Below are 453,170 nucleotides of genomic sequence, written 5' to 3' on the forward strand. Positions count from 1 at the left end.
GAAAACCGATTTCGCGCCCAGGTACGCGGGCTGGATCGACGCGCTCGACACCCTGGCCAATGCCGAGCAGGACGCCATGGCGCGCACCCGCGACCACTCGCGCACGCGCTACCGCACGGCGCAAGTCCACATGCTCGGCGCCGGCCTCGCGATGCTGCTCCTCGGCGCCCTGTGCGCGGTGTACATCACGCGGTCGATCACCACGCCGCTGCGGCGCGCGGCGCGCATCGCCGACACCATCGCCGGCGGCGATCTCCACGTGGCGATCGACACCGGCGGCAAGGACGAGGCGGGCCAGCTGATGCGCGCCCTGAAGCTCATGCAGCAGAACCTGTTCGCGGCGATCGCGCAGATCACCGCCGGCAGCGAGCACGTGCTCGTGGCGTCGCGCCAGATCGCCGAGGGCAACCTGGATTTGTCGACGCGCACCGAACAGCAGGCGGGCACGCTGCGCCAGACCACCGCCGCTATGGCGCGCCTGGAGGACACGGTCGGCGGCAACGCCGAGAACGCGCGGCAGGCGCAGGAACTGAGCACGGCCGCGTACGCCTGCGCGCAGCGCGGCAGCGAGGTCGCCGCGCGCGTGTCGGACACGATGGGGTCGATCAAGGCAAGTTCGGACAGGATCGTCGACATCACCACGGTCATCAATTCGATCGCGTTCCAGACCAATATCCTCGCCCTCAACGCGGCCGTCGAGGCGGCCCGCGCCGGCGAGGCCGGCCGCGGTTTCGCCGTGGTGGCGGCGGAGATCCGGGAACTGGCGCAGCGTTCGGCCGGGGCGGCGCGGCAGATCGATACGCTGATTCGCGACTCGGTGACCCAGGTCGACGCCGGTCATGCGCTGGTCGGCGAGTCCGCCGCGACCATGGACCAGATCGTCAAGGCCGTGCGCCGCGTTGCCGAGCTGGTCAGGCAGATTTCCGCGGCCAGCGCCGAGCAGGGTGCGAGCATCGGCGGGATCAGCGTCGCGATCGGCCAGATGAACGGGATGACGGAGCAGAATGCCGCGCTCGTCGGCGAAGCCGCCGCGGCCGCGGAAAGCCTGCGTGAACAATCGGCCCGGCTGGCCGAGGCGGTGGCCCGCTTCCATATTGCCGGAACAAGCGCGACGCAGGCGGCACCGCAGCGCCAGATTACGTCGCGGCGATTGAATCTCAATACAGCCGATTGCCCTGTCGCGGAATAAAAATCCGTATTCGGCGACTGACATGCATATTTGCCAGTCGACAAAAAAAGATATCAACATTATCTCGCGAACGATGCCGGATTTATATCCCCTGATATTCAAAAGTATATACAAGGATAAAATATGGGGCGGGCGAAAGTTATTCAGCCATCTCGCCAGGGACTGCCCGCCGGGGTCGCGTTGCGGCGAGTCGTGGGAAGTGTGCGGACTGCCGTCGGACGATTCGCTGGTGAAAAATGGCGCGCTGGCCGGTACTTCGCTTTCGGCTTTGCTGAGGCATTATCGGGAATGCCTTGTCGGGAAATCCCCGTATGCGCGCTTTGGTAATCGTTTTCCCTTGCTCGTCAAATTCATCGACGCCGCCGACGATTTATCGATCCAGGTGCATCCCGGCGATGTGCTGGCCGGTATGAAACACGATTCGCCGGGGAAAACGGAAATGTGGTACGTGATCCAGGCCGATCCCGGCGCGACGCTGATTGCCGGGTTCAATCGGCCAGTCAGCGCCGCCCTGTGCCGCGAAAGATTCGAATGCGGCCGGGTCGACGACATCCTGAACCGTCACGCCGTCGCCGCGGGCGACGTGTTTTTCCTGCCCGCCGGCAGGGTCCACGCCATAGGGAAGGGCGTCCTGATCGCCGAGATCCAGCAGGCGTCCGACGTGACCTACCGGATCCATGACTACGACCGCGTCGATGCGAACGGACGCCGGCGCGCGCTGGACACGGACAACGCCATCGCCGCACTGGATGTCGGTGCCGACCAGGATTGCAGGCTCGCGTATCAGGAAATCCTGAATGCGCCTGCCCGCCTCGTGCACTGCGAGCATTTCACGGCCGATATATTGGCGTGTTCCGAAACGGTCGTGCGGAATTACGCGTTCGACTCGTTCGTTATCCATGTCTGCGTACATGGAGCCTATACGATCGATTACGGCCGGGGGCGGCTGGACGTGCGTATCGGCGATTGCGTCCTGATTCCCGCGGCAATTGAATCCGTCAATCTGGAAACAGAATCGGGATTCAAGTTACTGGAGTGTTTTATCGTTTAAGTTTTTTTCGCGGTTTCCCTCTTTTTGGGTCGTACTTGACCCTGTCTGTCCTTATCGCTTTTACCGGCGAGGCACATTTATTTACTAAACAAAGTTCATGCTGTGGCGATAATGCGTCATTCCTTAAAAAGCTTTGAGCTTTATCAAAAACCCTTGAGTTTCTTTTTGTGCCCGAGGTAGACTACGCAACGAATTAATTGTTTCCTTGCCGAAATTTTTTCGCTTCCAGCATGACTGAATCCGGTTCGTGTTGGAGCGGGGTTCGGCGAATTGCCGCGCCGATGTCGAGCGAGCGAAAAACGCATCGAATACCGTGAGAAACCATAGCCGGATGCATTTTGAGCCGGCATTGGGCGGCTAAAAAAGTGGTAGGAGTTACAATGATGTTGTGCGCTAACATTTGCTGTCCCGGCTTTGGGACGAGCTCGAGATTCTGGCGGCGCGCGACGCTGGCGCTGATGACGGCGACCACGGTGGCGACGTCGCTCTGGGCACCGGCCGCGCACGCCGCAGTCCCGGCGGGCTGGAAGGACCACGGCTTCGCACTCGATACCGCCGGCATGCCGCTGCACCAGGTGCTGGAGCGGTTCGCCACCGAATACGGCGTGGAGGTCGTGTTCGACGTGCCGGATCGGGCCGTGAAAAAAGAAACCCTGCGCGCGAGTGGCGGCGCCGACTTGCTGGACCGGTTGGCGCAGGCCTGCCGCTTCCGCTGGTTCGTCTACGGCGACACGCTGCATATCGTTCCCCGCGAAGACAATGTGTCGATGCGCCTCGAGCTTGGCGCGAACGCCGTGCGGGATGCCAGGGGCGTGCTGGCCGGCGTGGGTTTGTACGAGAGCCGCTTCGGCTGGGTGGAGCTGCCGAAGGAAGGCGCCGTCGTCATCAGCGGGCCGCGCGAGTACGTCCGCCTGGCGCGCGAGGTCCTGGTGCCCGCCCGGCCAGGCGACGCCATGAACGACATGCAGCCGATGGTGTTCCGCCTGAAGTACGCCGGCGCGACCGACCGCGTGATCACCGCCCGCGGCAGGACGGAAACCATCCCCGGCATGAAGACGATCCTGTCGAACCTGCTGGTCGGGCAGCCGGCCGCCGCCTCCGTGCAGGCCGCCGACGCCGGCCATCCGCGCATCGACGCCGACCCCTCGCTGAACGCCGTCATCATCCACGACGCGGCCGGCAAGCGCGCCATGTACCAGGCACTCATCGAGCAGCTCGACGTGTTGCCGCGCCAGGTCGAAATCGACGCGCTGATCGTCGACGTCGACCGGGACAAGCTGCCCGGGCTGGTCGCCGGCGCGGCGCCCGCGGCGCCCGGGGCGACGTTGCTGGTCAACGATGCCGCCGGCCTGGTCGCCAGGCTGAAAGCGCTGGAAGCCAGCGGCGATGCGCGCATCGTGGCCACGCCAGGCGCGCTGACGCTGAACAACGTGGCCGCCGTGCTGGACCTGCGCCAGTCGCGCTACATCCCGCTGGTCGGCGAGCGCGTCGCCGACGTGGCCGAGGTGAGCGCCGGGACGCTGCTGCGGGTGGTGCCGCGCCTCGTCGACGATGGCGGCACCCGCGTGCGGCTGGACGTCGACATCGAGGACGGCAACCTGGGCAGCGGCACCGACGCGCAAGTCACCCGTTCGACCCTCAGTGCGCTGGCCATCGTCGACGTGCGGCAGATGCTGATGATCGGCGGTTACGGGACGGAGGCGATGTCCGGCGACCGGGCGTCCCCGTCATTGCTGGGCAACCTGTTCGGCCACAAGGACACGCCGGGAACCCGGCGCGAGCGCCTGTACCTGATCACGCCGCGCCTGGCCGGCGGCACGCCGGCGCAGGCCGCAGCCGAACCGGCCGCGGCGCCGCAGCCGCAGCCGCTTGCTTCCGCGCCCGTGCCCGCACCTGTGCCGCCCGCCCCGGCGGCGGTGCCGGCGCCCGCGCCGGCCGCGGCCGCAGTCGCGCCGGTCGCCGCCGCGGTCGTGCCGGTGCGCGCGGCGCCCGTCGCGCCCCCGCCGCCGCCCGAGCCGACCTGGGCCGTGTTGCAAAGCGATAAAACCCTGAACGGGACACTGCAACGGTGGGCCGCCGGCGCCGGCTGGCAACTGATGTGGGAACTGCCCGTCGATTACGCCGTCGCGGTGCGCACCGAACTGCACGGTTCCTTTGCCGACGCCGTCGGCATGGTGGTGAAGAGCATGGAGGGAGCGGACGTACCGATGAAGGCGATTTTCTACGACGGCAACAAGGTGCTGCGGATCGTTGCGAAAGGAACCGAACCATGATGACCAGGCGCTTGCACGCGGTGTTGCCCCTGCTGCTGCTGTCGGCGTGCGGCGGCATGTCGGCCCGGCTGGACAAGACCATCGACGACACCGGCGGCCAGGTGTCCACCCTCGTCCGGGACACCGGCCATACCGCGAACGGTGTCGTGGCCAGGGCGCCGTCGTCGGTCAGCCACGAATCCGGCATCTGGCTCGGCAAGGACGTCGTCAAGCTGGGGCAGCCCGCGTTGCCGAAGATCTTTTTCGAGAACGCCGTGTTCGACAAGACGGTCGCGTCGCTGGCCGAGCTGGCGGAACGGATCAGCGTGCGCACCGGCCTGCCGGTGAAGGTGACGCCCGACGCGCTGGACGTCGCCGCGGGCATGCGTAGTACGCCAGCCGGCGCCGCCGTGCCGCTGCCGCCGGGCGGGGTGGGCGATGCCCGTGCCTATGCCGGCCCGCCGTCCGCGCGCGGTGGCGGGGTCCGCATCTACTACACGAACGGCAACCTGCGCGGCCTGCTCGACACGGCGGCGGCGCGCTTCGGCGTGTCGTGGAAATATGTTGACGGCACGATCCAGTTCTTCCATACGGAGTCGCGCACCTTCCAGATCAACACGCTGCCCGGCGATTCGACGTTCAACGCCAGCGTCACCAGCGGCGCCACGTCGAGCCCGGGCACCGGCGCCGGCACCGGCGGCGCTGCGGGGGCGGGCGGCGGTGCGGGCACGACGAATGGCGTGACCGCCAACAACAGCCAGAACACGGCGGTGGCGTCCAAGCTGTCGGTCTATGGCAGCATCGAAAGCGTGATCAAGGCCATGTTGTCGAGCTACGGCAAGGTGGTCATCTCGCCGGCGACCGGGTCGATCACGGTGGTCGACACGCCCGACACGCTCGACCGGGTGGCCGCATACATCGAGAACGAGAACCGGACGCTCGAGCGCCAGGTGGTCATCAACGTCACCGTCCTGTCGGTGAGCCTGAACGACAGCGAAGACTACGGCATCAACTGGAACCTGGTGTACACGACCCTGCGCCAGAAGTACGGACTGACCAGCGCGCCATTCGCGCTGGACGGGACCCGGTTCTCCGCCGGTGTGCTGGGCGATTCGCGCTTCGCGGGCAGCACCGCGATCATCGACGCCCTGTCGAAGCAGGGCAAGGTGCGGCGCCAGACCACCGCGTCGGTGATCACGCTGAACAACCAGGTGGTGCCGCTGCAGGTGGCCAAGCAGACGTCCTACCTGCAGCAGTCGCAGACGACGGTGGTGCCCCAGGTCGGCACCACCACGACGCTGATTCCGGGCACCGTCACGTCGGGTTTCAACATGAGCATCCTGCCGCACGTGCTGGCCAACGGCACGGTGCTGCTGCAGTTCTCGACCGACATCTCCGCGCTGAACACGATCCGCGAAGTGCAGAGCGGCGGCAGCAAGATCGAGACGCCGGAAATCGATACCCGCAATTTCCTCCAGCGCGTGGCGATGAAATCGAACGAGACGCTGATCATCAGCGGGTTCGAGCAGACCGACGACAACCTCGACCGCCAGGGCGTGGGCAGCGCACGCAACGTCGCGCTCGGCGGCGGCATCAAGGCGGCCAGCGCCAAGGAATCCATCGTGATCCTGATCACCCCCACGACGGTCGGCCCCTAACGCGAAGCGATCCGGCATCATGGCCATCCATATCATCCAGATCGAAAAGCACCGGTTCGTGTGCGGCCTGTTCTGGCAGTCGCTGTCGCGGCCGCGCGAACTGGCCAGGGAGGCGCGCGAACTGGGCGCGAAGATCGACTCCGACCTGTACGTGCTGCGCACCGACCAGTCGACCGCGCAGGCGGGCTTCGGCCAGAGCGCGGACGGCGCGCGCCGCGGCATGTTCTCGCTGGGCGCGATCATCTCGAAGACGCTGGCGCTCGAAGGCGCCTACTTCGACGGCGAGAAGCAGCGGGTCCACAACTGGCTCGCCGCGCTCAGGCTGCCGGACGGCATGTGGGCCTATTTCGCGGCGCGCGACGCGAACTTCCTGCCGAACGGCGATTTCGCCGGCACCCGCGAGGAAGTCATGGAGCGCCTGCACAGCGACTATGGCCTGGGCGGCTGGAGCGTCGTCCTCGGCGATGCCGAGCTGTCCGACTACGGCTTCCACAACTTCGAGGCGCGCACCGTCGAGAGCTTCATCCCGCACCGCAAGGACGGGCGCATCCGCGCGCACCGCTGGTGGGGCCTGCAGCCCGTGCACACCCGGGGCAATCGCTGGCCGGCGCTGGCGGCGGCCGTCCTCGCCCTGGCGCTCGCCGGGGGCTGGGTCCATGTCCAGCGACTGCGGGCCGAGCAGCGGGCCGCGCAGGCGGCCGAAGAAGCGCGCATCGCCGAGCGCCAGGCCGTGCTGCGGCGGGCGGCGCCGTCCGTGCAGCCGCCGCCGTGGGGCGGCAAGCCGACGCCGACGAGCCTGGCCAGGGCCTGCGTCGACGGACTGGGCCATCTTGCCGCCGGCGGCTGGCTGCTCGACGAGTACGTCTGCACCGCCGACACGGCCAGCTACGCATGGTCGCGCCACGGTTCCACGCTGGACCTGCTGCGTGCCGAGGTGCCGGATGCCGTGTTCGACCTGGGCGGCGAGAAGGCCACCCTGGCCGTGCCGCTCCGGCTCGAACGGCGCCCGCCCGAGGCGCTGCTCGAACGCCGCGCATTGATGGAACCGATCATCTCCGGTCTGCAACACATGGGCATCGCATTCAGGATCGCCAGCGTGCCTCCGGCCGCGGCGACGCAGCAGGCGCAGACGCAGACCCGGGCGCCCGCGCCGCAGTGGCAGGCGTATTCGTTCAGCTGCGACAGCCAGGGGCTGTTGCCCACGGCCCTGGCCGAACTGCTGGACCGGCCCGGCGTGCGTATCGACCGGATCGTCAACCGGGCCGGTCACTGGTCAATCGAAGGAGTCATGTATGTCAAATAAATCCCTCTGGTGCGCGCTGCTCGTGTCAATGTTCGGCTGCGCCCACGCGTACGCCGATCCGACCGCCGAAAAGCTGAGCCGGATCGAAGGCGAGACGCTGCTGCTGAAGGCGCGCGAACGCCAGCTCGACGTGCAGGGCAGCATCCTCATGAAGCAGAACCAGATCGCCACGATCCAGGCGGCCACCACCGCGCTCACGCATGCGCCCGGCGCCGGCGATCCGCAGGTACGCGGCGTCGAGGGCGTGGGGCGCGCGGTGTTCGCGACCCTGCAACTGGGCGACGGCACCGTCATCGAGGTGCAGCCCGGCGACATGCTGCCGAAAGGGATGCGGGTGGTGTCGATCGCGCCGGGCAACGTCATCGTCAGCAAGGGCAAACAGCGGGTCCGCCTGGCGCAGGCGGCGCCGCCCCAGCCGCAATTCGGATCCGCCTTGCCGCTGCCGCCCGCGGTCCCGGGCCCGCCGCCGGGCCTGCCCGCAGGGAGCGCGCGATGAACCTGCTCGCGTTGGACCGGGCGGAACCGCGCGCCACCGGACGGAGCGAACAGCAGGGCGGCGTCGGCGACATCGGCACGGCCGCCGTGCTGAGCGGCGCGGGCACGTTCGAGGCCAGCGCCGAGGAGCGCAAGCTGCTGTGCCTGCTGAGCGACGGCCGCCTGCTCGTCGCCGAGGGACAGAGCCTGAACCGCCACGTGCTGTCGTACATCGCGCGGCTGGAAAAGATGCGCCGGCCGTTCCAGGTGACGTTCTCGCGGATCGAGGTCATCGCCCGCGCCTACCAGGGCGGCGGGAGTGCGCAGCCGCAGCACGAACACTCGCTCATGCAGGTGACGGCCAAGGACCTGCTCAACCGGGCCTGCCAGGCGCGCGCGTCCGACATCCATATCCGCGTCCGCAAGGATTGCACGGAGACGTGGTTCCGCATCCACAACGACCTGGTGCCGAAGGGCGTGCAGACGCGCGAATACGGCGAGCGCCTGCTGGCGACGCTGTACGGGGCGATGACGTCGGTGTCCGACAATTCGTACAAGCCGATGGAGCGCCAGGACGCCGCGATTTCCGACCGCGACAAGCTGCCGCCCGGGCTGTACGGCGTGCGTATCGCCACCGCGCCCACCAGCGAAGGCGCCGTCATGGTGCTGCGCCTGCTGTACAACGACGCCGGCGACAACGTCGACCTGCGCCCGCTCGGCTTCAGCGAGACGCACGCCGGCATGCTCCAGCAGATCAAGGAGCAGCCGATCGGGATGAACATCATCAGCGGTCCCACCGGATCGGGGAAATCGACCACGCTGCAGCGCATCCTGTCCGGCGAAATCATCGAGGCGGGCGGCAAACTGCACGTGCTGACCGTCGAAGACCCCGTGGAATACCCGATCGAAGGCGCGGTGCAGACGGCCGTGACCAATGCCAGCACGGAAGCGGACCGCGCGCGCCAGTTCTCGGCCGCGATCTCGAACGCGATGCGGCTCGATCCCGACGTCATCATGATCGGCGAGATCCGCGATGCGGCGTCGGCGCAGAACGCCCTGCGCGCGGCGATGACGGGCCACCAGGTGTGGACGACGGTGCATGCCAACAGCGCGCTGGCGATCGTCGACCGGCTGCTCGATCTCGGCCTGCCGATGAGCCTGGTGGCGGACCACACGATCATCACGAGCCTGATCAGCCAGCGCCTCGTCAAGGTGCTGTGCCCGCATTGCAGCCGGCCGCTGGTGGACGCGCCGGAGGCGCTGCCGCCGGCGCTGTACGCCCGCGTCCGGCAAGCGGTGGGCGGCGCGCTGCCGCGCGTGCGCGTGACCGGCGACGGCTGCGAGCATTGCGCCATGCAGGGCACGGTGGGGCGGTCGGTGCTGGCGGAAGTCATCGTGCCGGACGCCCAGTTCTTCAAACTCATCCGGGCCGGCGACAAATGCGCGGCGGTCGCGTACTGGATCGAGCACCTGGACGGCCGCACGATGCTGGGCCACGCGATCGACAAGGTCGCGGCCGGCCAGATCGATCCGCGCATGGCGGAAAAGGTGGTCGGCCACCTCGCGGCGCCGGGATCCCGGCTGGAGGTGGTCCATGCGGTTTGACGTCACGCGCGCCTGGGCGAAGACCCAGTTCTCGGCGGCGGCGCGCGTGCGCCTGTACCGCAAGATCGCCAAGATGCTCACCAACGGCCTGCCTTTGCTGCGGATCCTGGAAGTCCTGCGCGAACGGGCGTCGGACAATGGCCGCAAGCCGCAGGAGCCGCTGGCGATCGTGCTCGACGATTGCCGCCGGCAGGTGCAGAACGGCCGGATGCTGTCGGAAAGCCTGGAAGGCTGGGCGCCGCGGCCGGAACGCATGATCCTGCTGGCCGGCGAACAGTCCGGCAACGTGGAGGCCGCGCTGCTGGCCGTCGTCGACGTCGTGCAGGCGCAGCAGCGCATCAAGGCGGTCATCGTCGGCGGGCTCGTTTACCCATGCGCGATCCTGGCGCTGATCCTCGTCTACGTCTACCTGTTCGGCACGAAGGTCATTCCCGAGTTCACCCGCATCACCGACCCGACGAACTGGCATGGCGCCGCCAGGTCGCTGTACGTCATGTCCGAGGTGGTCCAGCACTGGATGCTCGCCATCGTCGGCGCGCTGGCGCTCGTCGCGGGCGGCGTCGCCGCGGCGCTGCCGCGCTGGCGCGGCAACCTGCGCGTGTTCGCCGACCGCTTCGCGCCGTTCTCGATCTACCGGCTGGTCGTGGGCAGCGGTTTCCTGCTGGCGTTCTCGGCCTTGCAGACGGCCGGCGTCACGGTCGAGAAGTCGCTCAGCCGCCTGTCCGACATGGCCGATCCGTGGCTGCGCGAACGCCTCGACGGCGCGCTGCTGGGAGTGCGTTCCGGCCTCAACTGCGGTGAAGCCATGCGCAACGCCGGTTACGGTTTCCCGTCGGCCGAAGTGATCGACGACCTGTGCGTGTACGCCGAGTTCCGCGGATTCGGCGAGGCGCTCAAGGTGATGGCCGACGAATGGCGGGAAGAGGGGATCGAGCAGATTTCCAATCAGATGAAGATCCTGAACGGCGTCGCCATCCTCGTGATGGCCGCCGTGATCGGCTGGCTGGTGACGGGTTTCTTCGGCATCCAGCACGAGATCGCAACGATGACACGCGCAGTACATTGATTCCAACAAAAAGGAGATACAACATGTTTGCCACCATGCCCCAACGCCGCGCCCGCCTCGCCCGCCTGCACCGCCAGCGCGGCGCCTCGCTGCTGGAAGCCATCGCCTACCTGGGCGTCGCCGCCATCGTGGTGCTCGCCGCGGTATCGCTGCTGCAGAATGCCTTCGGCAGCGCGCGCTCGAACCAGACCATGGAAGAGATCACGGGACTGCGCACCGCCGTGCACAAGATGTATGCGGGCCAGTCCTACAACGATGCCACCATGGTGGCCAACCTGGTCGCGGCGAAAGCCATTCCCGGCACGCTGACGCTCGGCGCCAATAATGCCATTACCAATGCGTGGGGCGGAACGGTGACTGTTGCGAAAGTGGACGCGGCAAATTTCAGAATCACCTATGAAAACGTGCCGCAGGAGGTGTGCATGAACGTCGTCAGCGGCGCGTCGGGCTGGACCAGGATTGCCGACGGGGACGACGGCAACGCGATTACCGTTTTCCCCGTCACTGCGGCCAGCGCCGCGGCGCTGTGCAAAGCGTCGACCACGATCGCGTTCACGTCAAACTGAGCTTGAGTCAATGTGGGCCGTCCTGATCATGGCCGTCGTGGTCGCGCTCGGTGGCTGGTACGGATGGCCGGCCGAACACGGGCGCGAGGCCGTGGTCGAGCAGCAGGCGCGCGACGATGCCGGGACCATGGCGGTCTACCGGGACGCGGTGATGGCGTACTTCAAGGCGAACAACGTCACCGACACCAGCGTGAGCCTGGCCGGCCTGAAGGGGGCCGGCGTGCTGCCGGCGTGGTCGAAACTGGCGACCAGCCCGACGGTGGCGTGGACGAATTACCGCGACGGCGCGGGGCAGATCTACATTTTCCCCGCCGCGGCGGGCGCGCGGCCGATCGTCGCGGAACTGTTGGCGCTGTCGCGCAACTCACTCAACGTCGGCGTCTACCGGGCGGCGGACCATACGCTGTTTTCGCCCGTGGACGGGACGCGCATCGCGCTGCCGACGCTGGGCGACGCCGTCATCCCGGACGGCGCGCCGGTGTGGCTGGCGCAGGCACCCTGCGATTGAGGAAACAACGATGAACACGATGCGGCGGCAGCGCGGCATGACCCTGATCGAAGTGTTGGCGGCGCTCGCCATCGCGTCGGCGCTGCTGGTCGGCCTGGCCAGCATGATCGGCGATTCGATCGAAGAAGTGAAGGAACAGCAGGCCGCCCTGCAGCAGGCGCAGGTCGTGGCGGCCGCGTCCAGGTATGTCGCGGCGAATTACAGCGACCTCGTCGCCAGCACGGGCGGGGGCGCCGTGACGGCCGTCACCGTGGCGCAGCTGACTGCGGCCGGCTTCCTGCCTGCCGGCTTTGCCGCGACCAACCCTTACCAGCAAGCGGCATGCGTGCTCGTGCGCCAGGGCACGCCGGGCCGGCTCGACGCGCTGGTGGCCGGCTACGGCGGCACCGCGATACCGGACCGCGCCATCGCGGCGGTGGCCATGATGGCGGGGCAGGGCGGCGGCTACATCAGCGCCGCGCAGCCCGCCACGGCGCGCGGATCGTCCTGGGCACTCGCCACCGCCGCCTACCAGGGTGTGGCCTGCGGCGGCGCGACGGTCCTGAACGGCACCGCCGGCCACGATGGCGGCCACCTCGTGTCGGGCCTGTTCTACGACGGACCGGGCCAGTTGTCGACCGATTTCCTCTACCGCGACGTGGTGCCCGGACGTCCGCAGCTGAACCGGATGAACACGCCGCTGGGATTCGCCGGGACCGCCCTGGTGACGCTGGGCACGGCATGCGGCGGCGCGGCGGCCATTGGGATCGACAGCGCGAGCCGGACGGTGGCGACGTGCGGGGCCGACGGCCTGTGGCAGGCGGTGTCGACGTGGAAGGCGCCGGTGGCCAATTTCGCCGACCTGCCCGCCACGGGCAACACGACCGGCGACGTGCGGATGGTCACCGCATTGAACCGCGGCTTCACCTATTCCGGCAGCGCATGGGTGGCGCTGGCCGTCGACGAGAAGGACGATCTGCACGTGCCCGGCACGGTCTACGGGGACACGGCCGTCGTCAGCGGCGGCCCCGTGACGGCGGAAAAGACGGTGACGTCGAACCACGGCGGGATCAAGGGCGACTGGGTGGTCGGCAGGAACTGGGTGGAGGGCCCCACGGTGTATCTCAATCAAGCCATCGTGGCGGGCACGCCCTGCAATATCCCGAATCCGGACGGCAGCATCACGTACAACATCGGCTCGGTCAAGAAAGATGCGAACGGCGTCCTGCTCTCGTGCCAGCCGCCGGATAACGTCTTCAAATACCTGAATGGAACGCTGACCCCATGAGCGGCACATCCACACCGCGCCGCGCGGCGGCAACCCTCGCGTGCGTGCTCGCGTGCGGCCACGCACAGGCATGCTGGGAGGACGCCGGCGCGCGCTACGGCGTGAACCCCTACCTGCTGTATGCCATCGCCAAGACGGAATCGGGCTTGAATCCCACTGCGATCGGCCCGAAGAACAAGAACGGTTCCTACGATATCGGGCTCATGCAAATCAACAGCAGCTGGTTGCCGACCCTGCGCCGGTACGGCATCGGCGAGGCCGAGTTGATGGATGCCTGCACGAACATCGAGGTCGGGGCGTGGATCCTGTCGGGGAAGATGCAGAAGCTGGGCAATTCATGGACCGCCGTCGGGGCCTACAACGCCGGCAAGCCCGAGCTGCGCATCGCTTACGCGAAAAAAGTCTATCGCAACCTGCCGCGCGCGGCCCTCGAGGCCCAGCGCTGACCGGTTTGCGCCGCATACATCATTGTTGAGACGTTCGCGCGGCCGCGCGCATGACCTTGGAAGTTGATATGAAAACGATTTCGTCGACGATAACACCGATCAGCGACCGCCCGGCAGCCGGGACCGCGTCCACCGCCAAGCCCGAGACCAGCCGCGCGCCGAAGCGCACGTTCGGGTTTTCCTTGCCGGTGCTGGGCCGGCGCCCGAAGACGCAGCCGTCCGCGGCGAACGTACAGGCGCCGCTGCAGCGGCTGGAACAGTTCAGCGCCCGGCACGCGCAGACGCAGGCGCCCGCGCCGGAGCGGGTCACGCTGGCGGACATGCTGCATGCGGACAAGTCGCCGACGCTGGCGGAACTGATGCGGGCGGATGACGACGCCGCGTCCACGCCCGCGGCGCCGGCCGCGCGCCCGAAGACGTTCGGCAAGCTGGCGTCGGGGCCGAAGATCGACTGCATGGCGGACACGCTGACGTCGATCGATCGCCTGGACGAGCAGCAAGTGTCGCAGATCACGGAAGCGCTCGGCATGGGCCCCGCGGCCGCGCCCGGCCGCGAGCGGGACGCCCAGCTGAAAGCCGCGGGCCGCCTGCTGCGCGCGCCGCTGGATCTCCATCCGCCCGCGCCGGACAGCGCGACGATCGGGCGGACGCAATTCGGCCGGGGCATGCCGCCCGACGTGCTCGCCTCGCTGTCCCGGGCGGCCAGGGCGGCCAATTGCTTCGTCACCGAGCGCCAGGCTCCGGTCCCGACGGGAAGACGGTGAACATGCTGCAGGTGCATTTCGCAAACCGGGGCGACCAGGAAGGCGAGCCGCTCGCGTCCCAGCCGGACTCGGTCAACTACCATGCCGTGCAACGGCTGGCGGCGCGCTTTGCCGAAGCGCTGTCCCCGATCGTCCGGACCGACGACAGGGAATACCGGATCGAGTACGTGGCGTGCCCGCGCGGGCAGGGCGGCAGCGCCGACGTGTTCGCGGACCAACTCGCCCGGCAGATGCCGATGAGCTACCAGCCCGCACGTACGGAGCTGACTTCCGATCACTACATGGACGCTTCGATACGCACGTCGCGCCTGTTCAGCCTGCTGCCTGCGGGCGAGCGGGAACAGCTGGTGCGTGCGGCCCACGTCGCGCACATGGTGTGGGACGAGCAGGTCGGCATGGACGAGCACGGCAACCAGCGGCTCGAGGTGCGCGTGATGTTCGGCGGCACACAGAACATGCGCGACGTCAAGCAGGCCTTCAGCAGCATCGGCCAGTCGGTGGGCAAGGTGTTCAAGGCGAACCACGAGGCGGCCGTGCTGGTGGCGAAGGCCATCGAGACCGCCCAGGCCAAGACGCGCAACGTGAAATTCGAGTACATCGCGGGCGGATCGATGGGCGGCGCGAGCGCGCAGCTGTTCGCCGCCGCGGTCGAGAGCCGCGTGAAACTGTACGACCCGGCGCCGCTGATCCTGTTCGATCCGCAACTGCCGAACGAGGCCCAGGCCAGGCATGCCATCAAGGACGGCAAGCTGGGCTACGACTATGCCAAACCGCGCGGCATCGCCATCACGCTCGACTATGCGGAGCGTTCGCGCAAGAGCCTGATGGGACGCATGAAAGGGCTGGGCTTCAAGTCGCCCGGCCTGGTGCGCCTGAAGCTGGGCCTGAGCGCGTACGACCGCACCAAGCACCTGCCCGACGGCGGGACGGAACTGCGCCCGCCGCGCACGTCCGGGCCGCCGGGCATGGGCTACCATGCGGATCCGGGCCTGTACAAGAGGGCGCTCAACCGGTTCACCGGGATGGTGGGGTTGCGGCGCTGAACCTGCGCTCAGCCGACGTCGGCCTGCTTGCCCAGCACGAGGAGCAGCAGCGCCATCCGGATCAGGATACTGTTCGCCGCCTGGCGGAAATAAGCGGCGTTCGGCAGGCTGTCGACGTCCGTGTGCAGTTCGTCGATCCGGGGCAGGGGATGCAGGATCACCGCGTCCTTGCGGCAGCGCGATTCCACTTTGGCGCGGGTCAGGACATAGCTGCCGCGCACGGTCGCCCTCACTTTCGCGTCGGCGATCCGTTCGTCCTGGATGCGCGTCAGGTAGACCACGTCGGCCTCCTCCAGCGCGGCGTCCAGGTTGCTCGTCCGGATCGCCTGGCATCCCATGTCGCGCACGCCGCGGAGGATCGCGTCGGGAATCTGGAGTTCGGGCGGCGCGACGAACAGGAAACGCACGCCCGCATGGAGACACAGCAGGTTGACGAGGGAAGGCACGCAGCGCCCGAACTTCAGGTCGCCCACCACGGCGATCGTCATGCCGTCGACGCCGCGCCCGGGCCGTTCCTCGAGGATCGTGAACAAATCCTGCAGCGCCTGCGTGGGATGCTCGCCATTGCCGTCGCCGGCATTGATGACCGGCACGCTCGACACGGCGGCCGCTTCGGCGGCGGCGCCGCGCTGGTGATGCCGCATCACGATCACGTCGCAATAGGATTGGATCATGGTGATCGTGTCGGCCAGCGACTCGCCCTTGGCCAGCGACGAGTTGACGGTCCCGGTCGTGCTGTTGACCTGGCCGCCGAGGCGCATGAACGCGCTGGCGAAACTCATCCGCGTGCGCGTGCTGGGCTCGAAGAACAGGTTGCCGAGGATGTAGCCGTCGAGGACGTTGCTCGTGGCCTGGCGCGCGGCGATGGGCTTCATCCGGCGCGCCAGGTCGAACAGGGTGTCCAGCCCCGCAAGGTCGAACTGGTTCACTGAAACGATACTGCGGTTCTCGAATTCCAAAGCATACTCCGTTGTCCGCCGGGCCGGTCAACCGCGCATTCTGGAGGAAAACATCGGCGGCATGTGCGGACCGACAGCGGATTGACGGCCAAGTGACAGGAAAATGCAAGACTTCCCGTCCGCCGGACGACTGGTCAGCCAAAGACAGCCGCGCTATACTCAAGCAAGTCCTACATTACCCAGGTGCATCATGTCCGACGATTTTTCGATATCCCGTGAATTACTGGAGGAGCTGATCTCCCTCGTCAATTCCGGCCAGAGCTTCTCGGATATTCATATCGAGCAGGACATGCCCGTCATGATCAAGTCGCCGCGCGGGTGGCGCCAGGTCGGCACGGAACCGGTCACGCTCGAGGACATGCTGCCCGTGCTGAACGCCATCGACGAGGACTGGGAAGACAAGATCGTCGAAAGCGCGATCGACCGGCCGTTCATCCTCACCGACTACCGGCTGCGCTGCAACGTGTTCCGCTCGTCGTCCGGCTCGAAGACGACCATTTCGATCCGCCGCCTGCCGCTGCGCCCCATCGCGCTGGATCAGACCGGCCTGCCGCACTACGTCAAGACCGTGCTCGAGGCGACCCGCGGGATCATCCTGATCACGGGGCCGACCGGCTCGGGCAAGACGACGACGATCGCCTCGATGCTCGACCAGATCAACGCCACGCGCAGCGCCCACATCATCACGATCGAGGAGCCGATCGAATACCAGCTGCGGCGCAAGCAGTCGATCATCTCGCAAAAGGAAGTCCCGACCGACACGGCCACGTTCTCGTCCGGCCTGCGCGAAGCGCTGCGCCAGAAGCCGGACGTGCTGATGGTGGGCGAGATCCGCGATTTCGACACGGCGGACACCGTCCTGCACGCCGGCGAATCGGGCCACCTCGTGCTCGCGACGATGCACACCAACAGCGCGGTCAGCGCGATCTCCAAGCTGCTGGGTTTCTTCCCCGCCGAACAGCGCGAGCAGCGCGCGGCCGGGCTGTCGAATTCCTTGGTCGCGGTGATTTTCCAGACCCTGCTGCCGAACGAGCAGGGCGACGACGTCGTGCTCGCCTACGAAATGGTGTTCAACAATAACCAGCAGGTGGCGCAGTATATCGCCGACCCCGGCAAGCTGCACCTGATCGCCGACTTCATGCGCCGCAAGGAGGACAGCATGTCGCGCAGCCTGAACGACGTCCTGGTCCAGCTGATCGCGAAAAAGGCGATCAACGTGAAGGATGCCATGCGCGCCACCTACAACCGCCTCGAGCTGCACGAGATGGCCAACGCCAAGCGCTGACGCGCCCGGCTTCGCACCCGGCGGCGCGGCTTCGCCCGCCCCGCCCGCCGGCCGCTCGTGTGCCGTCATCCTGTCGAGGGGCACTCCCTCAACCAACCGTACAGGTACCGACATGAGCACATGCGTGCATTCCCAATATTCTCCACAGAATTTTCCCGATTTCCCCAAGGCCCCGGCGGGGCCGTCTCCGCAGCAGCAGACGGACGAGTGGATCAAGCGGCTCGAACACTTGTCCGTCAAGCTGAAGCAGCAGGTCAGGGACGACGACCACGAGCACGGGCACAAGCGCAAGGCCAGTCTGCCGGCCGCGCCCTATCATGATGCCGACGGCGAACCGGAAACCAGGCGCAAGAAGTCATCCAAATCGGCGTCCAAATCGGCGTCCAAACCAACATCCAAACCGCCGGCGGACACCAGCGTGCCTGCCGGCGCCAGACCGGAACGCGGCCAGCCGATGCCGAAGCCGACCGGCATCGTCGACGTCGACAAGCCGATCATCGTGAAGGCCGGCGAGACCTTCGACGGCGGCGGCAAGTACTACCGGCCGACGAAGGCGATCGGCGACGGTTCCCAGAGCGAGCACCAGCAGCCGGTGTTCATCCTCGAACCGGGGGCGACGCTGAAGAACGTCCAGTACTCGGGCGGCGACGGCATCCACCTGATCGGCGACGCCCACCTCGACCACGTCGTCAACCGCGACATCGGCGAGGATGCCATCACGATCGACGGCGAGAAGAACCGCATCCATGACGCGAAGCTGTCCGGCATGTCGGTCGACGACATCCCGAAAGGGCCGGCGAAAGTCGTCATCACGAACAGCTCGTTCTACAACGGTTCCGACAAGGTGGTGCAGGACAATGGCGACGCCGAGGTGCTGATGAAGAACGTCTACGTGAACGGCGCCGGCAAGCTGTTCCGCACGAACGGCGGCCAGCCGATCACGAGCAGGTTGACGGTGCAGGATTCGACGTTCGAGAACGTCAAGGAATCGCTGTTCCGCACCGATTCGAAGACGTCGAGCGCCAGTTTCTCGAATGTCGACGATGGGGGGATGAAGGTGGTGGCATTGACGCCGGATGCCGCGCAGATCAGCGGGACCCGCAAGGTGTCGTACAAGCCGTATTCGGGATGAGGCGGAAGCGGGCGGCGCGCAAGCGTCGCCCGCGCGGGGCGGGACTAGAACTTGTCGGGATCGTCTTCGTTCATTTCGGCGCGGCGCCGCTTGGCGCCTTGCAGGATCTTCTGCAGCATCATGATGCCGAGCGTGCCGATGGCCTGGTCCAGCGCGTCCTGGTCGGCCTGATCCTTGTCTTTGTCCTTGCTCTTGTCCTTCGTCTTGTCGGTCTTCTCCGGCTTCTCTGGCGGCGAAGGCGGTTTGCTGCCGGTCCTGCTCGTGGATGTCATGTCGTCCTCCTGAGATTGTTGGTGGTGAGTGATGGGGAAAGGTCCTGGCTCAGGCGCGCAGCCAGACATAATCGCCGCGTGCGAGGTTCTCGAACATGTCGTCGCGCGCCTTGAAGATGTTGTCGCGCCAGTAGCGCCCGTGTTCGACGTAGTGGTCGATCAAGCCGAGTAGCCACTTGCCGTCGACCTCGTCGTTGAGTGCCACGCGGGCAATCAGGACGATGGCGCCGGTCTCGACTTCCAGGCCGAGCTGCGCCTGGTCCTGCGCGTAGACGGCGAGGTTCGCTTCGAGAAGCAGGCGGAACACCCGCAGCGTCCGGCCCGCGGTGACGACGCCGTACTGGAACGTCACGTACACCGCATCGCCGTCTTCCTCGAAGTGGTCGATCGCCACGTCGAAGCTGTCGATGTCGAGCACGCCGCGCGCGAGCACCTCGTCGGCGCCGGGCACGTCGCGCAGTGCGCAGATTTCGCGGATCAGTTCATCGCGTCGTTCGAGGCTCATCGTTCGTTTTCCGTCGCACAGGTGAAAAAAAAGCCGGCCGGGAGCGGGTTGCGGCTCCCGGCCGGCGCGCCATGCGCGGCCCGATGGCGCGCCGTGGACGTTACTGGACGATGTCCTTCGCCGCCTTCAGGCCCATCGTGCTGATTTTGGCGTGCAGGGTGGCCAGGTTGATCGCGTTTTCGGCTGCTGCGGCGGCTTCGATCGCTGCGATTTGGGCGCCGGTGTTCAGAACTACGGGTGCGTCTGCCATGATGTTTCTCCTGAAAGTAAGTGGATCACTGCTGGATATGCGTGCGGCAGTACCGCACACACTGGTTTGCCGGCTGTGCGCTTGGCACATGGCTGGCGGAACTACTGGATCGCCAGGCGGCACAACTGTGCCGCGGCGCGGAATCCATCGGCCACCGCGCGCCCGGCCTGGGCCTCGGTGCTTGCCGTGTCGGTCGAGCGCGCGGCGCACGCATCGGCCAGGTCGTCGAGGGCCTGCGCCGCGGCGCGGACCTCGTGGTGGCGGCGGGCCTGGCTGCCCGCCTGGGGCAGGTCGTCGAGCACGTCGATCAATGCTTCGGTCATGACTTCGTACATTGCGGTCTCCTTATTGCAAGGTGGTGTTGCCGGAAGCGTCGGCCAGGAAATTCTTGGTGCCGTCGCTCGATTCGATGTAGCGCACGCTGTCGGCATTCAGGGCCGAATCGACCTTGCCCGCGACCGCCAGTTCGTCGATGCGCTCGACCTTGACCCCGACCGTGAGCGGCAGCGGCGCCATGTCGTTGCGGAAGCGCTCGACCACGTCGCGCACCGCGCCGGGCTGGCGCGCCGTGCCGGTGACCTCGAAGCGCCCGGCACCGGCGTAGCGCACCTTGACGTTCGGCTCGTGCAGCGATTCGGCCAGTTCGCGGGCGATGTCGTCGGCCGGCTTGACCTGCCAGCGCAGGCGGCTGCCGGCGACGCCGCGCAGGCTGGCGTGCGCCCTGCGGGCCGCCGCGCCGTTCGCCACGATGCCGCTGACGACGAAGCCGTTCGCCTGCTCGCGCAGCTCGATGCCGGGTTCCTGCAGGCGGTCGAGCGCGCCGCGCACGTCGCGCAGGCTGGCCTGCGCGAGCGGATGAGTGGCTGCCTGCGACGCGGTGCCCACGGTCAGCGCCAGGGCGCCCGCGCCGAGGGACCCGACCAGCATCGCCACCAGTCCGGTGCGCATCCACGAGGCGCGCGGGGCCGGCGGAACGGTCACCGGTTCGTCCGCGGCGGCATCGGCGGCGGCCGGCGCGGCGAGCATCGTCTCGAGCAGCTGAACGTCCGACGGCCACAGTGCATCGTCCGGGCCGGCGCACAGCACCACGTCGCCGAAGCGGCGCGGGGTGAAATCGTCGAGCGTGGACGGGACATCGGCCGCGCCAGCGGCGGCGATCGTGACCCTGTCTTGTGCGTCGGTTGCCAGTTGCATGGTGCCCTCGTTCCAGTCTTGAATCAGGATGTCGGCCGTTGCTTCCGCGCCGATCGACATCGTCGTTGGATTCAACTTTATCCGGGCGCCGGCGTGGAAGCCGGTCAGGATGCGAAGTTCTTTGGTCATGAGCGAATCTCCTTGTTCAATGTGATGCGGTTGCGGCGGCGCTTACCAGCCGCGGCCGCGGCGGATCAGGGCGGCGAGCGCGGATACGCCGAGTGCGCGGCCTTCGCTCGTCCGGCGGCGGCCCAGGTTCAGCAGGACGATCGGCAGCAGCAGGTTGACCGACTCCTCGGCGTCCGTCAGCGGGCGTTTCGGGCCGGCCGGCCTGGCCGCGACCACCAGGCGGTCACGCACGTCGGCCAGCGTGGTGGGACGCGCGCGCTCGGCCTCCGGGAGCGCGAGGAATTCGCGCACGATGGCCAGGATCGGGTACGTGGGGCTGGCGGCCGGGGCCGCGCCCGGCGCGGCGGTGCGCTGGGCCGCGGCGGACAGTGCCAGCAGCGCGCGTTCGGCGCGGGCCTGCGCATCCTTGCTCGCCGCCGCGGCGCGCCATTGCATGAGCAGGCGCGTGGCGTCGCGCGCCGGGCGCGCCCCCGCGCGCATCGTCCAGCGGGGAGCGCTGTGCGCCGCGTCGTCGGCGGCGGCCTGCTGCCGTGCGAAGCCGCCGGCGCCGCCGGGGTCGCGCCCCTGCGACGACGACTGCTGGTCGCGCGCGCCGCGTTCGCCGGCCTTCGCCACCTGCTGGTCGTCGCGCACCAGGTGCTGCTCGAGCATCATCAGCAGGTCTTCGCTTTCGGCGCTCAGGTCGGTGCCGTGCGGATTGTCGGCGTCGCGCTTCTTGCGTCCGGCGGCGCGACGGGCGACCGTCTGGCCGAGCCGGGGGCGGCGCGGTTGCGGCAACAGCGGCTGCAGTCCCTGCGGCGCGGGCTGGTCGGTCTGGGTGGCCGGCCGGGGCGTGTCCGGCGCGGCGGTGGGGAGGGGCGGCAGCCAGCCGCCGCCGATGCGCTGGATGCTCATACGAACATGACCTCCCACAGGCTGCGCGCGAAGCTCAGCACCGCCATGCCGCCCCATGGCGCGCTGACCATGATGGCGACGGTGACGATCACCAGTTTCACGCTTTGCGAAATGCTGGAATCCTGCAGCGACGTGATCGCCTGCAGGAAGGCGACGACGAGGCCCGTGAGCGCCGCCACGGCGACGGCCGGCAGGGACACCATCAGGCACAGCTTCAGCGCCTGGGCGGTCAGGTGGGTGAGGTTATCGTATTCCATGACGTCACTTGTAGGTGGAGATCAGGCCGTGGACCAGCATCGACCAGCCGTCGAGCGAGACGAACAGCAGCAGCTTGAACGGAATCGCCACGTTCGTCGGACTGACCTGCGACAGGCCGAGCGCCATCAGCACGTTCGCGACGACGAGGTCGATCACGATGAACGACAGGTACAGCAGGAAACCGATCTTGAAGGCGGCCGTGAGTTCGCTCAGGATGAACGCCGGCGCCAGCACGATCAGGTCGTCTTCCTTGAGTTCGGCCGCGCGCCCGGGCGGCCAGATCTGGCGCGCCGAGCGCAGGAAGAAGGCCTTCTCGCGCTCCGTCGCATGGGCCTTCAGGAAGGCCCGGAAGGGCTCGCGCCCGGCGTCGAGCAGCGGCATGACCTGGGCACCGGCCGCCGTTTCGCCCGGCAGGTGCGCGCGGTGCATGGCGTCCATGCCGACCGGCGCCATCACGAAGCACGTCACGATCAGGGCGACGCCGTTCAGGACCGAGTTGGGCGGGACGCCCTGCAGCCCGAGCGCGTTGCGCAGGAGGCCCAGCACCACCACGATCTTGGTGTAGGACGTGACCACCATCGCCACGAACGGCAGGACCGCCAGCGCGAGCGCGGCGACCAGCAGCGAACCGACGTCAGGCGCGGCGTTCATCGGCGTTCGCGATACGGCGGATGTGCAGGCCGAGCTGGTCGCCGATGGCGACGAGCTCCCCGAAGGCCAGGGTCTGGCCGTGCGCCACGAGCCGGATGTCGGCGTCGGCCAGCGCGACCGGCAACGCGAGGATATAGCCCGGCTGCAGGGCGGCGATCTGCCCGATCGGCAGGTTCACCGTCACCACTTCGATGTGGACCGGCAGTTCGACGTCGCTGACGTCGAGCGGGGAGGAGGCGGCATCCGGCGCGGCGCGCAGGGACAGGTCGGGATCGTGGTTCATGGCGTAGGGACTGCTCTCCAGGATGACGTTGCGGGAATCGATGCGCGCGTGCGCATGGACGGCGTGACCGTTGGCGGCGCCCCACAGCAGGGTCGCCTGGCCGAGCGTCGCGTGCGGCGCGAAGCCCGGGGCCGCTGGCCACCCGAGCAGCACGTCGCCCGGACGCAGCGTGCGCAGCAGCGCGGGCGTGGCGTGGCGGGTGCGCAGGCGCAGGCGGGTCGGCAGGGCCAGCGCCGCCAGCGCCGGGGTCAGGACGCTGCGGCCGCGCGGGCCGATGCGCTCCGCCAGCGCGGCGGCCAGCGCGGCGGACACGCCGGCCACGGTGGCGCCCGTCGTGGCCCCGGTGGCGGCCCCGGTGGGGGCGCCGTCGTGGTCGTATTCGAGGTGCAGCACGCCGGCGCGCGAGGCGGACGGCGCGGCGAGGCGCACGTCCCGTACCGCCGGCCGCGTGGCGCCATGGCGCGCCAGCGCCGCCAGCGGGCCGGCCAGGTACAGGCTGGCCACGGCGGCGCGGCACGCTGCCTCCGGTTCGAGGGCGATCGCCTCGAAGGCGGCGTCGGCGTCGACGTGGACGTGCAGCTCGCCCTGGTCGCAAGCGACGGTCAACTGCGCGGTCTTGCCGGTGCGCGGCGGTCCCTCGGGCACGGCCCGCACGGTGCCATGCAGCGCGCCGCGGGCGTCGTACAGGGCGCGTGCCAGGTTGGCCAGCGCCGGCGTGTAGCGGCGCAGCCTGTCTGCCAGCGGGGTCGTTGCCGTTGTGGTTTGCATGGGCTTCCTCAGCTCACTTCCAGGTGGACGGTGACATGGACCGCGATATGCGCGCCGAGGCGCGCTTCCAGACGGCTGCGCAATGCGGCGCCGTTGTCACAGATTAGCTGGCGGGCCCCGGTGTCGCGGGTGTCGAAGCGAAGCGATAGCGTGCCGTCCGAAAGCACCAGGTGCAGGCGGGTGCCAGGCAGGATGGCCGGATCGAGTTCGACCACGACCTCCCAGCGCCCGCCGGCGTGCTCGAGCGCGGGGCCGGTGCAAAAACGGGCGATGCGTTCGGCCAGCCGATCGGCCACCAGGTCGGCCTGCGCGGCGCGGGCGCAGTGGGCGACGAGCCGGGCGCCGAGCGCCCGGCTCGAGTCGTCCGGGCCGGCGCCGGGCAGCCGCGGCGCGGCGGCGGGGGCAGGGCGCCGCCATGGTTCGGCGCATTGCCGTCGCCGCCGTCCCGTTCCTGGCCGGCCTCGCCGTCGTCGTCGTGCGCGCCGCCGTCGTCGGCCGGCCGGTCACGCTCCAGCGCCTGGCGCGCCTGGTCGAGCAGCTGGCCGAAGCGCGCTTCGGCCGCCGGTGGTTGCGCCACCACGATGCGCAGTTCGCGCGGCGAGCGGATGCGGGTCATCTGGGCCTCCCGTTACAGGCCGAGCTGGCCGACCGGGCGCAGGTCGATGTCGCCCAGTTCCTGGAACGAATACACCTGCAGCCACGCCAGTCGCTGCGCGATCATGCGCCGGAAATAGCGCCGGATGTCCATCGACGTGACGACCGCGAGATTCGGCGGCGGATTGGCGCCGACCAGGCGTTCCAGGGAAGCCAGCAACTGGTCGATCTGCTGCGGTTCCAGGGTCAGGTAATTGCCCGCCGGGGTCTGCTTGATCGCCTGGCGAATGGTCTGTTCGACTTCGACGTCGAGCACGATGGCCGGCAGCTGGCCGCCGCCGGCGGCGCGGTGGGCGATGAAGCGGCCCAGGTCGCCGCGCACGTATTCGGTGAGCAGCAACAGGTCTTTTTCCTTGGCGCCCCAATTCACGAGGCTCTCGAGGATGGCGCGCTGGTTGCGGATCGGCACGTGTTCCTCGAGCAGGCGCTTGAGGACCTCGGCGATGCGCAGCACCGGCATGACTTTCTGCACTTCGGCCACGAGGCCCGGATACTCGGTGCCGACCCGGTCGAGGATCCACTGGGTTTCCTGGACGCCGATGAACAGGTGCGCATGCTCCCGCACCGCCACGCCCACGGCGTCGGCCAGCGCGCGCTCGGCGCGCTCCGGCCTGGCCGGCAACTCGAGCGCGGGCTGCGGTACGTCGTGCAGCATGATCTCGACCGCCATGCCGGCGAGGGAATCGGTCGTCCACACGGCGGCGCGCGGGAACGGCAGCCCCAGCTCGTCGACGAGGACGCCGCGGACGGCCGCGAATGCACGGTTCAGCTCGGCCGCATCGAGGCGGTCGGCGAGCGCGGGCGACAGGCGCACGGACAGCGGCGCGGAAAACGCCGGCGCCTGCGCGGCGATAGTCGGGGCCTGGCCCTTGGCGCCGTCGGCGCGCAGCGCGCTCAGTTCCGGGCCGGCGGCCGGCTGTTGGTCGAGCACCTGCTTGCCCATGATGCGCGCGCCGGCGAACAGCGCGGCCGCGAGCAGCAGGAACATCGGCCACGGAAAGCCCGGCACCAGCGCGAAGCCGACCAGCATGGCCGCCGCGCTGTAGAGCGCACGGGAATTCGTGCTCAGCTGCTTGACGATCTCGGTGCCGAGCGAGCGCGGCTTGCTGTGCTCGTCGGACACCCGGGTGATGAGCACGCCGGCCGCGACGGAAATCAAGAGCGAAGGAATCTGCGAGACCATCGCGTCGCCCACCGACAGCACGGCGAAGCGGTCGGCCGCGTCCGCCGCCGACATGCTGTGGTAGGTCACGCCGATGACGATGCCGGCCAGGATGTTGACCATGGTGATCACCAGCCCGGCGATGGCGTCGCCCTTGACGAACTTCATGGCGCCGTCCATGCCGCCGTGCAGCTGGCTCTCGATCGACAGCATGGTGCGGCGGCGCTGCGCCTCCTCGGCGGTCAGGTTGCCGGCGCGCACGTCGGCGTCGATACTCATCTGCTTGCCGGGCATCGCGTCCAGCGTGAAGCGGGCGCCGACCTCGGCCACGCGCTCCGACCCCTTGGCGATGACGATGAACTGGACGATGGCGATGATCAGGAACACCACCAGGCCGACGACCAGGTTGCCGCCGACGACCAGCTCGCCGAAGCTTTCGATGATGTGGCCGGCCTCGGCATGCAGCAGGATCGACTTGGTCGAGGCGATGTTCAGCGACAGCCGGAACAGCGTGGTGAACAGCAGCAGCGACGGGAACGAGTACAGCGAGGTCGCGTTGGGGATGTACAGCGTGACCATCAGCAGCAGCACGCTGATCGTGATATTGAGCGCCAGCAGGCCGTCGATCACGACGGTCGGCAGCGGCAGGATCATCAGGGCGATCACCGCGACGATGAGTACGGCGATCGAGACTTCCCCTCCCAGGTCGTTCAGGCGGAATGATTTCATGGGCTACCTCTCTGTCACGGGGTTGGGACTCGGGGCCCGCATGTCCTCGACCCACGCCAGCACGGCGGCGACCGAATCGAACAGCGGTTCCGGTATGGCGTCGTTGACGGCCACGAGGAACAGCGCGCGCGCCAACGGCGGGTTGCCGACGATCGGCACGCCGAAGCGCATGGCCTGTTCGCGGATCACCCTGGCGTCGCCATCGACGCCCTTGGCGATCACGCGCGGCAGGCCCGTCTCGCCGGGGTCGTAGCGCAGCGCCACCGCGTAATGGGTCGGGTTGACCACCACCACGTTGGCGTTGGCCACCGACTCGTTCGGCGGGGCGGAGGCGTTTTCACGCCCGATCTTGCGGCGCTCGTTCTTGATGTGCGGGTCGCCTTCGGAATCCTTGTTCTCGCGCTTGACCTCGTCCTTGCTCATCTTGTGGTCGCGGATGAACAGCCAGTGCTGGATGCCGTAGTCGGCCACGCCGATGATCGCGTACAGCACGCCGGCCACGCCGAACACCTTGCACAGCACGCCCCAGGCGACGTCGGCCAGGCCGCCGACCGGCTGGTAGACCACCCCGAGCACCAGCGGCACCAGCAGCATGCCGGTGCGGACCAGCACGGCGCCGATCAGCAGGGCCTTGAGCACCGCCTTGAGCAGGTCGATCAGCGAGCGCACCGAAAAGATGCGCTTCAGGCCCGAGGCCGGGTTGATTGCGTCGAACTTGAGTTCCAGCGGCTTGAACGAGGTCTGCAGGCCGACCTGCGCCACCAGCGCGCCGACCGCGGCGAGCGCCGCGACGGCCACGACCGGCAGCACGAGGGCCAGGCCGTGGGTGGCCGCGGCGACGAGCGCGTCGGCCACCCGCAGATCGTTTTGCGCGCGCTTGACGTCGAGTCCGTCGAGCAGCAGCAGGCGCAATTGCTCGGCCATGCGTCCGCCCGCGAGCGAGAAGCCCAGCCAGGCGCACAGCAGGATCGCGGCGAACGGCAGGTCGGTACTCTTGCTCGTCTCGCCGTCGCGGCGCGCGTCGCGCAGCTTCTTGTCGCTGGGTTGTTCGGTTTTTTCGTCGGACATGCGCATCCCCCTTCCGATCGGCATTGTCGGCGCTGCGGCGCGGCCGGCCGGCGGCCCGCGCGAAGCGGCGGCCCCGAACGCGAAGTCCGGGGTGGGCGAACGGGGCCCTTCGTTTGGCGCGCGGGGATTTCGGCTCCGGGCCGCGGGAAGGGACGGGCGGCCGGTAAGGTGTGCGTCATGCCGCCTGGTCCAGCGCGGCCCACCCAACAGGAGCGAACCATGTCCGTATCCCAATGCAGTAACCGCCTGATTGCGGCGTTGATCGAAGTCTTGATGTTCGGCGCCAAGCATGGCCATCTCGAGCAATCCGAACGGGTTCTCACCGCCTTGCACGTCCTGCGCCCGAATTTCGTCGAGCTGCACGCCTATGACGCCTGGATGCTGATCCGCCGCCACGACTTCGCCGGCGCGCTGCGCTACCTGCGCGACCTCGAACAGCGCCCTCTGCGCGGCGCGTTCGGCCCCTACGTCAACGCGCTGCTGGCCGTGGCGCTGTACGGGCTGCAGGATCCGTCGTGGCGCTCGTACGCCAACGACGTCATCAACCGCAACGAAGACCAGGACTCCGTCGACATCGTGAATGCGCTGCTGGGCAAGGCCAGCACGCGCCGCGCCGCCGCCGGCCCGGAGGCGCAGGTCGACCTGGCCGAATTGCAGAAAATGATGCAGCAGCGCCACCTGCGCGCCTGAGGAGCCCGTCATGACGATCCCCATCCAGCCCCTGCCGCCGATCTCCACCCTGGCGCCGCCGTCCGCGCCGCAGGCGCTTGCCCCGGCCGGCCCGCGCGCGCAGCCCGCCAGCGAGCTGGTCGACCTGTTCCGCAGCAAGCTGGACGCCGCGCGCCTGGCGCCGCCGGAGGCGTCGCGCGCGCCCGGGCCGTCGGCGATGACCGAGGCCGTCACGCGCGAGGACCATGCCTTCGCCCAATTCGGCGGGCGGATCGACCGGTTTGCCGCCGAGGCGCCCTACATGTCGCAGCAGGAACTCGTTGGCGCCACCACGAAGATCCAGTTCGAGGCGGCGCAGATGGCGTGCAAGATGTACGGCGGCCAGATGGTGGCCCAGGGCGTCAAGACGTCGGTGCAGACTTTGATGAAGAACCAGTGATATGGCCAACCATGTGAACCTGCTGAAGGCGTGCGCGCTGGCCTCCGTGGCGGCCCTGCTGCTGAGCGGTTGCAGCAAGCAGCTGTTCGCGCACCTGCCCGAGCGCGACGCCAACGAGATGCTGGCGGTGCTGCTCGAGGCCCAGGTCGATGCCTCGAAGCAGTCCGACGACGGCGGCAAGACCTGGAACGTCGACATCGACGGCGACCAGTTCGCCCGCGCGATGGACGTGCTGCGCGCGCACGGGCTGCCGCACCAGCGCTTCCAGAACCTGGGCGACATGTTCAAGAAGGACGGCCTGATCTCCACGCCCACCGAGGAGCGCGTGCGCTTCATTTACGGTGTCTCGCAACAGCTGTCGGAGGTCCTGTCGCGCATCGACGGCGTGGCCTACGCGAACGTGCAGATCGTCTTGCCGAACAACGATCCGCTGGCCGCCACGGTCAAGCCGTCGTCGGCGGCGGTCTTCATCCAGTATTTGCCCGGCACGGACGTGGCCACGCTCACGCCCAACCTGAAGAACCTGGTGGTGCACGCGGTCGAGGGGCTCACCTACGACAACGTCAGCGTCACGATGGTGCAGGGCGTGGCGGCGCCGGAAGCCTTGCGCGAGTCGAACAAGGGTTCGGCCGCCTGGCGCTGGGGCGGCGCCGCGCTCGGCGTGCTCGCGCTGGCCGCCGCGCTGGCATTGCTGGCGCGCCGCTTCGGCATCTCGCTGAAGGGGGCGGTCCAGCGCGTGCTGCGGCGTTCCGGGGCCCGCGCCGCATGAACGCCGCGCCGCCGCCGGAACGCCTGGCCGACTGGCTGGCCGCCTACGAGCGGCGGGTGGCGGCGTTGGCCGCCGCGCTGGGCGAACGCGCCTGCCGCCGCCCGGGCGTGCCCGTACCGCCCGGGGCGGGGCGCACCTGGTATGGCATACGCGCCACCTGGCTCGGCACCCCCGCGCCCATGAGCAGTTTCGTTTCGCACGCGAATCGTCTGGCACTGCTCGACGAGGAGGCGTTGCGGCGCGTGCTGGGCGCCCTGCGGCTGTATCCCGCGCGCGGCGCGCTGCGGCGGATCGTCTCCGGCACGCAGCGGCGCGCGCTGGCGGGCGCGGTCGGGGAACAGGCTTTCGACGTGCTGGTGCGGCTCGGCCTGCAGGCGCCCGGTGCCGACGCGGCGCCGCCCGACGGCGACGATGCGCTGGTCGACGGCGGCCACGCGATGCTCGTGGCCGACGGGGCGTTGACGCTGGACGTGGCGGCGCGCCTGGTCTCGTTGACGCTGCAGAGTGAAGTGGACGGCCGCCCGGCCGAAGCCGCCCGAACCGGCGCGAGCACGCCTTTCCTGGCGGACGCCGCGCAGATTTTTCCGGAGTTCACATGGTTATTTGGTTGAGATCGCCGCGTGGCGGCATCGGCGTCGGGCAGGATGTCCTGCGGGCCGGCGACGTGGCCGGCCTGATCGCCCTCGACGGTACCGCCGAGCAGTGCCGCGCGCAGGCGGAAAGCCTGATCGCCGCCGCCGAGGAGGAAGCCGAGGCGCTGCGGCAGGCCGCGCGCGACGAGGCGGCGCGGATGATCGAGGCGGCGCGCGCCGAGTACGACACGGCGGAGCAGCGCGGTTACGAGGCCGGCGCGGCGCGCGCGCTGGAAGACGCGCAGGAGACGATGCTGCGCGGCGCCGAGGAAGGGCATGACGCGCTGCTGGCGCTGCGCGAGCGCATCGCCGACGTCGTACTGCGCACGGTTGCGCGCACCTTGGGCGACGCCGACCGCGACGCGCTGTTCGCCCGCATCGGCGCCGACCTGTCGCGCCATCTCGACGACGCCTCGTACCTCGCGGTGCGCGTGGCGCCGGAGGACGTCGACGCCGCGACCCGGGCATTCCGCGCCGTGTGCGAGGAACACCGCTGGCAGCTCAATCCCATGGTGACCGCCGATCCCGACGCGGAAGCGGGCAGCTGCGTGTGCGAGTGGGACCACGGGATCGTGGCCGGCGGCCTGCCGCTGCTGCTGGACGCGCTCGAACGCGCCATCGGTGCGCTCAAGGGCGGCGCCGGGGAGAGCGGGGAAGACGGCGCCGCGGAAGAGGACGAGGAAGAGTACGCGGAAGAGGAAGAGTACGAGGACGAGGACGAGGAAGAGGACGAGGAAGAGGGCGAGGGCGAGGGCGAGGAAGACGCGGCGCACGCGGCGTACGACGACGGCGCCGACTGGGGCGCGCCATGAACGACGCCATCGCCTTCCTCGATGCGCTGGGCGGGGCGCTCGACGCCGCCGAAACGGTGGTCCGGCACGGCAAGGTGGTCGAAGCCGTCGGGACGCTGCTGAAGGTCGGCGGCATCGACGTCATGCTGGGCGAACTGTGCGAGCTGCGCGACGCGCGCGGCACGCTGCTGCAGCGCGCCGAGGTGGTCGGTTTCACCCGCCAGTTCGCGCTGCTCGCGCCGTTCGGCGACGTGACCGGCCTGTCGCGCTCGACCCGCGTGGTCGGCCTCGGCCGCCCGCTCTCGGTGCCGGTCGGCGAAGCGCTGCTGGGGCGCGTGCTCGACGGGCTCGGTCAGCCGATCGACGGCACACCGCTGCCGCCGGACGCGATTCTGCGCCCTGTGATGGCCGCCGCCCCGGATCCGCTGACCCGGCGCATGGTCGACACGCCGCTGGACACGGGCGTGCGTGTCATCGACGGCCTGCTGACGGTCGGCGAAGGCCAGCGCTTCGGCATCTTCGCGCCGGCCGGCGTCGGCAAGAGCACCTTGCTCGGCATGCTGGCGCGCGGCGCCGCCTGCGACGTCAACGTGATCGTCCTGATCGGCGAACGCGGCCGCGAGGTGCGCGAGTTCATCGAACTGATCCTCGGCGAGGACGGCATGGCCCGCAGCGTCGTCGTGTGCGCCACGTCCGACCGCTCCGCCATCGAGCGGGCCAAGGCGGCCCACGTCGGCACGGCCATCGCCGAGTACTTCCGCGACTGCGGCCTGCGCGTGCTGCTGATGATGGATTCGCTGACCCGCTTCGCCCGCGCGCAACGCGAAATCGGCCTGGCGGCCGGCGAGCCGCCCACGCGGCGCGGCTTTCCGCCGTCGGTCTTCGCCGAGCTGCCGCGCCTGCTCGAGCGGGCCGGCATGGGGCCGGAGGGATCGATCACCGCCTTTTATACGGTGCTGGCCGAGGACGAGGAGGGCAACGACCCCGTCAGCGAGGAAGTGCGCGGTATCCTGGACGGGCACATGGTGTTGTCGCGCAAGGTCGCGGCGCGCAACCGCTACCCGGCCATCGACGTGCTGCACAGCCTGAGCCGCGTGATGACCCTCGTCGCCACGCCGGAGCACTGCGCCGGCGCCGGGCACGTGCGCAAGCTGCTGGCGAAGTACGACGACGTCGAGCTGCTGCTGCAAATGGGGGAATACCAGCAGGGCACGGACCCGCTGACCGACGAGGCGATCGCGCAGCACGACCCGCTCGACGAGTTCCTCAACCAGCGCACCGACGACTTCGCGGACGGCGCGGACACGCATGACTACATCGCCGGGTTCGCACCGCAATGAGCACGGCGGCCATCGGCAAGTGGCGTGCGATCGTCGCCGCCAAGACGCGGCGCCGCGAGCGCATCGAGGAAGAGTTGACGCGCGACCGGCGTGCGCTGGCCGAGCGCGAAGCCGCCTGCGCAGCGGCTAGGCGCGAGGTGGACGAGGCCAAGGGGCGCTGCGGCGCCCACGCCGACGGCATGGCCGCGCGCTTTCGCGGCGCCGCCGCGGTGGCGGTGGCCGACTACGTGCGCCACGAAAACTGGCGCGTGGCGCTCAAGGACGCGCTCGACGCGGCCCGCAAGGAGGAGCAGAAGGCGGCCGGCGCCGTGGAACGCCACCAGGAGCGGGTGCGCGCGGCCGAAGCCCGGCTGGCACGCGCCGACGCGGCGCTCGACCGGTGCCGTGCCCGCCTGGACGAAGTACGCCGCGCCGCGGCCCATGCCGCCGAACTGGCCGCCGACGAGGAAGCGGTGGACAACCTGCTGGCCCGACGTTTTGCGAGGGAACGATGACCTACGATACCCATGCCTGGATCCGGGCCCTGATGGACTGGTACGACGCCTACCACGCGCTGATCGTGCTGGTGCTGCTCACGGGCATCCGCATCATGGTGGCCTTCGTCGTGCTGCCGGCCACCGGCGACACCGCGCTGCCGGGCACCGTGCGCAACGGCGTCGTCTACGTGCTCACGTTCTTCGTCGCCGCCGGACAGTCGCCGCAGGCGTTCGAGACGGCCGGCAGCGCGCAGCTCGTCGTCCTCGCCTGCAAGGAAGCCTTCCTCGGCCTCGCGTTCGGCTTCGCGGCCGCGCCGGTGTTCTGGATCGCGCAGAGCGTGGGCACCCTGATCGACGACCTGGCCGGCTTCAACAACATCCAGATGACCGATCCGCTGCGCGGCGACCAGAGCACGCCCGTGTCGAACCTGCTGCTGCAGCTGGTGACGACGCTGTTCTACGTCGGCGGCGGCATGAGCTTCCTGCTGGGCGCGCTGTTCCAGTCCTATAAATGGTGGCCGCCGCAGGTGATGTTGCCCACGCTGGCCGGCACGGCGGAAGCGTTCCTGATCGGCCGCACCGACACCGTGTGGACCGCACTGGCCAAGCTCGGCACGCCGGTGATGCTGGTGCTGGTGCTGGTCGATGTCGGCCTCGGCATCATGGCCCGTTCGGCCGACAAGCTCGAGCCGAACGCGCTCAGCCAGCCGCTGCGCGGCATGATCGGCATGATCATGCTGATCGCGCTGGTGGCGGTGTTCGCGTCGCAGGTGGTGGGCGACGTGCTGCTGGGCGACCTCGGCAGCCAGCTGGCGAAGGGCATGCTCGGCGGACCGGCGCAGTAGGGTGTGCACCCTGTGCCCACGCGTGACGTATGCGCCGCGTTGGCGTTCGCGTGGGCTCGGGGAGGGAGCCCGCCCAACCGAGATTTGAGGTTTGTTGATATTTGCGCTGCGGTTTGTTGAGATTTGTCGAGGTGGATCGCGCTTACCATGATCTTGTCGCCGGGATAACCCGGCAGCAAACAGATCAATCGGGAGGTGCACCATGTTTTCGACCATCTATTTCGCCCTGTGTTCCGGACTCGCACACCGCGCCGCCTTGCCCGGCTATGCCGGCGCCATGCTCGACGGTGCGGCCGAGCGCGCGTACTGCACCGTTGACGAGGTGCTCGACAGCACGGCGCGCAAGCTGGGCGAAACGGACGTCGCGCGCCTGGTGGCCGCCGGCGACGCGTCGCTGCTGCTCGGTTACGACGAAGACGCCGAGGACCTGTACCGGCGCGCGCAGAAATTCACCGTCAACGACAACGACCGCCTGCGCATCATGTCGTGCCGGAACACCGGCTGGCAGCTGATGATGCGCGACCGCTACGCCACGACGGCGAAATGCTTCGCCCGCATCGTGCAGGACGGCGCCGCCACGGCGGGCGAGCGGATCGAGGCCCTGATTGGCGTCGCGCTCGTGCAGCACCAGCTGGGCCTGCAGCGCGACGCCGACAACGCCCTGTTGCAGGCGGCCACGCTGGCCGACGGCCACGCCGAGCCGGGCTGGCGCATCGTGATCGGTCTGCTGGCGCGCGAGTTCGACGTCCAGCTGGGCATCCGCACCTCCACCACCTTGAACGATCACGCATTCTGGAGCTCGGCGCAGCTGGTCCAGACCCTCGCCGGCAACGGGCGCGCCGACGTCACACGCAAGCTCACGGCCACCACGGCCATCCTGGCGCCGCTGCCGGCCCTGATCACGCAGCGCAACGACTACCTCGAGCGCCTGGCCGCGCTGGCCGGCGGCGACCGCCTCGCGTCCGCGCCGCTGATCGCCCTCGCGCACCAGGGGCACAATTTCCGTAGCGGCATGCAGGGCCTGCTGACCAAGATCGACATCGCGCTGGCGGCGTTCGCCGGCGGCCTCGACGACGTGGCCGACGCCGTGATGGGTAAGCTCAACCGCACCGAAACCGAGCTGGGCACGCGCCGCTGCAATTTCGACTATCTGTACTGCATGGCCCGGATCGCCGCGCGCCAGGGCAACCCGGTCCAGGCGCTCAAGCTCTACGCCAATTACACGGCCGAAGCGCTGCGCTGCCTGCGCAGCGAGGCGCCCGAGTCCGGCACGGTCCATCCGCAGGCGGGCCGCGCGCTGGCGGTCGACGACCTGTCGGCGCGCCTGCCGGCGAAATACCGGCGCGCCTACCGCCACATCGTCGAAAACCTCGAGCGCGCCGACCTGAGCACGCGCGAAGTCGCAGCCCAGATCGGCGTGACGGAACGGGCCCTGCAGATGACCTTCAAGAGCTCGATCGGCATGACGCCAGGCGGCCTGATCCGCAAGCTGCGCCTGGAGGGCATCCGCGAGGAATTGCTCAGCGACGCACGGGTCAACGCCTCGATCGTCGACACCGCCAGCCGCTGGGGCGTGAAGAGCCGTTCCGTGCTGGCCAAGGGATACCGGCGCCAGTTCCACGAGTCGCCGTCCGAGACCATCTACGGTTGAGGGGCGCCGTGATGAGCCCATCGACTCTCGCACGCCGGCGCCGGCCCTCGCGGCTCGCCACGTTCCTGGCGGCCGCGGCCGCCGTCGCGGCCATGACCGCGTCCGCGCCCGCCCACGCCGAGCGGATCCCCTGGCAGAGCAACCGTTTCGAATACGTCGCCGACCGCAAGGACCTCAAGGACGTGCTGCGCGACTTCGGCGCCAGCCAGCACGTGATGACCTGGATCTCGCCGCAGGTCGAGGGAAACGTCACCGGCCGATTCAACAGCTCACCGCAGCAATTCCTCGACAAGATGGTCGCCTCGTTCGGCGTGCTCTGGTACTACAACGGGGCCGTGCTGCGCATCTACGGCGCCAACGAGGCGCGCACCGCCACGCTGGGCCTGCAGCATGCGGGCACGGGCGACTTGCGCCAGGCGCTGGCCCGGCTGCAGATCGAGGATCCGCGCTTCCCGGTGCGCTACGACGACGTATCGCGCACGGCCGTCGTATCGGGGCCGCCGCAGCTGGTCGACCTGGTCAGCGACGTCGCGCGCCTGATCGACCGTGTCCAGGTCAAGGGCGATACCGTCGTCGTGCGGCGGTTCCCGCTGCGCTACGCATCGGCCACCGACAAGACCATCACGATCAACGGGCGCAGCGTCGGCGTGCGCGGGGTCGCGGGCCTGCTGCGCGGACTGTACGGGCAGCAGGCCGCGGGCACCGGCGCCGAACCGGCACCGGTGCGGCGCGACACCTACCGGATACCGAGCCTGCGCGAAGCCCAGGACGACGGGGTGGGGCGCGTGCCGAACAACCGGGTGCCGCCGCTGCCCGCGCTGTCCGGGCTCGGCGCCATGACGCCGCCCGCGCCGCCCGCCGCGCCGGCCGGCGCACCTTCCGGCATGTCTGCCGGCCTGCCTCCCGGACTGCCGGCGCCGGCGCGCGCGCAGGACGAGGAGCGCGCGCCGGCGCAGGCGGCCGGACCGTCGATCGAAGCGGACCCGCGCGGCAACGCCATCCTCGTGCGCGACCGTGCCGAGAACATGCCGGCCTATGCCAGCCTGATCGAGTCGCTCGACATGCGCCCCGGCGTGCTCGAGATCGACGCGACCATCATCGAAGTCACCGACAACGCGCTGAACGAACTGGGCATCGACTGGCGCCTGCACACGGGCCACCTCGACCTCCAGACCGGCAACGGCCAGGCGCAGCAGGCTGGCAATCCCGACTCGCTCAATCCGGGCGGCTTCGGCGTCTTTCCGGTATCCGGCGCCTCGCCCGCCACGCCCCAGGGCGCCGTGCTGACGACGGTGATCGGCAACGCCGGCAAGTACCTGCTCAACCGCATCAGCGCACTGCAGCAGAAGGACCAGGCGCGCGTGACCGCCAGCCCACGGGTCGAGACGCTCGACAACGTGGAAGCGCTGATGGACAGCAAGAAGACGTTCTACGTGCAGGTGGCCGGCTACCAGTCCGCCGACCTGTACAGCGTGTCCGCCGGCGTGTCGCTGCGCGTGCTGCCGTCGATCATCACGTCGCCCGGCGGCGCGCAGCAGATCCGCATGGACGTGCACATCGAAGACGGCAAGCTCACGACCCAGCAGGTGGGACAGTTGCCGGTGGTGAGCAACAGCACCATCGATACGCAGGCCCTGATCAACGAAGGCGAGAGCCTGCTGATCGCGGGCTACTCCGTCACGCAGGACGACAACACCGAAACGGCGGTGCCGGGCCTCTCGAAGCTGCCCGTGATCGGCGACCTGTTCCGCTATCGCAAGCACGAAGGGCAGCACTACCAGCGCATGTTCCTGCTGACCCCGCGGGTGCTGTCGCCGGCCGTCGGCGGGATCGGCGCGACGGAAAGCGCGCGCCAGGCCGCCGTGCCCGCCCCCGCCAGGAAGCCGCGCCTGGCTTGCCGCATGAAGCACGCGGCCGCGCCCGTGGCCGTTCCCTGAGACGCGCCGCAAGCGGCCGGGCCGTTCAGTCCCGACTGAACGGCATGACTCCCGAATCGCAATTCTCCGTGTACCTGGCTGCATGAGTGCAGCGGCAGCGTGCTGCCGTTTCACGCGTCCATTGCCGGGCTTACGTGTTCCGGCACGATACTGTTGCATCCTCCACCTGCCCGTAACGCCGTTTTTAAAGGCTGTGTTCGCGCGAGTCATGTGAACGTCAAATCGTCGCCGTGGTCATGCGAATCGTCGAGATAACTCATCGGGAGCGGCGATGCGCAGCCTGTCGGTCGACGAATTGTTTGCCTCGCTGTCCGCGGTGGAATTGTCGGCCAGCGCGCTTGCCCGTCTGAGGGAATGGAGCGCCAGCATTGCGCATCCGGCCGCGTGCATCGCCCCGATCGGGCAGGCTGCGCGTGACCGGCAGCGCCCTCGCTGCGTCGCTTGCGGACGCAGCCATAACGCCCCGACAGGGACACCGCTCGCCATGAGTGAGGCCGCCGCAACGCGCTGTCACGCTCCTGGCGACAACGCTCATCAAAGAAAAAGCGGGTAACGACGCATGGTCGTTACCCGCTTCGCCGTGACGCCGCTTGCGCACGGATCGCAGGCTTCTACACCCGCTTGACGTTGCGCGTAAACGCATCGTTCTTCGTCGGCGGGATGAAGATTTTAGGCGACTTGTCGCTGCCCTTGTCGTCGTCCTTCCCGTCCTTTTCTTCTTTCTTGTCTTTCTTGTCCTTCTTGTCCGCTTTCTTGTCGTCTTTCTGCCCGGTCTTCCCGGTCTTGTGCTCGCCCTTCGACGGCTTGGACGGTTCCGACACGTGACTGGTCGTGGACGTGTGGCCGCCTTTCTTGCCGCGTCCGCCCGGGACGAGCGACGCCGCCGTCAGCACTGCGGCGCTGCCGAAGACCGCGTCGCTGACGGTGCCGTTCGCCAGCGCGGTCGCGCCCGCGTTCGTGCCGGTCTCCACCGCCGATTTGACCACCTTGCCGACATTGCCATGCATCAGGCCGGCAATCGCGCCGTTGATCTGGTCGTTGCCGATGTGCAGGGCCGACAGGGCCGAGGCCGCGATCGTGGTGCCCATGCCTTCCGGGGTCAGGTCGGCCGCCAGGTTGAGCGCATCCTCGCCGACGTGGCCGAGTTCGCCCATCATCCCCTTCAGGTCGCCATGGGCCAGGTCCTTGACGGCGCTGAGCGAATGTTCGACGATGCCCTCGGCCGAATTGACCAGGTCCTTCAGGCCCGCGTCGGTGCCCTTGTTGACCGCATCCTTGACGGTTTCCAATCCTTTTTCGACATCCGCGACGAGGTGGTCGAAGCCCTTGCCGAGGTGGAGGTCGCCGAGCGTCTTGAGGGCCATGTCGGCGGTGCCGGTGGCCGCGTCCGCCGCCGTCTTTTCCAGGTCCGAGCCGAGCTTGGCGAGGTCCTGCAGCGCCAGCTTCATGTTGCCCTGCATGAGCGCTTCGGTCAGGTCGAGCGCATCCTTCAACACGTTGAGGACGTCGTGCGCCAGTTTCTTCGCGAGGTGCTCGACGCCGTGGGCGACCGCGCCGGCGGCCTTCTCGATATCGTGGCCGAGATGTTGAAACGCGTGTTTCATTTTTGTAAATATACTGCTCATGCTGTGCTCCTCGATGCGCCGGTGCGCGTTGGGTTGCGGGAGAGTGAAAAGGTTTGGCCGCGCAGAATCGCAAACGCGATCCTCCTGGTACGTAGCGTAAGAGAATGGCGGTCCCCGGCCGGGGCGGGATGCGAAGAGGTGCGGTTGGCGCCGAAGTCAGGCCGGCGCTTCGCCGGGACGGGCCGCGCTTCGCTGGCGGTCGCGCGGGCGCGCCGGCGGATCCCTAAGATGGCGGCCATTCGCATTCAAGGAATCCGCATGACACGCATACACGGCGCCGCCGCGTATCCCACGCCACCGGCACTCGACTCGACGGCCGATGTGGCCGCTACCTCCCGCGCGGCCGGCGTTTCTCGCAGCAGGGGGAACACGACGCTGTTGACACCGGGTGCGCCCGACGTCCTCGCGGCCAAGTCCTCTGGCGGCGCCGGCAGCCGGGCCAGGGTCGCGTCGGCCCGCCTGTTCGCCGGACCCGCCGCGCCGGACGAGGTGCCGGACGACGTGGCGGACGTGGAGCCTGACCCGGGCGTCGCACTGTTCGTCGCCATTTCCCGGCTGTGCCGCCCCGGCGACGACCGGCTCGATCCGATGTTCACGTACCGGTTGCGCGGCGAGCCGGCGAGCGTGCAGGCGCGGTTGTTCAAGCTCGCCGCGTACCCGCGCATGGCCGCCGGCACCGGCGACGCCGGGTTGACCTGGAGGGCGCAGGCGCTGCGCGACGTGATCGCCACCGCCGGCGTCATGTACATGCCGGTAGTGCTGTACTGCGACGTCGACGCGGCCGCCGGCGCGGGTCCGATCGAGGCGCTGTTCGCCATGCCCTCGGCGCGCGCCACGACCATCCTGTGGGCGCATTGCGGCGGCGTCGGGCGCTTCGTCGAGCAGCCCGTCGACCACGCCGCCTGTCTGCGTTCGATCCTGGCCGATCCGTGCATGGGGCACGTCCACGTCGACCTGGCGTGGTCGCGCATCGCGCGCCAGATCATGCTGCGCACCGGTGCGGACGGCCGGGAGATGCCGGACCACGCGTCGGTGCGGGCATGGGCGCGGCTGATCGACGATCACCCGGACCGCTTCCTGTTCGGCTCCGAGGCGCTCGACGCGCGCGAACGGGCGGCGCTGTGGCATGCGATCGATGCGCTGTACCAGCCATTGCTGGATACGTTGACGCCCGCCGCGCGCCGCGCCATCACGACCGGCAACTACGAGCGCCTGGTGCTGGATGCGCGGCCGCGCATGCGGGCGTTCGCGCGGCACGTGCTCACGCCGGCGTTCGTCGGGCAGGACCTGCGCGCCTGGGAGCACGCCCGCGGCGGCGACGGCAGGCGCTTCGATCCCGACGCCTTGCGCGCCGTGCGCGATGCGGCGTTTGCCGGCGCTGCCGTGGATGCGGACGGCACGCCCCCGGCCTGACCGCCGGCTCAGACGTCGCCGTTGCGGCGGCGGCGCGGCAGAAACCGGTTGGGCAGCCCGGTCAGCAGGTTGGTCATCCGGCCCGCAAAGTACGAATGACGGTTCTCGCGCGCGAACGGGTCGGCGTAGACCGGATTCGGATTGTGGTTGAGGTAGTAGAGCGGCGGCTGGGGCGCATGCGCCTGCAACGTGTGGCTGAGGACGAACTGCGGCGCCGGCGGCGTCGCCGCCGCAGGTCCGGCCGCCGGTGCGGGCTGCGCCGTGTGCCTGGCGCTGTTCGACGGCTCCGCCGGTGTGTTCGGCGCAGGCTCGGCGCGGGCGCGGGCGCAGACTGCGTCATGTGACTGAGGACGTACAGTGGTTGCGGCGGCGCGGCCGGCGCAGGTTCGGCCGCCGGCGCCGGCGGCGGCGCGGGCGCCGTCATGTGACTGAGGACGTACAGTGGTTGCGGCGGCGCGGCCGGCGCAGGTTCGGCCGCCGGCGCCGGCGGCGGCGCGGGCGCCGTCATGTGACTGAGGACGTACAGTGGCTGCGGCGGCGTGGCCGGCGCAGGTTCGGCCGCCGGCGCGGGCGGCGCCTGTTCGCGCCGCATGCGTTCCGAGAACGCCGCGAATTTCGTGCCCAGGTCGACGCGCGCGTGGTCGCGGTTCAGCGTCTCCGTCGCATAAGGGCGCGGCGCGCGCGCCTGCAGTTCCGGCGCCACGGGTCCGCCGCGTGCGGGACGCGGGGCGGGGGCGGGCCTGGGGGCCGGTGCCGGTGCCGGGGACGACGGGCCCGGGTCGTTCACCGGTCGGAAATAATTTGTGATGCGAGCTTGTGGCATGGGGACCTCGGTCGGTTGGTCGGCACGTCCAGCATAGGACGCCGTGCGTGCCGGGCGCGGCGCGGATGCGATCCGGTCGCCCCGCCAGCGAAGTTTCGCATTCCCGGCGCCGCGCTTCGCATCGGCGCCGCGGTCCGCCGGCCGCCGGGATTATCGTTGCGCCACCGCCGACACCGCTCGGCCCACCCGAGAAAGCGAGAGACCTCATGACCGCATCGACCGACCCCCGCGTGCAATCCATCATCGAGACTATCGACACCTGCCTGGCGCAGGCCGAACGCCTGCCCGGCACGGCCGCGCACGATGCGATCTTCGATACCGTGCCGGCGCTCAAGGCGCGCATCAATGCCACGCTGGCCGGCGACGCGCAGGCCGAGGCGCAGGCGCTGGGCCACCTGGCCGCCATGTTCGAGCGCTTCAAGCAGCGCCGCCCGGTCGCGCGCCTGCCGTATTCCCCGCTGCTCGACGGGCGCTACCCGTTCCGCGACGCGGCACACCGACCGCTCCACATCGTCGCCGTGTCGGACGGGCCGGACCGGTTCGGCGCGTGCGAGGATCCGCGCCGCGAGGCGGTGCTGCCGTTCGTCGATCCCGATGCCGGCGAGGCGGCGCTGGCCGCCGCCTACCGCGACCGGCTGGTCTGCCGCGCGATCACCGCCGCCGACCTCGTCGATCCGCGCGAGCGCGTGCTGGTCGGGCAGCTCGGGGTATTCGCCGCGCGCGACCTGCGCAGCGGCGAATGCCTGGGGGTGTATGGCGGCCAGTTGCTGACGCCGGCCATGTACTTCGCCTGCGCGGACGATGCGTTCATCCTGTCCGCCGTGTCGGGCGAACACTTCGCCTTCATCGACGGCGAGAACATCCTGGCGATGGCCAATACCCGGCTCGCCTACGACGCCGCCGGCCTGCCGGTGGCCCAGGCCGGAGACGGGTACAACGTGACGGTGGCGCGCTTCCACGTCATCGCCGAGGGCGGCCGGCGCTTTTCGATCGGCGCGTTCTTCGCCGCCGGCGACGTCGCGGCGGGCACCGAACTGCGCTGGAACTACGGCCACTCGGCCGAGGTCATCGCCGCCGTGTATCGCCCCATGTACGTCGCCGGCTAGCGATGCCCCACGAGTTCAGTCTTGTCCGCGACCTGCTGGACGAATTGGTGACCCTGGTGAATTCCGACCAGACGTTTTCGGATATTCACCTGGAACAGGACATGCCCGTGATGATCAAGACGCCGCGCGGCTGGCGCCAGGCCGGCGCCGAACCGGTCACGCTGGAGGACATGGCGCCCGTGCTCAGCGCGATCGACGAGGCGTGGCGGGACAGGATCGCCGACGGCGCCGTCGACCGGCCGTTCGCGCTGACCGATTACCGGCTGCGCTGCAACGTCTACCGGTCCGCGGGCGGCGCCAGGGTCACGGTGTCGATCCGGCGCCTGCCGTTGCACCCCATCCCGCTGGCGCAGACCGGATTGCCGCCCCACACCCGGTTGATGGTCGAGGCGACCCGCGGCGTCATCATGATCACCGGTCCCACCGGTTCGGGCAAGTCGACGACGGTGGCCTCGATGCTCGACCATATCAATGCCACGCGCAGCGCCCACATCGTCACCATCGAGGAACCGATCGAGTACCGGCTGCAGCGCAAGCAGTCGATCATCTCGCAAAAGGAAGTGCCGACCGACACCGCGACCTTTTCCTCCGGCCTGCGCGAAGCGTTGCGCCAGAAGCCGGACGTGCTCATGGTCGGGGAAATCCGCGATGCCGACACCGCCGAGACGGTCCTGCATGCGGGCGAATCGGGGCACCTCGTGCTGGCGACGATGCACACCAACAGCGCGGTCGGCGCGCTTTCCCGGCTGCTGGCGTTTTTCCCGGCCGAGCAGCGCGACCAGCGCGCGGCCGCGCTGGCGCGCTCGCTCGTCGGCGTGATCTTCCAGAGCCTGGTGCCGAGCGAGCAGGGCGACGCCGTGGTGCTGGCCCACGAAATCCTCTTCAATCACAACCAGCAGCTGGCGCGCTTCATCGCCGACCCGGGCAAGGTGCACCAGCTCGAGGATGTCCTGCGGCGCAGGGAAGACAGCATGTCGCGCAGCCTGAACGACGTTCTGGTCCAGCTGGTGGCGCAAAAGGCCGTCGCGGCGCGCGATGCCATGCGCGCCGCGTACAACCGGCTCGAACTGCACGACATGCTGGGCAGCGTGCGTTAGCCTTGTGCGCGTCCGGCCCCCGCGCGCGCCAGCGCGACGCGGTTGCGGCCCGCGTGCTTGGCCTCGTACAGGGCCTCGTCGGCCAGGCGGAACAGGTCGGCGGGATCGGCGCCGCCGCCGGCGACGTCCAGGTCGGCCACGCCGGCGGAAAAGGTGGCGTGGAACACCGTCTCGTCGGCCTTGAGGCGTACGGTGGCGAACAGTGCGCGGATGTCGTCGAGCACGTGGGCCGCCGCCGCCGCGCTCGTCCCCGGCATGATCACGGCGAATTCCTCGCCGCCGTAACGGCCGATCAGGTCGCCGTGGCGCAGGCGCTGCTGCAGGATGTGGGCGATGGCGCGGATGACCTGGTCGCCGACCTGGTGGCCGTAGGTGTCGTTGATTTTCTTGAAGAAATCCAGGTCGACCATCGCGAGCGCCAGCGGGCTGCCGTCGCGCCTGCTGCGCGCCATTTCGCGCAGCAGTTGTTCCTTGATCGAGACGTGGTTGTACAGCCCGGTCATGCCGTCGCGCATGATCAGGCTGCGCAGCGCGCGTGAGCGCTCGACGCGCATCATGACCGCGAGCGCGAGGTCCGCGCGCGTGTCCGGCGGCGCCAGCAAGTCGTCCACGCCGGCCGCCACGGCTCGCCGGCGCGCCGCGGGATCGCGGTCGTCCGACAGCACGAGTACGGGCAGGTCGAGGAAGGCCGGGTCCTGGCGGATCAGCATGGCCAGGTCGACCCCGTTGCAGGCTGGCGTGTCGACGTCGATCACGATGGCGTCCGGGTGGTGCCGGCTGAGGGTGGCGATCAGCTCGAGCGGCTTGTGCAGCCGCAGGGCTTCCATCCCGGCCTGCGCCAGGGCCCCTTCGATCCCGTCGAGACGGGCGGCATCGCTGGCGACCACCAGCACCCGGCAGGGCGGCTGCTCCAGGCGCTGGGCCAGCGTCTCGATGCGCGCCTTGAGATCGTCGACGTCGAACGGCCTGGCCAGGAATCCGTCGACGCCGGCGCGGGCGGCCGCGAGGCGCGCGTCGAACTTGTCCAGGGGGGCCAGCCACAGGATCGGCACCGGCGCCGCGCACTGCGCGCGGATGGCCCCGGCGCGGGCCGGGTCGCCGAAGCGGCTGCCGCGGCTGGCCGGATCCACGACGATGCAGCACAAGCCTCCCAGCGTGGCGAGCTGTTCGAGCTGTGTCGCGACCGTCACGTCGTAGCCCGACGCGCGCAGTTGCAGCGCGGTGTCGCGGGCGAGGAGGGCGTTGTCGCCGAGCAGGCAGATGCGCCTGGCCGGCTTCGGTGCTTCCAAAAACTGCATCGTGTCGATCCTCATGTCGATGGCGTTCTTACCTGGCGCCGAACATCCGGCGCAGACGGCCCGGGCCCGACTTCTTCGCGGGAGCCGTCAGCGCCGCCACCCGCGCATCCTGCTGGGCCTTGATCTTTTCCAGATGCGCCTTGACCTGGGCCGGCGTCTCCTTCGCGCGCGGCTCGGGGGCAAGCCGTTTCCCGTGCACGTCCACGCCCGCGCCGGCGTAGGCGGCATCGCGTGCGGCGCGCAGGGCATTCGGATCGATATGGGGCCCGGCATTGACGCGGGTGTCGCCCGACGCGCGCAGGCGCTGCTCGACGAATTCCGGCGTGAGCACGTGCTGCTCGAACGCGCGCACCTTCGGGCGCGCATCGACCAGCAGGCGCTCGTAGTTGCCGGTCTTGACGGCGATCCGCGCTTCCGGCGTCAGCTTGTCCAGCAGGGGCTTGTACAACACCCCGGTCTCTTCCCAGGTTCCCTTTTCCTGCGGATTGAGCGCGTCCGAGCCGAACAGGAAGCGGTCGGGATGATCGTTGATCAGCTGCGCCCAGGCGTCGATCGATTCGTGATCCGGCACTTCCTTGCCCTCGGCGTCGGTCTTCAGCACGATCTGGCGCGCCACGCGCGACCACGAAATATCGATGTTGATGTGCTTCATTTCCGGATTCGACAGGATCGAGCGCAGGTTGTTGGCGTGGTCGACCGGCTTCTGGACGAAGCGTCCGACGCCGCCGCAGTGCGCCCAGATAATGGTCGTGTCACGCGTTTCGGGCGAGGCGAACAGCTGTTTCAGATTGTCCAGGTGCTCGGGCTGGCCAAAGCCGTTGGCGCGCTGGTTGGCGGTCGAGTCGACGTCACAGTGTAGCACTACCGGCATGCCGACCACGCCGGCCGTGGCCACCAGATTCTTGAACGATTGCACGTTGTCGGTCAGGTTGGCCTGGCGCGCGCCTTCGTACTGGCTCTGCACCAGTTCCTTGTGAATCGTCACCTCGCCCACGCCGGTGAACATGCCCGGGTGCGTGGCCAGCTTGAACAGCAGCGCCTGGGGGCTCAACGGCGAACCCAGGTGCAGGCCGGTGACCATCGGATCGAGGCGGTCGCGCTCGGCCTGGCTCAGTTTGGAAATATTCATGAACAGCGCGGTGTCCGCATCGACCTGCTGGTTCAGCATCAGGTGCGCGCTGCCCTTGATGGTCTGCTCGACCTCGGCCGTCAATTCATGCGGCTTGATGTTGGCAAACTGCGCCGGCACGTAGTACGACTCGGCCGGGATGTGGTTGTGATCGCCGTGATCGCCGCACGGCATGACGTCGGTCGGAATCGGCGACATCACCGAGCGGTGGATACCGACCTGGTCCATCATCTTGAGCATCTCGCGCGGCGTCATGCCCTGCTGGGTGTAGTTGGTGGGGTGGAAGTGCGAGTCCGACATCCAGTGGCCGGTCGTCAGCTTGCCGGCCAGCGCGGCGGGCAGGCGGGTCGGCACGTCGCCCTGCTTCATCTTCTCGAGCGTGGTGGTCATGGCGCCGACCAGTTCGCCGGTCTTGCGCGGCGAGCCGGCGTGCGCGCCTTCGGCCTGCTTCGGCAGGTCGGCCACCGTCACCGATGCGCTCAGGTCGTCGAAAATGCGGGTCGTCGCGACCCTGATCCGGTTGCCCGCACTGGCGGAGGATTTCGGCGCCGACGTGGCCGGGCCGCCCAGCGAACCCAGCGGCGAGCCGCTCTTGCTGCGCGACGTGCGCGGCGTTTGCGAGGTGGACGCGTGGCTCCCTGCCGGGTCCGATGTCGGTAGCGTCGAATGCGAGTGTGCTTCGTTAATGCGTGTCATATGGGTTCCTTGAATAAATGCCGCACAACGGCTGTGAGGCGCGGGGACAGCTTAATAAGGCGCTATCGCGCGCACGGCGCCGCCAGCGAAGCGGAGCCCCCCGCAGCGAAGCGCCGGCTGGGTTCGGGTGGCGCTTCGCTGGCGGACACGGCAGTTCGCCGCGAGCCTGCCGCCGGTGCGCGGCGCCAACCCATACTTGGCCAACCTCGGCAAGCCTGTCCGGGGCACGCGCTACCCACTTTCGTAGAGACGCTTATGCCATCCCCGACCCGACTTTCCGGCGCCAGCTCATCCGACATCCATGAGATCGCCGACCCGAACGCAACGCCGGCGCAGCCCGCGCGGCAGGAGCCGGCCCGGCCCTCGCGCACCCGCCAGAACGACGGCTGGATCGCGGCTATCAAGCGCACGCTTGCCCCGCGCCCGATGACTACGTCGAGCTCGGTGCTCGGCAGTGTCACCAAGGCGCGCCCCATGACCGCGCGCGCCAAGCTCGGCCTCGCACCCGAGGAGGCGCACAAGCCGGACCCGCGGGCCACCACCCAGGCGGCCGCCCTGCGGCACGGGCGCAACGTCGCCCGGACCGTCGGCGGCGCGTCCCTGACCGGCCCGGCCCGGGTCGCGCCGGACGCGCCCATCGTCGAACCGGGCGGCACCGAGGCGCTGGCCGCGCGCCTGTTCAATCGCGCCGGCCTGGGCGACAGCCATGTGCTGCCGGCCCAGATCGCGGCCGACCTGCGCCTCTACCTGGCCGCGCCGGCGGATGCCGGTGCCGACGTGGCGGCCGAAGCGGTCGGGCGCCAGGAACTGGTGCTGCGGCGCTTGTCCCAGGCCTTCGGCAACGACGCGGCCGCCGCGCGCGGCGCGCTGGACGGCCTGGTCGCCGCCGCCAACCCGCTGGCCGTCGAGCATGGCGCGTTCGAGCTGGCGCGCCGGCTGTCCGCCACGGCGCTCGGCCATTCGACGCTGAACGCCCTGTGTTCGCTGGACCGCCCGCGCCCCGACGACGGTGCGCTCAACACGGCCATGCGCAACGACGCCCAGCGCCTGGCCTTCACGGCCGCCAACGCCCTGATCGATGCCTTGCCCGAGGGCGCGCCGCGTCCGGCCAGCCTGGCCGAGGTCCGCGAGCTCGCCGTCGCGGCGCTGGCACCGCACGACCGGCCGCACGGCACGCCGTCGCAGGCGCCGCCGGCGCCGATGAAGGGCAACGTCAGCCTGGCGGCCAAGGCCTTCCTGGCCGCGCAGCAGCTGGCGGCGAGCCCGCAAGCCGAGCCCGAACGCCATCTCAAGAACGCCTATTTCTCGTGGCGCTGCGGCTTCACCGAAGAGGGCCCGGGCACCCCGCTGGCGCGGGCCCAGGCGCGCATGTTCAAGCTGTCGCGCTATGCCCGGCGCGCCAGCAATCCCGGCATGCTGGCGGCCCTGCGGCGCACGTTCGGCTTCAACAAGTCGCCCATGTCGGCACTCTCGATGGGCACCGGCGGGGCCAGCCTGCGCCAGCCGGACGAGGACTTCCTCAAGGCCGACGTCATCCAGGACCTGGGCGAGGTGCTGAGGGAACGGGCGCAGGCGCACGGCACGGCCCCGCTGGACGGACGCATCAGCGCTGCGCTCAAGGGCGCCGCGCTCGAGCAGTGGCACACGCGCATCGCGCAGAAGGGCTGGCGCGACAAGACCACCGTCACGCCCGCCATGCGCAAGCGCATCGCCGCGCGCGCCGCCGAGCTGGCCGGCGTCAGCGTGAGCGAGGTCAAATTGAGTCCCACCTATCGGGAGCTCAAGGGCACCCGTTCCGTGCTGCGTCCGCGCGGCGGCGCGCAGCTCGACGTGGCCACCCTGCGCCAGTGGATCGGGCAGTGCGAGCCGGGCGACACGGAAGAGGCCGCCTTGCGCGCCGGTGCCGATCGACTCGCCACGCTGGAACACGATGGGGAAGTGCCGCTCGACACCTCCACCCCGCAAACCGTGCTCCAGAACTTCAGGCGTGTGATCACCGAGCCGCGCATGACGTACGACGTGCGGCTGACCAACGGCGGCCAGTACGGCATCAACTTCAATGTGCAGGAAGTGCTGAACCTCCCGGGGATCAGGCACCTCCCGGTCCTTCCCTTCGTGCTGGCCGGTCCGGACGCCAGGCTGATGCGCGGCCGCATGGCGATGATCAACGGCGGCTCGTCGGCCAACCACGGGCAGCTGTTCATCGGCAGCGACCGGCGGCTCTCCGGCCACCTGGGCGCTTCCGCCACCGCCGGCGTCAACCTGCTGGGCAAGCGCCTGAGCGTCAGCGGCACGCTGCAGGCGCTGCCGTTCATGGTCGACACGTCCAGCCCGAAAGGGGTGATGGTGCGCTGCCGCTTCCAGCCGATCGGCCCGGCGCCGGCCGGCCATCCCGATCCGTGGCGCGCCAAGCTGCTGTCCGTGGTCGATGCCGCCACCGCGAGCGGCCCGAGCGGTGGCTTGCCGACCGACGTCAACGCCATGTGGGACGCGCTGTCGCATACCTTCTACAAGGACCCCGACGTGTCGCTCAACTGGCTCGACTCGAGCGGCACCTCGGTATCGAGTTCGGTCGGCGCGTCGGCGGGCGCGCGCTACCAGCACAACGACTACAAGGTGGGGCCGAATGCCCAGGTCAGCGCCAGCAAGACGTGGTCGACCCGCCTGCGCAGACAGGAAACACCGGGACCGTTGCGCGCCGAATATGCCGCCAGCTCGAGCTCGCGCCAGGTCGGCGTCGGTGCCACCCTGGTCGCCGGCGCCCCGCCGCTGGGCGATTTTTCCGGGGAGACCGGGCACGTCAAGTCGGTTGTGCTGCCGAGCGCGTCGATCATCGGCTTCAGCACCACCATCCTGCATTCGGAAATCGGCTCGGTATGGCGCATCGCCGAGGAGGACGGGCACATCGACCCGGCGCTGAGCTACCGCGACACGACCTTCACCAGCATGAAGGAGATGAAGCGCTACGTCGACAGCCGCCGGGCCGCCTGGGACCAGGTCTATCCCAACCAGCCGCCCGATGCGCCCGATCCGGCCGAGCCGATCGACAATTACCTGGCCCGCGTGGAGCACGACGCGACGGCGGGCAACCAGCTGTTTGCCGAGCGGGTGTGGCTGCGTCCGGATGCGGCGCGCCAGATCAACGTGCTGCGCGAACTGCGCGACGCGGTCGTGGCGCCGCACGCGCGGCCGGACCCGGACCAGGCGGCGCAGATCGCCGCGCGCAACGCGCAGATCAGCGCCCTGCTCGAATCGGACCAGAGCTGGGACAAACGCTTCTTCTATTCGCTGGAAATCACCGGCCAGTCGCGCGCCGTCGGACCGAACTTCATGGTCGCCGGCCAGCAAGTGTCGGAGGTCTCGCATCCGCACCAGTTGAGCGTGCTGCGTGCCGAACGTCCGGTGCCGCCGGCCGGACAGTAAGAACCGATCGCAAGAATATCAGGAGACCAGGATGACCAGGATTAAGTCACCAACCACGGCGAGCCTTGCCGCCCAGCCGGGCGGCTTCCCGTCGAAACAGACGATCAAGCCCAGCAACAAAATGACGATCAGCAAGCTGGGCGGCACCATCGGCCTGAACGTCTTCGGCACGAAAGGCAAGGAGAATACGTGGAAGTTCAACGGCGACAAGAAAAAGATCGCCTCGAAGTGGCGCACGTACGACCTGCCGCCGGACAAGACCGGCAAGTCCGGCACGAAGAGCCTGGACACGATGCTGGCGCGCGCCGAGCAGCGCAACCAGACGCGCGTGCCGGACCGGGCGCGCGAGATCGTGGCGCAGACGGACCACGTGGTCGAACGCCTGGCCGCGCTGGAAGGGCGCCTGAAAACGGCCAGCGACATCGCCGATACGGCCCCATCCGATTCGCCGATCCATGCCACCGTCGCCAGCCTGAAGGAGAAGGTGGCCGAGCTGCGCCAGCAGTCGAAAACGCCGCTGGCCCAGCGCGCCGTCGCGCAGCGCGACGTCGCCGCCGACTCCATCGACGACGTGCGCGCGGCGGCCGACCATGCGCTGGCGGCGTTCGCGCACGAGCCGTCCGAGACGACGAAGGCGGCCTACGAGAGCGCGCGCCTGGACCTGCTGGGCGCGTCCGTGCAAAAGTTTTTCCACGGCTACCGCACCCTCAACGACCACGTGAGCGACCAGGGACGCGCCAAGGGCATGGCGTTGATGATGCCGGCGCTGGCCCGCCAGCTGGAGCTGCCCGCCAAGTACCTGGAGGGCGTGGCCGCGATGGCGGTCGCCGAGCCGAAGCTGGAGAGCCGCTCCGCGCCGGGCGAGCTGCACGAGAATCGTGCGGCGGTGCGCGACGCCCTGGTGGGCCGCCGCGTGCGCGACCTGACGGCGGGGCGCGCGTACGAGCTCCCCGGCAAGCCGCCGCTGGCGTCGGAAGCGAAGCACTGGCAGGGCGAAGCCGCCAGGCTGCGCGACCTCGGCGACAAGTTCTCGGTGGCCGACAAGCTGCTCGGCGACACCGTCGCCCCGCTGAAGGAGCGCGTCGCGACCATGCAGCAATCGTGCATGGACGACCTGGTCGCGCACCTGCCCTCGCTGACGGCGATGAATCCGGAGCAGCGCGCGGCAACCCGCGCGGCGCTCTCCACGCTCGCCGGACACCTGCGCCAGACGGCGGGCGACACGCTGCACAAGGACGCGGAACTGGCGCCGGCGCAGCTGATGCACATCGTCGACATGGCGGAGAAGGTGACGGGCGGCGATCCGGACCGCTGCATCGACGTCTACAAGTCGCTGGCCCAGGACAGCGTGCACCAGATCATCGACGCCACCGTCGCGAGCCGGACCGAGGGCACGGCGCCCACGCAGGCGCAGCAGGATCTCGTGGCGGTCTGGGAGATGGGCGCGCACCAGCTGCCCGATGCCGTCAACTCGCTGCTGGCCGCGAACCCGGAGCACCGCGCCGCCAAGGTCGACTGGCGCGACGTGCAGACGTTCTTCCGCTGCACGCAGGAGCACCAGCGCCTGTCGGCCCTGCCCAACGGCGACGCGGGGCACAAGGCGCGCATGCTGTCGGCGATGACGAGCATGCGCACCGAGCTGGCCACGGGCGAAAAGCCGGCCGTCGGCACGCCCGAACGGAGCGCCTGGGCCATGGTCAAGAGCGCGGTGTGGCATCAGGACAACCTGCAGAACGTCGTGCACGCGTTCGACGCGTTCAAGACCACCATGGCGTTGCCGAGTACCATGGTCAACCAGATCTACCAGCACTTCGACGCCAAGGGGCGCGGCGCGGTGGCCGAGGAAGCCAGGGCGCAGTTCAAGCAGGTGCTGCAGGACTTCCACGGGATCGCCAAGGCCACGAAGGACAACCCCGACGCGAGCCCCGCCCAGAAGGGCCATGCGAAGCTGCTGGAGGCGCTGTGCGACTACATGGACAAGCACCGCGGTTCGGAAAAGGTCGTGACCAAGGCCAGGCGCAAGCTGACGGGCAAGGAAGGCACGTTCAATGCCGGCAGCCAGCTCTGGTCCAATGCCCTGAAGGCCAAGGACAAGGCCGCCATCTTGAACATGGCCGGCGCGGAACTCTCGGTGTCGCGCGCCGCCGCGCCGCTGCTGCGCAACCTGGAGCAGGGGCACGGCGCGCTGGACCTGCTGCAGGAGCTCGTCAAGGGCACCCTGCCCGAGGCGGCGCACGGCGAACCGCTGCAGCGGCTCGCGTCGCTGGGCGGACTGGTGCGCCTGGCGAAGGGGGCGCCGCTGGAGGGACCGGAGCAGATCCGCACGTTCCTGCACGACGCCATCGACCGCACGGCGCTGGGCGACCGCACCGATACCATCAACGCCAAGCAGTTCAAGATGGCCATTCCGCTCGTCCTGCCGATCCCGTTCGCCAGCCTGAGCGCGACCTTCGGCAGTTCGAAGAGCCAGGGCACCATCGTCAACGTGCAGGCGAATAACGACTGCGTGCAGCTGACCCTGGGCCAGATGTCGGAAAAATCGATCAGCACCAGCCTGGGCGCCTCGATGGCGCCGGAGATCCTCAGCGCACACGCGGAGAAGGCGCTCAAGAAAACCTGCCTCGACGTGCGCTTCCCGGGCTTGAGCTGGAAGAAGGAGGAGAAGCAGCGCACCGACCCCGCGGTCGTGCTGAAATTCTCGATCGAACCGGTCAAGGGCTTGCGCGACCTCGACGAAGCGCGTACGCAGCTCAAGAAGGCCGTCGACATCCTCGTCGACTTCGACCCGCAAAAGCCGGAATACCAGCAATACGGCTCGGCCTATGAAGCCTTGTGCGACAAGCTCGATTCCCCGTTCACGATCGACGACGAGGTGCGCGAATACTCGACCGTCAGCAACGAGACCGCGCTCACGCCCGGCCGCGTGGCGCTCAAGTACAACAAGGAGAAGTTCGGCGCCTCGCCCAAGGGGAAGAACGACCCGGTACGGACGGGGGCCGGCATCACCACGAAGTTCACGGTGAACGAAGACAAGATGACGTCGAGGAACCAGCAGAAGGCGTACGAATTCTACGACACCGTCAAGAAGCTGGTGACGACCGACGCCTTCTTCGGCATCAACACCCGCCATACCACCGCCGAGGCGAAGAAGAACACCGGGATCACCGACGGCAAGAAGCTGCTCAGCGTGCCGGTGCAGGCGGGGGCGACGGGCTCGCTCACCGCGAACGTCGGCGGCAGCGAATACAAGGACAAGAAGCCGGTCGGCACCGACAAGCTGAAGGCCTACAAGTCGGAATACGGCGATTACAGCCGCGACATGAACAAGGCGATGGACGTGCTGCTCGAAGCGATGCCGTCGGTCAGCAACCGCGTCCAGGAAGTCGTGGACAAGGGTTTCCGCGACCAGCTGATGACGCGCCTGGCCGAGCCCGCGGCGGCGAAGCTGGCGGAACGTCATCAGGACATTGCCCAGTTGCAGGGCGAGATCGCGATCCTGCAAAGCCGCCTCGCCGCCGGCGACCCGAACGCCGACATCCAGGAGGAACCGTTGACGGAAAGCGCGGCGGCGGCCCTGGCCACCGAGCTGTCGGTCAAGCAGGAGCTGCACGCGGCCCTGGTGGAAAAGTACGCCAACGTGACGGTCGACCAGGTGAAGAAACAGATGGTCGACAAGGAAATCGGCAAGATGTGCGGCGAAGTGCTGATGAACTTCGTCCGGGCGCTCATGGAAAACAAGACCGACCGCTTCTCGGTGAAGCTGGAATCGAAGCAGCAGTGGGCCCACCGCGGCATCGACGCGGCCATCGCCAACGCGGAGGCGGCGGGGCACCACGGGATGGCGGCCGTGATGCGCGCGGTCAACGCCGACATGTTCGAAGGGGAGCGCGACCAGGCGGTCAAGTACCTCGTCGCGGCCGGCGACATGAACAACAAGTCCAGCCAGTTCGACTGGAAAAACCCGCTCGTCTTCAAGCGCCGCGAAACCAAGGGCATGACCGAGGATCCGATCCCCGACACCCGCACCGCGACCCTGCAGCCGACCGCCGACCGCCTCGTCGACGTGCGCCAGACCGGGACCCCGCTGACGGACCTGCAGGCGGAGATCGTCAAGGAAAGCCTGGCGGAGGTGCGCGCGCAGGCCAGGGCGCAAGAGCACGCCGGCGGCGCGTGAAATAATCGGCCGGCGGGCGAACCGGATGCGGCGGCGCGCAACTCATCATGAGTTCCGTCACCATCGAAAGGAGTCCATCATGCATCCGGTTGCCCATCCATCCCGCGCCCGCGGCGCGCTGGCCGCTCTCGTCATCGGCGCCGTGCTGTGCCTGGCCGCCGGCGGAGCCCGCGCCGCGGGTCCCGCGCCGGCCGCCGGCGCGTTCTTTTCGACCACCCCGATCAGGCCGCAGACGTTGGACGACGACGACTGCGACGACACCGACGCCGACGCCGTGCCCGCGCGTCCCGCGGCCGAGCCCGTCTGGGACGTCACGCCGGCCGACAAGACGCTGAAGACCGCGCTGACGCGCTGGGCCGAGGCGGCGGGCTGGCAGCTCGTGTGGGAGCTGCCGATCGATTACGCGGTGTCGGCGCGCACCGGGATCAAGGGCAGGTTCACCGACGCGGTGGAGGCGGTCGCCAGGAGCATGGCGACCGCCGACACGCCCATGAAGGCGATTTTCTACGACGGCAACCGCGTGCTGCGCATCGTCGCCAGGTAACGCGAAAGCTCAACAATTCTCAATGTCTCAGCAATGCTCAAGGATTGGCTTTTTGCGCGAATTCCACTGATATGTTTGATCCATCGCAACGTTACTGGAGATTAAACATGACGATGGAGTCGAATGGCGCCGCCGGCGTACCGCAGGCACTGGACATGGACCAACTGTTCCGCACGCATCACCGTCATCTGCTGCGCTTCGTCCAGCGCTACATGCGCAATCCCGAGGACGCGGAAGATGTCGTCCAGCAGACCTTCATCGAGGCGCTGCGCTGTGCGGACCGTTTTGCCGGGCTCTCCAAGCCGTCGACCTGGCTGTTTGGCATCGCCCTGAACCTGGCGCGGCACCAGGTGCGCCGCAACTGCGCCCAGGCCCACGACACGCTCGACGAAGCTGCGCTGGAACAGGTGGCCGATGCCCATGGCGACCCGGCCGTGCTGCTGGAATGGCGCCAGACGGCGGCGATGGTCGACGCAATGCTGAATGCGCTGCCCGCCCGGATCCGCACGACGTTCGAAGCGGTGCTCGACGGGGGCTCGACGTACGAAGAGGCGGCCAGTGAAATGGACATCCCGGTGGGCACCGTCCGCTCGCGCGTGTCGCGCGTCCGGGCCGCCGTGCGCGCCGGATGCGGCCGCTGATCATTCCGGCAGGTCGGGGGCGGAATCGTCCGGGACGGCGGCGGCGTGTTGCCCCGACAGTTCCAGCCGATACCCCTGGCCGTACGCGGTGCGGATGCTGACGCCGCGTTCGGCACCCAGCTGCAGCTTCTTGCGCAATTTGTACACGTGCTGCTCGATCGTGCGGCCGGCGACCTCGCTGTCGGAACTCCAGATCGACGTGCCGATGGTCTCGCGCGAGATGTACACGCCGGGCGACGAAAAAAACATCCACGCCAGGCCGAACTCGCGCGACGTCAACATGATCGGCGTGCCGAGGTAGGCGAATTTGCTGCTCTCGCGGTCGAGCGAAAAACCGGCCAGTTCGATGCGGCGGCGCGCGCCGCGCGGATTACTGCGGCGCACCAGCGCATGGGCCCGCGCCAGCAATTCGACCGGTTCGAACGGCCTGACCAGCAGGTCGTCGGCACCCGCGTTGAGCACCAGTGCGGTCATGTGGGCGTCGCGTACGGGCGACATGGCGAGAACCGGCGTATCGTTGCCGGAACGGCAGTTAAGCCAGGACACGATGGCGTCGTCCGGCGTGGGCGCGGCGTCCAGGTCGATGAAGATCAGGTCGAATTTTTGCCGCAGCAGGGCACGAAACAGGACGACTTCGGACGTGAAGTGCGTGCATTCGGCACCGGCTTGCATGAATGCGGCACGGACGACTTTCAGGACGGATGTGTTAGTTACCAAACATGCAATATTCATTCGCATCTTTAACTGAGCCCGATTGTTCGGTAGGGGCGACGCCGCTTGATGCGTGCCGGATGGCGAGGTCGACGTGAATGATGGGTATCATAATTGCAAACGGTTATTTTGTCCTGTTGAATAATCTCCGCCGGAGCCGGGCGATAGGGGAAATCCACGTTGTCAATCGTACCGTGTCATCCTGGAAATGGATGGTATAGTCGGTCATTTGACAGAATTGCCGGGGCCGCAAACTGGTCCAAACGGCACAACCTTTCACTCCAAAAAAGGAATACAGATGACGACCCAGGACTACGCGAACCGCATCAGCCAGCTCATCCAGGATCATCAGGCCGACATCGGCTCGGAGTGGATCGAGCAGCTGGAAGCGCTGACGGTGCGGTCGAGCGTCGTCTCGAAAGACCAGCTGCGCAAGCATTGCCAGCAATTCCTGGCCGCGTTCGCCCAGGCCACGCGCGGCGGCGAACTGCAGAACATGGACCACCGTTCGTGGGACGACGTGCGCGACATCCTGAGCGAGATCTCGTCGATCCGCGCCAGGAACGGCTCGACCCCGAGCGAGACGGCGACCTTCGTGTTCTCGCTGAAGCAGCCGCTGTTCACGCGCCTGAACCAGGGCTTCGCGGGCGACCCGGCCGCGCTCGCATCGGCCTCGTGGACCATCAGCTCGCTGCTCGACAAGATGGGCCTGTACACCATCGAAGTGTTCCAGCGCGCGCGCGACCAGATCATCGTGCGCCAGCAGCAGGAATTGCTGGAATTGTCGACGCCGGTCGTCAAACTGTGGGAAGGCATCCTCGCGCTGCCGCTGATCGGCACGCTCGATTCGGCGCGCACCCAGGTGGTGATGGAGAACATCCTGCAGAAGATCGTCGATACGGGCGCCTCGATCGCCATCATCGACATCACCGGCGTGCCGACCGTCGACACGCTCGTCGCGCAGCACCTCATGAAAACGATCGCTGCCGCGCGCCTGATGGGCGCCGACTGCATCATCAGCGGCATCCGTCCGCAGATCGCGCAGACCATCGTGCACCTGGGCGTGAATCTGGAAGACGTCGTGACCAAGGCCACGCTGGCGGACGCGTTCCTCGTCGCGCTCGAGCGCACCGGCACGTCCGTCATCAAGCGTACCGCCCACGCCTGAGGACCGCGCATGGAACGCATCCCGATTCTCCGCATGGGCGACCTGTTGCTGGTGACGATCCAGGTCGACATGCACGACCGCCTGGCGATGACCCTGCAGGACGACCTCACCGAACGCATCGTGCGCGACCGCGCCAAGGGCGTCCTGATCGACATCTCCGCGCTCGACCTGGTGGACTCGTTCATCGGCCGCATGATCAGCAACACGGCCGCGATGGCGCGCGTGCTCGATGCGCAGACCGTGGTCGTCGGCATGCAGCCGGCCGTCGCGATCACGCTGGTCGAACTGGGTCTCACGCTGCATGGCGTGAAGACGGCACTCAACGTCGAAAAGGGCATGGCCCTGTTGGGAAAGACTAATTTTTGATGAGCGCAGCTCTCAATAACGCGGTGGTGTTCGAGTCCGAACTGCTCGAGCGGCACCGTCAGGACCGCACCGAACGCACCGCGTTGCCGCTGCGGTCGGACGAGGACGTCGTCGCGCTGCGCAAGCACGTGCGCGAGCGGGCCGTCGCGATCGGGCTGTCGCTCGTCGACCAGACCAAGCTCGTGACGGCGGCCAGCGAGCTGGCGCGCAACACGATCAAGTATGGCGGCGGCGGCATGGTCTACCTCGATGCGCTGACGGACGGTTTCCGCAAGGGCGTCGGCCTGATCTTCATCGATAACGGACCGGGCATCCCCGACCTCGAGATGGCGCTGCGCGACGGCTACACGACGGGCGGCGGCCTGGGGCTCGGCCTCGGCGGTTCGAAACGCCTCGTCGACGAATTCGGCATCGATTCCCGCGCGGGAGAGGGCACTGCGGTGTCGGTCGTCAAATGGAAACGCTGATCAGTTCGCTGTCGCCGCAGCTCAACTTCGCCATCACCCACGCCAGCGACGTCTCGGCCGCGCGCCGCGCCGGGCAGAAGCTGGCGGATACGCTCGGCTTCGACGACGTCAAGGCCGGCCGCCTCGCGATCATCATCACGGAAGCGGCCACCAACATCCTCAAGCACGCGGGCGAAGGGACGATCAGCATCATGCGCACGCAGTCCGGCGCCGCGATGCCGGGCGTGGACGTCGTCGCCGTCGACAACGGGCCAGGCATCGCCGACATCGACTTCGCGCTGCGCGACGGCGTCTCGACGGCCGGCACGGCGGGCACGGGCCTCGGTGCGCTGCGCCGCCAGGCCGACGAATTCGACGCGTGGACCCAGCTTGGCCGCGGCAGCGCCTTCTTCATGCGCATCTGGCAGGGCGCCGCGCCACCCGAACCATGCGGCATCGAAGTGGGCGCGCTGTGCATGCCGCTCGCCGGGGAGGACGAGAGCGGCGACGGCTGGGGCGTCACCTGCGATCTCGAAGGCGCGACCCTGGTCGGCGTGGACGGACTCGGTCACGGGCCGGAAGCGGCAAAGGCCGCCGCCGGCGCCATCCAGGCGCTGCAAAAGCGTCCGGCCGCTCTGCCTTCCGAAGTGCTGCACACGGCGCACGAACTGCTGCGCATCACGCGCGGTGCCGCGATGTCCGTGGCAAGGATCGACTACAGCGGCGGCGACATCCGTTGCGCCGGCATCGGCAACGTGGCCGCCGTCGTGTTCGACGGCGCGGCGCGCCGCGCGCTCGTCTCGCACAACGGCATCGTGGGGCACAACATGCGCAAGGTGCAGGAATTCACCGCGCCGTTCCCGCCCGGCGCGCTGTGCGTGCTGGCCTCGGACGGCATCCAGACCCAGTGGGACCTCGGCGCCTATCCGGGCCTCCACATGCACGCACCCGCGCTCGTGGCGGCCGTGCTGATGCGCGACTTCATCCGCCGCCGCGACGACGCGATGGTGCTGGTCGCGCGCCGGAGAACGTCGTGAACGTGCAGCGCATCCTGGCCGTGGGCCTCGACGCCGAGCAGGACGTCGTGCTCGTGCGCCAGCGCGCGCGCCAGGTCTCGCACCTGCTCGGGTTTTCGCAGCAGGACCAGGTACGCATCGCCACCGCCGTCTCGGAAGTGGCGCGCGGCGCCTGCCAGGCCGGATTTGGCGGCCGCGCCGCGTTCCTGATCCGCGAGGCGGGCCGGCGCCAGTCGCTCGAGGTGACGATCAGCGGCGGCAAGGGCGCGCAAGGCAGCTTGCCGGACGATGCCGTCGTCACCGCGCACCGCCTGATGGACGAGTGCCACGTCGCGCAGGACGAGCAGGGCGCCGGCGTGATCACGATGCGCAAGGCGCTGCCGCCGCAGCTGTGGATCGACAATGCGCGCCTGGCCGAGGTCGCGGCGCAGCTGGCCAAGGACAGCCCCGTCGCGAACACGTACAACGAACTGGAGCTGCAGAACCGCGAACTGGTCGCCACGCTGGCGGAACTGCGCGAGCGCCAGGAAGACCTGCTGTCGCTGACGCGCGAACTGGAAGACACGAACCGCGGCATCGTCGCGCTGTACGCCGAGATCGAGGACAAGGCCGAGCGTTTGCGTCGCGCCGACGAGATGAAGTCGCGCTTCCTGTCGAACACGAGCCACGAACTGCGTACGCCGCTGTCGTCGATCCGCGCGCTGGCCAAGCTGCTGCTGGACCGCATGGACGGCGACCTGACGCCGGAACAGGAGCGCCAGGTGCGCTTCATCGAGGCCGCCGCGGCCGACCTGTCGGAACTCGTCAACGACCTGCTCGACCTGGCCAAGATCGAGGCGGGCCGCGTCGAGGTGGCGGTGGCGCCCATCGTCGTGGACAACCTGTTCCGCGCGCTCAAGGGCATGCTCCGTCCGCTCGTCGACGAGGCGCGGGTCGACCTGATCTTCGAACCGTGCGACTATGTCGAGGCATTCGATTCGGACGAGGGCAAGATCTCGCAGGTCCTGCGCAACTTCATTTCGAACGCCCTGAAATTCACCGAGCAGGGCGCGGTGCGCGTGTCGGCCTTCCATGACCCCGGGGCCGACACGATCACGTTCGCGGTAGCCGATACCGGGATCGGCATCAGCCCGGACAACCTGCAGCTGATCTTCGAAGAGTTCAGCCAGATCGAACACCCGCTGCAGCGGCGCAGCAAGGGCACGGGGCTCGGCCTGCCCCTGTGCCGCAAGCTGGCGGACCTACTCGGCGGCCGCGTGGACGTGGTCAGCCAGCCCGGCGTCGGCTCCACCTTCAGCCTCGTGCTGCCGCGCTTCTTCCCGGCCCAAACTGTGCAGCGCAACGCTGGAACCTGAGGAACGCAACATGACTACCCCGACCTTGATCCTCAACGTCGACGACAACGACGGCGCCCGCTACGCCAAGACGCGCATCCTGCAGAGTGCCGGCTTCGACGTCGTCGAGGCGAGCAACGGCACCGATGCGCTCAATGTCGTAAAGCGCGGCGGCGTCGCGCTCGTGCTGCTCGACGTGAAGCTCCCGGACATCAACGGCATCGAGGTGTGCCGCCGCATCAAGGCCGACCCGGACAGCGCGATGGTCCTCGTGCTGCAGACGTCGGCCGCGCTGACGGGCCGCGCCGACAAGATCCGCGGCCTGGAGGGTGGCGCCGACAACTATCTCGCCGCGCCGATCGAGGCCGACGAACTGGTCGCCAACGTCAACGCGCTGCTGCGCATGCGCCAGACCCAGAGCGCGTTGCGCGACAGCGAGGAACGCTTCCGCCAGCTCACCGACAACATCGAGGACGTGTTCTGGATGTTCTCCGTGCCGGCGCGCGCGCTCGAATACGTGAGCCCCGCGTACGCGACGATCTGGGGCCGCCCCGTCGACACGCTGGAGCGCGAGCCGGACAGCTGGCTCGCGGCCGTGCATCCGGACGACCGCGCCTACGTCATGTCGCTGTGGGATGCGCTGCAGACCGCGCCGCACTACGAAGCCGAATTTCGCGTGATGATGCCGGACGGCTCGCCGCGTTGGGTGCGCGACCGCCTGTTCCCCGTGCGCGACCGGCGCGACGAGGTGTACCGCGTGGCGCGCGTGACGAGCGACATCACGCGCCGCAAGGAGATGGAAGCGCTGCTGCGCGCGGCCGACGCCAACAAGAACGAATTCCTCGCGACGCTCGCGCACGAGCTGCGCAATCCGCTGTCGCCGATCCGCAATGCGGCGGCGCTGCTGGGCGCGTCCGGCAACGGCGCCAACGAGCACCATGCGCGCGCGCGCGACGTCATCACGCGCCAGGTCGACCATCTCGCCCACCTCGTCGACGACCTGCTCGACGTGGCGCGCATCTCGGAGGGCAAGATCGTCCTGCGCCAGGAAGAGGTCGAGCTGAAAGGCGTGATCGCCCAGGCGGTCGAAACGGCCGGTCCCCTGATCGCGGCGCGCGAGCACAAGCTGGACGTCGTCCAGCCGGACCGCCAGATCTGGCTGCGGGGCGACCCGGTGCGCCTCGCGCAATCGATGGGCAACCTGCTGCATAATGCGGCCAAGTTCACGCCCAAGGGCGGCAGGATCAGGGTCGAGGTGACGCTCGCGGGCGACGTCGTGCGCATCGCCGTGCGGGACAACGGCATCGGCATCGCCGAGGACAACCTGTCGCGCATCTTCGGCATGTTCGCGCAGGCGGCCGTCCCGCCGGACCGCGCACCGGAAGGCCTCGGCATCGGCCTGTCGCTCGTCTCGCGCCTGCTCGAGATGCACGGCGGCCGGCTGTCCGCCACGAGCCCCGGCATCGGCCTCGGCTCCACGTTCACCGTCGAGCTGCCGGTGCTGCGCACGGCGGAGCAGGGCGCGCAGGCAGCCGAGGCGCCGTCCAGCGCACCGGCGCCGGCGTCGGGCGGCCGCAAGATCCTGCTCGTCGACGACAACGTCGACGCGATGGAGATGATGGCCTTCCTGCTGGCCGAGATGGGCTACGAGGCGCACACGACGGCGGATGCCGGCAACCTCGTGCAGATGGCGCTGGAGTTGCGGCCGGACGTGATCGTGCTCGACATCGGCCTGCCGGGCGTGGACGGCTATGAACTGGCGCGCATGCTCAAGCGGCATCCGCAGCTGGCCTCGACCCGCCTCGTCGCGCATACCGGCTACGGTTCGCCGGAAGACCGGCGCAAGGCGCAGGAGGCGGGCTTCGATGCGCACCTCGTCAAGCCTGCCGAGCTGGAAGACCTCGAAAAAGCGTTGCAAGGCTGATTTGCGTTCCGCGTGGGCACAGGGTGCCCACCCTACGGATGCGCGGTCGTTCAACGTGCGTCAGCGGTAGGGTGGGCTCCCCGAGCCCACGCGTTCAACGTGCGTCAGCGCACGTACATCCGCACGTCATCGGCCTAATCTGGCGCCATCCACTTACCGATGGAGGCCATCATGCCCAAGGGAGCCAGCCCGAAACGCGAGCGCGAATACAAGAAGCTCGAGACGGAATTCAAGAAGGAACACCGCTATCCCGGCCGCGAGGAAGAGGTCGCGTCGCGCATCGTGAACAAGCAGCGCGCGGAGCACGGCGAAACGAAGCAGTCGTCGAGCGGCGGGTCGAAGCAGTCCGCCAGGAAGTAACGAATACGGTTTCACCGTGACAAGCAAAGCCTCCCGGGCCGCGCCCGGGAGGCATGCGGTTACTTGTCGGTGACCGTAAAGTCCCCGAACGCCTTCAGCTGCTCGCCGACGGCCTTCGAATCGCCCACCACGACGATGGACTGGTTCTCCGGCGCGAAGTACTTCTTCGCCACGTCGCGCACCTGTTCCGGCGTGACCTTTTCGATCAGCGGCACGTACTGGCCCAGGAACTCGGCCGGCAGGCCCACGAGCCAGTTGCTGGACAGCGTGTTCGCGACGGCGCGCTGCATCTGGTTGCTCAGCAGGTAGCCGCCCGCCACGTAGCGCTTGTGCATCTTCATCTCGTCCGCCGGGACGAGGTCGGCGCCGATGCGCTTGTACTCGTTGAAGTACTCGGTCAGCGCGGCGCCCGTGACTTCGTTGCGCACGTCCGCGCCGCCGACGATGCCGCCGCCTTCGCGCAGCAGGCGCGCGCCGGCCGAGGCGCCGTAGGTGTAACCCTTCTCCTCGCGCAGCTTGATGTTCACGCGGCTCGAAAAGCCGCCGCCCAGGATCGTGCTGGCCAGGCGCAGCGGAATCTGGTCGGAAGCCGTCGCGGCGATGCCGGGGCTACCGAGGCGCAGCGTCGACTGCACGCTGCCGCCCCGTTCCAGCAGCAGGCGTACGGGTTTTGCCGTGGCCGGAGCCTTCGGCACCTCCGCTGCCGCCGGGCCGCTTGCCTTCCAGTCGCCGAACGCCTTCTGCGCGAGTTTCAAGGCATCCGCTTCCTTGATGCGGCCCGTGATCACGAGCAGCGCGCGCTCCGGACGGAAGCGTTTCGCGTGCTCGGCGCGCAGCAGGTTCTGCGTGGTCGATTCGATCGCTTCCGCCGTCGGCGTCATGTGGCCGTACGGGTGGTCGCCGTAGATCGCGCGGCTGATCGCGCGTTCGGCGCGGAAGCGCGGCTGCGTCTCCGAGACGCGCAGGCTTTGCAGCGCGTTGGCCTTGGCCAGCGCCACTTCATTCTCGGGGAACGATGGCGTGCGCGCGACTTCGGCCAGCAGCTGCATCATCGGTCCGGCCTGCGACGCGAGCGCGCTGGCCTGGACCGCGATGCCGTCCGCGCCGGCGCCGGCGGCCACGGAGCCGCCCATGCCCTGGGCCGCTTCCGCGATCGCGCGCGAGTCGCGTTTCGCCGTGCCTTCGTTCAGCAGGCCGGCCAGCAGTTCGGCGAAGCCCGGGTGTTTCGCATCGTCGGCGGCGAAGCCCGCGTCGCGCACGGCCAGCACCATGTCCACGCGCGGGATGCCGGTGCGCGGCACGATCCACACCTGCAGGCCATTCGACAAGGTCTTCTTGCCGATGTGCGGCACGGGCAGCGGTTTGTCTTTTGCGTAGGCCGGCATCGCGGCCGGCATCGTTTCTTTCGGCACGTCCGCGGCCTGGGCCGAGTGGGCGAACAAGGCACCCACGATCATCGTCAGCATCAGTTGTTTCATCGGGGCGCTCCTCATTTCTTGACTGCCGGCTTGCGGTCGATGACGGTGCGGTTCGCCTTCGTCAGGTACGTGGCGGCCACGCGCTGCAGGTCGGCGGACGTCACGCCCTCGATCCAGCCGGGCACCTTGTTGACGACGTTGGCGTCGCCCCACAGCGTCTGCAGCTTGGCGAGCGTGTCGGCGCGCGACAGGATGTTTTCCAGGTCGTTGTTCCAGTCCGCGAGCATGCGGGTCTTCACGCGCTTTAGCGTGGCGGCGTCGACGCCGTCCTTGACCACTTTCGCGATCTGCGCGTCCATCGCGGCCAGCATCGCGTCGGCGCTGCTGTTCGGCTTGTACAGGCCGAACACGGTGAACAGGGTGGGGCCGCCGTATTCGAACGGACCGGTGAGGCCGAAGCCGCCCTGGACGTTCAGCGCGATCTCGCGGCCCTTGACGAGATTCAGGTAGAACAGCGACGCGTCGCCGCCCGCCAGCAGTTCGGACAGCACGGCCATCGGCGCCTGGTCCGCGCTGCCCTGCGGCGGCACTTTCCAGCCGACGGCGACGGCCGGCACCTGCGCCAGCGCGTCGCTTTGCTCGATGCGTTTTTCCTGTGTGTTCAGGCCTTCGGTGAAGTCGGAGCCTTTCGGCACGGGGCGGGCCGCGATGCCGCCGAAGTACTTCTGCGCGAGCGCGAAGGCCTGCGCGGGCGTGACGTCGCCGGCGATCGCCAGCACGGCGTTGTTCGGGCCGTAGTAGTCGCGGTGGAAGGCGCGCACGTCGTCGAGGCTCGCGCCTTCGAGGTCTTCGAAGCTGCCGTAGCCGTCGTGGTTGTTCTCCCATTTCTGGAACGCGAGCTGGCTGATGTCGAGCCAGAAGAAGCCGCCGTACGGCTTGTTCTTGACGTTCACGCGGATCTCTTCCTTGACCACGTCCTGCTGGTTCTTCAGGGTGGCCGGGTTGAAGTCGAGGGTCTTCATGCGGTCCGCCTCGAGCCACAGGATCGGCTCGAGCGACGACACGGGCGCCGTCTCGATGTAGTTCGTGAAGTCGGGACGCGTGGAGCCGTTGTTGTTGCCGCCGCCGCCCGTGATGGCGCGGTCGAACACGCCCTTCGGCGCATTCGGCGTGCCTTGGAACATCAGGTGCTCGAACAGGTGGGCGAAGCCCGTGCGGTTGCGCGGCTCCAGGCGCATGCCGACGTGGTACACGACGGACACGCCGACGGTCGGCGAACTATGGTCTTCGGAGACGACGACCGTCAGGCCGTTGTCGAGCTTCTTGACGTTGACCGGCAGGGTCCACTGGTCGCTGGTCGCAGCAAGCGAGGTCAGCGAGAGTGACAACCCGGCCAGCAGGGCGGGCAGGTAGCGCAGGCGCATTGATCACCTTTTATGAAGTTATGGGGCAGGGCATCGAATTTATCTTAACGCAACAAATGCGGGGCCGGGATGAAATGTTGATACATACATCGATGACAAACGGTGACAAACGGTGACATTTGAAGGCGGCCCGGCGCGCGATAATGACCGGCTCGCCCATGCATGCCAGCCCGCCTCCGGTGTCGCTCAGGTGGTCATTTTTGCAGTTCGTCGCAATTCGCTGGGCCGGGCGGGGCCGTCCGTTTATCCTGTTTTCCATAAACACCAACCCTTACAAAACAAAAACAGGAATTCGGAGAATCGGATGAACAGGATTTTCTCGCTCGCCCCCGTCGGTGCCGCCCTGTGTGTCGCGCAGTTGTTCGTCCTTGGGCTCGCGCATGCCGCCCCGGACCTCGCGACCGAAACGCGGCCCGTCGATGCCCGCGTCGTGCGGGTCAAGGTCGACGGCGCCGTCGACCTGAAGATCCGCCAGGGTGCCACGCCGGCCCTGACGCTCAAGGGCGAATCGCGCTACCTGGAGCGCACGATGACGTCGCAGAACGGCGATACGCTGAACATCGATACGGACATCCGCGGCCACGTACGCACCGGCTCGCTCCATGCGGAACTGGTGCTGCCGGCCCTACGGTCGGTGACGTCCGAAAGCCTCGGGACGACGGACATTTCCGGCTTTTCCGGCGACGAGCTGGAACTGACCCTGGACGGCGCCGGCTCGATGAAGATCGCGGGCAGCTACCGCCTCGTGCGGGCCAGCCTGGGCGGCATCGGCAGCATGGAGATGCAGGGCCTGAACGGGGAGGGCGTCGAACTGAACCTGCAGGGTGCGGGCTACATCTCGCTGGCAGGACGCGCGAAATGGCTGAAGGCCGACCTGGGCGGCCTGGGCAACCTCGACGCGCAGCAGTGTAACGCGGACTCCGTCGACATCGACCTGTCCGGCCTCGGCAACGCGCGCGTGACGGCGCGCCAGAACGCGAACCTGAATTTGTCCGGCATGGGTTCCGTCACGGTGTACGGCAAGCCCCAGAACCGCAAGGTCGCGGTCGACGGGCTGGGGAAAGTGAGCTGGAAGTAAAAGAAGATTTATCTCGAAACAAAAGAACAAAGAGGCGAGGCCTCACGAATCCGAACGAGACGATGAGAAAACTGACCGTTGCGATCCTGTTTGCGCTGGGCCTGCACGGTAGTGCGATGGCGGGCCTCGCGGAGGGCGCCAATGCCTACAATGCCCGCAACTATGCGCTGGCCCTGAAGGAAATCACGCCGCTTGCCAAGGCTGGCAACGCGGACGCGGAGCATTTGCTGGGCCTGATGTACTACATGGGCCGCGGCGTGCCGCGCGACTACAAGCAGGCGTTCGCCTGGCACTACAAGGCGGCCGTGCAGGGCAAGGCCGACGCGCAATACGTGATCGGCGCCATGTACTACACGGGCAATGCCGTGCCCCAGGACCAGAAACTGGCCGTGCAGTGGTTCCGCAAGGCCGCCGAGCAGGGCCATCCGGATGCCCAGCACGCGCTCGCCCTGATGTACCGCTACCACGTGGCGGGCATGCCGCAGGACCTCGTCATCGCCTACATGCTGTGCAACCTGGCGGCCGCCAACGGCCACCGCAATGCCATCGAGCAGCGCGCTTCGCTCGTCAAGCAAATGAGCCAGGAACAGATCGACGAAGCGCAATCGATGTCGCGCAACTGGAAACCGGGTACGCCGCTGCCGACGCAATCGCACACGGGCAACGGCGGTTCCTGAACTTTCTGTTGCCTTCAAATGTAAGGACGATGCCGACCCGGGTATGAGGCATCGTCCTACGCGCGCATGGCCAAACCTTGGTGTTCCGCTCGCCTTCTCGGGGCTACGATGAGGACCTCTGAAGCAGTTTTCATGAGCTTTACGACAACTCAACCATTGGAGGCAATCATGGCAAACCAAGGCAACAATCAAGGCGGCAACAAGGGCAACAACCAGAGCGGCGACACCAGCAACCGCGGTTTCGCATCGATGGACCCGCAGAAGCAGCGTGAAATCGCCTCGGAAGGCGGCAAGGCTGCGCACGCCTCGGGCAACGCCCACGAGTTCACGTCGGAAGAGGCACGCCGTGCCGGCTCGATGAGCCACAAGAACGACGGCGGCAGCCAGCAGAGCCAGGGCGGTGGCGGCAGCCAGCAAAGCGGCAACAGCACCCGCGGCGGCACGCCGGAGCAGCACGCCAAAGCCGGCTCGCAGAGCCACAAGAACGACAAGAAGTGATGTGACCCGGCCGCGGCGGGCAGGCCGCGTGCACTGGCGTCGCCGGTGAGTTCGCATGCTGCCCGGCCGTTCTGTATCGCACCCACGACGTTCCCGACACCGCCAGCCTTTCGAGGCTGGCGGTGTCGTTTCGTGCGTCCGGCCGGCTACTACACGATCTGTGAGCTATGCAGTAAATTTACTACATTTTCTCATTAAATGAGCATTTTCTTGCTCATTGTTAGCGATAGCAGCCATTTTCTGGCGCGGCATGCTTGGGTGATCAGGGCCAATGGGGTACCATTGCTCATCATTTAACTAGGGTATGCCATGCGTGCTATAGAAATTGTCCAACCAGGCGGACCGGAGGTGCTCAAGCTGTGCGAGCGCCCGGTGCCGCAATTGAAACCGGGCGAAATCCTCATCCGCGTCCACGCGGCCGGCGTCAACCGGCCCGACGTGTTCCAGCGGCTGGGCCAGTATCCCGTCCCGCCCGGCGCCTCCGACCTGCCGGGCCTCGAAGTGGCCGGCGAGATCGTCGACGGCGACCTCGGCGACAGCGGATTCAGGAAAGGCGACCTCGTTTGCGCCCTCGTGCAGGGCGGCGGCTATGCCGAGTACTGCGCGGCGCCGCTCGCGCAATGCCTGCCGGTGCCGCAAGGCTTGACGGCGCTCGAGGCGGCCGCGCTGCCGGAGACGTTCTTCACCGTGTGGAGCAACGTGTTCCAGCGCGCCGCGCTGGGCGAAGGCGAGACGCTGCTCGTCCAGGGCGGCAGCTCCGGTATCGGTACCACGGCGATCCAGCTGGCGAAGGCGCTGGGCCACCGCGTGTTCGCGACGGCCGGCAGCGCCGACAAATGCCGCGCGTGCGAGGACCTGGGCGCCGAGCGCGCGATCAACTACAAGACCGAGGACTTCGCGCCCATCGTCAAGGAACTGACGGGCGGGAAGGGTGTCGACGTCGTGCTCGACATGGTTGGCGGCGACTACGTGGCGCGCGAGGTGTCATGCCTCGCGGACGACGGCCGCATCGTCATCATCGCCCTGCTGGGCGGGGCGAAGGCGAACGTCGACCTGGGCCAGGTGCTGCGCCGCCGCCTGACGATCACGGGTTCCACCTTGCGTCCGCGCCCGGTGGCGTTCAAGGCGCAGATCGCGCGCGAGTTGCGCGAGCGCGTGTGGCCGCTGCTGGCGGCTGGTCAAATAAAACCCGTCATCTACAAGACGTTCCCGCTCGAAGAAGCCGCCGCCGCGCACACGCTGATGGAAAGCAGTGCGCACGTGGGCAAGATCATGCTGCGTGTCGCCGGGCACTGAACAAGACAATGAAAAATACAATGAATAAGCGACTGAACAACCGTGCCAGGCCCGGTTTGACCGGTTTTTCAACGCCCGTTACAATAACGGGTTATTTGACCGTGAGGTTGTAATGCGTGCCAAGCTCATCGTAGGCAACTGGAAGATGAATGGCAGCCGCGCGGCCAATGAAGCTTTGCTGAAGGGGATCGTCGCCGGCCTCGACAATGCGCGCCGCGGTTCGTCCGCCCTGTGCGCGGTTTGCGTGCCCACGCCGTTCCTGCAGCAGTGCGAAGACGTGCTGACCGGTACGCCGCTCGCCTGGGGTGCGCAGGACGTGTCGATGCACGCGTCCGGCGCGTACACTGGCGAAGTGTGCGCAAAGATGCTGACCGAGTTCGGTTGCCGCTACGTGATCGTCGGCCATTCCGAGCGCCGCGCCTACCACCGCGAAGACAGCGCGCTGGTGGCAAAAAAGGCGCAGGCGGTACTGGCCGAAGGGATGACCCCGATCGTGTGCGTCGGCGAAACGCTGGAGCAGCGCGAGGCGGGCGAGACGGCGCAGGTAGTCGCCGCCCAGCTCGACGCGGTGCTGGAAGCGCTCGACGCGGCATCGGTGGCGAAGATCGTCGTGGCCTATGAGCCCGTGTGGGCCATCGGCACCGGCAGGAACGCGACGCCGGCGATGGCGCAGGAAGTGCATGCGCAATTGCGCGCGCAACTGAAGGCGCGCAACGCGGAAGCGGCGGAAGTCGTACCGATTCTGTATGGCGGCAGCATGAAGCCGGAGAATGCGAAGGAACTGCTGGCCCAGCCGGATATCGATGGCGGGCTGATCGGAGGCGCGGCCTTGAGGGCGGAAGATTTTCTTGCCATCATACACGCCGCCTGAATAGTGCCGGGTTGGAAATTCCATCCGGGCGATGAAGCAAAAGCGTCGTTCCCGCGCAGGCGGGAACCCAAGTTTCGGGCGCTGCCACGATGCTTGGAAAATTGGGTCCCTGCCTTCGCAGGGACGACGTGGTGCAAAGTTTTTGCAAACGTAGTCAACCTTGGAATGGAATAAACAATGAACGTGTTGTTCAATCTGATCGTCGTCGTACAGGTCATCTCCGCGCTGGCCATCATCGGTCTCGTGCTCGTCCAGCACGGCAAGGGTGCGGACATGGGTGCCGCCTTCGGTTCCGGTGCGTCCGGCAGCCTGTTCGGCGCCAGCGGTTCGTCGAACTTCCTGTCGAAATCGACGGCCGTCGCCGCCGCGATCTTCTTCGCGTCGACACTGGGTCTCGCGTACTTCGGCACCAATCGTCCGCACGCGAGTGTCGGCGGCGGCGTGATGGAACGCGTGACGGTCCCGGCCGCCAAGGTTCCCGCCGGCGCAGGCGATGCCGTCCCGACGACCGCACCGACTCCGGCACCCGCTGCACCTGCACCGTCGGCCACGCAGGACGTGCCGGCGCCTGCGCCGGCAGCCGCACCGGCTGCTCCGGCACCCGCGCCTGCCAAGTAATTTTGCGGCGCGGCCACTTCCTGCAAGCGCGAGCAGGGTGGTGTAACATTCTGCGGGCTTCGGTCCGCCAGCGCCGGCGACCGGACTCTCGACGCGGCCCGCCGTAAACACAAGTTTTATAAAGTTGAGAAAAAGAGTATTTTTTCTTGGTTTAGCGCAATTTGAGCATTGAAAAATGCTGCTAAGTCAGAGTAGAATACTGGTCTCCAGCCGACGTGGTGAAATTGGTAGACACGCTATCTTGAGGGGGTAGTGGCGCAAGCTGTGCGAGTTCGAGTCTCGCCGTCGGCACCAAGATACAAGAAGCCAGCTAGGGCGCATGAGCTTCCGCTCGTTAGCACTAGCTGGCTTTTTTACGAGGATCTGTCGGAGGCTTTGAAGAACCGTCCCCTGCGGCGGCGCTTCTGGCCCGAGAAGCCCGGTCGTACGAACGTGCGGCGAGCCTCGAAGGTCGGGATCGGCAACGCGGAACAGGTGATTGAGAGTCTCCAGTCGTACGATCCTGGTGTAGGCCAATAGCCAGGATTGCGCGATGCGGTACTGCAGCCCCTGCAGTGTTTTTTCAACCGATCGTTCAACTAAGGCTTCATCGTGAACCTCGAGAACTACTTCCCCGTCTTACTCTTCATCGTGATCGGCACCGTCGTCGGCGTCGCATCGCAGGTGCTGGGCCGTGTCGTCGGTCCGCACCGCCCCGACCCCGCCAAGCTCTCTCCGTATGAATGCGGCTTCGAAGCCTTCGAAGACGCGCGCATGAAGTTCGACGTCCGGTACTACCTGGTCGCGATCCTGTTTATTTTGTTTGATCTGGAAACGGCATTCTTCTTCCCTTGGGGCGTTTCGATGCGCGACCTGGGCCTGCCTGGATTCCTGACGATGATGGTGTTCATCGTCGAATTCATCGTCGGCTTCTGGTACATCTGGAAGAAAGGTGCCCTTGATTGGGAATAAGCCATGGCTATTGAAGGCGTTTTAAACGAAGGTTTTGTCACTACCACAGCCGACAAACTGATCAACTGGGCGCGTACCGGGTCGATGTGGCCCATGACGTTCGGCCTGGCATGCTGTGCGGTCGAGATGATGCACGCGGGTGCCGCGCGCTATGACCTCGACCGTTTCGGCGTTGTGTTCCGCCCGTCGCCGCGCCAGTCCGACGTGATGATCGTGGCCGGTACCCTGTGCAACAAGATGGCACCTGCGCTGCGCAAGGTGTACGACCAGATGGCCGAGCCGCGCTGGGTCATCTCGATGGGTTCGTGCGCCAACGGCGGCGGCTACTACCACTACTCGTACTCCGTCGTGCGCGGCTGCGACCGCATCGTGCCGGTCGACGTCTACGTCCCGGGCTGCCCGCCGACCGCCGAGGCCCTGTTGTACGGCATCATCCAGCTCCAGAATAAGATCCAGCGCACCAATACCATCGCGCGATAATCCAAGCCGGTTTCAACCATGACGACAAAAATCGAAGCCCTCGAACTCGCCCTGAAGAATGCTCTGGGCGAGGGCGCTGCCATTACCGTGGCGCTGGGCGAAGTAACGGTAGTAGTGAAGGCCTCCGAGTATCTGGCCTCCATGCGAAAGCTGCGCGACGATCCCGCGCTGCGTTTCCAGGAACTCGTCGACCTGTGCGGCGTCGACTACTCGTCCTACGGCGAAGGCACGTGGGACGGTTTGCGTTTCGCCGTCGTGTCGCACCTGCTGTCGATCGAGCACAACTGGCGTGTGCGCGTCCGCGTGTTCTGCCCGGACGACGACATGCCGCTGGTCGACTCCGTCACGAGCGTCTGGCGCAACGCCAACTGGTTCGAGCGTGAAGCGTTCGACCTGTTCGGCATCCTGTTCGAGGGCCACGGCGACCTGCGCCGCATCCTCACCGACTACGGCTTCATCGGCCACCCGTTCCGCAAGGACTTCCCGATCTCGGGCTATGTCGAGATGCGCTACGACCCCGAGCAGAAACGCGTGATCTACCAACCCGTGACGATCGAGCCGCGCGAAAACATTCCGCGCGTGATCCGCGAAGAAACCTACGGGATGAAATAATGGCTGAGCTTAAGAATTACACCCTGAACTTTGGTCCGCAGCACCCGGCAGCGCACGGCGTGCTGCGTCTCGTGCTGGAACTGGACGGCGAGGTCATCCAGCGTGCCGACCCCCACATCGGCCTGCTGCACCGCGGCACCGAGAAGCTGGCCGAGACCCGCACCTACCTGCAGTCGGTGCCGTACATGGACCGCCTCGACTACGTCTCGATGATGTGCAACGAGCACGGCTACGTGCTGGCCATCGAGAAGCTGCTGGGCATCGAAGTGCCGATCCGTGCGCAATACATCCGCACGATGTTCGACGAGATCACCCGCATCCTGAACCACCTGATGTGGCTGGGCGCGCACGCGCTGGACATCGGTGCGATGGGCCCGTTCCTGTACGCGTTCCGCGACCGCGAAGACCTGTTCGACGTGTACGAAGCCGTGTCGGGCGCGCGCATGCACGCGGCCTACTACCGCCCGGGCGGCGTGTACCGCGACCTGCCGGACGTGATGCCGCGCCACCGCGAATCGCCGCTGCGCAGCAAGAAGGCCATCGACGAACTGAATGAGACCCGCCAGGGCTCCGTACTGGACTTCATCGACTCGTTCACGAAGCGCTTCGACGGCTATGTCGACGAATACGAGACCCTGCTGACCGACAACCGTATCTGGAAACAGCGTACCGTCGGCATCGGCGTCGTGACGCCGGAAGACGCGATGGGCATGGGCTTCTCGGGCCCGATGCTGCGCGGCTCGGGCATCGCCTGGGACCTGCGCAAGGTGCAGCCGTACGCCGCGTACGACAAGGTCGAATTCGACGTCCCGGTCGGCACCAACGGCGACTCGTACGACCGTTACCTCGTGCGCATCGAGGAACTGCGCCAGTCGAACCGCATCATCAAGCAATGCATCGCCTGGCTGCGCGCCAATCCGGGCCCGGTCATGACGAACAACCACAAGGTCGCCCCGCCGTCGCGCGTGGACATGAAGACCAACATGGAATCGCTGATCCACCACTTCAAGCTGTTCACCGAAGGCTTCCACGTCCCGCCGGGCGAGGCCTACGCAGCGGTCGAACATCCGAAGGGCGAGTTCGGCATTTATATCGTCTCGGACGGCGCCAACAAGCCGTACCGCCTGAAGATCCGCACCCCGGACTATGTCCACCTGCAATCGCTGGATGAAATGGCGCGCGGTCACATGATCGCCGACGCCGTCACCATCATCGGTACGCAGGACATCGTGTTCGGCTCGATCGACCGATAAGAAGGGTAGAAAAGATTATGTTATCTGAGCAGTGCTTGAAAAAAATCGACCGCGAGTTGGCCAAGTATCCGGCCGACCAGCGCCAGTCGGCCGTGATGGCCGCGCTGGCCCACGCGCAGGTCGAAAAGGGCTGGCTGTCGCCGGAAACGATGCAGGAAGTGGCCGACTACATCGGCATGCCCGCCATCGCCGTCCAGGAAGTGGCCACCTTCTACAACATGTACAACATCAAGCCGGTCGGCAAGCACAAGATCACCGTGTGCACCAACCTGCCGTGCGCGTTGTCGGGCGGCGAGCGTGCCGCCCAGCGTATCAAGGATGCCCTCGGCATCAATTTCCGCGACACGACCGAAGACGGCCAGTTCACCCTGCTGGAAGGCGAGTGCATGGGCGCCTGCGGCGACGCGCCGGTCATGCTGGTGAATAACCACCGCATGTGCTCGTTCATGTCGGACGAGAAGATCGACGCCCTGCTGGAGGAACTGAACAAATGACCAGCCTGCACGACCGCCACATCAATCCGCTGATCCTGAAGGATCTGAACGGCGACAACTGGCACCTGGAAGACTACGTCAAGCGCGGTGGCTATTCCGCGCTGCGCCGCATCCTGGAAGAGAAGATCACGCCCGAGCAGATCATCGCCGACCTGAAGGCGTCCGGCCTGCGCGGCCGCGGCGGCGCGGGTTTCCCGACCGGCCTGAAGTGGAGCTTCATGCCGCGCCAGTTCCCGGGCCAGAAATACCTCGTCTGCAACACCGACGAAGGCGAACCGGGCACGTTCAAGGACCGCGACATTATCCGCTACAACCCGCACGCGCTGATCGAAGGCATGGCCATCGGCGCGTACGCGATGGGCATCACCGTGGGCTACAACTACATCCACGGCGAGATCTTCCAGGAATACCTGCGCTTCGAAGAGGCGCTGGAAGAGGCGCGCGCCGCCGGCTTCCTGGGCGACAGGATCATGGGTTCGGAGTTCTCGTTCCAGCTGCACGCCCACCACGGCTACGGCGCCTACATCTGCGGCGAAGAAACCGCGCTGCTGGAATCGCTGGAAGGCAAGAAGGGCCAGCCGCGCTTCAAGCCGCCGTTCCCGGCCTCGTTCGGCCTGTACGGCAAGCCGACCACGATCAACAACACGGAAACGTTCGCAGCCGTCCCGTTCATCCTGAACATGGGCGCCGCCGAGTACATGGGGCTGGGCAAGCCGAACAACGGCGGCACGAAGATCTTCTCGATCTCCGGTGACGTCGAGCGTCCGGGCAACTACGAAGTCCCGCTGGGCACGCCGTTCGCCAAGCTGATGGAGCTGGCCGGCGGCATGCGTGGTGGCAAGAAGATCAAGGCCGTCATCCCGGGCGGTTCGTCGGCACCGGTCGTGCGCGGCGACGTCATGATGCAGACCGACCTGGACTACGACTCGATCGCCAAGGCCGGTTCGATGCTGGGTTCGGGCGCCGTGATCGTCATGGACGAGACCCGCTGCATGGTCAAGTCGCTGCTGCGCCTGTCCTACTTCTACTACGAGGAATCGTGCGGCCAGTGCACGCCGTGCCGTGAAGGTACGGGCTGGATGTACCGCATGGTCCACCGCATCGAACATGGCCAGGGTCGTCCGGAAGACATGGACATGCTGAACTCGATCGCCGACAACATCCAGGGCCGCACCATTTGCGCACTAGGCGATGCCGCCGCGATGCCGGTTCGCGCCATGATCAAGAACTTCCGCGAAGAATTTGAATATCACGTCGAGCACAAGCACTGCCTGGTGCCGACTTACCTCTAAACCAGGTCAGGTAACGATCAAATGGTTGAAATCGAATTAGACGGCAAGAAAGTCGAAGTCCCACCGGGTTCGATGGTGATGGACGCCGCAAACAAACTGGGAAGCTACATCCCGCACTTCTGCTACCACAAGAAGCTGTCCATCGCGGCGAACTGCCGCATGTGCCTCGTGGAAGTGGAAAAAGCGCCGAAGCCGCTGCCTGCCTGCGCCACCCCGGTGTCCCCGGGCATGATCGTGCGCACGCACAGCGACAAGGCCGTGCAGGCGCAGAAATCCGTCATGGAATTCCTGCTGATTAACCACCCGCTGGATTGCCCGATCTGCGACCAGGGCGGCGAATGCCAGCTGCAGGATCTCGCGGTCGGCTACGGCAAGGGCGAATCGCGCTACCAGGAAGAAAAACGCGTCGTGGCGCCGAAGGAAGCCGGCCCGCTGATCTCGATGGAAGAGATGAGCCGCTGCATCCAGTGCACCCGCTGCGTGCGCTTCGGCCAGGAAGTGGCCGGCGTGATGGAATTCGGCATGCTGGGCCGCGGCGAGCACTCGGAAATCACGACGTTCGTCGGCAAGTCGGTCGACTCGGAAGTGTCGGGCAACATGATCGACCTGTGCCCGGTCGGCGCACTCACGTCGAAGCCGTTCCGCTACTCCGCACGTCCGTGGGAACTGCAGCGCCGCCGTTCGGTGTCGCCGCACGATTCGCTCGGTTCGAACCTGATCGTCCAGGTCAAGGGCGGCAAGGTCATGCGCGTGCTGCCGCTGGAAAACGAGAACATCAACGAGTGCTGGCTGTCGGATAAAGACCGCTTCTCGTACGAAGCCCTCGACAACGCGTCGCGCCTCACGCAGCCGATGATCAAGCAGGACGGCAAGTGGATCGAGACCGACTGGCAGACGGCGCTGGAATACGTCGCCCACGGCCTGCGCAACATCCGCCACGAGCACGGCGCCGATTCCATCGCTGCCATCGGCACCGCGCACTCGACGGTCGAAGAGCTGTTCCTGCTGCAGAAAGCCATGCGTGGCTTCGGCATCGAGAACGTCGACTTCCGCCTGCGCCAGACCGACTTCGCGCTGGACGGCAAGGTCGTCCCGCACCTGGGCATGCCGATCGCCGAACTGTCGACGCTGTCGCGCGTGCTGGTCGTCGGCTCGTTCCTGCGCAAGGACCACCCGCTGGCCGCGACGCGCCTACGCGCCGCCGTCAAGTCGGGCGCTAAACTGTCGATCGTCCACGGCTCGGCCGACGACAACCTGATCCCGACCGCGAACCGCATCATCGCCGCACCGAGTGACTGGCTCGCCGCGCTGACGGAAATCGCCGTCGCCGTCGCCGCCGCGAAGGGTGTCCAGGCACCGGCCGGCTTCGAGGGCGTCACCGCCGGCGACGCTGCGAAAGCCGTTGCCGCGACGCTGGTCGTCGAGAATGCCGCCGACCTGCCGGGCGCCGTCCTGCTGGGCAATGCCGCGATGTACCACCCGCAGGCATCGAAGCTGCACGCCGTCGCGGAATGGATCGCCGCCGAGACGGGCGCGAAATTCGGTTACTTCGTCGACGCTGCCAATACCGTTGGCGGCTACCTGGTCAACGCCACGTCGAAGAACGCCCGGGTTTCTGGTGGCCTGTTCGCACAGCCGAAGAAAGCGTACGTGCTGCTGAACGCGGAACCGGAACTGGATGCCGCCAATCCGGCGCAAGCCCTCAAGGCACTGAAGGGCGCCGAGATGGTCGTCGCGATGTCCGCGTTCAAGCACGGCACCGAGTACGCCGACGTGCTGCTGCCGATCTCGCCGTTCAGCGAGACCGCCGGTACGTTCGTCAACTGCGAAGGCCGCGCACAGAGCTTCAACGGCACCGTCAAGCCGCTGGGCGAAACCCGTCCGGCCTGGAAAGTGCTGCGCGTGCTGGGCAACCTGCTGGGCCTGCAAGGCTTCGATTACGAGAACTCGGAATCGATCCGCGACGAAGCGCTCGGTAAGGGCAACACGGACCTGTCCGCGAAGCTGAACAACGTGACGAAGATCGCCCCGACCGGCGCCTTCTTCGGCAACGGTGAGCAACTGGAACGCCTGGCCGACGTGCCGATCCACTTCGCCGACGCCGTCGCGCGCCGTTCCGAACCGCTGCTGCGCACGGCCGACGGCCAGGCGCCGCTGGCCACCATCTCGGCGGCACTGGCTGAAAAGCTGGGCGTGAACGCCGGCGACCAGGTCACGGTATCGCAAGGGCAGGGCAGTGTCGTGCTGACGGCCAATATCGACGCGCGCCTGCCGGCGAACGTCGTGCGTGTCGCGGCCGCCCACGAATCGACTTCGGTACTGGGCGACATGTTCGGTCCGATCAACGTAGCTAAAGCATAAAAGCAGGGGAGCCCAAGCAAAATGTCGGTACCTGACATGATCAACAACCTGAACAGCAGCGGCGCGAGCCTGCTCGGCACGACGGCATGGCCGCTCGTGTGGACGCTGCTGAAAATCGTCGTCGTCCTGCTGCCGCTGATGGGCCTCGTGGCCTATCTCGTGCTGTGGGAGCGCAAGCTGATCGGCTGGATCCACATCCGTATCGGCCCGAACCGCGTCGGCCCCGCCGGCCTGCTGCAGCCGATCTCGGACGCCCTGAAGCTGCTGCTGAAGGAAATCGTGATCCCGGCGAAAGCCACGACGAGCCTGTTCGTCATCGGCCCGCTGATGACCATCATGCCGGCGCTGGCCGCATGGTCGGTCATTCCGTTCGGCCCGCAAGCGGCCCTCGCCAACGTGAACGCCGGCCTGCTGCTGCTGCTGGCGATCACGTCGATGGAGGTGTACGGCATCATCATCGCCGGCTGGTCCGCCAACTCGAAGTACTCGTTCATGGGCGCGATGCGCGCATCGGCGCAGATGATCTCGTACGAAATCCCGATGGGCTTCGTGATGGTCGTCGTGCTGATGGTGTCGGGTTCGCTGAACTTCTCGGACATCGTCGCCAGCCAGGAGCGCGGCATGTTCGCCGCCCACGGCGCGAACTTCCTGTCGTGGAACTGGCTGCCGCTGCTGCCGCTGTTCATCATCTACATCACGTCCGGCCTGGCCGAGTGCAACCGCCACCCGTTCGACGTGGTGGAAGGCGAATCGGAAATCGTGGCCGGCCACATGGTCGAATACTCGGGCATGTCGTACGCGATGTTCATGCTGGCCGAATACGCCAACATGATCCTCGTCGGCACGCTGGCATCGATCATGTTCCTGGGCGGCTGGTCCGCACCGTTCTCGTTCCTGGAATTCGGCGCCATCGGCGGTTTCTTCTGGCTGTTCGCGAAGATGTTCCTGATCGTCTCGCTGTTCATCTGGGTCCGCGGCACGTTCCCGCGCTACCGCTATGACCAGATCATGCGTCTCGGCTGGAAAGTGTTCATTCCGCTGACCCTGATCTGGCTGGTGCTGGTGGCTGGCTGGATGCAGACGCCGTGGAACATCTGGAAGTAAGGAAGCACACAAAATGACACGAGTTAAAGAGATCCTCGGCAGCCTGATGCTGTCCGAGCTGATTAAAGGTCTGGCCCTGACCGGCAAGTACGCGTTCTCGCGCAAGATCACGGTTCAGTACCCGGAAGAAAAGACCCCCATCTCGCCGCGGTTCCGCGGCCTGCATGCGCTGCGCCGCTACCCGAACGGGGAAGAGCGCTGCATCGCGTGCAAGCTGTGCGAAGCCGTGTGCCCGGCGATGGCCATCACGATCGAATCGGCGCAGCGCGAAGACGGCACCCGCCGCACGACGCGCTACGACATCGACCTGACCAAGTGCATCTTCTGCGGTTTCTGCGAAGAATCGTGCCCGGTCGATTCGATCGTCGAGACGCAAGTGCTGGAATACCACGGCGAAAAACGCGGCGACCTGTACTACACCAAGGAAATGCTGCTGGCCGTGGGCGATCGCTACGAGAACGACATCGCCGCCGCACGCGAAGCCGATGCCAAGTATCGATAAATAACAAGAGGGCTCCTGCGTAAGTCATGGATTTCACAACTGTTCTGTTCTACGTGTTCTCGGCCGTGATGGTGCTGGCCGGGTTGCGCGTCATTACCGCCAAGAACCCGGTCCACGCCGCGCTGTTCCTGGTGCTCGCGTTCTTCAACGCTGCCGGTATCTGGATGCTGCTCAAGGCCGAGTTCCTGGCCATCGTGCTGGTACTGGTCTACGTCGGCGCCGTCATGGTGCTGTTCCTGTTCGTCGTGATGATGCTCGACATCAACATCGACCGCATGCGCGAAGGCTTCTGGGGCTACCTCCCGGTGGCGTCGGGCGTCGGCGCGCTGATCGTGCTGGAAATGGCCGCCGTGCTGTGGCGCGGCTTCCTGGGCCAAGGCGATGCGCCGGCCGAGTCGGCCGTGGGCCACATCGGCGGCACGCATGAACTGGGCCGCCTGATCTACACCCAGTACATCTACGGTTTCGAGATCGCCGGCCTGATCCTGCTGGTCGCCATCATCGCCGCCGTGGCGCTGACCCTGCGCAAGCGCAAGGACACCAAAGCCATCGACCCGGGCCTCGCCGTCCGCGTCAAGCGTAATGACCGTCTGAAGATCGTCAAGATGCAGACGGTCGACCAGAAGGCGATCGACGCCGCGGCCAAGGCTGCAGCAGATGCGGCCGCCGCCACCGCCACTGTCAACAAGGAGGCGCAATGACGTTGTCGCTCGCTCACTACCTGATCCTGGGCGCGATCCTGTTCGCGATCTCCGTGATCGGCATTTTCCTGAACCGGAAGAACATCATCATCCTGCTGATGGCCATCGAACTGATGCTGCTGGCGGTGAACCTGAACTTTGTGGCGTTCTCGCATTATCTGGGCGACGCGGCAGGGCAGATCTTCGTGTTCTTCATCCTGACTGTCGCGGCCGCCGAATCGGCGATCGGCCTGGCGATCCTGGTGGTCCTGTTCCGTAACCTGGACACGATCAACGTGGAAGACCTCGACAGCCTGAAGGGCTAAGCGGTTTGTCTGTCAACCTCCTGATAAATACACAAAAGGTTCAACATGGCGGGGCAAATTATTAACCCTAATCTCTTGCTGGCGGTGCCACTGGCGCCGCTCGCGGGCTCGGCGATCGCCGGCCTGCTCGGCACCAAGTTCTTCGGCAACGTGGTCGGCCGCGTGGTGTCGCACTCCGCGACCATCCTGGGCGTGTTCATCGCCATGGTCATCTCGATCATGACGCTGAACCAGGTCATCGACGGCGCCACGTTCAACGGCGACCTCTACACCTGGATGACGATCGGCACCATGAAGATGTCGGTCGGCTTCAAGATCGACGCGCTGTCCGCGATGATGATGTGCGTCGTCACGTCCGTGTCGCTGATGGTCCACATCTACACGATCGGCTACATGGCGGAAGACGACGGCTACAACCGCTTCTTCTCGTACATCTCGCTGTTCACGTTCTCGATGCTGATGCTGGTCATGTCCAACAACTTCCTGCAGCTGTTCTTCGGCTGGGAAGCGGTGGGCCTGGTCTCGTACCTGCTGATCGGCTTCTGGTACACGCGTCCGACCGCGATCTTCGCGAACATGAAGGCGTTCCTCGTGAACCGCGTCGGCGACTTCGGCTTCATCCTCGGCATCGGCCTGCTGCTGGCCGCGACCGGCACGATGAACTACGACGAGACGTTCGCCAAGGCGGGCGCGCTGTCGGCCATGTTCGTGCCGGGCACGACCTGGCCGCTGCTGACGGCATCGTGCATCTGCCTGTTCATCGGCGCGATGGGTAAATCGGCGCAGTTCCCGCTGCACGTCTGGCTGCCGGACTCGATGGAAGGCCCGACCCCGATCTCGGCACTGATCCACGCCGCGACGATGGTTACCGCCGGCATCTTCATGGTGACCCGCATGTCGCCGCTGTTCGAGCTGTCGGATACGGCACTGTCGTTCATCGTGATCATCGGCTCGATCACCGCGCTGTTCATGGGCTTCCTGGGCATCATCCAGAACGACATCAAGCGCGTCGTCGCGTACTCCACGCTGTCGCAGCTGGGCTACATGACCGTCGCACTGGGCGTGTCGGCCTATAACGTCGCCGTGTTCCACCTGATGACCCACGCGTTCTTCAAGGCGCTGCTGTTCCTCGGTGCCGGTTCCGTCATCATCGGCATGCACCACGACCAGGACATGCGCAACATGGGCGGCCTGCGCAAGTACATGCCGATCACGTGGATCACGTCGTTGCTGGGTTCGCTGGCACTGATCGGTACGCCGTTCTTCGCCGGTTTCTATTCAAAGGATTCGATCATCGAAGCGGTGCACGCGTCGCACCTGTGGGGCTCGGGCTTCGCCTACTTCGCCGTCATCGCCGGCGTGTTCGTGACCGCGTTCTACTCGTTCCGCATGTATTTCCTGGTCTTCCACGGCGAGGAGCGTTTCGGCAAGGCCCATGCGCATGACGACCACCACGCGCACCACGACGACCACGCTCACAATGGCGAAGGCAAGGACCCGACCGCGCTGCACGAGGCCACTGCCCACCACGAAGAGGACGAGGACGACCACGGCCACCACGGCCTGGCCCCGGGCCAGAAGCCGCACGAGTCGCCGCTGGTCGTGACGCTGCCGCTGATCCTGCTGGCGATCCCGTCCGTCATCATCGGCTTCTTCGCGATCGGCCCGATGCTGTTCGGCGACTTCTTCAAGAACGTCATCTATATCAACGCCGAGCGTCACCCGGCGATGGAAGAACTGGCGCACGAGTTCCACGGCGCCGCCGCGATGGGCGTGCATGCGTTCACGTCGCTGCCGTTCATGCTGGCCCTGGCCGGCGTCGTCGCCGCTTACTACTGCTACATGATCAATCCGCGCGTGCCGGCGGCCTTCTACAAGGCGCTGCGTCCGATCCACACGCTGCTGGACAACAAGTACTACATGGACAAGTTCAACGAAGTCGTGTTCGCCGGCGGCGCACGCCTGCTGGGCAAGGGCCTGTGGCAGGTGGGCGACCGCGCGCTGATCGACGGCCTCGTCGTCAACGGTTCCGCGAAGGTCGTGGGCTGGTTCTCGACCATCGTCCGTACGTTCCAGACTGGTTACATCTACCACTATGCGTTCGTGATGATCCTGGGCGTGCTGGGTACGCTGCTGTACTTCTTCCCGTTCTGGCACGCTTAAAAGAGAGAAAAACAAGATGCAGTCTATTTCGACCTTTCCTCCTTACCTGAGCCTGTCCGTCTGGCTGCCGATCCTGTGCGGCGTCATCGTGCTGGCCGTCGGTCGCGACAGCCGCGCGGGCTTTACCCGCCTGCTGGCGCTGGCCGGTTCGATCATCAGCTTTTTGCCGACGATCCCGCTGATAACGAGCTTTAGCAATAGCGCCCACGGCCCGCAGTTCGTGGAAAAAGCCGCCTGGATCGAGCGTTTCAATATCCAGTACTACCTCGGCATCGACGGCCTGAGCCTCTGGTTCGTGCCGCTGACCGCCTTCATCACCATCATCGTGGTGATCTCGGCCTGGGAAGTGATCCAGGAACGCGTGGCCCAGTACATGGGTTCGTTCCTGCTGCTGTCGGGCCTGATGATCGGCGTGTTCGTCGCGCTGGACGGCCTGCTGTTCTACTTCTTCTTCGAAGCCACGCTGATCCCGATGTTCATCATCATCGGCGTGTTCGGCGGGCCGAACCGCGTGTATGCGTCGTTTAAGTTCTTCCTGTACACGTTCATGGGCTCGCTGCTGACGCTGATCGCGATCATCTACCTGTACAACAAGTCGAACGGCAGCTTCGACATCCTGGCATGGCACAACCTGCAGCTGACGATGAAGGAACAGGTCCTGATCTTCGTGGCGTTCCTGATGGCGTTCGCCGTCAAGGTGCCGATGTGGCCGGTGCACACCTGGCTGCCGGACGCCCACGTGGAAGCGCCGACCGGCGGTTCCGTCGTGCTGGCCGCGATCATGCTGAAGCTCGGCGGCTACGGTTTCCTCCGATTCTCGCTGCCGATCGCGCCTGACGCATCGCACTACCTGGCCCCGCTGATCATCGTGCTGTCCCTGATCGCCGTGATCTACATCGGCCTGGTCGCGATGGTGCAGGTCGACATGAAGAAACTGGTCGCGTACTCGTCGATCGCCCACATGGGCTTCGTCACGCTCGGCTTCTTCATCTTCAACGAGATCGGCGTGCAGGGCGGTATCGTGCAGATGATCTCGCACGGCTTCGTGTCGGGCGCCATGTTCCTGTGCATCGGCGTGCTGTACGACCGCCTGCACTCGCGCCAGATCGCCGACTACGGCGGCGTCGTCAACGTGATGCCGAAGTTCGCCGCGTTCTCCGTGCTGTTCGCGATGGCCAACTGCGGCCTGCCGGCGACGTCGGGCTTCGTGGGCGAGTTCATGGTCATCCTGGGCGCCGTCAAGTTCAACTTCTGGACCGGCCTGCTGGCCGCCACCGCCCTGATCCTGGGCGCGGCGTACTCGCTGTGGATGGTCAAGCGCGTCGTGTTCGGCAAGATCGGCAACAAGCACGTGGCCGAACTGACCGACCTGAACGGCCGCGAGTTCTTCATGCTGGGCGTGCTCGCGATCCTGACCATCTACATGGGCCTGTATCCGGCGCCGTTCACCGACGCGATGCAGGTGTCGGTCGCGGACCTGCTGCAGCACGTGTCGGTCAGCAAGCTGCCGACGGCAGTCGCTGCCGTCGCCGCGCACTGAATTGAGGCACAAACAACGATATGAATCCGATGATTAACACCCAAGCCGTGCTGGCCGCCAACAACCTGGGGCCGGTCTCTGCAGAAATCTTCCTGGTCATCGCGTCCTGCGCCATCCTTCTGATCGACATGTTTCAGAAGGAAGGCAAGCGCACGCTGACCTACGCACTGTCGCTGCTCACGCTGGTGGGCTGCGCGGTGATCACCTACGCCGACTTCAAGGCCGGCACGACGACCTACACGTTCTACAACATGTTCGTGTCGGACCCGATGGCGAACCTGCTCAAGCTGTTCACCTACCTGGCCGTGGGCGTGACCCTCGTCTACTCGCGCCAGTACACCGCCGACCGCGGCATGATGTCGGGCAACATGGGCGGCGAGTTCTACGTGCTCGCGCTGTTTACGCTGCTGGGCCAGATGATCATGATCTCTGGTAACAACATGCTGCCGATCTACCTGGGCCTGGAACTGATGTCGCTGTCGCTGTACGCGCTGGTGGCGATGCGCCGCGACCACGCGATCTCGACCGAAGCCTCGATGAAGTACTTCATCCTGGGTTCGCTGGCGTCGGGCTTCATGCTCTACGGTATCTCGATGATCTACGGCGCCACCGGTTCGCTGGACATCACGACGATCGCCAAGCTGGTGTCGAGCAACGCCGCCAACCACACGATCCTCGTGTTCGGCCTCGTGTTCGTCGTGGCCGGCATGGCCTTCAAGCTGGGCGCCGTGCCGTTCCACATGTGGGTCCCGGACGTCTACCAGGGCTCGCCGACGGCCGTCACGCTGCTGCTGGGCGCCGCGCCGAAGCTGGCATCGTTCGCGATGATGATCCGCATCCTGGTCGAAGGCCTGCTGCCGCTGGCGATCGACTGGCAGCAGATGCTGCTGGCGCTGGCCGTGCTGTCGCTGCTGGTCGGTAACCTGACCGCGATCGCGCAGACCAACCTGAAGCGCATGCTGGCCTACTCGACCATCGCGCAGCTGGGCTTCGTCCTGCTGGGCATGATGGCCGGCGTCGTCGGCACCCGCGATGCCACGAACGCCGCGAACATCGCCAACGCCTACAGCGCCTCGATGTACTACACGATCACCTACGTGCTGACCACGCTGGGCACCTTCGGCATCATCATGATGCTGGCGCGCTCGGGCCACGAAGCGGAAGAACTGGCCGACTTCAAGGGCCTGGCCAAGCGCAGCCCGTGGTACGCGCTCGTCATGACCGCCCTGATGTTCTCGCTGGCCGGCGTGCCGCCGATGATGGGCTTCATGGCCAAGTGGGCCGTGCTGGACGTCGTCGTCGGTTCGGGCCAGCTGTGGCTCGCGATCATCGCCGTGGCCGCGTCGCTGGTGGGTGCGTTCTACTACCTGCGCGTCGTGAAAGTCATGTGGTTCGACGAGGTGGCCGATGCGTCGCCGATCTCGACCCCGCTGGACATGCGCGTCGTGCTGTCGCTGAACGGCATCCTCGTCGTGATCCTGGGCATCCTGCCGGGCCCGCTGCTGGCGGCCTGCCTGTCGGCGATGTCCCTCACGCTGAAGTCGTAAGGCCACGGTGGACGCCTCCCTGGCCAGCTGGTTGGTGATCGCGGTCGCACTCGCGTTCGCCAACCTGCCGTTCCTCAACGAGAGCGTGCTCGGCTTCATTCCCGTGAAGCCGGCACTCAACAAGGCGCACGCGAAATACTTCGTCGTGCGCCTGCTCGAGCTGGTTGTTCTATACTTCGTCGTCGGCGCGCTGGCCCACGCCCTCGAATCCCGCATCGGTACCGCGTTCCCCCAGACCTGGGAGTTCTATGCGATCACCGCCTGCCTGTTCGTCGTGCTGGCCTTCCCAGGTTTCGTTTTAAGATATCTGCGCAAGCGCCGCGGCTGAGCACCAGCGTCCATGGCGCCGGTGCAAGAGTAACGATGTACCGGAGCCTTCCATGGACGACCACCTCAAAGAAATCAAAGTCGATGGCGCGATCGCCTACGACGGCAACTTCCTCAAAGTCTCGCGCGACCGCGTGAAACTCCCCGACGGCAAGATCACGCAACGCGAATACATCCGCCATCCCGGCGCCGTCGTGATCCTCGCGCTGTTCGACGACGGCCGCGTGCTGCTCGAACGCCAGTTCCGCTATCCGAACGACCAGGTCTTCATCGAATTCCCGGCCGGGAAGATCGACCCGGGCGAAGCGTCGCTCGCGTGCGCCAAGCGCGAGCTGGAAGAAGAGACGGGCTACACGGCCACCGACTGGCATTTCGTCTGCACGATCCACAACGCGATCGCGTATTCGGACGAGCACCTCGACCTGTTCCTCGCGCGCGGCCTGACGGCGGGCGACGCGAAGCTGGACGACGGCGAATTCCTCGAAACCTTCACGGCGACCATTCCCGAGATGCTGGAGATGGTGCAACGGGGCGACATCACGGATGTGAAAACCGTGATCGGCACGTTCTGGCTGGAGAAGATCGCCGCCGGCACCTGGAAGCCGGCTTAGTTTGAAGCCTGTGCGCCCGGCCGCGCTCGGCTTGATGCTGCTCGCCTGGAGCGGCTTCGCCTCCGCGCGCACGCCGTTCGAGGCGAGCTGCGAAGCCGCGGCCCGGGATGCCGGTGCGACGTTCGCCACGCGCGAGAGCGGCTGGCGCGTCGACAACACGGTGTCCTACCGCGACCTGACGCGCATGAAACGGCCCGGCGTACGCAACGGCTACGTGCTGGGCCTCACGCGCACGGAGTCGCGCGTGGCGATCCAGGTCGACGGCACCCTGCTCACGGCGCCGGACGGCGCGGCCGAATGCGTGATGCCGCGCGTCGCGGTGACCTTGTACTACCAGCCCATCGTCGTATACGTCAGCCGTGAATTCGAACCGGACTCGTGTACGTATGACGAGATACTTGCGCACGAAATGCGCCATCTCAAGTCTTACCTGGACTATCTGCCGAAAGTGGAAGAGCGGGTACGCGCACGCCTCGGCGGGCGTTTTGCCGGCAAACCGTTGTATGCGCGGGCCGGCGAGTCGCGGACGCTGCTCCAGCGCGAAATCGACCGCAACTGGATGCCGTACATTAAGGCCGAGATGGGACGTGTCGAACGATTGCAGGCCGCGATCGACAGTCCCGCGGAGTACGCGCGTCTGAGCAAAGTTTGCCAAGGTGAGGTACAGTCTCTTATTGGATCGACAAGACGTTCCCGATCGTAGATTGAACAACATGACTCAAGCACCACGTTACTTCGCCCTGATTCCCGCCGCCGGTGTCGGCGCCCGGATGGGGGCCACGAGCCCCAAGCAGTACCTGAAAATCGGCGGCAAGCCCATGCTCAGGCACACGCTCGACGCATTCCTGTCCAGCGAGCTCATCGCACACACGTTCGTCGTCGTGAGCCCGGACGACCCCTGTATCGACGCCGTCGCGCCCAACCACGGCGTGACGGTCCTGCGCTGCGGCGGCGCCAGCCGCATGGAATCCGTGCGCAACGGCCTGGCCGTGCTCGCCAACACCCTGTCGCCCGCCGACTGGGTGCTCGTGCACGACGCCGCGCGTCCCGGCCTGACTGCCGAACTGATCGAAAAACTGATCACGGGCACGGGCGACCACCCGGCCGGCGGCCTGCTGGCGCTGCCGGTCGTCGACACGGTCAAGCGCTGCATCGACGGCGAAGCGGCCGGCACCGTGCCCCGCAACGGCTTGTGGCTCGCGCAGACCCCGCAGATGTTTCGCTACGAATTGCTGCGCGACGCGCTGGCGGCGGCTAAAGATCCGGATTCGATTACCGATGATGCTAGTGCGGTTGAAGCCCTCGGTTTGAGCCCCAAGTTGGTGGAAGGGCATCCCCGCAATCTCAAAGTGACATTGCCGGACGATATCCGGATCGCCGAGATGTACCTGGCAGTGTCCCAACCTGAATTCGTATAGCGTGTAAAGAACATCATGGCTCTCGCATCGTACAACCCGACCCCGCCGTTCCGCATCGGTACCGGCTATGACTGCCACGCCCTCGTCGAAGGGCGCAAACTGATCGTCGGCGGCGTCACCATCCCGCACCGGCTGGGCCTGCTCGGCCACTCGGACGCCGACGTGCTGCTGCATGCCATCATCGACGCCATGCTGGGCGCCGCCGGCCTCGGCGACATCGGCAAGCATTTCCCGGACACCGACCCGATGTTCGCCGGCGCCGACTCGCGCGTGCTGCTGCGCGAAGCGGCCAACCGCGTGCTGGGCACCGGCTACACCATCGGCAACGTGGACGCGACCATCATCGCGCAGCAGCCGAAGATGGCGCCGCACATCCCGCAGATGGTGTCGCGCATCGCCGAGGACATCGGCGCGTCGCCGCAGCAGGTGAACATCAAGGCCAAGACCAATGAAAAACTCGGTTTCCTCGGCCGCGAAGAAGGCATGGCGGCGCAGGCGACCGTGCTCCTGTTGAAGGCCGCTACCTGACGTTGGGCACGTGATCGATGCCGGGGGCATCGATCACGTGGCCACGCGCGGGGACGCGGTCCGCATGCCTTCGCGTGGGCACGTTCGTATGTGAGGCCCCCGGCCTCACATACCCCACCCTACGCAATTGGCGTTTCCGTTGTAACATCGTTGGTCTGACGATAACAACGGGGACGACATGACCACCACCACGCCACGTGCGGCCTGGACGCTGATCCTGGCGGCCAGCGCCATCCTGATGATCACGATGGCCGCGCGTCTCACGACGGGCCTGTTCCTGTCGCCGCTGAACACGGCGACCGGACTCGGCATCGCGTCGATCAGCTTTGCCATGGCCGTCGGCCAGTTCATGTGGGGCGCGTCGCAACCCGTCTTCGGCGCCGTCGCCGACAAATACGGCGCCATGCCCGTCATCGTGCTGGGCGCCGTGCTGCTGGCCGGCGGCCTTGCCGCCACGCCGTTCGTGTCCACGCAATGGGGCCTGCTCGTCACCCTCGGCATCCTGTCCGCGAGCGGGGCGGGCGCGGGCAGCTTCTCGATCCTCATCGGCGCCACCGCGCAGCGCCTGCCGGCCGAGCGGCGCGCGTTCGCGTCCGGTTTCATCAACGCGGGCGGCTCGTTCGGCCAGTTCGTGTTCGCGCCGCTCGTCCAGTTCCTCATCGCGACCACCGGGTGGATCACGGCGATGCTGGCGCTGGCCGCGACGAGCCTCCTCACCATCCCGCTCGCGTGGCCGCTGCGCGGCAAGCCGCCGGCGCAATCCGTCGTCGGCCATGGCGATCTCACTCTCGGCCGGCAGGTGCGCGATGCCATGCGCGACCGCAGTTATCTCTGCCTGCACGCCGGCTTTTTCACGTGCGGCTTCCACATCGCCTTCCTCGTCACCCATCTGCCGGGCGAGGTCGCGCTGTGCGGCCTGCCGGCGGGCGTCTCGGCGACGGCGCTGGGCCTCATCGGCCTCTTCAACATCGCGGGCTCGCTCGCGGCCGGCGCGCTGGCCCAGCGCTACCGCATGAAATGGCTGCTCGCGTTCACGTACGGCAGCCGCGCCGTCATCATCGCGGCTTACCTGCTGGCGCCGAAATCCGCGTGGACGTTCTACGTGTTCGCCGCCGCCCTCGGCTTCACATGGCTCGCGACGGTGCCGCCCACGGCGGGCCTCGTCGGCAAGCTGTTCGGCATGCGCTATCTCGCCACCCTGTTCGGCCTGACGCTGCTGTCGCACCAGATCGGCGGCTTCTTCGGCGCCTGGCTGGGCGGCCTCGCATTCGTGCACTTCGGCGACTACTCGTGGATGTGGTACGCGGACATCGCGCTGGCGCTGGCCGCCGCCCTCGTCAACCTGCCGATCCGCGAGGCGAAGCCGGCCCCCGCGGCCGTGGCGGCATAACGCATGGCACGCGATCCCTGGGCCTACCGCGACGTGGCGGTCGAATCCGTGCCGGACCCGCGCACTGGCCGGCTGCGCATCAAGCCGATGGCGGGGCAGGCGTACGCGACGTCGATGCGCGTGCAGTGCGCAAGGACGCTGTCGGACCCCGGGCGCTATCCGGCCGGCACCCGGTTCCTCATCCGTGCCAAGCTGACCGACCGCGCGGGCGGGCCGCCGTTCCTGTACGCGTGGCATGGCGATCCGGTGCGCGTGCTGACGGCGCGCGAGGTGCGCTCGTTCCTGGACGAATACCGGCGCCGGCGTATCTGATCCGCACGGTCCGCCGAAAGTCGTTACACTCTGGGCATCATCCGACCCATCAAGACCGAAAGGACCGTCATGGCAACAAGGAAGATTGCAGTGCTCGTCGGCAGCCTGCGCCAGGAATCGTTTACGCGCAAGCTGGCCAAGAGCCTGATGCTGGCCGCACCGCCCACGCTCGAACTGGAGATCGTCGAGATCGGCGACATGCCGCTGTACAACCAGGATGACGAGACCGACACGCCGCCCGCCACCTGGACCGAGTTCCGCGGCCGCATCCGCGACGCCGACGGCGTCCTGTTCTGCACGCCGGAATACAACCGGTCGCTGCCCGCCGTCCTGAAGAATGCCATCGACGTCGGCTCGCGCCCGTACGGCCAGGCCGCGTGGACGGGCAAGCCGTGCGCGGTCGTGTCCAACTCGCCGGGCGCGCTGGGCGGCTTCGGCGCCAACCACGCCTTGCGCCAGTGCCTCGTCTTCCTCAACATGCCGTGCATGCAGTCGCCGGAAGCGTACCTCGGCGGCGTCGGGAGCAAGTTCGACGGCGACACGCTGACGGACGAGGGCCTGAAAACCTTCCTGCAGCAGTTCATGGAGTGTTTTGCGACGTGGGTGGAGCGCCATGCCGACTGATGCCGTAAAAAGTCCGATCGCGATCCGCGAAATCGATCACATCGTGCTGCGCGTGGTGGATCTCGCGCGCATGCTGGCCTTCTACGGCGACGTGCTGGGCTGCCGCGAAGTGCGGCGCCAGGACGAGATCGGCCTCGTGCAGCTGCGCGCCGGCAGTTCGATGGTCGACCTGATCCCGATCTCCGGCAAGCTGGGCGCGGCGGGCGGCGCGGCGCCCGGCAGGGAGGGGCGCAACGTCGATCACTTCTGCTTCCGCGTCGAGCCGTTCGACGAAGACGCGATCCGCGCCCACCTGGCCGCGCACGGCATCGAGGCGGGGCCGGCCGCGGCGCGCTTCGGCGCCGAGGGAGAAGGCCCGTCCATCTACCTGTCGGACCCTGAGGGCAACATGATCGAGCTGAAGGGGCCGCCCACCGCGCCATGAGGCAGGAAGACGATAGCGCGCCACCGTATGTGTCGCAGGCGCCCGTCGCCTACGGCAAGCCGCCGCCCGGGTGGCGGCGGCACATGTACGACGTCATCTTCGAGGCCGACACCCCGGCCGGGCGGCGCTTCGACATCGCCCTCGTGTGCGCCATCCTCCTCAGCATCCTCGTCGTCGTGCTGGACAGCGTGCCGCGGCTGCACCGCGATCACGCCGACCTGCTGAACGCGTTCGAATGGGGCTTCACCGCGCTGTTCACGGTGGAATACGTGGCGCGCCTCGTGTGCGTGCAGCGGCCGTGGCGCTATGCCGGCGGCTTCTACGGCGTGATCGACCTGCTGGCCGTGCTGCCGTCGTATTTCTCGTTGCTGATGCCGGGCACGGAGCTGCTCCTCGACATCCGCATCCTGCGCCTGCTGCGCGTGTTCCGCATCTTCAAGCTGACCCTGTACATCGAGGAATACACGCGCCTGGGCGAAGCGCTCGCCGCCAGCCGGCGCAAGATCCTCGTGTTCCTGTCCGTCGTGCTGATGGCGATCCTGATCCTCGGCACCGTCATGTACGTCGTCGAGGGACCGAAGAACGGCTACACGAGCATCCCCGTCGCGATGTACTGGGCGACCGTCACCATGACGACCGTCGGGTATGGCGACATCACGCCGCACACCAACCTGGGCAAGGCGATCGCCTCGTTCATGATGCTGATGGGGTGGGGCATCCTCGCCGTGCCGACCGGGATCGTGACGGCCGAGATGACGCTGCGCCGCGGCGACCGGCGGACCGGGCCGTTGCGCGCGGCCCTGCATTGTCCAGCGTGCGGCAGCGGCGGCCACGACGCCACCGCCCGGTTCTGCAAGGATTGCGGGACGGCGCTGCCGGCGCACCACGCTGGCGCAAAATGAGGGTTGCTCTAATGTTAGAATCAGATAGAATCGTCATTACAGTGCAAGCCCCCGCGAATCGATGGACCAGTGGACGGAACCGATATGACGACTTCTGTCGCGCCCCAGGACGTGGGCACCCCGACCGTCCTGATTGTCGACGATACGCCGGCCAACGTGGGCATCCTCGTCGAGTATCTCGAGGGGCGCCAGGTTCGGGTGGCGGTCGCGCAGGAAGGCGAGGAGGGCCTGGCCCGCGCGGAATTCGTTCAGCCGGACCTGATCCTGCTCGACGTGATGATGCCCGGCATGGACGGTTTCGAGACGTGCCGGCGCCTCAAGGCGTCCCCGCGTACGCGCGACATCCCCGTGATCTTCATGACGGCGCTGTCCGAGACCCACGACAAGGTCGCCGGCTTCGCGGCGGGCGGCGTCGACTACGTCACCAAACCATTCCAGATCGATGAAGTGTGGGCGCGCGTCACGACCCACCTGGCACTGCGCAGCGCGCAGAAGCGCCTGGCCGAACAGAACGCGCAGCTGCGGCGCGCCGAAGCCGAGCTGCTGGCCGCCAATGATCTCCTCGAACAGCGCGTGGCCGAGCGCACCGCGGAGCTGGTCCGGACCAACGCCCGGCTGGAACAGAAGATCGCCGACTACAACCAGGCGGAGCGGCGCATCGACTACATGGCGCACCACGATGCCCTGACGGGACTGCCCAACCGCCTGCTGCTGGAAGACCGGGTCAACCAGGCGATCGCCCAGGCGCGGCGCCACCAGGACGAGATGGTCGCGCAGCTGCACATCGACCTGGACCACTTCAAGACCATCAACGATTCCCTCGGCGAGCGGATCGGCGACCGCCTGCTGCAGGCCGTCGCCTCGCGCCTGCAGCAATGCACGCGCGAGGGCGACAGCCTCGGCTGCCTGGGCGGGAACGCGTTCGGCATCTGCCTCGCGGCCCTGCGGTGCAGCAACGATGCCGCGCTCGTGGCGGGCAAGATCCTCGAGACCCTGAGCCGCCCATTCCACGTCGAAGACCACGAACTGCACGTCAGCGCCAGCATCGGGCTGGGCCTGTATCCGTCCGACGGCAGCGACGCGTCCGCGCTGCTGCGCGCGGCCAATGCCGCCATGTACCAGGCCAAGCAGAAGGGCCGCAACACGTACCAGTTCTTCACGCCGGCCCTGCACGAAGCGGCGAAGCGGCGCATGGCGGCGACCAGCCAGCTGCGCCAGGCGCTCGCCCACGACGAGTTTTCCGTGTACTACCAGCCGCAGGTCGACATGGAGAGCGGCCGGATCTTCTCGGCCGAAGCGCTGCTGCGCTGGACGCCGCCCGGCAAGGCGGCCCGCTCCTGCGCGGAATTCATCGCCATCGCCGAAGAAACCGGCATCATCGTGCCGATCGGCGAATGGGTGCTGCGCCAGGCCTGCGCGCAACTGAGGCGCTGGCGCGACGGCGGCCATCCGGACATGCGGATCGCCGTCAACCTCTCGGCGCGCCAGTTCACCCAGGCCAACCTGACGGAGTTCGTGGCCCAGGTGCTGCGCGACACGGGCGTCCCCGCCGACGCGCTCGAGCTCGAGCTGACGGAAAGCCTGACGATGCAGCCCAGCGACGACAACCTCGACGTGATGCGCCGCCTGAGCGCCATGGGCGTGCAACTGTCCATCGACGACTTCGGCACCGGCTATTCCAGCCTCGCCTACCTGCAGAACTTCCCCATCCACGCGCTCAAGATCGACCGCTCGTTCGTCATCGGGATCAACGAGCAGGCGCACGACGCCGCGATCGTCACGGCGATCATCGCAATGGCGCACAGCCTGCACCTGAACCTGATCGCCGAAGGCGTCGACAGCCCCGAGCACGTCTCCTTCCTGACGGCGCACGGCTGCCTGGCCGCGCAGGGCTATTACTACAGCCAGGCGGTGCCGGCGGACGCGATGACGCGGTTGCTCGACCAGAGAAACCTGACGCCGAACGGGGGCGCCAGGATGGGTGCGATTGCGCGCTAGTCTGTCTCATGAGTACAGGAACTTGGACCGATGCAAAGATCGGACCGATATTCGCTACTTCAGGCCGACAAGCCCGGCACGATTAGCCCAGATCAAAGGTAATCAGCCTCGCGCCCTTAGTCTGTGAGCTTCGCGCCGCGGCGCCTGCTGCGGCTCGTTCAACCCAAAACTTTGCGAGGCAAAACCATGTATCCATTTCCACAAACGATCGCCCCGGCGGTGCGCACCCACATCGACGCCCAGACCGCGTTCCTGAATGACATGTCGAAGTCGTTGTTCAGCTCATTCCAGCAAATGTGCGACCTGAACATCCAGCTCATGCAGACGATGCTGGAAGAAACGACCCTGGCCAGCAAGCACGTGTTGAGCGCCGACCGTCAGTCCGAGCTGCTGAGCGCCGCCACGGCGCGCACGCAGCCCACGACGGAAAAGCTGCGCGCCTACCAGCAGCACATCGCGCGCCTGGCGGCCGACTCCCAGGTCGAGCTGGCCCGCGTGACGGAGCAGCACGTGCAGAACACCACCCGCACCGCGCGCGCCCTGGCGGACGAGGTGGCGCGCGACGCCACCGAGCAGACGGAACGTGGCCTGCGCGCCCAGCAGGAAACCGTGCGCCAGTTCAGCGATCCATTCATCCGGCCGGGCAACGGTGCCGCCCAGCCGCACGCATCGGGCAGCGCGGGCCAGACGCAGCAAATGCCGCCGAGCCAGCAGCAGGGCAGCAAGGACCAGCGGGCCGCCGCGCACTGACCCGGCGCAGTTCCCGGACCTTACACGCTGCGCCCGGCCACCGGGTGCGGCGCGGCGATGTCGTGTGCAGCCTGGGCCGCGGTCCGGATGCGCGGCCCGAGCCCGAACAGCGGACGGAGCAACGGCACCCGGCGCACGATCTCGAAGCCGGCGAAGCTGAGCACCGTCACGAGCACGACGAGCAGCACGGCTTCCAGGCCCGGCGCAAGGTGCAGCGGTTTCGACGCATGGGCCAGGACGACGATCAGCGTCTGGTGCAGGATGTAGACGGGGAACACGGCCTCGGTCAGGTAACGCCGGGCGGGGCCGTCGCGGTCCAGGTGGCGCCGGGCAAAGCCGCAGGCCGCCAGGATCGCGCTCCACGCCAGCAGCGCGTAATTGGCGCGCATCGGCTTCGCGAGCAGTTCCCAGCGCGTGCCGTCGATGCCGCCGGCGTTGTCCAGCGCGATCCACAGCATCAGGAGGGCCCAGCCGGCGAGGGCCAGCGCGAGACACGTCCAGCGCAGCGCCGCGACACGGGACCAGAAGTCGGGAACGCGCGCCATCAGGGCGCCAAGCAGGAAGACCGGCAGATACGTCGCATGGTTGGTCCAGTCGTCCACGAGCGCGTGGGTGACGGGAAAACGGTTCAGCATCAGGATGCGCACCAGCGCCAGCACGGCCGCCGGCAGCACGATGATCTTCCAGCCCTCGAGCACGCGGCCGAGCAGGGCGGCGAGACGGTCGAAGCGCGGACCCAGGGCCAGCACGACGAGCGCGAGGACGGCCGTATAGGCCCACAGGTAGGCGACGAACCACAGGTGGTTCCAGGTCGGCAGGATCAGGCAGCCGTCCTGGCAGAAACCGTGATAGCCGCGCACGTACAGCCGCATGAAGTCGGCGTAGCCGCCCGCATAGCCGAGCTTCTCGACGACTTCGAGATACGACTGCGGCGGCACGATGACGAGCATGCCGAACACCAGGGGGATCAACAGGCGCCAGCTGCGCTTGCGCAGGAAGGCGAGGGGCCGCAGCTTCGCCAGCATGACGCTGGACGCGACGCCGGACACGAGGAACAGCAGCGCCAGCCGCCACGGCGACGACAGCATCATGAAAGGCTCGAGCGTGGTGCCGGCGTGCGGGCTCTTCACGTGCCAGCCCCACGTCACGTAATACATGCCCACGTGATACAGGATCAGCAGGAAGAAGGCGATGATGCGTACCCAGTCGAGGAAATGATGGCGCGGTAGATGGCGAGTGTTCATGGCGGATCGTCGTCGGTTGGTCGATGAAATTAACGACGTCAGACTAGATCGGCGCAGGTCGCGATGCGAGCGGATTGTGGCGAGGCGGGAGCCGGGTGGGGCGGGCCGGGCGGATGAAAAAAAAAAAGCCCGCTTGCGGCGGGCTTGAATCTATTTTCTTGGAGGAAGATAGAGGAGACGGTTCGGAGTATGCGGGGACACAAAAAATAAATCCAATTTGATTTTCAGATATCGATCATACAAATTTGGAATAATATGGCCGAGATAATTGGTGATGTTTGAGCGCATACGTACGTTCTAGAATGGAATGCTGTATTGCAAGCATTTAATTCCTGTTCCCGCTCATGACAACCACTCTCCTTGGCCGCGCCCTGTCCATCCTGTTCCTGGCGATGCCGCTGGCGCAAGCCGGCAACATCAACGATCTCGTCGACCAGAACTGGATCGAAATCGACAGCCCGAATTTCCGGGTCGTCACCGACCAGCCGGAAGACGTTGCGCGCCACATGATCGTCGACCTGGAAAACTTGCGGTACATCTCGAACCGCGTGCGCGGTGCGCAATCGCTGGACGGGCCGCCGCTGACGATCGTCGCGATGGGCCGGCGCAGCTTCGCGACGCTGGGGCTGCCCCGGAACATGGCCGGGGTGTTCCAGTTGTCGCGCCTTGGTTACGCGGCCATCGCAAGGATCGAGGATTACGTCACGTCGGCGGCGGCAAGCGACGTGTCGCGCGCGATCATCCTGCATGAATACCACCATTTCCTCCTGCACTATTCGCCCGAAACGACGGCGTATCCGCGCTGGTACGACGAAGGGATGTCGGAGTACTGGTCGTCGCTGGTCATCCAGGACGGCATGGCATGGTTCGGCCATCCGGTGGAAGGCAGCCATCGCGAGGACTGGCTGGCCGACCGGACGGGCCGGATCAATCTCGATACCAAATGGCTGTTCAACACGAACAAACTTTCCTACGACAACAGCACGCGGGCCGGCAAGATCGACATGGCCCGCTTTTATGCCTGCGCGAAGTACGCGATCCACTACTTCAATTCGAGCCCCGAATTGCGCAGGCAACTCGCGCACTACCTGCGCCTGCATAACATGGGGCTGTCCGAAGACCAGGCCGTGCGCATCGCTTTCAAGAAGTCGTACGAGGAACTCGATGTCGACATGCGGCGCTACGTGGAGCGCCGCATGATGGCCCGCGGGTTCTCGACCGGAAAGGATGGGCTCGACCTGCCGCAAGTCCAGGTGAAGGTCACGAAGCTCGACCGTCCCGCGACCTACGCCGTCCTGGCCGACGTGGTGCCCCGCTTCGCGAAGCGCGACGCCGACATGGTGCGGGAACTGGTCGAGACGAATCTCAAGCTCCATCCGGACGATCCGAAGGCGACCATCCTTGCCGTCAATCGCCGCGTCGTCGACGACGGCATGGCGCGTCTGGATGCGTTGCTGAAACGCTACCCGAACGATGCAAGCCTGCTCGCCACGCGCGCCGAAGGCCTGGACATGGCGGCGGCCGCGATGCACGACACCGGCGTGCCCGGCTGGGAAGCGCCGCTGAAAGAGGCGCGCGACCTGGCCCGGCGCGCGATCACGGCGGACCCGTCCAATCCGCTGGCCTACTTTACCCTGGGCCATGTGTACAAGCTTGCACCCGACATCGGACCGGTTCAGGAAGGTATCGCCGGCCTGGACACCCTCGTCATCTACGAGCCGACGCCCGGCAGTCTGCGCGCGCTGGCGCACCTCTACCTGCGCAACAAGCAGTTGCCGGAAGCGGTCAAGAGCATCCGCAGCGCCGTCGCGTTCGATGCGGCGGGCAAGAACCCGCTCGACGCGTTGTTGATGGAAAACCTGGAACTCGTCGCCGACATGGCCTCCAGTGCGACGCCGGACGGCAAGGGATTGCGCTACCCCAGTGGCGCCGTCTACGAAGGCCCGGTCGCCGGCGGCAAACCGGACGGGAAGGGCAAGTGGCTGCGTCCGGATGGCAGTTATTACGAAGGCGACTTCGTGCAGGGCCAGCCGTCGGGACACGGCAAGCTGGCGAGCGAGCGGGGCGTCGCGTACGAGGGAGCGTTTGCGGCGGGCATGGCCCATGGCACCGGGCGCATCAGTTTCCCGGCCGGCGGCAAGATGGTCTCGTACGAAGGCGGCGTCGAGGATGCCATACCATCCGGCCCCGGGGTCCTCGTGACGAAGGAAGGTCGGCTGGAAGCCACGTTCGTGAAGGGCGAGGCGCACGGCGACGGCGTGTTCGTGCCTGCCCACGCCGCGCCCATGCGCGGCACATGGCACTACGGCGCGTACCAGTGGCCGGTGGCCGACAAGCTCGTGTTCGTCGGCGGCATCGATGGCGAAGGGCGGCGCCACGGCCTGGGCTGGTGCCGGGCGGATGCCTCGCCGCAGATCGACCTGTGCCGCTACAAGGAGGATCGCAAGATTGCGTTGGACACGGAAGACGATTGAAGCGCTACAATCAATTTCTCCGACCATCGAACGAAAGGCTTTCCATGCAAGCGCGCACCGTCCTCGCCCTCCCTGGCCTCCTGCTGGCCCTGTCGTATGCGGCAAGTAGCCACGCCGCGTCCGCCTGCGGCACGGCACCGACCGGCGAACTGCGCGCGGAGCGCGTCGCGAGCGTCAAGCCGTCGCGCGCCGGGGCCGGCCTGTACGAAGGCCCCGTGTGGATCAAGGACGCGCTGTATTTTTCCGATTTCGGCCTCGGACCCGGCTTCCCGTCGCGCATCCGCAAGCTGGCGGCGGACGGCACGGTGACGACGGTGGTGGAGGACAGCGGCAGCAACGGCCTCGCCGTCGATGCCCACGGCGACCTCGTCGCGGCCACGCACAAGTACAAGGCGCTGTCCCGCTATGCCATCGCGGACGGCAAGCGCACGACACTGGCCGCGGAATATAACGGCCAGGTGTTCGACTCGCCGAACGACATCGCCATCGCGAAAGATGGCACGATCTATTTCACGGACCCGGATTACCAGAAGGCGGCGGCGCCTGGCGGGCAGCCCGTCACGGGCGTCTATCGCGTGGGCACGGACGGCAGGATCACGCTCGTGGACGGCAGCCGGCCGAATCCGAACGGCGTCTCGCTGTCGCCCGCCGGCGACGTGCTGTACGTGAACGCGGGCGACGGCTTCCTGCGCGCCTACCCGATCGTGAACGGCGTGCCGGGACAGGGGAAAGACATCGTCAATGGGCTCGACACCCCGGACGGCATGGCCGTCGATTGCCACGGCAATATCTACGTGACCGAGCACCCGGCCAGGCGGGTGCGCGTGTTCTCGCCGCAGGGGAAACAGCTGGCGACGATCCGCACGGATGCCAACGTGACGAATGCCGCGTTCGGCGGCGCCGACGGCAAGACCCTGTTCCTGACGGGCGCCGGCGCCGTGTGGCAGATCCGGTTGGACGTCACCGGATCGCCGTACTGACAGACGCGGTGCGCGTGCAGTCGCACGCGCACGTGATGGCGTCAGGCCTTCAGCACGATGCGCTTCTGCTCGCGCGCCGACTGGTAGATCGCCTCGATGATGCGCAGGTCGCGCAGGCCTTCCTCGCCGCCGACGATCGGCTCGCGGTTCTGCAGCACGCATTGCGCCATGTGGTCCAGCTGGCCGGCCCATTGGGTGGCGCCGGGACCCGGCGGCGGCGTGACTTCCTTGTCGCGGCCATTGCCGCCGACCCACATCCGGTTGCCCTGGTAGCCGGTCGCCGGTTCCATCTCGATGCGGCCTTTATCTCCCACCAGCAGGATGTGGTTCTGGTTGGCGCTGTACATCGACTGGCATGAGCCGATCACGCCGGACGGGAATTCCAGTTGGAAGCCGATCATGTCTTCGACCTCGCGGAAGCGCGGGTCCTTGCGGTCCGTCGTTTCCTGGGCATAGACGGCGGTCGGTTCCTCGCCCGTCATGTAGCGCGCCGCGTTGAGGGCGTAGATGCCGATGTCCATCATCGAGCCGCCGCCCGCCAGCGCCTTTTTCAGGCGCCATGCATTCGGATCGCGGAAGTTGAAGCCGTGTTCCGAGCGGAAATAGCGCAGCTTTCCGATCTCGCCGGCGCGCGCGATGCGGCGCGCTTCCAGGTTGTACGGTTCGAAGTGGCAGCGGTAGCCGATCATCAGCTTCTTGCCCGCCTGGCGGCACGCCGCGATCATCGCTTCGCATTCGGCCGACGACACGGCCATCGGCTTTTCGCACAGCACGTGCTTGCCGGCCTTGGCCGCGCGGATCGTGTACTCGGCATGCATCGAGACGGGCAGGCAGACGTAGACGATGTCGATGTCCGGGTTGTTGCGGATCTCGTCGTAGTTCTGGTAGTTGTAGAGGTTCTTTTCCGGAACGCCGTATTCCTGCGCCACGCGCTTCGCCTTGGCGGCATCGCCGCTGACCAGCGCGACGAGCTTGCTGTTCTTGCAGTTCTTGAATTGCGGGATGATGATGCCCAGGCCATAGGAGCCCAGCCCGACGATCGCATAGCCGAGCTTGCGATCGGGCGGGGCCGCCCATGCCATGTCACCCACCGCGCCCGCCGCCAGCGCGCCGCCGGCGGCAAGGACCAGACCTCGCCGATTCCTGTCGATCATCACGTCTCCTTTGTTATCGATGTTAGCGCTCACAGTCGCGTTCTTATTTTAATACGAATGCACGGGCTCGCCCACAATTGGCGTTCATCAATAATCAACTCGCCCCGACGCGCACACTGGCAGATGGTGCCCGGACCGGCCGGGCCATCTTCCAGCGAGGTGAATCATGGTCAAACTCCAGGGCAGCGTGCCCGCAACCAGTGCCGACATGCGGTCCCTCGGGCCGGCGCCGGACGACGAACGCATCGACGTCACCGTCTTCGTGCGCCGCCGCGCGCCGCTCGCACCCCATTCGCTCGACGCGAAACCGGGGCAGCGGCGCTATCTCACGCGCGCCGAATTCGCCGCGCAGCACGGCGCCAGCGATGCCGATCTCGACGCCGTCGCCGCGTTCGCGCAGCGCGCCGGGCTCGTCGTCGTCGAACGCCGGCCGGCCGCGCGCAGCATCGTCCTGTCCGGCACGGCGGGCCAGGTGACCGCCGCGTTCGGCACGGCAATCGAGCGGGTCGAGCACGCGGCCGGGATCTCGCGCCGCCGCACCGCGCCCGTGCACGTGCCGCCCGAGCTGGACGGCATCGTCGAAGGCGTGTTCGGCATCGACGACGTCCCCATCGCACGGCCCCATTTCAAGTTCTCCAAAGAATCCGAGCAAGCCGCGATGCTGGCCTCGATATCGCCGGGCGCCGCGCCGTCCGACGCGCAGGCTGCATCCGGCTTCACGGGCATCGACATGGCGAAGCTGTACGACTTTCCGACCGGTCTGGACGGCAGCGGCCAGTGCATCGCCATCATCGAACTGGGCGGCGGCTACCGCAGCGCCGACCTGAAAGCCTATTTCAAGAGCCTCGGCCTGGCGGCGCCGCATGTGACGGCCGTGTCCGTCGACGGCGGCAAGAACAGCCCGTCGCTACCGTGGAGCGCCGATGCCGAGGTCATGCTGGACATCGAGGTCGCGGGCGCCGTCGCGCCGAAGGCCAACATCGCCGTGTATTTCGCGCCGAACAGCGAGCAGGGCTTCGTCGATGCGATCGCGGCCGCCGTCCACGACGACGTGCGCAAACCGTCCGTGATCTCGATCAGCTGGGGCGCGCCGGAATCGGAGTGGACGGACCAGGGCCTGGCCGCGATGGACCAGGCGTTCGAGGCCGCGGCCGCGCTGGGCGTGACGGTGTGCTGCGCGGCGGGCGACGCCGGCGCGCACGACCAGAACCCGCAGAACGGCACGCCGGACGGCCTTGCGCATGCGGACTTCCCCGCGTCGAGCCCGTACGTGCTGGGCTGCGGCGGCACGCGCCTGACGGTCAGCGGCCACACCATCACCAGCGAGACCGTGTGGAATGACGACCCTTCCACCAGCGCGACGGGCGGCGGCGTCAGCGACAAGTTCGCGCTGCCGTCCTGGCAGGCGGATGCGCGCGTGCCGGCGTCGATCAACCCGGGCGGACGCGTCGGGCGCGGCGTGCCGGACGTGGCCGGCAATGCGTCCCCGGCGACGGGCTACCGGGTGCGGGTCGACTTCCTGACGACCACGATCGGGGGCACGAGCGCCGTGTCGCCGCTGTATGCGGGGCTTGTCGCGCTGCTGAACCAGAAGCTGCCGCAGCACGTGGGATGGCTCAATCCGCTGCTGTACGGCCCGCTGGCGGGCAGCGGCGCGCTGCGCGACATCACGAGCGGCGACAACGGCGGTTATGCGGCCGGGGCGGGCTGGGATGCGTGCACGGGCTGGGGCGTGCCCGTCGGCTCGACACTGCTGGCCGCGCTGGAGGCCTGATTCAAGCCGGATTCAACCGCGCCAGCACCTCGGCGCGGTACTGGCGGCTGCACGGCACCCGTGCTCCGCCGCGCAGCAGCAATTCGCCGTCGCCCTTGTCCAGGGCGACCACCTGTTCGATCCAGCCCACTTGCACGGCGGCGCGCCGGTGACAGCGAATAAAGCCGGCACCGAGCCGGTCGACGAGGCCGGCCAGCGTCTGGCGCAACAGCGGGCTGCCCGCGGCCGTGTGCAGCACGACGTAGTTGTCGGCCGTCTCGATCCACTGGATGTCCGCGACGCGCACGACACGCGTGACGCCGCGTTCACTCACAAGCAATTGCTCGAGCGGCGCGGGCGGTAGGGCGGCCGGCTGGCCGTCGACGCCGGCCGCCAGCTTCCGGCGCAGGCGCGCCAGCGCGCGTGCGAGGCGGTCGCCGTCGTAGGGCTTCAGCAGGTAATCGATGGCGTCGCAGTCGAACGCCTGGCACGCGTAGCGTTCGTACGCCGTCACGAACACGACGAGCGGCGCCGGTTCCGGCAGGGATGCCGCCAGTTCGATGCCGGACAGCTCGGGCATTTCGATGTCGAGCAGCAGCGCGTCCGGGCGAAAACTTGCAATCCGCTCCAGCGCATCGATGCCGTCGGCCGCTTCCTCGACGGCCGTGATGCCGTCCTGCTGCGCGAGCAGGTGGCGCAGTTTTAGGCGCGCGGGGCGCTCGTCGTCGACGATCAGCAGACGCATACGAACCTCAGCAAGGCAACCTCATCTCGGCACGCACGCCCCCCTGCGGCCGCGCCGTGATGTCGAGCCGGCCCGCATCGCCATATAAAGCCTGGATGCGCGCGCGCAGGTTGGACAGGCCGATGCCGCCGGGGCGTTCCGTCGCGGCCAGCTTGCCGGCATCGTCCTCGACGCCCAGCACGAGCTCGTCGCCCTCGCGGCAGACGGAGACGGCGATGTGCGTCTGCCCGCGGCGCCGCTCGACCGTGTGCTTGAACACGTTTTCCAGCAGCGGCTGCAGGCTCATCACGGGCACTTCGCGGTCGAGCAGCGCGTCGTCGACCTGCCACGCGATGGCGACGCGGTCGGCGAAGCGCTCGGCCATCACGTCCGCGTACCCGCGCGCGAGGCGCAGCTCGGTCGCGAGCGGCGCCGCGTGGCGGTCGCCCAGGGCCAGCGTTTCGCGCAGCACGTCGGCCAGTTGGGTGAGCGTCGCGTCGGCGCGGGCCGGGTCCGTCCAGATCAGTGCGGACACGGTGTTCAATGCGTTGAACAGGAAATGCGGCTGCATCTGCTGGCCCAGCCGCTGCAATTGCGCCTGGCGCAGCAGGGTGTTCGAGCGTTCCGCGCGCAGCCGCGCGTCGAGCAGCGCGCGGTAGGATTGCACGCCGAAGCGGATCGCCATGAACAGGCCGAAGAAGATCGTGATCTTCATCGATTCGTACAGGAACAGCTGCGGCACCGGATCGTGCCGGTAGGTTTCGCCGACGAGCGCATACACGCCATGGCGCAGGCCGAAGGCGAGGGGGACGAAGGCGATCCAGTACATCGACAGCCAGCGCGCCTGCCGCGCGAACCAGCGCCAGGGCGTGCCGAGCAGGTGATCGTCCGCGTGCGACCAGCGCAGCTGCACGAGGGCGAGCAGGGTCACGACGAGCGCGGACGACCCTTCCCACAGCAACGGTTTCCAGATCGCGTGGCTGTGTTCGTTGCGCATGAAGTCCTGCACGGCGACGAGCATCATCAGGATCCAGAACAGGATCCACGCGGATACGAAGACGGCGTTGCGGCGCAGGAAGGTCATGCGGGGATGATCGGCCATCCTCGGGTGATTGTCAAAAGGCACGGCGGTAGGCACGGCGGTAGGCACGGCGGTAGGCACGGCGGTAGGCACGGCGGTAGGCACGGGTGCGTCGCGGCCGCCGCGCTTCTGCTAACGTCGAGCCGATCAAACCAACTCCAGGAGAAGGCCATGGAACGTTTCCTGTTCGTGTACCACGGCAAACCGGGCGCCGATGCGGATACGCGCCACGATTTGTCGCGCTGGGCCGCGTGGTTCGACGGCATGGGCTCGCGCGTCCTCGACCGCGGCAGCCTCACGCACAGCGCCGTCGACGTGCCGCGCCGCCTGCTCGGGCCGAAGGAATCCGCCAGTTCGCTATGCGGCTATTCGGTCGTCGAGGCGGCGGATTTCAACGACGCCGTCGAGATCGGCGAGCGCTGTCCGATCTTCGACGAGGGCGGCTCGGTCGAGATCGCGCGGCTGACGATCCCGTTGACGTAGGAACCACCGTCGTTCCCGCGGAGGCGGGAACCCAAGGTTGCACGCATCGCGATTGCGCTTGCAAAATTGAGCCCCGCCTGCGCGGGGGCGACGTGCTGGCGTCGCAGGATCTTAGTCCTTGCTCAACACCACATGCGTAGCCGCCTCCGTCGCCACGTGCCCGGTGACCTTGAACCCGAGCGCGGGCAGGTCGATGCCGGCCAGCAGCGCCTCGCCGGCCCCCAGCAGCACGGGCGAGATGGCCAGGTGCATCTCGTCCACGAGACCCGCCTGCAGGTATTGCCGGATGGTCGATACGCCGCCGCCCAGGCGCACGTCCTTGCCGCCCGCGGCCTCCTTGGCGCGGGCAAGGGCGGCCTCGATGCCGTCCGTGACGAAGTAAAAGGTCGTGCCGCCCTTCATCTCGAGCGGGGGCCGGGCGTGGTGCGTGAGCACGAACACGGGCACATGGTAGGGCGGCTCGTCGCCCCACCAGCCCTTCCACTCGTCGTCCGGCCACGGACCGCGCACGGGGCCGAACATGTTGCGGCCCAGGATCCACGCGCCGACATTCTCGAAGCCGCGCGCCGCGAACGTCTCGTCCGGACCATCGGTTCCCTTCGATTCATCGCCCAGCATGCGCTGGAACGTGCGGGTGACGCGGAACCATTGGTGCAGCGTCTCGCCGCGTTCGCCCAGCGGATTCTGCAGGCTCTGGTTCGGGCCGGCCCCGTAGCCGTCGAGGGATATGGCAAAGCATCGGACAGTCAGTCTGGACATCGTCGTTCTCCTGTTGGACGGGACGCGGGCTGCGTCCCTCGTTCATACGACGAACGGGGCCGCCCAATTTCGACAACGCGGCGCCGTCAATCGTTGATCTCGTCATCGCCCGGCTTGCGCCCGCGGCTGCGGTCGAGCGGGGCCTTCATCGCTTCCACGTCGCGCATGAACTCGTCCACGCCATGGTCGGGGCTCACGCGGATGGCCGGCGGCATCAGCACGGACATGTACAACTCGTCCGATACGCGGCCCGTGCGCTGCACATTGCCAGCCAGAATCAGCCCGGAGCATAGCACGGCCAAGCCGGCGCAGACCCAGCGGTAACGGGTGCGATTGCGGGGACGGATCGTGCACAAGTGAAAATAAATCATCCCGGCCAACAGCACCGTCGCGACGTGCGAGGCGTAATGCGTGAACCCTTCGGCGGAAAAGGCGTAGCCGAGCGTGCTGCCCAGCAGCGCATAGCCGGCGAGGGCCGCGGCGCCGCAGCCGAACACGAACACGTGCCGGCCCAAGCGCGCGTGGCGCGCGAACAGCCGGTTGGCGCACGCCCAGATGCCGCCCCACAGCAGCGCGGCCGCGAGCCCGCCCGCGAGCGCCTCCGCGTAGCGCGCCAGCTGGAAATATTCCGTGTCGCTGAGCCAGCGCGCCAGCAGGGCCACGCCGCCCGCGAGCGCCAGGCCCGCGGCGGCGGGCAGTACGCCTTCCCAGCCGTGGAACGTGCGGTCGAGGCGTTCCGGCACGACGGGGAAGTCGGCCGCGCGCACGCGCAGCGCCGTGTGGCCGATGCGGACGACCGTGTCGCCCGTCAGCTCGGCGTCCTGCCGGCGCTTGCCCTGGATGACGATGCCGTTGCGGGTACCCCGGTCGTGCAGCAGCAGCCGGCCGGATGCATCCTGCTCGACGATGGCGTGCGCGGCGGCCGCGTAGTCGTCGTCGAGGATCACGTCGTTGTCGTAGCCGCGCCCGATGCGGATCGGCAGGCCGTCGACGCGCTGGCGGTGCAGCACGTCGCCGTTCCTGGCCAGCAGCTCGACGAACCACGGGCCAGTCATCTGCGGCTCCGTCCAAGGGCCGACAGGAAGGCGCGGGTCGCGCGCATGCCGTTCTCGTACGAGACGCCCGCCAGGTCGAGCCGGCTCTGCAGGTTGGCGTGCGGATCGTCCGTGCTGGCGGCCAGCAACGTGAAGTTGTACAGCCCGGCGAACTTGCGGTAGGCGCGCACGCACGTCACCGCGCGCACGGGCAGGGTCGCCGTGTGCACGAACATCTCGGCGCAGGCGGGCCGCGTGAGGCGCGTGTCGCGGCCGGTGCCGATGCTGTCGACGCGAAAGCGGCTGCTTGCCAGCACGGCGAACTGCAGCGGGTGCAGGGAACTCGAACGGAGCACCTGGTGCGTCATCGACACGTGGCCCGTCTGCTGCGTGTCCGACACGTAGATCGCCGCTTCCATCGCGCAGCTGACGGAGTCGGCCGTGTACTCGGCTTCGGCGCGGAAGTTCGAGCGGCCCCAGCAGCGCAACTGCTGCGATTCGCGCACGGGCACCTGGTAGGGCCCCATCGTGCGCATCGACAGCGGCTCGGCCAGCAGGCGGTCGATCAGCGCGCGCTGGTGCGCCAGCAGCTGCTGCCCGATCAGCGGATTGAAATTCTTCGGAGGGTGGGATTGCGTGGCGGCCTGCCGCAGCAGCGCCTGCGCGTATTTGATGGGCACGAGGAAGCTGACCAGTTCGCCGTCGAGCCGCTTCGAGACGTTGACGCCCGCCACGACGCCGGCCGCCGTCACGCTGGGCCCGCCGCTCATCCCGGAGTTGATGGGCCCCGTGAAAATCAGCTGCTCGTAGAAGCTGCGTGTGACGATGCCGTTGTACGAGCCTTCCGAGATGGCGAAGCCGAGGTCGAGCGGATTGCCGAGCGAGTACAGGTACTGGCCCTGCACGAGTTTCACGGGTTTTTCTCCGACCTGGAAAAAGCCCGTGCCATTGCGGTTCACGCGCACGACGGCCAGGTCGTGCAGCACGTCCACCGCGAGCAGTTCGATGGGACCGCTCTTGCCGTCCGTGTCGACGTATTCGCCGACGTAGACGTCCGGGTCGAGCGCCATCTGCGACACGACGTGGTAATTGGTCAGTACGAGGTTGCCCGTGCCGACGAGGAAGCCGGAGCCGACGCTGGACTGGCTGCGGCCGTTCCTGAGCAGCATGCGGATCTGCAGCAGGTCGGCGCTGGCGGCGGAATAGAGGGTTTGCGCGGCGCTGGAGGGCGTGGGCAGCGCGGCCGTTTCGTCGGTCTCGCCGGGGCCGGGCGCGGGCGGCGTCGTCGCGGGCGGCGTCGCGGGCGGGATCACGAGCGGCGGCTGGGGCGCCGGTTTCACGCGCTGGCCGGCCTTGCCCGCGGCGCCGGCAAGCGAAGCGGCGGCGCCGAAGACGAGGACGGCAAGGGCGGCGGAAGGGAGGCGCATGCCTCCATCTTGCCAGAACCGCCCGCGGCGGGGGTTACGACTCGCTGTCGAGCACCGCTTCGGAGACCGAGGTCATCATGTGCCCAAGCTTGGCCTGCTTGGTGTTCAGGTAATTCTCGTTGTAGACGTTGCGGTTGACGAGCAGCGGCACGCGCTCGGCGACCTTGATGCCCAGCTTGCCGAGGGCGTCGATCTTGCGCGGGTTGTTCGTCATCAGGCGCACGGCCTCGATGCCGAACTGCTCCAGCATCGGCAGCACGAGTTCATAGTTGCGCGCGTCGGCGTGGAAGCCCAGCTGCAGGTTCGCCTCGACCGTGTCGGCCCCCGCTTCCTGCAGGCGGTAGGCGCGGATCTTGTTCACGAGGCCGATGCCGCGGCCTTCCTGGCGCAGGTACAGCAAAATGCCGCGGCCTTCGTCGGCGATGCGGCGCAGCGCGGACTCCAGCTGGGCGCCGCAGTCGCAGCGCTGCGAGAACATCACGTCGCCCGTCAGGCATTCGGAGTGGATGCGCGCCAGCGGGGCGTCGCCCGTGGACAGGTCGCCCAGCGTCATCGCCAGATGCTCCTTGCCCGTCGAATGCTCGACGAACGCATGCAGGGTGAACTGCGCCCACGGCGTCGGCAGGGAGCACGACGTGACGTAGTCGACGAGGTTGGACGGCGCGGTGGCATTGTCTTGCATGGCTTTTCCTGGGCGATGGCGTAAATAATGGTTACGTAACAGGCGAGTTTACCGGAAATCGGACATGGCCGTGTAGTTCAACCCTTCGCGGCCCCACCGCCTCTCCATCCGATATGGGTGCTGCTGGTCGGAAATACAACAATGCATCGCGGGTGTTCACGTGGTGCAACACAATTCCCGCACGGAATCTTGGCTGTGCTAGGCTCCAGTTCGCCATGCCGAATCCCCTGAAATCCGTCCGCCGCCTGCTCCCGCGCGCCCTCGGCGCCTGGCTCGCCCTCGCTTTCGTGCTGCTGTCCGTCGTCCTCACGCTGGTCCTGACGTCCGTCATCGAACGCAAGTCGGCGGAACAGGTGCAATCGAGCATCGGCCACGGGCTGGCCGAGCTGGCGCTGCAGACGTCCGACAAGCTGGAACGCGGCATGTTCGAACGCTACCGCGAGGTGGGCCTGCTGGCCCGGCGCCGCGTGCTGGCCGAAGGGCAGCCGCAGGAGCGCCGCCGCGCCACGCTGGATGGCATCCGGCACAGCCTCGGTTACTACAGCTGGATCGGCCTGGCCGGCCTGGATGGCAAGGTGCAGGTGTCGGCCCAAGGCCTGCTGGAAGGCGCGGACGTGTCCAAGCGCCCGTGGTTCCGCAATGCCCTGCGCGGCATCCACGCGGGCGACGTGCACGAGGCGGTACTCCTGGCGCGCTACCTGCCCAGGCAGGACGAGCCCTGGCGCTTCGTTGACGTCGCCTTTCCCTACGTCGACGACGAGGGCGTGACGCGCGGCGTGCTGGGCGCGCACCTGTCGTGGCAATGGGCGCGCGACGTCGAGCGTTCCGTGATGGCCGGGATCGCGGCGCGGCGCCAGGTCGAAGCCCTGATCGTGGATGCCGATGGCAACGTGTTGCTCGGTCCCGCCGGCGTGACGGGCCGGCGCCTGACCCTGCCGAGCCTGAAGGCGGCCCGTGCGCAGCGGCGCGGCGGCTACGGCGTCGAGACGTGGCCGGACGGCCGCTCGTACCTCGTCGGCTACCAGCTGGGGCACGGCTACGGCGAGTATCCCGGCCTGGGGTGGACCGTGCTCGTGCGCCAGAACGTCGACGACGCGTTCGCCCCCGTGCGCCGCCTGCGCGAATACGGCCTGGCCGCCGGCGTGGTGCTGGCCGGCGCGTTTTCGCTGGCCGGCATGTGGCTGGCGCGCCGCATCACGCGGCCGCTGGGCGACCTGGCCGATGCCGCGCAGCGCATCCGCGCGGGCGAGACGACCCCCATCGACATCCAGCGGGGCGGCTATGCGGAGGTGCGCGCGCTGGCCACCACGCTGAACGCCCTGGTGGCGAACCTCGTGCGGCGCCGGCGCGCGCTGGAAGACTTGAACGCGACGCTGGAAGCGCGCGTCGACGAGCGCACGCGCGAGCTGGAACAGGCGCTGGCCAGCGTGCGCGCCAACGAGCAGCGCATCGCCACCATCATCGAGACGGCGCAGGATGCCTTCGTCGGCATCGACATGCGCGGCCGCATCTGCGACTGGAATTCGGCGTCCGAGAAGATGCTCGGCTGGTCGCGCGACGAGGCGCTGGGCCGCGTCGTCACGGAACTCGTGATGCCGGAACGGTTCCGCGCCCATTCGCGCGAGCTGCTGCGCCACTTCCTCGAGACGGGCCGGCTGGATACGCTGGGCCAGCGCGTCGAACGCATCCTGCTGGCGCGCGATGGCCGCGAGATCCCGGTCGAGATGACCGTCGGCCTGGCCGGCACGGGCGACGGCATCTTCTTTTCCGCGTTCATGCACGACATCTCGGCGCGCAAGGAAGTCGAACGGATGAAGGACGAATTCGTGTCGACCGTGTCGCACGAACTGCGCACGCCGCTGACGGCGATGTCGGCGTCGCTGGCGCTGCTGGCCGACGGCATGGCGGGCGAGCTCCCGCCCGATGCGAAAGGCCTCGTCGACGTCGCCAACGCGAGCTCGGGACGCCTCGTGCGCCTGGTCGGCGACGTGCTGGACATCCAGAAGATGGACGCCGGCAGCATGGCGTTCGAGAAGGAAGTGCAGCCGGTGCTGCCGCTGGCGGAGCATGCCGTTGCCGCGATGCAGAGCTTCGCCACGCAGTCCGGCATCGAGCTCTCGTGCGTGGCGGCGCCCGGCGCGGAAAGCGCGCGCGTGGACGTCGACCGCGACCGCCTGGCCCAGGTGCTCACGAACCTCCTGTCGAACGCGATCAAGTTTTCCGAGCCCGGATCGACCGTGCGCACGCAGGTCGAAGCGGGCGCGGAGCACGTGCGCCTCGCCGTGGCCGACGAAGGCGCCGGCATTCCGGAAGCGTTCCGCGAGCGCGTGTTCCAGCGCTTCGCCCAGGCCGACGGCGCCGATTCGCGCCGCCAGGGCGGCACGGGCCTCGGCCTGTCGATCTGCAAGACGATCGTCGAAGCAATGGGCGGGACCATCCGGTTCGACAGCGTGGAAGGTATCGGCACCACGTTCTACGTCGAGCTGCCGCTCGCGGCCTGAGCCTGCGCGCGGCCGTAGCGCCGCTCGAATTCGTCCATGGCCACGGGGCGGCCCAGCAGGTAGCCCTGCATCACGTCGCAGCCGTGCGCGGCCAGGAACGCGTGCTGCGCATCCAGTTCGACGCCTTCGGCGATCGTCGCCAGGTGCAGTTTTCTCGCCAGCGCGATGATCGCTTCGACGATCGACGACGCGTTCGGGTCGTGGTCGACGTCCTGCACGAACGAGCGGTCGATCTTCAGCGCCGCCAGCGGAAAGCGGGCCAGGTAGGCCAGCGACGAATAGCCGGTGCCGAAATCGTCCAGGGCGAAGTGCACGCCGAGCCCGCGCAGCTGCTGCATGCGATCGACCAGGTCGTCCGGGTTGCGCGCGAAGACGCTCTCCGTCAGTTCCAGCGTGAGGCGGTCGGCCCGCGCGCCCGTCGCGGCCAGCAGCGTGGCGACGGCGTGCGGGAAATCCGGGTCGCGCAACTGGTGCACGCTGACGTTCACCGCGAGCTTCAACGTGGCGAGATGCGGCGCCCGGGCCCAGCGCGCGAGCGCGTGGCAGCCCTGTTCCAGCACGTCCATCCCGAGCGCGGAGATCAGGCCGCCCGATTCGGCCGCGCCGATGAATTCGCCGGGGCCCACTAGTTCATCCGTGCCCCGTTTCCAGCGCACGAGCGCCTCCGCGCCGACGAGGCTGCCGTCGTGCCCGAACTGCGGCTGGAAGTACAGCACGAACTGGCGCCGCGCGAGGCCCGTGCGCAGCGCGGCCGACAGCGCGGCCTGGCGGTCGACGGCCGCCTGCATGCCGGGGTCGAAGAAACGCAGCGTGTTGCGGCCTTCGTCCTTGGCGCGGTACATCGCGAGGTCGGCCTGGCGCAGCAGCGCGTCGATGTCGGTGGGGTGGCCGTCGAACAGGGTGGCGCCGATGCTCGGGCTGCTGGCGCACAGGCGCCCGTCCAGCTCGAACGGCTCGCCCAGCACCTCCAGCAACTTGCGGCCCACGGCCTGGACTTCCGCCGTCGCCTCGGCCGGCGTGGCGCCCAGGTTTTCCAGCACGATCACGAATTCGTCCCCGCCCAGGCGTGCCAGGTGGTCGCCTTCGCGCAGCGCGCGGCGCAGGCGGCGCGCCACTTCGCGCAGCAGCAGGTCGCCCACGTCGTGGCCCATCGTGTCGTTCAGGAGCTTGAAGTTGTCGAGGTCGAGGAACAGCAGGGCGCCGTGGCGGCCCGCGCGGCTGTTGCGCGCGAGGATCTGGCTCAGTTCCTCGAGCAGGAAGCGCCGGTTCGGCAGGCCCGTCAACTGGTCGAAATACGCCAGTTCATGAATGCGGCGCTCGGCCTGCTTGCGCTCCGTGAGGTCCGTGTTGGTGCCGGACAGCCGCAGCGCCTTGCCGGCGCCGTCGCGCAGGATGTAGCCGCGGCTCAGCACGGGGACGTAGTGGCCGTCGCGGTGGCGCAGGCGGAATTCCATGCTGTAGGCCTGGCGCGGGCCGGGCAGCAGTTCGTCGAGGAAGGCGACCACGCGGATGCGGTCCTCGGGATGCGTGAGGCGCACCCACGCCTCCGGATCGGCCGCCTGCTCGCCGGGCACGTAGCCGAGCATCTCCCACCAGCGCGGCGAGTAATACAGTTCGCCGCTGACGAGGTCCCAGTCCCACGGCGCATCGGTCGACCCTTGCAGCGCGAGGCGCATGCGCTCCTCGGACTTGTGCAGCGATTGTTCCGCGTCCTTGAGGGCCGTGCAGTCCGTGAAGCAGACGACGACGCGGTGGATGGCGCCATGCGCGTCGCGCTCCGGATACGCGTTGCAGATCGCCCAGCGCACGTCGCCGTGGTCTGGCCGGGACACGCCGACGACGAGGTCCGACACCTTGGCGCCCGTGCGCAGCACCATGTTTACGGGATATTCGGAGGGCGGCATCTGCGAGCCGTCCGCGCGCACGAAATGCCAGGCGTCGCCGCCTGGCGCTTCCCGCGCTTCGTACTCGGTGCGCCCGAGCAGCGCCAGCGCCTGGCGGTTGGCCGCCACCACGCGGCCCGCGCCATCGTGCATCACGACGCCGGCCGGCAGGTGGGCGAGCAGGTCGTCGAAGCGGCGCTGGGCGTCGTCCGGGACGCCGTCGGCGCGACGGGTGCTAAACGGGTTCGCTGGCATGTGGACTTTTGGTTACGATTTCCGCGCATGCTAGCAGTTCCGGAACACCCGTGGCGCGCGCCCGGGCCGTTTTGTCGCGTCAACCCGACGGCAGCGCGTGGTAGCGGAAATCACGCAGACGAACGGTCCCTTTGCCCGCCGCGTACACACCCACTTTCAGGCTCAGGAAGCCGCCGAACACGTTGTGGTGGATGCCCGACACCTCCATGCGCGTGCCGTGCAGGATCCACGTCCCGCCGCCGTCGAACGAGTAACGGAAGGTCACCACGTTCGCATCGTTCGTCAGGCGCACGCGCACGCTGGACACGGCTTGCGGCCGCCGCGCCCACGGCTGCTCCTCGGCGTACTGGTACGTCTTGATGGTGTCAGGGGTGAAGCCGATGCCGACGAACGCCTTCGGGTTGTAGTACAGGAGCAGGCCGCCTTCGGCCGGGCCGACCAGGTCGAGCGTGATCTCGGCCTCGTACGACCGGTCGCCGACGCCGCACGTGAGCGGGGTGCTGTCGGCCGGCATCGACCCCTTGCCCCGGATTTCCAGGCCGCCGTTCGCGAAGCGCACGCGCGTCATCTCGTCCGGCGCCGGGTCGTGGAACGACCACTGGACGCCGAAGCGGTCCTTCGAAAAATCGTCGGACAGCGCGAAGCCGTTCGGCCCCGCCTTGCCGCCGCGCGGCTTGTTGATCGGCTTCGAGAGGTCGCCGCCTTTCGCGCGGAACCAGCCGTCGGCCGTCCATTCCATCGGTTCGAGCAGCGTCTGGCGGCCCAGGGTGCGGTAGCCGTTCTCGTAGCCGTGGTAGACCATCCACCAGTCGCCGCCCGGTCCCTCGACGAGCGACGCGTGCCCGCGCGACCACCACGGTTCATTGGTGCCGGTCGTGCGCACGAGCGGATTGTGCGGGCAGTGCTCCCACGGCCCGTCGATCGACTTCGAACGGGCCGCGATCACCATGTGGCCCGTCACCGGACCGGCCGTGCCGCCCACCGCCGTGATCAGGTAGAAGTAGTCGCCATGGCGCAGCAGCTTCGGGCCTTCCGGCGCGAAGTTCTCGGTGACCCAGTCCTCCGGATAGTGCCACGGTTGATATGCCGGTTCGACGGCGCCGTCGGTCGCGAGGCCGTCGTCCGTGAGGCGGACGCGGCGGATGCCGTTGACGAACAGGTAGCGCTTGCCGTCCTCGCCCACGACGTGGCCTGGGTCGATGCAGCCCGAGATTTTCAGGTCGACCGGGTCGCTCCACGGCCCCTCGATGCGGTCGGCCCAGATGGCGTAGATCGACCACGCATTGCCGTCCGGCGCGGCCGGGATGTAGATGAAGTAGCGGCCGTCGTGCTTGCACAGGTCGAGCGCCCAGATCGTGCCCAGCGGCTTTTTCAGAGCCGGGCCGACGGGCGCCCAGTTCACGAGATCCGTCGAATGCCAGATCACGATGCCCGGGTACGAGAAGAAGGACGAGAAGGTCATGTAATAGTCCTTGCCGTCCTTGAGGATCGTCGGGTCCGGGTGGTCGCCCGCGATGATCGGGTTGACGTAGGTGCCGTCGCCGCGGTCGGCCTTGCGCTGGCCTTCGATGCCGCGGCCCCAGCCGGGGAAGGGCGACGCGCAGGCGGTTTTCGAAGCCGCCTGGGCAGGCAGGGCGATGGGGAGCGATGCGGCGCCGGCCAGCAGGGTCTTGAAGGCGTTGCGGCGGGATGGGTTGGTCAACTTTATCTCCGTTGAATGTTTATGTTGATTGTCATCAAGATTATATGAAAACGATTTCATAAACAAGCAACGGCGGTGTCTGGGAAGGGGCGGCCGCGGCCGCCCCTGCGGAGCGTCAGGTCTTAGTTGGCGTACTGGATACCGCGGGCACCGCCGGCGATATACAGCCTGCCGTAGGTGTTCCAGTCGCCCGCGATCGCGCCGATGCCGCCGAACTGGTGGTTATCGTCGTTAAAGCGGGTCCAGGTGCTGCCGGCATTGTCGGACTGCCACACCCCCCACTGGCCATTGATCACACCGACCACGTACACCGCCGCCGAGTACGGCGCGCCGGCGGCGGCCTTGCCGAGCGTTACAAAGCTGGCGCCCTGCACATCCGGGTACGACCAGGTATCGTGGGTGCCCCAGATCGATGCGAAGTTGTTGATCTTGGTCCAGGTAGCGCCGGAATCGGTCGAGTGGTACACGGTATTGCCGTCCGCCAGCCAGATGTCGCCCTCGGCGTTCGGGTTCACCGTCATCGTGGTCACGCCGAAGGGATTGGCGCGCAGGTTCGCGCTCACCGAGCCCTGGCTCAGCGTGAAGGTGTGGCCGCCATCGGTCGAGACGTAGACCTTGCCTGGCGTTCCCCACCATGCGCCGCCCGAATCGTAGGCGTAGACCTTGTTCGGGTTCTTGCGGTCCGCCGCCAGCTTGTAGCTGCGCGGGAAACCGCTGACCGGCGCCAGTGCGGGCAGGTTGGTCGCGGTCCAGTGCGCGCCGTTATCGGTGGTGTAGGAAGGCACCGAATCGGCCGGCGCGAAGACGGCCTTGTTGCGTGCGGTGACGACGATGTTCGACGCATTGGACGTATTCGTTGCCGCGCCGGCCGGCAAGCTGGCGAACTTTGTCCACGTGCTGCCGCCGTCACCGGACGAGAAGCCGAAGCCGCCGCTGTGGTCGGCGCCGGCGACGGCAATGTACTGGGAATCGGACCAGGCCATGTCAGCCGAGTTGCCGTTGCTCCAACCCGTCGCCGGGCCCCTGGTCGCCTTCGTCGCGAGGTCGGTCTGGACCCAGGTGCCGACGTCGCCCGCGCTGTTGATCAGCTGGTACGACGCGCCGGCCGGCGGCGTGACGATCGCCATGGTGACGGTTTCCTCGAGGTTGTTCACCTTCATGGTCCAGGATGGCGTCGCCGCGGAGGCGTTGGTGGTTTCCCAGATGCCGCCGCCGAACACGTACATGATGTGGTCGCGGTTGTTCGGATCGATCTCGACGTCGTCGAGCCAGCCCCAGTACTCGTTGCCCGCTGGCGTATGCGGCTTCTGCGACACGATTTCGCGCCAGGTGGCGCCATTGTCGTCGGACAGCTTCATCATGTGCTGGCCGGCCCAATCGCCCCAGGTGCCGCTCACGCTCAGCGCGATGCGGGTGGTCGCGCCGGTGCCGTGGACCGAGACGCCGCCGTAACCGCCCCAGGTGTTGGCGGTGGTGTTGAGCAGGGTCCAGGTGCCGCCATGACTGTTGCCGCCGAACTTGTACAGGTAGCTCGTACCGCCGGCACCCGGGCCGGCGTCCTTGTTGAACACGACGTAGTAATAGCCGTCGGCGGAGCGCACCATGTGCGGGATGTGGTACCCGGCCACGGCAGACGGCACCGCGACCGGCGTCCAGCTACCGCCGCCGTCGCCGGTGACGTACAAGGTCGACGTCAGGCCCGCCGCGTTGGCGTAGTCCGGTGCGACCGCGGCGTACGCGATCCAGGTCCCCGTGGTGCCGCCCGTCGTCGGCGCTTCGAACACGAGATGCTCGACGCCGATCGCGCTGGAGGTCAAATGGGTGCTCGACAGCCCCGTCCTCTGGGTCCAGTTCTGCCCGCCGTCCCAGCTTTCGTACAGGCCGTCCTGGCGCGAGGCGTAGAACATCCACTGCGAATTGTTCGGGTCGACCTTCAGGCGCTCGCCGATGGCGCGGCCGGCATCGTTCCCTTTCACCACGAAAGGCACGGGGACCGAGGTCCAGTTGGTGCCGCGGTCGTTCGAGATGTACAGGCGGCCTTTGCCGCTGCAGCCAGCCACCATGTAGAGCTTCTGGTCATTGTTGGTGTCGACGGCCATGCTTTCGATACAGTGGTCGCCCTGGCCGGCGCCGAAGCCCACGCCGTCGGTGATCGGCGTCCACGACGACGCGGCCTGGTTCCAGCGATAGGCGCCGCCGACGTCGGTGCGGGCGTACAGCACGTTCGGGGAAGTCGGATGATAGATCAGGCCGGTGACATAGCCGCCGCCGCCGAACTTCACGCTGTTCCAGGTGGATGCCTGGGCCGCCCGGACGTTGCTGTCCTGGCGCGCGGCCGTTAGTGTAGCCGTGCCCGGTTCGCTGCCCGATCCGCCGCAGGCCGCGACGAGCGCCGCGATGGCGATCGGCAGGATGGCGCTTCTGGTGCTGAATGCTTGCATACGTGTTCCTCCAGAAATAGATGTGTTTGATATGTAATCTCCATCATCTGCCTGGCGGGTGTCGTCGGCCGTATCGCACCGATCCGCCGCGTCGCCTTCTTCGTGCGTCCGGCCATTCTGCGAGCGGCATCCGGTGTCGTTCAATTGCGAAGATCGTCAACGCGGCGAGGAAATCGCGGAGTATCGGCGGCGAAGCGGTCGGTGAGCGATGCCAGCAGGGAGTCGGGGCGGCAAACGCTCCGGCGGCAGGTCCGCCGGCACGCGCGCGGGATCATGCGGGGGTCTTCAGGAAGCGGCGCAGGCGTGCCAGCAATTCCTGCGGCTGGAACGGCTTGATGATGAAGTCGTTGGCGCCGGCGTCGAGGGCGCGCACGGTGTCGCGCTCCGTGTTCTTGGCGGTCAGCATGAGGACAGGGACGGCTTCCCAGCCGGCCTGCGCGCGGATCACGCCCACGATCTCGAATCCGTCCACGTACGGCAACATCACGTCCAGCAGCACGAGGTCGGGCGCGCGCTGCGACACGACGTGCCGGACGGCGGCGCGGCCGTCGGCCACGTGGATGACGCGATAACCCTGGCGCTCGAGCATGAAGCCGAGGACGTGGGCGATGTGGACATCATCCTCGACGACGAGGACGCTGGGTTGTGCGCTCATGTTGTTGGCGTCGAAAGTTGCCGTAGGGCTTCAGTATACCGGGGGCATTTCACATTCGAAGCGCGATTGTGGCATGCAGGCGATCTATTCGCACATCGCTGTCGCTGTCCTTTTTTTCCTGAAAAATTGTTTCCTTGCTCGGACAGTAGACGGGGCATTTGATTTCATTCGCATGCGTGGCCGAGAACAGCAAACAGGATGAAAGCACGAGCAATGTTCTCATGGCACAAGCACCACATCGGAAGTATAGCCATCCCTCGCTCGCCCGGACGCTTACCGATCCATTGATCGAACATCGTGGCTTGTCATCGATGGACTCGCCCTTGATCCCGTCGATTTGCGCATACACGTCGTTCGCCATTTCTTGCTCCCTGATGGTTACAGGAGCAGCAATTGTCGAGCTTACGCGCACCGCAAATGTTATCGACGGTCAAAACCGGCAAGATCCACCGCCAGTACCCGAGGAGATCCCGCCATCGTATCAAGCCGGCAGGTCGAACAGCAGGAGTTCCGCCGCCTCGGCCTTGTCGAACACGACCCGTTCCTCGCCACCGATCTTGAGCGCATCGCCATCCTTCAGCGGCACGCCGTTGACGCTGACATCGCCGCGGATCACGTGGACGTAGGCCAGGCGCTCGCTGTCGAGCGCATGTTCGACCCTGTCGCCTTCGTCCAGGATCGCGGCATAGATCGACGCGTCCTGGTGGATCAGCACGGTGTCCTGGCGGCCGTCGCGCGAGGCGACCAGGCGCAGCTTGCCCTTCTTGCTGTCGGTCGAAAAATGCTTTTCCTCGTAGCTGGGCGGGATGCCTTTCGTGTCCGGCTCGATCCAGATCTGCAGGAAGTGCACGGGATCCGTCTTCGATCCGTTGAACTCGCTGTGACGCACGCCGCTGCCCGCGCTCATGCGCTGCACGTCGCCGTAGTGCAGCACGGAGCCGGTGCCCATGCTGTCCTTGTGTTCCAGCGCGCCGTCCAGCACGTACGAGATGATCTCCATGTCGCGGTGGCCGTGCGTGCCGAAGCCGGCGCCGGGGGCGACGCGGTCTTCGTTGATCACCAGCAGCGGGCCGAAGCCGCTGTGGCGCGGGTCGTAATAATCGGCGAACGAAAAGCTGTGTTTGGACATCAGCCAGCCGTGGTGGGCGGCGCCCCGTTCTTCGCTCCTGCGGACTTCCATCATGATCTGCTCCTTGTGTGTTCGTGTGTCGATGGAAGCCAGTATAGGGACAGCCTGCGCCGTTGAAAAACGAGTTATTTTCCGTTCTTGCATCGAAAAATTCGATGATGGTGCCGGCCGATGCGGTACACTCCGGCCGCCCCGTGTAAAGGAATGCCATGACCTGCCCGAGCCCCGACGTCGCCGACCTTGCCGAAGACCTGCGCAGCGCCGTGAGCGCGTTCGTGCGGTCCGTCCGCTACGACACGGACACGCCCCGTTCGGCCGGTTCGGACACGCTGGAACTGCTCGACCGTGGCGGCCCGGCGAACATCGCCGCGCTGGCCCAGGTGCGCAACGTCAAGCACCAGAGCATGCGCCTCGTGACGGCGCAGCTGGAAGAAGACGGTCTCATCGAGCGCATGCCGGACCCGCACGACGGCCGCAGCGTGCTGTTCGCCGTCACGGCGCAGGGACGCGAGCGGCTGCGCGCCCTGCGCGCCGCGCGTGCCGCCCACATCGCGGACATCATCGCAGAGCGGCTGACACCCGGCGAATGCGCCGAGCTGCGCGCGGCCGTCCGCCTGATCGGACGCCTGGCCGATCCGGCACGCTGAGCTTTTCCTCGATCAGCCCTGGCGCAGGCCGGCCAGCACGGCCGCCAGCGTGTTCACGCCCCAGTGCTCGGCATAGCGGCCGTCCTCGACCCGGACGATGTCGATGACGTCGATCGCCACGTCGCGGCCCGTCGCGGCGACGCCCAGCAGCGTGCCCGTGTGGCGGCCGCGGATGGTCTTGCGCGACGTGACTTTCGCGCCTTCCGCGACCTGGTCGTGGATCTCGACCCGCAGGTCCGACAGCGCCGGGCGCAGCACGCGGTCGAACGTTTGCCACATGCTCTCCGGCCCATCCGCCGCGCCGGGCGGCGCCGTGCGGTTGACGAACGACGGGAGCATCAACGCCTCGAAGGCCGCGCGGTCGCCGCGCTCGATAACATCCAGGTTGAAACGGCGTACGACATCCTTCGGGTCTGCATGCGGCATGGGGATTCCTCGGTCACTGTCCGGCGGTGGACGCGCCCGATAATATACAGGCTAGACTGTATAGTCAACGCTTCAACGGATCGAGCAGGCTGCGCAGGTTGTTATGGTCGATTTCGTACATGAGGGCGAGCAGCTCGCCCAGCTCGCCCTTGGGAAAGCCTTCGCGGGCGAACCAGCCCAGGTAGTGGCCGGGCAGGTCGGCGATCCTGCGGCCCTTGTACTTGCCGTAGGGCATTTCGCGGGTGAGGAGGAGAGTGAGGTGTTCGGGCTTCATGGTGGCGCCACTTTAACAAACATGGCGTAGCATGCGGTCAGGAGGACTAGCGATGGCAACCGACTTCAACCTCGAACGCTTCGTGGATGCCCAGAACGGCGTCTACGACGCGGCGCTGGCCGAGCTGCGCGCCGGCCACAAGCGCACTCACTGGATGTGGTTCATCTTTCCGCAAATCGCGGGGCTGGGCCACAGCGCGATGGCGCAGCGCTATGCGCTCCGTTCCGCCGACGAAGCCGCGGCCTACCTCGCGCATCCCGTGCTGGGCCCGCGCCTGCGCGCCTGCGCGACGGCCGTCGCCGGCCACGACGACCGCGGCGTCGACGAGATCTTCGGCCACCCGGACAACCTGAAATTCCATTCCTCGATGACCCTGTTTGCCGACGTCGCGCCCCACGAAGCGATCTTCCAGACCTGCCTGGACCAGTTCTTCGACGGCCGTCCCGACCCGGCCACGCTGGAGCGGCTGGGCTGACCGCGCGGACACCGGACACGTCCGCGACGGCGCCGTCGGCGTTGTTGCGTATAATCCGTGGTCAGCTTGTCTACCAACCACACAACAACACACATGGCTTCATCTCCAGACAATATCAGCATGGCGGTGTTCTGCGACTTCGAAAACGTCGCACTCGGCGTGCGCGATGCGAATTACGAGAAGTTCGACATCAAGCCCGTCCTCGAACGCCTGCTGCTCAAGGGCAGCATCGTGGTCAAGAAATCCTATTGCGACTGGGATCGCTACAAGGGCTTCAAGGCGACGATGCATGAAGCGAACTTCGAACTGATCGAAATCCCCCACGTGCGCCAGTCGGGCAAGAATTCCGCCGACATCCGCATGGTCGTGGACGCGCTCGACCTGTGCTACACGAAATCGCACGTGAACACGTTCGTGATCGTGTCGGGCGACTCGGACTTCTCGCCGCTCGTCTCCAAGCTGCGCGAAAACGCGAAACGGGTGATCGGCGTCGGCGTCAAGCAGTCGACGTCGGACCTGCTGGTCGCCAACTGCGACGAATTCATCTTCTACGACGACCTCGTGCGCGAACAGCGCCGCGCCGCCGCCAAGCGCGACGAGCGCAAGGCCCAGCCGCAGCAGGGCCGCCGTCCGTCGGACGAGAACAACCGCAAGCGCGAAGACATGGAAGCGCGCAAGCTGCAGGCGCTCGAGATGGTCGTCGAGACCTTCGACGCGCTCGTCTCCGAACGCGGCGACACCGGCAAGATCTGGGCCTCGCTGCTGAAGGACACGCTGAAGCGCCGCCGTCCGGACTTCTCCGAGACCTATTACGGCTTCCGCACGTTCGGCAACCTGCTGGAAGAGGCGCAGACGCGCGGCCTGTTCGAATTCGGCCGCGACGAAAAATCCGGCACCTATGTCTTCCGCGGCGCCAACGCCCAGGTCGACCTGCAGCCGGTCGACGCCGCGCCGGCGGAGCCGGCCGTCGAGCAGCCGCAGGTGATGGCCGAGCCGGCGGTCCAGGAAACCGGCGACGAACTGGCCGCCGAAACCCAGGGCGAGCAGCCGACGGAAATCCCGGCCGCCGCCCGCGAACCGCGCCGCCGCGGCGGCCGCGGACGCAAGGGCCGCGAAGGGCAGGCCCCCGCGCCCGCGCTCGAAGCGGCGCAGGACGCCGTGCCGGTGTCCGAGGAAGCCGCGATCGCCACCTGGCCCGCGCCGACGCCGGACCTGGCCGAGGCGCCGGAGCCTGTCGTTGCGGCCGAGGAGCCCGTCGCGGTCGCCGAAGAAGCGCCCGCGCCGGTGAAGGAACGCCGCCGCACGACGCGCACGCCGCGCAAGCGCAAGGAAGAGGCCGCCGGCACGGCCGTGACCGCGGCGGCGGTGGCTCGGGAAGACAGCGTCGCGGCGCCGGATGCGCAGGCTGCGGACGTCCAAGCCGCGCCCGCCGAGCCGGTTGCGGCGGAAGGCGAGGACGACGATGCGGCGGCGAAACAGGCCCGCAAGAAGTCGACCCGCCCGGCGCACAAGGCACCGTCGCGCAAGCCGGCGACACGTGCGCCGCGCCGGCCGGCCAAGCCGAAGACGCCGCCCGAGAACAGCTGACACCTCGTCGTTCCCGCGCAGGCGGGGACGACGGTGCTTTATGCGCGCGCGTCCCATCCGGGCCTGTGCAATAATGACAATAACGCCCCCGCGTCCACTGTCATGCAAAGGCCCACCATGCGCACGCTCACCGGTCTCTTCGCCTGCCTCCTCGCCACCGCCGCGCTGCCGTCCCAGGCAGCCGCACCCTCCGCGGCGCATCCCTTGCTGGGCATCTGGATCCTCGCGATCCCGCAGCTCGGCTGTTCCGAGACGTACCACTTCCGCGGCGACGGCACCACGCTCGTGAAAAGCGCGGACGAAGTGTCGGAAAGCGAGTTCACGGTCGCCGAAAAACCCAGCGCCAAGGGGTTTTATAAACTCGACGACAAGATCGTGAAGGACAATGGCAAGCAGGACTGCTCCGGCGAGATCATGAAGCCGGGCACGCGCGCCACCAACTACATCCGCTTCCACCCATCCGGCGCGCGCTTCGTGATGTGCCGCGACGAGACGATGGAGGCATGCATCGGGCCGTTCGAGCGGATGCCGGGGCAGGGGATCTGACCAATAATTCCGGTGTTCGATTCAGTAGGTGAGTGTCACCAGCGACACCGCCTGCCGCGGCAACTGCATCCTGACCGTAGCGGCGCCATCCTGCGTCGCCACCGTCGCCGCCTCCATTTGCGCCAGTTCGCTCGCCTTCCGCAGCTCGGCCACCTGCGCCGCCGTCGGATGCGCGGGCGACCCCATGCGCTTCCACGCGGCGTACGAATTGCTGTGCTCCTGGTCGATGCGGTAGTGGCGCATCTGCACCTGTCTGGCGGGAATGCCGGCGATGTGAAGCTCGACCGGTGAGCCGGCGTCGATGATGTCGTCGTCGTGGTAGTTCCAGACCAGGACGGACACGCTGTGCGCATCCTTCGCCGCCAGCGCATCGATGTCGGTGCGCGCGCCGCGCACGCCGGCGGCCTGGATGCGGGCCGCGTCGTAGGCGCGGTCGCCCGTCACCGCCACGCGCTCGCCGCGCATCTTGCCGAGCATGCGGAACACGTTCAGCACCGGCTTGTTGACGCCATTGGTCGCCAGGTCGCGGAAGCCCGCGAACCACGGCTGGTCTTCGAACTCGAACGACCAGTTCACCGCGCCGATCAGGTTCACGCCGCGCCGCGCGGCCAGGTCGTACTCGCGCGCGATCGACGCGGCCGTGTAGCTGGCGTACAGCGTGCCGTTGCGGTAGGCGTTTTCCGGATTGGTCTGCATGCCGCAGGCGGCGCAGCCTTCCGGATCGGATTCGCCGACGATGACGGGGATGTTTTTCAGTTCCGGGTATTTTGCGACGAGCGCGAAGCCTTCGTCGAGGTGACGGAAATGCGTGCCCATGCCCATGCGGACGATGCCGTCGACGACCTTCGGCGCGCCCTTGGCGTGGAACGCGACGAAGTCCAGCGGCGTGCCGGTCTTGCCGGTCGCGTAGTTGGTCTCGTGCAGGCAGTGCTGCAGGAAGTCGTCCATGAAGCGGCCCGCGCCGGCCGTGTGCGGGCCGCCGATGCGCGCCGTCGGCAGCGCGCGCTTCACCGCGTCGGCCGCGTAGTCGTACATCTTGAAGTACTCGCGCTTCGAGTCCGCCGCGACCAGGTAGAGAGATCCGGCTCGTTCCACACTTCCCAGTACCAGCTCTCGACTTCCTTCTGCCCGTAGCGCGCCACGCTGTGCTTGACCCATTGGTAGACCAGCTCGGACCACTTGGCGTAGTCATTCGGCGGCGTGGCCCAGCCGGTGAAGAGCGCCGGGTAGGGCGGGCCCGGCTTCCAGTGGTGGCGGTACGGTTGCGGGCGCTGCGACAGCGCTTCCGGCATGAAGCCGATCTGCGCCAGCGGCTTCATGCCGCGTTCGATGTACGTGTCGAAGATGCCGTCGATGATGGTCCAGTCGTAGACCGGCTTGCCGTCCTTGTCTTCGCTGTACATGTTCGTCGAGCCCCACTTGAGCGCATAGCTGCCGTCGCCCGACGTCATGAGGTTGTGCGTGCGGACGTGGACCGGGACCGGGCTCAGGGCGGCGATGTCGCTCAGCAGTTTTTTGCCGTTGGGCGCCGTCGTGTAGTTCGGTTCGTCGTAGCCGAACCAGGCCCAGATGGGCGTCAAGGGGCCCTTGGCCTGCGTGGCGTCGATGGCCAGCCTGACCGGCTGTGGCGTGGAGGGTTCGGCGGCGTGCAGCGGCGCGCAGGCCGCGAGGAGGAGGGCAACGAGATGTCTCTTCATGCCGACGATCACCAGAGATGGTGCACGTGAGGTGCGATCCGCTCGCGGTACAGCGCGCGCAGCTGTTCCATCGCTTCCGGCGCAATGGCGTCCAGCGCGCTGGCCTGGCTGTTCGCGATGGCCTGCGCGGCATTCCTGGCGCCCGGGATCACCGTGCTGACGCTTTGCTCCATCAGGATCCAGCGCAGCGCGAATTGCGCCATCGTCGCGCCGCCCGGCACCAGTCCGCGGATCCGTTCGACGGCCTCGAGCGCGAGGTCGTACGGGACGCCGGCAAACGTCTCGCCCTTGTCGAACGATTCCCCCTCGCGGTTGAACGCGCGGTGATCGTCCGCGGCGAACGTCGTGCTGGCGCTCATCTTCCCGGTCAGCAGGCCCGACGCGAGCGGGACGCGCACGATCACGCCGACGCCGCGCCGCGCCGCTTCCGCGAAGAACAGCGTGGCCGGACGCTGGCGGAAGATGTTGTAGATGATCTGCACGGTGGCGACATTCGGGTAGTCGATGGCCTTCAGGCCCTCTTCGACCTTCTCGACGGAGACGCCGTAGTGCCGGATCTTGCCGGCCGCGGCCAGGTCGTCCATGGCGCCGAAGACGTCCGGCCGATAAAAGACCGGCGTCGGCGGGCAATGCAGCTGCACGAGGTCCAGGCAGTCGACGCGCAGGTTGCGCAGCGACCGCTCGACGAACGCCGTCAGGTTGGCCTTCGTATAGCCTTCCGCCACGTGGGGCGACAGGCGGCGCCCGGCCTTGGTGGCCACGAACGGCCGCTCGCCGCCGCGTTCCGCGAGCACGTCCGCGATGAGCCGTTCGGAACGGCCGTCGCCATACACGTCGGCGGTATCGATGAACGTGACGCCATTGTCGAGGGCCGCATGCAGCGCGCCCTTGGCGTCCTCCACGCTGACATCGCCCCAGGAGCCGCCGATCGCCCAGGCGCCGAAGCCGATTTCCGAGACTGCCGCACCGGTGCGGCCCAGTTTTCTTTGTTGCATCTTCTTCCCTTCTTAAACCATCAGTTGTCCACCATTGACTTCGATGACCTGGCCAGTGAGATAGCCGGACAGTTCTTTCGAAGCGAGAAACAGGTATGCGCCCACGCACTCTTCCGGGGTGCCGGCGCGCCCCATCGGGATCGTGCCGACCTGGGCCGACAGCAGGTCGGCGGGCGTGTAGCGGTCATGGAAGGCCGTCTGGATCACCCCGGGCGCGACGGCGTTGACGCGGATACCGTCGGCCACGAACTCCTTCGCATGCCCGCGCGTGAGATTGCTGACAAAACTCTTCGCTGCGGCATACAGGACCGCCCCCTGGCCGCCGCCGTTGCGCGCGGCAATCGACGTCGTGTTGATGATGAAGCCGCCGCCGGCCTGGCGCAGGTAGGGCACTGCCGTGATGCTGGCCTGCCACACCGAACGGGCGTTGAGATCGACGACCTGGTCGAAATGATCGGCCGTCGCCGCTTCCGTCGGGATGCGGCCGAGCATGTTGCCGGCATTGTTCACGATGCCGTCGAGGCCGCCGAGCAGGCGGGCGGCCTCGTGCACGACGCGCCCGGTGTCGGCCAGGTCGGCCAGGTCGCCGTGGACGACCACGGCACGGTCCGGTGCGCCGGCGGCGACGCGCTCGGCGCCGGCGCGGTTGGCGCCGTAGTGGATCGCCACACGGGCGCCTTGCCCGAGGAACCCGAGCGCAACCGCTGCGCCGATGCCGGCCGAGGCCCCCGTGACGAGGATGCGCTTGCCGGCAAGGTCCGGGATGTTGAGTTCGCTGCGAGATGACATGGGCATGGGGATGGTCGCGAGTTGTCGAGCCATCTTTATACCGCTCAGCCTTGCCGCAGTGCTATTATTCAAAGATGAGCCGCATTCATCGCGGCGATGATTCTCTCTCAACCATGTCCCTGATCGATCGCGTCGATTTCGCCGACCTGCGCCTGTTCCTCGCCATCGTGCGCACGCGCAGCTTCAAGGCGGCCGCGATCCAGCTGGGCCTGTCGCCCTCGGCGGCCAGCCACGCCATGCGCCGGCTGGAAGCGCGCCTCGCCGTGAAGCTGCTGAACCGTTCCGCGCGTTCCGTCACCCCGACCGACATCGGCCTCGAACTTGCAAAACGCCTGGAGGACGGCTTCGACGCGATCGGTGCGGCGCTCGGGCTCATCGACTCGGCCACGCCCGCGCATGGCGAACTGCGCATCAACGTGTTCGCGGACGCGGCCCATCTGCTGATCGAGCCGGCGATCGTGGCGTTCGCCCGTGTCTATCCCGACGTACGGCTGACCGTCGTCGTGGAAGACCGGCCCATCGATATCGTCGAGGAAGGCTACGATGCCGGCGTCCGGTATGGGGATTACGTTCCGGAAGACATGGTCGCCGTGCCCCTGAGCGGCCCCCAGCGCTGGGTCGTGGCGGCGGCCCCGGCGTATCTGGCCAACTACGGCGAGCCGGCGCATCCCGACGACCTGGCGCGGCACCGGTGCCTGCAACTGCTGCTCGGTGATAACTCGGCCTACAAGTGGGAATTCGACGTCGACGGCGAACGGCGCCGGATCCGTGTGCCGGGACCGGTCACGATCAACGATACGGCCACGACGATCGCCGTGGCGAAATCCGGCGCGGGCCTGGCCTATCTTCTCGAATCCAGGATCGCGGGCGAACTGGCCGAGGGCAGCCTGCGCATCGTGCTGGATGCGTTCGCCGCGCGCGGCGAGCCTTTCCACATGTACTACAGCAGCCGGCGCCACAGCCATCCGGCGCTGCGCGCCCTGATCAACATCATCCGTGCCCGGCAATCCCTGCCGCCCGTCGGCTGAAAGCCCGCTGCCGCGCCTTGGGTGTATATTGCCGGGCGATCAGACAACTTTTTGGATCCCCGATGTCCCCGGCTTTACTTTTCTGCATCCTCATCGCGTATTTCGCCCTGCTGCTCGGCGTCGCCTGGGCCACGGGGCGGGGTGCCAACAACGACAGTTTTTTCATCGGTAACAAGAGCAGCAACTGGATGCTCGTCGCGTTCGGCATGGTCGGCACCACGCTGTCCGGCGCCACCTTCATCAGCGTGCCGGGCGCCGTCGGGGCCGACGGCTTCGGCTATGCGCAAATCCTCATCGGCTACGTGGTCGGCTACATCGCCGTCGTTGTCCTGCTGCTGCCGCTGTACTACCGCCTCCGCTTGACCTCGATCTACCACTACCTCGACGTGCGCCTCGGCCGGCGCGCCTACCAGAGCGGCGCCGGGTTCTTCATCCTGTCGCGCCTGTTCGGCGCCACGGCACGGCTGTACCTCGTCGTCGCCGTCCTGCAGACGATCATCCTCGACAGCCTCGGCATCCCGTTCTGGCTGACGACCTTCGTCATCCTCGGCATGATCCTGCTGTACACCTATCAGGGCGGCGTGAAGACCATCGTCTGGACCGATACGCTGCAGACCACGTGCATGCTGGCCGGCCTGTTCGCCTGCGTCGCGTTCATGCTGGGCCAGCTCGACCTGACGATCCCCGAGGCGCTGCGGCAGATGCAGGACAGGGGCCTCGCGCGCGTGTTCACGCACGACCCGGACAGCCCCGGCTACTGGCTCAAGCAGATCGTGGCCGGCGTCTTCATCGTGTTGACGATGACGGGCATGGACCAGGAAATGATGCAGAAGACGATCTCCGTGAAGACCTTGCGGGATTCGCAGAAGAACCTCTTGAGCCTGACCGCCGTGCTGGTCGTCGTGCTGTGCGCCTTCCTGTTCCTCGGCGGGCTGCTGTACCTGTACGCGCCCATCGCCGGCGTCACCGCGACGGGCGACAGGATCTTCCCGGCCGTCGTCATGGGCCACCTGCCCGCCGCGGTGCAGATCATCTTCCTGATCGCGCTGATCTCGGCGCTGTTCCCCAGCGCCGACGGCGCCATCACGGCGCTGACGTCCACGTTCTGCATCGACATCCTCGGTATCAAGCGCCGCGCCGGCCTGACGGAACACCAGCGCATGCGCCTGCGCCGCCACGTGCACCTCGCGTTCGCCGCGCTGTTCCTGGCCATGGTGCTCGTGTTCAAATGGGTGGACAATCCCAGCATGATCGTCGTCATCCTGAAACTGGCCAGCTATACATACGGACCCTTGCTCGGTCTGTTCGCCTTCGGCATGATGACGACGCGGACGCTGCACGACCGCCTCGTGCCCGTGGTGACCATCGGCGCGCCGATCGTGTGCGCGCTGCTGGAGTATTACCAGCATGCGCTGCTGGGCAGTTACCGCCTCGGCCTCGAACTGCTGATCGTGAACGGCGCCCTCGTATTCGCCGGCCTGTTCGCGATCTCGCGCCGCGCCGAGCCGTCCGCACTGACCGAACCGAATCTCAACTAGCCGGAGCACTAATGTCATTCAAGCCTTTCTCCTCCCTGGGTCGCGGCGTCAAGGCGCTGTGGCGCGGCCTCGACGCCACCCGCCGCTTCGTGCTGAACCTCATCTTCCTGGTCATCCTGATCGCCTTCGTCTGGGCCCTGTTCGGCGGCGGCCTCAAGCCACTGGCGCCCAAGACGGCGCTCGTGCTCGACCTGAAGGGCGAACTGGTCGAGGCGCGCGCCGGCAGCGTGCGCGATTCCGTCGTCGCCGGCCTGTCGGGCAACGGCCGCCGCCTCGTGCGCCTGCCGGACGTGCTGAAGGCGCTGGACGGCGCCGCGAAGGACAGCAACGTGAGCGAAGTCCTCGTGCTGCTGGACGAGCTGGATGGCGGCGGCCTCGCGTCCGTGCGCGAGATCGGCGCCGGCATCGAGCGCGTGAAGGCGGCCGGCAAGCGCGTGGTCGTCTGGGGCGGCAACTTCGACCAGAAGCGCTACCTGATCGCCGCGCATGCCAGCGAGATCTACCTGCATCCGATGGGCATGGTGCTGATCGAAGGTTTCGGCCGCCACCGCAATTACTACCGCGACGCGCTGGACAAGGTCGGCGTCACCGTCAACCTGATGAAGGTCGGTACGTATAAAAGCTTCGCGGAGCCGTTCATCGGCAACGGCCCGTCGCCGGCCGCGCAGGAGGCGGACGCGTTCCTGTACAACGGCCTGTGGACCGCGTACACGGACGAAGTCGAGAAGGCGCGCAAGCTGCCGGCGGGGTCGATCGCGAAAGGCATCGACGAGCTGCCGCAGCGCCTGCAGGCGGCCAACGGCAACGCGGCCAGGGTGGCGCTGGACTGGAAGCTGATCGACGGCGTCAAGACCCGCGACGAAGTGCGCGACATGTTCATCAAGCGCGGTGCGTACGACGACCGCATCAAGAGCTTCCGCCAGGTGAGCTTCGGCGACTACGTGGCGCGCCATCCGGAGAAGCCGTTCGGCGACGCGGTCGCCGTCGTCGTCGCGGCCGGCGACATCACGGAAGGCACGGGCGGTCCCGGCATGGTCGGCGGCATCTCCACGGCGAACCTGATCCGCAGCGTGCGCGACGATTCGTCGGTGAAGGCCGTCGTCCTGCGCGTCAATTCGCCGGGCGGCAGCGCCTACGGTTCGGAACTGATCCGGCGCGAGCTGGAACTGACGCGCGCGGCCGGCAAGCCGGTCGTCGTGTCGATGGGCGACGTGGCCGCGTCGGGCGGCTACTGGATCTCGATGGCGGCCGACGAAGTCATCGCCGACCCGTCCACCGTCACCGGCTCGATCGGCGTGTTCGCCATCCTGCCGACCGCGGACAAGGTCGTCGACAAACTGGGCATCCACACGGCCGGCGTGACGACCACGTGGCTCGCGGACGCCTACAACCCGCTGCGCCCCCTCGATCCGCGCTTCGGCCAGCTGATCCAGTCCGCCATCAACCACGTGTACGACGAGTTCACGACCAAGGCCGCCCTTGCGCGCAAGACGACGCCGGCCAAGATCGACGAAGTGGGCCAGGGCCGCGTGTGGACGGGCACGCAGGCCAAGGAACGCGGCCTCGTCGACCGCCTGGGCAGCTACGGCGACGCGCTGCGCTCGGCCGCCAAGCGCGCGAAGCTGGGCGACGATTTCCGCGTCACCTATGCCGAGCAGCCGACCACGCTGGCCGAGCGCGTGCTGGAACGCATGGGCCTGTCGGACGCGCAGATCCTGAACGTGCAAGTGAAGCTGGGCCTGCTGCCGGTCGACCTCGGCGCGGCCGCGCTGAGCGGCAACGCGACGGCGGGCATCGCCAGGGACCTCGGCTGGCTGTCGGCCGTCGCCGACCGCAAACTGCCGTTCGCGGCCGTCACGCACTGCCTGTGCGGGGTGCCCTGAACCTTTCCGGAGCGTTAATCTTTGTAACAGCGTGTAGTCAAGCAACCATACGTTGCAACACGGGCGCGGGAATCTTCCCGCGCCCGTTTTGTTTGGATCTCCCCGCATGTAGGCGGCTTCTGTGTAAAGCCGTGTAAAGATGCAACTTCCTGTGCCTGGAGAGAGGATACGCTCACCGTACGTTACGAAACATAAGGCAATGCCAGGCCGTGCTACATTTCAAAGGAACATTTATTGTGCTTTTGAACACTCGGCCACCAGGGATCAGAATGGATTCGACCGTCACACCCGACAAGAATAAAACCCCGACCCAACCCAAGCGCTCGCGCCGCACCCGCATCATCGGGACCCTCATCGCCATCGTCGCGATGGGCGGCCTGGGCTGGCTGGCCTGGCACCTCGTGCACCAGCAGCCGCAGGGCGCGCCCGGCGGCGCCGGCAGGCAGGGCGCGGGCGGACCCGGAGCGGGCCGCGGTGGTCCGGGCGGCGGGCGCGGCATGCCGGCCACGACGGTCGGTGTCGGCAAGGCCGAGCGCGCCGACATCCCGATCGTGCTGGACGCCCTCGGCACCGTGACCCCGGCCGCCGTCGCGACCGTGCGGCCCCAGGTCGGCGGCGTGCTGCAGAAGATCCTGTTCACGGAAGGCCAGCTCGTCAAGCAGGGCCAGGTGCTGGCGACCATCGACCCGCGCCCGTCCCAGATGGCGCTGCTGCAGGCGACGGGCCAGCGCCAGCGCGACGAGGCCCAGCTCGAATCGGCCAAGGTTCTGCTGTCCCGCTACCAGACCCTGCTCCAGCAGGACTCGATCGCGCGCCAGGACGTCGACACGCAGGCGGCCCTCGTGAAACAGCTGCAGGGCGCCGTGACGACCGACAAGGCGGCCGAAGGCATCGCCCGGATCAACCTCGGCTACACGCAGGTGCGCGCGCCGATCGCCGGCCGCGTGGGCCTGCGCACGGTGGACATCGGCAACCTGGTGGCCAGCAGCGACGCGAACGGCATCGCCGTCATCACCCAGCAATCGCCGATCGACGTCGAATTCGCCGTGCCGCAGGACCACCTGCCCGCGATCCAGGAGCGCATCAACGCGAACGCCACGCTGCCCGCGACGGCGCTGGACCGCACCCGCACGCGCGAGCTGGCGCAGGGCCGCTTCATGGCGCTGGACAACCAGGTCGACACCGCGACCGGCACGGTCAAGGCCAAGGCCCGCTTCGGCAACGAAGCGTCGAAACTGTTCCCCAACCAGTTCGTGAACGTGCGCCTGCAGGTGAACGTCATCAAGAACGCGATCACGGTGCCGGTGACGGCATTGCGCCACGGCGCCAACGGCGACTACGTCTACGTGCTGGATCCGCAGACCCGCACCGTCGCGCTGACGAACGTGAAGCGGGGCGAGGAAGACGCCGAGCGCGTTGAGATCACGAGCGGCTTGAAAGGCGGCGAGACCGTCATCACGGAAGGCGCCGACCGCCTGAAGGATGGCGCGAAGGTGACGCTGCCGGGCGAGCATCCGGCGCGCGGTGCCGGTGCCGGTGCCGGTGCCGGTGCCGCCGGCGCGAAGCAGGGCCAGGGCGGCCAGCACCGCCGCCGCCAACAGGAAGGGGCGGCGCAATGATGGCGTTTGCCAGGGCCCGTACCAATAGCACGTCGTTCCCGCGCAGGCGGGAACCCAAGTTCTGCTCGCGCCGCGTCGGCTCGACGAAATTGGGCCCCGGCCTTCGCCGGGGCGACGGTCTCGCGTGCGACGGTCTCGCGTGCAACGGAGATGTTCGATGAGTCCCTCCGCCCCCTTCATCCGCCGCCCCGTCGCGACGTCGCTGCTGATGCTGGCGATCGTGCTGGCGGGCCTCGTCGGCTATAAATTCCTGCCGCTGTCGGCGCTGCCGCAGGTCGACTTCCCGACCATCCAGGTGCAGACGCTGTACCCGGGCGCGAGTCCGGAAGTGATGGCGCGCACCGTGACGGCGCCGCTGGAACGCCAGTTCGGCCAGATGTCGGGCCTGGCGCGCATGAGTTCCAACAGCGCGGCCGGCGTCTCCGTGATCACCTTGCAGTTCACCCTGGGCCAGACGCTCGACGTGGCCGAGCAGGAAGTCCAGGCCGCGATCAATGCCGGCGGCTCGCTGCTGCCGACCGACCTGCCGGCGCCGCCGGTCTACGCCAAGGTCAACCCGGCCGACGCGCCCGTGCTGACGCTCGCCATCACGTCCGATTCGATGCCGCTGACGGAGGTGCAGAACCTCGTCAACACGCGCCTCGCGCTGAAGATCAGCCAGGTGACGGGCGTGGGCCTCGTCACCCTGCAGGGCGGCCAGCGTCCGGCCGTGCGTATCCAGGCCAACACCGAGGCGCTCGCCGCCAACGGCCTCGGCCTCGACACGCTGCGCACCGCGATCACGAACGCGAACGCCAACAGCGCCAAGGGCAGCTTCGACGGCCCGCTGCGCGCCTACACCATCAACGCCAACGACCAGCTGGTGACGGTGCCCGACTACACGAACCTGATCGTCGCGTACAAGAACGGCGCGCCGGTGCGCCTGGGCGACGTGGCGAAGGTCGTCGACAGCGCGGAAAACGTCAAGCTCGGCGCATGGGCGAACATGAAGCCCGCGATCATCCTGAACGTGCAGCGCCAGCCGGGCGCCAACGTGATCGCCACCGTGGACGCCATCAAGCAGCGCCTGCCCGAGCTGCAGGCCAGCCTGCCGCAGAGCATCCACATGGACGTGCTGTCGGACCGCACGAACGGCATCCGCGCCTCCGTCGAACACGTGCAGATCGAGCTCGTGCTGGCCGTCGTCCTCGTCGTGCTCGTGATCTTCGCCTTCCTGCACAGCATCCGCGCCACCGTGATCGCCAGCCTCGCCGTGCCCATCTCGCTGGTCGGCACGTTCGGCATCATGTACCTGCTCGGGTACAGCCTGAACAACCTGTCATTGATGGCGCTGACGATCGCAACGGGCTTCGTCGTCGACGACGCCATCGTCATGATCGAGAACATCTCGCGCTACATCGAGGAAGGCGAGAGGCCGATGGACGCCGCGCTGAAGGGCGCCACGCAGATCGGCTTCACCATCATCTCGCTGACCGTGTCGCTGATCGCCGTGCTGATCCCGCTGCTGTTCATGGGCGACGTCGTGGGCCGGCTGTTCCGCGAATTCGCCGTGTCGCTGGCGATCACGATCCTGATCTCGGCCGTCGTATCGCTGACGCTCGTGCCGATGATGTCGGCCCGCTGGCTCAAGCAGCACGACAAGTCGCACGAAACCCCATTCGCCCGCAAGTTCCAGTCGTTCTTCGACTGGACCGTCGGCCACTACAACCACGGCCTGAACTGGGTCCTCGCACGCCAGGGCCTGACCCTGCTCGTCGCGCTGGGCACGCTCGTGCTGACGGCGATCCTGTGGACGTTCATCCCGAAAAGCCTGTTCCCCACGCAGGACACGGGCCAGCTGCAGGCGCGCGTGGAAGCGCGCCAGGCGATCTCGTACAGTTCGATGGCCGGGATGCAGCAGGCCGCCGCGCGCGAGATCCTGGCCGACCCGGACGTCGAATCGCTCGCGTCGACCGTGGGCGTGGATGCCGCCAACAACACGATGCTCCACACGGGCACGATGCTGATCAACCTGAAGGCGAAGCACGGCGACCAGCAGGACATCATGGAGCGCCTGCGCCGCCGCGTGGCGCAGAACGTCGCCGGCGTCACGCTGTACCTGCAGCCGACCCAGGATCTCACCATCGACGCCGAGACGGGCCCGACCCAGTACCGCCTGTCGATCGAAGGCGCGGACACGAAGACGGTGACGGAGTGGGCGCACAGGATGGTGGCGGCGATGGCGCGCCGCAAGGAGCTGGCGAACGTCGTCACGGACGCCGGTGCCCTGGGTGCGGCCGCCTACGTCAACATCGATCGCGACAGCGCGTCGCGCCTGTCCGTGACGGCATCGAACGTCGACGACGCGTTGTACAGCGCGTTCGGCCAGCGCATCGTGTCGACTATCTTCACGGAGACGAACCAGTACCGCGTGATCCTGGAAGCGCAGCAGGACGACAAGATGTCGCTCGACGCGCTGTCGGACCTGCAGCTGCGCACGGGCTCCGGCGCGCCGACGCCGCTGTCCGCGATCGCCTCCATCACGGAGCAGGCCGCGCCGCTGCAGATCACGCACGTGGCGCAGTACCCGGCGACGACCATCGGCTTCGACACCGCGTCCGGCATCAAGCTGGGCACCGCCGTCGCCGCGATCAAGGAAGTCGCGCAGGAGATCGGCCTGCCGGGCTCCGTGACCATGACGTTCCTCGGCGCGTCCGGCGCGTACCAGGCGTCGCTGTCGAACCAGCTGTGGCTGATCCTCGCGGCCGTCGTCTGCGTGTACATCGTGCTTGGCGTGCTGTACGAGAGCTACATCCACCCGCTGACGATCCTCTCCACCTTGCCGTCGGCCGGCGTCGGCGCGCTGCTGGCGCTGGGGATCACCGGGCAGGGTCTCGGCGTCATCGGCATCATCGGCATCATCCTGCTCATCGGCATCGTGAAGAAGAACGCGATCATGATGATCGACTTCGCCATCGAGGCCGAGCGCGACGAGGGCAAGGACCCGCGGACGGCGATCCACCAGGCCGCGATGCTGCGCTTCCGTCCGATCATCATGACGACGCTGGCCGCGCTGTTCGCCGCCATCCCGCTGATGTTCGGCTGGGGCGAGGGCGCCGAGCTGCGCCGGCCGCTGGGCCTCGCGATCTTCGGCGGCCTGATCGTCAGCCAGCTGCTCACGCTGTTCACGACGCCCGTCATCTATCTCGCGTTCGACCGCCTCGCGCGGCGCTGGAGCGGCGCGGAACCCGCTAAACCAGGCGGCGCGGCGAAACCCGGCGGAGCGGGCGCATGAGTCTCTCGCAGCCGTTCATCAAGCGGCCCATCGCGACGGTACTGCTGACCATCGGCATCGCGCTGGCGGGCATCGGCGCGTTCTTCGTGCTGCCCGTGTCGCCGCTGCCGCAGGTCGACTTCCCGGCGATCTCCGTGTCGGCCAACCTGCCGGGCGGCAGTCCGGACACGATGGCGACGTCGGTCGCCACGCCGCTGGAACGGCGGCTGGGCGTGATCGCGGGCGTCAACGAGATGACGTCCAGCAGCGGCAACGGCTCCACCCGCATCAACCTGCAGTTCGACCTCACGCGCCAGATCGACTCCGCCGCGCGCGAAGTGCAGGCCGCGATCAATGCGGCGCGCGCCGACCTGCCGGCCACCCTGCGCAGCAATCCGACGTACCGCAAGGCCAACCCGTCCGACGCGCCCGTGATCATCCTGGCGCTGACGTCGAAGACGCGTTCGCCCGGCCAGATCTACGACGACGTGTCGAACGTCGTGCAGCAAAAGCTCGCGCAGGTGAAGGGCGTGGGCGACGTGGAGATCGGCGGCGGCTCGCTGCCGGCCGTGCGCGTCGACCTGAACCCGTACCAGCTGAACCAGTACGGCCTGTCGACCGAGGACGTGCGCGCGGCCATCCAGGCGACGAACGCCAACCGGCCGAAGGGCGCGCTGGAAGGGCAGGGCATGCGCCTGCAGATCTATTCGCAGGCGAACACGCCGACCAATGGCCGCACGGCGGCCGACTACAAGGGCCTCGTCGTCGCATGGCGCAACGGTTCCGCCATCCGGCTGCAGGACGTCGCCACCGTGTGGGACGGCGTCGAGAACATCAACACGCTGGGCCTGTTCAACGGCGAACCCGCCGTGATCGTGCTGGTGACGAGCCAGCCGGGCGCCAACGTCATCGAGACCGTGGACGGCGTGCGCGCGCTGCTGCCGCAGCTGCAGGCCCAGTTGCCGCAGGACGTGCGCATGCAGGTCGCGTCGGACCGCACCCATTCCATCCGCGCGTCGCTGCACGAGATCGAGATGACCCTCATGATCTCGATCCTGCTCGTCGTGCTCGTGGTCTCCGTGTTCCTGCGCAGCGTCCGCGCGACCGTCGTGCCGGCCGTGGCGACCGTCGTCTCGCTGCTGGGCACCTTCGGCGTGATGTACCTGCTGGGCTTCTCCCTGAACAACCTATCGCTGATGGCGCTCACGGTGGCGACGGGATTCGTCGTCGACGACGCCATCGTCGTGCTGGAAAACACGAGCCGCCACGTGGAGCAGGGCATGGACCGCATGAAGGCGGCGCTGCTGGGCGCGCAGGAAGTGGGTTTTACCGTGCTGTCCATCAGCCTGTCGCTCGTGGCCGTGTTCATCCCGCTGCTGTTCATGGGCGGCCAGGTGGGCCGGCTGTTCCGCGAATTCGCCGTCACGCTGTCGGCCGCCGTGATGATCTCGCTCGTCATCTCGCTGACGACGACGCCGATGCTGTGCGCGATGCTGCTGAAACCGGGCCAGAAGCTGCACGACCACGCGGGCCGCAAGCAGGGCCGCCTCGCGCGCTGGGCCGAGCGGGCCTTCGACGGCGTGCTGAAGTCGTACGAGCACGCGCTCGACTGGGCGCTCGACATGAAGGCGCTCGTGATGCTGATCCTCGTGTTCGTCGTCGGCCTGAACGTGTACCTGTTCTCGGCCGCACCGAAAGGCTTCTTCCCGCAGCAGGACACGGGCCAGGTCAACGGCGGCCTGCGCGCGGACCAGAGCATCTCGTTCCAGGCCATGCAGGGCAAGCTGCGCCAGCTCGTGAACATCATCAAGAGCGATCCCGCGGTGGACACCGTCGTCGGCTTCACGGGCGGCTCGCGCGCGGGCGGCGGCTTCATGTTCCTGAACCTGAAACCGGCCGACGAGCGCGCCAAGGGCGAGAGCGGCCAGGCGGTGATCGCGCGCCTGCGTCCGAAGCTCGCGCAGGTGACGGGCGTACAGCTGTTCCTGAACCCCGTGCAGGACCTGCGCATGGGCGGGCGCCAGTCCAACTCCACGTACCAGTACACCCTGAAGAGCGACAACCGCGCCGACCTGAAAACGTGGGCGACGAAGCTGGCGGACGCGATGAAGGGGCAGAAGGCGCTGACCGACGTCGACACCGACCAGGCGGACAACGGCGTCGAGACCTATGTCGACATCGACAAGCAGACGGCCGCGCGCCTCGGCATCAGCGCGAAGGACATCGACAACGCGCTGTACGACGCGTTCGGCCAGCGCCAGGTCGCCAACATCTACGACGAGTTGAACCAGTACCACGTGATCATGGGCGTTGCGCAGCAGTACGCGCGCTCGCCGGCCGCGCTGGACGACGTGTACGTGCCGGCCAAGAACGCGCCCACGACCGCCGCCGGCACGCCCGCCGCGCCCGCGAACCTGACGGCCGCGCGCGATCCGTCCGGCGGCTCGGCCCTGTCGTCGAGTGCCACGACGATGGTGCCGCTGTCCGCCATCGCGCATTTTGCCGAGCGCTCGACGCCGAGCTCCGTCAACCACCAGGACGGCGAGCTGGCGACGACGATCTCGTTCAACCTCGCGGAGGGCTTCTCGCTGTCGGAAGCGCAGCAGGCGGTGAAGCAGGCGGAGGCCGACATCGGCATGCCGACCAACGTGCGCGGCAGCTTCCAGGGCCAGGCCAAGCAGGCGCAGGAATCGAACCAGCAGCAGCCGCTGCTGATCCTCGCCGCCATCGTCGTCATCTACATCGTCCTCGGCATCCTGTACGAAAGCCTCGTGCATCCGGTCACGGTGCTGTCGACGTTGCCGTCGGCCGGCGTGGGCGCCGTGCTGGCGCTGCTGCTGTTCCACATGGAGTTTTCCATCATCGCGCTGATCGGCGTGTTCCTCCTGATCGGCATCGTGAAGAAGAACGCGATTTTGATCATCGACTTCGCGCTGGAAGCGGAGCGCGCGCGCGGCCTGTCGGCCACTGACGCCGTGCGCGAGGCGTGCCTGCTGCGCTTCCGTCCGATCCTGATGACGACCCTGGCCGCGGCGCTGGGCGCGCTGCCGCTGGCGATCGGCTTCGGCGAAGGCTCCGAGCTGCGCCAGCCGCTGGGTATCGCCATCATCGGCGGCCTGGTCGCGAGCCAGCTCCTGACGCTGCTGACCACGCCCGTCGTCTACGTCTACCTCGACAAGCTCCGCCGCCGCAACGCGGACGAGCACCATCTGGTCCGCCATCCGCTGGAGGACCAGCCCACGATTTCCCAGCCATGAACCGAACCATGCGATTTACCACGACCATTCGTCCGCTGATCTCCGCCTTGCTCGCCGCCGCCGTGCTGTCCGGCTGCGCGCTCGCGCCCACGTACGAGCGCCCGGCGACGCCGCAGCCGGCAGCGTTCAAGGAGCTGCAAGGTTGGGCGCCCGCCGCACCGGCAGATGCGCTCGACCGCGGTCCATGGTGGACCCTGTTCAACGACCCCGTGCTCGATGGCCTCGTGCGCCAGGTCGAGGTCAGCAACCAGAACGTGGCGGCGGCCGTCGCCGCGTACAGCCAGGCGCGCGCGCTCGTCGCGCAGCAGCGCGCGTCGCTGTTCCCGACCGTGACCTTGACCGGCGGCGCGAACCGCAACGGCAGCGGCGGGGGCAGCGGGTCGAACGACAACAACAGCAACGGCCGCACCTCGAACAGCTTCCGCCTGAACATCGGCTCGAGCTGGGAGCCGGACGTGTGGGGGCGCCTGCGCGCGGGCGTCTCGGCGGCGCAGGCCAATGCCCAGGCCAGCGCGGCCGACCTGGCGTCGGCACGCCTGTCCGCGCAGGGCGAACTGGCGGCCGACTATTTTTCGCTGCGCTCCGTCGACGCCCAGCGCGCGCTGCTGGCCACCACCATCGAAGGCTACCAGCGCGTGCTGAAGATCACGCAGAACCGCTTCGACGTGGGCATCGTGCCGCACTCGGACGTCTACCAGGCCCAGACCCAGCTCGCCAGCGCGCAGAGCGACGACCTGACGCTGGCCCGCCAGCGCGCGCAGCTGGAGCACGCGATCGCGGTCCTCGTCGGCAAGGCGCCGGCCGACTTCGCGCTGGCGCCGGCGCCGTGGAGCGTAACCGTGCCGGACGTGCCGGTCGGCGTGCCGTCCACCTTGCTGGAGCGCCGCCCCGACATCGCCGCGTCCGAACGCGCCGTGGCCGCGGCCAACGCGCAGATCGGCATCGTGCGCGCCGCCTACTTCCCGCAGATCGGCCTGACGGCATCGTACGGCCCGTCCGCCAGCGCCATCGGCGACCTGTTCAAGGCATCGAGCATGGCGTGGGCACTGGGCCTGTCGGCCACCGAGACGATCTTCAACGGCGGCGCCAACCGCGCGGCGGTGCAGGGCGCCGACGCGGCGCGCGAGCAGGCCGTCGCGCGCTACCGCCAGACGGTGCTGGACGCCTTCGCCGACGTCGAGGACCAGTTGAACGCCACGCGCGTGCTGGCGCAGCAGCAGGAGCTGCAGCGCCAGGCATCGGAAGCGGCGGACAAGGTCGAGGAGCAGGTGCTGAACCGCTACAAGGCCGGCCAGGTGAGTTATTCGGAAGTGGTGCAGGCCCAGGTGACGGCGCTGAACGCGCGCCGCGCGCTCGTGCAGACGCAGGGCAACCGGCAGACGACGGCCGTGGCGCTGATCCAGTCGCTGGGCGGCGGCTGGCACGCGGACCAGCTCACCGCGCAGGAGTAACCATGCCTGCATGGAGCGCGCTGTATCTGGCGGGCGACGTGGCGCTGTCGGCCTGGATGCTGCGCCACGACTTCCGCCGCCGCGGCCGCGCGGCCGTCGTCGCGACGGCCGAACTGCTGGGCAGCGTGAGCCTCGCGCTGCCGGCGCTCGCTTATCTGGATGAGGACTTCGCCGCACTGTTGAACGAGTCGGCGCTGTGGACGCTGTTCGCGCTCGGGATGGTGGCGCTGGCAAGCTTCAGCTGGCGCGATATCCGCGCGAGCCTGCACGATCCGCGCACGGCCTGGCTGCCGCCGCGCCGGCGCTGGCTCATCACGGCGCTGGGCCCCGGCATGATGCTCGCCGCCGCGCTCCCCGAAGTGTGGTGGGGCGGCCTGGCGCTGGCCAAATAAAACCGGGGTCAGAGCCCGGATTTTGGCAACAACCTAAAAGACATTTCCAATAATCGGGCTCTGACCCTGGTGTTAACGTTGTTCGCGGCCCCACTTCTGGGCGAGGACCGCGCAGACCATCAGCTGGATCTGGTGGAACAGCATCACGGGCAGGATGACCATGCCCAGCGCGCTCGGCGCGAACAGCACCTTGGCCATCGGCACGCCGCTGGCGAGACTTTTTTTCGAGCCGCAGAACACGATGGTGATCTCGTCCTCGCGGCTGAAGCCCAGGCGCCGGCTCGTCCACGTGGCCAAGCCCAGCGCGATCGCCAGCATCACGCAGCTGATGACGACGAGCGCAACGAGCGATTCCCCCGACAGCTTGTGCCACAGGCCTTCGTTGACGGATTCGGAAAACGCCGTGTAGACCACCAGCAGGATCGAGCCCTGGTCGACGATCTTCAGCATCGGCTTGTGGCTGTCCACCCATTTGCCGATCCACGGACGCAGGAATTGCCCGGCCAGGAAAGGCAGCAGCAGCTGTTCGACGATGGTGATCACCGCGTCCAGCGACGAGCCGCCGGCCGCGCCCTGCACGATCAGCGTCGACACGAGCAGCGGCGTGACGAAGATGCCGACGAAGTTCGACGCCGACGCGCTGCACACGGCCGCCGCCACGTTCCCGCGCGCCATCGACGTGAACGCGATCGACGACTGCACGGTGGAGGGCAGGGTGCACAGGAACAGGATGCCCACGTACAGCTCGGGCGTGACGACGCTGCCCGCCAGCGGCTTCATGGCGAGACCCAGCAGCGGGAACATGACGAAGGTCGACGCAAGCACCAGCAGGTGTAGGCGCCAGTGCGTCATGCCGGCGACGATCGCTTCGCGCGACAGCTTTGCGCCGTGCAGGAAGAACAACAAGCCGATGGCGACGGTGGTGACCTTGCCGAGGACGACGGCGGTCTCGCCCGCGCACGGCAGCACGCTCGCGAGCGCGACGGTGCACAGCAGCAGGATGGTGAAGGTGTCGATCGACAGGCGGCGGAGGAGGGCGGAAACGGGGGCGAGAAGGCTGGACATGATGATGGTCGGCGAGTAGCTCCGGACAGCGCCGGACCCGCCATTCTATCTGCATCTGCTGGCCTCCGCTCAAGCGCGTGATTCTTTGCGTGGCAAGCATTCCACCCCGTTGACCCGCCGCGCGCAGCCCGTCAATACTGATGTGCAAACCCGGGTGCGTACATATTTGACAATCGAGACTGACGTCCCGACAAACCGACAAACAGGAGACAGACGATGCACATGTTCATGCGCAGGACCGCCTTCGCCTCAACGTTATGCCTGCTGGCCGCAGGCTGCAGCGACAACAACACGGCAAGCGCCGGCGCCACCAGGACGCTGGCGACCGTCGCCACGGCATCCGCGTTCGGCCTCACGCAGGATGCCAATTTCTACACGATCGACACGGGCGCGGGCCTCGTCTTCAAGGTGCGGCGCCTGGACAACGGCGTCAGCACGCAGTCGGCCGGCGACATCGCCTCGCTGGTCTACAACGGCGTCGAGTACCAGGACCAGGGCCGCGGCACGCAGGTCAATTCTGGCTTCGACTACCTGTACAAGGGCATCTCCGCGGTGGACGTGAACGCGCAGACGATCGGCAGCGACGTCGTCAAGGTGACCGTGCAGGCTGGCGGCCTCACGCACTACTACATCGCGCGCCGCGGCGAGGCGAAGATCTACATGGGGACGTACTTCACGAGCGAGCCCGATACGCTGAACCTCGCGCGCTTCATCGTGCGCGTGCCGATCGCGCGGCTGCCCAACGGCCCGGCGCCGTCCGACCTGCGCGGCACCAGCGGGGCGATCGAAGCGAGCGACGTCTTCGGCATGCCGAACGGCGAGACGCGCTCCAAGCACTACTCGAACATGCGCCTGAAGGACTGGCAATTCATCGGCGCGACGGGGACCAACGTCGGCCTGTGGATCGTCCGCGACAACAACGAGGGCAATTCGGGCGGCCCGTTCTACCGCAGCCTGCTGAACCAGGCCACGGCCACGAACCAGGAGATCACCTACATCATCAACTACGGCGAGGGCCAGACGGAGCCGCTGCGCACGAAAGTCCTCAACACGTACACGATGGTGTTCAACGACGGCGCCGCGCCGGCACCGGTGGACACGTCCTGGCTCGGCACCCTCGGCCTCACGGGCTGGGTGGGGCCGGAAGCACGCGGTGCCGTGAGCGGGGCGGCCATCACGGGCCGCGATCCGCGCTTCGCCTACACGGTCGGCTTCGCGAATGCGACGGCCCAGTACTGGACGGCGGCCGATGCCACGGACGGCCATTTCGCCAGCACCGGCATGATCCCCGGGACCTATACGATGAAGGTCTACAAGAACGAGCTGGCGGTCGAGACGCGCACGGTGACGGTCGGCGCGGGCGCCACGACGGACGCGGGCACCGTCGCCGTGACGGGCGATCCGGGCAGCGCGGCCGCGCTCTGGCGCATCGGCGAGTGGGACGGCACGCCGGCGGAATTCATCAACGGCGGCAAGGTCACGACCATGCACCCGTCCGACGTGCGCATGGCGCCGTGGACGCCGGGCGATTACGTGGTCGGCACGTCGACACCGGCCACGGGCTTCCCCGCGTACCAGTGGAAGGACGTGAACGGCACGCTGACCGTGCGCTTCAACCTGCGCGCGAGCCAGATCGTGCCGCTGCGCCTGCGCGTCGGCATCACGGACGCCTTCGCGGGCGGACGGCCCAAGGCACAGGTCAACGGCTGGGTCTCGGCGAATCCGCCGGCGTCCACGCAGCCGTCGTCGCGCACGCTGACGGTCGGCACCTACCGCGGCAACAACACGATGTATACGTTCGACATCCCGGCCACCGAACTGGTCGTGGGCCAGAACGTGCTGACGCTGACGGCGATCAGCGGCTCCAGCGGCATCCGCTTCCTGAGCCCCGGCTACAGCTACGACGCGCTCGACCTGATTCCCACGCCATGATGGAGACGACCATGCATGTCAAGAACCGCCTGCTGTGTGCAGCCGCTCTAACCCTGGTCGCGCAATGCGCCGGCGCCGCCGTGCTGCAGACCCTCGGTGCCGGCACGGCCGTCGGCTCCGTCACCAACGCGGCGCACTTCGACCTGAACACGGCGCTCGCCAACGATTGGGTCGAGGACGGCCTGCTGTTCCACGCAAGCGGCTACGGCGCCAACAACGGCTGCGGCTATGCCGGTGTGGACTGTTATGACGCCGTCTCGGAACTGAGCCCCGCGTTCTCCGGCAACTACTTCGCCACGTCCGGCACGAACGCGTACATCAGCGTGCGCCGCGCGGACGGCGCGGATTTCTACCGGATCGAGTTCGCGGCCGGCAGCGGCTACCAGTCCCTGAACGGCTACTGGGCCACGTATGCGGATGGCCAGCGCACCGGCAGCGGCAACTTCAGTTCTCCGCGCGGCGCGGTCCTGGGACTCGTCGACGGGAACGGCTTCGACGAGGTGCGCTACTTCGCCTTCTCGACCGCGAACCGGCAGGCGGGCTACAGCGCGCCCGCGCTGGACGAGGTGCGCGTCGGCCTGCCGGAACCCGCGTCGCCGGCGTTGTGCGCGGCCGCGCTGGCGGGGATGGCGGCGGTGCGGCGACGCCGCAAACGTAAATACGCCTGATAGACGAAATTGCGGGATGTGGCGTCCGCACGACGCCGTTATGGGGTCTGTACATACTCTTCCTGGACGAATCCTGACAATTTTGTTTCCGAAACAAGACGGCCTGGCGATATACTCGTGGTTGCTTTTTTTCGCGAGGTTTGTCTTGTTCAAATCCGTCGTCCTTCCCGTCGCCCTGCTGGGGGCGAGCGCCGGTGCGCTCGCCGACGAGGGCCAGTGGCAGCCGCACCAGCTGCCGCAGCTGAAATCCGAGCTGAAACGCATCGGCATCACGATCCCGGCCGAGCGTCTCGCCGACCTGTCGAAACACCCGATGAGCGCCATCGTGGCGACGCCGGGCTGTTCGGCGTCGTTCGTGTCGCCGGACGGTCTCGTCGTCACGAACCACCACTGCGGCTACGGCGCGATCCAGCGCAATTCGACCCCGGAACACAATTACATCGCCAACGGCTTCCTCGCGAAGACGCGCGCGGAGGAACTGCCGGGCGGGCCGAACACGGTCGTCTACGTGACGGAGAAGGTCGAGAACGTGACGGACCGCGTCCTGAAGGGCCTCGGTGCCGGCGTGTCGGGCAAGGAGCGCCACGAGCAGGTCGCGGCGCGCATCAAGGCGCTGATCGCGGAGTGCGAGAGCGACAAGGCCTACCGCTGCGCGGTCCCCGCGTTCAACCGCGGCGGCGAGTACTACCGCATCAAGCAGCTGCTGATCCGCGACGTGCGCCTCGTCTACGCGCCCGCGAACAGCGTGGGCGACTTCGGCGGCGACATCGACAACTACGAATTCCCGCGCCACGTCGGCGACTTTTCCTTCCTGCGCGCGTACGTCGGCAAGGATGGCCGCCCGGCCGATCCGTCGCCGGACAACGTGCCCTATAAATCGAAGAGCTTCCTCGTCGTCTCGGCCGAAGGGCTGAAGGCGGGCGACCCGATCCTGCTGGCCGGCTACCCGGGCCGCACGAGCCGCTACAAGCTGCCGGCCGAGATCCGTTTCGCGCGCAACGTCGACTATCCGGCCAAGGTGGCATCGATCACGGCCGACCTGTCCGTGATCGCGGCCGCCACGATGGGCAACCCGGACTACACGGTGCGCTACGCAAGCGTGGCGAAGAGCCTGAACAACGTGCTGAAAAAGACGCGCGGCCTGCTGGACGGCTTCGCGCGCAAGGACATCGCTGCCATCAAGGATGCGCAGGACGCTCAATTCCGCACGTGGTACAAGCAGCACGGCACTGGACCGAAGAACCTGCTGGCCGAGCTCGACGCCGCCATCGCCGCCGACATGGCGACGACGCAGCAGGAGACCGCATGGGCGGAAGGCACGCACAGCGACCTGCTGAAGAGCGCGCGCACCTTGTACCGCCTGGCGCTGGAACACCAGAGGCCGGACGCGCAGCGCGAAGCGGGCTTCCAGGACCGCGACGTCTCGTTCATCAAGGCGCGCCTGGCCCGCCTCGAGCAATCGTTCGTGCCCAGCGTCGACCAGGCCCGCTGGCAGGCCGCGCTGGTCCGCTACGGCAAGATCGACACGAAGGTGCGGCCGCACGGGCTGGACGGGCTGCTGCCCGCGCAGAACGCGCTGGCGCCGCTGTACAAGGGCACGGAGCTGGGCGACACGGCAAAGCGCCTCGCGTGGATCGGCAAGGACGCGGACGCGTTCCGCAAATCGAGCGACCCGTTCATCCAGCTGGCCGTGCACCTGCACGACGCCGGCCTCGCGCTGGAAGAGCGCCGCAAGGAAGTCGACGGCAACCTGGAACGCGTCGTCCCGCTGTACATGGACGCCGTCGTGGCCTGGAAGAAGTCGCAGGGCAAGCCGGTCTACCCGGACGCGAACGGCACCTTGCGCGTGACCTACGGCACCGTGGCGCCGTACAGCCCGCGCGACGGCATCGTCAAGGGTCCGTTCACCACCGTCGAAGGCATCCTCGAGAAGCAGACGGGCAAGGCGCCGTTCGACGCGCCGAATTCGCTGCTGCAGGCAATCCGCGACAAGCGCTACGGCCAGTTCCGGGATCCGGCGCTGGGCACGGTGCCGGTGAACTTCCTGTCGAGCGCCGACACGACGGGCGGCAATTCCGGTTCCGCCGTGATGAACAAGCGCGGGGAACTGGTCGGCCTGAACTTCGATTCGACCTACGAGTCGATCACGAAGGACTGGTACTTCGATCCGGTGATCACGCGTGCGATCCACGTCGACATCCGCTACATGCTGTGGGTGATGAAGGAGGTCGACCATGCGGACAACCTGCTGAAGGAAATGACGATCAAGTATCCCAAGAGCTAACGGCGTGCATGGTGGGCACGGGGTGCCCACCCTACGATATCGATACGTTCGTAGGGCGGGCTCCCCCAGCCCACGCGAACGCGACGATATCGATATGTTCGTAGGGTGGGCTCCCCGAGCCCACGCGAACGCGACGATATCGATATGTTCGCAGGGTGGGCTCCCCGAGCCCACGCGAACGCATGCGTCAAGCGACCGGGAACCAGATGTCGAAGCGCGTCTCTCCCGGCGCCCCCGGCGCCAGCGAATACGTGCACCCGTGCCGCTGCAGCACCTCGCGCACGAACATCAACCCGATCCCCTGGCCGCCCTTTCTCGTCGTGAAGAACGGCGTGAACAGCGGCCGCGCCGGTCCGCTGGCCAGCAGGTCGCCGGAATCGACGACCGACAGCCGTACGCGCCGGCCTTCGTCCGCCATCTCCAGCCTGATCGCGCCGCTCGATTGACCGGCGGCCTCGATCGCTTCCATCGCATTCTTGACGATGTTCATGAGGGCCTGCTCGATCAGCTGCGCATCCAGCGCGAGCGGCGCGACGGCATCGCAGCGGTGCCAGCCCAGCGCGATGCCGCGGGTGCTGCATTGTTCGCGGTTCAGCCACAGGATGTCGTCGACGACGACTTTCAGATCCGTCGGGCGCGGTTCCGGCGGCGGCATCTTGACGACCTTCGTGAAGCGGTCGATGAATTCGCCGAGGCTCGCGTTGCGCCGCTTGACGGCGACGATGGCCGTCGCGAAGTCGCCCGCGTCCCGTTCGTGCAGCTGGCCGCGGTAGTACAGCAGCGAGTCGAGCACGGAGCCAGTGGCGGCCACCGTGTTGTTGACTTCATGCGCCAGCACGCGGATCAGGCGTGCGTAGGTCGCGCGCTCCGAGTCTTCCAGCTCCGCCGTCAGTTCCTCGACCATGATGAAGTGGCGCGCGAAGCCGCGGTCGTAGAACTGGCCGCGTTGCGCGCGGTAGCGGCGGCCGTCCGGGTCCGTCAGCAGGCGCGATTCGCCCAACGGCAGGGCATCCAGCTGCGCGGCGAGCTGGCGGCTCCGCGCCCGTCCGCGCGCGTCGAGGCGTTGCGCGAATCCGGCGGCGCCGTCGGCCCAGGCGGACAAGCGCTTGCCCTCGGGCCGGTCCAGGCCGAGCAGTTCGCCCGCGCTCGCGTTCACGAGGCTGATCGCGCCGTCGAAGTCGAACACGAGGACCGCGACCGGCGTCGCTTCCAGCAGGCGGTCGAGGAAGCCCCGCTGCTCGCCGATCGCAAGCCGTTCGCGGTGCAGCGCGGCGAGCATCGTGTTGAACGTGTCCACGAGGTCGTCCAGCTCGCGCGACACGGGGGCGGCCAGGCGGTTGGCGTAGTGCTGGTCCTGCAGCAGCTCATGGAAGCGGCGCGTGTAGCCGAGCGGTTCCAGTGCCTGGCGCACGAGCCGCCAGCCCAGTCCCAGGCTCGCGAGCAGCAGGCCTTCCGCGCCGACGAACAGCAACGGCCGCGCCGGCAGCAGCAGGGTGGCGCAGCCGAACAGCGGCACGTGCAGCGCCACGATGTAGACGCCGAGACGGGGCCGCAGCCGCATCATGCGGCGCCGTCCGCGCCGGCGAGGCCGTGGCGTTCCAGCCTGCGGTACAGCGCCGTGCGCGACAGGCCCAGGGCCTTCGCCACGCGCGAGATGTTGCCCGCGTGCTGGCGCAGCGCCTGTTCGATCATCAGGCGTTCGACCTGGTCCAGCGTCATGCCGTCGACGCCGAGCCGGCCGCCGGACACGCCTTCGTCGACGGCGCTCGTCGCCAGGAAGTCCGCCTGCGTGAGCACGTCCTTGGCGGCCAGGAGGAGGGTGCGTTCCAGCGTCTGCTTCAGCTGGCGGATGTTGCCGGGCCACGGCTGCGCCGCGAGCCAGTCCAGCGCCTGCGGGGCGAGGGCGACGGCTTGCAGGCCGTAGCTGTCGGCGACATGCTCCACGATATGGCGCGCCAGCAGCGGGATGTCGCCGCGCCGTTCGCGCAGCGGCGGCAGGCGGATCGTGATCAGGTTCAGGCGATAGAACAAATCTTCGCGGAAGTCTCCGGCGGCGACGAGCTCCGCCAGTTCGCGGTTGGTGGCCGAGATCACGCGCACGTCGGCCTGCTCCGCGCGGCTCGCGCCGACGGGCTGGTAGCGCTGGTCCTGCAGCACGCGCAGCAGCTTGACCTGGTCGCCGCGGTTCAGTTCTCCGATCTCGTCGAGGAACAGCGTGCCGCCGTCCGCGCTGGCGATATGGCCCTTGCGGTTGTCGCGCGCATCCGTGAACGCGCCGCGCACGTGGCCGAACATCTCGCTTTCGAACAGCGACGTCGTGATCGCGCCCATGTTGATCTTGACGATGGGCGCATCCCGGCGCGGGCTGTTGCGGTGGATGGCGTCGGCGATCAATTCCTTGCCGGTGCCGCTCTCGCCGAGGATCAGCACCGGCGCGCGCGTGGCCGCGACCTGCGCGATCGTCTCCAGCACTTTCAGCAGCTTCGGGTGCGCGCCGACGATGCCCGTGAAATCGTACCTCGCATCGAGCGCGGCGCGCGTGCGGCTGCTTGCTGCCGGCGGCGCGCCGAGATCCAGCGTCGCTTCGATCAGGTCGACCAGTTGCGCGTTGTCCCAGGGCTTGGTGAAAAAGTTCGCGGCGCCCGCCTTCACGCCGCGCACGGCCAGCGCGATCGAGCCCCACGCCGTCATCAGGAGCACGGGCAGGGACGGATGCGCGGCCTTGATGCGCGCGAGCAGGTCGAGACCTTCCTCGCCGCTCGTCTGCAGCGAGAAATTCATGTCCTGTAAAACGAGGTCGAATGGCGTTGCGTCGAGTTGGGCCAGCGCCTCGCGCGGCCCGTCCGCGCATGCCGCGTCGAAGCCGGCCTGCTTGAGGAGCAGGGCCAGCGAGACCTGGACGGCGTGGTCGTCGTCGACGACCAGTACGCGCCGCCTGCGTTGTGGTTCCATGGGTGTGATGGTCCTTCTTATTCGTAGTGCAGTGCCGCGGCCGGATCGAGGCGGCTCGCGCGCCAGCCGGGGTAGAGCGAGCACGCCAAGGATAGCAGATAGATAACGGCCATCGACAGCCCCACGGCGCCGGCGAACACGGGCCAGTTCAAGGTGTCGCCCAGCGCGCCCGTGAGCGGCAGCTGCACGAGCAGCACGAGGCCCACGCCCATCGCCAGGGACCCGAGCAGCAGCTGTTCGAGGACGATCTGGCGGTAGATGTCGGCGGCGCGCGCGCCGATCGCGCGGCGCAGGCCGATCTCGGGGATCCGGCGCGTCGTGTTCTGCCACAGCACGCCGAACAGGCCGAAGGCGACCATGACGAGCATGAACGACGCGATCACGCCCGCCACGGCCAGCGGAATGAGCTGCTCCTTCAGCAGCGAGGCGCGCAGCGATTGCAGCGGCGCGATCTGGTAGCCCCAGTCGTTGCGGACCGCCTTGAGCCGCTGGTTCAGCTTCGCCTCGAAGCCGCGTGGCGTGCCGGGTGCGACGCGCAGCAGGATCGTGCGCACGCGCGATTCCGTCGTGTGCGGCGTGAACCGCATCAGGACGAAGTTCGTCGGCACCATCAGCGGGCCCTGGTTGCGGAACGTGTCCACGATGCCGATGATGCGGAAGGTGCGCGTGACGCCGTAGTCGGTGCTCGTGTAGCGCTGGCCCAGCGCCGGCCGGCCCGGGAACATCTCGGCCGCCACGCGCCGGTTCACGACCGCGGGCCGCGCGTCCTGGCCGTCGTCGGCGGCGCTGAACCAGCGGCCGGCCACGAGCCGCATGCCGAGCACCTCCGGCAGGTCGTCGCCCGCTTCGATGGTATTGGTCTGCACGGCGGCACCGGTCTGCGGCGACGCGAACGTCGTGGTCCACGTCGAGCGGGTGTACGGCGCATAGCTGGCAAAGCTCACGGCGCGCACTTCCGGCAGTTCGAGCAGGCTGCGGCGCAGCGTGTCGTACACGTCCGGCGCGATGGACTTGGGCGGCGCTTCGCCCATTTGCATCTGCACGGACCACGTATCGGTGCCGTCGAAACCGACCGGCTGGCGGTACAGCTGCCAGTAGCGCAGCCCGAACGCGGCGATGCCGAACACGATGACGAAGGCGAGCAGGATCTCGAGGCTCAGCATGAGGTTCCTGGATTTGCGCTTCCAGGTCAGTCGCAATAAATGGCGCAGCATCACGCGGCTCCTTTCAGGGCATGGACGGGATCGAGGCGCGACATCTTCCACGCGGGGATCGCGCCGGACAGCAGGCCGAACACGAACGCGAGCAGCATGCCGCAGCCGAACACGGTCGGGTTGATGTGGACTTCCAGGTACGGGATCAGCTGCGACGCTTCGAGCCACCACAGCACGCCCTGGGCGCAGGCCAGGCCGAGCAGGCCGCCGGCGAGGCACAGCAGCACGTTCTCGACGACGAGCTGGCCGGCGAGCTGCAGGCTGGTGGCGCCGAACGCCTTGCGCACGCCGATCTCCGCGCTGCGCTCCATGATGCGGCCCATGTTCAGGTTGACGAGGTTCAGCGCGGGCAGCAGCATGAACACGAGCATGCCGCCCGCGATCATCGCCAGGAGCCGGCTGCCGCCGGAATCGACATGGCTCTCCCGGCCCTGCAATGCGCGGGCGACGACGTCGAGCTTCGTATCGGCCCAGAACGTCGTCTTGCCGAAGATCTGGTCGCCCACGGGCTGGATCGTCTTCGCGACGCGTTCGACGTCGGCGCGGATGCGCGGGAGGTCGGCGGGCGAGCGCGCCAGCAGCAGCGCGGCGAACATGCCCGTGTATTCGTCGCGGTAGTTCGACGACGGGAATGTCGCGAGGGGCGCCCAGATGTCGGCGTACGCGTTGATGTGGATGACGTCCGCGACGACACCGATGATCTCGAACGCCTGGCCGTTCGCGCTGATCCGTTGGCCGACCGCGGCGGCCCCGGGGAACAGCTGGCGCGCCGTCGTCGCGTTGACGACGGCCACCATGCGGCCCAGGCGGTCGTCGTCCTCGTCCGGCAGGCGGCCGGCCAGCAGCTTGAATTGCATGATCTTCCAGTAGTTCGCGTCGACACGGCGCATGTCGAGCCGGCTCACGCGGTCGCCCTGGTAGACCGAGACCTCGCTCGTCGTCGTGATGGCGGAAACGCGTTCCACGCTCTGCAACGGCATGAGGTAGCGCGAGATGGTCTTGTAGCCCAGCAGGCCGGTGCGCAGGCCGGTGGGCAGGCCCTTGTCGTTGACGCTCTCGCTGCGCATGCCGTACACCTGCAGCAGGCGGTCGCTCCGGCCTTCCACACCGGTCGGCCAGAACGCCGTGTCGAGCAGGGCGCTGATCACCACCAGCACGACGAGCGTGAGCACGATGCACGCGAGGTTGATGGCCGTGAACAGCTTGCGGCGCATGAAGACCTTGTAGGCGGTCAGCAGGTAGTTACGCAGCATGGAGATGCTCCGGCTGGACGAGCTGGCCGTCGAACACGCGCACGATGCGGCCGACCTGCGACGCCTCGCGCTCGTCGTGCGTGACCATCACGATGGTCGTGCCTTCCGCGTTCAGTTTCAGCAGGATGTCCATGATCTCGGCGCCCATCCGGCTGTCCAGGTTCCCCGTCGGCTCGTCCGCCAGCAGCACGTGCGGCTGGCCGACGATGGCGCGCGCGATCGCCACGCGCTGCTGCTGGCCGCCGGACAGCTGGTTCGGGTAGTGGTCCATGCGCGCGGACAGGCCCACGCGGGCCAGCGCCTCGCGCGCGAGCCGGCGCCGCTCACCGCCGGACACGCTGCGGTAGAGCAGGGGCAGCTCGACGTTGTCGATCACGCGCAGGTCCTGGATCAGGTGGAAGCTTTGAAAAATGAAGCCGAACGTCTGGTTGCGCAGCTTCGCGAGCTGGCGGTCGGCGTAGCGCTTGATCGGGATGCCGTCCACGTCGATCGCGCCCTGGCTGGGCCGGTCGAGCAGGCCGATGAGGTTCAGCAGGGTGCTCTTGCCGCAGCCGCTGGGGCCCATCAGCGCGACGAATTCGCCCCGCTCGACGACGAGGTCGATGTCTTTCAGGGCCAGCGTTTCCACCTTGTCGGTGCGGTAGGTCTTGCTGACCTGGTTCAGTCTGATCATGGTGTCCTCTCGTTTGGATTCAGTTCGTGATGCGGATGCTGTCGCGGTGCTTGAAGTCGGCCGTGTCGGAGACGACGACGCGGTCGCCCGCGTGCGCGCCGCCCACGACCTCGACGACCTTGCCGTCGCCGGCGCCCAGGTCGAGGGTCGTCCTGCGCGCCACGCCGTCGCGCACGACGAATGCCGGCTGCGGGCCGCGGCCGTTGAAGGCGGGGCCGCTGTCGACCACGAGCACGTTCGCGCGGCGTTCCGTGACGACCGCGACGTCCACGCGCATCTTGTTGCGCAGATGCGGATTACGGGGCTGGGCCAGGTCGACCAGCAGCTTGATGGTGCCGTTCTGGATTTCGGGCAGGATCGTGTGGACGGTGCCGGCCATGATCTCGCCGTTCTGCTCCACGCGCACGGCCTGTCCCGGCGCGAGCTGGCGCGCGTGGAAGTCGGACAGCGTGGCTTCGACGCGGTAGTTGTTCAATTCGGAGACGCGCGCGACGAGCTGGCCCGCCGCCACGCTCGCGCCTTCTTCTTCCAGCAGCCAGGTGAGCATGCCGCCGAACGGGGCGCGCACGCGGGTGCGGTCCAATAACTGTTCCTGTTGCGCGATCTGTTTTTGCAGGATCGCCTTCTGCAGGTCGGCCGCCGCGATATTGGTGGCCGTCGTGCGGTGCGTCGCGTCGAGCAGCGCGCGCTGCTGGCGCAACTGGATCTCCGTGCGCTTCACGTTCAGCTGCGCCGTCAGCAGGTTTTCGCCGGATACGAGGCCGCTCGAGCGCAGCTTCTCGTTGCGTTCCAGCGTGGCGCGCGCGGCCTGCAGGTCGATCTCCAGCAGCTCGAGGCTGCTCACGATCTGCGTGCGCTTCTGTTCCAGTTCCTGCTTGAGTGTCGCGATGCGGTTGTCCTGCTGCGCCAGCTGTTCCTTCAGCGCTTCCAGCGCGAGGCGGATATCGCGGTCGTCCAGTTCCAGCAGCAGGTCGCCCGCGCGGACCTGCTGCCCGGGCTTGGCGAGGACCTTCGCGACGCGGCTCGCGCCCGGACTCGCCACCACTTCCTCGTGCACGGGAATGACGACGCCGGCCGCGCCGACCGTGTTGTCCACGTTCCCGCGCCGCACCTCCGCGACGACGACGTCGGCCGCGGACACGCTCGGACGCAGCGCGCGGTTCAGGCCCCACGCGGCGGCGCACAGGGCCCCGAGCACGAGGAGCGTGGAGGCGAGCCGCATGCGGGTGCGGCGGCGGAGGATGTCGAGCGGGATGGCCTGGTCCATGATCAAAGCGGGCATTGTGATGCTGCCTGTATTGCAAGCCCCGTGCCAGCCGGGTTTCGCTCTGGGGGGCGGACTGCCGCATTGCCCGCTGGCGGGCAGCGGTGTCCGGAAACGGACACTCGCCGTCGGGTTGCATAAACCCGCGCCACCTTCCATAATCGCCGACTCTCCTGTCATTGTCCGCCCATGAACGATACCCTGGTCCTGCTGGGCTTTTCCACCACGCCGCTCGAACTGCTCGGCTTCGTGCTGTCCGTCGCGACGGTCGTCCTGACCATCCTGCGCAATCACTGGGGCTGGTTGTTCGCCATCGTGTCGTCCGCCACGTACGGCGTTGTATTCTTCGACGCCCGCCTGTACGGCGACGCCGGCCTGCAGGGCGTGTTCATCGCGGCTTCGATCTGGGGCTGGTGGCAGTGGCTGCGCGGCGCCGAGGGCAAGCCGCTGCCCGTGACGCGCCTGTCGCACACGGGCCGGCTCGCGTCGCTGCTCGGCTGGGCCGTCGGCTTCTTCGCGCTGTCGGCGTTCCTGAAGGCGTGCACGGACACGGACGTGCCCCACATGGACGGCTTCCTCACCGCGGGCAGCCTGCTGGGCCAACTGCTCACGGCGAAGAAGAAGATCGAGAACTGGCACACGTGGATCGTCGTCGACATCCTGTACGTGGGCCTGTACATCTACAAGGGCCTGCACCTGACGGCGATCCTGTACGCCGTGTTCGTCGTGCTGGCCGCGCTGGGCCTGCGCGCGTGGACCCATGCCGCGCAGGACGCGGACATGCCGGTGGCCGAGGGCGCGCGATGACCGTGGCGTCGGTGGCACGTGTGGCGCTGCTGGGCGCGGAATCGACGGGCAAGTCGACGCTGGCGCAGGCGCTGGCGGCGCGCTACGGCACGTTGTGGGTGCCGGAATACCTGCGCGAATTCGTCGAGGTGAACGCGCGCGTGCCACGCGAGGACGACCAGCCCGGCATCGCGCGCACGCAGCGCGCCCGTGAGGAGCTGCTCGCGCGCGACCCGCGCGTGCGCGACTTCCTGTTCGTCGACACGACGCCGCTGATGACGGCCGTGTACAGCCGCATCTACTGGGGCCGCGTGCCGCCGGACCTGCTTGCCTGGGAAGCGGAACACGACTACGCGTTCACGCTCGTCGCGGCGCCCGATCTGCCGTGGGTGCCGGACGGGTTGCAGCGCGAGTCGGAGGAGGTGAGGCGGCGCGTGCATGCGCAGCTCGTGGACGTGCTGGATGCGCGGGGGATTCCGTTTGCGCTGCTGACGGGGGAACTGGAAGCGCGGGTGCGGCAGGTGGAAGCATTGATAGGACCACCCGACGCCCGTCGTTCCCGCGACAGCGGCAACCCATGCCGAGCTACGGAATCCGGTCCGTCGGATACAACGCGATCTGTTTAACGGGCAGACTCCGGAGATTCAGCATGGGCCCCCGCGTTCGCGGGGGCGACGAGGTCAGAAGTCGAACTGCGCCGACGCCCGGAACGTCCTTGGCGCGCCCGCCAGCAGATAGCCGCCCAGCGCCGGCGTCACGTCACGCCAGTAGAACTTGTCGAACAGGTTCTCCGCGCGGGCACGCAAGGTGACGTTCGTCGTGCCCCATTTCAGGCCGTACGACGCGCCCACGCCGAACACGTGGTAGTCCGGCACGAACACGGTGTTCTCGACGTCGAACGCCTTCTTGCCCGAGTATTGCCACGTGCCGTCCAGCTTCAGGCCCGGGATCGCCGAAACGGCGTACTGCACCCATGCCGTCGACTTGAACGCGGGGACGTCGGTCACGCGCTTGCCGTCGATGCCCGCCTGGCCCGTGCCTTCCTGGCGCGTGTTCAGCGCCATCAGCGACACGCTCCAGTCCAGCGCCGGCGTCGCTTGGCCCTGCGCGGTCAGCTCGATGCCGCGGTGCGTTTCGCGGCCGTTGCGGACGAACGTGTTGTTCGCGTTCGTGTATTCCAGGCCCTGGCGGATCTGGAACAGCGCGGCCGACAGGTTCAGGCCATTGTCCAGCGCGGCCTTGGCGCCGATCTCGACCTGGTGCGAACGCTGCGGCGCCAGCACCGAATTCTCGTTCGTCGTCTGCATCGGCGCGATGCCGCCGTGCTGCAGCCCGTGGCTGACCGCGGCGTACACGTTCCAGTCGCGCGCGGGGCTGAAGACGAGGCCCACGTTCGGCAGCAGGAACGCGTCGTCGGCGTGCACGTAGCCGGTGGCGTCGTCGACGAATTCGCTGCGCTTGATCTGGACGTGGCGCAGGCCCGCGTGCAGGGTCAGCCGGTTCGTCAGGCTCACGATGTCCTGCGCGAACACGGCGCGTTCCTCGTCGCTGCGGCGCTCGAACACGGGGCCCGTCACGCGGTCGGCGGCGACGTGCGGCGTCACGAGCGGGTTCCAGATATTGCTGTACCCGACGTAGTCGTAGACGTAGTCGCCGAAGCTGTCGTGGCGCTCCGAATACGACGCGCCCAGGGTGAGCGCGTGGCGCAGCGCGCCGGTCGCGAACTTGCCCTGCACCTGCGCCTGCACGCCCCACGGCGACTTGCGCTCGCCCGTGCTCTGGTAATCGTAGACGTCGTAGTCGCCGTTGCCGCAGTAGCCCGGATAATAGCCCGCGCCCTCGTTGCTGCAGCCGTAGGGGAACGCGGTGAAGTCGTCGCGCTTGAACCAGTGCTTGTTGCCGGACACGGTGGCGGTCCAGTCCTGCGCCAGCTTGTATTCGAAGCGCAGGCCCACGTTGCTGTCCTTCGTCGTGACGGGGCGCGTCCACGGCTGGTCGTTCAGGAGCATCCTGGCCGACACGCCGGTCGGCAGCGTCGTGCCCTGGATCAGCTGGAAGCCGGGCGCCGTGATCTGGGCCTTGCGCTGGTAATCCATGTCCAGCTGCAGCAGCGCATCCGGCGTGATCTGCCAGTCGAAGGCGGCCGACACGAACTGGCGGTCGCCGTTCGCGCCGCGCACGTACGGGTGCAGGTCGGCGGCGGCCGCGTTGATGCGGTAGCCGAAACGGCGGTCCTCGAAGCGGCCGCCGAGATCGACGGTGCCGTACAGGGTGCCGCGCTCGGACACTTCCACGGTCGCGGAGCGCAGCGGCGCATTCGTCGGGCGCTTGGTCACGTAGTTGACGATGCCGCCCGGCGTGGCGATGCCGGCCGTGAGGCCCGCGAGGCCTTTCAGGATTTCGAAGCGTTCCTTGTTCTCCAGCGGGATCTGCGTATCGCCCGGGATCGCGAAGCCGTCCTTGCGATAGCTGTAGTTGTTGTCGAGGGCGAAGCCGCGGATGGAGAACTGCTCGGCATAGCCGACGGCGTTGTAGGCGTCGGCGACGGATGCGTCGAAGCGCACCGCCTCGGTCGTCGAGCGGATCGACAGGTCCTGCATCTGCGTGCGGCCCATGGAGATGATGGAGGCCGGGGTGTCGAACAGCGACGCTTCGCCGAAGCCGCCGACGCTGGCGCGGTCGACGGCGATGAAGCGGTTGCCCGTCACGACGACTTCGGCGACGGGGTGGGTGTCTTGTACCTGCGCGTAGGCGACGTGCGCGTACGCTTGCATCAGCGCGCAGGCCAGGATGGAGTACTTCAGTTGACGGTTCATGGTTTGCTCGTGTTCGCGCGCCGGCGATGGGCGCGCTGCTTTTTCTTAAAAGCCGGAGCCAACGGGGGAAGGGCAAACAAGGATGGGAACTGCGTTGCGCTTTCCTTCGCTGGCATTATCCAGATCAGGTACGAAGGGTATCTCTCACCCGGGAAGCGAACTCCCAGGACCCCTAGCGAAGGCGCGAGTGTAGCACAACGCGCCCTGTCGTGATGGTTCAGACAATAGACATGTTGTAAAGCGGATGGTTCCGCGATCAGGCGGCGCCGTCCAGCACCTCGCGCGCCACGTCCAGCGTGACCTCGCCGGTCTCGCCCATGCGCGTCATGCCGTGCGCTTCCAGTGCGGCGATCACGGCCGGGATCGCGTCGCGGCCCAGGCCATAGTCGGACAGCTTTGTCCCCACGCCCATGGCACGGAAGAAGTCTTCCGTGCGGGCGATGGCTGCCTCGATGCGCGCGTCCTCGTCGCCGCTGTGGAGGTCCCACACGCGGGCCGCATATTGCAGCAGTTTCGCCCGCTTGGCCGCGCGGCGCACGCGCAGCATCGACGGCAGTACGATCGCCAGCGTCTGCGCGTGGTCGAGGCCGTACAGCGCGGTCAGCTCGTGGCCGATCGTGTGCGTGGACCAGTCCTGCGGCACGCCGGTGCCGATCAGGCCGTTCAAGGCCAGCGTGGCCGTCCACATCAGGTTGGCGCGCACGTCGTAGTCGGCAGGCAGCGCCAGTGCTTGCGGACCGTCTTCGACGAGCGTCAGCAGCAAGCCTTCCGCAAAGCGGTCCTGCACCTTGGCCTGGGCCGGGACCGTCATGTATTGCTCCATCACGTGCACGAACGCGTCGACGACGCCGTTGCCCACATGGCGCGCGGGCAGCGTGTAGGTACGGGTCGGGTCGAGGACGGCAAACCGCGGGTACACGGAGCGCGCGACGAACGCGAATTTTTCCTGCGTGCGCTTGCGCGTGATGACGGCGGCCGCGTTCATCTCGGACCCCGTCGCCGGCAGGGTCAGCACGACGCCGATGGGCAGCGCCGCGTGCACGTTCTTCGCGTGCTGTTCGAGGATGGTCCACGGGTCGGCGTCGAGCATGGCGCCCGCTGCGACGAACTTGGTGCCGTCGATGACGGAGCCGCCGCCCACGGCCAGCAGGAAGTCCACGCGTTCGCGGCGGACGAGCGCGATCGCTTCGGATAACGTTTCGACCGTGGGATTCGGCTCGATGCCGCCGAACTCGAACACGGTGCGGCCGCCCAGTGCGGCCATCACGGCGTCGAACGTGCCGTTGGCGCGGATGCTGCCGCCGCCGTACAGCACGAGGACGCGCGCCTCGGACGGGACCAGTTTGCCGATGCGCTCGATCTGGCCGTCGCCGAACAGGATGCGGGTGGGATTATGAAAGTCGAAGTTGTGCAAGGTGATCCTCTGGTTTTGCTCAGAGGATCATTATCGCGCAGCTGTCCTGCCGGCGTGGGCCACGCCGGCAGGCTTTCAGGCCGGTTCGGGCACCGCGGCCGGATGCGCCACGTGCGCGCGCGCATGCAGCAGATGGCGCTGGATGACGGCGCGCGACGCGTCGCCGATCAGCCGCCAGTGCTCGCGCCGCAGCGCCGCGCGCTTGCGGTGCTTGGACGGCATCTCGGACAACGGCTTCACGTAGAACGGCAGCGGGATCAGATAGCCGTCGCGGCCCGGAATTTCCTCGCCGCCGAGGATCTTCCAGAAGCCGTCATACGCGTTGGCGAAATGTTTTTCCGGATCGGGATCGTAGGCGATGTGCGCTTCGCTGCGGATCGCGACGACCTTGTCCATGCCGAGCGCCAGCGCGATGCCCTGCATGGCCGCGAAGCAGAAGAAGCTGGGCGAGTTGTTCGGGAAGACGCGTTCGAACGCTTCGAACGCGGCGCCGGAATCGATCCAGCGGCCCTGGTTGCGCGCGATGAATGGGACGACGGGCATGTCGACGCCCACCATGTCGCCTTCGAGCCAGCTGAAGGACAGGCGGTGCAGGCATTTGCCGTCCGCGATGAGGGCGAGGGTGAGGTCCCCTTCGGCATTGCTGCGCGAGGCCATCTCGAGCTGGATCATGAACGTGCTGCCCTCGGCCTCCTGCTGCCACAGGGGCAGGCAGCGCTGGCCGTAGACGGCGTCCAGGTAGCCGTCGTTGAACGTCGTTTCCTCGAAGCGGTAATGGCTCAGCACGGCCTGCACGCGCTGGCGCGGGCTCAGGCCCTTGATGAGGTAGTCGCGGTGGCTGAGGTGATGGAACAGGTCGTCGCCGGCGTCTTGCGCGACGTGGTTGCGGTAGACGCCGAGCTGGCACAGCGCGCGGTGGTCGCGGTAATAGGCCAGCACGCGCAGGCTGCGCGCGATGCACAGCACCCACGACGACAGGCTGTACTGGCGGCGCCGGGCCATCCAGTGTTTGGTCAGGTGAGCGAAAATCATGATGCGCTCCGGGCAATCGTTATCGGTGGATTCGTCTTCGTACTTTGCTGAACGGCAGTGAATCGTTCAGCAGATCAAGATCGTAACCACCAACACCCCATCCCTCTATTATGATTTTCCGTTTTCATGTCTCTCATTTTTGTTGATTTTTTGTCAGGCAAGCGCCAGACGCAAGACTAGCACGATTGCCGCGCCGAACATCAAAATCCTGCTCGATAATTGAGTCAGACCGAACAAGTTGAGGAGGATGGCATGGCGTATGAACTTTTTTATTGGCCGAGCATCCAGGGCCGCGGCGAATTCGTGCGCCTGGCGCTGGAAGAGGCGGGGGTGCAATACGTGGACGTGGCGCGCGAGCCGGGCGGCATGGCGCGCATGATCGCGGCGATGGACGGCGCCGACCACCCGTCGTTCGCGCCGCCGTTCCTCAAGGCGGGCGACGTGACGGTGGGCCAGACCGCCAACATCCTGATGTTCCTGGGCGAGCACCATGGGCTGGCGCCACGGGATGTGCAAGGTAAATATTGGGTGAACCAGATCCAGCTGACCATTGCCGACCTGGTCGCCGAGACGCACGACACGCACCACCCGATCGCGACGTCGCTGTATTTCGAGGACCAGCGCCCGGAAGCCAAGCGCCGGTCGGCCGATTTCATCGACACGCGCATCCCGAAGTTCTTCGACTGGTTCGAGAACATCCTGGCCCGGCCCGAACCGAAGGACTACCTGCTGGGCGACACGGTCACGTACGCGGACCTGTCGCTGTTCCAGCTCGTCGCGGGCCTGCGCTACGCCTTCCCGAAGGCGCTGGGCCGCATCGACGCGGGCTATCCGCTGCTGGCGGCGCTGCACGACCGGGTGGCCGCGCGGCCGCGCATCGCGGCCTACCTGAAGTCCGGGCGGCGGATTCCCTTCAACGAGGAAGGGATCTTCCGCCACTACAAGGAGCTGGACAAGTAGGGCGGGCACACCGTGCCCGCGCGTGACGCATGCGGTGTGTTGGCGTTACGAGTCCCACTGCGGCGCGAAGTCCGGGCTGACGAGCCGTTCGCCCCGGTCCAGCGCGTCGATGTCGGCGATGTCCTCCCGCGACAGGATCAGGTCGCGCGCCCGCAGGTTGCTCTCCAGGTTCGCGCGCCGCGTCGACGACGGGATCACGGCATATCCTTTCGCCATCGCCCACGCCAGCGCCACCTGGGCCGGCGTCGCGCCGTGCACCTGCGCGATGCGGGCGATGGTGGCATTGTCCATCACCTTGCCGTAGGCGAGCGGCATGTAGGCGGTGAGGTGGATGCCGGCATCGACCATGAACGCGTCCACTGCGCGGTTCTGCAGGAACGGGTGCAGCTCGACCTGGTTCGTCGCGATGTTGTCCGCACCGACGGCCGCAATGGCTTCGCGCAGCAGAGGAATCGGGAAGTTCGATACGCCGATGGCACGCGTCAGGCCGGACTCGCGCGCGGCCAGCAGCGCTTCCATGGATTCCGCGACGGACACCGCGGCGCCCGGCGACGGCCAGTGGACCAGGGTGAGGTCGACGTACTCCGTGCGCAGTTTCACGAGGCTTTCTTCGAGGCTGGCGCGCAGGCGGTTCGCGGCCAGGTTCTCCGTCCAGATCTTGGTGGTGACGAAGACGCCGCCGCGCGCCACGCCGGATTCTGCCAGCGCCTGGCCGACTTCGGCCTCGTTGCCGTAGATCTGCGCCGTGTCGATGTGGCGGTAGCCCAGTGCCAGGCCGGTGGCGACCGAATCGATGGCTTGCCGCTCCTTCAGGCGGAACGTGCCGAGGCCCAGTTGCGGGATATTGGTATGCATGGTTTCTCCTTTCGATTCAATGCGTGGCGACGGCGCGTTCGCCGCGGACGGCGTGCCGCGGCGCCGGATCGCGCCGGTCCAGCCAGCCGGCCAGCGTGGTGAGGGCGAGCGCGCCGCTGACGATCAGGGCGCCGATCCAGGGCGTGTGCATCAGGCCGAGGTGTTCGACGATCAGGCCGCCGCCCCAGGCGCCGATGGCGATGCCGACGTTGAACGCGGCGATGTTCAGGCCCGATGCGACGTCGACGGCACCCGGCGCATCGCGTTCGGCGCGCCGCACGACATAGACCTGCAGGCCCGGCACGTTGCCGAAGGCGACGGCGCCCCAGGCCAGCACGGTGACGAGGACGGCGATCTTGTTGGCGGCCGTGAAGTCGAGCACGAACAGCACGGCGGCCAGCAGCGCGAACACGATCTGCAGGGCGCGCACGGGGCCCTTGCGGTCCGCCAGCTTGCCGCCCCAGATGTTGCCGAAGGCGACCGACACGCCGTACACGAGCATCACGAGGCCGACGCTGTTCGACGAAAAGCCGGCGACCTGTTCGAGGATCGGCGCGAGGTACGTGAACGCGATGAACGAGCCGCCATAGCCCAGCGTGGTCATCGCGTAGACGAGCAGCAGGCGCGGTTTCTTCAGCACGGACAGTTGCGTCACAAGGCTAGCCGGCTTGCTGCCGGCGATGCCGCGCGGGACGAGCAGGGCGATGCCGGCGAACGCGATCACGCCCAGCAGCGCGACGGCCAGGAAGGTCATCTGCCAGCCGAAGTGCTGGCCGATGAACGTCCCGAGCGGGACCCCGGTCACGAGGGCCACGGTCAGGCCGCTGAACATCAGCGCGATGGCGCTGGCCGCTTTTTCTTTCGGCACGAGGCTCGTGGCGATCGTCGAACCGATCGAGAAGAAGACGCCGTGCGCGAGGCCCGTCAGTACGCGGGCGGCCATTAGCGCGGCATAACCTGGGGCCATCCACGCGGTCAGGTTACCGGCCGTGAACAGCAGCATGAGGCCGAGCAGCAGCGTCTTGCGCGGCACCTTGCCGGTGAGGGCGGTCAGCACCGGCGCGCCGATGGCGACGCCCAGCGCGTACAGGCTCACGAGCAGGCCGGCGGACGGCACGGACACGTTCAGGCTGGTTGCGATGGTGGGGATCAGGCCGACGATCACGAATTCCGTCGTGCCGATGGCGAAGGCGCTCAGTGTGAGGGCCCATAAAGCGAGTGGCATATTGTTCTCCTGTGAACCGTCGCCCCCGCGCAGGCGGGGGCCCAATGTTGCAAGCGTCGCGACGACGCATGCAGAACTTGGGTTCCCGTCAAGGCGGACGGCCAGTCCGGGAACGACGATGGTTGCGGGGGCGCCGCTGGTTGCGTCGAGGAGGCATTCTCTCCGGCTGGTCTACAAAGAAAAACCCGCCGCCGTACAATAGACTTTTGACCTGGGAGCAAAAATGCTGGACGTGGGCGCGTTGATCGCATTCGCCGCCGTGATCGACACGGGTTCGTTTTCCAATGCCGCCGAGCGGCTCGGGCAGACGCCGTCCGGCGTGTCGCGCACCATCTCGCGCCTGGAGCAGCAGCTCGGCATGACCCTCATCCACCGCACGACGCGCCGTCTCGACCTCACCGAGGAAGGCAGCTGGCTGCTGGCCCGCGCGCGCCGCATCCTCGCCGACCTGGAAGAGACGGAGTCGCAGGCCGCCCTCGCGCGCGCGCAGCCCGCGGGCCTCGTGCGCGTGAATGCCGCCACGCCGACCCTGGATCACCTGATCGCCCCGCAGCTGGCGGACTTCCTCGATGCGTACCCGCAGGTGCAGGTGGAACTCACGAGCGGCGAGACCGTCGTCGACCTGATCGAAGAGAAGGCCGACGTCGCGATCCGCATCGGCCAGTTGACCGACTCGACGCTCAATGCCCGCCGCCTGGGCCGCAGCCGCATCCGCGTGCTCGCCGCCCCCGGCTATCTCGAACGCCACGGCACGCCGCGGCAGGTGGAAGACCTGCTGAAGCACCGCCTCGTCGGCTTCGTCGCGCCCGCGTCCCTGAACACGTGGCCGCTGCGGGCCGGCAAGGAAGAGGGCTGGCGCATCGTACCGCACGTGACGGCCACCAGCGGCGAGACGGTCCGCCACCTCGCGCTGCAGGGTGCGGGCATCGTCAGCCTGTCCGACTTCCTCACGCGCGCCGACGTCGCCGCGGGCCGCCTCGTGCCGGTGCTGGAAGAGGCGGCGCTGCCGTGGACCCAGCCCGTGTGGGCCGTGTTCTACAAGCAGGGCGCGCTGGCGCCGCGCGTAAAGGCGCTCGTCGACTTCCTCGCCGACCGGCTGGCCGGCGTGCTCGAACCCTGACCATCCATCCCCACAAGGAGACCGCATGACCATCACGACTTCGCACATCCTTCGCATCGCCGCATTCTCGGACGGCGACGCCGGCGGCAATCCGGCCGGCGTCTGGATCGGAGAGTCGATGCCGCCGGCCGACGAGATGCAGCGCCTGGCGCACGCCGTCGGCTATTCGGAGACGGCATTCGCTGCGCCGCAAGGAAAGGGCTGGCGCGTGCGTTACTTCTCGCCGGCGTCCGAAGTGCCGTTCTGCGGCCACGCGACGATCGCGCTCGGCGCCGCGCTGGCCCGGCGCGACGGCGACGGCGTGTACGCGCTCGCGCTGAACGATGCCGACATCACGGTCGAAGGGCGGCGCGAAGGTGAGCGCGTGGCCGCCGCGCTGCAATCGCCGCCGACGTGGAGCCGCCCGGCCGCGCCGGAACTCGTCGCGGACGCATTGATGTTGTTCGGTTACCACGACGCAGACCTCGACCCACGCATTCCGCCCGGCCTCGCGCACGCGGGCGCGAACCACCTCGTGCTGGCGCTGGCCAGCCGCGACCTGCTGGCCGCCATGCGCTACGACCTGGCGACGGGCCGCGCGCTGATGGAGAAGCACGGCCTGACGACGATCGTGCTGGCCCGGATGGAATCCCCGCGGCGTTTTCATACCCGCAATCCGTTCGCGATCGGCGGCGTTTACGAGGACCCGGCCACGGGCGCCGGCACGGCCGCGCTGGCCGGCTACCTGCGCGACCTCGGCTGGCCGCACGGCGGTGCCATCGACGTCGTGCAGGGCGAAGACATGGGGATGCGGTCGTTATTGCATGCCGAAATCGGTCCGGAACCGGGTGGTTCGATCCGCGTTAGCGGGACGGCAAGAATGTTGGTGAAAGACCAATGAAATTGATCATGATTTATTGAAAATTGAAATAGGGGCAAAAGACACGCTTTTTCGACAATTTGTTAACCCCTGCAACGTTGATAAAGTTCAAAACATCCGTTTCTGAACATCAACACAGGAGTCAACATGGAAATGCGCCACCCTGGCGTTCTTCGCCCCGTCGTTACAGGCCCCGCCGCCGGCGTGGGCAAGCCGACCGAACGCCTGCCCTTCACCATCCGCCGCGTGGACAACGAGGCCGACTTGTGGAAAGCCGTCCGCGTGCGTCACGCGGCGTATGCACGCCACGTCCCGGACTTCGCGCGGCAGCTCGTCAAGCCCGAGTCTTCCGACTACGGCGACGACGCAATCGTTTTCCTCGCCGAATCCAAGCTGGACGGCGCCCCTCTGGGCACGGCCCGCATGCAGACGAACCTGCACGAGCCGCTGCATGTCGAAGAGTCCGTCGCGCTGCCCGACTGGCTGCGCGGCCAGCCGCTGGCCGAGATGAGCCGCCTGGGCGTGGACAACGGCCGCATCGGCCGCATGGTCAAGACCGCGCTGCTGAAGGCCGGCGTCATGTATTGCCAGCAGAATGGCATCCACTGGGCCCTGGCGACGGGCCGCGCGCCGATCGACCGCCAGTACGAACAGCTGACCTTCGTCGACGTGTTCCCGGAACTGGGCTTCGTCCCGCTGCGCCACGTCGGCAATATTCCGCACCGGATCATGGCGTTCGACATCACGACGATCGAGGAGCGCTGGGCGGCCGCGCAGCACCCGCTGCTGAACTTCTTCTGCCACACGCACCACCCGGACATCGATGTCCGGGGCCATGCCGGTGTGCGGCCGCCGTTACCCAACGCGGGCAGGATGGGTGTTGTAATGCAGGCATCGGAATGGCATGAACTTGTTGCCTGATCCATTAATTGCATGACGGCACTACTGTAAAGCTGTATCCTTGCGAAACGATAACGGCCGCCCGCGCCCACGGGCCGCGATACGAGCTTCGCAGATACTCATGCAATTCACATCATCCGGTCGCTGGAAACTGCCGGGCATGGCGCAGTCCGCGCTGGACCTGACGTTCAAGGCGTTCGCCTATTATCTGATTCCGATCGTGATCGGTGTCGTTTCCATCGTCGCCCTCGTGTGCTGGGACAGCCAGTACGTGGCGGGCAGCAGCGATGCGCGCGACATCCGCGTCCTGAAGGAAACGGCTCCGCTGAGCCCGCCCGCGGCCAACGCCCGCCTGCATGCCGCCGTTCCGGTGTCGTACTTCGACACCCACCTGTCCGAAGCGCCCGTGTGGTTCCGCTTCAGCACGCGTCCGCGCGCGCCCGGCAGCATCGTCGGCGACGTCATCGAATTCCCGTCGCGCCACGCGGTCGATATTTCCTGCTGGGACGCCGCCACCCTGCAACTGCTCGGCATGGCCACGCGCGAGCAGGGCACGCCCTATCTGCATTCCTCCAAGGCCGGCTTCGCCCTGCAACTCACCGATCTGCCGCGCGAGATCCTGTGCCGCGGCACCTTCGCCGGCCCCGCGCGCGTGAACGTCGTGCAATGGCCGGAGACCCAGTTCGACCTGTCCGTCGAGGGGTTCCACCGCAAGTCGGGCCTGCTCGACGGCGGCATGATCGTGCTGTCGCTGTTCGTCCTGATCACCGCGCTCATCAACCGCCAGCCGCTGTACGTGCTGTTTTCCGGCTGGCTGCTGCTGAACCTGCGCATCGCCGGACTGTCGGCCGGCTGGGACATCCAGTGGCTGGGCATGACCGTGCCGCCGCAATGGATGCTGCTGGGCCGCTCGCTGACGATCGCGTTGTATGGCGTGTCCACGCTCACGCTGTACCAGGCCCTGTTCCGCGAAGAGCTCGTCAAGACGCGCTGGGCGATCCCGCTGCGCATCACGCAATGGGCGTGCATCCCGCTGCTCATCGGTGCCGTCACCATGCCGTACGGGACGTTCCTGCCGATGCTGTGGGTCATCATGGCCTTCGGCTTCACGCTGATGACGCTGGGCCTCATCACGATCATCATCCGTTCGCGCAACCGCGTGGCGGGCTGGTTCGCGGCCTCGTTCGCGCTGACCTATGTCGCCTCGCTGGCCGAGGTCGTGTCGGCGGCGCTCGGCATGCACCAGGTGCTGAACGTGATCAACAGCGTGACGGCGGCGCTCGCGTCGAGCCTGCTGGCCGCGCTGGCCGTCGCCGAGCAGATGCGCATGGAAACGCAGAAGCGCCGCGAAGCGCAGGAAAAGCTGGAACATGCCTACGAGGCGATGCCCGTCGGCCTGTTCACGCTGGACATGTACGGCAATATCGTGAGCGCCAACCCGGCCATGCGCAAGATGCTGGGCATCACCGAGATCGTCCCCGGCCGCACGTCGTGGAAGCAATTCTTCGCCGACAGCCTGTGGTCGGAATTGCTGGAGCAGGTGCACTTGCGCAGCGACGCCGAGATGCAGATCGCCAGCCGCGACGGCGCCCAGCGCTTCATGGTCAGCGCCACGCTCGCGCGCGGCCGCGTGGAGGCGGTGCTGCAGGACGTCACCGAGCAATACCAGGCCACCGAGCAACTGCGCTTCATGGCCAACAACGACCCGCTGACGAAAGTCTTCAACCGGCGCGGCATCGAAAAGATGTTCGAGGGCGCGGCCCAGCTGCTCAACGCGGGCAAGCCGCTGGCGCTGGCCTACATCGATCTCGACCGTTTTAAACTGATCAACGACCTGTTCGGCCACGCGGCCGGCGACGAAGTCCTGAAGCAGGTGTGCGAACGCATGGAACTGACCCTGGCGGGCGGCCAGAAGATCGGCCGCGTGGGCGGTGACGAATTCGTCATCGTCATGCCGGACACCGCGATCCCGCTGGCGTCGCTGATCTGCCGCGGCATCGTCGACCGCATCGGCGGCACGCCGTACCGCGTGGGCGACAAGGCGTTCCACGTGCGCGGCTCCGTCGGCCTGATCGAAGTCTCGCCGGGCATGCCGATGAAGGATGCCGTCTCCACCGCGGACCGCGCCTGCCGCGAGGCGAAGGGCGGACACCACGAAGGCCTCGTCGTGTACGAACGCGGTTCGAACGCGTTCCAGGAGCGCACCAACGAATTGAACCTCGTCGCGCGCCTGTCCGGTCCGGACGCCACCGAGGGCATGTTCCTCGAGATGCAGCCGATCATGTCGCTCTCCGCGCCGTACGAATCGCTGAACTTCGAGGTGCTGCTGCGCATGCGCGAGGCGGATGGCCGCGTGGCCCCGGCCGGCCCGCTGATCGCCGCCGCCGAGAAGAGCGGGCGTGCGGGCGTGATCGACCGCTGGGTGCTGTCGACGACGCTGTCGTGGATCGAGGACAACCTGGAATCGCTGACCAATACGCGCTTCGTGTGCATGAACCTGTCCGGCGCGTCGCTCAACGACGAGCGCTTCGTGCAGGACACGCTGGAAGTCCTGGCCCGCTACACGCACGTGGCGAGCCGCCTGTGCATGGAGATCACGGAAAGCGTGGCGCTGCACGACCTGGACAACACGCGCCGCTTCATCGACCAGGTGCGCAACTTCGGCGTGAAGGTGGCGCTCGACGATTTCGGCGCGGGCTACACGTCGTTCTCGTACCTGAAGGAGCTGCCGGCGGACGTGCTCAAGATCGACGGCAACTTCATCGTCAACATCAACGCGCACCCGGCCAACGTGGCCATCGTGGAAGCGATCGTCAGCCTGGCCGGCAACCTGGGCATGCGCACGATCGCGGAGTGGGCCGAGGACGCGGCCACGATCCGCACGCTGGCGGAAATCGGCGTCGACTACGTGCAGGGCTATGCGGTGGCGCGTTCGCAGCTGCCGGAAAAGCTGCTCGCGGCAAGTTCATCGGCGAGCTTCATCCAGGGCGAGGACGTGCTGCAGCTCGTGCGCACGCTGGGCAGCTCGGCCAACGAGGCGGACCTGCGCGGGTTTGCCCCTTACGACGAACATTTGCTGTAGGGTGGCCGGCCTCCGCCCGCGCTCGACGTCAACCGACCGCACAAGTCACGCGTGGGCTCGGGGAGCCCACGCTACTGGAGCCCCGCCAGGCGCGGGCGCGCATCCTGCAGCATCAGCATGCGCCGCGCTTCCTTCAGCGTGGCGATGTCGCGCGCCAGCTTCACGGGCGCCGCGAGATTCGGCCGTTTCCACGTCACGCGCGGCAGCTCGGCCGCGGGCAGCACGTGGCGCTGCGGCGGCAGAGGGCCGGTGTCGCGCGACACGGGCGTCGAGACGGAACCGGACGCGCAGGGCTGGTCGGTCAGCGTGACGTGACCATTGCTGTCCACACATTTGACGATCTCGCCGGCCCATGCCGGCGCCGCCAGTACCGCGGCGGCGATCATGCTCAGCAGTCTAACTGGGCGTTTCATGGTGTTCTCCTGTGCTAGGTTCCCATCGTGCCCGGCGCGGCCGCCTGCCTCTGTTCGGTGCTTCACCCAGTGCGCATGTCGGCCTCCAGCGCCGTCGTGACGCGCGTTTCTTCGCGATGGGCCCGCGTGCACAGGACAACTCCCGCGACCAGCAGCACCAGTGCGACCGCTTCGAGCGGCGTCGGCCAGCGGCCTTCCCACAGGTAGCCGTACAGCGACGCGAAGATGGTCTCGAACACGATCATCTGCCCCGTGAGCGTGAGCGGCAGCGCGCGGCTGGCCACGTTCCACAGTCCATTGCCGAGCACGGAACAGAACAGCGCCATCGCGCCGATGAGACCGGCGAAGCGCAGCCAGTCCGCGTTCGTGTGGACGAGCGTGTCGCCATACAACGCGGGCACCGCCAGCACGATCGCCTCGAGGCCCGTGACGACGCCCGTCAACAGGCTCCAGTCCTGCGCCGACACGTGGGCCAGCCGCGCGAGCCAGCGGCTGTTGCTGACGGCATACGTCGTCCACGACACGAGCGCGCCACCGGCGCACAGCAAGCCCGTCAGGGAGCCCCAGCCGGAGGTGGCAAGCGATTGCGAGCCGATGCAGACGAGCCCCGCCGTGCTGCAGGCCAGCGAGGGCAGCAGTTCGCGCAGTGTCGGAGAATGGCGCTCGCGGCTGCCGACGAGCGTGACGGCGAGCGGCAGCAGGCCGATCACGAAGGCCGTCATCGCGACGCCGCCCGTCTGCACGGCCTTGGCCAGCAACACGTAGTACAGGATATTGCCGATGAAACTGAGCCACGCGAGCGCCCGCCACTCGCGCCACCCGAGCGCGCCCTTCAGCCGGCGCCACGACGGCGCGACGAGCACGGCGGCGACGAGCCCGTAGGCGAGATAGCGCCCGGCGGACAGCTGCAGCGGCGGAAAATCGGCGGCCAGCCTGGGGGCCAGGAAGACGAGTCCCCAGAACGCGCCGGCGACGATGCCGGCCGCGATGCCGAGGAGGGTTTTGTGCGTGCTCACGGGATGCTCCAGATGCGGAAAGCATCCATTGTCGGGGGAGGGCGGCAGGGTGTCTTGGCTGGAACTACTGGCGAATTGACCGCGTCTCTCGATGCCTGTTTTGCGCGCTAGAGCACTGCCCGATTCTGCGAAATCGACCGGTTGAATTCGAGCCAGCTATTGCCGAGCTCCGTGATCTGGTAGTCGTTGCCGATACGCTGCAAAAACAGATTCGATTCCAGCCAGATCCGGATTTCCTCGCTCATCATGGGCGCTTCGAGGCCGCATTGAATGCTGTTGAGCGCACGCACGCAGGCATAATGCTTCAGCGCCTGCCGCCCTTTCACGGTGATCACGGGCTTGCCGTCGTCATCCAGGTGAATCAGGCCAAACCGTCGCAATTCAACGGGACACTCGGCAATCGTCATCCGGTGCATGCCGGTGTCCGCTTCAAAGCGAAGACGGTGCAGGATCGCCATCGCTGCCGCGTCGAGCGTGACCGGTTCGTCGTCGTCGGTCGACGCTGGCTGCGGCGCCGCGGACGCAGACGGCGCTTCATCGGTACGACGTCGCTGCGCGCGGCGTTCCTCGGGAATGGCCAGCACGCGCTCGACCAGCGCCTCGTCGAGGCCATTGCGCAAGAGTAGATTTTTCGCGGCGGCGTTGCCGAAACTGCGCCGCATGGCGAACATGGTACGCAGGATTTTTGCGGTGACGCCATCGGTACGTCGATCTCCCGAGCGTCGATCAGGGTGAATCACGAGAGCCATGGCCGCCAAAAGATGTGTCGATGATTAATAATAACAAAAAATCATCGAAATTGGAGGCTCAGGCTGTCATGTCTTACAGCGCGCGATTTTTCGAGCTTCCCCGGGAGAGCTTCCATTTGGCAGCGTCCGCTTCGGGCGAAAGGTCAGTCTTCGGCCAGCAGCTTTCATTTCTTGCGATGAAACCGCTGTGCCCCGATGGGCTTGCCGGCGGCATACTCGATCAATTCGATATGCCGGGTATCGTAGATCAACGGATAATTGATCCGCACCGCCGAGCCACCGCTGCCGCACGTACCGCCATCCAGCTGGAGCAGATAGGTCGGTATGCTGCCCTTGGCCCCCGCGATGAACTTCGTGCCGCGCGCGTTCACGTACACCGTTCCCGGCTTTTCCTGTTGTACCGCGAATCGGCGCATGCACTTGGGCACCGACTTGTCCCGCCCATGCCAGGCGATGGTGTCGCCCTTCACGGTAAGCGTCGTGTAGGGCGATCCCGCCTGCTCGTCCGCGAGCCAGCGTCCGGCAAACGGCACGGGTTCCGCCAGCACGGACGAACTGCAGCCAAGGCCGGCCACGACCGCAACGAGCCGTGCGCAAGACATTACACGCTCAGCCATGCCGATTCGCCCGCCGATACGCTCCAGGCGTCATCCCCGTCACGTCCCTGAGCGCCCGCGTCAGCGCGCTCTGGTCCGAAAAGCCTGCCGCCAGCGCGATGTCGGCGATGGAGCGCGACGTGTCCCCCAGCCACGCCTGTGCGCGTGCCAGGCGGACGTCGCGCAGCCACGCGTGCGGGCTCGTATCCAGTTCCGTGCGGAACAGGGCGTGCAGGCGGCTGACGGACAGGCCCGCGCGGCGCGCCATCGAATCCGTCGTCCAGGCGAGGCCGGGCTCCGCTTCGACGCTGGCCATGAGCGCGGCGAGGCGCGAGGTGGGGCGGGGCGCGTCCAGCGCGATGGTGTCGAGCAGCAGCGGGACCCAGCCGCGCAGCAGTCCGCGATCGAAGGCCTGCGTACGCATCACGCCCATGAATTCGACCAGCTTGCGCGCGCCCGGGCCGAGGCTCATGAACGGGCGGTCGAGCATGCGGTCCCAGGCCGGGTGCGACATGGCGGCCGGTTCGACGTCGAGGATCAGCGACTGGTTGGTCCCGATGCCGCACTGGGCGTGCCAGGCGTTCGGCGCGACGCAGGCGGCGCGCAGCGGGTCGAGCCGTCCCCGGCGGCCTTCGATGTCGAGCAGCACGGCGCCGCTCACGGGCAGCACCAGCTGGGCGAACACGTGGCGGTCGGTGACGATGTCGGCGCCGTAGGTGCGCAGGTGGAGGTCGGTATCCATGGCCGGCAGTCTAGCAGTGATTGTGCGACAAGGCCTACAAGTCGACGGGAAAAAATTTATGCGCCTGCCCTCTTGCAGGCGCGGTCGCCGGCCCAATTTGCCATCCTGATTCAGCGCCTTCGGGCGCGTGTCTCCTCTGTCTCCTCCAAGTGCAAACTTGGATTTACCGCCTGGCGCAGCAATGCGCGGGCGGTTTCTTTTTTGTGGTGCGCCCGGCCAGCCTGTCCGGGCGCGGTGCTGCGGCTGCGTCAGTCCCGGCGCGGATTGTTGGGATGGTCGTCGAACCGGTTCGGCACGCCGTCGCCGTCACGGTCGCCGCGGCGCCAGCCGCCGCGTTCCATCACCCAGCGGCCGTTGCGCTCGACCCAGGTCGGGGCGCGGTAGGCGTAGCCATGGCGCTCGCGCAGCCATTTGCCGTTCGTCCAGACGTAGCGGCCGTGACGCCATTCCCAATGGCCCGGCGCCCACACGTAGCCGTGGCGCGCGGCCGGGATGCGTTCGTCGCGCGGTGGGGGCGGGGCAGTGCGGATGACGACATCGGCGGCGGCCGGCAGCGCGACGCTGCCGAAGGAACCTGCAACCAAAGCGGCAATGAGCAGTTTTTTCATCTTGGCCTCCTCATAAGTAGGTGTAGGCCGACTGTACTGCCGCGTTGCGGGCGCGACCGTGCGGCGTTTCGCTTAACGCCGCAACTGATGATGCTGGAAGGGAATGCTCAGGTGGCCAGCGGCAACGCGAACTGCAGCACAAGGCCGCCGCCGTCGCGGTTGCGCACGGTGAGCTCGGCGTTGTGGCGGGTGATCACGCGTTCGACGATGGCGAGGCCCAGGCCCGCGCCGTTGGCCTGGCCGCGGGCGCTGTCCAGGCGGGTGAACGGCCGCAGCAGCTGCTCGATCTGGTCGTCCGGGACGCCGGTGCCGTGGTCGTTGATCTCGACGACCGCGCGGCGGCCGTGGCCCGTCATCCTGACGTGCAGGGCCATGTCGATCTCGGTGACGTCCGTGCCCGGCGTCTTGCCGTAGCGGCGCGCGTTCTCGATCACGTTGTTGATCACGCGGCGCAGGTCGGTCGAGTTGCCCATCACGTGGATGTCCGCGTCGATGTCGGTCGTCGTGCGCACGTCCGGCAGGCGGGCGGCCGCGTGCGCGCAATCTTCCAGCAGTTCCGAGAGGTTCACCGGCACGAACGTCGCGCTTTCCGTGGGGCGCGCGAAGTCGAGGAACTGGCCGATGATGGCGTCCATCTGGGCGATGTCCGACTGCATGCCGGTGCGGGCTTCGTCCGACAGCGGCGCCATCTCCACTTCCAGCTGCATGCGCGCAAGCGGCGTGCGCAGGTCGTGCGAGATGCCGGCCAGGATCACGGCGCGGTCCTTCTCGAGCTGCTGCAGGTCGTCGACCATCTGGTTGAAGCTGCGGTTCGCCTCGATGATCTCGCGCGATCCTTTTTCCGGCAGCGGGGTGGGGCGCTTGCCCTGGGCGATCGAGCGCGCGGCCGCCGTCAGGCGCGCGAGCGGCAGGTTGACGAGGCTCGAGATCAGTGCCGCGCCCAGCAGCGACAGCACGCCGACCACCGTGGCCCAGCCGAGCCACTGCACGCGCGTGAGGCCGGGCAGCTTGTCGCGCTCGAGCATGAGCCAGTACTTGTCGCCGTCGATGTCGAAGCTGACCCAGAAGCCGGGGATCTCGTTGACCATGCGCGAGAAGCGCGTGTCCGGCCCCAGCTTGTCGCGCACGAGGGCGGCCACTTCCGGCATCAGCGAATTGGGCGGCGGCGGTTCGACCGTGTCCGTCGGCTTCACGTCGTAGATGCGGATGCCCTCGTTCGACACCAGCTCGAACAGCAGCTCGCGCCGCAGGTCGGGCGCGGAGTGCGTCAGCGCGGCCTTCGTGATGGTGACGACGGAAACGAGCAGCTCGGCCGTCTGCTCGACCTGCGGGCCGCGCTGGAAGACATTGAGCATGCCGATCCACGAGGCCATCGACAGGCCCGTCAGCATGGACAGCAGGAGGAAGGTGCGCCAGAACAGGCCACTCTTCATCCTGCCGAAAATCCGCGGCATGGCCTGTTCCTTCGACGTTGATGCGAACACTAGCGCGGCTGGCCTTCAGGAATGAATACGTAGCCCAGGCCCCATACGGTCTGGATGTACAGCGGGCTCGACGGGTCCGGCTCGATCAGCTTGCGCAGGCGCGAGATCTGCACGTCGAGCGAGCGGTCGAACACTTCGTACTCGCGGCCGCGCGCCAGTTCCATCAGCTTCTCGCGCGACAGCGGCTGGCGCGCATGGCGCGCGAACACTTTCAGCACCGAGAACTCGCCCGTGGTCAGCGGCACGGTCTCGCCGTTTTTCTTGAGCGTGCGCGTGCCGAGGTCCAGCACGAAGTCGCCGAATTCGAAGGTCTGCGGCGTCTCGCTCGGCGCGCCGGGGATCTCGTCCGGGCCCTTGCGGCGCAGGACCGCGTTGATGCGCGCCACCAGCTCGCGCGGGTTGAAGGGCTTCGGCAGGTAGTCGTCGGCGCCCATCTCGAGGCCGACGATGCGGTCGACGTCCTCGCCTTTCGCGGTCAGCATGATGATCGGGGTCTGGTCGCCGGCACCGCGCAGGCGGCGGCAGATCGACAGGCCGTCTTCGCCGGGCAGCATCAGGTCCAGCACGAGCAGGTCGTAGCGCTCGCGCAGCCACAGCTTGTTCATCGCGGGCGCGCTTTCGGCCGTCACGACCTGGAAGCCCTGTTCGGTCAGGTAGCGGCGCAGCAGGTCGCGCAGGCGCACGTCGTCGTCGACGACCATGATCCGGGCGGAGTGGCCGCCATTCGCGCCGGCCGTGCCGGCATTCGAGCTCGTTGCATTCATCGTTCTGTCGGATTTGTCAGATTAATGTCGCTATGGTAACGTCTTATGGCTCGACGCCAAGGGGGTATCGTTGAGCCATTACATTGTGTTACAAACTTTACCCAATTCGCCTTATGCCCGAAGACGATTCCTCATACACTGGCCTCATCGAATCGCAGCTTACACCACAGCTCAAAACCACAGCTTACTCCTGACACGGCAACGCGAATGAGGAACACCATGAACAGTGCGTTCACACATCACCACGCAGCGAAAAAGGCCGGCCGCCTGGCCCGCCGCGCTGTGTTGGCGTGCGCCCTGGTGCTGGGAGCCGGCGGCGCGTTTGCCCAGCAACACGGCGACCGGCGGGACGACCGCGGCGACCGGGGTGACTTGCAATCGCAATCGCAGCCGCAGTTCTCGCGTTTCCGCCTGCCCCCGCAGGACCGCGACCAGCGCGACGACATGCGCGCCTACGAGGAACAGCGCCGCGCCCAGCAGCAGGAGCAGCGCGAGCAGCAGCACGAGCGCCGCGGCAGCCGCATGACGCCGGACGAACGGCGCGACCTGCGCCGCCAGATCAATGAAGCGGGCATGGACCTGTACCCGCAGCGTCGCTGAAATTTCTTTGCATCAACTTAGTTGCTTGATGTTTATTTTCAGGTGACAACATGATACGCTAGCCGGATTCTGCCGCGGCCCAGTCCATGCCGCGGCATCAACCGCACGGAGCGTATCGTGACCACAGACCTTTCCGTAACGGCGACCCGCTTCGCCGCGACCGGTCCCGAGCATTGCATCGCCAAACGCGACGACGGCGTGTATGCCGATCCCTCCGTGCTCGGCACCACGCTGGTGGCGGCCATCGACAACGTCTACCGCGCGGGGAACTACTTCACCGGGATCGATTATCCCGTGCTGATGAAGGCGCTCTTCGGCCACGGTCCCGAGCTGCCGCAAGGGCCGGACGGCACGACGCTCGTGCGCTTCGCGGCCGACATCCAGACCTTCGATCCGGCGCGCCGTGCGCTGTACCGCGCCGTCAAGATCGGACGCGGCTACGCGGAATATTACTTCGAACCCGTCTGGCTGCCCGACCCGGCCGACCCCGACGCCGCCGGCTTCCAGACCCGCCTCGATCTCGACGAATTCATCGCCGACGTGTGGATCAAGGGCATCCGCTTCGGCCTCGACCTGCCGGCCATCCGCGCGGCGCTGGAATCCACCAGGGCCGACCGCGTCACGGTCGCGCGCCAGCTTGATCCGGTGCCGGGCGAGGATGCGCACATCGTCGAAGTGTCGGATGACCTCCACCGCAGCGACGCCCCGCTCGAACTGGGCAACGGCCGCCTCGACCTGAACAGCTTCCAGAACCGCTTCCCGCAGATCCAGGCCGGCGTACGCCTCTTGAAGAAAGTCCCGGCGACGGCGGGCGCGATGGGCTTCGAGATGTCCGGCACACCGCTGCCGCCCGAGCCGGGGCGCGACGTCGACCTGCCGGCATATGCGGGCACCGGCACGAAGGTGGAGCGCACGCCGGAAGGCGAGTTCCTCGTGTCCAGCGCGGCCGGGTTCCTGATGGTCGATGCGAAGACGAGTCGCATCTCGGTCGAGGACAAGGTCGTCAGCCGCGACGGCGTCAGCGCCAAGACGACGGGTAACCTGAGCCTGACCGGCGACTACGAGGAGTTCGGCGAAGTCCAGGAAAAGCGCATGATCGAGGCCGACAGCATCACCGTGCACGGCGACGTGTTCGGCAGCCTCGTGTCGCGCGGCGGCACGGTCGATGTGCGCGCGAACCTCGTGGGCGGCAGCGCCCGCAATACGCGCGGCGACATCCACGTGCGCGGCGTCGCGTCGGCTTCGGTGCTGTGTGCGGAAGACGGCCGGATCGTCGTCGAGCGCGCGGAAAACTGCGTCATCGCGGGCACGCGCGTCGAGGTGAAGCACGCCGTCAACTGCGAGATCGTCGGCGACGAAGTCGTCGTGAACATGGCCGAGGGCTGCGCGCTCGCGGGCCGGCGCGTGACGGTGGAATGCACGGTGCCGCGCAAGCAGAGCGAGATGCTCGTGGCCGTGCTGCGCGAGGAAGGCCAGCAGATCGGCGAGGTGATCGCGGCGGTGACGCAGCGCGTCGCGCAGTTCGCCACCCTGGCCGCGCAACTGAAGGCCGCGCAGGATGCGATGACGGGCAAGCCGGACGTGCGCCGCTACCTGATGCTGGCCACGCGCGTGCGCAAGGGCGAGATCAGCCTGACGCCCGAGCAGGCGCGCCAGTTCCAGAAGATGGCGCAGGACGTGGGCCCGGCGCTGAAGGCGCTCGGCGACGTCTCCGCGAAGATCAAGGCCGCGGAAGCGGAGCAGCAGGCGGGCACGCAGATGCTCGCGAACCTCGAGGCGCAGCGCGGCGACGCGGCCAGCATTTCCAGCGTGGCGATCGCCTCGGTGCAGGGCGAGACGCAGGTGCGCATCCTCGCCTACAGCCCCGCGGACGGCCAGCCCTGGCGGTGGTCGCCGCGCGAGATCCGCACCCGGCTGCGCGGGCCGCAGGCGGGAGAACTCCTGTTCATCGGCGGCGCGGGCAGCGTCGCGTGGTCCAGCGATACCGTCGCCGCGTCGTAAAGTTTATACTTGGGGGTGGCCACCAGGCCATACCCATAACGACTCCAATCCGACAGAGGGGAAACCTTGAACACCATGCGTCCCATCCTCCAGCGCCGCCCGATCGGCGCGCTGGTCGCCGCCATGTGCGCCGGCGCGCTATTCGCAGCGCCGGTCCATGCCGCAACGAAGGCAGCCAGCAGCAAGGGCAAGCCGACCGTGGCCGAAGCAGAGCGCTTCGTCGCCGAATCCGAAAAGAAGCTCGACCAGCTGGGCCTCGACGCCGGCCGCGCCGAGTGGGTGGCCGAGAACTTCATCACGCTCGACACCGAGACGCTGACCGCGCAGGCCAACGAACAATACTTGACCGTGAGCGGCGACATCGCCCTCAAGGCGCGCCGCTACAACGGCCTGAAGGTCTCGGAAGCGAGCGCCCGCAAGCTGATGCTGATGCAGCAGTCGCTGATGCTGGAGAACGCCGACGACCGCGGCGCGTACGCGCGCCTGGCCGCCAGCATGACGGGCGCGTACGGCAAGGCGAAATACTGTCCGGAGGCCGCTGCTGGCGCGGCAAAGCCGGACTGCATGCCGCTGGGCGAACTGGAAAAAGTGCTGGCCACGAGCCACGACCCCGCGCGCCTGAAGGAAGTCTGGCTCGGCTGGCACGCCCAGTCGCCCGCGTACAAGCAGGATTATGCGAAGTACGTCGAGCTGTCGAACAAGGGCGCCCGCGCGATGGGTTATGCCGACACGGGCGCGCTGTGGCGCTCGCGTTACGACATGGCGCCGGATGCCTTCTCGGCCGAGATGGAGCGCTTGTGGCAGCAGGTGAAACCCCTGTACGACTCGCTGCACACGTACACGCGCTACAAGCTGCGCCAGGCCTACGGTCCGGACGTCGTGCCGGCCGACGGCCCGATCCCGGCCCACCTGCTGGGCAATATGTGGGCGCAGAGCTGGGACAACCTGTACCCGATCCTGAAGCCGGCCGGCCTCGAAAAGGGGGAAGACCTGACGGCGCTGCTGGAAGAGCGCAAGACGAGCGCCGTCGAGATGACGCGCTATGCCGAAGGCTTCTACACGTCGCTGGGCATGCGCAAGCTGCCGGCCACGTTCTGGGAACGTTCGCTGCTGACGAAGCCGCGCGACCGCGACGTCGTGTGCCACGCATCCGCCTGGGACCTGGACGGCAAGGACGACGTGCGCGTCAAGATGTGCATCACGCCGACGGCCGAGGACTTCCGCGTCATCCACCACGAGCTGGGCCACCTGTACTACGACCTCGCGTACAGCAACCAGTCGCCCATGTTCAAGAACGGCGCCAACGACGGCTTCCACGAAGCCATCGGCGACACCGTCGCGCTGTCGATCACGCCGGCCTACCTGAAGAAGGTCGGCCTGATGAAGACGGACCCGGATCCGAAGCAGGAGATCGGTCCGCTGCTGTACACCGCGCTGCAGAAGATCGCGTTCATGCCGTTCGCGTACAAGGTCGACAAGTGGCGCTGGCAGGTCTACGGCGGGCAGGTCAAGCCGGCCGACTACGACAAGGCCTGGTGGGCGCTGACGCAGCAGTACCAGGGCGTATCTCGTCCGGCACCGATCGCGGACGGCGGCTTCGACGCCGGCGCGAAGTTCCACGTCGCGAGCGACACGCCGTATGCCCGCTACTTCCTCGCCCATGTGCTGCAGTTCCAGTTCCACCGCGCGCTGTGCAAGGAAGCGGGCGACACGGGACCACTGTACCGCTGCTCGATCTACGGCAACCAGAAGGCCGGCGCCAGGTTCCAGCAGATGCTGGAGATGGGTACGAGCAAGCCGTGGCCGGAAGCGCTGAAGGCCGTGACGGGGTCGGACAAGATGGATGCGACCGCGATGCTGGAATACTTCGCGCCGCTCAAGACCTGGCTGGATGAGCAGAACAAGCAGCTGGCCGTCGAAGACGCGAAGTTGAAACGCTTATATTCGTTTCGCGTGGGCTCGGGGAGCCCACCCTACAGCTGACATTCGTTTCGCGTGGGCTCGGGGAGCCCACCCTACAGCGTCGTAGGGTGGGCACCCCGTGCCCACGCGGCCGTCAAGCGACCGTGGTTGCTTTCAGCACCCCGTGCCCACGCGGACGTCAAGCGACCGTGGTTGCTTTCAGCCCCCCGTGCCCACGCGGAGGTCAATCGACCGCGGTTGCTTTCAGCACCGCATGGCACTCCGCCGCTTCGGGGGGGAGCCCCGCAAACAGGGCTTCATCCGCCTCGTCGACAAGTCCCTGCTCGACGAGCATCCGCACCTTCCCGAGATAATCCGCCAGCTTGAGCAAACGCCCCAGCGGCGACATGATCACGCCGCGCCGCAAATCGCCCTGTTCCAGCAGCGCGGTACTGACCGTCTCCGGAAAATTCCACTCGCGCGCGATGCTTGCGCACAGGCGGCGCGTGGCGCGGGCCAGCTGGGCGAGAAACACGTCGGAGCCGAGGCGCTCGCCGTCCTTCGCCTCCTGGTCCATGATGCGCAGGCTGACGATCAGCCCCACGTTCTGCAGCAGCCCGGCGAGGAAGGCGTCGAACGGTTCGACGCCGGCGCCGGCCATCTGGCGCGCGGCGATCGCGCAGCGCTCCGAATGCGCCCACAGGTGCGGCGCCAGGCGGCGTGTATAGAATCCCGAACGCACGTCGATGATGGGCCGGAACGCGACCGTCGTGATCAGCTGGCGCAAGCCCTCCTGGCCGATCAGGATCACTGCCTGTTCGACGCTCGTGATCGACTGGCCCGTTCCCCGGTAGCAGCTGTTGGCGAGACGGACGACGGCCGCCACCAGCACGGGATCGGTTGCGATCGTGCGCGACAGCGCGCTGCCGGAAAACGTCTCGCTGCGCAGGCTTTGCAGCAGTTGCGGGACCAGCCCCGGCATGCGCCGGACGAGCGCGGCGCCGGACTGCTGCGACGCGACGATCGTCGCCAGCGCCTCCAGCACGCGCGTCTCGGCGTCGGAGAGCTCCAGTCCACCGTCCGCGCGGTCGAACAGCCAGGCGTGCCAGGCGCCGTTGATCCGTTCCAGCTGCTCGAAGGAGACGGGTGCCGTGCCCGGTTGCGGCGCGGGTGACGCGGGCGCGGGAGCAGGGGCGGGAACAGGCTCGACGGCCGGCTGCGGCTGCGGTTGCGCCACGGACGGGCTGGAAAACAGGCTTTGCAGCCACCGGAACATCGTCATCCCCTTTAGGTCAATTCCGAACATTGTACGGACGTAAGCGCCGAGCGCAAGGTAGGAAATGTCTCATTGATTGTTGACTGCACTCAACAATTTCCAATCGTCATCGCTTTAGCATGGCGATCTTGAGGAAAGGATCCGCCATGCACATGACTACGACGACCACCACCCAATTCCTGAGTTTTACCCTCGGCGGCCTCGAGTACGGGCTCGACGTCGCCAAGGTGCAGGAACTCCGGGTACTCAAGGCACTCGAGCGCTTTACATCGGACGGCGAGATCGTCGGCGGCGTGGCCGTCTCGCGCGGCGTGATCATGCCGCTCGTCGACATGCGCGCCGCCTGCGGCACGTCGCCGGACGCGCCCGATCCGATGACGGACGTGATCATCCTCAGGCTGTCGACCTGCACGATGGGGATGGTGGTGGATGGCGTGACGGGCGTCGTCTCGCTGGCGCCCGAGCAGGTGTCGCCGGTGCCCGGTGCGGACCAGGCGCAGGTCGACTACCTGATCGGGCTGGGGCAGATGGGGGCGCGGCGGTTGATTCTGGTCGATATCGACCGGCTGATGTCGGTGCGCCGTCCGCAGAAGGACGGCGCGCGCCAGGTTGCCTAGGCTACCAAGCTTTCCAGCTGCTCCTGCAACTCCAGCCACTCGTTCTCGAGATTGCCCAGGTCGCGCGTCAGGAACGCCTGGTCGGCCACGAGATTCTTCAGCTCTTCCTTCTTGTCCGCCTCGTAGATGCCCGGCTCCAGCAGCCGGGCGTCGACCTCGGCCTTTTTCGCGTTCAGCTTGGCCATCTGCTCTTCCAGCCGCTTGATGCGGTTTTCGATGGGCTTCTTCAGCGCGGCCAGGCGCTGGCGTTCTTCCGCTTCCAGGCGCTTCTGTTCCTTGCGGTCGACGGCGGGCGCGGGTGCGGCCGGCGTCGATGACGGCAGCGGCGCGCCCGTGCCGGCATCGCCCTTCAACTTGGTCTGGAACAGCCAGTCCTTGTAGTCGTCCAGGTCGCCGTCGAACGGTTGCAGGCGGCCGTCGGCCACGATGATGAACTGGTCGGTCGTCGCGCGCAGCAGGTGGCGGTCGTGCGAGACGACGACCAGGGTGCCTTCGAACTGCGCCAGCGCGAGGGTGAGCGCCTCGCGCGTTTCCAGGTCCAGGTGGTTGGTCGGCTCGTCCAGCAGCAGCAGGTTCGGGCGCTGCCACACGATCAGCGCCAGCGCCAGGCGCGCCTTCTCGCCGCCGGAGAACGGCTTGATGGAACTCGTCACCATATCGCCCGGGAAGTTGAAGCCGCCGAGGAAGTTGCGCAGCTCCTGCTCGCGCGTGGTCGGCGCGATCTTTTGCAGGTGCCACAGCGGCGATTCGTCGTGGCGCAGCATCTCGACCTGGTGCTGGGCGAAGTAGCCGATCACGAGGCCCTTGCCGAGGGTCGCCTTGCCCGCGAGCGGCGCGAGGTCGTTCGCGATCGTCTTGATCAGGGTGGATTTGCCGGCGCCGTTCACGCCGAGGAGGCCGATGCGCTGGCCCGTCTGCAGCGAGAAGTTCACCTTGTGGACGATGGTCTTGCCGCCGACCTTGTCGCCATGCGCGTCGAGCAACGGGTAGCCGGCGTCGACGTCTTCCATCACGAGCAGCGGATTCGGCGCCGAGACCGGGTCGCGGAATTCGAACGAGAACTCGGCCGCCGCGCGCAGCGGCGCCAGCTCTTCCATCTTCGCCAGCGCCTTCATGCGGCTCTGCGCCTGGCGGGCCTTGGTGGCCTTGGCCTTGAAGCGGTCGACGAACGATTGCAGGTGGGCGCGCGTGCGCTGCTGCTTTTCGTACGCGGCGGCCGCCAGCACGAGGTGCGCGGCGCGCTGGCGCTCGAACGCCGAGTAGTTGCCCGAGTAGCGCTTCAGCTTGCGCTCGTCGATGTGTACGACCACGTTCACGATCTCGTCGAGGAAGTCGCGGTCGTGCGAGATGATGATCAGGGTGCCGGGATAGCGCTTGAGCCAGTCCTCGAGCCAGATGATGGCGTCCAGGTCCAGGTGGTTGGTCGGCTCGTCCAGCAGCAGCAGATCCGATTGGCACATCAGCGCCTGCGCCAGGTTCAGGCGCATGCGCCAGCCACCGGAGAAGCTGGCGACCGGTTGGCGCATCTGGTCCAGCGAGAAGCCCAGGCCCAGCAGCAGCTGCTCGGCACGGGACTGCACCGTGTACGCGTCGGCGTCGGCCAGCCCCGAGTGGACGTGGCCGATGGCGATGCCGTTCTCCGTCGTGTGGGGCAGGGCTTCCAGGCGGTCCAGCTCGGCCTGCAGGGTGCGCAGGTGGGCGTCGCCGTCGATGGCGTACTCGATGGCGGGACGGTCCAGCGCCGGGGTCTCCTGCGCGACATAGGCCATGCGCCAGCGCGCGGGGAAGTCGATCGCGCCCTGGTCCGGGTGCAGCTCGTTGCGCAGCATCGCGAACAGGCTGGATTTGCCGGCGCCGTTCGCGCCGATCAGGCCGATCTTGTCGCCGGGATTGAGGGTGAGGTCGGCGTCTTCCAGCAGCGGTTTCGTGCCGCGCATCAGGCTGACGTTGGAGAATCGGATCATGGGGGGGAACTGAGTTATCTTGACCAACGTCGCCCCTGCGAAGGCAGGGGCCCAAGTTCGTGGCAGATCACGCAAGCTTGGGTTCCCGCCTGCGCGGGAACGACGGTTTTAGGGCTGTCTTGGGAATTACTTCGCCAGCTGCTCCGCCGTCAGCAGAAAGACGGCATCATCGCCCTGGCTCGTGGTCAGCCACGTGAGGCCCAGGTGCCCGAACGCCGCTTCCGCATACTCGCGCTCGTTGCCGATCTCGACGATCAGCACACCCTCGGGCGTCAGGCGCTCGGCCGCGCCGTCGACGATCTTGCGCACGAGGTCCATGCCGTCTTCGCCGCCGGCCAATGCGATCTGCGGCTCGCGCAGGTATTCCGGCGGCAGCTTGCCCATCGAATCGCTGTTCACGTATGGCGGGTTCGTCACGATCAGGTCGTATTTCTTGAACGGCACGTGCTGGTACAGGTCGGACTCGATCGGGTTCACGCGGCCTTCCAGCTTGTAGTCGCGGATGTTGCGCTCGGCCACGGCCAGCGCGTCCTTCGAGATGTCGACGGCATCGACGACGGCGTTCTGGAACGCGTCCGCCAGCATGATCGCCAGGCAGCCGGAGCCGGTGCACAGTTCGAGCACGTTTTCGACGCCGTCCGGATCCGCCACCCACGGGCTGAAGAAATTCGGGATCAGCTCGGCGATGAACGAACGCGGCACGAGCACGCGTTCGTCGACGTAGAAGTTGTAGCTGCCCAGCCACGCCTCATTCGTGATGTAGGCGGCCGGCACGCGCTCGTTGACGCGGCGCTCGATGACGGCCATCACCTGCAGGATTTCTTCCGGCAGCAGGCGGGCGTCGAGGAAGGGCTCGAGCTTGTCCAGCGGCAGTTTCAGGGTGTGCAGGATCAGGTAGGCGGCCTCGTCGAACGCTTCGGCGCTGCCGTGGCCGAAGAACAGCTTGGCGCCGTTGAAACGGGTCACGGCGTAGCGCAGCAGGTCGCGGGGCGTGCAGAAATGGGTCGTGGTCATGGCGAGGTCTCGTCGTTATGCCGCGGACGGCGGGATGGTGAGCAATCGCTCCAGCGTGCGCCGGTAGATGTTCTTGAGCGGATCGATGTAACGCACTTCGATGTGCTCGTCGATCTTGTGGATGCTGTCGTTGGGTGGCCCGAATTCTATCACCTGGGGGCAGATGCGGGCGATGAAGCGGCCGTCCGACGTCCCGCCCGTGGTCGAGAGTTCCGTCGTCACGCCCAGTTCCTGCTTGATCGAGCCGCAGATTGCGTCCGACAAGGTGCCCTTCGGCGTGAGGAACGGCTGGCCGGACAGCGTCCATTTCAGGTCGTAGTCGAGGCCGTGGCGGTCGAGGATCGCGTGCACGCGCGCCTGCAGGCTCTCGGCCGTGCTGGCCGTGGAAAAGCGGAAATTGAAGTCGACCTTCAGCTCGCCCGGGATCACGTTCGTGGCGCCGGTGCCGGCCGCGATATTGGACACCTGCCAGCTCGTCGGCGGGAAGTATTCGTTGCCCTCATCCCATTTCTCGGCAGCGAGCTCGGCCAGTGCCGGCGCCGCCTGGTGGATCGGGTTGCGCGCCAGGTGCGGGTAGGCGATGTGGCCCTGCACGCCCTTGACGACGAGGCAGCCGGAGAGCGAGCCGCGGCGGCCGTTCTTGATCATGTCGCCCAGCACGTGGCTGGACGTGGGCTCGCCCACGAGGCAGTAGTCGATCGTCTCGCCCCGTTCTTCCAGCAGGTCGCAGACGATGACGGTGCCATCAAGGGCCGGGCCTTCCTCGTCGGACGTGAGCAGGAACGCGATCGAGCCGATATGGTCCGGGTGCGCGGCCACGAATTCCTCGACGGCGACGACCATGGCGGCGATCGACGTCTTCATGTCCGACGCGCCGCGGCCGTACAGCTTGCCGTCGCGCCGCGTCGGCACGAACGGCTGCGACGCCCACTGGCTGGCGGGACCGGTCGGCACGACGTCCGTGTGGCCGGCGAACACGAACACGGGCGCCGCGTCGCCGCGTCGCGCCCACAGGTTCGTCACGCCGTTCGACTCGATCGTCTCGCAGCGGAAGCCGAGCGGCGCGAGCAGCGCTTGAAGCTTCTGCTGGCAGCCCTTGTCCTGCGGCGTGACGGAATCGAGCGCGATCAGCTCCTCCGTCAGGAGTTGGGTGCGCGACGGCTTCATGCCGGCCAGTCCCCGAACAGGTCTTCGTACTGGGCGGCCGAAAAGCCGACGGACACGCGGCCGCCGCCTTCGAGAACCGGACGCTTGATGACGGACGGATTTTCCAGCATCAGGTCGAGGGCGCTGGCCTTGTCGACGACCTGCGCGCGGCGCTCGTCGGTCAGCTTGCGCCACGTGGTGCCCTTGCGGTTGACGAGCGTTTCCCAATCGATCTGCTCGAGCCAGCGCGCAACGGTGGCGCGGTCCAGGCCTTGCTTCTTGAAGTCGTGGAACTCGAATTCCTGGCCGTTGTCGGCGAGCCAGGTGCGGGCTTTCTTGACGGTGTCGCAGTTGGGAATACCGTAGAGGGTCTTCTTCATGGCGGGTGGGTATTGCTGTTCGGGAAGGCGCGAAGGATAGCACAGGCCGGCTATCCCACCGATAGTTTACCAATGGCGAAGGGAGGGCGGCGTTATGTACGTCGATTCGACAAGGATTTAACATTTCCGTTAATCAACAACGTGAGTACATACCGGGAGATCCCATGCGTATCCTGGTCGCTTCGGCCTGTTTCCTTACGTTGCTGGCCGGCAGCGGAGGCCGTCGTGCGGAACGGGACCATGGCCTGCGGCGCCCGCAACGACAGCGGCCCGAACGCCGGCGTGAGCGGAATGACGGTAATGTCGAGGCCGGCTTACTTCTGCGGCTTGAAGGCGTGGCTGTTGTCGAATCCAAACTGCTGTTCGTCATACATCCGCTTCATCTTGCGCACCAGATGCGTTTGCAGGACGGGCGGCAGCTTGAAGTAGGACGCGCTGGCGGTGGTCGACCGTTGCAGGTCGAGGTTGCCCGTGATGGCCCGGATGGCGACTTTGGCGCCACGGTGAAAAGCGATCATCTTCAGCCGGCCTTCATAGGGGTCGCTCAGCATCTTGCCGTTGTCGCTGGCGTAGAAGCGGTAGACCAGGATCGGATCGACCAGGCCATCGCCGTCGATGTCGTCCAACTCGGTCAGCCTGGTCCACCATTGCACACCGGCCGTCCCCGCCAGTGCGCTATCGCTGACCGTGCCCATGGCCGCCAGGGTCGGCCCAGCGTTTATCTTGAACAAATACGCGCCGATTTTGCTCGACAAGGTGTCGTCACCGTAGCGACGGTCGCCGCTTTCGGTCAGGTACACCACGTAGTCGCCGCTCTTGTCGCGATAGCAGAAGTGGGCGAACACCGGCAAGGCCACCCTGGCGGCCTCGAGGGTATCGCGCTGCAGCAGGACGTCATCGCCGACGCAGCGCGAACCGGGCGCGGCAAGCGCATTCGAGGACGACAATACGAGAAGGCCGCACAGGAGTGCGGTCGACAGGGGACGGTCGGTCAAGTCAGCGATCCAGCGTGAATTCCGTGAACGACGGCCCATCCGGCTCGGCCGGCTTGGGCGCTTCCTCTTCCTTCGGCTTGCTGTCCGGCCCGTTATTGATCAGCCAGAGCAGATTGGTGGCCGAGTCGGCGTTGGCCAGCGCCTCCTCTTGCGTGATCAAATCGGCCTGCACGAGTTCCAGCAGCGCCTTTTCGAACGATTGCGACCCCGGCGACAGGCTCTTGTCCATCGCTTCCTTGATCTGGCCGATCTCGCCTTTTTCGATCAGGTCCGCGACGTAGCGCGTGTTGACCATGATCTCCACGGCCGCCGCCCGCCGCCCGCCGGCTTTCGCGCGCACGAGGCGCTGCGACACGATCGCCTTCACGGCGGACGACAGGTCCTGCAATAGCGCGGGGCGGTTCTCGATCGGGTAGAAACTGATGATGCGGTTCAGCGCGTTGTAGCTGTTGTTCGCGTGCAGCGTGGCCAGCACGAGGTGGCCGGACTGGGCGTAGGCGAGGGCGGCGGCCATCGTGTCCTTGTCGCGGATCTCGCCGATCAGGATGCAGTCCGGCGCCTGGCGCATCGAATTGCGCAGGGCGACGTCGAAGCTCTTCGCGTCGCTGCCGATCTCGCGCTGGTTGACGATCGCTTTCTTGTTCTTGAACAGGTATTCGATCGGGTCTTCCAGCGTGAGGATGTGGCCGTGGCGCTGCTCGTTGCGGTGGTCGAGCATGGAGGCGATCGTCGTCGACTTGCCGGAGCCCGTGGCGCCGACGATCAGCAGCAGGCCGCGCTTTTCCATGATCAGTTCCGACAGCACGGACGGCAGGCCCAGCTCGGCGAGCGGCGGGATCGTGGCGGGAACGAAACGGAACACGGCGGAGATGCTGCCGCGCTGGCGGAACGCGGAGAGGCGGAAGCGGCCCAGGTTCGCGACCGAGATCCCCATGTTGAGCTCGTTGTCGCGGTCCAGCTCGTCCATTTGCTCGGGGCTGGCGATCTCCGACAGCAGCACGCGGATATTGTCCGGCTCGAGCTTGTTCTGGTTGATCGGGATGAGGTTCCCGTTGATCTTGATGTGGACTGGGGAATTGACCGCGAAGAACATGTCGGACGCGTTCTTTTCCTTCATCAACTGGAACAGGCGTTCCATCATCATGGTGGTCTCTCCCTTGCTTCGCGGTAATTTTTCGCAGTTAAGGGATTCTAACCTGATGGCGCGGTGGCGCAAATGCAATGGTGGGCTCGGGGAGCCCACCCTACAACAGCCCGGCGTAGGGTGGGCACCCGTGCCCACCAACTACGATTCGACGCTGCCGTAGGGTGGGCACCCCGTGCCCACGCGAGCGCGCCGGGCTTACACGCCGCGCAGCAGCTCGTTGATACCCGTCTTCGCACGGGTCTTCGCATCCACCTGCTTGACGATCACCGCGCAGTACAGGCTGTACTTGCCGTCGCTAGAGGGCAGGCTGCCCGACACGACGACCGAACCGGCCGGGATGCGGCCGTACGACACTTCACCGGTCTCGCGGTTGTAGATCTTGGTCGACTGGCCGATGTACACACCCATCGAGATCACCGAGTTCTCTTCGACGATCACGCCTTCCACGATTTCCGAACGGGCGCCGATGAAGCAGTTGTCTTCGATGATGGTCGGGTTGGCCTGCATCGGTTCCAGCACGCCGCCGATGCCCACGCCGCCCGACAGGTGGACGTTCTTGCCGATCTGGGCGCAGGAGCCGACGGTGGCCCACGTGTCGACCATCGCGCCTTCGTCGACGTAGGCGCCGATGTTCACGTACGACGGCATCAGCACGACGTTCTTGCCGATGAACGCGCCGCGGCGCGCGACGGCCGGCGGGACGACGCGGAAGCCGCCCTTGGCGAAGTCGTCGGCCGAGTAGTTCGCGAACTTGGTCGGGACTTTATCGTAGAACTGCATGCCGCCGCCTTCGACAGGCACGTTGTTCTCGAGGCGGAACGACAGCAGGACGGCTTTCTTGATCCACTGGTTCACGACCCAGCTGCCGGTGTCCTTCTGGGCGACGCGCAGGCTGCCGTCGTCAAGGCCGGCCAGCACGTGGGCGACGGCGTCGCGCACTTCGGCGCTCGCACTCGTCGGGCTGATGTCTGCGCGCTGTTCCCACGCGGTGTCGATGATGGTCTGGAGTTGTTGGGTCATGATAATGGTCTATACAGGTGGTGTTTCAGGAAGCCTTGAGATCGTTGCAGAACTGGACGATGCGGTTCGCCGCTTCCAGTCCTTCGTCCACTTCGGCGACGAGCGCCATGCGGATGCGGTTGCGGCCCGGATTGCTGCCGTGCGCGTCGCGCGCCAGGTAACTGCCGGGCAAAACCGTCACATTATATTCGGCGTACAGGCCGCGTGCGAACTCCGTGTCCGACAGGCCCGTACGGCGCACGTCGGCCCACAGGTAGAAGCCCGCGTCCGGCAGCTCCACGTCCATCACCTGCTTCAGGAGCGGGGTGATGAGGTTGAACTTTTCCTTGTACAGCGTGCGGTTTTCCTGCACGTGGGCCTCGTCGTTCCACGCGGCGATCGACGCGGCCTGCACCGGCGGCGACATCGCGCCGCCGCAGTAGGTACGGTACAGCAGGAATTTCTTCATCAGTTCCGGATCGCCGGCAACGAAGCCCGAGCGCATGCCCGGCACGTTCGAGCGCTTCGAGAGGCTCGAGAACACGATCAGGTTCGCGTACGGACGCGCGCCGCCGCTGCGGCCCAGCTGGTGCGCCGCTTCCAGCGCGCCCAGCGGCGGCGTGGAACCGAAATAGATCTCGGAATAGCACTCGTCGGCCGCGATCACGAAGCCATGGCGGTCGGCCAGCGCGAACAGCTCGCGCCAGTCGTCCAGCGACAGCACGGCGCCCGTCGGATTGCCCGGGGAGCACAGGTACAGCAGCTGCACACGGGACCATACCTCGTCCGGCACGCTGGAGTAATCGCAGGCGAAGTTGCGGGCCGGCTGGGAATTCACGAAATACGGCTCGGCGCCCGCCAGGTAGGCCGCGCCTTCGTAGATCTGGTAGAACGGATTCGGGCTGACGACGAGCGCGCCCGGCTTGCGCGGATCGATCACGGTCTGCGCGATCGCGAACAGCGCCTCGCGCGAGCCGTTCACCGGCAGCACCATCGTGGCCGCATCCAGCGCCGGAATCCCGTAGCGGCGCTCCAGCCATGCGGCGATCGCGGCGCGCAGCGGCTCGTTGCCGTGCGTCGTCGGATACGTGGCGAGGCCGGCCATCGCATGCGTCAGCGCTTTCTGGATGAACGCGGGCGTCGGATGCTTGGGCTCGCCGATGCCGAGGCTGATGGCGTTGTAGTCGGGATTCGGCGTGACGCCGGCGAACAGCTGGCGCAGCTTTTCGAACGGGTACGGGTGCAGGCGGTCGAGATGTGGATTCACGGCGATGTGTTTTCCTGGCGATATTCGAGGTGAGAAGGGCAATTATAGCCACGTGAACCCGGGTGCGTTAGTATTGACGTAAGGAATCCCAATCGGACCCATTCAATCATGCAGCGCTCCGTCGACTATGTCCGCACCCTGACCGCCCAGGCGCGCAGCGCCCGGGCCAACCGCCACCTCGGCTATGCACTGGCCGGCGTGGCCGGGGCCGTGAACGCCGGCGGCTTCCTCGCCGTGCAACAGTACACGTCGCACATGACGGGCATCGTGTCGTCGGCCGCCGACAATCTCGCGCTGGGCGCCTTCGACCTCGTGCTCGACGCGCTCGGCGCCATCGTCTCGTTCCTGCTGGGCGCGGCCACCACGGCGATCCTCGTCAACTACGGCCGGCGCCGTGCGCTGGCCAGCGAATACGCGTTGCCGCTGCTGTGCGAAGCCATGCTGCTGCTCGCCTTCGGCGTGCTGGGCGCCCAGTTGTCCAGCGTGCGGGGCCTGTTCGTGCCGGCCACGGTGATGCTGCTGTGCTTTACGATGGGCCTGCAGAACGCGCTCGTGACGAAAATTTCGCATGCGGAGATCCGCACGACGCACATGACGGGCATCGTCACCGACATCGGCATCGAACTCGGCAAGATGATGTACTGGAACGTGGACGATGGCCTGACCAGCCCTCCGCACCCGCGCGTGGCCGCGAACCGCGGGCGCCTCGTCCTGCTGTGCGGCCTGCTGGGGGCCTTCTTCGGCGGCGGCGTCGCGGGCGCGCTCGGCTTCAAGATCTTCGGCTACGTGGTGACGGTGCCGCTGGCGCTGCTGCTGTGCGGCCTCGCCATCGTGCCGGCGCTGGACGACCTGCGCGCCCGGGCGCGCAGGTTCAAGTGACGCCGACGGACCGCATACGTTCGCGTGGGCACAGGGTGCCCACCCTACCGTACGCTCAGCGAGTAGGGTGGGCTCCCCGAGCCCACGCGTTACACTGTACGCTCAGTTGCCGCAGTGCGGCAGCGGCACCGACGCCGCCTTGCCGTCATACACGACCTTGACGATCTCACCGGCCTTGGGACCGCAACGCACCGCGAACGCCTGGCGGGCCGGCATGCCGTCGTAGCGGCCCTGGCGCGGCGCGATGTCGAGGCGTCTGGCTCCGTCGTTCCACGTCATCCGCACGACCGCATACGCGCCTTTCTCGTAGGCGTAACCGTCGCCGCCGTCGTCGTACAGCTCATAGGCGCCATCCTTGCCCGGATAGACGACGAGGTCCACCGGCGCATCCGACTTCTCGTCCGCGAACTGCTTCACGGGGCCCAGCGGCAGGATGCTGCCGGCGCGGACGTAGAGGGGAATGGTCGCGATGTCGGCCTTCGCCGTCACGACCTGGCCGCCGGCCAGCCGCGCGCCGCTCCAGAAGTCGTACCACGCGTCCTTGCCGGGCAGGTAGACGTCGCGCGCCTGTGCCTTCGCCTGCACGACGGGCGCCACGAGCAGGGCCTTGCCGAACATGTACTGGTCCGGGATGTGCAGCGCGTGCTCGTCCTCGCGGAAGTCGAAGGCGAGGGCGCGCATCATCGTGCCGTCGTTGTGCGTGACGTCCCACGACGCCGAATAGATGTACGGGAGCAGGCGGTAGCGCAGGTCGATGTAGTCGCGCATGATCTTCTGCGTGGCGTCGTCGAACTGCCAGATCTCCTTGCCGTCGCCGGTGCCGTGCACGCGGAACATCGGGTTGAACACGCCGAACTGGAACCAGCGCGTGAACAGTTCCGCGTACGCCGGATCTTTCGGCGAACCGCCGAAGAAGCCGCCGATGTCGGCCGACCAGTACGGGATACCGCTCAGCATGAAATTCAAGCCGGCCGGGATCTGGCGGCGGAACACGTCCCAGTTGCCCATCGTGTCGCCCGACCACGTGATGGCCGCGTTGCGCTGCTGGCCCGCGTAGGCGGAGCGGGTCAGGATGAACGCGCGCTTGCCGGGCTGGTCGCGCTTCATCCCGTCATGCACGGCGGTCGTGTGCAGCAGAGGATAGGCGTTGTAGACGACGCTGCCCGGACCGGCGCCGGTCTGCAGTTCGCGCATCTGCCCCCACCAGCCGCCCAGTTCCGCTTCCGACGCGTCCAGCCACCAGCCGTCGAAGCCGAGCGTGCCGAGGCCGCGCATGACCTGGCGCCAGTACAGGTCGCGGGCGCGCGGGTTGTACGCGTCGTACCAGCGGCCCTTGCCGGCCGGGTAGACGTTCGGATAGGTGGGCGGGTACAGGCCGCCCATCGCGTCCAGCGCCTTCGTGTTGGCGGTATCCGGGTCGAGGCGGGCCCACACGGAGATGATCGTGTGGACGTTCTGGTCATGCAGTTTTTTCACCATCGCGGCCGGAGCGGGGAAGCGCGCCTTGTCGAATTCGTGGCTGCCCCACTGGCCCGGCAGCCAGTACTGCCAGTCCTGGATGACCGCGTCGAGCGGCACCTTCATCTCACGGTATTTCGCCGCGACCGACAGCAGCTCGTCCTGCGTCTTGTAGTGTTCCTTCGACTGCCACAGGCCCCACGTCCAGCGCGGCATCATGGGCGCCGTGCCCGTCAGGCGGCGGTAGCCCTTGATCACGTCGTCCAGTTCCGGGCCGTACATGAAGTGATAATCGACGCCGCCGCCCGCTTCCGAACGGATCAGGATCGGCGGTCCGGACGGGATGTCGACCTCGACGTCCGTGACGGCCGCGTTGTTCCACAGGATGCCGTAGCCCTTGGGCGAGACCAGCATCGGCACGGCGACGTCGCGGTTCGCCTGCTGCAGGCGCACGATGTTGCCGCCGTAGTCGAGCAGGCCGTTCTGGTGCTGGCCGAGGCCGTACAGGACCGTGCCATGGTCGTCGTTATAAAAGCGCTGCACGACGCCGCGCGACAGGTCGCGGCCGCCTTCCTTGACGATCTCCTTGCCGTCCGGCGTCTGGAACGAGACGTTGCCGTCCTGGCGTCCCACGCGCACCTTCAGGCCGGCCGTGGACAGCGTCCACGCGTCGGCGGATTCACCGATGTCGAACGCGATCTTCTGCGGCTGCGCGATGACGGCCGGGTTGTAATTGCCCGTGTAGCCCGCGGGGCCGAAGCGGACGTGGACGACGCGCGGCGCCACCGGCTCGATCGTCAGCACGCCCTGGTCCGTGCGCACCTCCATGCCCGTGCCCACGCGCTGCATGGCCGGCGGCGCGGCATGTGCCGCCAGTGCGCACGCGGACAGGCCTCCAATGAATAATGATTTCCACATTTGTATTGACTCTCTGTGTGTAGTCCAGCCCAGCGGCCGGGTCAACCTGCCGTTATAGCAAAACCGCAGCGGGCATCCGTTATGAAAACGCCCACGTTGACATCTATTTTTTACCGGCCGTCCGTTCCCGCCACGCGCCGGGATTCATGCCCGACCATTCGCGGAACGCATGCGTGAACGCGCTCTGTTCCTGGAAGCCGAGCAGGAAGGCGATGTCGACGAGCGACAGCCCGCCCTCGCGCAAATACGCCATCGCGAGCGCGTAACGGGCAGCATCGAGCACCTGCTGGAACGTCGCGCCGGCGTCGGCGAGCTTGCGCTGCAAGGTGCGCGGGGACAGGTCCAGCGCCGCGGCGATGCCGGCCAGCCGCACGGGTTCGCGGGCGAGCGCGTCGACGATGGCCGCATGGACCTGCGCGACGATCCCGCTGGCCGTTCGTTCCCGTTCGCGCAGCAGGCGTTCGGCGTGCTGCTGCAGCAGCGGGTACATGGTGATGTCCGCGGCGGGCAGCGGCAGCGCGAGGAGGGAGGCGTCGAAGTCGGCGGTGTGCGCGGACGCGCCGAAGTCCGGCATCGTGCCGAGCACGCGCGCGTACTCGGCCGGGTCGGCATCGGGCGGGCGCGCATGCGCGAACGCGAGGGCGCGCGGCGCGAGCGGCCGGCCCGCGAGCCACGACCCGAATGTGCGGATGCCCGCGAACACGCTTTCCGCCAGGTGCCGGCTCGCATGCGGATAGCGGCTCGTCCACGTGTAGCGGGCGAGCGCGCCGCGCGGCTCCAGGCGCGAGCGTCCGAGGTCGTGTGCCAGCTGTTCGTAGCGTTGCGTCTGATCCAGCGCCTGGCCGATGTCGCGGCAGGCCAGCAGCACGAGGCCGTACACGCTGTACGTGCCGGGCCGCACGCGCTCGCCCACGTGCAGGCCGAAATGCGGATCGCGCGCGAGGCGGCTGCCCGCGTCCAGCAGGGCGATGTAGTCGGCGGCCGGCAGCGGGTCCGATGCGATGGCGGCGAGACCGGCGCTCGATGCCAGCGCGGCCGCGTCGATACCGCGCGCGGCGGCCGTCTCCAGCAGCGGCTGCAGATAGGCCGCGGTGACCCGGGGCGGCGTGGCTGGCATGTTCGAACAAGCGCTTGGCATGAATCCGCAATACGGTCGTGATGACGCAAGTCAGTATAGCCGCAGGATGAACACCGTGTACGGAGAAAAGAACCAATGCGACGCTGGAACGGCTGGGGAGACGATACGATCGAGGTGGCGCTGGGCGAGTCCGCGCTGGATTTCCTGCGCGGGCAGGTCGGCGCCAGCGCGGCCCCGCGCGACGCCGGGTTCGACGCGCTGTGCGCTGCCCTGCCGCCGGGCCGGCTGCCGGCGCATCCTTTGGTCGATGCGGCGCCGCAGACCCGCCTGACGCATGCGGCGGGCCAGAGCCTGCGGGACTGGCTGCGCCTGCGCTACGGCCGCATCGGCACCGTGCCGGATGGCGTCGCGTTCCCGGAAAGCGGCACCGACGTGCGCACCCTGCTGCGCTGGGCCGCGGACCACGACGCGGCCGTCGTCCCGTACGGCGGCGGCACGAGCGTCGCCGGACACCTGGATGCGGTCGGCGCGCGGCCGACCTTGTGCGTCGACATGGCGCGCATGCGGGCTCTCGTGTCCATCGACGCGGAGGCGCAGCTGGCCGTGTTCGAAGCCGGCGTGGCCGGCCCGGACCTGGAAGCGCAGCTGCGCGCGCACGGCTACACGCTCGGCCACTTCCCGCAATCGTTCGATTATTCGACGCTGGGCGGCTGGGTCGTGACGCGTTCGTCCGGCCAGCAATCGCTGCGCTACGGCCGCATCGAGCAGCTGTTCGCCGGCGGCCGCGTGGAGACGCCCGCCGGCCCGCTCGCCATCCCCACCTTTCCCGCGTCCGCCGCGGGCCCCGACCTGCGCGAACTGGTGCTGGGGTCGGAAGGACGGCTCGGCATCCTGACGGAAGCGGCGGTGCGCATCAGCCGCCTGCCCGAATACGAAGCGTTCCACGCCGTGTTCTTCCCCGACTGGGCGGCGGCCGAGCGGGCCGTGCGCGCCATCGTGCAGGCGCGACTGGGCCTGTCGATGCTGCGCCTGTCGAACGCGGTGGAGACGGCGACGATGCTCACCCTGGCCGGCCACGGCCGCCAGGTGGCGCTGCTGGAGACGTGGCTGAAGCTGCGCGGCGCGGGCCCGGATAAATGCATGCTGCTCGTGGGCGCGAGCGGAGAGAAGGCGCAGGCACGTGCCGCGCTGAAGGCGGCGCTGGCGCTCGCGCGGCGCGATGGCGGCGTGCACGTCGGCCGGGGACTCGGCGAGCGGTGGAAGCGCAACCGCTTCCGCAACGTCTACCTGCGCAACAGCGCGTGGACGCACGGCTATGCGATCGACACGGTGGAGACGGCGCTCGACTGGCCGCGCGTCACGCCCGGCATGCGCGCCATCGAACGGGCCGCGCACGACGCCCTCGCGCGCGACGGCGAGCGGGTGCACGCGTACACGCACCTGTCGCACCTGTATCCGCAGGGCGCGAGCGTCTACTCGACGTTCATCTGGCGCCTGGCGGGCGACTACGACGCGGACCTCGCGCGCTGGCGCCTGCTGAAGACGGCGGTGTCCGAAGCGATCGTCGCGAGCGGCGGCACGATCAGCCACCAGCACGGCGTGGGCCGCGACCACGCGCCGTGGCTCGCGCACGAAAAGGGAGAACTGGGCATGGCCGCGCTGCGCACCCTGTTCCGCGCATTCGATCCGGACGGCCGCATGAACCCGGGCAAGCTGGTGACGCCATGAGCGGCGCCTTCGCCGCACTGTGGCAGCGGGGCGGCCGCGCGGGCCTGGCGGACGTGCTGGCGCGCGACTGGGACGTGCTGGTGATCGGCGGCGGCATCAGCGGCGCCGGCGTGCTGCTGGAGGCCGCACGGCGGGGGCTGAAGGCGCTGCTGGTCGAGCGCCACGATTTCGCGTGGGGCACGTCGAGCCGCTCGTCGAAGCTCGTGCACGGCGGCCTGCGCTACCTGAAGGGCGGCCACGTGCGGCTGACGGCGGAATCCGTGCGCGAGCGCGAGATGCTGCTCGCCTGCGCGCCCGGCCTCGTCGAACCGCAGGGCTTCGCGTTCGCGCAGTACGAGGGCGCGCGCGGCCGGCGCAGCTTCCTGGCCGGCCTCGCGGTCTACGACATGATGGCGGGCCGGCGCGAGCGGCACTGGCTCGATGCCGACGATTTTTTGATGGCGGCGCCGAATGTAAAGCGGGACGGTCTTGCGGGCGGCATCGTCTACACGGATGCGCGCACGGACGATGCCCGCCTCGTGCTGCGGGTCTTGCGCGAGGCGCTCGATCATGGCGCGGCGGCCGTCAATTATCTCGGTGCGAGCGAGTTGCTGCGCTCCCCGAATGGCCGCGTGTGCGGGGCGCTGCTCGCCGGCGACGGTACTGACTACGCGGTGCGTGCCCGGGTCGTCGTCGATGCGACGGGCGCGTGGTCCGGCCCTCTGCACGGCGCCGGCCCGCGCCTGCGTCCGCTGCGCGGCAGCCATCTCGTGCTGCCCGCGTGGCGGCTGCCGCTGGCGCGCGCGGTGAGCCTGATGCATCCACACGACGGCCGGCCCGTGTTCGCGTTTCCGTGGGAAGGCGCGACGCTGGTCGGCACGACGGACCTGGACCACACGGACGGCATGGATCGCGCGGCCCGCATCACGCGGGCGGAAGTGGCTTACCTGATGGCGGCGCTGCAGGCGCAGTTCCCGCATCTGCAACTAACCGACCAGGACGTCGTGGCCACTTACGCGGGCGTGCGCCCCGTCGTCGCGGGCAAGGAGGGCGGGGCGCCGTCGCGGGAAGGGCGTGAACATGTCGCGTGGAGTTCGGCCGGCCTCGTGGCGACTGCCGGCGGCAAGCTCACGACGTTCCGCGCCATTGCGCTCGATGCGCTGCGGCTGGTAAAACAGCAGCTGCCCGGCTGGAACGATCCGCTCGATGCCCGCGCCGTGTTCGCGCCCGTGTCCCAGGTCGGCGCCGGTGTGCCGCGGCGCCTCCTCGGCCGTCATGGCGCTTGCGCGGCGGCGTTGCTGGACGCCGCGCGGCCCGGCGAACTGGAACGGATCCCCGGGACGGAGACCGCGTGGGCCGAACTGCGCTGGGCCGCACGCGCCGAAGCCGTCCGCCGGCTGGAGGACCTGCTGCTGCGCCGCACGCGCCTCGGCCTGCTGCTGCGCGACGGCGGCACGGCGCACATGGACCGCATCCGCGCCATCTGCCAGCCGGAGCTCGGCTGGGACGATGCCCGCTGGGCGCAGGAAGACGCCGCGTACCGCGCGCACTGGACCTTTCACCACGGTTTGCCACATGAAGACTAGAAAGCACTGTGATGCGACGACGATCCTCGCCATCGACAACGGCACCCAGAGCGTGCGCGCGCTGCTGTTCGACCTCGCCGGGAACATCGTCGCGAAATCGCAGGTGATGCTGGACCCGTATTTCTCCACGCAGCCCGGCTGGGCCGAGCACGACCCCGAGGATTACTGGCAGGCGTTGTGCCGCGCATGCCAGGGCCTGTGGACGCAGCCCGGCGTCCGGCGCGACGCCATTGCCGGCGTGGCCGTGACGACGCAGCGCGGCACGGTGGTGAATCTCGACCGCAACGGCCGGCCGCTGCGGCCCGCGATCACATGGCTCGACCAGCGCCACACCGACACCGTTCCGCCGCTCTCGTGGTGGTGGCGCACGGCGTTCAAGGTCGCGCGCGTGGACGGCACCATCGATTATTTTCGAGGCGAGGCGGAGATCAACTGGATCCGCGCGCACGAGCCCGACGTATGGGCCGCGACGGACAAATTCCTGCTGCTGTCCGGCTACCTGAACTGGCGGCTGTGCGGGCGCTTCGCGGATTCGTCCGGCTCGCAGGTCGCGTACGTTCCGTTCGATTACAAGCGCCGCCGCTGGGCCGGTCCGCGCGACTGGAAGTGGCAGGCGCTGGCCGTCGAGCCGCGCATGCTGCCGGAACTCGTCGAGCCGGGCGACCGCCTGGGCGAGATCGGCCGGGATGCGTCCGACGCGACCGGCATCCCGGCCGGCACGCCGCTGCTGGCCGCGGCGGCCGATAAAGCCTGCGAAGTGATCGGTGCCGGCTGCCGCGAACCGCACGTCGGATGCCTCAGCTATGGCACGACGGCGACCATCAACACGACGGGCCCGCGCTACGTCGAGGTGACGCCCTTCTTGCCGCCGTATCCGGCCGCGATCCCGGGCGCGTACAGCAGCGAGGTGCAGGTGTTCCGCGGGTACTGGATGGTCAACTGGTTCAAGGAGCAGTTCGGCCACCGCGAACAGCAGCGCGCGCTGGCGGAAGACGTGGCGCCGGAACAGCTGTTCGACCAGCTGGCGCGCTCCGTCCCGCCCGGATCGATGGGGCTGATGCTGCAGCCGTACTGGACGCCCGGCATCCGCGTGCCGGGCCGCGAAGCGAAGGGCGCGATCGTCGGCTTCGGCGACGTGCACACGCGGGCGCACGTGTACCGCGCGATCCTGGAAGGCCTCGCGTACGCGCTGCGCGAGGGGAAGGAACGCATCGAAAAGCGCAGCGGCGTGGCGATCACGGAACTGCGCGTGTCCGGCGGCGGATCGCAGAGCGATTGCGCGATGCAGCTGACGGCCGACATCTTCGGCCTGCCGACGTCGCGCCCGCACGTGTACGAGACGTCCGGGCTGGGCGCCGCCATCGACGCGGCCGTGGGGCTGGGGCTGCACCGCGATTTCGCCACGGCGATCGGCGCGATGACGCGCGTGGGGCGGGTGTTCGAGCCGGTGCCGGCGCATCGCGACGTGTACGAGCGGCTGTACCGGCAGGTCTATGTGAAGATGTATCGGCAGTTGCAGCCGTTGTATCGGGAGATCGCGGAGATTACCGGGTATCCGAAGCGCTGACGGGCGTCGGTCCTTCTGCTTGCAGTAAAAGCAACAAGCTCATGCGCTCGAGGTCCGGCGCGAACCGAAAGTCCGCGCCGTCATCGCCGCAGCCAATGCATCGTCGCTGCGCGTCGCCCATCGCCTTGGCCTGACTTACGAAGCGTACACCGAGATATACGGCAAAGCGGTCGGCATTTATGCTCGGGCGCGGGGAAGCCCGGTCGTTTAGGCCAGCAGGACTGCATGGGACTGGCCACGGGCGTTCAGGGCGCGTTCAGAACACCGCCGCGTCGTGCACCACATCCCACGCCGCCCCGACAATGGTCGATTCCACCCGGTTGCGCCCCCCGGCCTTGGCCGCATACATCGCGCGGTCCGCGCACACGAACAGGTTGTCGACCGCATCGAGCTGCGTCGGCACGATCGTCGCCACGCCCACGGACACCGTGAGCCAGGTTGACGTCGTCGAACCCGGATTCGGGATTTCCAGCGCCGCTACGGCCGCGCGGATCATCTCCGCCAGGAGCGCCGCGTTTTCCGCGGGCGTCTCGGCGAACAGCAGCACGAATTCCTCGCCGCCGTAGCGGGCCGCCAGGTCGGTCGGGCGCGCGGCGTGGTCCTGCAGCGTCTGCGCGACCTTCTGCAGGCAGACGTCGCCTGCCGCGTGGCCCAGCGTGTCGTTGTACAGCTTGAAGTGGTCGACGTCCAGCACGACCAGCGACAGCGGCTGGGCGTTGCGGATGGCGCGGTGCCATTCCTTGTCCAGGAAGGCGTCGAAGTGGCGGCGGTTGGCGATCTTGGTCAGCGGGTCCAGCATCGCGGCGCGCTGCAGCGCGTCCTCGGATTGCTTGTGGTGCGTGATGTCGTGCAGCAGGACGACGAACAGGCCGTCCGCCGCGTGCATCGGCGTCATCGTCAGGTCCATCGCGCGCAGGTTGCCGTCGCGGTGGCGGATCTTCACTTCGCGCGTGCCGTAGACCATCGCATCGAGGCCTTCGCAGCAGCCGGGTTCCTGGCAGTCCAGCAGCTCCTTCAGCGACTGGCCGACCAGCTCCTCGGGCGCATAGCCCAGGTAGCGGTCGCACGCCGGGTTCGCGTACTGCACGCGGCCGCAGCCCTCGACGATCAGCAGGCCCTGGTCCATGCTGTTGACGATCATGCGCAGGCGGTCGGTCTGTTCCGACTGGGCGTCGCCGCTGCGCAGGCGCAGCTGGGCGCGCACGCGGGCGCACACTTCTTCCAGGCGCAGGGGCTTCGGGATGTAGTCGGCGGCGCCCGTGTCGAAACCGGCGACGATGTCTTCCGTCTCGCCGCGCGCGCTCATGAAGATCACGGGGATGCGCGTCGTGGCCGGATGCGCCTTCAGGCGGCGGCACGTCTCCAGGCCGTCGATGCCGGGCATGACGACGTCCAGCAGGATCAGGTCCGGCTTGACGCGTTGGGCGATGTCCAGCGCGCGGTCGCCGGAAGTGGCGACGAACGTCTGGTACCCTTGACGCAGCATCATCGAACGCAGCGTGCCGAGGTTGTCGGGCGCGTCGTCGACGATGAGGATGGCGGGCTTGCGCGGGTCGGCAAGCGGCACGGGCACTGGGTTGGTCATACGGTGCTTTGCGAGGACTGCACGTTTATATTGCGTCCAAAATCATACACCTCGCAGCACTGACGTGGGGCAACAACTTCTTTTACAGGTGGAAAAATCTGTAACTTTTTCGCAACTTACAATTGTCTGGCGTGTTCAACAATTGTTGATGCCCGGCGGTATCGCTACCGCCGGGCTGGAACAAGGGCTTACATCTGGTCCTTGATCAGCTTGCCGAGGGTCGCGATGCCTTCGCGGATGCGCTCCGGCGGCACCGTCACGAACGACAGGCGCAGCGTGTTCGTTTCCGGCTTGTTGGCGTAGAACGGGGCGCCCGGGACGAACGCGACGCGCGCGGCGATCGCCTGGTCCAGCAGTTTCATCGCGTCGATGTGCTTCGGCAGCGTGACCCAGATGAACATGCCGCCTTCCGGACGGGTCCACGTCACGCCTTCCGGGAACTGCTCGGCCATCGCGTCCAGCATGACCTGGCACTGGTTGGCGTACAGGTTGCGGATGGTCGGGATGTGTTCGTCCAGGAAGCCGTCCTTGACGACTTCGTGCACGACCATCTGCGTCAGCGTGGCGGTGTGCAGGTCGGCGGCCTGCTTGGCCAGCTCGAGGCGGCGCACGAGCGGCAGCGGGGCGACGACGTAGCCCAGGCGGATACCCGGCGTCAGCACTTTCGAGAACGAGCCCATGTAGATGACGCCGTCCGGGTTCATCGACAGCATGCGCGGCATCGGCTCGCCCTTGTACGACAGCGCGCCGTACGGATCGTCCTCGATCAGCGGCAGGCCGAGGCGGGCGCAGGTTTCCACCAGTTCGCGGCGGCGCTCGATCGACAGCGAGCGGCCGGTCGGGTTCTGGAAGTTCGGCAGCGAGTACAGCAGGCGTGCACCCTTGGCCAGCGGCTCGATCGACGACGGCACCAGGCCGTGGTCGTCCGTGTCGACCGACTGGAATTCCGGACGGTAGACCGAGAACGCTTGCAGCGCGCCGAGGTAGCTGGGGGTTTCCACCAGCACGCGCGAGCCTTCGTCGATCAGGACCTTGCCGAGCAGGTCGAGGGCCTGCTGCGAGCCGGACACCATCAGGATCTGTTCCGGCACGATTCTTGAGCCTTCCGTGGACAGGTAGTCAGCCACCCATTCGCGCAGCGGCGCGTAGCCGTCCGTCGGGCCGTACTGCAGCGCTTGCTTGCCGTTTTCGCTGAGCACCTTGTCGTAGGCTGCCTTCATGCGTTCGACGGGGAAGGTGGCGGGCGAGGGCAGGCCGCCGGCGAAGGAGATGATCTCCGGACGCTGGGTGATCTTCAGGATCTCGCGGATCGCCGAGCTTTGCAGCTGCTGGGCGCGCTCCGAGAACTGCCACTGGATGGGATTGGGGTTTTCGATTTTCATACTGGTCTCACAGGAAGGGCCACGATGGTGCGTCGGCCATTATAAAGCACGCCGGGTAGGCTGCTCTCTCAATAGAGGAGCACGCCTGATAAGCATGCTCCGGTTAAATTTCTGTAGCAGGCCGATAGTTTATTCCACTTCGGCGATCAGTTCGATCTCGACCGAGGCACCGAGGGGCAGCGACGCCACGCCGAAGGCCGAGCGCGCGTGCTTGCCCGCGTCGCCGAACACTTCGCCCAGCAGTTCCGAGCAGCCGTTCGTGACGAGGTGCTGTTCCGTGTAGTCCGGCGTCGACGCGACCAGGCTCATCACCTTGACGATGCGCTTGACGCGGTTCAGGTCGCCGCCGACGGCCGCCTGCAGCGTGCCGATCAGGTCGACCGCCACGGCGCGCGCCGCCGCCTTGCCCTGTTCCGTCGTCTTGTCCTTGCCCAGCAGGCCGGTGTGCACCGTGCCGTCCGCATTCTTGGAAATGTGGCCGGACAGGAAGACCAGGTTGCCGGTCTGTGCATACATGACATAGGCGGCCGCCGGCGTCGCCGGCGCCGAGAGGGTGATGTTCAGTGCGTTGAGTTTGTCGTAGACGGACATGGATTCCCCAGGGTTGTTTGAAAAGAAAGCCGATATTGTACGTCGTGCCGGACGGCGTGGGCGTGCCTGGATGCATAGTCATTATCGCCTCACCTGCATGCGCCGGCCCAGTGCCACGGTCGCGATCACGGCCAGCGCGAAGCCGACGTTGGCCAGTGTGAGCGTTTCGCCGAGCAGGACGGCGGCCCCGGCCAGCGACAGGAACGGCTGCAGCAGCTGCACCTGTCCGACGCGGGCCACGCCGCCCAGCGCCAGGCCGCGGTACCAGAAAAAGAAGCCGATGAACATCGAGAAGACGGTGACGTAGCCGAACGCGAGCCAGCTGGCCGGGCCGACGTCGCCCAGGCGGCCGATTTGCTCGCCCTCCAATACCAGTAGCAGGACGGCAGCGGGGACGGCGGCCAGCACGAGCGCCCAGCAGATCGTTTCCTGCCCGCCCAGCGTGCGCGCCAGGCGGCCGCCTTCCGCATACCCGGCCGCGGCGGAGACGATGGCGCCGAACATCAGTACATCGGCCGCCTGCAGCGCGCCGCCGCCCTGGCTCAGCGCGAACGCGACGACCAGCCCGGAACCCAGGAGCGCGACGAGCCAGAACCGGTTCGATGGGCGCTCGTAGCCCCGAACGGCCGCGTACAGCGCGGTCGCCAGCGGCAGCATCCCCGCCAGCACGGCACCGTGCGACGCCGGCACGCTGCGCATCGCGATCGAGCTGAGCAACGGAAACCCGAGCACGCAGCCGAGCCCCACGATGACCAGGGGCCGCAGCGCCGCGCGTCCCGGCCACGCCACGCGGCGCATGCGCAGCCAGCCGGCCGCCAGCACGGCGGCGCCCAGCGCGCGCGCCAGCGTGAGGAACAGCGGGTCGAGCTCGCGCACCGCGAGCCGCGTGAACGGCAGGGTGAGGCTGAAGATGGCGACGCCGATCAGGCCGAGCAGCATGCCCCGCGCTTCGTCGGACGTCGTGCCGACGGTCGGCGCCGGCGTAAGGGTGGTGGGACGCATCAGTTCTCCGGTTGTCGTTGCAGCAAACTTTGGTCAGGGTTATGCTAGTCCGGACGAGCAGTACAGTCCCTATACACTTACCGATATCCTTTTCGCACTGTAATGGTGAAATGACCGATACAACGATCCCGACATTGCTGTCACGCGATTCCGGCGAACCGCTGGCCGACCAGATCGTCCGGATGATCAGCGCGCGGATCGACGACAAGCAGTTGCGCGTCGGTAGCCGCATGCCCTCGATCCGCCGCTTCGCCGCGGCGCACGGCGTCTCGCCGTTCACGGTCGTGGCCAGCTACGACCGCCTCGTCGCGCAGGGCTACCTGGAATCGCGCCGCGGCGCCGGCTTCTTCGTGCGTGAGCGGGCGCCGCTGAATACGGCGCTGCGCCGCGACGACCCGGACATTGCGGGCGCGCTGGAAAAGCGCGCGCTGGACGTCGTCTGGCTGGTCCGCCACATGTTCCGCCAGATGCCGGGCCAGCCGACGAGCGCGGCGGGCGTGCTGCCGACCGCGTGGCTGGACGGGCAGGGCGTCGCCAACGCGCTGCGCGCCGTCAGCCGCCAGAACAGCAGCGCGCTGCTGAACTACGCCAGCCCGCAGGGGTACGCGCCGCTGCGCGAACAGCTGCAGCGCAAGCTGGCGGAACTGGAAATCGCGGCCGCGCCCGAACAGTTCGTGACGACGCTGGGCGTGACGCAAGGCCTGGACCTCGTCGCGCGCGAGTTCTGCCGCCCCGGCGACACCGTGTTCGTCGACGACCCGGCCTGGTTCCTGATGTTCGGCTCGTTCGCCGCGATGGGACTGAAAGTGGTCGGCATCCGGCGCCAGGCGGACGGCCCGGACCTGGCCGAGTTCGAGGCGCTGGCGGCGCTGCACAAGCCGCGCCTGTACATCATCAACTCGGTGCTGCACAACCCGAGCTCCACGTCGCTGTCGGCCGCGAAGGCCTTCCAGATCCTGCGCATCGCCGAGCGCCACGACATCACGATGGTGGAAGACGACATCTATTGCGACCTGCACCCGGGCGGTTCGCAGCCCGCCACGCGGCTGGCGGCGCTGGACCAGCTGCAGCGCGTGATCTACCTGGGCGGCTTTTCGAAATCGCTGGCGCCGAACCTGCGCGTGGGCTTCATCGCGGCCTCGAGCGACATCGCGCAGCGCCTGGCCGACCGCAAGATGCTGGCGACGCTCTCCACGAGCGACCTGGGCGAGCGGGTCGTTTATAAAATCCTGTCCGAGGGCGTGTACCGCAAGCACCTGGACCGCATCCGTACCCGCCTGGACGCCATCCGCCCGCCGGTGCTGCGCCGCATCGAGTCGCTCGGCATGACCCTGGAGCCGGCGCCGACGGCCGGCATGTTCGCGTGGGCGGACTGCGGCCGCGACACGAACGTGCTGGCCGCCCGCGCGATGGACGAGGGCTTGCTGCTGGCGCCCGGCAGCCTGTTCTCGCCGACCCAGCTGCCGTCCACGAAGCTGCGCCTGAACGTGGCGGCCATGGAGGACGACACCGCGTGGCGCTTCCTCGAGCGCTCATTGGCCTGACGGTCAGGGGAGCTTGATCGACACGACGCCGGCCAGCAGCACCAGCGCGCCGGCGAACCGGACGCCGGAGACGGCGCTCTTCGGCAGCCCGAACAGGCCGAACCGGTCGGTCAGGATCGCCACGACCTGTTGCCCGGCGATCGTGAATCCGACCGTCGCGGCCGCGCCGATCACCGGCAGCGCGAGGAAGACGGTCGTGACGTAGCACACGCCCACCGGTCCGCCCAGCCACGCCCACCACGGTACGACGCACAGCCCGCCGAGCTGCGGACGTTCGTTGCGATTCAAGGCCATCGCGAGGGCGAGCACGATCGCCATGCCCGCCGTCGCGACGGCGAAACTCGCGAGCGACACGACCAGCGGCGCACCGACGGTCCGCGCGACGGCCGCGTTGAGCGCACCCTGCACGGGCAGCACGCCGCCGCACAGCGCGGCCGCCGCGACCCACGCCGGCTTGATCCGGCGGGGCGGGGCACCTGCCGCGGGACGCTGGCCACGCACGATCAACAGGATGCCGGCGGCGACGCAAGCGGCGCCCAGCCACGTGAACGGTCCGGGCGTCCGTTGCGCGACGCCCAGCAGCCCGGCACCGTCCAGCAGCAGCGAGGTGAACGCCTGCCCCGCGATGAACAGCCCGATCGTGGTGACGGCGCCGATGCGCGGGATGAACACGATCCCCGCGACGACAAACAGGGCGCTGGCGAGGCCGCCCAGCAGCTGCCACCAGTGGGCTTGCCCCAGCCGGCCCAGCGCGGGCAGGGCGCCGCCGGCGGTGACGGCCAGGAACAGCAAGACGGTGGCGACGAACAGTTGCACGGTCGCGGCGGCGAACGGACTCGCGACGGCCTTGCCCAGGCGCGCATTGGCGGCCGCCTGCAACGGCAGGCCGCAGCCTGCCAGGAAGGCGATAACGATATAAATCGTATTCATGTCAGGCTTTCCGCATCTTGCTCGCGGCCCGCGCGACCCGGATAGTCGCGCGGGGCGATGCCCGGCTCGTCGCAGGTGACGTGGTGGCCCCGGTAATCGAGGCCGGGTTCTTCCAGCGCGATGATGAGTTTCCTGCCGTTCGGGGTAGCGGCGACATACGCGGTATTCATGCTTCTCTCCTGTGATTGACAGAGAGAGCGTAGCTTGTGCAAAAATGGATGAACATTCTATTTGTTCAGACATTGCTTGTCTGTTTTTGCACATCCATGGACTGGGACGACTGTCAATACTTTCTGGCGGTGGCGGGCAGCGGGTCCGTCTCGGCCGCCGCGCGCCGGCTCGGCCAGAGCCACTCGACGGTGCTGCGCCGGCTGGACAAGCTGGAGACGGCGCTCGACGTCCGCCTGTTCGAGCGCTTCCAGACCGGCTACGTGCTGACGGCGAGCGGCGAGGAGTTACAGGCCATGCTGGCGCCAATCGGCGAGGGCATGCAGGACATCGAGCGGAAGCTGGCCGGCCAGGATGCGGCACTGCAGGGCACGATCCGCGTCACGACGACCGATACCCTGATGGCCGTGCTGCTGCCGGTGCTGGCGGATTTTCGCGCGCGCTACCCCGGCATCCAGTTGCAGATCACGGTCAACAACAGCTTCCTGAATTTGTCGAAGCGCGATGCGGACGTCGCCATCCGGCCGTCGAACACGCCGCCGGACAACCTCGTCGGCCGCAAGGCCGGCACCCTGCGCACGGCGCCGTACGCGTCGGCGGCCTATCTGGCGCAGCGGCCGCGGGGAGACCACGAGTGGATCGCGCCCGACGACAGCCTCGCGCACCTGCGCCAGGCCCGCTGGCTGCGCGAGCACGTGCCGGCGGAGAAAATCGCCGCCAGCGTGGATTCGCTGCTGGGCATGGCGGCTGCCGTCGAGGCCGGCCTCGGCGCCGGCATGCTGCTGTGCCTGCTTGCGGACGCGCGGCCGGGGCTCGTCCGGCTGGCCGATCCCGATCCGGCGCTGGACACGGACGTGTGGATCCTCACGCATCCCGACCTGAGGCGCGTGCAGCGGATCCGGATGTTCACGGCGTTCGTCTGCGACGGGCTCGCGGCGGCGCTCGGCCCGGCTTGACAGGCATATTCTCTTGTCCTACGCTGCGCGGTCCGCGACGGACAGACAAAGGAACAGCATGCACGCAGCAACGATTTTTAGAGCCGGGATGGCCGTCCTGCTGACAGCTGCACTGACGCCGGTGCAGGCCGGCCGGCTGGACGACATCGCCGCGCGCGGCGTGCTGCGCGTGGGCAGTACGGGCGACTACAAGCCTTTCAGCTACCGGCAGGCCGGCGGCGGCTTCATCGGCATGGACGTGGAGCTGGCAGGCGAACTGGCGCGCTCGCTCGGCGTGCGGCTGGAACTGGTGCCGACCACCTGGCCGACGCTGATGGCCGACCTGGGGGCGGACAAGTTCGATCTCGCGCTGAGCGGCGTCTCGGTGACGGCCGAGCGCCAACGGCAGGCGCTGTTTTCGGTGCCGTATCTGCACGACGGCAAGACGCCGATCACGCGCTGCGAGAACGTCGCCCGGTACCAGGCGCTGGCGCAGATCGACCGGCCGGAGGTGCGGCTGATCGTCAATCCGGGCGGCACCAACGAGCGCTTCGCGCGCGCCCGCGCGCCGCACGCCCGGCTGATCGTGTACCCGGACAATGTGACCATCTTCGGCCAGATCGTCAGCGGTGCGGCCGACCTGATGATGACCGACGCCATCGAAACCCGTTTGCAGCAGCGCCTGCATCCGCAGCTGTGCGCGGTGCATCCAGAGGCGCCGTTCGACATGGCGGAGAAGGCCATCCTGCTGCCGCGCGATGCGGCGCTGAAGACGTACGTCGACCGCTGGCTGCAGCAGCGCCTCGACGCCGGCGACGTGCCGCGGCGCCTGGACCGCTGGCTGGCGTTCCCCTGGGGGCTGGAGCCGCTGCGCCAGGCCATCGACCAGCGCCTGCTGCTGGCGCAGGATGTGGCGCGGGCCAAGTGGAATGCGAAGGCCGCCATCGAAGACCTGCCGCGCGAGGAACAAGTCATCGCCGCGGCCGTGCGCCAGGGCGGCGTGCTGGGCCTGCCGGAGGCGTGGATCCGCACCGTGTTCCGGGCGCAGATCGAAGCCTCCAAGACGGTGCAGCGCGCGCTGTACGAGCGCTGGCAAGCGGAGGGCGCCGGCCGCTTCGACGACGCGCCCGACCTCGGCAAGGCCATCCGTCCCGAGCTGGACCGCCTCACGACCCAGCTGCTGCGCGCCATGGCCGACAACCAGGCCCTGTTGCATGACAGCGGCCGCAAGGCCGACGTCGCCGTCGCCATGCATGCGCTGCAGGCAGGCGCCGTCAATCCGGCTGCGGCCGGGCAGGCACTGGCGCCGTTCCTGTCCGCTACGCCATCGGCTGGCGAATGACCGTCTTCCACCGGGCCGGATCGGCACGGCGGATGTCGCTCAGGTAGATTTCGTGGTGCTTGCCGGCGAGGCGGCCGCGCGCCTCGATGAAATCGTGCACCCGCTGGATCGTCGGCCCTTCTTCGGTGAACGGGCCGACATGCAGGATCTGGGCGCACGGGCCTTCCGTGAAACGTTCGATCCGCAGCGCGTCGACGGTGTGCAGGCCCTTCTTGCGCTTCACTTCCGCCATCGCGTCGCGCAACAGCGACTCGTCGACGAAGGCCGGCTGGTGGATCATCATCGTCCACTGCCACTTCGTCCGGTCGTTGGCGACGAACGACGCCATGTCGTCCGACCACCACAGGCCTTCCAGCGGCATCACCGCGTAGTCGACGCCCGCCGGTCCCTTCTTGACCATGAACTTGGCCGTATAGGACACGGAGAACAGCGCTTCCACGGCCCGCGCATAGTGCGGCGACGTGTTCGGATCGCCGGCGCCGTCGATCATCAGGTAGCGGATTGCGGGGACGTCCACGTGCACGACGTCGCGCGCGGACGGCTGGTACAAATGCTTGAGGTCTTTCTTGAGGTCGATTTTGTTCACGGGTCTAGCTCTCCAGTAGCGCACTCGACCGTGCACGCTCCAGCAGCAGCGCCTGCTCGCGCTCGTTCTGCGTGAGGCCGGCGGCCCGTTCGAACTCCGCCTTCGCTTCCGCATGCCGGCCCAGTTTCGCCAGCAGGTCGCCGCGCACGCTCGGCAGCAGGTGGTAGTTGCGCAGCGCCGGCACGTCCAGCAGCGCGTCGGCGAGGGCCAGGCCCGCGTCGGGACCATAGGCCATGCCCAGTGCCACGGCGCGGTTCAGTTCCACGACGGGCGACGGCGTCAGTTGCGAAAGCGCATCGTACAGCGCGGCGATGCGGGCCCAGTCGGTCGCGTCGGGCGTGAGCGCGCGCGCGTGGCAGGCGGCGATGGCAGCCTGCAGCGCGTACGGGCCGAGGGCGCCGAGGCGGCCCGCGCGGTCGAGCGCGGCCAGGCCGCGGCCGATCAGCAGGCGGTCCCAGCGCGAGCGGTCCTGGTCCATCAGCAGGATCGGCGCGCCGTCCGGGCCCGTGCGTGCGCGCTCGCGCGAGGACTGGATTTCCATCAGCGCGACGAGGCCGTGGACTTCGCCCTCGTCGGGCATCAGTTCCGCCAGCACGCGGCCGAGGCGCAGCGCTTCGCGGCACAGTGTCGGCCGCAGCCATTCGTTGCCCGCGCTCGCGGAATAGCCTTCGTTATAAATCAGATAGATCACCTGCAGCACGGACGCGAGGCGCGGCTTGAGTTCGTCGCCGCGCGGCACCTCGAACGGCACACGCGCTTCCGCCAGCGTGCGCTTGGCGCGCACGATGCGCTGGGCGACCGTCGCTTCCGGCACGAGGAAGGCGCGGGCGATCTCTCCGGTGGCGAGGCCGCCCAGCAGTTTCAATGCCAGCGCCGCGCGCGCCTCGGCCGACAGCACGGGGTGGCAGCAGACAAAGATCAGGCGCAGCACGTCGTCGTCGATCTCGCCGGCCGTCTCCTGTGTCAGCTCGGCCAGCTCGGCCGGGTCGCGGAAACTGCCGCCGTCCGCGAGCAGGTTGTCCATCTCCCAGCTCAGCTCGCCTTCCTTGCTGGCGTGCATGGCGTGGTGGCGCAGGTGGTCGAGGGCGCGCCGCTTGGCCACCTGCATCAGCCACGCGCCGGGACGGTCCGGCACGCCGTCCGCCGGCCAGCGCTCCAGCGCTTCCAGCAGCGCATCCTGGGCGAGTTCCTCGGCCCGGCCGAGGTCGCGCAGCATGCGGGTCAGCGCGCCGACGATGCGCGCCGACTCCATGCGCCAGACGGCCTCGACGATCTTGCCCGTGTCGGCACCGCGCGTCATGTCACGGACGGTTCCAGGCCGGTTGCGGGGCCAGCTCGGCGCGCAGGGCGGCGTCGAGCTGTTCGGCGCGCACGCTGGCATCCTCGCGCAGCCGCGCCGTGGCCGCATCGACCGGCGCGTGCTTGCCCAGCGGCGCGATCAGTGCCACCGGCCGGACCTCGACCTCGACTTCCGGCCCGGTCGGATAGGGCAGGGTGCGCGCCCAGTCCAGCGCGGCATCGATGGAGGACGCGCGGATCATCCAGAAGCCGGCGATCAATTCCTTGGCTTCCGCGAACGGGCCGTCGATGATGCTGGTGCCGCCGTTCGCCACGCGCACGCGCGCGCCGCGCGCGGTGGACTTCAGGCCGTCGCCGGCCAGCAGCGTGCCGGCCGCCGCGTGGATGGCGTTGAAGGCGTTCAGCCGGTCCAGCTTTTCCTGCAGCGGGATGGCGTCGCGCTCGGTGCCGGCGTCGGACCGCAGCAGGATCGCGTAGCATGTGTCGTCGCCGGCGGCGCCGGGCGGGATGCCCGCGCAGCCGCCGGGGCAGCCCGTCTCGCGCAATTCCACCGTGACGTCGTCCTTGGCGGAGACCACGCCATTGGCCTGCAGCCATGCCAGCGCCGCGGCGCGCGACGGCGCCTCGAACACGGCAAAACCGGCCGGCAGGCGCTCGCCGGGCGGGAAGGGACCGGACGTCACGGCTTCGCCGCCGGGCCACAGTTTCAGGCGCCGCGCGTCGGCGTCCGGCGCGAAGGCCAGCGCGAGCGCTGGGGCGCGCGGACCGTCGGCGGTCGCCGTCTGGCCGCCCGGCAGGCGGCGCAGCAGGTCGTCCAGCACGGCCTGCGGGTCGGCGGCCGCGGCGCGCGTGCCGTTGTCGGTACGGATGAGCATGAACTGCATGGTGGTCTCCTTAGCGCGCCGCCATTTGTTCGCGCAGGCGGTCTTCCTGTGCGCGGACGTCGGCCGGGAGGTCCGTGCCGAAGTCGTCGGGGCCGAAGATCTGGCGGATTTCGATCTCGCTCTCGACACCTTCGTGCGGATTCGGGCAGCGCTTGAACCACTCGATGGCTTCTTCCTTCGACCCCACCTCGATCAGCCAGAAGCCGGCCACGAGTTCCTTCGTTTCCGTGAACGGGCCGTCGATCACGGTGCGCTGGTCGCCATTGAAGCGAATACGGGCGCCCTTGGAACTGGGGTGGAGGCCTTCGCCGGCCAGCATGACGCCGGCCTTGACGAGTTCCTCGTTGAAGTTGCCCATGTCCGTGAACAGTTTTTCGCTCGGCATGATGCCGGCTTCCGAGGCCGCGCTGGCCTTCACGATCACCATGAATTTCATTGCTGTGCTCCTGCGCAGCCCTGGCCCATCGATTGCAGCATTTCTTCGCGGATCTGCTCGGGCGTCATGTCGCGCTTGTGGGTGGCGATCGACCAGCGGTGGCCGAACGGGTCCTCGAGCTGGCCGTAGCGGTCGCCCCAGAACATGTCGGCGACCTGCATGATCGGCTTGCCGCCCGCTTCGATGGCGCGGGCGTAGGCGGCGTCGACGTCTTCCACGTACAGGTGGATGTAGACGGGTGTGTTCTTCAGGGCCAGCGGGCCCACGCAGCCGTAGTCGGGGAAGTCGTCGGCCAGCATGAAGATCGAGTCGCCGATGCGCATCTGGGCGTGCATGATCTTGCCGTCCGGGCCGGACATGCGGCTCATTTCGACGGCGCCGAAGGCCTGCGCGTAGAACGTCAGCGCCTCGGTCGCGCCGCTGCAGACGAGGTGCGGGGTAATCGTGTGGAAACCTTCGGGGATGGGACGCACTTGCTGGGTCATGATGTATCTCCTTCGTGATTGGTTGTGGGTGCTGCCATCCGTACGACGATCGGGATTCCACGGTTTCGACATGCCCGCACAAAAAAATTTCGGCCGACCGCAACGTTATGCCGACTCGGTCAAAAAGTCGAGAATCTTAGTGTATGTATAAGAAATGCGATTCGGAAAAAATAGCTCTTGAAATCCCTGTTGGTATCCCAATATCGGACCGGTCTGTCCAACCCTGTTAGCAACGAGGATATAAAAGATGGCTGTCGCCGAAAAAGAAACCCTTGGGTTCCAAGCAGAAGTCAAACAGCTGCTGCAACTGATGATCCACTCCTTGTACTCGAACAAGGAAATTTTCCTCCGAGAACTGATTTCCAATGCGTCCGACGCGGCCGACAAGCTGCGCTTCGAGGCCATCAACAACGACAGCCTGTACGGCAACGACCATGAACTGAAGATCAAGGTCCTGTTCGACAAGGATGCGAAGACCGTCACCATTTCCGACAACGGCATCGGCATGAGCCGCGACGAGGTGATTTCGCACCTGGGCACGATCGCCAAGTCGGGCACCAAGGAATTCTTCAGCAAGCTGTCGGGCGACCAGCAGGCCGACGCCGCGCTGATCGGCCAGTTCGGCGTGGGGTTCTACTCGGCCTTCATCGTGGCCGACCGCGTCACCGTCGAGACCCGCCGCGCGGGCGCCGACGCGGCGGACGGCGTCCGTTGGGAATCGACGGGCGAGGGCGACTACACCGTCGAGCAGGTCGAGAAGACCGGCCGCGGTACCGACATCATCCTGCACCTGCGCGACGGCGAGGAGGAGCTGCTGTCGTCGTGGAAGCTGAAGTCCATCATCCGCAAGTACTCCGATCACATCTCGCTCCCGATCGTGATGCCGAAGGAAGAGTGGGACGAGGAGAAGAAGGAAACCGTCGTCAAGGACGAATTCGAGACCGTCAACCAGGCGTCCGCGCTGTGGGCCCGCTCGAAGTCGGACATCACCAAAGAGCAGTACGAAGAGTTTTATAAACACGTCTCGCACGACTTCCAGCCGCCGCTCGCGTACACGCACAACCGCGTCGAAGGCCGCAGCGAATACACGCAGCTGCTGTACGTGCCGGGCCACGCCCCGTTCGACCTGTGGGACCGCAACAAGCGCGGCGGCATCAAGTTGTACGTGAAGCGCGTCTTCATCATGGACGACGCCGAGCAGCTGATGCCGGTCTACCTGCGCTTCGTGAAGGGCGTGATCGATTCGAACGACCTGCCGCTGAACGTCTCGCGCGAGATCCTGCAGGAATCGCGCGACGTGCGCGTGATCCGCGAAGGCTCGACCAAGCGCGTGCTGGGCATGCTGGAAGAGATGGCCAACAGCGACGAGCAGGAAGGCAAGGACAAGTACGCGACGTTCTGGAAGGAATTCGGCCAGGTGCTGAAGGAAGGCATCGGCGAGGATGCCACCAACAAGGACCGTATCGCCAAGCTGCTGCGCTTCGCGTCCACGCACACGGATTCCGCGGACCAGACCGTGTCGTTCGCCGACTACATCGGCCGCATGAAGGAAGGCCAGGACAAGATCTATTACGTCACGGCTGACAATTACAACGCCGCGAAGAACAGCCCGCACCTGGAGATCTTCCGCAAGAAGGGCGTCGAGGTGCTGCTGCTGACCGACCGCGTGGACGAGTGGATGCTGTCGTTCCTGAACGACTTCGACGGCAAGGAACTGGTGTCCGTCGCGAAGGGCGGCCTGGACCTGGGCAAGCTCGAGGACGAGGCCGAGAAGAAGGAGCACGAAGAGACCGAGACGCAGTACAAGGATCTCGTCGAGAAGATGAAGAGTGCGCTGGCCGACAAGGCCAAGGACGTGCGCGTCACGTTCCGCCTGACGGATTCGCCGGCCTGCCTCGTGGCGGACGAACACGAACTGTCCGCGAACCTCGTGCGCATGCTGAAGGCGGCCGGCCAGAATGCGCCGGAGAGCAAGCCGATCCTCGAGATCAACCCGAACCACCCGCTCGTCACGCGCCTGAAGTACGAGGACGCCGCGAGCCCGCGTTTCGGCGACTGGGCGCACATCCTGTTCGACCAGGCGATGCTGGCCGAAGGCGGCAGCCTGACGGATCCGGCGGCGTTCGTGAAGCGGTTGAACGAGATGCTGCTGGCGACTGCGGCGAAATAAGCAACGCAATCATGGAAGCCGGGCACTGCCCGGCTTTTTTTTCGACCTGGATTCAGGTCCGCAGGCCCATTCCGCGCGCACCCAGCGCGAGTGCGGCGTCGAACACGCGCCGCAGCCCCCGCTGCAGCGCTTCCGTGAGCGGATTCAGCGCCAGCGCCACGACGGCGATCGCGGTGCCGATCGCGAGCATCTCGTGCGCCGCCCCGCGCTCGATCGGCAGCAGCGACTGCCACAGCCCGATCACGATCCCGTGCGACAGGTACAGCGTGAACGTATGCCCGGCCACGAAGCGGATCGGGCGCGCCAGCCGCAGCAGGGCGTCGAACCGCGCCTGGCGCGCGCAGGCGAAATTCAGCAGCACGAGCAGCATGACGGCGTAGTCGGCCAGCACGCGGTCGGCGCTGCCCATGCGGATGCCGGCGAAGGGCCACAGGCCGTTGGCGACGTCGCGCAGGTACGGCTCCGGATCGAACCGGCCCCACAGGCCGACCAGGACGACGGAGAGCACCCAGCCGGCGCGGGCGAGGGTGGCACCGAACGCGAGGCGGCCCTGCAGGCGGTACAGCGCGACGCCGGACAGCCACACGGGCAGCAACAGCCACAGGCGCGGGCCGACGACGGCCAGCACGGCACCGGCGGCGAGCCAGCGGCGCCGCCCCTGCGTGAAATGGAAGACGCCGAACAGCACGTAATACCAGGCTTCGTAATCGAGCGACCAGTACGGGATCAGCCACGGCGGCCGCTCGACGAGGCTCCATACGTCGCCCAGGAAGGCGAGATGGAACGGCACGTACAGCCAGGGGCGGCGCAGTTCGTACGAGTCCCCGATGGGCACGTGCAGCACGTCCTGCGCGACCGTCGCCAGGATGAAGGCCAGGGCCAGCACGGGCAGCACGACGGAATACAGGCGCGCGGCCCGGGCCACGACGTAGCTGTGCGCCGTCAGGTTCTTGTGTTCGGCGCTGTACGCGATCACGAAGCCGGACAGCACGAAGAACGCGATGACCGCCTCGCGCCCGAAGTCGGGAATGCGGGCGATCTGGGCGTCGTCGAAGATGCGGAAATAGCCGAAGTGCGCCACCACGACGGCCAGCGCGGCGCAGGCGCGCGCGAGGTCGAGGTAGAGGGAGAAGCGCGCGTCGAGCGCGCCGGCCCGCGCCGGGGTCATCGTGCCGTCCGGCGTTACGGGTTCAGGTCGCGGCAGAATTCGTCGAGCATCGCTTCGCCCTCCGGCCATGGACCGTAGCCGCTGCCGCCGTTGATGTGGCCCGCCGGCCCGATCTCGACCAGCTTGCTGCCCCACGCGCTGGCGAACCTGCGCGCGCGGTCCGGGGCCACGTATTCGTCGTTGCTGCTGGCGACGACGATCGACGGGAACGGCAGCTTCGCCAGCGGGATCGGCTTGAACCCGTTGGCATCGATCGGGTAGGACGCCGCTTCGACGTCGCTCGGCGCGACGAGGAAGGCGCCGGCGATCTTGAGCTTCGATCCGGACTGCGCCCACTGCGCCACCAGCATGCACGCGAGGCTGTGCGCGACGAGGATCGGCCGGCCCTCGCACTCGGCGATGGCGGCATCCAGTTCGGCCACCCATTCGTCCCGGTCCGGGTTGTTCCAGTCGCGATGCGGCACCCGTGTCCAGGCGGGATATTTACGTTCCCAATGGGTCTGCCAGTGTTGCGGGCCCGAGTTCCACAGGCCGGCCAGGGTCAGGATGTCGCACTTCATGTTCGCTCCAGTGTGGTCTTGCCGGCCATTGTACGATGGCGCGCCGCTACAGCGCCGTGCGCAGCGCGAACAGCTCGGGGAACAGCACGACGTCCAGCATCTTGCGCAGATAGCTCACGCCCGCCGTGCCGCCCGTGCCCGTCTTGAAGCCGATGATGCGTTCCACCGTCGACACGTGGCGGAAGCGCCAGAAGCGGAAGGCCGTCTCCAGGTCGACCAGCTTCTCTGCCAGTTCGTACAGGGCCCAGTGGTGCTCCGGGTCGCGGTAGACCTCGAGCCACGCGGCCATCACGCTGTCGTCGTGGACGGTCGGCTGCGTCGGATCGGCGTCCAGCCGGCTTGGTGCGACTGCGAGGCCGGTGCGGGCCAGCAGGCGCACGGCTTCGTCGTAGATCGACGGCGCGTGCAGTTCGCGTTCGAGCAGCGCGTGGTGCTCGGGCGACGTCTTGTGCACGGCCAGCATGGCGGCGTTCTTGTTCCCGAGGATGAATTCCAGCTCGCGGTACTGGAACGACTGGAAGCCCGACGACGACGCCAGGTAGGGGCGGATCGCGCTGTACTCCGGCGGCGTCATCGTGGCCAGCACGTCCCACGCGTGCACCAGCTGGTCCATGATGCGCGCCACCCGCGCCAGCATTTTAAAGGCGGGCGGCAGGTCGTCGGCGCGGATGTGGGCGCGCACGGCCTGCAGCTCGTGCAGCATCAGCTTGATCCACAGCTCGCTCGTCTGGTGCTGGACGATGAACAGCATCTCGTTGTGGTTCGGCGACAGCGGGTGCTGGGCCGACAGGATCTGGTCGAGGCCCAGGTAGTCGCCGTAGCTCATGCTGCGGCTGAAATCCATCTGCGCGCCGTGCCACTGCGCGTCTTTCTTGTCCTTGTCCACGATCGCTCCTCAGGTCACGACGCTGCGTTCGGCGCGGGTGTCGTAGTCCTCGCGGTCGAGGATGTCGCGCAGGGTCTCGACGGCATCCCAGACGTCCGCGAAGCTGGTGTACAGCGGCGTGAAGCCGAAGCGCATGATTTCCGGCTCGCGGTAGTCGCCGATGACGCCGCGTGCGATCAGCGCCCGCATCACCGCGTAGCCGTGCGGATGCGTGAAGCTCACCTGGCTCCCGCGCGCGGCGTGCTCGCGCGGCGTCACGAGGCCCAGCGGGTGCGCGGCGCAGCGGCTTTCCACCAGCGCGATGAACAGGTCGGTCAGCGCCAGCGATTTCGCGCGCAGCGCGGCCATGTCGGTCGCCTCGAAGATCTCGAGGCCGCATTCGACGAGCGCCAGCGACACGACCGGCTGCGTGCCGCACAGCGCGCGCCCAATGCCCTCGGCGGCCTCGAACCCGTGCGACATCGCGAACGGCGCCGCATGGCTCCACCAGCCCGTGAGCGGATGGCGGAACGCGGCCTGGTGGCGCCTCGGTACCCAGATGAAGGCCGGGGCGCCCGGACCGCCGTTCAGGTATTTATAAGTGCAGCCCACCGCGAAGTCGGCATCGGCCCCGTTCAGGTCCACCGGCACGGCGCCGGCCGAATGGGCGAGGTCCCACAGCACGAGGGCGCCGCGGGCGTGCGCGTGATGGGTCAGCGCGGCCATGTCGTGCATGCGCCCCGTGCGGTAGTTCACGTGCGTGAGCATCAACACGGCGCAATCGGCGTCGACGGCCGCTTCCAGTTCTTCGGGTGAATCGACGAGGTGGATGCGGTAGCCGCGGTCGAGCCACCGCGCGAGACCGTCCGCCATATAGATATCGGTGGGAAAGTTGCTGCGTTCCGTGACGAGAACCTTGCGGGAAGGATGACGGTCGGCCTGGATCGCCAGCGCGGCGGCCAGCGCCTTGAACAGGTTCAGCGACGTCGTGTCGGTGACGACCACTTCGCCGGTGTCGGCGCCGATCAGCGGGGCGAGGCGGTCGCCCAGCCGGCCGGGCAGGGCGAACCAGCCGGCCGTGTTCCAGCTGCGGATCAGTCCCTGGCCCCATTCCTGGCCGACGACGTCGCGCGCGCGGTTGAGCGCGGCGCGCGGGCGGGCGCCCAGCGAATTGCCGTCCAGGTAGATGACGCCCTCAGGCAGCTCGAAACGGTCGCGCAGCGGTGCCACCGGGTCGGCGGCGTCGAGCGCGAGGCAGGCCGCGCGCGTGGTGACGGCGGCGATGTCATGGAGAGGTGGGTTCATGCGGGAAGTGTAGCCACTTTTGCATCAATCGGGCGCAGGAAAAAATTTTCAGGATTTTTTGGACCGGACCCTAAAGTTCTCCGGAACCCGTCCGATAACCCATCCAGATACCCGGGAAAGGGTCTCGAAAAAATTTTGGCGAAAACCCTAAAGTTTCTCTAAAGGCTGCCGATAACCCTCTCAGATGACGAGGATTGGATCAAAAAAAAGTTTGTCGAAACCCTAAAGTTCGGCAAAAACGGTCCGATAACGAGTCAGTAGGGTTGCTCAAGGGACAAAAATTTTTTTTTGAGGAACCCTAAAGTTCCCGAATCCGTTGACGTAAACCAACACAGCAATACGTTGTTGGCGACGTCGCAGGGCAGGAAATGGCCCCGGTTGCACATCATTCTTCCGGCCCCTTTTCATAGGGGAGCCACCGCGATTCGGCAGGGTTTGTCAGACAAACTCCTACGGATCGATCTCGTCTTTGTCGGACGAAAAATACAGACAGTCTCCTATTCTCCAAAAGTTTCCTCACAGTCAGAATCTATCTCACCGGCAACACACAACGCCTCACAGATAGATCAAACGGAGAGATGGAAATGACTGCGAACGACATGATGGCTGAAATTCGTGATGCGAACCTGAGCTACCTGATGCTGGCACAGCAGATGATCCGCGCAGACAAGGTCACCGCAATCTTCCGTCTCGGCATCTCGGCCGACATCGCCGACCTGATCGAAGGCATGAGCAACGCGCAGATCCTGAAACTCGCCGGCGGCAACATGATGCTGGCCCGCTTCCGCTTCGACGACGCCGCGATCCTCGGCATGCTGACGAGCCACAGCAAGGACCGCGCCCTGGCCCAGTCGCACGCCGCCATCCTGATGGCCGGCCAGCCCGCTGAAGAAATCGCATAGGGTCAGAGCCCGGTTTTTCTTTTGGGGCTCTGACCCGGGTTCAATTGCCCATTTCAGGGCTCTGACCCCGGTTTTCAGCCAGCAGCACTACATCAGAAGCGAAGTCACGGAGAACAGCATGACCAAGAAAAGCGTCGTCTCGGAAGCCCAGGAAATCCAGCTGGCCATCGAACTGATCCAGCTCGGTGCACGCCTCCAACTGCTGGAAAGCGAAGTCTCCCTGTCGCGCGAGCGCTTGATCAAGCTGTACAAGGAACTGAAGGGCGTGTCGCCGCCGAAGGGCATGCTGCCGTTCTCGACCGACTGGTTCCTGACGTGGCAACCGAACATCCACGCTTCGCTGTACATCAACATCTATAAATTCCTGGTCGAGTACGCCGGTGCAACGGGTATCGAGGCCGTGATGAAAGCCTACAAGCTGTACCTGGAACAAATGCCGCCGGCCGCGGGCGAAGAGCCGCTGCTGTCGCTGACCCGCGCCTGGACCCTCGTGCGCTTCTTCCAGGGCAATATGCTCCAGCTGGCACCGTGCTCCAAATGCCAGGGCAAGTACGTCGTCAACGCCCTCGACCTGAACAACGATTACCAGTGCGGCCTGTGCCACATGCCTTCGCGCGCCGGCAAGACCCGCAAGGCCAAGGACGCCGCCGCACTCGCCGCCGCCTGAGCGGTTTTCCCTCCAGGTCGATGACCCCGCCTGCCTCGCGCCGCGCGTTCGCGGCGCCGTCCGTCCGCGCACTGCTGGCCCAGGCCGGCGCTTTCCCTCTCACCCTGATCGCCGTCTGGCTGCTCGCCCGTGCGGGCGTCCACATGTCGTGGGAGGGCGTCGCCCTCGTCCAGGGCGCCCTGGCCGCATTGCTGGCCTGGGGCCTGCGGCTCGCCATCTGGTGGCGGGCCATCGAACTCGTGTTCCCGACCGGCGTGCTGCTGGCGCGCGGCTTCGAGCTGCCGCCGGGCGTGTTCCTCGTATTGTTCGTGCTGTTCCTTCTAATATATTGGTCGACGTTCCGGACGCAGGTGCCGTACTACCCGTCCGGGCGTGCCGCCCGGGATGCCGTCGCCGGTGTGTTGCCCGCGGACCGTCCGCTCGCGATCGCGGACGTGGGCAGCGGCCTCGGTGGTCTCGTGCTCGACCTGGCGCGGCGCCGGCCGGATTCGCAGGTGGACGGTATCGAACTGGCGCCGCTGCCGTGGTTCGTCAGCCGCCTGCGCGGCAAACTGTCGGGCAGCCGCGCGCGCTTCCTGCGCGCCGACTACGAAACGGTGAATTTCGGTCACTACGACGTCGTGTTCGCCTATCTGTCGCCGGCCGCGATGGCCGGGCTGTGGCGCAAGGCGGAGAGCGAAATGCGGCCCGGTAGCATCCTGTTAAGTTACGAATTCGATATTCCCGGAAGAATGCCCGACCGTCGCATTGTGACGACTAACAGTAAGAAAATTCTCTTTCTTTGGCAATTTTGACGGTGGTCCGGGCACTTTTACTTGCCCGTGGGCCATTCTCAAGCTAATCTAGTTCCCTACGTAAATATTTCTCTTTGGATTCGTCAACTTGGATCCAATCCGGGCGACCCCCGGAATCACGCATCGGGAGTCCCGTGTTTGTCATTGTTGGTTACGTAATCGTCTGCGCATGCGTCTTCGGCGGCTTTGCCATGGCCGGCGGTCACCTGGCAGCTTTGTTCCAGCCGCTCGAACTGCTGATGATCGGCGGCGCGGCTACCGGTGCGTTCTTCGTCGGTAACACGCCCAAGGCCGTGAAGGCGACGCTGGGCGCGCTGCCCACGCTGTTCAAGGGCTCGAAGTACACGCGCGAGATGTACATGGAGCTGATGTCCCTGCTGTTCGACGTGCTGTCGAAGGTACGCAAGGAAGGCCTGATGTCGATCGAAGGCGACATCGAGAGCCCCGAGCAGAGCCCCGTGTTCTCGAAGTACCCGCTGGTGCTGGCGGACCACCACATTATCGAATTCATCACCGATTACCTGCGACTGATGGTTTCGGGCAACATGGACGCGTTCCAGATCGAGAACCTGATGGACAACGAGATCGAGACCCACCATCATGAAGGTGCGGTCCCGGCGCAATGTATCGCGAAGCTGGGCGACGGCCTGCCGGCGTTCGGTATCGTGGCGGCCGTGATGGGCGTGGTGCACACGATGGAATCCGTGGGCCTGCCGCCGGCCGAGCTGGGCATGCTGATCGCGCACGCGCTGGTCGGTACGTTCCTCGGCATCCTGCTGGCCTATGGCTTCGTGGGACCGCTGTCCGGCCTGCTCGAGCAGAAGCTGGAAGAATCGAGCAAGATGTTCCAGACCGTGAAGGTGACGCTGCTGGCGAGCCTGAACGGTTACGCGCCAGCACTGGCCGTCGAATTCGGCCGCAAGGTGCTGTACTCGACCGAGCGCCCGACGTTCGCGGAACTCGAGGACCACATCAAGAAGGCCAAGGGCAAGTAATGGTGCGAGCTGACCACATCGGCGCGGGAGTGCTGCATGGCTGACGAAGGCCAGAAGCCGATCATCGTCAAGCGCGTCAAGAAGGGCGGCCATGGTCACCATGGCGGCGCCTGGAAGATCGCGTACGCCGACTTCGTGACGGCGATGATGGCGTTCTTCCTGCTCATGTGGCTGCTCGGCTCGACGACCAAGGGCGACATGGAAGGCATCGCCAATTACTTCAAGACGCCGTTGAAGGTCGCCATGCAGGGCGGCTCCGGCTCCGGTAACAGCAATTCGATCCTGCAGGGCGGCGGCAAGGACTTGACGCGCCGCAACGGCCAGGTCAAGAACGGCGACATCGAGCCCAACAAGAAATCGATGGACCTGAAGTCCGCGCGCGAAGCCCTCGAGAAGCAGGAGGCGGCGCGCCTGGAAGAGCTCAAGCAACGCATCCAGCAGACGATCGACGCCAATCCGCTGCTGCGCAAGTACAAGAACCAGCTGCTGCTCGACGTGACGAGCGAAGGCCTGCGCATCCAGATCGTCGACGAAAAGAACCGCCCCATGTTCGCGTCGGCGAGTGCGCAGTTGCAACCGTACACCCGCGACATCCTGGATGTGCTGGGCCTCGTGCTGAACGACGTGCCGAATCGCATCGGCCTGTCCGGGCACACGGATTCCACGCCGTATTCGACGGCCGAAGGGTATACGAACTGGGAATTGTCGGCCGACCGCGCCAACGCTTCGCGACGCGAACTGGTGCATGGCGGCCTGTCCGACGCCAAGATCCTGCGCGTGGTGGGTCTCGGCTCGGCCGTCCACCTCGACCGCGCGGATCCGTTCAACCCGATCAACCGCCGCATCAGCATTCTCGTGATGAACAAGCGTACCGAGAACGCCGTGCTGCACGACGGTACGCCGCTGGACGTGCCGGGCGAGAGCGCCGACGCGGCGGTCAAGGCTGTTGCAGAAGCGACGGGTGCCGGGGTGGCGGCACCCGTCGAAAAGGGTGGCGGTCTGGCACAGCCGGCGCAAGCGCCGGCCGGAAAGAAATAACGGGCGGGAGTTCTGGAGGATTTTATGACGACAAGAAAAAAGATTCTCGGGTCACACGTCAAGCGCCTCCTGTCGGGCGTGTCCGACCATGGCCGGCGCCACCTGTCCGAAGTCGAGACCGACCTCGTGCAGACGACGCTGTTGCTGGAGGAAGCCGTCGAGAAGCTGACGAGCAGTTTCATGGCGATCCACCACGTGGTCGACTCGCGCCAGGAGGCGATCAACCGCCTGCTGGCGGGCCAGGCGCCGACGGCCGAGGACAGTGCGTGCCTGACGGGCATGTCGGGCGAGATCGCCGGGCACGTGAACGCGGCCGTGACGAGCATGCAGTTCCAGGACATGACGAGCCAGCTGCTGGACCGCACGCTGCGTCGCGTGACCGGCCTGCGCGAGTTCCTGACGACGCTGTCCGAGCATGGCGACGAGATCCTGCCGGAGAGCGACGGCGACGAGATCGTCGAGCGCCTGGGCAAGGTCAGCATGGCGCTGGCGATCCAGTCGCTGGAGCTGCGGAGTATGCTGCGCAAGTCGGTGGAGCAGCGGCATCTCGAAAGCGGCGACGTGGAATTGTTTTAACCATGGGGTCAGAGCCCGGTGTTCGGGTTGGGCTCTGACCTCATCTGACTATAAAAAAAGCGGCCGGGCGACTGGCGCGGATTGAAACCGGGGTCAGAGCCCCAAAAGAAAAACCGGGCTCTGACCCCAACAGCAGGAGCATAAAGATGGCAAAAACTATTCTCGCAGTCGACGATTCCAGTTCCCTGCGCCAGATGGTGGCTTTCAGCCTGAAGGCCGCGGGCTACCAGGTGGTGGAAGCCGTCGACGGACAGGATGGCCTGGAAAAGGCGAAGCTTCAGACCGTCGACCTGGTCCTGACCGACCAGAACATGCCGAAGATGGACGGGCTCACCCTCATCAAGTCGCTGCGCGGCCTGCCGGGCTACCAGAAGACGCCGATCCTCATGCTCACGACCGAGTCGTCCGAAGACATGAAGACGAAAGGCCGCGCGGCCGGCGCCAACGGCTGGCTGGTCAAGCCGTTCGACCCGCAGCGCCTGATCGAGGTGGTCAAGAAAGTCATCGGCTGATCGTTTCACGCCGATCGCACCAGACGGATAATGACATGACCATCGACATCAGCCAGTTTTACAAGGTCTTTTTCGACGAGGCGGAAGAGCTGCTCGCCGAAAAGGAGCGTCTGCTGCTGGCCGTCGATATCGATTCGCCGGACCCGGAAGACCTGAACGCGATCTTCCGCACCGCCCATTCGATCAAGGGCGGGGCATCGACCTTCGGCCTGACCGACATGAGCGAAGTGACGCACGTGCTCGAGTCCCTGCTGGACCGCATCCGCAAGGGCGAGATGGCGCTCACCGGCCAGCACGTGGACGCCTTCCTGGCCGCCAAGGACATCCTCAAGATGCAGCTCGACGGCCACCGCAATGGCGCGGACGTCGACCAGGAAGCGGTCGCCAACGTGCGCATGATGCTGCACGACCTGTCCGAAGGCGTGATCGTGCCGACGCACCAGCCGACCGTGCCGTCGTTCCTGCACGCGGAACAGAAGCAGCAGGTCGCCGAGGGCGCCCACCGCTACAAGATCGAGCTGCCCGACCTCGCCAAGCGCGACGTCGACGCGCTCGTGGACGAACTCGGCCTGCTGGGCCGCGTGTCCGTCGTGCCGCTCGCGGCGGGACGCACGGCGCTGATCATCATGACGCACGAGAGCCTGGACGACATCATCGCCATCTGCTCCTTCGTGCTCGACCCGAACGACCTCAGGATCTTCGAAGCGCCGGCGCTCACCCCCGAGCAGCGCGCCAGCGAAGCGGCGGAACGCGCCCGCATCGAGGACGAGCAGGGCTACGGTTTCTTCGACCCGGCCGATCCGGTGGACGCCACCGCGAACGAGCGTTCCGAGGACGAACTCGGCTATGGTTTCTTCCAGCCGATCGAGCAGATCCGCCGCGAAGCGGGCATCGTGACCGAGGCGCCGCCGCCCGCGCCGGTGCGCCCTGAGCCGGTACGCCCGGAACCGCTCGAAGTGACGGAGGCGGCGGCCGAAAAGAAAACCGCCAGGAAGACCGCCGAGGGCAGCCACGCACAGGGCTCCGAATCGTCGTCGATCCGCGTGTCGATCGAAAAGGTCGACCAGCTGATCAACCTCGTCGGCGAACTGGTGATCACGCAGGCGATGATCGAGCAGCGCAGCGACGGCCTCGACCCGATGGTGCACCAGCGCCTGCTGGCGTCCGTGTCGCAGCTGACGCGCAATACGCGCGACCTGCAGGAAGCCGTCATGTCGATCCGCATGATGCCGATGGACTTCGTGTTCTCGCGCTTCCCGCGCATGGTGCGCGACCTCGCCGGCAAGCTGGGCAAGAAAGTCGATTTCATCACCAACGGCGCCGCGACGGAACTGGACAAGGGACTGATCGAACGCATCGTGGACCCGCTCACGCACCTGGTGCGCAACTCGATCGACCACGGCATCGAGCTGCCCGCCGCGCGCGTGGCCGCCGGCAAGTCGGAGTCGGGACGCCTGTTCCTGTCCGCGGCTCACCAGGGCGGCAACATCGTGATCGAAGTCGCGGACGACGGCGGCGGCCTGAATCGCGAACGCATCCTGGCCAAGGCCAGGCAGAACGGCCTGCCGGTGTCGGACAACATGAGCGACGCCGACGTCTGGCAACTGATCTTCGCGCCGGGCTTCTCGACGGCGGAAATCGTCACCGACGTGTCGGGCCGCGGCGTCGGCATGGACGTCGTCAAGCGCAACATCCAGGCGCTGGGCGGCACCATCGACATCCGCTCGGCGCGCGGCTTCGGCACGACGATCCTGATCTCGCTGCCGCTGACGCTCGCGATCCTGGACGGCATGTCGATCCGCAGCGGCGACGAAATCTACATCCTGCCGCTGGGCTTCGTCGTGGAGTCCCTGCAGCCGGCGCGCGCCGACGTCAAGGAGATCCACGGCCAGGGCCGCGTGGTGAAGGTGCGCGGCGAATACCTGCCGCTGATCCCGCTGTACCAGATGTTCAACATCGAGCCGCGCATCACCGATCCGTGCGAAGGCATCCTCGTGATCCTCGAGGCGGAAGGGCGCAAGGCCGCGCTGTTCGTCGACGAACTGGTCGGCCAGCAGCAGGTCGTCGTGAAGAACCTGGAAGCGAATTACCGCAAGGTGGCCGGGATCTCCGGCGCCACCATCCTCGGCGATGGCGGCGTGGCGCTGATCCTGGACGTGGGCGCGCTGCTGCGCTCGTCGCGCCAGTTGTCCGACGAATCCGTCATCTCCTGATTTAACCCTTACTTTTGCTCCGATAAGGAACCGACATGTCCACTCAACCGACGAACAAGCCGAACGATGCCCACGACGGCAACGGCAGCGAATACCTGGCCTTCACCCTCGGCTCCGAGGAATACGGCATCGATATCCTGAAGGTGCAGGAGATCCGCGGCTACGAAGCCGTGACCCGCATCGCCAACGCACCCGAATTCATCAAGGGCGTGATCAACCTGCGCGGCATCATCATCCCGGTGGTCGACATGCGCATCAAGTTCAACCTGGGCACGCCGACCTACGACCAGTTCACGGTCGTGATCATCCTGAACATCGGCGGCCGCATCATGGGCATGGTCGTGGACAGCGTGTCGGACGTGACCACGCTCACGCCGGACCAGATCAAGCCGGCGCCGGAGATGGGCTCCGCCTTCAATTCCGACTACCTGACCGGCCTCGGTACCGTCGACGAGCGCATGCTCATCCTGATCGACATCGACAAGCTGATGTCGTCCAGCGAGATGGGCCTGATGGACCGGTTGGCGGCATAAGACACACAGCGCGGCGCAAGGGACACACCCGGACCGCACGCGGTCCGCAGAACGACAGCAATCCATAGGTTATAACGTGCCGCCCACCAATACGAACAAACAGGAGACGGGCAAGGAATTCAACTTCACGCGCGCCGATTTCGAGCGCGTGCGGGGCCTGATCTACCAGCGTGCCGGCATCTCCCTGGCCGACAGCAAGCAGGAAATGGTCTACAGCCGTCTCGCGCGCCGCCTGCGCGCGAACGGCATCGCCTCGTTCGCGTCCTACCTCGACGCGCTGGAAGCGGGCCGCATGCCGGCCGAGTGGGAATCGTTCACGAACGCGCTGACGACGAACCTGACGTCGTTCTTCCGCGAGGCGCATCACTTCCCGCTGCTGGCCGAACACGCGCTCAAGGCGCGCGCGAAACACGGCGCGCCGCTCACGATCTGGTGCTCGGCCAGTTCCACGGGCGAGGAGCCGTATTCGATCGCGATGACCGTGTGCGAGGCGTTCGATACCTTGAGTCCGCCCGTCCAGATCATCGCCACCGACATCGACACGAACGTTCTGGCCACGGCCAGCGCCGGCGTGTATCCGTCCGAGCGCGTCGACAAGATGGAACAGGCGCGCCTGCGCCGCTTTTTCCTGAAAGGCAAGGGCGCCCAGGAAGGCCTCGTGCGCGTGCGCCCGGAACTGCGCCAGCTGATCACGTTCCGGCAATTGAACCTGCTGGCCGACGGCTGGGACGTCAAGGGCCCGTTCGACGCGATCTTCTGCCGCAACGTGATGATCTACTTCGACAAGGCCACGCAGCGCAGGATCCTGTCGCGCTTCGTGCCCCTGATGAAGCCGGACGCGCTGCTGTTCGCCGGGCACTCCGAGAACTTCCTGTACGTGTCCGACTCGCTGCGCCTGCGCGGCAAGACGGTCTACGAATTGAACCAAGGCTGACGCCCACGACACCGCCCATGGAAACGAACAGCCATTTCGCCACCAACGTCTATTACGACCGGACCTTCGACTGCGACGCAGCCAAGATCCTGCCCGGCGAGTACTACTACACGGGCAAGGACATGCTGATCGTGACGGTGCTCGGCTCGTGCGTGTCGGCGTGCATCCGCGACCGCGTCAAGGGCCTGGGCGGCATGAACCACTTCATGCTGCCGGACGGCGGCGACCCGGGCAACCCCGTCTCGGCCTCGATGCGCTACGGCACGTATGCGATGGAAGTGCTGATCAACGACCTGCTCAAGGCCGGCGCCCGGCGCGAGCACCTGGAAGCGAAGGTGTTCGGCGGCGGCGCCGTGCTGCGCGGCTTTTCCGCGATGAACGTGGGCGAGCGCAATGCCGCATTCGTCATCCAGTTTCTCAAGACGGAACGGATTCCCGTGCTGGCCGAGGACCTGAACGATATCTACCCGCGCAAGGTGTATTTCTTCCCGCGCACGGGCAAGGTGCTCGTCAAGAAACTGATGCAGACCCATAACGACACGCTGGCGAAGCGCGAGCTCGATTACGCCAGCCGCCTCAAGGTCACGCCCGTCTCCGGCGCCGTCGACCTGTTCTGAAGAGAAAGGCAAAACCAATGACAAAGATCAAAGTGGTGATCGTGGACGATTCCGCGCTGATCCGCAGCGTGATGACCGAGATCGTCAATTCGCAGCCCGACATGGAAGTGGTCGGCGTCGCGCCCGATCCGCTCGTCGCCCGCGACCTGATCAAGCGCACGAACCCGGACGTGCTCACCCTGGACGTCGAGATGCCGAAGATGGACGGCCTCGACTTCCTCGAAAAGCTCATGCGCCTGCGCCCGATGCCCGTGCTGATGGTGTCGTCGCTGACGGAGCGCGGCTCCGAGATCACGATGCGCGCGCTGGAACTGGGCGCCGTCGATTTCGTGACGAAACCCAAGATCTCGATCCAGAGCGGCATGCGCGAATACACCGAACTGATCGCGGACAAGATCCGCGGCGCGTCGCGCGCCCGCATCAAGCCGCGCACCCTGCATGCGGCCACGGCCGGCGCCACGACCCCGCTGCCGCAACTGCGCAGCCCGCTGACGTCGTCGGAAAAGCTGATCATCATCGGCGCCTCGACGGGCGGCACGGAGGCGATCCGCGAATTCCTCATGCAGATGCCGTCGGACTGCCCCGGCATCCTCATCGCCCAGCACATGCCGGAAGGCTTTACCACGTCGTTCGCGCGCCGCCTCGATTCGCTGTGCAAGATCAGCGTCGTCGAGTCCGCCGGCAACGAGCGTGTACTGCCGGGCCACGCCTACATCGCGCCGGGCCACTCCCACTTGCTGTTGACTCGATCTGGCGCCAACTACATGACGAAGATCGAGCAGTCCGAGCCCGTGAACCGTCACCGTCCGTCCGTGGACGTCCTGTTCCGCTCGGCGGCGCAGGCGGCCGGCAAGAATGCCGTCGGTGTGATCCTGACGGGCATGGGAAAAGACGGCGCACAGGGTATGCTGGAGATGAAGAACGCGGGCGCCTACAATTTCGCCCAGGATGAAGCGTCGTGCGTCGTGTTCGGCATGCCGCGCGAAGCGATCGCCATCGGCGCCGCCCACGAGGTGGCCGCCCTGAGCGCATTGCCGGGCCTCGTGCTTGGCCATCTGGCAACGCATGGGGGCCGGGCGTTGCGCGTTTGATCCGCATACGGTGCATTCACTGCGGTTTTATCGCCGTAGAGCAACAAAACTGCTATGCTTTAGCCTGTATTCGCAGTGCCGAACCTACCAACCTATACTAGGGGCTTCGTAGTCCTCGAAGCCCATCATCAGAGTTAAGAAACAACGGAGTATTTCATGGCTGATCCTAAGATGCGTTTCCTGGTTGTTGACGATTTTTCGACGATGCGACGCATCGTCAAAAATCTGCTGAAAGAACTGGGTTACGGCAATGTCGACGAGGCGGAAGACGGTGTCCAGGCACTGGCCAAGCTGCGCAGCGAACAGTTCGATTTCGTCGTGTCCGACTGGAACATGCCGAACATGGACGGCCTGACGATGCTGCAGAACATTCGTGCCGATCCCGCGCTGGCCAAGCTGCCGGTGCTGATGGTGACCGCCGAAGCCAAGAAGGAAAACATCATCGCGGCGGCGCAAGCCGGCGCCAACGGCTACGTCGTGAAGCCGTTCACCGCGGCCACGCTGGACGAAAAGCTGAACAAGATTTTCGAAAAGATGGAAAAGGCCGCGTAAATGAGCGAGCACATCGCCGACTCGACTTCGCCCGACGAGGTTCTGAGCCGGATCGGGCACATGACCCGCGCATTGCACGAAAGCCTGCGCGGGCTGGGCCTGGACAAGCTGATCGAAAAGGCGGCCAGCGACATCCCCGATGCGCGCGACCGCCTCGATTACGTCGTCCGGCTGTCCGAGCAATCGGCCAAGCGCGTGCTCGACGCGACCGATGCCGCCAATCCGCTGCAGGACGGCATCGACGACCGTGCCGCCGAACTCGGCCGTTCGTGGCAGGCGCTGCTGGCTGCCCCGGGCGCCGACGGCGACTGGCGTGCGCTGGCCGAGCGCACCGTCGCCAGCCTGGCCGAATCGCGCGAAGCGGCCAGCGCCACGAAGGCGCATTTGATGGACATCATGATGGCCCAGGACTTCCAGGACCTGACCGGCCAGGTGATCTCGCGTATCACGGGCATCGCCCAGAACCTGGAAAAGCAGCTGGTGCAGGTGCTCGTCGATTTCGCCCCGAGCGAGATCAAGCGCGAGCTCGACAATGGCTTGCTGAACGGTCCGCAGATCAACCCGGAAGGCAATAGCGACGTCGTGGCCGACCAGGGCCAGGTCGACGACTTGCTGGACAGCCTGGGCTTCTGATCCCGACGCGGCGGCATCAAGCCGCCGTTTTTCGTTCCACCCGGCGATCGTTACAAGACATGCACCAGACTCACTTCATCGTCCGTGAACCCCTGCTCGACCCGAAGCAACGCGTGATCGGGTACGAGCTCTGCTGGCAACAGCGCGCTGGCCAGCCACTCGGCGACGCCGACCTCGAACGCCTCGTCGCCTTCGTCGCCGACCACGTGGTCGACGAGGAGCAGGGCTGGCTCCTGCGCGACAAGATCCTGTTCCTCGACGCCGTGCCCGCGATGCTGTCGCTGGATGCGCTGCACGCGCTGCCTCCGGAACGCACCGTGCTCTCGCTGCCTGTACGCGATCTCGCGAACCCCGATACCCGTGCGGCCGTGCAGGCGTTGCGCGCGGGCGGCGTCGGCATCTCGATCCGCGGCGCCGACCCGGCCCTGCTGGGCAAGAACCTGTCTCCCTTCGCGTCCTATGCCGAAGTGCGCTTCGCCGGCGCCGACGTGGCCGCCCAGGCGCGCGCGTACGCCGCCGCGAAGCAGTCGGCGCTGCGCCTCGTCGGCCGGCCCGTGTCGACGTGGCAGGATTTCGACGCCTGCGCCGCGCTGGGCCTGGATGCCTTCGTCGGCAAGCTGCACCTGACGCCGCGCCCGGGCAACCCCGTCAAGGGCATGAACCCGGCCCAGACCATCATCCTGCAGCTGATGCAGATGGTGCAGAACAACGAGGACGTGCCCAAGATCGAGGCCGTGCTCAAGCGCGATCCGGCACTGATCTATAAACTCCTGCGCTTCATCAATTCGGCCGGTTTCGGCTCGGGCCGCGACATCCAGTCGCTGCGCCAGGCGATCGCGATGCTGGGCTACGCGCCGCTGTACCGCTGGCTCGTCCTGCTGCTGGCGACAGCCAGCACGAGCGGCTATTCGCCCGTGCTGATGGAAACGGCGGTCGTGCGCGCGCGCCTGTGCGAACTGCTGGGCCAGACGTATCTGCCGCGCGGCGAGGGCGAGCACCTGTTCGTGGCGGGCATGTTCTCGCTGCTGGACCGCCTGCTGGGGCTGCCGATGAAGGAGGTGCTGGACACGATCCAGCTGCCGGAGCAGGTCGTGCAGGCGTTGCTGGGGCGCGATGGCGTCTACGGACCCTATCTCGCGCTGGCGGAGGCGTGCGAGCTGAATTCGGATCTCGTGGCGTCGCTGGCGGCGTCGCTGGAGATCGGCCCGGTCGACGTCAACAAGGCGCATCTCTCTGCGCTGGCTTGGGCGCAGAACGTCGCCGCATGAAAAACGGCCCATCACGGGCCGTTTTGCTTATCTGCGCTTCTGGATCTTGACGACAGCCCGTTCGAGCGTCTGCCGCATCTGCATCGTGATATTCGAAATGCGGCAACCCACCTGTACCTGCTGACCCAGCAGGAAGGTGCGGAACGGCCGCAGCAGGCGGATTTCGAGGTCGGCCGAGACCGCCAGCGACGTGCCCAGTTCCAGCTGCACGCCTTCCAGCTTCTTGCCGACGTACAGTTCGAGCGCCTGTTCCGGCGTCGCGCGCAGCCCGACGCCCCCGCGTGAGAAATCGTACAGCGGCATCTCGAACACCTTGCCCAGCAGCGTGAAGCGGGCGCCGTAATTCATGCCTAGCGGCGATTCCAGGCGGGGCTCCGCGCGCCGGTTCAGCACAAGACAGACCTCCGGCAGCGGCAGTTGCACGAGGTCCGGGCGTCCCTCCACGATGGCCCAGCCGGCGTCGAGCTCGAACTGGATCTTCGCATTGCTCCCGAGCGCCGCGACGAACATGGCCTCGCCTTCCGCCAGGACGTCGTTGCCGGCGAGCTCGAGGGTGAACACCTTGTGCTCGGGATCGACGCTGTCGATGCGCGCCATGACGAAGTCCCTGCCGCGTGGATACACAGTCACGGGTTCGCCGGTCAGGGCGAGCGTGGTCAACGCGTCGCCGATGTCGAACGGGTCGCGCATGTCATGGGCGCCGGAATCCGGGCGGATCCGGTCCACGGCGTCCGCCGGTTTGGGCGGGCCCTTGCGCATTTGAAGCATCGAGAGGTCGGTCAAGACGCTACTCCTTCTTTTTACGTGGATTGGGTAAAAAGCCAAGCCACGAGTCTAACAAGAAGAGTTGCCAATTCCTACAACATATTTGCAACAAAGGAATATTTAGAGTCAGATCTCGAGATTATCGATCAGACGCGTCGCACCAAGTTTGGCGGCCGTCAGGACGACGAGCGGTGCGCCCGCTTCATATTCCTCGCGGCCTGGCGCCTGCAGGTTCATGCGCTTGCGGATCGACACGTAGTCGGGCTGCCAGCCGCGCGCGGCCAGGCGCTCCATCGCGTCGCGCTCCAGCGCGGCCAGGTCGGCGTGGCCGGCGCGGGTCTGTTCCGCCACGTACTGCAGCGTCTGGTACAGGAACGGCGCTTCCGCGCGTTCCGCCGTGCTCAGGTAGCCGTTGCGCGACGACAGCGCCAGGCCATCTTCCGCGCGGAACGTCTCGGCGCCGATGATTTCCGTCGGCAGCGCGAACTGGCGCGCCATGTTACGGACGATCATCAACTGCTGGTAATCCTTCTTGCCGAACACGGCCACGCGCGGCTGCACGCAGGAGAACAGCTTCGTCACGACCGTGCACACCCCGTTGAAGAAGCCGGGACGGAACTCGCCTTCCAGGATATTACCAAGGTCGTCGGGCGGCTGCACGCGGTATTCCTGCGGCTCCGGATACAGGTCCTTTTCGGTCGGCGCGAACAGCACGTACACGCCTTCCTTCTCCAGCTTGGCGACGTCCGCTTCGAACGTGCGCGGGTATTTGTCGAAGTCCTCGTTCGGGCCGAACTGCAGGCGGTTGACGAAGATCGAGGCGACGACCGGGTCGCCGTGGCGGCGCGCCAGTCGCATCAACGACAGATGGCCTTCGTGCAGGTTGCCCATCGTCGGCACGAAGGCGGTGCGCAGTTGTCCGCGCAGCTGGTCGCGCAGTTCGTCAATGGTGGAGATGATTTTCATGGTATCGGATTCGTAATGGCGTCACGCGGGAGAATAGGCGAGCCGCACATAGATGGGGGCGAAAGGTTCGGCCTGGGTTATTTCGATTAAGGTTTCTTTCGCCAGTTCGAGCATGGCGACGAAATGCACGACGACGACGGGCACGCTGGCCTGGCCGCCGAACAGTTCCGAGAACTCGACGAAGCGGGCCGACTGCAAGGTGCGCAGGATGGCCGACATGTGCTCGCGCACGGACAATTCCTCGCGGCCGATGCGGTGGTGCTGGGTCAGTTTGGCGCGGCGCAGCACGTCCATCCAGGCGCGCTGCAGATCGTGCGGGTCGACCTGCGGCCAGACCGGCCCCAGCGCCTGCTCGATGTGCAGCTGCGGGCGCACGAAGTCGCGGCCTTCCTGGGGCAGGGCGCCCAGCTGCTGGGCCGCGACCTTGATCTGCTCGTAATCCAGCAGGCGCCGCACCAGCTCCGCGCGCGGGTCTTCCGCTTCCTCGACGAGCGTGTCGACGCGCTTGGGCAGCAGCATGCGCGACTTGATCTCGATGAGCATCGCGGCCATCAGGAGATATTCCGCCGCCAGCTCCAGGTTGCTCTTGCGGATCTGCTCGACGTATTCCAGGTACTGCAACGTGACCTGGGCCATCGGGATGTCGAGGATATTGAAATTCTGCTTGCGGATCAGGTACAGCAGCAGGTCGAGCGGACCTTCGAAGGCATCAAGAAAGATCTCGAGCGCATCGGGCGGGATGTACAGGTCGGTGGGCAGGTGCAGCAGCGGCTCGCCGTACAGGCGTGCGATGGCGCTGTCGACGTGGGCGTCGACACTCGCGGTATCGGCAGGGGAGGACGTGGTGCCGTCGCCCGTGTCGGGATCGGCGCGCCCCCCGGGCGTCGCCTGCTCGGGCACCATCGTCGTCGGCCTGGGAATGATCGGGAAGCGTCAGACTTTCGTCTGGTACGGATACGCCTGCTGGCGGAGACGCGACTCGGCGATGCGGCGCTGCTCGTCCAGCGACAGCGGGGCTTTGTCCCACAGCAGCGAGCGGCCGGCCTGCTGGCGCTCTTCCATGCCCGGGGTCTTTTCCTTCAGTTCCTTGATGAACTTCGTGTGCTCGGATTCGTACTGGATGTGTTTCATGGCTTTTCTAGGCAGGTCGTACAAACGGCGGCCTCGCTTATCGAGAGCCGCCGCATCATAAAAACAAGGAATGATACTGCGAGTCAGCGCTTATTGGTGCAGCGCATTCAGTTGACGGGCAATGATGTCGTGGTTGAGCCACAGCACCGGTGCGATCTTCTCGGCCGCGCCGTGGAACATCAGCGGGCCGGTGCCTTCCAGCACCAGGGCCGACAGATGGTCCGTGATCAGCGCCTTCTTGTCCGTGTGCAGCGACGTGATTTCGTCGGACGTGCCGATCATCAGGTCGGCCAGTTCCGGCGTGTTGTCCATCGGCCAGGCCTCGAAGTTGCGGAAGGAGGTGCTGGTGGCGGTCTGCAGATACGCTTCCAGCTTGTCGAGGATCGATTGCAGCGAGACGCCTTCGCCCAGCAGTTTCTGGCAGATGTCCCATTGCTCCTGTGCCCATGCAGCGCCGCCTTCTTTTTTCAGGGCCAGCAAGAGCGGGAAGAGCGACAGTTCCACGCCGACGAAGATGTCGGACGAGTTCGTGCGGATTTCCGGGCAGTTGAACACGGTGGCGGTGACGCCCTGGGCCCAGGCGGCCTCGGCGATCGACTCCAGGCGCATCTTGGCATAGCCCTGCGTGTAGTTCGTGTAGGTCTGCCACACGTACTCGTCGCCGATCAGGATCTCGGTGCCGTGGTAGCCGTACGCCGTGTAGCGCACCTGGCCGCCCTTGGCTTCCACGCGCGCGCGGATCGGGGCGGATGCGTCGATCAGGTACTTCAGCGTGTTCGCCGACACTTCGTCGAAGTTCATCAGGATCAGCTTGCCGAGGTCGCTGTCCAGCAGGGCGCGCGACGACATGAAGCGGTCGCCGCGGCCTTTATAAATGCGGTTGGCGATGGCGAGGAAGGCCTTGATCTTCGGGATGCCGCCGGCCATCGTGTGCGCGAAGAACACGTTGGCGCCGTCCGGGATCAGCTTGTCGATCTCGGCCATGACGTCCTGGGCGGACTGGGTGAAGCGCTGCACGCCGGCGGTGCGGCAGGCTTCGATCTTGGTCCAGTCCAGCTTGTCTTCTTGCCAGCTTTTGAGGGTAATACCGGACAGCATCTCGGTCGGATTCTGCTCGCCCGGGGGCGCGTCCATGTCGAAACCGGCCATCAGGGGCACATTGACGATGCGGCCGCCGAGCTTGGCTTCCGCTTCCGCGTGTTCTTCCGGCGTCAGCGCGCGCAGGGTGCCATCGTCGTTGCGGCGGCCGACGGTGATGCCGAGGATCGTCATGCCGGCGGCGCGCGCCTCGTCGATCAGGCCGTTCACATAGCCGCGGCCGAACAGTTCGCCGAACAGGACGAAGACGTCACCTTGGCGGAACAGATTCGCTTGCGGGATGTGCCTCAGGGCTTTGTATTCGGTCATATTAGTCGCTACTACTCTAAAGTAAGTTTATTTTATGGGGTCAGAGCACGGTTCTTCTGTTAGGGCTCTGACCTCATCTAATTTTTATGGGGTCAGAGCAAGGTTCTTCCGTTGGGCCTCTGACCTCATCTAATTTTTATGGGGTCAGAGCACGGTTCTTCCGTTAGGGCTCTGACCTCATCTAATTAAACAGCGCATTATACTGCTACCCGCGTACGGAAATTAATAGTATTCTGGCAAGGTATTTATCTTTCCCTCAACCTATTCCCGTACAGGTGATCCATGAAAGCCGTCCTGCCTTGCGCTGCCTTGTCATTTGTCCTGGCCGGGTGCGCCAGCACGAATGAACCTGCCGCCGCAGACATGCTCGCGCTCGGCGCCGCATCCACCTCGACGACGGACGCGACGGCCCCGATCACCGGCAGCCGCATCCCGGCCAAGCGCACCGAAAAAATGGTCAGCCAGATCGGCGGCAAAGACTATAAAGACAACAAGAGCTCGCTGATGGCGCCGTTGCAGAGCAACTGACGCCACCAGGCCGGGCTCAGCGAATGCGCATGCCCGGCTGCGCGCCGCTCACCGGCTCCAGCAGGTACAGGCCCGGATTCGCTTTTTCATCTTTCGCGGACGCGCACAGCACCATGCCTTCCGACACGCCGAATTTCATCTTGCGCGGCGCCAGGTTGGCCACGAGCACCGTCAGTTTGCCGATCAATTGCTCCGGCTGGTAGGCCGACTTGATACCCGAGAACACATTACGATAGCGGCCTTCGCCCACGTCCAGCGTGAGGCGGAGCAGCTTGCCAGCACCTTCGACGTGCTCACAATTGACGATCTTCGCCACGCGCAGGTCGATTTTCGTGAAGTCGTCGATCGAGATTTCCGGTGCCAGTTCTTCGATGTCGGAGGCTTCCGGGGCCGGAGCTTCTGCCGCGGCCTCGGCGGGAGCGGGCGCAGCAGCCGGCGCCGGCTTGTCGAACAGGTCCTCGACCATCTTGGCATCCACGCGCTGCATCAGGTGGCTGTAGGCGCCGATGGTGCGGCCCAGCAGCGGGGCGTAGACGCGCTCGCCCTGGGTGTCGTCCCACGAGTACGCGTCCTCGCCGAGGAATTCGCGCACGCGCGCGGCCACGTGCGGCAGCACCGGCGACAGCATGATCGTCAGCTGGCGGAACAGGATCAGCGCGGTCGTGCAGACGTCGTGCAGTTCGGCGGTCCTGGTCTCGTCCTTGGCCAGGATCCACGGCTTGTTCTCGTCGACGTAGCGGTTGGCGACGTCGGCCACTTCCATGATTTCGCGCAGCGCCTTGCCGAACTCGCGCGCTTCGAAGTTTGCCGCGATGGCGGCCTGGCGCTCGCCGTTGTCGCCGTTCAGGGCGCGAGCGATCCATTGTTTCGCGTCATCCGACAGCGCCGATGCCAGCTTGCCGTCGAAACGCTTGGCGATGAAGCCGGCGCAGCGGCTGGCGATGTTCACGTACTTGCCGATCAGGTCGCTGTTCACGCGCGCGACGAAGTCCTCGCCCGTGAAGTCCAGGTCTTCGACCCGGGCGTTCAGCTTGAACGCGAGGTAGTAGCGCAGCCATTCCGGATTCATGCCCAACTGCAGGTAGCGCAGCGGCGAAATGCCCGTGCCGCGCGACTTCGACATCTTTTCGTTGTTCACGGTCAGGTGGCCGTGGACATTGACCTTCAGCTTGTCGATGATCGGGTGGCCCGAGAAATTCAGCATCGCCGGCCAGAACAGCAGGTGGAACGACACGATGTCCTTGCCGATGAAGTGCACTTGCTCGGCGGACGGATCGTTCAGGAACGCTTCGTAATCGATGCCCTGTTTTTCGAAATAATTCTTCAGGCTGGCCAGATAGCCGACCGGCGCGTCCAGCCACACGTAGAAGAATTTACCCGGCGCGTCCGGGATCGGGATGCCGAAGTAGGGCGCGTCGCGCGAGATGTCCCAGTCGGCCAGCTTTTCGCCGTTCTCGCCCAGCCATTCGGAGACCTTGTTGACCATTTCCGGCTGCAGGCGGCCCGGCGTGTTCAGCCACTCCTTCAGGAATTGGAAGCAGCGCGGGTCGGACAGCTTGAAGAAGTACTGTTCGGACGGCTTCAGGATCGGCGTCGAACCCGTGAACACGGAGTACGGGTTGATCAGCTCGGTCGGCTGGTAGGCGGCGCCGCACACTTCGCAGTTGTCGCCGTACTGGTCCTTCGCGTGGCAGACCGGGCACTCGCCCTTGATGTTGCGGTCGGCCAGGAACATGCCCTTGGCCGTATCGTAGAAGCGGTCGACGGTCTTCGTGTAGATGAGGCCGTTATCGCGCAGGCGGCGGTAGATGCCCTGCGACAGGTCGACGTTTTCCGGCGAGTCCGTGGAGTACCAGTTGTCGAACGCGATGTGGAAGCCGTCCAGGTATTGCGCGCGGCCGGCCGCGATCTTCGCGACGAATTCCTGCGGCGTGACGCCTTCCTTTTCGGCGGCGATCATGATCGGCGTGCCGTGCGTGTCGTCGGCGCCGACGAAGTGCACGACGCGCTGCGCACCGGCGTCGCGCTGCATTCGCTGGAAGCGGACCCAGATGTCGGCCTGGATGTATTCCATCATGTGGCCGATGTGAAAGGCAGCGTTGGCGTAGGGCAGGGCGGTGGTGACGAACAGCTTGCGTGTCATGGTCGAAGGTCGAGGTTGTCGAGGAAAACAGGCATTTTACCAGCGGATGACCCCAAGCGCGCAGGGGGTACTTCGTGCATTTGCCGGCCTGACAACAGGGGACGCCGCGTTTTGCGCTAAACTTGCGCATCACATCCGGAGAACCCAATGAGCATCACTGTAGATGACGTCAAGGCCGCCCTGGCCGCTGTCGTCGATCCCAACACCCATAAAGATTTCGTCACCTCCAAGGCAGTCAAGAACATCCAGGTCGACGGCGGCAACGTCGCCCTCGACATCGAGCTCGGCTATCCGGCGAAGAGCCAGGTCGCGGGCATCCGCGCGGCCGTCGTCGACGCGCTGCGCAAGCTTCCGGGCGTTGACAACGCCAGCGTCAACGTCACGAGCAAGATCCTGTCGCACGCCGTGCAGCGCGGCCTGAAGGTGATGCCGAACGTGAAGAACATCATCGCCGTCGCGTCCGGCAAGGGCGGCGTCGGCAAGTCGACGACGGCCGTCAACCTCGCGCTGGCGCTGGCCGCCGAGGGGGCGACGGTAGGCCTGCTGGATGCCGACATCTACGGCCCGTCGCAGCCGATGATGCTGGGCGTGAACGGTCGCCCGCAGAGCCTGGACGGCAAGACGATGGAGCCGCTGGAAAACCACGGCGTGCAGGTGTCGTCGATCGGCTTCATGATCGATCCGGACGAGCCGATGGTGTGGCGCGGCCCGATGGTCACGCAAGCCCTGCAGCAGCTGCTGGAACAGACCAACTGGAAGAACCTCGACTACCTCGTCGTCGACATGCCGCCGGGTACGGGCGACATCCAGCTCACGCTGTCGCAGAAGGTCCCCGTGACGGGCGCCGTGATCGTCACGACGCCGCAGGACATCGCCCTGCTGGACGCGCGCAAGGGCCTCAAGATGTTCGAGAAGGTCGGCATCCCGATCGTCGGCGTGGTGGAAAACATGAGCACCCACATCTGCTCGAACTGCGGCCACATCGAGGCGATCTTCGGCGAAGGCGGCGGCCAGAAGATGTGCGAAGACTTCCACGTGGACTTCCTCGGCAAGCTGCCGCTGCAGTTGTCGATCCGCGAGCAGACGGATTCGGGTACGCCGACCGTCGTGGCGGAGCCGGATGGTGCCGTCGCCGCGATCTATAAAGAGATTGCGCGCAAGGTCGCGGTGAAGGTGGCGGAGCAGTCGAAGGATATGTCGGCGAAGTTTCCGACGATCGTCGTCAAGAACGACTAGAGGGGTCAGAGCCCGGTGTTTCTTTCGGGGCTCTGACCCCGGTGCTCAGCCACGATATGAATTTGAAAACCGATTTTCGTGGCTCTGACCCCGGTGCTCAGCCACGATATGAATTTGAAGACCGATTTCTGGGACGCGGCCACAGGTCCACCGTTTTGCCTGATCAGATGGGGTCAGAGCCCTAACGGAAAAACCGGGCTCTGACCCCATGAAGATTGACACTATCCGCACCCGCCTCCGTGCTTTGGGCGCCCGACCCCTGCACGAAGACCGCGTGCTGCGCGACTGGGTCCGCGTGATGGCCCACGACCGCGGCCGCCGCCGTCCCGACGACTTCCTGCCGAAGCCCGTCCGTGCAGCGCTGCCGCAGCTGGATGCCGAGCTGGACGCGCTCGCCCGCGTCCTCAGTACCCATCCCGCCGACGACGGCTCGGCGCGCCTGCTGGTCGGCCTCGCCGATGGCCAGACGGTGGAGTCCGTGCTGCTGCCGCGCGACGGCGTGTGCGTGTCGAGCCAGGTCGGGTGCGCGGTCGGCTGCCAGTTCTGCATGACGGGTCAAAGTGGCCTGATCCGGCAGGTGACGAGCGGCGAGATCGTCGCCCAGGTCGTGCTGGCGCGCCGGATGCGGCCCGTCAAGAAAGTCGTGTTCATGGGCATGGGCGAGCCCGCGCACAACCTCGACAACGTGGCGGAAGCCATCGAGCTGCTCGGCATCGAAGGCAATATCGCGCACAAGAACCTCGTGTTCTCGACGGTGGGCGATCCGCGCGTGTTCGAGCGCCTGCCGCAGGGCCGCGTGAAACCGGCGCTGGCGCTGTCGCTGCACACGACGAAGACGGACCTGCGCGCACGCCTGCTGCCGCGCGCGCCGCGCTTCACGGCGCGCGAGCTGGTCGAAGAGGGCGAGCGCTACGCGCGCCTGACCGGCTACCCGATCCAGTACCAGTGGACCTTGCTGGACGGCGTCAACGACGGGCCGGACGAACTCGAGGCGCTGGTCGACCTCTTGCGCGGCAAGTATGCCGTGCTGAACATGATCCCCTACAACACGAATCCGGGTTTGCCGTTCCGCCGGCCCGACTGGGACAAGGCGCGGACGATCGCCGCCTGGCTGTTCGAGCGGGGCATCCTGACCAAGCTGCGCGATTCGGCGGGGCAGGACGTCGATGGCGGCTGCGGGCAGTTGCGGGCGCGCGCCGCCGGCGAGCAGGCCGTCACGTTGCGTCGGACGGCGGCCGCAGCGTAAATGTCGCGACCGGTTCGACCGCCGCGCTCGACATATACCAGTCGTTGATCACGAGCTCGAGTCTGCTTACCCGCATGGTCCCGAGCGGCACGTCGCGCAGCGCCGCCAGCACTGCGGCCAGCCGCGCCGGATCGGCGGGCGGGGCGATGAAGCGCAGCGCCGTCGAATGCGCGGTGACGAGCCGGTAGCGCTGGTCCAGTGTCCCGTCGAGCCCGCGTGCGCGCAGCGCGTCGCGCAGGCGCGCACGCAGCCGTTCCAGTGTGCCGTCGCGCGGGAATCCCTTGAACAGCACGGCACCGCGCGAGATCGTGATGCCTTCGAAGCCGATGTCGAACGCGCGCAGATCATTCGTTGCCGCGCGTGCGGCCGCGGCGTAATCCGCACGCCGGGCCAGGTGCGGTGCGTAATCTTCCGTGACCGTGAACAGCGACAGCACCGTCATGTGCAGGTCGGAAAGGGGTTGCCGGTACTGGCGCGGGTCGGCGGCGAGCAAGGCGTCCTGCACGGCTTCGAAGCGGGTCGCCAGCGCTGCGTCGGGACGCGCGATCAGCGTGAGGCCGCGGCGCGGATCGAGGCCGCCGGCCAGGTGCGGGTCGCACTCGACCTCGCCGCGGGAGATGTCCGGCCAGGCGCGGTCCCACATGGCGTCGTAGTGGGCGCGCAGATCGGGTAAGGAAGAATCGCTCATCCGGGCGATTCTATGCCACGCGTGCCATACCCGTCTCGACCTGGCGTGCGCGCACCTGGTTGCGGCCGCCCCGCTTGGCGACGTACATCAGGTCGTCCGCGACGGCGATCAGCGATTGCGGCGTGATGGCCTGGTTCGCCGCGAAGTCGGCGCCGACGACGCCGAAGCTGGCGGTCGTGGCCAGCGCGGTGTCGCCGTACGGAATGCGTTCGGCGGCGAACGCGGCGCGGACACGTTCGGCCAGTTCGACGGCGCCGTCCAGCCGGGTCTCCGGCAGGATGATCAGGAATTCCTCGCCGCCGTAGCGCACGACCGTGTCGATGGATTCGCGCGTCATCGCCTGCAACAGGTTCGCGAAGCACCGCAGCAGTTCGTCGCCCGCGTGGTGGCCGTATGTGTCGTTGATGGCCTTGAAGCCGTCCAGGTCGCACATGATCAGCGACAGGCTCAAGCGGTAGCGCCGCGCGCGCGCGATCTCGCCGTCGAGCAGGGCCGCGTTCAGGTGGCGCCGGTTGTAGCAGCCGGTCAGCGGGTCGCGCACGGACAAATTCGTCAGCACCTGGCGCGTGCGATATTGCTCGCGCCACAGGCGGGCGTGGCGGTTCGCGGCGACGGCGCCGAAGGCGTTGGCGAACAGGACCAGCATCGTCATCGACACGAGGTGGCGCGTCGTTTCGAGGTGCTGGATCCACGCCAGCGCGGCGAACACGAGGCTGGAACCCAGCGCGATGGCGACGGACGTGCGCAGGCGGTTCGGGATGAAGATCAGGATCACGACGGCCATGAGGCCGACCGACGTGCCGTGCAGCAGCGTGTCGGCCGGGCGGCGCCACGCGACGAACATATACGTGAACATCCCCAGCAATGTGAACACGCTCGCCACCCGGTACGCGGCCTTGACGGGCGCGGCGGCGCGGCGCGCATGGCGCAGGCCGGCCCAGGCGAGGACCGGCACGAGCGCGCGGGCGAGCAGGGACGGGGTGGCGCCCGGCAGGCCCAGCGCCAATACGTCGGCCACGCTGAACAGCAGGTAGAACAGCGAGCACACGATCAGCGCGCGGCGCAGGTCGCGCAGGATCGTCGGCGCCTGCTCGTGCAGGAAGCCGAGCTCCGTCGTCGCGCAGACGAATTCGCCGCGCAGGCGCGCAATGGCAGCGGTGCTCGGGTCGCTCGTCATGGGTAAAGTGATATATGCATGAGGTGGGAAAGCCGGACGAGACTGTAGCCAAAACTTTAATTTCTGTAAAGTAATTTTCGGTCATCGTGAGTAACCATGTTGCAGGATCGCTCGCTTCGCCATTGCCGGGCCTCGCGGTAAAATAGCCGCTTCACTAATATTCATGCGTTCCCTTCGCATCCGACCATGACCGTCCGTACCCGTTTCGCTCCCAGCCCGACCGGCTATCTCCACCTCGGCGGCGCGCGCACCGCGCTGTATTCGTGGGCTTTTGCCCGCCATTTCGGCGGTACCTTCGTCCTGCGCATCGAAGACACCGACCTGGAGCGTTCGACGCCGGAAGCCGTGCAGGCCATCCTGCAGGGGATGGAATGGCTGGGCCTCGCGCACGACGAGGGTCCGTTCTACCAGATGCAGCGCATGGACCGTTACCGTGAAGTGGTGAAGGGCATGCTGGAAGCCGGCACGGCCTACCTGTGCTACTGCTCGCCGGAAGAAGTGGAAGCGATGCGCGAGCGCATGCGCGCCGCCGGCGACAAGCCGCGCTACGACGGTACGTGGCGCCCGGAACCGGGCAAGTTGCTGCCGCCGGTACCGGAAGGCGTCAAGCCCGTGGTGCGCTTCAAGAATCCGCTGGACGGCGAAGTCACGTGGCACGACGTCGTCAAGGGCCCGATCACCATCGCCAACAAGGAACTGGACGACCTCGTGATCGCCCGTCCGGACGGCACGCCCACCTATAACTTCTGCGTCGCCGTCGACGACTGGGACATGAAGATCACGCACGTGCTGCGCGGAGACGACCACGTCAACAACACGCCCCGCCAGATCAATATCCTGCGCGCGCTGGGCGCCGAGCTGCCGCAGTACGGCCACCTGCCGATGATCCTCGGCCCGGACGGCCAGAAGCTGTCGAAGCGCCACGGCGCCGTCAGCGTGATGGAATACCCGGAGCAGGGCTATCTGCCGGAAGCGATGCTGAACTACCTGGCACGCCTGGGCTGGAGCCACGGCGACGACGAGATCTTCTCGATGCAGCAGTTCACCGAGTGGTTCAACCTCGACCACCTGACGGCGTCGGCCGCGCAGTTCAATCCGGAAAAGCTGGGCTGGCTGAACAACCACTATATCAAGCAGGCCGACAACGAGCGCCTGGCCGGCCTCGCGCGTCCGAAGATGGAACGCGAAGGCGCCCAGTTCGACGGCGCGCCGCCGCTGGCCGCCGTGCTGGGCCTGATGAAGGAGCGCACCAACACGATCAACGAGCTGGCCGATGCCGCGATGCTGTTCTACCGCGAGCCGAAGCCGGACGCGGCGCTGCTGACCCAGCACCTGACGGACGCCGTGCGCCCCGCGCTGGCCCAGTTCGCCGAGCGCCTGCGCGACGTGGAATGGACCAAGCCGGCATTGTCCGCGATGATGAAGGAAGTGCTGGCCGCGCACGGCCTCAAGATGCCGCAACTCGCCATGCCGCTGCGCCTGCTCGTCACCGGCCAGCTGCAGACGCCGGCCATCGACGCGGTGCTGGAATTGTTCGGCCGCGACACCGTGCTCAAGCGAGTTGGCAAGGGGCTGTGACTATTTGCGTAATGCAAGTGCGTCCGCTATAATGCTCGCACTTCAGCGCTGCGGGGGTATAGCTCAGCTGGGAGAGCGCTTGCATGGCATGCAAGAGGTCAGCGGTTCGATCCCGCTTACCTCCACCAACTCTGAAGTGCAGTAGTCGTAGTCCAGGTCCCCATCGTCTAGAGGCCTAGGACATCACCCTTTCACGGTGAGTACCGGGGTTCGAATCCCCGTGGGGACGCCAGATTCGGCAGCGACGTTGAAAAACGACGTAAGCAGTAAATGTAGTGTGTTATAGTGCTGTTTTCCCGTAGGGGGTATAGCTCAGCTGGGAGAGCGCTTGCATGGCATGCAAGAGGTCAGCGGTTCGATCCCGCTTACCTCCACCAAGCAGGGAAAAACAGGGTAACACAGTGCAGTCCAGGGTCCCCATCGTCTAGAGGCCTAGGACATCACCCTTTCACGGTGAGTACCGGGGTTCGAATCCCCGTGGGGACGCCAAGATTTTTATCTACTGGGGTCAGAGCCCGAATTTCTCGGGTGGGCTCTGACCCCGGCAGAACAGAAGGTTGTGCAAGGAAGCCGCCTTGAGCGGCTTTTGTTTTGGGGGTATAGCTCAGCTGGGAGAGCGCTTGCATGGCATGCAAGAGGTCAGCGGTTCGATCCCGCTTACCTCCACCAAGAATACGTAGTAGCGAAGTTCAGGTCCCCATCGTCTAGAGGCCTAGGACATCACCCTTTCACGGTGAGTACCGGGGTTCGAATCCCCGTGGGGACGCCAGTTTTGATGTAAGATGCCTGCGATCAGGCATAGCGGTAAAAGTTCCAGGGTCCCCATCGTCTAGAGGCCTAGGACATCACCCTTTCACGGTGAGTACCGGGGTTCGAATCCCCGTGGGGACGCCAAGAATACGGCAAGCAGTAGTAAAAACAGTTTTAGGTCCCCATCGTCTAGAGGCCTAGGACATCACCCTTTCACGGTGAGTACCGGGGTTCGAATCCCCGTGGGGACGCCAGTCAAAGACCGGAGCAGACCACCCGCACATGCGGAAAGGTGCTCCGGTTTTTCTTTGGGTCCGCGACCATGCACAACGATCAACGCTCCACGACTCTCGCCATCTTCTGCAAGGTGGTCGACAACTTCGGCGACATCGGCATCTGCTGGCGCCTCGCGCGGCAGTTCCACCGCGAGCATGGCATCGCGGTGACCCTGTGGGTCGACGACCTCGCCAGTTTCCGCCGCATCTGGCCGGGCGTGTCCGTCGCTGCCGACGAGCAGGTGGTCGACGGCGTGCGGGTCCTGCACTGGCGCGACCAGGACGGCGCCTGGGCGCCGGCCGACGTGGCCGACATCGTCATCGAATTCTTCGGCGTCGACATCCCGCCGGGCTATATCGCCGCGATGGCGCAGTGCGAGCCGCGGCCGGTGTGGATCAATTACGAAGGCCTCAGCGCGGAGGAGTGGGTCGAGGGTTGCCACGCGCTGCCGTCGATGCATCCGCGCCTGAAGCTGACGAAGCATTTCTTCTTCCCGGGTTTCACGGACAAGACGGGCGGGCTGCTGCGCGAACGCGATCTGCTCGAGGCGCGCGACCGCTTCCAGGCCGACGCGGCGGCGCGGGCCGGTTTCCTCGCGCGGCTGGGCGTGACGACGGACGAGGCAAGCGCGCTGACAGTCAGCCTGTTCTGCTATCCGCACGCGCCGGTCGCGGAGATGTTCGCCGCATGGCGCGATGGCGACCGGCCCGTGACCTGCCTCGTGCCGCAAGGCGTCGCGCGCGAGCAGGTGGCGGCGTTCGCCGGCGCCGGCGCCGTGGCGACGCACGGCAATCTCACGGTCCGCACGGTCCCGTTCCTGGCGCAGGACGATTACGACCGCCTGCTGTGGTCGTGCGACGTGAACTTCGTGCGCGGCGAGGATTCCTGGGTGCGCGCGCAATGGGCGGGTCGACCATTCATCTGGCACATCTATCCGCAAGATGAAAACTTGCATCATGTTAAACTCCGCGCGTTCCTGCAACAGTACGCGGCGAACCTGGGCAGCCTGATCGATTTTTCCCTGCGCTGGAATGGCGTGGAAGGTAATGCTCCGGCGGATTGGCGCGCGCTGTGGACATCGCTGCAAGCCAGTTTGCCGACGATTCGTGAACGCAATGCCGAATGGCAGGCGCAGATGTTGGCGCATGGCGACCTGGTGAGCAATCTGCTGGATTTCGCCCGGTCGCTGCGGTAGGCGGCGGACGAGGAACATGGTATCATGCTTGATTACTGCAACTCATTTTTAGGTTAAAACCCTCCTATGAAACCCGCAAAAGAAATCCGTGTCGGCAACATCATCATGGTTGATGCCAAGCCTTTCATCGTGCTGCGCTCCGACGTCAATGGCTCGAGCCGCACGGGCTTCACGTACAAGTGGAAGATGAAGAATCTTCTCACCAACGCACCGCTGGAAAACGTGTTCCGCGGCGACGACAAGTTCGACGTCGTCGTCCTGGACAAGAAGCCGGTGACCTACTCGTACTTCGCCGACCCGCTGTACGTCTTCATGGATGAAGAGTACAACCAGTACGAAATCGAAGAAGAAAACCTGGGCGACGCCATCAACTACCTGAAAGACGGTATGGAATGCGAAGCCGTGTTCTATGACGGCAAGGCCATCTCGGTCGAACTGCCGATCACCATCGCGCGCCAGATCATCTACACGGAACCGGCCGTCAAGGGCAATACCTCGGGCAACGTCCTGAAGGAAGCCAAGATCGAGAACGCCATCGAGTCGAAGCAGTTCACCATCCAGGTGCCGCTGTTCGTCAACCAGGACGACGTCATCGAGATCGACACCCGTACCGCCGAGTACAAGAAAGTCGTCCGCAACTAAGCCGACGCGCTCTTACGAAAAACGCTGTCCATCGGGCAGCGTTTTTTTTGGGCGGTACCTCCGACACGCGCTCATGTCAAATAAGCAAGATCCTGTTATGCTGGAGCATTCACGAGGAGAATGCATGGACCGCAGGGATTTCGTTCGACTGGGCCTGGCGGCGAGCGCCGCTGCCGGCGTGACTGCGCCGGCAGCGGGCAAGGAGCTCGATGCCGTGCTGGACGCCGGCGTACGCGAGCAGCAGGCGCTCATGGAAACGGGCAGGCTGACGTCGAAGACGCTCGTGCAGCGCTACCTCGCGCGCATCGCCGCCATCGACAAGGCCGGGCCGCGCCTGAACGCCGTCATCGAACTGAATCCCGACGCCGCCAGGATCGCCGCTGACCTCGACCGCGAGCGCAAGGCTGGCAAGGTGCGTGGGCCGTTGCACGGCATCCCCGTCCTGTTGAAGGACAATATCGCGACGGGCGACAGGATGAGCACGAGCGCCGGCTCGCTCGCGCTGGACGGCGTGCGCGCCACGCGCGATGCGTTCGTCGCGGCGCGCCTGCGCGCGGCCGGCGCCGTCATCCTCGGCAAGACGAACCTGTCCGAGTGGGCGAACATGCGCTCGACGCATTCCGTCAGCGGCTGGAGCGGACGCGGCGGCCAGACGCGCAACCCGTACGCGCTCGACCGCAACACGAGCGGTTCCAGTTCCGGCTCGGGCGCCGCGATGGCGGCCGCGCTCGCCACGCTCGCCATCGGCACGGAGACGGACGGGTCGATCGTGTCGCCGGCGTCGATTTGCGGCATCGTCGGCATCAAGCCCACATTGGGCCTGGTCAGCCGCAGCGGCATCATCCCGATCGCGCATTCACAGGACACGGCCGGCCCCATGACACGCACCGTGGCCGACGCCGCGCTGCTGCTCGCGGCCATCGCCGGCGCCGATCCGGACGATGCCGCGACGGGCGCCATGCCGGGTAAGCCGGCCGATTACGCGGCGGCCCTGCGGACCGACGGCCTGCGTGGCCGCCGCGTCGGCGTCGCGCGCAATTTTTTCAATAACCCGGCCGTGAACGCCGTGATCGAAGCCGAGCTGGCCGTCCTGGGCGCGCAGGGCGCGACGCTCGTCGACGTGCAGGTGCCCAACGTCGACAAGTACGGCGACACGGAACTGGAAGTGCTGCTGTCCGAATTCCGTCCCGACCTGGAGGCGTACCTGGCCGGCTACGCACCGCACGCGTCCGTGAAAACGATGGCCGACGTGATCGCGTTCAACGACAGGCACGCCGCGCAGGAACTCCGCCACTTCGGCCAGGAACACCTGATCGCGGCGGCGGCCCGGCCGGGCCTCGACGCCAGGGCTTACCGCGACGCGCTCGCCAACAGCCAGCGCTACAGCCGCGAAGAGGGCATCGACCGGATCCTGCGCGAGGAAAATCTGGATGCGCTGGTCGCGCCGACGGGCGGCACGGGCTGGCTGACCGACTACATCAACGGCGACCATGATGGCCCCGGCTTTTCGTCGCCCGCGGCCGTGGCCGGTTACCCGCACGTGACGGTCCCGGCCGGCTTCGTGCACGGGCTGCCCGTCGGGCTGTCGTTCGTCGGCGGCGCGTGGAGCGAAGCGGCGTTGATCGCGATGGCTTATGCGTACGAGCAGGCGAGCCAGCGGCGCCGCGCGCCGACGTATCCGGCGTCCGTCAACCCGCGCGCCTGACCCAGGCGAACGCGCAGATCGACGCCGCCAGCGCGCAGGCGGCGCACACGACCATCGCCACGTGGAACGTCGCCAGCAGTGCGCGGCCTTGCGCCGTCAGGACGACGCCCAGCAGCGCCGTCGCGATGAGCCCGCCGCCGCGCGCGACGGCGCTGTTGAAGCCGGACGCGACACCCGTGTGATGGGCGTCCACGGACGACAGCACGGCCGTCGTCAGCGGCGCCGCCACGCACGCCATGCCGACGGCGATGACGAGGATGGCGGGCAGCACGGTCGTGGCATAGCCGCCGTCGCCGATGCGCGCGCCCAGCAGGAATCCACCCGCGACGATGAGCGCGCCGATCGATAACGGTAGCCGCGCCCCGTGGCTGCCGGCGACCTTGCCCATCAATGGAGAGCCGATCGCGAGGACGATGGGAAACGGCAGCAGCGCCGCGCCGGCCTGCTTCGCCGAATACTGCAGCGCCTGGATCAGCACGAACGGCACGAGCAGCATCAGCGCGCCGAGGGCGCCGTAGAGCAGGAACGTCATCAGGTTCAGGCCGGAAAAGGTGCTCGATCCGAACAGTGTCAATGGCAGCATCGCCTTGTCGCCCGCCCGCCGCTCCGCCCACAGGAACCCCAGCAGCACGAGCACGCCGGCCGTCATCGCGCCGCCGGATGCGGCCGTCACGCCCTTGTCGGCCGATGCCGCCGCCAGGCCCCACGTCAAGCAGCCCAGGCCCACGCTGGCCAGCAGCGCGCCGGCCGGATCGAGCGCAACGGGCTTCTCGCCGCGCGGCACGCGCACGTAGCGCCAGCCGAGGAACATGGCCACGGCCGCGATCGGCAGGTTAATGTAAAACGCCGCGCGCCAGCCGACCGTATCGATGAGCCAGCCACCGAGCAGCGGTCCGATCGCACCGGCCGCCGCGCCGGCCGCGGCCCAGATCCCGATGGCCTTGCCGCGCGCCTTGCCGTCGAACGTGGCGCCGAGGATCGCCAGGCTGTTGGGCAGAAGGAAGGCTGCGCCCATGCCTTGCAGCACGCGCCCGCCGACGAGCAGCCACAGCCGTGGCGCCCACGCGCACAGCAGCGAGGCCAGCGCGAACGTCGCGATGCCGGCGAGCAGGATGCGGCGCCGGCCGTAGCGGTCGCCGGCCGCGCCGCCCAGCAACAGTAACGAGCTCAAGGGGAGGAGATAGCCGCTCACGACCCACGACAGGTCCGCGCCCGCGCCGCCCAGGTCGCGGCCGATGGCGGACAGGCCCACGTTGACGACGGAGCCGTCGATGAAGGCGAGGCTGCTGGCCAGGATCGACGTGGCCAGCACCAGGTGCGGGTGGTCGGTGTGGCCGCTCGTCGGCGTACTGTCGGCCAGCGGGCGATCGCAATGGGCCGGCAGCGCGCTCACGTTCTAGCGCGGCGTCGCGGCCTGCTTGGCCTTCGTGAAGACGGGCCCCCACAGCGGATGGCCGTGCTCGCCGGGTGCCAGGTCGAACGACGGGTCGAGGCGCAGCGCGCGGTCGAACGCCTGGCGGCACGGGCCGGGACGCGACGTCACGCAATAGCTGAACGCCATGTATTTCAAGGCCGTGAGGCGCGTGGCGAGCGGGCCGTTGTTCACGTCGCGCGCGGACAGGCGCCGGATCGCGCCGTTGTAGTCGCCGTCGTTGTACAGCCGGATGCCTTCCTGCAGGCCTGCGCTGGGCGTGGACACGTCGTCGCGGTCGCGCGGTTTTTCCTTCGGCCGCGCCGGGGCTTCGCGCACCGCCGGGGTGTCCCGGTCCACGGTCGATGTCGCCTTTGGATGGCTGGGACTGCGTGCCGGTTTCTTGTCGAAGCCGGGCAGGTCGGCGCAGCCGCCGAGCAGGGCGGCTGTCGCGGCCAGCAGGATGGCGTGGGCGAAGCGGTGGGTCTTCATCGGTCTCCGGTCGTGGGTCATCAGGGTTCCGCCGTGAAGTCGACGGTGATCTGGCCGTCGCTGCTCGCCGTGTCGACCTCGAGCACGCGGTCGTGGAAGTTCGGGTTCGTCACGCGGATCGTGTGGCGGCCGGGCGCCAGCACGAGGCGCTTGACGGGCGGACTCACGCCGCGGTCGACGTCGTCGACGTAGACGACGCCCCACGGCTGGATCTGCAGCTTGTAGACGTTGCCGTTCGGTGTGACGACGACACCGGGCAGCCGGGTGTCCGGCGCGGACTGGGCCTGGCCGGCGGCGATGGGCGCGGCCGGGTTGGCGGGCGTTTGCGGTACGGCCGCCGGGCTCGCTGCCGGCGAATCCGGTGCGACATAGCCCTCGCCGCTGTCCAGTGCGCCCGCAGCCGCGGCGCCGGTCGCGACGGACGGTTTATCGGCCTGCTGGGGCAACGTGAGCACGACGTGGTCGAACGAGCCCGAATCGCGCATTTCCGCGAACATGGCGAGTGCCAGCGCGATGAGGACGGCGCCGCCGCCGGCCGCGACGGCCCAGCGTTGCCAGCGGTTCAGGTTCAGGGTTCGGCGGGGGCGCTCGGCGGCCTGCATGAACGCGGGCGGCACGGCTGCGGGACCGAGGTCGGGCGCGGGCACCGGCGCGGGCGCGGGCGTGGGCGCAGGCGCGGGCGCGGGCGCGGGCGCAGGCGTGGGCACAGGCGCGTCGGGCGGCATCGGTGGCGTCATGTGCGACGCCACCGCGGCCCCGACGGGCGGACCGAGCGGGACGATGCCGAGCAGGTCGCGTAGCTGTTCGATGCTCTGGGGACGGCGCGCCCGGTCGGGATCCATGCAGCAGTCGATGGCATTCACGAGCGAATCGCTGTAGCCCTCGGCCCGACCGGCCAGCGGGCCCGTGGGGGCGAGCTCGCGCGTGATGGCGTAATGGATGATGCGTGCCAGGGCGTTCAGGTCATCGGCCTCCTGCGCTTCCGGCGGGCCGAAGTCGGTGGGAATCAGCAGCGGCTCGCCATTCTCGTGGAACACGATCGTGTCGGGCGTGATGGCGCGATGCGGCATGTGCATCGCGTACTGCAGTTCGAGCGACTGCAGGATCTGGCGTAGGATCTTGCGGCACCAGACTTCGTTGACCTGTTCGGGACTGTACTCGACGATGTCCCTGACGGTGCGGCCTTCGAGGTGCTGCTGCTCCGGTCCGATGGTAGTTAGGCTGGTCATTTTGCTAAGGCATGGGCTTGGCAAAATCATGCCAGATTTGTAGCACCGGTGCCCGAGTACAACTCAACCGTGCGCGCCTGTTACAACTGTTACAAGCGCGGCCTGTCGACTATCAGTCGTCGATGAAACGCATCTTGAAGTTACGGCCCTTGATGGTGCCGAATTCCGGTCCCAGCGGATTGTCGCTGTTCAGCCGGTCGAACGCCTGCTGTGCGACCCGGCGGTCGAGCGCGACGTAGCTGACGAATTCGAAGATGGCGATCTTGCCGACCTGTTCCTTCGTGAGGCCCGCGTCGCCGGTGAGGGCGCCCAGCAGGTCGCCCGGACGCAGCTTCTCTTTCTTGCCCCCGGATACGCACAGCGTGATCATCGGTGCCGGATCCACCGCGCCGTCGTCGTCGGCCAGTTCGTCGAGCGCATGCCACTCGGCCGTGAAGCCCTGCGCGTCCTCGATCAGCTTGACCCAGCGCTTTTCGTTCGGCGCGCACAGCGACAGCGCGACGCCGTTCGCACCCGCGCGCCCCGTGCGGCCGACGCGGTGCACGTGCACTTCCGGATCCTTGGACACGTCGACGTTGATGACGGCTTCCAGCCCCGCGATGTCGATGCCGCGCGCGGCCACGTCGGTGGCGACGAGCACCGCGCAGCTGCGGTTGGCGAAGCGCACGAGCGTCTCGTCGCGCTCGCGCTGTTCCAGCTCGCCGTACAGCGCGAGCGCGGAAAAGCCTTGTTCGCGCAGGGCATCCGCGACTTCGCGGCAGCGCGCCTTCGTGTTGCAGAATGCGATCGCGGACGCGGGGCGGTAATGGCGCAGCAGCCGCGCGACGGCATCCACGCGGCCGTCGAAGCCGATCTCGTAGAAACGCTGCTCGATGCGGGCCGGCGCGTGCGCCGTGTCGACGGCGACCTCGAGCGGATCGCGCAGGAAGCGCGCGGTGGCGGCGCGGATGTCGTCAGGATACGTCGCGGAGAACAGCAGGGTCTGGCGATGCGCGGGGCATTCGCGCACGATGGCCGCGATCTCGTCGTAGAACCCCATGTCCGTCATGCGGTCGGCCTCGTCCAGCACGAGGGTGCGCAGGCGCGCGAGGTCGAGCGTGCGGCGCTGCAGGTGGTCGCGGATGCGCCCCGGCGTACCGACGACGATGTGCGCGCCGAACTGGAGTGACGCGATCTGCGGACGCATCGAGATGCCGCCGGTCAGCACGACGACCTTGACGTTGCCGATGCCCCGCGCCAGGCGGCGGAGCTCGTTCGCCACCTGGTCGGCCAGCTCGCGCGTGGGGCACATGACGAGGCCTTGCACGGCGAACAGGGTCGGGTTCAGCTTCAGCAGCATGCCAATGCCGAACGCGGCCGTCTTGCCGCTGCCCGTCTTGGCCTGCGCGATGAGGTCGCGGCCTGCGAGTGCGAGCGGCAAGGTGGCCGCCTGCACGGGCGTCATGTCCTTGTAGCCGAGCTGGTCGAGATTGGCGAGGAAGGGGGCTGCGAGCTGCAGGGAAGAAAAGGCGGTGTCGGACATGGTGGCGGCGTTTCGTTGGCGCGACGAACCGGCGTTCATGTCGCGTGCTTCAGGGTGCCGGCTTCCAGACAGGCAAGCCGGTAAGGTCCAGATCGGGATCGTGTTTCCAGACCGGCAGGCCGGTCGCATCCGTTTCTGCCAGGTTCATCAGCATCAGCTGTTCCTGTTTCTGTGCCGTGCGGCGCGCCCGGGGACGCTTGGCGGGCGCCGGAACTGCGGACGGAGACGAAGAAAGAGCCGCGGCGTCATCGTCATGTGGCGCCGGCTCGAAGCCGGGCAGGTCGAAGGTCGCGTTGTCTTTCTTGTCTCTCATGCGCTGCGCTGGCCCAGAAAACAAAAGCCCGGCTACGAGAGTCGGGCTTGTTGTTACGGAATTTGGTTGCGGGGACAGGATTTGAACCTGTGACCTTCGGGTTATGAGCCCGACGAGCTGCCAGACTGCTCCACCCCGCGTCTGAGAACGCTATTTTAACCCGATCGGCGCCGGAGCGCAAATCGGGTTGTCGATTCATGAGCTGGCCACCCGCAGGCGCCACAGCGACGTCACCTCGGCCATGCGTGCCGCGGCCAGCGGATCGTCGGGATCGCTGGCCTTCGGGTGCGTGGGACGGATGTCGTGGCGGCCGGCGACGTCCAGCCCCGCCTCGGCGATCCAGCCGAGCAATTGATCGCGCGACCGCAGGCCCAGGTGCTCGGCCAGGTCGGACAGGATGAGCCAGCCTTCGCCGCCATGGCGCAGGTGCTCTTTCAATCCCGCGAGGAAACCTTTCAGCATGCGGCTGTCGGGATCGTAGACGGCGTATTCGATGGCGGAGCTCGGCTTGCCGGGCAGCCAGGGCGGGTTGCAGACGACGAGGTCGGCGCGGCCCTCGGGATACAGGTCGGCGCGCACGATCTCGACCTGGCCGGCGAGACCCAGGCGTTCGACGTTGGCACGGGCACAGCCGAGCGCGCGCTCGTCCACGTCGGTGGCGAGCACGCCCTGCATGCCGCGATGCGCGAGCACGGCCGACAGCACGCCCGTACCGGCACCGATGTCGAACGCGAGGTTCGCGCCGGCAGGCAACGGTGCCTGCGCGACGAGCTCGACATATTCGCCCCGCACGGGCGAGAACACGCCGTACCACGGGTGGATGCGCTCGTCGAGGGCGGGAATGAACACGCCCTTGCGGCGCCACTCGTGCGCGCCGATCACGCCCAGCAGTTCGCGCAGCGAAGCAACGTACGGTTCCGTCGCCCCACCGTAGGCTTCCGTGCATGCTTCGCGGACGTCGGGCGCGCGGCGCAGCGGGATGCCGTGGTCCGCGTCGAACGGCATCAGCAGCATGGCCAGCGTGCGTGCGCGCTGCAGTTGCGCGAGGCGGTGGCGGTGGAATTGTTCGGTGAGCGTCGCCGGTGCCTTGCCGGCCTTCGCGCGTTTGGCGCGCGAACCTTTATGGTCGACGCGGCGCACGAGTGCCTGCAGCAGCTGGCGTGCGTTCTGGAAGTCGCCGCGCCACAGCAGCGCCGTGCCGTCCAGCGCATGGCGCCAGGCTGCATCGGCGCTCATCGTGTCGTCCGCGAGCACGACCTTCCGCGGCGCCGGCCACCCGCTTTCCGAGCGCCAGCGCGCCGAGCGTTCCTCGCCGTGTTCGATCCAGTGGATGCGCGCCGCGCCGTCGGGAGTCGTCATCGCCGCGTCCGATCAGTGGTGGTGGTGCCAGTGGAGTTCGTTCGACTCGACGAAGGATTTCACGGCGTCCGGATTGCCGGTCGCGTGGCGCTTGATTTCGCCGCATTCGCAAATGCCCTGGTAGGGCTGGATGTGCGAGCAGGCAGATACTTTCTGCAGGGTGACCTTGACCGGCTTGGCGCATTTGGCGCACTTGAAGGTCAGGAAACGGGCGGGTTTGGTCATGATGAAAGTGAGCGATGAATCAATGGAAGGGGCGCATTTTAGCACTGCACGGTCACGGCACTGCTGCCCCCGCCGGCCGGCCGGACGAGCACCTTGGTGGCGATGCGTTCCGTCATTTCCTGCACGTGCGAGATGACGCCGACCTTGCGGCCCAGCGACTGCAGCGCGTCCAGCGCATCCATCGCGACGCCCAGCGTATCGCTGTCCAGGCTGCCGAATCCTTCGTCGATGAACAGCGATTCCACCTTGACGCGGTTCGACGACAGCGAGGCGAGGCCCAGCGCGAGCGCCAGCGACACGAGGAACGATTCGCCGCCGGACAGGGAGTTTACGGAGCGCACTTCGCCGCCCATGTCCTGGTCGCGCACCATCAGCGCCAGCGACGGACCGGCCGTGCTGACGACGCGCTCCAGGCGGTAGCGCCGCGCCAGCTGGGCCAGGTGCGTGTTGGCATAGCCGAGCAGCACGTCGAGCGTGAATTGCTGGGCGTAGTTGCGGAATTTCTTGCCGTCCGCGGAGCCGATCAGGTCCGCCAGCTTGGCCCACCGGTCCTCGATGGCGCGCTGGCGCTCGATCTCGGCCATCATCGAGCGCGCACGCTCGCGCCGCTGCTCGTCCTCGCGGATGCGCATGGCGAGGCTGGCCGCCGCTTCGTGTGCGGCGTCCCGTTCGGTTTCGGCGCGGCGCAGGGCGGCGGCGACCGCGTCGGCGTCCTGGGCCTGCGCGGTTGCCTGCGCGGTTGCCGGCGCCATCGCTTGTTCCATTGCGAGCGCGCCGTCCCCGGCCCGCGCGTCCGGCCGTTCGACGTTTGCCGGCGCCGGCGCCACGTCTTCGCGCAACCGCTCGTGCTGTTCGCGCTGCGCACGGCGTTCGGCCAGCACGGCCGTCGCCTGGCGCAGGGCCGCGTCCAGTTCCTGCAGGGCCGCGCGTTCCTGGGCGATCCAGCCCGCGCCGACCTGGAGCAGGGCAGCGAGCTGCTGTTCGTTGGCCACGCTTTCCAGCGCCGGGTCGCTGCCGTCGAATTCCTGGATCCAGTGTGCGAGCCGCTCGCCCGCATCGGCCAGCTCGCCCTGCAGGTCGGTGATGCGGCGCGCGGCCAGCGACTGCGCTTCGCGCACCCGTGCTTCCGCCTGCGCAGCCTGCAGGCTCGCGGCCTGGCAGGTATTCACGGCTTCGCGTGCCGCGTTCACGGCACCCGCGAGCTGTTGCTCGACATCGCGCGCGGCGCGGCCGTCGAACAGTTCCGCACGTTCGACGCGGCGCGCGGCCAGGTCCGCATCCAGGCGGGCAAATTCGGCCTCCGCCTCGACGAGGCGCCGGCCGGCATGTTCCACACGCGTGGCCAGCGCGGCGTGCTCGGCGTCGAGGGCCCCGATGGCACCCTGCAGCCGCGCAAGGCGTGCCGCCTGGTCATTCCATTCGCGCGCCTCGTGGGCACGGGCCTGGCGCCAGCCGGCTGGGTCGCGCTGCCATTGACCCTGCCAGCCGTCGCCGCACGCTTCCGCCAGCACGGGGTCCAGTTCGGCGAGCAATTCGCCCAGCGTGGCCGCGGCTGCTTCGCGCCGCGCGGCCAGCGCGGCAATGTCGGCATCCAGGCGCGCCAGCGTGCCTTGCGCCGTCTGCGCCGCGTCGAGCAGGCGCGCGTGTTCGCGGTTGGCCTGGTCCCAGGCCTGCTGGGCGGCATCGCGCGCGAGTTCGGCGCGGCGCAGGTCGCCGTCGCGCGTCTCGAGTTCCGCGTACGCCTTGCGCAGCGCGGCCTGTTCGGCGGCCAGCCAGCGGCCGCGCGCGTCGGTGCCAGCGTCGCTGTCCGGTGCGTCCGCCGCGAGCGGATTGTCGGCCCATTCCGCATCCAGCTGGGCGAGCGCGGCGGCGAGGTTGTCGCGTTCACGCGCCAGCGCCGCCAGCCGTTCGCCGGCAGCATCGTACGCGGCGCGCTGGCCAGCCTGCAGGTCGACGTTGGCGCGCTGTTCGGCGCGCCGCGCGGCCAATTCGGCGGACAGCTCTTCCAGCACGGCATGCAGCCGGTCGTCCTGGTGCCGGTAGGGGTGTTCCGTGCCGCCGCACACGGGGCAGGCGTCGCCGTCCACGAGCGTGGCGCGCAGCTTCTCGACGCCGTCGGCGCACGCCAGCTGGGCCGTCTTCAGCATGCGCTCGGCCTGGGTGACGGCCGCGTCCAGCGCGCTACCCGCGGCGCGTGCGGCGTCGAGTCCTTCCTGGGCTTTCGCCTGCGCCTGGGTGGCCTGGGTGGCCTGCGCATCGAGGTCGGCCAGGCGGCCGCGCTGCGTGCGCAGGGCCTGCCACGTGTGGTCGAGCGAGGCCAGGTGTTCGCGCCGCTTGTCGAGCGTGCGGCGTTCCGCGCGCAGGGCGTCGGCGTCGATGCCGTCCAGCGCCTCGGCCGCCTGCCGGCGCGCCGCCTCGCGCACGTCCAGCAGTTCGATGGACGCCGACAGCGCGTGCGCCGTGCGCTGCGCCATCGCGGCGGCCTGTTCGGCACCGGCGCGGGCGGCGTTCAAGGCTTGCGCGCTGGTGGCATCCTGGCGCGCGGCCTGCTCGGCCTGGGCCAGGCGCTGGTCCCAGCGCGTCCATTGCGTGCCGAGCAGTTCGCGGGTGCCGTGCGCGGCGAGCCAGACCGTCGTGTCGTGCAGCGCGCGCCGGCTCGCTTCCAGTTCCTCCGTCTTGGTCCGCAGGGCGGCCTGGGCCTGCGTCGACTCCGTGCGCACGCCGTCCTGCGCCGCGCGCGCCTTCGCATGGGCGGGCGCGAACGTGTCCAGCGTGGCGTCGAGCGCTTTCGCGCGGTCCAGCTGCGGCGCGGCCGCGCGCTGCGCGTCCTCGGCCGCTTCCAGCTTGCGTTCGGCCTCCATCAGGCCGCGCGCCGCCTGTTGCTGGGCATCGAGGGCACGTGCCAGTTCGTGTTCGCTGCCGGCCAGTCGGGCCTGCACCTGGCGCTGTTCGCCGGCCAGGCGGTTCAGGTCGGCGACGAGGGCGCGTGCCGGTTGCACGGCGTCCAGCGTGGCCAGCCGGCGCCGGCGGTCGGCAGCGGCGTCGGTCTCGGCCCGGGCCCGGGCCAGCGCGCCGTCCGCCTGGGTTTCGGCCGCACGCAGCCGGTCCAGTTCCTGGTACCAGCGCAGGTGACGTTCCAGCGCGGCGCGGCGTGTCTCGGCCGCCGTCAGCGCGGCCTGGGCGGCGGCATGGTCGGCGTCGAGCCCGGCGCGTGCGTCCGGGCCGAGCGGCGCCTGATCCTGCAGGCGCGCCGTCAGGCGGCGCATGGCTTCCTGCTCCACGCGCCAGCGCTCGAAGGCGCGGCGCGAGATGTCGCTGTAGACGGCGCTGCCCGTCAGCGTTTCCAGCAGTTCGCCGCGCTCGTTCTCGTCGGTACGAAGGAAGGCGGAAAACTCGTTCTGCGCCAGCAGCACGGAGCGCGTGAACTGTTCGAACGAGAGGCCGATGCGGCGCTCGATCTCGGCCAGCACCTCCGTCTTCGTGCCGCCCAGAGGTTGCAGGCCGGGCAGTTGTTGCAGGCTCATCGTGGACGGCTGCAGGGCGCCGGCCGCGCGGTTGCGCGAGCGCCGCACGCTCCAGCGCGCCCGGTAGCGCTGCTCGTCGTTGCCGACGAAATCCACTTCGGCGAACGCGTCCGCGGTCCCGCGCCGCATCAGCGTGCGGCGGTCGGCGACGGACAGCGTTTCGTCGCCCACGTCGGGCAGGTAGTTGCCCACGCGCGGTCCCTTGATGAGGCGCGGCGTGGCGTCGTACAGCGCGAGGCACAAGGCGTCCAGCAGGGTGCTCTTGCCGGCGCCGGTGGGGCCGCTGATCGCGAACAGGCCGGACGAGACCAGCGGCTCGCTCTCGAAATCGACTTCGAATTCGCCGGCCAGCGAGGCCAGGTTCTTGCCGCCGATGCGCAGGATCTTCATGCGGCCTCCCGGTTCCTGGCGGTGCCATCCGTCGGCAGCAGCAGTTCCGTGAACGCGGCCAGCTGGTCGTCCGGCGCGTCCTCGCCGAAGCGCTGCTGCCACAGGCGGCGGAAGATGTCGTCCGGCTGCAGCTGGGCGAGCTGGTCGAGGCTCAGCGCGGGTTCCACGCCGGCCGTCGTGACCACCCGGCGCGTCGGTTCGATCTTCGCCAGGCGCACGGGCTTGCCTTCCAGTGCCGCCTCGACCTGTGCGCGCAGGCCCGGCTCGGGCGCGTCGAGCAGCACGCGCACTTCCACGTAGGGCCACACGTCGCGCGGCAGATCCGGCAGGTCGAGGGCGACCAGTTCCGCGATCGCCTGCTTGACGGGCGCCGGGCTCGCCGGCACGCGCAGCAGTTCGACCGCGCGCGGCACGTGCAGAGGTTCGATGGCGGCGGCGCGCGGGCCGTCCAGGTCGATGCGCAGCACCTGGTGCCTGTAGCCGACCTCGGCAAACGACAGGGGGAGGGGACTGCCGGAATAGCGCAGGTGCTCCTGCTGGCCGACCCGCTGGGCCAGGTGCAGGTGGCCCAGCGCGGCGTAGGCGACGTCCGGGCCGAACATCGACGCGGGCAGGGCCTCGGTGCCGCCGATGACGATGCGCCGTTCGGAATCGGGTGACGCATCCCCGCCGACCATGTGGCAGTGGCCCATCGCGAGGATCGCCTGGCCCCCGGTGGCCCGGGCGCGGGCCAGGTCGTACGCCTGCTGGTAGAGCAGGCGGATGCCGGCCAGGTAGGCGTCGAACGCGTCGTCGCCCGGCGCCGCGCCGGCCACTGCGGCCACGCGCGGCACGTCGCCCGGCCGCAGGAACGGGATCGCGACGCACCAGGCTTTTACCGCACCGTCCTTGCCGGTCAGCGGCACGATGCAACGCTCCAGGTCGATGCTGCCTGCGGCGTCGCGCACGACGTGGCCCACGACGCGCGTGCCATGCGCTTCCAGCAGCGGCCCCGGCGCCTCCAGCCGGCCCGGCGAATCGTGGTTGCCGGCGATGATGACGATGTCCAGTTGCGGCGCCCGTGCCCGCGCCTGCTGCAGGAAGCGGTACAGCTGGCGCTGCGCTACGGCGGACGGGTTCGAGTTGTCGAACACGTCGCCCGCGATCAAGAGGGCGTCCGCTTCCTCGGCGACGATCGTGTCGAGCAGCCAGTCGAGGAAGCACTGGTGTTCGTAGGTCCGGTCGAAATTGTGCAGGGTCTGGCCGAGGTGCCAGTCCGATGTGTGCAGCAGCCGCATGGTCGTTAAGAAATCCGCAACAGGGGTTGAGCCAGGGCGCCAACTATATCGCATGCGACGAGATACTGTAAAAAAAACCAGTACTTTTTCGCGGCGACCTGTATAAATGTTGATGAGATGTCATTAGAATGCCGGGATGAATGAACCAATTTTGACTCCTGCTGTCGCTCGAAACCTGCACCTTGCGGCCCAGGGCATGCTGCAGGCGAGACGCGCCCGTGCCACCCAAGCCGATGTCCTGGCCGCGATTCGTCGCATGGGCGTGTTGCAGATCGACACCATCAGCGTCGTCGCGCGCAGCCCGTATCTCGTGTTGTGGAGTCGCGTGGGCGACTACGACCCGGACTGGCTCGACCAGTTGCTGGCCGAGGGCCGGCTGTTCGAGTACTGGGCCCACGAGGCGTGCTTCATTCCGATCGAGGATTATGGCCTGTACCGGCACCGGATGGTCGATCCGGGCTCGCTCGGCTGGAAATACGCGGGGACGTGGCTGGCGTCGCACCGGGACGAGGTCGAGCGCGTGCTGGCGCATATCCGCGCCAACGGGCCGGCCCGCTCGGCCGACTTCGAGCGCACGGACGGCAAGGCCGGCGGCTGGTGGGCATGGAAGCCGGAAAAGCGCGCGCTGGAAGTCCTGTTCACGACGGGTCGGCTGATGATTGCGCGCCGCCAGCAATTCCACCGCGTGTACGACCTGGCCGAGCGCGTGCTGCCCGGCTGGGACGATGCGCGCATGCCGTCGATCGACGCGACGCGGCGGCGGTTCGTGCTGGACGCCGTGCGTGCGCTGGGCGTGGCGAAGGCGGCCTGGATTCCGGACTATCACCGCACGAAGCCGCCGCACCTCGATCCGGCGCGGCTGGCCGACGAGGGTCTGCTGCTGCGCGCCCGCGTCGAGGGCTGGAAGGAGCCCGCGTACGTCCACCCCGACCATGCGGCGCTGCTCGGGCAGGCCGTCGATGGCGGGCTGCAGGCGACGCTCACCAGCGTGCTGTCGCCGTTCGATCCCATCGTCTGGGACCGCCGGCGCGCCCTCGACCTGTTCGGTTTCGACTACCGGCTGGAGTGCTACACGCCCGCCGAGAAACGGCGCTACGGCTATTTCACGCTCCCCTTGCTGCGGCGCGGGGCGCTCGTCGGCCGGGTGGATGCCAAGGCGCACCGCAAGAGCGGCGTGTTCGAGCTGAAATCCCTCGTGCTGGAGCCCGGGGTACGTAGCAGCGACCGGTTCGTGCGCGACCTGGCCGCGGCGTTCGCCCGCTGCGCGCGCTGGCACGGCTGTCCGCGGGTCGTGCTGGCGCACGCCGAGCCGGCCGCGCTCGCCGCGCCGCTGGCCGCCGCGCTGGGCCAGACGCTGGCGGCCGCGGCCTGATGCCGGGTGGCCGTTTGTGATAGATCAAACGGGTGCCAGCCCCGCCTCCTTACACTAGACCTTCCTTCAGGCCAAAACCAACCAGAGGACGCCTCGCAATCCGAGACTCGCAATCCGAGACTCGCGATTCGAGAGTGCCCCGGGCCTGTCAACAACGCTCCCACGGACCTTGCATAGCGCCGCGCATGCCATGCGGCCGGGGAGCGGATTTGTCGAACTCACTTGTGAGAAAAAGGTGGAGACCGAATGCTGACATCGACTTATACCCTCGTCGCCCTGTCCGTCGAACAGACGACGGTGCGCGCGGCCCTGCAGTCGCTGCTCGACGAGCTGCGCGCGCTGCCGGGCGACTTCAGTACCCTGGCCGCCGGCCGGGCCGCACAATTGTGTACTGCACTGCGCCAGGTGTACGACAACTGTCATTGGCGCAAGCTCGACAAGTTCCTCGTGCCGGCCCTGCGTCGCAGCACCGCGGCGGCCGACAGGTTGCTGGAGGAGCTCGAACGGCTCAGTGGCCACGCGGCCAGCGCGATGGCCACGGCCGAGGCCAGCGTCGGCGCGGCGGACCGTCCGGTGCCGCGCGACGTGTTCTGCGGCGCCGTCGAGGGCTGCGTCGCGGCCTTGCGCTGCCGGCTGGAGCGCGAGGAACACGAGTTGTTCCCGCTGGCGCGCGCGGCGGTCGGCGGCGATGCGTGGTTCGCGATCGCGAACCAGATGCTCGCGCACGATGCGTACGCACAGGAGCACCGCGCCGATCCGCGCCGCCTGCGTCATGAACTGGTCGGGCATGCCGGCCACGATGTGCATGGGCGACGGCATGCGACGTTGACCGCGGCCCACTGACAGTATCGATATTGTCAGTGGGAAATGATGAACGATAGCTCGCACGCGCCAGGCTGGTGTCACGAGGCCATCAGGGTTCTTTGCTATGATGGCGATTTTGGAAGTGCGATTTCATCATGTTCGAGTTCCTATTCAAGCGGCCGGGCGACAAGCCCGGCGACAAGCCGGCCGGGCAGGGAGGACAGGCGGGGGCGCAAGCGGAACCGTCCGCGTCCGCCGCCACGCATTCGTCCAACCATCAACGCGTGGCCCAGGCTGAAAAGCTGGGCCGCATCGGGGATGATGAAGCCGCCGCGGTGGAATTCATCCTCCAGTGCGAATTTTCCGAACTGCGGCTTGCCGCCGCCGAGTTCGTTCACAGCCCGGCGCTGATCGAGCGTGTGCACACCGCGATGCGCAATACCGATCGCCGCGTCGCCAAACTGATGCAGTCGCGCCTCGACGCGCACCGTCACCGCGAAGCCGAGCACCGGCGCGCACAGGCCGCCGTCGAGCAGGCCGAATCCCTCCTCAAGGATGCGTTGCTGACCCCGAACCACGTGGCCGAGCTGGACCGCAGATGGTCCGTGATCTCCGCGCCCGAACTCGATGCCACATTCCAGACCGCGCGCGCCGCGCTGGCCCAGCGCCTCGAAGCGCAGGTGGCCCTGCAGCGCGCCATGATCGACCGCGTGGCTGCCTTGCGCCAGTTGGGCGGCGCCGGCCTGTCGGCAGCGGAACTGGGGCAGCGTCTGGATGTGCTGGCGCAGGAACAGGACGAGGCCCTGCGTTCGCCCGAACACCCGTCGCTGCCGCGTGCCCTCGTCGCCGAATTCGCGGCCGGGATGGAGAAGCTGCGCGCCGGCTTGCAGGTGCAGGAAGCCGGCCAGGCCGCGCTCGCCGCGCGCGCCGCATTCATCGACGCCCAGCAGGCGAAGCCGGTTGCCGAGCTGAATGCGGAGACGCTGCGACGTGAATGGAAAGCGCTGCCGCATCTGCCCCAGGACGAGCAGGCCGCCGAACTGCAGCGCCGCTTCGACGCCCTGCTGGCCACGGTGCCGCAGCCCGAGCCACGCAAGCCGAAGGAGCCGCGCGAGCCCAGGCCGGCGCAGGAAGGCGTTGTAAAAGCGCACGTGAAAGAGGGCACCAAGGAGGGCACGAAGGACAACAGGCCGCGCGGTGCGGACCAGCATTTCATCGATACGATGGATGCGATGGAAGCCGCCCTGCAACAGGGCTCGCTGGGCGCCGCCGCCGACCACGACAAGACGCTGAAGGACGCGCGCGAAAAGGGCATGCGCCTGACGCCCGCGCAATCCGACCGCCTGGCCCACCTGCGGGCCGAGCTCAAGCGCCTGTCCGACTGGGCGCGCTGGGGCGGCAACGTGTCGCGCGAGGAACTCATCAAGACAGTCGAGGCCTTGCCCACGCAAAACCTGGCGATGAGCGAGCTGGCCAAGAAGGTCGGCAGCATGCGCGACCGCTGGAAGGCGCTCGACAGCCTGTCCGGCGCCGCGCCGAAGAGCCTGTGGGAGCGGTTCGACGCCGCCTGCACGACCGCCTACGCGCCGGCCGCTGCTCACTTCCGCCACCTGGCCGACGAGCGCCATGCGAACGCGGCACGCGGCCAGGCGCTCGTCGAGGAAGCGCAAGCCGAGATCGCGCGCCTGCGCGAGGGCAGCGTCGAGTGGAAGCACGTGGCGGGCACGGTGCAGCGGCTGCGTCTCGCGTGGAGCCACCTGGGCGCCATCGACCGCAAGGAAAAGAAGCGCCTGGACGCCTTGTTTGCCGATGCGCTGAACGTGCTGCAGGGGCCGCTCGAAGAGCAGCGCAAGGCCGAGATGGCCGAGCGCGAAGCCATCATCGAGGAAGCCGCCGCCATCGACCCGCACGACCGCCACGCGATCGACACGATGCGCGCCCTGCAGCAGCGCTGGCAGGACCATGCACGCTCGCTGCCGCTCGAACGCAAGAGCGAGCAGGCGCTGTGGCAGCGCTTCCGCGCCGTGTGCGACGACGTGTTCCAGCGCCGCAAGGAAACGATGCACGAGGCCGACATCGAGCGCCGCGCCCACGAGGCCGCCAAGGAAGCCATCAGCGCGCGCCTGGAAGCGGCGGCGGACAGCGTTACGCCGGTCACGGTCGGCAAGCTGCTGCGCGAGGCGCAGGCGGAATGGCAGGCGATCGGCCCCGTGCCGCGCGCGCATGAAGCCCGCGTGGAAAAACGTTATCACGCGGCCGTGGCGCTCGTGCAGCAGCATGCGGACCAGGCTCGCCGCGCCGCCGGCGTCGCCCAGGCGGGCATGCTGCGCGACAAGCTGAGGCTCGTGCAGGAACTGGAGCAGGCCGTCGCGGCGGACAACGCCGGCGACACCGATTGGGAGGCACGCTGGTCCGGCTTGCCGCCCCTGGACGCCGACATGGAACGCACGTTGCGCACCCGTTTCGACGCCGCGCTGGCCGCGCTGCGCGGGAACGCGGAACAGCGGGCCGCGTATGGCCACAAGCTGGAAGACAATCGCGGCAAGCTCCTGCACGAACTGCTGCGCCAGGAAATCGGTGCCGGCATCGACAGCGGCCCGGAGTTCGCGCGCGAGCGGTTGAAGCTCCAGGTCGAGGTGTTGCAGTCGTCGTTGAAATCAGGACAAAGCGCAGGACAGGGCAGCGGCCGCGGCGCCCAGGGCGGCGCGACGGCGCAGCTGCGCGACCTGTGCGCGCTGGCGGCGCTCGTCGATGCGCGTACGGCGTCCCGGCTCGAGCAGCTCGCGCTGCGTGTGGCCAAGGAGGGCAAGTGAAGAAGGATGTGACGGAAGTCCGCGTCGAGGCCGCGGATTTCGACGTGAGCGCGGAAATCGCGCGCCTGCGCGCGGGCGATGCGCGCGTGGGGGCCGTCGTCAGTTTCGTCGGCACGGTGCGCGACATGAACGACGGCGACAATGTGGCCGAACTCGAGCTGGAACATTATCCGGGCATGACGGAGCGTGCGCTGCACGACATCGTGGAGCAGGCGCGGGCGCGCTGGCCGCTGTATGGCGTCCTCGTGATCCATCGCATCGGGCCGATGCGGCCGCTGGACCAGATCGTCCTCGTCGCCTGCACGTCCGCGCACCGCGGCGAAGCGTTCGCCGCGTGCGAATTCATCATGGACTACCTCAAGACCGACGCCCCGTTCTGGAAGAAGGAGCAGACGCCGACCGGTGCGCGCTGGGTCGATGCGCGCGTGACGGACGACACGGCCCGGGCCAAGTGGGCCAGCCGCTGAGCTGGATCGCGGTCGCCGTGGGCGCGGCCCTCGGGGCCTGGCTGCGCTGGGGCCTGACCATCTTCCTCGGCCAGCTGCATGCCCACATCCAGCTGGGGACGCTCGTCGCCAACCTCGTCGGCGGCTACCTGATCGGGCTGGCGCTGGGCTTCTTCGACGCCATGCCGGCCCTGTCCCCGGCCTGGCGTTTGTTCGTCATCACGGGCTTCCTCGGGGGGCTGACCACGTTTTCCAGCTTTTCCGGCGAAGCCATGGTGCTGCTGCAGCGGGGCCATTACGCCTGGGCGCTGGCCCATTCGGCGGTGCACCTGCTGGGGTCGATCGGCTGCTGCGTCGCAGGATATGCGACCTGGCGTGCCATCGCATGATACCGGCGCGTCATTCGCTTGCGCGCAATGCGTGAGAACTGCAATCTGGCAATGTCTTAATTTTCACTGACCGGAGAACAGCATGACCAAGCAATCATTTGCACGCCCGAGCCCCGCCTTCGTCGGCGCATCCTGGGGCGCGATGATCGTCGGCATCCTTGCCTACCTCATCGGTTTATGGAATGCGCAGATGCAGCTCAATGAAAAGGGCTATTACCTGACGATCCTGCTGTACGGCTGCTTTGCCGCCGTGTCGCTGCAAAAGACGGTGCGCGACCGCGCCGAGGGCCTGCCGGTGACAGGGATGTACGTCGGCTTGTGCTGGACCTCGCTGATGGCCGCCGTCGTGCTGCTGACGGTCGGCCTCTGGAATGCGACGCTGATGCTCAGCGAAAAGGGTTTTTATGCCATGTCGTTCGTGCTGACCCTGTTCGCCATCATCGCCGTGCAAAAGAACGTGCGCGACCTGGCCGCAGCGGGCGACGTGCCCGAAGCGCAGCAGGCTTGATTCATCACGACTTGCCGGGCTTGGCGTGGCCGATGCGCTGGGCCCGGTAAATCCCCGTGTGGCCGGAAAACAGATAGGCCAGCACGCACCCGACGGCCGCATACACCCCCACCTCCGCGCCGAACAATTCGATGGCCATCAGGGTCGACGCGATCGGCGTGTTGGCAGCGCCGGCGAACACGGCCACGAAGCCGACGCCCGCCAGCAGCGAGAAGGGCAGGTGCAGCAGCGGCGCCAGCGCATTGCCGAGCGTGGCGCCGATGTAGAACAGCGGCGTCACTTCGCCGCCCTTGAAGCCGCTGCCCAGCGACGCGACCGTGAACACCAGCTTGCCGGCGAAGTCCCACGGCGCCAGCGGCTCGGTGAATGCGGCCTGGATGGTCGGTATGCCGAGGCCGATGTAGCGGTCCGCGCCGAACGCCAGCACGGCGGCCGCGACGACGCTGCCGCCCAGCAGCGGCCGCAACGGGCCGTAAGTCACGCGCCGCTTCATCCAGCCCGACAGCGCGTGCGTGCAATCCGCGAACAGTTTTCCAGCAAGACCGAACAGCGCCCCGGCGATCGCGACGGCCGCCAGCGGCCACAGGCCCAGTGCCGGTACGGACGCGATGGCGTAATGCGTGTGGTGGATGCCCAGCGCATGGCCCCACAGCAGGCAGACCTGGTCGCCGGCGATGGCGGCCGCCAGGCAGGCGAGCAGGGCGTCGTAGCGCAGGCGGCCGATCGCGAGCACTTCCAGGCCGAAGATCGCGCCCGCCAGCGGCGTGCCGAACACGGAGGCGAAGCCCGCGCTGATGCCGGCCATCAGCACGATCCTCCGGTCTTCCACCTGTAGCTTGAATGCATGGGTGAGCTGGTCGGCGAGCGCACCGCCCATCTGCACGGCCGTGCCCTCGCGCCCGACCGAGGCGCCGAACAGGTGCGAGATGACGGTGCCGCCCAGCACGAGCGGCGCCATGCGCAGCGGAATCACTTTCTTCGGGTCGTGGATCTCGTCGATGAGCAGGTTATTGCCGGCCTCGACCGAGCTGCCGAAACGCAGGTACAGCCAGCCGACGGCGAACCCGGCCAGCGGCAGCAGCGCGATCAGCCAGCGGTGGGCGTTGCGCGTCCCGGTCGCCAGTTCGAGTGCGAACAGGAAGAAGGCGGAGGCAGACCCGGACAGCAGCCCGACGGCGAGGGCGAGCAGCAGCCATTTCCCCATGTAGGGCAGCAGGCGGCGTTGCTCCGTCAAGAATGAATGTTCCATGCCGGACATTTTATCTCAGCACGATTTGCCGGCCCCAGCCGCGTGTTCGCATCTTGAAAAGTCGCTACGGCATCCCTAACTAGATGTCAATCCAAAATCCAACCCACGGGGATCAAAACATGCGACAAGACAAATTGACGACCAAGCTCCAGGAAGCGCTCGCCGACGCGCAGAGCCTGGCGGTCGGCAACGACAACCAGTACATCGAACCCGTCCACCTGCTCGCCGCGCTGCTGGGCCAGAGCGACGGCGGCGCGCGCTCGCTGCTGCAGCGGGCCGGCGTCAACGTCGGCAGCCTGCAGACGGCGCTGCGCTCCGCGTTCGACCGCCTGCCGAAAGTGCACGGCACGGGCGGCGACGTGCAGGTCGGCCGCGAGCTCGTCTCGCTGCTGAACCTGGCCGACCGCGAATCGCAGAAACGCGGCGACCAGTTCCTGTCGAGCGAGATGGTGCTGCTCGCCTTTACGGACGACAAGTCCGAAGCCGGCCGCCTCGCCCGCGAAAACGGCCTTGCCCGCAAGGCGCTCGAATCCGCGATCCAGGCCGTGCGCGGCGGCGAATCCGTCAATTCCCAGGACGCGGAAGGCCAGCGCGAAGCGCTCAAGAAATACACGCTCGACCTGACGGAGCGGGCCCGCAACGGCAAGCTCGACCCGGTGATTGGCCGCGACGACGAGATCCGCCGTGCCATCCAGGTGCTGCAGCGCCGTACCAAGAACAACCCGGTGCTGATCGGCGAACCCGGCGTCGGCAAGACCGCGATCGTGGAAGGTCTGGCGCAGCGCATCGTCAACGGCGAAGTGCCCGATTCGCTGAAGGGCAAGCGCGTGCTGTCGCTCGACATGGCCGCGCTGCTCGCGGGCGCCAAGTTCCGCGGCGAATTCGAGGAACGCCTGAAAGCCGTGCTGAAGGAACTCGCGCAGGACGAGGGCATGACGATCGTCTTCATCGACGAGATCCACACGATGGTCGGCGCCGGCAAGGCCGAAGGCGCGATGGACGCGGGCAATATGCTGAAGCCGGCGCTGGCGCGCGGCGAGCTGCACTGCATCGGCGCGACCACGCTGGACGAGTACCGCAAGTACGTCGAGAAGGATGCCGCGCTGGAGCGCCGCTTCCAGAAGATCATCGTCGACGAGCCAAGCGTGGAAGCGACCATCGCCATCCTGCGCGGCCTGCAGGAAAAGTACGAACTGCACCACAAGGTGGAGATCACGGACCCGGCGATCATCGCCGCTGCCGAGCTGTCGCACCGCTACATCACCGACCGCTTCCTGCCGGACAAGGCCATCGACTTGATCGACGAGGCCGCCTCGAAGATCAAGATCGAGATCGACTCGAAGCCGGAAGTGATGGACAAGCTCGACCGTCGCCTGATCCAGCTGAAGATCGAGCGCGAAGCCGTCAAGAAGGAAACGGACGAGGCCTCGCAGCGCCGCCTGGAATTGATCAACGAAGAGATCGTCCGGCTGGAGCGCGAGTACGCCGACTACGAGGAAATCCTCACGTCCGAGAAGGCTGCCGTGCAGGGTACGACGCACATCAAGGAAGAGATCGAGCGCATCCGACTGCAGATGGATGAAGCGAAGCGCCAGAGCAATTGGCAGAAGGTGTCGGAGCTGCAGTACGGCCGCCTGCCGGAGCTCGAGAAACAGTTGAAGGATGCGGAAGCCGCCAGCCATCAACCGGACGGCGCCGACAAGGAAGCGAACACGCGGCCGCGCCTGCTGCGCACGCAGGTCGGTGCCGAGGAAATCGCGGAAGTCGTGTCGCGCGCGACCGGCATCCCCGTCGCCCGCATGATGCAGGGCGAGCGCGACAAGCTGTTGCACATCGAAGAGAAGCTGCATGAGCGCGTCGTGGGCCAGGACGAGGCGATCGAGGCCGTGTCCGATGCGATCCGCCGCTCCCGTGCGGGTCTCGCGGATCCGAACCGGCCGTACGGCTCGTTCATGTTCCTCGGTCCGACGGGCGTCGGCAAAACGGAATTGTGCAAGGCGCTGGCGAACTTCCTGTTCGATACGGAAGACGCCTTGATCCGTATCGACATGAGCGAGTTCATGGAGAAGCATTCCGTGGCCCGCCTGATCGGCGCGCCGCCGGGCTATGTCGGCTACGAGGAGGGCGGCTACCTGACGGAAGCCGTGCGCCGCAAGCCGTACAGCGTGATCCTGCTGGACGAGATCGAGAAGGCGCATCCGGACGTGTTCAACGTCCTGCTGCAGGTGCTCGACGACGGCCGCATGACGGACGGCCAGGGCCGCACGGTGGACTTCAAGAACACCGTGATCGTGATGACGTCGAACCTGGGTTCGCACAAGATCCAGTCGATGGATTCCGACGATCCGGCCGTCGTGAAGCTGGCGGTGATGGCCGAGGTGCGCGGCCACTTCCGCCCCGAGTTCATCAACCGGATCGACGAGATCGTCGTGTTCCATGCGCTCGACGAGAAGAACATCGGCGCGATCGCGAAGATCCAGTTGAAGAACCTGGAACAGCGCCTCGAGAAGATGGAAATGGCGCTCGACATCAGCGAGGAGGCTTTGCAGAAGATCGCGGAAGCGGGCTTCGATCCGGTGTATGGCGCGCGTCCGCTCAAGCGCGCGATCCAGCAGCAGATCGAGAATCCGCTGTCGAAGGAAATCCTGGCGGGCCGCTTCGGACCGAAGGATACGATCCGCGTCGGCGTGCGCGGCGGCCAGCTGGTGTTCGGCGAGGAACCGGCCGTCGAGCTGGCGAAGTAATCTGTTCGTGGCTATGGAAACGCCCTGCCGGCCAGCGCCGGCAGGGCGTTTTTTACGCGCGCTTGCGGCGCGCCATGAATCCGAGCAGGCCCAGGCCGCCGAGCATCAGCGCGTACGTCTGCGGTTCCGGCACGGCGGAGACCACGAGATGTTCGCCCATCAGGCTGCCGACCTTTTTATCGCCGTCCGCGCCGAACATGGTCACCTTGAGCTGGGGCGACGCCGCGTCGACATTGCCGCCAGAGAAGGTGAACTGGAACACCATGTCGTCCGTCAGGGCGACATGCGCGCCGGTATAGCACAGCGACGTGCCGGCATGGCCGCCGCCCGTGCAGCCGTTCGCGTTCAGCTCGTTGCTGGACAGGGTCCAGTTCGACACGCCGCCCGGCGCGGCTGTGAGCGCCACGCTGTCGAAGCTGCCGAGGTCCTTCAGCTGCAGGGCGCCGAGCGACGAGGCACCGGCCCAGCTGCCGGTCGGGTTGGCGGCGTCGACCTCGAGGGTCAGCACGTTGCCGGACCAGGACGACGTAAAGTCGACGCCTTGGAATTCGATCGTGCCGGCCTGCGCCGACGCGAGCGTGCCCGCGCCCAGCAGCGCCGCCAGCAGGATAGTGCGGATGCGTGATGTCATGTTCTCTCTTTCTCCACAAAATGCAAGGACCCGGCGGCTCGCGTCCTGCGAGACCGACGGGCACATACGGATCAGATCCGTGCCGCAAGGGTAGAAGGGGGACCGATATGGCTCTGTTAGCCGACTAACTCATCGTTTGTAACAACAACGCCCCGCCGGGCGCTGGACCGGGCGGGGCGTTCGGGAGGAAGGACTACGTTCAGCGCGGGCGGCGGCGCAGCACGAGACCCATCAGGCCCAGGCCGCCCAGCAGCAGGGCGATGCTCTCCGGCTCCGGGACGTTCGCCGTGGCGGCGGGGTTGCCGGCCTGCGTTTGCACGACCTCGGGGCCTTCGATGGGCAGCGTCGACGGCAGGTCTTCCTGCGGCGGCAAGTCGGCCGGCGTGCCGGATGGGAAGGCGATGTCGGACGTGCCGGTCGGCGTTGTCGTGTCGGCCGTCGTGTTGGTCTGCGTGCCTGCGGACGTTCGGAAATTATTCTCCCCCGATTTGATGCAAATCGTCAATTTGTGAGCATTTCTGATGAGGGTTGTGGTGTTTAATCAGGAAAATTGTCAGATTTGCGGCAGTATTTACGGAATACTTTGTGGAAACAATTTACTGTATTTCACATTATGAAAACTTGTTCGTACATGTGAAAAGCGCACAAGAAGCGCCTGCCCGGCAGTTTCCATTGTGAGAAATTTGTTCTCGTATCATGAAATAATAAATGTAAGCATATGATTTTCAAGGAAATAAAAATCGTCATATGTCTTATATAAGAGTATTGGTGCTGCGCACAATCGGCGCTATCATGTTTCTAACGGAATCACTGTCCAACACCGTCTTTTCAATCAGGAGAACGCCATGGCAACTCGTGAACAGCAAATCGCCGCCCTGCAACAGGATTGGGAGTCCAACCCGCGCTGGAAAGGTATCGTCCGCAATTACACGGCGGAAGATGTCGTACGGCTGCGAGGCTCCGTGCAGATCGAACATACGTTGGCGCGGCGCGGCGCCGAGAAGCTGTGGAACCTGATCAACAACGAGCCGTACGTGAACGCCCTGGGCGCGCTGACGGGCAACCAGGCCATGCAACAGGTCAAGGCCGGGCTGAAAGCCATCTACCTGTCGGGCTGGCAGGTCGCGGGCGACGCCAACCTCGCCGGCGAGATGTATCCGGACCAGTCGTTGTACCCGGCCAATTCGGTGCCGATGGTCGTCAAGCGCATCAACAACACGTTCCAGCGCGCGGACCAGATCCAGTGGTCGGAAGGCAAGGACGACGTCGATTACTTCGCCCCGATCGTGGCCGATGCGGAAGCGGGCTTCGGCGGCGTGCTGAATGCTTTCGAGCTGATGAAATCCATGATCGAAGCGGGCGCGGCCGGCGTGCACTTCGAAGACCAGCTGGCCTCCGTCAAGAAATGCGGCCACATGGGCGGCAAGGTGCTCGTGCCGACGCGCGAAGCCGTGGAAAAGCTGACGGCGGCCCGCCTGGCGGCCGACGTGATGGGCACGCCGACGATCCTCGTCGCCCGCACGGACGCCGAAGCGGCCGACCTGCTGACGGCCGACGTCGACGCGAACGACAAGCCGTTCTGCACGGGCGAGCGCACGGTGGAGGGCTTCTTCCGCGTGAAGCCGGGCGTCGACCAGGCGATCGCGCGCGGCCTCGCGTATGCGCCGTACGCCGACCTCGTGTGGTGCGAGACCGGGAAGCCGGACCTGGAATTCGCCAAACGCTTCGCCGACGCCATCCATGCGAAATTCCCGGGCAAGATGCTCGCGTATAACTGCTCGCCGTCGTTCAACTGGAAGAAGAACCTGGACGACGCGACGATCGCCAAGTTCCAGAAAGAGCTGGGCGCGATGGGCTACAAATTCCAGTTCATCACGCTGGCCGGCTTCCATGCGCTGAACTACAGCATGTTCAACCTGGCGCACGGCTATGCGCGCCGCGGCATGTCCGCCTTCGTCGAGTTGCAGGAAGCGGAATTCTCCGCCGCCGACAAGGGCTTCACGGCCGTCAAGCACCAGCGCGAAGTGGGCACTGGCTACTTCGACGCGGTGACCCAGACCATCCAGCAGCACCAGAGCTCGACGACGGCGCTGCACGGCTCGACCGAGGACGAACAATTCTTCGACGAGAAGAAAGTCGCCTGAGCTGAAACGATCCTCCACCCATCCTCGCGATGGTCTGCCGCAGTGGCCACAAGCCGCTGCGGCATTTTTATTTCCCAGAACCGGGGTCAGAGCCCGGTTTTGGGCAATTTCCTAAAAAAGGGATCTGACCCCGGTGTTTGTTGGGCCGAAAGCGTATCTGAGGGATAATGGCGGTCGGCCCGCGCGCGATCGCATGGCGGGCGCCGCATCAACCAGATTGGAATCTCTATGTTCAGCTACCGCCACGCCTTCCACGCGGGTAACCACGCCGATGTCCTGAAGCACTTTATTCAGGTTCAGTTGCACAAATACATGAACCAGAAAGACACGGCCTACACCTATATCGACACCCATGCCGGTGCCGGCGTGTACGCGCTCGACAGTGCGCAGGCGGTCAGGAGCGGCGAATACATCGACGGCATCGGGCGCCTGTGGGGGCGCGACGACCTGCCGCCGGCGCTGGCCGAGTACGTGGACCTCGTAGGCAAGTTGAACCCGAGCGGCAAGCTGCGCTGGTATCCCGGTTCGCCGTGGGTCGCGGATGCCGAGGCGCGCCTGGAGGATCGCCTCCGTCTGTTCGAACTGCATCCGGCCGACATCAGGGTGCTGGCGGAGAACGTCCGGAAGCTGGAGGCGCATCACGCGGAGCAGGGCGAACGTGCGCGCGGCCGCCGCATCCTCGTCGAGCACGCGGACGGTTTCCATGGCCTGAAAGCGCTGCTGCCGCCGCCGTCGCGGCGGGCGCTGGTGCTCATCGATCCGCCGTACGAAGTCAAGCTCGACTACAAGCACGTGCGCGACGCGCTGGACGAAGCGCTCAAGCGCTTCCCGGCGGGCATGTATGCGGTCTGGTATCCGGTGTTGCAGCGCATGGAATCGCGCCAGTTCGCCGATCGCCTGAAGCGCCTGCCGGCCAAGGAATGGCTGCACGTGACGTTGAGCGTCGCGGGTCCGCGCGCGGACGGCAACGGCCTGCACAGCAGCGGCATGTTCATCCTGAATCCGCCGTACACGCTGGAGGCGACGTTGCGCGAGACGATGCCGTATCTCGTGCAGGTGCTGGGCCAGGATGCCGGTGCAACGTTCCGTATCGAAAAAGGGACGCAGGTCACCGGCACGGTGCCGGCCCTGGGCGGTCCCCGCAAGCCGGTGGGCAATGCGCGCCGCGCGAGCCCGCTGTCCGGCGGCGGCAGCCTGCGCCTGCCGGGCCAGCCGTTCGGCGACGATCCACGTGCGCGCAAGGAAGGCGAGGGCACCGAAGGACGTGCGCGCACCCCGCGCACGGAAGCCAAACCGGCTCCGCGCACCCCGCGCACGGAAGCCAAACCGGCTCCGCGCGGCCCCGCCAAGCGTAACGGCTCGGGCCGTTCCTGATCCTTTTCGCATCGATCGTTTCTGGCAGGCACATCTATGTCTGAAACGTTTTGATACGATGTCGAAATGTAAAGACTTCCCGTCTGTAGTATAGTCGGACCGGTGTTCCGGCCAGACCGGGTCCGGCACGCATGGTGCGTGCCGTCGTTTCAGGAGTTTTTACATGCAAGCGGTAGCAACGGCAGCCACGTCCACGCCGTCCGACGAATTCTTTTTGGCGCGCCAGCCCATCCTCGGGCGCGACCAGAAACTGGTTGCGTTCGAGTTGCTGTTTCGCGCCGCGCCGGAGCATGAGGACGCGCAGCTGACCGATTATGCCGCCGCCACCGCCGCCGTGATCTCCCATGCGTCGCAGCTGGGGATGAAGCAGGTGGTGGGCGAGCAGGTTGCCTTCGTCAATGTCGACGAGGTGGTGCTGATGAGCGATTTCGTCCGATTCCTGCCTCCCGATAAGGTCATTCTGGAAATTCTGGAAACCGTCCGCCCCACCACGGCCTTGCTGGCCCGTGTGCGGGAGTTGAAAGAGCTCGGCTTCAAGTTCGCACTCGACGATGTTATAGGCCATTCTGAGCAGGTAAGCAAGCTGATGAGCCTCGTGGACATCATCAAGATCGACTTGCAGGGCGTCGGGCGCGGCGAGCTCGCCGAACTCGTCCGCACCCTGCGCGGACCGCATCAGAAGCTGCTGGCGGAAAAGGTCGAGACGATCGAGGAATTCGAGTTATGCCTGGAACTCGGCTTCGAATACTTCCAGGGCTATTATTTTGCGCGTCCTGCGATCCTGTCCGGCAAGAAGATCACGCCGTCCGAGCTGGGGCTGCTGCGCCTGTTCGACCTCATTCATTCGCAAGCCGACAACGACGCGATCGAGGCGGCCGTCAAGCGCGACCCGTTGCTGAGCCTAAACCTGCTGCGCCTCGTGAACGGCCACCTGGCCGGCACCGGCGCGCCGCACGTCGAGTCGATTTCGCAGGCGCTCGTCCAGCTCGGCCGCAGCCAGTTGCAGCGCTGGGTGCAGATCCTGTTGTACAGCGGTCCGGAGGGGCACGTCGAACTGAATTCGCCGTTGCTGCAGATGGCGACGACGCGCGGCCGCCTGCTCGAGCTGATGACGCTGACCCTGCGTCCGGGCGACGTGGCCGGCGCGAATACTGCCTTTACGGTCGGCATCATGTCGTTGATGGATGCGCTGTTCGAAGTGCCGATGCGCGAGATCCTCGACAAGGTCGACCTGTCGCGCGAGGTCCGCGCCGCACTGATGGAGCGCGACGGCGACTACGGTACCATGCTGAGCGTGGCGGAAGCGCTGGAGCATGCGGATCCGGGCCTCAACCTGGCGGCCGCGCTGGACCGGCTCGGGCTGTCGGTGAAACAGGTGCGCGACATCGAACTGGCCGCGTTCGGCTGGGTGCGCGAACTCGGCGTCGAAGTGCACTGACCTCTACGAATGCACGAGGAACAGGAAGACGGTCGGCTTCTTGTGGAAATCCGGCGCCTTGCCGGCAGCCAATTGCGCCTTCCATTTCGCGGCCGTCTGCGTCCGCACGGTTTCCGTCGCCAGCGACAGATCGGTCGCCACGCACACCAGCGTGCCCGGCTGGCAGCTGGCGACGAGGGCTTCCAGCATCGCGCCGTTGCGATATGGCGTCTCGATCAGCAGCTGCGTCTGTTTTTCGCTGCGCGAGCGCTGCTCCAGTTGCTGGATGCGCTTGGTGCGCTGGCCGGCGTCCGTCGGCAGATAGCCGTTGAATGCGAAGCTCTGGCCGTTCAGGCCGCTCGCCATCACGGCCAGCAGCAGCGACGACGGCCCCACGAGCGGACGCACGGGCACGCCGTGCTGGTGCGCCAGCCGGACGAGGTCGGCACCCGGGTCCGCGACGGCCGGCACGCCCGCTTCCGACACGAGCCCCGCATCGCGTCCCTCCAGCAGGGGCGCGAGCAGCGCGGCCAGCGCCTGCTGCGGCGTGTTCACATTGAGTTCCGCGATCTGGATCTCTTGCAGCGGGCGTGCGAGGGGGTGGTCGATGCCGACCAGTTTCAGGAAGGCGCGCGCCGTCTTGGCGTTCTCGGCGACAAAGTACTCGAGCTTGCTGGCGATGTCCTGCACCTGCTCGGGCAGGATGTGGGACAGCGCGTGCGGTGCGGCCTCGGTGGGGCCGAGGGTGTTCGGGATCAGGTAGAGCGTACCGGGCATGGTTGTTATTGTTGGCGATTAAAAAATGGCATGCCGGCGCGGCGCAGCATGCCGGTCAGGGCGATCAGGGGCAGGCCGGTGAGGGCGGTCGGGTCGCTGCTGTCGATGCGTTCGAGCAGGGCGATGCCGAGTCCTTCGTTCTTGGCGCTGCCGGCGCAGTCGTAAGGCTGCTCGATGTGCAGGTAGGCGTCCAGCTCGGCATCGGGGAGGTCGCGGAACGTCACGAACACCTGGACATTCTCGACCTGCGCCGTCCCGGTTCTCCCGTCCCACAGGCACAGGGCCGTATGGAATATGACGCGGCGGCCGCGCATCATCTGCAATTGGGCGAGGGCGCGCGCGTGGTCGCCCGGCTTGCCGATCTGGATGCCGTCCAGCGTGGCCACCTGGTCCGAGCCGATCACCAGGGCACCGGGGTGCCTAAGGGCGACGGCGGCGGCTTTCTCGCGCGCCAGCCGCAGCGCCGTCGCTTCCGGCGTTTCATTCGGATGCGGGGTCTCGTCGATGTCGGGCGAGATCGTTTCGAACGGCAGGTGCAGGCGACCCAGCAGCTCGCGCCGGTAGGCGGAGCCGGAGGCCAGGATGAGGCGCGGAAGGGTGGAGCTTGGCATCGATTTTCGTAAATAAAACAGGAAGATAGTGCTTTGTGAGGAAGTCTTTGACTGCGCGGGCAGAAGCCTGCTATTATCGCAGGTTTTCCGGGGATGTTTTTCCAAATGAGCGCTTTTGTCATCGACGCCTTTGAATTTTGTCGGAACAACGGCCATCGTGAAGGCGTCACGCCGGTGGCGGAAATGAACCGCCTGGCGGCCGATTGCGCCGACAAGTCCGGCGAGATCGCATGGTCCATCGACGGCGGCCAGACCCGGCAAGGGTATCCGATGCTGACGTTGTCCGTCTCCGGTACCGTGCAACTGGTCTGCCAGCGCTGCCTGACCCCGTTCGGCTACGAGCTCGATTCGTCGACCGTGCTGGTGCTGGGCAAGGACGACCAGGAAGCGGACGAGATCGAGGAAATCCTCGACGATGAAAGTATCGACGTGATCGTCGGCAGCCATACCTGCGACATCCGCGATCTGCTGGAAGATGAAGCCCTGCTGGCCCTGCCGCAGGCACCGAAACACGAGGTGTGCCCCGATACCAGGCTGCTGGACGCGATCAAGTCCGAGAAGGTATCGCCGTTCGCGGCACTTAAAGGCCTCAAATCTGAATAAAAGAATTGCCGTGGGTGTTACGTACAGGTAGCATTCGCAGCGTCAAAACGTGTCAAACGCGTGCAGCTCGAGTATTGAGTCATCGTTGTAAGGCAGCGTTAAACATGTCGGCAATGGCAGCCCCAACGTTATTGCTGCTGGGATACTCGATGCGCATGTACTTGCAAGTCGAATGTGTTAGAATTTTAGAACTTAAGTTTAGGAGTCATCATGGCAGTTCAACAGAATAAGAAGTCCCCGTCGAAGCGCGGCATGCACCGTTCGCACGATTTCCTGACCGCCCCGAACCTGGCAGTCGAGCCGACCACCGGCGAAACGCACCTGCGTCACCACATCAGCCCGAACGGTTTCTACCGTGGCCGTAAAGTGCTCAAGACCAAGAACGACGAGTAATCGACGTCTTGCTGTTTTGTTCCATGAAAGCGGTGCAACGTATGTCGAATGCGTGGCGCCGCTTTTTCTTTTGCGGTAACTCCGTCATTTACCATCCCGCTGACTCGGCTCGCAGTGTACCCCGCCGAGACCACGCCGCCGCCGGCCGACCTTGAGCCCGCGGTTCATTCCGACAAATGACAATCAAAATTTCCATCGACTGCATGGGCGGCGACCACGGCCCCGCCGTGACCATCCCGGCAGCCCTCGCATTCCTCAAGCGCGAACCCGACGCCGAGCTGATCCTCGTCGGTCAGGAAGAGCTGGTCCGCGCTGAACTCAAGAAACATCATGCGGGCGACAACCCCCGCCTGACCGTCCGCCACGCCTCCGAAGTGGTCGCGATGGACGATCCCGTCGAAGTCGCCCTGCGCCGCAAGAAAGACTCGTCGATGCGCGTGGCGATCGAGCTCGTCAAGGACGGCAGCGCCGACGTCTGCGTCTCCGCCGGCAATACGGGCGCGCTGATGGCCATCTCGCGTTATGTCCTGAAGACCATGGCCGACGTCGACCGTCCGGCCATCTGCTCGATCCTGCCGAACCAGAAGGGCGGTCCGACGTACATGCTCGACCTGGGCGCCAACGTCGATTGCGAGCCCCATCACCTGCACCAGTTCGCCATCATGGGCGCCGTGCTGTTCGAAGCGATGGAACACCGCCGCCCGAGCATCGGCTTGCTGAACGTCGGCACGGAAGAGATCAAGGGCAATGAAGTGGTCAAGGCCACCGCACCCCTGCTGCGGGCCGACCATGAACGCGGCGTGCTGAATTTCCATGGCAACGTGGAAGGTAACGATATCTTCAAGGGCACCGTCGACGTCGTCGTGTGCGACGGGTTCGTCGGCAACGTGACCCTGAAGGCGATCGAGGGCCTGTCGCGTTTCGTCAAATCGGTGTTCCTCGAAACGACCATGTCGAAGATCGGCGCCCTGTTCGCGCGCAAATCGCTCAAGAAGCTGAACCCCGAAAGTTATAACGGTGCCGGCCTGCTGGGCCTGAAAGGCCTGGTCTTCAAGAGCCATGGCGGCGCCAATGCCTACGCCTACGAGTGGGCACTTCGACGCGCTTTTGACGCGGCGAAATATAATGTGCAAGCGCAACTCTCGACCTTGATCGCCGAAATGTTGCCGCAAGCTCCCAATCCGGAAGCGCCAGGCTCAACTATTCAGCAGGGTTAGCAATGACTTACAGCAAAATCATCGGTACCGGCAGCTACCTGCCCGCGCAGCGTGTCACCAACGACGACCTCGCGGCGCAGCTCGCCACCAAGGGGATCGAAACCTCGGACGAGTGGATCGTGTCCCGCAGCGGCATCTCCGCCCGCCACTACGCCGCGCCCGACGAAAACGCGTCGGACCTGGCCGTCAACGCGGCACGCAAGGCGCTCGAAGCGTCCGGCCTCGAAGCGGAGCAGATCGACCTGATCATCGTCGCCACGTCGACGCCGGATTATTTCGGCAGCTTCCCGAGCACGGCGTGCATCGTCCAGAACAAGCTGGGCATGCGCAACAACAGTGCCGCGTTCGACATGGGCGCCGTGTGCTCGGGCTTCGTCTACGCGATGGCGACGGCCGATGCCTTCATCAAGGCCGGCAACGCGAAGAACGTGCTCGTGATCGGCACGGAAGTGTTCTCGCGCATCCTCGACTTCGATGACCGCAGCACCTGCGTGCTGTTCGGCGACGGCGCCGGCGCCGTCGTGCTGGCCGCGTCCGGGGAGCCGGGCCTGCTGGCCGTCAAGCTGCATGCCGACGGCAGCCATGGCCACATCCTGTGCGGCCCCGCGAACCCGTCGAACCAGGCCGCGAACCAGAAATTCCTGTACATGGATGGCCCGGCCGTCTTCAAGCTGGCCGTCTCCGTGCTGGAAAAGGTCGCCAACGAAGCGCTGGCGCATGCGCAGATGCCGGCGGGCGACATCGACTGGCTGATCCCGCACCAGGCCAACCTGCGCATCATGGCGGGCACCGCGAAGAAACTCGGGCTCCCGACCGACAAGATGGTCGTGACCGTCAACGAACACGGCAACACGTCGGCCGCGTCGATCCCGCTGGCCCTCGATGTCGCGGTGCGCGACGGCCGCATCAAGCCGGGCCACAACGTCATGATGGAAGGCGTCGGTGGCGGCTTTACCTGGGGTGCCGTGCTGGCGCGCATGTAATAACAAGACAAAAACACGCTAAGAGGAATCGATGAGCAAATTCGCATTTCTGTTTACCGGCCAGGGCGCGCAAGCCGTCGGCATGCTGAACGGCTTCGCCGGGAACCCGATCGTCGCACAGACCGTCGCCGAGGCGTCGGAAGCGCTGGGCCAGGACCTCGGCAAGCTGATCGCCGAAGGTCCGAAGGAAGACCTGGACCTGACCACCAACACGCAGCCCGTGATGCTGACGGCCGCCGTCGCCGTCTATCGTGCGTGGATCGCCGCGGGCGGCCCCAGGCCGGCCGTCGTCGCCGGCCACAGCCTCGGCGAATACTCGGCACTCGTCGCCGCCGGCGTGATCGACTTCAAGGATGCCGTGCCGCTCGTGCGCTTCCGTGCGCAAGCCATGCAGGATGCGGTCCCGGTCGGGCAGGGTGGCATGGCCGTGATCCTCGGCCTGTCGGCCGACGACGTGCGTGCCGTGTGCGCGGAGGCTGGGCAGGGTGAAGTGGTGGAAGCCGTGAACTTCAACGAGCCGACGCAGATCGTGATCGCGGGCCACACGGCCGCCGTCGAGCGCGCGTGCGACATCGCCAAGGCCAAGGGCGCCAAGCGCGCCATGAAGCTGGCCGTGTCGGCGCCGTTCCACTCTTCGCTGCTGAAGCCGGCGTCGGACCGCCTGCGCGACTACATGGCCACCCTGAACTTTGCCGCCCCGCAGATCGACTTGATCAACAACGTCGACGTGGCTATCCTGAACGATCCCGCCGCGATCAAGGACGCGCTGGTGCGCCAGGCGGCCGGTCCCGTGCGCTGGGTCGAGACCATGCAGAAGATGGCGGCCGACGGCGTGACGCAAGTCATCGAATGCGCGCCGAGCAAGACCCTGATCGGCATGGCCAAGCGGATCGATCCGGTGCTGGTGGGCGAAGCCCTCGTCGACCAGGCATCGCTGGAGCGTGTGCTCGCCGCCGTCCAGGGCTGAGTGCCGCCGCATCCCCCCGTTAGAGAAAAAGAGGACTCAATGAACCTGCAAAACCAAGTCGCCCTCGTCACCGGCGCCTCGCGCGGCATCGGCAAGGCCATCGCACTCGAACTGGCCCGCCAGGGCGCCAAGGTCGTCGGCACCGCCACCACCGAAGCGGGCGCGGAAGCCATCGGCGCCTACCTCGCCGAGTTCGGCGGCAAGGGCGTCGTGCTGAACGTCACCGACGCCGCCCAGTGCGCCGCCGTCATCGACGACATCACGAAGAACGTCGGCCCGGTCGGCATCCTCGTCAACAATGCCGGCATCACCCAGGATCAACTGGCGATGCGCATGAAGGACGAAGAGTGGGACAACGTGATCGCCACCAACCTGACGGCCGTCGGCCGCCTGTCGCGCGCCGTGCTGCGCGGGATGATGAAGGCAAAGCAGGGGCGTATCATCAACATCACGTCCGTCGTGGGCGCGGCCGGCAACCCGGGCCAGATGAATTACGCGGCGGCGAAGGCCGGCGTGGCCGGCATGACCCGCGCGCTGGCGCGCGAGATCGGCAGCCGCAACATCACCGTCAACTGCGTGGCGCCGGGCTTCATCGACACCGACATGACCAAGGCATTGGGCGACGGCCAGCACGAAGCGCTGCTGACGCAGATCCCGCTGGGCCGCCTGGGCGCGCCGGAAGATATCGCGTACGCGGTCGCCTTCCTGGCGGGGCCGCAGGCCGCCTACATCACGGGCACGGAACTGCACGTGAACGGCGGCATGTACATGAACTGATGGGCATCCTTTAATTAGAGATCTCGGCAGTTCGCAGTAGTTTCGACCGTTTTAGCGTCAGACGCTGAAAATAGTTTTTCAACGCGCAAACCCTGATAAAATGCGCGCACTTTCCGCAACACATACCTAATGGAGCCATAACATGTCGGATATCGAACAACGCGTTAAAAAAATCGTCGCTGAGCAACTGGGCGTTGCCGAAGCAGACATCAAAATCGATTCCTCGTTCGTTGACGACCTCGGCGCTGACTCGCTGGACACCGTGGAACTGGTGATGGCCCTGGAAGACGAATTCGAAATGGAAATCCCGGACGAGCAGGCCGAGAAGATCACGACCGTTCGCCAGGCTATCGAGTACGCACAGGCTCACGTCAAGGCCTAAGCTTTCAGGATTTCAGGAGAAGCGCTTGAGTTCACGCAACCGTCGTGTCGTAGTGACCGGCCTGGGTTGCATCTCTCCGATCGGCAACACCATTGCCGACGCGTGGGAGGCAGCACTGGCGGGCAAGTCGGGTATTGCCAACATCACCAAGTTCGACGCAACGCCATTCTCGACCCGCTTCGCGGGCGAGGTGAAGAACTTTAACGTCGAGGATTACCTGCCGGGCAAGGAAGGCCGTCACATGGATACGTTCATCCATTTCGGCATGGCCGCCGGCATCCAGGCGTTACAGGATTCGGGCATTGTCGTCACCGACGACAATCGCGATCGTATCGGCGTGCTCGTGGGTTCCGGCATCGGCGGTCTGCCGATGATCGAAGACACGAAGGCGGAGTACGACAGCCGCGGCCCGCGCCGCATCTCGCCGTTCTTCGTCCCGGCGTCGATCATCAACATGATCTCGGGCGACCTGTCGATCAAGTTCGGCCTGCGTGGTCCGAATCTCGCCATCGTGACCGCCTGCACGACCGGACTGCACTGCATCGGCCAGGCAGCCCGCCTGATCGAGTACGGCGACGCCGACGTGATGATCGCCGGCGGTGCGGAATCGACCGTGTCGCCGCTGGGCCTGGGCGGTTTCGCCTCGGCACGCGCGCTGTCGTCGCGCAATGATGATCCGGCCACGGCCTCGCGCCCGTGGGACCGCGACCGCGACGGCTTCGTGCTGGGCGAGGGCGCGGGCGTGATGGTGCTCGAAGAGTATGAACACGCCAAGGCGCGCGGCGCGAAGATCTATGCGGAAGTCGTCGGCTTCGGCATGAGCGCGGACGCGAACCACATCACGGCACCGCTCGAGGATGGCAGCGGCGCATCGCGCTGCATGGTCGCCGCGATGCAGTACGCGGGCATCAACCCGGACCAGGTGCAGTACGTGAACGCGCACGGCACGTCGACCCCCGTGGGCGACGTGGCGGAAGTGAAGGGCATCAAGCGCACCTTCGGCGACCATGCGAACAAGCTGGTCGTCAACTCCACCAAGTCGATGACGGGCCACCTGCTGGGTGGCGCGGGCGGCCTGGAGTCGGTGTTCACCGTGCTCGCGATTCACAACCAGGTCTCGCCGCCGACGATCAACATCTTCAACCAGGATCCGGAATGCGACCTGGACTTCTGCGCCAACACGGCACGGGACATGAAGATCGATTACGCGGTGAAAAACTCCTTCGGTTTCGGCGGTACCAACGGTACGCTGGTCTTCGCCAAGATCTAACGATCGCGCAATAGCCGAACTTTCGGACGCCCATTCCTGTCCAAGGAATGGGCGTTTGTCATTTCTGGCCTCCTCAAATTCTAATTGGAAACACCCATGTCGATCGCGGTGTCCGTGCTCGTCAGGCCGTCGCGCATCCAGCGGTTCGTATGGGGTGGCTGCGGCCTGGCCCTTCTCGCGTCTGCGCTGGCCATCGGGCTGGCGGCGCCCGGGCAGGTCCGCCTCGCGCCTCTCGTCGCGGCGGCGCTGGCGGCCGCCGGCAGCGCCGTGCTGGGCGCGGCGGCCCTTCCTTCAAAGACGCACCGGATTGATATTTCTGGAACCGGCGACTTGCGCGTAACGGTACAACAGGACGTGGGCCTGCCGCCGGAGGGCAATGCGGTCCTGCTGCCCGGATCGGTCGTCTGGCCGATGCTGATGGTGTTGCGGTACGCCGCGCCGGGCACGGGACCACGCGTCCTGTACGTGTGGCGCGACAGCGTCGACGCCGCGGTGTGGCGCGCGCTGGCCGTCGCGCTGGCAGTGGTCGGCCGGCGCGGACATGCAGACGAAGGATGCGAAGACACGACGAACTCATTGCAGCGGACCAACTCTTAAGGAAACGTGCACACCGTTTCCGTCTAACAGGGACGCCGCCGCAGCCAACGGGGCATTGCAGTGACGACCGAACGCGAATGTGATCAACTGCTGGTTGAGCGCGTCCAGGCGGGCGATCGCGGAGCGTTCGACCTGCTGGTGGCGAAATACCAGCGTCGCCTGATGCGGCTCGTGTCGCGCCTCGTGCACGATCCGGCCGAGGCGGAAGACGTGGTGCAGGAAACCTTTATCAAGGCATTCCGTGCACTGCGCCATTTCCGCGGCGATTCCGCGTTTTATACATGGCTATATCGAATAGGAATTAATACGGCAAAGAATTTCCTGGTAACGCAAGGCAGGCGCGCGCCGACCTCGACGGAAGCCGATGCCGAACGTGCGGAAGGATTTGACGACGCAGATAGCTTGCGAGACATTAATACACCGGAGTCAATGTTGGCCAGCAAGCAGATCGCCTATACCGTGAATGCGGCCATGGAAGCCTTGCCGCTGGAATTGAGGACCGCGATCGTCCTGCGCGAAATAGAAGGTTTAAGCTACGAGGAAATCTCCGAAGTGATGGCGTGTCCAATCGGGACGGTGCGGAGCCGGATTTTCCGGGCGCGCGAAGTCATCGCCGAGAAATTGCGGCCCTTGCTGGATATCTCGGCGGACAAACGTCGGTAGGTAGCGATATGAAGACAAAGTTTTACGTACCGGCGTGATGGCTATGGACACGAACAAGAAAAACCGTGAACTCATCTCGGCGCTGAGCGATGGCGAGATCCCGGACGTCGACCGGGAACTGGCGCTCGCCGCCCTCGACACGCCGGAGGGCCGGCAGGCCTGGGCGCTCTTCCACCAGATCGGCGACGTCCTGCGCGCGGATCCCGCGACCGACCTGTCGCCCGGTTTCGCGGAACGCATGGCCGCCCGCCTCGAGGCCGAACCGCTGCCGGGCAAGCGCGCGGCCGTCGTCGCCGACGCCGCCGGCCAGGCGACCGTCGCCGCCGACCCCACCTGAGCCGCCCGGCTCGTCACGCCGCACCGCCTGATGCCTGCGCCAGCCGCGCGGTCCGTTCGCCACGGCGGTGCCAACGCGACAACAATGCACTTTTGTCTTACCATACGAACCATCCAAGCCCAGACCTTACCGAACCTATGACAAGCAAAACTGGAAGCGCGATCCTGTCCGCCCTCGTCTTTGCGGGCGCGAGTCTGATGTCCGTCCCGGCGGCCCATGCGGCCGCTCCCGTTGCCGCCCCGACCGTCACCGGCCTGCCCGATTTTGCCGACCTCGTCGACAAGGTCGGCCCGGCCGTCGTCAACATCCGCACCACCGAACGCGTCCGTCTCGACCAGGGCGGCCCGGACGAAGAGATGCAGGAATTCCTGCGCCGCTTCTTCGGCGGCCAGATGGTGCCGCGCGGTCGCCGCGGCGGGCCCGCGGAACAGCCGCAGGAAGAACGCGTGCAGCGGGGCGTCGGCTCCGGCTTCATCATTTCGGACGACGGGTATGTGCTGACCAATGCGCACGTCGTGGAAGGCGCGGACGAGGTCGTCGTGACCCTGACCGACCGCCGCGAATTCAAGGCCAAGGTGCTGGGCTCGGATGCCCGCAGCGACGTGGCCCTGCTGAAGGTGGACGCGCGCAACCTGCCGAACGTGCGCATCGGCGATTCCAGCAAGATCCGCGTGGGCGAGTGGGTGATCGCCATCGGTTCGCCGTTCAACCTGGAGAACACGGTGACCGCCGGCATCATCTCGGCCAAGGCGCGCGACACCGGCGAATACCTGCCGCTGATCCAGAGCGACGTGGCCGTCAACCCCGGCAACTCGGGCGGCCCGCTGATCAACATGCGCGGCGAGGTCATCGGCATCAACTCGCAGATCGCCACGCTGTCCGGCGCCTATAACGGCATCTCGTTCGCCGTGCCGATCGACGAGGTGATGCGCGTCTCCGAGCAGATTCGCAAGACGGGCAAGGTGACGCGCGGGCGCCTCGGCGTGCAGATCAGCGAGGTCACGACGGACGTCGCGGAATCGCTCGGGCTGGGGCGCGCGCGCGGCGCCGAGGTCGCGATGGTCGAGCCGGGCGGGCCGGCGGACAAGGCCGGCCTGAAAGTCGGCGACATCATCCTGAAATTCAACGGCAAGGACATCGAACGCAGCTCCGACCTGCCGCGCCTCGTGGGCGGCAGCGCCGTCGGCAGCCGCGCCACCGTCACCGTGTGGCGCCGCGGCAGCCAGATCGACCTGCCGGTGACCATCGTCGAACTGCAGGAAGAAAAATCGCCGACGGCCAAGGCGACGCCCAAGAAGCCGGCGCCGGACCAGGCGCCGAACGCGCTGGGCCTGCACGTGTCGGATCTCACGGCCGCCCAGAAGCGCGAGCTCAAGACGGAAGCGGGTGTGCTGGTCGAGTTCTCCGAAGGGCGCGCGGCGTCGGCCGGCATCCGCCAGGGCGACGTGATCCTGCAGATGAACAATGTCGAGATCACGGGCGCGGCCCAGTTCAACGGGCTCGTCGCCAAGCTCGACGCGAAGAAACCGGTCGCGCTGCTGGTGCGTAGGGACAATGTCTCGCGCTACCTCGTCATCCGGCCGCGCCAATGAGTCCACGTTTTACGCTGTACTCCAGGTCGTACTGCCACCTGTGCGAGGACATGCTCGCCGCGCTGCAGGCGTTCATGGCCCGCCAGGGGCGGGCGTACGCGGTGGACGTGGTCGACGTCGACGCCGACCCGGCCCTCGTCGCCCGCTACGACGAACTGGTGCCGGTGCTCGTTGCGGAGCCGGCCGGCACCGAGCTGTTCCACTACTTCCTCGACGAGGCTGCGCTGCGGCGTCACCTCGGCCTGGCAGAGGCGGCCGCGTAATCAAAAGGGCAATAGTCACAGCTTTTACAGCTTGTTCCACGGATCGAAAGCGAGCCGACCTGCGATAATCGGCTGCATCGATTCCTGAATGATGCATATGGCTGACGGCCCCGACGCTACGCTCGACCCCGCGGACTGGACGCAACTCCGCGCCCTCGGGCACCAGATCCTGGACGACATGTTCGACCACCTGGAGGATATTCGCGCGCGGCCCGTCTGGCAGCAGATGCCGGACGCCGCGCGCGCCAGCCTGCGTGCCCCGCTGCCGCGCGCGCCGGGCTCGCTGGCGGATGCGTACCGCAGCCTGCAGGACAACGTCATTCCCTACACCGTCGGCAACCCGCATCCCGGCTTCATGGGCTGGGTGCATGGCGCCGGCACGCCCGTGGGCATCGTCGCCGAGATGATCGCGGGGGCGCTGAACGCGAACGTCGGCGGCCGCAACCAGGCGCCCGTCGAGGTGGAGCGCCAGGTGTCGCAGTGGATGGCGGCGCTGTTCGGCTTCCCCGATACGGCCCGCGGCGTGTTCGTCACGGGCACGTCGATCGCCAACTTCATGGGCGTCGTCGTCGCGCGCACGCGGGCGCTCGGGCGCGACGTGCGCGCGCACGGGCTCGCGGCGCATGCGGACCTGCGCGCGTACGCGTCGGCCGAAGCGCACGGCTGCATCGCGAAGGCCATGGACATGGCCGGCTTCGGCACCGATGCGTTGCGCACCGTGCGCGTGGATGCCGCCGGCCGCATGGACGTACCGGATCTCGAAGCGCAGGTCGCTGCGGATCGCCGCAACGGGTTACGGCCATTCCTCGTCGTCGCCAGCGCCGGCACGGTGAACACGGGCGCCATCGATCCGCTCGCGGCACTCGCCGATGTCGCGCGCGCACAGGGCATGTGGCTGCATGTCGACGGCGCGTACGGGGCGCTGGGGATGCTGGCGCCGGACGTCGCGCCGCTTCTCGACGGCATCGCGCGCGCGGACTCGCTCGCCTTCGATTTTCACAAGTGGGGCCAGGTGCCGTACGATGCCGGCTATTTTCTCGCGCGCGACGGCGCGCACATGCTCGACGCTTTCGCCGCACCGGCCGCGTACCTGCAGCGCGCCAGCACCGGGCTCGCGGCGGGGACGGCGTGGCCGTGCGACCTGGGGCCCGATTTGTCGCGCGGCTTCCGTGCACTGAAGACGTGGCTGACGTTCCAGGTCTACGGCGCCGACGCCATCGGCCGCTCGATCTCGGCCACGTGCGCGCTGGCCCGCTACCTCGCCGGGCGCGTCGCGGCCGAGCCGTCACTGGAACTGGCGGCGCCCGTCGCGTTGAACATCGTCTGCTTCCGCTATGTCTGCGCGGATCCCGAACGTGTCAATCGCGAGATCGTGCTCGCACTGTACGACGAAGGCCGCGTGGCGCCATCCGCGACGACGCTCGAAGGCCGCTACGCGATCCGCGCGGCGATCGTCAACCACCGCACGGGCCGTGCCGACATCGACGCGCTCGTCGAAGCCGTGTTGCGCGCCGGCCGCCGCCTGTCATGATCACGCCCACCATCCTCGACGCCGCCGCCACGCCCTACGCCCCGCTGATCGGCGCCGCGGCCCTGATGCGCTGCGCCTTTTATCGGGCCGACCTGCGTCCGGTCGGCGAACGCCTGCTGGCGCGTGCCCAGGCGCATCCCGACGATGCGAACGCGTGGCTGGATGCCAGCTTCGTCCTGCAATTGCTGGGCCAGCGCGCGGCGGGCCTGGACGTGCAACACCACGCGCTGGCCATCCGGTCGCTGTACGCGCTGCCGGCCCCGGCCAGGACGCCGGCCTTGAACCTGCTCGTGCTGATGGGGCCCGGCGACTTCATGGCCAACACGCCCGTCGAATTCCTGCTGCAGACCTCGAGCATCGCCGCGACCGTGCAATACGTGACGCCCGACCTGCCGCTGCCGGAGGAGGTGCCCGACCACGACGCGCTGTTCGTGGCGATCGCGCAATCGGACGCCAACGCGGCGCTGCTGCGCGACGTGGCGCGGATGCTCGACGGCTGGCCGCGTCCCGTCATCAACCGGCCGGAGCGGATCGCGCACCTGTCGCGCGACGGCGTCTGCGCGGCGCTCGATGGCGTGTCCGGGACACTGGTGCCGCGGACGGTGCGCCTGGATCGTGCGGCAGCAATGCAACTAACCGACGGTGCGTTCCCGCTGATCGTGCGGCCAGTGGATTCGCACGCGGGCACGGACCTGCAAAAGGTGGACGACGGCACCGCGCTGCGCGACTATCTCGGCGGGCATGCTGCGGGCGAGTTCTATCTGGCGCCGTTCGTCGATTATTCCGGTCCGGACGGCCAGTTCCGCAAATACCGCATCGTGCTCATCGACGGCAAGCCATTCATCTGCCACCTGGCGATCTCGTCGCACTGGATGGTGCATTACCTGAACGCGGGCATGGACGATAGCGCGGCCAAGCGGGCGGAGGAGGCGGCCGGGATGGCTGCGTTCGACGACGGGTTCGCGCGCCGTCACGCGGCGGCGCTGGCCGGGATCGATGCGCGCATCGGCTTGCCTTGGCTGGGCATCGATTGCGCGGAGACGCGCGATGGCCGGTTGCTCATCTTCGAAGTGGACAACGCGATGGTCGTGCACGCGATGGACGATCCGGGCAGGTATCCGTACAAGCGGCCGGTGATGGAGCGGGTGTTCGGGGCGTTCGAAAAGATGCTGCATCGGGTTACAAGCGCAGCATCAAATTAGCCGTCATCCCCGCGCAGGCGGGGACCCAAGTATTACGCGTTGCGGCAGATCCAGATTGGGCCCCCGCCTTCGCGGGGGCGACGGCTTTTCATGCAGCGACAAACTGTTTTTCATCGTTGGCGACGATCGCCGTCTCGCCGAGTAATTCCCGCATGAACACCCGCTTCGCGTCGCTGCGCGGACTCGCCCAGAAACTCTCGAGCGTAGCCTGCGGCACCCCGTCGTAATCGACGCGCAACTCGTACGGCCGCCCCAGCAGTTCGCTGTGCACGTAGCTCGCAAAGCATTCCGCGAAATCGTCGTACGGATTCGTCGCGCCGTACAGGCTGGGAAAATCGCTGCCTTCCAGGCCGGCATACGCGGTCACGATGGTGTCGCTGTGCAATTTGTTCGTGCCGTAGAAATCGACGGCGCCGCGCAGGCCGAAATCGGAGCCGCTCCACGGCACGAAGCGCCCGGCGGCGTTCGCATGCCAGCTCAGGTCGAGGAAGGGAAAGAACGCGGCCGGCACCGGTTCCCACCAGCGCGGCAGGAACGATCCGCCCGCCGTCACGACGTGGCCGAATTCGTGCAGCAGCAGGAATTGCAGGGCGTGCGCGCGGGTGTCGTCGTGCGGGGCGGCGATCGTCGCGGCGAGCGCAAAGCCGGGGCCGCCGAACGGCAGGTTTTCCTTCCACGTGGCCCAGGAATTGGCCGTATGCGTTTCGAGCAGATCCATGTCGAGCAGCACGACGCAGCCGAGGATGCGGCCGTCGACGGCATCCGCGACGATGTCCGTGATGCCCGACGACCCGAGGCCGCGGCCCGTGCACACGCCCAGCAGCAGCGGGCCCACGAGGTCGCGCACGGCGGCCGGCATGCCCGCCAGCGCGGCGCGCAGGTCGGCCTGCAGGGCGGCGTCCGGCACGCACGGGGCGGGCACGGCGTCCAGTCCGGTCGCCATGTTCACCTGGTGCACGATGTCGCGCACTTCATCGGGCAGGGGCAGGATGCGTTGCCCGATGGGCAAGGAAAGCTGCGTGCGCCATTGCTGCGGTTCGGACGTGTAGATCATGGTGGCAAAAAAGAAGGGCCGTAAGGTGCCGATGTGCCATTAACGGCGCGCCAATGGCCAACTTGAATCGTGGTCCTCCCCGGAAACCGGGCTTTCTGCCTCGAAATCCGGTAAAATGGGCAGCTTGCGGGTCAAGCCGCGGCCTTCATGAGCCGCGATTCGCCCGATAAGGCGCTCGCCCGGGGAACTTCCCGTCCCCCAGACGCGGCGCTTTTTTCGTATTGCGCCGGCAGGAGCCAAGCCTGTCGGCCTGGCCGCGTGCCGCTCTTTTTGGTTTTGAGTTTGTTAATGAAAAACATACGTAACTTTTCCATCATCGCCCACATCGATCACGGTAAATCGACGCTGGCGGACCGCATCATCCAGCTGTGCGGCGGCCTGTCGGAACGTGAAATGGACGAGCAGGTGCTCGACTCGATGGACCTGGAGCGCGAGCGCGGCATCACCATCAAGGCCCAGACCGCGGCGCTGCATTACAAGGCACGCGATGGCCAGATCTATAACCTGAACCTGATCGACACCCCGGGCCACGTCGACTTCAGCTATGAAGTGTCGCGCTCGCTGTCCGCCTGCGAAGGCGCGCTTCTCGTCGTCGACGCGTCGCAGGGCGTGGAGGCGCAGACCGTCGCCAACTGCTACACGGCGCTGGACCTCGGTGTGGAAGTGGTGCCCATCCTGAACAAGATCGACCTGCCGCACGCCGATCCGGACCGCGCGAAGCAGGAAATCGAGGACGTCATCGGCCTCGACGCCACCGACGCCACCACCTGCTCCGCGAAGACGGGCCTGGGCGTGGAAGACGTGCTGGAAACGCTGATCGCGAAAGTGCCGCCGCCGGAAGGCGATCCGGACGCGCCGCTGCAGGCGCTGATCGTCGACTCGTGGTACGACAGCTATGTCGGCGTCGTGATGCTCGTGCGCGTGAAGAACGGCACGTTGCGTCCGAAGGACAAGATTCTCCTGATGGCGACGGGCTCGCAGCAGCTGGTCGAGCAGGTCGGGGTGTTCTCGCCGCGCTCCGTGCAGTTGCCGGAGCTGAAGGCCGGCCAGGTGGGCTTCATCATCGCCGGCATCAAGGAACTGAAGGCCGCGAAGGTGGGCGATACCGTCACCCTGGCGTCGCGCCCGGCCCTGGCGCCGCTGCCCGGCTTCAAGGAGGTGCAGCCGCAGGTGTTCGCCGGTTTGTTCCCGGTGGAAGCGAACCAGTACGACGCGCTGCGCGACTCGCTGGAAAAGCTGAAGCTGAACGACGCCGCGCTGCAGTACGAGCCGGAAGTGTCGCAGGCGCTGGGCTTCGGCTTCCGCTGCGGCTTCCTGGGCCTGCTGCACATGGACGTCATCCAGGAACGCCTGGAGCGCGAATTCGACCAGGACCTGATTACGACGGCTCCGACCGTCGTGTACGAAGTCGTGATGCGCGACGGTTCGATGATCAAGGTCGACAACCCGTCCAAGATGCCGGAAGTGTCGAAGATCGACGAAGTGCGCGAGCCGATCGTCACCGTCAACCTGTACATGCCGCAGGAATACGTCGGCGCCGTCATCACGCTGTGCACCGGCAAGCGCGGCGTGCAGATGGACATGAGCTACCACGGCCGCCAGGTGAAACTGGTGTACGAGATCCCGATGGCCGAGATCGTGCTGGACTTCTTCGACCGCCTGAAATCCACGTCGCGCGGCTATGCGTCCATGGACTACGAGTTCAAGGAATACCGCGCGTCGGACGTCGTGAAGGTCGACATGCTGATCAACGGCGACAAGGTCGACGCGCTCGCCATCATCGTGCACCGCGCCAACGCCGCCTACCGCGGCCGCCAGGTGGCCGCGAAGATGCGCGAACTGATCCCGCGCCAGATGTTCGACGTGGCGATCCAGGCCGCGATCGGCGCGACGATCATCTCGCGCGAAAACGTCAAGGCGCTGCGCAAGAACGTGCTGGCGAAGTGCTACGGCGGCGACGTCAGCCGCAAGAAGAAGCTGCTTGAGAAACAAAAGGCCGGCAAGAAACGCATGAAGCAGGTGGGCTCGGTGGAGATCCCGCAAGAGGCTTTCCTTGCCATCCTCCAAGTGGAAGAAAAATAAGGGAAGAATCAGAAACGATGAATCTGCAACCGATCCTCGGCAATTTTGCCTTGATTTTGTTCGTCGCCATGGTGATCACGGGCGTCATCTGGTGCCTCGACGTGTTCGTCCTCGCGAAGCAGCGCCGCGCGAAGGCGGACGCGGCCCTGGCCGAGTACGACGCGCGCCACGCCAAGCTGACGGCCGACGGCATCAAGCTGGACAACGGCAACCGCGCGGCGCTGGAGGCATCGATCCTGCGCCAGCCGACGTGGGTCGAGTATTCCGGCAGCTTCTTCCCTGTGATCGCGCTCGTGTTCGTGCTGCGTTCCTTCCTGTTCGAGCCATTCAAGATCCCGTCGTCGTCGATGGTGCCGACCTTGCTCGTGGGCGACCTGATCCTCGTGAACAAGTTCGACTACGGCATCCGCCTCCCGGTGATCAACAAGAAGATTATAGAGGTGGGCAATCCGCAGCGGGGCGACGTCATGGTGTTCAAATACCCCAAGGATCCGAGCCAGGACTACATCAAGCGCGTGATCGGCATACCGGGTGATAAAATCACTTACGAGAACAAGCGCCTGACCGTGAACGGCCAGCCGGTCGAGTACGTGCCGATGGACGATTACCTGGACGACGAGCGCCCGGTCTACCACAAGCAATTCCTGGAAAAGCTGACGAACGCGCCGCACCGCATCCTGAACATGGACGGTGCCCGCACCTACAACCAGAGCGCCGTGGAGGAGTTCCCCCATCACGAAAATTGCACCTATTCCTACGATCAATTTACCTGTATCGTACCGGAGGGCAATTATTTCATGATGGGCGATAACCGCGACAACAGCGCAGACAGCCGCTACTGGGGCTTCGTGCCGGACCAGAACATCGTCGGCAAGGCTGTGTTTGTTTGGATGAACTTCAGCAACCTGAAGCGCATCGGCGGTATTCACTAAGCCGACGCGGAGGGTGTGATGAAAGGTGGCAAGCGGTATCGGATCGGTGCGGAAAGCGGTGTCTCGCTGTCGGGCCTGATCGTCGTGTTGATCGTGCTGGGCGCGCTGGCGCTGGTGGCGATCAAGGTGACGCCGGCTTTCCTGGAATACCGGGCCGTCAAGGATTCGATCGCCAAGGCGAAGGCCGAGGCCGGGTCCGGCACCGTGCGCGAGATCCGGCAGGCGTTCGACAAGAATGCCGGCGTCAACGACGTGTCGGCCATCCAGGGCCGCGACCTCGTGATCACGCGCGATGGCGGCACGACCGAGATCAGCTTCGCTTACGAGAAGCAGGTGCCGCTGACGGACAGCATCAACCTGACGTTCAAGTTCGACGGTACCACCGACCCCAGCGGCAACAATGCCGCCAAGGCCGACAAGGCCGACAAGTAATACGCCGGGAGGGCGCGCGATGGGATCGGCGCGCGGCGCCGGCCCATTAGATTGGTAAGACAATGAATCTTCAGTTATTGCAAACTCGCCTAGGCTATACGTTCCGGGACGCCGGCCTGCTGCAACAGGCGCTGACCCACCGTAGCCACAGCAGTCTGCATAACGAGCGCCTGGAATTCCTCGGCGACTCGATCCTGAACTGCGTCGTCGCCTCCATCCTGTACGAACGATTCAACAACCTGGCCGAAGGCGATTTGTCGCGCCTGCGCGCCAACCTCGTCAAGCAGCAATCGCTGTTCGAGATCGCCCAGAAGCTGGAACTGTCGCAATTCCTGCGCCTGGGCGAGGGCGAGTTGAAATCCGGCGGGTTCCGCCGGCCGTCGATCCTCGCCGACACCCTGGAAGCGCTGCTCGGCGCCATCTTCCTCGACAGCGGCTTCGATGCGGCGCGCGACGCGATCCGCTCGTTTTATATTCCGCTGCTCGATTCCGTCGACCCGCGTACGCTCGGCAAGGATGCCAAGACCCTGTTGCAGGAGTTCTTGCAGAGCAAAAAGATCTCGCTGCCCACGTACAACGTCGTCGCCACGCACGGCGCCGCGCACAGCCAGGAGTTCGAGATCGAGTGCCTCGTGCCCAAGCTGGGCATCCAGGTCTTTGGCCGCGGCGGCAGCCGCCGCGCCGGCGAGCAGGCCGCGGCGCGCCTCGCGCTGGAAACGGCCGAGCAACTGCTGCAAAAAAGTCCGTCCACGGCGCGCAAGTCGCGGCCCCGGTCGGCCCAGCTGAAGCTGGCGGGCATCGCCACCGACCAGACCGAGCTGGCGGTGCAGGCCGAGGAGCCGCAGTCGCAGCAGAAACAAACCCACAAGTCAGGAAACACCCCAGCATGAACATCGAGACCACCACCGAGACCAACGACACTGCACCGGAAGGCTTCCGCTGCGGCTACATCGCCATCGTCGGCCGTCCGAACGTGGGCAAGTCGACGTTGATGAACGTGCTGATCGGTGCCAAGGTGTCGATCACGTCGCGCAAGGCGCAGACGACGCGCCACCGCATCACGGGCATCCAGACCCGCGACGACGCCCAGTTCATCTACGTCGACACGCCCGGCTTCCAGACCCGCCACGCGAACGCGCTGAACAAGACACTGAACAAGACCGTGTCGAACACGCTGACGGCATCCGACGTGATCCTGTTCCTCGTCGAGGCCGGCACGTTCGGCCCGGCCGACCAGTTGGTCGCGGACCTGCTGCCGAAGAACGTGCCCGTCATCCTCGTCATCAACAAGTCCGACCGCATGAAGGACAAGGCCGAGCTGATGCCGTTCGCCGCGAAGGTCGCCGGCCTGCGCGATTTCACCGCGGTCGTGCCCGTGTCCGCGAAGCTACGCTTCCAGGTCGATGCGCTCGAAGGCGAGATCAAGCGCCACCTGCCGGAAAATCCGCCGATCTTCGGCCCGGACGACATCACCGACCGCAGCGAGAAATTCCTCGCGGCCGAGATCGTGCGCGAAAAAGTGTTCCGCCTGCTGGGCGACGAGCTGCCGTACACGAGCACCGTCCTCATCGAACAATTCCAGCAAGAAGGCAATTTGCGCCGCGTCTTCGCCGCGATCCTCGTCGAGCGCGACACGCACAAGTCCATGATCATCGGGAACAAGGGCGCGCGCCTGAAAGAGATTTCCACGCAATCCCGCCTCGACATGGAAAAGCTGTTCGGCGGCCCGGTGTACCTGGAAATCTGGGTCAAGGTGAAGTCCGGCTGGGCCGACAACGAAGCGGGCCTGCGCGCTTACGGTTACGAGTAACAAGCCGGGGCGGGAGCGTACGCATGCCGAGCCGCGACGACGAACTCATCGACAACGATAGCGACGCCCAGGCCCCGGCGGCGGCCGGCGCCAGGCGCCGCACGCCCGCGCGCGAAGGCCGCGTGGTCGGCCAGCGGATTGCCGGCCAACCCGCCTTCGTGCTGCACAGCTATCCGTACAAGGAGACGAGCCTCATCGTTGACCTCTTCACGCGCGATCACGGCCGGATCGGCGTCGTCGCGAAGGGCGCGAAGCGACCGCATTCGAAACTACGGGGCGTGCTGCAGACCTTTCAACCGCTGTCCGTGTCCTTCTCGGGCAAGTCCGAACTGCGCACGCTGATCGACGCCGAATGGGTCGGCGGCATGCTGCCGATCGAGAAGACCGCGCTGCTGTGCGGCTTCTATCTCAATGAATTGCTGGTGAAGCTGCTGGCGCGCGACGATGCGCATCCGGCCCTGTTCAACCACTACGTCGCGACACTCAATGAACTGGCGCACGGCGAACCGGCGCCGATCGCCTTGCGAAAATTCGAACGGGCCTTACTTAAGGAGACCGGGGTCGCCGCCGACCTGACGCGCTGCACGACGACGCGCGCCCCGGTCGAGCCGGACGGCCTGTACGTCGTCGACCCGGAACGCGGCGCACGCACGGCGCAGGCCGTGGAGTCGTGGCCGGTGGTGTCCGGCAAGACGCTCGTCGACATGGAACGCGAGGATTACGCCGACCCGCAGACGAAGGCGCAAAGCAAGCAGCTGATGCGCTTCCTGCTGGCCTATCACCTGGGAGGCGCGCCGCTGAACACGCGCCAGATTTTGATCGACCTGATGCAGCTTTAAGAACAAAGACTACCACCATGAGCTTCCTGCAACCCGCCGGCCAGGTGATCGACCTGGGCGTGAACATCGACCACATCGCCACCGTCCGCAACGCGCGCGGCACCGTCTATCCCGACCCGCTGCGCGCCGCGCTGATCGCCGAGCAGGCGGGCGCCGACCTGATCACCCTGCACCTGCGCGAAGACCGCCGCCACATCAAGGACGCCGACGTCCTCGCCATCCGCCCGCAACTCGCGACGCGCATGAACCTGGAGGCGGCCGTCACGCAGGAGATGATCGACTTCGCGTGCAAAGTGAAACCGCAGGACGTGTGCCTCGTGCCGGAGCGCCGCGAAGAAGTGACGACGGAAGGCGGCCTGGACGTCATCCGCTACCAGAAGGAAGTCGAAGCCGCGATCCGGCAACTGAAAGGCGAGGGCATCCGCGTGTCGCTGTTCATCGACGCCGACGAGCAGCAGATCGCCGCCGCGGCCGCCGTCGGCGCGCCCGTCATCGAGCTGCACACGGGGCGCTACGCCGAGGCCGGGAACGCCGAAGAGCATGCGCGCGAGCTGGAACGCGTCAAGGCGGGCGTGCGCGCCGGCGTGAAGCACGGCCTGCGCGTCAATGCGGGCCATGGCCTGCATTACACGAACGTGCAGCCGATCGCCGCGATCCGCGAGATCCACGAACTGAACATCGGCCACGCAATCGTCGCGCACGCGCTGTTCGCGGGCTTCGAAAACGCCGTGCGCGAGATGAAGGCGATCATGGTCGCGGCGCGCCTGGGCGTCTCTTACGCCTCGTCCAAAGCGGGCCAGTGATGATCTACGGGATCGGCACGGACATTGTCCAGATCTCGCGCGTCGAGGCGGCCCTCAAGCGCAGCGGCGAACGCTTCGCCGAAAAGATCCTCGGTCCCGAGGAACTTGTCAAATACCACGCCCGCCGCGCCAAGAACGAGGTGCGGGGGCTGCGCTTCCTGGCCACCCGGTTCTCGGCCAAGGAGGCGTTCTCGAAAGCGATCGGCCTAGGCATGCGCATGCCCATGACCTGGCGCTCGGCCCAGATGCTCAACGCCCCGAGCGGCAAGCCGATGATCGTATGCAGCGGGGCGCTCGATGAATTCATGCGGACGCACCGGCTCACGGCCCAGGTGACGATCAGCGACGAAGCCGATTACGGCGTCGCGTTCGTCATCGTCACCCAGGCACCGTAGTTGTTGTTGTCCGCTGCCTGGGTGTAGCGGAAGTGACAGACGAAGTCGTAGTAAGTACGGGACTAAAGGCGCGCCGGCGCAAGCCGCTGCCGTCCCCGGCGCAAGCGCCGCGCGCCCGTCCGGATGCGTGGCAAGCCATGAAAGAGGAATTGATCGCGACGATGACAAAGGATGCGGAATCCCCCGTGCGCCCCACCGAGGCGGCGCGCGAACAAGTTCTGGCGACGGTGGCCAAGCTGCCCGACCTGCCCGGCGTGTATCGCTATTTCGACGCAGAAGACAGGGTTCTCTACGTCGGCAAGGCGCGCAACCTCAAGAAGCGCGTGTCGAGCTATTTCCAGAAGACGCTGTCGAGCCCTCGCATCGCGATGATGGTGTCGCAGATCGCGCGCCTGGAAACGACGGTGACGCACAGCGAGGCCGAAGCGCTGATCCTGGAAAACAACCTGATCAAGACGCTCAAGCCGCGCTACAACATCCTGTTCCGCGACGACAAGTCTTACCCGTATTTGAAACTGACCGCGGGCGACTATCCGCGCATGGCCTATTATCGCGGCGCGCTGGACAAGAAGAACCAGTACTTCGGGCCGTTCCCGAGCGCGTGGGCCGTGAAGGAATCGATGCAGCTGCTGCAGAAGGTGTTCATGCTGCGTACGTGCGAGGACAGCGTCTTCGCCAACCGCACGCGGCCCTGTTTGCTGCACCAGATCGGGCGCTGCAGCGGGCCGTGCGTCGACCTGATCGCGCCGGAAGACTACAGGCGCGACGTCGACAACGCCGCGAAATTCCTGCGCGGTCGCCAGACGGAGGTGCTGGAAGAACTCGAGAAGAAGATGCTCGCGTATGCCGAGGACCTGAAGTTCGAGCAGGCGGCGAGCGTGCGCAACCAGATCCAGGCGCTGTCGCGCGTGTTGCACCAGCAGAGCATGGAGACGACGGGCGATGCGGACGTCGACGTCATCGCCGTCGTCGTGCAGGGCGGGCGCGCGTGCGTGAACCTGGCGATGGTGCGCGGCGGCCGCCACCTGGGCGACCGCGCGTACTTCCCGACGCAGGTCGGAGAGGCGATGGATGAATGCCCGATCGAAGTGGAGGTGCTCGCGGCGTTCATGGCGCAGCATTACGGCGACAAATTCGTCCCGGGCATCATCATCCTGAACATCGAATTCGACCAGCCCGAGCTGATGATGGCGCTGCAGGAGCAGTGCGGCCACCGCATCAACCTGGTGTTCCAGCCGCAGGGCCAGCGCCGCCAATGGCTCGAACTGGCGCAGAAGGGCGCGGAAATCTCGCTGGCGCGGCTGCTGTCGGAGCAGGGCTCGCAGCAGTCGCGCACGCGCGCGCTGGCGGAGGTGCTGGGCCTCGACAGCGAGGATCTCGAATCCCTGCGCGTCGAATGCTTCGACATCAGCCACACGGCGGGCGAGGCGACGCAGGCGTCGTGCGTCGTGTTCCATCACCACCAGATGCAGAACGGCGAATATCGTCGCTACAACATCACGGGCATCACCCCGGGTGACGACTATGCCGCGATGCGCCAGGTGCTGACGCGGCGCTACGAAAAGGTGGCGAACGGCGAGGGCGTCATGCCGGACATCGCGCTGATCGACGGCGGCAAGGGCCAGGTCGAGATGGCGCGCCAGGTCTTTACGGAGCTGGGCCTCGACATCGGCAACATCGTCGGCGTGGCGAAAGGGGAGGGGCGCAGGGTCGGCCTCGAGACGCTGATCTTCGCCGATGGCCGCCCGCCGCAGGAACTGGGCAAGGAATCGGCCGCGCTGATGCTCGTGGCGATGATCCGCGACGAGGCGCACCGCTTCGCCATCACGGGCATGCGCGCCAAACGCGCCAAGACGCGCCAGGCGTCGCGCCTGGAAGAGATCGAGGGCATCGGCGCCAAGCGCCGCCAGAAGCTGCTCGCGCGCTTTGGCGGCCTGAAGGGCGTGATCGATGCGAGCGTGGAGGACCTGATGTCGGTGGAAGGCATTTCCAGTACGCTGGCGGAAGAGATTTATCGGCAGCTGCACTGAGAGGGGGGGCGCGTCACGGATGGCTCAACTGGTTTAAACGGCAAGAGCCATGTAGACTAGCGCGCACGCAACTCAACAAGCAGAGCACGATCAGCCTCACCCCATGCCTTTCAATATTCCGATTCTCCTGACCTGGCTACGCGTCGCCCTCATTCCGCTGGTCGTTGGCGTCTACTATCTCCCCGAACACTGGCTGCACGTGGCCGACCGCAACCTGGCCTCCACGCTCGTGTTCATCGTCGCCGCGATCACGGACTGGTTCGACGGCTACCTCGCCCGGCGCTGGAACCAGACGTCGGCCTTCGGCGCCTTCCTCGACCCCGTCGCGGACAAGCTGATGGTGGCGGGCGCACTGCTCGTGCTCGTGCAGCTGGACCGCGTGAACGCCATCATCGCCTTCATCATCATCGGCCGCGAGATCACGATCTCCGCGCTGCGCGAATGGATGGCCGAGATCGGCGCGCGCAAGTCCGTTGCCGTGAGCTCGCTGGGCAAGATCAAGACGGCCGCGCAGATGGTCGCCATCCCGATGCTGCTGTTCCACGATCCCATGTTCGACGGCGTGCTCGACATCCACAAGTGCGGCGAGATCTTGTTGTGGATCGCGGGCGTGCTGACGGTCTGGTCGATGTTCTACTACCTGCGCCGCGCGTGGCCGCTGATCAAGGAAAAGTCGGGCACGGTATAAGTTTCTGCTGGGTCATCCTTGACACATAGCTCAGCATCTCTATAATGCCTGCCTGTTGCAACGACAACGCAGCAAACGAAACGAAGCGGGAGTAGCTCAGTTGGTAGAGCGCAACCTTGCCAAGGTTGAGGTCGAGAGTTCGAGACTCTTCTCCCGCTCCACAGTTTGCCTGTCGAAGTAATAAAAAGGTTGTCTTGGAAAGCAGTCGAAAATCTGAGATAATCGCAAGTTCCAGCGACGCGGGAGTAGCTCAGTTGGTAGAGCGCAACCTTGCCAAGGTTGAGGTCGAGAGTTCGAGACTCTTCTCCCGCTCCAGTCATCGCAAGATGATGCTGGGGCAAACAAGTAAGACTCCATGCGGGAGTAGCTCAGTTGGTAGAGCGCAACCTTGCCAAGGTTGAGGTCGAGAGTTCGAGACTCTTCTCCCGCTCCAGTGTTTTACGATCGTAGTACGTGATGAACTCCTAAGCGGGAGTAGCTCAGTTGGTAGAGCGCAACCTTGCCAAGGTTGAGGTCGAGAGTTCGAGACTCTTCTCCCGCTCCAGGTAATTCACGATGGTGTACCCGATGCGGGAGTAGCTCAGTTGGTAGAGCGCAACCTTGCCAAGGTTGAGGTCGAGAGTTCGAGACTCTTCTCCCGCTCCAGTTACAGAGAAGCCAGCCTTCTCGTGTCGCTGCGACGAATAACCGGTCGCTGTGGCATAGTCAAGTCTCCTCCGGCGAGGTAGCAAAGCGGTTATGCAGCGGCCTGCAAAGCCGTCTAGACGGGTTCGACTCCCGTCCTCGCCTCCAGCATTCTGTCAGATCAGCGCATTGGCGCTGATCTACGTCAGCAATTCACGACGAATTAAGGCTTGCCGCATCGTGTAGTTGACGCCGGCGCATAGCAAACCTTCGACATTAGAAAATGTATTATCGAATGCATATTTTGCGCTGCGGGGCATTGCAGGTGCCTTCCGGACGACGTCAAACCTCGCCCAGCCAGCGTGCGATTCACATGCTGATCGGCAAGGCAGTTGATGAAGGCAAAGTGTTGTCGGCCGATGTCGTGTGCGTCGCCTCTGGCGATACTCGAGAAGGCTTTTCCTAAATCGACGCACATCTGCGGATGAAGCCCAGCGCAACATCGAATTGATGTGGCTGATGCAGCGCTTGAGCCCCGACTTCATGGCGATAGCGAACTTCCGTCGCGATGTTTGTCGCCAGTTCGTTGTATTGTGCCGGCAGCTGGGTGGTCGCCATCGATGGCAGCAAGTTCAAGGCCGTCAACAGCAGCGATGCTGGCGCTGCCATGGGTTGTCAAGACCCGGCTGGTTATAGACGCGTTTCCTGAATAATTCGGGGCGTTTTTCATTCCATTCCTTGAGTGCCGGAATGGGTGTTTTATGCTTGAGCGCTCGCTGCGGAATGCTGTGGTTGTAGATCTTGACGTAATTGCGCAGCGTCGATTCCAGTTCGGCAGCTTAGCCAAAACGGGTCTGGTTGACGATGTCGCTGATGCGGCCATTGAAGCGCTCCACCATGCCGTTGGTCTGCGGGTGGCGAGGTGGGATGAGGCGGTGCTCGATGTCGAACTGTTTGCACAGCCGATCGAACACGTGCGAACCGCTGGGCTCCTTCTTTTTGCCGCCGGCCGTGAAGCGGTCGGTGAACTGGCTGCCGTTGTCGGTCAGCAGTTTGACGATCTTGACCGGGCAGGCATGCTGGACCTTGGTGAGGAAATCGACACTGCTGCCGTCGGTTTGATCGGCATACAGTTCGACGAAAACCCAGCGCGTGGCGCGGTCGATGGCAACAAACAGATAGCGCCTTGCCGTCTCGTCCGGCATCTGCGGCAGGTACTTGATGTCAATGTGCACGAAGCCCGGCTCGTAGTCCTTGAAGGTCTTCTTCGTAGCCGGGGCTGCGCCTTCCTGCTCGACCAGGTCGCGCAGGTCGGAGACGCCGTGGCGGCGCAGGCAGCGCCCCAGGCCGGCACGCGAGACTGCGGGATTGATGAACTCGCGTGTGACCGCCAGCAGGTCGTCCGTCGGTAGCAGGAGAGTCTTACGTAGCTCCACAACGATGAGCTCCTGTTCGGGAGACAGAGTTGTGTACATCTTGATGGGCGCGTGCGACTTGTCTTCCGAGGAATCCCGATCTTGCCATTTCCGGATGGTCTGGCGGGAGACGTTGCACAGCCTGGCCAATTTGGCTTGCGGCAGCGTTGAGTTCCTCATTTCCTCACGGATCAGGTGGGTGGTGCGAGCTTTGCTGTGCAGTACCTGGGCCATCGTGTCGCCAGTGAAAGATCGGATTGGAACGGTGTACGCAAAACGTTCCTGGCCTTGAAGAGCGGCCAGCTACGGATGGGTACATGATCCCACGAGTCTAGACATCTATGTTCCTGCTTGCCGGCTTTTACTACGCGACTCGGCCGGTCGCATAAGAACGTTTTCCCCATCCTCATTTGCTCGAAAACGGTTGCACCTGACTGGCCGTTTCCCGGTTCCGCCGGATCGTTTGCGTCTTGCGAACTGTGAATTTCCGAGAGAAATCCCCACATTCTGTTGTGATATCGTACGCCCGCGTGACGTAACAATCATTTCCGCTGCCACTGCAGCAGATCGTTTCCCAGTTATTGTCATTCAACAATTGTTTGCGGGAATATATGTTCGAGAGCCTCGACGGAACAGGTAGGTCGCTTTTCAACGAGTTGGGTAATTTAGTGTCGGGTTTGAGCGAAGCACATCGCCCCATCCGTCTGAGACTTGCAGGCCCGGAAAACGTTTTTGACGATGTTCTGCTCGTTAAAAAAGCAGATGGGCACGAACAGTTGTGCGGCGGCCTGGAATATCGGCTTTATTGCGTATCGTCGCACGCCACGTTACCTCTCAAAGATTTGATTGCCCTGCCGATCGAGCTGCAATTCGTCACCGATCGCGGACAATTGCGTTCCGTTTGCGGCATCGTGGCGGAAGCGGCGGCGGGGCAGAGCGATGGCGGACTTGCCACTTATCACCTCGTTGTTCGGGATTCACTGGCATTGATGGAGCAGCGGGTGAACACACGTGTTTTCCGCAATGTCAATGAGATCGATTTGTCCGCAGCCTTGATCAACGAATGGCGGGCGATGAATCCAGTGCTGGCAAGGGTGCTGGATATCGATTTTTCCGGCGTAGGCAACGCTTATCCCTCCCGTGAATTCACAATGCAGCACAACGAATCGGATGCCGCATTTTTACGCCGGTTGTGGAAACGGCGCGGTATTTCCTGGTTTATCCGCCCGGGTGCTGCAAGCGAAACCGGCACCGACCGGACGCCGGCGCACACGCTGGTCCTGTTCGATTCTCCGTACGCCCTCGGCCGCAATGAAGCGGGCGCAATCCGATTCGACAATGACCTCGCCACGCTGACGTCCGACAGCATTTATCACTGGAGCGCAACGCGAACGCTGAGGAGTGGCAGCGTCAGCCGGCAGAGCTGGGACTACAAGACAGGCGCATTGATGTCCGTCCAGGCACCGACCGTGATGCGCCTCGGCGAAGTCGGCACCCAGTTCGCCTTTAGCTTAGACGACTACCTCGTCGATCCCCCGCATGCGGGCGACGATGTTGCAGATTACAAGCGGCTCGGAGAACTGCGTATCCAGAGGCACGAATACGAATCAAAGTGTTTCCATGGCGAAGGCGGTGTGCGTGACTTGTGTGTCGGAGAGTGGTTCAGTCTGGATGGGCATCCTGAGATCGATTCGCATCCGGAAGACGAGCGCGAATTCGTGCTGACGGAATTATGGGTCAGCGCGGAAAATAATTTACCGACGACGGCCGATGAAGTTGTGCAGCGCCTGTTTGCCGTGAATGGCTGGGAAAACGGGCGTGCCGCGTCCGAACTTTTCGGTGCGAGTGAACGACGCAAGATGCGCTACACGAACCGGTTCTCGTGCGTGCGGCGCGGTATTCCCATCGTTCCTGCATTCGATCCGCGCACGGACCTGCCGCGCGTGACGTTGCAAAGTGCCGTCGTTGTCGGCCCCCCTGGCGAAGAGGTGCATTGCGATGCGATGGGCCGCGTCAAGCTGCGTTTTCTCGGAACGCGCGAACAAGACCACGGGTCCGATCCCGGTGCCTCGAACAGCGATCGCGACTCGGCTTGGGTGCGTGTCGCCAGCTTTTGGGCGAGCGATAAATGGGGCAGCATGCATTTGCCGCGCGTCGGGTAACCGACGAGCAACGCGCGCTGACCGATCCCGTCAAGAGCCTGCTCCCTGCCGGCAAACCGATGGTGGCGCTGCAAACCGAAAACCGGTTCATCCAAATGCCTGAGGTTTATAAACTGCCGGTATGGGAAATATTGTTCACGCCAGGCGACCAGGATACGTCCGGCGACGGTACCGTTTCGCAGCAGTCTGGCGACGGGCCACGTGGCAAAGTACGGCGCATTTTTCGCACCACAGGCTATGACCACCAGGGTAGTTATGCAAACAAGCACATGCTCAGTCTGACCCACCATCTGATCTGCAAGATCGTGCAGGAGGCTAAGTGAAGATCGGAAAGCGTACGCGGTACACGTTCATCGTCGTGGCAGGACTGTTTGTGGCAGTTCTTGTCGCCAGCAAGACGCCCCCGCAACACCAGCAATCAAGGACGGCACAACAAATGATGCAACAAACGAAAACAGTATGTGTTGGCAGACTGATGGTTGACCTCCCGGCCGACGCGGAAGTCACCTTTACCGATGCGCGCGTCGACGGCGTCACGATCAGTGTGGAGGCGGGATACAACGCACAAAAGGCGGCTGCCGCGATCGCCGAGCGCGTCTCGGCGTTGGGGGGCGAGACGAACGAGCTTGGAAGACCATCATTGGAAAAGCGCGAGATCGTCGACGGGGTCAACCTGCAGGCGACGCTCTTGTATTCAGGTCGTGAAAAAGCCGTCACGAGGATGCGGAACGGGCAGCCCGTGACCGGCGACGAGGGCATCACCGTCGAAGCGTTTGCGCTGAAGGATGACCTTCTCTATCGCTTCAAAGGGCAATCCCTGGCCTCGCCGAAGTATGAGCAGGTCGTGCACGACCTCGTAAAGAACTTCGCCTCGAGGACTGCAGGCTCCATGCCGGCAGAGCCAGGATTCTGTACAGAGAATGGCATCATCCACAGCACGACGCCTCCGGAACCTGACGAAAGCGTCACGATGTTCGCGACCCTCAAGGGGCATCCGGATATCGCAATCCGGTTGGACACGGCGGTGCTGGACAAGCCCCAGGAGTCCTTGTTGGCACGCCATGCGAAGAACGATACGGCAATGGAGTTCGCCAGCAGCATCAAGTACCTGGGCAAACAGGCGCGCACTCTGAACGGCATACCGGGCTCCGAAGTGCTCGTGCGCGTGAAGGAGTCGAACGGCACCAGTGCCCACTCGTTCATGTGGGAAAGCCCGGGCAAGGGCATGGATGTACTTGCACCCAACATCACGCTCGAGCTCGAGACAGGCAAGGGGAATCCAGGCAATCCTGTCAATTCGAGCCTGTCGGATGAAGCCGCTCTACAGCTCTGGCAGGCGATCTCGACGAGTTTGCGACTCCGTCCAACGTCAACCGTTAACAAAGTCGGCAACACCGCTCACGTGCCGGCAGTGCCACTTGGGGAACTCGTCGCCACAGGGAAGGTTTGTCCGCAGACCGGATATTGGCAATGTAGTGAACATGCTACGGTCGAAGGCGCTCAGCCGCAATTCTTCAGGCAGGGAGATTTGATGCCTCCTGCGACGTTGCGAGGGGCTCCAAGCCTTTGGCAGAAATTGAGCGGCAATGTGCGAACGCACGAGGTGGCAACAGTCTGGACCCTGATTGCGTACCAAATGAATCCTGATGGTAAGCCGACAGACGACAATCGTGCACAGCAACGGCCAAAGGCGTCCGGCCCAGACGACAGCCTCACTTAGCACTCCACTGCCGGTCAAAGCACCCGAGGGTATGGTGCGTAAATTCAGTTCGACAAATCTATACTGCTCATGCCTAACGTAATCCGACTCGGCGATTCAACCAGCCACGGTGGTAAGGTGGTGAAAGTAACCGCAGAGCACTATACCATCGACGGTATTCCTGTCGCCCGGGTGGGCGATTTATGTTCATGTCCAAAGCCGGGACATGACAACTGTACGGTCGTAGAAGGCAATCCTGATCACCTCATCGATGGGATTCAAGTCGCTTACGACGGACATAAGACGAGTTGCGGAGCTGCTCTGATTTCAACCCAAGCAACGTTCACCGCTGGTTAGCATATGCGCACAAGCGCTTATAGAGTCTCTACGAGCAACCATATCGGAGGTAGTGCACCCGGCTGCCGCGAGACGTTGAATCCGGTGTGCACAGGAGCCGCCATGAACCGATTTTCCAACTGCTCCTTGAGCCTGTTGATCGCGTGTGGCCATGCGCAAGGCGGACAACTTACGCGCTCCGGCAGCATTCCGCTCGGCGATCTCACGGCATCGTCCGACATCAACAACATCGCCATCTCGCCGGACGGCACACAGGCCTGCGTCGTCACCTCGTACGTGAAGGAGCCTGGCGCGGCCGTCTATAGTACCGTCACGCTGGTGGACCTGGTACGGAAAAAAGCAGGTTGGACCCGGCAGATGCCTCCTCCCGACGCGACGGCCAATGTGTACGCCGTGGCGTGCCGGTTCCACGGCAACAACGTGTATGTGCTGGCGAACGCCGACACCGCACACGAGATGGCGAACAACGTGGGCCGCGTCTACGTGGTCAAGTACAGCAGGAGTGGCGACGAACTCAAGCGCGCTGCGATTCCGGTGTCTACCGAAAGCCGGGTTGCCATCGATATGCTGGCGCATGATGGCAAGTTGGACGTCATCGGGTTTGGCAAGGATACGGACGCGAACAACGAGTATTACGGCATGTTCGTCACGACCGTAGACGAATCGCTGGAGTTCCATACGCGCATGATGAAAGACGGCAGCTATACGCAATTCGCCGCCGTGCGAGCCATCGGGAGCCAATGGTACATCGGCGGCGACTTCTACCCGAAAATCGTTCCGAAGAACGACCTCGCCATCTATTACGCCAACTCAAAAATTAAACCGGGCGGCGGGTATCTGTGGAGCGTGCGTCCGCAGCATAAGGTGGTCACAGCCTCGGACAACATCGCGACCGCGATCGATTATCAGGCGACGACGTACTCGCTCTCGCAGTCACGCGGGACGTCTTCGCTGATCGCGGTCGATGCAGGCGGCACGATCACTCCCGCGGTTACGTATAAAAGCGAATTCTGCAAGGTGGAAGCCTTCACGCCTGCGGGGCAGGGCCTGCTGGCGATCCGCCAGTCCTGTGCAGGTTCGGGCGGCAAGCGGGGATTGGTGTGGATCGATCCCGCCACGGGTGCCGAAACGACGCTCGACGTGCTGGGGAATACGCCGAAATTTATCGTGTCGGACAGCCGGAACTGGTACGGCGTGGGCCAGCTCGGGCGTAGGCTGGAGTTTGTATTCGGCCCGGTCACCGCGTGCAAGACCCGCTAGCGCGCCTCATCACCCTATCGAGACCAACCATGCTGAAGACACTCATTCGAGTTGCCTGCCTGCTTGCTGCTTGCGGGGCGCACGCGTCCACCGCCGCAGACCTGCATTTCGCGGAGAAGCTCGGCGGCATCAGCCACGACCTGCGCATCGCAAACCTGAAGGCTGATACGCGCGGCGTCCCATCGTTTGACTACACCTACCATCAGCAGGGCCTAGGCTGCGGCTTTACCTTGGCCGGCAAGGCAGTCGCTGGCTACGACGATGCCAGCGGCAAGGTTGAGCTCGAAGTCTACAATCCGCAAGGCGGCGACGGCAAAGAGATACCCCCCATTCTGGCTTTCCACGATGGCGAGGCCAACTTCACGGTCGCGCGCAAGGATATGCTGACGCCGAAATGGATCACGTTCGACTCCATGCTCTATGGTGCCGCACGCGCCAGACACTGCGACAGGAAGGCAGATCGCGTCGAGGTCATGTTCATGCATGCCGTTCGCTGATGTTCCATGGCCATGATGGAATTCAATCGATGAACCTGACGCTATTCCAGGGTTTTCTGGCGGCGCTTGCCGACAGCAGTTTTTCTGCCGCGTTTTATCTTGCTGCGGGCTATCAGCTTATCGTGCTTGGGGTGGGGTGCTTCCCGGAAGGGAGGCGGGCGAGGTGGTATGCGTTGGCTGCGGCCGTGTCGCATCTTCTCTTGCCCATGTTGCTCCTTGTTGGCTTCTATTACGCGACTCGGCCGGTCGCATGAGAAATGCTTTCGCCTGCTTTTGTCAACGGCGATTGAAAACTGATACAGATTTCGTCATGCCAGCGATTTAAAACTGATACACCGCCGTCGCCGAACACCGTCCGTGTTCAGCCCAGTTCTGCAACGTCGTTCCCCCTCATCATTCCGGCCTGTCGCTGGTGTTTCAAGCGATAGCTTTCCCCTGCAATCGGCACGATATGCGCATGGTGCAGCAACCGGTCGAGCAGGGCCGCAGTCAGCGTCGTGTCCTGCGCGAAGGTCGTGTCCCATTGCCCGAACGGCAGGTTGCTGGTCACGACCAGGCTGCTGCGCTCGTACATGGCCGCGATCACCTGGAAGAACAAATTGGCCTGTTCCCGGTTCATCGGCAAGTAGCCGATCTCGTCGATGATCAGGAGCCGATATGCCTTGATCGCGCGGTGCATCACCGCCTTCAGATTGTTCTGCGTGTGCGCCGTCGTCAACGCCAGCAACAGGTCGGCTGCCGTCGTGAAGCGCGTCTTGATGCCGGCCTGCGTGGCCTTGTAACCGAGGGCCATTGCCAAGTGCGTCTTGCCCACGCCGCTGGGGCCGACCAGTACCACGTTTTCATGCCGTTCGACGAAGCCCAGGCCGGCCAACTCCTCGACCTGGCTGCGTTTGACGCCCTTGGCAAAGTCGTAGTTGAACTCATCCAGCGTCTTCACTGCCGGGAATCCGGCCAGCCGGGTCAGCGTGCTTTGCTTGCGCACATTGCGTCCAGCTACTTCCTCCCTCAGCAAGCCTTCCAGGAAGTCGCTGTAGGCCGTTCCCTGCTTGGCTGCCTTCTGGGTTGCGGCGCTGTAGCCCTGCGCCACGAACGGCAGGTTCAGGCTCTCGCACAGCGCCGCGATCCGCTCATGCTGCAGATTCATGCCACCACTCCTTCCGATACCCGCATCAGCAGCGCGTCGTAGACCTGCAGCGGATGCTGTACCGGAGAAGGTTGCGCGATCCGCTCCACCACTGCCGCCGGCCGTGGTGCCGCAGGCGCCGTTACTGCCGGTTGCGGCCGGGCTGCCGCAATGTCTGCCCGCCACGGTGCTGGCAGTGGCTGCAGGTGCTCCGACTCCCGCTTCAACGCCGCGGCTGGCGGCTCCCCGGTGGTGCCGTGGATGCGTGCATTGGCCACTTCTTGCAACCAGTGAGCCACTTCCACGTTGGCCGTTACGACATCAAGCTTCTGGCCGCTCTGCGCCAGCCGGCTCACCAGCGGCACGTAGAACGAACGGCGCAGATAACCGTTGAAGCGTTCGACCTTGCCCTTGGTCTTGGCACGGTACGGCTGGCACAGCTTGATCACAAAGCCGCTATGCCTGGCATAGTCCAGGAAGCCGGCATGGAAGCGGTGCTCGCCTTCGCCGTAAGCGTCGCGCTCCAGTACCACCGTCTTCATGTTGTCGTACAGGACCCGCCGCGTCACGCCACCGAAGGCAGCGAAAGCGCGCTCGTGGCAAGCGATCAGGGTTTCCACCTTCATGTTGCTGACGAACTCCACATAGCTGGCCCGGCTAAAGCCGAGCGTGGCGCAAAATGCATACAGCGGCGCGCTGCCCTTGCGGAACTCGACCCAGTCCACCTGCAGCTGCTCGCCCATCGCCGTCTCGAAACGCACCACCGGATCTACCGGCGGCGTCGGGCGCAGCGTGCGCATGAAGGCGCGCAGCTGGCTCATGCCGCCTTCGTAGCCGCGCGCTGCGATCTCACGGTACAGCACCGTGGCTGGAATCGTATCGGGCTGGGCGGCCTGCTGCCGATCCCTCAGATACCGCTCGAATTGCGCCAGCTTCGTCTGGCGCTTGACCTTGCGCTCGTACTTCGGCACGGCCTCCAGAGCCAGATGCCGGCGCACCGTGTTCACTGCGCAGCCGACTTCAGCGGCAATCTGCCGAAGGCTCAACCCATGCTTCTTCAGTAGCTTGACTTCCACGTACACCTCTTTGGGTTTCAAGGCCGCTCCGCAAAGCGGCCATCTTCTCAAATCGGTGTATCAGTTTTCAATCGCTGCCTGTATCAGTTTACAACCGCTGCTGACAGCTTTTGCACGACATGTTCTAACGAACTCATGCGGTGCAAAGTGCGGTGCTGAGCTAACTCCTTGATTCCAGAAGGCCAAAACGGCCTGCAAAGCCGTCTAGACGGGTTCGACTCACGTCCTCGCCTCCAAATAATAAACATTCTGAGTTCATTTTATGTCAGCTTCATTTGAAGAATGCGCCTATTCGCCAAATTTAATTTGACATCGGCCGAGCTGTAGTTAGAGTCGCATTTTAGCGGCCTAGCAGGCCGTTGCGGATGGGCTCACATGAGCCCTGTAGCCGTGCAAAACGGTGCTTCAGTCCTGTTTAGTCCGCTTCACCATGGGTTCACCCCTGTTGAGGTTGATCTGCACCTCAATCGCGAACCGTCACGGAAACGTGCGAGAACAGGACGTTCCTACGCAACGCAAGACAGGCACACCTACCATAGGATGGGGCCGAAGCACCCCGGCTTTCGTGGAGGGCCGAACTGTTTAAGTCACAACACGTCGAGATCGATCTGGCGACAGTGAGTCAAACAGCAGCGGCGCTTTTAGGCGGCTGGATAAGAGTCTCGGCCGGTATGCCAAGTCCTTTGTGCAGCCGCCAGATCATCGGAAGCGTCAAAGGACGAGTCCGGTTCAGCACCTCGTACACCCTGTTGGACCGGCCAATCATCGGCTCGAGATCCTTGACGGTGAGGCCCTTTTGCTCCATCTGGAATTTGATGGCCTCGACCGGATCTGCGACTTCCATTGGAAAGTGTTTTGCCTCGTAGGCTTCGACCAGTGTCGCAAGCACATCCAGACGGTCGCCTTCCGGCGTTCCGAACTCGGCAGTCATGAGCGATTCCACTTCGCGCAGCGCTGCCTGGTAGTCTGCTTCGGTACGAATAGGCTTAATGTCCATGATGTCCCTCGATAGTTTGTGCATCGATGGCGTCGTACTGCTTGTGCGTGCCGACGAACTTGACGAAAACGATCCCATACGGATAGTTGATGGACGTGACCAGGCGATACTTGTTGCCAGCGATATTGAAGACCACACGTCCGTCCTTCAGAATGCTCGCGGTACCAAAGTCGGCCTTGACGTCCGCCGGGGTTTGCCACTTGGCCTTGAGGACATGGCCATGCCAGGTAAGAAGTGGCTCCTTCGAGTCGGCATACTCCGGTCGTTCGTAGAAGGTCCGAAGGGTAGGTAGGGATAGGATTCGCACACGTCCATGATAGTCCCAATTTGGGACTTCGACAAGGGAGACGAGGCGAACTCGTGCGGTGCAGAGTGCGGTGCAGAGCTAACTCCTTGATTCGTAAGAGCCAAAACGGCCTGCAAAGCCGTCTAGACGGGTTCGACTCCCGTCCTCGCCTCCAGCATTCTGTCAAATCAGCGCATCGGCGCTGATCTACGTCACCAGTGAACTTCGCTCGTTTACGCATCGCAGCCTTCAGGCATGCGTACGTCGGCCATCGATGTGCCACTTCAGCTCCGATAGCCCATATCAGAACGTGTGACGCATTCCAATCTCTACCTCACGTCCACTGAAACCGTTTCTTGCCGAGTTCAGGCGCACTTCGCCGCCGTTTTTCGTATAGCCGGCTGCGGCATAGAGAAATGTCCGTTTGCTGAGCGGATAGGTGTAATCGAGACCGTACTGATCCGAGATCCCGTTGCGGAACTCCCGGATGTCGTTGCGGTTCCACGATGCGCAAATCGTGCCGCGCCCGGCGCCGACGGTCACCCCGGTCATGTAGCTGCGCATCGCCAGCGCGTCGCCATTGCCGATGCGCGTATCGCCATATGTGCCGTGGAACTTGACCGGCCCGAGATCGTAGACGGCGCCGACGATCGCGCTGTTCACCTTGACGTTCGCGGATGCCAGATGTGCCGTGCCGACCAGGGCACCCAGCGGCGTCGATGCCGCGCCGAGGTCGACGCCGTCCGCATGCTGATACGCCGCGCGTACATTCCACCTGCCGGCCACATACGACACCGAGGCGAAGTCGCTGCTGTTGCTGGCGAAGCTGCCGGCCTTCTCGCCGAACGCGTGGCCGGCATAGAATCCGACGCCGTTGTGCAGCCGGATGCTGTATGTGACCGCGTTGTCGGCGCGGGACAGTGGATCCGTCTTGCCGAGGCCGTAAGCGAACACCCGTTGCGCGTTGCCGGTGCCGTTGATGACGAACGGATCGACCGTGAACAGCACGTCGTAGACCGCGGTCGTCTGCCGGCCGAAGCGGATCGAACCGAATCCGCCGTTCAACCCGACCCACGATTGCCTGCCGAAGAGACGGTTGCCGTAGCCCAGCGTGCCGTCGTCGGCGTTGAAGCCGCTTTCCAGTTGAAAGCTGGCGGAGAGTCCACCGCCCAGGTTTTCGGTGCCGCGAAAACCGAAGCGCGACGCCCGTTGCTGCCCTGACCCGACCGACAGCGTGTCGTCGTTCGACGTAGCGGCCTTTCCGTAACGTAGACCGACGTCGACGATCCCGTACAGCGTGACATTGCTTTGCGCGGACGACGTGCCGCTCACCAGGACGAGCAGTCCCGATGCGATGATCTGCTTTTTCATTGGTATTGACCGAACAGGTAAAGGAGTGCCGTCCGCCCGGCTTGTACGCCGGGCGGTTCGATGCCGCATGCGGGCGGGAAGGGTTTATTTATCCGCGAAGACCTTGCGCGCGAACGCGGCGATCGCGTCGGCCATGGCGTGCGGCTGTTCGGGCGCCAGCGCATGGCCGGCATTCGGAATGACGACGACGGTGACCCGGTCGCCCAGCATGTTCTTCAGGACCTGCGAAAAGCGCCGCGGCGCCACGGCGTCGTTTTCGGCCTGGAGGTCGAGGATGGGCGCCGTGCCCGCGGCGAAGTAATCGTCGACCGGCGTCGTGTTGCGCGCGTGCGATTCGGCCTCGTGCGTTTCCTGGTGCCAGCCGGTCAGCCACACGCGCGGGTCGTGGCCGGGCGCGAAGAACGCCTTGCGCAAGTATTCGAGGCGCTGGGCTTCCGGCAGCTTCATGTCGGAGGGGCCGTCGATCGCCTTGCGCATCTCCGGGCCGATCGGCTTTTCGTTGGACCCGGGCGGCACCTTGCCCGCCGACGCGGCCGCGACGACGACGCCGCGCACGAGGTCGGGCCGGTCGGCCGCCAGCTGGCGCGCCGCGAAGTTGCCCCAGGCATGGCCGACCACCACGACCGGGCCCTTGTTCTCGTGCTCGATCACGGCGGCGACGTCCTTCGCGAAATCGTGCACGCTGAGATTCTCCATCGGACCTTTGCTGAGTCCGATCCCGCGCGGTTCGGGACGCAGCACGCGGAACCCGTCCGCCACCAGGCGTTCGGCGACCTGGTCGTAGTCCCGCACCGAGCGGCCGAGCGACGGCAGCATCACGATGACGGGGCCTTGTCCCTGGCGCATCACGTCGATCTGCACGTCGCCGTACTTGACGAGTTGATGATCCGCCGTGACGGCCGTGCCGGCGAACGCGCATGCCGACAAGGTTGCGGTGAGGACGAATGCGTAGCTGAGCTTGCGAAGTTTCATGTGAGTCTCCTGTCTGTCGTGGTTATTCGTTTATTTCGCGCCGATCGGGTCGAGCCCCGTCTTCACGAACGTCGCTGCGGCGTCCGGCGTCTTCAGGTAGGCGAGGAATGCCTCGGCGGCCTTGCGTTCCCTGGCGTCCTTGCCGATCGCCGCGGAGATGACGCTGACCTTTTGCACGGCTTCCGGGAGAGGACCGACGTACTGGATGCCGGGGATGGCGCGCAGCTCGCTGATCTGCTGCAATCCGAGGTCGGCGTCGCCCCGCTCGATGGCCGTGCCGACCAGTTCGCGTCCGTGGATGGGTACGCTTTTCGCCTTCATCGCGTCGGCAATGCCGAGCTCGGGGAACAGGGTGCCGACGATGTACTTGCCGCTCGCGCCCTCGGAAAACGCGACCGACTTCGCCGCGAGCAGCGTGGCGCGCAGGCCGTCGACCGACGCAATGTCCGGCCGGGGCAGGCCCGCCCGTACGGCGACGCCGACGCGCGACTCGGCCAGGTCGACGGCGGTCGCGGGCAGCAGCTTGCCCTGCTTGATCTGATCGGCCATCGCCGCCTTGATCATGAAGCAGGCGTCCATCGCTTCGCCGGCCTGGATGCGCATGGGCAGCGCATCGGGTGAGCTACCGTAGGACGGGCCCCACGCAACGACCAGGTGGTGGCCGGACTTCTTCTCGAAATCGGGACCGAGCTGCCTGAACGCCGCCGACAGCGCGCCCGTGGCCAGGACATGGATGTCGGCGGCCTGCGCGGTGGCCGACAACAGCCCCGAACAGCCGAGGGCAAGCAGGGCTGTCGCACAAGCACGGTTACTTGATTTGTTCATTCATCGTCTCCTTGTCGTTATTCGAGTGGTGCAATCGTGTGGTCAGAAATACAGTCGCTTCGGGTTATCCACCAGTACGGCCTGTGCGGTCGCCGCGTCACCGCAGACCTCTACGAGGAAGTCGAGCAGCTCGCCGTCATCGGGCACCGGGCCCTGGATGTTCGGGTGCGGCCAGTCCGTGCCCCAGATCGCGCGCTGCGGCGCGGCGGCGAGCAGGCGCCGGGCGAGCGGCAGCGCGGCGGGCCACGGCGCCGGCGCGCCCTGCATCGCGCGGTCGACGCCGGACACCTTGATCCACCGCTGCGGATGCGCCAGATGGCGTTCCAGCAGTTTCAAGGCGGGCTCGTCCCATTCGCGCGTCGCGTCCTGGCGCGCCATATGGTCGATCACGAGCGGCACGTCGAGGTCGCGCCAGGCATCGAGCACCGGCAGGATCCGCGCGAGGGGGCCGTGCAGCAGCGCATGCCAGCCCAGCGGGCGCACGCGTTCGACGACGCTGCGCAACCGGTCGAGGTCGCGGTCGCCGGGCAGGTGTCCCATGAAATTGAAGCGCACGCCGCGGACCCCGCCGTCGTGCAGCGAGCGCAGGTCGGCGTCATCCATGGTCTCGTCGACGAGCGCCACGCCGCGGTAGCGTCCATCCGTCGCCGCGAGCGCCGCCAGCAGCGCGCCGTGGTCCGACTGGTAGCAGGCCGCCTGCACCAGCACGCCGTGGCCGATCCCGAGCCGTTCGTGCATCGCCAGCAGCTCGGTCATGGGCGCCGCTGCCGGCCGGTACGCGGCCGTGGCGGGCAGGGGAAAGGCATCCCAGGGTCCGTAGATATGCGTATGGCAGTCCCACAGGCCGCCGGTGAGCGCGGGCCGGACCATCAGTCGCACCGTGCGGTCATGCCGCCATCGACGATGATTTCGGTGCCGGTGATAAATTGCGCTTCGTCGGACGCGAGGAACAGCGCCGCGTTGGCGGTATCGCGGCCGTCGCCCATGAAGCCGAGGGGGATGCGCGCGAGTCGGCTTTCCAGCAGCTTGTCGACGTCGCCGCCGCTGCGCTGGCCGGCCAGGCGGACTTCGACCATCGGCGTGTGCAGCTGGCCCGGCACGACCGTGTTCACGCGGATGCCTTTTTTCGCATACTCGACGGCGACGACCTTGCCCAGCTGGATCACGCCGGCCTTGCACGCGGCATACGCGACCTGCGCGGAGCCGGTCCAGCGGATGCCGGAGGTCGACGCCGTGTTGACGATCGCGCCGCAGCCCTGCGCTTCCATCACGGGCAGTACGTGCTTGCAGGTCAGGAATACGCTCTTCAGGTTGAAGGCGACCTGCGCATCCCATTTGTCTTCGGACAGCGCGACCGGACCGCCGGCCGCCGAGCCGCCCACGTTGTTGACCAGGATGTCGACCCGGCCGTATTCGGCCGTGCACGCTGCGACCATGGCCTCGACGGCGGCGCTGTCGGTGACGTCGCACGTGTGCGCCGTGATCGTGCCGCCGGCTTCACGGACGCGCCGGACGGTCTCTTCCATCGCTTCCATGCTCTTGTCCACGGCGAAGATCTTTGCGCCCGCCTGGGCGAACAGCACGGCGACGGCGCGGCCGTTGCCCCAGCCCGGGCCGACGCAGCCGGCGCCGGTGACGATGGCGACCTTGTTGTTCAGGCGTCCCGGCGCCATGGACGGGTGTGCGGTTGAAGTTTTCATGCTGCTTTCCTTAATTCGTGGAGGTAGGGAGTTCCGGTGCGGTGCCGGCGGGCGGCGGCACCTCGAAGACCTTGATCGTCATCGAGATCAGCGTGTAGTAGCCGGCCACGCCGACCAGGTCCACCAGGGCGTCGCGGCCGATCTCGCGTTCGAGGTCGGCATACAGCGCGTCGTCGATGGCGCGGCGTTCATGGAGCTGCTGCATGAACGCGTGGATCAAGGCTTCGTCGCGCTTCGTGAAAGCCGGCGCGCGGCCGTCGCGGATCGCATCGAGCACGTCCGGAGACACGCCGGCTTCCAGCGCGAACGGCTTGTGCGCCGCCCACTCGTACTCGGCCAGCCAGTGGCGACCCATCAGCATGATGGCGAGTTCGGACAGGCGCGGCGGCAGGCTGCTGTCGTAGCGGCAGTAGCGGCCCAGCGCCTGGGCGCGGTCGGCGAGCTGCGGGCGGTGCAGCCACACCGCGAGCGGTCCGCGGACACCCTTGCGCGGGCCGCTGGCGATGGCGTCGTGGACGGCGCGCTGCTCGGCGTCGAGACGCTCGGGATCGATAGGCGAAATGCGTGGCATGGTGGTTTCCTGGTTTCAGATGTTCGATTGGGCCGGCTGGGATTGCACCGCGGCCTTGTCCGGCTGCAGGCGGGTGCGGCGGGGGCGCGTTCCCGTTTCGCGGGCAAATGCTTCCGCATCGAAGCCGTTCTCCCAGCGCGAGATGGCGAAGACGGCGATCGTATTGCCCACGACGTTGACGAGGGCGGTGGCGGTCGCCATCACGCGGTCGATGCCGAACAGCAGGCCCAGGCCGCCGAGCGGCAACGTGCGCACCGATTGCAGGGTCGCCGCGAGTTTCACGAACGCGCCGCCGGCCACGGTGGTGCCGCCCTTCGAGGTCAGGCTCAGGATGGCGAGCAGGCCCAGCTGCTGCCAGAGCGAGAACGGCGTGTCCGTGGCCTGGGCGATAAAGCCGATCGCGATCGCCATGTAGATGGACGTGCCGTCCAGGTTGAAGCTGTAGCCGGCCGGCAGGACGAAGCCGACCACGACCTCGTCGCATCCGGCGCGCTGCAGTTTTTCGAGCAGGCGCGGGAAGGCGACTTCGCTGGATGCGGTGCCGAAGATCAGCAGGATCTCGTCGCGGATCAGCTTCAGCACGCCGAAGAACGGCAGGCCGATCATCCAGCTGATCGAGCTCAGGACGCCGAACACGAACACCAGCGATGCGCCGTAGTACACGACGATGACTTTCAACAGGTACACGAGCGTCATGCCGCCGTAGCTGCCGATCGCGGCGGCCATGGCGCCGAATGCCCCCAGCGGCGCGAGCTTCATGATGAACGCCAGCATCTTGAACAGGACGGCCTGCGCTTCGTCGATGCCGCGCAGGAGGATCGAATCCGCGCCGACCGTGACGTTCAGGGCCAGTCCGGCGAGGATGGAAATGATGAGGACCTGCACGATGTCGCCCTTGGCGAATGCGTCCACGAGAGTGTGTGGAATCAGGCCCAGCAGGTAGTTGACCGCCGAGATCTGGCCGGCGCCGGCCGTCGCCTTCAGGGCATCCGCGCTTTCCACCATGTTCGTCGCGTGCAGTCCCGCGCCGGGTTCGAAGACGTTGACGAACACGAAGCCGATGATCATTGCGACCGTGCTGACGACCTCGAAGTAGACCAGCGATTTCAGTCCCAGCCGTCCCAGCTTGCGCATGTCCTTGACGTGGGCGAGACCCTGGACCAGGGTGCAGAAGATGATCGGTGCCAGCATCATCTTCAGCAGTGCGATGAAGCCCTGTCCCAGCGGTTTCATCGAGATGGCGGTGGCGGGTGCCACCAGACCGAGCACGACGGCGCACGCCAGCCCGATCAATACCTGCACATGCAGTTTCTTCAGTTGTTTCATCACGTCTCCTAAGGTCGCCGATGGCGTCTTGTTTTGAGTGGCTTGCTATTTGTATGAAGCATAGGTTCAAGCAAAAACTTTGACAAAGACCGTATGAATATATGATCCTATGCTTCTTCGGCATGGCTGGTGGTGGATATGGATATACGAGAACTCAGGAGCTTCATTCACGTGGCGCGGTCCGGGAGCTTCAGCCGTGCGGCGTCCGAGCTCTACATCGCCCAGCCTGCGTTGAGCCGGCAGATCGCGAAGCTGGAAGAGGAAATCGGCGTACCGCTGCTGATCCGCCATGGCCGCGGCGTGCGCCTGACCGCCGCCGGTGCCAGGCTGCTGGAACGGGCCGAGATGATCACGCACATGGTGAACGAGACCGGCGAACAGGTCCGTGCCAGCGCGGACGAGGAGGGTGGGCATCTCGCCGTGGGGCTGCCGCCGACGATCGGGGCACTGATCGGCGCCGACCTGATCAAGGACTTCCGCGCACGCTGGCCGCGCGTCACGTTGCACCTGCGCGAAGGGCTCAGCAGTTCATTGCAGGAGTGGGTGCTCGACAAGCGGGTCGACCTGGCGGTCGTGTACAACCAGCCGCTGCTCGATGCGTTCAATGTCCGTCCATTGTTCAGCGAGCCCATGATATTGATCGGCCCGGCCGGGGAGGCGGAACGGAAGCGCGGTTACCACATCCGGGATCTCGCGGACATTCCTCTCATCCTCCCTGGTCTACCCCACAGCAATCGCCGCCTCGTGGAACAGGCCGCGATCCAGCACGGCGTGCGGCTGCGGGTCGAGATCGAAGTCGATAGCGTCGCCCTGACCAAGCAGTTGGTGAAGGCGGGACTGGGCTATTCGATCCTGACGCAAGTCGCGATCAAGGACGAGGTGGCGCGCGGCGATGTCGTCGCCCACGCCATCGAACGTCCTTCGATCCGGTCGACCGTGGCCATTACGACGCTGCGCGAGAACCGCCCGTCCAGGCTGGTCGAGGCATGGTCGACGATGCTGCAGGAGAAACTGCAATCGCTCATTGCGAGCGAGGCCTGGAGGAATGACGTTATCTGGGCGTAGGCGGTAGCGGCGCCAGCACTACCAGGTCGCCAAAAAAACGCGGCCTTCATCTTTCTGCTCAAGCTCCTGCTTAGTGGGGATCATCAAGGTTCCTCCACGCCACGCCGGAAGGGGGCTACGCCGCGCGACCGTAAAACGATGTTGCATATAGACGATAACGCTGTTCGGGGCGGGCCTGTCCGACCACTCAATGCCGGAGATGGCGTTGCTAGCGACCAGCTCCGCATGCAAGGCGCGTCGAAATGCGGGTGGCAGCATGGCTATCAGGCGTATCCATCCGAGCGCCGCGTTTGCAGGCGGACCTTCCGGGGGCGGCGGCGCTTCCAGGATGCGTGCGACGATCGCCTGTTCGGCAACGGTCTGCTTCGATGACCAGGTCCCAAATAGCGAGTAACGGAAATGCTCATCGCGGCCAGAACTCATGCGTTTTTATTTCAGGACATTTGGTTTTGTCCTTTTCATCGCCAAGGCCGAGCTCAAGGCGGTTGCACGCCCGAACGCGCTGCGGATCAAGCGAATCCTTTTCTTCGGGTAACAGATCATTGCGATAATCCTCGATCAGGCGCGTATCGGAAAGCGTCCGGTCCAAGGTCGCGTAGTTCTCGCTGACGAAGACCACGTCACTTTCGATTGTCATTTTGCTGATGACCGCATCTTCGATTTCGCTGGTTTTTCTCATTTGCTCGACCTTTTTCGCCAGCACCCAGCAGATGAGCGTCATGCCGCGTTCCATCATTCGCCGGTTCGGATCTGGCGAACCCGAACGTGTACATGATTCTTTCGCATCTGCCTGGAGTCCGTGGTCGAGTGAATCGAGAGCATTGGTCATTTGTCGGTGAAGAAAGTCCACCTGAGCCACCCGGATCCGCGTATCGACGACAAGAAACGCCTGTAAGCTAGGGTAGCCGGCCTTGACCACTTGGTCCCCAAGGGTCGAGCGACAGGCCGAGCATGCTAGAAGTGTACCTGCGCGACTGGCGCGTTTCTGGTCGAGCAAGTCGGGCGAGACAGATGCAATGTTTTCGTAAGCACGCACCCAGAGTTCAAGGTCCTGGGGCTTCAACGGTTCGACCGAATGACCGCAACTGCTAAGGAGCATGGTGGCGCAGAGCGCAATAACTCTGGCGTAGCGTTTCATCATTAGTTGCACTATTTAGATTCCCAGATCTAAAAGCTCAGCATGGATGCTGTAAAGCAACTAAGAATTGACTTAGGGCAGGAGCGGTGTTGAGCAAACCGAACGAAGGCGAGTGAATCGCCATGAGTTCGGCAGGTATGCCCAGCCCCCTTGTCTAGCTTCCAGATCATAGTTCCCGGCTCACGGTGGAAGTGCGGATCACGGCGCTGGAAGTGAACGGCACGACGATCCTCGTCAAGGAAGCCGACTATTGGATGTATGAAGCGAAGCGGGCCGGGCGAGGGCGAGACCTGCCTGAGAAAAACATGCAGCAAAGCGCTCGATTGGCCTTGCCAAGGTTTGCCGTTGTGATCAGGATATCGCATTGATCGAATGGTTCACGGGGCAATAATGAAATCGAGTCAGCGGAATTTGCGTCGGGGGATGAACCGGCATGCCGTCAGGCTTGCACTGACCACGACCGTTGCGGCAGCGGGCGTGCCGCAGGCCTGTCGCGCGCAGGATGCCATGCCGGTGGTCACGGTCACCGCGCAGAGCCGCAGCCAGGACATCCAGAACGTGCCGATCGCCGTGCAGACGCTGGCCGGCAGTGCGCTCAGGGATGTCGGCGTGGTCAACCTGGCCGACATGGACGCGTTCGTCCCCGGCTTGTCGGTCGAGCCGCTGCAATCCACCCGTCCGATCATTTTCCTGCGTGGCGTCGGCACCGAGGATTACGGCATCGGCACGGACTCGCCGGTCGGCATCTTCACCGACTCCGTGTATGTCGGCAAGACCGGTGGATCGCTGCTGAACTTCAATGACGTCAAGCGGATCGAAGTGCTGAAAGGTCCGCAAGGCACGCTGTTCGGACGCAATGCGGCAGCCGGCGTCATCTCCATTGTCACCAACGATCCCGTCGAGCGGACCGAAGCGAGTGGACTGGTCCGGGTCGGCACGCGTGGGGCGGTCCATACCGAACTGCTCTACAACACCCCGCTGGCCGAGGGACTGGCGCTGCGCATCTCGGCGGTCGACCAGCGCGACAACGGCTGGGTCCGCAACACCTTCAATGGTCAGCGCATGGGCGACGATGGCGAGCGCGGCCTGCGCGCCGCCGTGCGCTGGCGGCGCGACGACACCGACGCCATCCTCGGCTGGGAACATGGGGTGATGCGTGTGTCCGGCCCGCCGGTGTTTTCCCTCACGGGCGGGAAGATCGACTTTGGCGGGCCCGCGGCGTGGGTCGATCCGCGCAGGCAGCCGCTGGCCAACGACGCCGCACCCAATGCGCAGGCGCGCACCTTCGACGGCCTCACGCTGCGTGTGACGACGCCGCTGCGCCATGCGACACTGAGCAGCATCACCGCCTACCGCCACTTCAACACGCGGAACTGGCAGGACAACGACGGGTCGATGAATCCGGCGGCGTATATCGGCATCGGCAACGGCGAATCGAACTCGACCTGGCAGCAGGAATTCAAGTTGAGCGGACAGAACGGCGCGCTCGACTGGGTGGGCGGCGCCAGTGCCTATCGCGAGCGCGCCACCCAGGCGCAGCACGTGGACTTGACGACGCTGTCGCTGGACACGCTGATTCGCCATGCCGCCGGCAGCGCGCCCTATGCCACACTGACAGGCCTGGCCCAGGGCATCGGCCGTGCCACCGGCAACGCGGCGCTGCAAGGGCTGAGCCTTGCCGGCCTGCCGTGGCGCGAGAGCATCCACGACAAGGGTGAATACCGCGCCTATGCCGTGTATGGCGACCTGCTCTGGCATGTGAGCCCGGCCACCAACCTGACGGTCGGCGGCCGCTTCACGCACGACGACAAGCGCTTCAGCTGGTATAACCCGCCGCGTATCGCCAGCGAGCTCGACGCTCGCCTCGCCGTCATGCAGCAAGCACAGCTGTTTCCGACCGCGGTCGCCCTGAAACTGCTGACCCCGCAACAGGCGGCATCGCTGCAGGCCGTGGTGGCACGTAACGTCGAGTTCAACAACACCGTATCGAGCACCAGCCCGTTCCCGGCATCGAGGAGCTGGAACAACTTCAGCCCGCGCATCGTGCTGGACCGCCACCTGACGCGGGACCACATGGTGTACGGGTCGTGGAGCAAGGGCTACCTGGCCGGCGGTTTCGATGCCCTCGGCGTGAATGGCTATTACGACGAGGAACTGGTGACGAATACCGAGATCGGCATCAAGGGGCGGGTGCGTGCGCTGGGCCTGTCCTACGAGGCGTCGATTTTCCATTACGACTACACCAACCTGCAAAGCCTGACCCTGGTGGCGGCCAATGCCGGCGCCGGCGTGCCCAGCTACCAGGTCGTCAACAGCGACCAGCGCGCGACGGGCGCCGAGCTGAGCGCGCAGTGGGCGCTCAACCGGATCTGGCGCCTGAACGGCGCGCTGGCCTACATCGACCAGACTTATGCGCATTACGTGTCGCCGTCCGGTGTCCGGCTGGACGGCCAGCCGGCCGGCGCGCCGCGCCTGAGCGCCAGTGCCGGCGCCACTGCGCGCTGGACGCTGTGGAACGGGACGGCGGACTTCAACGTGATGCTCGGCTACATCGGTGAGCGGCGCTGCAATGCCGACACGCGGGCGCAGGGAACGTGCAACCCCGACGGCAGCGTCGATACCGGGGCGGCGCGCGAGAAAGTCGACGTGCGCCTCGGCTGGACGGCGCCGTCCGGCAACTGGGGCGTGGGCACGGTCGTGACGAACCTCACCAACCGGCAAACTATCGCGATCAGCACGCTCGGTTCGGTCGTCGGCTCGCCTTACAGCTATGTGAGCAAGCCGCGTGCGATCGCGCTCGAACTGCGTGGACGGCTGTAAGCAGGCTCAACCTCACTCCAGCTCGCGCCACAGTAGCAACAAGACCGGTCCGTAAAACAGCACGGCAGTCAGTGCAATCAGGCACATGCCTAACAGTACGGACCGGTTGATTCTCCACAGGGGGATCGGCGGGTTGTTCGCGGACGAGTTCATGATGGTCTCCTGGGCAACAGACTGCTGTTCGCGCTTTGTTTTGCCGGATAGCCAGCAATGTCCATGCCAAGGAAAAAATACGCTTTGGTTTCAATGGCTTGGAATAGCACCGCCGTCAGACTCATCCTCAACTGTAAAAATTACCGAAGTGTTGCTGACTTTTCATGCCGCTGGCGCGGGCGCAACATCTGGTAACCGGTACCAAGCTAGAACAGCACGAACACGCAGGCCAGCGCCAGCCTGACGGACGGCGAGTCCGTGCCATGGCCGATTGGCGCCGACGTTCGAGGGGGGATGAGGCATGAATGCCCGGCTTGCGCATGCTGACGACCTCGGCGATGTCTGCATAGCAGAATCCGTTGTAACCGCCGGCGGCGATCAGGGAACGTGCGCAGGCCAGGATATCGTCGGCAAAGGCGGTCGTGCGATGCGGCGGCGGTTACTGGTCCAGGCTCGCCAGCGCCCAGCACTGCGTCCACGAAAAAATGGCGTGGCGCTGCTCGTTGTCGACGGCGCCCGTGAGGATCTCGGTCAGGTAATGGGCGACGTTCGTACGCAGGTGATTCGGAAGGCATGCCACCGTCGCGATGGATGACTCGATGTCCGGATGCACGCTCGACATCATGATCTGCACGACGACCTCCGCATGCTCGGTCCAGCCGGCACCGTCGACGTAGTTCATGAGCGCGACAGCGCTGTCTGGCATGTTCATCTGGTTTCTCATGATCGACGTATCCGGGCTCGAATGGTGAAGTCACCCAGAGTACAGCAGTCGGGTGACAGACCGGGATGAAATCTGGAACGAGCGGGCAGATTCGTGGCAGCCGTTGCAACGATACGTGGTGCAACTGCTACAGTCGGTGCCCGCTTCGTGCATTTCCGATAGCAGCGCAGACGGTCAGAAGTCCTCGAACCAGTGTTCCCAGAAGCCGGGCGCGTCATGTTCGGCATTCGTCATGGCGAACTTGTGTGTGAGCAAATAGAACCGCACGCCGGGCTGGCGCATGCTGCCGTCCGGATGCTCGAGGTAGTCGCGCACCGCACGTTATGCCGGCAGCGCTTCGTCGTACGGCACTTCGATGTACACCTGGCCACGGTAGGGCGGCATGACGCGCAGGTCGGCGATCGGCCCGCATTCGTCCCAACGCACCGCGTTCTGGTCGAGCCAGGCCAGCACGCCGGCACGGACCGGATCCCGTGCGTAGTCGTAGCCTTTGCGTTCGCCCGGCGCTTGCGGATGGAACTCGAGGTAGAGGACGTCGCGCCCCTGTTTGCGTGCGATCGCGTCGATGTGTTCGATCAATCGGGGCATGGCTGTCAATAACCGTCCATGAACAGCACCATCTCGACGCCGCGCGTCGTCCATGCCCCGGCGCCGCCGTCCGGCAGGGGCATCTTCGGATAAGCGCCGTTGTTCAGGATGTCGCGGATGTCGCGCACCACCTGGCTGCCCGCGACCTGGCCGGTCCAGGTCTTGTAGCCCGACGGCCAGCGCGCGGACAGCGCGCGCGGACGGGTGCCGCCGCGCCCCGGCACGGTGCCGACGCCGGGAAACAGTGCGGCCGGGTCCATGCCCGCGGGGAGCAGGCCGTCGAGGCGGCCGACGATGGACGTGGCCACGCGGCTGTCCCAGATCGCTTGCGGACGTCCCGTCTCGCGGCCGTCGACGTGGTCCGTCACGAAGGCGGCGACCTTGGTCCAGCCGCTGTTCATGTGCGCGCGCGCGTCGGCGTCGTTGTCGAGCGCGGCCCGCACGACGTCCTGGACCGTGCTCGCGGAGACGGTCTTCGGGTCCTGGGGTACGCCACCCCACGTGAAGATGGCGTGCGCCAGTGCGACCGCGCGCGCCTGCTCGTCCGCGTCCCACGTGCCCTGTTCGGCGAGCGCCTCGGCCAACTGGCGCGCCGTCTGCGCGATGTCGCGCATACCCGCGGCGGTCTCCTGGTAACCCTGTGCGGGCGCAGGCCAGAAGTAGGCGCGCAGGCGGTCGTCCCACCCTTTGACGGGTGCGCCGAACGGGCGCTTGCGGTAGATGCGCTGGAACGGCTGCTCGTGGATGTCCTTGACGAGCGCTTCGAGACAGCCTGTCCGGGTCTGCGCAGACGGTGTCGCCGACGACGCGGCGGCGGGTGTTCTCTCGTGCGGCAGCAACTGCACCGGGATGCCTTGCGACTCCAGGTCCGACTCCAGTAACCGGCGCGCCTCTCCCAGTGCCTGCCGGCGCTCGTCGTCGCTCGCGCCGGACCAGGCTTCGACGGCTTCCGGCGTCAGCTCGACCCCGCGAATCAGCTTTTTCTGCGTCGCGCTCGGCATGTCGACCGGCCGGAACCACTTGCCGTTGTCGGCGCGCGTGAAGAAGTCATCCGTGCTGTGACTCGTATCGATCAGCCCGGAGGCGAGCCGCAGGATGATGTCGAACCCGCAGGCACGTTCGGCCTGCTCGCGCGTGATGTCCGGCCATGCCGCGCTTTTCAGGTAGGCCGAGAGGGTTGCATTCGCGGACCGGCGCGGCATGCGGGCGCGCAGCGGTTCCGGCTCCTCCGGATGCCACTCCGCCATGAATTCGTGCCACAAGGCGAGGACCAGCGCGAGATCCGCACGACGTTTTTTCGAAGCAAACTGAACTTGTAGCATCCGTTGATTCCTTATCGATCACGTAAAGCGCCACCCGCTGCGGGAGACGTCCGGCGGCGCACCGAAACCGCATGATGCGGCAGGGGTGCGACAGCATAAGTCGCGCGTTGACTAAATGCAACATTGGACTTATGCTCCGTCGGATCAGGGAGGGGGAATGGATCGAGATGCCGATGGGAGTGGCGGAGGAAAAGCCCGTGTCGAACAGACGCTGCGGCGCCGGCTTGCGCTGGTCGCACTGTTGCCCGACAGCGGCCGCCCGGGCATCAGTGCGTCCGCGTTGGCGCGGCGGCTGAACGAGGAAGGCTACCGGTGCGTGGTACGCACGGTCGAGCGGGACCTGGCCGAGATCGCCGAGGAGGGCAATGCCTGGCGCGACGCCGGCATCGATATCGTGGGCAACCCGAACCCGGCGAATGCGTCAGGCAAGCTGTGGTCGCACCGGACACCGGCCAAGCCGCTGATGCTGCGCCTGCCCTCGAGCGAAGATGCGCTGCTCGTGAACCTGCTCGCACAGGAACTGCATTTGCTGGTCCCGGCCTCGGCGCAGGGGACCCTGGCAACGTACGAACAATCCGCGGCGCGGCTGGGCCACTGGCCCGGCAGGGACGAGTACGTGCGCTATCGGCAAAAGATCCGCATTCTCGCGGAAGGCCCGACGATGTCGCCGCCGCCGATCGACGGCGCGCACCTGCGCGAGATCAACGAAGCCTTGTTGCGTGACGAGCAGGTCGACCTGCGGTATGCCGCCGCCAGTCGCGCGGGCGAGACGAGCTACCGCCTGCATCCGATAGGCATGGTCAAGAAGGGCCGGTTCTTCTGGCTGGTCGCGGCGAAGGAAGAGGACGGGCGGCTTATCGACGGGCCGCGCACGTTCCGGATGGATCGGGTCCGGCAGGTCGGGCGCCGCGTCAACCAGCCGGTGGCACGCGGCCTGCCCGTGCTGCAGGACGTCCTCGCGGGCGGCGCGCTCGAGTTCTTCCCGGCAGGGACCGTGGCGCTGGTGCTGCGTTCAAGGCCGGGGAAGCCGGGCAACCAGCTCATCGCCAACTACATCGACACCCCGCTCGGCGCCGACCAGCGCATCGCCGCGCTGTCCGAAGGCGGCCATGAACTCCGCGCCACCGTGACCTGCACGCGCGAACTGGTGTGGATGCTGCAGGCCCAGGCGCATCTGCTGCAAGTCGTGGCCCCTCCGGATCTGCGCGAGGAACTGCGGCAGTTCGCCACCCGGGCCGCGGCGCATTACGGCGACGCTGCCGGCGCGGTGGCGCTATAAACGACCGTCCGGCGCGCGGCAGGGTCGTGGGCGTCGACCAGCTCGCCGATTGCGCAGGCGATCTTGCGGCCGCCCTGTGCGGAGGGTTCGATCGGCGACGAGGACGCATAGTCGGCCGCTTCCGCGCAGATCAGCCGGAGGTCGAGCACCGGGAGCGCGCGGGCCGCGGCCTCGCGCAGGATCACGTCGTTGAACGGCGCAAGCGCCGTGCGCAATCCCGGCGCGAGGTTCGGGACGGCATCGTAGATCGTCGCCACAGCCACCGGCAAGCATTGCGACAGGACGACGTCGAGCATGTGCCGGTAGGCGCGGCGGAACTCCGCTTGCCAGGACGCCAGCAGTTCCGCAGCCTCGAGCACCGAGCGCACGGGCGTCTGCATCGCGCCGACGAGCGGCAGGACATCGTTGCCGCCGCAGCTCACGACGAGCCAGGTCGGCGGTGCCGGTAGTTCCGCCAGCCGTTCGACCTGCGCCTCGACGTCTTTCAATACGCTGCCGTCGCGGGCCAGCAGGGACACCTCGCCTTGCCGGCCGAGCGCCGCCCGCACATGGCACGCGACCTCCATGCCTTCCGCGACGTACAACGCGTTATCGAAAATCGAGTCGCCCAACAAGACGATATGGCTCATGATGCCTCCGGTAGCGATGCCAGGCATGATGATCGCACGGCGGGACGACTACGCCACGTTGTTCCCGGCGACGTCGCGCTGCGCCACACCCGCCACCGCCTGCACGACGAGCGCCACCACGACGTTGACGGCCAGCGCCAGCAACCCGGTGTACAGGGGCACGCCGGCATCGCCCAGGTGCAGCGTATGCACCGGCTCGATGCCGTCGCCGAACGCGATCCACGTGCCGGCCACGATGCCGACGGCCCAGCCGCACAGCAGCGCGGTGCTGCCGAAGCGGCGCGAGAACAGGCCGTCCAGTGCGAACTTTGTCGGCAGGAACAGGATGCAGACCAGCGCGCCGACCTTGACGACCAGCGACACCATCTTCGCCACCTTCGCCTCGCCGGCCGGGCCGACGTGCGGATTCACGTACGGCTTCCAGAAATTGCGCGTGAGGCGATTGGCGGCGCCGATCGACATCACGGCCGCCGGCACCAGCGCGCCGAACAGCGCGGGGACGACGTCGTTGTTGCTCGCTACCTTCAGGTGCGCGGCGTGCGCCATGTAGCCGAGCAGCGCGATCAGGCCGAGCAGGATCGTGTAGGCCGGCAGGAAGATGGCGTTCCCGCGGATCGTGTCGGCGCTCTTCGCGGCGAAGATACCCGTGCATGATGACGAAGACGATCATGTAGGGCAGCGCGAAGAAGCCGTAGGCGCCCACCGCGTAGACGAGGGCCGGCACGGCGATCACGGTGTAGGCGGTATAGAAATCGCGGCGACGAGGAACCACGTGATCCACGTGCCGAAGTTGCGCCCGCCCAGGCCCCATTCGTCGAGGTGCTTGCCCTTGCCCGCGCCGCCCGACTTCCAGCGCGACGCCATGAAGCCCATCACCGTGACGAGGACGAAGAAGCCGATGAAGACCTACAGGGCGGTCCAGTTGATCGTCGACGTCATCGCTGGTCTCCCTTCTTTTGCTCGTGGCGGTAGACGAGCCAGATTTGTAGGGATGATGTGTCCGATCGTGCCGGCGCGCCGCCCGGCAAGGTACGCCACCGCACGGAGCACGATCTGCAGAGCCGATATATTGCAGTGCAACATCCATGCCGAGGCACCATGGCCAAACCTGCCCGAAAGACGCGACTGCTGCGCAGCCTGACCCGTGCCGCGAAGGCGCAGCAGTCGATGCTGGCCACGCTGCTGGACGTGTGCGCGCCGGCGCCAGCCAGGCCGGCGCGCAAGGCAGCACCGCGCAAGCCGGCGGCCCGGCCCGGCCTCGCGCCGGCAACCGGCAGGTGGCTGGCGGGCCGGTTCCCGCTGCCCGCGACGCAGGGCCAGGCGGTCGCACGCGACATGCAATACTGGCTGTACGTACCGGACCGCGTGCGGGACGAGCAGCCGCTTGGCGGCTGGCCGCTCGTCGTGATGCTGCACGGCTGCCACCAGAGCGCCACGCAGTTCGCGCAGGGCACGCGCATGAACCACGTGGCGGAGAACAAGGGGTTTGCCGTGCTGTACCCGCAGCAGCCGGTGTCCGTGCAGGCGCAGCGGTGCTGGCGCTGGTACGACCGGGCCACGCAGCAAGGCGGTGGAGAAACCGGGGCGCTGGCGTCGTTGATCGGGACCGTGTGCGAACGGTATCCCATCGACCGGCGCCGGATCTATGCTTGCGGGCTTTCCGCCGGCGCGGGGATGGCGGCGATATTGGCACTCAACCATCCGGAACTCATTGCCGCGGTCGCGCTGCATTCGGGCCCCGTGTTCGGCGCGGGGCATGGCCCTCTCGGCGCATTGCACGTCATGCGCCATGGGGCTCCGGAACAGGCCGGCGCTGCCATTCATTGCCTGTTGCGCGGCCGCCCGGCCGTACCGATGCCGGCGCTGCTGATCCAGGGCGAGGACGACCAGGTGGTGGCTCCGGTGAACCAGCGGCAGCTGGCACGCCAGTGGCTGCAATTGAACGGGTTGCCGGCAGGCCCGGCGACGCGGATCGCGGCGAAGCCCGCGGGCCGGGGCGGCAGCCGCAATGCGCATGAAATCCACGACTACCTCGTGGGGCGCAAGGTCGTGCTGCGCGTGGTGCGCATCCTCGGCCTGGGCCATGCCTGGAGCGGCGGCGACCCGGCACACGCCTTCAATGCCAAGGCAGGGCCGGATGCCAGCCGTATGGTGCTCGACTTCTTCGGCCGGCATCGGCGTTGACGGCAATCGTCATACCCATCAGGTATCGAATGGATACCAAATCGGTCTTGGACGCGCCTGTGCAATCTCTCTACCCTTGGTCCCGATAACGATAAGACAAGGAGACACCATGGGCACAGGGCAAGTGGAGTGCGCCGCCGTGCGCGGACGGCGCTGGTCCGACGGATCCCTGTCGGCCGTGGCCGCGGGCTTCCTGGCCGTGCTGGTCTCGTTCTCCGGGCCGCTGGCGATCTTCTACCAGGCCGCGCAGGCGGGCCGCATGCCGGACGCGATGTTCGCATCGTGGGTGTGGGGCATCTCGGTCGGCGCGGGCATCGCCGGCATCGTCCTGAGCTGGCGCCTGCGCGTACCCGTCATCACGGCGTGGTCGGCGCCCGGCACGGCGCTGCTGATCACGCTCTTTCCCCAGTTGCCGCTGGCCGAAGCCGTCGGGGGCTATCTCACCGCGGCCGCCATCCTGCTCGCGATCGGCCTGTCCGGTTCCCTCGAACGCATCATGGCCCACGTACCGCAAGGGATCGCCAGCGGCATGATGGCCGGGATCCTCGTACCGTTCGGGATGAACGCGTTCAGGACGGCCGGCACGCTGCCGCTGCTGGCGTTCGGCATGATTGCCGCGTACCTCGTGTTCCGGCGCGCCGTGCCGCGCTACGGCGTGGTGCTGCTGCTCGGCGCCGGCACCGGCATCGCGTGGCTGTCCGGCGCGACGCATTTTGCCGCTGTCCGCTTCGAGTTCGTCGTGCCCTCGGTGATCGCGCCCGCGTGGAGCTGGACCGGCACGTTCAGCCTCGCGCTGCCGCTCGTGCTGGTGACCCTGACCGGCCAGTACCTGCCCGGCATGGCGGTGCTGAAGACGTCCGGCTACGCCACGCCGGCGCGGCCGGTGATCGTCACGTGCAGCCTCGTGTCGCTGGCGGTCGCGTGCACGGGCGGCATCACGATCGCGCTCGCCGCCATCACGGCCGCGATGTGCACGAGCCGCGACGCGCACGAGGATCCGCGCCGCCGCTACGTGGCCGGCATCGCCAACGGCGTGTTCTACCTGCTCGCGGGCCTGTGCGGCGGGTCCATCGTCATGCTGTTCGCCGCGCTGCCGAAGGAACTGATCGTCTGCCTGGCGGGACTGGCGCTGCTGGGCGCGATCGGGTCGAACCTCGCCGGCGTGATGGCGGCCGAGGACCACCGCGAAGCCTCGGTGATCGCCTTCCTCGCCACCGCGTCCGGCATGACCTTCCTCGGCCTCGGCGCCGCGTTCTGGGGCGTCGTCATCGGCATGGCGGCGCACCGCATCCTGCATCACCCCACGACAACACATCCATAAGGAGACAATCGCATGCGGCACATCGACATCCACGCACTGGCCGACGGGGCCAGGTTCAACCGCTTCCACGCCGGCATCCTCGCGTGGTGCGCCCTCATCATCATCTGCGACGGCTACGACCTCGCCGTGGCCGGCATCGCGCTGCCGTCGATCATGAAGGAGATGGGCGTGACGGCGCAGAACGCCGGCTTCATGGTCAGCTCCGCGCTGTTCGGCATGATGTTCGGCGCGATCTTCCTCGGCACGATCGCCGACCGCATCGGCCGGCGCCACGCCATCGTCATCTGCCTCGCGCTGTTCAGCGTGTTCACGGCCGCCGCGGGCATGAGCAGCGATCCGTACGTGTTCAGCGCGATGCGCTTCCTGGCGGGCCTCGGCATCGGCGGCGTGATGCCGAACGTGGTCGCGCAGATGACGGAATATTCGCCCAGGCGCATCCGCGCGACGATGGTCACGCTGATGTTCAGCGGCTACGCGGTGGGCGGCATGCTGGCCGCGCTGCTGGGCAAGGGACTGATCGAGCACCACGGCTGGCAGTCCGTATTCCTCGCGGCCGGCGTGCCGGTGTTGCTGATCCCGTTCATCCTGAAGAGCCTGCCGGAATCGATGCCGTTCCTCGTGCGGCGCAACCGGCTGGCCGAATTGCAGCGCACCCTCGCGCGCATGGAGCCGTCGTACCGCGCGCAAGCCGGCGACCGCTTCGACCTGCCCGCCGCGGACCGCGCGCAGGGCGCCCCGATCGGGCAGCTGTTCCAGGACGGCCGCGGATTCTCCACCGCGATGTTCTGGATCGCCTTCTTCATGTGCCTGTTCATGGTGTACGCGCTGAGCTCGTGGCTCGCCAAGCTGATGGCCGGCGCGGGCTACAGCCTCGGGTCCGCGCTGACCTTCGTGCTCGTGCTGAACTTCGGCGCCGTCATCGGCGCGGTCGGCGGCGGCTGGCTCGCCGACCGCTTCCACATCAAGTACGTGCTGGTGGCGATGTATGCGCTGGCCGCCGTGTCGATCACGCTGCTGGGTTATCCGGTACCCACGCCCGTGCTGTTCGTGCTCGTGGGCCTCGCCGGTGCGTCGACGATCGGCACGCAGATCGTCACCTACGCCTATGCCGGCCAGTTCTATCCGACCGCGATCCGTTCGACCGGCATCGGCTGGGCCTCCGGCGTGGGCCGCAGCGGTGCCATCCTCGCGCCGATCGTCATCGGCACGCTCGTCGGCATGGCGCTGCCGCTGCAGCAGAACTTCCAGGCGATGGCCATCCCGGCCGTCATCGCCGCCGTGTCGGTCGCGCTGATCCGCCACGGCCGCTCGGCGTCCGCCGTGCCGCAGCATACCGGCGTCGTCGCCGAAGCCTGACCCGATTCCCTTCCAACGTTTTTCATGGGTGCGCGGCATCCAGGGCGGCGCTTTGCCGCCGCCCGAACAACAAGCAACAGGAGACATGATGAAAAAGGCAGTAGCGATCGCCCTCGCGGCGGGTCTGGGAGCGGGCGGCGCGCAGGCGCAAAGCCAGGTGACGGTGTACGGCATCGTCGACGTGGCGCTGGCGCACATGAACAACGCGGATGCGGCGGGCCACGGTGTCACGCGCGAACCGTCGCTGACGGGCAGCCTGCCGTCGCGCATCGGCTTGCGCGGCAGCGAGGACCTCGGCGGCGGTCTCTCCGCCGTGTTCAACCTGGAGAGCGGTTTCAATCCCGACGTCGGCACGCTGGGGCAGGGCGGCCGTTTGTTCGGACGCCAGGCGTGGGTCGGCCTGCGCGGCCGCTGGGGCACGGTGCAGCTGGGCCGCATCCTCAACATGACGTATCTCGCCACGATGAAGAGCGACGTGCTGGGGCCGAATCTCTTCTCGATCAACAGCATCGATCTGTATCTGCCGAACGCGCGCAGCGACAACGCGATCGGCTATCTCGGCACGTTCGACGGCGTGACGGTCGGCGCCACGTGGAGCTTCGGGCGCGACGCGTCGGCGGCCGGCGGCCCGTCCGCCACCGGCTGCGCGGGCGAGGTGCCGGGCAATGCGCGCGCCTGCCGCCAATACACGGCGCTGCTGGGTTATGACACGAAGGCCTACGGCATCAACGCCACGTACGACAAGCTGTATGGGAACACGGGCGCTGCGGGCGGCCTGACGGGCAGCGCCAACTACGACCGCCGCATCACGGCCAACGGCTGGATCTTGGTCGGCACGACGAAGATCGGCGCCGGCGTCATCGACCGCAAGACGGATGCCGCGACGGGCATCACCGAATCCGGTCTGTTCTACCTCGGCGCCAGCATCCCGGTCGCGCCGCGCCTGACCCTGGATGCCCAGGTGGCGCGCAAGAACGTCAAGGGCTCGCCCGACGACACGAACCTGGCGGTCGCGCGCCTGACATATGCGCTGTCGGTGCGCAGCGCCGTGTACGCGGGCGTCGGCCGCATGGACAACCGCGGCGCCGCCGCGATCGCGCTCGATGCGGGCGGCACGACGGCGCCGGGCAAGGCGCAGAGCGGGGCGATGGCGGGGTTGCGGCACGCGTTCTGACGGCGGCAAGGCGGCAGCATGTTTGCCGCCTTGTCCTGGTCAGTCGGCGAGGAAGGCGGCGAGGGCGCCGCTGAACTGCGGTTCCGCTTCGATGCTGGACAGGTGGGAGGCCGCCAGCGCGACGAGGCACGCGCCGGGGATCCGGTCGCGCAGCCAGCCGGCGTCGGCGACGGTGGTGACCGGGTCCGCGGCGCCGGCGATGATCAACGTGGGAACGGCGATGGTGCCGATCGCGCTGCGCAGGTCGGCGTCCGCCAGCGCATCGCAGCAGGCCGCGTAGCCTTGCGCATCCTGCTCGCGCAGGCGGGCGATCATGCGCGCGACGGCGTGCGGTTCGCGCGCAATGAACGCGGGCGTGAACCAGCGCGCCGCGGCACCGTCGGCCACGCCATCCATGCCGCCGGCCCGTACCTGGGCGGCGCGCGCGGTCCAGCCCTCGTGCGTGCCGATGTGCGCCGCGGTGTTGGCCAGCACGAGCCTGTCCAGCCGCTGCGGCGCGTGGATGCCGAGCCACTGGCCCGTCATGCCGCCCATCGAGATGCCGCAGAAGTGCGCGCGCGGAATCGCCAGCGCGTCGAGCAGGCCGACGACGTCGCGGCCCAGGCGGTCGAGCGTCGCGGGTGCCGTGCCGCGTCCGGACAGGCCGTGGCCGCGCGTGTCGTAGCGCAGCACGAAATAGTCGCGGGCCAGCACGGCGGCCTGCGGATCCCACATCGACAGGTCAGTACCGAGGGAGTTCGACAGCACGATGCAGGGGCGCGCGGGGTCGCCGTCGGTCCGCACGTGCAGGCGGACGTCGTCAACTTGAATGAAGGTCATGGCGTCAACCCTGATCGCCGCCGCCCACGGGCAGGACGGTGCCGGTGATGTACGACGCTTCGCTTGAGGCGAGGAACAGGATCGCGGCGACCTGCTCGGCGATGGTGCCGTAGCGGTGCATCAGGCTCGTCGCGGTCGTCTGGTCGACGATGCCCTGGTACCACGTTTGCTCCTGCTCGCTCAACGGCTTCGGATTGCGCGGCACCTTGCGCGGCGGCGCTTCCGTGCCGCCGGTGGCGACGGCATTGACGCGGATGCCGTCCTGCGCGTGCTCCATCGCGAGGCTGGCCGTGAGCGCGTTGATGCCGCCTTTCGCCGCCGAATACGGGATGCGGTAGATGCCGCGCGTGGCCACCGACGACACGTTGACGATGACGCCGGAGTGCGCGGCCAGCATCGCCGGCAGCACCGCGCGGCAGCACCACAGCGTCGGGAACAGCGAGCGGCGGATCTCCGCCTCGATCTGGTCCGGCTCGTACGCCTGGTAGGGCTTGGCCCAGATCGTGCCGCCCACGTTGTTGACGAGGATGTCGATGCGGCCGCAGGCCTCCAGCGCGTGCGCCGCCAGCATCGACGCGCCGGCCCACGTCTCGAGGTCAGCCTCGACGACGATGGGTTGCGTCCCGGTCTCCTGCGCCACTTCGTGCACGAGCGGCGAGCGGTCCGCCAGCACGAGCCGCGCGCCTTCCGCCGCCGCCGCCAGCGCCACGCCGCGGCCGATGCCCTGGGCGGCGCCGGTGACGATCATGACCTTGTCCCTGAAACGGTCCGGATGCATCATGCCGCCACCCCCGCCGTGCTCGTGGCCGAGAACTTCTCGAAGTGGAACGAATTCGGTGTCACGCCGATGCCGTCCAGCCAGCCGCGCACCGCGTCGACCATAGGCACCGGGCCGCACAGGTAGACGTCGACGTCGCCGCCGTTCATCCAGCCCGGTTCCACGTGCGCCGTGGCATAACCCTTGCGCGGATGGCTGCTGGATTCCGCCGCCACGCAGGTCACGTACTGGAACTGCGGATGCGCGGCCGCGATGCGGTCCAGCTGCGCCAGGCCGACCAGGTCGTGGTCGTTGGTCACGGCGTAGACCAGGCGCACCGGATGCGGGAAGCCTTTCGCCGCCAGCACGTCCAGCATCGACAGGAATGGCGCGATACCCGTGCCGCCGGCGAGCATCAGCACGGGGCGCTGCACGGGCCGCAAATAAAAGCTGCCGTACGGGCCGGAGAACGTGACCGGCTGCCCGGCTTGCGCCCGGGTCGTCAGCCAGGTGCTCATCAAGCCGTCCGGCACGTTGCGCACGACGAAGCTCGCTTGTTCCGCACCGGGCGCGGAGCTGAACGAGTAGGAGCGCGTCTGGTCCGTGCCGGGCACGGTCACGTTCACGTACTGGCCCGGCAGGAAGTCCAGTTGGTCGGGCTGGTCCGGCGCGATAGCGAAACGGATCGTGGACGGCGACAGCTGCTCCACGGCGGTGACGGTGCCGGGAAAGTCGCCGACGCCCGTCTTGCAGGCGGCGGACGTGGCCGGGATGCGTACGACGCAGTCCGACGTCGGGCGCATCTGGCACGCCAGCACGTAGCCGGCTTGCGCATCCTTCTCTTCGAGGGCATCCTCGATGTAGCTGTCCGGCGGCAGGTCGTAGCTGCCCGACTCGCACAGCCCGCGGCAGGTGCCGCAGGCGCCGTCGCGGCAGTCGAGGGGGATGTTGACCTTCTGGCGATAGGCCGCGTCGGACAGTTTTTCGTTGGGGTTGCAGCTGATGAAGCGCGTGACGCCGTCTTCGAACTGCAGCGCGATCGTGTGGCTCATGACCGTCTCCTGCTTAGATGTGATAGATGTCGATCACCTGGCTGATGTAGTCGTTCTTCAGCACGACGTACTTGTCCAGGATCTTCGGCTGCGGACCGGAAAAGTCGATCACGTAGCGCGACATGCCGAAATAGCTGTAATCGGTGTGGTAGCGGTGGCTCAGCGTGTGCCAGTTGAAGCGCACCGTGTGCATCGCGCCCTCGACTTTCTCGATCTCCACGTTGGCGATGTTGTGGCTCGTGCGCGTATCGGGAATCGTCGCGCTGGAGCGTTCGGTCTTGATGCGGAAGACGCGGTCCTCCAGCCCCTGGCGGTTCGGGTAGAAGATCAGCGAGATCTCGCGCTCCGGGTCCTGGACCAGCGTGCCGTCGTCGTCCCACGACGGCATCCAGAAGCGCGCGTTGGCGTCGTAGCACTGGAGCCAGTCGTCCCACTGTTCGTCGTCGAGCAGGCGCGCTTCGCGGTAGAGGAAGGATTGACTATCCTGGATCGTGACCGCGCTCATTTCGCTTCTCCCTTCGCGTCGAATGCCTTCTTCATGACGTCGAGCCAGTAGCGGTGCTGGATCGTGTACAGGCCTTCGTCTTCCGTGCGCACGCCGCTCATGACGGGCGCCAGGCCGATGTCCTGCGCCGCGTCGTCCGCGCCGTGGATCCAGTGCCTGGCGCCGCGGCACATATCGTTCCACTGCATCGCGGCGCCGTTGTAGCCCTGCTGGCAGGCGCGGAATTCTTCCAGGTCGTCCGGGGTCGCCATGCCGCTGACGTTGAAGAAGTCCTCGTACTGGCGGATGCGGTGCGCGCGCGCCTCGGCCGATTCGCCCTTCGGCGCGATGCAGTAGATCGTCACCTCGGTCTTGTCGACGGCGATTGGACGCAGCACGCGGATCTGGGAACTGAACTGGTCCATCAGGTACACGTTCGGGTACAGGCACAGGTTGCGCGAGCGTCCGACCATCCAGTCCGCGGTCGCCTTGCCGTATTTTTCCGTGTACTCGGCGTGGCGCGCGAAGTTCGGACGGTCTTCCGGATTCGCCCACTGCGACCACAGGAGCATGTGGCCATGCTCGAAGGCGTAGAAGCCGCCGCCCTGGCGGCCCCAGTTGCCGGCGTCCATGGCGCGGATCTTGTCTTCGCCGGCCGCCTGCTCCTGTTTGCGCCGGTTCGTCGTGGCCGCGTAATTCCAGTGCACGGCCGTCACGTGGTAGCCGTCGGCGCCGTTCTCGGCCTGCAGTTTCCAGTTGCCGTCGAATGTATAGGTCGACGACCCGCGCAGTACTTCGAGGCCTTCCGGCGACTGGTTGACGATCATGTCGATGATCTTGCCGGCCTCGCCGAGGAAGGCTTCCAGCGGCTCGACGTCCGGATTCAGGCTGCCGAACAGGAAGCCCTTGTAGTTGGCGAAGCGCGCCAGTTTCTTGAGGTCGTGCGAGCCTTCCTTGTTGAAGCATTCCGGATAGCCGGCCGATTCCGGATCCTTCACCTTCAGCAGCTTGCCGCTGTTGTTGAAGGTCCAGCCGTGGAACGGGCAGGTGTAGGTCGCCTTGTTGCCCCGCTTGTGGCGGCACAGCTGGGCGCCGCGGTGGCTGCATGCGTTGATGAACGCATTCAGCTCGCCGCCCTTGTTGCGTGCGATGAACACCGGCTGGCGGCCGATGTGCGTCGTGTAGTAATCGTTGACGTTGGGGACCTGGCTCTCGTGCGCCAGGTAGATCCAGTTGCCCTCGAAGATGTGCTTCATCTCGAGCTCGAACAGGGTCTCGTCGGTGAAGGCGCTGCGGTGCAGGCGGTGGTCGCCCGTTTGCGCGTCTTCGATCATGTAGTCGTCCAGCCGCTTGGGCTTGAACGCGTCGACAGGAACGATCGGGATCATGGCGGTGTCCTCAGGCGGCGGCGCGCGGACGGTCGACTTGCGTGGTCGGCGCGGCGGCGGTGTCGTGATACAGGTGGAAGTCGAAGTCGATCGACGCGAACGGCTTGTCGACACGCTTGGCGTCCAGTTGCGCCGGGTCGTCGATCCGGTTCACGGGCGGTACGAGGCCAGGGCGGCTCGCGAACGCGAAGTCGTCCCACAGGTATTCGTCGCCGTCGATGTTGATCTGCGTGGTCAGCTTGCGATGATCCGGGGCGCTGACGAAGAAGTGGATGTGCGCCGGGCGCTGGCCGTGGCGGCCCAGCAGGTTCAGCAGCTGCTGCGTCGTGCCGTCCGGCGGGCAGCCGTAGCCGACCGGGATGATGCTGCGGAACTGGTAGCGGCCCTGCTCGTCCGTGACGATCGTGCGGCGCAGGTTGAACGGCGACTGCGTCTGGTCGAAGAACGAGTAGTTACCCGTCAGGTTCGCGTGCCACACCTCGACCTTCGCGCCCGGCAGCGGCTTGCCATCCTGGTCGAACACGGTGCCCTGCATGAACAGGATCTCGCCCTTGTCCGCCTCGGTCCCGTCGTCCAGGCGGGCGAAGCCCACGCTTTCCGGCGCGCCCGCCACATACAGCGGACCTTCGATGGTGCGCGGCGTGCCGCCTTCCAGGCCGGCCTTCTGTTCCGCTTCGTCGGCGCGGATGTCGAGGAAGCGCTCCAGGCCCAGGCCCGCGGCCAGCAGGCCCAGTTCGTTGGCGGCGCCCGCGGCCGACATGTAGGCCACGCCGTGCCAGAACTCGGTCGGGGTGATGTCGAGGTCCTCGATCGCCTTGCACAGGTCGCCCAGCAGGCGCAGCACCACCTGCTGCACGCGCGGGTCGGCGGGGCGGTCGGCGGCGTCCACGACCCAGCTGTGGGCCAGTCGTTCGATGTCTGCGTGGTTCATTTCAGGTCTCCTTTATAGTTGCGTTAGATATCGCCGTCGCGGACGGACGAGGGATGGCGGCACAGCGGCATGACGTCGATGTGCATGTAGGGGAACAGGGGCAGGGACGTCAGCAGCGTGTGCAGCTCGTCGACGCTGTCGACGTCGAAGATGCTGACGTTGGCGTACTGCCCGGCGATGCGCCACAGGTGGCGCCACTTGCCCTCGCGCTGCAGGCGCTGGGCGAGATCCTTTTCGGTCTGCTTGAGCGCCGCGGCTTCGTCGGGCGGCATCGTCGCGGGCAGGTTGACGTTCATTCGGACGTGAAACAGCATGGTGGTCTCCAGTGTCTTTACTTGCGTTGCAGGCTGCGCAGCTTGTCGGTGTCGATCTCGACGCCCAGGCCGGGCCCCGTCGGCACCTGCAGTTCGAAGTCGCGGTACACGAGCGGTTCGCGCAGCACTTCCTCGGTCAGCAGCAGGGGACCGAACAATTCCGTGTCCCACTCCAGGTCGGCGAACGTCGCGCAGACGTGCGCCGTGGCCGCGGTGCCGATGCCGCCTTCGAGCATCGTGCCGCCGTACAGACCGATGCCGGCCAGCCGCGCGACGGTCGCCACTTCCAGCGCCGCGAACAGGCCGCCGGACTGCGCGATCTTGACGGCGTAGACGTCGGCGGCGTCCGAGCGGGCCAGCGCCAGCGCATCGACCGGGCCGTGCAGGGCTTCGTCGGCCATGATCGCGACGTCGAAGCGGCGCGCGAGGCGGCCCAGCATCGCCGTGTGATGGGCTTTCACGGGTTGCTCGATCAGGTCGACGCCGCCGGCTTCCAGCTGGGCGATGCCGCGCACGGCTTGCGCTTCGCTCCAGGCCTGGTTGACGTCGACGCGCACGCTGGCGCGGTCGCCCAGCGCGCGCTTGATCGCCAGCACGTGGGCGACGTCGGCGTCCACGCTGCGCAGCCCGATCTTCAGCTTGAAGATGCGGTGGCGGCGGATCTCCAGCATGTGTTCCGCTTCCGCGATGTCCTTGGCCGTGTCGCCGCTGGCCAGTGTCCAGGCCACGGGCAAGGCGTCGCGCACGCGGCCGCCCAGCAGGTCGGACAGCGGCACGCCCAGGCGGCGCGCATGCGCATCCAGCAGCGCCGTCTCCAGCGCGCACTTGGCGAAGCGGTTGCCCTGGATGGCCTTGCGCACCTTGGCCATCGCCTTTGCCGGCTGGCTCGCGTCCATGCCGACCAGCAGTGGGGCGATGTGGGTGTCGATATTGGCCTTGATGCTTTCCGGGCTCTCTTCGCCGTAGGCCAGGCCGCCGATGGTGGTGGCCTCGCCCCAGCCCTGAATGCCGTCGGCGCAGCGGACGCGCACGAGCACCAGGGTCTGCGTGTTCATCGTCGCGACGGACAGCTTGTGCGGCCGGATCGTCGGCACGTCGAGCAGGAAGGTTTCGATATATTGAATCATATTATTTGCGTATAATTCGCTGAGGTGAGGACACGATATTCCTGCAAATGACGGGCGTCCAACACCGTTTTGGTATCGTTTCAATACCCTGTAGGTATCGAGTATGGAATTAAGGCACCTGCGCTACTTCGTCGCGGTCGCGGAAGAACGCAACTTCACGCGCGCCGCCGAGCGCCTGCACATCGCCCAGCCGCCGCTCAGCCGGCAGATCCAGCAACTGGAGGAAGACCTGGGCGTGACCCTGATCGAAAAAGGGGTGAGGCCGCTGCGCCTGACGGAGGCCGGCGCGTTTTTCCTGGCGCATGCGAAGCCGCTGCTCGACCAGGTGCGCGACCTGCGCACGATGACACAGCGGGTGGGCAAGCTGGAACGGACGCTGTCGGTCGGCTTCGTCGCGTCGACCCTGTACGGCCTGCTGCCGGACATCATCCGCCGCTACCGCGAGAACCATCCGGAGGTGGAGGTGACCTTGCACGAGATGACGACGGTGGAGCAGCTCAAGGCATTGAAGGAAGGGCGCATCGACGTGGGTTTCGGGCGCCTGAAGAGCGAGGACACGAGCATCCGCCGCATCCTGCTGCGCGAGGAGCCGATGGTGGTGGCGCTGTTCCCCGGCCACCGCCTCGCGGAGAAAGAGGGCAACCTGCGCCTGACGGACCTGGTCCACGAGGCGCTGCTCGTGTACCCGAAGGCGCCGCGTCCCAGCTTTGCCGACCAGGTGCTGGCGGCCTTCCGCGAAGCGAACCTGACGCCGGACCACGTGACGGAAGTGCGCGAACTGCAGATCGCGATGGGCCTCGTGGCGGCCGGGCAGGGCATCGCGATCGTGCCGGAGAGCGTGCAGGGCATGCATCACCGGAACGTCGTGTACCGGCGCATCGAGGACAAGCATGCGGTGTCGCCGATCTTCTTCAGCGTGCGCCACATGGACCGCTCGCCCGAGCTGGAAAACATGCTGGCCGCCGTGTATTCGGTCTACGACGACCTCGGCATCCCGCACGTCAGGGAAGCGTTGTAGGCCGGGAGCGCAATGAAAGACAGGAACAGGGCCACGCTGATCGGCTTGACCGCCGTGCTGCTGTGGAGCGCCATCGTGGGCCTGATCCGCCAGGTCAGCGTCCACCTCGGCCCCACGGGCGGGGCCGCGCTGATGTACAGCGTGGCGTCGGTGTTCCTGCTCCTGTCGGTGGGCCATGCGCGGCTGCCGCGCCGCTACCTGGCCTGGGGCAGCGTGCTGTTCGTGGCCTATGAGCTGTGCCTGTCGCTGTCGATCGGCTATGCGGACACGGCGCGCCAGGCCATCGAGGTCGGGATGGTCAACTACCTGTGGCCCACGTTCACCATCGTGGCAAGCATCCTGTTCAACCGGCAGAAGACGAATGTCCTGATCGTGCCGGGGTTCGCGCTGTCCATCGTCGGGATCTGCTGGGTGCTGGGCGGCGCGCAGGGCGTCGACCTGCCCGGCATGCTGCGCAACGTGCGCGCCAACCCGCTCAGCTACGGGCTGGCGTTCGCCGGCGCCGTGATCTGGGCCGCGTACTGCACGGTGACGGCGCGCATCGCGGAAGGAAAGAATGGCGTCACGCTGTTCTTCATCCTCGTGTCGATGGCGTTGTGGGGCAAGTACCTGCTGGAGGGCGGCGGCCGCATGGATTTCAGTCTCGAGGCCGTCGTCTACCTGCTGCTGGCCGCGGGCGCCATGGGCTTCGGCTACGGCGCATGGAATGTCGGCATCCTGCACGGGAACGTGACGGTCCTGGCCGGCGCGTCGTACTTCATCCCCGTGCTCTCCGCGGCGCTCTCGGCACGCCTGCTGCGCGCGCCGCTGTCGCTCGCGTTCTGGCAGGGCGCGGCCATGGTGTGCGGCGGTGCCATCCTGTGCTGGCTCGCCACGCGCGCCAATCGTACACGCTGATATCACGCGTTGCGGGTATGATGCTTATCGGTAACGTATCGTTGCCGAAGTCCGAAAGCATCCATGAAGTCCAGCCAGAAAATCGCCGCCGCGCTCGTGCTCTGTGCCGCGGCCCTCGTTCCCCGTTTCTCCCTCGCCCAATCCATCCCCGCGGCCATCCATGCGCAAGCCGCGCCATTGCCCGGTCCCTACGACGAGCGCGGTTGGCTCGACCGCTTCTACGCCCCGCGCAAGTATGCGCCCGCGTGGAATCCGCAAACCGCCGCCGCCGCGTTGTGGGTGCTGCGCCAGGCCCCGGTGCAGGGCCTCGACCCGCAGGACTACGGCGCCGACGACCTGCAGCAGCAGCTGCGTTCCGGCCATGCCGATCCGGCCCGGTTCGACGTCGCGCTGACGGCGGCGATGCTGCACTACCTGGCCGACCTGCGCGTGGGGCGTGTGCGTTCCGAATACCACGCCGGCAAGTCCGACGCGCGCCTCAAGCGCTACGATCCCGTCGAGCGGCTGCGCACGGGGCTCGCGGCCGGCAAGCTGCGCGACGCGGTGCAGGCGGCCGAGCCGCAGCTGCCGCTGTACGCGCAGGTCAAGGCGGCGCTGGCGCATTTCCGCGAGCTGGCGAAGCAACCGTATCCGGCGCTCCTGGTGCCGCAGGCGAAGGTCAAGCCGGGCGGGGCGTACGCGGATGCGCAGGCGCTGTTCGAACGCCTCGTGCTGCTGGGCGACCTGCCGGCCGATGCGGCGCCGCCCCTCGAGGGCATCTACGGCGACAAGCTGGAAGAGGGCGTGCGCCACTTCCAGGCCCGCCACGGACTGGAAGAAGACGGTGTGCTGGGCCGCGGCACGGTCAATGCGCTCAACGTGCCGCCCGCGCAGCGCGTGCGCCAGCTCGAACTGACGCTGGAGCGTTTGCGCTGGCTGCCGGATTTCGGTCCCGGCCCGCTGATCGTCGTCGACCTGCCGGCCTATCGCCTGTGGGCGCTGCAGAACGGCAGCGCGGAGCCGCCGCTCGAGATGCGCGTCGTCGTCGGCTCCGCCGTCAAGACGGAAACGCCGCTGTTCGTCGGGCAGATGCGCTACCTCGAATTCAACCCGTACTGGAACGTCCCGCGCAGCATCCTTGAAAAAGAGATCCTGCCGAAGCTCGCGCGCAATCCGGCGTACCTGAAGCAGCATGACATGGAGACGGTGCCGCCGGATGCGAGCGTGGCGGACCTGAAGGCGGGGCGCGCGCGCGTGCGCCAGCGCCCGGGGGCGAAGAATTCGCTGGGACCGATCAAGTTCGCGATGCCGAACCCGATGGACATCTATTTGCACTCGACGTCGGCGCGCGAACTGTTCGAACGCAGCCGGCGCGACCTGTCGCACGGCTGCATCCGCGTCGAGCACCCGGCCGCGCTGGCGCAGTACGTGCTCGGCGGGCAGCGCCAGTGGACGGCGGATGCGATCCAGGAGGCGCTGCAGCCGGGGCCGACGAAGCACGTCGACCTGCCTCGTTCGATTCCCGTGGTGCTGTTCTACGCGACCGCCATCGTCGACAGCGAAGGCGGTGCGCGCTTCGCCGCGGACATCTACGGCCGCGACGTCAGGCTGGAGCAGGAGCTGGCGGCGCGCCGCCACGCCTTGAAATCAGCGCGCTGACGTCAGCGCCGCGTCACCCCAGGTCACCGGCAGCTGCTCGTTGGCGCCGCCCGTGCTCTTGGCCACCAGTTCGATCAGCTTGACGCCGGCGACGTCCACGCTCAATGCCTGCGCCGGCTGGCCCCAGCGCAGCGCACGGCTCTTCGCGAGCAGCTTGCCGTCGCCGTAGACGAGGAACGTCACGCCGTTCTTGCGGTCCTGCGCGGAATCGTCGACGCCGACCTTCGTCTCCAGGCGGCGGTAATTGTGGTTGCGCACTTCGAGGCGCGAATTGGCCAGGATGCCGATGCCGGCGTCGTAGCGCTTGCCGCCGATCTGCAGCCACTGGCCGTACGGCGTGCTGTCCGCGCGCGCGCCGCCGAAGCCGGCGTACATCGGGCGTTCGCCGCCGCCCTTGGTGCCGCTCCAGCCGAACGACGAGCGGAACACGGTCGGATCGGCCGTCGGCTTCGTCACGCCGTCGACGGCCGGGTTCACGCTGCCCGGCTGCTCCGACAGGTACAGGCCGTCCGCCAGCGCGCGTGCGCCCTGGACGCGGAAGATGCGCGTTTCGCGCGGCGCCACTTTCACTTTCGTCTCGTTCGTGAACGAGGTGGCTTCCTTCGACCAGAGATCGGTCAGCGTGATCTTGCCGTCCTTGCGCAGCTTGAGGTGCTCCGCCGTCAGGTCGGCATCGACGGCTGCGATGCCGCGGTTGAAGATGGCGACGGCCTTGTCGCCCGACGCGAGGGTCTTGACGAGGATTTGCACGTCGTCCGCGTCGTACGCGAGCACGGCCTGGTTGCCGGCCGGGTCCTGGTTCAGCGCGATGATGTCGGCGTTGCCGAAGATGTCCATCAGCGCCTGCGGCGTCGTGCGCAGGTCGGCGCCCGTCATCAGCGGCGAATTCAGCATGGCCCACAGCGCGAAGTGCGATTTCGCTTCGGTCAGGTGGTTCGCGTCGAAATCGCCGGCGCCGATGTACAGCATGTCCGGATCGTTCCAGCTGCCCGGATGGCCGTACAGTTCGCGCCGTGCGGCGCTGTCGTAGTTGCTGAGCAGGCGCGGCCAGTTCGGGCGGATGTCGTCGCTCGTGCGCGAGAGGTTGCCGAAGTTCTTGCCCCAGGCGCGTACGTCGGCCGAGCCCCACACGCACAGCGACAGCAGGTAGTCGCCGTCCGGATTACTGCGCTTCAGTGCCTCGTTGATCTGCGTGAATTCCGCCTGCACGGCCGGGATGTCCGAGCGGGCGACCGATTCCAGGTCCAGCACGGGCTTCAGCGGGCGGTAGTTGCCGGTCTTGACTTTCGGGCTGTCCGCGCCGTACGCGCGCAGGCCGCAGCCGTCGACCTTGATGAAGTCGAAGCCCCAGTCGCGGAAGAACAGGCCGATGTCCTGGTCGATGTGGCCGTACAGGCCCACTTCGCGTTCGAGCACGCTGCCCTTCGGCAGGTTCGGGTCGTCGCCGCCATACGCCTGCGAGCACGTATTGCGGCCCAGGTCCGAGTAAATACCGGCCTTCAGACCCATCGCGTGGATCTTGTCGGTGAACGGACGGAACCCGCCGTTGACGGTGGACGGGAACCGGTCCGGGCGCGGGATCAGGCGACCGTCCGGCTGGTTGCGGCGCAGCGCCCAGCCGTCGTCGATGTTGACGTAGCGGTAGCCCTTGGCGGCCAGGCCGCTGTCCACGAGGCGCTGGGCCGCGCCCAGGACCTTCGCCTCGTCGATGTCGGTGCCGAACGCATTCCAGCTGCTCCAGCCCATCGGCGGCGTGGCCGCGTGGCCGGCGGTGTAGGCGCTCCAGCGCGCGGTCGGTGCGAGGGGATCGGTGGCAGCGTGAGACAGGGTCGCCGCGAACAACAGAGGAATCAGGGCCAGGCGAGGCTTTTGCATCGGGATTTCCAGTATGAGGTGTGGACGTGATAGCAGATTATGCGAAGCACGGGGGCTTTCGACAATTACTAAATGTGTCATCCGGTATATCAAATTGAGCTGACTGGCGCCTATGTTAAAGTGACATCATTATTCCGGGTGCTCCATGAATCTGTTCGAACATCTGGCCTTGCTGGCCGTCCTCGTGCTGGCCGCCGGCTTCCTGTCCCTGAGCGAAATCGCGCTGGCGGGCGCACGCAAGATCAAGCTGAAACTGCTGGCCGAGGCGGGCGACGCGCGCGCGCACAAGGTGATCGCGCTGCAGGCGCAGTCGGCCGACTTCTTCGCCGCGTCGCAGATCGGCCTGAACGCGATCGCCATCCTGGGCGGTATCCTCGGCGAGGGCGCGCTGCGGCCGTTTTTCCTGGAATGGCTGACGCTCTTCTACGACGGACCGGGCCGCGACAATATCGCGTTCGCGCTGTCGTTCGTGTTCGTCACGACGCTGTTCGTGCTCTTCTCCGACCTGATGCCCAAGCGCCTCGCGATGATCGCGCCGGAGAGCACGGCGATGGCCGTCGTGCGGCCGGTCATGGTCGTCATCCGCGTGTTCAGGCCCCTGTCCTGGGCACTGAACAAGGTGGCGAACATGCTGTTCCGCGTGTTCGGCGTCGACACGACGCGCGAGGACCGCATCACCTTCGACGAGATCTCGGCCGTCGTGGAAGCGGGCGCGCAGGCCGGCGTGCTGCAGAAGCAGGAGCAGCACTTCATCGAGAACGTGTTCGAGCTGGAATCGCGCGCCGTCACGTCGACGATGACGACGCGGGAGAACGTCGTGTTCTTCACGCTGACCGAATCCGAGGACAGCATCCGCCAGAAGATCGCCACGCACGCGCTGTCGAAATTCCCCGTGTGCGACGGCGTGATCGACCGCGTGATTGGCTATGTGGACACGCGCGACATCCTCGTGCAGCTGCTGAACCGCCAGTCGCGGTTCCAGCTGAACGAATCGAGCATCCGCACGGTCCTGATCATTCCCGATTCGCTGACGTTGTCCGAACTGCTCGACCGCTTCCGCGCCACCAAGGAGACGTTCGCCGTCGTGATCAACGAGTACGCGTTCATCGTCGGCGTCGTCACGCTGAGCGACATCATGGTGACCGTGATGGGCAAATGGGGCACGCCGCTGGAGGCGGACCAGCAGGCCTTGCAACGCGAGGACGGGTCCTGGCTGATCGACGGCAGCACGCCGGTGGCGGACATGAAGCGCGTGCTCGAACTGGACGGGCTGCCCGAGGAGGAGCACTACGAGACGGCGGCCGGCTTCATGATGTACATGCTGCGCAAGGTGCCCAAGCCGACCGACAGCGTCGAATACGAAGGGATGCGGTTCGAAGTGCTCGACGTGGACCACTACCGCATCGACCAGCTGCTCGTGAAGCGGATCGGCGCGCGCGGCGCATCGTCCGCCACGCCGGCCGAACCGCTGGAAGGTTAGTCGAGCACCAGGATGCCCTGCAGCGACGAGATCCGCTCGGGGGCCGACCACGTGCCGGCCAGCCGCCGCTGCGCGTCGAACTCCAGCAACTGCCGTCCCTTGTGCCCGTTGTCCGGACCGTGTCCCTGCCAGTTCGCGACGAGCAGGTGGCCGTTGCCCAGCTGCTGGAAGCTCGCATAGAAGAACGGCGCCACCTCGGCGGGCAGGTCGGCCGCGGCGCCGAAGCGCTGCCGCACGTTCCCGGCCGCGTCGAACAACACCATCACCGCGCCATAGCCGCCCGACACGAGGGTGGTGCCGTCCGCGCTCCGTTCGGCCTTCCACGCATGTTCGAATTCGGACACGCCAAAGCGGCGGCGTTCCGTCAGGTCCGGCGCCGTTTCGAGGATGTGGTCGTTGGTGCACAGCAGGTACGTGCCGTCCCGCGTCGGGCGCATCAGGCGCACGTAGTCGCCGTCGCGGCGCGCGCTGGCGACGACGTTCCATTCGCGGTCCAGCGTCAGCACGTTGACGCCGCCCGTGCCGTCCAGGTTCCAGCCCGTCACGAGCGTGTGGCCGTCGGGCCGGCGGTGCACGGCCGTGACGTCGGTCCAGCGCGCGCAGGCGTCCAGCACGCGGCCCGATTCGATATCCAGCTCGAAGAAACCGCGGTCGAAGCCGACCAGCGCGCGGGCCGCGTCGAGCCGCTGCAGGTCGCGCGCGAGCGGGTAGGGGGACAGGTCCAGCGTCCAGTGGAAGGTGTCGGTGGCGGTGTCGACGAGCGACAGTTGTTGGCGGCCTTCGTCGATGGCGAGCAGGCGGCGGGAGATTGTCTCGGTCATGTGGGTGAATTAGTTATCGATAACTTTTCGGAGTGTATGCGATTTCCGCGTTATCGGCAATGGCGCCGGCGTTCGACGTCCTCCCGCTCCGCGCGGCACACGACCGGGTTGTCCGGATCCCGGCTCCATTCGCACCAGCCGCCGTCGTACACGCCGATGCGCTCCCAGCCCATCAGCCAGGCGTAGAAGAACGCCAGCGACGCGCGCCAGCCGGTGCCGCAATAAAATACCGTCGGCCGGCCCGCGTGGATGCCGTTCGATCCCCACATGCGCAGGATGTCCGCCGCGGGTTTCATGCGCCCGTCGGCGTGATGGAACGCGGCCATGCTGTTCACGTCGCCCTCGTCGCCGGCGCGGCCCCATACGGCGCCCGGAATGTCGCCCCGTGCCTCGATGTAGTTGTAGCCCGACGTCCGGCCGACGTATTCGTTCCACGTGCGGATGCTGGCGAGCGTGCCCTGGCCATGCCGCAGCAGGCCGCGCACCTGGTCCATGTCGAACAGGTAGTCGGGCCGCGCCGGGAAGGGCGCGCCGAAATCGTCCGCCGCCGGACCGGGGCGAGGCGGCCCGGATTCGAGCGGCAAGCCCGCCCGCTGCCACGCCGCGATCCCGCCGTCGAGCAGGCGGACGTCCTCGACGCCCGCGTACAGCAGCAGGTGCGCGACGCGCGCCGCCGCGAGCACGTTGCGGCCATACAGGACGACGGTGGTGTCGTGGCGGATGCCGTGGGCGAGCAGCACCCGTCGGAGTTCGGCGTCGGGGACCTTGTTCCACAACGGTCCGTGTTCGAACCACGTCGTGTCGAGGTAGCCGGCGCCGGGGAGATGGCCGGCCGCATGGGCCGCCGCGCCGTCGCATCCGACTTCGAACAGGCGGCACGCCGCGTCGGCGCGGCCCGCCAGCCAGGCGGGCGTGACGAGCTGGCGCCAGCGGGGCAGGTCGCGCCGGAAGCCGAACGGAGGGAGGCTGTTCAAGAGACGATGCAAGGAAAAAGGGCCGGGCCCCGTATGTTACAGGACCCGGCCCCCGAGGGCTTGAAACGTCAGGCTCAGACGGCGACGGTATCCGCCACGTCGCGGAACTCGCTGATCTGGTCGAAGTTCATGTAGCGGTAGATCTGGTCGGCGTTCTCGTTGATCACGCCGATATGCGCCATGTACTCTTCGCGGGTCGGGATCTTGCCCAGCGTGGAGCAGACCGCGGCCAGTTCGGCCGAACCCAGGTACACGCGGGTGTCGATGCCGAGGCGGTTCGGGAAGTTGCGCGTCGACGTCGACATCACGGTCGCACCCTTGCGGATCTGCGCCTGGTTACCCATGCACAGCGAGCAGCCCGGCATTTCCATGCGCGCGCCGGTGCGGCCCAAGGTGCCGTAGTGGCCTTCGGCCGTCAGCACCTGCTGGTCCATCTTGGTCGGCGGGGCGACCCACAGGCGGACCGGGATGTCGGTCTTGCCTTCCAGGAGTTTCGAGGCGGCGCGGAAGTGGCCGATGTTGGTCATGCACGAGCCGACGAACACGTCGTCGATCTTGTCGCCGGCGACGTCGGACAGCGTCTTGACGTCGTCCGGGTCGTTCGGGCAGGCGACGATCGGTTCATGGATGTCGGCCAGGTCGATCTCGATGACGGCGGCGTACTCGGCATCCGCGTCCGGTGCCAGCAGGTCCGGCTTCGCGAGCCAGGCTTCCATCGCCTTGATGCGGCGCTCCAGCGTGCGGCGGTCCAGGTAGCCGTTCGCGATCATCCACTTCATCAGCGTGATGTTCGAGGTCATGTACTCGATGATCGGTGCCTTGTCCAGGTGGACCGTGCAGCCGGCGGCCGAGCGCTCTGCCGACGCGTCGGACAGTTCGAACGCCTGTTCGACCTTCAGGTTCGGCAGGCCTTCGATTTCCAGGATGCGGCCGGAGAAGATGTTCTTCTTGCCCTTCTTGTCGACGGTCAGCAGGCCTTGCTGGATCGCGTACAGCGGGATCGCGTTGACGAGGTCACGCAGCGTGACGCCCGGCTTCATCTCGCCCTTGAAGCGGACCAGCACCGATTCCGGCATGTCCAGCGGCATGACGCCGGTGGCGGCCGCGAAGGCGACCAGGCCCGAGCCGGCCGGGAACGAGATACCGATCGGGAAGCGGGTGTGCGAGTCGCCGCCGGTGCCGACGGTGTCCGGCAGCAGCAGGCGGTTCAGCCACGAGTGGATCACGCCGTCGCCCGGACGCAGCGCCACGCCGCCGCGGTTCTCGATGAACGTCGGCAGTTCCTTGTGCATCTTGACGTCGACCAGCTTCGGATACGCGGCCGTGTGGCAGAACGATTGCATCACGAGGTCGGCCGAGAAGCCCAGGCAGGCCAGGTCCTTCAGCTCGTCGCGGGTCATCGGGCCGGTGGTGTCCTGGGAGCCGACGGTGGTCATCTTCGGTTCGCAGTACGTGCCCGGGCGGATGCCCTGGCCTTCCGGCAGGCCGCACGCGCGGCCGACCATCTTCTGCGCCAGCGAGAAGCCGCGGCCGGAATCGATCGGATTCTGCGGCAGGCGGAACAGCGTCGACGGCGCGAGGCCCAGCGCTTCGCGCGCCTTGGCGGTGAGGCCGCGGCCGATGATCAGCGGAATACGGCCGCCGGCGCGCACTTCGTCGAACAGCACGTCGGACTTGACCTTGAACTCGGCGATCGTCTCGCCGTTCTTCAGGGCCTTGCCGTCGTACGGACGCAGTTCGATGACGTCGCCCATTTCCATGTTCGACACGTCGACTTCGATCGGCAGGGCGCCGGCGTCTTCCATCGTGTTGTAGAAGATCGGGGCGATCTTGGTGCCGAGGCACACGCCGCCGAAGCGCTTGTTCGGGATGAACGGGATGTCTTCGCCCGTGAACCACAGCACCGAGTTGGTGGCGGATTTACGCGAGGAGCCCGTGCCGACCACGTCGCCCACGTAGGCGACCAGGTGGCCCTTGGCCTTCAGTGCCTCGATCTGCTTGATCGGGCCGATCTTGCCCGGCTCTTCCGGATTGATGCCCGGACGCGGGTTCTTCAGCATGGCCAGCGCGTGCAGCGGGATGTCCGGGCGGGTGGTCGCGTCCGGAGCCGGCGACAGGTCGTCGGTGTTGGTCTCGCCGGACACCTTGAAGACGGTGAGGGTCATGCTTTCCGGGACGGCCGGACGCGACGTGAACCATTCGGCGTCGGCCCACGACTGGATCACTTCCTTGGCGTTGGCGCTGCCCTTGTCGGCCAGTTCCTTGACGTCGTGGAAGTAGTCGAACATCAGCAGGGTCTTTTTCAGGCCCTCTGCGGCGACCTTGCCGACGACGGCGTCGTCCAGCAGGTCGATCATCGGCTTGATGTTGAAGCCGCCGAGCATCGTGCCCAGCAGGCGCGTCGCCAGTTCGCGCGAGATCAGCGGGCTGGTTTCCTCGCCGCGGGCGATCTTGTTCAGGAACGCGGCCTTGACCTTGGCCGCGTCGTCCACGCCCGCCGGGACGCGGTTCGTGACCAGGTCGACCAGGAAGTCTTCTTCGCCAGCCGGCGGATTCTTCAGGAGTTCGACCAGGTCCGTGGTCTGGGCTGCGGACAGGGGCAGCGGGGGCACGCCGAGGGCGGCGCGTTCGGCGACATGGGTGCGGTATGCGGCTAACATGGGAAGCTCTTTCAGTCGTTTTGAAAATCAGGACAGCGGTTGCTGGCCCGGTACTGCCGATATTGTATCTCAAGTCTTCTATAAGACATAAGACGCAACTCGGTTAACCGTGAAAGCTGCCCGGAAGTGTGGCGTCGGACCGTCAGGTGAGGGGCGTATCGACCTTTTTCAGCGTGCGCAGCACGAAGCTGGACTTGCTGTGGCGGATGCCCGGGATGTTGTAAATGCGCTCGCGCAGCAGCCGTTCGTAGTCGCGCGTGTCCTTCACGGCGATGCGGATGAAGTAATCGTAGTCGCCCGAGATCAGCGCGGCTTCCAGCACTTCCGGGATCGATTCGAGCGCCTGGCCGAATTTGTACAGCGTCTCCTCGCTGTGGCTGTCCAGCGTCACCTGGACGATCACCGTGTCGTGGTAGCCGAGGCTCGCCAGGTCGACCTTCACCGTGTACGCCTCCAGCAGGCCGCTGTCCGTCATCCGCTTGATGCGGTTCCAGCACGACGTCGTCGACAGGTTCACGGCGCTGCTGATCTCCTGCAGCGGCGTGCGCGAGTCCTTCAGCAGGATGGCCAGGATCCGCAGATCGGCAGCGTCGTAGATTTTTCTCTGATCGTCCATGATGGGTGAAAAATTTTCAGGATAGGGTGAGATTATAGCGAAAACCATGAAGCACTTTCCGCGCTAAGGTCGATAAAATTCAGGGATGAAAACACTTCCTCTCCTGACCGCCGCCCGCGTACTGGTCGACACGCTGGTGGACTGCGGCGTCGACACCGTGTTCGGCTATCCCGGCGGCGCCGTGCTGCCACTGTACGACGCGCTCGCCCTCGACCGGCGCATCCGCCACATCCTCGTCCGTCATGAACAGGCGGCCGTCCATGCTGCCCAGGGGTATGCGCGTTCGACCGGGCGGCTCGGCGTCGTCTTCGTGACGTCCGGCCCCGGTGTCGCGAACACGACGTCCGGCCTGCTCGACGCGCTGAGCGATTCGGTTCCCGTGCTGTGCGTCAGCGGCCAGGTCGCCACCGGTGCGATCGGCACCAACGCATTCCAGGAGTGCGACGCGCTCGGCATCACGCGCACGGTCACGAAATGGAATACGCAGGTGCGCGACGCCGCGGCCGTCGCGGCCACGATCCGGACCGCCGTCGCGACGGCCCTGGGCGGCCGGCCGGGGCCCGTGCTGGTCGACGTGCCGAAGGATATCCAGGCGGCCGAGGTGGCGGCCGCGCCGTCCGGTTCGTCCGCCGCCGCGGTCCCGTCAAGCGTGCCGCAAGCCGCGCTCGGACAGGCCGCGCACCTGATCCGGCACGCGCGCCGGCCCGTGTTCTACGGCGGCGGAGGCCTCATCAACGCGGGCGACGCCGCCTGCACCGCATTCGCCCGTCTCGTGCGCCGGAAGGATGCGCCGTGCACCCTGACGCTGATGGGGCTGGGCGCGTTTCCCGCGTCGGACCCGCGCTGGCTCGGCATGCTGGGCATGCACGGCACGCTGGAAGCGAACCTCGCGATGCACGAGGCGGATCTCGTCGTGTGCGTGGGCGCGCGCTTCGACGACCGCGTCACGGGCGAGCTGGCGCATTTCTGTCCGGAGGCGCGCATCGTCCACATCGACGTCGATCCCGCGTCGATCGGCAAGGTCGTGCGCACGGACGTCGGCCTGGCGGGCGACTGCGCCGAGATCCTCGTCGGCCTGCTCCGGATGCTGGACGGTGCCGACCCCGCGCCCACCGCGGCGTGGTGGGACAGGATCGCGTCATGGCGCGCGGCGCGCTGCCTCGACGTGCCGGCGGCCGCCGCGGGCATCCTGCCGCAACGGCTGATGCGCGCGCTGGCGGATCACGTGGCGCGGCGCGGCGCGATCGTGTCGACCGACGTGGGCCAGCACCAGATGTGGGCCGCGCAGTATCTCGGTTTCGAGCGTCCGCGGCGCTGGCTCACGTCGGGCGGTGCGGGCACGATGGGTTATGGCCTGCCGGCGGCGATCGGCGCCCAGGTCGCGCATCCGGACGATCTCGTCGTGTGCATCTCGGGCGACGCGTCCGTGCTGATGAACATCCAGGAACTGGCGACGGCGGTGCAGCACCGGTGTCCCGTGAAACTGGTCCTGTCGAACAACGGCTGCATGGGCATGGTGCGGCAGTGGCAGGAGCTGCATTACGAAGGGCGCTACAGCCACAGTTATTCGGAAGCGCTGCCGGACTTCGTGGCGCTGGCGCGCGCCTTCGGCTGGCAGGCGCGCCGCGTCGAGGACCCGGCCGAACTCGATGCCGCCGTGGCGGCGTGCATGGATTCGGAGGGCCCGTACCTGCTCGACGTGCGGGTCGAGCAGGCCGAGAACTGCTTCCCGATGATCCCCGCGGGGCGGGGGCATCACGAGATCCTGCTGGCGAAGGACCGCTGGTACGAGGCCTAGAGAGGGCGCAGCCACAGCGCCTGGCCGCCGGAAGCGGGCAGGTCCAGCTGCAGCACGGTGGCCGCGTCCACCGTGCGCGTGCGGATGCCGACTTTCGTGCGCGTCGGCGCGGCCGGGTCGTCCGCATAGATCGTCGCTTCGTAGCGCTTGCCCTTCGGGAGGAAGTCGAAGCGCAGCGGGATGCGGCGCGCGTCGTTGTTCGTGATGCTGCCGACGAACCACTCGTCGCCCTTGCGCCGTGCGATCGTCACGTCGCGGCCCGGCGCGCCGTCCAGCACGCGCGTCTCGTCCCACGTGGTCGGGATGCGGTCCCAGAACGCGAGTTCCGGCTCGTCGTGCGAGCGGTCCGGCGTGTCGTACCAGTACAGCGTCTGCAGCGGGCTGTAATAGACGACCGCCAGGGCCAGCTGGTGGGCGTGCGTCGTCCGGATGCGCGGGTCGTAGTAGCAGATCGTGTAGTCGGCCGCGCCGGCGAGGTAGCGCACGAACGGCAACACCGTGTTGTGCGTGGCGTCCGGCATTTCCTCGTTGCCGCGGATGCCTTCCGCCGTCAGGAGGTTGGGCCAGGTGCGCTGCTCGCCGGTGGGGCGCCAGTCGTCGTGGATGTTGACCATGATGTTGGCGGCGGCCGCCTGCTGGATCGTCTTTTCGAGCCACGTCGTCCAGCGATGCGAACCGACCTGCACGAAGCCGAATTTCACACCTGCGACGCCCCAGTCGCGGTAGGTCTGGAACAGCGTGTCGCCCTGCGCCATCAGGCCCTGCTGGTTCACGTACAGCCACACGCCGATGCCCTTGCTTTTCGCGTAGGCGATGATGCCCGGGAGGTCGAAGTCGGGAATCGCCACCTTCGTCGCGTCGGCGTCGAACGAGAACGCGTTGCCGTACCACTTGAAGTCGAACAGGACGTATTGCAGCTTGTGGCGCGCGGCGAAGTCGATGTTGGCCTTCGCGTCCTTCGTCGTCAGCGACATCACGCGCATGATCTTGCCCGGCTTGATCCACGAGGTGTCGGCGATGCGCGACGGCGCGTTCAGGTTCAGGATGAAGTCGTTGTTTTCGATCAGCTGGCCGGGACGGCGCGCGATCATGATGCCGCGCCAGGGCGTGGCGAACGGCGAGACCAGGTCGGCCGGGTCGTGCATGGCCGTCACGATGGTGTCCGGCTTGTCGGGGCTCAGCTTGAACTTGGTGCGCGCGTAATCGACCATCTGGCCTTCGAGCAGGGCGACGGACAGGCCGTTCGGCAGTTGCAGCGTGAGCGGGCGCTCGGCCTGGTCCGGCCAGTCGCGCAGCGGCATCAGCTGGTACGGACCCTGGGCCCAGCCGTGGAACCAAGCGCGCGTGCCGGCGGGCAGCGCGAATTCCGTGTCCTCGCCGATGATGCGGTAGTACGTGCCTTTTTCGTTCTCGGGGAACGCGAAGCGCAGCGCCACGCCGGCATCGTAAGCACGCACTTCGACGGACAGTTTATAGGTCGGGTTGTCGTCCTTGACCAAGTCGACGGTGAGGGCTTCGTACTGGTCGCGGATGTGCGTGCGCTCGCCCGTGACGGGCGTCCACGTGCTGTCGTGGCGCGCGCGGTGCACGCCCGTCACGCGCAGGTTCTCGAACCAGCGCGCGTGATGGTCGACGGGCAGGGCCATCGCGTTCTCGGACAGGTGGTTGTCGAGGCGCAGTTCCAGCAGCGAGTCGCGGATGACGGTCTCGCCGTCGTAGCGCACGTTGTAGGACAGGGCGCGCTTGCCGGCGGCGTCCAGTTTCTGTGCCAGTTCGAGCACGATGTGGCCGTCCGGCGAGGCGACGCGTTCGATCATGTCCGCGGCGCTGGCGTGCACGGCGGCGGCGCACAGCCACACGGCGGCGAAAAATTGGCGCATGAGGTCTCCTATATTTGTTATCGATCACATGGTAGCAGATATCCGCTGCCGGATGCAATCGGTGCCTAATCGCTCTGCAGGCTGGGGAAGGCGTCGCTGACATCGCCGCGGGCGCGCGCGGCACGTTCGTCGGCCAGGTCGCGTTCGAGGGTAGCGACGCAGGACGCCAGGTCCGCCTCCTTGCCGGCGACGGCGACCGTCCGCGCGGCGGCGCCGTCGATGCGCATCCACAGCGTGCGCTGGCGCAGGAACGTCCGCAACACGTCCATCATGGCCGGGGCGGGGATCTGCGCGGACGCACGGTCAGCCTTGTCCGGGTGTAGCGCGACGCTGAGTGCCGTCTGCGCGCCCGCGCCGATTTCCAGCAGGTGGGGGCGGGCCGGCGGGGCGTCCTCGCGCAGCCTGACCTTGCCGACCAGTTCGAACTTTTTTGGGTCGACGCCCACGCCGAGGGTCAGACGCAGGAATTGGCGGATGTCGCCCCCGACCGGCATCGTTGCGAGCGTGCACTGTACGATACCGTGGTCGCCGGCGTCCATCCAGAAACCGAGCTGCTCTTGCGCAGGTGCCGGCTGGGCGTAGCAGGACGTCGCACTGAATACGGCAAGCAGGGCCGGCACCGGTCTCATTGTATTCCTTTCATCGATCGCGACGGCCAGTGTAATGAAAAGTCCGCGACAAAAGGCGGAGATATCGATAACATTGCACGTCCACTCACGGAGACGAACGTATGAAGCACAAGATGAAGTTTTTCCTGGCGGCGGCAGCGCTGCTGGGCGCGGCGACGGCGGCACAGGCGGACGGCGTGTTCCGGCCCGGCGCGCTGTGGCCGGATGACAAGGGCGTGCACATCAACGCGCACGGCGGCGGGATCCTGGAACACGACGGCGTGTATTACTGGTTCGGCGAGCACAAAGTGTCCGGCACGGCGGGCAACGTCGCCCAGGTCGGCGTGCACGTGTACAGCTCGCGCAACCTGACCGACTGGAAGGACGAAGGCATCGCGCTCGCGGTCAGCAACGACCCGGCGAGCGACATCGTCAAGGGCGCGATCATCGAGCGGCCCAAGGTGATCTTCAATTCGAAGACGGGCAAGTTCGTGATGTGGTTCCACCTGGAGCTGAAGGGCAAGCGCTACGACGCGGCGCGCTCCGGCGTGGCCGTCGCGGACAAGGTGACGGGGCCGTACGTGTATCAAGGCTCGTTCCGGCCGGACGCCGGCGCGTGGCCCGTCGACGTCAAGCCCGAGGACAAGGACCCCGCCACGTCCTTCCTCGCGCGCGACCACGCGGGCGGGCAGATGGCGCGCGACATGACCCTGTTCGTGGACGACGACGGCAAGGCCTGGCAGTTCTACGCATCGGAGGAAAATCACACGATGCACGTATCGCGCCTGACGGACGACTACCTGCGTTCGGCGGGGCAGTATGCGCGCGTGAAGCAGAACGGCGACGACGAGGCGCCGGCCGTCTTCAAGCACGGCGGCAAGTATTACCTCGTGACGTCGGGCCTGACGGGCTGGGCGCCGAACGCGGCCAAGTCTTACGTGGCGGACGCGATATCGGGCCCGTGGCGGGCGCTGGGCAATCCGGTGCGCGGCACGCCGGAGCAGCAGAAGATCACGTTCGGCGGCCAGTCGACCTATGCGCTGACACTGCAGCGCAATGGCTGCACGCGGCATATCCTGATGCTGGACGTCTGGCGCAAGGAGGATGCGATCGACGGGCGCTACGTGTGGCTGCCCATCGAGTGGGAGGGCGGCAAGCCGGTCGTGCGGTGGCGCGACCAGTGGACGCTGGCGGACATGGACAAGCTGCCCTGCGACGGGCCGGGGGAATAAGTACGTCGACCAAAAAACGGACTTGCCGGGAGAGCAATACGGGCCGTACACTGGGCCTTACGAACGGCCGGGTTCGGCCAGAAGCTGCCGTTAGCTCGTTAGTTAAGGAGGAAAGATGCTCAAGGTTGCAATTTTCAACGTGTTGAAGAAGAACTGGTTGCTCGTGGTGGCGATTCTCACCGTAAGCGCGGTCTTCCAGTACTGGCGTGAGCATTCGGTTTCTCCGCTAATGCTTTTCCTCGTCCTGCTTTCATCAATCGCAGCCGGACTTCTCGTCACGCTCCCGGTCGAACTTCATAAACTACGTAATGCCCGCTAGCGAACTGAGGACACGATGGGACTTTTGACCTTCAGTATCAACCTGACCCTGGACGGCTGCGTCGACCACCGCGAAGGCATCGCCGACGACGAGACGCATGCCTTTTTCACCGACCTCATGGACGAGGCCGGGGCGATGCTGTGGGGCCGGGTCACTTACGAGATGATGGAGGCCTACTGGCCGGCGGTCGCGCGCGGCGCCGTCGACGCGCCGCCGGCGCTGCGCGCATGGGCGGACAAGCTGGAGGTCAAACCGAAGTACGTGGTGTCCTCGACCCGGTCCGACTTCCCCTGGACGAACAGCCACCATGTCACGGCCGACCTGCGTTCGAGCGTGCAGCAGCTCAAGGACGCAACCCCGAACGGCGTGCTCCTCGGCAGCGGCAAGCTCGCGGCCGCGCTGGAACGGCTGGACCTGATCGACGAATACCGGTTCCTCGTCCATCCCAGGATCGCCGGCCACGGTCCGACGCTGTACGACAGCGGATTGCCGGCCACGCGCCGGCTCGAACTGCTCTCCGCGACGCCGCTGCGCAACGGCGCGGTCGCCATGCACTACCGGCGCGCGGGCTGACCCGGCGTCATTCGATGCTCCACTTGTACTGCACGATGGACACCTTTTCCACCGGCGCGCCGGCCGACGTGCCCGGCGTAAAGCTGCAGCGGGAGAGGGCGGCCAGCGCGGCCTGGTCCAATGCGGGGTAGCCCGACGACGTGCCGATCTCCGCTTTCCGGATGGCCCCGTCGGCGCCGATCAGGAAGTTCAGCTTGACCAGGCCCGTGTGCTTCGCCCGCACCTCGTCCGGCGGATAGGCTGGCCTCGGGCACGTCTTGAAATCGATCATGGCGGGCAGCTCGGCCGGATTCAGCGATGCCGACGGCAGCGCGCTGCCTGCCTGGCCGGGATCGTAGCCAACCGGACGCAAGCGCAAGGTCACGTCCCGCTCGCGGTCGTCGTGCGCCCTGGTGACCGCAAACTGGTGTGACTGCTTGACCTGCGCCACGAAGTCGCGCTCGGTCATCGGCTTGCCATGCTCATCCACGTAGTTGAAGTTGTCCACGGGGCCGACGCCCTTGTGCGCGAGCGCGTCAGCCAGGGCTGGGGGAACGGCTGCCGGTTGCGTTGCGCAGCCGGCAAGCGCGGCAAATCCGAGAACGGCAAGTCGCTTCTTGAAGTCGGTTTTCATGATCGGGCGGAAAGTTGTCGGACAACTAGTGTATTTGCAAAGTTGCTGAGATTGCAAGCAGCGATCCTTGCCGCATGAAGTAACAATCCATCCGAAAAAAGTTAGCTAGAATTTACGATTTAATGAGACTATCGTCCGGCTCACGGAACCCTGGCGAGTCGGCAGTATTGTCACTAAACAGAATTGTCTTACGGAGAAATTATGACAATTGACTGCTTCGCTGTGCGTGCTTGAATGAAGCCGGCGTTCGCGGCCGTCGTGGTCGGTGCGCTGCTCGCCTGTGCGCCCGGTGCGCACGCAGCGGCGCGGAAAACCGGTCCGGCCCGGGACGGCGCTCCGATGACGGCCAATTACTCACAACAGGACTTGTTGAAAAACTGGGCCTTGAGCACGTGCCTGGCAATCGTAGCGACCGACCCGGTGCTGCGCGCGGACGCCAACGCCACCGCCAGCGCGTACATGGAGTTCGGCCATCAAACGCCGGAGGCGTATGCCGCCTTGCGTGCGCTGGCGGAGAATTATGCGGCGCGCCGCTACAGCGGCTCGGTCGAAGGAGGATTCAATACCATGAAGTGCATCGACTTGTTTCATAGCCGCGAGTTGAACGGCCTGGCCGCCAGGCTGGCCAAGCCGTCCAGAGAACGTTAATACCCTGCGGCCGGTGCAAAGCCGGCCAGCCTTACCGCTCGTTCCGCCCCTCCGCCTTGGCCGCATCCTCCGCCGCCTTCAGCGACGCATGCGCGACGGGCAGGTGCCAGTCCAGCTTGATGGCGGCGAGGCGCAGGCCGAAGCACAGCGCGGCGCCGGCGCAGGCGCTCGCGGTGCCCGGCACGCCCAGCGCGTCGCCCGTCACCATCACGGCGGCACCGGCCAGGGCGGCGACGGCGTAGATGTCGGAGCGCAGCACGGCCGGAATCTCGGACAGCAGCACGTCGCGCGCGACGCCGCCGCCGACGCCCGTCAGCATGCCGAGCAGCGCGGCCATCACGGGGTCCAGGCCGAACACGAGGGCCTTCTGGGCGCCGGCCACGCAGAACAGGGCGAGGCCGGCCGCGTCGAAGATCAGCACGGGGCTCTGCAGGCGCTTGATGCGCGGATACCAGAAAAAGATCAGCACGCCCGCGAGCAGCGAGACGGCCAGGTAGCGCCAGTCGCGGATCGCCGATGGCGGCGTCGCGCCGATGAGGACGTCGCGCACGATGCCGCCCGAGTTGGCGGCGACGAACGACAGCACCAGCACGCCGAACAGGTCGAGCCGGCGGCGCACGCCGGCCACGGCGCCGCTCAGGGCGAACACGAACGTACCCAGCAGGTCGAGCGTGAGCACGAGGGTCTTGATGGCGGCGCTGACGTCGAGCGATACGGGAGAAAACACGAAAACCTCGTCAAGGACGGCGAAAACCCGCCATTATGCCGCTGAAAGGTAATTGAAGGGTTGCGTCGATATAGTGGGCTCCATTCACCAGGCTGATCGGCCGTATCAACGGTTCCGATATCTGGCCTTGACAAGAAAGAGGAGCACACATGAACACGACAACCTACACTCCGGCGAACGCAGAACAGCAGGCGGCCGGCACCTCCATTCCGCGGATCGTCCGCACCATCGCGCGCACCCGCATCGGCATCGTGCCGCTGCCGGTCTACGTGCTGCTGCTGGCGCTGATCGGCGGCTTCGTCGCGACCGGCAAGGTGCCGAACGATATCTGCGTGTCGATCGCCATCCTTACCGTCGGCGGCTTTTCCTGCGCCGAGCTGGGCAAGCGCCTCCCGTATTTCCGCAACATCGGCGCCGCCGCCATCTTCGCGACGTTCATCCCGTCGTATCTCGCCTTCAGCAAGCTGCTGCCGGCGCCCGTGCTGAAGAACGTCGTCGACTTCACCAAGTCCACCAACTTCCTGTACCTGTTCATCTCGTCGATCATCGTCGGCAGCATCCTGAGCATGGACCGCAACGTCCTGATCAAGGGCTTCCTGAAGATCTTCGTGCCGCTGGCCATCGGGTCCGTCGTGGCGGGCGCGGTCGGCACTGCGGTCGGCACGCTGCTGGGCCTGGGCCCGTACCACACGTTCTTCTACCTCGTCGCGCCGATCATGGCGGGCGGTGTCGGCGAAGGCGCGATCCCGCTGTCGATCGGCTATGCGGGCATCCTCGGCCAGGAGCAGGGCCATATCTTCGCGGAAGTCCTGCCGCCCGTGATGCTGGGCAGCCTGACGGCGATCCTGCTGTCCGGCATGCTGAATTCGCTGGGCAAGAAGCGCCCGCACCTGACCGGCCAGGGCCGCCTGCAGCCGGGCGAGGAAGCCATCGCGCCGCAGGCGGAAAGCCTGCCGGGCCAGTTCGACATCGCCAACATCGCCGCCGCGGGCATCACCTCGATCTCGCTGTACATGGTCGGCATGATGTGCTTCCGCCTGTTCGATTTCCCGGCCCCGGTCGCGATGCTGTTCGTGGCCGTGATGTTCAAGCTGTCGCGCCTCGTGTCGCCGCAGCTGCAGCAGAGTTCCTACATCGTCTACAAATTCTTTTCGACGGCCGTGACGTACCCGCTGCTGTTCGCGATCGGCGCGTCGATGACGCCGTGGGACAAGCTCGTCTCCGCGTTCAACGTGGTCAACCTGACGGTCATCGTCTCGACCGTCGCCAGCCTGATCGCCACCGGCTTCTTCGTCGGCCGCCGCATGAACATGTACCCGATCGAGACCGCGATCATCAACGCCTGCCACAGCGGCCAGGGCGGCACGGGCGACGTCGCGATCCTGACGGCGGCCGAGCGCATGCAGCTGATGCCGTTCGCCCAGATCGCCACCCGCATCGGCGGCGCGATCACGGTCACGCTGACCTTGTTGGCAATGTCGCAACTGCATTGAAGCGGACGCCAACGCGAGTATCATGAGCGTCATGACGTCCCTGCGCACGATCCTGTTGTCCTTGCCGCTGCTGGCCGCGCTGCCCGCCGGAGCGGCACAACCGGCCGCCGAATGCCTCGTCCCGTCCAAGCCGGGCGGGGCGATGGACCTGACCTGCAAGCTCGCCCAGAAGGCGCTGCAAGCCAAGCCCGGCGCGCCCCGGCTGAAGCTGAGCTACCTGCCGGGCGGAATCGGCGCCGTGGCGTGGCACACGGTGGTGTCGCAGCGGCGCGCCGAGCCGGACACGCTCGTCGCGTTTTCCGGCGGGTCGCTGCTGAACCTCGCGCAGGGCAAGTTCGGCAAGGCCAGTCCGGATGACGTGCGCTGGGTGGCGGCACTCGGCGTCGACTATGGCGTCATCGCCGTGCCGGCCGATTCGCCGTACCGTTCGCTGCGCGACCTGGTGGACGTCCTGCGGCGCGACCCCGAGAAGATCGTGATCGGCATGTCGGGCACGATCGGCAGCCAGGACTGGATGAAGATGGCGCTGCTGGCCCGCCAGGCCGGCCTCGACCCGCGCCAGCTGCGCTTCGTCGCGCTGGAAGGGGGCGGCGAGGAGTTCGTCGCGATGCAGGCGGGCTATGTGCAGGTCGTGTCGAGCGACGTGTCGGAGACGGCGTTGTACACGGCGTCCGGCAAGGTGCGCGTGCTGGCCGTGTTGTCCGATAAACGCCTCACGGGCGCGATGGCGGGCGTGCCCACGGCGCGCGAGCAGGGCTACGATATCGTGTGGCCGCTGATCCGCGGCATCCTGATGGGGCCGGACGTGTCCGATGCGGATTACCGCCGCTGGGTGCAGGCCTTCGACCGCATCGAGTCGGCGCCCGAGTTCGCGCAGATGCGCGCGCAGATCGGTCTGTATCCGCTCGCGTTGACGGGCGATGCACTGACCCGCTACATCCACCAGGCCGTGGCCGACTACAAGCGCCAGGCCCGGCAGTTCAATCTGGTGCGCGAGCGCTAGCCTTATTGCTTGCCTTCGGCATAAAAGTCTTTTAGTTCGCCGTGGCCGAAGGCCTGGCCCGCGACCGCCGCCGCGGACACGATATCCGCCACGCGCTTGTCCGTTTTCGCGCGATCGCGGTCCGAACCCACCAGCTTGCCCTGCCAGTCGTACACGTCGTGCCACTCGCATTGTTCGCAATTGCCGCCGTTGAACATGTCGGCGACGACGTAGCGCTCGCCGGACGCGGTGCGCGTGCAGGTGAGGGCGCCGACCTTTTCCTCTATCACGGGCGGGTCGTCGCCTTCGCCTTTCGCGGCCGCGAAGTCGCGCTTTCCGGCTTCCCGGCCGGCGGCGCTGTCCAGGAACGTCAGCGACTGGCGCGTGCAGGCCATCAGTTCGGGGCCGTACATGTTGCTGCACGTGGCGTCCAGCACGATCTTGCGGTCGTCGCAGACGAGTTCCGCGTGTTGCGCGTGTTCGATGGGCGCGGATGCGGCCGCGGCTGCCGGTGCCGGTGCCGGTGCTGCGGCGGACGGCGCGACGGCCGGTGCGGTCGCGGGTGGCGGTGCGGCAGGTGCGGGGACATCGTGTTTGTCGGAACAGGCGGTAAGTAGCCAGGCGCACAGCAGGGCCGCGAGGCGGCGGCGGGTCAACAGGTCGTTCATGGTGTCATTGGATGAAGTAATGGTCTTGTGTCGCCTTCAGCGTGGCGCCGCAGGCGGTCGTGTCGCCGTCGCGCGCGGTCGGCTTATCGTCGACGAGATAGGTGGCGCTGCCGCTGGCGATCGTCGTGTCGCCGTGGATCGGGCAACTGACCTTGTCGCCCACGCGGGCGACGGGCTTGCCGTCGACGATCATGTTGGCGCTGCCTTCGAGCACCTTGCCGCCGTGCGACGTCGTGTCGTCGACCCGGATCAGCGGACGGTTCATCGCTTGCCGACCAGCTTGATGCAGGTCTCGGCCGCCCGCTTCGGTTCGCCGTCGGGCAAACGTGCGACGGCCGCTTCGAATTGCTTGCGCAACGGTGCCGACTTTTTCATGCCCATGAAGACGGATAGCGGATTGCCCAGTTCGGGGTCGTAGTATTGCGAGCACGACGAGCGCACGTCGAGCAGCGCCGCGCATCCCGATACGTCGGCGAGCGCCGCCATCCGCGCCTCGTCCACACGGCTCGCTGCCAGTTTGGCGAGCACCTTGGGCTGATCGAGGTGTTTGGCGTCCGGTCCCAATGCGGCGTCGAACGCCTTGTCGAGTGCGGCGAGGACGTCCAGCCCGACCTGCTGTTCGACCTTCGGCCCGGACGCGCTCTTGACGGGGCAGACGTAGCCCGACGTTGCGTGAGACATGTTCTGAGAGCACGCCGCGGTGCAGACGGCGAGGCCGAGGGCGGGGAGTAGTGATGAAATCTTCATGTTATTCCTTGAACCAGATGCCGATGACCTTGTAGCTGACGCCCGTTGTCCTGCCAACTGGCGATACCATCGTCACCTCGTTGGTGCTGAAGGTAGGATGTTCGGTGAAGTAATCGCTGACGTAGCCGCTGTCGGTCTTGATTTCGATGTGTCCATAGATCGGCTTGCCGTTTCGTTCCTGCTGTTCCACAGGGCGGTAGACGATGACGGACCCGACGGGCGCCGTCCTGAGATTCGTGCCCGGCTTCGTCTCCAGCAGATTCCTGAAACCTTCGGCCGCGAGCGACGGACCGAAGTCCTTGGCGGCGACGACGTTCGGGTACGTGCTGATCATTTTTGTCGCCTTCAGCGCGGTCTTGACGTACCTGAGACACAAGTGTTGCGACTTCTTGTGTGCATGCTTCATCGCGTACGCGATGGTTGCGGCCATCCCGCCCGTGGGAGGCGCCACGACGTTTGCCACCGGATGCTTGCTTTCCGCATCGCGCCGCTCTTTGACGACGGGCCTGGCGGGCGCCGGTGCCGTGGCCGCGGCCGGGGCGGGCGCCTTGGCGGGCGCATGCGCCGGTGCCGGACCCGCTGGCGGCTTGGGCGGGGCTGCGGCGTTTCCCTTCTTCGGCGGCAGCTTGAGGACCTGGCCGGGGTAGATCGTGTACGGTTTCTCGATCCCGTTCAGCTTGCACAGCTCCTGGTAGGTCGTGCCGTGGTCGCGCGCGATGCGCGACACCGTCTCGCCCGACTCCACCTTGTGCGTGTCGGGTGCCGGGGCCGCGGCCGGTGCCTTGGGCTCGTGCAGGTGCGTCTTCAACGGTACCCGTTCCTTCGGCGCAACGAGCGTCCATGCCGATTCGAGCTTGTCGATCGCGAGGTCGCTCAGGTACTTGAACGTACCGTCGACTTTCTTGATGTAGACCTGGATGGGGCCGAAGTCCGGGCTGGCCAGGAAGGGCGGCGCCGTGCCGTGCTCGTTCGTCTTGAGGATGGCCGACTTGCCGCCCTGCGCTACCTTGAGTTCCGCGTCGGCGATGGCTTGCCCGCTCGGGTCCATGACGGTGAGCACGTGGCCCGCGATCAGCGCTTTTTCGTAGGTCGCGGCCAGCGGCGCGAACTTGTCGGTGGCGAGCTGCGTGCCGCCGTATTCGCCGTACGGGCCGTCATGGTGGTATTTGTAGACAAAGTAATCCGGTTTCTTCTTCTTGGCCGCGATCGCTTCGTTCTCCTTGAAGTACCCGATCAGCGCCTTGATGCCGGGACCGGCTTCGAAACGGTTCTGCGCGTTCAGGCCGTACGCCTCGCCCGTCTTCTTGACGAACTGGCCGAGACCGGATGCCGAGGTCGTGCCGGCCGCCGCGTCCGGATTGAAGCCCGATTCGATCTTCGCCATCGCCAGCAGCATGGCGATGCGGCGCACCGAGAAGCCCTCCGCCTTGGCGGCGGCGATGATGGCATCGATGACCTTGCGCTGGACCTCGTGCGAGGCATCGCCCCAGATGCGCGAATTGCCCGCCAGGCGGCCCGGTCGCGTGTCGATGGGGACCTCGTAGGCGGACCAGCTGACGATCTGTTCCTTGCGGTAGCCCTTGCCCTTGGTCGAATAGAAGACGTTGTAATCGATCGCCATTATTTATCGGAGCGGGATTGGTACAAGCCCCGCAGGGGCTCCTGGTCGAGCACGCGCTTGACCTGCTTGTCCCTCAGCGCCTCCAGGGCCGCCGTCATGTCCGCGCTCCTGCTCTTGCGATCGCGCGTGCTGCCCAGCAGGACGCCATCCATCGAATACACGTCTGTCCATTCGCATTGGGGGCAGTTGCCGCCGTTGAACATCGACGCGACGACGAATTGTTGCTTGTTCTTCGTTTCGACGCAGCTGAGTGAGCCGACTTTTTCCTCGATCGGGGGATAGTCGTCGCCTTCTTCCTGCGGCTGGGGCGTGAACACGCGGCTGCCCAGGACTTTGCCATCGGCGCCGGTAAATTGCAGCGACTGGCGGGTGCAGGCCAGCATGTTGCCGACGTACTGGAAGCAGCTGGCCTCCAGCTCGACGCGGCGGTCCGCGCATTGCAGCGCCGCGTGTTTCGGCACCAGCGGTTCGCGCGCCAGGGCCGGGATGGCGGTGACGGCGCACAGGGCGGCCACGGCCAGGTGTGAGTGTTTCAGTGCTTGGAACATTGTCGTACGTCCTTGTAGTATTTCCCGTCACGTTGCGCCGTCACGCGCCGTCCTCGTCGCCTTCGCCGCGCAGCTCCGCCGGCAGGGCATCCAGGTCGACCGCGAACGGCGTGGATTGCGACAGCGCCGTCCACGTGTCGGTCGCGGCGATGTCGACCTCGTCGGCATCGGAAGCGTCCTCGTCCGGCGCCATGACAGCGGCAACGCGCGCACGCTGCGCCTGGGCGCGTTCGAACACACTGTGGATTTCCTGCGGCAGGGCAGTGCCGGGCTTCCACCGGCCGCTCAACGCGGCAAGCAGCCTGGTGCTCGCATCGTTCACGGCGCCATGGATGACGTTCGCCGCGCCCGCCTTGGCGATGGCGACCGGATCCAGCTCGCCGCGATGGCGCACGAGCTCGACGATGGCGGCTGCCGGCAGCCGCAGGCGCGTCTCGAGCACCGACATCGCGGCCGACTCGACGTCGATCCGCCCGTCCGGACGGAACAGGCCGTGGGCCATGTCGATCGGCATCGGCAGCTTCTCGGCAAGGATGCTCACGCCGACCGGCACGTCGCCGTCGGCAGTCGGGTCCGGGGCCGGCCGGTCGATGGCGTGGCGCTCGTCGCGCACCACCTGCCATTTGCCGCCGTGCACGTCGATCTCGGCATGGAGCTCTTCCATGTCCTCCGTGAACACGCGTTCGGACTTGCCTTCGCCGTCCAGCTTGCCGGACTTGAGCACGGCGCCATCCTTTGCGACGATCTTGTAGGCATAGTTGGCGGCCTTGCCGCCGAACTTGTGCAGGGCCTCAGCCAATACCAATTGCTGGCTGAACTTGCCTACGTTCATCTGGCCCCAGAACGGCTTGCTCTCCGCCGCCGGTACGCTGCCGGTGTTGACGACTTTGGCCGCGCCCAGTTCGATGGTGCCGGCGATTTCGTGGGTTTCCTTGGCGCCCTTGATCAAGATGTCGCCCGATTCCGTCAGGACGATGCTGCCGCCCTTCGTCTTGAGCGTGATGTCGCCGGACTTGGCCTCGATCATGATGCCTTTCTGCGACAGGACTTCCGTCCGCCCGTCCTGAACGTGCACGTGATAGTCGCCGTGGCTGACGACAGTGGAGTGGCCGCCCCGTTCGACGTGCTGGCGCATGCCTTGCGCGGCGCTCAGCGACAGGATCTTGCCCGCGGTAAGATCCAGGTGGCCGACGGCGTAATTCCCCAGGTCTTCGCCGGCCGCGTGCACGATGCTGCGCGGTGTACTCGTCGCCACGCCGTCCGGGCCAGTGATGAACACGAGGGGCTTCGCCAGCGACCAGCTGTGCTCGTTCAGCGCCGCATGGCTCTCCAGGCCGCGGTGGCCGAGCTTGTTGTCGCCGCGCGCATCGCTTGCCATCTCCGCCGCCTTGCTGCGGTTCGCGGCGCTGTCGAGCACGGCGCGCAGCGTGTCGGATCCTTCCGTATTGTCCTGCTGGGTCGCGCCCTCGTCCTGCGCCGCCTGCGGCCATGCGGTCACGAGCAGGCCCTTGGCGGCGCGCAGCGCACCCCAGCCGTCCGTGCGCAATTCGTAGCCTTCGCCGCGAAAGTCGCGGCGGCCCGCCGTGCCCGTGACGCGCGTCAGGTAGCCGAGATTCAGCTGGCTGTGCTGGTGATCAGACGACAGCACGGCCTGGATCTGGCCGTTCGTGTCGTCCAGCAGCAGATGATTATTGCGGTTGCCTGCGCCGAGTCCACCTTTCAGCTCGCTGCTGCGGATGCCGGATAGGGCGCTCTGCGCAGGCAACTGCCACGGCGCCATATTCGTGCCGTTATACACGCGGCCCGTGATGATGGGCAGGTCAGGATTCCCGTCGAGCCATTGCACGATAACTTCGTCGCCAATGCGGGGCAGGGTGATCGCGCCGTAATTGCCGCTGGCCCAGCTCGACGCGACGCGCACGAACGCCGAACTGCGCTCGTCGTGGGTGCCTTCGCGGTCCCAGTGGAACTGGACGCGAACCCTGCCGTGTTCGTCGGTATGGATGTCTTCGCCAGGCGGGCCCACGACGATGGCCGTTTGCGGCCCGGGCATGCGCGTGTCGACGCTGTTGAAGCCGCGGCCGGGCCGCCACGGTACGCTCTTGCGAGTGCACGTCATCGTGTTGCGGTAGTCGGGGGCGGCTTCCTTCCCCTGCAGATAATTGTTGGTGGCGCTGTGCTCGACGTCGAGAATCAGGAATTCGGCCTTGTCCGGGTGGTTGCCTGGCGCGAACGGGTCGAACTGGAAATGGTCGACCAGCGTGAACGCGCGTCCCGGCAATACGTAGCGGTTATTGCCTTCCGCCTCGTGGTGCTTGCCGCGCGCTTCGAGTTCCTCCATCCGCAATTGCCCTTTGGCATTGCCGTCAGCCCGGTCGCGGAAACCGTAGGCGCCCGCGTATTCGTAGGTCTCCACGGACAATACGTCGCCCTGGTCGGCGATTGTGGGCACGTCCACGATCGTTGGCTGGCGCCGCTTGAAATCGAAGCTGCTCAGGACCGTCCGGCCCGCCAGGATGCGGCGCGCCGGGCTCCATGTGCCGATGCCTTCTTCCTCGATCGCGCCGCCGTGCTTCTGGTAGCGGATCTCGCCCGTCGGGCCGTCGATGGGCCGGGAGCGGGTCGAGTCGTCCGCAATCACGAGCCTGTGCCCCGTGGCCGTATGCTCGTACCAGTAGTACCAGCCGGCCGCTTCCCAGCGCCGGTGCAGGTAGTTGTGATCGGTCTCGCCGAACTGGCAGGCCATGGTGACGGGCCGGTCGTCGCTGGTGACGCGGATGTCCCAGTCGGCATGGGCGCCGTATTCGGCGAATACGGCTTCGGTCTGTTCGCGGAGCGTCTTGCCGTGGTACAGACAATTGTCTTTGCGAAGCTTCAGGTAAGCCAGCCACGGCCGTAGCGCCATGCTGTAAAAGGCGAATCCGCCGTCCGTCCTGACGAGCTTGAAGTCGAACGCATAACCGTTGAAGTGGCGTACGCTGCCGTCGCCTCGCACCAGATCGACGGTGACCATGCGGCCCAGCACGTCCTTCAGGGAGATGCGCGCATCGTCCGACAACACTTCTACCGTGAAGGCGAAATCGCGCGACAGGCTCTCCGTGGCCTCCAGCCGGTTCGCGAGAAGCGTGGCCGCCGGACCATCGTCATGGGGGAAGGAGAGGCGCAGGAGACGGTGATGTTGCGGGTCGTTCAATAAACTTGCAAGGTGAGGGGAAGGGAATCCCATCGTGTTCCTATCGTTAAATAGTGCCGAACTAAAACATTGCGACATTTTACATATTTCTTGAGCGTGTGCATGGCAACGATGCGCGGGTGAAAGCGCCGTTGCGCAAGCGACAGGCGTACGGACTGGCAAAGATAACAGAGGAGGTGGTGCGCGAAATTCACCAATTGTTGCATCCGGACATAGATGACGTCGGCACGGCAACGTGCACGGGTCAATCAGTCCGGCCGGCGGGGCCGGCGTCGTCGGCAGGCACCTTGTGCCGGCCGCGCTGCGCGGCCACGACGCCCACACCCAGCAATGCGAGGCTCAGCATCGTGCCGAACGACGGCGCCGCGAGCCAGCGCAGGGCCTGGTTCGGAAGCTCCTGCGGCGTGCCCGGTGCCGGATCGGACGGCATGTCTGCGCTGAAAGCGGCGGCAGGTTCACCCGCGAACAGGGCGATCAGCGCCGGCACGAAGGCGGCCATGTCGTGGGCGCCGCGGCACGACAGCAGATGAGCGTCGCGCACGACCGCTGCGTTGCGCCAGGTCGCGCCCGCGTTGACGACGTCGTCGCGAACGCCCGGCCACGACGTCAGCATGCGCCGCGGGGCGAGCCCAGCCGATACGAGGATGAGCGGCGCCTGCGACAGCAGCGCGACGGGCTTGCCCGCCGCGTCGAACTGGCGGACGAACGCGCGCGCGTTGGCCGATTGGCGGAGGACGTCGGGGCTGAAATGGCCGCCCGGGATCAGAAGGCCGTCGTAGTCGGCGGCGGCGGCATCGTCGATGCACTTGTCGGCGTGCACGAGGTCGCCGGGCTGGTGCATGTGCATGCCGCGGATGCGTCCGCGCCGTAGCGAGACCACCGTCACGGCCGCACCGGCGTCGGCGAGGGCGGCCACCGGCGTCTTGAGCTCGGCCTGTTCGAAGCCGTCGGCGGCCAGCACGGCGATGCGTTTTCCGGCAAGGGGCTTGGGTGTGTTCATGATTGCGCGCGCGGGGGTCATGCTTCACAGACGGTGGCGGGCGCGGTTTAGTTCCATTCGACGTGGGAGGTTGGCGACCGGCCGGTACGATCGGCCCGCCCGAGCGCGCTATCGATCACGCCATGGCACAGCGCCACCTGCGCCGCATCCTGTTGCAGCAGCCGCAGCCGGCGCCGCAGCGGCGCCCAGCCGGTCCAGGCCGCCATCCGGTCGGTGCTGCCGGGCAGCGGCGCCGGTTCCGCCTGCGCGGCCCCGAGCGTGCCGCGCAGGCGGGCGAACGCGTGCCCGAGCGTGGCCTCGACTTCCGCGCGCGGCAGGTTGTCCGCGTAGCGCTGCAGCAGCAGGCGCAGCGCGGCCATGTGCGCCATCAGCAGGTAGTTCTGCACCGTGAAGCGGTTCAGCTCGGCAGGCGCGCGCTGCTGGGAGGCCGGCTCGTCGAGCATGCGGCCCAGCGCCGCGCTGAGGTTCGCGAGGGCGTCCATGAAGCGCTTGCGCTGGATCCGGTAGCGGGCATCGTCGACCGCGCGTTCCAGCAGCAGGTCTTCGGCGGCGTCGATGTAGCCGCGGTTCGCGTCGGTCACGGCGTCCACCAGTTCCGGCAGGTGCTGGTGTTCCCAGTTCGGCAGCACGTAGCTGAAGAACGAGGCGATCAGCGCGCCGAGCAGCGTGTCGAGCAGGCGTTGTTCGATGGCGCCGGCAAAATGCGGCACGGTCAGGCCGATCAGCAGCAGGGCCTGCACGCTGGCGGCGATCGCCGTGTAGCGGTACTTGATCGACAGGAAGGTCGGCCCGGCCGCGGTCGCGACGAACAGGAAGCCGATCAGCACGGCCGGCGAATGGACGAAGCGGAGGATCAACGCCGTGAGCACGCAGCCGATCAGCGTGCCGACCAGGCGGTCGGTGCGGCGCTGGCGCGTCATGCTGAACGTCGGCTTGAGGATCACGGCGATCGTCAGCGCCGTCCAGTAGCCGTGCGACGTGTACGGCAGCCATTCGGACGACAGCAGGCCCACCGAGATCGCCATCGCCACGCGCAGCGCGAACCGGAACGTGGGCGACGTCCAGCGCAGGTTGGCGACGAGCGTGCCCAGGTTGTAGCGCTGCTGGGTGAGGAAGGGCGTCAGGTCGCTGCCCGGCGCCATCGGGAGTGTCCCGCCCTCCGTCCCGCTGGCGGCGTGCAGGCGCGCGATCATCGCGATCATGTCGCGGATCTTGTTGGACGTGGCGCGCAGCACGGCCTGCGGATTGACCTCGTCGCTGTCGGCCGGGGGCAGGGCGCGCAATGCCGTCTCCAGCGCGGCCAGCTCGGGGCGGTAATCGGTATCGGCATGCGACGGGCGGTCGCGCGTCATGGCGTATGCCGCCGATTCGATGTCGCGCGCCGCCTTGCCGATCAGGTCGCCCAGCAGCGGCAGCACGGGGCCGCCCGCGAAATGCTGGCGCAGCAGGGCGTAATCGGTGTGCGTCGAGAGCACCAGTTCGTACAGGTCGAACATGGCGTAGTGCACGCGCACGAGGACGGCCTCGTCGTCCCTGGGCTTGCCGCGCAGGACCAGGTCGCGCGACGCCTGCTGGCGCTCGGCCAGCACGCTTTGCTGGCGCACGAGCTTTTCCATCTGCGCCGGCAGCGGGTTGGCCATGTCGTAGCAGCCGGCCTTGATGCCCGTGTAAGCGGCCAGTTCGTACAGCGCTTCGGCCAGCACCTGCTGCTTCAGGCGGCGCCGCAGCCGCCAGACGACGACCATCGCATACGTCATGTAGCCGGCACCGCCCGCGAAGAACAGGGCCCCCTGGCGCAGCGCCTGCAGCGGCGTGGCGGCGGCGTCGCTCGACAGCATCATCACGAACAGCGCGACGAACTGCAGCGGCATCGCCTTGCGGCCGTACACGGTCATCATGCTGGCGAGGAAGGAGACGAGCACGATGACGGTGCGCAGCAGCCATTGCACGGGCGAACACAGGCTGACGAGCAGCGCCACCAGCGAGCACGTCAGCACGCCGGCCAGCATCTCGTTGAACTTGTGGCGCAGCGGGCTGGGCAGGTCCATCAGGCTCGTGCACAGCGCGCCCATCGCCACCGCCATCGCGGTCGGCAGGTCGGCGACGGCATACGTCAGGAACGTCAGGCCGACGACGCCCGTGGCGATGCGCAGGCCGGTATAAAAGTAGTGACTGAAGAAGAGCGTGCGCGGCGCGAGGGCGTAATGCATGTGGGGACGCGTCAGCAATGGACGAGTCATTATAGCGTCGCCGGCGTCCCTATGCCGCCATCCGGAAATCGTACGCGGCATCGTTGGCGCACGCCCGGGCGCGCACGGCCATCGGCTGGGTCTCGCTGAGCAGGGTGATCATCGCCGGCACGTCGAGCCCGTCGAGCGCGGCATGGAAGCGGCGGATGAGCTCGCGGCACAGCTTTTCGTCCGGCGGCGTGTCGCCCTCGGTTGCGCGCAGGCGGCGCCGCGCGCGCGACAGGTGCTGGCGCGCGTTCGCCGGTGTCGTGCCGAGCGCGGCCGCGATGTCGGCGTGGCCGCATTCGAACACGTCGAACAGGACCAGCGCCAGCCGCTCGGACGGCGACAGCCGGGCGAGGAGCCGGGCCAGCGCGTCGCCCGCGTCCGCACGCCGCAGCAGCGCCTCGTCCGGCGGGACGGGCGGCGCGGCGGGCACGAGTTCCATGGCGGCGTGCGCGGCCTGCGTCTCGCGCGCGCGCCGGCGCAGGCGGTCGATCGACTGGTGCCGCACGACGGTCGTCAGCCACGCCGCGGGCGTCGCCAGCGCGGCCCGGTCCGCGGCCTGCCATTTCAGGAAGCAGTCCTGCACGACGTCCTCGGCGTCCGCCGCGCTGCCGACGATGCGCAGGCTGAGCGCGATCAGGCGCGGACGCAATTGTTCGAACACGTCGGTGGCGCTGGTGCATGGCATCGTGCATCTCCTCGCTGGTGGTGGTCCCGCTTGACGCCCGGCGCGGCCCGGATGTGACACGCCGCCGGCATATTTTTTACGCCGTCACACGGCGCCCGGCGGCAAGCGTCATGAGGCACCTTCCACCACCGAAAGGACCATCATGAACTTCGTCCCCACCGTCATCGAACAGACCGGCCGCGGCGAACGCGCTTTCGACATCTATTCCTGCCTGCTGAAGGAACGCGTCGTCTTCCTCGTCGGCGAAGTGACGGAACAGTCGGCCAACCTGATCGTCGCGCAACTGCTGTTCCTCGAATCGGACAATCCGGACAAGGACATCTCACTGTACATCAACTCGCCCGGCGGGTCCGTGTATGCGGGAATGGCCGTGTACGACACGATGCAGTTCATCCGCCCCGCCGTGTCCACGCTGTGCACGGGCTTCGCCGCCAGCATGGGCTCGTTCCTGCTGGCGGCTGGCGCGCCCGGCAAACGGTACGCATTGCCGAACGCCCGCATCATGATCCACCAGCCGCACGGCGGATCGCAGGGCGTCGCGGCCGACATCGACATCCAGGCGCGCGAGATGCTGTACCAGCGCCACCGCCTGAACACGATCCTCGCGGAACGCACGGGGCAGACCCTGGCGCGGATCGAGAAGGACACGGACCGCGACCGCTACATGTCCGCCGCCGAGGGCGTCGAGTATGGCCTCATCGACCGGGTGCTGGAGGCGCGCGGTGCCGGCTGACCTGGGCGTCGTTATGAAAACCGCCAGCTCCACCAACAATTTTTCGCAGGCGTGGATACGCCATCGTGTGCGGTCAATCTTCTCAGATATGTTTCGGAGATTCTTGCGATTCGGCTTGATGGAGACAAGCCGAACGTAGGGATCGGCGCCTGCGCAGAATCAGGCGTTGCCTTACTTCATATGCATAACAAATCTTAGGAGGCATTACATGAAGTTGATCAATGCAACACTGCTCGCGGCGGCCGCATTGGCCGTCCAGCAGCCGGCGATGGCGTATTCGTGGGGAAATGTCGGCATCGGCGGCGGCGGATTCGTGTCCGCCGTCATTCCCAGCAAGACGGAAGCGAACGTCGTGTACGCACGCACGGACGTCGGCGGCGCGTACCGGTGGGACAATGCCAGCGGCCGCTGGGTGTCGCTGCTGGACTGGGTGGCGGAAGACCAGGTCGGCTTCCTCGGCGTCGAAGCGCTCGCGGTCGACCCGAAGAACGCCGCCAATGTCTACATGACCGTCGGGATCAATTATTTCAACAACGGCAAGACCGCGGTGCTGCGTTCGTCCGATTACGGCAGGACGTTCAGCGTCGCCGAAGTGACGAGCCAGTTCAAGGCGCACGGTAACGGCATGGGCCGCCAGAACGGCGAGCGGCTCGTCGTCGACCCGGGCTCGAGCAATGTGCTGTATGCCGGTACGCGCCAGAGCGGGCTGTTCAAGAGCACGAACTATGGCGCGAGCTGGGCCAGGGTGACGGCGCTGAACGTGACGACGACGCCCAACGACAATGGCATCAGCCTCGTCCTGGCCGATCCGTCCAGCGTGTCGGGCGGCGTGGCGCAGCGGCTGCTGGTCGGCGTCTCGCGCTACGGCTCGGCGGGCGCCAACCTGTACCGCAGCGATAACGCGGGCGCGTCGTTCAGCGCCATCTCCGGCAGCCCGTCCGGCCTGATGCCGCAGCGCGCCGCGTTCGACGGCGCCGGCAACGTGTACATCACGTATGCCAACGGTGCGGGACCGAACGGCAACAGCTCGGGCTCGGAACCCATGAACAGCGGCCAGATCTGGCGCTACACGATCTCGAACGGCGCGTGGACCAACGTGACCCCGTCCGGCGTCAACGCGGCCTTCAGCGGCATCAGCGTGGACCCGGCCAATTCGCAGCGCCTGGTCGCGTCGACGATCAACCAGTACATGCAGCAGGGCGACAGCTGGGGCGACCATGTCTACATCTCGACCAACGGCGGCGCCAGCTGGACCGACGTGATCAACCGCGGCTTCGTCCGCGACAATGGCGGCGTGCCCTGGATCAACGGCAAGGCGATCCACTGGGCCGGCGTGGCCGTGTTCGATCCGTTCAACAACAAGGCCGTGTGGGTGACCTCGGGCAACGGCATCTTCAAGACGGCGAATATCGACGCGGTGCCGACCACGTGGACGTTCACAGTCAAGGGTCTGGAAGAAACGGTGCCGCTGAATATCAACAGCATCCCGGGCGGCCCGGTGCTGTCCGCCATCGGCGACTACGACGGCTTCCTGCACTACAACATCGACGCGTACACGAACCCGCAATTCTCGCCGACGATGGGCACGACCACGGGCCTGGCCGTCGCCGACGCCAACAAGAACCTCGCGGTGCGGGTCGGGAACAAGATGTACACGTCGGCCAATGGCGGCGTGAACTGGAACCAGACCAATATGAATGGCACCTACGGCCAGGTGGCCTTGTCGGCCAGCGGCACGGTCCTGCTGCACAACCCGTCCAATTCGTCGACCATGTACCGTTCCACCAACATGGGCGGAACCTGGTCGACGGTGGGCGGCCTCAGCGTCAACAATGCGCGTCCGGTCGCGGATCCGGCCAATGCCAGCAAGTTCTACGTGTACAACCCGGCCGACGGCAGCTTCATGATCAGCACGGACAGCGGCGCGTCGTTCTGGAAGTTCAACACGCTGGCCACGTGGGGCAGCGACGTGATCCGCGCCGCGCCGGGCCGCGAAGGCGATATCTGGGTGCCGCTGAACTGGGGCGGCCTCGCCCGGACCACGAGCTCGGGCTGGCAATTCAGCAATATCGCCAATGTCACGTATTGCGGCGCGGTCGGCTTCGGCAAGGCTGCGGCGGGCGCGTCGTATCCGACCGTGTTCATCTGGGGCACCATCGGCGGCGTGACCGGCGTGTACCGGTCCACCGACGCGGGGCAGAGCTGGACCCGCATCAACGACAACGCGCACCAGTACGGCGGTCCGGGCAACGGCCATTTCGTCGTCGGTGACATGAACACGTTCGGCGTGGTCTACATGAGCACGGCGGGACGGGGGATCGTGGTCGGCAAGCCGTAAGCCGTTGCGTTGTGAACACGCCTCTTGTCAGAACAGATTGTTTCCGTACGGAACTGTGCTAATCTGGCCGGAAGCGTGTTCCCACCGATTCCTTCGAGCCGTGCAACCTTCTCATGCCCCCCATCGACCGGTTGCCGGCCTCGACCTGACAGACGCGCTGCTGGTCGGCGCGCTCGTCTTCATCTGTTCCATCTTCGGCATCTACACGGCGCCGCCGGGCGTGCTGGCCGCGTTCTGGCCCACGAACGCCGTCCTCGTCGGGCTGCTGTTGCGGCGCGCCCATCCGCCGACAGCGGCGCACTGGCTGGCCGCCATCGCCGGCTACATCGTTGCCGACCTGATCATGCAGCACGGCTGGCCCAAGACCCTCATGCTCACGACGACCAATCTGATGGGCGTGTCGGTGTGTTATGCGCTGCTGAAACGGATGAGCGACGACATGCGCGGCCTGCGCCATCCGCGCTCGATGCTGCGTTTCGTGCTGGTGGCGCTGTGCGGCGCCGCGGCGGCCGGCGTGGGCGGCACCGTGATCCACCCGGCGCTGTTCGGCGGCACGCGGGCGTATGGCTTCCTGTTCTGGTTTTCGACGGAGCTCGTCAACACCATCGCGATCCTGCCCGTGCTGCTGACGATGCCGGACCTGGCGCGCCGGCTGGCGCGACGCCGACGCCGCGGCGACGCACCCGCCTGGCGCATCGGCCACCTCGCGCCGCTGGCCGCGTTCGCGGGCAGCCTGTGGCTGGAGACGCAGCTGGGCGGGCCCGGCGTGATCTCCTTTCCGATTCCCGCCATGCTGTGGTGCGCGCTGACGTACAGCCTGTTCGCCACGGCGGGCATCACCTTGCTGTTCTCGATGTGGACCCTGCTCGCGATCGCCAGCGGCATGCTCGCGATCGGCGCTGCCGTCGATACTCCGCAGGCCGTCATGTCGCTGCGCGTCGGGGTGACGTTGACGGCACTGGCTCCGCTGGCCGTCGCGAGCGTGATGGTGGCCCGCAACGAACTACTGGCGCGGCTGCGGCACGCGGCGTCGCACGATCCGCTCACGCAAGTGCTCAACCGCGGCGGCTTCATGGCGCGTGCGGACAGCGTGCACGCGGCCGCCGTGCTGATGATGGATATCGATTTTTTCAAGAAGGTCAACGACACTCACGGCCACGCGGCCGGTGACGAAGTGCTGACCCATTTCGCGCGCGTGGTGGCGGGGTGCCTGCGCGCGGGCGACGTGCTGGGACGCCTGGGCGGCGAGGAATTCGCCGTGCTGCTGCCCGGCTGCGATCCCGAGGACGCGCGCGCGATCGCGCAGCGCATCTGCGACGCGTTCGCGGCGCAGCCGGCCGTGCTGGAGGGCGGCGTGCGCCTGCACGCCACCGTCAGCATCGGCCTGGGCTGCCGGGACGCCCCGGACACGCCCGTCGGCACGTTGCTGTCGCAGGCCGACGCGGCGCTCTACAGCGCCAAGCACGCCGGCCGCAACCGCGTCGTCGTCGCCTAGACGCCCACCATCGAGATGGCCTTCGTGTTGAGGTAGGCTTCCAGCGCTTCCGGACCGCCTTCGGAACCGTAGCCCGAATCCTTGACGCCGCCGAACGGCAGCTCGGCGCTCGGCGTGGCCGGCTGGTTAATCCACAGCATGCCCACTTCCACGCGGTTCATCAGCAGGTGCGCGTTCTTGATCGAGCGCGTGAACGCGTAGCCGGCCAGGCCGTACGGCAGGCGGTTCGCTTCCGCGATCGCCTCCTCGAGGCTGTCGAAGCCGCGGATGCCGGCGACGGGGCCGAACGGTTCGTCGTTGAAGATCGACGCTTCCAGCGGCACGTCGGCGAGGATTGTCGGCGCGAAGAAGTTGCCCGCATCGCCCACGCGCTTGCCGCCCGTCGCGACGATGGCGCCCCTGGCTTGCGCATCCTCGACCATCTTCGCCATCGCCGTCACGCGGCGCGAATTGGCGAGGGGACCGAGGGTCGTGCCCTCAAGCAGGCCGTCGCCCAGTTTCAGGCCTTCCGCATGCGCGACGAAGGCGCGCGTGAACTCGTCCTTGATCGCGTTGTGCACGAGGAAGCGGGTCGGGGAGATGCAGACCTGGCCCGCGTTGCGGAACTTGGCGGCGCCGGCGGCCTTGACGGCCAGGGTCACGTCCGCGTCTTCGGCGACGATCACCGGCGCATGGCCGCCCAGTTCCATCGTCACGCGCTTCATGTGCGCGCCGGCCAGCGCGGCGAGCTGCTTGCCGACCGGCGTGGAACCCGTGAAGGTGACCTTGCGGATGACCGGGTGCGGGATCAAATAGCCCGAGATCTCGGCCGGATCGCCGAACACGAGGCCCACGACGCCGGCCGGTACGCCCGCGTCGACGAAGCACTGGAACAGCGCGGCCGGGGAGGCCGGGGTCTCTTCCGGCGCCTTGCACAGGAACGAGCAGCCGGTGGCCAGCGCGGCGGCCAGCTTGCGGACGACCTGGTTGATCGGGAAGTTCCACGGCGTGAAGGCGGCGACGGGGCCGACCGGTTCCTTCAGCACGAGCTGCTGCGCCTGCGGGTTGCGGGCCGGCACGATACGGCCGTACACGCGCATGCCCTCGGCCGCGAACCAGTCGATGATCTCGGCGCCGGCCAGCGCTTCCATTTTTGCTTCCGCAAGCGGTTTGCCCTGTTCCTGGGTCAGCAGGCGGGCGATGTCGCCGGCGCGTTCGCGCAGCAGGCTGGCGGCGCGGCGCATGATGGCGGCGCGCTCGGCGGCGGGCACGAAGCGCCATTTCTCGAAGCCCTGCTGGGCGGCGGCGAGGGCGCGGTCCAGGTCGGCGATGGCCGCGTGCGCGACGGAGCCGATCGCCTGGCCCGTGGCCGGGTTCACGACCGGGATCGTCTTGCCGCCGGTGGCGTCGACCCATTCGTTGGCGATCAGGAGGCGGGTGTCGGGATAGCTGGAGGTGGTCATGGGTCCTCTATGAGTTGTCGGATGCAGAGAACGCAATGATCGCACCGCTGCGGATTGTTTGCTTAACACCGTGTGAAATCGGTGTGAGTGTTTGCGCATAACACGAATGTTAGCAAACACTGGTAGCGTATATCATGCGCTCGGGATGACGATACCATTTGCGATATCGGTCGCGCAAAAAATTCCATTGGTCGCTGGGATGTTTGATATTTAGATTAGCATTTTATATTTAATCAACACTTTTTTAACCAAAAAGTGGTATTGCCAGGCGAAACTGGAAGTTTGTTTGCGCAACCATTTGGTTGGCTTTCTACCATCCAGAAAACAAAAAGAAGAGAGGACGACACAATGAACTACCACGCCATCCGCGCGACCTGACGCGCACGACCTGATTCCCCGACAGTCCCGCCGACCGGGATCCGAGCACCTCGAACGCGTGTTCGAACGCTATTACCGGGCCGACGCGGCGCGCGGCGCGGGGAACTCGATCGGCGATTTCCGCCCTGACGCCGACTGGCGTCAGGGCGTCCACACGACCCGCACGGCGAGCGCGCGTTCGTATTCGCTGCGCGTGGCGGCCGACCCGAATTCCGCATGGCGCGGATCGAACAGATTCTGGCCGATGATCGACAGCTCGACGCCGCGGCGGATGCGCCAGCCCCAGCGCGCATCGACGGCCGTGTACGCGGGCACGCTCGGGCGCGGCAGCGCGCCCACGTGGCGCAAGGTGACGTCGAATTCCTGGCCGGCGCCGATGTCGTACGAGGAGCGCACCTGCCAGTAATGCGTCGGGTCGCTCGTGAACAGGCCCGTCGCTCCCGACAGGTCGCGGCTACCGGGCTCCAGGGTGGTGCCGACGCGCTGCACGACGCCGCCGCCGGACAGGCGCCACGCATCCGCCGCCTGCCACGTGGCCCACGCTTCGATGCCGCGCGTGAGGCCGTCCGCCCGGTTCTCGAACACGGAACCCGGGCCGGACGGATTCGGCTCCAGCGTGCGCAGCCGGTCGTAGCGGCTGAAGAACAAGGTGGTCGAATACGACAGGGACGCCGAGGGCCGGCCGCGGTAGCCCAGTTCGAACACCTTGGCCGTCTCCGATTCGAACCCGGGACCACCCGCCACGCCATACTGCGGCACGCCGTTTACGACGGGCGGCCGGATGGGACTGTACAAATCGCGGTCGATGCGCGACGGCGCCCGCACGGCGCGCGACAGCGACGTCCACACGAGGGCAGCCGGCCGCGGATTCCACGCGAGGCGCAAGGTGGGCAGCATTTCGACGCCCGTGTAATTGTTGTCCTCGATTTTCAGGCCGGCCGTGAGGCGCAGGTTGTCGCGCAGCGCGATCTCGTCCTGCGCGAACAGGTTCGCCCAGCGCAGGTTCAGCGTTCCGGGCAGGAAGCCGAACGCGGGGCCGTTCTCGACGCGGTCGTGGCCCAGGCGGTAGCCGCCGCCCCACACGACATGGTGGCTGCCGCCGACGTGCACGGCGTGCTGCAACTGCAGGTCGAACGTGTCGAGGCGTTCGTGGAAGGCGTTCGGCTGGTCGCGCTCCGTGTGGTCCCAGTACAGCTGGACGGTGGCCGACGAGCCGTCCCCGAACGTGCGCGCCGCGCGCCCCAGCAGGTTGGCGCCGGCGACCCTGATGTCGCGCGTATTCGCCTGGCGCAGCCGCGCGTCGTAAACGTCGCCCTGGACCGTGAGCCCATCGCCCCAGTCCGTGCGGAACCCGGCCTGGTCGCGGTGCCAGCCCGTTTGCGTGGTGGCGCCCGCCGCCGTGTGCGTGTCGTCGTTTTCGGCGTGCTTGGCGTAGGCGCGATAGTGGCCGTCGCCTTTCATCCGGCCGCCGTAGCGCACGGCGCCGTCGCGCGCATCCTTGCCGAGGGTCGCCGCCAGCAGCGCGCCCTGCGTGGCGGCGGACGACTTCGTGATGATGTTGATGACGCCGTTGACGGCATTCGCACCCCACAAGGTCGCGCCCGGGCCGCTGATCACTTCGATGCGCTCGACGTCGTCCAGCACCACGTCCTGCACGTCCCAGAACACGCCGGAGAACAGGGGAGAGTACACGGTGCGGCCGTCGATCAGCACGAGCAGCTTGTTTTCGAACGGGCTGGAAAAGCCGCGCGCCGTGACCGCGTAATTGCGCGCATCGACGCGCGCCACCTGCAGGTTGGGCGCGAGCCGCAGCGCTTCCGGCAGCGACGCGGCGCCCGCGCGGCGGATGTCGTTGCCCGTGATGACGAAGATGGAGGCCGCCGCGTCGGACAGCGATTCCGACCGTTTCGATACGGACGTGACCTGGATGTTGGCCAGTTCTTCCAGGCTCAGTTCCGCGATATCGTCGTTCTGTGCGGGGACGATGGCCCTGGCGGCCGGCGCGGCGAGGAGGGCGGCGAGGAGGGCGGAGACCCGGACGGCCGCGGGAGGAAACAATGTGGAACTGAGCATGGTAACAGGACACATTTAGTCGAATTCGCAAGATTGTATTGCAGAAATCGATTTGTTACCGATACCATCGTGCCGTGCGCGGCTTCCACTTTTTTTATGACGGCGATAAGCAATTTCATAATTGCGGAGACGGGACACAATTCGGACAATCCGACAAAATCCAACGGAGACACTGTGAACACATTCATCCCAGCGCACGGCCGCCGCCGGCGCGCCCTGGCCGGCCTGTTGCTGGCCGCCGCCGCATGCGCGCTGCCGGGCGCGGCGTCCGCACAGACGACCCCCGCCGCCGCGCCGGCCGCCGGAGCAGCGTCCGCCGACGGCGACGCGGCCGCCCGCATCGCCTGGTGGCGCCAGGCCCGCTTCGGCATGTTCATCCACTGGGGGCTGTATGCCATCCCCGGCCGCGGCGAGTGGGCGCAATTCATGGAACAGACCCCGGTGAACGAATACGCGAAGCTGGCCGGCCAGTTCAAGCCGCGCCACTTCGACCCGGACGGGTGGGCGCAGCTGGCGAAGTCCGCGGGCATGAAATACATGGTGTTCACGTCGCGCCACCACGACGGCTTTGCGATGTTCGACGACGGCGACAATCCGTTCTCGAGCACGAAGACGGCCGCGCAGCGCGATTTCGTCGCGGACTACGTGAAGGCCGCGCGCAAGGCCGGCATGGGCGTGGGGCTGTATTACTCGCCGCTGGACTGGCGCTATCCGGGCTACTTCTTCCCCGACCTGTACCGGGACAGCGCGGAAGCGATGCGCGCCCAGTACCACCGCCAGATGGAAAAACTGCTGTCCAACTACGGCAAGCTCGACGTGCTGTGGTTCGACGGCGGCGAGACCGACTGGCTGAGCTTCGGCGGCGACTGGTCCGCCGCGCAGTGGCAGAAGCGCGCGCCCGGCAAGCACTACGGCGGCGGCTTCGACTGGCAGCACGACAAGGTGCACACGATGCTGCGCCGCCTGCAGCCGAACGTCGTCATCAACGGCCGCGCGGACATGAAGGAAGACTTCCACTCGCGCGAAGGCGACGGCGCGCTGGGCGACTACGACGACCAGCATCCGTGGGAGCTGTGCACGACGATCGCCGGCGCCTGGGGCTACCAGCCGAACATGCAGCCGAAGCCCCTGAAGCACTACATCCAGCTGCTGGCGAACGTGGCGGGACGCGACGGCAACCTGCTGCTCAACGTGGGGCCCGACCCCGACGGCCGCATCGATCCGGCGCAGGCCCAGCGCCTGCGCGAGATCGGCGCGTGGCTGGGCAAGCATGGCGACAGCATCTACGGCACCCGCGGCGGGCCGTTCCTGCCGGGCAGCTGGGGCGCGTCCACGCGCCGCGGCAACACGGTCTATGTCCACGTGCTGAACTGGCCGGGCGACAAGCTCGCGCTGCCGGCGCTCCCGGCCCGCGTCGTGCGCGCGTCCGTGCTGGGCGGCGGCGCGGCGAAGGTCGAGCAATCCGCGCGCGGCATCGAGATTTCGGTACCGGCCGCCGCGCGCGACGACATGGACACTGTGGTGGCACTGCAACTGGATGCGTCCGCCGAAGGGCTCGCGCCCGTGCGCTGAAAAAACGTTCGCCGCTCCGGTGGATTTCATCATTGCCCGCGCAGGCCGGGTATCCGCACAATGATGATTTTCTACCTGGAGCACGAATGCGTTCGCAGACGGCGACCCTTACCCGGGCGGCCCTGATCCGCCTGGCGGCCCGAGCCGCCACGGCGCTTGCCATATTGACCGGCGTGGTCCATGCCGCAACCCCTGCCGCGGCCGCGGCCGAAGCACCTACCGCGCGCCAGCGGCAGAATTTCAACGCCGGCTGGCGCTTCCACCTGGGCGACATCGGCGGCGCCGAGAAGGTCGACTTCGACGACGGCGACTGGCAGGCCGTGGGTCTCCCGCACAGTTTCAGCACGCCTTACTTCCAGGCGCCCGAGGTGTACGTCGGCTACGGCTGGTACCGCAAGGATCTCGTGCTGCCGCAAGGGACCGCCGGGCGCCGCTGGACGCTCGAGTTCGAAGCCGCGTTCCAGACGGCCGAGGTGTACGCCAACGGCCGCAGGATCGCGCGCCACCGCGGCGGCTATACCGGCTTTCCCGTCGACCTGACCGGCGCCCTGCACCCGGGGCGCAACGTGATCGCCGTCCGCGTCGACAACACCTGGGACCCGACGCTCGCGCCGCGCGCCGGCGAACATATCTTCAGCGGCGGCATCTACCGCGACGTCTGGCTCGTGACGACGGACGACGTGCACGTCCCGTGGACCGGCACGGCCGTAACCACGCCGGGCCTGACGGGCCGCAGCGGCGCCGTGCGCGTGGCGACGGAGGTGCGCAACGACGGTCGCAAACCGGTCAAGGTGACGGTGCGCACCCGCATCGCCGACGGCCGCGGCGCCACCGTCGCCGTGCTGCCCGACGCGGCCGTCCGCGTGCCGCCGGGGCAGACGCTGGACGTCGCGCAGGAGTCCGCGCGGCTGGCGGGCCTCGAGCTGTGGAGTCCCGAGACGCCCACGCTGTACCGCGCCGTCACGACGCTCGACGTGGCGGGGCGCCAGCGCGACCGCTTCGAGACGTCGTTCGGCTTCCGCACCATCAAGTGGACGGCCGACCAGGGCTTTTTTCTCAACGGCGAGCACCGCTACTTCCGCGGCGCCAACGTGCACCAGGACCAGGCCGGATGGGGCGACGCCGTGACGAATGCCGCCATCGACCGCGACGTGCAGCTGATGAAGGACGCCGGTTTCGATTTCATCCGCGGCTCGCACTATCCGCACGACCCGCATTTCGCCGAGGCGACCGATCGGATCGGCATGCTGTTCCTGCCGGAGGCGCCGTTCTGGGGCACGGCCGGCATGAGGAGCCCGTGGAGCCGGTCCGCCTATCCGCCCGAAGCCGAACACCAGGCCGCGTTCGAGGACAGCGTCAAGCAGCAGCTGGCGGAACTCATCCGCATCAACCGCAACCATCCGTCCGTCGTCGCGTGGGGCATGGACAACGAGGTCTTCTTCACCGACAAGGAGACCTTGCCGGCCGTGCGCAAGCTGCTGGCGGACGAGGTGGCGCTGTCGCACAAGCTCGATCCCACGCGGCCCGCTGCCGTCGACGGCGCGCAGCGGGGAGACATCGACCGCATCGGCGACATCGCCGGCTACAACGGCGACGGCGCCGTGCTGTTCCCGAATCCCGGCATCGCCAACTTCGTCGCGGAGTACGGCTCGACCATCTCGGACCGGCCGGGCGAATACGACCCGGGCTGGGGCGACATCGAACGCACGCCGGGCGCGAAGGCGGGCGAGCCGGCGTCGTGGCGCTTCCCGTGGCGCGCGGGCGAAGCCGTATGGGCCGGGTTCGACCACGGCTCGATCGCGGGCAAGTTCGGCTCGATGGGCCTCGTCGATTATGCGCGGCTGCCGAAGCGCAGCTGGTACTGGTACCGCAATGCCTACCGCGGCATCGCGCCGCCCGCGTGGCCGCAGCCGGGCCAGCCGGCCGCCCTACGGGTGACGGCCAGCAGTCCCGTCATCCGCCACGCGGACGGCACGGACGACGTGCAACTGGTCGTGACGGTGTTGGATGCGGCCGGCAGGGCGCTGTCCAACAGCCCGCCCGTGAAGTTGGCGCTGGAAGCGGGGCCGGGCGAGCTGCCGACGGGACGCAGCATCGCGTTCACGCCGGACGGCGACATCCCGATCCGCGACGGCCAGGCCGCCATCGCGATGCGCAGCTGGCAGCGCGGCACGACGCGCATCCGCGCGACGTCGCCCGGCCTCGCCGACGGCGTGCTGACGGTGGAGACGGTGGATGGTCCGGCCTTCGTCGACGGCGTGACGCCGCTGGCGGCCGACCGGCCGTACGTGCAACGCAAGATGGCGGTGGGGGGAGAGCAGGCGTTCGGCCTGAAGAATCCGACGCAGGCCAGTTCGAGCGCGGCCGATCACGCATCGTCGCTGGTCAACGACGGCGACGCTGCCACGTGGTGGGCGCCGGCGGCGGACGACGCGGCGCCGTGGATCGCCATCGACCCCGAGCGCATCGTGAATTACCGCCGGCTGGCGGTGCGGTTCGCGCCGGGTGGGCGCTGCGCCGTGACCGCGGAAGCGCAGGATACGGGCGGCGTGTGGCAGGTGCTGGACGACGTGCCGGCGGCGGCCGACACGTTCGACGTGCCGGTGCGCGCCGTCACGGGACGGCGCTTGCGGCTGCGCCTGGCGGGCGCCAACTGCCGCATCGCCGACGTCGTCATCACGGGGACGCCGGCGACCTTCTGGTGATCAGCGCACGTTCTGCTTCTTGATCAGTTGATCGAGCATGGCGTGTTCTTCTTCCGTCAAATCGGTCAGCGGCGCGCGCACCGGGCCGCCGTCGTGGCCGACGAGGCGGGCGCCCGCCTTCACGATCGACACGGCGTAGCCGGCCTTGCGGTTGCGGATCGCCAGGTAGGGCAGGAAGAATTCGTCCAGCAGGCGGTTCGTCGTCGCGTGGTCGTCCTGCGCGATCGCGTGATAGAAATCCATCGCCAGTTGCGGCATGAAGTTGAAGACGGCCGACGAGTACACGGGCACGCCCAGCGCCTTGTACGCGGCCGCATACACTTCCGCGGTCGGCAGGCCGCCCAGGTAGCTGAAGCGGTCGCCGAGGCGGCGCCAGATCGACACCATCAGTTCGATGTCGCCGATGCCGTCCTTGAAGCCGATCAGGTTGGGGCAGCGGTCGGCCAGCTGTTCCAGCGAGTCCGCGGTCAGGCGGCATTGCGCGCGGTTGTACACGACGACGCCGATGTTCACCGATTTGCAGACTTCTTCCACGTGCGCGACGAGGCCGTCCTGGCTCGCTTCCGTCAGGTAGTGCGGCAGCAGCAGCACGCCTTTCGCGCCCAGGCGCTCGGCTTCCTGCGCGAACGCGATCGCGGCGCGGGTCGGGCCGCCGACGCCGGCGAGGATCGGCACCTTGCCGGCGCACGTGTCGACCGCGGTCTTGATCACCTGCGAGTATTCGTCGTGCGTCAGCGAGAAGAATTCGCCGGTGCCGCCGGCCGCGAACAGGGCGGTGGCGCCGTACGGGGCGAGCCATTCCAGGCGTTCGATGTAAGTGTTCTTGCGGAAGTTGCCTTCGGCATCGAAGTCGGTGATGGGGAAGGACAGCAGGCCGGACGACATCACTTGCTTGAGTTCTTGCGGATTCATTTGCGCTCCAGGGCGGTGGGTTTAACTTGTCAGACATCGTACAACTAAGCCCGCGACGTCGCAAGAATAATTTGCGATATCGTTGTTTCGGCGCCGGTCAGCCGGCGGTGCGCGTCGTCGCCCGTTCGACGAGCTGGAAGCCCACGTCGACCACGTTGTCCGCCGGCGCCTCGCCTTCGATCTTGGCGATGAGCGCCCGCGCCGCCTGCACGCCGATCGCGCGCTTGTCGACGTGGACGGACGAGATGGGAGGATGCGTGTACGCGGCGAAGTCGAAGTCGCCGAAGCCCATGATGCCGAGCGATCCGGGTACGGCGATGCCTTGCGCCTGCGCCTCGATGAGGGCGCCATGGGCCAGCACGTCGGAGCTGCACACGACGACGTCGGGCTGGTGGCCCTCGGCCAGGATCGCGCGCAGGCCTTCGCGGCCGAGATTCATCACGGTCGGCGGGGTGGCCATGTGCGTGGCGATGGGCACCACGCCATGCTGTTTCAGTTCCGCCTCCAGCGCCAGGCGCCGCCGGTTGGCGCGCTCGTCGCGCGCGCAGATCGATGCGAAACGCCTGTAGCCTTTACTTAAAAGGTATTGCGCGACCTTTTCGCCGACCCGTTCCTGCGAAAAGCCGATGGCGATGTCGATGGGGGAGGGCGTCAGGTCCCACGCTTCCACGACGGGCACGCCCGTCGCCAGCAGTTTCTTGCGCACGCCGGGGTGATGATGGATGCCGGTGAGGACGATGCCGTCGGGCTGGCGCGACAGGATCGCCGTCAGCAGGTCTTCTTCCTTTTGGCGCGAATAGTTCGACACCGACAGCAGCAACTGGTAGCCGTGCGCCGACAACTCGTCGTTGAGACCCTGCACCGTCTCCGCGAACATCGAGTTCGACAACTGCGGCACGATGGCGGCGATGAGCTGGCTGCGCTTCGTCGTCAGGCTGCCGGCCAGCATGTTCGGGATATAGCCCATCGCGGCCGCCGCTTCTTTCACGCGCGCGATCGTGTCCGGCTTGACGAGCTTGGGGTTGTGCAGCGCGCGCGATACCGTGATGGGAGAGAGGCCCGCCAGCCGCGCGACGTCCTTCAGCGTGATGCTTTTCGGCCGGTCTCCGTTGGTGGGGAGCGTGTCGTCTGCGGGGGCTATCATATTGTTGTGTTCTTTATCACTTGTACGACATCCGATCACAAAACGCTTGCGTTCGAAGATGATTGCGGTATCATACCAAACACCTCGGCCGACCTACCGGCCCTATTTTTAAGACAAGAATGATTGCGGTGTCATTTTTGGGCAAAGTGCGCGCTTGTTGTGCTTTGCTGTTAAATGATTGCGCAATCATGGAGACGCTGATGACTATCCCCCGCACCATCCGCATGCACGAGAACGACAACGTCGCCATCGTCGTCAACGCCGGCGGCCTGCCGGAAGGCACTATCTTCCCGGACGGGCTGACCCTGGCCACCCGCGTGCCGGAAGGGCACAAGGTGGCGCTCGTCGACATCGCCCAGGGCGCACCCATCGTCCGCTACGACGTGACGATCGGCCATGCGCTGCAACCGATCGCCCGCGGCACGTGGATCGAGGAATCGCTGGTCGGCATGCCGGCCGCGCGCGGGCTGGACGACCTGCCGAAGCCCGTCCGCGACCGCGTCCCGTTGCCGCCGCTGGAAGGCTATACATTCGAAGGCTTCCGCAATCCGGACGGCTCGGTCGGCACGCGCAACATCCTCGCCATCAGCGAGACGGTGCAGTGCGTGTCGGGTGTCGTCGCGTTCGCGGTCGACCGCATCAGGAAGGAGCTGCTGCCCCGGTACCCGCACGTGGACGACGTCGTCGCCATCGAGCACACGTACGGCTGCGGCGTCGCCATCGACGCGCCCGGCGCCGAGATCCCGATCCGGACGCTGCGCAATATCGCGAAGAACCCGAACTTCGGCGGCCGCGTGATGCTCGTGAGCCTGGGCTGCGAGAAGCTGCAGCCGGCGCGCATGTTCCCGCAGGGTTCGATCCCGATCCAGACGCCGAAACAAGAGCTGGATACCGTGTGCCTGCAGGATGCCGCGCACGTGGGCTTCGGCGACATGATCGACTCCATCATGCGCACGGCCGAGAAGCATCTGGCGGTACTGAACGAGCGCCGGCGCGAGACGGTGCCGGCGTCGGAACTCATCGTCGGCGTGCAGTGCGGCGGCAGCGACGCGTTTTCCGGCGTGACCGCGAATCCGGCCGTCGGCTTCGCGAGCGACCTGCTCGTGCGGGCGGGCGCCGCCGTCATGTTTTCCGAAACGACGGAAGTTCGCGACGGCATCGACCAGCTGACGGCGCGCGCCGCCGACGACGACGTCGCGCAGGCGATGATCCGCGAGATGGCGTGGTACGACGAGTACCTGAAACGGGGCGGCGTGGACCGCAGCGCGAACACGACGCCGGGCAACAAGAAGGGCGGCCTCGCCAACATCACGGAAAAGGCGATGGGGTCCATCATCAAGTCCGGCACGGCGCCGATCGCGGGCGTGCTGGCGCCGGGCGACAAGCTCCAGCAGAAAGGCCTCATTTACGCGGCCACGCCGGCCAGCGATTTCATCTGCGGCACCCTGCAGCTGGCCGCCGGCATGAACATGCACGTGTTCACGACGGGCCGCGGCACGCCTTACGGTCTGGCCGCCGTGCCGGTCGTGAAAGTCGCCACGCGCGACGATCTCGCACGCCGCTGGCACGACCTCATGGACATCAACGCCGGCCGCATCGCGACCGGAGACGCCACGATCGCGGACGTCGGCTGGGAGTTGTTCCACTTCCTGCTCGACGTGGCGAGCGGCCGCAAGAAGACGTGGGCCGAGCACTGGAAGCTCCATAACGCGCTCACGCTCTTCAATCCGGCGCCCGTGACCTGACCGCACGGACGACCGCACAAGCTAGAAAACAGCAAGGAGACAATGTGAAGAAAGCAGTATGCATCGCCCTCGGCCTGGCCGCGGGCGCGGGCGCGCACGCCCAGACGAATGTGACCATCTACGGCATCGCCGACGCCGCGTTCGTCGGCGAGAACGGCGGCGCCGCCGGTCACCGGACGAAGATCACGAGCGGCGCCGCGTCCGCATCGCGCATCGGCTTCCGCGGCACGGAGGACCTGGGCAACGGCATGTCCGCGTTCTTCACGCTGGAGACGGGCGCGAAGATCGATACGGGCGAGCTCGATGCCGCGAACACGATCTTCAACCGCCAGGCGTTCGTGGGCATGAAAACGAAGGCGGGCGCGATCGCCTTCGGCCGCCAGTACACGCCTTACCACCTCACGCTGACGTCCGTCGCCGACCCGTTCGGCACGGGCTACGCGGGCACGGCGAAGAACCTCTTCCCCGACAACGGCACCAATGTCCGCACCAGCAACACGATCACGTACACGTCGCCCAAGGTGAACGGCGTGCACGCGGAACTCGCGTACAGCGCCGGCGAGCAGACCGAATTGTCGGCCGGTCGCCAGTTCGGCGGCGCGCTCGACCTGGCCCGTGGCGCCCTGCGCGTGCGCCTCGCCTACAACAGCAAGAACACGGACGTGGCGGCGGCGGGCGTGAACCACGACCTGGGCCGCAACGTGCTCCTCGCTGCCAACTACGACTTCAAATGGATCAAGCTGTATGGCGCATTCGAAGTCGACAAGGGTTATAACAGCGCCACCCTGGGCAACGCGAACAACCCGTACGGCGGGGTGAAACCGACGCCGTCGACGGACGGCCGCGAGATCCTGCTCGGTTTCTCCGCGCCCGTCGGGCCGGGCACGCTGATGTTCTCCACGCAGCACAAGGACGACCGCACGCAGTTCGACCAGGACGCCCGCGAGTGGGGCATCGGTTACCTGTACGCGCTGTCCAGGCGCACGGGCCTGTACGCCGCGTACGCACATATCCATAACAAGAACGGCGCCGGCTACACGGTCGCCAACAACACGGAGCCGGGTACGGGCAACACCGGCTTCAACCTGGGCATCCGCCAGACGTTCTGAGTCCGGCGGCCACACCAATCTCTGGAGGGACCATGGAGCACACAACGACCGCCGCCATACCGGCCGCAACCACCAAACTCGCGTCGCGCACGCGCTGGGGCATACTCGCCATCCTGTTCATCGTCACGACGGTCAACTACGCGGACCGCGCCTCGATCTCGATCGCGGGTCCGGAAATCCGCAAGGCCCTGGGCCTGTCGCCCGTCGAGATGGGCTTCGTCTTTTCCGCGTTCGCGTGGTCGTACGTGGCGGCGCAGCTGCCCGGCGGCTGGCTGCTCGACCGCTTCGGCTCGAAGATCACCTATTTCTTCAGCATTTTTCTCTGGTCGCTGTTCACGCTGCTGACGGGCGGCGTCGGCTTCCTCACCGGCGCTGCCGCCGTCGGCACGCTGTTCGTGCTGCGTTTCCTCGTCGGCGCGGCCGAGGCGCCTTCGTTCCCCGGCAACAGCCGCATCACGTCGGCGTGGTTCCCCACGCACGAGCGAGGGCTCGCGTCCGCGCTGTTCAACTCCGCGCAGTATTTCGCGACCGTGCTGTTCGCGCCGATCATGGGCTGGCTCGTCCACGCGTTCGGCTGGGAGAGCGTGTTCATCGTGATGGGCGGCCTCGGGATCGCGCTGGCCTTCGTCTGGCTGAAGGTCATCCACGGCCCGAAGGACCACCCGTCCGTCAGCGCCGGCGAACTGAAATACATCGAGGAGGGCGGGGCGCTCGTCGACCTGGATGGCGGCAAACGCGCATCGCAGGCGCCCGCGGTCGACACGCTCGCCTGCGTCAAGGAGCTGCTGTCCAATCGCATGCTGCTGGGCGTGTACATCGGCCAGTACTGCATCAACACGCTGACGTACTTCTTCCTCACGTGGTTCCCCGTGTACCTCGTGCAGGAGCGCCACATGACGATCCTGAAGGCGGGCTTCGTCGCATCGCTGCCCGCCATCGCCGGCTTCCTCGGCGGCGTCGTGGGCGGCGCGATCTCGGACCGCCTCGCGAAGGCCGGCTTCTCGCTGTCGATGTCGCGCAAGGTGCCGATCGTGTGCGGCATGCTGCTGTCGATGAGCATGATCGCCTGTAACTACATCGACACCGACGCCGTCGTCGTCGCCGTGATGGCGCTGGCCTTCTTCGGCAAGGGCGTCGGCGCGCTGGGCTGGGCCGTCGTCGCGGACACGTCGCCGAAGGAAGCGGGCGGCCTGTCCGGCGCGCTGTTCAACACCTTCGGCAACATCGCCGGCATCACGACGCCGATCGTCATTGGCTACATCCTGCAGGGCACCGGCTCGTTCGCGGGGGCGCTCGTGTATGTCGGCGCCAACGCCGCCGTCGCGATCTTCAGCTATGTGTTCATCGTGGGCGAGATCAAGCGCGTGACGCTGGTGAAGTCGCTGACAACGGCTTCGTCGATAGTTTGAATCCGATCGCCGGGTCGCTGCGTACAGGAGGGAGCGGGGGAGGCTTTTCTGTCCGCGTGCGGCGGTGGCGAAGGTCGACGACGACGCGGCCGCCGGCCCGCCGGCCGATCCGAAGGAAGTTCGCCCGGTTCATGGTCGACCTGGCGGCCGTCATGAAGCAGGCCACCGTGACGGCCGCGCACTTGCCGCAGACCGGATTGTCCGTGCGCGAGCAATACCTGTCCGCACGAATGTAATCGTTTCCAGTCCTGTCATTGTACGGTTACAATGTTTTCATTAAATCAATGACAGGGGCGACGTGAGCCAGGAGACCGACCAGGACGACCAGCTGTACCACCTGCTCGCGGCCGTGGCCCTGCAGGACCGCGCCGCGTTCCGCAGGCTGTACGACGCCACGTCGCCGCAGCTGTTCGGCTTCGCGCTGCGCGTGGTGCACAAGGAAGAACTGGCGGAGGAGGCCGTGCGGGATGCGTTCGTCGCGATCTGGCACGCGGCCGCCGGCTATCAGATGCACCTGGCGTCGCCGCTCACGTGGCTGGTGACGATCGTGCGCAACAAGGCGCTGGACGTTCGCCGCCGCGCGCTGGCGGACGGCGGCGACGTTCGCGTCGAACTCGAAGATGCCGACGGCCTGGCCGACATGACGGCGGGTCCGCACGGACAGGCGCAGCTCTCGCGCGACGCGCAGGCGCTGGCGCGCTGCATGGACACGCTCGCGGACCGCCAGCGCCAGGCGATCGGCATGGCGTACCTGCACGACCTGTCGCATTCGGAGGTGGCGGCGCGTCTCGCCCTGCCGCTCGGCACGGTCAAGACGTGGATCCGGCGCGGCCTCGACCGGCTGCGCGATTGCCTGTCCAGACGGGAGGCCGCATGAATATCCGCGACAACGCGCCGCTGCGCGACCGGCTCGCGGCCGAATACGCGCTCGGCACCTTGCGCGGCGGGGCGCGGCGCCGCTTCGAGACGTGGCTGCGCGACGACCGTCAATTGGGCGCCGCCGTCGCCGACTGGCAGGGCCGGCTCGCGGCGCTGGCCGAACTGCAGCAGCCGGTGACGCCGCCGGCGCGCGTGTGGGAAGGCATCGAGCGCCGCGTCGGATCTGCGGTGCAGACGCAGTGGTGGCAGTTCTGGCGCACGTCCGCCGCGCGGCCGTGGGGCGTGCTGGCGCTGGCCGCGGGCGCGGCCGCCGGCGGCGCGGCCGACGCAGCAGATCGCCGCCCTGTCCGACGCCCAGTCGCAGACCGCCATGGTCGTCACGGCCGACACGCGCCACCGCCGCCTGCAGGTGCGCGTGGCGGAAGACGTCCACGTGCCCGCCGACCGCACCCTGCAACTGTGGGCGATCACGCGCACGGGCAAACCCCGCTCGCTCGGCATCCTGCCCGGCAACCGCAGCACGGACCTGGCGCTGGACGCGCGCGCGACCGCGCCGGACGTGGCGCTGCTCGCGATCAGCCTGGAGCCGAAAGTCGGCTCGCCCGATCCAACCGGACCGACGGGACCCGTGCTGTACAAGGGCAGCTGGGCAAGGCTGTAAATCCACTCTTTCATCATCGAGGTGTCGTCATGCGCATGTTCGCCGTCCTGTCCTTGTGTTGCCTGACCGGCGTGGTCCACGCACAGGACATCGTGCCGCGTCCGGCCCGGCTGGAGCGCGGGACGGGCGAGTACGTCCTCACGCCGGCCACCCGCATCGTCGCCAGCGGCGCCGCGCGGCCCGAGGCGTCGACCCTGCGCGACTACCTGCGCCCGGCCACCGGCTTCGACCTGCCGGTGACCGCGCACGACGGCGCCAACGCGATCCGCCTGCGCCTCGACCCGAAGGCGGACCTGGGCAAGGAGGGCTACCGCCTCGTGAGCGACACGCGCGGCGTGACCATCTCGGCGGCGCAGCCGGCAGGCCTGTTCTACGGCATCCAGACCCTGCGCCAGATGCTCCCGGCCGACATCTACCGCCAGGCGCGGGTGAAACGCACGTGGACGCTGCCGGCCGTGGTGATCGAGGACGCGCCCCGGTTCTCGTGGCGCGGCAGCCACCTGGACGTAGCGCGCCACTTCATGCCGAAGGAATTCGTGCTGAAGCACATCGAGCTGCTGGCCCAGCACAAGATGAACGTCTTCCACTGGCATCTGACGGACGACCAGGGCTGGCGCATCGAGATCAAGCGCTATCCGCGCCTGACGCAGGTGGGCGCGTGGCGCCGCGACAGCATGCTCGCGTACGATCCGCCGCGCTACGACGGCAAGCCGCACGGCGGCTTTTATACGCAGGACGACATCCGCGAAGTGGTCGCCTGGGCGGCCGCGCGCCACGTGACGATCGTGCCGGAGATCGAGATGCCGGGGCATGCGCAGGCCGCCGTCGCGGCGTATCCCGAGCTGGGCAACCGGCCGGATCGGGCACTCCAGGTCGGCACCGACTGGGGCGTGATCCCGCACGTGTTCAACGTGGAGGACGGCACGATCGCCTTCCTGCAGAATGTGCTGGACGAGGTGATGGACCTGTTCCCGGGCCAGACCATCCACGTGGGCGGCGACGAGTGCCCGAAGACGGAATGGGCGCAGTCGCCGGCCGCGCTGGCGCGCATGAAGCAGCTGGGCCTCGTGCCCGCCACCGCCACGCTGCAGGACATCCAGAACTACCGCGACGCGCAGGGCAAGCCCGCCGAACATCCCGCGCTGCACGGCCTGCAGAGCTGGTTCATCGGCCGCATGGATGCCTACCTGACGCGGCACGGACGCCGCCTGATCGGCTGGGACGAGATCCTGGAAGGTGGCCTCGCGCCGGGCGCCGCCGTGATGAGCTGGCGCGGCGAGGCGGGCGGCATCAAGGCCGCGGGCGCCGGACACGACGTCGTCATGACGCCCGAGCGCGAGACCTATTTCGATTTTTACCAGGCCGACCCGAAGAGCCCCGGCTTTCGCGAACCGATGGGCGTGCGCGACGTGACGACGCTCGCGCGCGTGTACGCGTACGACCCGCTGCCGGCCGCGCTGCCGGCGTCGCAGGCGCGCCATGTGCTGGGCAGCCAGGCGCAGTTGTGGACGGAATACATGGCGACCCCGCGCGACGTCGAATACATGGCCTGGCCGCGCCTGGCGGCGCTGGCCGAGGGCCTGTGGACGCCGAAGGCGCTGAAGGAGTACGCCGGGTTCGAGGCGCGGATGCCGGCGGCGCTGGACCGCCTGCAGGTGCAGGACGTGAACTATCGTCCCCTGGAAGGTCCAAAGTAACGATCGCCCGCGGATGCCCCGCGGGCTGCAAGACCTACTGCATGAACCAGCCGTGGCTGACGACGATCGACTGGCCCGTCAGCGCGTTCGACGGGAACGTCGCGAGGAACAGCGCCGTGTGCGCGACGTCTTCCACGGTCGTGAATTCGCCGTCGACCGTCTCCTTCAGCATCACCTTCCTGACGACGTCCTCTTCGCTGATCCCCAGTTCCTTCGCCTGCTCCGGGATCTGCTTGTCGACGAGCGGCGTGCGCACGAAGCCAGGGCAGATCACGTTCGCCCGCACGCCGTGCTTCGCGCCTTCCTTGGCGACGACCTTGGCCAGGCCGACGAGGCCATGCTTCGCGGCGACGTACGGCGCCTTCAGCACGGAGGCTTCCTTCGAGTGCACGGACCCCATGTAGATCACAGTGCCGCCGCGGCCCTGCGCATACATCCGCTTCAGGCATGCGCGCGTCGTGAGGAAGGCGCCATCGAGGTGAATCGCGAGCATCTTCTTCCAGTCGGAGAACTTGAATTCGTCGACCGGCGCGACGATCTGGATGCCCGCGTTCGACACGAGCACGTCGATGCCGCCGAATTGATCGGCCACTTGCGCGATGCCCGCGTCGACCTGTTCCTCGTTCGTCACGTCCATCGCGACGGCCAGCGCGCGTTCCCCGGTCGGATCGAATTCACGCGCGACGGCCTGCGCGGCCTCCAGGTTGAGGTCCGCGATGGCGACCTTCGCGCCATGGTCGAAATAGGTCTTCGCGATCTCTTTGCCGATGCCGCTGGCGGCGCCCGTGACGACGGCGACTTTGTCCTGCATGTTCATGTCGGTTCCTTTTCTGCGGAGGTGGGGAGGGGAAGGGGATGCGCGGGCGGCGTCAGGAAATCGTAGGTGGCCGGGTTGCACTCGAAGCGCGGCAGCCGGAAGATCTCTTCATGCGCGAGCGTCTTCGTCGCATCCGCGTAGCCGGCCTGCCAGTGTTCCTTCATCGTGCGGCGCGAGAATTCGAAATCCTTGTACTGGCCTTCGTAGGTCGGCGAGCGGTAGACCAGTTCGACGATGTTGTACAGCGCGGGATCGGACGCTTCCGCCAGCATTTGCGCCTGCGGCGTCGCGGCCAGTTCGGGCGGCATCATCGCCAGCAGTTCGTTGAAGGCCGTGCGCAGCTTCTCCGTGCGGCGGAATGCGTCGGTCGCGGTGCGCGTGCGGCTCGAATACTGGATCTCCTTCATGCGCGTCGCGACGGCGGCAAGGTCTTTCGGCACTTCGCCGCGCGCGCTCCACAGGTCGACCTGGAACACGAGCGTGTGCAGGCGCGAACGCGCCGACAGTACCCAGTCGAGCGGCGTGTTCGACACCATGCCGCCGTCCCAGTACCGCTCGCCGTCGATCTCCACCGCGTCGAAGCCGGGCGGCAGCGCGCCGCTGGCCATGACGTGTTCCGGCCGGATGCGGTCCTTCGCATTGTCGAAGTAGGCGAAGTTGCCGGTCCTGACGTTGACGGCGCCGATCGACAGCCGCATCTCGCGCGCGTTGATGCGGTCGAAGTCGACGAGGCGCTCCAGCGTCGCCCGAAGGGGCGCCGTGTCGTAGAAACTCGTCGCACCCAGGCCGGGCCACGACAGGTACGGCGGCGGCACGCGCGGTTCGAAGAAGCCGGGCACGCCCTGCATGAGCACTCTTCCGGCCGCGATCTGGTTGACCCACGCGTGCAGCGTGTCGACGAGCGGCACGCCGGTCCACCGGTCGCCCACGATGCCGTCGCTGGCCGTGCTGACCAGTTCCCAGAATTCGCGCAGGCGTTCGACCCGCCGCTCGCGCGGATTGCCCGCGATGATCGCGCTGTTGATGGCGCCGATCGAAATGCCGGACACCCACGTGGGCTCGACGCCCGCTTCCAGCAGCTTTTCGTACACGCCGGCCTGGTACGCACCGAGCGCGCCACCGCCCTGCAGCACGAGTGCGATGCTGTCGAATTCGGTGGCGCAGGCTTTCGGTACTTCGGCGGGCGCCCGCGTGCCTTCGTGCAGTACGCTTTGATCCCGTGTGTTCACGTGCCGGCTCCGTCGCGGAGCGCTGGGGTTGGGTTCATCCATTCCTCGCTGTGTCAATACGAATCGCAAGCGACCTTGCGTTTGGTCAACGTGTCGCTTGGCCGATATTCTCACAAATTTGCGGATGAGGCTGTCGTACGATTGGATGATGCACACCATGTTTACGCGGCGCTGGTATAGTCGCCGGCATGGACGACACCTGGCATCCGCAACTGGACGAACACGGCCGCAAGGTGCGGCTGCGCGCGCCGTCGTGCGAAGCGAACCTGGCTGCGCTGGCCGACCCGCGGGCCGCGGTGACGTTCGTGCCGGGCAGCGTCTGCGCCGGCATGCTGGATGGTGTGCCGCTCGCGGCGTGCACGCGCGCCATGGTCGATGCCGCTTGCGCCGGTGGCGCCACGCTTGTCGAACCGCCGTTCGTCCTCCCGCCGGGGAAGCACGCGGCGGCCGGCGCCGTTGTGCGCGAAGCCGACGGCCGCATCTGGCTCGTGGCGCCGTCGAACGGCTTCGGCGGCTATGCGGTGACCTTTCCGAAAGGGCGCGTCGAACCGGGCCTGCCGCTGCAGGCCACGGCCATCCGCGAGGTATGGGAAGAATCGGGGCTGCTCGTGGAACCCGTGGCCTGGCTAGGCGACTTCCCTCGCACCCAGACCTTTACACGCTTTTACATCGCGCGCCGGATCGGTGGCCATCCCGCGCACATGGGGTGGGAATCGCAAGCCGTCCACCTCGTGACGCCCGCGCAGGCGCGTGGCCTGTTACACCGGGATACCGATCACGCGGTACTCGACGCCCTGAACGCATTTGAGGCGCATCAAGCCTGACGCCAGCCACGCGAGACACGGCAGCCTTTCCAATCTGTAATGTTCGACGACCCTGTTTTTAATTTTCGCTTCAGGTTCGCGGCGTACCGTTTTCATTGCATATCGGAAGCATTTCTTGCCCTGTCCGTCGTCCCTTTTAAGGCTGTCGCCCCCGTGAAACTCGCCGCTTACCAAGAACTCGCCCCACAGGAACTCGCTCCGCCGCAATCCGGCGGCCTGGCCATCCTCGGAGCCGATCCCGCACAGCACCGCCAGGTCCTCGACAAGCTCGACGAGCTCGGCTTGCGGCCCTATCTCGCGCCGTTTGAACACGGCCGCGGTTTCGCGCTGTCGGCGGACGCCGCGCATGCGCTCGTGGACGATGGCGACACGCTGAACCTGTGCCGCGATCTCGGCCTCGACACCGCCGCGAACATGGTCCACCTGGAACGCGAGATCGTGCTGGCGCTGCTGGCCGCGCCGCGCCTGCTGCGCTTTGCGAGTGCCGCCGAATTCCTGGCGGCGGTCGCGATCCGGCGCAACATCGTCGTGGCCGCGCGCGCCACCCAGCTCGCGTTCGGCACGGCCGAAGCGGACCGCCCGGCCAGCCACTGGACGTACGACGAAGACCGCGGCTTCACGATCTTGCCCGGACGGCCGCTGATCGAGGCCCTCACGCTCGCGACGCAGCCCGGTGCGGGCGACGGGCGCATGTACGCGTTCTCCTGCTACCGCGCGACCGAATATGTGATGCTGCTCGGGATCGCGCGCGAACTCGAACGGACCAACCCGCCGCTGCTCGCAGCCTTGCAGCGGCAGTGGGAGACGTCAGCGATCCAGTCGGGCGCCTTCCACGACGTCTTTCTCGTCGAATACGGTTCGTTCGACGCGCCGCTGCCGCCGCGCTGGTACGTGCCGGGCGATCGCGTGTGGTTCCGCAATCCGGACGCGCTTTCGTCGGACGCCTCCGGCTACGAAGGCTCGTGGGTGATCTATCTCGGCAACGGCCTGTTCAGCAATTTCTGGCAGCGCGACCGCCCGTACAGCCTGGTCGCGAAATGCCTGGAGATCTACCACTGGCGCCACGGCACGTATGTCGACGCCGCCGGCGACTTGCGGATGAACGAGGCGATCGTCGCCGCGCATGTGGCGGAGACGGCCGCCAACCCGGCCGCGCTGGCATCCGTCGTCGCGTGCATGTCGCGCCTGCGTGACACGCGCGGCGTGTATGCCGATGGCGGCTGCATCGACGTCTCGCGCGAATTCTCGCGTCCTGTCTGCCCCGGCACCACGGGCATCGTGCTGCCGGGCTGACGGCGCACGGCTGACGGCTTACGGCTCCAGGACGTAGTGGCCGGGCGCATCACGCACGCCGCGTCCTTGCGGAGGCGGCGCCACCCATGGACCGGCCAGGCGGGCCAGCCAATGTTCCCACGCCGGCCACCAGCTGCCTTCCCGCACGCGCGTCTCGGCCTGCCAGCTGTCGGGATCCGTGTACGGTGCGTCGTGTTCGTGGGTACTCATCTGGTAGCTGCGGTTCGGCGTACCCGGAGGCGACACGACGCCCGCATTGTGGCCGCCCGACGTCAGCAGGAACGTCACCGACGTATCGCTCAGCGGAATGATTTTATAGACGGAGCGCCACGGCGCCACGTGGTCCGTCATCGTGCCGACCGCGAGGATGGGGATGTGGATGTCGGTCAGCGCCACCGGCCGCCCGTTCACGAGGTAGCGCGAGCTGGCCAGGCTGTTCTGCAGGAACAGGTTGCGCAGGTATTGCGAATGCATGCGGTAGGGCATGCGCGTGGCGTCCGCATTCCACGAGGCGAGGTCATTGTCCTTGTCGGGGATGTCGAGCAGGTAGTGGCGCAGGCGGCGCGACCAGATCAGGTCGTTCGAGCGCAGCAGCTGGAAGGCGCCCGCCATCTGGCGCGTATCCAGGTAGCCCTGCTGCCACATCACGGCTTCCAGGAAGCTGACCTGGCTCTCGTCGATGAACAGTGACAGCTCGCCCGGCTCCGTGAAGTCGACCTGCGCCGCCAGCAGCGTCATGCTGGCAAGGCGCTCGTCGCCCTCGCGCGCCATCGCCGCCGCCGCGATCGCGAGCAGGGTGCCGCCAAGGCAATAGCCGCACGCATTGATCTGCGGGGCGCCGCTCTCGCGCACGACCGTGTCCAGCGACTCCATGATGCCGTGCCGCCGGTAATCGTCCAGCGACAGGTCGCGGTCGTCGGCCTGCGGATTCTTCCACGAGATCATGTACACGGTGTGGCCATGCTCGACGAGGTAGCGCACGAGCGAGTTGTGCGGGGAGAGGTCGAGGATGTAGTACTTCATGATCCACGCGGGCACGATCAGCAGCGGCACGGCATGCACCTGCGGCGTGACGGGATCGTAGCGCAGCAGTTCGACGAGGTGGTTTTCCATCACGACCTTGCCGGGCGTAATGGCGACGTCGCGCCCGGGCCGGAGGCTGACGGGCGCCGACGTGCCGGCCAGCGCGCGGCGCATGTCCGTGCCCGCGCGGGCCATGCCGTGCACGAGGTTCTGCCCGCCGCTGGCGAGCGTGACCTGCTGCGCGACCGGATTGGTGGCGATGAAGTTCGACGGCGCGATACCGTCGAGCAACTGGCGCGCGACGAACGTGACCACGTCGCCATGGTGCGACGACACGCCCCGCACGCCGGCCGTGGCCCGGTGCCACCATTGCTGCGTGAGCAGGAAGCCCTGGCTCAGCTGGTTCCACGGCCACGCATGCCAGAGCGGATCGCTGAAGCGCTTGTCCTGCGCCAGCGGCTGCACGGGTTCGGCCGGCGTGCCGAACATGGCGCTGGCACTGTACTGCAGCCAGCGCTGCATGTTGCTCGCGGCCTGCACGCCCAGCTCCAGCTGCTTGGCGGGCGAGAGCAGCAGGTGGGTGGCCCAGTCGTGCCACGCGCCGGCCAGCGCCGCCGGCGACACGTAGCCGGTCAGGCGCCCCAGCGCGGCGTTCAGCGCGAGGTCGACGTGCGCGTGTTCGACGCTGGCCTCGGGATAGCGCGGCCGCGCGCCGCCCTGCCACGTGCTGGCCTCGCGCCGCTGTTCGCTTGGCGGGATGTCGGACAGGATATTCATGATGCGATGCCTCCGAAGCAGGGCTGGAAGCACGTTTGACCAGAATCCGGCGAGTAAGTGCCGCACCATGGCGGTGCGTTCGCTTGATATGGCACAGATGCCCGTCCTGGAGACCCGTCTATCATTGTTTACGGCGAGGTAGCAAAGCGGTTATGCGACGGCTTGCAAAGCCGTTCAGACGTGTTCGACTCACGTCCTCGCCTTTCACTCTTCTTCCACACCGCTCCCCCACTTGAAGTTGTTGACCCCGGCCCGAAAAGCCGATAGCATTCGATCAAATGACAACGTTGGACAATTTGCGGCGAAAGACAACCGCGACACCAGCGCTGACCAGTTCGAAGACCCGAAGGGGCGGAGGAGACGAGGTGTCGACCATTCACGATGTCGCCGAAAAAGCCGGCGTATCGATCAAGACCGTGTCGCGCGTGCTGAACGATGCGAGCAGCGTGTCGGAAAAGACCCGCCAGCGGATCGAGCACGCCATGCAGGCGCTCGACTTCGCGCCGTCCGCCGCCGCGCGCATGCTGCGCGGGCGCCCGACCGATCTCGTGGCCGTCATCGCGGACCAGCTCACCACGACCCCCGATTCGTCCGAGATCATCAAGGGCATCCAGTCCGTCTGCGAAGACCTGGGCAAGATGCTCATCATCGGCGAGACGGGCGGACAGGCGCACGTCGCCAGCCGCCTGGTGGCCGACATGCGCACCCGCCGTGTGGAGGCGATCATCTTCGCCACCACGTTCCACCGTCCCGTGACGGTCACCGACACGCTGGGCCAGACGCCGGCCGTGCTCGCGAACTGCTTCGAAGCGGCATCCCGGTTCGCGGAGGTCATCCCGGACGACGAGGGCGGCGGCTATGCGGCGGCCGAGACCGTGCTGCGCGCCGGCCACCGCAAGATCGCGTTCCTGCAGCTGATCGAGGGCATGGTGGCGACGCGCCTGCGCCTGCAGGGTTTTCGCCGCGCCATGCAGGACCACGGCGTAAGGCCGAACGCCGCCTGGCTGCTGCACGGCGCCACGCCCGGTGTCGAGGACGAGTTCGCGCAGTTGCGGACGACGATCGACGGCCTGTTCGCGGGCGCCGAACGTCCGACGGCCATCCTGTGCGGGAACGACAAGATGGCGATCCGCGTGATCTTCCTGCTGCAGCGGCGCGGCCTGCGGGTGCCGGAAGACGTGTCCGTCGTCGGCTTCGACGACTTCCGGCTTCTGTCGGAGGCGTCCGATCCCGGCCTGACGACCGTCACCCTGCCATATCGCGAGATCGGTGCGCTCGCCGCGCGGCGGGCGCTCGCCAAGGACCTGGAGCCGGGCATCGTCCGCGTGCCATGCCGCGCCGTGCTGCGCGGTACCGTGGCGGCGCCGTCGGGTGGCAAGGCGGGACAATGATGAAACGGGCGCTGCTTCCGGTACTCGCCATGGTGGCGCCGCCCGCCCTGGCGGCGCCCATCGACATTACCGTGTGGCGCCACGATACCGGCGACGCCGAAATGGTCGCGAGCCGGAACATGGTCGACCGGTTCAACCGCGCCCAGGACAAGTGGAAAGTCGTCGTCGAGACGATCCCGCAAGGCACGTACACGGAATCGATCACGGCGGCGTCCCTCGTCGGGCACCTGCCGTGCGTCATGGCGATCGACCAGCCGGCCGTGCCCAACTTCGCGTGGGCCGGCACCATCCGTCCGCTCGACCGGCTGCTGCCGGCGTCGGCGCTGCAACCGTTGCTGCCGGGCGGGCGCGGCACGTACCAGGGACGGCTCTACAGCGTGGGCCAGTTCGACGTCGTGCTGGCGCTGTTCGCGCGCCGGTCGCGGCTCGCCGCCGAGGGCATCCGCGTGGCGACCATCGATCAGCCCTACTCGGCGCGCGAACTCCACGACATCCTGCTGAAGGCCAAGCGCGCCGGCCATTACCGCTATCCGCTCGACCTGAACGGCAAGGCGACAGGCGAGTGGTTCAGTTATGCCTTCTCGCCCTGGCTCGAGAGCGCCGGGGCGGACTTGATCGACCGCGGCGACTACCTGCGCGTCGAGGGTGTGCTCAACGGCGACGCCGCCGTGGGTGTCGCCCGCTACTACGGCCGCCTGTTCAGGGACCGTCTCGCCGAACGCAATCCCGCCGACGACAAGAGCTTCGAACAGGGGCGCTCGCTGCTCCAGTACACCGGGTCGTGGAAGGCGCGCGACTACAGCGAACGCTTCGGCGACGATCTCGTCGTGATGCCGCCGCCCGATTTCGGCCATGGCCCCCGGATCGGCGCAGCGTCCTGGCAGTGGGCGGTGTCGAGCAGCTGTCCTTATCCGGCGGGTGCCGCGGCGTTTCTCGAGCACGTGCTGTCCGCACGGGAGATGGCCGAGTTCTCGCGCATGACCGGGCTGGTCCCCGTCACGGCGGATGCCGCGGCGCTCACGGAGCACTACCGCCCGGGCGGCGCCTGGCGCATCTATTTCGACTTCGCCGCTCGCTATGCGCGGCCGCGGCCCGCGACGCCGGGTTACCCCGCGATCTCGGCCGCGTTCGAGAAGTCCATGGCGGATGTCCGTGCCGGGAAGGATGCGGCCGAGGCGATGGACGAGGCGGTCGAGACGATCGAACACGACATCGCCCGCAACGGCGGCTACGGGTTCATCCGGCACGACGCGGTGGCGCGCCAATGAAGACACTGCCCGGCCGCGACCATCCGCTGGCGATCGCCGGCTTCGCCGGTCCGGCGCTGCTGCTGCTCGGCTTCTTCATGCTGTTGCCGCTGCTGATCGCGGCCGGCGCCACGTTCACCGATCACCGGCTGGTGTCGCCGGCGCCGACCCGCTACGTCGGCCTGGAGAACTACCGGCGCCTGCTGGCGCTGCAGGTGGTCGAGGTGGGGCCGCTGCGCGACGCGGCCGGCGCGGCGTTGCGCGACGAGGAGGGCATCCGCTTCCCCACGTGGCGCCAGACGCGCCGCGCGCAGCCGCAGCTGGCGCAATACCGGCCGGCGTGGCAGGTCCAGCTGGGCGAGCGCCGGTTCGTGCTGGCGGCGACGGACCCGCTGTTCTACCGTTCCCTCATCAACACCTTCCTGTTCGCGCTGCTGGTGCTGCCGCTGCAATGCGGCGCGGCGCTGGGGCTGGCGCTGCTGGTGAACCAGCGCATCGCCGGGCGCGTCTTCTTCCGCACCGTGTATTTCGCGCCCGTCGTGACGTCGATGGTGGTCGCGTCCATCGTCTGGTCGTTCATGCTGAACACCGACCGCGGCATGATCAACGAGCTGCTGCGCGCCGTGACGGGCGATCCGAACGTCGGGCCGGACTGGCTGGGCGAGCCCCGCTATGCGCTGCCCGCCATCGCCATCATGTCGGCCTGGCAGGGCGCGGGATTCCAGATGCTCGTGTTCCTTGCCGGCCTGCAGTCGATCGCGCCGGAGCTGTACGAGGCCGCGACCCTGATGGGCGCGAATGCGTGGCAGCGCTTCGTGCACGTCACCTTGCCGGGGCTGCGCAACACCATCGTCTTCGTCGTCGTGTCGACCCTGCTGCTGGCGTTCGGCCTGTTCACCCAGGTCGACGTGATGACGCAGGGCGGACCGCTCGATTCGACGACGACCGTCGTGTATCACGCGGTGCGTACCGGGTTCCGCCAGCAGGACATCGGGTACGGCTCGACCATCGCCATGGTCTTCTTCGGCATCGTGCTGCTGGTCGCCGTGCTGCAGCGCGTCCTCGTCGCGCGGGGGGAGAACGCATGAAGCCGTTCCTCCGCATCGCCTTCCTGGTCGCCGTCATGGGCGTGCTCGGCGTCGTGTTCGCGGCCCCGCTGCTGTTCATGTTCGCGTCGTCGTTCAAGCGCGACGACGCCATCTTCGCCAACCTCGCCAGCTGGTCCGCGTTCGTCCCCGATGCGGGATGGTCGCTGGCCAACTACGCGGCGATCTTCGAGCGCAGCAACCTCCCGTTGTTCCTGCTGAATTCCACGACCATCGCCGCGTGCGTCGTCGTCGGCGGCGTCCTGGTCAACAGCATGCTCGCGTTTTCCCTGAGCCGCATGCGCTGGCGCGGCCGCCGCGCGGTGCTGGCCGTGGTGGTCGCGCTGATGATCGTCCCGTTCGAAGTCATCGCCATTCCCCTGCTGTCGCTGGTCGCGCGCCTGCCCTGGCCCGGCATCGAACAGGGCGCGCTGACGTGGCACACCGGCTGGTTCAACAGCCTGCACGTGCAGATCATCCCGTTCCTCGCCAACGCCTTCTGCGTCTTCCTGTTCTACCAGTTTTTCCGCGACATCCCGCGCGAGCTGGACGAAGCGGCCAGGATGGACGGCGCCGGACCGTGGACCCTGTTCTTCCGCATCATCCTGCCCAACAGCCGTCCCGTGATCGCGACGGCCGCGATCGTGCTCTTCATCGCGGCGTGGAACCAGTACCTGTGGCCGATCATGGTCGTGCAGGGCGAAGCGGCGCGCCCCGTGCAGCCGGGCATCCAGCAATTCTTCGGGCGTTCCAATTCCTGGGGCCAGATCATGGCCTACGCGTCCGTGGTCACGCTGCCCGTGCTCGCCGTATTCCTCGCGTTCCAGCGCCAGTTCGTCGCCTCGGTGGCGGGTTCCGGCATCAAGGGCTGAATCGATTCAATCATCATGACACTCAAACTCGACGACAAATACATCTGGGATTTCTGGCACTACGCGGAAGGCGACGCCCAGCACCTGTTCATGCTGCAGGCCGACCGCGCGATCGGCGATCCGGACCTGCGCCACTGGAACGTCTCCATCGGCCACGCCGTGTCGCGTGACCTGCGGCACTGGGATTACCGCGGCACCGTGTTCGGGCCGTCCGCCGGACCCGCATGGGACGACTTCACGACGTGGACCGGTTCCGTGATCCATGCGGAAGGCCGCTACCACCTGTTCTACACGGGGACGTGCCGCGCCGAGAACGGGCTGCGCCAGCGCATCGGCCACGCGACCTCGAGCAGCATCGACGGCCCGTGGACCCGCGTCGGCGACGGCCTCGCGCTGGATCTCGACGAACGCTTTTACGAAGAACATGCGGAGGGCCGCTGGCACGACCGCGCGCTGCGCGACCCGTGGGTGCTGCCGGACCCGATCGACGGCATGTACCACATGTTCTTCACGGCGCGCCGCAACGACGGCCCCACGTTCGAGCGCGGCGTCATCGGCCATGCCGTCTCGCCCGATCTCGTGCACTGGGAAGCGACGGCGCCCGTGTACGAGGGCGGCCACTACGGCCAGCTGGAAGTGCCGCAGGTGTTCGCGCGCGACGGGCAGTGGTTCTGCACCTTCTGCAACGTGCGCGACCACTGGGCCGAGGCGCAGCGCGCGCGGCAGGGCGGCGGCGTCTCGGGCACGCACTACCTCGTGGCCGGGAATCCGCTCGGCCCGTGGCAACCGGCCGAAGGCTTCCTGGATGGCGACGTACCGTGCCGGCGCTACGCGGGCAAGATCCTGCGTGACCCGGTGACGGGCGAGGACTGCCTGATGGCCTTTCTCGATGCGGGGCCGGACGGCCGGTTCGTCGGCCAGATCAGCGACCCGATCCCGCTGCGCTTCGAGCATGGCCGCTACCGGCTGGACGACATTTTGGCACCGGAATGACAACGATGGACAACCATCCTTGAGGAGACACCGTGATTCCCTTTGACCAGACAAGCCGGCCGTGGCGGCGCGGGGTGGCTGCAATGCTGCTGGCGCTGCTCGCGCCGGCCCGTGCCGGAGCGGCGACCGACATCGCCGCCTGGCCGCTCGACGAGCAGCGCGGCAGCAGGACGATGGAAGCCGTCTCGGGCCGCCACGACCCCGTCGACTACGTCTTCAACCATGCCCGCTTCAAGCCCGATTCCGATCCGCTGTGGCGCCCGGCCACGGCGTGCGTCAAGGGCGGCTGCCTGCTGTTCGACGGCTACTCCACGGACATCACGGCACCCGGCCTCGCGGCGGCGCAGCTGGGCGCCGGCTGGACGATCAGTGCGTGGGTGGCGCCGCATGCGTTCGAATGGGGCGACGGCGGCCAGTACTCGGCGTTCCTCAGCCAGTTCGACGAGGGCAGCAAGACCGGCTTCGCGTTCGGCATGTATCGCTTCGGCACCTGGGGCATCAAGCTGGGATTCGGCGGCGCGGAATTCGACCTGCGCGTGAGCGACCGCAAGTTGCCGAAGGACGCGTGGTCGCACGTGGCGGCCAGCTACGATCCGCGCGGCCGCGTGGTCCGGCTGTTCCTCGACGGCGAACAGGTGGCGACCGGCAGGGCGCCGGCGGAAGGCAGCTTCGCGTTGCCCGCGCGGGCGCTGACGATCGGCCGCTATTCGCAGCCGCGCACCGTGGAGGGCGTGTTCCAGCTGAACACCTTCCTCGGCCTGATGGACGAGGTCCGCATCACGGCGGGCGCGGCGACGGGGGAGGATATCGCACGCAGGGTGCACGCCGACCTGGCGGCCCGTGGCGGCAGGGCGCCCACGCTGGCGCAGGCCGACGTCACCATCGCGCCCGTCACGTTCGCCGGCGACCGCCATCGCCCGCAGTACCACGCGATGCCGGATTCCGGCTGGATGAATGAACCCCATGCGCCGTTCTACCAGGACGGCCGCTACCACCTGTTCTTCCAGAAGAACCCGTTCGGCCCGTTCTGGCACCAGATCCATTGGGGGCACTGGGTCAGCCCGGACATGGTCCACTGGCGCGAACTGCCCATCGCGCTGGCGCCGGAAGACGACACGCTCGCGCCGGACGGCATCTGGTCCGGCAGCGCCACGCATGCGCGCGACGGCACGCCGGTGCTGTTCTTCACGGCGGGAAACGACAAGGCGCCCATCCACGAGCGCACCGGTCTCGCGCGGCCTGCGGATGCGGACCTGGTGCGGTGGACGAAGCATCCGGTGCCGGTGACCGAGCAGCAGCCGGGCCCCGGGCACACGGGCGATTTCCGCGACCCGTTCGTGTTCCGCGACGATGCCGGCGACCGCTGGTTCCAGCTCGTGGGCTCGCGCATCGCGGGCGGCAGCGGCACGGCGCTCGTCCACGAATCGTCCGACCTCGTCCACTGGCGTTATCGGGGGCCGCTGTTCACGCTCGATGCGCAGCGCTATCCCGGCTTCGACAAGACGTTCGAACTGCCCGTGCTGCTGCCGATCGGGATGGGGACGGACGGCCGCCCCCGTCACGTGTTCCTCACGGACGTGGGGGCGCAGGCGTACTACTGGATCGGCGTGTTCGACCCCGCCGCCGCGCGCTTCGTGCCGGACCGCGAGGCCCCGCGCGTGTTCGACCTGGGCGATCACCATTTTTCCGGTCCCAGCGGTTTTATCGATCCAAAGACGGGGCGCACCATCGTCTTCTCGATCGCCCAGGGCGAACGCGGCCTGCGCGACGAATGGGCGAGCGGCTGGGCCCACAACGCGGGCCTGCCCGTGACGCTCGCGATCGGCCCGGACGACGACCTGCGCCTGGCGCCCATCGACGAACTCCGGAGCCTGCGCCAGGAGGTGTTGCTGGACCTGGCCGATGTCACGCCCGCCGCGGCGGCGGCCCGGCTGGCAACGATCAAGGGCGACGCGCTGGAAGTGGAACTGGACATGGAACTTGAACCGGCGGCGGACGGCCACGCGCGGCGCGGGCTCGTCGTCCGCAAGACGCCCGACGATGCCGAGCACACGGACCTCGTCGTGGATACCGCGCGCAAGCGTTTCGAGATCGACCGCACGCACACGACGCGGGACGCGGACGCCCGCTCGCGCGGCGTGCAGGGCGGCGCGTTCGACCTGCGCGGCGAGCACGTGCGCCTGCGCGTGTTCGTGGACCGGTCGATGGTCGAAGCCTATGTCAACGAACGCAAGAGCATCACGAGCCGCATGTATCCGTCGCGGCTTGACGCGACCGGGCTCGGGTTGATCGCGGCGCCGGGCGACCGTGTCGTCAGGCTGAAAGTATGGCGCATGGGCGGGCTGGATGCGGAGGCCTCGACATGGCATCCATCACGTTGACCGGCGTGGGCAAGACCTACGCCGGCAAGCGCGCCAACCGCGTCCTCGAGGACATCTCGTTCTCGATCGCGGACGGCGAGTTCGTCGTGCTGGTCGGTCCTTCGGGCTGCGGCAAATCGACCGTCCTGCGCATGATCGCGGGCCTGGAAGAGGCGAGCGGCGGCGAGATCCGCATCGGCGGCGCGCGCGTCAACGAGACGCCGCCGGCCCGGCGCGGCCTGGCGATGGTGTTCCAGGGCTATGCGCTGTACGCGCACATGACCGTGTTCGAGAACATCGCCTTCGGCCTGCGCCTCGCACGCGTGCCGAAGAAGGAGGTCGAGGCATCCGTACGCACGGTCGCGTGCATGCTGCAGCTCGAGCACCTGCTGGACCGCAAGCCGCCGCAGCTGTCGGGCGGGCAGCGCCAGCGCGTGGCCATCGGCCGCGCCATCGTGCGCAAGCCGCGCGCCTTCCTGTTCGACGAACCGCTGTCGAACCTGGACGCCGCGCTGCGCGCCGACATGCGCGTCGAGATCGCGCGGCTGCACAAGCAGCTGGGCGCGACGATGGTCTACGTGACCCACGACCAGGTCGAGGCAATGACCCTGGCCGACCGCATCGTCGTGCTGGGGCCGACGGGCGTGCAGCAGGTCGGGGCGCCGATGGCGTTGTACGAGCGGCCCGCGAACGTGTTCGTCGCCGGCTTCATCGGCATGCCGAAGATGAACCTCGTCGACGGCACCGTCGACGCGCAGGGCCGGCTCGCGCTGGGCGGCGTGGCGCTGGACTGGCGCGGCCCGGCCGCAAGCGGCACCCCGGTGACGGTCGGCGTGCGGCCCGAGCACCTCGTGCCGGATGCCGCGGGACCGATCCGCGGCGGCGTCGCGCTCGTCGAGCGGCTCGGCGCGGAATCGCACGTGCACCTGGATGTCGCGGGGCTGGCGCGGCCCCTCGTGGTGTCCATCAAGGAGACGCCGCCGCCGCCGGGCAGCGCCTGGGCCGTCGCGCCCGCGGACGGCGCGCTGCACGTATTCGGACCGGACGGCAGGCGTATCGAAAACAATGTCATTCAGCAGGAGGAAGCATGATCGTAGTGTGTGGTGAAGCGTTGTTCGATGTGTTCGCGGCCGGGGAGGGGGTAGAAAAGCGGGCGGCCGCCATCGACCTGTCGGCCTGCCAGGGCGGTTCGCCGTTCAACCTGGCGACCGGCGTGGCGCGGCTGGGTGGCACCGCGTCGTTCTTCGGCGGCCTGTCGCGCGACCTGTTCGGCCGCAAGCTGCACGCGGCGCTGGCGGCCGAGGGCGTGGACCTGTCCGCCGCGCCGCGTCCGGACGCGCCCACCGCGCTCGTGATGGTCAGCGTCGACGAGCGCGGCGTGCCCCTCTACACGTTCTACGGCAGCGGCACGGCCGACCGCATGGTGACCCAGGCCGACCTGGCGAGCGTGCCCGCCGACGCGGCGGCGATCCACGTGGGCTCGTACTGCATGGTCGTCGAGCCCGTGGCGTCCGCCTTGCGCGCGCTGGTCGACCGGCAGCGCGGCCGCAGCCTCATCGTCTACGACCCGAACGTCCGGCTGACCATCGAGCCCGACGTCGACACGTGGCGCGAATCCGTGCGCTGGATGCAGCGCCGCGCCGACGTGCTCAAGGTCAGCGAGGAAGACATCCACGCGCTGTATCCGGGCATGCGCGTCGACACGTTCATCGCGCAGTCGCTGGAAGCCGGCGTGGCCCTCGTCGTCGTGACATGGGGCGAGCGGGGCGTGGTGGCGGTCACGCGCTCGCAGCTGGCGGTGGAAGTGCCGGCCGTGCCCGTCACGGTCGTGGACACGGTCGGCGCCGGCGACACGTTCCAGGCCGGCCTGCTCGCCTGGCTGCAGCGCGCCGGCAAGCTCACACGGCGCGCGGTGGAAGGCCTGGTCCAGGACGAACTGGTGGAAGCGTTGCGCTTCGCCGCGCGCGCCGCCGCCGTCACCTGCTCGCGCCGCGGCGCGGACCTGCCGTACACGAGCGAACTGGCCGATGTGGAAGGTTTCGAATTTTTTTAAAAATTTTTTCAAAAGAAATGACAACGTTGGACATCCGGTTCAAAAGACCGGCAGCTGGAAAAGCGAAGGCAAAGAAGTCAATATCACACAGGAGATAAATACAAATGCGTTACTCGCTCACCCCCTATATCGGCCGCTCGGCCGCCCTCGTCATCGCGCTGGCGCCCGCCCTCGCGTTCGCGCAGCAGCAGGCCGGCGCGGCCGCGGAGCAGTCCGCGGCCAAGGCCGACGAGCCCAATAACGTCGTGATCGTCACGGGCGTGACCCGGACGACGACCAAGAAGAACGCCACGTTCTCGATCAACACGCTGAGCGCGGAAGACATCCAGCGCCTGGCGCCGATGAGTACCGCCGACCTGCTGGGCAACCTGCCGGGCATCTATGCCGAGGGCAGCACCGCCGGCGAGGCCAGCAACAACATCACGGTGCGCGGCCTGCCCGTGGTCGGCGGCTTCCGTTTCGCGCCGCAGCTGATCGACGGCCTGCCGGCGTACGAGGAATCGGAAGCGCCGTTCCTGAACAACGACGTGTTCGTGCGCGACGACCTGATGACGGAAAGCGTGGAGGCGGTAAAGGGCGGCCCCGGCGGCATCCTGTATTCGAACGGCCTGGGTGCGACCATCAACCACATCACGCGCACGGGCGGCGACCACCTGGAAGGCGGCTACAAGCTCGAATACGCGGACTACGGCTTCATCCGCCAGGACGCGTTCGTGTCCGGCCCGCTGGGCAGGAACCTGACCGGCGCCGTCGGCGGCTACTACCGCAGGAGTCAAGGTATCCGCGATACGGGCTACACGGCGGACCGCGGCGGCCAGATCCGCGGCAACGTCATCTACACGAGCGACGACCGCCGGACGACGGCCCGCTTCGACGCGCTCGTCATCAACGACCGCACGGCCTTCTACCAGAACCTGCCGATCTCGGTGCCGCGCTTCACCCAGTCCGGCACGCCGGCGCATCCGACGGTCCTCAGCCAGGACACCATCCAGCCGCTGGGCATCGATTTCGCGCACGGCACGACGGCGTCGCCCTACAACCGCCGCTTCAACATGATCGGCGAATACGGCACGCGCACGATCGACCAGGCCGACGGCATCCACCCCGACTTCAGGATGTTCACCTTGAAGCTGGGGCATGACTTCGACTCCGGCCTGAAGGTCACGGCCGGCCTGCGCCGCACGGGCGGCAGCAGCGGGTTCAATTCGGTCTTCACGGGGAACGACACGGCGACCGCCGCCACGTTCCTGAACGCGCGCTTCCAGAACGACGTGATCTCGCCGGCGCACGGGGCGGCGCTGGGCTGCAACCTGAGCAATGCGAAACTGGTCGGCTACTTCAAGAGCGGCACGTGCGCGGACTTCGCCAACATCAGCCGCGAGGACTTCATCGCGAAGTACGGAAAGGGCGCCGGCGTCGTCGGCACCTACCGGAACGACGGCACGCGCGTGGCGCCGGGGACCTACATGAACTTCCTGGTGCCATTCATCGCGGACACCGACGCGGCCAGCACGGTGCTCGACCTGAAGGGCCAGCAGACGTTCAAGGCGGCCGGCACGCACGACCTGACGTTCGGCGTGTACCGCAGCCACTACACCTACGACCCGAACTTCCAGGCCGGGCTGCTCGTGTCGGAAAGCGCCCCCAACGCGCGCCTCATCGACCTGACGGTGGTCGATGCCGCCGGCAACCAGGTGGGCCCGTCGCTGACGTCGGGTGGCGCGATCCTGCCCGGCTGGTTCGGCTGGGTCAGCCACATCAAGGCCGATGGCCATGCGGCCTACCTGCTCGACCACTGGGAGACGCTGCAGGGCAAGCTGAAGATCGACGCGGGCGTGCGCTGGCAGGACGTGCGGGCCAACGTCGACCGCCGCGACCGCAACACGGCGGTCGACCTGACGCCGGCGAACGTCGTCGTCGGCTCCCCCCAGGATACCGCGGCGGACAACGAGATCCAGTTCCCCGGCCAGCCCAACCTGCTGAACAAGACCTATCACGGCATCGGCTGGTCGCTCGGCGGCAACTACAGCTTCAGCCGGCCCCTCGCCGTGTACGCGCTGGCGTCGTACTCGTTCCGCCTGCCGAGCCTCGAGGACCTCAACAACCTGAGCACTGCGGGCGCAGTGGTGGTGAACGGGCGCCCGGTCGAGCTCAGCGCCGTCGAGCACATCCGCCAGTACGAAGGCGGCCTGCGCTACCTGACGCGCGAGTTCGGCGCCTCCGTCGCGCTGTTCTACAACAAGTTCTCGCCACGCAGCGCCGTGAACATCTACAAGGACTTCCAGTCGCCGGCATGCTCCACGCTCGGCGGCGTCACGCAGATCAACTCGTGCCCGGACGTGGCCCAGCTGTACAAGCGCGGCGTGCGCAACGTCGGCACGGAGATCGAACTGAGCTGGCGTCCGCGCATGATCGAAGGGCTGGAACTGAAGGGTAACGTCGTGGCGCAGAATCCGAAGGTCGACGGTGCGCGCTACCAGATCACGCAGGAGGACAAGGATCCACAGGGCGTGATCACGGGCTACCACTACGTGCAGATCAGCGAAGACGGCCGCCGTCCGCGCCGCCTGGCCAAGATCATGGCCAACTTCCAGCCGTCGTACGACCTGCTGGCCATGACGGGCATTCCGATGACGGTGTACGGACAATACCAGTACGTCGGCGACCGGTTCTCCGAGGCGACCGATACCAACGTGACCCTGCTGCCGTCGTACCACATCATCAACATGGGCGCGCAATACCAGGTCTCGTCGCGCTGGATGGCGCAGCTGCACGTGGCCAACCTCACGAACCAGCTGTCGTTCACGGAAGGCGATCCGCTGTTCTCCGACCTGCTGTCGCCGGACGGCACCCGTAACCGGGGTATCGCGCGGCCACTGTTCGGCCGCACGATCCGCGCCAGCCTCACGTACCGCTTCTGAGCGCACCGACGACTGCATCACGGGCGGCCGGGAGGCTGCCCGTCTCCGACACCAACAAGGAATTCCTGTGGCTTTGACCTTCCGATTCTCTTTGCTCGCCCTCGGCGCGGCGCTGCTGGCCGCCGGCTGCGCGAGCGGCTCGCCCGATCCCGCCCCGACCTACGGTGAGCCATTCCGCCCGCAACTGTCGTTCTCCCCGCAACGCAACTGGATGAACGATCCGAACGGCCTCGTGTACCACGACGGCGAGTATCACCTGTTTTACCAGTACAACCCGAACCAGAACACATGGGGCGACATGTCCTGGGGCCACGCGGTCAGCCCCGATCTGCTGCACTGGACCGAGCTGCCGCTGGCGCTGCCCGTCGAACAGGATGCGAGGGGCGAGCCCACGCAGATGTTCTTCTCGGGCAGCGCCGTCGTCGATCACGCCAACACCAGCGGATTCGGCCAGCCGGGCAAGCCGGCGATGGTGGCCATGTATACGTCCATGTATCCGCAGGCGCGGACGGTGAACGGCAAGCCTGTGCGCGCCGGCACGCAGGCGCAGTCGATCGCCTACAGCCTCGATCGCGGACGCACGTGGACGCAGTACGCCGGCAACCCGGTGCTGCCGGAGCCGCCCGCGCCCTACGCGGCCGAGTACCGCGAATTCCGCGACCCGAAGATGTTCTGGTACGAGCCCGGACACAAGTGGATATTGGCGACGGTCGCCGCGAAGCAGCACAAGGCATTGTTCTACAGTTCGCGCGACCTGGTCCACTGGGAGTGGACGGGCGAGTTCGGCCCGGCCGGCGCGACCGGCGGCGTGTGGGAGTGCCCCGACCTGATCGAGTTGCCGGTCGACGGCGACCCGGCGCAACGCAAATGGGTTCTCGTCATCAGCCTCAATCCCGGCGGTCCGGCGGGCGGGTCGGGCATGCAGTACTTCGTCGGCGACTTCGACGGCAAGACCTTTACGCGCGACCGCGATGCCGCGGGCGCCGCGCCGCGGTGGCTCGACTACGGCGCCGATTTCTACGCGGGCGTGACGTACAACGATGCGCCGGGCGGCCGCAAGCTGCTGGTCGGCTGGATGAACAACTGGCTGTACGGCGAGAAGGTTCCGACGGCGCCGTGGCGCAGCGCCCAGTCGCTGCCGCGCGAACTGGGTCTGCGCACGGTGAACGGGCAGGTGAAGCTCGTGCAGCAGCCGATCGCCCAGGCGCAGGGTTTGCGCGGCCGGTCGCTGTACAGCGGGGCCGGACAGACCATCGCGCGCGGCACGAAGGCGGTGCCGCTGGCCGGCACGGCGAGTGCGCCGCTGGAATTGAAGATGGTCCTGCAACCGGGCACCGCGACGCGCGCCGGCATCCGCCTGGGACAGGGTACCTATACCGAGATCGGCTACGACGCGAAGCAGGGCGCCGTGTACGTGGACCGCACGAAGTCGGGCGACACCGGCTTCCATCCGCAGTTCGCCGCGCGCCACACCGCGCCGGTCGCGCTGCGCGCTGGCGGGCTGCCGCTGCGTATCCTCGTGGACCGGGGCTCGGTGACGGTGTTCGCCGGCGACGGCGAGGCGGTACTGACCGACCAGGTGTTCCCGCCCGCCGGGGCGGCGGGCGTGAGCCTGTTCAGCGTGGACGGCGACGCGCAGGTGCGCGACCTGGACATCTGGTCCCTGAATTCGATCTGGAAGGAAGCACGATGAATACGTTGTTGAAGGGAACCCTGGTCGGCGGCCTGGCGGGGCTGCTGTTCGGTTTCGATACGGCGGTCATCGCCGGCACCACGCAAGGCCTCACGCAGGCCTTCCGGCTCGACCCGTCGGGCCTCGGCATGACCGTGTCGAGCGCGTTGTGGGGCACCTTGCTGGGCGCGCTGTTCGCGGGCCGCCCGGGCGACCGCTTCGGGGCACGCAACTGCCTGCGCGCCATCGCGGGCCTGTACATCGTCTCGGCGCTGGGCTGCCTGTTCGCGCCCAGCCTCGCGGTGCTGGTCGCGGCGCGCGTGCTGGGCGGGATCGCCATCGGTGCCTCGTCCGTGCTGGCGCCGATCTACCTGGCGGAGATCGCCCCGGCGCACCGGCGCGGCATGCTGGTCGGCGCCTTCCAGTTCAACATCGTGCTGGGCATCCTCGTCGCGTACCTGAGCAATTACCTCGTCGGCCTGGCGGACCTGGGTGCCGACGAGTGGCGCTGGAAATTCGGCGTGGCGGCGCTTCCGGCGCTGCTGTTGTGCGGCCTCCTGTTCGTGATTCCCAACAGCCCGCGCTGGCTGGCCGCGAAGGGCAGGACGAAGGAGGCGGAACAGGTGCTGCGCGAGATCGGCGCCGCCGACGTCGCCGGCGAGCTGGCCCGCTACGCGCGCAGCCACGTCGCCGCGGGTTCGACGCTGTCCTGGAGCCGCTACCGCAAGCCGATGCTGCTGGCGTTCGCGATCGCGGCGTTCAACCAGCTGTCGGGCATCAACGCCATCCTCTACTATGCGAACGACATCTTCGCGGCGGCCGGATTCGGCAAGGTATCGGCGGACCTGCAGTCGGTGATGATCGGCGCGACGAATTTGCTGTTCACACTGCTGGCGCTGACCGTCATCGACCGCCTGGGCCGCAAGACGTTGCTGATCGTGGGCTCGGTCGGCATGGTCGTCGCGCTGACGGGAACGGCATGGATCCAGTGGAGCGGCATGCACCGCGACCTGCTGCTGTGGGCGCTGGTGCTGTTCATCGCGGCGTTCGCGTTCTCGCAGGGCGCGGTGATCTGGGTGTACATCTCCGAGATCTTCCCGACCGAGGTGCGGGCGCGCGGGCAGAGTCTCGGCGCGTCCACGCACTGGCTCATGGATGCCATCGTCGCCGGCGTGTTCCCGGCGATGGCGGCGCGCTCGAACGGCCTGCCGTTCGTCCTGTTCGCGCTGGCGATGCTTGTGCAGCTGTTCGTCGTGGCGCGCTGGTTCGTCGAGACGAAGGGGACGCGGCTGGAGGATATCGACGTGTGACCGGCGTGCCCGCCAGGCCGTCAATGCGGGAAGACGGCCTTGGCGGCTGCATCCGGCCGTTCCGCCGGCTGTGTATACATCTGCATCTGCGAAACGGGATGGTAGCGCCGGTGCCAAGGCCGCGTCAGGACGCGCAGTGCGACGTCGAACGGCACGCCGTTTTCGCACAGGGTGCGCGCCGCATACGCGGTACCCTCGGCGGCGCTCGCGCTGATCACGGCGTCGACGAGGAGGGCGGTGACCAGGTCGGTCCGCTGCCCGGAACCGGCGGGTGCCGCCTGTGAGGGGGGCGCGCAGTGCGGACAGGCCACCCGGAGCGTGCAGCCGCACCCGCTGCACGTGCACTCGACGATGTTCTTCGTTGTCATCTTGCCATTCTACATCTGGAACGTGATAGCTGGATGACTCGGCCCGCTTTTCGCAACCGTTATTTTCCGGTCAATGCGCCAGCAATACCGGAATGCGCGCATCGGCCAGCACCGCGCGGCTGACCCCGCCCAGGCAGAGTTCGCGCAACTTGCTGTGGCCGAAGGAGCCCATCACCAGCAGGCCGCAATGCAGTTCGGCGGCCAGGTCCAGCAGGTCGTGCCCTGCGTCCCGCCGCGACGCCCGCACGAGCATGTGCGGCGTGACACCGTGGTGGCCGAGGAACTGGAGCAGGTCGGGCCGCTGGGACTCCAGTTCCGCCGCGCCGGCGTCGGGGCCGGTGAGCGCGGCGATCGTCACGGCACTGGCGCGGTGCAGCAGGGGCAGCGCGGCGGCCAGGGCGTGCGCGGCTTCCTTGCCGCCGTCCCATCCCACCAATATGTCGCGGGCGGCGCCGGGCGCCGCGTCCGTGCGCGGCAACACGAGCACGGGTCGGGGGCTGTTCAGGATCACGTAGTCCGGCAGGTGGACGGCCCGGTCCGGCAGCGCCTCGTCGGGGTCGTCCTGGCTGATGACGACGAGGTCGGCGAAACGTGCCAGCCGCGCCAGCCCGTCGTCGGCCTGGTCGCACACGAAGCGCGACTCGTGGGGGACGCGCATTGCGGTGGCGATCGCTTCGAATTGCACCAGTGCCCGCCTGGCGTTCTGCTCGAGGGGATCGAAGTAGCTGGCTTCGAGCGTACCCGGTCTCGATGTGTAGCCGAGCGGGAAGATACTGCGCGACACGCCGAACATGGCCGCGCCCAACAGGTGCGCCTGGTGCGCGTGCGCCAGCGCGGCCGCGTAATGCATGCGTGCGGGCGCGTGGGACGACTGGTCGACGTGCACGAGGATCGTCTTGAGCATGTGGACCTCAATGGGCCAGCAGCAACGGTACGGGCGCGCGCTCCAGCAGCTCGCGCGTCACGCCGCCCAGCACCCATTCGCGGTAGCGGCTGTGGCCATACGCTCCGGCGACGATCAGCCCGGCACCCGCGGTGCGCGCGAGCGCCATCAGGGTGTCGCCGACGGTCGCATGCGTGCGCTCGAGCACGACGTCGACCTTCACGCCGTGGCGGGCCAGGTAAAGTGCCATGTCGGCGCCCGGCTGTTCGCCGTGCGCGTCGGACAGCTGGTCCGGATTGACGAGGACGAGCCGCACGCCGTCCGCGCGCGCCAGCAGCGGCAGGGCGGCGGCGAGGGCGCGCAGTGCCTGCGTGCTGCCGTCCCAGCCGGCGACGACGGTGGCGGCGATCGGGGCGTCCGCGTAGCCGGGCGGAACGACCAGCACGGGCCGCGGACCGCGCAGCGCCACGTGTTCCGGCAGCCTGCGCACGCGGGGCGGGATGCCGGGCCCGGGATCGACGTCGCGGCTGAGCACGATCAGGTCGGCATAGCGCGCCTGCAGCAGCAGCGCGCCGTCGGCCGTGTCCTCGACGAGCCGCGTTTCCACCGAGGCGACGCCGAGTTTAACGGCCTGGTCCGTGAAGGCGCGCAGATGCAGCGCCGCGGTCTCGCGCAGGCCGTCGAAATCGGCGGGCGGGACCGGCGCGGCCATGGATCCGGTGAGTAACAGGTAGTCCGTCCACGAGATGCCCGTCGCCGCGCTGCCCACCAGGTGCGCGCCGTGCTCGCGGGCAAGGCGGGCTGCGGCGGCCATGCGGCTGTCCTGCTGGTCACTGCCGTCGACGTGAACGACGATGGTCTTGTACATCGCAAATCCTTTCGAAGACGCACGGCGCTGCCGAAATGGCGTGGTGCAGTCGTTCGACCGGGATTTGCCCGCTTGGTGCCGCGTGTCGTCGTGGAAGCGCGCTGTCAAGCGCTTCGGTCAAGCCGGCACGGTGCCGACGAACGCTTCCAGCTGCCGGTTGAACTCCGCCGCATGCGTCACGTTCATCCCGTGCGATGCGCCGGCAATGGTCCGCGCCGCGGCGCCTGCGATCCATGCCGCGAGCTGCCCGACATTGTCGCGATACATGCGCGGGCTCTTCTCGCCGGCGATCAGCAGCGTCGGGCAACTGATGGCCTGTGCCACGGCGCGGGTGTAGGCGGGCAGCGGGTCGCGGAACTGCATCGGCAGGGTGGCCGCGTTGTCGATCGCCATCGTGCGGAACGCCGCGGGGCTCTTGCGCCAGATGCCCGGCAGGCTGACGGAATCGACGAACAGTTCCAGGCCCGCGTCGACGTCGCCGTCTTCGATCAGCCGGGCTGCCCTTGCGCGCAGGGCTTCCGTCGCGGGCGGCAGCGACGCGTCGGCGTGCAGCGGGCCGCCGGGATCGGCCAGGGTCAGCGATTTCACGAGGTGCGGATAGTCGCGCGCCAGGTGGAACGCCACGCAGCCGCCGCGCGAGTGGCCGACCAGGTGCACCGGACCGAGGCCCATGGCGGTGATGAATTCGGCGAGTTCGGCGACGTGCGTCCACCAGTTGAACGCGCCCTGCAGCGCGAGGTCGTCGGCCGGCCAGTAGTGGCTGAGGCTCACGGAGACGCACTGGAAGCGTTTCGACAGCGCGGTCGTCTGGCCGTTCCAGTAGCGGTAGTCGCACAGCGAGCCGTGGACGAACAGCAGCGGCTCGCCGGCACCGCGCATCACGTACGGCATGCGCACGCCGGACGGCAGGGTGGCGAAGTAGATCTCGGGGACGGACAGGGCGTGCTGGTCGGTGCGTGCGTTCATCGTTGACTCCTTTTGCGCTACTATGCCGCACACGAAGTCCCAAGAAAATCGCATAATACTGAATCTATCAATCAGATTTTCTGATACCAATGAAAACACTCGACCTCGACGTCCTGGCGATGATCGTCGCCGTGGCGGATACCGGCAACATCAGCCGCGCGGCGGAAGTGGTGCACCGCTCGCAGTCGGCCGTGAGCATGCAGATCAAGACCCTGGAAGGCGCGCTCGGCAAGCCGCTGTTCGTGCGTGGCCCGCGCAGCGTGACGCCGACACAGGACGGCGAGGTCCTGCTCACCTACGCCCGGCGCATGCTGGCCTTGCGCGACGAGGCGTGGGCCGCGGTCGTGCGGCCGGACATCACGGGCCGCGTGGTCATCGGTGTGCCGGACGACTACGCGTCGTCGCTGTTTCCGCCGATTCTGAAAAAATTCTCGGCGACGTATCCGAAGGTGCAGATCCAGGTCGTGGGCCTGCCGAGCGTGGCGCTGGCGCCGATGGTGAAGGATGGCTCGGTCGACCTCGTGTGCGCGACGCGCGTGAAGGGGCTGTCCGGCGAGTTCGTCCGGTTCGAGCCGATGGTGTGGGCCGCGACGCCGAGCAGCCGCGACCTCTGGCGCGAGCGGCCGCTGCCCATTGCCGTGTTCCTGCCCGGCAGCGTGGCACGCGAAAACGCGATCCGCAGCCTGGAAAAGGCGAAGATTCCCTACCGGACGTCGTACGAGAGCCCCAGCCTGATGGGCCTGCTCAGCATGGTCGAGGCGGGCCTCGCCGTGGCCCCGCTCGCGCGCTGCGCCGTGCCCGCGCACCTGAGCCTGCTCGGCCAGGCGCAGGGCCTGCCGGAAATCGACCCGCTCGAAGTCATCCTCGCGCGCAGCACCAAGTCGAAGCGGCCGCCGTGCGACTTCCTGGCCGAGAAAATCATGTCGGAGTTGCGGCGCTGACCGGCCGTCAGCGGGCCGCGACCTTGTCGATCCCGCCCGGTTCCCATCCGCCCCCGAGCGCCTTGTAGGCCGCCACGGCCGCCCGCGCCACGTCCGTCTGGGCCTGCGCGCGCGCATCGGCCGTGCGCAGCAGCGTGTCGTCCGCGCGCAGGACCTCGATCAGGCTCGCGGCGCCCCGCCGGTAGGCCGCGAACGACGCCGCGCGCGAACGGGCGAGCGCCTCCTCGCCGCGCACGAGGACGGCCGTTTGCTGCGTGCGGTTGGCCAGCGCCGAGAACGCGTTCTCGACGTCTTCCGTCGCGTGCAGTACGGCGAGGCGGTAGGCCGCGAGCGACTCCGCTTCGCGCCCTTTGGCCTGGGCGATCTGCGCGTCGATGCGGCCGAAGTCGAACAGGCGCCAGCGCACGCCGAGCAGGGCGGCGCCCTCGCCGGCACCGCTGCCGAACAGGTGGCCGGCGGACAAGGTCGTCGCGCTGCCGAGCAGGGCGCCCAGCGACACGTGCGGATAGTATTCCGCCATCGCCGCGCCGATGCGCGCATTACCGGCGGCCACGCGCCGCTCCGCCGCGATCAGGTCGGGCCGGCGCTGCAGCAGGTCGGCGGGCGTGCCCATCGTGCCGATGACCGGCACGGCCGGGATGGAGACAGGCGCGCGCAACTCGGCGCGGTGCGTGCCGGGTGGTGTGCCCAGCATGACGTCCAGCGCGTTCGACGCCGCATCGAGCGCGGCCTGTAGCGCGGGCACAGCCGCTTCGGCCTGCGCCAGTTCTCCCTCCGTCTGGTCGACCTGGTATGCGGGCGCCACGCCCTTGTCGTGCAGCAGCCTGACCTTGGCGAGCAGGTCGCGGCGCGTGGCGACCTGCTGCTGCGCGATGCCGAGGCGGGCCTGCAGGCCGCGGATGCCGATGTAGATGTCCGCCGTCTGGGCGGCGACGGCGAGCCGGGCCGCGACGAAGTCCGCCTCGGATGCCTGGTAGTCGGCACGCGCCGCTTCGCGCCCGCGGCGCAGGCCGCCGAACAGGTCGATCTCCCAGCTGGCGGCCGCGTTCACGTCGTAGGCGTTGCCCCAGCGTTCGTAGCCCGGTGTCGCACCGAGGACCCGGCCCAGCGGCGTCTCCACCGACTGGTACGCGCGTGTGGCGGATCCATTGACCGTGCCGGACGGCAGCAGCGCCGCGTCGGCCGCGTGCAGGCCGGCGCGGGCCTGGGCGACGCGCGCGGCGGCCTGTGCGAGGTCGAGGTTGCTTGCCAGGGCCTGCGCGACGTAGCGCGCCAGTTGCGGGTCGCCGAAGCTGCCCCACCAGGCGGTCAGGTCGGCGGCCCGGCCTTGCACGGTGACGGGTTGGCCGAGGTAACGGTCAGGGACGGGCGCATCCGGCCGCCGGTAATCGGGGCCGACGGCGCAGCCCGTTGCCGCGACGGCGACGACGGCGGCCGCGAGCAGGCGAATCGTGATCATGGTGTATCCTCGTGTTTTGTGACTAGTGACTATAATACTTATTGGTCACACTTTGTCAAACGTTTCTTCAACGCGTTAAGCTATCGCCATGAACACGACAATCACTTCTTCTTCCCCGAGCAGGGGCCCGCTGGATCACGACGTACGCACGCAGATCGTCGACGCCGCGACGGATTACTTCACCCGCTACGGCTATACCAAGACGACCGTGTCCGACCTGGCCAAGGCGATCGGTTTTTCCAAGGCCTATATCTACAAGTTTTTCGATTCCAAACAGGCGATCGGCGAAGTCATCTGCGCCAACCGCCTGGGCGAGATGATGCGCGCCGTCGATGCCGCGGTCGCCGCAGGGACCAGCGCATCCGACCGCTTCCGTCGCATGTTCCGGGCGTTCGTCGACGTGGGCACGACGCTGTTCTTCGAGGACCGCAAGCTGTACGACATTGCCGCGACGGGCGCCAGCGAGGCTTGGCCGTCGGTGCAGGCCTACGAGCGCTATATCGAGGAGCTCATTGCGAAAATCGTCCGCGAAGGGCGCGAGGCGGGCGAATTCGAACGCAAGACGCCTCTGGACGAGACGGCGAACGCGATCTGCCTCGTCATGAAGCCGTACATCAATCCGCTGCTGCTGCAATACAACCTGGACGGGGCGCAGGACGCCACGGTGCGCCTGTCCAGCCTCGTGCTCAGGAGCCTGGCCCCGTAAAAAATATCGGTTGTGACCATTGACTTATTTGGTCACTAGTAGAAAAATGGGGACTTTCTTACCAAAGGGAGCTCCCATGTCCATTCGCTCACGCGGCGCCCGCGCCCTGTATCTGCTGCCGATTGTCCTGGCGGCGTGCGGCGACAAGCCCGCCGCCGATGCCCGCACGGCGGCGCCCCTCGTCGAGACCGTTCTCGTCCAGGGCGCACCGGCCACCGCCCGTTCATTCACCGGCGTCGTCGGCGCCCGCGTCCAGAGCGACCTGGGCTTTCGCGTGCCGGGCAAGGTGGTGCAGCGCCTCGTCGACGTCGGCCAGGCCGTCCACCGCGGCCAGCCCCCCCCCCCCGGGGGGGCCCGGGGGGGGGCGGCCCGGCCCGCCGGCCCCGGGGCGCGCCCGGCGCCCCACGACGAGGCCCGCTACCGCGACCTCGTTGCGGCAGGCGCGGTGTCGGCCTCGACGTATGAGCAGCTGAAGGCCGCCGCAGACTCGGCGAAAGCGCAGCTGAGCGCGGCCGAGGCGCAGTACGACGTCGCCCGCAACGCGGCCGGCTATGCGCTGCTCGTGGCGGACGCGGACGGCGTCGTCGTCGACACGCTGGCGGAGCCGGGCCAGGTCGTCGGCGCGGGCCAGACCGTCGTGCGCCTCGCGCACGCGGGGCCGCGCGAGGCGGTCGTCCACTTGCCCGAGACGATGCGGCCCCGGCCCGGATCGCAGGCGCAGGCCACGCTGTATGGCGGACAGGCCGCCGGCGTGGCCCGCCTGCGGCAGCTCGCGGACGCCGCCGACCGCCTCACGCGCACGTACGAGGCGAAATACGTCCTCGACGGGCCGCTGGCGGACGCGCCGCTCGGCGCCACCGTCACCTTGCGCCTGGACGGTGAACGTGGTGGCGACAGTGACGGCAAGGTCGGCGCGCTGCAGGTCCCGGCCGCGGCCGTCCTGGACGCCGGCAAGGGCAGCGGCGTCTGGACCGTCGCGGGCGATCCCGCCAAGGTGACGTGGCGCCGCGTCGACGTGCTCGCGATCGGCGACGACATGGCGCGCGTGACGGGCCAGTTAAAGCCCGGCGAGCGCGTGGTCGCGCTGGGTGCCCATCTGCTGCACGAAGGCGACACCGTGCGCGTCGATCGCGTGCCGGGCCGGCTTGCCGCCGCAACCGTGTCGCAAACCGCGCCACAAACCGCGCCACAAACCACGCCACACTTCGCGCCGGGAGCCGCACGATGAGCCGCTTCAACCTGTCCGCGCTGGCCGTGCGCGAGCGGTCGGTCACGCTGTTCCTCATCCTGCTCGTCTCGCTGGCCGGCGTGCTGGCGTTCCTGAAGCTGGGCCGCGCGGAAGACCCGCCGTTCACGGTGAAGCAGCTCACGGTGATCACGGCCTGGCCCGGCGCCACCGCCCAGGAAATGCAGGACCAGGTGGCGGAACCGCTCGAAAAGCGCATGCAGGAACTCCGCTACTACGACCGCACGGACACCTATACCCGTCCGGGCCTCGCGTTCACGACGGTCACGCTGCTGGACAGCACGCCGCCCGCCGACGTGCCCGACCAGTTCTACCAGGCGCGCAAGAAGCTGCAGGACGCGCAGGCTTCGCTCCCGGGCGGCGTCATCGGCCCGATGGTCAACGACGAATTCTCCGACGTCACGTTTGCCCTGTACGCCCTGAAGGCGCGCGGCAAACCGTCACGCCTGCTGGTGCGCGATGCCGAAACCCTGCGCCAGCGCCTGCTGCACGTTGCCGGCGTCAAGAAGGTCAACATCATCGGCGAACAGGCCGAACGCATCTTCGTGTCGTTCTCGCACGACCGCCTCGCCACGCTGGGCATCGCCCCGCAGGACATCTTCGCGGCCCTCAATGCGCGCAACGTGCTGACGCCCGCCGGTTCGATCGACACGAAGGGCGCGCAAGTCTTCGTCCGCCTGGACGGCGCCTACGACGAGCTGCAAAAGATCCGCGACACGCCGGTCGTCAGCCAGGGCCGCACCTTGAAGCTGTCCGACATCGCGACGGTCGAACGCGGCTACGAGGATCCAGCCACCTTCCTGATCCGTAACAACGGCGAACCGGCGCTGCTGCTGGGCGTGGTGATGCGCGACGGCTGGAACGGCCTCGACCTGGGCAAGGCGCTCGATGCCGAAGTCGGGTCCATCAACAAGGACGTCCCGCTGGGCATGAGTCTCGCCAAGGTGACCGACCAGGCCGTGAACATCAGCGGCGCCGTCGATGAATTCATGGTCAAGTTCTTCGTCGCGCTCCTCGTCGTGATGGTTGTCTGTTTCCTCAGCATGGGCTGGCGCGTGGGACTCGTCGTCGCCACGGCCGTGCCGCTGACCCTGGCGGCCGTCTTCATCGTGATGGCCGCGACGGGCAAGAACTTCGACCGCATCACCCTCGGCTCCCTGATCCTCGCGCTCGGCCTGCTCGTCGACGACGCCATCATCGCCATCGAAATGATGGTCGTGAAGATGGAAGAGGGCTACGACCGCGTGCAGGCGTCCGCGTACGCCTGGAGCCATACGGCGGCCCCCATGTTGTCCGGCACGCTCATCACGGCCATCGGCTTCATGCCGAATGGCTTCGCGAAATCGACGGCCGGCGAATACACGAGCAACATGTTCTGGATCGTGGGCATTGCCCTCGTCACGTCGTGGATCGTCGCCGTCGTGTTCACACCCTACCTGGGCGTCAAACTCCTGCCGGCGATTCCGAAGATCGAAGGCGGTCATCACGCCATCTATGACACGCCGAACTACAACCGGTTCCGGCGGCTGCTGGGCACCGTGATCCGGCGCAAATGGCTGGTCGCGCTGATCGTGATCGGCACCTTCGTGCTGGCCGGCGCCGGCATGGCCGTCGTCAAGAAGCAGTTCTTCCCGACGTCCGACCGGCCGGAAGTGCTGGTCGAGGTGCAGATGCCCTACGGGACCGCGATCGGGCAGACGTCCGCCGCCGCCGCGAAGATCGAGGCGTGGCTGGCGAAGCAGAAGGAAGCGCACACCGTCACCGCGTACATCGGGCAGGGCGCACCGCGCTTCTACCTGGCGATGGCGCCGGAGCTGCCCGATCCGTCGTTCGCCAAGATCGTGATCCGCACCGACAATGAACAGGAACGCGAAGCGCTCAAGCTGCGCCTGCGCGGCGCCATCGCCGACGGCCTGGCGCCGGAGGCCCGGGTGCGCGTCACGCAGCTGGTGTTCGGCCCGTACTCGCCGTATCCGGTCGCGTTCCGCCTGTCCGGCCCCGACCCGGACACGCTGCGCGCCAGCGCCGCGAAGGTGGAAGCCATCCTGCGCGCGAGCCCGCAGATGCGCACCGTGAACACGGACTGGGGTACGCGCGTGCCGACCCTGCATTTCACCCTGGACCAGGACCGCCTGCAGGCCGTCGGCCTGACGTCGGCCGCCGTGGCGCAGCAGCTGCAGTTCCTGTTGAGCGGCGTGCCCGTCACGGCGGTGCGCGAGGACATCCGTTCGGTGCAGGTCGTCGCCCGCGCGGCCGGCGACGTGCGCCTCGACCCGGCGCGGATCAATGCCTTCACGCTCGTCGGCGCGGCCGGACAGCGCATCCCGTTGTCGCAGGTCGGCACGGTCGACGTCCGGCCGGAAGAACCGGTGCTGCGCCGGCGCGACCGCGTGCCGACCATCACCATCCGCGGCGACATCGCGGAGGGCCTGCAGCCGCCGGACGTGTCGCTGGCCATGCAGCAGGCGCTGCAACCCGTCGTGGCGGCGCTGCCGTCCGGGTACAAGCTCGCCATGGCCGGGTCGATCGAGGAGGCCGGCAAGGCGAACGCCGCGCTGCTGCCGCTGTTCCCCATCATGCTCGCGTTCACGCTATTGATCATCGTGTTCCAGGTGCGCTCGATCGCGTCGATGGTGATGGTATTCCTGACCAGTCCGCTGGGCCTGATCGGCGTGGTGCCGACGCTGATCCTGTTCCGCCAGCCGTTCGGCATCAATGCGCTCGTGGGCCTGGTCGCGCTGTCCGGCATCCTGATGCGCAACACGCTGATCCTGATCGGGCAGATCGACCACAACCGCGCGGAGGGACTGAATCCGTTCGACGCCGTCGTCGAGGCGACGGTGCAGCGCGCACGCCCCGTCATCCTGACGGCGCTGGCGGCGATGCTGGCCTTCATTCCGCTGACGCACTCCGTGTTCTGGGGAACGCTCGCCTACACGCTGATCGGCGGCACGTTCGCGGGCACGGTCATGACGCTCGTGTTCCTGCCCGCGATGTACGCCATCTGGTTCCGGATCGTTCCGGCGTCCGAGCCCGCGCCGGCACTGGCCGAGGCGGCGCCGGCCTGAGGCCCAGCAAAAAGCCCGGGCGGGCCTTGCGGCACCGCCCGGGCTGGCGTCGGTCGTGACCGGAATCAGAACTGGTTCATCGTGTTGTGCTTGCCGCCGGCCTTCAGCGCCGCTTCGCCGCTGAAGTATTCCTTGTGGTCGTCGCCGATGTCCGAACCGGACATGTTCTGGTGCTTGACGCAGGCGATGCCCTGGCGGATTTCCTTGCGCTGCACGCCGGCCACATAGCCCAGCATGCCCTGGTTGCCGAAGTAGTCCTTGGCCAGGTTGTCCGTGGACAGGGCGGCCGTGTGGTAGGTCGGCAGCGTGATCAGGTGGTGGAAGATGCCCGCTTCGCGCGCCGCGTCGGCCTGGAACGTGCGGATGCGCTCGTCGGCGACTTTCGCCAGGATCGAGTCGTCGTACTCGGCGCTCATCAGGTGGGCGCGGTCGTAGGCCGACACGTCTTCGCCGCGGGACTTCATGCCGTCGTACACCTGCTGGCGGAAGTTCAGCGTCCAGTTGAACGACGGGCTGTTGTTGTACACCAGCTTCGCGTTCGGGATGACCTTGCGGATTTCCTTGACCATGCCGCCGATCTGGCCGATGTGCGGTTTCTCGGTCTCGATCCACAGCAGGTCGGCGCCGTTCTGCAGCGACGTGATGCAGTCGAGGACGCAGCGCGCTTCGCCCGTGCCTTCGCGGAACTGGAACAGGTTGCTCGCCAGGCGCTTCGGACGCAGCAGCTTGCCGTTACGCTGGATCACGACGTCGCCGTTCTTCAGTTCGGCCGCCGCGATTTCTTCCGCGTCCAGGAAGCTGTTGTACTGGTCGCCCAGGTCGCCCGGTTCATGGGTCACGGCGATCTGCTTGGTCAGGCCGGCGCCCAGCGAGTCGGTACGGGCGACGATGACGCCGTCGTCCACGCCCAGCTCGAGGAACGCGTAGCGCACGGCGCGGATCTTCGCGAGGAAGTCCTCGTGCGGGACCGTGACCTTGCCGTCCTGGTGGCCGCACTGTTTTTCGTCCGACACCTGGTTTTCCAGCTGGATGCAGCAGGCGCCCGCTTCGATCATCTGCTTGGCCAGCAGGTACGTCGCTTCCGCGTTGCCGAAGCCGGCGTCGATGTCGGCGATGATGGGCACGACGTGCGTGACGAAGTTGTCGATCTTGTCCTGGAGCGCGGCCTTGGCGGCGCCTTCGGCCGCGTCCAGCTGGCGGAACAGGCCGCCCAGTTCACGGGCGTCGGCCTGGCGCAGGAACGTGTACAGCTCCTTGATCAGGGCGGGGACGGCGGTCTTTTCGTGCATCGACTGGTCCGGCAGCGGGCCGAATTCCGAACGCAGCGCGGCGATCATCCAGCCCGACAGGTAGAGGTAGCGGCGGTCGGTGCTGTTGAAATGCTTCTTGATCGAGATCAGCTTCTGCTGGCCGATGAAACCGTGCCAGCAACCCAGCGACTGCGTGTACTTGGACGGATCGGCATCGTAGTTCGCCATGTCGCGGCGCATGATCGCGGCCGTGTAGCGGGCGATGTCGAGGCCGGTCTTGAAGCGGTTCTGCGCACGCATGCGGGCGGCGGATTCCGGATTGATGGCGTCCCAGCCGCTGCCGTAGCGCTGCTTGAGGGTGGCGATGGCCTGGATATCGTTTTGGTACTCGGACATGTCGAACTCCATGAAAAGTGAATCGAAAGTGGTGAAGCGCATGGGTTCATCATAAGAGATCCAGGGATCTAAATCTTCTGTCTTATATAAGACATAAAACTAAAATTAAACGCTAGAATTCAATGAGTTATCTCAAGCATTCCGCAATGCGGCAAAGAATTTTGCGGAATGGGATATTCATCCCACCTGTTGAAAGGCGGGAATTTCATATTGTGGAATGTTATTCAGCCGAGTGAAAAATTCGGGGTCAGAGCCCATTTCTGATCAATTTCTACATGCATTGTTGGCCTTGCGGGCAGCGCGTCGAGTCGCGTCGACGTTTCGGTGGCTGTGGGGAGAGATCATTCGCGGCCAGAGCGTAGAGTTGCCGCAAGAACTGTGCACCGAAATGTGCTCTGACCCCGAATTTGAGAAATGGCCGGACATTCAGCCGGGAACGCAGGGACAAAAAAAAGCCCGCTGGTTGGCGGGCTTGAATCTATTTTCTTGGAGGAAGATAGAGGAGACAGGAAGTATTATGCTGCGATGCACAAAATCCGTCCAATGATGTTTCGTGATGACCGTCATCCGCCACGCGCATGACTGCGCATGCGCGGCGGTCAGAGGTGGTAGTGACCGGCGCGTTCCGGCTGGTAGATCACCTCGACGACTTCCACGCCGAGCGTCCGGCCGTCCGGGTGGGTCCACTCGATGCGGTCGCCTTCAGCAAGGCCCAGCAGGGCGCTGCCGACGGGCGACAGTACGGAGACCGTGTCGTCGCCCTCGCCGATTTCCTTCGGATAGACGAGCGTCTTGCACCACTCGCTGTCCTTGCCGTCCAGGCGGAAGCGGACGGTGGAACGCATGGTCACGACGCGGGGCGGCATGTCCCAGGGCGCGACGACGTCGGCCCGCGCGAGTTCATCGGACAGCGCGTCGCGCGCGGCCGCCTGGGCCAGCGGGAGCCGGTCCAGCATCAGGTCGATGCGGTCGAGGTCGAGCGTCGAAATGGTGATGGCGGGATACATGGCGGTCCTCCTTCAGTCGACATGGAGCAGCAGCCAGCCGAGCGGCAGGCAGACGGCGAGGGCGAGGCCGATGCGCTGGCGCAGGCGCTTGCGGTGCGCGATCAGGTCGTTGATGGCCCGGATGCTGGGCGGGCGGCGGAACAGCGAAGGTCGATCGAGTTTCATAATAAGTCTCTTGATGTCCTGGACAGGAATGGGGCATAGCCGCCCGATGAGGGTCGGGCGGATCGTTATGTTCTGTGGAGCCCGGCCAACGGCTGTGCCGCCGCCGAGCTTAATGAAGCCGGGCGAGAACGCGCGGCAGGGCGTAATCGAGCAGGCGCAGGCAGGCCGCCGTCGCGCGGACGGGGGCGTGGGGCTGTCGGCAAATCAGGAACTTCTCGTGAGCCATTGCGCTGCTATGTCACAAAGATCGATGGTTCATTGTACATCCGGTCGGGGCAACGTGGCGCGCCGATAGGCGTGGCCAGGCGCCGGTCCCATGCGTCGATAAACGAAGTAAGATGCAGGATTGTTGATACACCGTGTAATGAATGGAGCCTTCGATGAGCCGCCAGTTCGACGACATCCTGCTCGGCAGCATCGAGCTGTTCTGCTCCGCCGCGGAACTGGGCAGCTTCACGGCGGCCGCCACCGCGGCGGCCGTCACGCCGGCCGCCGTCAGCCGCGCGGTCTCGCGCCTGGAAGCGCGCCTCGGCGTGCGCCTGTTCGTGCGCACCACGCGCACCCTGCACCTGACGGAAGCGGGTCGCGAATATTTCGACCAGTGCCGCAAGGCGCTGGCCCAGCTGGTCGAGGCCGAGCGCGCCGTCACGGGCCGCCAGAGCGCCCCGTCCGGCCTGCTGCGCATCAGCATGCCCACGCCGTACGGCCATTACCGCGTGCTGCCGATCCTTCCCGAATTCACGCGCCGCCATCCCGACGTGAAGGTCGACTTCCACCTCAGTAACCGCAATGTCGATTTCGGCGACGAGGGTTTCGATCTCGCAATCCGGGGCCGGGCGCCGGCCGATTCGACGATGATCGCGCGCCCGCTGGAAGACGCGGAACTGGTCGTCGTCGCCGCGCCCGACTACCTGAAGCGCATGGGCACGCCGAAGACACCCGACGCGCTGCCCGGCCACAACTGCATCCAGTTCGCGCTGCCCAGCACGGGCCGCAACATCCCGTGGCTGTTCCGCGTGAACGGCGCGGACGTCGAACTGCCGACGGCAGGCCTGTACTGCTGCGCCGAGGACATCCTGGGCGCCGTCACGCTGGCGCGGGCGGGCGGCGGCCTGTTCCAGACCTACCGCTTCATCGCCGACGCCGACCTGAAGGCCGGCCGCCTCGTCGAGGTGCTGCCCGGGTTCGGCGGCCGGTCCAGGCCGTTCTGCCTGATCTACCCACATAACCGGCACGTGGCGGCGCGGGTGCGCGCGTTCGTCGATTTCCTCGTGGAGCATTTGCGCGAACCCCCGCGATTCATTACATGATGTATCGATTGTCTTGCTGTAACCCATCTTTTTCCGGCCGCAGCCTGTTCATATAGTTGTCTCCACGGACGACGCATCCGCGCCGTCGACAACCCGGAGAACAGCATGAACGCAGCAGTCCATCATCCTCGTACCGTCGTCATCACCGGCGCCTCCAGCGGCATCGGCCTCGCCCTGGCGAAGGCATACATCGACCGCGGCGACAACGTCGTCGGCAACGCCCGCGGCGCGGCCCGCCTGGATGCCGCGGCGGCGCAACTGGGCAACCCGGCCAACTTCGTCGGCGTCGCCGGCGACATCGCCGACCCGGCCACGGCGCAGGCCCTGTTCGACACGGCGATCGCACGCTTCGGCCAGGTCGACATCCTGATCAACAATGCCGGCATCTTCAACGCGAAGCCGTTCCACAGCTACACGCCGGACGAAGTCGACCGCCTCGTCGACACGAACCTGAAAGGCTTCTTCTACCCGTCGCAACGGGCGGCGCAGCACATGGCCGCCAACGGCGCCGGCCATATCGTCAACATCACGGCCAGCATCGCGGTACAGCCGAACGCGAAGGTGCCGGCCGTGTTGCCCGTGCTCGTGAAGGGTGGCCTGAACAGCGCGACGCGTGCGCTGGCGATCGAACTTGCCGCGCACGGCGTGAAGGTGTCCGCGGTGGCGCCGGGGATCATCGAGACGCCGCTGCACGGGGATTACGAAGGCACGCGCGCCTTTTACAACACGCTGGCGCCGAGCGGCACGACCGGCACGACGGACGACGTCGTCGACGCGGTGCTGTACCTGACGGACGCGCGCTTCACGAGCGGCGTCGTGCTGAGCGTGGACGGCGGCGCCTCCGCCGGCACGTGGTAAGGAGGTCATCATGCCCTACATCCTCATTCAGGTGACCGACGAAGGGGTCACGAAGGAACAGAAGGCGGCCCTGATCGCGGGCGCGACCGACCTGGTGGTGAACGTGTTGGACAAGGATCCGGAAGCGACGTTCGTCGTCATCGACGAAGTGAATACCGATAACTGGGGCCACGGCGGCGAAGTCGTGACGAAGCGCCGCCAGCGCGCGGCGGACCGACGCAAGGCCTGAAGCCATGGACGACCAGCGCGCCATCGCCGCCGTCCTCGGCGATTACTTCAAGGGCCTGTACACGGGGGACACGGCGCTGCTGCGCACCGTGTTCCACCCGGACGCCGCGCTGTTCGCGGAGCGGAGCGGGCAGCCGTACCACAAGCGCCTGGACGACTACCTGGACGGCGTGGCGGCGCGGGCGTCGCCCGCGGCGCTGGGCGAGGCGTACCGCATGCGGGTGCTGGCGATCGACGTCACCCACGACATCGCGATGGCCCGCGTGCACGTGCCGGCGCTCGGGTTCGACTACGTGAACTACCTGTCGTTCGTGCGCCGGGAAGGGCGCTGGGCGATCGTCAACAAGGTGTTTACGGAAGTGCCGGTCAGCGGGTGACAGTCAGCGCGACGACGATGCCCAGGATGACGAGCAGGACGAGCCAGCACAGGCGGCGCAAGACCTTGTGCCTGCGCATCTGGACATTGAGGACGACTTCGGCGATGGCTTGCAGGATCACGTCACCCGCCATGGGCTTCTCCGGTGGTATGCTGGTCGGCATATATTGACAGATGTGGCAAGGTTCTGCAACCGGGGGGCAGCGCATCCATCCAAAGACGGAGTCGTATTCGCGGGCGCGGGTGTAGATTCGGGCGATCCGTTTCAACCATCAAGGAGTCATCATGGCTACACCCGACCTGAACCTCGCCAACGTCCGCGCCGCCGCGCCCGCGGACGGCTTCGACCGCACGGTGCGCACCGCGGGCCGCGTGCTCGTCGGCGTGCTGTTCCTGTGGGCCGGTATCGACAAGGTGCAGGGCTGGCAGGGCGCGCTGCAGGAAGTGGTGGCCGGCGGCCTGCCGGCGCCGACACTCCTGCTGGCGCTGACCATCCTGCTGCAGGTGGCCGGCGGCGCCGCGATCATCGCGGGGCGGCTGCTGAAACCCGCGTGCTGGGCGCTGGCCGGGTTTACCGCGCTGGCGACCGTGCTGTATCACGGCTTCTGGCACGCGACCGGTGCCGCGCGCCATGCGGAACTGATTCCGTTCATGGAGCACGTGTGCATCGTGGGCGGCCTGCTCGTGGTGTCGACGCTGGAACCCAGGCGCCGTTGATCAGCCGCCGACCGGGTTGCGCCACACGACCCGGTTCCTGCCTTCCTGCTTGGCGCGGTACAGGTGTTCGTCCGCCGCCTCGAACAATTCGGCCGCGCTCTCCGGCCCATGGCCGCCGAGGGTCGCGCCGCCCACGCTGACCGTCAGCACCGGCGCCACCTGCGACGCCGCATGCGGCATTTCCAGCGCGGCGATCGCCGCGCAGATCTCGTCCACCACGTGGCGCGCCTGGACGATGTCCGTGTCCGGCAGCAGCAGCACCAGTTCCTCGCCGCCGTAGCGCGCCGCCAGGTCGGCCGGGCGGCGCAGGCCGGTCGCCGCCGTGCGCGCGATGGCGCGCAGCGCGCGGTCGCCGGCCGGGTGGCCGTAGTAGTCGTTGTACTGCTTGAAGGCGTCGATGTCGAGCAGCGCCAGCGACAGCGGCCAGCCGTTGCGCTGGGCGCGCTGCCATTCCTGCGCGTACAGCTCGTCGAAGCGGCGCCGGTTCGCCAGTTCCGTCAGGCCGTCCACGTGCGCCAGGCGTTCCAGCATGCGGCGCTGGCGCACGAGCTGCAGGTGCATGGCCACGCGCGCCATCACGACGGTGGCGTTGAACGGCTTGGCGATGTAGTCGGCGGCGCCCAGCTTGAGGCCGTTCGCCTCGTCTTCCGGACTGTCCAGGCCGGAGATGAAGATCACGGCGATCTGCTCCGTCTGCGGATCGGCGCGCAGCCGGCGCAGCACTTCGTAGCCGTCCAGGTCCGGCATCATCACGTCGAGCAGGATCAGGTCCGGCGCGTGGCGCGTGGCCCGTTCCAGCGCCTGTTCGCCGTTCTTCGCCAGCAGCACCGTGTATTCCGGCTTGAGCAGCTCGGCCAGTACCTGGCGGTTGATCACGTCGTCGTCGGCGATCAGGACTTTTTGCGGTTCCACGTTCACGATGCGGCCTCCACGCGGCTGTCGATGGCGTGCTCCAGCACGTCGAGATGGACCAGCGCGCGCTCGTATTCGATCTCGTCGACGGCCGCGCGGATGGCCGCCAGCGGCGCCGCGTGGCGCGGGTCGGCCAGCGCGGCCTGCACTTCGGCCAGCGCGTCCTCGGCACGCGCGTCATCGGTCTCCAGGAAGCCGCGCAGGCGCGCCAGCAGGGCGCCCGCATCCAGGCCGGTGACGGCCGGCGCCTGGACGGCGTCGATGCGCGCGAGGCCGGACAGCACGCTGTCCAGCGCGACGATCAGGTCCGGCGCCAGCACCGGCACCCGGTCGATACGGCCGGCGCGGAGTTCCTGCTCCAGGCTGCCCGCAAGCGTGGCCAGCGGCATGGCGCCGATGTAGGCCGCGCCGGATTTCAGGTTGTGCGACAGCGATTGCAGCGGCGCGTAGTCGCCGTGCGCCAGCGCGTCGCGCATCGCCTGCGGCGCCTGCACGTACTCCTGCAGGAAGCTGGCGATGCGGCGGCGCAGGCGCTGCTGCTGGCCGCCGGCGTTGGCCAGCGCGCGGTTCCAGTCGATGCCGCGCACGAGCGGCAGCGCCGTCGGCGCGGGGGCGGGCACCGGGACTGGCGCTGCGACCTGCGGCGCGGTGCGGCCCTGCAGGCGGGCCGGCGCGATCCACTTGACGAGCGTGCGCAGCAGCAGGTCCGGGTCGATCGGCTTGACGACGTGGTCGTTCATGCCGGCGGCCAGGCTCTTTTCGCGGTCGCCGGCCATGGCATGCGCCGTCATCGCGACGACCGGCACGTCGGCACAGCCGGGCAGGGCGCGGATCGCGCGGGTGGCCGTGTAGCCGTCCATCCCGTGCATCTGGATGTCCATCAGCACGAGGTCGTAGTCGCCCCCCTTCGCCATGCGCACGGCTTCCTGGCCGCCCGTGGCGACGTCGATCCGCATGCGCGCCACGGCCAGGAAGTCGAGCGCCACCTCGCGGTTGTTGGCGTTGTCGTCGACGAGCAGGATGCGCGCGCCGGCCAGGCGGTCGGCGTCCGGACGGTGGTCGGCGGGCGCGGGCGGCTTGTCCGCCGGCGCGGCCAGGTCGGGGCGCAGCACCTGCAGCAGGCTGTCGTACAGCAGCGCCGGGCCGACGGGCTTGGTGAGGAAACCGTGCAGCGGCAGGTCGCCTTCCTGCTGCAGCACGCCTTCGCGCGTGCAGGCGCTGACCATCAGGATCGCGGGCGGCGCCGCGAAGCGGGTGTCGGCGCGGATGCGGCGGATCGTCTCCACGCCGTCCCAGCCCGGCATCATGTAATCCATCAGCACGACCTGGTACGGGCTGCCTTCCTGCACGGCCTGCGCCAGCCGCGCCAGCGAGTCCTCGCCCGACGCGACGGCGTCCGCATGGATGCCGAAGCCGTCCAGCATCTCGACGAGCGCGTCGCGCGCGCCCGCGCTGTCGTCGACGACCATCACGCGCATGCGCTGCAGTTCCGCGCCCGGCGTGGTCGCGGCCGCGGCGTCGGCGTCGGCGATGCCCAGCGGGACCGTGAACGTGAAGCGGCTGCCGACGCCCGGCGTGCTGGTGACGGCGATCGTGCCGCCCATCAGTTCGACGAGCTGCTTCGAGATCGACAGGCCCAGGCCCGTGCCGCCGTACTTGCGGGTGATGGAGTTGTCGGCCTGCGTGAACGACTGGAACAGGCGCGCGATCTGGTCGGCGTCCATGCCGATGCCGGTGTCGCTGACGGAGAAGCGCAGCACCACGCGGTCCGCCTCGCGTTCGACGACGTCGACGGCGACGACGATCTCGCCGTCCTCGGTGAACTTGACGGCGTTGTTGGTCAGGTTGATCAGCACCTGGCCCAGGCGCAGCGGATCGCCCACGAGGCGGCCCGGCACGCCGCGCGGCACGCAGAACACGAGTTCGACGCGGCGCGCATCCGTCTTGATGGCGGCGATGCTGGCGAGGTGCTCGAGCATGTCGTCGAGGTCGAACGGCACCTTGTCGAGCGTCATGCGGCCGGCCTCGATCTTGGAAAAGTCGAGGATGTCGTTGATGATGCCCAGCAGGTGCTCGCCCGCGCCGAGGATCTTGCCGAGGTAGTTGCGCTGCTTTGGATTCGGATCGGCCATCAGCGCGAGGCGGCTCATGCCGATGATCGCGTTCATCGGCGTGCGGATCTCGTGGCTCATGTTGGCCAGGAATTCCGATTTCATGCGGGTCGCCGCTTCCGCGCGGACCATCGCGTCCTGGATGCTCTTGGTGCGCAGGCCCAGGATGCGCATGAACACGAGCATGTCGAACGTGCCGCCGAACTGCGTCGAATTCAGCGTCCAGTAGGTGGCGTCCATGCCGCCCTTGATCACCTGCGCCTGGACGACGGAACTCATGAAGCTCGCGGCCCAGCCGACGAGGAAGTAGATGCCGACCGTGTCGCCGCGGCGCGCGCGGTTGAACGCGCCGGGGAGGCCCAGCAGCATCGGCATGATGCCCAGCGAGCCGACGACGGCGACCAGGGCCTCGTCGTGGATCAGGCCGAGGCCGAAGGCGATGGCGGCGATCACGCACAGGACGGCGCCCGTCTGCATCAGGCGCGGGAACACGCGGTCGACGCCGGGCCGCGTCAGCGCGGAGCCGACGAACAGGTAGGCGCCGCACGACGTCATCAGGGAGATGATGCCGGTGGCGTTCGCGGTGGCCCACGCGCTGGCGCCCCACAGGTATTCGGCGCCGAGGCCCCACCACGCGATGTTGTACAGCGCCAGGCCGCCGATCAGCAGCGAGTACTTGGCGAACAGGCTCTCGCGCAGGTTGGCCCATTGCGCGAGGCTGTACAGCAGCAGGCACAGGAACAGGCCCGTGAGGATGCCCTGCACGAGGCGGTCGCGCAGCGCTTCCTCGTAGAACACGCCGGGCTTGGCGAAGCTGATCGGGAGGATCTTCGGACCGTTGGCCTCCACGCGCAGCAGCACGTCGTAGCGCTGGCCCGGCTCCAGTTGCAGCAGGAAGGCCGGCACCGGGCCGCCGTGGAAGATCGACGGCCGTTCGCCCGTGCGTTCCGAGCCGGCCTGCGCATGGCGTTCGATGCGGCCGCCGCGCACGAGGTACATGTCGACGCGGTTCAGCAGCCCGAAATCGATCTTCAGCGTCCACGCGCCGTCGCTGCCGGGTGCCGGCTGCACGGGCACGCGCACCCAGACGACGCCTTTTTCCATGCCCAGCGTCGCGTACGCCGATTGCGGGACCGCGAAGCGCCCGGGCGCGGCGACGAGGTCGGCGACGTCGAGGCGGCCGGCGGGATCGCGCACGAGCGTGACGGCGGGCCATGCCTCGACGCGGGGCACGGCGTCGTCCAGCACGAGCGGCGCCGGGGCGGCATGGGCCACGTTCAGCAGGAACAACACGAACAGCGGCGCGAAGCGACGGAATACGGACATCGTTTATCCTTGATGGGCGGCGGGCTGGAGGCGCCCGGTGAAACGGCGTTCGAGGGCATTGACCCAGCGCGGCGCCTTGTCGTCATTGTGCCAGGCGTGGACGGCGTCGCCGACTTCGCCCAGCAGCGTGTCCGGCAGTTTCAGCGGACGGGTCTCGTCCATCAGCAGCTTGACCGTGAGGTTGTAGCCGAGGATGCGCGTGACGAGGCGCGAGATCGAGAACCCCGGGAACACGAGCCGCGCCATGGCATCGACGCCGCGGATGAAGCCGAACACCAGCACGAACAGGCCGCGCGACAGCAGCGACACGCGTTGATCGAGACCCAGGTCGCGCGAGGACGCCTTGCCGATCAGGTGGCGGGTGAGGAGCACCGGGAACGGTTTCAGGATGCGCGGCGGCAGGTAGCGCTGGATGTTCGCCATCAGCGCGCCGGCCAGCGCCGGGCGCGGGTCGTCCTTGCGCTGCCGGGTGCGCGTCTCCGCCTGGATGGCGGTGAACATGCGCTCCGCGTCCGCCATCGTGTCCGTCATCTGCTCGCGTTCGATGCCGAGCACGGCGCCCAGCACGTTCCAGGCGTGGATGTACGCTTCCTCGTCACCCTGGTCGAGGCGCAGGCCGAGGCGGCGCAGGCCCTGCAGGAACACATAATTAAACGTCAGCAGGGTGTAGCCCAGTTCTTCCTGGTTGCAGGGCAGGCCGAGGCGGTCGATGTCCCAGCCGTGCGCGTACAGCACTTGCGGCATCGTCTTCGCCTGCGTCAGCAACCGGGGCAGCCGGCGCGGCGCCACGAGGGCCTCGGCCACGTCGCCGCGCAGCACGAGGTGGCGGATCATGGCGTGGATCAGGCGCACCTTGATGGCTTGCGCGACGCCGCCGCCGGACGGTGCCGTCAGGCCGCCGCGCATCATGACGGGGAAGATCATGGCGGCGGTGGCGCGCACGCGGTAGTCCGTGTGCTGTTCGAGTTCGCCGGCCGCATGCAGCACGGCCGCGAGGTCCGGCATGATGTAGCACTGGGGCAGGCTCGCGCAGAACAGCAGCGTGCACGACGCCATGCTCATTTCCATGAACAGCACTTCGGCGCGCGCGATCTTCGCGGCGTCGGCCCAGTCGGGCAGCACGCGGGCCTCGACCACGTACGCTTCGAGCGCGGCGGCCATGTCGGGCGGCAGGCCGGGGCTGGCGCGCCAGCCGTCCAGGTCCCCGTTCAACTGCCAGCGCGCGATCTCCCGGTTCAGGAGGCCGATCGTCGCCATGTCCGGACCGCCGGGCCGGCCGGGGCCGAGGATGCGCGCGATGGTGGCGTCGGCCAGCGGGTCGGCGCGCAGCGCCGGGTTGTCGGCGAGGCCGGGTTCGAGGACGTCGCGTCTCACGCGGCCTCCTTCAGCGCTTCGGGCGGCACGGCAGCCGTCGGTTCGTCGATGGCCGGACGGGCCAGGATGCCTTGCCGGCGCAGCAGGCCGATGGTCGCCGCGAGCAGCGGGAAGCCCATCGCGAACAGCGCGATCGTGCGCGCCTCGACGGGGTAGCCGAGCAGCACCTGGAACACCATCAGGCCGGCGTAGACGCCCAGCGGCACGAACACGTGGCGCATCGTCGGCAGTACTGCGCCTGCGTCTTCCGGCGCCGTGCGTACGCGCGCGAGGCGGCGGAACGCGAACAGGATCGCGAACGACACCGTCATCCAGCCGGCGAAGCCCTGCACCGTCTCGCCGAACCACCAGCCGTCCTTCTCCGTCATGATCCAGGCCTTCAGCACGTAGACCATGTACGGGTCGACGCCGAGGTCGTAGCACGTGACGACCATCGCGCCCAGCAGCGCCATGAGCGCGTCGTGGCCCGGCGACGCGGGGCGGTCGACGGGGTCGTGCCACACGATCAGGTTGGCGATCACGTAGCCGACGTACGCCAGCGCGAACCACATCAGCGGGATCACGACCGGGACGTCGCCCAGCGCGGGCCCGAGCACGGGCGTGTACGTGTAGCTGCCGAAGAACCAGCCGTACGACGACCCGAGCTGCTCGGCCAGCCAGCCGACACTCGTGGCGATGGCGACGAGGCGCAGCGCGGCACCGCCGCCCAGCAGGTGGGCGGCGCTGGCCCAGCAGCAGCCGAACATCAGCAGCGAGCTGGCGACGAGGGCGACGGTGGTGTCGCCGCCGATGCGCTTGGCCAGGACGAGGAGGAAGGCCGCCAGCAGCGTGGCGGCAAGGACGGGCAGACGACGGCGCAGCAATGGGGTCATATGAGGCTCCAGGGGCACGACGTAACGGTGAAAATGCGGCCACCGGCGACCGGCGGCCGCGCTTGAAATCAGAAGCGGTAGTCGAAACGGACGTCGGCCGTGCGCGGTTCGGTCGGCACGGCGAGGCCCGACGAACTGATCGTCATCGGCCGCACCTTGTCTTCCACGTTGCGCACGCGCGCGAGCACGCTCCACGGCGCACCGTCCGGCTCCCAGCCGAGGCGCAGGTCCGATTCCGTGTGGCCGGGTACGCGGAACTTCAGGCCCGCCTGCGGCACGCCCAGCAGGTAGCTCGCGCTCGCGCGCGTGCCCGCGCCGGCCGTCAGCACGCCGCCGTTGATGCGCGTCCGGTGCTCCCAGCCGAGCGACAGCGTGCGCGCCGGCGTGCGGTCCAGCTTGACCCCGGCCCACGAATGCACGCCGTCCGGCAGGTAGCTGGCGTAGTGCGCGTCGAGCAGGGTGAGGGCGTACGTGAAGCGGTCGGCGCTCGTCGCGAGCACCTGGCCATCCGCTTCCAGGCCGCGGATCGACGCCGCGCCCGCATTCGTCGTCTCGTAGCGCGGCCGGCCGTTGATCACCACCTCGTTCGACAGCTGCAGGTTGCGGTAGTCGTAGTGGAACACGGCCACGTTGAGTGTCGCGCGGCCGTCCCGGAAGCGGGTCTTGACGCCCGCCTCGTAGGCGCGCACGGTCTCCGGCCGGTACGTGAGGCTGGCGGCCGGCAGCGCGGTGGCGGCGGGACAGCCGACGCCGTTGCGCGCATCGCCCGCGGCGCAGCCGTCGTTGAAGCCGCCGGCCTTGTAGCCGGTCGCGATCGAGCCGTAGACGAGCGTGGCCGGGGCCAGGTCGTAGTCGAGGCCCAGGCGCCAGGTCGTCTTGTCGGTGGAGATGCTGCCGGCGTTCAGTTCGCGCAGGTCGGTGGCCGCGTTGAAGGCCGCGGTGCGCTGGTAGCCGATCGTGCCGGTGCGCGACTTGTCGTCTTCCGTGTAGCGGGCGCCGGCCGTGGCGCGCAGGCCGTCGGCCAGGCGGACCGTCGCCTGCCCGAACACGGCCTTGCTGCGCGCTTCGACCGGGTCGTTGCCGAACACATAGTAGGGCGGTAGGCCGACCGCTTGCAGGTCGCGGAAATAATAGGTGTCGCGCGCCCGTTCGCGGAACCAGTACACGCCGCCCTGGGCGGTCACGGGGCCGGCCCCGTTCGTCGCGAGGCGCAGCTCGTGCGAATCCTGGCTGTACGTGCCGGTGAACGGCTGGCGCACGCCCAGCGCGATCGTCGGCGCCACGCGGTAATAGAAGTTGTACAGGTAATCGTGGTCGAAGCTGCGGTGCGCGCCCAGCCACGACAGGGTCGCGGGGCCGAGGTCCCAGCTCAGGTCCGCCGTCAGGCTGGACGCCTTCTTGCGCGAATAGCCCTGTTCGAAGCGTGTGTTCGGCGGGTTGAAGCGGTAGGTCAGCTGGCGGTCGGTCGAATCGCCGTTCCACACCGGCTGGCCGGTGGCGATGCCGTTATAAAAATTCGAGTCGGGCACCGTGCTGTCGTTGTTGCTGTCGTCGCGGCTCGCCTCGTAGCGGACGAGCAGCGTCGCATTCTTTGCGAGCGCGAGCCTGGCCGACAGGCGCGCGGCGCGGTCGCCGCGGTCCAGGCCCAGGCCGCGCGGCGTGTTCGACCCGTTCTTCAGGTAAGCGTCGTGCTCGTTCCAGGTGGCGGCGGCGCGCAGCGCGAGCACGTCGTTCACCGGCACGTTGACCATGGCGCCGACCTTGCGCTCGCCGTGGTTGCCGACGGCCGCGTTGACGTCGCCCTCGAAGCGGCCGACGGGCGCCTTCGTGATCACGTTGACGACGCCGGCCGTCGTGTTGCGGCCGTACAGCGTGCCCTGCGGACCGCGCAGCACTTCGACGCGCTCGACGTCGTACAGCGCCGTGTTCTGGCTCTGCGGCCGCGCGACGTAGACGCCGTCGACCATGAAGGCGGCCGACGGGTCGCCCTTTTCCGTGACGTCGGCGTTCGAGACGCCGCGGATCGTGATGCGCAGGCCGTCGTACGAATTTTCCAGGTACGTATTCGGCAGGCGCGCGGCGAGGGCGCCCGGCGTGTCGGCGCCGATGGCGTCGAGCTGGCGCGCCGTGAGCACGCTCATCGCCACCGGCGTCTTCGATGCCGGCGCGGCCGTGCGCTGCGCCGTGACGATCACCTCCTGGATGCCGTCGCCCTGTGTCTCCACCTGCGCGCACGCCGGCGCGCTCCATGCGATCGCCGCGATCGACATGGCGAGCAGGTTGGGGGTCAACCGACCCTGCTGATTCTTCATGAACTATCCCAGTTTTTTTATAGTCGTTGCTTGGTGCGCCGTGTCGTTTGCACTGGCGTCGCCTGCCTGCGTGATTTTCGTGAGACTTTATTGCAGGCGGGTGAAACGGAGGAGTCTATCAGGTAGTGCGAACGGGCAATAGTGCCCAGTAACCACAAAGTGGTGCAATAAGGTTCACAAGTTGTTGTTTCCGGGGCACGCGCACGACTGATCCGGCGCAAACGCGCACAGCCTCGCCTCCTTATGCTTGTTGCATGGCGACGACATCTTTCCAACCCCGCGTGAGCGTGCTGGTGCCGACCTTCGACCAGGCGCACTTCATCGCCCGCGCACTCGCGAGCCTGCAGGCCCAGACGCTCGACGCGTGGGAGGCCGTCGTGGTGGACGACGGCTCGCGCGACGCCACGGCGGCCGTCGTCGCGCCGTTCCTGGACGATGCGCGCATCCGCTACCTCGCGCTGGACGCGAACGAGGGGCTGGGCCGGGCGTTGAACGTCGCGCTGGACGCGACGACGGCGCCGCTCGTCGCCTACCTGCCCGCCGACGACGTGTTCTATCCGCGCCACCTGGAGACGCTGGCGGCGGCGCTCGGGGCGGCGCTCGGGGCGGCGTCTGAGGCGGTGCTGGCGGTGTCCGGCGTGCGCTGGCGCTACAACCGCGAGGCGGAAGGACCCGTTCCCGGCGAGGGCCTGCAGCTCGTCCAGGCGATGCACCGGCGCACGGGCCTGCGCTGGACCGAGCGCGCGGCGCTCGAGTCCGACGACCTCGACCGCCTGTACTGGTCGCGCCTGCAGGCGCTGGGCGCCAGCGTGGGGACGGGCGTCGTGACCTGCGAATGGGTCGACCATCCGCGCCAGCGCCACAAGCTGATGCGCGAACCGGCGGGCGGCATCAACCCGTTCCGCCGCCACTACCGCGTGCGCGCGCCGCTGCGCTTCCACACGCGCAGCGGCAACGCCATCGACGAGGTCGCGCTGTACCGTCGCCTGCGCGAGCGTCCGCCCACACCGCGCGCAGCGGACGGCCTCACGATCCTGCTCGTGGGCGAACTGGCGTACAACGCGGAACGGGTACTGGCGCTGGAAGAGCAGGGGCACACGCTGTACGGCTTGTGGACGGACACGCCGTACTGGTTCAACACGGTGGGTCCGCTACCGTTCGGCCACGTGGAGGACCTGCCCCGCGACGACTGGCGCGCGGCGCTGCGAAGGCTGCGTCCCAACGTGATCTACGCGCAGCTGAACTGGCAGGCCGTGCCGTTCTGCCACGACGTCCTGCTGGCAAGCAGCGGCATCCCGTTCGTCTGGCATTTCAAGGAAGGGCCGTTCATCTGCCTGGAACAGGGCACGTGGCCGCAACTGCTCGACCTGTACCGCATGGCGGACGGGCGCATCTTCAGCTGCCCCGAGGCGCGCGACTGGTTCGAGCTGGCGGCGCCGGGCCTGGTGCGCACGCGTCCGTGCCACGTGCTCGATGGCGACCTGCCCAGGCGCGACTGGTTCGACGGCCCCGTGGCACCGCCGCTGTCCGCCGCCGGCGGCGACGTGCACACCGTGGTGCCGGGCCGTCCGATCGGGCTGCATCCGCCCACCGTGGCGGCGCTGGCGGCGGCCGGCATCCACCTGCATTTCTACGGCGACTACACGCACGGCCAATGGCGCGAGTGGATCGCAAAGACGCAGGCGCTGGCGCCGCACCACCTGCACCTGCACGGCAATGTGGCGCAGGACCGCTGGGTCGAGGAATTCTCGCGCTACGACGCCGGCTGGCTGCATTGCTTCGCGAGCCGCAACGGCGGCGACCTGCGCCGCGCCGACTGGGACGACCTGAACCTGCCGGCCCGCATCGCCACATTGGCGGCGGCCGGCCTGCCGCTGATCCAGCGCGACAATGGCGATGCCGTCGTGGCCGCGCAAGCGCTGGCGCGCCGGCTCGGCGTGGGGGTGTTCTATGACGGCATCGACGACCTGGCCGCGCAACTGCGGGACGGGTCCCGCATGGGCGCACTGCGCACGCGCATGTGGGCGCAGCGTGAGCAGTTCTGCTTCGATACGCATGTGCCGGACCTCGTGGCCTTCTTCCGGCACGTCATCGCCACCGCGGGACGCGGTCCGCGGGTGGCGGGCTAGGCGCTCATGGCGACGCGCGATCCTGGTGGTCGAGGTGATCCAGATGATCAAGATATGCGGCGGCTTCGTTCACGCCTTCCTCGGCCGCCTTGTGAAGCCATGTCCGCGCTTCGGCGATATTTTTCTGGATGCCATATCCCTCCGCCAGGGCGACGCCATAGTGATAGCGGGCCAGGCTCGGATAGGTCGAGCCGTCGTCCAGCTGGGCCGCCCGGCGCATCAGCGCCGTCGATTGTGCGGCGTCCTGCCGGATGCCGATGCCGGTTTCGTACATCTGCGCGAGGCCGATCATGGAAAACACGTCGTTCCAGCGCCGGATGCAGTCTTCGAAGATCTGGATGGCGGCCGCGTGGTCGCCTGTCTTGTTCGCCGCATAGCCGTACAGGCATTTGATGCGCTTGTTGCTTGTCACGTAGGACCGATAGCTCAGTTCGTTTTCCGCGGACTTGATGTCGGGTGCGCCATCGCCTGGCGGCCGGGCATGCGCCGCCGTGCCGTAAAGGGTGGCGCAGCATACGGTCGAGATAAGTAACGTTCGCATCGGATCTCCCTGGTTGTGAAGGTGGTTGATCCTCGAGCAATATCCGGGCCACATGTTGGCCACCAGCGAGCGCGACGATGTGTCACGTTATGGCACATTCTTGTGCCCCCGCGGTGTTCAAGGCTGCCGCAACAGGTCCGCGCGCGGATAACCCCAGTCCGGCATGGGACGGGGGCAGGGCGTATCTGCGAGGTGGGCATAGTCCAGCGTCGAGAAATTGGCGCTGCCCAGCGGGCTCCAGCGCGCATCCGTCGCCGTCGTGCCGTCGATCGCCGGCGCGCGGGCGAACCGCATCCAGGCGTTGAAGTGGCAATTGTTCTGTTGCAGGTCGTGAAGTCGCGCGAGGCTGTCGCGTGCGTCGCCTTGCCAGGCCAGTTGCGCATCGTTGCCGGCGGCACGGCCCGCGATCCCGGCCGGGCAGGAGGCGACCGGCGTGATGCCCGGTGCGACGCTGAGCTGGCCGCGGCGCAGGTGATAGCTGCCGTGCGCGGCATCGGTGGCCACCGTCACGAACGACCAGCACAGCGGATTGGCGGGATAGGCGGACAGGGCCGTATCGCGCAGGTGCTCGCCCGGGTCGAGGCGGGCGATGGCGGCAGCGACCGTGTCCCGGGCCGTGTGCATGGCCGCCGCCTGGACGAGGACAAAGGCGAGCGCCGCGGCCAGCCCGGCAGCCAGTGCGGTGCGGCCACGGTCGCCGCCGGCTCGCCGCGCCCGCCAGCGTGCGATCCCCGCCAGGAAGCCGGCGAGGACCAGCAGCCCGGCCAGCGAACCCCATTGCAGGAACCCGGCGAACGTCGCGATGACGGGCACGCTCACCAGCAGGGCCAGCAGCAGTCCGCGCCGCATCGGTCCCGTCACCATGAGGGCGAGCGGGATGCCGAACGCGATCCAGAACACGGGTTCGACGATGAAGATGAGGTCGCCGTAATACCAGCGCGCATCGAATGGCCAGAACGGATGCACGCCGTAGACGTTGAGTCCGTCCATCGAGATGTGCAGCACCATGCCCACGCAGGCCGTCAGGAGCGCCGCAAACCGGGCGCGCGGGCTGGTGCGCAGCAGTCCGCGCGCCGCCGGCCACAGCAGCCAGACCAGGCCCAGCAACAAGGCAACTTCGCCGAGTGCCGCCAGCAACGTGTGCGTATGGCCGCGGTGGTGCAACAGATAGCCCAGCGGTGCCTCGAGCAGCTTCGTGAGCACGAGGTCCAGGTCGGGGAAGTTGCTGGCGAGGCAGCCGATGGTGAGGAGCAGGCGCGTGCGGACGCGCTGCGCGTCGGATGCGGGCTCGGCAGGCACGCTGCGGTCGATCAGCGCGCCGATGCCGAGGCCGACGACGGAGTGGGTGAGATTATCCATCCTGCAATCTTACCCAAACCGCAAGCTGGCGGATCGAACGGCTTACTGCGCCGACGGTGCGTTCAACGCGGTGCGGCAGATCCGGGCCGCCTGCAAGCCCAGCCAGGCAGCGTTCGTCCAGAAGAAGACGTAAGGCAGGGCGACGAGGGCGACGCCGGCCGTCCGCGCGTAGAACGACAGCAGGATCGTGACCGCGCCGCAGAACGAGGCGAGCACGAACGCCGCGCCATGCCGTGCAGCCGTTTCCGACGTGCCGGCCGCGAAGCCGATCAGCAGCGCGATGGCGAGGCAGATGGCGATGACGGCGGTCGAGGCAATCCCGGAAAAGCTGTTGTGGAGGCGGGCAAGGACGACGACGGTCGCGAGGTATCCACCCAGGAAAACGGTAAGTTGGCGTAATTTCATTGGAAACTCAGGCAAGCGGTGGCATCGTCGATCAACGCGCGCGACGATGCGGGAATGCCGCGAGTATACCTGCACTCAGGAAAGCTTGCCTGGACCAGCCTTACTGCAAGAAAGGAATGCCCTGCAATTTATCTGGGTTTCTTACTACGTATATCTGCGAAATGGTGCCGTCGTGAATGCAAAACGATTGCACCGATTCGACTTTCCCATCGATGTACCGAACCAGTCCGGGTTCTCCATTCACGCGTGCCATCTTGTAGACGACGCGTTCACGGAACGCATGTTCGACTGCCCAATACAGACCCGCCACGCGTCCCGTCCCGATGAGAACCTTGTGCAGGGACTCGACTTTTCCTCCGCCGTCCGCCCGGAATTCGACATCTGCCGACAGGAGCGTCTTCATCGCATCGCGATCAGCGTTGGCGGCCGCCTGCATGAATTTTTCGAGGACGACGCGATGCATCGTCTTCGAGACCGTGAAGCGCGGACTCTCCTGCCGTATCCGTTCCCGGGCCCGGTGGACGAGCTGCCTGCAGGCGGCTTCGCTTTTGCCAAGCATGGTCGCAACGTCACCATAGTCCTGGTCGAATACTTTGCGCATCAGGAATGCGGCCCGCTCCTCGGGCGTGAGCCGTTCCAGTACCCAGAGCATGGCGACAGAGACATCGCTGGCCAGTTCGGCAGCGGCCTCGGGCGTGTCTTCGACGATCTCGACGACAGGTTCCGGAAGCCACCAGCCGGTGTAGGCGTCACGCTCCGTTTTTCGGCTGCGCAGGCGGTCGATCGACAGTCGCGTCGTGATGGTCACGAGCCAGGCTTCGGCCGACCTGACGTCGTCACGCACGCTTGCGCTGTACCGCAGCCAGGCGTCCTGGACGACGTCTTCCGCGTCGGCGCGCATGCCGAGCATGCGATAGGCGATCAGGAAAAGACGTGGGCGTAATGCTTCGAACACAAGCAGGTCGGCGGACTTCATGGCTACCCCGGGATTTGAACAATACTGACTAGACGATCCGGCACCGACCGTTGTGACGGATCCGTCCGGTGTGTCACGGCGGCGTGCGGTCGCACGTCTTGTGGAAAGCGGCGGGCAGGGTTGCCAACCGCATGACCAATTACCGCATGAAAGGAAAACGCACGATGAATCGCGCAAACTGGTTTCAAGTGTCGCAGGAAGGCGCCAAGGCGCTGGGAGCACTCCACCATTACGTAACGACCGGCACGGGTCTGGAACCGGGACTCATACACCTTGTTTTCCTCAGGACGTCGCAATTGAATGGTTGCGCACATTGCATCGACGTCCATACCCGCGATCTCATCAAACACGGGATGTCCGTCGACAAGATTGTACTGGTGCCGGTATGGGAAGAAGCCGCCTATCTGTTTTCGGACGAGGAACGGGCGGCCCTGGCGTGGAC

General features: G+C 66.9%; 409 protein-coding genes, 18 tRNA genes, 4 pseudogenes and 1 riboswitch (2 of these 432 running past the window's edge). Of the genes and pseudogenes, 249 read left to right on the forward strand and 182 right to left on the reverse strand.

Translation table 11 applies throughout. From position 1 onward, the window contains the following. The 14 genes from ACEN98_RS11120 to ACEN98_RS11185 all read left to right on the forward strand — a co-directional run. A protein-coding gene (locus ACEN98_RS11120; RefSeq protein WP_413384274.1) for a methyl-accepting chemotaxis protein crosses the window boundary here: on the forward strand, positions 1-1,189 show its 3' portion. 437 nt of this gene lie to the left of the window's left edge; the window shows 1,189 of its 1,626 coding nt (coding positions 438-1,626); the start codon falls outside the window, past its left edge; it ends in the stop codon at positions 1,187-1,189. Positions 1,190-1,211: 22 nt separating this feature from the next. Further along, on the forward strand, positions 1,212-2,240 hold the full coding sequence (locus ACEN98_RS11125) for a type I phosphomannose isomerase catalytic subunit (RefSeq protein ID WP_413384276.1): 1,029 nt from the start codon (positions 1,212-1,214) through the stop codon (positions 2,238-2,240). A 458-nt stretch (positions 2,241-2,698) separates the two neighbouring features. Then, complete coding sequence (gene sctC / locus ACEN98_RS11130; protein ID WP_413384278.1) at positions 2,699-4,513, forward strand: type III secretion system outer membrane ring subunit SctC; 1,815 nt, start codon at positions 2,699-2,701, stop codon at positions 4,511-4,513. Beyond that, positions 4,513-6,150: a PilN family type IVB pilus formation outer membrane protein gene (locus ACEN98_RS11135; protein WP_413385976.1), complete on the forward strand. Its 1,638-nt coding sequence runs from the start codon at positions 4,513-4,515 to the stop codon at positions 6,148-6,150. The genes sctC (ACEN98_RS11130) and ACEN98_RS11135 overlap by 1 nt, the downstream gene beginning before the upstream one ends. A 19-nt stretch (positions 6,151-6,169) precedes the next feature. Beyond that, positions 6,170-7,453, forward strand: a complete 1,284-nt coding sequence (pilO2, locus tag ACEN98_RS11140; protein WP_413384280.1) for a type 4b pilus protein PilO2 — start codon at positions 6,170-6,172, stop codon at positions 7,451-7,453. After that, positions 7,443-7,949, forward strand: a complete 507-nt coding sequence (pilP, locus tag ACEN98_RS11145) for a type IV pilus biogenesis protein PilP (RefSeq protein WP_413384282.1) — start codon at positions 7,443-7,445, stop codon at positions 7,947-7,949. Before pilO2 ends, pilP begins: the two co-directional genes overlap by 11 nt. Continuing rightward, entirely contained in the window at positions 7,946-9,532 is a 1,587-nt protein-coding gene (locus ACEN98_RS11150; RefSeq protein ID WP_413384284.1) for a GspE/PulE family protein, read from the forward strand. The genes pilP and ACEN98_RS11150 overlap by 4 nt, the downstream gene beginning before the upstream one ends. After that, on the forward strand, positions 9,522-10,598 hold the full coding sequence (locus ACEN98_RS11155) for a type II secretion system F family protein (protein ID WP_413384286.1): 1,077 nt from the start codon (positions 9,522-9,524) through the stop codon (positions 10,596-10,598). The genes ACEN98_RS11150 and ACEN98_RS11155 overlap by 11 nt, the downstream gene beginning before the upstream one ends. 23 nt (positions 10,599-10,621) lie before the next feature. Further along, a complete protein-coding gene (locus ACEN98_RS11160) occupies positions 10,622-11,164 on the forward strand; it encodes a type 4 pilus major pilin (protein WP_413384288.1) in 543 nt (180 codons plus the stop codon). Between the two features lie 10 nt (positions 11,165-11,174). After that, the gene (locus ACEN98_RS11165) at positions 11,175-11,672 is read left to right on the forward strand and encodes a hypothetical protein (protein WP_413384290.1); all 498 of its coding nucleotides are present in this window, start codon (positions 11,175-11,177) and stop codon (positions 11,670-11,672) included. 10 nt (positions 11,673-11,682) lie between these two features. Continuing rightward, on the forward strand, positions 11,683-12,939 hold the full coding sequence (pilV, locus tag ACEN98_RS11170) for a shufflon system plasmid conjugative transfer pilus tip adhesin PilV (RefSeq protein ID WP_413384292.1): 1,257 nt from the start codon (positions 11,683-11,685) through the stop codon (positions 12,937-12,939). Then, positions 12,936-13,385 (forward strand): lytic transglycosylase domain-containing protein, encoded by a 450-nt coding sequence (locus ACEN98_RS11175; protein ID WP_413384294.1) that lies wholly within the window; start codon positions 12,936-12,938, stop codon positions 13,383-13,385. The genes pilV and ACEN98_RS11175 overlap by 4 nt, the downstream gene beginning before the upstream one ends. A gap of 68 nt (positions 13,386-13,453) precedes the next feature. Next, entirely contained in the window at positions 13,454-14,149 is a 696-nt protein-coding gene (locus ACEN98_RS11180; RefSeq protein WP_413384296.1) for a hypothetical protein, read from the forward strand. A 2-nt stretch (positions 14,150-14,151) separates the two neighbouring features. Further along, positions 14,152-15,192: a hypothetical protein gene (locus ACEN98_RS11185; RefSeq protein WP_413384298.1), complete on the forward strand. Its 1,041-nt coding sequence runs from the start codon at positions 14,152-14,154 to the stop codon at positions 15,190-15,192. Between the two features lie 8 nt (positions 15,193-15,200). Here the strand turns inward: ACEN98_RS11185 and pyrB are convergent, their stop codons facing one another. Then, positions 15,201-16,151, reverse strand: a complete 951-nt coding sequence (gene pyrB / locus ACEN98_RS11190) for an aspartate carbamoyltransferase (RefSeq protein WP_413384301.1) — start codon at positions 16,149-16,151, stop codon at positions 15,201-15,203. Between the two features lie 190 nt (positions 16,152-16,341). On the opposite strand from pyrB, the gene ACEN98_RS11195 reads away from it, so the two are divergent. Together ACEN98_RS11195 and ACEN98_RS11200 are read left to right on the forward strand one after the other, a co-directional pair. Then, on the forward strand, positions 16,342-17,436 hold the full coding sequence (locus ACEN98_RS11195; protein WP_413384303.1) for a type IV pilus twitching motility protein PilT: 1,095 nt from the start codon (positions 16,342-16,344) through the stop codon (positions 17,434-17,436). Positions 17,437-17,560: 124 nt separating this feature from the next. Further along, positions 17,561-18,568, forward strand: coding sequence for a pectate lyase (locus tag ACEN98_RS11200; RefSeq protein WP_413384305.1), 1,008 nt, complete (start codon positions 17,561-17,563; stop codon positions 18,566-18,568). A 44-nt stretch (positions 18,569-18,612) separates the two neighbouring features. On the opposite strand, the gene ACEN98_RS11205 is transcribed toward ACEN98_RS11200, so the two are convergent. The 12 genes from ACEN98_RS11205 to sctU all read right to left on the reverse strand — a co-directional run bounded on the left by ACEN98_RS11205 (position 18,613) and on the right by sctU (position 27,385). Then, on the reverse strand, positions 18,613-18,840 hold the full coding sequence (locus ACEN98_RS11205; RefSeq protein WP_413384307.1) for a hypothetical protein: 228 nt from the start codon (positions 18,838-18,840) through the stop codon (positions 18,613-18,615). Positions 18,841-18,889: 49 nt separating this feature from the next. Continuing rightward, entirely contained in the window at positions 18,890-19,345 is a 456-nt protein-coding gene (locus tag ACEN98_RS11210; protein WP_413345069.1) for a CesT family type III secretion system chaperone, read from the reverse strand. A 100-nt stretch (positions 19,346-19,445) separates the two neighbouring features. Continuing rightward, complete coding sequence (locus ACEN98_RS11215) at positions 19,446-19,595, reverse strand: hypothetical protein (RefSeq protein ID WP_413345067.1); 150 nt, start codon at positions 19,593-19,595, stop codon at positions 19,446-19,448. 101 nt (positions 19,596-19,696) lie between these two features. Beyond that, positions 19,697-19,930, reverse strand: coding sequence for a hypothetical protein (locus ACEN98_RS11220; RefSeq protein ID WP_371764333.1), 234 nt, complete (start codon positions 19,928-19,930; stop codon positions 19,697-19,699). Positions 19,931-19,940: 10 nt separating this feature from the next. Further along, positions 19,941-20,918 carry an HrpD5 family protein gene (gene hrpD5, locus ACEN98_RS11225; protein ID WP_413384309.1) on the reverse strand — a complete coding sequence of 326 codons (978 nt, stop codon included), beginning with the start codon at positions 20,916-20,918 and terminating at the stop codon, positions 19,941-19,943. Between the two features lie 42 nt (positions 20,919-20,960). Then, a complete protein-coding gene (locus ACEN98_RS11230; RefSeq protein WP_413384311.1) occupies positions 20,961-21,812 on the reverse strand; it encodes a hypothetical protein in 852 nt (283 codons plus the stop codon). Next, positions 21,809-22,069, reverse strand: coding sequence for a type III secretion system export apparatus subunit SctS (gene sctS, locus ACEN98_RS11235; RefSeq protein ID WP_413346110.1), 261 nt, complete (start codon positions 22,067-22,069; stop codon positions 21,809-21,811). The genes ACEN98_RS11230 and sctS overlap by 4 nt, the downstream gene beginning before the upstream one ends. 4 nt (positions 22,070-22,073) lie before the next feature. Next, on the reverse strand, positions 22,074-22,721 hold the full coding sequence (gene sctR / locus ACEN98_RS11240; protein WP_413346112.1) for a type III secretion system export apparatus subunit SctR: 648 nt from the start codon (positions 22,719-22,721) through the stop codon (positions 22,074-22,076). Continuing rightward, positions 22,705-23,772, reverse strand: a complete 1,068-nt coding sequence (gene sctQ, locus ACEN98_RS11245) for a type III secretion system cytoplasmic ring protein SctQ (protein ID WP_413384313.1) — start codon at positions 23,770-23,772, stop codon at positions 22,705-22,707. Before sctQ ends, sctR begins: the two co-directional genes overlap by 17 nt. Positions 23,773-23,780: 8 nt before the next feature. After that, positions 23,781-24,068 (reverse strand): type III secretion system protein SctP, encoded by a 288-nt coding sequence (sctP, locus tag ACEN98_RS11250; RefSeq protein WP_413384315.1) that lies wholly within the window; start codon positions 24,066-24,068, stop codon positions 23,781-23,783. Between the two features lie 332 nt (positions 24,069-24,400). Further along, positions 24,401-26,317: an FHIPEP family type III secretion protein gene (locus tag ACEN98_RS11255; RefSeq protein ID WP_413384317.1), complete on the reverse strand. Its 1,917-nt coding sequence runs from the start codon at positions 26,315-26,317 to the stop codon at positions 24,401-24,403. Positions 26,318-26,320: 3 nt separating this feature from the next. Next, positions 26,321-27,385 carry a type III secretion system export apparatus subunit SctU gene (gene sctU / locus ACEN98_RS11260; RefSeq protein ID WP_413384320.1) on the reverse strand — a complete coding sequence of 355 codons (1,065 nt, stop codon included), beginning with the start codon at positions 27,383-27,385 and terminating at the stop codon, positions 26,321-26,323. 219 nt (positions 27,386-27,604) lie between these two features. Between sctU and ACEN98_RS11265 the strand changes: the two genes are divergently transcribed. The 10 genes from ACEN98_RS11265 (at position 27,605) to sctC (ACEN98_RS11310) (ending at position 36,934) form a co-directional block, all read left to right on the forward strand. Beyond that, a complete protein-coding gene (locus ACEN98_RS11265; protein WP_413346725.1) occupies positions 27,605-28,075 on the forward strand; it encodes an HrpB1 family type III secretion system apparatus protein in 471 nt (156 codons plus the stop codon). A gap of 10 nt (positions 28,076-28,085) precedes the next feature. Continuing rightward, entirely contained in the window at positions 28,086-28,493 is a 408-nt protein-coding gene (locus ACEN98_RS11270) for a hypothetical protein (RefSeq protein WP_413384322.1), read from the forward strand. A gap of 1 nt (position 28,494) precedes the next feature. Further along, positions 28,495-29,262 (forward strand): type III secretion system inner membrane ring lipoprotein SctJ, encoded by a 768-nt coding sequence (sctJ, locus tag ACEN98_RS11275; protein WP_413384324.1) that lies wholly within the window; start codon positions 28,495-28,497, stop codon positions 29,260-29,262. Further along, positions 29,259-29,873 (forward strand): hypothetical protein, encoded by a 615-nt coding sequence (locus ACEN98_RS11280; protein ID WP_413384327.1) that lies wholly within the window; start codon positions 29,259-29,261, stop codon positions 29,871-29,873. Before sctJ ends, ACEN98_RS11280 begins: the two co-directional genes overlap by 4 nt. After that, positions 29,870-30,706 (forward strand): type III secretion system stator protein SctL, encoded by an 837-nt coding sequence (gene sctL, locus ACEN98_RS11285; protein ID WP_413384329.1) that lies wholly within the window; start codon positions 29,870-29,872, stop codon positions 30,704-30,706. Before ACEN98_RS11280 ends, sctL begins: the two co-directional genes overlap by 4 nt. Next, positions 30,703-32,025 (forward strand): type III secretion system ATPase SctN, encoded by a 1,323-nt coding sequence (gene sctN / locus ACEN98_RS11290; protein WP_413384331.1) that lies wholly within the window; start codon positions 30,703-30,705, stop codon positions 32,023-32,025. The genes sctL and sctN overlap by 4 nt, the downstream gene beginning before the upstream one ends. Continuing rightward, positions 32,022-32,519 carry a hypothetical protein gene (locus tag ACEN98_RS11295; RefSeq protein ID WP_413384333.1) on the forward strand — a complete coding sequence of 166 codons (498 nt, stop codon included), beginning with the start codon at positions 32,022-32,024 and terminating at the stop codon, positions 32,517-32,519. Before sctN ends, ACEN98_RS11295 begins: the two co-directional genes overlap by 4 nt. Beyond that, positions 32,516-33,346, forward strand: coding sequence for a type III secretion system export apparatus subunit SctT (gene sctT, locus ACEN98_RS11300; RefSeq protein ID WP_413384336.1), 831 nt, complete (start codon positions 32,516-32,518; stop codon positions 33,344-33,346). The genes ACEN98_RS11295 and sctT overlap by 4 nt, the downstream gene beginning before the upstream one ends. A 202-nt stretch (positions 33,347-33,548) precedes the next feature. Continuing rightward, positions 33,549-34,997 (forward strand): helix-turn-helix transcriptional regulator, encoded by a 1,449-nt coding sequence (locus ACEN98_RS11305; protein ID WP_413384339.1) that lies wholly within the window; start codon positions 33,549-33,551, stop codon positions 34,995-34,997. 11 nt (positions 34,998-35,008) lie between these two features. Continuing rightward, the gene (sctC, locus tag ACEN98_RS11310) at positions 35,009-36,934 is read left to right on the forward strand and encodes a type III secretion system outer membrane ring subunit SctC (RefSeq protein ID WP_413384342.1); all 1,926 of its coding nucleotides are present in this window, start codon (positions 35,009-35,011) and stop codon (positions 36,932-36,934) included. 611 nt (positions 36,935-37,545) lie between these two features. Here the strand turns inward: sctC (ACEN98_RS11310) and ACEN98_RS11315 are convergent. Continuing rightward, entirely contained in the window at positions 37,546-38,559 is a 1,014-nt protein-coding gene (locus ACEN98_RS11315) for a hypothetical protein (RefSeq protein WP_413384345.1), read from the reverse strand. A gap of 258 nt (positions 38,560-38,817) precedes the next feature. Here ACEN98_RS11315 and ACEN98_RS11320 point away from each other — a divergent pair, with 258 nt between their 5' ends. Beyond that, positions 38,818-39,972, forward strand: coding sequence for a hypothetical protein (locus ACEN98_RS11320; protein ID WP_413384347.1), 1,155 nt, complete (start codon positions 38,818-38,820; stop codon positions 39,970-39,972). Between the two features lie 8 nt (positions 39,973-39,980). Here ACEN98_RS11320 and ACEN98_RS11325 read toward each other — a convergent pair whose 3' ends face one another. Then, entirely contained in the window at positions 39,981-40,160 is a 180-nt protein-coding gene (locus tag ACEN98_RS11325; protein WP_413384349.1) for a hypothetical protein, read from the reverse strand. Between the two features lies 1 nt (position 40,161). On the opposite strand from ACEN98_RS11325, the gene ACEN98_RS11330 reads away from it, so the two are divergent. The 3 genes from ACEN98_RS11330 to ACEN98_RS11340 all read left to right on the forward strand — a co-directional run bounded on the left by ACEN98_RS11330 (position 40,162) and on the right by ACEN98_RS11340 (position 42,998). After that, entirely contained in the window at positions 40,162-40,320 is a 159-nt protein-coding gene (locus tag ACEN98_RS11330; protein ID WP_413384351.1) for a hypothetical protein, read from the forward strand. Positions 40,321-41,001: 681 nt separating this feature from the next. After that, a complete protein-coding gene (locus tag ACEN98_RS11335; protein ID WP_413384353.1) occupies positions 41,002-41,901 on the forward strand; it encodes a type III effector protein in 900 nt (299 codons plus the stop codon). 2 nt (positions 41,902-41,903) lie between these two features. Then, entirely contained in the window at positions 41,904-42,998 is a 1,095-nt protein-coding gene (locus ACEN98_RS11340) for a type IV pilus twitching motility protein PilT (RefSeq protein WP_413384355.1), read from the forward strand. Here ACEN98_RS11340 and ACEN98_RS11345 read toward each other — a convergent pair. Continuing rightward, positions 42,995-44,296, reverse strand: coding sequence for a diguanylate cyclase (locus ACEN98_RS11345; RefSeq protein ID WP_413384357.1), 1,302 nt, complete (start codon positions 44,294-44,296; stop codon positions 42,995-42,997). The two genes, ACEN98_RS11340 and ACEN98_RS11345, sit on opposite strands and share 4 nt — an antisense overlap. A 28-nt stretch (positions 44,297-44,324) precedes the next feature. Then, entirely contained in the window at positions 44,325-46,121 is a 1,797-nt protein-coding gene (locus ACEN98_RS11350; protein ID WP_413384359.1) for a hypothetical protein, read from the reverse strand. A gap of 255 nt (positions 46,122-46,376) precedes the next feature. On the opposite strand from ACEN98_RS11350, the gene ACEN98_RS11355 reads away from it, so the two are divergent. The 4 genes from ACEN98_RS11355 (at position 46,377) to ACEN98_RS11370 (ending at position 54,903) form a co-directional block, all read left to right on the forward strand. Then, the gene (locus tag ACEN98_RS11355) at positions 46,377-49,544 is read left to right on the forward strand and encodes a hypothetical protein (RefSeq protein WP_413384361.1); all 3,168 of its coding nucleotides are present in this window, start codon (positions 46,377-46,379) and stop codon (positions 49,542-49,544) included. A gap of 31 nt (positions 49,545-49,575) precedes the next feature. Beyond that, a complete protein-coding gene (locus ACEN98_RS11360) occupies positions 49,576-53,718 on the forward strand; it encodes a hypothetical protein (protein WP_413384363.1) in 4,143 nt (1,380 codons plus the stop codon). A gap of 79 nt (positions 53,719-53,797) precedes the next feature. Then, positions 53,798-54,262: a toxin co-regulated pilus biosynthesis Q family protein gene (locus ACEN98_RS11365; protein ID WP_413384365.1), complete on the forward strand. Its 465-nt coding sequence runs from the start codon at positions 53,798-53,800 to the stop codon at positions 54,260-54,262. Positions 54,263-54,369: 107 nt separating this feature from the next. Then, positions 54,370-54,903 carry an RNA polymerase sigma factor gene (locus ACEN98_RS11370; protein ID WP_413384367.1) on the forward strand — a complete coding sequence of 178 codons (534 nt, stop codon included), beginning with the start codon at positions 54,370-54,372 and terminating at the stop codon, positions 54,901-54,903. Here ACEN98_RS11370 and ACEN98_RS11375 read toward each other — a convergent pair whose 3' ends face one another. After that, a complete protein-coding gene (locus ACEN98_RS11375) occupies positions 54,904-55,575 on the reverse strand; it encodes a response regulator transcription factor (protein WP_413384369.1) in 672 nt (223 codons plus the stop codon). It abuts the gene before it with no gap. A gap of 337 nt (positions 55,576-55,912) precedes the next feature. On the opposite strand from ACEN98_RS11375, the gene ACEN98_RS11380 reads away from it, so the two are divergent. From ACEN98_RS11380 to ACEN98_RS11410, 7 genes are all read left to right on the forward strand, one after another. Beyond that, complete coding sequence (locus ACEN98_RS11380; RefSeq protein WP_413384371.1) at positions 55,913-56,782, forward strand: STAS domain-containing protein; 870 nt, start codon at positions 55,913-55,915, stop codon at positions 56,780-56,782. A gap of 9 nt (positions 56,783-56,791) precedes the next feature. Then, a complete protein-coding gene (locus ACEN98_RS11385; RefSeq protein WP_036230674.1) occupies positions 56,792-57,148 on the forward strand; it encodes an STAS domain-containing protein in 357 nt (118 codons plus the stop codon). Beyond that, a complete protein-coding gene (locus ACEN98_RS11390) occupies positions 57,148-57,615 on the forward strand; it encodes an anti-sigma regulatory factor (protein ID WP_413384373.1) in 468 nt (155 codons plus the stop codon). Before ACEN98_RS11385 ends, ACEN98_RS11390 begins: the two co-directional genes overlap by 1 nt. Beyond that, positions 57,603-58,631: a SpoIIE family protein phosphatase gene (locus tag ACEN98_RS11395; RefSeq protein ID WP_413384375.1), complete on the forward strand. Its 1,029-nt coding sequence runs from the start codon at positions 57,603-57,605 to the stop codon at positions 58,629-58,631. The genes ACEN98_RS11390 and ACEN98_RS11395 overlap by 13 nt, the downstream gene beginning before the upstream one ends. Further along, positions 58,628-59,965 (forward strand): ATP-binding protein, encoded by a 1,338-nt coding sequence (locus ACEN98_RS11400; protein WP_413384377.1) that lies wholly within the window; start codon positions 58,628-58,630, stop codon positions 59,963-59,965. Before ACEN98_RS11395 ends, ACEN98_RS11400 begins: the two co-directional genes overlap by 4 nt. Before the next feature lie 10 nt (positions 59,966-59,975). Continuing rightward, positions 59,976-61,868 carry a response regulator gene (locus ACEN98_RS11405; protein WP_413384380.1) on the forward strand — a complete coding sequence of 631 codons (1,893 nt, stop codon included), beginning with the start codon at positions 59,976-59,978 and terminating at the stop codon, positions 61,866-61,868. 171 nt (positions 61,869-62,039) lie between these two features. Then, a complete protein-coding gene (locus ACEN98_RS11410) occupies positions 62,040-62,228 on the forward strand; it encodes a hypothetical protein (protein WP_413384382.1) in 189 nt (62 codons plus the stop codon). A 59-nt stretch (positions 62,229-62,287) separates the two neighbouring features. On the opposite strand, the gene ACEN98_RS11415 is transcribed toward ACEN98_RS11410, so the two are convergent. After that, positions 62,288-63,706 (reverse strand): M16 family metallopeptidase, encoded by a 1,419-nt coding sequence (locus tag ACEN98_RS11415; protein WP_413384384.1) that lies wholly within the window; start codon positions 63,704-63,706, stop codon positions 62,288-62,290. Positions 63,707-63,717: 11 nt separating this feature from the next. Then, positions 63,718-65,070 carry a M16 family metallopeptidase gene (locus ACEN98_RS11420; protein WP_413384386.1) on the reverse strand — a complete coding sequence of 451 codons (1,353 nt, stop codon included), beginning with the start codon at positions 65,068-65,070 and terminating at the stop codon, positions 63,718-63,720. A 304-nt stretch (positions 65,071-65,374) separates the two neighbouring features. On the opposite strand from ACEN98_RS11420, the gene ACEN98_RS11425 reads away from it, so the two are divergent. The 33 genes from ACEN98_RS11425 (at position 65,375) to ACEN98_RS11585 (ending at position 94,697) form a co-directional block, all read left to right on the forward strand. After that, positions 65,375-66,148, forward strand: coding sequence for a GIN domain-containing protein (locus ACEN98_RS11425; protein ID WP_413384388.1), 774 nt, complete (start codon positions 65,375-65,377; stop codon positions 66,146-66,148). A gap of 62 nt (positions 66,149-66,210) precedes the next feature. Then, positions 66,211-66,825: a tetratricopeptide repeat protein gene (locus ACEN98_RS11430; RefSeq protein WP_413337363.1), complete on the forward strand. Its 615-nt coding sequence runs from the start codon at positions 66,211-66,213 to the stop codon at positions 66,823-66,825. A gap of 168 nt (positions 66,826-66,993) precedes the next feature. Then, positions 66,994-67,323 (forward strand): KGG domain-containing protein, encoded by a 330-nt coding sequence (locus tag ACEN98_RS11435; RefSeq protein ID WP_413384390.1) that lies wholly within the window; start codon positions 66,994-66,996, stop codon positions 67,321-67,323. A gap of 309 nt (positions 67,324-67,632) precedes the next feature. Beyond that, positions 67,633-68,619: an NAD(P)H-quinone oxidoreductase gene (locus tag ACEN98_RS11440; protein ID WP_413384392.1), complete on the forward strand. Its 987-nt coding sequence runs from the start codon at positions 67,633-67,635 to the stop codon at positions 68,617-68,619. 112 nt (positions 68,620-68,731) lie between these two features. Next, a complete protein-coding gene (gene tpiA, locus ACEN98_RS11445; RefSeq protein WP_413384394.1) occupies positions 68,732-69,490 on the forward strand; it encodes a triose-phosphate isomerase in 759 nt (252 codons plus the stop codon). A 177-nt stretch (positions 69,491-69,667) separates the two neighbouring features. Then, the gene (secG, locus tag ACEN98_RS11450) at positions 69,668-70,108 is read left to right on the forward strand and encodes a preprotein translocase subunit SecG (RefSeq protein WP_413384396.1); all 441 of its coding nucleotides are present in this window, start codon (positions 69,668-69,670) and stop codon (positions 70,106-70,108) included. Positions 70,109-70,317: 209 nt separating this feature from the next. Then, positions 70,318-70,402: transfer RNA gene (locus tag ACEN98_RS11455), tRNA-Leu, on the forward strand. A gap of 297 nt (positions 70,403-70,699) precedes the next feature. Beyond that, positions 70,700-71,059, forward strand: a complete 360-nt coding sequence (locus ACEN98_RS11460; RefSeq protein ID WP_056137041.1) for an NADH-quinone oxidoreductase subunit A — start codon at positions 70,700-70,702, stop codon at positions 71,057-71,059. Between the two features lie 3 nt (positions 71,060-71,062). Further along, the gene (locus ACEN98_RS11465; protein WP_036230641.1) at positions 71,063-71,539 is read left to right on the forward strand and encodes a NuoB/complex I 20 kDa subunit family protein; all 477 of its coding nucleotides are present in this window, start codon (positions 71,063-71,065) and stop codon (positions 71,537-71,539) included. Positions 71,540-71,557: 18 nt separating this feature from the next. Then, positions 71,558-72,151 (forward strand): NADH-quinone oxidoreductase subunit C, encoded by a 594-nt coding sequence (locus ACEN98_RS11470; protein ID WP_413384398.1) that lies wholly within the window; start codon positions 71,558-71,560, stop codon positions 72,149-72,151. Then, positions 72,151-73,404: an NADH-quinone oxidoreductase subunit D gene (locus ACEN98_RS11475; RefSeq protein ID WP_413384400.1), complete on the forward strand. Its 1,254-nt coding sequence runs from the start codon at positions 72,151-72,153 to the stop codon at positions 73,402-73,404. The genes ACEN98_RS11470 and ACEN98_RS11475 overlap by 1 nt, the downstream gene beginning before the upstream one ends. Before the next feature lie 17 nt (positions 73,405-73,421). Next, positions 73,422-73,898 (forward strand): NADH-quinone oxidoreductase subunit NuoE, encoded by a 477-nt coding sequence (nuoE, locus tag ACEN98_RS11480; protein WP_036230634.1) that lies wholly within the window; start codon positions 73,422-73,424, stop codon positions 73,896-73,898. Beyond that, positions 73,895-75,190: an NADH-quinone oxidoreductase subunit NuoF gene (gene nuoF, locus ACEN98_RS11485; RefSeq protein WP_413384402.1), complete on the forward strand. Its 1,296-nt coding sequence runs from the start codon at positions 73,895-73,897 to the stop codon at positions 75,188-75,190. Before nuoE ends, nuoF begins: the two co-directional genes overlap by 4 nt. A 21-nt stretch (positions 75,191-75,211) precedes the next feature. Beyond that, a complete protein-coding gene (gene nuoG, locus ACEN98_RS11490) occupies positions 75,212-77,551 on the forward strand; it encodes an NADH-quinone oxidoreductase subunit NuoG (RefSeq protein WP_413384405.1) in 2,340 nt (779 codons plus the stop codon). Between the two features lie 21 nt (positions 77,552-77,572). Beyond that, positions 77,573-78,655, forward strand: a complete 1,083-nt coding sequence (nuoH, locus tag ACEN98_RS11495; RefSeq protein ID WP_413337356.1) for an NADH-quinone oxidoreductase subunit NuoH — start codon at positions 77,573-77,575, stop codon at positions 78,653-78,655. Positions 78,656-78,668: 13 nt separating this feature from the next. Beyond that, positions 78,669-79,157, forward strand: coding sequence for an NADH-quinone oxidoreductase subunit NuoI (nuoI, locus tag ACEN98_RS11500; protein WP_029757430.1), 489 nt, complete (start codon positions 78,669-78,671; stop codon positions 79,155-79,157). A 26-nt stretch (positions 79,158-79,183) separates the two neighbouring features. Beyond that, positions 79,184-79,858 carry an NADH-quinone oxidoreductase subunit J gene (locus tag ACEN98_RS11505; RefSeq protein ID WP_413384407.1) on the forward strand — a complete coding sequence of 225 codons (675 nt, stop codon included), beginning with the start codon at positions 79,184-79,186 and terminating at the stop codon, positions 79,856-79,858. Beyond that, the gene (gene nuoK, locus ACEN98_RS11510; protein ID WP_029757428.1) at positions 79,855-80,163 is read left to right on the forward strand and encodes an NADH-quinone oxidoreductase subunit NuoK; all 309 of its coding nucleotides are present in this window, start codon (positions 79,855-79,857) and stop codon (positions 80,161-80,163) included. The genes ACEN98_RS11505 and nuoK overlap by 4 nt, the downstream gene beginning before the upstream one ends. A 45-nt stretch (positions 80,164-80,208) precedes the next feature. Further along, complete coding sequence (nuoL, locus tag ACEN98_RS11515) at positions 80,209-82,326, forward strand: NADH-quinone oxidoreductase subunit L (RefSeq protein ID WP_413384409.1); 2,118 nt, start codon at positions 80,209-80,211, stop codon at positions 82,324-82,326. A 16-nt stretch (positions 82,327-82,342) separates the two neighbouring features. Further along, positions 82,343-83,866 (forward strand): NADH-quinone oxidoreductase subunit M, encoded by a 1,524-nt coding sequence (locus ACEN98_RS11520; protein ID WP_413384411.1) that lies wholly within the window; start codon positions 82,343-82,345, stop codon positions 83,864-83,866. A gap of 20 nt (positions 83,867-83,886) precedes the next feature. Then, positions 83,887-85,413, forward strand: coding sequence for an NADH-quinone oxidoreductase subunit NuoN (nuoN, locus tag ACEN98_RS11525; protein ID WP_413384413.1), 1,527 nt, complete (start codon positions 83,887-83,889; stop codon positions 85,411-85,413). Between the two features lie 7 nt (positions 85,414-85,420). After that, a complete protein-coding gene (locus tag ACEN98_RS11530) occupies positions 85,421-85,741 on the forward strand; it encodes a DUF2818 family protein (protein ID WP_413337351.1) in 321 nt (106 codons plus the stop codon). 52 nt (positions 85,742-85,793) lie between these two features. Beyond that, complete coding sequence (locus ACEN98_RS11535) at positions 85,794-86,351, forward strand: NUDIX domain-containing protein (RefSeq protein WP_413384415.1); 558 nt, start codon at positions 85,794-85,796, stop codon at positions 86,349-86,351. A gap of 10 nt (positions 86,352-86,361) precedes the next feature. After that, on the forward strand, positions 86,362-87,054 hold the full coding sequence (locus ACEN98_RS11540; RefSeq protein WP_413385977.1) for a hypothetical protein: 693 nt from the start codon (positions 86,362-86,364) through the stop codon (positions 87,052-87,054). Between the two features lie 10 nt (positions 87,055-87,064). Further along, the gene (ispD, locus tag ACEN98_RS11545) at positions 87,065-87,769 is read left to right on the forward strand and encodes a 2-C-methyl-D-erythritol 4-phosphate cytidylyltransferase (protein ID WP_413384417.1); all 705 of its coding nucleotides are present in this window, start codon (positions 87,065-87,067) and stop codon (positions 87,767-87,769) included. A 15-nt stretch (positions 87,770-87,784) separates the two neighbouring features. Then, the gene (ispF, locus tag ACEN98_RS11550; RefSeq protein WP_413384419.1) at positions 87,785-88,297 is read left to right on the forward strand and encodes a 2-C-methyl-D-erythritol 2,4-cyclodiphosphate synthase; all 513 of its coding nucleotides are present in this window, start codon (positions 87,785-87,787) and stop codon (positions 88,295-88,297) included. 178 nt (positions 88,298-88,475) lie between these two features. Then, complete coding sequence (locus ACEN98_RS11555; protein WP_413384421.1) at positions 88,476-89,687, forward strand: MFS transporter; 1,212 nt, start codon at positions 88,476-88,478, stop codon at positions 89,685-89,687. A gap of 3 nt (positions 89,688-89,690) precedes the next feature. After that, complete coding sequence (locus tag ACEN98_RS11560) at positions 89,691-89,999, forward strand: hypothetical protein (protein WP_413337346.1); 309 nt, start codon at positions 89,691-89,693, stop codon at positions 89,997-89,999. Between the two features lie 69 nt (positions 90,000-90,068). Beyond that, the gene (locus ACEN98_RS11565; protein WP_413384423.1) at positions 90,069-90,623 is read left to right on the forward strand and encodes an NADPH-dependent FMN reductase; all 555 of its coding nucleotides are present in this window, start codon (positions 90,069-90,071) and stop codon (positions 90,621-90,623) included. Continuing rightward, positions 90,613-91,047 (forward strand): VOC family protein, encoded by a 435-nt coding sequence (locus tag ACEN98_RS11570; protein ID WP_413384425.1) that lies wholly within the window; start codon positions 90,613-90,615, stop codon positions 91,045-91,047. Before ACEN98_RS11565 ends, ACEN98_RS11570 begins: the two co-directional genes overlap by 11 nt. Then, positions 91,044-91,949: an ion transporter gene (locus tag ACEN98_RS11575; protein ID WP_413384427.1), complete on the forward strand. Its 906-nt coding sequence runs from the start codon at positions 91,044-91,046 to the stop codon at positions 91,947-91,949. The genes ACEN98_RS11570 and ACEN98_RS11575 overlap by 4 nt, the downstream gene beginning before the upstream one ends. A gap of 84 nt (positions 91,950-92,033) precedes the next feature. Beyond that, complete coding sequence (locus ACEN98_RS11580; protein ID WP_413384429.1) at positions 92,034-93,947, forward strand: EAL domain-containing protein; 1,914 nt, start codon at positions 92,034-92,036, stop codon at positions 93,945-93,947. Positions 93,948-94,133: 186 nt separating this feature from the next. Next, positions 94,134-94,697 carry a phasin family protein gene (locus ACEN98_RS11585; RefSeq protein ID WP_413384431.1) on the forward strand — a complete coding sequence of 188 codons (564 nt, stop codon included), beginning with the start codon at positions 94,134-94,136 and terminating at the stop codon, positions 94,695-94,697. 20 nt (positions 94,698-94,717) lie between these two features. Here the strand turns inward: ACEN98_RS11585 and ACEN98_RS11590 are convergent, their stop codons facing one another. Next, positions 94,718-95,941 carry an acyltransferase family protein gene (locus ACEN98_RS11590; RefSeq protein WP_413384433.1) on the reverse strand — a complete coding sequence of 408 codons (1,224 nt, stop codon included), beginning with the start codon at positions 95,939-95,941 and terminating at the stop codon, positions 94,718-94,720. Positions 95,942-96,285: 344 nt separating this feature from the next. Here ACEN98_RS11590 and ACEN98_RS11595 point away from each other — a divergent pair, with 344 nt between their 5' ends. Together ACEN98_RS11595 and ACEN98_RS11600 are read left to right on the forward strand one after the other, a co-directional pair. After that, complete coding sequence (locus tag ACEN98_RS11595) at positions 96,286-98,415, forward strand: hypothetical protein (RefSeq protein WP_413384435.1); 2,130 nt, start codon at positions 96,286-96,288, stop codon at positions 98,413-98,415. Between the two features lie 44 nt (positions 98,416-98,459). After that, positions 98,460-99,395, forward strand: a complete 936-nt coding sequence (locus ACEN98_RS11600; protein ID WP_413384437.1) for an SMP-30/gluconolactonase/LRE family protein — start codon at positions 98,460-98,462, stop codon at positions 99,393-99,395. 41 nt (positions 99,396-99,436) lie between these two features. On the opposite strand, the gene ACEN98_RS11605 is transcribed toward ACEN98_RS11600, so the two are convergent. Beyond that, on the reverse strand, positions 99,437-100,549 hold the full coding sequence (locus ACEN98_RS11605; RefSeq protein WP_413337337.1) for a Gfo/Idh/MocA family protein: 1,113 nt from the start codon (positions 100,547-100,549) through the stop codon (positions 99,437-99,439). A gap of 166 nt (positions 100,550-100,715) precedes the next feature. Here ACEN98_RS11605 and ACEN98_RS11610 point away from each other — a divergent pair, with 166 nt between their 5' ends. Beyond that, positions 100,716-102,323 (forward strand): protease pro-enzyme activation domain-containing protein, encoded by a 1,608-nt coding sequence (locus ACEN98_RS11610; protein ID WP_413384439.1) that lies wholly within the window; start codon positions 100,716-100,718, stop codon positions 102,321-102,323. Between the two features lies 1 nt (position 102,324). On the opposite strand, the gene ACEN98_RS11615 is transcribed toward ACEN98_RS11610, so the two are convergent. Together ACEN98_RS11615 and ACEN98_RS11620 are read right to left on the reverse strand one after the other, a co-directional pair. Further along, positions 102,325-103,047, reverse strand: coding sequence for a LytR/AlgR family response regulator transcription factor (locus ACEN98_RS11615; protein ID WP_413384441.1), 723 nt, complete (start codon positions 103,045-103,047; stop codon positions 102,325-102,327). Between the two features lie 7 nt (positions 103,048-103,054). Next, a complete protein-coding gene (locus ACEN98_RS11620) occupies positions 103,055-104,128 on the reverse strand; it encodes a sensor histidine kinase (RefSeq protein WP_413384443.1) in 1,074 nt (357 codons plus the stop codon). A 150-nt stretch (positions 104,129-104,278) separates the two neighbouring features. Between ACEN98_RS11620 and ACEN98_RS11625 the strand changes: the two genes are divergently transcribed. After that, positions 104,279-104,590, forward strand: coding sequence for a hypothetical protein (locus ACEN98_RS11625; RefSeq protein WP_413384445.1), 312 nt, complete (start codon positions 104,279-104,281; stop codon positions 104,588-104,590). 111 nt (positions 104,591-104,701) lie between these two features. On the opposite strand, the gene ACEN98_RS11630 is transcribed toward ACEN98_RS11625, so the two are convergent. The 4 genes from ACEN98_RS11630 to ribA form a co-directional block, all read right to left on the reverse strand. After that, positions 104,702-105,349 (reverse strand): dihydrofolate reductase family protein, encoded by a 648-nt coding sequence (locus ACEN98_RS11630; RefSeq protein ID WP_413384447.1) that lies wholly within the window; start codon positions 105,347-105,349, stop codon positions 104,702-104,704. Between the two features lie 86 nt (positions 105,350-105,435). After that, the gene (locus ACEN98_RS11635) at positions 105,436-106,404 is read right to left on the reverse strand and encodes an FHA domain-containing protein (RefSeq protein ID WP_413384449.1); all 969 of its coding nucleotides are present in this window, start codon (positions 106,402-106,404) and stop codon (positions 105,436-105,438) included. Then, entirely contained in the window at positions 106,401-107,810 is a 1,410-nt protein-coding gene (locus ACEN98_RS11640) for a S1 family peptidase (RefSeq protein ID WP_413384451.1), read from the reverse strand. Before ACEN98_RS11640 ends, ACEN98_RS11635 begins: the two co-directional genes overlap by 4 nt. Before the next feature lie 34 nt (positions 107,811-107,844). Further along, positions 107,845-108,492, reverse strand: a complete 648-nt coding sequence (ribA, locus tag ACEN98_RS11645) for a GTP cyclohydrolase II (RefSeq protein WP_413345711.1) — start codon at positions 108,490-108,492, stop codon at positions 107,845-107,847. A gap of 215 nt (positions 108,493-108,707) precedes the next feature. Between ribA and ACEN98_RS11650 the strand changes: the two genes are divergently transcribed. Then, positions 108,708-110,993 (forward strand): ATP-binding protein, encoded by a 2,286-nt coding sequence (locus tag ACEN98_RS11650; protein WP_413384453.1) that lies wholly within the window; start codon positions 108,708-108,710, stop codon positions 110,991-110,993. Here ACEN98_RS11650 and ACEN98_RS11655 read toward each other — a convergent pair. From ACEN98_RS11655 to ACEN98_RS11680, 6 genes are all read right to left on the reverse strand, one after another. Further along, positions 110,966-113,131 carry a putative bifunctional diguanylate cyclase/phosphodiesterase gene (locus ACEN98_RS11655; RefSeq protein ID WP_413384455.1) on the reverse strand — a complete coding sequence of 722 codons (2,166 nt, stop codon included), beginning with the start codon at positions 113,129-113,131 and terminating at the stop codon, positions 110,966-110,968. The two genes, ACEN98_RS11650 and ACEN98_RS11655, sit on opposite strands and share 28 nt — an antisense overlap. Before the next feature lie 79 nt (positions 113,132-113,210). Next, positions 113,211-114,833, reverse strand: coding sequence for a family 43 glycosylhydrolase (locus tag ACEN98_RS11660; protein WP_413384457.1), 1,623 nt, complete (start codon positions 114,831-114,833; stop codon positions 113,211-113,213). A gap of 122 nt (positions 114,834-114,955) precedes the next feature. Continuing rightward, positions 114,956-117,274, reverse strand: a complete 2,319-nt coding sequence (locus tag ACEN98_RS11665) for a dockerin (RefSeq protein ID WP_413384459.1) — start codon at positions 117,272-117,274, stop codon at positions 114,956-114,958. A 271-nt stretch (positions 117,275-117,545) separates the two neighbouring features. Further along, positions 117,546-117,929: a response regulator transcription factor gene (locus ACEN98_RS11670; protein WP_413340377.1), complete on the reverse strand. Its 384-nt coding sequence runs from the start codon at positions 117,927-117,929 to the stop codon at positions 117,546-117,548. Positions 117,930-117,978: 49 nt separating this feature from the next. Next, the gene (locus tag ACEN98_RS11675; protein ID WP_413384462.1) at positions 117,979-118,290 is read right to left on the reverse strand and encodes a hypothetical protein; all 312 of its coding nucleotides are present in this window, start codon (positions 118,288-118,290) and stop codon (positions 117,979-117,981) included. 120 nt (positions 118,291-118,410) lie between these two features. Further along, positions 118,411-119,112: a pirin family protein gene (locus ACEN98_RS11680; protein WP_413384464.1), complete on the reverse strand. Its 702-nt coding sequence runs from the start codon at positions 119,110-119,112 to the stop codon at positions 118,411-118,413. A 155-nt stretch (positions 119,113-119,267) separates the two neighbouring features. On the opposite strand from ACEN98_RS11680, the gene ACEN98_RS11685 reads away from it, so the two are divergent. Continuing rightward, positions 119,268-119,705 (forward strand): MarR family winged helix-turn-helix transcriptional regulator, encoded by a 438-nt coding sequence (locus tag ACEN98_RS11685; protein ID WP_413384467.1) that lies wholly within the window; start codon positions 119,268-119,270, stop codon positions 119,703-119,705. A 12-nt stretch (positions 119,706-119,717) separates the two neighbouring features. Here the strand turns inward: ACEN98_RS11685 and ACEN98_RS11690 are convergent, their stop codons facing one another. Beyond that, on the reverse strand, positions 119,718-120,131 hold the full coding sequence (locus ACEN98_RS11690) for an ester cyclase (RefSeq protein WP_371764416.1): 414 nt from the start codon (positions 120,129-120,131) through the stop codon (positions 119,718-119,720). Between the two features lie 64 nt (positions 120,132-120,195). Beyond that, positions 120,196-120,405 (reverse strand): DUF3820 family protein, encoded by a 210-nt coding sequence (locus ACEN98_RS11695; RefSeq protein ID WP_413384470.1) that lies wholly within the window; start codon positions 120,403-120,405, stop codon positions 120,196-120,198. Positions 120,406-120,457: 52 nt separating this feature from the next. Here ACEN98_RS11695 and ACEN98_RS11700 point away from each other — a divergent pair, with 52 nt between their 5' ends. The 3 genes from ACEN98_RS11700 (at position 120,458) to ACEN98_RS11710 (ending at position 123,013) form a co-directional block, all read left to right on the forward strand. Then, a complete protein-coding gene (locus tag ACEN98_RS11700) occupies positions 120,458-120,880 on the forward strand; it encodes a DUF1810 domain-containing protein (protein WP_413384472.1) in 423 nt (140 codons plus the stop codon). A gap of 93 nt (positions 120,881-120,973) precedes the next feature. Further along, positions 120,974-122,467, forward strand: coding sequence for an NYN domain-containing protein (locus ACEN98_RS11705; RefSeq protein WP_413384475.1), 1,494 nt, complete (start codon positions 120,974-120,976; stop codon positions 122,465-122,467). 117 nt (positions 122,468-122,584) lie between these two features. Beyond that, the gene (locus ACEN98_RS11710; protein ID WP_413384477.1) at positions 122,585-123,013 is read left to right on the forward strand and encodes a hypothetical protein; all 429 of its coding nucleotides are present in this window, start codon (positions 122,585-122,587) and stop codon (positions 123,011-123,013) included. A gap of 21 nt (positions 123,014-123,034) precedes the next feature. Here ACEN98_RS11710 and ACEN98_RS11715 read toward each other — a convergent pair whose 3' ends face one another. Genes ACEN98_RS11715 through ACEN98_RS11730 form a run of 4 tightly spaced genes read right to left on the reverse strand, consistent with a single transcriptional unit; the run spans position 123,035 to position 126,494 of the window. Further along, positions 123,035-124,108, reverse strand: coding sequence for a GH39 family glycosyl hydrolase (locus tag ACEN98_RS11715; RefSeq protein WP_413384480.1), 1,074 nt, complete (start codon positions 124,106-124,108; stop codon positions 123,035-123,037). Continuing rightward, positions 124,021-124,710, reverse strand: coding sequence for a GH39 family glycosyl hydrolase (locus ACEN98_RS11720; RefSeq protein WP_413384482.1), 690 nt, complete (start codon positions 124,708-124,710; stop codon positions 124,021-124,023). Before ACEN98_RS11720 ends, ACEN98_RS11715 begins: the two co-directional genes overlap by 88 nt. Before the next feature lie 8 nt (positions 124,711-124,718). Further along, positions 124,719-125,705, reverse strand: coding sequence for an aldo/keto reductase (locus ACEN98_RS11725; RefSeq protein WP_413384485.1), 987 nt, complete (start codon positions 125,703-125,705; stop codon positions 124,719-124,721). Positions 125,706-125,717: 12 nt separating this feature from the next. Then, positions 125,718-126,494, reverse strand: coding sequence for an SDR family NAD(P)-dependent oxidoreductase (locus tag ACEN98_RS11730; RefSeq protein ID WP_413385978.1), 777 nt, complete (start codon positions 126,492-126,494; stop codon positions 125,718-125,720). A gap of 113 nt (positions 126,495-126,607) precedes the next feature. Here ACEN98_RS11730 and ACEN98_RS11735 point away from each other — a divergent pair, with 113 nt between their 5' ends. The 8 genes from ACEN98_RS11735 to ACEN98_RS11770 all read left to right on the forward strand — a co-directional run bounded on the left by ACEN98_RS11735 (position 126,608) and on the right by ACEN98_RS11770 (position 140,915). Beyond that, positions 126,608-127,522, forward strand: coding sequence for a LysR family transcriptional regulator (locus tag ACEN98_RS11735; protein ID WP_413384488.1), 915 nt, complete (start codon positions 126,608-126,610; stop codon positions 127,520-127,522). A gap of 62 nt (positions 127,523-127,584) precedes the next feature. Next, positions 127,585-129,060: a sodium:solute symporter gene (locus tag ACEN98_RS11740; RefSeq protein ID WP_413384489.1), complete on the forward strand. Its 1,476-nt coding sequence runs from the start codon at positions 127,585-127,587 to the stop codon at positions 129,058-129,060. An 11-nt stretch (positions 129,061-129,071) separates the two neighbouring features. Continuing rightward, entirely contained in the window at positions 129,072-130,943 is a 1,872-nt protein-coding gene (gene sppA, locus ACEN98_RS11745; protein WP_413384491.1) for a signal peptide peptidase SppA, read from the forward strand. A gap of 269 nt (positions 130,944-131,212) precedes the next feature. Beyond that, complete coding sequence (locus tag ACEN98_RS11750; RefSeq protein ID WP_413384494.1) at positions 131,213-132,562, forward strand: efflux RND transporter periplasmic adaptor subunit; 1,350 nt, start codon at positions 131,213-131,215, stop codon at positions 132,560-132,562. 157 nt (positions 132,563-132,719) lie between these two features. Continuing rightward, positions 132,720-135,836 carry an efflux RND transporter permease subunit gene (locus ACEN98_RS11755; protein ID WP_413384497.1) on the forward strand — a complete coding sequence of 1,039 codons (3,117 nt, stop codon included), beginning with the start codon at positions 132,720-132,722 and terminating at the stop codon, positions 135,834-135,836. Further along, positions 135,833-139,072 carry an efflux RND transporter permease subunit gene (locus ACEN98_RS11760; RefSeq protein ID WP_413384499.1) on the forward strand — a complete coding sequence of 1,080 codons (3,240 nt, stop codon included), beginning with the start codon at positions 135,833-135,835 and terminating at the stop codon, positions 139,070-139,072. Before ACEN98_RS11755 ends, ACEN98_RS11760 begins: the two co-directional genes overlap by 4 nt. An 8-nt stretch (positions 139,073-139,080) precedes the next feature. Beyond that, positions 139,081-140,523, forward strand: coding sequence for an efflux transporter outer membrane subunit (locus ACEN98_RS11765; RefSeq protein WP_413384502.1), 1,443 nt, complete (start codon positions 139,081-139,083; stop codon positions 140,521-140,523). A gap of 2 nt (positions 140,524-140,525) precedes the next feature. Beyond that, a complete protein-coding gene (locus ACEN98_RS11770) occupies positions 140,526-140,915 on the forward strand; it encodes a hypothetical protein (protein ID WP_413384503.1) in 390 nt (129 codons plus the stop codon). Positions 140,916-140,987: 72 nt separating this feature from the next. On the opposite strand, the gene ACEN98_RS11775 is transcribed toward ACEN98_RS11770, so the two are convergent. Further along, positions 140,988-141,980 carry a bile acid:sodium symporter family protein gene (locus tag ACEN98_RS11775; protein WP_413342604.1) on the reverse strand — a complete coding sequence of 331 codons (993 nt, stop codon included), beginning with the start codon at positions 141,978-141,980 and terminating at the stop codon, positions 140,988-140,990. Between the two features lie 216 nt (positions 141,981-142,196). Here ACEN98_RS11775 and ACEN98_RS11780 point away from each other — a divergent pair, with 216 nt between their 5' ends. The 3 genes from ACEN98_RS11780 (at position 142,197) to ACEN98_RS11790 (ending at position 146,864) form a co-directional block, all read left to right on the forward strand. Continuing rightward, on the forward strand, positions 142,197-143,912 hold the full coding sequence (locus tag ACEN98_RS11780) for a rhamnogalacturonan lyase B N-terminal domain-containing protein (RefSeq protein ID WP_413384505.1): 1,716 nt from the start codon (positions 142,197-142,199) through the stop codon (positions 143,910-143,912). An 11-nt stretch (positions 143,913-143,923) separates the two neighbouring features. Next, a complete protein-coding gene (locus tag ACEN98_RS11785; RefSeq protein ID WP_413384506.1) occupies positions 143,924-144,580 on the forward strand; it encodes a hypothetical protein in 657 nt (218 codons plus the stop codon). 145 nt (positions 144,581-144,725) lie between these two features. Beyond that, positions 144,726-146,864 carry a S46 family peptidase gene (locus tag ACEN98_RS11790; protein WP_413384508.1) on the forward strand — a complete coding sequence of 713 codons (2,139 nt, stop codon included), beginning with the start codon at positions 144,726-144,728 and terminating at the stop codon, positions 146,862-146,864. Positions 146,865-147,051: 187 nt separating this feature from the next. On the opposite strand, the gene ACEN98_RS11795 is transcribed toward ACEN98_RS11790, so the two are convergent. Genes ACEN98_RS11795 through ACEN98_RS11820 form a run of 6 tightly spaced genes read right to left on the reverse strand, consistent with a single transcriptional unit; the run spans position 147,052 to position 154,238 of the window. Continuing rightward, positions 147,052-148,428, reverse strand: a complete 1,377-nt coding sequence (locus ACEN98_RS11795) for a sensor histidine kinase (RefSeq protein ID WP_413384510.1) — start codon at positions 148,426-148,428, stop codon at positions 147,052-147,054. Then, the gene (locus ACEN98_RS11800; protein ID WP_413384512.1) at positions 148,425-149,816 is read right to left on the reverse strand and encodes a sigma-54-dependent transcriptional regulator; all 1,392 of its coding nucleotides are present in this window, start codon (positions 149,814-149,816) and stop codon (positions 148,425-148,427) included. The genes ACEN98_RS11795 and ACEN98_RS11800 overlap by 4 nt, the downstream gene beginning before the upstream one ends. 17 nt (positions 149,817-149,833) lie before the next feature. After that, positions 149,834-150,979, reverse strand: coding sequence for an ABC transporter permease (locus ACEN98_RS11805; RefSeq protein ID WP_413384514.1), 1,146 nt, complete (start codon positions 150,977-150,979; stop codon positions 149,834-149,836). 50 nt (positions 150,980-151,029) lie between these two features. Continuing rightward, complete coding sequence (locus tag ACEN98_RS11810; RefSeq protein WP_413384516.1) at positions 151,030-152,283, reverse strand: ABC transporter permease; 1,254 nt, start codon at positions 152,281-152,283, stop codon at positions 151,030-151,032. Continuing rightward, a complete protein-coding gene (locus tag ACEN98_RS11815) occupies positions 152,273-152,956 on the reverse strand; it encodes an ABC transporter ATP-binding protein (RefSeq protein ID WP_056330580.1) in 684 nt (227 codons plus the stop codon). Before ACEN98_RS11815 ends, ACEN98_RS11810 begins: the two co-directional genes overlap by 11 nt. 19 nt (positions 152,957-152,975) lie before the next feature. After that, positions 152,976-154,238, reverse strand: coding sequence for an efflux RND transporter periplasmic adaptor subunit (locus ACEN98_RS11820; protein ID WP_413384518.1), 1,263 nt, complete (start codon positions 154,236-154,238; stop codon positions 152,976-152,978). A gap of 171 nt (positions 154,239-154,409) precedes the next feature. Between ACEN98_RS11820 and pnuC the strand changes: the two genes are divergently transcribed. Next, positions 154,410-155,027, forward strand: coding sequence for a nicotinamide riboside transporter PnuC (gene pnuC / locus ACEN98_RS11825; protein WP_413384520.1), 618 nt, complete (start codon positions 154,410-154,412; stop codon positions 155,025-155,027). After that, complete coding sequence (locus ACEN98_RS11830; RefSeq protein WP_413384522.1) at positions 155,024-155,632, forward strand: AAA family ATPase; 609 nt, start codon at positions 155,024-155,026, stop codon at positions 155,630-155,632. Before pnuC ends, ACEN98_RS11830 begins: the two co-directional genes overlap by 4 nt. 54 nt (positions 155,633-155,686) lie before the next feature. Here the strand turns inward: ACEN98_RS11830 and ACEN98_RS11835 are convergent, their stop codons facing one another. The 3 genes from ACEN98_RS11835 to ACEN98_RS11845 all read right to left on the reverse strand — a co-directional run bounded on the left by ACEN98_RS11835 (position 155,687) and on the right by ACEN98_RS11845 (position 160,268). Further along, positions 155,687-157,822, reverse strand: coding sequence for a TonB-dependent siderophore receptor (locus ACEN98_RS11835; RefSeq protein WP_413384524.1), 2,136 nt, complete (start codon positions 157,820-157,822; stop codon positions 155,687-155,689). Positions 157,823-157,906: 84 nt separating this feature from the next. After that, positions 157,907-158,006, reverse strand: a riboswitch (TPP riboswitch). Between the two features lie 72 nt (positions 158,007-158,078). Further along, on the reverse strand, positions 158,079-159,236 hold the full coding sequence (locus ACEN98_RS11840; protein ID WP_413384527.1) for an iron-containing alcohol dehydrogenase: 1,158 nt from the start codon (positions 159,234-159,236) through the stop codon (positions 158,079-158,081). Between the two features lie 75 nt (positions 159,237-159,311). After that, on the reverse strand, positions 159,312-160,268 hold the full coding sequence (locus tag ACEN98_RS11845; protein WP_413384529.1) for a DUF535 family protein: 957 nt from the start codon (positions 160,266-160,268) through the stop codon (positions 159,312-159,314). Positions 160,269-160,520: 252 nt separating this feature from the next. On the opposite strand from ACEN98_RS11845, the gene ACEN98_RS11850 reads away from it, so the two are divergent. Then, a complete protein-coding gene (locus tag ACEN98_RS11850; RefSeq protein ID WP_413384531.1) occupies positions 160,521-161,228 on the forward strand; it encodes a glutathione S-transferase in 708 nt (235 codons plus the stop codon). 45 nt (positions 161,229-161,273) lie between these two features. Here ACEN98_RS11850 and dkgB read toward each other — a convergent pair whose 3' ends face one another. Both dkgB and ACEN98_RS11860 read right to left on the reverse strand, forming a co-directional pair. Then, a complete protein-coding gene (dkgB, locus tag ACEN98_RS11855) occupies positions 161,274-162,083 on the reverse strand; it encodes a 2,5-didehydrogluconate reductase DkgB (protein WP_413384533.1) in 810 nt (269 codons plus the stop codon). Positions 162,084-162,099: 16 nt separating this feature from the next. Then, positions 162,100-163,308 carry an MFS transporter gene (locus tag ACEN98_RS11860; RefSeq protein ID WP_413384535.1) on the reverse strand — a complete coding sequence of 403 codons (1,209 nt, stop codon included), beginning with the start codon at positions 163,306-163,308 and terminating at the stop codon, positions 162,100-162,102. A gap of 223 nt (positions 163,309-163,531) precedes the next feature. Here ACEN98_RS11860 and ACEN98_RS11865 point away from each other — a divergent pair, with 223 nt between their 5' ends. The 4 genes from ACEN98_RS11865 to ACEN98_RS11880 all read left to right on the forward strand — a co-directional run bounded on the left by ACEN98_RS11865 (position 163,532) and on the right by ACEN98_RS11880 (position 169,269). Next, on the forward strand, positions 163,532-164,428 hold the full coding sequence (locus ACEN98_RS11865; RefSeq protein WP_413384537.1) for a LysR family transcriptional regulator: 897 nt from the start codon (positions 163,532-163,534) through the stop codon (positions 164,426-164,428). Positions 164,429-164,453: 25 nt separating this feature from the next. Next, positions 164,454-165,308, forward strand: coding sequence for a PhzF family phenazine biosynthesis protein (locus ACEN98_RS11870; protein WP_413384539.1), 855 nt, complete (start codon positions 164,454-164,456; stop codon positions 165,306-165,308). A gap of 126 nt (positions 165,309-165,434) precedes the next feature. After that, complete coding sequence (locus ACEN98_RS11875) at positions 165,435-166,208, forward strand: hypothetical protein (RefSeq protein WP_413384541.1); 774 nt, start codon at positions 165,435-165,437, stop codon at positions 166,206-166,208. A 100-nt stretch (positions 166,209-166,308) separates the two neighbouring features. Then, the gene (locus ACEN98_RS11880; RefSeq protein WP_413384543.1) at positions 166,309-169,269 is read left to right on the forward strand and encodes a putative bifunctional diguanylate cyclase/phosphodiesterase; all 2,961 of its coding nucleotides are present in this window, start codon (positions 166,309-166,311) and stop codon (positions 169,267-169,269) included. 71 nt (positions 169,270-169,340) lie between these two features. On the opposite strand, the gene ACEN98_RS11885 is transcribed toward ACEN98_RS11880, so the two are convergent. From ACEN98_RS11885 to ompR, 8 genes are all read right to left on the reverse strand, one after another. Next, positions 169,341-169,682 (reverse strand): DUF4124 domain-containing protein, encoded by a 342-nt coding sequence (locus ACEN98_RS11885; protein WP_413384545.1) that lies wholly within the window; start codon positions 169,680-169,682, stop codon positions 169,341-169,343. Between the two features lie 62 nt (positions 169,683-169,744). Continuing rightward, positions 169,745-170,698 (reverse strand): DMT family transporter, encoded by a 954-nt coding sequence (locus tag ACEN98_RS11890; RefSeq protein ID WP_413384547.1) that lies wholly within the window; start codon positions 170,696-170,698, stop codon positions 169,745-169,747. A gap of 107 nt (positions 170,699-170,805) precedes the next feature. Next, complete coding sequence (locus ACEN98_RS11895) at positions 170,806-171,447, reverse strand: hypothetical protein (protein WP_413384549.1); 642 nt, start codon at positions 171,445-171,447, stop codon at positions 170,806-170,808. 164 nt (positions 171,448-171,611) lie between these two features. After that, positions 171,612-171,995, reverse strand: a complete 384-nt coding sequence (locus tag ACEN98_RS11900) for a hypothetical protein (protein ID WP_413384551.1) — start codon at positions 171,993-171,995, stop codon at positions 171,612-171,614. Between the two features lie 61 nt (positions 171,996-172,056). Beyond that, on the reverse strand, positions 172,057-172,785 hold the full coding sequence (locus ACEN98_RS11905; protein ID WP_413384553.1) for an AraC family transcriptional regulator: 729 nt from the start codon (positions 172,783-172,785) through the stop codon (positions 172,057-172,059). A gap of 248 nt (positions 172,786-173,033) precedes the next feature. Further along, positions 173,034-173,393 (reverse strand): YXWGXW repeat-containing protein, encoded by a 360-nt coding sequence (locus ACEN98_RS11910; protein WP_413384555.1) that lies wholly within the window; start codon positions 173,391-173,393, stop codon positions 173,034-173,036. A 107-nt stretch (positions 173,394-173,500) separates the two neighbouring features. Continuing rightward, complete coding sequence (locus ACEN98_RS11915; protein ID WP_413384557.1) at positions 173,501-174,847, reverse strand: ATP-binding protein; 1,347 nt, start codon at positions 174,845-174,847, stop codon at positions 173,501-173,503. Between the two features lie 29 nt (positions 174,848-174,876). Continuing rightward, the gene (gene ompR, locus ACEN98_RS11920; protein ID WP_056137191.1) at positions 174,877-175,641 is read right to left on the reverse strand and encodes a two-component system response regulator OmpR; all 765 of its coding nucleotides are present in this window, start codon (positions 175,639-175,641) and stop codon (positions 174,877-174,879) included. A 219-nt stretch (positions 175,642-175,860) separates the two neighbouring features. Between ompR and ACEN98_RS11925 the strand changes: the two genes are divergently transcribed. From ACEN98_RS11925 to ACEN98_RS11935, 3 genes are all read left to right on the forward strand, one after another. Further along, on the forward strand, positions 175,861-176,241 hold the full coding sequence (locus tag ACEN98_RS11925) for a hypothetical protein (RefSeq protein WP_413337438.1): 381 nt from the start codon (positions 175,861-175,863) through the stop codon (positions 176,239-176,241). Positions 176,242-176,358: 117 nt separating this feature from the next. Continuing rightward, a complete protein-coding gene (locus ACEN98_RS11930) occupies positions 176,359-178,242 on the forward strand; it encodes a flagellar assembly protein A (protein WP_413384559.1) in 1,884 nt (627 codons plus the stop codon). 75 nt (positions 178,243-178,317) lie between these two features. Next, the gene (locus ACEN98_RS11935) at positions 178,318-180,225 is read left to right on the forward strand and encodes a M2 family metallopeptidase (RefSeq protein ID WP_413384561.1); all 1,908 of its coding nucleotides are present in this window, start codon (positions 178,318-178,320) and stop codon (positions 180,223-180,225) included. A gap of 163 nt (positions 180,226-180,388) precedes the next feature. Here ACEN98_RS11935 and ACEN98_RS11940 read toward each other — a convergent pair whose 3' ends face one another. After that, positions 180,389-181,420 carry an HDOD domain-containing protein gene (locus tag ACEN98_RS11940; RefSeq protein ID WP_413384563.1) on the reverse strand — a complete coding sequence of 344 codons (1,032 nt, stop codon included), beginning with the start codon at positions 181,418-181,420 and terminating at the stop codon, positions 180,389-180,391. Between the two features lie 152 nt (positions 181,421-181,572). On the opposite strand from ACEN98_RS11940, the gene ACEN98_RS11945 reads away from it, so the two are divergent. Next, the gene (locus ACEN98_RS11945; protein ID WP_413384565.1) at positions 181,573-182,037 is read left to right on the forward strand and encodes a chemotaxis protein CheW; all 465 of its coding nucleotides are present in this window, start codon (positions 181,573-181,575) and stop codon (positions 182,035-182,037) included. Here the strand turns inward: ACEN98_RS11945 and ACEN98_RS11950 are convergent. The 8 genes from ACEN98_RS11950 to dapC all read right to left on the reverse strand — a co-directional run bounded on the left by ACEN98_RS11950 (position 182,034) and on the right by dapC (position 190,949). Further along, entirely contained in the window at positions 182,034-184,001 is a 1,968-nt protein-coding gene (locus ACEN98_RS11950; protein ID WP_413384567.1) for an ATP-binding cassette domain-containing protein, read from the reverse strand. The genes ACEN98_RS11945 and ACEN98_RS11950 overlap by 4 nt on opposite strands. 126 nt (positions 184,002-184,127) lie before the next feature. Continuing rightward, the gene (gene prmB, locus ACEN98_RS11955) at positions 184,128-185,015 is read right to left on the reverse strand and encodes a 50S ribosomal protein L3 N(5)-glutamine methyltransferase (RefSeq protein ID WP_413337432.1); all 888 of its coding nucleotides are present in this window, start codon (positions 185,013-185,015) and stop codon (positions 184,128-184,130) included. A gap of 15 nt (positions 185,016-185,030) precedes the next feature. Next, positions 185,031-186,182 (reverse strand): succinyl-diaminopimelate desuccinylase, encoded by a 1,152-nt coding sequence (gene dapE, locus ACEN98_RS11960; protein WP_413384570.1) that lies wholly within the window; start codon positions 186,180-186,182, stop codon positions 185,031-185,033. After that, complete coding sequence (locus ACEN98_RS11965; protein WP_413384572.1) at positions 186,179-186,541, reverse strand: ArsC family reductase; 363 nt, start codon at positions 186,539-186,541, stop codon at positions 186,179-186,181. Before ACEN98_RS11965 ends, dapE begins: the two co-directional genes overlap by 4 nt. A gap of 314 nt (positions 186,542-186,855) precedes the next feature. Then, positions 186,856-187,536 (reverse strand): hypothetical protein, encoded by a 681-nt coding sequence (locus ACEN98_RS11970; protein WP_413384574.1) that lies wholly within the window; start codon positions 187,534-187,536, stop codon positions 186,856-186,858. A 1-nt stretch (position 187,537) separates the two neighbouring features. After that, positions 187,538-188,680: a PilT/PilU family type 4a pilus ATPase gene (locus ACEN98_RS11975; RefSeq protein ID WP_413384576.1), complete on the reverse strand. Its 1,143-nt coding sequence runs from the start codon at positions 188,678-188,680 to the stop codon at positions 187,538-187,540. 198 nt (positions 188,681-188,878) lie between these two features. Beyond that, complete coding sequence (dapD, locus tag ACEN98_RS11980; RefSeq protein ID WP_413384578.1) at positions 188,879-189,703, reverse strand: 2,3,4,5-tetrahydropyridine-2,6-dicarboxylate N-succinyltransferase; 825 nt, start codon at positions 189,701-189,703, stop codon at positions 188,879-188,881. 25 nt (positions 189,704-189,728) lie between these two features. Further along, on the reverse strand, positions 189,729-190,949 hold the full coding sequence (gene dapC / locus ACEN98_RS11985) for a succinyldiaminopimelate transaminase (RefSeq protein WP_413384580.1): 1,221 nt from the start codon (positions 190,947-190,949) through the stop codon (positions 189,729-189,731). Positions 190,950-191,057: 108 nt separating this feature from the next. Here dapC and ACEN98_RS11990 point away from each other — a divergent pair, with 108 nt between their 5' ends. Next, positions 191,058-191,828 (forward strand): YoaK family protein, encoded by a 771-nt coding sequence (locus ACEN98_RS11990; protein WP_413384582.1) that lies wholly within the window; start codon positions 191,058-191,060, stop codon positions 191,826-191,828. A gap of 102 nt (positions 191,829-191,930) precedes the next feature. Here the strand turns inward: ACEN98_RS11990 and ACEN98_RS11995 are convergent, their stop codons facing one another. Both ACEN98_RS11995 and ACEN98_RS12000 read right to left on the reverse strand, forming a co-directional pair. Further along, the gene (locus tag ACEN98_RS11995) at positions 191,931-194,204 is read right to left on the reverse strand and encodes a glycoside hydrolase family 31 protein (protein ID WP_413384585.1); all 2,274 of its coding nucleotides are present in this window, start codon (positions 194,202-194,204) and stop codon (positions 191,931-191,933) included. A 103-nt stretch (positions 194,205-194,307) separates the two neighbouring features. Beyond that, positions 194,308-195,321 (reverse strand): AraC family transcriptional regulator, encoded by a 1,014-nt coding sequence (locus tag ACEN98_RS12000; protein ID WP_413384588.1) that lies wholly within the window; start codon positions 195,319-195,321, stop codon positions 194,308-194,310. A 96-nt stretch (positions 195,322-195,417) separates the two neighbouring features. On the opposite strand from ACEN98_RS12000, the gene ACEN98_RS12005 reads away from it, so the two are divergent. Genes ACEN98_RS12005 through ACEN98_RS12015 form a run of 3 tightly spaced genes read left to right on the forward strand, consistent with a single transcriptional unit; the run spans position 195,418 to position 200,142 of the window. Then, positions 195,418-197,010, forward strand: a complete 1,593-nt coding sequence (locus ACEN98_RS12005; protein ID WP_413384590.1) for an FAD-binding oxidoreductase — start codon at positions 195,418-195,420, stop codon at positions 197,008-197,010. Continuing rightward, entirely contained in the window at positions 197,007-198,575 is a 1,569-nt protein-coding gene (locus ACEN98_RS12010; RefSeq protein WP_413384592.1) for an FAD-dependent oxidoreductase, read from the forward strand. Before ACEN98_RS12005 ends, ACEN98_RS12010 begins: the two co-directional genes overlap by 4 nt. Beyond that, the gene (locus tag ACEN98_RS12015; RefSeq protein WP_413384594.1) at positions 198,565-200,142 is read left to right on the forward strand and encodes an FGGY-family carbohydrate kinase; all 1,578 of its coding nucleotides are present in this window, start codon (positions 198,565-198,567) and stop codon (positions 200,140-200,142) included. The genes ACEN98_RS12010 and ACEN98_RS12015 overlap by 11 nt, the downstream gene beginning before the upstream one ends. Positions 200,143-200,398: 256 nt before the next feature. On the opposite strand, the gene ACEN98_RS12020 is transcribed toward ACEN98_RS12015, so the two are convergent. From ACEN98_RS12020 to ACEN98_RS12035, 4 genes are all read right to left on the reverse strand, one after another. Continuing rightward, the gene (locus tag ACEN98_RS12020; RefSeq protein ID WP_413384596.1) at positions 200,399-201,727 is read right to left on the reverse strand and encodes a diguanylate cyclase; all 1,329 of its coding nucleotides are present in this window, start codon (positions 201,725-201,727) and stop codon (positions 200,399-200,401) included. A gap of 188 nt (positions 201,728-201,915) precedes the next feature. Next, the gene (locus tag ACEN98_RS12025) at positions 201,916-203,109 is read right to left on the reverse strand and encodes a PLP-dependent aminotransferase family protein (protein WP_413384598.1); all 1,194 of its coding nucleotides are present in this window, start codon (positions 203,107-203,109) and stop codon (positions 201,916-201,918) included. Between the two features lie 129 nt (positions 203,110-203,238). Continuing rightward, positions 203,239-203,700, reverse strand: coding sequence for a RidA family protein (locus ACEN98_RS12030; RefSeq protein ID WP_413384600.1), 462 nt, complete (start codon positions 203,698-203,700; stop codon positions 203,239-203,241). Positions 203,701-203,781: 81 nt separating this feature from the next. Beyond that, on the reverse strand, positions 203,782-204,702 hold the full coding sequence (locus ACEN98_RS12035; RefSeq protein ID WP_413384602.1) for a DMT family transporter: 921 nt from the start codon (positions 204,700-204,702) through the stop codon (positions 203,782-203,784). Positions 204,703-204,812: 110 nt separating this feature from the next. Here ACEN98_RS12035 and ACEN98_RS12040 point away from each other — a divergent pair, with 110 nt between their 5' ends. Further along, positions 204,813-206,246, forward strand: coding sequence for a PLP-dependent aminotransferase family protein (locus ACEN98_RS12040; RefSeq protein ID WP_413384604.1), 1,434 nt, complete (start codon positions 204,813-204,815; stop codon positions 206,244-206,246). A 3-nt stretch (positions 206,247-206,249) separates the two neighbouring features. On the opposite strand, the gene ACEN98_RS12045 is transcribed toward ACEN98_RS12040, so the two are convergent. Then, on the reverse strand, positions 206,250-207,176 hold the full coding sequence (locus tag ACEN98_RS12045) for a DMT family transporter (protein WP_413384606.1): 927 nt from the start codon (positions 207,174-207,176) through the stop codon (positions 206,250-206,252). Next, positions 207,173-207,346, reverse strand: a complete 174-nt coding sequence (locus tag ACEN98_RS12050; protein WP_413384608.1) for a hypothetical protein — start codon at positions 207,344-207,346, stop codon at positions 207,173-207,175. Before ACEN98_RS12050 ends, ACEN98_RS12045 begins: the two co-directional genes overlap by 4 nt. A gap of 96 nt (positions 207,347-207,442) precedes the next feature. On the opposite strand from ACEN98_RS12050, the gene ACEN98_RS12055 reads away from it, so the two are divergent. The 3 genes and pseudogenes from ACEN98_RS12055 to aroQ all read left to right on the forward strand — a co-directional run bounded on the left by ACEN98_RS12055 (position 207,443) and on the right by aroQ (position 209,621). Continuing rightward, positions 207,443-208,300, forward strand: a complete 858-nt coding sequence (locus ACEN98_RS12055) for a LysR family transcriptional regulator (protein WP_413384610.1) — start codon at positions 207,443-207,445, stop codon at positions 208,298-208,300. A 58-nt stretch (positions 208,301-208,358) separates the two neighbouring features. Next, positions 208,359-209,135, forward strand: a pseudogene (locus ACEN98_RS12060) (transporter substrate-binding domain-containing protein); the annotation flags it as partial. A gap of 12 nt (positions 209,136-209,147) precedes the next feature. Next, positions 209,148-209,621 (forward strand): gamma subclass chorismate mutase AroQ, encoded by a 474-nt coding sequence (gene aroQ / locus ACEN98_RS12065; RefSeq protein ID WP_413385979.1) that lies wholly within the window; start codon positions 209,148-209,150, stop codon positions 209,619-209,621. On the opposite strand, the gene ACEN98_RS12070 is transcribed toward aroQ, so the two are convergent. From ACEN98_RS12070 to ACEN98_RS12090, 5 genes are read right to left on the reverse strand one after another with little or no spacing between them, the layout of a single operon-like run. Next, positions 209,599-210,207 (reverse strand): GyrI-like domain-containing protein, encoded by a 609-nt coding sequence (locus ACEN98_RS12070; protein WP_413384612.1) that lies wholly within the window; start codon positions 210,205-210,207, stop codon positions 209,599-209,601. The two genes, aroQ and ACEN98_RS12070, sit on opposite strands and share 23 nt — an antisense overlap. 4 nt (positions 210,208-210,211) lie before the next feature. Continuing rightward, the gene (locus tag ACEN98_RS12075; RefSeq protein WP_413384614.1) at positions 210,212-211,507 is read right to left on the reverse strand and encodes an RNA polymerase sigma factor; all 1,296 of its coding nucleotides are present in this window, start codon (positions 211,505-211,507) and stop codon (positions 210,212-210,214) included. 1 nt (position 211,508) lies between these two features. Next, positions 211,509-212,390 (reverse strand): YciI family protein, encoded by an 882-nt coding sequence (locus tag ACEN98_RS12080; protein ID WP_413384616.1) that lies wholly within the window; start codon positions 212,388-212,390, stop codon positions 211,509-211,511. Positions 212,391-212,400: 10 nt separating this feature from the next. Continuing rightward, complete coding sequence (locus ACEN98_RS12085) at positions 212,401-212,826, reverse strand: YciI family protein (protein ID WP_413344758.1); 426 nt, start codon at positions 212,824-212,826, stop codon at positions 212,401-212,403. Further along, positions 212,823-213,311, reverse strand: a complete 489-nt coding sequence (locus tag ACEN98_RS12090) for a VOC family protein (protein ID WP_413384618.1) — start codon at positions 213,309-213,311, stop codon at positions 212,823-212,825. The genes ACEN98_RS12085 and ACEN98_RS12090 overlap by 4 nt, the downstream gene beginning before the upstream one ends. Positions 213,312-213,558: 247 nt before the next feature. Here ACEN98_RS12090 and htpG point away from each other — a divergent pair, with 247 nt between their 5' ends. Further along, positions 213,559-215,481, forward strand: a complete 1,923-nt coding sequence (gene htpG / locus ACEN98_RS12095) for a molecular chaperone HtpG (RefSeq protein ID WP_413384620.1) — start codon at positions 213,559-213,561, stop codon at positions 215,479-215,481. A gap of 52 nt (positions 215,482-215,533) precedes the next feature. On the opposite strand, the gene ACEN98_RS12100 is transcribed toward htpG, so the two are convergent. The 4 genes from ACEN98_RS12100 to kynU are packed head-to-tail and all read right to left on the reverse strand — an operon-like array spanning position 215,534 to position 219,379. Then, complete coding sequence (locus tag ACEN98_RS12100) at positions 215,534-216,649, reverse strand: acyltransferase family protein (protein WP_413384622.1); 1,116 nt, start codon at positions 216,647-216,649, stop codon at positions 215,534-215,536. Between the two features lie 14 nt (positions 216,650-216,663). Continuing rightward, positions 216,664-217,209 (reverse strand): RBBP9/YdeN family alpha/beta hydrolase, encoded by a 546-nt coding sequence (locus tag ACEN98_RS12105; RefSeq protein ID WP_413384624.1) that lies wholly within the window; start codon positions 217,207-217,209, stop codon positions 216,664-216,666. Between the two features lie 46 nt (positions 217,210-217,255). After that, positions 217,256-218,053, reverse strand: a complete 798-nt coding sequence (kynA, locus tag ACEN98_RS12110) for a tryptophan 2,3-dioxygenase (RefSeq protein WP_413344494.1) — start codon at positions 218,051-218,053, stop codon at positions 217,256-217,258. A gap of 51 nt (positions 218,054-218,104) precedes the next feature. Beyond that, positions 218,105-219,379 carry a kynureninase gene (gene kynU, locus ACEN98_RS12115; RefSeq protein WP_413384626.1) on the reverse strand — a complete coding sequence of 425 codons (1,275 nt, stop codon included), beginning with the start codon at positions 219,377-219,379 and terminating at the stop codon, positions 218,105-218,107. 584 nt (positions 219,380-219,963) lie between these two features. Between kynU and flhD the strand changes: the two genes are divergently transcribed. The 15 genes from flhD to ACEN98_RS12190 all read left to right on the forward strand — a co-directional run bounded on the left by flhD (position 219,964) and on the right by ACEN98_RS12190 (position 232,704). Continuing rightward, positions 219,964-220,281 carry a flagellar transcriptional regulator FlhD gene (gene flhD, locus ACEN98_RS12120; protein ID WP_036230363.1) on the forward strand — a complete coding sequence of 106 codons (318 nt, stop codon included), beginning with the start codon at positions 219,964-219,966 and terminating at the stop codon, positions 220,279-220,281. A gap of 118 nt (positions 220,282-220,399) precedes the next feature. Continuing rightward, positions 220,400-220,948, forward strand: coding sequence for a flagellar transcriptional regulator FlhC (flhC, locus tag ACEN98_RS12125; protein ID WP_259447566.1), 549 nt, complete (start codon positions 220,400-220,402; stop codon positions 220,946-220,948). Between the two features lie 20 nt (positions 220,949-220,968). After that, complete coding sequence (locus tag ACEN98_RS12130) at positions 220,969-221,742, forward strand: class I SAM-dependent methyltransferase (RefSeq protein ID WP_413384628.1); 774 nt, start codon at positions 220,969-220,971, stop codon at positions 221,740-221,742. 134 nt (positions 221,743-221,876) lie between these two features. Further along, the gene (gene motA / locus ACEN98_RS12135) at positions 221,877-222,737 is read left to right on the forward strand and encodes a flagellar motor stator protein MotA (protein ID WP_413384630.1); all 861 of its coding nucleotides are present in this window, start codon (positions 221,877-221,879) and stop codon (positions 222,735-222,737) included. Between the two features lie 36 nt (positions 222,738-222,773). Further along, positions 222,774-223,775: a flagellar motor protein MotB gene (gene motB, locus ACEN98_RS12140; RefSeq protein ID WP_413384632.1), complete on the forward strand. Its 1,002-nt coding sequence runs from the start codon at positions 222,774-222,776 to the stop codon at positions 223,773-223,775. 24 nt (positions 223,776-223,799) lie between these two features. Then, a complete protein-coding gene (locus ACEN98_RS12145) occupies positions 223,800-224,351 on the forward strand; it encodes a chemotaxis protein (protein WP_413384635.1) in 552 nt (183 codons plus the stop codon). A gap of 146 nt (positions 224,352-224,497) precedes the next feature. Next, complete coding sequence (locus ACEN98_RS12150) at positions 224,498-224,863, forward strand: response regulator (protein ID WP_036230353.1); 366 nt, start codon at positions 224,498-224,500, stop codon at positions 224,861-224,863. Between the two features lie 35 nt (positions 224,864-224,898). Further along, a complete protein-coding gene (gene cheA / locus ACEN98_RS12155; RefSeq protein WP_413384637.1) occupies positions 224,899-227,076 on the forward strand; it encodes a chemotaxis protein CheA in 2,178 nt (725 codons plus the stop codon). Between the two features lie 35 nt (positions 227,077-227,111). Then, positions 227,112-227,609 (forward strand): chemotaxis protein CheW, encoded by a 498-nt coding sequence (locus ACEN98_RS12160; protein WP_036230347.1) that lies wholly within the window; start codon positions 227,112-227,114, stop codon positions 227,607-227,609. Positions 227,610-227,685: 76 nt separating this feature from the next. Next, positions 227,686-228,543 carry a CheR family methyltransferase gene (locus tag ACEN98_RS12165; RefSeq protein ID WP_413384640.1) on the forward strand — a complete coding sequence of 286 codons (858 nt, stop codon included), beginning with the start codon at positions 227,686-227,688 and terminating at the stop codon, positions 228,541-228,543. Between the two features lie 17 nt (positions 228,544-228,560). Further along, on the forward strand, positions 228,561-229,160 hold the full coding sequence (cheD, locus tag ACEN98_RS12170; protein ID WP_259447559.1) for a chemoreceptor glutamine deamidase CheD: 600 nt from the start codon (positions 228,561-228,563) through the stop codon (positions 229,158-229,160). A 17-nt stretch (positions 229,161-229,177) separates the two neighbouring features. Next, positions 229,178-230,251, forward strand: a complete 1,074-nt coding sequence (locus ACEN98_RS12175) for a protein-glutamate methylesterase/protein-glutamine glutaminase (protein WP_413342043.1) — start codon at positions 229,178-229,180, stop codon at positions 230,249-230,251. A gap of 156 nt (positions 230,252-230,407) precedes the next feature. Then, a complete protein-coding gene (cheY, locus tag ACEN98_RS12180; RefSeq protein WP_036230336.1) occupies positions 230,408-230,803 on the forward strand; it encodes a chemotaxis response regulator CheY in 396 nt (131 codons plus the stop codon). After that, positions 230,804-231,436, forward strand: a complete 633-nt coding sequence (gene cheZ / locus ACEN98_RS12185) for a protein phosphatase CheZ (protein ID WP_413384642.1) — start codon at positions 230,804-230,806, stop codon at positions 231,434-231,436. It abuts the gene before it with no gap. Positions 231,437-231,495: 59 nt separating this feature from the next. Beyond that, positions 231,496-232,704 carry an EAL and HDOD domain-containing protein gene (locus ACEN98_RS12190; protein WP_413384644.1) on the forward strand — a complete coding sequence of 403 codons (1,209 nt, stop codon included), beginning with the start codon at positions 231,496-231,498 and terminating at the stop codon, positions 232,702-232,704. A gap of 27 nt (positions 232,705-232,731) precedes the next feature. On the opposite strand, the gene ACEN98_RS12195 is transcribed toward ACEN98_RS12190, so the two are convergent. From ACEN98_RS12195 to ACEN98_RS12215, 5 genes are all read right to left on the reverse strand, one after another. Further along, positions 232,732-233,487: a flagellar brake protein gene (locus ACEN98_RS12195; protein ID WP_413384646.1), complete on the reverse strand. Its 756-nt coding sequence runs from the start codon at positions 233,485-233,487 to the stop codon at positions 232,732-232,734. Positions 233,488-233,595: 108 nt separating this feature from the next. Next, complete coding sequence (gene panC, locus ACEN98_RS12200) at positions 233,596-234,435, reverse strand: pantoate--beta-alanine ligase (RefSeq protein WP_413339712.1); 840 nt, start codon at positions 234,433-234,435, stop codon at positions 233,596-233,598. Between the two features lie 21 nt (positions 234,436-234,456). Continuing rightward, a complete protein-coding gene (locus ACEN98_RS12205; RefSeq protein WP_413384648.1) occupies positions 234,457-235,338 on the reverse strand; it encodes a segregation and condensation protein A in 882 nt (293 codons plus the stop codon). A gap of 30 nt (positions 235,339-235,368) precedes the next feature. Further along, on the reverse strand, positions 235,369-235,566 hold the full coding sequence (locus ACEN98_RS12210) for a DUF3460 family protein (RefSeq protein ID WP_413384650.1): 198 nt from the start codon (positions 235,564-235,566) through the stop codon (positions 235,369-235,371). A 90-nt stretch (positions 235,567-235,656) separates the two neighbouring features. Then, positions 235,657-236,973, reverse strand: coding sequence for an enoyl-acyl carrier protein reductase FabMG (locus tag ACEN98_RS12215; protein ID WP_413384652.1), 1,317 nt, complete (start codon positions 236,971-236,973; stop codon positions 235,657-235,659). A gap of 282 nt (positions 236,974-237,255) precedes the next feature. On the opposite strand from ACEN98_RS12215, the gene ACEN98_RS12220 reads away from it, so the two are divergent. After that, positions 237,256-237,501, forward strand: coding sequence for a hypothetical protein (locus ACEN98_RS12220; RefSeq protein WP_413384654.1), 246 nt, complete (start codon positions 237,256-237,258; stop codon positions 237,499-237,501). A 16-nt stretch (positions 237,502-237,517) separates the two neighbouring features. Here the strand turns inward: ACEN98_RS12220 and metG are convergent, their stop codons facing one another. Then, the gene (gene metG, locus ACEN98_RS12225; protein WP_413384656.1) at positions 237,518-239,644 is read right to left on the reverse strand and encodes a methionine--tRNA ligase; all 2,127 of its coding nucleotides are present in this window, start codon (positions 239,642-239,644) and stop codon (positions 237,518-237,520) included. A gap of 147 nt (positions 239,645-239,791) precedes the next feature. On the opposite strand from metG, the gene apbC reads away from it, so the two are divergent. Together apbC and ACEN98_RS12235 are read left to right on the forward strand one after the other, a co-directional pair. Next, entirely contained in the window at positions 239,792-240,880 is a 1,089-nt protein-coding gene (gene apbC, locus ACEN98_RS12230) for an iron-sulfur cluster carrier protein ApbC (protein ID WP_413384658.1), read from the forward strand. Between the two features lie 208 nt (positions 240,881-241,088). After that, complete coding sequence (locus ACEN98_RS12235; RefSeq protein ID WP_413384660.1) at positions 241,089-242,126, forward strand: RNA methyltransferase; 1,038 nt, start codon at positions 241,089-241,091, stop codon at positions 242,124-242,126. Here ACEN98_RS12235 and ACEN98_RS12240 read toward each other — a convergent pair. After that, on the reverse strand, positions 242,095-242,814 hold the full coding sequence (locus ACEN98_RS12240; RefSeq protein WP_413384662.1) for a 2'-5' RNA ligase family protein: 720 nt from the start codon (positions 242,812-242,814) through the stop codon (positions 242,095-242,097). The two genes, ACEN98_RS12235 and ACEN98_RS12240, sit on opposite strands and share 32 nt — an antisense overlap. Before the next feature lie 10 nt (positions 242,815-242,824). After that, on the reverse strand, positions 242,825-243,991 hold the full coding sequence (locus tag ACEN98_RS12245) for a diguanylate cyclase (RefSeq protein WP_413384665.1): 1,167 nt from the start codon (positions 243,989-243,991) through the stop codon (positions 242,825-242,827). A 186-nt stretch (positions 243,992-244,177) separates the two neighbouring features. On the opposite strand from ACEN98_RS12245, the gene gltX reads away from it, so the two are divergent. The 12 genes from gltX (at position 244,178) to ACEN98_RS12305 (ending at position 250,137) form a co-directional block, all read left to right on the forward strand. Beyond that, complete coding sequence (gene gltX, locus ACEN98_RS12250) at positions 244,178-245,569, forward strand: glutamate--tRNA ligase (protein ID WP_413384667.1); 1,392 nt, start codon at positions 244,178-244,180, stop codon at positions 245,567-245,569. Positions 245,570-245,621: 52 nt separating this feature from the next. Beyond that, positions 245,622-245,697 (forward strand) — tRNA-Ala (locus ACEN98_RS12255). Positions 245,698-245,725: 28 nt separating this feature from the next. Next, positions 245,726-245,801 (forward strand) — tRNA-Glu (locus ACEN98_RS12260). A 69-nt stretch (positions 245,802-245,870) separates the two neighbouring features. Beyond that, positions 245,871-245,946, forward strand: a tRNA-Ala gene (locus ACEN98_RS12265). Positions 245,947-245,982: 36 nt separating this feature from the next. Beyond that, positions 245,983-246,058: transfer RNA gene (locus ACEN98_RS12270), tRNA-Glu, on the forward strand. Positions 246,059-246,162: 104 nt separating this feature from the next. Further along, a tRNA-Ala gene (locus ACEN98_RS12275) sits at positions 246,163-246,238 on the forward strand. Positions 246,239-246,262: 24 nt separating this feature from the next. Then, positions 246,263-246,338 (forward strand) — tRNA-Glu (locus ACEN98_RS12280). Positions 246,339-246,387: 49 nt separating this feature from the next. Continuing rightward, positions 246,388-246,463, forward strand: a tRNA-Glu gene (locus ACEN98_RS12285). A gap of 34 nt (positions 246,464-246,497) precedes the next feature. Next, a tRNA-Glu gene (locus ACEN98_RS12290) sits at positions 246,498-246,573 on the forward strand. 68 nt (positions 246,574-246,641) lie between these two features. After that, positions 246,642-247,790: an elongation factor P maturation arginine rhamnosyltransferase EarP gene (gene earP / locus ACEN98_RS12295; protein WP_413384670.1), complete on the forward strand. Its 1,149-nt coding sequence runs from the start codon at positions 246,642-246,644 to the stop codon at positions 247,788-247,790. Positions 247,791-247,856: 66 nt separating this feature from the next. Further along, complete coding sequence (locus ACEN98_RS12300; protein WP_259447543.1) at positions 247,857-248,432, forward strand: elongation factor P; 576 nt, start codon at positions 247,857-247,859, stop codon at positions 248,430-248,432. 124 nt (positions 248,433-248,556) lie between these two features. Continuing rightward, positions 248,557-250,137, forward strand: coding sequence for an amidase (locus ACEN98_RS12305; RefSeq protein ID WP_413384672.1), 1,581 nt, complete (start codon positions 248,557-248,559; stop codon positions 250,135-250,137). On the opposite strand, the gene ACEN98_RS12310 is transcribed toward ACEN98_RS12305, so the two are convergent. The 10 genes from ACEN98_RS12310 to ACEN98_RS12355 form a co-directional block, all read right to left on the reverse strand. After that, entirely contained in the window at positions 250,121-251,530 is a 1,410-nt protein-coding gene (locus ACEN98_RS12310) for an MFS transporter (RefSeq protein WP_413384674.1), read from the reverse strand. The two genes, ACEN98_RS12305 and ACEN98_RS12310, sit on opposite strands and share 17 nt — an antisense overlap. Positions 251,531-251,533: 3 nt before the next feature. Further along, complete coding sequence (locus ACEN98_RS12315) at positions 251,534-252,040, reverse strand: TssQ family T6SS-associated lipoprotein (protein ID WP_413384676.1); 507 nt, start codon at positions 252,038-252,040, stop codon at positions 251,534-251,536. Between the two features lie 20 nt (positions 252,041-252,060). Continuing rightward, positions 252,061-253,269, reverse strand: a complete 1,209-nt coding sequence (locus ACEN98_RS12320) for a hypothetical protein (protein ID WP_413384678.1) — start codon at positions 253,267-253,269, stop codon at positions 252,061-252,063. Between the two features lie 112 nt (positions 253,270-253,381). Further along, entirely contained in the window at positions 253,382-254,791 is a 1,410-nt protein-coding gene (gene dbpA, locus ACEN98_RS12325) for an ATP-dependent RNA helicase DbpA (protein ID WP_413384680.1), read from the reverse strand. A gap of 49 nt (positions 254,792-254,840) precedes the next feature. Continuing rightward, positions 254,841-255,104, reverse strand: coding sequence for a hypothetical protein (locus tag ACEN98_RS12330; RefSeq protein ID WP_413384682.1), 264 nt, complete (start codon positions 255,102-255,104; stop codon positions 254,841-254,843). Positions 255,105-255,167: 63 nt separating this feature from the next. Then, positions 255,168-255,244: transfer RNA gene (locus ACEN98_RS12335), tRNA-Met, on the reverse strand. A 55-nt stretch (positions 255,245-255,299) separates the two neighbouring features. Beyond that, positions 255,300-256,463, reverse strand: coding sequence for a methyltransferase (locus tag ACEN98_RS12340; RefSeq protein WP_413384685.1), 1,164 nt, complete (start codon positions 256,461-256,463; stop codon positions 255,300-255,302). 12 nt (positions 256,464-256,475) lie between these two features. Continuing rightward, positions 256,476-256,688 carry a hypothetical protein gene (locus ACEN98_RS12345; protein WP_105375634.1) on the reverse strand — a complete coding sequence of 71 codons (213 nt, stop codon included), beginning with the start codon at positions 256,686-256,688 and terminating at the stop codon, positions 256,476-256,478. A 38-nt stretch (positions 256,689-256,726) separates the two neighbouring features. Next, on the reverse strand, positions 256,727-260,602 hold the full coding sequence (locus ACEN98_RS12350; protein WP_413384687.1) for an AAA family ATPase: 3,876 nt from the start codon (positions 260,600-260,602) through the stop codon (positions 256,727-256,729). Then, on the reverse strand, positions 260,599-261,879 hold the full coding sequence (locus tag ACEN98_RS12355; RefSeq protein ID WP_413384690.1) for an exonuclease SbcCD subunit D C-terminal domain-containing protein: 1,281 nt from the start codon (positions 261,877-261,879) through the stop codon (positions 260,599-260,601). Before ACEN98_RS12355 ends, ACEN98_RS12350 begins: the two co-directional genes overlap by 4 nt. A gap of 136 nt (positions 261,880-262,015) precedes the next feature. Here ACEN98_RS12355 and ACEN98_RS12360 point away from each other — a divergent pair, with 136 nt between their 5' ends. From ACEN98_RS12360 to yiaA, 6 genes are all read left to right on the forward strand, one after another. Then, complete coding sequence (locus ACEN98_RS12360) at positions 262,016-263,251, forward strand: winged helix-turn-helix domain-containing protein (RefSeq protein WP_413384693.1); 1,236 nt, start codon at positions 262,016-262,018, stop codon at positions 263,249-263,251. A gap of 246 nt (positions 263,252-263,497) precedes the next feature. After that, positions 263,498-264,094: a hemerythrin domain-containing protein gene (locus tag ACEN98_RS12365; protein ID WP_413384695.1), complete on the forward strand. Its 597-nt coding sequence runs from the start codon at positions 263,498-263,500 to the stop codon at positions 264,092-264,094. Positions 264,095-264,210: 116 nt separating this feature from the next. Beyond that, positions 264,211-266,868 carry a DUF349 domain-containing protein gene (locus tag ACEN98_RS12370; RefSeq protein WP_413384697.1) on the forward strand — a complete coding sequence of 886 codons (2,658 nt, stop codon included), beginning with the start codon at positions 264,211-264,213 and terminating at the stop codon, positions 266,866-266,868. 8 nt (positions 266,869-266,876) lie between these two features. Further along, the gene (gene moaE / locus ACEN98_RS12375) at positions 266,877-267,335 is read left to right on the forward strand and encodes a molybdopterin synthase catalytic subunit MoaE (protein WP_413385980.1); all 459 of its coding nucleotides are present in this window, start codon (positions 266,877-266,879) and stop codon (positions 267,333-267,335) included. Continuing rightward, positions 267,320-267,703, forward strand: a complete 384-nt coding sequence (crcB, locus tag ACEN98_RS12380) for a fluoride efflux transporter CrcB (protein WP_413384699.1) — start codon at positions 267,320-267,322, stop codon at positions 267,701-267,703. The genes moaE and crcB overlap by 16 nt, the downstream gene beginning before the upstream one ends. A gap of 82 nt (positions 267,704-267,785) precedes the next feature. After that, positions 267,786-268,211, forward strand: a complete 426-nt coding sequence (gene yiaA / locus ACEN98_RS12385) for an inner membrane protein YiaA (protein ID WP_056137263.1) — start codon at positions 267,786-267,788, stop codon at positions 268,209-268,211. 4 nt (positions 268,212-268,215) lie between these two features. Here the strand turns inward: yiaA and ACEN98_RS12390 are convergent, their stop codons facing one another. After that, positions 268,216-269,460 (reverse strand): voltage-gated chloride channel family protein, encoded by a 1,245-nt coding sequence (locus tag ACEN98_RS12390; RefSeq protein ID WP_413384702.1) that lies wholly within the window; start codon positions 269,458-269,460, stop codon positions 268,216-268,218. A gap of 119 nt (positions 269,461-269,579) precedes the next feature. Between ACEN98_RS12390 and clpB the strand changes: the two genes are divergently transcribed. Continuing rightward, a complete protein-coding gene (gene clpB, locus ACEN98_RS12395) occupies positions 269,580-272,204 on the forward strand; it encodes an ATP-dependent chaperone ClpB (RefSeq protein ID WP_413384704.1) in 2,625 nt (874 codons plus the stop codon). A gap of 52 nt (positions 272,205-272,256) precedes the next feature. Here clpB and ACEN98_RS12400 read toward each other — a convergent pair whose 3' ends face one another. Both ACEN98_RS12400 and ACEN98_RS12405 read right to left on the reverse strand, forming a co-directional pair. Next, positions 272,257-272,835 carry an FxDxF family PEP-CTERM protein gene (locus tag ACEN98_RS12400; RefSeq protein ID WP_413384706.1) on the reverse strand — a complete coding sequence of 193 codons (579 nt, stop codon included), beginning with the start codon at positions 272,833-272,835 and terminating at the stop codon, positions 272,257-272,259. A 199-nt stretch (positions 272,836-273,034) separates the two neighbouring features. Beyond that, positions 273,035-273,340, reverse strand: coding sequence for a PEP-CTERM sorting domain-containing protein (locus ACEN98_RS12405; RefSeq protein ID WP_413384708.1), 306 nt, complete (start codon positions 273,338-273,340; stop codon positions 273,035-273,037). A 340-nt stretch (positions 273,341-273,680) separates the two neighbouring features. On the opposite strand from ACEN98_RS12405, the gene aceA reads away from it, so the two are divergent. The 3 genes from aceA to ACEN98_RS12420 all read left to right on the forward strand — a co-directional run bounded on the left by aceA (position 273,681) and on the right by ACEN98_RS12420 (position 277,791). Beyond that, positions 273,681-274,979, forward strand: a complete 1,299-nt coding sequence (gene aceA, locus ACEN98_RS12410) for an isocitrate lyase (protein ID WP_413341090.1) — start codon at positions 273,681-273,683, stop codon at positions 274,977-274,979. Positions 274,980-275,291: 312 nt separating this feature from the next. Then, complete coding sequence (locus ACEN98_RS12415) at positions 275,292-276,353, forward strand: 23S rRNA (adenine(2030)-N(6))-methyltransferase RlmJ (protein WP_413384710.1); 1,062 nt, start codon at positions 275,292-275,294, stop codon at positions 276,351-276,353. 163 nt (positions 276,354-276,516) lie between these two features. After that, complete coding sequence (locus ACEN98_RS12420) at positions 276,517-277,791, forward strand: EAL and HDOD domain-containing protein (RefSeq protein ID WP_413384712.1); 1,275 nt, start codon at positions 276,517-276,519, stop codon at positions 277,789-277,791. Positions 277,792-277,794: 3 nt separating this feature from the next. On the opposite strand, the gene ACEN98_RS12425 is transcribed toward ACEN98_RS12420, so the two are convergent. Further along, on the reverse strand, positions 277,795-278,547 hold the full coding sequence (locus ACEN98_RS12425; RefSeq protein WP_413384714.1) for an SAM-dependent methyltransferase: 753 nt from the start codon (positions 278,545-278,547) through the stop codon (positions 277,795-277,797). A gap of 5 nt (positions 278,548-278,552) precedes the next feature. Then, positions 278,553-279,158: a Maf-like protein gene (locus ACEN98_RS12430; RefSeq protein WP_413384716.1), complete on the reverse strand. Its 606-nt coding sequence runs from the start codon at positions 279,156-279,158 to the stop codon at positions 278,553-278,555. A gap of 105 nt (positions 279,159-279,263) precedes the next feature. Between ACEN98_RS12430 and ACEN98_RS12435 the strand changes: the two genes are divergently transcribed. From ACEN98_RS12435 to ACEN98_RS12505, 15 genes are all read left to right on the forward strand, one after another. After that, positions 279,264-279,761 (forward strand): YceD family protein, encoded by a 498-nt coding sequence (locus tag ACEN98_RS12435; protein ID WP_413384718.1) that lies wholly within the window; start codon positions 279,264-279,266, stop codon positions 279,759-279,761. 210 nt (positions 279,762-279,971) lie between these two features. After that, positions 279,972-280,154: a 50S ribosomal protein L32 gene (gene rpmF / locus ACEN98_RS12440; protein WP_005666806.1), complete on the forward strand. Its 183-nt coding sequence runs from the start codon at positions 279,972-279,974 to the stop codon at positions 280,152-280,154. A gap of 176 nt (positions 280,155-280,330) precedes the next feature. After that, positions 280,331-281,371, forward strand: a complete 1,041-nt coding sequence (gene plsX / locus ACEN98_RS12445; RefSeq protein WP_413384720.1) for a phosphate acyltransferase PlsX — start codon at positions 280,331-280,333, stop codon at positions 281,369-281,371. A 2-nt stretch (positions 281,372-281,373) separates the two neighbouring features. Beyond that, positions 281,374-282,354 carry a beta-ketoacyl-ACP synthase III gene (locus tag ACEN98_RS12450; RefSeq protein ID WP_413384722.1) on the forward strand — a complete coding sequence of 327 codons (981 nt, stop codon included), beginning with the start codon at positions 281,374-281,376 and terminating at the stop codon, positions 282,352-282,354. Between the two features lie 31 nt (positions 282,355-282,385). Then, positions 282,386-283,321, forward strand: a complete 936-nt coding sequence (gene fabD / locus ACEN98_RS12455) for an ACP S-malonyltransferase (RefSeq protein WP_413384724.1) — start codon at positions 282,386-282,388, stop codon at positions 283,319-283,321. A gap of 39 nt (positions 283,322-283,360) precedes the next feature. Further along, positions 283,361-284,098 (forward strand): 3-oxoacyl-ACP reductase FabG, encoded by a 738-nt coding sequence (gene fabG / locus ACEN98_RS12460; RefSeq protein ID WP_413384726.1) that lies wholly within the window; start codon positions 283,361-283,363, stop codon positions 284,096-284,098. Positions 284,099-284,240: 142 nt separating this feature from the next. Further along, positions 284,241-284,480, forward strand: coding sequence for an acyl carrier protein (gene acpP / locus ACEN98_RS12465; RefSeq protein ID WP_036168404.1), 240 nt, complete (start codon positions 284,241-284,243; stop codon positions 284,478-284,480). A 25-nt stretch (positions 284,481-284,505) separates the two neighbouring features. Beyond that, positions 284,506-285,750 carry a beta-ketoacyl-ACP synthase II gene (gene fabF, locus ACEN98_RS12470; protein WP_056137292.1) on the forward strand — a complete coding sequence of 415 codons (1,245 nt, stop codon included), beginning with the start codon at positions 284,506-284,508 and terminating at the stop codon, positions 285,748-285,750. A gap of 96 nt (positions 285,751-285,846) precedes the next feature. Next, positions 285,847-286,347 carry a hypothetical protein gene (locus tag ACEN98_RS12475; RefSeq protein WP_413384729.1) on the forward strand — a complete coding sequence of 167 codons (501 nt, stop codon included), beginning with the start codon at positions 285,847-285,849 and terminating at the stop codon, positions 286,345-286,347. A gap of 60 nt (positions 286,348-286,407) precedes the next feature. Further along, positions 286,408-287,010: an RNA polymerase sigma factor RpoE gene (gene rpoE, locus ACEN98_RS12480; protein ID WP_413346238.1), complete on the forward strand. Its 603-nt coding sequence runs from the start codon at positions 286,408-286,410 to the stop codon at positions 287,008-287,010. Positions 287,011-287,047: 37 nt separating this feature from the next. Beyond that, a complete protein-coding gene (locus ACEN98_RS12485) occupies positions 287,048-287,347 on the forward strand; it encodes a sigma-E factor negative regulatory protein (RefSeq protein WP_413385981.1) in 300 nt (99 codons plus the stop codon). A gap of 137 nt (positions 287,348-287,484) precedes the next feature. Then, positions 287,485-288,939: a DegQ family serine endoprotease gene (locus ACEN98_RS12490; protein WP_413384731.1), complete on the forward strand. Its 1,455-nt coding sequence runs from the start codon at positions 287,485-287,487 to the stop codon at positions 288,937-288,939. Next, positions 288,936-289,202, forward strand: coding sequence for a glutaredoxin family protein (locus ACEN98_RS12495; RefSeq protein WP_413384733.1), 267 nt, complete (start codon positions 288,936-288,938; stop codon positions 289,200-289,202). The genes ACEN98_RS12490 and ACEN98_RS12495 overlap by 4 nt, the downstream gene beginning before the upstream one ends. Positions 289,203-289,290: 88 nt before the next feature. Then, positions 289,291-290,733: a pyridoxal phosphate-dependent decarboxylase family protein gene (locus ACEN98_RS12500; protein WP_413384735.1), complete on the forward strand. Its 1,443-nt coding sequence runs from the start codon at positions 289,291-289,293 to the stop codon at positions 290,731-290,733. Beyond that, a complete protein-coding gene (locus ACEN98_RS12505; RefSeq protein WP_413384738.1) occupies positions 290,730-291,935 on the forward strand; it encodes an ATP-grasp domain-containing protein in 1,206 nt (401 codons plus the stop codon). The genes ACEN98_RS12500 and ACEN98_RS12505 overlap by 4 nt, the downstream gene beginning before the upstream one ends. An 88-nt stretch (positions 291,936-292,023) precedes the next feature. On the opposite strand, the gene ACEN98_RS12510 is transcribed toward ACEN98_RS12505, so the two are convergent. Further along, positions 292,024-292,989 carry a hypothetical protein gene (locus tag ACEN98_RS12510; RefSeq protein WP_413384740.1) on the reverse strand — a complete coding sequence of 322 codons (966 nt, stop codon included), beginning with the start codon at positions 292,987-292,989 and terminating at the stop codon, positions 292,024-292,026. A gap of 288 nt (positions 292,990-293,277) precedes the next feature. Here ACEN98_RS12510 and lepA point away from each other — a divergent pair, with 288 nt between their 5' ends. The 17 genes and pseudogenes from lepA to ACEN98_RS12595 form a co-directional block, all read left to right on the forward strand. Further along, positions 293,278-295,071 carry a translation elongation factor 4 gene (gene lepA, locus ACEN98_RS12515; RefSeq protein WP_413384743.1) on the forward strand — a complete coding sequence of 598 codons (1,794 nt, stop codon included), beginning with the start codon at positions 293,278-293,280 and terminating at the stop codon, positions 295,069-295,071. Between the two features lie 17 nt (positions 295,072-295,088). Then, entirely contained in the window at positions 295,089-296,003 is a 915-nt protein-coding gene (gene lepB / locus ACEN98_RS12520) for a signal peptidase I (RefSeq protein WP_413341150.1), read from the forward strand. 18 nt (positions 296,004-296,021) lie between these two features. Then, on the forward strand, positions 296,022-296,435 hold the full coding sequence (locus tag ACEN98_RS12525; RefSeq protein ID WP_413384745.1) for a DUF4845 domain-containing protein: 414 nt from the start codon (positions 296,022-296,024) through the stop codon (positions 296,433-296,435). Between the two features lie 62 nt (positions 296,436-296,497). Further along, positions 296,498-297,325: a ribonuclease III gene (gene rnc, locus ACEN98_RS12530; RefSeq protein ID WP_413341153.1), complete on the forward strand. Its 828-nt coding sequence runs from the start codon at positions 296,498-296,500 to the stop codon at positions 297,323-297,325. Continuing rightward, a complete protein-coding gene (gene era, locus ACEN98_RS12535; RefSeq protein WP_413384747.1) occupies positions 297,322-298,245 on the forward strand; it encodes a GTPase Era in 924 nt (307 codons plus the stop codon). The genes rnc and era overlap by 4 nt, the downstream gene beginning before the upstream one ends. A gap of 23 nt (positions 298,246-298,268) precedes the next feature. Further along, the gene (recO, locus tag ACEN98_RS12540) at positions 298,269-299,084 is read left to right on the forward strand and encodes a DNA repair protein RecO (protein ID WP_413384749.1); all 816 of its coding nucleotides are present in this window, start codon (positions 298,269-298,271) and stop codon (positions 299,082-299,084) included. A gap of 17 nt (positions 299,085-299,101) precedes the next feature. Beyond that, positions 299,102-299,887, forward strand: a complete 786-nt coding sequence (pdxJ, locus tag ACEN98_RS12545) for a pyridoxine 5'-phosphate synthase (RefSeq protein ID WP_413384751.1) — start codon at positions 299,102-299,104, stop codon at positions 299,885-299,887. Continuing rightward, entirely contained in the window at positions 299,887-300,282 is a 396-nt protein-coding gene (gene acpS / locus ACEN98_RS12550) for a holo-ACP synthase (protein ID WP_413384753.1), read from the forward strand. Before pdxJ ends, acpS begins: the two co-directional genes overlap by 1 nt. 161 nt (positions 300,283-300,443) lie before the next feature. Further along, complete coding sequence (uvrC, locus tag ACEN98_RS12555; protein ID WP_413341162.1) at positions 300,444-302,312, forward strand: excinuclease ABC subunit UvrC; 1,869 nt, start codon at positions 300,444-300,446, stop codon at positions 302,310-302,312. A gap of 103 nt (positions 302,313-302,415) precedes the next feature. Next, positions 302,416-303,000 carry a CDP-diacylglycerol--glycerol-3-phosphate 3-phosphatidyltransferase gene (gene pgsA / locus ACEN98_RS12560; RefSeq protein WP_056137323.1) on the forward strand — a complete coding sequence of 195 codons (585 nt, stop codon included), beginning with the start codon at positions 302,416-302,418 and terminating at the stop codon, positions 302,998-303,000. Positions 303,001-303,085: 85 nt separating this feature from the next. Beyond that, positions 303,086-303,161: transfer RNA gene (locus tag ACEN98_RS12565), tRNA-Gly, on the forward strand. Positions 303,162-303,239: 78 nt separating this feature from the next. Further along, positions 303,240-303,315, forward strand: a tRNA-Gly gene (locus ACEN98_RS12570). 42 nt (positions 303,316-303,357) lie between these two features. After that, a tRNA-Gly gene (locus ACEN98_RS12575) sits at positions 303,358-303,433 on the forward strand. A 35-nt stretch (positions 303,434-303,468) separates the two neighbouring features. Next, a tRNA-Gly gene (locus ACEN98_RS12580) sits at positions 303,469-303,544 on the forward strand. A gap of 25 nt (positions 303,545-303,569) precedes the next feature. Continuing rightward, a tRNA-Gly gene (locus tag ACEN98_RS12585) sits at positions 303,570-303,645 on the forward strand. Positions 303,646-303,718: 73 nt separating this feature from the next. Next, positions 303,719-303,792, forward strand: a tRNA-Cys gene (locus tag ACEN98_RS12590). Between the two features lie 267 nt (positions 303,793-304,059). Next, positions 304,060-304,279: pseudogene (locus tag ACEN98_RS12595) on the forward strand (IS5/IS1182 family transposase); the annotation flags it as partial. On the opposite strand, the pseudogene ACEN98_RS12600 reads toward ACEN98_RS12595, so the two are convergent. Then, positions 304,266-305,273, reverse strand: a pseudogene (locus tag ACEN98_RS12600) (IS481 family transposase). The pseudogenes ACEN98_RS12595 and ACEN98_RS12600 overlap by 14 nt on opposite strands. Before the next feature lie 377 nt (positions 305,274-305,650). Between ACEN98_RS12600 and ACEN98_RS12605 the strand changes: the two are divergent. The 7 genes from ACEN98_RS12605 to ACEN98_RS12635 all read left to right on the forward strand — a co-directional run bounded on the left by ACEN98_RS12605 (position 305,651) and on the right by ACEN98_RS12635 (position 311,268). Next, entirely contained in the window at positions 305,651-307,201 is a 1,551-nt protein-coding gene (locus ACEN98_RS12605; RefSeq protein ID WP_413384755.1) for a type VI secretion system Vgr family protein, read from the forward strand. Further along, positions 307,168-307,524, forward strand: coding sequence for a hypothetical protein (locus tag ACEN98_RS12610; RefSeq protein ID WP_413384758.1), 357 nt, complete (start codon positions 307,168-307,170; stop codon positions 307,522-307,524). The genes ACEN98_RS12605 and ACEN98_RS12610 overlap by 34 nt, the downstream gene beginning before the upstream one ends. Then, a complete protein-coding gene (locus tag ACEN98_RS12615) occupies positions 307,521-308,921 on the forward strand; it encodes a T6SS immunity protein Tli4 family protein (protein ID WP_413384761.1) in 1,401 nt (466 codons plus the stop codon). Before ACEN98_RS12610 ends, ACEN98_RS12615 begins: the two co-directional genes overlap by 4 nt. Before the next feature lie 69 nt (positions 308,922-308,990). Continuing rightward, complete coding sequence (locus ACEN98_RS12620) at positions 308,991-309,257, forward strand: PAAR domain-containing protein (protein WP_413384763.1); 267 nt, start codon at positions 308,991-308,993, stop codon at positions 309,255-309,257. A gap of 102 nt (positions 309,258-309,359) precedes the next feature. Continuing rightward, entirely contained in the window at positions 309,360-310,517 is a 1,158-nt protein-coding gene (locus ACEN98_RS12625) for a hypothetical protein (protein ID WP_413384766.1), read from the forward strand. A gap of 29 nt (positions 310,518-310,546) precedes the next feature. Then, positions 310,547-311,014, forward strand: coding sequence for a hypothetical protein (locus ACEN98_RS12630; RefSeq protein ID WP_413339478.1), 468 nt, complete (start codon positions 310,547-310,549; stop codon positions 311,012-311,014). A gap of 29 nt (positions 311,015-311,043) precedes the next feature. Further along, positions 311,044-311,268, forward strand: coding sequence for a hypothetical protein (locus tag ACEN98_RS12635; protein ID WP_413339477.1), 225 nt, complete (start codon positions 311,044-311,046; stop codon positions 311,266-311,268). A gap of 107 nt (positions 311,269-311,375) precedes the next feature. On the opposite strand, the gene istB is transcribed toward ACEN98_RS12635, so the two are convergent. The 4 genes from istB to ACEN98_RS12655 all read right to left on the reverse strand — a co-directional run bounded on the left by istB (position 311,376) and on the right by ACEN98_RS12655 (position 314,520). Further along, positions 311,376-312,161 carry an IS21-like element helper ATPase IstB gene (gene istB, locus ACEN98_RS12640; protein ID WP_413382469.1) on the reverse strand — a complete coding sequence of 262 codons (786 nt, stop codon included), beginning with the start codon at positions 312,159-312,161 and terminating at the stop codon, positions 311,376-311,378. Further along, on the reverse strand, positions 312,158-313,216 hold the full coding sequence (gene istA, locus ACEN98_RS12645) for an IS21 family transposase (RefSeq protein WP_413385955.1): 1,059 nt from the start codon (positions 313,214-313,216) through the stop codon (positions 312,158-312,160). Before istA ends, istB begins: the two co-directional genes overlap by 4 nt. A gap of 622 nt (positions 313,217-313,838) precedes the next feature. Then, positions 313,839-314,213: a helix-turn-helix domain-containing protein gene (locus ACEN98_RS12650; RefSeq protein ID WP_413384768.1), complete on the reverse strand. Its 375-nt coding sequence runs from the start codon at positions 314,211-314,213 to the stop codon at positions 313,839-313,841. Then, positions 314,203-314,520 (reverse strand): type II toxin-antitoxin system HigB family toxin, encoded by a 318-nt coding sequence (locus ACEN98_RS12655; protein ID WP_413384770.1) that lies wholly within the window; start codon positions 314,518-314,520, stop codon positions 314,203-314,205. The genes ACEN98_RS12650 and ACEN98_RS12655 overlap by 11 nt, the downstream gene beginning before the upstream one ends. A 39-nt stretch (positions 314,521-314,559) precedes the next feature. Here ACEN98_RS12655 and ACEN98_RS12660 point away from each other — a divergent pair. Beyond that, a tRNA-Ser gene (locus ACEN98_RS12660) sits at positions 314,560-314,674 on the forward strand. 128 nt (positions 314,675-314,802) lie between these two features. Here ACEN98_RS12660 and ACEN98_RS12665 read toward each other — a convergent pair. The 7 genes from ACEN98_RS12665 to ACEN98_RS12695 all read right to left on the reverse strand — a co-directional run bounded on the left by ACEN98_RS12665 (position 314,803) and on the right by ACEN98_RS12695 (position 321,264). Then, positions 314,803-315,870: a porin gene (locus tag ACEN98_RS12665; RefSeq protein WP_413384772.1), complete on the reverse strand. Its 1,068-nt coding sequence runs from the start codon at positions 315,868-315,870 to the stop codon at positions 314,803-314,805. A gap of 84 nt (positions 315,871-315,954) precedes the next feature. Then, positions 315,955-316,842, reverse strand: coding sequence for an alpha/beta fold hydrolase (locus ACEN98_RS12670; RefSeq protein WP_413384774.1), 888 nt, complete (start codon positions 316,840-316,842; stop codon positions 315,955-315,957). 30 nt (positions 316,843-316,872) lie between these two features. Next, positions 316,873-317,667: a substrate-binding domain-containing protein gene (locus tag ACEN98_RS12675; protein WP_413384776.1), complete on the reverse strand. Its 795-nt coding sequence runs from the start codon at positions 317,665-317,667 to the stop codon at positions 316,873-316,875. Between the two features lie 42 nt (positions 317,668-317,709). Next, the gene (locus ACEN98_RS12680) at positions 317,710-318,537 is read right to left on the reverse strand and encodes an amidohydrolase family protein (protein WP_413385982.1); all 828 of its coding nucleotides are present in this window, start codon (positions 318,535-318,537) and stop codon (positions 317,710-317,712) included. Beyond that, positions 318,537-319,367, reverse strand: coding sequence for an SDR family NAD(P)-dependent oxidoreductase (locus ACEN98_RS12685; protein ID WP_413384778.1), 831 nt, complete (start codon positions 319,365-319,367; stop codon positions 318,537-318,539). Before ACEN98_RS12685 ends, ACEN98_RS12680 begins: the two co-directional genes overlap by 1 nt. A 10-nt stretch (positions 319,368-319,377) precedes the next feature. Then, the gene (locus ACEN98_RS12690) at positions 319,378-319,938 is read right to left on the reverse strand and encodes a carboxymuconolactone decarboxylase family protein (RefSeq protein ID WP_413384781.1); all 561 of its coding nucleotides are present in this window, start codon (positions 319,936-319,938) and stop codon (positions 319,378-319,380) included. Between the two features lie 15 nt (positions 319,939-319,953). Next, positions 319,954-321,264 carry a cation:dicarboxylate symporter family transporter gene (locus ACEN98_RS12695; RefSeq protein WP_413384783.1) on the reverse strand — a complete coding sequence of 437 codons (1,311 nt, stop codon included), beginning with the start codon at positions 321,262-321,264 and terminating at the stop codon, positions 319,954-319,956. Positions 321,265-321,402: 138 nt separating this feature from the next. On the opposite strand from ACEN98_RS12695, the gene ACEN98_RS12700 reads away from it, so the two are divergent. Further along, complete coding sequence (locus ACEN98_RS12700; RefSeq protein ID WP_413384786.1) at positions 321,403-322,329, forward strand: LysR family transcriptional regulator; 927 nt, start codon at positions 321,403-321,405, stop codon at positions 322,327-322,329. Positions 322,330-322,347: 18 nt separating this feature from the next. Here the strand turns inward: ACEN98_RS12700 and ACEN98_RS12705 are convergent, their stop codons facing one another. Both ACEN98_RS12705 and ACEN98_RS12710 read right to left on the reverse strand, forming a co-directional pair. Continuing rightward, positions 322,348-322,752, reverse strand: a complete 405-nt coding sequence (locus ACEN98_RS12705) for a hypothetical protein (protein WP_413384788.1) — start codon at positions 322,750-322,752, stop codon at positions 322,348-322,350. After that, positions 322,733-323,467 carry a hypothetical protein gene (locus ACEN98_RS12710; protein WP_413384790.1) on the reverse strand — a complete coding sequence of 245 codons (735 nt, stop codon included), beginning with the start codon at positions 323,465-323,467 and terminating at the stop codon, positions 322,733-322,735. The genes ACEN98_RS12705 and ACEN98_RS12710 overlap by 20 nt, the downstream gene beginning before the upstream one ends. Positions 323,468-323,652: 185 nt before the next feature. On the opposite strand from ACEN98_RS12710, the gene ACEN98_RS12715 reads away from it, so the two are divergent. Further along, the gene (locus ACEN98_RS12715) at positions 323,653-323,835 is read left to right on the forward strand and encodes a hypothetical protein (RefSeq protein ID WP_413384792.1); all 183 of its coding nucleotides are present in this window, start codon (positions 323,653-323,655) and stop codon (positions 323,833-323,835) included. Positions 323,836-323,890: 55 nt separating this feature from the next. After that, entirely contained in the window at positions 323,891-326,287 is a 2,397-nt protein-coding gene (locus ACEN98_RS12720; protein ID WP_413384794.1) for a TonB-dependent receptor, read from the forward strand. A 12-nt stretch (positions 326,288-326,299) separates the two neighbouring features. On the opposite strand, the gene ACEN98_RS12725 is transcribed toward ACEN98_RS12720, so the two are convergent. The 5 genes from ACEN98_RS12725 to ACEN98_RS12745 all read right to left on the reverse strand — a co-directional run bounded on the left by ACEN98_RS12725 (position 326,300) and on the right by ACEN98_RS12745 (position 329,074). Continuing rightward, complete coding sequence (locus ACEN98_RS12725; protein ID WP_413345219.1) at positions 326,300-326,440, reverse strand: hypothetical protein; 141 nt, start codon at positions 326,438-326,440, stop codon at positions 326,300-326,302. Positions 326,441-326,879: 439 nt separating this feature from the next. Then, the gene (locus ACEN98_RS12730; RefSeq protein WP_371768232.1) at positions 326,880-327,152 is read right to left on the reverse strand and encodes a hypothetical protein; all 273 of its coding nucleotides are present in this window, start codon (positions 327,150-327,152) and stop codon (positions 326,880-326,882) included. Positions 327,153-327,338: 186 nt separating this feature from the next. Then, positions 327,339-327,479, reverse strand: a complete 141-nt coding sequence (locus ACEN98_RS12735) for a hypothetical protein (protein ID WP_413384796.1) — start codon at positions 327,477-327,479, stop codon at positions 327,339-327,341. A gap of 6 nt (positions 327,480-327,485) precedes the next feature. Further along, entirely contained in the window at positions 327,486-327,752 is a 267-nt protein-coding gene (locus ACEN98_RS12740) for a hypothetical protein (RefSeq protein ID WP_413384798.1), read from the reverse strand. Between the two features lie 5 nt (positions 327,753-327,757). Then, positions 327,758-329,074: a hypothetical protein gene (locus tag ACEN98_RS12745; RefSeq protein ID WP_413384800.1), complete on the reverse strand. Its 1,317-nt coding sequence runs from the start codon at positions 329,072-329,074 to the stop codon at positions 327,758-327,760. A gap of 157 nt (positions 329,075-329,231) precedes the next feature. On the opposite strand from ACEN98_RS12745, the gene ACEN98_RS12750 reads away from it, so the two are divergent. Then, positions 329,232-330,353, forward strand: coding sequence for a helix-turn-helix transcriptional regulator (locus tag ACEN98_RS12750; protein WP_413384802.1), 1,122 nt, complete (start codon positions 329,232-329,234; stop codon positions 330,351-330,353). Here ACEN98_RS12750 and ACEN98_RS12755 read toward each other — a convergent pair. Together ACEN98_RS12755 and ACEN98_RS12760 are read right to left on the reverse strand one after the other, a co-directional pair. Further along, the gene (locus ACEN98_RS12755; RefSeq protein ID WP_413384804.1) at positions 330,320-330,982 is read right to left on the reverse strand and encodes an SGNH/GDSL hydrolase family protein; all 663 of its coding nucleotides are present in this window, start codon (positions 330,980-330,982) and stop codon (positions 330,320-330,322) included. The genes ACEN98_RS12750 and ACEN98_RS12755 overlap by 34 nt on opposite strands. Before the next feature lie 48 nt (positions 330,983-331,030). Then, positions 331,031-331,882: pseudogene (locus ACEN98_RS12760) on the reverse strand (hypothetical protein). Positions 331,883-332,080: 198 nt separating this feature from the next. Here ACEN98_RS12760 and ACEN98_RS12765 point away from each other — a divergent pair. The 4 genes from ACEN98_RS12765 (at position 332,081) to ACEN98_RS12780 (ending at position 337,017) form a co-directional block, all read left to right on the forward strand. After that, positions 332,081-333,166, forward strand: a complete 1,086-nt coding sequence (locus tag ACEN98_RS12765; RefSeq protein WP_413384806.1) for an alpha/beta hydrolase family esterase — start codon at positions 332,081-332,083, stop codon at positions 333,164-333,166. Positions 333,167-333,275: 109 nt separating this feature from the next. Continuing rightward, positions 333,276-334,487: a benzoate/H(+) symporter BenE family transporter gene (locus ACEN98_RS12770; protein ID WP_413384808.1), complete on the forward strand. Its 1,212-nt coding sequence runs from the start codon at positions 333,276-333,278 to the stop codon at positions 334,485-334,487. A 12-nt stretch (positions 334,488-334,499) separates the two neighbouring features. Continuing rightward, positions 334,500-335,843, forward strand: a complete 1,344-nt coding sequence (locus tag ACEN98_RS12775; protein ID WP_413344203.1) for an MFS transporter — start codon at positions 334,500-334,502, stop codon at positions 335,841-335,843. A gap of 88 nt (positions 335,844-335,931) precedes the next feature. Beyond that, positions 335,932-337,017, forward strand: a complete 1,086-nt coding sequence (locus ACEN98_RS12780) for a porin (protein WP_413384810.1) — start codon at positions 335,932-335,934, stop codon at positions 337,015-337,017. A 39-nt stretch (positions 337,018-337,056) separates the two neighbouring features. Here the strand turns inward: ACEN98_RS12780 and pcaD are convergent, their stop codons facing one another. The 8 genes from pcaD to ACEN98_RS12820 are packed head-to-tail and all read right to left on the reverse strand — an operon-like array spanning position 337,057 to position 343,889. Next, entirely contained in the window at positions 337,057-337,836 is a 780-nt protein-coding gene (gene pcaD / locus ACEN98_RS12785; RefSeq protein ID WP_413384812.1) for a 3-oxoadipate enol-lactonase, read from the reverse strand. 4 nt (positions 337,837-337,840) lie between these two features. Beyond that, positions 337,841-338,617 (reverse strand): benzoate diol dehydrogenase BenD, encoded by a 777-nt coding sequence (gene benD, locus ACEN98_RS12790; RefSeq protein ID WP_413384813.1) that lies wholly within the window; start codon positions 338,615-338,617, stop codon positions 337,841-337,843. Continuing rightward, on the reverse strand, positions 338,614-339,645 hold the full coding sequence (gene benC / locus ACEN98_RS12795; RefSeq protein ID WP_413384815.1) for a benzoate 1,2-dioxygenase electron transfer component BenC: 1,032 nt from the start codon (positions 339,643-339,645) through the stop codon (positions 338,614-338,616). The genes benD and benC overlap by 4 nt, the downstream gene beginning before the upstream one ends. A gap of 13 nt (positions 339,646-339,658) precedes the next feature. Next, positions 339,659-340,150 carry a benzoate 1,2-dioxygenase small subunit gene (gene benB, locus ACEN98_RS12800; RefSeq protein WP_413384817.1) on the reverse strand — a complete coding sequence of 164 codons (492 nt, stop codon included), beginning with the start codon at positions 340,148-340,150 and terminating at the stop codon, positions 339,659-339,661. Then, positions 340,147-341,517 carry a benzoate 1,2-dioxygenase large subunit gene (benA, locus tag ACEN98_RS12805; RefSeq protein ID WP_413384820.1) on the reverse strand — a complete coding sequence of 457 codons (1,371 nt, stop codon included), beginning with the start codon at positions 341,515-341,517 and terminating at the stop codon, positions 340,147-340,149. Before benA ends, benB begins: the two co-directional genes overlap by 4 nt. Positions 341,518-341,527: 10 nt before the next feature. After that, positions 341,528-342,448 (reverse strand): catechol 1,2-dioxygenase, encoded by a 921-nt coding sequence (gene catA / locus ACEN98_RS12810; RefSeq protein WP_413384822.1) that lies wholly within the window; start codon positions 342,446-342,448, stop codon positions 341,528-341,530. A 23-nt stretch (positions 342,449-342,471) separates the two neighbouring features. After that, the gene (gene catC, locus ACEN98_RS12815; protein ID WP_413342340.1) at positions 342,472-342,762 is read right to left on the reverse strand and encodes a muconolactone Delta-isomerase; all 291 of its coding nucleotides are present in this window, start codon (positions 342,760-342,762) and stop codon (positions 342,472-342,474) included. Between the two features lie 17 nt (positions 342,763-342,779). Then, positions 342,780-343,889 carry a muconate/chloromuconate family cycloisomerase gene (locus ACEN98_RS12820; RefSeq protein ID WP_413384825.1) on the reverse strand — a complete coding sequence of 370 codons (1,110 nt, stop codon included), beginning with the start codon at positions 343,887-343,889 and terminating at the stop codon, positions 342,780-342,782. 103 nt (positions 343,890-343,992) lie between these two features. Between ACEN98_RS12820 and ACEN98_RS12825 the strand changes: the two genes are divergently transcribed. The 3 genes from ACEN98_RS12825 (at position 343,993) to ACEN98_RS12835 (ending at position 347,442) form a co-directional block, all read left to right on the forward strand. After that, positions 343,993-344,907, forward strand: coding sequence for a LysR family transcriptional regulator (locus ACEN98_RS12825; RefSeq protein ID WP_413384827.1), 915 nt, complete (start codon positions 343,993-343,995; stop codon positions 344,905-344,907). Positions 344,908-344,919: 12 nt separating this feature from the next. After that, complete coding sequence (gene yddG / locus ACEN98_RS12830) at positions 344,920-345,804, forward strand: aromatic amino acid DMT transporter YddG (protein ID WP_413384829.1); 885 nt, start codon at positions 344,920-344,922, stop codon at positions 345,802-345,804. Between the two features lie 63 nt (positions 345,805-345,867). Continuing rightward, a complete protein-coding gene (locus ACEN98_RS12835; RefSeq protein ID WP_413384831.1) occupies positions 345,868-347,442 on the forward strand; it encodes a L,D-transpeptidase family protein in 1,575 nt (524 codons plus the stop codon). On the opposite strand, the gene ACEN98_RS12840 is transcribed toward ACEN98_RS12835, so the two are convergent. Continuing rightward, positions 347,431-349,317 carry an NPCBM/NEW2 domain-containing protein gene (locus ACEN98_RS12840; protein WP_413384833.1) on the reverse strand — a complete coding sequence of 629 codons (1,887 nt, stop codon included), beginning with the start codon at positions 349,315-349,317 and terminating at the stop codon, positions 347,431-347,433. The genes ACEN98_RS12835 and ACEN98_RS12840 overlap by 12 nt on opposite strands. Positions 349,318-349,462: 145 nt before the next feature. On the opposite strand from ACEN98_RS12840, the gene ACEN98_RS12845 reads away from it, so the two are divergent. Beyond that, positions 349,463-350,797 (forward strand): hemolysin family protein, encoded by a 1,335-nt coding sequence (locus ACEN98_RS12845; RefSeq protein ID WP_413384835.1) that lies wholly within the window; start codon positions 349,463-349,465, stop codon positions 350,795-350,797. On the opposite strand, the gene ACEN98_RS12850 is transcribed toward ACEN98_RS12845, so the two are convergent. The 4 genes from ACEN98_RS12850 to ACEN98_RS12865 form a co-directional block, all read right to left on the reverse strand. Then, entirely contained in the window at positions 350,794-351,618 is an 825-nt protein-coding gene (locus ACEN98_RS12850) for a hypothetical protein (RefSeq protein ID WP_413384837.1), read from the reverse strand. The genes ACEN98_RS12845 and ACEN98_RS12850 overlap by 4 nt on opposite strands. Before the next feature lie 50 nt (positions 351,619-351,668). Beyond that, the gene (locus ACEN98_RS12855; RefSeq protein ID WP_413384839.1) at positions 351,669-352,592 is read right to left on the reverse strand and encodes a sulfurtransferase; all 924 of its coding nucleotides are present in this window, start codon (positions 352,590-352,592) and stop codon (positions 351,669-351,671) included. Between the two features lie 74 nt (positions 352,593-352,666). Further along, a complete protein-coding gene (locus tag ACEN98_RS12860) occupies positions 352,667-355,252 on the reverse strand; it encodes a bifunctional aconitate hydratase 2/2-methylisocitrate dehydratase (protein ID WP_413384841.1) in 2,586 nt (861 codons plus the stop codon). Positions 355,253-355,394: 142 nt separating this feature from the next. After that, entirely contained in the window at positions 355,395-355,868 is a 474-nt protein-coding gene (locus ACEN98_RS12865; RefSeq protein ID WP_413384843.1) for an Lrp/AsnC family transcriptional regulator, read from the reverse strand. 85 nt (positions 355,869-355,953) lie between these two features. Here ACEN98_RS12865 and ilvB point away from each other — a divergent pair, with 85 nt between their 5' ends. Further along, the gene (ilvB, locus tag ACEN98_RS12870) at positions 355,954-357,666 is read left to right on the forward strand and encodes a biosynthetic-type acetolactate synthase large subunit (protein ID WP_413384845.1); all 1,713 of its coding nucleotides are present in this window, start codon (positions 355,954-355,956) and stop codon (positions 357,664-357,666) included. On the opposite strand, the gene ACEN98_RS12875 is transcribed toward ilvB, so the two are convergent. Beyond that, complete coding sequence (locus tag ACEN98_RS12875; RefSeq protein WP_413384847.1) at positions 357,663-359,546, reverse strand: glycoside hydrolase family 97 catalytic domain-containing protein; 1,884 nt, start codon at positions 359,544-359,546, stop codon at positions 357,663-357,665. The genes ilvB and ACEN98_RS12875 overlap by 4 nt on opposite strands. 65 nt (positions 359,547-359,611) lie before the next feature. Continuing rightward, positions 359,612-360,175: a hypothetical protein gene (locus ACEN98_RS12880; RefSeq protein ID WP_413384849.1), complete on the reverse strand. Its 564-nt coding sequence runs from the start codon at positions 360,173-360,175 to the stop codon at positions 359,612-359,614. A 101-nt stretch (positions 360,176-360,276) separates the two neighbouring features. Between ACEN98_RS12880 and ACEN98_RS12885 the strand changes: the two genes are divergently transcribed. The 3 genes from ACEN98_RS12885 (at position 360,277) to ACEN98_RS12895 (ending at position 362,278) form a co-directional block, all read left to right on the forward strand. Further along, the gene (locus ACEN98_RS12885; protein ID WP_413384851.1) at positions 360,277-361,386 is read left to right on the forward strand and encodes a glycoside hydrolase family 43 protein; all 1,110 of its coding nucleotides are present in this window, start codon (positions 360,277-360,279) and stop codon (positions 361,384-361,386) included. Positions 361,387-361,501: 115 nt separating this feature from the next. Continuing rightward, positions 361,502-361,705, forward strand: a complete 204-nt coding sequence (locus tag ACEN98_RS12890; protein ID WP_413343141.1) for a hypothetical protein — start codon at positions 361,502-361,504, stop codon at positions 361,703-361,705. Positions 361,706-361,720: 15 nt separating this feature from the next. Continuing rightward, positions 361,721-362,278: a dihydrofolate reductase family protein gene (locus tag ACEN98_RS12895; RefSeq protein WP_413384853.1), complete on the forward strand. Its 558-nt coding sequence runs from the start codon at positions 361,721-361,723 to the stop codon at positions 362,276-362,278. A gap of 7 nt (positions 362,279-362,285) precedes the next feature. Here the strand turns inward: ACEN98_RS12895 and ACEN98_RS12900 are convergent, their stop codons facing one another. Next, a complete protein-coding gene (locus tag ACEN98_RS12900) occupies positions 362,286-362,891 on the reverse strand; it encodes a TonB family protein (protein WP_413384855.1) in 606 nt (201 codons plus the stop codon). Between the two features lie 234 nt (positions 362,892-363,125). On the opposite strand from ACEN98_RS12900, the gene ACEN98_RS12905 reads away from it, so the two are divergent. Then, a complete protein-coding gene (locus tag ACEN98_RS12905) occupies positions 363,126-363,539 on the forward strand; it encodes a T6SS amidase immunity protein Tai4 family protein (RefSeq protein WP_413384858.1) in 414 nt (137 codons plus the stop codon). Between the two features lie 31 nt (positions 363,540-363,570). Here ACEN98_RS12905 and ACEN98_RS12910 read toward each other — a convergent pair whose 3' ends face one another. Further along, entirely contained in the window at positions 363,571-364,266 is a 696-nt protein-coding gene (locus ACEN98_RS12910; protein WP_160407451.1) for a trimeric intracellular cation channel family protein, read from the reverse strand. A gap of 149 nt (positions 364,267-364,415) precedes the next feature. Between ACEN98_RS12910 and ACEN98_RS12915 the strand changes: the two genes are divergently transcribed. Together ACEN98_RS12915 and ACEN98_RS12920 are read left to right on the forward strand one after the other, a co-directional pair. Further along, the gene (locus ACEN98_RS12915; RefSeq protein ID WP_056135874.1) at positions 364,416-365,759 is read left to right on the forward strand and encodes a 2-hydroxycarboxylate transporter family protein; all 1,344 of its coding nucleotides are present in this window, start codon (positions 364,416-364,418) and stop codon (positions 365,757-365,759) included. 31 nt (positions 365,760-365,790) lie between these two features. Then, positions 365,791-366,762 (forward strand): tripartite tricarboxylate transporter substrate binding protein, encoded by a 972-nt coding sequence (locus ACEN98_RS12920; RefSeq protein WP_413385983.1) that lies wholly within the window; start codon positions 365,791-365,793, stop codon positions 366,760-366,762. 2 nt (positions 366,763-366,764) lie between these two features. Here ACEN98_RS12920 and ACEN98_RS12925 read toward each other — a convergent pair whose 3' ends face one another. From ACEN98_RS12925 to ACEN98_RS12965, 9 genes are all read right to left on the reverse strand, one after another. After that, the gene (locus tag ACEN98_RS12925; protein ID WP_413384861.1) at positions 366,765-367,409 is read right to left on the reverse strand and encodes a hypothetical protein; all 645 of its coding nucleotides are present in this window, start codon (positions 367,407-367,409) and stop codon (positions 366,765-366,767) included. A gap of 4 nt (positions 367,410-367,413) precedes the next feature. Continuing rightward, positions 367,414-367,674 carry a PAAR domain-containing protein gene (locus ACEN98_RS12930; RefSeq protein WP_413384863.1) on the reverse strand — a complete coding sequence of 87 codons (261 nt, stop codon included), beginning with the start codon at positions 367,672-367,674 and terminating at the stop codon, positions 367,414-367,416. Next, positions 367,671-368,156: a hypothetical protein gene (locus tag ACEN98_RS12935; RefSeq protein WP_413384865.1), complete on the reverse strand. Its 486-nt coding sequence runs from the start codon at positions 368,154-368,156 to the stop codon at positions 367,671-367,673. The genes ACEN98_RS12930 and ACEN98_RS12935 overlap by 4 nt, the downstream gene beginning before the upstream one ends. Position 368,157: 1 nt before the next feature. Then, entirely contained in the window at positions 368,158-369,777 is a 1,620-nt protein-coding gene (locus tag ACEN98_RS12940) for a LysM peptidoglycan-binding domain-containing protein (protein WP_413384867.1), read from the reverse strand. After that, the gene (locus ACEN98_RS12945; protein WP_413384869.1) at positions 369,777-370,325 is read right to left on the reverse strand and encodes a hypothetical protein; all 549 of its coding nucleotides are present in this window, start codon (positions 370,323-370,325) and stop codon (positions 369,777-369,779) included. The genes ACEN98_RS12940 and ACEN98_RS12945 overlap by 1 nt, the downstream gene beginning before the upstream one ends. 40 nt (positions 370,326-370,365) lie before the next feature. Beyond that, the gene (locus tag ACEN98_RS12950; RefSeq protein ID WP_413384871.1) at positions 370,366-373,518 is read right to left on the reverse strand and encodes a type VI secretion system Vgr family protein; all 3,153 of its coding nucleotides are present in this window, start codon (positions 373,516-373,518) and stop codon (positions 370,366-370,368) included. Positions 373,519-373,762: 244 nt separating this feature from the next. Further along, positions 373,763-374,518: a DJ-1/PfpI family protein gene (locus tag ACEN98_RS12955; protein WP_413384874.1), complete on the reverse strand. Its 756-nt coding sequence runs from the start codon at positions 374,516-374,518 to the stop codon at positions 373,763-373,765. A gap of 47 nt (positions 374,519-374,565) precedes the next feature. Beyond that, the gene (locus tag ACEN98_RS12960; RefSeq protein WP_413384877.1) at positions 374,566-376,758 is read right to left on the reverse strand and encodes an FUSC family membrane protein; all 2,193 of its coding nucleotides are present in this window, start codon (positions 376,756-376,758) and stop codon (positions 374,566-374,568) included. 19 nt (positions 376,759-376,777) lie between these two features. Further along, positions 376,778-377,440, reverse strand: a complete 663-nt coding sequence (locus tag ACEN98_RS12965) for a sigma-70 family RNA polymerase sigma factor (RefSeq protein WP_413384879.1) — start codon at positions 377,438-377,440, stop codon at positions 376,778-376,780. A 142-nt stretch (positions 377,441-377,582) separates the two neighbouring features. Between ACEN98_RS12965 and clpP the strand changes: the two genes are divergently transcribed. From clpP to ACEN98_RS12980, 3 genes are all read left to right on the forward strand, one after another. Continuing rightward, positions 377,583-378,173, forward strand: coding sequence for an ATP-dependent Clp endopeptidase proteolytic subunit ClpP (gene clpP, locus ACEN98_RS12970; protein ID WP_413384882.1), 591 nt, complete (start codon positions 377,583-377,585; stop codon positions 378,171-378,173). Positions 378,174-378,381: 208 nt separating this feature from the next. Then, positions 378,382-380,511, forward strand: a complete 2,130-nt coding sequence (locus ACEN98_RS12975) for an exo-alpha-sialidase (RefSeq protein WP_413384885.1) — start codon at positions 378,382-378,384, stop codon at positions 380,509-380,511. 100 nt (positions 380,512-380,611) lie between these two features. Beyond that, the gene (locus ACEN98_RS12980; RefSeq protein WP_413384887.1) at positions 380,612-382,006 is read left to right on the forward strand and encodes a diguanylate cyclase; all 1,395 of its coding nucleotides are present in this window, start codon (positions 380,612-380,614) and stop codon (positions 382,004-382,006) included. Here ACEN98_RS12980 and ACEN98_RS12985 read toward each other — a convergent pair. Together ACEN98_RS12985 and ACEN98_RS12990 are read right to left on the reverse strand one after the other, a co-directional pair. Beyond that, positions 382,003-383,448, reverse strand: coding sequence for an NAD-dependent succinate-semialdehyde dehydrogenase (locus ACEN98_RS12985; RefSeq protein ID WP_413384889.1), 1,446 nt, complete (start codon positions 383,446-383,448; stop codon positions 382,003-382,005). The genes ACEN98_RS12980 and ACEN98_RS12985 overlap by 4 nt on opposite strands. 519 nt (positions 383,449-383,967) lie before the next feature. Beyond that, complete coding sequence (locus ACEN98_RS12990; RefSeq protein WP_413384891.1) at positions 383,968-385,899, reverse strand: TonB-dependent receptor plug domain-containing protein; 1,932 nt, start codon at positions 385,897-385,899, stop codon at positions 383,968-383,970. Positions 385,900-386,073: 174 nt separating this feature from the next. Here ACEN98_RS12990 and ACEN98_RS12995 point away from each other — a divergent pair, with 174 nt between their 5' ends. Together ACEN98_RS12995 and ACEN98_RS13000 are read left to right on the forward strand one after the other, a co-directional pair. Then, positions 386,074-387,471, forward strand: coding sequence for an alpha-L-fucosidase (locus ACEN98_RS12995; RefSeq protein WP_413384893.1), 1,398 nt, complete (start codon positions 386,074-386,076; stop codon positions 387,469-387,471). Positions 387,472-387,557: 86 nt separating this feature from the next. Continuing rightward, a complete protein-coding gene (locus ACEN98_RS13000) occupies positions 387,558-390,176 on the forward strand; it encodes a glycoside hydrolase family 2 TIM barrel-domain containing protein (protein WP_413384895.1) in 2,619 nt (872 codons plus the stop codon). Here ACEN98_RS13000 and kdgD read toward each other — a convergent pair whose 3' ends face one another. Together kdgD and ACEN98_RS13010 are read right to left on the reverse strand one after the other, a co-directional pair. Beyond that, the gene (gene kdgD / locus ACEN98_RS13005; protein ID WP_413384897.1) at positions 390,177-391,088 is read right to left on the reverse strand and encodes a 5-dehydro-4-deoxyglucarate dehydratase; all 912 of its coding nucleotides are present in this window, start codon (positions 391,086-391,088) and stop codon (positions 390,177-390,179) included. 97 nt (positions 391,089-391,185) lie between these two features. Further along, the gene (locus tag ACEN98_RS13010; protein WP_413384899.1) at positions 391,186-392,232 is read right to left on the reverse strand and encodes a LacI family DNA-binding transcriptional regulator; all 1,047 of its coding nucleotides are present in this window, start codon (positions 392,230-392,232) and stop codon (positions 391,186-391,188) included. A 200-nt stretch (positions 392,233-392,432) separates the two neighbouring features. Between ACEN98_RS13010 and garD the strand changes: the two genes are divergently transcribed. The 6 genes from garD to ACEN98_RS13040 all read left to right on the forward strand — a co-directional run bounded on the left by garD (position 392,433) and on the right by ACEN98_RS13040 (position 399,732). Then, positions 392,433-393,977, forward strand: coding sequence for a galactarate dehydratase (garD, locus tag ACEN98_RS13015; RefSeq protein ID WP_413384901.1), 1,545 nt, complete (start codon positions 392,433-392,435; stop codon positions 393,975-393,977). Positions 393,978-394,021: 44 nt separating this feature from the next. Continuing rightward, positions 394,022-395,086 carry a porin gene (locus ACEN98_RS13020; RefSeq protein ID WP_413384903.1) on the forward strand — a complete coding sequence of 355 codons (1,065 nt, stop codon included), beginning with the start codon at positions 394,022-394,024 and terminating at the stop codon, positions 395,084-395,086. A 32-nt stretch (positions 395,087-395,118) separates the two neighbouring features. Beyond that, on the forward strand, positions 395,119-396,495 hold the full coding sequence (locus tag ACEN98_RS13025) for an MFS transporter (protein ID WP_413384905.1): 1,377 nt from the start codon (positions 395,119-395,121) through the stop codon (positions 396,493-396,495). Positions 396,496-396,793: 298 nt separating this feature from the next. Further along, positions 396,794-397,372, forward strand: coding sequence for a sigma-70 family RNA polymerase sigma factor (locus tag ACEN98_RS13030; RefSeq protein ID WP_413384907.1), 579 nt, complete (start codon positions 396,794-396,796; stop codon positions 397,370-397,372). A gap of 345 nt (positions 397,373-397,717) precedes the next feature. Further along, positions 397,718-398,035 carry an anti-sigma factor domain-containing protein gene (locus ACEN98_RS13035; protein WP_413385984.1) on the forward strand — a complete coding sequence of 106 codons (318 nt, stop codon included), beginning with the start codon at positions 397,718-397,720 and terminating at the stop codon, positions 398,033-398,035. A gap of 29 nt (positions 398,036-398,064) precedes the next feature. After that, positions 398,065-399,732: a beta-N-acetylhexosaminidase gene (locus tag ACEN98_RS13040; RefSeq protein WP_413384909.1), complete on the forward strand. Its 1,668-nt coding sequence runs from the start codon at positions 398,065-398,067 to the stop codon at positions 399,730-399,732. Positions 399,733-399,766: 34 nt separating this feature from the next. On the opposite strand, the gene ACEN98_RS13045 is transcribed toward ACEN98_RS13040, so the two are convergent. Together ACEN98_RS13045 and ACEN98_RS13050 are read right to left on the reverse strand one after the other, a co-directional pair. Beyond that, positions 399,767-400,549: a 3-hydroxybutyrate dehydrogenase gene (locus ACEN98_RS13045; protein WP_413384911.1), complete on the reverse strand. Its 783-nt coding sequence runs from the start codon at positions 400,547-400,549 to the stop codon at positions 399,767-399,769. Beyond that, entirely contained in the window at positions 400,546-401,778 is a 1,233-nt protein-coding gene (locus ACEN98_RS13050) for a patatin-like phospholipase family protein (RefSeq protein WP_413384913.1), read from the reverse strand. The genes ACEN98_RS13045 and ACEN98_RS13050 overlap by 4 nt, the downstream gene beginning before the upstream one ends. A gap of 188 nt (positions 401,779-401,966) precedes the next feature. On the opposite strand from ACEN98_RS13050, the gene ACEN98_RS13055 reads away from it, so the two are divergent. Both ACEN98_RS13055 and ACEN98_RS13060 read left to right on the forward strand, forming a co-directional pair. Then, the gene (locus tag ACEN98_RS13055) at positions 401,967-402,602 is read left to right on the forward strand and encodes an NUDIX hydrolase (RefSeq protein ID WP_413384915.1); all 636 of its coding nucleotides are present in this window, start codon (positions 401,967-401,969) and stop codon (positions 402,600-402,602) included. A 153-nt stretch (positions 402,603-402,755) separates the two neighbouring features. Further along, positions 402,756-403,895, forward strand: coding sequence for a hypothetical protein (locus tag ACEN98_RS13060; protein WP_413384917.1), 1,140 nt, complete (start codon positions 402,756-402,758; stop codon positions 403,893-403,895). Positions 403,896-403,913: 18 nt separating this feature from the next. Here ACEN98_RS13060 and ACEN98_RS13065 read toward each other — a convergent pair whose 3' ends face one another. Then, positions 403,914-405,695 carry a PHA/PHB synthase family protein gene (locus ACEN98_RS13065; RefSeq protein WP_413384919.1) on the reverse strand — a complete coding sequence of 594 codons (1,782 nt, stop codon included), beginning with the start codon at positions 405,693-405,695 and terminating at the stop codon, positions 403,914-403,916. Between the two features lie 132 nt (positions 405,696-405,827). Between ACEN98_RS13065 and ACEN98_RS13070 the strand changes: the two genes are divergently transcribed. The 12 genes from ACEN98_RS13070 to ACEN98_RS13125 all read left to right on the forward strand — a co-directional run bounded on the left by ACEN98_RS13070 (position 405,828) and on the right by ACEN98_RS13125 (position 421,599). Continuing rightward, positions 405,828-405,898, forward strand: a tRNA-Cys gene (locus ACEN98_RS13070). Positions 405,899-406,060: 162 nt separating this feature from the next. Next, a complete protein-coding gene (locus tag ACEN98_RS13075) occupies positions 406,061-407,086 on the forward strand; it encodes a LacI family DNA-binding transcriptional regulator (protein ID WP_413384921.1) in 1,026 nt (341 codons plus the stop codon). Beyond that, positions 407,083-408,354 carry an extracellular solute-binding protein gene (locus ACEN98_RS13080; protein WP_413384923.1) on the forward strand — a complete coding sequence of 424 codons (1,272 nt, stop codon included), beginning with the start codon at positions 407,083-407,085 and terminating at the stop codon, positions 408,352-408,354. The genes ACEN98_RS13075 and ACEN98_RS13080 overlap by 4 nt, the downstream gene beginning before the upstream one ends. Continuing rightward, positions 408,351-409,421: a carbohydrate ABC transporter permease gene (locus ACEN98_RS13085; RefSeq protein ID WP_413384926.1), complete on the forward strand. Its 1,071-nt coding sequence runs from the start codon at positions 408,351-408,353 to the stop codon at positions 409,419-409,421. The genes ACEN98_RS13080 and ACEN98_RS13085 overlap by 4 nt, the downstream gene beginning before the upstream one ends. After that, positions 409,418-410,290: a carbohydrate ABC transporter permease gene (locus ACEN98_RS13090; RefSeq protein ID WP_413384928.1), complete on the forward strand. Its 873-nt coding sequence runs from the start codon at positions 409,418-409,420 to the stop codon at positions 410,288-410,290. Before ACEN98_RS13085 ends, ACEN98_RS13090 begins: the two co-directional genes overlap by 4 nt. Positions 410,291-410,305: 15 nt before the next feature. Further along, positions 410,306-411,283, forward strand: a complete 978-nt coding sequence (locus tag ACEN98_RS13095; protein WP_413384930.1) for a family 43 glycosylhydrolase — start codon at positions 410,306-410,308, stop codon at positions 411,281-411,283. 32 nt (positions 411,284-411,315) lie between these two features. Continuing rightward, a complete protein-coding gene (locus ACEN98_RS13100) occupies positions 411,316-413,664 on the forward strand; it encodes a GH32 C-terminal domain-containing protein (protein ID WP_413384932.1) in 2,349 nt (782 codons plus the stop codon). Continuing rightward, positions 413,646-414,734: an ABC transporter ATP-binding protein gene (locus ACEN98_RS13105; protein WP_413384934.1), complete on the forward strand. Its 1,089-nt coding sequence runs from the start codon at positions 413,646-413,648 to the stop codon at positions 414,732-414,734. The genes ACEN98_RS13100 and ACEN98_RS13105 overlap by 19 nt, the downstream gene beginning before the upstream one ends. Next, positions 414,731-415,696 (forward strand): carbohydrate kinase family protein, encoded by a 966-nt coding sequence (locus ACEN98_RS13110; RefSeq protein WP_413384936.1) that lies wholly within the window; start codon positions 414,731-414,733, stop codon positions 415,694-415,696. Before ACEN98_RS13105 ends, ACEN98_RS13110 begins: the two co-directional genes overlap by 4 nt. A 104-nt stretch (positions 415,697-415,800) precedes the next feature. Beyond that, positions 415,801-418,617 (forward strand): TonB-dependent receptor, encoded by a 2,817-nt coding sequence (locus ACEN98_RS13115; protein ID WP_413384938.1) that lies wholly within the window; start codon positions 415,801-415,803, stop codon positions 418,615-418,617. Positions 418,618-418,684: 67 nt separating this feature from the next. Beyond that, complete coding sequence (locus ACEN98_RS13120) at positions 418,685-420,310, forward strand: glycoside hydrolase family 32 protein (RefSeq protein WP_413384940.1); 1,626 nt, start codon at positions 418,685-418,687, stop codon at positions 420,308-420,310. After that, the gene (locus ACEN98_RS13125; protein ID WP_413384942.1) at positions 420,307-421,599 is read left to right on the forward strand and encodes a sugar porter family MFS transporter; all 1,293 of its coding nucleotides are present in this window, start codon (positions 420,307-420,309) and stop codon (positions 421,597-421,599) included. Before ACEN98_RS13120 ends, ACEN98_RS13125 begins: the two co-directional genes overlap by 4 nt. 20 nt (positions 421,600-421,619) lie before the next feature. Here the strand turns inward: ACEN98_RS13125 and ACEN98_RS13130 are convergent, their stop codons facing one another. From ACEN98_RS13130 to ACEN98_RS13145, 4 genes are all read right to left on the reverse strand, one after another. Next, on the reverse strand, positions 421,620-421,967 hold the full coding sequence (locus ACEN98_RS13130; RefSeq protein ID WP_413384944.1) for a hypothetical protein: 348 nt from the start codon (positions 421,965-421,967) through the stop codon (positions 421,620-421,622). 70 nt (positions 421,968-422,037) lie between these two features. Continuing rightward, positions 422,038-422,871 carry a universal stress protein gene (locus ACEN98_RS13135; protein WP_413384947.1) on the reverse strand — a complete coding sequence of 278 codons (834 nt, stop codon included), beginning with the start codon at positions 422,869-422,871 and terminating at the stop codon, positions 422,038-422,040. Positions 422,872-422,878: 7 nt separating this feature from the next. Further along, on the reverse strand, positions 422,879-423,718 hold the full coding sequence (locus ACEN98_RS13140; protein WP_413384949.1) for a universal stress protein: 840 nt from the start codon (positions 423,716-423,718) through the stop codon (positions 422,879-422,881). A 117-nt stretch (positions 423,719-423,835) separates the two neighbouring features. Continuing rightward, a complete protein-coding gene (locus ACEN98_RS13145) occupies positions 423,836-424,684 on the reverse strand; it encodes an alpha/beta fold hydrolase (RefSeq protein ID WP_413384951.1) in 849 nt (282 codons plus the stop codon). 89 nt (positions 424,685-424,773) lie between these two features. On the opposite strand from ACEN98_RS13145, the gene ACEN98_RS13150 reads away from it, so the two are divergent. Continuing rightward, entirely contained in the window at positions 424,774-425,625 is an 852-nt protein-coding gene (locus ACEN98_RS13150) for a LysR substrate-binding domain-containing protein (RefSeq protein WP_413344661.1), read from the forward strand. 7 nt (positions 425,626-425,632) lie between these two features. On the opposite strand, the gene ACEN98_RS13155 is transcribed toward ACEN98_RS13150, so the two are convergent. Further along, positions 425,633-427,084, reverse strand: a complete 1,452-nt coding sequence (locus tag ACEN98_RS13155) for an efflux transporter outer membrane subunit (protein WP_413384953.1) — start codon at positions 427,082-427,084, stop codon at positions 425,633-425,635. An 88-nt stretch (positions 427,085-427,172) separates the two neighbouring features. Here ACEN98_RS13155 and ACEN98_RS13160 point away from each other — a divergent pair, with 88 nt between their 5' ends. The 3 genes from ACEN98_RS13160 (at position 427,173) to ACEN98_RS13170 (ending at position 432,104) form a co-directional block, all read left to right on the forward strand. Beyond that, positions 427,173-427,790, forward strand: coding sequence for a TetR/AcrR family transcriptional regulator (locus tag ACEN98_RS13160; RefSeq protein ID WP_413384955.1), 618 nt, complete (start codon positions 427,173-427,175; stop codon positions 427,788-427,790). A 76-nt stretch (positions 427,791-427,866) separates the two neighbouring features. Next, positions 427,867-429,018 carry an efflux RND transporter periplasmic adaptor subunit gene (locus ACEN98_RS13165; RefSeq protein WP_413384957.1) on the forward strand — a complete coding sequence of 384 codons (1,152 nt, stop codon included), beginning with the start codon at positions 427,867-427,869 and terminating at the stop codon, positions 429,016-429,018. After that, positions 429,015-432,104, forward strand: a complete 3,090-nt coding sequence (locus ACEN98_RS13170; RefSeq protein WP_413384959.1) for an efflux RND transporter permease subunit — start codon at positions 429,015-429,017, stop codon at positions 432,102-432,104. The genes ACEN98_RS13165 and ACEN98_RS13170 overlap by 4 nt, the downstream gene beginning before the upstream one ends. Positions 432,105-432,169: 65 nt before the next feature. On the opposite strand, the gene ACEN98_RS13175 is transcribed toward ACEN98_RS13170, so the two are convergent. The 3 genes from ACEN98_RS13175 to ACEN98_RS13185 form a co-directional block, all read right to left on the reverse strand. Beyond that, positions 432,170-433,750, reverse strand: coding sequence for an isocitrate lyase (locus ACEN98_RS13175; RefSeq protein ID WP_413384961.1), 1,581 nt, complete (start codon positions 433,748-433,750; stop codon positions 432,170-432,172). A gap of 599 nt (positions 433,751-434,349) precedes the next feature. Continuing rightward, positions 434,350-434,757 (reverse strand): nucleoside diphosphate kinase regulator, encoded by a 408-nt coding sequence (gene rnk, locus ACEN98_RS13180; protein WP_413342933.1) that lies wholly within the window; start codon positions 434,755-434,757, stop codon positions 434,350-434,352. A 12-nt stretch (positions 434,758-434,769) separates the two neighbouring features. Continuing rightward, positions 434,770-434,922: a hypothetical protein gene (locus tag ACEN98_RS13185; RefSeq protein ID WP_413342934.1), complete on the reverse strand. Its 153-nt coding sequence runs from the start codon at positions 434,920-434,922 to the stop codon at positions 434,770-434,772. 380 nt (positions 434,923-435,302) lie between these two features. Here ACEN98_RS13185 and ACEN98_RS13190 point away from each other — a divergent pair, with 380 nt between their 5' ends. The 4 genes from ACEN98_RS13190 to ACEN98_RS13205 all read left to right on the forward strand — a co-directional run bounded on the left by ACEN98_RS13190 (position 435,303) and on the right by ACEN98_RS13205 (position 437,695). Beyond that, the gene (locus ACEN98_RS13190; RefSeq protein WP_413384963.1) at positions 435,303-436,232 is read left to right on the forward strand and encodes a LysR family transcriptional regulator; all 930 of its coding nucleotides are present in this window, start codon (positions 435,303-435,305) and stop codon (positions 436,230-436,232) included. 105 nt (positions 436,233-436,337) lie between these two features. After that, a complete protein-coding gene (locus tag ACEN98_RS13195) occupies positions 436,338-437,090 on the forward strand; it encodes an SDR family NAD(P)-dependent oxidoreductase (protein ID WP_413384965.1) in 753 nt (250 codons plus the stop codon). Positions 437,091-437,100: 10 nt separating this feature from the next. After that, positions 437,101-437,319, forward strand: coding sequence for a tautomerase family protein (locus ACEN98_RS13200; RefSeq protein ID WP_413384967.1), 219 nt, complete (start codon positions 437,101-437,103; stop codon positions 437,317-437,319). Positions 437,320-437,323: 4 nt separating this feature from the next. Further along, positions 437,324-437,695, forward strand: a complete 372-nt coding sequence (locus tag ACEN98_RS13205) for a nuclear transport factor 2 family protein (RefSeq protein ID WP_413384969.1) — start codon at positions 437,324-437,326, stop codon at positions 437,693-437,695. Here ACEN98_RS13205 and ACEN98_RS13210 read toward each other — a convergent pair. After that, positions 437,685-437,828 (reverse strand): hypothetical protein, encoded by a 144-nt coding sequence (locus ACEN98_RS13210; RefSeq protein WP_413384971.1) that lies wholly within the window; start codon positions 437,826-437,828, stop codon positions 437,685-437,687. The genes ACEN98_RS13205 and ACEN98_RS13210 overlap by 11 nt on opposite strands. A 151-nt stretch (positions 437,829-437,979) precedes the next feature. Here ACEN98_RS13210 and ACEN98_RS13215 point away from each other — a divergent pair, with 151 nt between their 5' ends. Continuing rightward, positions 437,980-438,411 carry a DoxX family protein gene (locus ACEN98_RS13215; protein WP_413384973.1) on the forward strand — a complete coding sequence of 144 codons (432 nt, stop codon included), beginning with the start codon at positions 437,980-437,982 and terminating at the stop codon, positions 438,409-438,411. Here ACEN98_RS13215 and ACEN98_RS13220 read toward each other — a convergent pair whose 3' ends face one another. From ACEN98_RS13220 to ACEN98_RS13240, 5 genes are all read right to left on the reverse strand, one after another. Next, on the reverse strand, positions 438,412-439,329 hold the full coding sequence (locus ACEN98_RS13220) for a diguanylate cyclase (RefSeq protein ID WP_413384976.1): 918 nt from the start codon (positions 439,327-439,329) through the stop codon (positions 438,412-438,414). Then, positions 439,326-442,760: a response regulator gene (locus ACEN98_RS13225; protein ID WP_413384978.1), complete on the reverse strand. Its 3,435-nt coding sequence runs from the start codon at positions 442,758-442,760 to the stop codon at positions 439,326-439,328. Before ACEN98_RS13225 ends, ACEN98_RS13220 begins: the two co-directional genes overlap by 4 nt. Positions 442,761-442,763: 3 nt before the next feature. Beyond that, positions 442,764-444,134, reverse strand: a complete 1,371-nt coding sequence (locus ACEN98_RS13230) for an oxygenase MpaB family protein (RefSeq protein ID WP_413384981.1) — start codon at positions 444,132-444,134, stop codon at positions 442,764-442,766. Beyond that, entirely contained in the window at positions 444,131-445,006 is an 876-nt protein-coding gene (locus ACEN98_RS13235; RefSeq protein WP_413384984.1) for a carotenoid biosynthesis protein, read from the reverse strand. Before ACEN98_RS13235 ends, ACEN98_RS13230 begins: the two co-directional genes overlap by 4 nt. 68 nt (positions 445,007-445,074) lie before the next feature. After that, positions 445,075-447,318 carry a TonB-dependent receptor gene (locus ACEN98_RS13240; protein ID WP_413384986.1) on the reverse strand — a complete coding sequence of 748 codons (2,244 nt, stop codon included), beginning with the start codon at positions 447,316-447,318 and terminating at the stop codon, positions 445,075-445,077. A gap of 254 nt (positions 447,319-447,572) precedes the next feature. Here ACEN98_RS13240 and ACEN98_RS13245 point away from each other — a divergent pair, with 254 nt between their 5' ends. Then, a complete protein-coding gene (locus tag ACEN98_RS13245; protein WP_413384988.1) occupies positions 447,573-449,447 on the forward strand; it encodes a glycosyltransferase in 1,875 nt (624 codons plus the stop codon). A 4-nt stretch (positions 449,448-449,451) separates the two neighbouring features. On the opposite strand, the gene ACEN98_RS13250 is transcribed toward ACEN98_RS13245, so the two are convergent. From ACEN98_RS13250 to ACEN98_RS13265, 4 genes are all read right to left on the reverse strand, one after another. Beyond that, complete coding sequence (locus tag ACEN98_RS13250) at positions 449,452-449,988, reverse strand: tetratricopeptide repeat protein (protein ID WP_413384990.1); 537 nt, start codon at positions 449,986-449,988, stop codon at positions 449,452-449,454. A 117-nt stretch (positions 449,989-450,105) separates the two neighbouring features. After that, positions 450,106-451,347, reverse strand: coding sequence for a metal-dependent hydrolase (locus ACEN98_RS13255; RefSeq protein ID WP_413384993.1), 1,242 nt, complete (start codon positions 451,345-451,347; stop codon positions 450,106-450,108). A 42-nt stretch (positions 451,348-451,389) separates the two neighbouring features. Next, complete coding sequence (locus ACEN98_RS13260; protein WP_413384995.1) at positions 451,390-451,752, reverse strand: hypothetical protein; 363 nt, start codon at positions 451,750-451,752, stop codon at positions 451,390-451,392. A gap of 100 nt (positions 451,753-451,852) precedes the next feature. After that, positions 451,853-452,728, reverse strand: a complete 876-nt coding sequence (locus ACEN98_RS13265; protein WP_413384998.1) for an RNA polymerase sigma-70 factor — start codon at positions 452,726-452,728, stop codon at positions 451,853-451,855. Between the two features lie 164 nt (positions 452,729-452,892). Here ACEN98_RS13265 and ACEN98_RS13270 point away from each other — a divergent pair, with 164 nt between their 5' ends. Beyond that, positions 452,893-453,170, forward strand: the 5' portion of a protein-coding gene (locus ACEN98_RS13270; protein WP_413385985.1) for a carboxymuconolactone decarboxylase family protein. It continues 172 nt past the right edge of the window; 278 of the gene's 450 nt are visible here — the first part of the coding sequence; the start codon lies at positions 452,893-452,895; the stop codon falls past the right edge of the window.

Source organism: Massilia sp. CT11-137 (assembly GCF_047302885.1).
GTDB lineage: Bacteria > Pseudomonadota > Gammaproteobacteria > Burkholderiales > Burkholderiaceae_D > Telluria > Telluria orientalis.

Excerpts from the sequence above, each read along its gene's own strand:
- ACEN98_RS11380 (WP_413384371.1), top strand. The coding sequence starts at position 55,913 with ATGACGACCCAGGACTACGCGAACCGCATCAGCCAGCTCATCCAGGAT.
- ACEN98_RS12130 (WP_413384628.1), top strand. The coding sequence starts at position 220,969 with ATGACCCCGCCTGCCTCGCGCCGCGCGTTCGCGGCGCCGTCCGTCCGC.
- ACEN98_RS11470 (WP_413384398.1), top strand. The coding sequence starts at position 71,558 with ATGACGACAAAAATCGAAGCCCTCGAACTCGCCCTGAAGAATGCTCTG.
- ACEN98_RS11215 (WP_413345067.1), bottom strand. The coding sequence starts at position 19,595 with ATGGCAGACGCACCCGTAGTTCTGAACACCGGCGCCCAAATCGCAGCG.
- ACEN98_RS12975 (WP_413384885.1), top strand. The coding sequence starts at position 378,382 with ATGAAGTTGATCAATGCAACACTGCTCGCGGCGGCCGCATTGGCCGTC.
- ACEN98_RS13095 (WP_413384930.1), top strand. The coding sequence starts at position 410,306 with ATGACACTCAAACTCGACGACAAATACATCTGGGATTTCTGGCACTAC.
- acpS (WP_413384753.1), top strand. The coding sequence starts at position 299,887 with ATGATCTACGGGATCGGCACGGACATTGTCCAGATCTCGCGCGTCGAG.
- ACEN98_RS11965 (WP_413384572.1), bottom strand. The coding sequence starts at position 186,541 with ATGAAGAAGACCCTCTACGGTATTCCCAACTGCGACACCGTCAAGAAA.
- ACEN98_RS11940 (WP_413384563.1), bottom strand. The coding sequence starts at position 181,420 with ATGTTCCGGTGGCTGCAAAGCCTGTTTTCCAGCCCGTCCGTGGCGCAA.
- ACEN98_RS11950 (WP_413384567.1), bottom strand. The coding sequence starts at position 184,001 with ATGATCCGATTCTCCAACGTCAGCCTGATGCGCGGCACGAAACCGCTG.
- cheY (WP_036230336.1), top strand. The coding sequence starts at position 230,408 with ATGGCTGATCCTAAGATGCGTTTCCTGGTTGTTGACGATTTTTCGACG.
- ACEN98_RS11430 (WP_413337363.1), top strand. The coding sequence starts at position 66,211 with ATGAGAAAACTGACCGTTGCGATCCTGTTTGCGCTGGGCCTGCACGGT.
- ACEN98_RS12420 (WP_413384712.1), top strand. The coding sequence starts at position 276,517 with ATGCAAGCGGTAGCAACGGCAGCCACGTCCACGCCGTCCGACGAATTC.
- ACEN98_RS12750 (WP_413384802.1), top strand. The coding sequence starts at position 329,232 with ATGGATCGAGATGCCGATGGGAGTGGCGGAGGAAAAGCCCGTGTCGAA.
- ACEN98_RS13185 (WP_413342934.1), bottom strand. The coding sequence starts at position 434,922 with ATGAAACTCGATCGACCTTCGCTGTTCCGCCGCCCGCCCAGCATCCGG.
- sctC (WP_413384278.1), top strand. The coding sequence starts at position 2,699 with ATGACGGCGACCACGGTGGCGACGTCGCTCTGGGCACCGGCCGCGCAC.
- ACEN98_RS11755 (WP_413384497.1), top strand. The coding sequence starts at position 132,720 with ATGAGTCCCTCCGCCCCCTTCATCCGCCGCCCCGTCGCGACGTCGCTG.
- ACEN98_RS13195 (WP_413384965.1), top strand. The coding sequence starts at position 436,338 with ATGAACGCAGCAGTCCATCATCCTCGTACCGTCGTCATCACCGGCGCC.
- ACEN98_RS11740 (WP_413384489.1), top strand. The coding sequence starts at position 127,585 with ATGTCCCCGGCTTTACTTTTCTGCATCCTCATCGCGTATTTCGCCCTG.
- ACEN98_RS11345 (WP_413384357.1), bottom strand. The coding sequence starts at position 44,296 with ATGCAGTTTTTGGAAGCACCGAAGCCGGCCAGGCGCATCTGCCTGCTC.
- ACEN98_RS11760 (WP_413384499.1), top strand. The coding sequence starts at position 135,833 with ATGAGTCTCTCGCAGCCGTTCATCAAGCGGCCCATCGCGACGGTACTG.
- ACEN98_RS11820 (WP_413384518.1), bottom strand. The coding sequence starts at position 154,238 with ATGCCCGCTTTGATCATGGACCAGGCCATCCCGCTCGACATCCTCCGC.
- nuoH (WP_413337356.1), top strand. The coding sequence starts at position 77,573 with ATGTCGGTACCTGACATGATCAACAACCTGAACAGCAGCGGCGCGAGC.
- ACEN98_RS12045 (WP_413384606.1), bottom strand. The coding sequence starts at position 207,176 with ATGAATACGATTTATATCGTTATCGCCTTCCTGGCAGGCTGCGGCCTG.
- ACEN98_RS13085 (WP_413384926.1), top strand. The coding sequence starts at position 408,351 with ATGAAGACACTGCCCGGCCGCGACCATCCGCTGGCGATCGCCGGCTTC.
- ACEN98_RS11535 (WP_413384415.1), top strand. The coding sequence starts at position 85,794 with ATGGACGACCACCTCAAAGAAATCAAAGTCGATGGCGCGATCGCCTAC.
- ACEN98_RS11650 (WP_413384453.1), top strand. The coding sequence starts at position 108,708 with ATGCCGAATCCCCTGAAATCCGTCCGCCGCCTGCTCCCGCGCGCCCTC.
- ACEN98_RS12865 (WP_413384843.1), bottom strand. The coding sequence starts at position 355,868 with ATGGACGATCAGAGAAAAATCTACGACGCTGCCGATCTGCGGATCCTG.
- era (WP_413384747.1), top strand. The coding sequence starts at position 297,322 with ATGAACATCGAGACCACCACCGAGACCAACGACACTGCACCGGAAGGC.
- ACEN98_RS11675 (WP_413384462.1), bottom strand. The coding sequence starts at position 118,290 with ATGGCGAACGACGTGTATGCGCAAATCGACGGGATCAAGGGCGAGTCC.
- benB (WP_413384817.1), bottom strand. The coding sequence starts at position 340,150 with ATGAGCGCGGTCACGATCCAGGATAGTCAATCCTTCCTCTACCGCGAA.
- nuoN (WP_413384413.1), top strand. The coding sequence starts at position 83,887 with ATGAATCCGATGATTAACACCCAAGCCGTGCTGGCCGCCAACAACCTG.
- ACEN98_RS11135 (WP_413385976.1), top strand. The coding sequence starts at position 4,513 with ATGACCAGGCGCTTGCACGCGGTGTTGCCCCTGCTGCTGCTGTCGGCG.
- ACEN98_RS11945 (WP_413384565.1), top strand. The coding sequence starts at position 181,573 with ATGACTACGACGACCACCACCCAATTCCTGAGTTTTACCCTCGGCGGC.
- ACEN98_RS13115 (WP_413384938.1), top strand. The coding sequence starts at position 415,801 with ATGCGTTACTCGCTCACCCCCTATATCGGCCGCTCGGCCGCCCTCGTC.
- ACEN98_RS11150 (WP_413384284.1), top strand. The coding sequence starts at position 7,946 with ATGAACCTGCTCGCGTTGGACCGGGCGGAACCGCGCGCCACCGGACGG.
- ACEN98_RS11875 (WP_413384541.1), top strand. The coding sequence starts at position 165,435 with ATGGAAATGCGCCACCCTGGCGTTCTTCGCCCCGTCGTTACAGGCCCC.
- ACEN98_RS11615 (WP_413384441.1), bottom strand. The coding sequence starts at position 103,047 with ATGCGTCTGCTGATCGTCGACGACGAGCGCCCCGCGCGCCTAAAACTG.
- ACEN98_RS11415 (WP_413384384.1), bottom strand. The coding sequence starts at position 63,706 with ATGAAACAACTGATGCTGACGATGATCGTGGGTGCCTTGTTCGCCCAC.
- ACEN98_RS12080 (WP_413384616.1), bottom strand. The coding sequence starts at position 212,390 with ATGCAGTTCATGCTCATCCGTACCGACAACGGCACGCGCGCCGCGGCC.
- kdgD (WP_413384897.1), bottom strand. The coding sequence starts at position 391,088 with ATGAATCCGCAAGAACTCAAGCAAGTGATGTCGTCCGGCCTGCTGTCC.
- flhC (WP_259447566.1), top strand. The coding sequence starts at position 220,400 with ATGACCAAGAAAAGCGTCGTCTCGGAAGCCCAGGAAATCCAGCTGGCC.
- ACEN98_RS11730 (WP_413385978.1), bottom strand. The coding sequence starts at position 126,494 with ATGTCATCTCGCAGCGAACTCAACATCCCGGACCTTGCCGGCAAGCGC.
- ACEN98_RS11365 (WP_413384365.1), top strand. The coding sequence starts at position 53,798 with ATGCATCCGGTTGCCCATCCATCCCGCGCCCGCGGCGCGCTGGCCGCT.
- ACEN98_RS11895 (WP_413384549.1), bottom strand. The coding sequence starts at position 171,447 with ATGGCTCTCGTGATTCACCCTGATCGACGCTCGGGAGATCGACGTACC.
- dbpA (WP_413384680.1), bottom strand. The coding sequence starts at position 254,791 with ATGTCCGACACCGCCTTTTCTTCCCTGCAGCTCGCAGCCCCCTTCCTC.
- kynU (WP_413384626.1), bottom strand. The coding sequence starts at position 219,379 with ATGAACCCACCTCTCCATGACATCGCCGCCGTCACCACGCGCGCGGCC.
- ACEN98_RS11700 (WP_413384472.1), top strand. The coding sequence starts at position 120,458 with ATGGCAACCGACTTCAACCTCGAACGCTTCGTGGATGCCCAGAACGGC.
- ACEN98_RS12940 (WP_413384867.1), bottom strand. The coding sequence starts at position 369,777 with ATGGCGATCGATTACAACGTCTTCTATTCGACCAAGGGCAAGGGCTAC.
- ACEN98_RS12860 (WP_413384841.1), bottom strand. The coding sequence starts at position 355,252 with ATGTTAGCCGCATACCGCACCCATGTCGCCGAACGCGCCGCCCTCGGC.
- ACEN98_RS12620 (WP_413384763.1), top strand. The coding sequence starts at position 308,991 with ATGCCTAACGTAATCCGACTCGGCGATTCAACCAGCCACGGTGGTAAG.
- ispF (WP_413384419.1), top strand. The coding sequence starts at position 87,785 with ATGGCTCTCGCATCGTACAACCCGACCCCGCCGTTCCGCATCGGTACC.
- benC (WP_413384815.1), bottom strand. The coding sequence starts at position 339,645 with ATGAGCCACACGATCGCGCTGCAGTTCGAAGACGGCGTCACGCGCTTC.
- ACEN98_RS12850 (WP_413384837.1), bottom strand. The coding sequence starts at position 351,618 with ATGACCGAGACAATCTCCCGCCGCCTGCTCGCCATCGACGAAGGCCGC.
- ACEN98_RS12930 (WP_413384863.1), bottom strand. The coding sequence starts at position 367,674 with ATGAACCGTCCGCTGATCCGGGTCGACGACACGACGTCGCACGGCGGC.
- ACEN98_RS11925 (WP_413337438.1), top strand. The coding sequence starts at position 175,861 with ATGAACAGTGCGTTCACACATCACCACGCAGCGAAAAAGGCCGGCCGC.
- sctN (WP_413384331.1), top strand. The coding sequence starts at position 30,703 with ATGAACGACGCCATCGCCTTCCTCGATGCGCTGGGCGGGGCGCTCGAC.
- ACEN98_RS11805 (WP_413384514.1), bottom strand. The coding sequence starts at position 150,979 with ATGCTGAGCCTCGAGATCCTGCTCGCCTTCGTCATCGTGTTCGGCATC.
- ACEN98_RS12965 (WP_413384879.1), bottom strand. The coding sequence starts at position 377,440 with ATGCCATGCACCAGCGCCACCGACGTGTTCGAACAATTGCGTCCGCGC.
- ACEN98_RS12685 (WP_413384778.1), bottom strand. The coding sequence starts at position 319,367 with ATGAAAACTTCAACCGCACACCCGTCCATGGCGCCGGGACGCCTGAAC.
- ACEN98_RS11640 (WP_413384451.1), bottom strand. The coding sequence starts at position 107,810 with ATGCGCCTCCCTTCCGCCGCCCTTGCCGTCCTCGTCTTCGGCGCCGCC.
- catA (WP_413384822.1), bottom strand. The coding sequence starts at position 342,448 with ATGAACCACGCAGACATCGAACGACTGGCCCACAGCTGGGTCGTGGAC.
- ACEN98_RS12895 (WP_413384853.1), top strand. The coding sequence starts at position 361,721 with ATGGGACTTTTGACCTTCAGTATCAACCTGACCCTGGACGGCTGCGTC.
- ACEN98_RS12935 (WP_413384865.1), bottom strand. The coding sequence starts at position 368,156 with ATGAAGATTTCATCACTACTCCCCGCCCTCGGCCTCGCCGTCTGCACC.
- ACEN98_RS11870 (WP_413384539.1), top strand. The coding sequence starts at position 164,454 with ATGACCATCACGACTTCGCACATCCTTCGCATCGCCGCATTCTCGGAC.
- ACEN98_RS11230 (WP_413384311.1), bottom strand. The coding sequence starts at position 21,812 with ATGAGCATCCAGCGCATCGGCGGCGGCTGGCTGCCGCCCCTCCCCACC.
- ACEN98_RS13045 (WP_413384911.1), bottom strand. The coding sequence starts at position 400,549 with ATGAACATGCAGGACAAAGTCGCCGTCGTCACGGGCGCCGCCAGCGGC.
- ACEN98_RS12005 (WP_413384590.1), top strand. The coding sequence starts at position 195,418 with ATGCGACGCTGGAACGGCTGGGGAGACGATACGATCGAGGTGGCGCTG.
- ACEN98_RS11990 (WP_413384582.1), top strand. The coding sequence starts at position 191,058 with ATGCAGCGCTCCGTCGACTATGTCCGCACCCTGACCGCCCAGGCGCGC.
- sctR (WP_413346112.1), bottom strand. The coding sequence starts at position 22,721 with ATGAACGCCGCGCCTGACGTCGGTTCGCTGCTGGTCGCCGCGCTCGCG.
- ACEN98_RS12495 (WP_413384733.1), top strand. The coding sequence starts at position 288,936 with ATGAGTCCACGTTTTACGCTGTACTCCAGGTCGTACTGCCACCTGTGC.
- ACEN98_RS11305 (WP_413384339.1), top strand. The coding sequence starts at position 33,549 with ATGTTTTCGACCATCTATTTCGCCCTGTGTTCCGGACTCGCACACCGC.
- ACEN98_RS12235 (WP_413384660.1), top strand. The coding sequence starts at position 241,089 with ATGAAGATTGACACTATCCGCACCCGCCTCCGTGCTTTGGGCGCCCGA.
- ACEN98_RS11680 (WP_413384464.1), bottom strand. The coding sequence starts at position 119,112 with ATGATGGAAGTCCGCAGGAGCGAAGAACGGGGCGCCGCCCACCACGGC.
- ACEN98_RS13110 (WP_413384936.1), top strand. The coding sequence starts at position 414,731 with ATGATCGTAGTGTGTGGTGAAGCGTTGTTCGATGTGTTCGCGGCCGGG.
- sctQ (WP_413384313.1), bottom strand. The coding sequence starts at position 23,772 with ATGCAAACCACAACGGCAACGACCCCGCTGGCAGACAGGCTGCGCCGC.
- sctJ (WP_413384324.1), top strand. The coding sequence starts at position 28,495 with ATGGCCAACCATGTGAACCTGCTGAAGGCGTGCGCGCTGGCCTCCGTG.
- ACEN98_RS11395 (WP_413384375.1), top strand. The coding sequence starts at position 57,603 with ATGGAAACGCTGATCAGTTCGCTGTCGCCGCAGCTCAACTTCGCCATC.
- clpB (WP_413384704.1), top strand. The coding sequence starts at position 269,580 with ATGCGACAAGACAAATTGACGACCAAGCTCCAGGAAGCGCTCGCCGAC.
- ACEN98_RS11575 (WP_413384427.1), top strand. The coding sequence starts at position 91,044 with ATGAGGCAGGAAGACGATAGCGCGCCACCGTATGTGTCGCAGGCGCCC.
- ACEN98_RS11665 (WP_413384459.1), bottom strand. The coding sequence starts at position 117,274 with ATGCAAGCATTCAGCACCAGAAGCGCCATCCTGCCGATCGCCATCGCG.
- ACEN98_RS11265 (WP_413346725.1), top strand. The coding sequence starts at position 27,605 with ATGTCCGTATCCCAATGCAGTAACCGCCTGATTGCGGCGTTGATCGAA.
- ACEN98_RS12360 (WP_413384693.1), top strand. The coding sequence starts at position 262,016 with ATGAATGAACCAATTTTGACTCCTGCTGTCGCTCGAAACCTGCACCTT.
- ACEN98_RS13175 (WP_413384961.1), bottom strand. The coding sequence starts at position 433,750 with ATGTCCGAGTACCAAAACGATATCCAGGCCATCGCCACCCTCAAGCAG.
- secG (WP_413384396.1), top strand. The coding sequence starts at position 69,668 with ATGAACGTGTTGTTCAATCTGATCGTCGTCGTACAGGTCATCTCCGCG.
- ACEN98_RS11440 (WP_413384392.1), top strand. The coding sequence starts at position 67,633 with ATGCGTGCTATAGAAATTGTCCAACCAGGCGGACCGGAGGTGCTCAAG.
- ACEN98_RS12355 (WP_413384690.1), bottom strand. The coding sequence starts at position 261,879 with ATGCGGCTGCTGCACACATCGGACTGGCACCTCGGCCAGACCCTGCAC.
- ACEN98_RS11750 (WP_413384494.1), top strand. The coding sequence starts at position 131,213 with ATGGATTCGACCGTCACACCCGACAAGAATAAAACCCCGACCCAACCC.
- ACEN98_RS12720 (WP_413384794.1), top strand. The coding sequence starts at position 323,891 with ATGAACCGGCATGCCGTCAGGCTTGCACTGACCACGACCGTTGCGGCA.
- ACEN98_RS12010 (WP_413384592.1), top strand. The coding sequence starts at position 197,007 with ATGAGCGGCGCCTTCGCCGCACTGTGGCAGCGGGGCGGCCGCGCGGGC.
- ACEN98_RS12500 (WP_413384735.1), top strand. The coding sequence starts at position 289,291 with ATGATGCATATGGCTGACGGCCCCGACGCTACGCTCGACCCCGCGGAC.
- ACEN98_RS12415 (WP_413384710.1), top strand. The coding sequence starts at position 275,292 with ATGAACCAGAAAGACACGGCCTACACCTATATCGACACCCATGCCGGT.
- aceA (WP_413341090.1), top strand. The coding sequence starts at position 273,681 with ATGGCAACTCGTGAACAGCAAATCGCCGCCCTGCAACAGGATTGGGAG.
- nuoF (WP_413384402.1), top strand. The coding sequence starts at position 73,895 with ATGACCAGCCTGCACGACCGCCACATCAATCCGCTGATCCTGAAGGAT.
- pilO2 (WP_413384280.1), top strand. The coding sequence starts at position 6,170 with ATGGCCATCCATATCATCCAGATCGAAAAGCACCGGTTCGTGTGCGGC.
- ACEN98_RS12475 (WP_413384729.1), top strand. The coding sequence starts at position 285,847 with ATGTCGATCGCGGTGTCCGTGCTCGTCAGGCCGTCGCGCATCCAGCGG.
- ACEN98_RS12425 (WP_413384714.1), bottom strand. The coding sequence starts at position 278,547 with ATGCCCGGTACGCTCTACCTGATCCCGAACACCCTCGGCCCCACCGAG.
- ACEN98_RS13130 (WP_413384944.1), bottom strand. The coding sequence starts at position 421,967 with ATGACAACGAAGAACATCGTCGAGTGCACGTGCAGCGGGTGCGGCTGC.
- lepA (WP_413384743.1), top strand. The coding sequence starts at position 293,278 with ATGAAAAACATACGTAACTTTTCCATCATCGCCCACATCGATCACGGT.
- ACEN98_RS11935 (WP_413384561.1), top strand. The coding sequence starts at position 178,318 with ATGCGTCCCATCCTCCAGCGCCGCCCGATCGGCGCGCTGGTCGCCGCC.
- ACEN98_RS12150 (WP_036230353.1), top strand. The coding sequence starts at position 224,498 with ATGGCAAAAACTATTCTCGCAGTCGACGATTCCAGTTCCCTGCGCCAG.
- ACEN98_RS11370 (WP_413384367.1), top strand. The coding sequence starts at position 54,370 with ATGACGATGGAGTCGAATGGCGCCGCCGGCGTACCGCAGGCACTGGAC.
- ACEN98_RS12690 (WP_413384781.1), bottom strand. The coding sequence starts at position 319,938 with ATGCCACGCATTTCGCCTATCGATCCCGAGCGTCTCGACGCCGAGCAG.
- ACEN98_RS12745 (WP_413384800.1), bottom strand. The coding sequence starts at position 329,074 with ATGCTACAAGTTCAGTTTGCTTCGAAAAAACGTCGTGCGGATCTCGCG.
- ACEN98_RS13200 (WP_413384967.1), top strand. The coding sequence starts at position 437,101 with ATGCCCTACATCCTCATTCAGGTGACCGACGAAGGGGTCACGAAGGAA.
- benD (WP_413384813.1), bottom strand. The coding sequence starts at position 338,617 with ATGATGCATCCGGACCGTTTCAGGGACAAGGTCATGATCGTCACCGGC.
- ACEN98_RS11795 (WP_413384510.1), bottom strand. The coding sequence starts at position 148,428 with ATGATGCGGCTGCGGCCCCGTCTCGGCGTCTACATCGTGGCGCTGCAC.
- ACEN98_RS11630 (WP_413384447.1), bottom strand. The coding sequence starts at position 105,349 with ATGTCCAGACTGACTGTCCGATGCTTTGCCATATCCCTCGACGGCTAC.
- ilvB (WP_413384845.1), top strand. The coding sequence starts at position 355,954 with ATGAAAACACTTCCTCTCCTGACCGCCGCCCGCGTACTGGTCGACACG.
- ACEN98_RS12030 (WP_413384600.1), bottom strand. The coding sequence starts at position 203,700 with ATGTCCGTCTACGACAAACTCAACGCACTGAACATCACCCTCTCGGCG.
- ACEN98_RS12040 (WP_413384604.1), top strand. The coding sequence starts at position 204,813 with ATGACCGATACAACGATCCCGACATTGCTGTCACGCGATTCCGGCGAA.
- ACEN98_RS11405 (WP_413384380.1), top strand. The coding sequence starts at position 59,976 with ATGACTACCCCGACCTTGATCCTCAACGTCGACGACAACGACGGCGCC.
- ACEN98_RS11865 (WP_413384537.1), top strand. The coding sequence starts at position 163,532 with ATGCTGGACGTGGGCGCGTTGATCGCATTCGCCGCCGTGATCGACACG.
- ACEN98_RS13090 (WP_413384928.1), top strand. The coding sequence starts at position 409,418 with ATGAAGCCGTTCCTCCGCATCGCCTTCCTGGTCGCCGTCATGGGCGTG.
- ACEN98_RS11710 (WP_413384477.1), top strand. The coding sequence starts at position 122,585 with ATGCGCACGCTCACCGGTCTCTTCGCCTGCCTCCTCGCCACCGCCGCG.
- ACEN98_RS13255 (WP_413384993.1), bottom strand. The coding sequence starts at position 451,347 with ATGGATAATCTCACCCACTCCGTCGTCGGCCTCGGCATCGGCGCGCTG.
- fabD (WP_413384724.1), top strand. The coding sequence starts at position 282,386 with ATGAGCAAATTCGCATTTCTGTTTACCGGCCAGGGCGCGCAAGCCGTC.
- yiaA (WP_056137263.1), top strand. The coding sequence starts at position 267,786 with ATGACCAAGCAATCATTTGCACGCCCGAGCCCCGCCTTCGTCGGCGCA.
- ACEN98_RS12695 (WP_413384783.1), bottom strand. The coding sequence starts at position 321,264 with ATGAAACAACTGAAGAAACTGCATGTGCAGGTATTGATCGGGCTGGCG.
- ACEN98_RS11320 (WP_413384347.1), top strand. The coding sequence starts at position 38,818 with ATGACACGCATACACGGCGCCGCCGCGTATCCCACGCCACCGGCACTC.
- metG (WP_413384656.1), bottom strand. The coding sequence starts at position 239,644 with ATGACACGCAAGCTGTTCGTCACCACCGCCCTGCCCTACGCCAACGCT.
- ACEN98_RS13240 (WP_413384986.1), bottom strand. The coding sequence starts at position 447,318 with ATGAAGAATCAGCAGGGTCGGTTGACCCCCAACCTGCTCGCCATGTCG.
- acpP (WP_036168404.1), top strand. The coding sequence starts at position 284,241 with ATGTCGGATATCGAACAACGCGTTAAAAAAATCGTCGCTGAGCAACTG.
- kynA (WP_413344494.1), bottom strand. The coding sequence starts at position 218,053 with ATGGATTTCAGCCGCAGCATGAGCTACGGCGACTACCTGGGCCTCGAC.
- ACEN98_RS12305 (WP_413384672.1), top strand. The coding sequence starts at position 248,557 with ATGGACCGCAGGGATTTCGTTCGACTGGGCCTGGCGGCGAGCGCCGCT.
- ACEN98_RS12670 (WP_413384774.1), bottom strand. The coding sequence starts at position 316,842 with ATGAAACTTCGCAAGCTCAGCTACGCATTCGTCCTCACCGCAACCTTG.
- hrpD5 (WP_413384309.1), bottom strand. The coding sequence starts at position 20,918 with ATGACCAAAGAACTTCGCATCCTGACCGGCTTCCACGCCGGCGCCCGG.
- ACEN98_RS11360 (WP_413384363.1), top strand. The coding sequence starts at position 49,576 with ATGACCAGGATTAAGTCACCAACCACGGCGAGCCTTGCCGCCCAGCCG.
- nuoG (WP_413384405.1), top strand. The coding sequence starts at position 75,212 with ATGGTTGAAATCGAATTAGACGGCAAGAAAGTCGAAGTCCCACCGGGT.
- ACEN98_RS11175 (WP_413384294.1), top strand. The coding sequence starts at position 12,936 with ATGAGCGGCACATCCACACCGCGCCGCGCGGCGGCAACCCTCGCGTGC.
- ACEN98_RS12055 (WP_413384610.1), top strand. The coding sequence starts at position 207,443 with ATGGACTGGGACGACTGTCAATACTTTCTGGCGGTGGCGGGCAGCGGG.
- ACEN98_RS12770 (WP_413384808.1), top strand. The coding sequence starts at position 333,276 with ATGGGCACAGGGCAAGTGGAGTGCGCCGCCGTGCGCGGACGGCGCTGG.
- ACEN98_RS11860 (WP_413384535.1), bottom strand. The coding sequence starts at position 163,308 with ATGCCACTCGCTTTATGGGCCCTCACACTGAGCGCCTTCGCCATCGGC.
- recO (WP_413384749.1), top strand. The coding sequence starts at position 298,269 with ATGCCGAGCCGCGACGACGAACTCATCGACAACGATAGCGACGCCCAG.
- lepB (WP_413341150.1), top strand. The coding sequence starts at position 295,089 with ATGAATCTGCAACCGATCCTCGGCAATTTTGCCTTGATTTTGTTCGTC.
- catC (WP_413342340.1), bottom strand. The coding sequence starts at position 342,762 with ATGCTGTTTCACGTCCGAATGAACGTCAACCTGCCCGCGACGATGCCG.
- ACEN98_RS11585 (WP_413384431.1), top strand. The coding sequence starts at position 94,134 with ATGTATCCATTTCCACAAACGATCGCCCCGGCGGTGCGCACCCACATC.
- sctT (WP_413384336.1), top strand. The coding sequence starts at position 32,516 with ATGACCTACGATACCCATGCCTGGATCCGGGCCCTGATGGACTGGTAC.
- ACEN98_RS12825 (WP_413384827.1), top strand. The coding sequence starts at position 343,993 with ATGGAATTAAGGCACCTGCGCTACTTCGTCGCGGTCGCGGAAGAACGC.
- clpP (WP_413384882.1), top strand. The coding sequence starts at position 377,583 with ATGAACTTCGTCCCCACCGTCATCGAACAGACCGGCCGCGGCGAACGC.
- ACEN98_RS13245 (WP_413384988.1), top strand. The coding sequence starts at position 447,573 with ATGGCGACGACATCTTTCCAACCCCGCGTGAGCGTGCTGGTGCCGACC.
- ACEN98_RS12635 (WP_413339477.1), top strand. The coding sequence starts at position 311,044 with ATGAACCTGACGCTATTCCAGGGTTTTCTGGCGGCGCTTGCCGACAGC.
- ACEN98_RS12090 (WP_413384618.1), bottom strand. The coding sequence starts at position 213,311 with ATGACCCAGCAAGTGCGTCCCATCCCCGAAGGTTTCCACACGATTACC.
- ACEN98_RS13135 (WP_413384947.1), bottom strand. The coding sequence starts at position 422,871 with ATGCTCAAGACGATCCTCGTGCACGTCGACCAGTCGTCCCACGCGCCC.
- ACEN98_RS11695 (WP_413384470.1), bottom strand. The coding sequence starts at position 120,405 with ATGAAGCCCGAACACCTCACTCTCCTCCTCACCCGCGAAATGCCCTAC.
- ACEN98_RS12350 (WP_413384687.1), bottom strand. The coding sequence starts at position 260,602 with ATGAAGATCCTGCGCATCGGCGGCAAGAACCTGGCCTCGCTGGCCGGC.
- ACEN98_RS11775 (WP_413342604.1), bottom strand. The coding sequence starts at position 141,980 with ATGTCCAGCCTTCTCGCCCCCGTTTCCGCCCTCCTCCGCCGCCTGTCG.
- ACEN98_RS11280 (WP_413384327.1), top strand. The coding sequence starts at position 29,259 with ATGAACGCCGCGCCGCCGCCGGAACGCCTGGCCGACTGGCTGGCCGCC.
- ACEN98_RS12710 (WP_413384790.1), bottom strand. The coding sequence starts at position 323,467 with ATGAAACGCTACGCCAGAGTTATTGCGCTCTGCGCCACCATGCTCCTT.
- pcaD (WP_413384812.1), bottom strand. The coding sequence starts at position 337,836 with ATGACCTTCATTCAAGTTGACGACGTCCGCCTGCACGTGCGGACCGAC.
- cheZ (WP_413384642.1), top strand. The coding sequence starts at position 230,804 with ATGAGCGAGCACATCGCCGACTCGACTTCGCCCGACGAGGTTCTGAGC.
- ACEN98_RS11375 (WP_413384369.1), bottom strand. The coding sequence starts at position 55,575 with ATGCAAGCCGGTGCCGAATGCACGCACTTCACGTCCGAAGTCGTCCTG.
- ACEN98_RS12725 (WP_413345219.1), bottom strand. The coding sequence starts at position 326,440 with ATGAACTCGTCCGCGAACAACCCGCCGATCCCCCTGTGGAGAATCAAC.
- ACEN98_RS13215 (WP_413384973.1), top strand. The coding sequence starts at position 437,980 with ATGGCTACACCCGACCTGAACCTCGCCAACGTCCGCGCCGCCGCGCCC.
- ACEN98_RS12740 (WP_413384798.1), bottom strand. The coding sequence starts at position 327,752 with ATGCCCCGATTGATCGAACACATCGACGCGATCGCACGCAAACAGGGG.
- earP (WP_413384670.1), top strand. The coding sequence starts at position 246,642 with ATGCACAACGATCAACGCTCCACGACTCTCGCCATCTTCTGCAAGGTG.
- ACEN98_RS12320 (WP_413384678.1), bottom strand. The coding sequence starts at position 253,269 with ATGACCAGCCTAACTACCATCGGACCGGAGCAGCAGCACCTCGAAGGC.
- ACEN98_RS11350 (WP_413384359.1), bottom strand. The coding sequence starts at position 46,121 with ATGACACGCATTAACGAAGCACACTCGCATTCGACGCTACCGACATCG.
- ACEN98_RS13055 (WP_413384915.1), top strand. The coding sequence starts at position 401,967 with ATGGACGACACCTGGCATCCGCAACTGGACGAACACGGCCGCAAGGTG.
- rpmF (WP_005666806.1), top strand. The coding sequence starts at position 279,972 with ATGGCAGTTCAACAGAATAAGAAGTCCCCGTCGAAGCGCGGCATGCAC.
- pnuC (WP_413384520.1), top strand. The coding sequence starts at position 154,410 with ATGAACGATACCCTGGTCCTGCTGGGCTTTTCCACCACGCCGCTCGAA.
- ACEN98_RS12700 (WP_413384786.1), top strand. The coding sequence starts at position 321,403 with ATGGATATACGAGAACTCAGGAGCTTCATTCACGTGGCGCGGTCCGGG.
- ACEN98_RS12840 (WP_413384833.1), bottom strand. The coding sequence starts at position 349,317 with ATGCAAAAGCCTCGCCTGGCCCTGATTCCTCTGTTGTTCGCGGCGACC.
- ACEN98_RS13235 (WP_413384984.1), bottom strand. The coding sequence starts at position 445,006 with ATGACCCCATTGCTGCGCCGTCGTCTGCCCGTCCTTGCCGCCACGCTG.
- ACEN98_RS11385 (WP_036230674.1), top strand. The coding sequence starts at position 56,792 with ATGGAACGCATCCCGATTCTCCGCATGGGCGACCTGTTGCTGGTGACG.
- ACEN98_RS11705 (WP_413384475.1), top strand. The coding sequence starts at position 120,974 with ATGGCTTCATCTCCAGACAATATCAGCATGGCGGTGTTCTGCGACTTC.
- ACEN98_RS12605 (WP_413384755.1), top strand. The coding sequence starts at position 305,651 with ATGTTCGAGAGCCTCGACGGAACAGGTAGGTCGCTTTTCAACGAGTTG.
- ACEN98_RS12890 (WP_413343141.1), top strand. The coding sequence starts at position 361,502 with ATGCTCAAGGTTGCAATTTTCAACGTGTTGAAGAAGAACTGGTTGCTC.
- ACEN98_RS11335 (WP_413384353.1), top strand. The coding sequence starts at position 41,002 with ATGACCGCATCGACCGACCCCCGCGTGCAATCCATCATCGAGACTATC.
- ribA (WP_413345711.1), bottom strand. The coding sequence starts at position 108,492 with ATGCAAGACAATGCCACCGCGCCGTCCAACCTCGTCGACTACGTCACG.
- sctU (WP_413384320.1), bottom strand. The coding sequence starts at position 27,385 with ATGTCCGACGAAAAAACCGAACAACCCAGCGACAAGAAGCTGCGCGAC.
- ACEN98_RS11410 (WP_413384382.1), top strand. The coding sequence starts at position 62,040 with ATGCCCAAGGGAGCCAGCCCGAAACGCGAGCGCGAATACAAGAAGCTC.
- ACEN98_RS11590 (WP_413384433.1), bottom strand. The coding sequence starts at position 95,941 with ATGAACACTCGCCATCTACCGCGCCATCATTTCCTCGACTGGGTACGC.
- ACEN98_RS12625 (WP_413384766.1), top strand. The coding sequence starts at position 309,360 with ATGAACCGATTTTCCAACTGCTCCTTGAGCCTGTTGATCGCGTGTGGC.
- ACEN98_RS11720 (WP_413384482.1), bottom strand. The coding sequence starts at position 124,710 with ATGAAGAGACATCTCGTTGCCCTCCTCCTCGCGGCCTGCGCGCCGCTG.
- ACEN98_RS13140 (WP_413384949.1), bottom strand. The coding sequence starts at position 423,718 with ATGTACAAGACCATCGTCGTTCACGTCGACGGCAGTGACCAGCAGGAC.
- garD (WP_413384901.1), top strand. The coding sequence starts at position 392,433 with ATGACTATCCCCCGCACCATCCGCATGCACGAGAACGACAACGTCGCC.
- ACEN98_RS12220 (WP_413384654.1), top strand. The coding sequence starts at position 237,256 with ATGAAAGCCGTCCTGCCTTGCGCTGCCTTGTCATTTGTCCTGGCCGGG.
- ACEN98_RS12945 (WP_413384869.1), bottom strand. The coding sequence starts at position 370,325 with ATGTTCCAAGCACTGAAACACTCACACCTGGCCGTGGCCGCCCTGTGC.
- ACEN98_RS12900 (WP_413384855.1), bottom strand. The coding sequence starts at position 362,891 with ATGAAAACCGACTTCAAGAAGCGACTTGCCGTTCTCGGATTTGCCGCG.
- pgsA (WP_056137323.1), top strand. The coding sequence starts at position 302,416 with ATGCCTTTCAATATTCCGATTCTCCTGACCTGGCTACGCGTCGCCCTC.
- ACEN98_RS13080 (WP_413384923.1), top strand. The coding sequence starts at position 407,083 with ATGATGAAACGGGCGCTGCTTCCGGTACTCGCCATGGTGGCGCCGCCC.
- sctC (WP_413384342.1), top strand. The coding sequence starts at position 35,009 with ATGAGCCCATCGACTCTCGCACGCCGGCGCCGGCCCTCGCGGCTCGCC.
- ACEN98_RS12490 (WP_413384731.1), top strand. The coding sequence starts at position 287,485 with ATGACAAGCAAAACTGGAAGCGCGATCCTGTCCGCCCTCGTCTTTGCG.
- ACEN98_RS12215 (WP_413384652.1), bottom strand. The coding sequence starts at position 236,973 with ATGACCGAATACAAAGCCCTGAGGCACATCCCGCAAGCGAATCTGTTC.
- ACEN98_RS13265 (WP_413384998.1), bottom strand. The coding sequence starts at position 452,728 with ATGAAGTCCGCCGACCTGCTTGTGTTCGAAGCATTACGCCCACGTCTT.
- ACEN98_RS12510 (WP_413384740.1), bottom strand. The coding sequence starts at position 292,989 with ATGATCTACACGTCCGAACCGCAGCAATGGCGCACGCAGCTTTCCTTG.
- ACEN98_RS13040 (WP_413384909.1), top strand. The coding sequence starts at position 398,065 with ATGCGCATGTTCGCCGTCCTGTCCTTGTGTTGCCTGACCGGCGTGGTC.
- ACEN98_RS12025 (WP_413384598.1), bottom strand. The coding sequence starts at position 203,109 with ATGAAAATCGAAAACCCCAATCCCATCCAGTGGCAGTTCTCGGAGCGC.
- ACEN98_RS12240 (WP_413384662.1), bottom strand. The coding sequence starts at position 242,814 with ATGAGCGATTCTTCCTTACCCGATCTGCGCGCCCACTACGACGCCATG.
- ACEN98_RS12680 (WP_413385982.1), bottom strand. The coding sequence starts at position 318,537 with ATGGTCCGGCCCGCGCTCACCGGCGGCCTGTGGGACTGCCATACGCAT.
- ACEN98_RS12820 (WP_413384825.1), bottom strand. The coding sequence starts at position 343,889 with ATGATTCAATATATCGAAACCTTCCTGCTCGACGTGCCGACGATCCGG.
- ACEN98_RS11620 (WP_413384443.1), bottom strand. The coding sequence starts at position 104,128 with ATGGCCGATCATCCCCGCATGACCTTCCTGCGCCGCAACGCCGTCTTC.
- ACEN98_RS11830 (WP_413384522.1), top strand. The coding sequence starts at position 155,024 with ATGACCGTGGCGTCGGTGGCACGTGTGGCGCTGCTGGGCGCGGAATCG.
- ACEN98_RS11565 (WP_413384423.1), top strand. The coding sequence starts at position 90,069 with ATGGCAACAAGGAAGATTGCAGTGCTCGTCGGCAGCCTGCGCCAGGAA.
- ACEN98_RS11390 (WP_413384373.1), top strand. The coding sequence starts at position 57,148 with ATGAGCGCAGCTCTCAATAACGCGGTGGTGTTCGAGTCCGAACTGCTC.
- ACEN98_RS12915 (WP_056135874.1), top strand. The coding sequence starts at position 364,416 with ATGAACACGACAACCTACACTCCGGCGAACGCAGAACAGCAGGCGGCC.
- ACEN98_RS11165 (WP_413384290.1), top strand. The coding sequence starts at position 11,175 with ATGTGGGCCGTCCTGATCATGGCCGTCGTGGTCGCGCTCGGTGGCTGG.
- ACEN98_RS11685 (WP_413384467.1), top strand. The coding sequence starts at position 119,268 with ATGACCTGCCCGAGCCCCGACGTCGCCGACCTTGCCGAAGACCTGCGC.
- ACEN98_RS13000 (WP_413384895.1), top strand. The coding sequence starts at position 387,558 with ATGCGTTCGCAGACGGCGACCCTTACCCGGGCGGCCCTGATCCGCCTG.
- ACEN98_RS11800 (WP_413384512.1), bottom strand. The coding sequence starts at position 149,816 with ATGGAACCACAACGCAGGCGGCGCGTACTGGTCGTCGACGACGACCAC.
- ACEN98_RS12705 (WP_413384788.1), bottom strand. The coding sequence starts at position 322,752 with ATGAGTTCTGGCCGCGATGAGCATTTCCGTTACTCGCTATTTGGGACC.
- ACEN98_RS12160 (WP_036230347.1), top strand. The coding sequence starts at position 227,112 with ATGTCCACTCAACCGACGAACAAGCCGAACGATGCCCACGACGGCAAC.
- ACEN98_RS11155 (WP_413384286.1), top strand. The coding sequence starts at position 9,522 with ATGCGGTTTGACGTCACGCGCGCCTGGGCGAAGACCCAGTTCTCGGCG.
- ACEN98_RS13160 (WP_413384955.1), top strand. The coding sequence starts at position 427,173 with ATGAACACGACAATCACTTCTTCTTCCCCGAGCAGGGGCCCGCTGGAT.
- ACEN98_RS12960 (WP_413384877.1), bottom strand. The coding sequence starts at position 376,758 with ATGACTCGTCCATTGCTGACGCGTCCCCACATGCATTACGCCCTCGCG.
- ACEN98_RS11420 (WP_413384386.1), bottom strand. The coding sequence starts at position 65,070 with ATGCGCCTGCGCTACCTGCCCGCCCTGCTGGCCGGGTTGTCACTCTCG.
- ACEN98_RS11475 (WP_413384400.1), top strand. The coding sequence starts at position 72,151 with ATGGCTGAGCTTAAGAATTACACCCTGAACTTTGGTCCGCAGCACCCG.
- ACEN98_RS12400 (WP_413384706.1), bottom strand. The coding sequence starts at position 272,835 with ATGACATCACGCATCCGCACTATCCTGCTGGCGGCGCTGCTGGGCGCG.
- sppA (WP_413384491.1), top strand. The coding sequence starts at position 129,072 with ATGTCATTCAAGCCTTTCTCCTCCCTGGGTCGCGGCGTCAAGGCGCTG.
- ACEN98_RS12925 (WP_413384861.1), bottom strand. The coding sequence starts at position 367,409 with ATGAACGACCTGTTGACCCGCCGCCGCCTCGCGGCCCTGCTGTGCGCC.
- ACEN98_RS13155 (WP_413384953.1), bottom strand. The coding sequence starts at position 427,084 with ATGATCACGATTCGCCTGCTCGCGGCCGCCGTCGTCGCCGTCGCGGCA.
- ACEN98_RS13025 (WP_413384905.1), top strand. The coding sequence starts at position 395,119 with ATGGAGCACACAACGACCGCCGCCATACCGGCCGCAACCACCAAACTC.
- ACEN98_RS11220 (WP_371764333.1), bottom strand. The coding sequence starts at position 19,930 with ATGTACGAAGTCATGACCGAAGCATTGATCGACGTGCTCGACGACCTG.
- ACEN98_RS12050 (WP_413384608.1), bottom strand. The coding sequence starts at position 207,346 with ATGAATACCGCGTATGTCGCCGCTACCCCGAACGGCAGGAAACTCATC.
- ACEN98_RS12920 (WP_413385983.1), top strand. The coding sequence starts at position 365,791 with ATGACGTCCCTGCGCACGATCCTGTTGTCCTTGCCGCTGCTGGCCGCG.
- ACEN98_RS11995 (WP_413384585.1), bottom strand. The coding sequence starts at position 194,204 with ATGTGGAAATCATTATTCATTGGAGGCCTGTCCGCGTGCGCACTGGCG.
- nuoK (WP_029757428.1), top strand. The coding sequence starts at position 79,855 with ATGACGTTGTCGCTCGCTCACTACCTGATCCTGGGCGCGATCCTGTTC.
- ACEN98_RS13010 (WP_413384899.1), bottom strand. The coding sequence starts at position 392,232 with ATGATAGCCCCCGCAGACGACACGCTCCCCACCAACGGAGACCGGCCG.
- ACEN98_RS12730 (WP_371768232.1), bottom strand. The coding sequence starts at position 327,152 with ATGAACATGCCAGACAGCGCTGTCGCGCTCATGAACTACGTCGACGGT.
- yddG (WP_413384829.1), top strand. The coding sequence starts at position 344,920 with ATGAAAGACAGGAACAGGGCCACGCTGATCGGCTTGACCGCCGTGCTG.
- ACEN98_RS12525 (WP_413384745.1), top strand. The coding sequence starts at position 296,022 with ATGAAAGGTGGCAAGCGGTATCGGATCGGTGCGGAAAGCGGTGTCTCG.
- ACEN98_RS13150 (WP_413344661.1), top strand. The coding sequence starts at position 424,774 with ATGAAAACACTCGACCTCGACGTCCTGGCGATGATCGTCGCCGTGGCG.
- ACEN98_RS12765 (WP_413384806.1), top strand. The coding sequence starts at position 332,081 with ATGGCCAAACCTGCCCGAAAGACGCGACTGCTGCGCAGCCTGACCCGT.
- ACEN98_RS11195 (WP_413384303.1), top strand. The coding sequence starts at position 16,342 with ATGTCCGACGATTTTTCGATATCCCGTGAATTACTGGAGGAGCTGATC.
- ACEN98_RS11625 (WP_413384445.1), top strand. The coding sequence starts at position 104,279 with ATGGAACGTTTCCTGTTCGTGTACCACGGCAAACCGGGCGCCGATGCG.
- ACEN98_RS11465 (WP_036230641.1), top strand. The coding sequence starts at position 71,063 with ATGGCTATTGAAGGCGTTTTAAACGAAGGTTTTGTCACTACCACAGCC.
- ACEN98_RS11205 (WP_413384307.1), bottom strand. The coding sequence starts at position 18,840 with ATGACATCCACGAGCAGGACCGGCAGCAAACCGCCTTCGCCGCCAGAG.
- ACEN98_RS11880 (WP_413384543.1), top strand. The coding sequence starts at position 166,309 with ATGCAATTCACATCATCCGGTCGCTGGAAACTGCCGGGCATGGCGCAG.
- ACEN98_RS13145 (WP_413384951.1), bottom strand. The coding sequence starts at position 424,684 with ATGAACGCACGCACCGACCAGCACGCCCTGTCCGTCCCCGAGATCTAC.
- ACEN98_RS13260 (WP_413384995.1), bottom strand. The coding sequence starts at position 451,752 with ATGAAATTACGCCAACTTACCGTTTTCCTGGGTGGATACCTCGCGACC.
- ACEN98_RS11180 (WP_413384296.1), top strand. The coding sequence starts at position 13,454 with ATGAAAACGATTTCGTCGACGATAACACCGATCAGCGACCGCCCGGCA.
- ispD (WP_413384417.1), top strand. The coding sequence starts at position 87,065 with ATGACTCAAGCACCACGTTACTTCGCCCTGATTCCCGCCGCCGGTGTC.
- ACEN98_RS11210 (WP_413345069.1), bottom strand. The coding sequence starts at position 19,345 with ATGAGCCTCGAACGACGCGATGAACTGATCCGCGAAATCTGCGCACTG.
- ACEN98_RS12100 (WP_413384622.1), bottom strand. The coding sequence starts at position 216,649 with ATGACCCCGGCGCGGGCCGGCGCGCTCGACGCGCGCTTCTCCCTCTAC.
- ACEN98_RS12485 (WP_413385981.1), top strand. The coding sequence starts at position 287,048 with ATGGCTATGGACACGAACAAGAAAAACCGTGAACTCATCTCGGCGCTG.
- ACEN98_RS13250 (WP_413384990.1), bottom strand. The coding sequence starts at position 449,988 with ATGCGAACGTTACTTATCTCGACCGTATGCTGCGCCACCCTTTACGGC.
- ACEN98_RS12075 (WP_413384614.1), bottom strand. The coding sequence starts at position 211,507 with ATGACGCGCGGTGCCGACACGGGCAAGATCGTCGAGGCCGTCTGGCGC.
- ACEN98_RS11555 (WP_413384421.1), top strand. The coding sequence starts at position 88,476 with ATGACCACCACCACGCCACGTGCGGCCTGGACGCTGATCCTGGCGGCC.
- ACEN98_RS12875 (WP_413384847.1), bottom strand. The coding sequence starts at position 359,546 with ATGCGCCAATTTTTCGCCGCCGTGTGGCTGTGCGCCGCCGCCGTGCAC.
- ACEN98_RS11885 (WP_413384545.1), bottom strand. The coding sequence starts at position 169,682 with ATGAAACGCCCAGTTAGACTGCTGAGCATGATCGCCGCCGCGGTACTG.
- fabG (WP_413384726.1), top strand. The coding sequence starts at position 283,361 with ATGAACCTGCAAAACCAAGTCGCCCTCGTCACCGGCGCCTCGCGCGGC.
- tpiA (WP_413384394.1), top strand. The coding sequence starts at position 68,732 with ATGCGTGCCAAGCTCATCGTAGGCAACTGGAAGATGAATGGCAGCCGC.
- flhD (WP_036230363.1), top strand. The coding sequence starts at position 219,964 with ATGACTGCGAACGACATGATGGCTGAAATTCGTGATGCGAACCTGAGC.
- ACEN98_RS11725 (WP_413384485.1), bottom strand. The coding sequence starts at position 125,705 with ATGCAACAAAGAAAACTGGGCCGCACCGGTGCGGCAGTCTCGGAAATC.
- ACEN98_RS11780 (WP_413384505.1), top strand. The coding sequence starts at position 142,197 with ATGCACATGTTCATGCGCAGGACCGCCTTCGCCTCAACGTTATGCCTG.
- htpG (WP_413384620.1), top strand. The coding sequence starts at position 213,559 with ATGGCTGTCGCCGAAAAAGAAACCCTTGGGTTCCAAGCAGAAGTCAAA.
- ACEN98_RS12175 (WP_413342043.1), top strand. The coding sequence starts at position 229,178 with ATGACAAAGATCAAAGTGGTGATCGTGGACGATTCCGCGCTGATCCGC.
- ACEN98_RS12315 (WP_413384676.1), bottom strand. The coding sequence starts at position 252,040 with ATGAAGACCCACCGCTTCGCCCACGCCATCCTGCTGGCCGCGACAGCC.
- ACEN98_RS11815 (WP_056330580.1), bottom strand. The coding sequence starts at position 152,956 with ATGATCAGACTGAACCAGGTCAGCAAGACCTACCGCACCGACAAGGTG.
- ACEN98_RS11785 (WP_413384506.1), top strand. The coding sequence starts at position 143,924 with ATGCATGTCAAGAACCGCCTGCTGTGTGCAGCCGCTCTAACCCTGGTC.
- pilP (WP_413384282.1), top strand. The coding sequence starts at position 7,443 with ATGTCAAATAAATCCCTCTGGTGCGCGCTGCTCGTGTCAATGTTCGGC.
- ACEN98_RS12435 (WP_413384718.1), top strand. The coding sequence starts at position 279,264 with ATGAGCGCTTTTGTCATCGACGCCTTTGAATTTTGTCGGAACAACGGC.
- ACEN98_RS13105 (WP_413384934.1), top strand. The coding sequence starts at position 413,646 with ATGGCATCCATCACGTTGACCGGCGTGGGCAAGACCTACGCCGGCAAG.
- ACEN98_RS12390 (WP_413384702.1), bottom strand. The coding sequence starts at position 269,460 with ATGGAACATTCATTCTTGACGGAGCAACGCCGCCTGCTGCCCTACATG.
- ACEN98_RS12205 (WP_413384648.1), bottom strand. The coding sequence starts at position 235,338 with ATGGTGCCCGAGCAGGCGACGCCCGGGGGGCGCGCCGATCCCGACACG.
- ACEN98_RS12190 (WP_413384644.1), top strand. The coding sequence starts at position 231,496 with ATGCACCAGACTCACTTCATCGTCCGTGAACCCCTGCTCGACCCGAAG.
- gltX (WP_413384667.1), top strand. The coding sequence starts at position 244,178 with ATGACCGTCCGTACCCGTTTCGCTCCCAGCCCGACCGGCTATCTCCAC.
- ACEN98_RS11315 (WP_413384345.1), bottom strand. The coding sequence starts at position 38,559 with ATGAGCAGTATATTTACAAAAATGAAACACGCGTTTCAACATCTCGGC.
- nuoI (WP_029757430.1), top strand. The coding sequence starts at position 78,669 with ATGACACGAGTTAAAGAGATCCTCGGCAGCCTGATGCTGTCCGAGCTG.
- ACEN98_RS11610 (WP_413384439.1), top strand. The coding sequence starts at position 100,716 with ATGGTCAAACTCCAGGGCAGCGTGCCCGCAACCAGTGCCGACATGCGG.
- ACEN98_RS12650 (WP_413384768.1), bottom strand. The coding sequence starts at position 314,213 with ATGGACATTAAGCCTATTCGTACCGAAGCAGACTACCAGGCAGCGCTG.
- ACEN98_RS11560 (WP_413337346.1), top strand. The coding sequence starts at position 89,691 with ATGGCACGCGATCCCTGGGCCTACCGCGACGTGGCGGTCGAATCCGTG.
- ACEN98_RS11270 (WP_413384322.1), top strand. The coding sequence starts at position 28,086 with ATGACGATCCCCATCCAGCCCCTGCCGCCGATCTCCACCCTGGCGCCG.
- ACEN98_RS11975 (WP_413384576.1), bottom strand. The coding sequence starts at position 188,680 with ATGATGATGGAACGCCTGTTCCAGTTGATGAAGGAAAAGAACGCGTCC.
- cheD (WP_259447559.1), top strand. The coding sequence starts at position 228,561 with ATGGAAACGAACAGCCATTTCGCCACCAACGTCTATTACGACCGGACC.
- ACEN98_RS12035 (WP_413384602.1), bottom strand. The coding sequence starts at position 204,702 with ATGCGTCCCACCACCCTTACGCCGGCGCCGACCGTCGGCACGACGTCC.
- ACEN98_RS11905 (WP_413384553.1), bottom strand. The coding sequence starts at position 172,785 with ATGGATACCGACCTCCACCTGCGCACCTACGGCGCCGACATCGTCACC.
- ACEN98_RS11600 (WP_413384437.1), top strand. The coding sequence starts at position 98,460 with ATGCAAGCGCGCACCGTCCTCGCCCTCCCTGGCCTCCTGCTGGCCCTG.
- ACEN98_RS12775 (WP_413344203.1), top strand. The coding sequence starts at position 334,500 with ATGCGGCACATCGACATCCACGCACTGGCCGACGGGGCCAGGTTCAAC.
- plsX (WP_413384720.1), top strand. The coding sequence starts at position 280,331 with ATGACAATCAAAATTTCCATCGACTGCATGGGCGGCGACCACGGCCCC.
- ompR (WP_056137191.1), bottom strand. The coding sequence starts at position 175,641 with ATGAATGCAACGAGCTCGAATGCCGGCACGGCCGGCGCGAATGGCGGC.
- nuoE (WP_036230634.1), top strand. The coding sequence starts at position 73,422 with ATGTTATCTGAGCAGTGCTTGAAAAAAATCGACCGCGAGTTGGCCAAG.
- ACEN98_RS12210 (WP_413384650.1), bottom strand. The coding sequence starts at position 235,566 with ATGAAACACATCCAGTACGAATCCGAGCACACGAAGTTCATCAAGGAA.
- ACEN98_RS12365 (WP_413384695.1), top strand. The coding sequence starts at position 263,498 with ATGCTGACATCGACTTATACCCTCGTCGCCCTGTCCGTCGAACAGACG.
- ACEN98_RS12300 (WP_259447543.1), top strand. The coding sequence starts at position 247,857 with ATGAAACCCGCAAAAGAAATCCGTGTCGGCAACATCATCATGGTTGAT.
- cheA (WP_413384637.1), top strand. The coding sequence starts at position 224,899 with ATGACCATCGACATCAGCCAGTTTTACAAGGTCTTTTTCGACGAGGCG.
- panC (WP_413339712.1), bottom strand. The coding sequence starts at position 234,435 with ATGAAAATCATCTCCACCATTGACGAACTGCGCGACCAGCTGCGCGGA.
- sctS (WP_413346110.1), bottom strand. The coding sequence starts at position 22,069 with ATGGAATACGATAACCTCACCCACCTGACCGCCCAGGCGCTGAAGCTG.
- ACEN98_RS13125 (WP_413384942.1), top strand. The coding sequence starts at position 420,307 with ATGAATACGTTGTTGAAGGGAACCCTGGTCGGCGGCCTGGCGGGGCTG.
- ACEN98_RS12675 (WP_413384776.1), bottom strand. The coding sequence starts at position 317,667 with ATGAACAAATCAAGTAACCGTGCTTGTGCGACAGCCCTGCTTGCCCTC.
- ACEN98_RS12630 (WP_413339478.1), top strand. The coding sequence starts at position 310,547 with ATGCTGAAGACACTCATTCGAGTTGCCTGCCTGCTTGCTGCTTGCGGG.
- ACEN98_RS12610 (WP_413384758.1), top strand. The coding sequence starts at position 307,168 with ATGGGGCAGCATGCATTTGCCGCGCGTCGGGTAACCGACGAGCAACGC.
- ACEN98_RS12755 (WP_413384804.1), bottom strand. The coding sequence starts at position 330,982 with ATGAGCCATATCGTCTTGTTGGGCGACTCGATTTTCGATAACGCGTTG.
- ACEN98_RS11160 (WP_413384288.1), top strand. The coding sequence starts at position 10,622 with ATGTTTGCCACCATGCCCCAACGCCGCGCCCGCCTCGCCCGCCTGCAC.
- ACEN98_RS11125 (WP_413384276.1), top strand. The coding sequence starts at position 1,212 with ATGCATATTTGCCAGTCGACAAAAAAAGATATCAACATTATCTCGCGA.
- ACEN98_RS12905 (WP_413384858.1), top strand. The coding sequence starts at position 363,126 with ATGAAGCCGGCGTTCGCGGCCGTCGTGGTCGGTGCGCTGCTCGCCTGT.
- ACEN98_RS12015 (WP_413384594.1), top strand. The coding sequence starts at position 198,565 with ATGAAGACTAGAAAGCACTGTGATGCGACGACGATCCTCGCCATCGAC.
- ACEN98_RS12780 (WP_413384810.1), top strand. The coding sequence starts at position 335,932 with ATGAAAAAGGCAGTAGCGATCGCCCTCGCGGCGGGTCTGGGAGCGGGC.
- ACEN98_RS11670 (WP_413340377.1), bottom strand. The coding sequence starts at position 117,929 with ATGAGCGCACAACCCAGCGTCCTCGTCGTCGAGGATGATGTCCACATC.
- ACEN98_RS11605 (WP_413337337.1), bottom strand. The coding sequence starts at position 100,549 with ATGATCGACAGGAATCGGCGAGGTCTGGTCCTTGCCGCCGGCGGCGCG.
- ACEN98_RS12330 (WP_413384682.1), bottom strand. The coding sequence starts at position 255,104 with ATGAGAGACAAGAAAGACAACGCGACCTTCGACCTGCCCGGCTTCGAG.
- ACEN98_RS13065 (WP_413384919.1), bottom strand. The coding sequence starts at position 405,695 with ATGAATATCCTGTCCGACATCCCGCCAAGCGAACAGCGGCGCGAGGCC.
- ACEN98_RS11355 (WP_413384361.1), top strand. The coding sequence starts at position 46,377 with ATGCCATCCCCGACCCGACTTTCCGGCGCCAGCTCATCCGACATCCAT.
- ACEN98_RS12105 (WP_413384624.1), bottom strand. The coding sequence starts at position 217,209 with ATGAAGTGCGACATCCTGACCCTGGCCGGCCTGTGGAACTCGGGCCCG.
- motB (WP_413384632.1), top strand. The coding sequence starts at position 222,774 with ATGGCTGACGAAGGCCAGAAGCCGATCATCGTCAAGCGCGTCAAGAAG.
- ACEN98_RS11580 (WP_413384429.1), top strand. The coding sequence starts at position 92,034 with ATGACGACTTCTGTCGCGCCCCAGGACGTGGGCACCCCGACCGTCCTG.
- benA (WP_413384820.1), bottom strand. The coding sequence starts at position 341,517 with ATGATCCCGATCGTTCCTGTCGACGCGTTCAAGCCCAAGCGGCTGGAC.
- ACEN98_RS11835 (WP_413384524.1), bottom strand. The coding sequence starts at position 157,822 with ATGAACCGTCAACTGAAGTACTCCATCCTGGCCTGCGCGCTGATGCAA.
- dapD (WP_413384578.1), bottom strand. The coding sequence starts at position 189,703 with ATGACCCAACAACTCCAGACCATCATCGACACCGCGTGGGAACAGCGC.
- pilV (WP_413384292.1), top strand. The coding sequence starts at position 11,683 with ATGAACACGATGCGGCGGCAGCGCGGCATGACCCTGATCGAAGTGTTG.
- ACEN98_RS13165 (WP_413384957.1), top strand. The coding sequence starts at position 427,867 with ATGTCCATTCGCTCACGCGGCGCCCGCGCCCTGTATCTGCTGCCGATT.
- ACEN98_RS12985 (WP_413384889.1), bottom strand. The coding sequence starts at position 383,448 with ATGACCACCTCCAGCTATCCCGACACCCGCCTCCTGATCGCCAACGAA.
- ACEN98_RS12340 (WP_413384685.1), bottom strand. The coding sequence starts at position 256,463 with ATGACGACTCCCGACGGCGCGGCGCGCATCCACTGGATCGAACACGGC.
- nuoL (WP_413384409.1), top strand. The coding sequence starts at position 80,209 with ATGGCGGGGCAAATTATTAACCCTAATCTCTTGCTGGCGGTGCCACTG.
- ACEN98_RS11735 (WP_413384488.1), top strand. The coding sequence starts at position 126,608 with ATGTCCCTGATCGATCGCGTCGATTTCGCCGACCTGCGCCTGTTCCTC.
- ACEN98_RS11520 (WP_413384411.1), top strand. The coding sequence starts at position 82,343 with ATGCAGTCTATTTCGACCTTTCCTCCTTACCTGAGCCTGTCCGTCTGG.
- ACEN98_RS11690 (WP_371764416.1), bottom strand. The coding sequence starts at position 120,131 with ATGCCGCATGCAGACCCGAAGGATGTCGTACGCCGTTTCAACCTGGAT.
- ACEN98_RS11595 (WP_413384435.1), top strand. The coding sequence starts at position 96,286 with ATGACAACCACTCTCCTTGGCCGCGCCCTGTCCATCCTGTTCCTGGCG.
- pdxJ (WP_413384751.1), top strand. The coding sequence starts at position 299,102 with ATGAGCTTCCTGCAACCCGCCGGCCAGGTGATCGACCTGGGCGTGAAC.
- ACEN98_RS11435 (WP_413384390.1), top strand. The coding sequence starts at position 66,994 with ATGGCAAACCAAGGCAACAATCAAGGCGGCAACAAGGGCAACAACCAG.
- ACEN98_RS12505 (WP_413384738.1), top strand. The coding sequence starts at position 290,730 with ATGATCACGCCCACCATCCTCGACGCCGCCGCCACGCCCTACGCCCCG.
- ACEN98_RS12665 (WP_413384772.1), bottom strand. The coding sequence starts at position 315,870 with ATGAAAAAGCAGATCATCGCATCGGGACTGCTCGTCCTGGTGAGCGGC.
- ACEN98_RS11910 (WP_413384555.1), bottom strand. The coding sequence starts at position 173,393 with ATGAAAAAACTGCTCATTGCCGCTTTGGTTGCAGGTTCCTTCGGCAGC.
- ACEN98_RS12885 (WP_413384851.1), top strand. The coding sequence starts at position 360,277 with ATGAAGCACAAGATGAAGTTTTTCCTGGCGGCGGCAGCGCTGCTGGGC.
- ACEN98_RS11570 (WP_413384425.1), top strand. The coding sequence starts at position 90,613 with ATGCCGACTGATGCCGTAAAAAGTCCGATCGCGATCCGCGAAATCGAT.
- ACEN98_RS12370 (WP_413384697.1), top strand. The coding sequence starts at position 264,211 with ATGTTCGAGTTCCTATTCAAGCGGCCGGGCGACAAGCCCGGCGACAAG.
- ACEN98_RS12245 (WP_413384665.1), bottom strand. The coding sequence starts at position 243,991 with ATGACGAGCGACCCGAGCACCGCTGCCATTGCGCGCCTGCGCGGCGAA.
- ACEN98_RS12145 (WP_413384635.1), top strand. The coding sequence starts at position 223,800 with ATGACGACAAGAAAAAAGATTCTCGGGTCACACGTCAAGCGCCTCCTG.
- dkgB (WP_413384533.1), bottom strand. The coding sequence starts at position 162,083 with ATGCATACCAATATCCCGCAACTGGGCCTCGGCACGTTCCGCCTGAAG.
- rnc (WP_413341153.1), top strand. The coding sequence starts at position 296,498 with ATGAATCTTCAGTTATTGCAAACTCGCCTAGGCTATACGTTCCGGGAC.
- rnk (WP_413342933.1), bottom strand. The coding sequence starts at position 434,757 with ATGTATCCCGCCATCACCATTTCGACGCTCGACCTCGACCGCATCGAC.
- ACEN98_RS12430 (WP_413384716.1), bottom strand. The coding sequence starts at position 279,158 with ATGCCAAGCTCCACCCTTCCGCGCCTCATCCTGGCCTCCGGCTCCGCC.
- ACEN98_RS13190 (WP_413384963.1), top strand. The coding sequence starts at position 435,303 with ATGAGCCGCCAGTTCGACGACATCCTGCTCGGCAGCATCGAGCTGTTC.
- ACEN98_RS11425 (WP_413384388.1), top strand. The coding sequence starts at position 65,375 with ATGAACAGGATTTTCTCGCTCGCCCCCGTCGGTGCCGCCCTGTGTGTC.
- ACEN98_RS12345 (WP_105375634.1), bottom strand. The coding sequence starts at position 256,688 with ATGACCAAACCCGCCCGTTTCCTGACCTTCAAGTGCGCCAAATGCGCC.
- ACEN98_RS11255 (WP_413384317.1), bottom strand. The coding sequence starts at position 26,317 with ATGAAATCATTCCGCCTGAACGACCTGGGAGGGGAAGTCTCGATCGCC.
- istB (WP_413382469.1), bottom strand. The coding sequence starts at position 312,161 with ATGAATCTGCAGCATGAGCGGATCGCGGCGCTGTGCGAGAGCCTGAAC.
- ACEN98_RS12020 (WP_413384596.1), bottom strand. The coding sequence starts at position 201,727 with ATGACCAACCCAGTGCCCGTGCCGCTTGCCGACCCGCGCAAGCCCGCC.
- ACEN98_RS11770 (WP_413384503.1), top strand. The coding sequence starts at position 140,526 with ATGCCTGCATGGAGCGCGCTGTATCTGGCGGGCGACGTGGCGCTGTCG.
- ACEN98_RS12845 (WP_413384835.1), top strand. The coding sequence starts at position 349,463 with ATGAATCTGTTCGAACATCTGGCCTTGCTGGCCGTCCTCGTGCTGGCC.
- ACEN98_RS13210 (WP_413384971.1), bottom strand. The coding sequence starts at position 437,828 with ATGGCGGGTGACGTGATCCTGCAAGCCATCGCCGAAGTCGTCCTCAAT.
- ACEN98_RS12450 (WP_413384722.1), top strand. The coding sequence starts at position 281,374 with ATGACTTACAGCAAAATCATCGGTACCGGCAGCTACCTGCCCGCGCAG.
- ACEN98_RS11850 (WP_413384531.1), top strand. The coding sequence starts at position 160,521 with ATGGCGTATGAACTTTTTTATTGGCCGAGCATCCAGGGCCGCGGCGAA.
- apbC (WP_413384658.1), top strand. The coding sequence starts at position 239,792 with ATGAGCATCACTGTAGATGACGTCAAGGCCGCCCTGGCCGCTGTCGTC.
- ACEN98_RS12085 (WP_413344758.1), bottom strand. The coding sequence starts at position 212,826 with ATGAAATTCATGGTGATCGTGAAGGCCAGCGCGGCCTCGGAAGCCGGC.
- ACEN98_RS12880 (WP_413384849.1), bottom strand. The coding sequence starts at position 360,175 with ATGAGACCGGTGCCGGCCCTGCTTGCCGTATTCAGTGCGACGTCCTGC.
- ACEN98_RS11295 (WP_413384333.1), top strand. The coding sequence starts at position 32,022 with ATGAGCACGGCGGCCATCGGCAAGTGGCGTGCGATCGTCGCCGCCAAG.
- dapE (WP_413384570.1), bottom strand. The coding sequence starts at position 186,182 with ATGAAGCCGTCGCGCACCCAACTCCTGACGGAGGAGCTGATCGCGCTC.
- prmB (WP_413337432.1), bottom strand. The coding sequence starts at position 185,015 with ATGACCACGACCCATTTCTGCACGCCCCGCGACCTGCTGCGCTACGCC.
- ACEN98_RS11655 (WP_413384455.1), bottom strand. The coding sequence starts at position 113,131 with ATGCCAGCGAACCCGTTTAGCACCCGTCGCGCCGACGGCGTCCCGGAC.
- uvrC (WP_413341162.1), top strand. The coding sequence starts at position 300,444 with ATGACAAAGGATGCGGAATCCCCCGTGCGCCCCACCGAGGCGGCGCGC.
- ACEN98_RS11765 (WP_413384502.1), top strand. The coding sequence starts at position 139,081 with ATGCGATTTACCACGACCATTCGTCCGCTGATCTCCGCCTTGCTCGCC.
- ACEN98_RS12000 (WP_413384588.1), bottom strand. The coding sequence starts at position 195,321 with ATGCCAGCCACGCCGCCCCGGGTCACCGCGGCCTATCTGCAGCCGCTG.
- ACEN98_RS13225 (WP_413384978.1), bottom strand. The coding sequence starts at position 442,760 with ATGTCCGTATTCCGTCGCTTCGCGCCGCTGTTCGTGTTGTTCCTGCTG.
- ACEN98_RS11635 (WP_413384449.1), bottom strand. The coding sequence starts at position 106,404 with ATGACTGGCCCGTGGTTCGTCGAGCTGCTGGCCAGGAACGGCGACGTG.
- ACEN98_RS13205 (WP_413384969.1), top strand. The coding sequence starts at position 437,324 with ATGGACGACCAGCGCGCCATCGCCGCCGTCCTCGGCGATTACTTCAAG.
- ACEN98_RS13170 (WP_413384959.1), top strand. The coding sequence starts at position 429,015 with ATGAGCCGCTTCAACCTGTCCGCGCTGGCCGTGCGCGAGCGGTCGGTC.
- ACEN98_RS11810 (WP_413384516.1), bottom strand. The coding sequence starts at position 152,283 with ATGCTGCGTAACTACCTGCTGACCGCCTACAAGGTCTTCATGCGCCGC.
- ACEN98_RS12990 (WP_413384891.1), bottom strand. The coding sequence starts at position 385,899 with ATGCTCAGTTCCACATTGTTTCCTCCCGCGGCCGTCCGGGTCTCCGCC.
- ACEN98_RS12835 (WP_413384831.1), top strand. The coding sequence starts at position 345,868 with ATGAAGTCCAGCCAGAAAATCGCCGCCGCGCTCGTGCTCTGTGCCGCG.
- ACEN98_RS12955 (WP_413384874.1), bottom strand. The coding sequence starts at position 374,518 with ATGAACACACCCAAGCCCCTTGCCGGAAAACGCATCGCCGTGCTGGCC.
- ACEN98_RS11845 (WP_413384529.1), bottom strand. The coding sequence starts at position 160,268 with ATGATTTTCGCTCACCTGACCAAACACTGGATGGCCCGGCGCCGCCAG.
- ACEN98_RS11185 (WP_413384298.1), top strand. The coding sequence starts at position 14,152 with ATGCTGCAGGTGCATTTCGCAAACCGGGGCGACCAGGAAGGCGAGCCG.
- ACEN98_RS11915 (WP_413384557.1), bottom strand. The coding sequence starts at position 174,847 with ATGCCGCGGATTTTCGGCAGGATGAAGAGTGGCCTGTTCTGGCGCACC.
- ACEN98_RS11505 (WP_413384407.1), top strand. The coding sequence starts at position 79,184 with ATGGATTTCACAACTGTTCTGTTCTACGTGTTCTCGGCCGTGATGGTG.
- ACEN98_RS11340 (WP_413384355.1), top strand. The coding sequence starts at position 41,904 with ATGCCCCACGAGTTCAGTCTTGTCCGCGACCTGCTGGACGAATTGGTG.